Origin of the sequence: Microlunatus phosphovorus NM-1, from assembly GCF_000270245.1 — a bacterium.
Taxonomy (GTDB): domain Bacteria; phylum Actinomycetota; class Actinomycetes; order Propionibacteriales; family Propionibacteriaceae; genus Microlunatus; species Microlunatus phosphovorus.
Genome location: NC_015635.1, coordinates 3,168,454 through 3,629,826, shown reverse-complemented (window position 1 = coordinate 3,629,826; position 461,373 = coordinate 3,168,454). Strand labels below are relative to the sequence as shown.

420 protein-coding genes, 5 tRNA genes, 1 other RNA gene, 3 pseudogenes and 1 riboswitch (2 of these 430 cut by a window edge) are annotated in these 461,373 nt (G+C 67.5%); of the genes and pseudogenes, 248 read left to right on the top strand and 181 right to left on the bottom strand.

From position 1 onward, the window contains the following. The 4 genes from MLP_RS16280 to MLP_RS28065 all read left to right on the top strand — a co-directional run. Nucleotides 1-458: the 3' end of a glycine--tRNA ligase gene (locus MLP_RS16280; RefSeq protein ID WP_013864246.1), read on the top strand. It extends 934 nt beyond the left edge of the window; the window shows 458 of its 1,392 coding nt (coding positions 935-1,392); its start codon lies off the left edge, out of view; the stop codon is at nucleotides 456-458. 326 nt (nucleotides 459-784) lie between these two features. Then, the gene (gene dusB / locus MLP_RS16275) at nucleotides 785-1,969 is read left to right on the top strand and encodes a tRNA dihydrouridine synthase DusB (RefSeq protein ID WP_013864245.1); all 1,185 of its coding nucleotides are present in this window, start codon (nucleotides 785-787) and stop codon (nucleotides 1,967-1,969) included. A 55-nt stretch (nucleotides 1,970-2,024) separates the two neighbouring features. Continuing rightward, complete coding sequence (locus tag MLP_RS16270) at nucleotides 2,025-3,092, top strand: HD domain-containing protein (protein ID WP_049804769.1); 1,068 nt, start codon at nucleotides 2,025-2,027, stop codon at nucleotides 3,090-3,092. A 152-nt stretch (nucleotides 3,093-3,244) separates the two neighbouring features. Further along, nucleotides 3,245-3,400, top strand: a complete 156-nt coding sequence (locus MLP_RS28065; RefSeq protein ID WP_013864243.1) for a hypothetical protein — start codon at nucleotides 3,245-3,247, stop codon at nucleotides 3,398-3,400. Nucleotides 3,401-3,415: 15 nt separating this feature from the next. On the opposite strand, the gene MLP_RS16265 is transcribed toward MLP_RS28065, so the two are convergent. After that, nucleotides 3,416-3,814: a hypothetical protein gene (locus MLP_RS16265; RefSeq protein WP_013864242.1), complete on the bottom strand. Its 399-nt coding sequence runs from the start codon at nucleotides 3,812-3,814 to the stop codon at nucleotides 3,416-3,418. Then, the gene (locus MLP_RS16260; protein ID WP_013864241.1) at nucleotides 3,811-4,404 is read right to left on the bottom strand and encodes a nucleotidyltransferase family protein; all 594 of its coding nucleotides are present in this window, start codon (nucleotides 4,402-4,404) and stop codon (nucleotides 3,811-3,813) included. Before MLP_RS16260 ends, MLP_RS16265 begins: the two co-directional genes overlap by 4 nt. Nucleotides 4,405-4,513: 109 nt before the next feature. After that, nucleotides 4,514-4,740: riboswitch (cobalamin riboswitch) on the top strand. Between the two features lie 140 nt (nucleotides 4,741-4,880). Here MLP_RS16260 and MLP_RS16255 point away from each other — a divergent pair. The 13 genes from MLP_RS16255 (at nucleotide 4,881) to MLP_RS16195 (ending at nucleotide 21,145) form a co-directional block, all read left to right on the top strand. Beyond that, entirely contained in the window at nucleotides 4,881-7,511 is a 2,631-nt protein-coding gene (locus MLP_RS16255; RefSeq protein ID WP_013864239.1) for a ribonucleoside-diphosphate reductase subunit alpha, read from the top strand. 103 nt (nucleotides 7,512-7,614) lie between these two features. Next, on the top strand, nucleotides 7,615-8,616 hold the full coding sequence (locus tag MLP_RS16250; RefSeq protein WP_013864238.1) for a ribonucleotide-diphosphate reductase subunit beta: 1,002 nt from the start codon (nucleotides 7,615-7,617) through the stop codon (nucleotides 8,614-8,616). A gap of 60 nt (nucleotides 8,617-8,676) precedes the next feature. Beyond that, nucleotides 8,677-9,777, top strand: a complete 1,101-nt coding sequence (locus MLP_RS16245) for a LacI family DNA-binding transcriptional regulator (RefSeq protein WP_041790156.1) — start codon at nucleotides 8,677-8,679, stop codon at nucleotides 9,775-9,777. Between the two features lie 181 nt (nucleotides 9,778-9,958). Continuing rightward, a complete protein-coding gene (locus MLP_RS16240; RefSeq protein WP_013864236.1) occupies nucleotides 9,959-11,311 on the top strand; it encodes an ABC transporter substrate-binding protein in 1,353 nt (450 codons plus the stop codon). A 26-nt stretch (nucleotides 11,312-11,337) separates the two neighbouring features. Beyond that, nucleotides 11,338-12,261: a carbohydrate ABC transporter permease gene (locus MLP_RS16235; protein WP_013864235.1), complete on the top strand. Its 924-nt coding sequence runs from the start codon at nucleotides 11,338-11,340 to the stop codon at nucleotides 12,259-12,261. After that, nucleotides 12,258-13,166 carry a carbohydrate ABC transporter permease gene (locus MLP_RS16230; protein WP_013864234.1) on the top strand — a complete coding sequence of 303 codons (909 nt, stop codon included), beginning with the start codon at nucleotides 12,258-12,260 and terminating at the stop codon, nucleotides 13,164-13,166. The genes MLP_RS16235 and MLP_RS16230 overlap by 4 nt, the downstream gene beginning before the upstream one ends. Nucleotides 13,167-13,305: 139 nt before the next feature. Further along, nucleotides 13,306-15,573, top strand: a complete 2,268-nt coding sequence (locus MLP_RS16225) for an alpha-galactosidase (protein WP_013864233.1) — start codon at nucleotides 13,306-13,308, stop codon at nucleotides 15,571-15,573. A gap of 41 nt (nucleotides 15,574-15,614) precedes the next feature. Next, entirely contained in the window at nucleotides 15,615-17,558 is a 1,944-nt protein-coding gene (gene dnaG / locus MLP_RS16220) for a DNA primase (RefSeq protein WP_013864232.1), read from the top strand. Between the two features lie 111 nt (nucleotides 17,559-17,669). Next, on the top strand, nucleotides 17,670-18,524 hold the full coding sequence (locus MLP_RS26560; protein WP_013864231.1) for a sigma-70 family RNA polymerase sigma factor: 855 nt from the start codon (nucleotides 17,670-17,672) through the stop codon (nucleotides 18,522-18,524). 188 nt (nucleotides 18,525-18,712) lie between these two features. Then, nucleotides 18,713-20,161, top strand: a complete 1,449-nt coding sequence (locus tag MLP_RS16210) for a hypothetical protein (RefSeq protein ID WP_013864230.1) — start codon at nucleotides 18,713-18,715, stop codon at nucleotides 20,159-20,161. A gap of 63 nt (nucleotides 20,162-20,224) precedes the next feature. Continuing rightward, on the top strand, nucleotides 20,225-20,464 hold the full coding sequence (locus MLP_RS16205) for a hypothetical protein (RefSeq protein WP_013864229.1): 240 nt from the start codon (nucleotides 20,225-20,227) through the stop codon (nucleotides 20,462-20,464). A 23-nt stretch (nucleotides 20,465-20,487) separates the two neighbouring features. Then, on the top strand, nucleotides 20,488-21,036 hold the full coding sequence (locus MLP_RS16200; protein WP_013864228.1) for a hypothetical protein: 549 nt from the start codon (nucleotides 20,488-20,490) through the stop codon (nucleotides 21,034-21,036). Between the two features lie 36 nt (nucleotides 21,037-21,072). Further along, nucleotides 21,073-21,145 (top strand) — tRNA-Asn (locus MLP_RS16195). On the opposite strand, the gene MLP_RS27050 is transcribed toward MLP_RS16195, so the two are convergent. Further along, a complete protein-coding gene (locus tag MLP_RS27050; protein ID WP_013864227.1) occupies nucleotides 21,107-22,555 on the bottom strand; it encodes an alpha,alpha-trehalose-phosphate synthase (UDP-forming) in 1,449 nt (482 codons plus the stop codon). The two genes, MLP_RS16195 and MLP_RS27050, sit on opposite strands and share 39 nt — an antisense overlap. Nucleotides 22,556-22,723: 168 nt before the next feature. Between MLP_RS27050 and otsB the strand changes: the two genes are divergently transcribed. Further along, complete coding sequence (otsB, locus tag MLP_RS16185; RefSeq protein ID WP_231851328.1) at nucleotides 22,724-23,563, top strand: trehalose-phosphatase; 840 nt, start codon at nucleotides 22,724-22,726, stop codon at nucleotides 23,561-23,563. A gap of 103 nt (nucleotides 23,564-23,666) precedes the next feature. After that, nucleotides 23,667-25,592, top strand: coding sequence for a CDP-glycerol glycerophosphotransferase family protein (locus MLP_RS16180; RefSeq protein WP_156821184.1), 1,926 nt, complete (start codon nucleotides 23,667-23,669; stop codon nucleotides 25,590-25,592). Between the two features lie 24 nt (nucleotides 25,593-25,616). Here MLP_RS16180 and MLP_RS16175 read toward each other — a convergent pair whose 3' ends face one another. Both MLP_RS16175 and MLP_RS26555 read right to left on the bottom strand, forming a co-directional pair. After that, nucleotides 25,617-26,318 carry a response regulator gene (locus tag MLP_RS16175; protein WP_049804767.1) on the bottom strand — a complete coding sequence of 234 codons (702 nt, stop codon included), beginning with the start codon at nucleotides 26,316-26,318 and terminating at the stop codon, nucleotides 25,617-25,619. After that, on the bottom strand, nucleotides 26,315-27,484 hold the full coding sequence (locus MLP_RS26555; RefSeq protein ID WP_172641585.1) for a sensor histidine kinase: 1,170 nt from the start codon (nucleotides 27,482-27,484) through the stop codon (nucleotides 26,315-26,317). Before MLP_RS26555 ends, MLP_RS16175 begins: the two co-directional genes overlap by 4 nt. A 161-nt stretch (nucleotides 27,485-27,645) precedes the next feature. Here MLP_RS26555 and MLP_RS16165 point away from each other — a divergent pair, with 161 nt between their 5' ends. Further along, nucleotides 27,646-28,752: a hypothetical protein gene (locus MLP_RS16165; RefSeq protein WP_013864222.1), complete on the top strand. Its 1,107-nt coding sequence runs from the start codon at nucleotides 27,646-27,648 to the stop codon at nucleotides 28,750-28,752. A gap of 6 nt (nucleotides 28,753-28,758) precedes the next feature. Here MLP_RS16165 and MLP_RS16160 read toward each other — a convergent pair whose 3' ends face one another. Then, a complete protein-coding gene (locus MLP_RS16160) occupies nucleotides 28,759-29,157 on the bottom strand; it encodes a RidA family protein (protein ID WP_013864221.1) in 399 nt (132 codons plus the stop codon). 20 nt (nucleotides 29,158-29,177) lie between these two features. Here MLP_RS16160 and MLP_RS16155 point away from each other — a divergent pair, with 20 nt between their 5' ends. The 4 genes from MLP_RS16155 (at nucleotide 29,178) to MLP_RS16140 (ending at nucleotide 34,240) form a co-directional block, all read left to right on the top strand. Next, nucleotides 29,178-30,515: a type III PLP-dependent enzyme domain-containing protein gene (locus MLP_RS16155; RefSeq protein ID WP_013864220.1), complete on the top strand. Its 1,338-nt coding sequence runs from the start codon at nucleotides 29,178-29,180 to the stop codon at nucleotides 30,513-30,515. Between the two features lie 7 nt (nucleotides 30,516-30,522). Next, on the top strand, nucleotides 30,523-32,139 hold the full coding sequence (locus MLP_RS16150; protein WP_013864219.1) for an N-acyl-D-amino-acid deacylase family protein: 1,617 nt from the start codon (nucleotides 30,523-30,525) through the stop codon (nucleotides 32,137-32,139). Nucleotides 32,140-32,546: 407 nt separating this feature from the next. Continuing rightward, the gene (locus tag MLP_RS16145; protein ID WP_013864218.1) at nucleotides 32,547-33,263 is read left to right on the top strand and encodes a helix-turn-helix domain-containing protein; all 717 of its coding nucleotides are present in this window, start codon (nucleotides 32,547-32,549) and stop codon (nucleotides 33,261-33,263) included. A 20-nt stretch (nucleotides 33,264-33,283) separates the two neighbouring features. Continuing rightward, complete coding sequence (locus MLP_RS16140; protein WP_197536422.1) at nucleotides 33,284-34,240, top strand: prenyltransferase/squalene oxidase repeat-containing protein; 957 nt, start codon at nucleotides 33,284-33,286, stop codon at nucleotides 34,238-34,240. A 167-nt stretch (nucleotides 34,241-34,407) separates the two neighbouring features. Here MLP_RS16140 and MLP_RS16135 read toward each other — a convergent pair. From MLP_RS16135 to MLP_RS16120, 4 genes are all read right to left on the bottom strand, one after another. Continuing rightward, nucleotides 34,408-34,481 (bottom strand) — tRNA-Ile (locus MLP_RS16135). Between the two features lie 49 nt (nucleotides 34,482-34,530). Then, a complete protein-coding gene (gene pflA / locus MLP_RS16130) occupies nucleotides 34,531-35,373 on the bottom strand; it encodes a pyruvate formate-lyase-activating protein (protein WP_013864216.1) in 843 nt (280 codons plus the stop codon). Between the two features lie 9 nt (nucleotides 35,374-35,382). Beyond that, on the bottom strand, nucleotides 35,383-37,665 hold the full coding sequence (gene pflB / locus MLP_RS16125) for a formate C-acetyltransferase (RefSeq protein WP_013864215.1): 2,283 nt from the start codon (nucleotides 37,663-37,665) through the stop codon (nucleotides 35,383-35,385). A 177-nt stretch (nucleotides 37,666-37,842) separates the two neighbouring features. Further along, nucleotides 37,843-39,264 (bottom strand): alpha/beta fold hydrolase, encoded by a 1,422-nt coding sequence (locus tag MLP_RS16120; protein ID WP_013864214.1) that lies wholly within the window; start codon nucleotides 39,262-39,264, stop codon nucleotides 37,843-37,845. A gap of 61 nt (nucleotides 39,265-39,325) precedes the next feature. Between MLP_RS16120 and MLP_RS16115 the strand changes: the two genes are divergently transcribed. After that, the gene (locus tag MLP_RS16115; RefSeq protein ID WP_013862764.1) at nucleotides 39,326-40,540 is read left to right on the top strand and encodes an IS4 family transposase; all 1,215 of its coding nucleotides are present in this window, start codon (nucleotides 39,326-39,328) and stop codon (nucleotides 40,538-40,540) included. Nucleotides 40,541-40,733: 193 nt separating this feature from the next. On the opposite strand, the gene MLP_RS16110 is transcribed toward MLP_RS16115, so the two are convergent. After that, nucleotides 40,734-41,135, bottom strand: coding sequence for a hypothetical protein (locus MLP_RS16110; RefSeq protein WP_156821183.1), 402 nt, complete (start codon nucleotides 41,133-41,135; stop codon nucleotides 40,734-40,736). A 160-nt stretch (nucleotides 41,136-41,295) separates the two neighbouring features. Between MLP_RS16110 and MLP_RS16105 the strand changes: the two genes are divergently transcribed. After that, a complete protein-coding gene (locus MLP_RS16105) occupies nucleotides 41,296-42,210 on the top strand; it encodes an SMP-30/gluconolactonase/LRE family protein (RefSeq protein ID WP_013864212.1) in 915 nt (304 codons plus the stop codon). Nucleotides 42,211-42,271: 61 nt separating this feature from the next. Here the strand turns inward: MLP_RS16105 and MLP_RS16100 are convergent, their stop codons facing one another. The 3 genes from MLP_RS16100 to MLP_RS16090 form a co-directional block, all read right to left on the bottom strand. Next, nucleotides 42,272-43,552, bottom strand: coding sequence for a glycosyltransferase 87 family protein (locus tag MLP_RS16100; RefSeq protein WP_172641584.1), 1,281 nt, complete (start codon nucleotides 43,550-43,552; stop codon nucleotides 42,272-42,274). Nucleotides 43,553-43,556: 4 nt separating this feature from the next. Beyond that, nucleotides 43,557-44,363, bottom strand: coding sequence for an HAD family hydrolase (locus MLP_RS16095; RefSeq protein WP_013864210.1), 807 nt, complete (start codon nucleotides 44,361-44,363; stop codon nucleotides 43,557-43,559). A gap of 121 nt (nucleotides 44,364-44,484) precedes the next feature. Continuing rightward, nucleotides 44,485-45,444 (bottom strand): hypothetical protein, encoded by a 960-nt coding sequence (locus MLP_RS16090; protein WP_013864209.1) that lies wholly within the window; start codon nucleotides 45,442-45,444, stop codon nucleotides 44,485-44,487. A 328-nt stretch (nucleotides 45,445-45,772) separates the two neighbouring features. On the opposite strand from MLP_RS16090, the gene MLP_RS16085 reads away from it, so the two are divergent. From MLP_RS16085 to MLP_RS16065, 5 genes are all read left to right on the top strand, one after another. Then, nucleotides 45,773-46,852, top strand: coding sequence for an AAA family ATPase (locus tag MLP_RS16085; RefSeq protein WP_013864208.1), 1,080 nt, complete (start codon nucleotides 45,773-45,775; stop codon nucleotides 46,850-46,852). Between the two features lie 97 nt (nucleotides 46,853-46,949). Next, complete coding sequence (locus MLP_RS16080; protein ID WP_013864207.1) at nucleotides 46,950-47,987, top strand: DUF58 domain-containing protein; 1,038 nt, start codon at nucleotides 46,950-46,952, stop codon at nucleotides 47,985-47,987. Beyond that, nucleotides 47,984-48,982, top strand: coding sequence for a VWA domain-containing protein (locus tag MLP_RS16075; protein WP_013864206.1), 999 nt, complete (start codon nucleotides 47,984-47,986; stop codon nucleotides 48,980-48,982). Before MLP_RS16080 ends, MLP_RS16075 begins: the two co-directional genes overlap by 4 nt. Continuing rightward, complete coding sequence (locus MLP_RS16070) at nucleotides 48,973-49,941, top strand: VWA domain-containing protein (protein WP_013864205.1); 969 nt, start codon at nucleotides 48,973-48,975, stop codon at nucleotides 49,939-49,941. Before MLP_RS16075 ends, MLP_RS16070 begins: the two co-directional genes overlap by 10 nt. A gap of 10 nt (nucleotides 49,942-49,951) precedes the next feature. Next, entirely contained in the window at nucleotides 49,952-50,677 is a 726-nt protein-coding gene (locus MLP_RS16065; RefSeq protein ID WP_197536421.1) for a YggS family pyridoxal phosphate-dependent enzyme, read from the top strand. Between the two features lie 11 nt (nucleotides 50,678-50,688). On the opposite strand, the gene MLP_RS16060 is transcribed toward MLP_RS16065, so the two are convergent. Continuing rightward, on the bottom strand, nucleotides 50,689-52,614 hold the full coding sequence (locus MLP_RS16060) for a S9 family peptidase (protein ID WP_013864203.1): 1,926 nt from the start codon (nucleotides 52,612-52,614) through the stop codon (nucleotides 50,689-50,691). 141 nt (nucleotides 52,615-52,755) lie between these two features. Here MLP_RS16060 and MLP_RS16055 point away from each other — a divergent pair, with 141 nt between their 5' ends. Together MLP_RS16055 and MLP_RS16050 are read left to right on the top strand one after the other, a co-directional pair. Further along, nucleotides 52,756-53,757: an intradiol ring-cleavage dioxygenase gene (locus tag MLP_RS16055; protein WP_013864202.1), complete on the top strand. Its 1,002-nt coding sequence runs from the start codon at nucleotides 52,756-52,758 to the stop codon at nucleotides 53,755-53,757. A gap of 303 nt (nucleotides 53,758-54,060) precedes the next feature. Then, nucleotides 54,061-54,558 (top strand): DUF3145 domain-containing protein, encoded by a 498-nt coding sequence (locus tag MLP_RS16050; protein WP_041790148.1) that lies wholly within the window; start codon nucleotides 54,061-54,063, stop codon nucleotides 54,556-54,558. A 92-nt stretch (nucleotides 54,559-54,650) separates the two neighbouring features. Here MLP_RS16050 and MLP_RS16045 read toward each other — a convergent pair whose 3' ends face one another. The 6 genes from MLP_RS16045 to MLP_RS16020 form a co-directional block, all read right to left on the bottom strand. Beyond that, nucleotides 54,651-55,907, bottom strand: a complete 1,257-nt coding sequence (locus MLP_RS16045) for a beta-ketoacyl-[acyl-carrier-protein] synthase family protein (RefSeq protein WP_013864200.1) — start codon at nucleotides 55,905-55,907, stop codon at nucleotides 54,651-54,653. Nucleotides 55,908-56,040: 133 nt separating this feature from the next. Next, on the bottom strand, nucleotides 56,041-56,286 hold the full coding sequence (locus MLP_RS16040; protein WP_013864199.1) for an acyl carrier protein: 246 nt from the start codon (nucleotides 56,284-56,286) through the stop codon (nucleotides 56,041-56,043). A gap of 124 nt (nucleotides 56,287-56,410) precedes the next feature. After that, nucleotides 56,411-57,343 (bottom strand): ACP S-malonyltransferase, encoded by a 933-nt coding sequence (locus tag MLP_RS16035; RefSeq protein ID WP_013864198.1) that lies wholly within the window; start codon nucleotides 57,341-57,343, stop codon nucleotides 56,411-56,413. Between the two features lie 134 nt (nucleotides 57,344-57,477). Continuing rightward, the gene (locus MLP_RS16030; RefSeq protein WP_456237782.1) at nucleotides 57,478-58,632 is read right to left on the bottom strand and encodes a PucR family transcriptional regulator; all 1,155 of its coding nucleotides are present in this window, start codon (nucleotides 58,630-58,632) and stop codon (nucleotides 57,478-57,480) included. Nucleotides 58,633-58,745: 113 nt separating this feature from the next. After that, nucleotides 58,746-60,245, bottom strand: coding sequence for a serine hydrolase domain-containing protein (locus MLP_RS16025; protein ID WP_013864196.1), 1,500 nt, complete (start codon nucleotides 60,243-60,245; stop codon nucleotides 58,746-58,748). After that, nucleotides 60,242-60,748, bottom strand: a complete 507-nt coding sequence (locus MLP_RS16020) for an ArsR/SmtB family transcription factor (RefSeq protein ID WP_013864195.1) — start codon at nucleotides 60,746-60,748, stop codon at nucleotides 60,242-60,244. The genes MLP_RS16025 and MLP_RS16020 overlap by 4 nt, the downstream gene beginning before the upstream one ends. A gap of 128 nt (nucleotides 60,749-60,876) precedes the next feature. On the opposite strand from MLP_RS16020, the gene MLP_RS16015 reads away from it, so the two are divergent. From MLP_RS16015 to MLP_RS15990, 6 genes are all read left to right on the top strand, one after another. Continuing rightward, nucleotides 60,877-61,866 (top strand): pirin family protein, encoded by a 990-nt coding sequence (locus MLP_RS16015; RefSeq protein WP_013864194.1) that lies wholly within the window; start codon nucleotides 60,877-60,879, stop codon nucleotides 61,864-61,866. Nucleotides 61,867-61,873: 7 nt separating this feature from the next. Then, nucleotides 61,874-62,890, top strand: coding sequence for a PHP domain-containing protein (locus MLP_RS16010; protein ID WP_013864193.1), 1,017 nt, complete (start codon nucleotides 61,874-61,876; stop codon nucleotides 62,888-62,890). 32 nt (nucleotides 62,891-62,922) lie between these two features. Then, nucleotides 62,923-63,687 (top strand): inositol monophosphatase family protein, encoded by a 765-nt coding sequence (locus MLP_RS16005; protein WP_231851327.1) that lies wholly within the window; start codon nucleotides 62,923-62,925, stop codon nucleotides 63,685-63,687. Between the two features lie 124 nt (nucleotides 63,688-63,811). Continuing rightward, nucleotides 63,812-64,240: a DUF3052 domain-containing protein gene (locus MLP_RS16000; protein WP_013864191.1), complete on the top strand. Its 429-nt coding sequence runs from the start codon at nucleotides 63,812-63,814 to the stop codon at nucleotides 64,238-64,240. Further along, the gene (locus MLP_RS15995; protein WP_013864190.1) at nucleotides 64,237-64,710 is read left to right on the top strand and encodes a peroxiredoxin; all 474 of its coding nucleotides are present in this window, start codon (nucleotides 64,237-64,239) and stop codon (nucleotides 64,708-64,710) included. The genes MLP_RS16000 and MLP_RS15995 overlap by 4 nt, the downstream gene beginning before the upstream one ends. A 103-nt stretch (nucleotides 64,711-64,813) precedes the next feature. Further along, nucleotides 64,814-69,010 (top strand): hypothetical protein, encoded by a 4,197-nt coding sequence (locus MLP_RS15990; RefSeq protein ID WP_013864189.1) that lies wholly within the window; start codon nucleotides 64,814-64,816, stop codon nucleotides 69,008-69,010. Nucleotides 69,011-69,040: 30 nt separating this feature from the next. On the opposite strand, the gene MLP_RS15985 is transcribed toward MLP_RS15990, so the two are convergent. Continuing rightward, the gene (locus MLP_RS15985) at nucleotides 69,041-69,598 is read right to left on the bottom strand and encodes a YdeI/OmpD-associated family protein (protein WP_049804764.1); all 558 of its coding nucleotides are present in this window, start codon (nucleotides 69,596-69,598) and stop codon (nucleotides 69,041-69,043) included. A 254-nt stretch (nucleotides 69,599-69,852) separates the two neighbouring features. Between MLP_RS15985 and istA the strand changes: the two genes are divergently transcribed. The 4 genes from istA (at nucleotide 69,853) to MLP_RS15965 (ending at nucleotide 74,031) form a co-directional block, all read left to right on the top strand. After that, nucleotides 69,853-71,403, top strand: coding sequence for an IS21 family transposase (gene istA / locus MLP_RS15980; RefSeq protein WP_041789603.1), 1,551 nt, complete (start codon nucleotides 69,853-69,855; stop codon nucleotides 71,401-71,403). Beyond that, nucleotides 71,400-72,173 (top strand): ATP-binding protein, encoded by a 774-nt coding sequence (locus MLP_RS15975; RefSeq protein WP_013861242.1) that lies wholly within the window; start codon nucleotides 71,400-71,402, stop codon nucleotides 72,171-72,173. The genes istA and MLP_RS15975 overlap by 4 nt, the downstream gene beginning before the upstream one ends. Nucleotides 72,174-72,476: 303 nt before the next feature. Beyond that, the gene (locus MLP_RS15970; protein WP_231851326.1) at nucleotides 72,477-72,845 is read left to right on the top strand and encodes a helix-turn-helix domain-containing protein; all 369 of its coding nucleotides are present in this window, start codon (nucleotides 72,477-72,479) and stop codon (nucleotides 72,843-72,845) included. Continuing rightward, the gene (locus tag MLP_RS15965) at nucleotides 72,829-74,031 is read left to right on the top strand and encodes a type II toxin-antitoxin system HipA family toxin (protein WP_013864186.1); all 1,203 of its coding nucleotides are present in this window, start codon (nucleotides 72,829-72,831) and stop codon (nucleotides 74,029-74,031) included. The genes MLP_RS15970 and MLP_RS15965 overlap by 17 nt, the downstream gene beginning before the upstream one ends. Before the next feature lie 88 nt (nucleotides 74,032-74,119). Here MLP_RS15965 and MLP_RS26550 read toward each other — a convergent pair whose 3' ends face one another. Further along, complete coding sequence (locus MLP_RS26550) at nucleotides 74,120-74,965, bottom strand: RibD family protein (RefSeq protein WP_172641583.1); 846 nt, start codon at nucleotides 74,963-74,965, stop codon at nucleotides 74,120-74,122. A gap of 1,061 nt (nucleotides 74,966-76,026) precedes the next feature. Between MLP_RS26550 and MLP_RS15955 the strand changes: the two genes are divergently transcribed. After that, a complete protein-coding gene (locus MLP_RS15955; protein ID WP_156821182.1) occupies nucleotides 76,027-76,839 on the top strand; it encodes a hypothetical protein in 813 nt (270 codons plus the stop codon). Between the two features lie 205 nt (nucleotides 76,840-77,044). Here the strand turns inward: MLP_RS15955 and MLP_RS15950 are convergent, their stop codons facing one another. Both MLP_RS15950 and MLP_RS15945 read right to left on the bottom strand, forming a co-directional pair. After that, the gene (locus MLP_RS15950; RefSeq protein WP_013864183.1) at nucleotides 77,045-79,246 is read right to left on the bottom strand and encodes a DEAD/DEAH box helicase; all 2,202 of its coding nucleotides are present in this window, start codon (nucleotides 79,244-79,246) and stop codon (nucleotides 77,045-77,047) included. Further along, complete coding sequence (locus MLP_RS15945; protein WP_041790140.1) at nucleotides 79,243-80,082, bottom strand: hypothetical protein; 840 nt, start codon at nucleotides 80,080-80,082, stop codon at nucleotides 79,243-79,245. The genes MLP_RS15950 and MLP_RS15945 overlap by 4 nt, the downstream gene beginning before the upstream one ends. 323 nt (nucleotides 80,083-80,405) lie before the next feature. Here MLP_RS15945 and MLP_RS15940 point away from each other — a divergent pair. Next, nucleotides 80,406-81,806: pseudogene (locus tag MLP_RS15940) on the top strand (IS1380 family transposase). A 394-nt stretch (nucleotides 81,807-82,200) separates the two neighbouring features. Here MLP_RS15940 and MLP_RS15935 read toward each other — a convergent pair. Next, nucleotides 82,201-82,274: transfer RNA gene (locus MLP_RS15935), tRNA-Val, on the bottom strand. Nucleotides 82,275-82,380: 106 nt separating this feature from the next. Between MLP_RS15935 and MLP_RS15930 the strand changes: the two genes are divergently transcribed. From MLP_RS15930 to prfB, 4 genes are all read left to right on the top strand, one after another. Further along, on the top strand, nucleotides 82,381-82,881 hold the full coding sequence (locus MLP_RS15930; protein ID WP_049804569.1) for a GNAT family N-acetyltransferase: 501 nt from the start codon (nucleotides 82,381-82,383) through the stop codon (nucleotides 82,879-82,881). Between the two features lie 216 nt (nucleotides 82,882-83,097). Continuing rightward, a complete protein-coding gene (locus tag MLP_RS15925; protein WP_041790138.1) occupies nucleotides 83,098-83,487 on the top strand; it encodes a hypothetical protein in 390 nt (129 codons plus the stop codon). Next, nucleotides 83,406-84,191 carry an ATP-binding cassette domain-containing protein gene (locus MLP_RS15920; protein WP_083843846.1) on the top strand — a complete coding sequence of 262 codons (786 nt, stop codon included), beginning with the start codon at nucleotides 83,406-83,408 and terminating at the stop codon, nucleotides 84,189-84,191. The genes MLP_RS15925 and MLP_RS15920 overlap by 82 nt, the downstream gene beginning before the upstream one ends. 122 nt (nucleotides 84,192-84,313) lie before the next feature. Continuing rightward, nucleotides 84,314-85,420, top strand: a complete 1,107-nt coding sequence (gene prfB / locus MLP_RS15915; protein ID WP_013864176.1) for a peptide chain release factor 2 — start codon at nucleotides 84,314-84,316, stop codon at nucleotides 85,418-85,420. A 229-nt stretch (nucleotides 85,421-85,649) separates the two neighbouring features. Here prfB and MLP_RS15910 read toward each other — a convergent pair whose 3' ends face one another. Further along, nucleotides 85,650-86,828 (bottom strand): NAD(P)/FAD-dependent oxidoreductase, encoded by a 1,179-nt coding sequence (locus MLP_RS15910; RefSeq protein ID WP_041792677.1) that lies wholly within the window; start codon nucleotides 86,826-86,828, stop codon nucleotides 85,650-85,652. Further along, nucleotides 86,815-87,702, bottom strand: a complete 888-nt coding sequence (locus MLP_RS15905; protein ID WP_013864173.1) for an alpha/beta fold hydrolase — start codon at nucleotides 87,700-87,702, stop codon at nucleotides 86,815-86,817. The genes MLP_RS15910 and MLP_RS15905 overlap by 14 nt, the downstream gene beginning before the upstream one ends. A 146-nt stretch (nucleotides 87,703-87,848) precedes the next feature. Between MLP_RS15905 and MLP_RS15900 the strand changes: the two genes are divergently transcribed. Continuing rightward, nucleotides 87,849-89,507 carry a helix-turn-helix transcriptional regulator gene (locus MLP_RS15900; protein WP_013864171.1) on the top strand — a complete coding sequence of 553 codons (1,659 nt, stop codon included), beginning with the start codon at nucleotides 87,849-87,851 and terminating at the stop codon, nucleotides 89,505-89,507. 1 nt (nucleotide 89,508) lies between these two features. Here MLP_RS15900 and MLP_RS15895 read toward each other — a convergent pair whose 3' ends face one another. The 3 genes from MLP_RS15895 to MLP_RS15885 all read right to left on the bottom strand — a co-directional run bounded on the left by MLP_RS15895 (nucleotide 89,509) and on the right by MLP_RS15885 (nucleotide 92,193). Beyond that, nucleotides 89,509-90,273, bottom strand: coding sequence for an SDR family NAD(P)-dependent oxidoreductase (locus tag MLP_RS15895; protein ID WP_013864170.1), 765 nt, complete (start codon nucleotides 90,271-90,273; stop codon nucleotides 89,509-89,511). Continuing rightward, nucleotides 90,270-91,334 (bottom strand): methyltransferase domain-containing protein, encoded by a 1,065-nt coding sequence (locus tag MLP_RS15890; protein ID WP_013864169.1) that lies wholly within the window; start codon nucleotides 91,332-91,334, stop codon nucleotides 90,270-90,272. The genes MLP_RS15895 and MLP_RS15890 overlap by 4 nt, the downstream gene beginning before the upstream one ends. A 118-nt stretch (nucleotides 91,335-91,452) precedes the next feature. Continuing rightward, the gene (locus MLP_RS15885) at nucleotides 91,453-92,193 is read right to left on the bottom strand and encodes an AfsR/SARP family transcriptional regulator (protein WP_041790136.1); all 741 of its coding nucleotides are present in this window, start codon (nucleotides 92,191-92,193) and stop codon (nucleotides 91,453-91,455) included. A gap of 123 nt (nucleotides 92,194-92,316) precedes the next feature. Between MLP_RS15885 and MLP_RS27505 the strand changes: the two genes are divergently transcribed. From MLP_RS27505 to MLP_RS15860, 6 genes are all read left to right on the top strand, one after another. Further along, entirely contained in the window at nucleotides 92,317-92,481 is a 165-nt protein-coding gene (locus tag MLP_RS27505) for a DUF1059 domain-containing protein (RefSeq protein ID WP_013864167.1), read from the top strand. A gap of 108 nt (nucleotides 92,482-92,589) precedes the next feature. Then, on the top strand, nucleotides 92,590-93,276 hold the full coding sequence (gene ftsE, locus MLP_RS15880) for a cell division ATP-binding protein FtsE (protein WP_013864166.1): 687 nt from the start codon (nucleotides 92,590-92,592) through the stop codon (nucleotides 93,274-93,276). Nucleotides 93,277-93,332: 56 nt separating this feature from the next. Continuing rightward, a complete protein-coding gene (ftsX, locus tag MLP_RS15875) occupies nucleotides 93,333-94,247 on the top strand; it encodes a permease-like cell division protein FtsX (RefSeq protein ID WP_013864165.1) in 915 nt (304 codons plus the stop codon). Nucleotides 94,248-94,335: 88 nt separating this feature from the next. Further along, a complete protein-coding gene (locus MLP_RS15870) occupies nucleotides 94,336-95,961 on the top strand; it encodes a M23 family metallopeptidase (RefSeq protein ID WP_013864164.1) in 1,626 nt (541 codons plus the stop codon). A 91-nt stretch (nucleotides 95,962-96,052) separates the two neighbouring features. Beyond that, complete coding sequence (gene smpB / locus MLP_RS15865; protein WP_041792672.1) at nucleotides 96,053-96,532, top strand: SsrA-binding protein SmpB; 480 nt, start codon at nucleotides 96,053-96,055, stop codon at nucleotides 96,530-96,532. Beyond that, complete coding sequence (locus tag MLP_RS15860; RefSeq protein WP_013864162.1) at nucleotides 96,529-98,385, top strand: DUF2207 domain-containing protein; 1,857 nt, start codon at nucleotides 96,529-96,531, stop codon at nucleotides 98,383-98,385. Before smpB ends, MLP_RS15860 begins: the two co-directional genes overlap by 4 nt. A 48-nt stretch (nucleotides 98,386-98,433) precedes the next feature. On the opposite strand, the gene MLP_RS15855 is transcribed toward MLP_RS15860, so the two are convergent. Beyond that, nucleotides 98,434-98,808 carry an FKBP-type peptidyl-prolyl cis-trans isomerase gene (locus MLP_RS15855; RefSeq protein ID WP_013864161.1) on the bottom strand — a complete coding sequence of 125 codons (375 nt, stop codon included), beginning with the start codon at nucleotides 98,806-98,808 and terminating at the stop codon, nucleotides 98,434-98,436. Nucleotides 98,809-98,902: 94 nt separating this feature from the next. Here MLP_RS15855 and MLP_RS15850 point away from each other — a divergent pair, with 94 nt between their 5' ends. The 4 genes from MLP_RS15850 to MLP_RS15840 all read left to right on the top strand — a co-directional run bounded on the left by MLP_RS15850 (nucleotide 98,903) and on the right by MLP_RS15840 (nucleotide 101,983). Further along, nucleotides 98,903-99,508, top strand: coding sequence for a DUF1707 and DUF4870 domain-containing protein (locus tag MLP_RS15850; protein ID WP_172641581.1), 606 nt, complete (start codon nucleotides 98,903-98,905; stop codon nucleotides 99,506-99,508). A 115-nt stretch (nucleotides 99,509-99,623) separates the two neighbouring features. Next, nucleotides 99,624-99,996: a transfer-messenger RNA gene (gene ssrA / locus MLP_RS26950) on the top strand. Between the two features lie 29 nt (nucleotides 99,997-100,025). Beyond that, nucleotides 100,026-101,189 carry a Dyp-type peroxidase gene (locus MLP_RS15845; protein WP_231851325.1) on the top strand — a complete coding sequence of 388 codons (1,164 nt, stop codon included), beginning with the start codon at nucleotides 100,026-100,028 and terminating at the stop codon, nucleotides 101,187-101,189. Beyond that, nucleotides 101,186-101,983: a family 1 encapsulin nanocompartment shell protein gene (locus MLP_RS15840; protein WP_013864158.1), complete on the top strand. Its 798-nt coding sequence runs from the start codon at nucleotides 101,186-101,188 to the stop codon at nucleotides 101,981-101,983. Before MLP_RS15845 ends, MLP_RS15840 begins: the two co-directional genes overlap by 4 nt. 29 nt (nucleotides 101,984-102,012) lie before the next feature. Here MLP_RS15840 and MLP_RS15835 read toward each other — a convergent pair whose 3' ends face one another. From MLP_RS15835 to gdhA, 6 genes are all read right to left on the bottom strand, one after another. Then, nucleotides 102,013-103,059: a hypothetical protein gene (locus tag MLP_RS15835; protein ID WP_013864157.1), complete on the bottom strand. Its 1,047-nt coding sequence runs from the start codon at nucleotides 103,057-103,059 to the stop codon at nucleotides 102,013-102,015. A 149-nt stretch (nucleotides 103,060-103,208) separates the two neighbouring features. Then, the gene (locus MLP_RS15830; RefSeq protein WP_013864156.1) at nucleotides 103,209-103,868 is read right to left on the bottom strand and encodes a DUF3592 domain-containing protein; all 660 of its coding nucleotides are present in this window, start codon (nucleotides 103,866-103,868) and stop codon (nucleotides 103,209-103,211) included. 57 nt (nucleotides 103,869-103,925) lie between these two features. After that, nucleotides 103,926-104,291 carry a DUF488 domain-containing protein gene (locus MLP_RS15825; RefSeq protein ID WP_013864155.1) on the bottom strand — a complete coding sequence of 122 codons (366 nt, stop codon included), beginning with the start codon at nucleotides 104,289-104,291 and terminating at the stop codon, nucleotides 103,926-103,928. Next, a complete protein-coding gene (locus MLP_RS15820) occupies nucleotides 104,291-105,112 on the bottom strand; it encodes a class I SAM-dependent methyltransferase (RefSeq protein WP_013864154.1) in 822 nt (273 codons plus the stop codon). The genes MLP_RS15825 and MLP_RS15820 overlap by 1 nt, the downstream gene beginning before the upstream one ends. Then, a complete protein-coding gene (locus MLP_RS15815; protein ID WP_013864153.1) occupies nucleotides 105,109-105,753 on the bottom strand; it encodes a DUF2249 domain-containing protein in 645 nt (214 codons plus the stop codon). The genes MLP_RS15820 and MLP_RS15815 overlap by 4 nt, the downstream gene beginning before the upstream one ends. A gap of 125 nt (nucleotides 105,754-105,878) precedes the next feature. Continuing rightward, nucleotides 105,879-107,219 carry an NADP-specific glutamate dehydrogenase gene (gene gdhA, locus MLP_RS15810; RefSeq protein ID WP_197536629.1) on the bottom strand — a complete coding sequence of 447 codons (1,341 nt, stop codon included), beginning with the start codon at nucleotides 107,217-107,219 and terminating at the stop codon, nucleotides 105,879-105,881. A gap of 147 nt (nucleotides 107,220-107,366) precedes the next feature. Here gdhA and MLP_RS15805 point away from each other — a divergent pair, with 147 nt between their 5' ends. Genes MLP_RS15805 through folP form a run of 4 tightly spaced genes read left to right on the top strand, consistent with a single transcriptional unit; the run spans nucleotide 107,367 to nucleotide 109,502 of the window. Beyond that, entirely contained in the window at nucleotides 107,367-108,002 is a 636-nt protein-coding gene (locus MLP_RS15805; protein ID WP_013864151.1) for a helix-turn-helix transcriptional regulator, read from the top strand. 45 nt (nucleotides 108,003-108,047) lie between these two features. Then, complete coding sequence (locus MLP_RS15800; RefSeq protein WP_041790134.1) at nucleotides 108,048-108,380, top strand: cupin domain-containing protein; 333 nt, start codon at nucleotides 108,048-108,050, stop codon at nucleotides 108,378-108,380. Further along, nucleotides 108,377-108,610 (top strand): hypothetical protein, encoded by a 234-nt coding sequence (locus MLP_RS15795; RefSeq protein WP_013864149.1) that lies wholly within the window; start codon nucleotides 108,377-108,379, stop codon nucleotides 108,608-108,610. Before MLP_RS15800 ends, MLP_RS15795 begins: the two co-directional genes overlap by 4 nt. A gap of 4 nt (nucleotides 108,611-108,614) precedes the next feature. Beyond that, complete coding sequence (gene folP / locus MLP_RS15790; protein ID WP_013864148.1) at nucleotides 108,615-109,502, top strand: dihydropteroate synthase; 888 nt, start codon at nucleotides 108,615-108,617, stop codon at nucleotides 109,500-109,502. Between the two features lie 6 nt (nucleotides 109,503-109,508). On the opposite strand, the gene MLP_RS15785 is transcribed toward folP, so the two are convergent. Together MLP_RS15785 and MLP_RS15780 are read right to left on the bottom strand one after the other, a co-directional pair. Continuing rightward, nucleotides 109,509-110,402, bottom strand: a complete 894-nt coding sequence (locus MLP_RS15785) for a 2-hydroxy-3-oxopropionate reductase (RefSeq protein ID WP_013864147.1) — start codon at nucleotides 110,400-110,402, stop codon at nucleotides 109,509-109,511. A 1-nt stretch (nucleotide 110,403) separates the two neighbouring features. After that, nucleotides 110,404-111,192, bottom strand: coding sequence for a hydroxypyruvate isomerase family protein (locus MLP_RS15780; protein WP_041790132.1), 789 nt, complete (start codon nucleotides 111,190-111,192; stop codon nucleotides 110,404-110,406). 121 nt (nucleotides 111,193-111,313) lie between these two features. On the opposite strand from MLP_RS15780, the gene MLP_RS15775 reads away from it, so the two are divergent. After that, nucleotides 111,314-112,705: an NAD-dependent malic enzyme gene (locus tag MLP_RS15775; protein ID WP_013864145.1), complete on the top strand. Its 1,392-nt coding sequence runs from the start codon at nucleotides 111,314-111,316 to the stop codon at nucleotides 112,703-112,705. A 1-nt stretch (nucleotide 112,706) separates the two neighbouring features. On the opposite strand, the gene MLP_RS15770 is transcribed toward MLP_RS15775, so the two are convergent. Then, complete coding sequence (locus MLP_RS15770) at nucleotides 112,707-113,642, bottom strand: phosphotransferase family protein (RefSeq protein WP_013864144.1); 936 nt, start codon at nucleotides 113,640-113,642, stop codon at nucleotides 112,707-112,709. A gap of 162 nt (nucleotides 113,643-113,804) precedes the next feature. Here MLP_RS15770 and aceE point away from each other — a divergent pair, with 162 nt between their 5' ends. The 8 genes from aceE (at nucleotide 113,805) to MLP_RS15730 (ending at nucleotide 124,574) form a co-directional block, all read left to right on the top strand. Further along, nucleotides 113,805-116,513 carry a pyruvate dehydrogenase (acetyl-transferring), homodimeric type gene (gene aceE / locus MLP_RS15765; protein ID WP_041790130.1) on the top strand — a complete coding sequence of 903 codons (2,709 nt, stop codon included), beginning with the start codon at nucleotides 113,805-113,807 and terminating at the stop codon, nucleotides 116,511-116,513. A 216-nt stretch (nucleotides 116,514-116,729) separates the two neighbouring features. Continuing rightward, entirely contained in the window at nucleotides 116,730-118,079 is a 1,350-nt protein-coding gene (locus MLP_RS15760; protein WP_013864142.1) for a hypothetical protein, read from the top strand. Beyond that, the gene (locus MLP_RS15755) at nucleotides 118,076-118,990 is read left to right on the top strand and encodes a DUF5691 domain-containing protein (protein ID WP_013864141.1); all 915 of its coding nucleotides are present in this window, start codon (nucleotides 118,076-118,078) and stop codon (nucleotides 118,988-118,990) included. The genes MLP_RS15760 and MLP_RS15755 overlap by 4 nt, the downstream gene beginning before the upstream one ends. Beyond that, nucleotides 118,983-120,083 (top strand): ATP-binding protein, encoded by a 1,101-nt coding sequence (locus MLP_RS15750; RefSeq protein ID WP_013864140.1) that lies wholly within the window; start codon nucleotides 118,983-118,985, stop codon nucleotides 120,081-120,083. Before MLP_RS15755 ends, MLP_RS15750 begins: the two co-directional genes overlap by 8 nt. Nucleotides 120,084-120,085: 2 nt before the next feature. Further along, a complete protein-coding gene (locus MLP_RS15745; RefSeq protein ID WP_013864139.1) occupies nucleotides 120,086-122,461 on the top strand; it encodes a DUF5682 family protein in 2,376 nt (791 codons plus the stop codon). Beyond that, nucleotides 122,458-123,636 (top strand): VWA domain-containing protein, encoded by a 1,179-nt coding sequence (locus MLP_RS15740; protein ID WP_013864138.1) that lies wholly within the window; start codon nucleotides 122,458-122,460, stop codon nucleotides 123,634-123,636. Before MLP_RS15745 ends, MLP_RS15740 begins: the two co-directional genes overlap by 4 nt. A gap of 100 nt (nucleotides 123,637-123,736) precedes the next feature. Beyond that, nucleotides 123,737-124,084: a helix-turn-helix transcriptional regulator gene (locus MLP_RS15735; protein ID WP_013864137.1), complete on the top strand. Its 348-nt coding sequence runs from the start codon at nucleotides 123,737-123,739 to the stop codon at nucleotides 124,082-124,084. Nucleotides 124,085-124,151: 67 nt separating this feature from the next. Beyond that, nucleotides 124,152-124,574 carry a VOC family protein gene (locus MLP_RS15730; protein ID WP_041792649.1) on the top strand — a complete coding sequence of 141 codons (423 nt, stop codon included), beginning with the start codon at nucleotides 124,152-124,154 and terminating at the stop codon, nucleotides 124,572-124,574. A 27-nt stretch (nucleotides 124,575-124,601) separates the two neighbouring features. On the opposite strand, the gene MLP_RS15725 is transcribed toward MLP_RS15730, so the two are convergent. Continuing rightward, nucleotides 124,602-125,399 (bottom strand): carboxymuconolactone decarboxylase family protein, encoded by a 798-nt coding sequence (locus MLP_RS15725; protein ID WP_013864135.1) that lies wholly within the window; start codon nucleotides 125,397-125,399, stop codon nucleotides 124,602-124,604. 54 nt (nucleotides 125,400-125,453) lie between these two features. On the opposite strand from MLP_RS15725, the gene MLP_RS15720 reads away from it, so the two are divergent. The 7 genes from MLP_RS15720 to hpf all read left to right on the top strand — a co-directional run bounded on the left by MLP_RS15720 (nucleotide 125,454) and on the right by hpf (nucleotide 133,425). Beyond that, entirely contained in the window at nucleotides 125,454-126,875 is a 1,422-nt protein-coding gene (locus tag MLP_RS15720; protein ID WP_013864134.1) for an NAD-dependent malic enzyme, read from the top strand. A gap of 18 nt (nucleotides 126,876-126,893) precedes the next feature. After that, complete coding sequence (locus MLP_RS15715) at nucleotides 126,894-127,457, top strand: YqgE/AlgH family protein (protein ID WP_013864133.1); 564 nt, start codon at nucleotides 126,894-126,896, stop codon at nucleotides 127,455-127,457. A 191-nt stretch (nucleotides 127,458-127,648) separates the two neighbouring features. Continuing rightward, entirely contained in the window at nucleotides 127,649-128,350 is a 702-nt protein-coding gene (gene mtrA, locus MLP_RS15710; RefSeq protein ID WP_041792642.1) for an MtrAB system response regulator MtrA, read from the top strand. Between the two features lie 16 nt (nucleotides 128,351-128,366). Next, nucleotides 128,367-130,169, top strand: coding sequence for an MtrAB system histidine kinase MtrB (gene mtrB, locus MLP_RS15705; protein ID WP_013864131.1), 1,803 nt, complete (start codon nucleotides 128,367-128,369; stop codon nucleotides 130,167-130,169). Then, nucleotides 130,166-131,905 (top strand): LpqB family beta-propeller domain-containing protein, encoded by a 1,740-nt coding sequence (locus MLP_RS15700; protein ID WP_013864130.1) that lies wholly within the window; start codon nucleotides 130,166-130,168, stop codon nucleotides 131,903-131,905. Before mtrB ends, MLP_RS15700 begins: the two co-directional genes overlap by 4 nt. Nucleotides 131,906-131,942: 37 nt before the next feature. Further along, nucleotides 131,943-132,680 carry a ComF family protein gene (locus MLP_RS26545; RefSeq protein ID WP_013864129.1) on the top strand — a complete coding sequence of 246 codons (738 nt, stop codon included), beginning with the start codon at nucleotides 131,943-131,945 and terminating at the stop codon, nucleotides 132,678-132,680. A 112-nt stretch (nucleotides 132,681-132,792) separates the two neighbouring features. Then, nucleotides 132,793-133,425, top strand: a complete 633-nt coding sequence (gene hpf, locus MLP_RS15690; protein ID WP_013864128.1) for a ribosome hibernation-promoting factor, HPF/YfiA family — start codon at nucleotides 132,793-132,795, stop codon at nucleotides 133,423-133,425. On the opposite strand, the gene MLP_RS15685 is transcribed toward hpf, so the two are convergent. The 6 genes from MLP_RS15685 to MLP_RS15660 are packed head-to-tail and all read right to left on the bottom strand — an operon-like array spanning nucleotide 133,426 to nucleotide 141,125. Further along, entirely contained in the window at nucleotides 133,426-134,025 is a 600-nt protein-coding gene (locus MLP_RS15685) for a TetR/AcrR family transcriptional regulator (protein WP_013864127.1), read from the bottom strand. Continuing rightward, nucleotides 134,022-136,025: a CocE/NonD family hydrolase gene (locus tag MLP_RS15680; RefSeq protein ID WP_013864126.1), complete on the bottom strand. Its 2,004-nt coding sequence runs from the start codon at nucleotides 136,023-136,025 to the stop codon at nucleotides 134,022-134,024. The genes MLP_RS15685 and MLP_RS15680 overlap by 4 nt, the downstream gene beginning before the upstream one ends. Beyond that, a complete protein-coding gene (locus MLP_RS15675; RefSeq protein WP_013864125.1) occupies nucleotides 136,022-137,755 on the bottom strand; it encodes a dipeptide ABC transporter ATP-binding protein in 1,734 nt (577 codons plus the stop codon). The genes MLP_RS15680 and MLP_RS15675 overlap by 4 nt, the downstream gene beginning before the upstream one ends. Then, nucleotides 137,755-138,588, bottom strand: a complete 834-nt coding sequence (locus MLP_RS15670; RefSeq protein WP_013864124.1) for an ABC transporter permease — start codon at nucleotides 138,586-138,588, stop codon at nucleotides 137,755-137,757. The genes MLP_RS15675 and MLP_RS15670 overlap by 1 nt, the downstream gene beginning before the upstream one ends. Then, nucleotides 138,585-139,571 (bottom strand): ABC transporter permease, encoded by a 987-nt coding sequence (locus MLP_RS15665; RefSeq protein WP_013864123.1) that lies wholly within the window; start codon nucleotides 139,569-139,571, stop codon nucleotides 138,585-138,587. The genes MLP_RS15670 and MLP_RS15665 overlap by 4 nt, the downstream gene beginning before the upstream one ends. A gap of 3 nt (nucleotides 139,572-139,574) precedes the next feature. Next, nucleotides 139,575-141,125, bottom strand: a complete 1,551-nt coding sequence (locus MLP_RS15660; RefSeq protein ID WP_013864122.1) for an ABC transporter substrate-binding protein — start codon at nucleotides 141,123-141,125, stop codon at nucleotides 139,575-139,577. Nucleotides 141,126-141,577: 452 nt separating this feature from the next. Between MLP_RS15660 and MLP_RS15650 the strand changes: the two genes are divergently transcribed. Then, nucleotides 141,578-142,852 (top strand): winged helix-turn-helix domain-containing protein, encoded by a 1,275-nt coding sequence (locus MLP_RS15650; protein WP_041790123.1) that lies wholly within the window; start codon nucleotides 141,578-141,580, stop codon nucleotides 142,850-142,852. A gap of 84 nt (nucleotides 142,853-142,936) precedes the next feature. Beyond that, nucleotides 142,937-145,840, top strand: coding sequence for a preprotein translocase subunit SecA (secA, locus tag MLP_RS15645; protein WP_013864120.1), 2,904 nt, complete (start codon nucleotides 142,937-142,939; stop codon nucleotides 145,838-145,840). Between the two features lie 20 nt (nucleotides 145,841-145,860). Here the strand turns inward: secA and MLP_RS15640 are convergent, their stop codons facing one another. Beyond that, complete coding sequence (locus MLP_RS15640; protein WP_013864119.1) at nucleotides 145,861-146,496, bottom strand: Rv3235 family protein; 636 nt, start codon at nucleotides 146,494-146,496, stop codon at nucleotides 145,861-145,863. A 141-nt stretch (nucleotides 146,497-146,637) separates the two neighbouring features. Between MLP_RS15640 and MLP_RS15635 the strand changes: the two genes are divergently transcribed. Together MLP_RS15635 and MLP_RS29535 are read left to right on the top strand one after the other, a co-directional pair. Continuing rightward, nucleotides 146,638-146,940 carry an HAD family hydrolase gene (locus tag MLP_RS15635; RefSeq protein WP_156821179.1) on the top strand — a complete coding sequence of 101 codons (303 nt, stop codon included), beginning with the start codon at nucleotides 146,638-146,640 and terminating at the stop codon, nucleotides 146,938-146,940. Further along, entirely contained in the window at nucleotides 146,885-147,121 is a 237-nt protein-coding gene (locus tag MLP_RS29535) for an HAD hydrolase-like protein (protein ID WP_083843844.1), read from the top strand. Before MLP_RS15635 ends, MLP_RS29535 begins: the two co-directional genes overlap by 56 nt. A gap of 25 nt (nucleotides 147,122-147,146) precedes the next feature. Here MLP_RS29535 and MLP_RS15630 read toward each other — a convergent pair whose 3' ends face one another. Beyond that, entirely contained in the window at nucleotides 147,147-147,902 is a 756-nt protein-coding gene (locus tag MLP_RS15630; protein ID WP_013864117.1) for a GntR family transcriptional regulator, read from the bottom strand. A 179-nt stretch (nucleotides 147,903-148,081) separates the two neighbouring features. Here MLP_RS15630 and MLP_RS15625 point away from each other — a divergent pair, with 179 nt between their 5' ends. The 5 genes from MLP_RS15625 (at nucleotide 148,082) to ku (ending at nucleotide 153,987) form a co-directional block, all read left to right on the top strand. Then, nucleotides 148,082-149,920, top strand: coding sequence for a wax ester/triacylglycerol synthase family O-acyltransferase (locus MLP_RS15625; protein WP_013864116.1), 1,839 nt, complete (start codon nucleotides 148,082-148,084; stop codon nucleotides 149,918-149,920). After that, nucleotides 149,917-150,393, top strand: a complete 477-nt coding sequence (locus MLP_RS26540; RefSeq protein WP_013864115.1) for a DUF6912 family protein — start codon at nucleotides 149,917-149,919, stop codon at nucleotides 150,391-150,393. The genes MLP_RS15625 and MLP_RS26540 overlap by 4 nt, the downstream gene beginning before the upstream one ends. Next, nucleotides 150,393-151,166, top strand: a complete 774-nt coding sequence (locus MLP_RS15615; protein ID WP_013864114.1) for a class I SAM-dependent methyltransferase — start codon at nucleotides 150,393-150,395, stop codon at nucleotides 151,164-151,166. The genes MLP_RS26540 and MLP_RS15615 overlap by 1 nt, the downstream gene beginning before the upstream one ends. A 199-nt stretch (nucleotides 151,167-151,365) precedes the next feature. Further along, nucleotides 151,366-153,126, top strand: coding sequence for a hypothetical protein (locus MLP_RS15610; protein ID WP_013864113.1), 1,761 nt, complete (start codon nucleotides 151,366-151,368; stop codon nucleotides 153,124-153,126). A gap of 54 nt (nucleotides 153,127-153,180) precedes the next feature. Then, entirely contained in the window at nucleotides 153,181-153,987 is an 807-nt protein-coding gene (ku, locus tag MLP_RS15605; RefSeq protein WP_013864112.1) for a non-homologous end joining protein Ku, read from the top strand. Between the two features lie 18 nt (nucleotides 153,988-154,005). Here ku and MLP_RS15600 read toward each other — a convergent pair whose 3' ends face one another. The 6 genes from MLP_RS15600 to MLP_RS15580 form a co-directional block, all read right to left on the bottom strand. Then, nucleotides 154,006-155,412, bottom strand: coding sequence for a D-alanyl-D-alanine carboxypeptidase (locus tag MLP_RS15600; protein WP_013864111.1), 1,407 nt, complete (start codon nucleotides 155,410-155,412; stop codon nucleotides 154,006-154,008). A 33-nt stretch (nucleotides 155,413-155,445) separates the two neighbouring features. Beyond that, on the bottom strand, nucleotides 155,446-155,601 hold the full coding sequence (locus MLP_RS28615; protein WP_013864110.1) for a hypothetical protein: 156 nt from the start codon (nucleotides 155,599-155,601) through the stop codon (nucleotides 155,446-155,448). Nucleotides 155,602-155,624: 23 nt separating this feature from the next. Then, on the bottom strand, nucleotides 155,625-158,987 hold the full coding sequence (locus MLP_RS15595; protein ID WP_013864109.1) for an FG-GAP repeat domain-containing protein: 3,363 nt from the start codon (nucleotides 158,985-158,987) through the stop codon (nucleotides 155,625-155,627). A 132-nt stretch (nucleotides 158,988-159,119) separates the two neighbouring features. Next, entirely contained in the window at nucleotides 159,120-159,770 is a 651-nt protein-coding gene (locus MLP_RS15590) for a response regulator transcription factor (RefSeq protein WP_013864108.1), read from the bottom strand. Further along, nucleotides 159,758-161,533, bottom strand: a complete 1,776-nt coding sequence (locus MLP_RS15585; protein WP_156821178.1) for a sensor histidine kinase — start codon at nucleotides 161,531-161,533, stop codon at nucleotides 159,758-159,760. The genes MLP_RS15590 and MLP_RS15585 overlap by 13 nt, the downstream gene beginning before the upstream one ends. A 37-nt stretch (nucleotides 161,534-161,570) precedes the next feature. Further along, nucleotides 161,571-162,041, bottom strand: a complete 471-nt coding sequence (locus MLP_RS15580; RefSeq protein WP_013864106.1) for a DUF2505 domain-containing protein — start codon at nucleotides 162,039-162,041, stop codon at nucleotides 161,571-161,573. Nucleotides 162,042-162,136: 95 nt separating this feature from the next. Here MLP_RS15580 and MLP_RS15575 point away from each other — a divergent pair, with 95 nt between their 5' ends. From MLP_RS15575 to MLP_RS15560, 4 genes are all read left to right on the top strand, one after another. After that, the gene (locus tag MLP_RS15575) at nucleotides 162,137-167,050 is read left to right on the top strand and encodes an NAD-glutamate dehydrogenase (RefSeq protein ID WP_013864105.1); all 4,914 of its coding nucleotides are present in this window, start codon (nucleotides 162,137-162,139) and stop codon (nucleotides 167,048-167,050) included. Further along, complete coding sequence (locus MLP_RS15570; protein WP_013864104.1) at nucleotides 167,047-167,895, top strand: PHP domain-containing protein; 849 nt, start codon at nucleotides 167,047-167,049, stop codon at nucleotides 167,893-167,895. The genes MLP_RS15575 and MLP_RS15570 overlap by 4 nt, the downstream gene beginning before the upstream one ends. After that, a complete protein-coding gene (locus MLP_RS15565) occupies nucleotides 167,892-168,665 on the top strand; it encodes a ParA family protein (protein ID WP_013864103.1) in 774 nt (257 codons plus the stop codon). Before MLP_RS15570 ends, MLP_RS15565 begins: the two co-directional genes overlap by 4 nt. A 124-nt stretch (nucleotides 168,666-168,789) precedes the next feature. Beyond that, the gene (locus MLP_RS15560) at nucleotides 168,790-169,815 is read left to right on the top strand and encodes a hypothetical protein (protein WP_013864102.1); all 1,026 of its coding nucleotides are present in this window, start codon (nucleotides 168,790-168,792) and stop codon (nucleotides 169,813-169,815) included. 85 nt (nucleotides 169,816-169,900) lie between these two features. On the opposite strand, the gene MLP_RS15555 is transcribed toward MLP_RS15560, so the two are convergent. After that, nucleotides 169,901-171,418, bottom strand: a complete 1,518-nt coding sequence (locus MLP_RS15555) for a DEAD/DEAH box helicase (RefSeq protein WP_013864101.1) — start codon at nucleotides 171,416-171,418, stop codon at nucleotides 169,901-169,903. Nucleotides 171,419-171,658: 240 nt separating this feature from the next. On the opposite strand from MLP_RS15555, the gene MLP_RS15550 reads away from it, so the two are divergent. Next, nucleotides 171,659-172,339: a ferritin-like fold-containing protein gene (locus tag MLP_RS15550; protein ID WP_013864100.1), complete on the top strand. Its 681-nt coding sequence runs from the start codon at nucleotides 171,659-171,661 to the stop codon at nucleotides 172,337-172,339. Nucleotides 172,340-172,361: 22 nt separating this feature from the next. Here MLP_RS15550 and MLP_RS15545 read toward each other — a convergent pair whose 3' ends face one another. The 3 genes from MLP_RS15545 to MLP_RS15535 all read right to left on the bottom strand — a co-directional run bounded on the left by MLP_RS15545 (nucleotide 172,362) and on the right by MLP_RS15535 (nucleotide 174,784). Then, the gene (locus tag MLP_RS15545; RefSeq protein ID WP_013864099.1) at nucleotides 172,362-172,586 is read right to left on the bottom strand and encodes a DUF3107 domain-containing protein; all 225 of its coding nucleotides are present in this window, start codon (nucleotides 172,584-172,586) and stop codon (nucleotides 172,362-172,364) included. A gap of 105 nt (nucleotides 172,587-172,691) precedes the next feature. Then, nucleotides 172,692-173,474: a zinc-ribbon domain-containing protein gene (locus MLP_RS15540; RefSeq protein WP_013864098.1), complete on the bottom strand. Its 783-nt coding sequence runs from the start codon at nucleotides 173,472-173,474 to the stop codon at nucleotides 172,692-172,694. A 29-nt stretch (nucleotides 173,475-173,503) separates the two neighbouring features. Beyond that, nucleotides 173,504-174,784, bottom strand: coding sequence for a vWA domain-containing protein (locus MLP_RS15535; RefSeq protein ID WP_013864097.1), 1,281 nt, complete (start codon nucleotides 174,782-174,784; stop codon nucleotides 173,504-173,506). 152 nt (nucleotides 174,785-174,936) lie between these two features. Between MLP_RS15535 and MLP_RS15530 the strand changes: the two genes are divergently transcribed. Beyond that, nucleotides 174,937-175,632 (top strand): ATP-binding cassette domain-containing protein, encoded by a 696-nt coding sequence (locus MLP_RS15530; protein ID WP_049804566.1) that lies wholly within the window; start codon nucleotides 174,937-174,939, stop codon nucleotides 175,630-175,632. A 10-nt stretch (nucleotides 175,633-175,642) separates the two neighbouring features. Beyond that, nucleotides 175,643-177,793 (top strand): YhgE/Pip family protein, encoded by a 2,151-nt coding sequence (locus tag MLP_RS15525; RefSeq protein WP_013864095.1) that lies wholly within the window; start codon nucleotides 175,643-175,645, stop codon nucleotides 177,791-177,793. Between the two features lie 18 nt (nucleotides 177,794-177,811). On the opposite strand, the gene MLP_RS26535 is transcribed toward MLP_RS15525, so the two are convergent. Further along, nucleotides 177,812-178,228, bottom strand: coding sequence for an META domain-containing protein (locus tag MLP_RS26535; protein ID WP_013864094.1), 417 nt, complete (start codon nucleotides 178,226-178,228; stop codon nucleotides 177,812-177,814). 85 nt (nucleotides 178,229-178,313) lie between these two features. Here MLP_RS26535 and MLP_RS15515 point away from each other — a divergent pair, with 85 nt between their 5' ends. Further along, on the top strand, nucleotides 178,314-178,847 hold the full coding sequence (locus MLP_RS15515) for a hypothetical protein (protein WP_013864093.1): 534 nt from the start codon (nucleotides 178,314-178,316) through the stop codon (nucleotides 178,845-178,847). 3 nt (nucleotides 178,848-178,850) lie between these two features. Continuing rightward, nucleotides 178,851-179,321 carry an OsmC family protein gene (locus tag MLP_RS15510; RefSeq protein WP_013864092.1) on the top strand — a complete coding sequence of 157 codons (471 nt, stop codon included), beginning with the start codon at nucleotides 178,851-178,853 and terminating at the stop codon, nucleotides 179,319-179,321. A gap of 11 nt (nucleotides 179,322-179,332) precedes the next feature. On the opposite strand, the gene MLP_RS15505 is transcribed toward MLP_RS15510, so the two are convergent. Both MLP_RS15505 and MLP_RS15500 read right to left on the bottom strand, forming a co-directional pair. After that, the gene (locus tag MLP_RS15505; RefSeq protein WP_013864091.1) at nucleotides 179,333-180,115 is read right to left on the bottom strand and encodes a TIM barrel protein; all 783 of its coding nucleotides are present in this window, start codon (nucleotides 180,113-180,115) and stop codon (nucleotides 179,333-179,335) included. Next, complete coding sequence (locus tag MLP_RS15500) at nucleotides 180,115-180,453, bottom strand: Gfo/Idh/MocA family oxidoreductase (protein WP_013864090.1); 339 nt, start codon at nucleotides 180,451-180,453, stop codon at nucleotides 180,115-180,117. The genes MLP_RS15505 and MLP_RS15500 overlap by 1 nt, the downstream gene beginning before the upstream one ends. 285 nt (nucleotides 180,454-180,738) lie before the next feature. On the opposite strand from MLP_RS15500, the gene MLP_RS15495 reads away from it, so the two are divergent. From MLP_RS15495 to MLP_RS15480, 4 genes are read left to right on the top strand one after another with little or no spacing between them, the layout of a single operon-like run. Then, nucleotides 180,739-181,689: a transketolase gene (locus MLP_RS15495; RefSeq protein WP_231851324.1), complete on the top strand. Its 951-nt coding sequence runs from the start codon at nucleotides 180,739-180,741 to the stop codon at nucleotides 181,687-181,689. After that, complete coding sequence (locus MLP_RS15490) at nucleotides 181,686-182,663, top strand: transketolase family protein (protein ID WP_013864087.1); 978 nt, start codon at nucleotides 181,686-181,688, stop codon at nucleotides 182,661-182,663. Before MLP_RS15495 ends, MLP_RS15490 begins: the two co-directional genes overlap by 4 nt. Next, a complete protein-coding gene (locus MLP_RS15485) occupies nucleotides 182,660-183,739 on the top strand; it encodes a tartrate dehydrogenase (protein WP_013864086.1) in 1,080 nt (359 codons plus the stop codon). The genes MLP_RS15490 and MLP_RS15485 overlap by 4 nt, the downstream gene beginning before the upstream one ends. Then, nucleotides 183,732-184,226: an aldehyde dehydrogenase family protein gene (locus MLP_RS15480; protein ID WP_013864085.1), complete on the top strand. Its 495-nt coding sequence runs from the start codon at nucleotides 183,732-183,734 to the stop codon at nucleotides 184,224-184,226. Before MLP_RS15485 ends, MLP_RS15480 begins: the two co-directional genes overlap by 8 nt. Nucleotides 184,227-184,238: 12 nt before the next feature. On the opposite strand, the gene MLP_RS15475 is transcribed toward MLP_RS15480, so the two are convergent. The 8 genes from MLP_RS15475 to MLP_RS15440 are packed head-to-tail and all read right to left on the bottom strand — an operon-like array spanning nucleotide 184,239 to nucleotide 194,187. Next, nucleotides 184,239-185,372 (bottom strand): protein phosphatase 2C domain-containing protein, encoded by a 1,134-nt coding sequence (locus tag MLP_RS15475; protein ID WP_156821177.1) that lies wholly within the window; start codon nucleotides 185,370-185,372, stop codon nucleotides 184,239-184,241. 55 nt (nucleotides 185,373-185,427) lie between these two features. Then, nucleotides 185,428-187,809: a serine/threonine-protein kinase gene (locus MLP_RS15470; protein ID WP_013864083.1), complete on the bottom strand. Its 2,382-nt coding sequence runs from the start codon at nucleotides 187,807-187,809 to the stop codon at nucleotides 185,428-185,430. A gap of 10 nt (nucleotides 187,810-187,819) precedes the next feature. After that, a complete protein-coding gene (locus tag MLP_RS15465; RefSeq protein ID WP_013864082.1) occupies nucleotides 187,820-188,941 on the bottom strand; it encodes a hypothetical protein in 1,122 nt (373 codons plus the stop codon). A gap of 19 nt (nucleotides 188,942-188,960) precedes the next feature. After that, a complete protein-coding gene (locus MLP_RS15460; RefSeq protein WP_013864081.1) occupies nucleotides 188,961-189,911 on the bottom strand; it encodes a glutamate ABC transporter substrate-binding protein in 951 nt (316 codons plus the stop codon). Further along, complete coding sequence (locus tag MLP_RS15455) at nucleotides 189,908-191,197, bottom strand: hypothetical protein (RefSeq protein WP_013864080.1); 1,290 nt, start codon at nucleotides 191,195-191,197, stop codon at nucleotides 189,908-189,910. Before MLP_RS15455 ends, MLP_RS15460 begins: the two co-directional genes overlap by 4 nt. Then, complete coding sequence (locus MLP_RS15450; RefSeq protein WP_013864079.1) at nucleotides 191,194-192,348, bottom strand: AAA family ATPase; 1,155 nt, start codon at nucleotides 192,346-192,348, stop codon at nucleotides 191,194-191,196. Before MLP_RS15450 ends, MLP_RS15455 begins: the two co-directional genes overlap by 4 nt. Continuing rightward, entirely contained in the window at nucleotides 192,345-192,908 is a 564-nt protein-coding gene (locus MLP_RS15445; protein ID WP_041792614.1) for a hypothetical protein, read from the bottom strand. Before MLP_RS15445 ends, MLP_RS15450 begins: the two co-directional genes overlap by 4 nt. Before the next feature lie 46 nt (nucleotides 192,909-192,954). Further along, nucleotides 192,955-194,187: a toxic anion resistance protein gene (locus MLP_RS15440; RefSeq protein ID WP_013864077.1), complete on the bottom strand. Its 1,233-nt coding sequence runs from the start codon at nucleotides 194,185-194,187 to the stop codon at nucleotides 192,955-192,957. Nucleotides 194,188-194,492: 305 nt separating this feature from the next. On the opposite strand from MLP_RS15440, the gene MLP_RS15435 reads away from it, so the two are divergent. Both MLP_RS15435 and MLP_RS15430 read left to right on the top strand, forming a co-directional pair. Beyond that, entirely contained in the window at nucleotides 194,493-195,953 is a 1,461-nt protein-coding gene (locus MLP_RS15435; protein WP_013864076.1) for an amino acid permease, read from the top strand. 37 nt (nucleotides 195,954-195,990) lie between these two features. Beyond that, nucleotides 195,991-196,890, top strand: coding sequence for a universal stress protein (locus MLP_RS15430; protein ID WP_013864075.1), 900 nt, complete (start codon nucleotides 195,991-195,993; stop codon nucleotides 196,888-196,890). A gap of 47 nt (nucleotides 196,891-196,937) precedes the next feature. Here the strand turns inward: MLP_RS15430 and ddaH are convergent, their stop codons facing one another. The 5 genes from ddaH to lysX form a co-directional block, all read right to left on the bottom strand. Continuing rightward, nucleotides 196,938-197,717, bottom strand: coding sequence for a dimethylargininase (gene ddaH, locus MLP_RS15425; RefSeq protein WP_013864074.1), 780 nt, complete (start codon nucleotides 197,715-197,717; stop codon nucleotides 196,938-196,940). Then, nucleotides 197,717-198,394: a TetR/AcrR family transcriptional regulator gene (locus tag MLP_RS15420; protein ID WP_013864073.1), complete on the bottom strand. Its 678-nt coding sequence runs from the start codon at nucleotides 198,392-198,394 to the stop codon at nucleotides 197,717-197,719. The genes ddaH and MLP_RS15420 overlap by 1 nt, the downstream gene beginning before the upstream one ends. A gap of 88 nt (nucleotides 198,395-198,482) precedes the next feature. Continuing rightward, nucleotides 198,483-198,902 carry a universal stress protein gene (locus tag MLP_RS15415; RefSeq protein WP_013864072.1) on the bottom strand — a complete coding sequence of 140 codons (420 nt, stop codon included), beginning with the start codon at nucleotides 198,900-198,902 and terminating at the stop codon, nucleotides 198,483-198,485. A gap of 145 nt (nucleotides 198,903-199,047) precedes the next feature. Then, nucleotides 199,048-200,007, bottom strand: a complete 960-nt coding sequence (ligD, locus tag MLP_RS15410; protein ID WP_013864071.1) for a non-homologous end-joining DNA ligase — start codon at nucleotides 200,005-200,007, stop codon at nucleotides 199,048-199,050. Nucleotide 200,008: 1 nt separating this feature from the next. After that, nucleotides 200,009-203,389, bottom strand: coding sequence for a bifunctional lysylphosphatidylglycerol synthetase/lysine--tRNA ligase LysX (lysX, locus tag MLP_RS15405; RefSeq protein WP_013864070.1), 3,381 nt, complete (start codon nucleotides 203,387-203,389; stop codon nucleotides 200,009-200,011). A 136-nt stretch (nucleotides 203,390-203,525) separates the two neighbouring features. Here lysX and moeZ point away from each other — a divergent pair, with 136 nt between their 5' ends. Then, nucleotides 203,526-204,719, top strand: coding sequence for an adenylyltransferase/sulfurtransferase MoeZ (moeZ, locus tag MLP_RS15400; protein ID WP_013864069.1), 1,194 nt, complete (start codon nucleotides 203,526-203,528; stop codon nucleotides 204,717-204,719). A 71-nt stretch (nucleotides 204,720-204,790) separates the two neighbouring features. Here the strand turns inward: moeZ and MLP_RS15395 are convergent, their stop codons facing one another. Beyond that, the gene (locus MLP_RS15395) at nucleotides 204,791-204,994 is read right to left on the bottom strand and encodes a cold-shock protein (protein ID WP_013864068.1); all 204 of its coding nucleotides are present in this window, start codon (nucleotides 204,992-204,994) and stop codon (nucleotides 204,791-204,793) included. Between the two features lie 306 nt (nucleotides 204,995-205,300). On the opposite strand from MLP_RS15395, the gene MLP_RS15390 reads away from it, so the two are divergent. Genes MLP_RS15390 through serB form a run of 3 tightly spaced genes read left to right on the top strand, consistent with a single transcriptional unit; the run spans nucleotide 205,301 to nucleotide 207,545 of the window. Beyond that, a complete protein-coding gene (locus MLP_RS15390) occupies nucleotides 205,301-205,597 on the top strand; it encodes an MGMT family protein (RefSeq protein WP_041792606.1) in 297 nt (98 codons plus the stop codon). Nucleotides 205,598-205,630: 33 nt separating this feature from the next. Continuing rightward, on the top strand, nucleotides 205,631-206,368 hold the full coding sequence (locus MLP_RS15385; RefSeq protein ID WP_013864066.1) for a pirin family protein: 738 nt from the start codon (nucleotides 205,631-205,633) through the stop codon (nucleotides 206,366-206,368). Nucleotide 206,369: 1 nt separating this feature from the next. Next, complete coding sequence (gene serB, locus MLP_RS15380) at nucleotides 206,370-207,545, top strand: phosphoserine phosphatase SerB (protein WP_013864065.1); 1,176 nt, start codon at nucleotides 206,370-206,372, stop codon at nucleotides 207,543-207,545. Between the two features lie 86 nt (nucleotides 207,546-207,631). Here the strand turns inward: serB and MLP_RS28055 are convergent, their stop codons facing one another. Both MLP_RS28055 and MLP_RS15370 read right to left on the bottom strand, forming a co-directional pair. After that, nucleotides 207,632-209,815: a CAP domain-containing protein gene (locus MLP_RS28055; protein ID WP_049804564.1), complete on the bottom strand. Its 2,184-nt coding sequence runs from the start codon at nucleotides 209,813-209,815 to the stop codon at nucleotides 207,632-207,634. Nucleotides 209,816-210,184: 369 nt separating this feature from the next. Then, a complete protein-coding gene (locus tag MLP_RS15370) occupies nucleotides 210,185-210,988 on the bottom strand; it encodes a sugar phosphate isomerase/epimerase family protein (protein WP_013864063.1) in 804 nt (267 codons plus the stop codon). Nucleotides 210,989-211,139: 151 nt separating this feature from the next. Here MLP_RS15370 and MLP_RS15365 point away from each other — a divergent pair, with 151 nt between their 5' ends. From MLP_RS15365 to MLP_RS15340, 6 genes are all read left to right on the top strand, one after another. Then, the gene (locus MLP_RS15365; RefSeq protein WP_172641580.1) at nucleotides 211,140-213,113 is read left to right on the top strand and encodes an outer membrane protein assembly factor BamB family protein; all 1,974 of its coding nucleotides are present in this window, start codon (nucleotides 211,140-211,142) and stop codon (nucleotides 213,111-213,113) included. Continuing rightward, nucleotides 213,110-214,837, top strand: coding sequence for a hypothetical protein (locus MLP_RS15360; RefSeq protein WP_013864061.1), 1,728 nt, complete (start codon nucleotides 213,110-213,112; stop codon nucleotides 214,835-214,837). Before MLP_RS15365 ends, MLP_RS15360 begins: the two co-directional genes overlap by 4 nt. Before the next feature lie 274 nt (nucleotides 214,838-215,111). Further along, on the top strand, nucleotides 215,112-218,429 hold the full coding sequence (locus tag MLP_RS15355) for an ATP-dependent helicase (RefSeq protein WP_013864060.1): 3,318 nt from the start codon (nucleotides 215,112-215,114) through the stop codon (nucleotides 218,427-218,429). Next, a complete protein-coding gene (locus MLP_RS15350; RefSeq protein WP_013864059.1) occupies nucleotides 218,426-221,785 on the top strand; it encodes an ATP-dependent DNA helicase in 3,360 nt (1,119 codons plus the stop codon). The genes MLP_RS15355 and MLP_RS15350 overlap by 4 nt, the downstream gene beginning before the upstream one ends. A 9-nt stretch (nucleotides 221,786-221,794) precedes the next feature. Next, complete coding sequence (gene nudC, locus MLP_RS15345) at nucleotides 221,795-222,661, top strand: NAD(+) diphosphatase (protein WP_156821175.1); 867 nt, start codon at nucleotides 221,795-221,797, stop codon at nucleotides 222,659-222,661. 9 nt (nucleotides 222,662-222,670) lie between these two features. Then, nucleotides 222,671-223,684 carry a LacI family DNA-binding transcriptional regulator gene (locus MLP_RS15340; RefSeq protein WP_013864057.1) on the top strand — a complete coding sequence of 338 codons (1,014 nt, stop codon included), beginning with the start codon at nucleotides 222,671-222,673 and terminating at the stop codon, nucleotides 223,682-223,684. Nucleotides 223,685-223,707: 23 nt separating this feature from the next. Here MLP_RS15340 and MLP_RS15335 read toward each other — a convergent pair whose 3' ends face one another. Next, on the bottom strand, nucleotides 223,708-224,673 hold the full coding sequence (locus MLP_RS15335; protein WP_013864056.1) for an SMP-30/gluconolactonase/LRE family protein: 966 nt from the start codon (nucleotides 224,671-224,673) through the stop codon (nucleotides 223,708-223,710). A 199-nt stretch (nucleotides 224,674-224,872) separates the two neighbouring features. Here MLP_RS15335 and MLP_RS26525 point away from each other — a divergent pair, with 199 nt between their 5' ends. Then, nucleotides 224,873-226,645, top strand: coding sequence for a CapA family protein (locus MLP_RS26525; RefSeq protein WP_013864055.1), 1,773 nt, complete (start codon nucleotides 224,873-224,875; stop codon nucleotides 226,643-226,645). 559 nt (nucleotides 226,646-227,204) lie between these two features. On the opposite strand, the gene MLP_RS15325 is transcribed toward MLP_RS26525, so the two are convergent. The 11 genes from MLP_RS15325 to MLP_RS26520 all read right to left on the bottom strand — a co-directional run bounded on the left by MLP_RS15325 (nucleotide 227,205) and on the right by MLP_RS26520 (nucleotide 245,488). Beyond that, a complete protein-coding gene (locus MLP_RS15325) occupies nucleotides 227,205-227,510 on the bottom strand; it encodes a hypothetical protein (protein ID WP_013864053.1) in 306 nt (101 codons plus the stop codon). A gap of 93 nt (nucleotides 227,511-227,603) precedes the next feature. After that, nucleotides 227,604-228,806, bottom strand: coding sequence for an ISAs1 family transposase (locus tag MLP_RS15320; RefSeq protein WP_013863144.1), 1,203 nt, complete (start codon nucleotides 228,804-228,806; stop codon nucleotides 227,604-227,606). 190 nt (nucleotides 228,807-228,996) lie between these two features. Then, entirely contained in the window at nucleotides 228,997-229,269 is a 273-nt protein-coding gene (locus MLP_RS28050; RefSeq protein ID WP_156821174.1) for a hypothetical protein, read from the bottom strand. A 451-nt stretch (nucleotides 229,270-229,720) separates the two neighbouring features. Then, a complete protein-coding gene (locus MLP_RS28045; RefSeq protein ID WP_156821173.1) occupies nucleotides 229,721-229,870 on the bottom strand; it encodes a hypothetical protein in 150 nt (49 codons plus the stop codon). Between the two features lie 2 nt (nucleotides 229,871-229,872). Further along, nucleotides 229,873-230,136, bottom strand: a complete 264-nt coding sequence (locus MLP_RS15315; RefSeq protein ID WP_041790113.1) for a hypothetical protein — start codon at nucleotides 230,134-230,136, stop codon at nucleotides 229,873-229,875. Between the two features lie 328 nt (nucleotides 230,137-230,464). Further along, entirely contained in the window at nucleotides 230,465-232,318 is a 1,854-nt protein-coding gene (gene recD / locus MLP_RS15310; RefSeq protein WP_013864052.1) for an exodeoxyribonuclease V subunit alpha, read from the bottom strand. Beyond that, complete coding sequence (locus MLP_RS15305) at nucleotides 232,315-235,839, bottom strand: UvrD-helicase domain-containing protein (protein WP_231851323.1); 3,525 nt, start codon at nucleotides 235,837-235,839, stop codon at nucleotides 232,315-232,317. Before MLP_RS15305 ends, recD begins: the two co-directional genes overlap by 4 nt. Further along, entirely contained in the window at nucleotides 235,836-239,213 is a 3,378-nt protein-coding gene (recC, locus tag MLP_RS15300) for an exodeoxyribonuclease V subunit gamma (RefSeq protein ID WP_013864050.1), read from the bottom strand. The genes MLP_RS15305 and recC overlap by 4 nt, the downstream gene beginning before the upstream one ends. Nucleotides 239,214-239,315: 102 nt before the next feature. Next, entirely contained in the window at nucleotides 239,316-241,163 is a 1,848-nt protein-coding gene (gene glmS / locus MLP_RS15295) for a glutamine--fructose-6-phosphate transaminase (isomerizing) (protein WP_013864049.1), read from the bottom strand. A 222-nt stretch (nucleotides 241,164-241,385) separates the two neighbouring features. Continuing rightward, nucleotides 241,386-243,542: an acyltransferase family protein gene (locus MLP_RS15290; protein WP_013864048.1), complete on the bottom strand. Its 2,157-nt coding sequence runs from the start codon at nucleotides 243,540-243,542 to the stop codon at nucleotides 241,386-241,388. Next, nucleotides 243,539-245,488, bottom strand: coding sequence for a polysaccharide deacetylase family protein (locus tag MLP_RS26520; RefSeq protein ID WP_013864047.1), 1,950 nt, complete (start codon nucleotides 245,486-245,488; stop codon nucleotides 243,539-243,541). Before MLP_RS26520 ends, MLP_RS15290 begins: the two co-directional genes overlap by 4 nt. A 363-nt stretch (nucleotides 245,489-245,851) precedes the next feature. On the opposite strand from MLP_RS26520, the gene MLP_RS15280 reads away from it, so the two are divergent. Then, nucleotides 245,852-246,184: a helix-turn-helix domain-containing protein gene (locus tag MLP_RS15280; protein ID WP_041792581.1), complete on the top strand. Its 333-nt coding sequence runs from the start codon at nucleotides 245,852-245,854 to the stop codon at nucleotides 246,182-246,184. A 7-nt stretch (nucleotides 246,185-246,191) separates the two neighbouring features. Continuing rightward, on the top strand, nucleotides 246,192-247,598 hold the full coding sequence (locus MLP_RS15275) for an FUSC family protein (protein ID WP_156821172.1): 1,407 nt from the start codon (nucleotides 246,192-246,194) through the stop codon (nucleotides 247,596-247,598). A gap of 27 nt (nucleotides 247,599-247,625) precedes the next feature. On the opposite strand, the gene MLP_RS15270 is transcribed toward MLP_RS15275, so the two are convergent. Both MLP_RS15270 and MLP_RS15265 read right to left on the bottom strand, forming a co-directional pair. Continuing rightward, entirely contained in the window at nucleotides 247,626-248,225 is a 600-nt protein-coding gene (locus MLP_RS15270; RefSeq protein WP_013864044.1) for a ClpP family protease, read from the bottom strand. Further along, entirely contained in the window at nucleotides 248,222-248,827 is a 606-nt protein-coding gene (locus MLP_RS15265) for a ClpP family protease (RefSeq protein ID WP_041792578.1), read from the bottom strand. The genes MLP_RS15270 and MLP_RS15265 overlap by 4 nt, the downstream gene beginning before the upstream one ends. Before the next feature lie 130 nt (nucleotides 248,828-248,957). Here MLP_RS15265 and MLP_RS28040 point away from each other — a divergent pair, with 130 nt between their 5' ends. Beyond that, entirely contained in the window at nucleotides 248,958-249,164 is a 207-nt protein-coding gene (locus MLP_RS28040) for a hypothetical protein (RefSeq protein ID WP_013864042.1), read from the top strand. Nucleotides 249,165-249,167: 3 nt separating this feature from the next. On the opposite strand, the gene MLP_RS15255 is transcribed toward MLP_RS28040, so the two are convergent. Together MLP_RS15255 and MLP_RS15250 are read right to left on the bottom strand one after the other, a co-directional pair. Beyond that, entirely contained in the window at nucleotides 249,168-249,848 is a 681-nt protein-coding gene (locus MLP_RS15255) for an HAD hydrolase-like protein (RefSeq protein WP_156821171.1), read from the bottom strand. A gap of 13 nt (nucleotides 249,849-249,861) precedes the next feature. Further along, entirely contained in the window at nucleotides 249,862-250,110 is a 249-nt protein-coding gene (locus MLP_RS15250; protein WP_013864040.1) for a mycoredoxin, read from the bottom strand. Between the two features lie 117 nt (nucleotides 250,111-250,227). On the opposite strand from MLP_RS15250, the gene MLP_RS15245 reads away from it, so the two are divergent. From MLP_RS15245 to MLP_RS15230, 4 genes are all read left to right on the top strand, one after another. Then, nucleotides 250,228-250,719, top strand: coding sequence for a GNAT family N-acetyltransferase (locus MLP_RS15245; protein WP_013864039.1), 492 nt, complete (start codon nucleotides 250,228-250,230; stop codon nucleotides 250,717-250,719). Between the two features lie 196 nt (nucleotides 250,720-250,915). Next, nucleotides 250,916-253,057, top strand: a complete 2,142-nt coding sequence (locus tag MLP_RS15240; protein ID WP_013864038.1) for an ATP-dependent DNA helicase UvrD2 — start codon at nucleotides 250,916-250,918, stop codon at nucleotides 253,055-253,057. A 193-nt stretch (nucleotides 253,058-253,250) separates the two neighbouring features. Continuing rightward, nucleotides 253,251-253,532, top strand: a complete 282-nt coding sequence (locus MLP_RS15235; protein ID WP_156821170.1) for a hypothetical protein — start codon at nucleotides 253,251-253,253, stop codon at nucleotides 253,530-253,532. A 95-nt stretch (nucleotides 253,533-253,627) separates the two neighbouring features. Continuing rightward, on the top strand, nucleotides 253,628-253,948 hold the full coding sequence (locus MLP_RS15230; protein WP_013864036.1) for a WhiB family transcriptional regulator: 321 nt from the start codon (nucleotides 253,628-253,630) through the stop codon (nucleotides 253,946-253,948). A 143-nt stretch (nucleotides 253,949-254,091) separates the two neighbouring features. On the opposite strand, the gene MLP_RS15225 is transcribed toward MLP_RS15230, so the two are convergent. The 3 genes from MLP_RS15225 to MLP_RS28350 form a co-directional block, all read right to left on the bottom strand. Continuing rightward, on the bottom strand, nucleotides 254,092-255,402 hold the full coding sequence (locus MLP_RS15225; RefSeq protein WP_013864035.1) for an ABC1 kinase family protein: 1,311 nt from the start codon (nucleotides 255,400-255,402) through the stop codon (nucleotides 254,092-254,094). A 155-nt stretch (nucleotides 255,403-255,557) separates the two neighbouring features. Further along, a complete protein-coding gene (locus tag MLP_RS15220) occupies nucleotides 255,558-256,499 on the bottom strand; it encodes a hypothetical protein (protein ID WP_041790108.1) in 942 nt (313 codons plus the stop codon). Nucleotides 256,500-256,654: 155 nt separating this feature from the next. Next, complete coding sequence (locus MLP_RS28350) at nucleotides 256,655-256,813, bottom strand: DUF5679 domain-containing protein (protein WP_013864033.1); 159 nt, start codon at nucleotides 256,811-256,813, stop codon at nucleotides 256,655-256,657. A gap of 366 nt (nucleotides 256,814-257,179) precedes the next feature. On the opposite strand from MLP_RS28350, the gene MLP_RS15215 reads away from it, so the two are divergent. After that, the gene (locus MLP_RS15215; RefSeq protein WP_013864032.1) at nucleotides 257,180-257,764 is read left to right on the top strand and encodes a M48 metallopeptidase family protein; all 585 of its coding nucleotides are present in this window, start codon (nucleotides 257,180-257,182) and stop codon (nucleotides 257,762-257,764) included. 13 nt (nucleotides 257,765-257,777) lie between these two features. Here MLP_RS15215 and soxR read toward each other — a convergent pair whose 3' ends face one another. Next, nucleotides 257,778-258,248 carry a redox-sensitive transcriptional activator SoxR gene (soxR, locus tag MLP_RS15210; RefSeq protein ID WP_013864031.1) on the bottom strand — a complete coding sequence of 157 codons (471 nt, stop codon included), beginning with the start codon at nucleotides 258,246-258,248 and terminating at the stop codon, nucleotides 257,778-257,780. Nucleotides 258,249-258,423: 175 nt separating this feature from the next. Here soxR and MLP_RS15205 point away from each other — a divergent pair, with 175 nt between their 5' ends. The 3 genes from MLP_RS15205 (at nucleotide 258,424) to MLP_RS15195 (ending at nucleotide 261,353) form a co-directional block, all read left to right on the top strand. After that, the gene (locus MLP_RS15205; RefSeq protein WP_041792572.1) at nucleotides 258,424-259,110 is read left to right on the top strand and encodes an SDR family NAD(P)-dependent oxidoreductase; all 687 of its coding nucleotides are present in this window, start codon (nucleotides 258,424-258,426) and stop codon (nucleotides 259,108-259,110) included. Between the two features lies 1 nt (nucleotide 259,111). Continuing rightward, the gene (locus tag MLP_RS15200; protein ID WP_013864029.1) at nucleotides 259,112-260,167 is read left to right on the top strand and encodes an S-adenosylmethionine:tRNA ribosyltransferase-isomerase; all 1,056 of its coding nucleotides are present in this window, start codon (nucleotides 259,112-259,114) and stop codon (nucleotides 260,165-260,167) included. Between the two features lie 61 nt (nucleotides 260,168-260,228). Further along, nucleotides 260,229-261,353 carry a DUF2332 domain-containing protein gene (locus MLP_RS15195; RefSeq protein ID WP_156821169.1) on the top strand — a complete coding sequence of 375 codons (1,125 nt, stop codon included), beginning with the start codon at nucleotides 260,229-260,231 and terminating at the stop codon, nucleotides 261,351-261,353. 110 nt (nucleotides 261,354-261,463) lie between these two features. Here MLP_RS15195 and MLP_RS15190 read toward each other — a convergent pair whose 3' ends face one another. Next, a complete protein-coding gene (locus MLP_RS15190) occupies nucleotides 261,464-262,972 on the bottom strand; it encodes a zinc-dependent metalloprotease (protein ID WP_013864027.1) in 1,509 nt (502 codons plus the stop codon). An 898-nt stretch (nucleotides 262,973-263,870) separates the two neighbouring features. Here MLP_RS15190 and MLP_RS15185 point away from each other — a divergent pair. The 3 genes from MLP_RS15185 (at nucleotide 263,871) to MLP_RS15175 (ending at nucleotide 268,474) form a co-directional block, all read left to right on the top strand. Next, complete coding sequence (locus MLP_RS15185; RefSeq protein ID WP_013864026.1) at nucleotides 263,871-264,296, top strand: molybdenum cofactor biosynthesis protein MoaE; 426 nt, start codon at nucleotides 263,871-263,873, stop codon at nucleotides 264,294-264,296. A gap of 88 nt (nucleotides 264,297-264,384) precedes the next feature. Next, entirely contained in the window at nucleotides 264,385-265,437 is a 1,053-nt protein-coding gene (locus tag MLP_RS15180) for a YlbL family protein (RefSeq protein ID WP_013864025.1), read from the top strand. Between the two features lie 154 nt (nucleotides 265,438-265,591). Then, nucleotides 265,592-268,474 (top strand): UPF0182 family membrane protein, encoded by a 2,883-nt coding sequence (locus tag MLP_RS15175; RefSeq protein ID WP_041790106.1) that lies wholly within the window; start codon nucleotides 265,592-265,594, stop codon nucleotides 268,472-268,474. 1 nt (nucleotide 268,475) lies between these two features. Here the strand turns inward: MLP_RS15175 and MLP_RS15170 are convergent, their stop codons facing one another. Together MLP_RS15170 and MLP_RS15165 are read right to left on the bottom strand one after the other, a co-directional pair. After that, a complete protein-coding gene (locus MLP_RS15170) occupies nucleotides 268,476-269,858 on the bottom strand; it encodes a M16 family metallopeptidase (protein WP_013864023.1) in 1,383 nt (460 codons plus the stop codon). Then, nucleotides 269,855-271,147, bottom strand: coding sequence for a M16 family metallopeptidase (locus MLP_RS15165; protein WP_013864022.1), 1,293 nt, complete (start codon nucleotides 271,145-271,147; stop codon nucleotides 269,855-269,857). Before MLP_RS15165 ends, MLP_RS15170 begins: the two co-directional genes overlap by 4 nt. A 23-nt stretch (nucleotides 271,148-271,170) precedes the next feature. On the opposite strand from MLP_RS15165, the gene MLP_RS15160 reads away from it, so the two are divergent. Then, a complete protein-coding gene (locus tag MLP_RS15160) occupies nucleotides 271,171-271,803 on the top strand; it encodes a GOLPH3/VPS74 family protein (protein WP_083843837.1) in 633 nt (210 codons plus the stop codon). Between the two features lie 37 nt (nucleotides 271,804-271,840). Here MLP_RS15160 and MLP_RS15155 read toward each other — a convergent pair whose 3' ends face one another. Together MLP_RS15155 and MLP_RS15150 are read right to left on the bottom strand one after the other, a co-directional pair. Next, the gene (locus MLP_RS15155; protein WP_013864019.1) at nucleotides 271,841-272,422 is read right to left on the bottom strand and encodes a mismatch-specific DNA-glycosylase; all 582 of its coding nucleotides are present in this window, start codon (nucleotides 272,420-272,422) and stop codon (nucleotides 271,841-271,843) included. 68 nt (nucleotides 272,423-272,490) lie between these two features. After that, entirely contained in the window at nucleotides 272,491-273,651 is a 1,161-nt protein-coding gene (locus MLP_RS15150) for an ROK family transcriptional regulator (protein WP_013864018.1), read from the bottom strand. A 134-nt stretch (nucleotides 273,652-273,785) separates the two neighbouring features. Between MLP_RS15150 and MLP_RS15145 the strand changes: the two genes are divergently transcribed. Beyond that, complete coding sequence (locus MLP_RS15145) at nucleotides 273,786-275,102, top strand: YbiU family protein (RefSeq protein WP_013864017.1); 1,317 nt, start codon at nucleotides 273,786-273,788, stop codon at nucleotides 275,100-275,102. Nucleotides 275,103-275,199: 97 nt separating this feature from the next. Here the strand turns inward: MLP_RS15145 and MLP_RS15140 are convergent, their stop codons facing one another. After that, the gene (locus tag MLP_RS15140; protein WP_013864016.1) at nucleotides 275,200-275,454 is read right to left on the bottom strand and encodes a metal-sensitive transcriptional regulator; all 255 of its coding nucleotides are present in this window, start codon (nucleotides 275,452-275,454) and stop codon (nucleotides 275,200-275,202) included. 313 nt (nucleotides 275,455-275,767) lie between these two features. Between MLP_RS15140 and MLP_RS15135 the strand changes: the two genes are divergently transcribed. After that, on the top strand, nucleotides 275,768-277,507 hold the full coding sequence (locus tag MLP_RS15135) for an FAD-dependent oxidoreductase (protein ID WP_231851322.1): 1,740 nt from the start codon (nucleotides 275,768-275,770) through the stop codon (nucleotides 277,505-277,507). Between the two features lie 10 nt (nucleotides 277,508-277,517). Here the strand turns inward: MLP_RS15135 and MLP_RS26515 are convergent, their stop codons facing one another. From MLP_RS26515 to MLP_RS15115, 4 genes are all read right to left on the bottom strand, one after another. Beyond that, nucleotides 277,518-279,335: a S8 family serine peptidase gene (locus tag MLP_RS26515; RefSeq protein WP_013864014.1), complete on the bottom strand. Its 1,818-nt coding sequence runs from the start codon at nucleotides 279,333-279,335 to the stop codon at nucleotides 277,518-277,520. A gap of 70 nt (nucleotides 279,336-279,405) precedes the next feature. After that, complete coding sequence (locus tag MLP_RS15125; RefSeq protein WP_013864013.1) at nucleotides 279,406-280,917, bottom strand: tripartite tricarboxylate transporter permease; 1,512 nt, start codon at nucleotides 280,915-280,917, stop codon at nucleotides 279,406-279,408. Between the two features lie 12 nt (nucleotides 280,918-280,929). Beyond that, nucleotides 280,930-281,433, bottom strand: coding sequence for a tripartite tricarboxylate transporter TctB family protein (locus MLP_RS15120; protein WP_013864012.1), 504 nt, complete (start codon nucleotides 281,431-281,433; stop codon nucleotides 280,930-280,932). Further along, the gene (locus MLP_RS15115; RefSeq protein WP_013864011.1) at nucleotides 281,430-282,431 is read right to left on the bottom strand and encodes a Bug family tripartite tricarboxylate transporter substrate binding protein; all 1,002 of its coding nucleotides are present in this window, start codon (nucleotides 282,429-282,431) and stop codon (nucleotides 281,430-281,432) included. Before MLP_RS15115 ends, MLP_RS15120 begins: the two co-directional genes overlap by 4 nt. 109 nt (nucleotides 282,432-282,540) lie before the next feature. On the opposite strand from MLP_RS15115, the gene MLP_RS15110 reads away from it, so the two are divergent. The 4 genes from MLP_RS15110 to MLP_RS15095 all read left to right on the top strand — a co-directional run bounded on the left by MLP_RS15110 (nucleotide 282,541) and on the right by MLP_RS15095 (nucleotide 285,933). After that, the gene (locus MLP_RS15110; protein WP_013864010.1) at nucleotides 282,541-282,936 is read left to right on the top strand and encodes a universal stress protein; all 396 of its coding nucleotides are present in this window, start codon (nucleotides 282,541-282,543) and stop codon (nucleotides 282,934-282,936) included. Nucleotides 282,937-282,954: 18 nt separating this feature from the next. Continuing rightward, a complete protein-coding gene (locus tag MLP_RS15105) occupies nucleotides 282,955-283,434 on the top strand; it encodes a CYTH domain-containing protein (RefSeq protein ID WP_013864009.1) in 480 nt (159 codons plus the stop codon). Between the two features lie 67 nt (nucleotides 283,435-283,501). Further along, nucleotides 283,502-284,380: an NAD(P)H-dependent flavin oxidoreductase gene (locus MLP_RS15100; RefSeq protein WP_197536419.1), complete on the top strand. Its 879-nt coding sequence runs from the start codon at nucleotides 283,502-283,504 to the stop codon at nucleotides 284,378-284,380. A gap of 110 nt (nucleotides 284,381-284,490) precedes the next feature. Beyond that, nucleotides 284,491-285,933: a hypothetical protein gene (locus MLP_RS15095; protein ID WP_013864007.1), complete on the top strand. Its 1,443-nt coding sequence runs from the start codon at nucleotides 284,491-284,493 to the stop codon at nucleotides 285,931-285,933. Nucleotides 285,934-285,995: 62 nt separating this feature from the next. Here MLP_RS15095 and MLP_RS15090 read toward each other — a convergent pair whose 3' ends face one another. Continuing rightward, a complete protein-coding gene (locus MLP_RS15090) occupies nucleotides 285,996-286,715 on the bottom strand; it encodes a GntR family transcriptional regulator (protein ID WP_013864006.1) in 720 nt (239 codons plus the stop codon). Nucleotides 286,716-286,843: 128 nt separating this feature from the next. Here MLP_RS15090 and lhpI point away from each other — a divergent pair, with 128 nt between their 5' ends. Both lhpI and MLP_RS15080 read left to right on the top strand, forming a co-directional pair. Beyond that, nucleotides 286,844-288,694, top strand: a complete 1,851-nt coding sequence (lhpI, locus tag MLP_RS15085; RefSeq protein ID WP_013864005.1) for a cis-3-hydroxy-L-proline dehydratase — start codon at nucleotides 286,844-286,846, stop codon at nucleotides 288,692-288,694. Then, nucleotides 288,636-290,807: a molybdopterin-dependent oxidoreductase gene (locus MLP_RS15080; protein ID WP_013864004.1), complete on the top strand. Its 2,172-nt coding sequence runs from the start codon at nucleotides 288,636-288,638 to the stop codon at nucleotides 290,805-290,807. The genes lhpI and MLP_RS15080 overlap by 59 nt, the downstream gene beginning before the upstream one ends. A gap of 11 nt (nucleotides 290,808-290,818) precedes the next feature. Here the strand turns inward: MLP_RS15080 and MLP_RS15075 are convergent, their stop codons facing one another. Further along, nucleotides 290,819-291,619, bottom strand: a complete 801-nt coding sequence (locus MLP_RS15075; protein WP_013864003.1) for an SDR family NAD(P)-dependent oxidoreductase — start codon at nucleotides 291,617-291,619, stop codon at nucleotides 290,819-290,821. 287 nt (nucleotides 291,620-291,906) lie between these two features. On the opposite strand from MLP_RS15075, the gene MLP_RS29260 reads away from it, so the two are divergent. From MLP_RS29260 to MLP_RS15030, 10 genes are all read left to right on the top strand, one after another. Then, nucleotides 291,907-292,029 carry a hypothetical protein gene (locus MLP_RS29260; RefSeq protein ID WP_269453361.1) on the top strand — a complete coding sequence of 41 codons (123 nt, stop codon included), beginning with the start codon at nucleotides 291,907-291,909 and terminating at the stop codon, nucleotides 292,027-292,029. Between the two features lie 42 nt (nucleotides 292,030-292,071). Continuing rightward, nucleotides 292,072-293,466, top strand: a complete 1,395-nt coding sequence (locus MLP_RS15070; RefSeq protein WP_013864002.1) for an alpha/beta hydrolase-fold protein — start codon at nucleotides 292,072-292,074, stop codon at nucleotides 293,464-293,466. 68 nt (nucleotides 293,467-293,534) lie between these two features. Continuing rightward, nucleotides 293,535-294,530: a DUF2278 family protein gene (locus tag MLP_RS15065; RefSeq protein WP_013864001.1), complete on the top strand. Its 996-nt coding sequence runs from the start codon at nucleotides 293,535-293,537 to the stop codon at nucleotides 294,528-294,530. An 89-nt stretch (nucleotides 294,531-294,619) separates the two neighbouring features. After that, complete coding sequence (locus MLP_RS15060; protein ID WP_013864000.1) at nucleotides 294,620-295,411, top strand: nucleotidyltransferase domain-containing protein; 792 nt, start codon at nucleotides 294,620-294,622, stop codon at nucleotides 295,409-295,411. A gap of 186 nt (nucleotides 295,412-295,597) precedes the next feature. Further along, nucleotides 295,598-296,416, top strand: coding sequence for a class I SAM-dependent methyltransferase (locus MLP_RS15055; RefSeq protein WP_013863999.1), 819 nt, complete (start codon nucleotides 295,598-295,600; stop codon nucleotides 296,414-296,416). 112 nt (nucleotides 296,417-296,528) lie between these two features. Then, nucleotides 296,529-297,161 (top strand): urease subunit gamma, encoded by a 633-nt coding sequence (locus MLP_RS15050; protein ID WP_013863998.1) that lies wholly within the window; start codon nucleotides 296,529-296,531, stop codon nucleotides 297,159-297,161. Beyond that, nucleotides 297,161-298,879, top strand: coding sequence for an urease subunit alpha (locus MLP_RS15045; protein WP_013863997.1), 1,719 nt, complete (start codon nucleotides 297,161-297,163; stop codon nucleotides 298,877-298,879). Before MLP_RS15050 ends, MLP_RS15045 begins: the two co-directional genes overlap by 1 nt. A 19-nt stretch (nucleotides 298,880-298,898) precedes the next feature. After that, nucleotides 298,899-299,597, top strand: coding sequence for an urease accessory protein UreF (locus tag MLP_RS15040; RefSeq protein WP_231851321.1), 699 nt, complete (start codon nucleotides 298,899-298,901; stop codon nucleotides 299,595-299,597). After that, nucleotides 299,590-300,360, top strand: a complete 771-nt coding sequence (gene ureG / locus MLP_RS15035; protein ID WP_013863995.1) for an urease accessory protein UreG — start codon at nucleotides 299,590-299,592, stop codon at nucleotides 300,358-300,360. Before MLP_RS15040 ends, ureG begins: the two co-directional genes overlap by 8 nt. A 70-nt stretch (nucleotides 300,361-300,430) precedes the next feature. After that, on the top strand, nucleotides 300,431-301,087 hold the full coding sequence (locus MLP_RS15030) for an urease accessory protein UreD (RefSeq protein WP_172641578.1): 657 nt from the start codon (nucleotides 300,431-300,433) through the stop codon (nucleotides 301,085-301,087). Nucleotides 301,088-301,290: 203 nt separating this feature from the next. Here the strand turns inward: MLP_RS15030 and MLP_RS29255 are convergent, their stop codons facing one another. Continuing rightward, nucleotides 301,291-301,917 (bottom strand): DapH/DapD/GlmU-related protein, encoded by a 627-nt coding sequence (locus MLP_RS29255; RefSeq protein WP_013863993.1) that lies wholly within the window; start codon nucleotides 301,915-301,917, stop codon nucleotides 301,291-301,293. 487 nt (nucleotides 301,918-302,404) lie between these two features. Here MLP_RS29255 and MLP_RS26510 point away from each other — a divergent pair, with 487 nt between their 5' ends. After that, nucleotides 302,405-305,224, top strand: a complete 2,820-nt coding sequence (locus MLP_RS26510; protein WP_013863992.1) for a phage tail protein — start codon at nucleotides 302,405-302,407, stop codon at nucleotides 305,222-305,224. Between the two features lie 146 nt (nucleotides 305,225-305,370). Here the strand turns inward: MLP_RS26510 and MLP_RS15015 are convergent, their stop codons facing one another. The 3 genes from MLP_RS15015 to MLP_RS15000 all read right to left on the bottom strand — a co-directional run bounded on the left by MLP_RS15015 (nucleotide 305,371) and on the right by MLP_RS15000 (nucleotide 306,948). After that, complete coding sequence (locus MLP_RS15015) at nucleotides 305,371-305,784, bottom strand: PIN domain-containing protein (RefSeq protein ID WP_013863991.1); 414 nt, start codon at nucleotides 305,782-305,784, stop codon at nucleotides 305,371-305,373. Continuing rightward, on the bottom strand, nucleotides 305,781-306,194 hold the full coding sequence (locus MLP_RS15010; RefSeq protein WP_013863990.1) for a helix-turn-helix domain-containing protein: 414 nt from the start codon (nucleotides 306,192-306,194) through the stop codon (nucleotides 305,781-305,783). The genes MLP_RS15015 and MLP_RS15010 overlap by 4 nt, the downstream gene beginning before the upstream one ends. A gap of 680 nt (nucleotides 306,195-306,874) precedes the next feature. Beyond that, nucleotides 306,875-306,948: transfer RNA gene (locus MLP_RS15000), tRNA-Met, on the bottom strand. A 113-nt stretch (nucleotides 306,949-307,061) separates the two neighbouring features. On the opposite strand from MLP_RS15000, the gene MLP_RS14995 reads away from it, so the two are divergent. Next, entirely contained in the window at nucleotides 307,062-307,715 is a 654-nt protein-coding gene (locus tag MLP_RS14995; protein ID WP_013863988.1) for a rhomboid-like protein, read from the top strand. Between the two features lie 9 nt (nucleotides 307,716-307,724). Beyond that, nucleotides 307,725-309,728, top strand: a complete 2,004-nt coding sequence (locus MLP_RS29250; RefSeq protein ID WP_013863987.1) for an ABC transporter ATP-binding protein — start codon at nucleotides 307,725-307,727, stop codon at nucleotides 309,726-309,728. A 25-nt stretch (nucleotides 309,729-309,753) separates the two neighbouring features. On the opposite strand, the gene MLP_RS14985 is transcribed toward MLP_RS29250, so the two are convergent. Next, nucleotides 309,754-310,746, bottom strand: coding sequence for an FUSC family protein (locus tag MLP_RS14985; RefSeq protein ID WP_013863986.1), 993 nt, complete (start codon nucleotides 310,744-310,746; stop codon nucleotides 309,754-309,756). Nucleotides 310,747-310,951: 205 nt separating this feature from the next. Here MLP_RS14985 and MLP_RS14980 point away from each other — a divergent pair, with 205 nt between their 5' ends. From MLP_RS14980 to serA, 5 genes are all read left to right on the top strand, one after another. Then, nucleotides 310,952-311,770: a ThuA domain-containing protein gene (locus MLP_RS14980; RefSeq protein ID WP_041792521.1), complete on the top strand. Its 819-nt coding sequence runs from the start codon at nucleotides 310,952-310,954 to the stop codon at nucleotides 311,768-311,770. Next, nucleotides 311,767-312,867 carry a Gfo/Idh/MocA family protein gene (locus tag MLP_RS14975; RefSeq protein WP_013863984.1) on the top strand — a complete coding sequence of 367 codons (1,101 nt, stop codon included), beginning with the start codon at nucleotides 311,767-311,769 and terminating at the stop codon, nucleotides 312,865-312,867. Before MLP_RS14980 ends, MLP_RS14975 begins: the two co-directional genes overlap by 4 nt. A gap of 223 nt (nucleotides 312,868-313,090) precedes the next feature. Continuing rightward, a complete protein-coding gene (locus tag MLP_RS26505; protein ID WP_049804558.1) occupies nucleotides 313,091-315,067 on the top strand; it encodes a SpoIID/LytB domain-containing protein in 1,977 nt (658 codons plus the stop codon). A gap of 151 nt (nucleotides 315,068-315,218) precedes the next feature. Then, entirely contained in the window at nucleotides 315,219-316,238 is a 1,020-nt protein-coding gene (locus tag MLP_RS14965; protein WP_013863982.1) for a P1 family peptidase, read from the top strand. Nucleotides 316,239-316,362: 124 nt separating this feature from the next. After that, nucleotides 316,363-317,559 (top strand): phosphoglycerate dehydrogenase, encoded by a 1,197-nt coding sequence (gene serA, locus MLP_RS14960; RefSeq protein WP_013863981.1) that lies wholly within the window; start codon nucleotides 316,363-316,365, stop codon nucleotides 317,557-317,559. Here the strand turns inward: serA and MLP_RS14955 are convergent. From MLP_RS14955 to MLP_RS26500, 6 genes are all read right to left on the bottom strand, one after another. After that, the gene (locus tag MLP_RS14955) at nucleotides 317,546-317,992 is read right to left on the bottom strand and encodes an NUDIX domain-containing protein (RefSeq protein ID WP_013863980.1); all 447 of its coding nucleotides are present in this window, start codon (nucleotides 317,990-317,992) and stop codon (nucleotides 317,546-317,548) included. The two genes, serA and MLP_RS14955, sit on opposite strands and share 14 nt — an antisense overlap. A gap of 2 nt (nucleotides 317,993-317,994) precedes the next feature. Then, entirely contained in the window at nucleotides 317,995-318,711 is a 717-nt protein-coding gene (locus tag MLP_RS14950; RefSeq protein WP_013863979.1) for an SRPBCC family protein, read from the bottom strand. A 60-nt stretch (nucleotides 318,712-318,771) separates the two neighbouring features. After that, complete coding sequence (locus MLP_RS14945) at nucleotides 318,772-319,656, bottom strand: inositol monophosphatase family protein (RefSeq protein ID WP_013863978.1); 885 nt, start codon at nucleotides 319,654-319,656, stop codon at nucleotides 318,772-318,774. A 10-nt stretch (nucleotides 319,657-319,666) separates the two neighbouring features. Continuing rightward, nucleotides 319,667-320,665 (bottom strand): ribosome small subunit-dependent GTPase A, encoded by a 999-nt coding sequence (gene rsgA, locus MLP_RS14940; protein ID WP_013863977.1) that lies wholly within the window; start codon nucleotides 320,663-320,665, stop codon nucleotides 319,667-319,669. Between the two features lie 24 nt (nucleotides 320,666-320,689). Continuing rightward, entirely contained in the window at nucleotides 320,690-322,036 is a 1,347-nt protein-coding gene (gene aroA / locus MLP_RS14935; RefSeq protein WP_013863976.1) for a 3-phosphoshikimate 1-carboxyvinyltransferase, read from the bottom strand. Between the two features lie 71 nt (nucleotides 322,037-322,107). Further along, complete coding sequence (locus MLP_RS26500) at nucleotides 322,108-322,932, bottom strand: DoxX family membrane protein (protein ID WP_013863975.1); 825 nt, start codon at nucleotides 322,930-322,932, stop codon at nucleotides 322,108-322,110. Nucleotides 322,933-323,049: 117 nt separating this feature from the next. Here MLP_RS26500 and MLP_RS14925 point away from each other — a divergent pair, with 117 nt between their 5' ends. The 6 genes from MLP_RS14925 to rsrA all read left to right on the top strand — a co-directional run bounded on the left by MLP_RS14925 (nucleotide 323,050) and on the right by rsrA (nucleotide 326,863). Then, nucleotides 323,050-323,472, top strand: a complete 423-nt coding sequence (locus MLP_RS14925) for a MarR family winged helix-turn-helix transcriptional regulator (RefSeq protein ID WP_013863974.1) — start codon at nucleotides 323,050-323,052, stop codon at nucleotides 323,470-323,472. Continuing rightward, nucleotides 323,469-324,134, top strand: a complete 666-nt coding sequence (locus MLP_RS14920; RefSeq protein ID WP_013863973.1) for a LamG domain-containing protein — start codon at nucleotides 323,469-323,471, stop codon at nucleotides 324,132-324,134. Before MLP_RS14925 ends, MLP_RS14920 begins: the two co-directional genes overlap by 4 nt. 10 nt (nucleotides 324,135-324,144) lie before the next feature. Then, on the top strand, nucleotides 324,145-324,966 hold the full coding sequence (locus tag MLP_RS14915) for an SOS response-associated peptidase (RefSeq protein ID WP_013863972.1): 822 nt from the start codon (nucleotides 324,145-324,147) through the stop codon (nucleotides 324,964-324,966). Then, the gene (locus MLP_RS14910) at nucleotides 324,963-325,682 is read left to right on the top strand and encodes an alpha/beta hydrolase family protein (protein WP_013863971.1); all 720 of its coding nucleotides are present in this window, start codon (nucleotides 324,963-324,965) and stop codon (nucleotides 325,680-325,682) included. The genes MLP_RS14915 and MLP_RS14910 overlap by 4 nt, the downstream gene beginning before the upstream one ends. Nucleotides 325,683-325,844: 162 nt before the next feature. Further along, on the top strand, nucleotides 325,845-326,603 hold the full coding sequence (locus tag MLP_RS14905) for a sigma-70 family RNA polymerase sigma factor (RefSeq protein ID WP_013863970.1): 759 nt from the start codon (nucleotides 325,845-325,847) through the stop codon (nucleotides 326,601-326,603). After that, on the top strand, nucleotides 326,600-326,863 hold the full coding sequence (gene rsrA / locus MLP_RS14900; protein ID WP_013863969.1) for a mycothiol system anti-sigma-R factor: 264 nt from the start codon (nucleotides 326,600-326,602) through the stop codon (nucleotides 326,861-326,863). Before MLP_RS14905 ends, rsrA begins: the two co-directional genes overlap by 4 nt. A gap of 182 nt (nucleotides 326,864-327,045) precedes the next feature. Here the strand turns inward: rsrA and MLP_RS29530 are convergent, their stop codons facing one another. Continuing rightward, nucleotides 327,046-327,120 carry a 50S ribosomal protein bL37 gene (locus tag MLP_RS29530; protein ID WP_369797015.1) on the bottom strand — a complete coding sequence of 25 codons (75 nt, stop codon included), beginning with the start codon at nucleotides 327,118-327,120 and terminating at the stop codon, nucleotides 327,046-327,048. A gap of 211 nt (nucleotides 327,121-327,331) precedes the next feature. Between MLP_RS29530 and MLP_RS14895 the strand changes: the two genes are divergently transcribed. Next, complete coding sequence (locus MLP_RS14895; RefSeq protein ID WP_013863968.1) at nucleotides 327,332-328,819, top strand: sensor histidine kinase; 1,488 nt, start codon at nucleotides 327,332-327,334, stop codon at nucleotides 328,817-328,819. A gap of 46 nt (nucleotides 328,820-328,865) precedes the next feature. On the opposite strand, the gene MLP_RS14890 is transcribed toward MLP_RS14895, so the two are convergent. Continuing rightward, nucleotides 328,866-329,117 carry a WhiB family transcriptional regulator gene (locus MLP_RS14890; protein ID WP_013863967.1) on the bottom strand — a complete coding sequence of 84 codons (252 nt, stop codon included), beginning with the start codon at nucleotides 329,115-329,117 and terminating at the stop codon, nucleotides 328,866-328,868. 269 nt (nucleotides 329,118-329,386) lie between these two features. On the opposite strand from MLP_RS14890, the gene MLP_RS14885 reads away from it, so the two are divergent. Then, complete coding sequence (locus MLP_RS14885) at nucleotides 329,387-329,719, top strand: hypothetical protein (protein WP_156821167.1); 333 nt, start codon at nucleotides 329,387-329,389, stop codon at nucleotides 329,717-329,719. A 34-nt stretch (nucleotides 329,720-329,753) separates the two neighbouring features. Here MLP_RS14885 and MLP_RS14880 read toward each other — a convergent pair whose 3' ends face one another. The 4 genes from MLP_RS14880 to galK all read right to left on the bottom strand — a co-directional run bounded on the left by MLP_RS14880 (nucleotide 329,754) and on the right by galK (nucleotide 333,839). Further along, complete coding sequence (locus MLP_RS14880; RefSeq protein WP_156821427.1) at nucleotides 329,754-330,575, bottom strand: amino acid ABC transporter ATP-binding protein; 822 nt, start codon at nucleotides 330,573-330,575, stop codon at nucleotides 329,754-329,756. A gap of 44 nt (nucleotides 330,576-330,619) precedes the next feature. Beyond that, nucleotides 330,620-331,597, bottom strand: coding sequence for an amino acid ABC transporter permease (locus tag MLP_RS14875; RefSeq protein WP_013863964.1), 978 nt, complete (start codon nucleotides 331,595-331,597; stop codon nucleotides 330,620-330,622). Next, nucleotides 331,594-332,472 carry an ABC transporter substrate-binding protein gene (locus tag MLP_RS14870; protein ID WP_013863963.1) on the bottom strand — a complete coding sequence of 293 codons (879 nt, stop codon included), beginning with the start codon at nucleotides 332,470-332,472 and terminating at the stop codon, nucleotides 331,594-331,596. The genes MLP_RS14875 and MLP_RS14870 overlap by 4 nt, the downstream gene beginning before the upstream one ends. 203 nt (nucleotides 332,473-332,675) lie before the next feature. After that, nucleotides 332,676-333,839 carry a galactokinase gene (galK, locus tag MLP_RS14865; protein WP_041790099.1) on the bottom strand — a complete coding sequence of 388 codons (1,164 nt, stop codon included), beginning with the start codon at nucleotides 333,837-333,839 and terminating at the stop codon, nucleotides 332,676-332,678. Between the two features lie 37 nt (nucleotides 333,840-333,876). Here galK and MLP_RS14860 point away from each other — a divergent pair, with 37 nt between their 5' ends. Both MLP_RS14860 and MLP_RS14855 read left to right on the top strand, forming a co-directional pair. Further along, entirely contained in the window at nucleotides 333,877-334,848 is a 972-nt protein-coding gene (locus MLP_RS14860) for a zinc-binding dehydrogenase (protein WP_013863961.1), read from the top strand. After that, nucleotides 334,845-335,300 (top strand): hypothetical protein, encoded by a 456-nt coding sequence (locus MLP_RS14855; RefSeq protein ID WP_013863960.1) that lies wholly within the window; start codon nucleotides 334,845-334,847, stop codon nucleotides 335,298-335,300. The genes MLP_RS14860 and MLP_RS14855 overlap by 4 nt, the downstream gene beginning before the upstream one ends. A gap of 164 nt (nucleotides 335,301-335,464) precedes the next feature. Here MLP_RS14855 and MLP_RS14850 read toward each other — a convergent pair whose 3' ends face one another. The 4 genes from MLP_RS14850 to MLP_RS14840 all read right to left on the bottom strand — a co-directional run bounded on the left by MLP_RS14850 (nucleotide 335,465) and on the right by MLP_RS14840 (nucleotide 341,881). Further along, entirely contained in the window at nucleotides 335,465-335,935 is a 471-nt protein-coding gene (locus MLP_RS14850; protein ID WP_013863959.1) for a hemerythrin domain-containing protein, read from the bottom strand. Between the two features lie 817 nt (nucleotides 335,936-336,752). After that, nucleotides 336,753-336,929, bottom strand: coding sequence for a DUF6104 family protein (locus MLP_RS28345; RefSeq protein ID WP_013863958.1), 177 nt, complete (start codon nucleotides 336,927-336,929; stop codon nucleotides 336,753-336,755). A 47-nt stretch (nucleotides 336,930-336,976) separates the two neighbouring features. Then, nucleotides 336,977-340,840 carry a multifunctional oxoglutarate decarboxylase/oxoglutarate dehydrogenase thiamine pyrophosphate-binding subunit/dihydrolipoyllysine-residue succinyltransferase subunit gene (locus tag MLP_RS14845; RefSeq protein WP_041790095.1) on the bottom strand — a complete coding sequence of 1,288 codons (3,864 nt, stop codon included), beginning with the start codon at nucleotides 340,838-340,840 and terminating at the stop codon, nucleotides 336,977-336,979. Nucleotides 340,841-340,924: 84 nt separating this feature from the next. Further along, nucleotides 340,925-341,881 carry an N-acetylglucosamine kinase gene (locus tag MLP_RS14840; RefSeq protein WP_013863956.1) on the bottom strand — a complete coding sequence of 319 codons (957 nt, stop codon included), beginning with the start codon at nucleotides 341,879-341,881 and terminating at the stop codon, nucleotides 340,925-340,927. A 53-nt stretch (nucleotides 341,882-341,934) separates the two neighbouring features. Here MLP_RS14840 and MLP_RS29640 point away from each other — a divergent pair. The 3 genes and pseudogenes from MLP_RS29640 to MLP_RS29000 form a co-directional block, all read left to right on the top strand. Beyond that, nucleotides 341,935-342,230 (top strand): annotated as a pseudogene (locus MLP_RS29640) (IS1380 family transposase); the annotation flags it as partial. 136 nt (nucleotides 342,231-342,366) lie between these two features. After that, complete coding sequence (locus tag MLP_RS14830) at nucleotides 342,367-342,906, top strand: class I SAM-dependent DNA methyltransferase (RefSeq protein WP_231851320.1); 540 nt, start codon at nucleotides 342,367-342,369, stop codon at nucleotides 342,904-342,906. Between the two features lie 24 nt (nucleotides 342,907-342,930). Next, complete coding sequence (locus MLP_RS29000; RefSeq protein WP_231851319.1) at nucleotides 342,931-343,143, top strand: hypothetical protein; 213 nt, start codon at nucleotides 342,931-342,933, stop codon at nucleotides 343,141-343,143. Between the two features lie 58 nt (nucleotides 343,144-343,201). Here the strand turns inward: MLP_RS29000 and MLP_RS14825 are convergent, their stop codons facing one another. Together MLP_RS14825 and MLP_RS14820 are read right to left on the bottom strand one after the other, a co-directional pair. Continuing rightward, entirely contained in the window at nucleotides 343,202-344,146 is a 945-nt protein-coding gene (locus MLP_RS14825; RefSeq protein ID WP_013863952.1) for a DUF4389 domain-containing protein, read from the bottom strand. 73 nt (nucleotides 344,147-344,219) lie between these two features. Further along, nucleotides 344,220-344,564, bottom strand: a complete 345-nt coding sequence (locus tag MLP_RS14820) for a hypothetical protein (protein WP_013863951.1) — start codon at nucleotides 344,562-344,564, stop codon at nucleotides 344,220-344,222. Nucleotides 344,565-344,806: 242 nt separating this feature from the next. On the opposite strand from MLP_RS14820, the gene MLP_RS14815 reads away from it, so the two are divergent. Both MLP_RS14815 and MLP_RS14810 read left to right on the top strand, forming a co-directional pair. Beyond that, nucleotides 344,807-345,025, top strand: a complete 219-nt coding sequence (locus MLP_RS14815; protein WP_013863950.1) for a hypothetical protein — start codon at nucleotides 344,807-344,809, stop codon at nucleotides 345,023-345,025. Nucleotides 345,026-345,165: 140 nt separating this feature from the next. Next, complete coding sequence (locus MLP_RS14810; RefSeq protein ID WP_013863949.1) at nucleotides 345,166-345,588, top strand: hypothetical protein; 423 nt, start codon at nucleotides 345,166-345,168, stop codon at nucleotides 345,586-345,588. A gap of 35 nt (nucleotides 345,589-345,623) precedes the next feature. On the opposite strand, the gene MLP_RS14805 is transcribed toward MLP_RS14810, so the two are convergent. From MLP_RS14805 to MLP_RS14785, 5 genes are all read right to left on the bottom strand, one after another. Further along, complete coding sequence (locus MLP_RS14805) at nucleotides 345,624-346,385, bottom strand: hypothetical protein (protein WP_013863948.1); 762 nt, start codon at nucleotides 346,383-346,385, stop codon at nucleotides 345,624-345,626. 4 nt (nucleotides 346,386-346,389) lie between these two features. Further along, on the bottom strand, nucleotides 346,390-347,022 hold the full coding sequence (locus MLP_RS14800; protein ID WP_156821166.1) for a hypothetical protein: 633 nt from the start codon (nucleotides 347,020-347,022) through the stop codon (nucleotides 346,390-346,392). 625 nt (nucleotides 347,023-347,647) lie between these two features. After that, a complete protein-coding gene (locus MLP_RS14795; protein ID WP_070100585.1) occupies nucleotides 347,648-348,643 on the bottom strand; it encodes a ferritin-like domain-containing protein in 996 nt (331 codons plus the stop codon). Nucleotides 348,644-348,788: 145 nt separating this feature from the next. Continuing rightward, nucleotides 348,789-349,232, bottom strand: a complete 444-nt coding sequence (locus tag MLP_RS14790) for a hypothetical protein (RefSeq protein ID WP_013863944.1) — start codon at nucleotides 349,230-349,232, stop codon at nucleotides 348,789-348,791. Nucleotides 349,233-349,289: 57 nt separating this feature from the next. Further along, a complete protein-coding gene (locus MLP_RS14785) occupies nucleotides 349,290-350,543 on the bottom strand; it encodes an ATP-binding protein (RefSeq protein WP_013863943.1) in 1,254 nt (417 codons plus the stop codon). Nucleotides 350,544-350,613: 70 nt separating this feature from the next. On the opposite strand from MLP_RS14785, the gene MLP_RS14780 reads away from it, so the two are divergent. The 5 genes from MLP_RS14780 to MLP_RS14760 all read left to right on the top strand — a co-directional run bounded on the left by MLP_RS14780 (nucleotide 350,614) and on the right by MLP_RS14760 (nucleotide 355,114). Next, nucleotides 350,614-350,808 carry a hypothetical protein gene (locus MLP_RS14780; protein WP_013863942.1) on the top strand — a complete coding sequence of 65 codons (195 nt, stop codon included), beginning with the start codon at nucleotides 350,614-350,616 and terminating at the stop codon, nucleotides 350,806-350,808. A gap of 146 nt (nucleotides 350,809-350,954) precedes the next feature. Further along, nucleotides 350,955-351,179, top strand: a complete 225-nt coding sequence (locus tag MLP_RS29520; RefSeq protein WP_172641660.1) for a TIR domain-containing protein — start codon at nucleotides 350,955-350,957, stop codon at nucleotides 351,177-351,179. Nucleotides 351,180-351,810: 631 nt separating this feature from the next. Next, a complete protein-coding gene (gene ngcE, locus MLP_RS14770; RefSeq protein ID WP_013863940.1) occupies nucleotides 351,811-353,226 on the top strand; it encodes an N-acetylglucosamine/diacetylchitobiose ABC transporter substrate-binding protein in 1,416 nt (471 codons plus the stop codon). Next, on the top strand, nucleotides 353,223-354,218 hold the full coding sequence (locus MLP_RS14765) for a carbohydrate ABC transporter permease (RefSeq protein ID WP_013863939.1): 996 nt from the start codon (nucleotides 353,223-353,225) through the stop codon (nucleotides 354,216-354,218). Before ngcE ends, MLP_RS14765 begins: the two co-directional genes overlap by 4 nt. Beyond that, on the top strand, nucleotides 354,215-355,114 hold the full coding sequence (locus MLP_RS14760; RefSeq protein WP_013863938.1) for a carbohydrate ABC transporter permease: 900 nt from the start codon (nucleotides 354,215-354,217) through the stop codon (nucleotides 355,112-355,114). Before MLP_RS14765 ends, MLP_RS14760 begins: the two co-directional genes overlap by 4 nt. Here MLP_RS14760 and MLP_RS14755 read toward each other — a convergent pair. Then, nucleotides 355,062-356,405 carry a glycosyltransferase family 87 protein gene (locus MLP_RS14755; protein ID WP_013863937.1) on the bottom strand — a complete coding sequence of 448 codons (1,344 nt, stop codon included), beginning with the start codon at nucleotides 356,403-356,405 and terminating at the stop codon, nucleotides 355,062-355,064. The genes MLP_RS14760 and MLP_RS14755 overlap by 53 nt on opposite strands. Before the next feature lie 56 nt (nucleotides 356,406-356,461). Next, entirely contained in the window at nucleotides 356,462-356,998 is a 537-nt protein-coding gene (locus tag MLP_RS14750) for a Uma2 family endonuclease (RefSeq protein ID WP_172641577.1), read from the bottom strand. A 75-nt stretch (nucleotides 356,999-357,073) separates the two neighbouring features. On the opposite strand from MLP_RS14750, the gene MLP_RS27475 reads away from it, so the two are divergent. The 13 genes from MLP_RS27475 (at nucleotide 357,074) to MLP_RS14685 (ending at nucleotide 364,475) form a co-directional block, all read left to right on the top strand. Then, nucleotides 357,074-357,508, top strand: coding sequence for a helix-turn-helix domain-containing protein (locus MLP_RS27475; RefSeq protein WP_013863935.1), 435 nt, complete (start codon nucleotides 357,074-357,076; stop codon nucleotides 357,506-357,508). An 819-nt stretch (nucleotides 357,509-358,327) separates the two neighbouring features. Next, nucleotides 358,328-359,296: a tyrosine-type recombinase/integrase gene (locus tag MLP_RS14740; RefSeq protein ID WP_197536417.1), complete on the top strand. Its 969-nt coding sequence runs from the start codon at nucleotides 358,328-358,330 to the stop codon at nucleotides 359,294-359,296. Nucleotides 359,297-359,445: 149 nt separating this feature from the next. After that, entirely contained in the window at nucleotides 359,446-359,805 is a 360-nt protein-coding gene (locus MLP_RS14735) for a hypothetical protein (RefSeq protein ID WP_013863932.1), read from the top strand. 110 nt (nucleotides 359,806-359,915) lie between these two features. Next, nucleotides 359,916-360,110 carry a helix-turn-helix domain-containing protein gene (locus MLP_RS14730; RefSeq protein ID WP_013863931.1) on the top strand — a complete coding sequence of 65 codons (195 nt, stop codon included), beginning with the start codon at nucleotides 359,916-359,918 and terminating at the stop codon, nucleotides 360,108-360,110. An 80-nt stretch (nucleotides 360,111-360,190) separates the two neighbouring features. Continuing rightward, the gene (locus tag MLP_RS14725; RefSeq protein ID WP_156821165.1) at nucleotides 360,191-360,427 is read left to right on the top strand and encodes a hypothetical protein; all 237 of its coding nucleotides are present in this window, start codon (nucleotides 360,191-360,193) and stop codon (nucleotides 360,425-360,427) included. Beyond that, nucleotides 360,424-360,696, top strand: coding sequence for a hypothetical protein (locus tag MLP_RS14720; protein WP_013863929.1), 273 nt, complete (start codon nucleotides 360,424-360,426; stop codon nucleotides 360,694-360,696). The genes MLP_RS14725 and MLP_RS14720 overlap by 4 nt, the downstream gene beginning before the upstream one ends. Next, the gene (locus MLP_RS14715) at nucleotides 360,696-362,000 is read left to right on the top strand and encodes a DUF3631 domain-containing protein (RefSeq protein WP_013863928.1); all 1,305 of its coding nucleotides are present in this window, start codon (nucleotides 360,696-360,698) and stop codon (nucleotides 361,998-362,000) included. The genes MLP_RS14720 and MLP_RS14715 overlap by 1 nt, the downstream gene beginning before the upstream one ends. Continuing rightward, nucleotides 361,984-362,271, top strand: coding sequence for a WhiB family transcriptional regulator (locus tag MLP_RS14710; RefSeq protein WP_013863927.1), 288 nt, complete (start codon nucleotides 361,984-361,986; stop codon nucleotides 362,269-362,271). Before MLP_RS14715 ends, MLP_RS14710 begins: the two co-directional genes overlap by 17 nt. 3 nt (nucleotides 362,272-362,274) lie before the next feature. Then, the gene (locus tag MLP_RS14705) at nucleotides 362,275-362,526 is read left to right on the top strand and encodes a hypothetical protein (protein ID WP_013863926.1); all 252 of its coding nucleotides are present in this window, start codon (nucleotides 362,275-362,277) and stop codon (nucleotides 362,524-362,526) included. Next, complete coding sequence (locus MLP_RS14700; RefSeq protein WP_013863925.1) at nucleotides 362,523-362,765, top strand: hypothetical protein; 243 nt, start codon at nucleotides 362,523-362,525, stop codon at nucleotides 362,763-362,765. The genes MLP_RS14705 and MLP_RS14700 overlap by 4 nt, the downstream gene beginning before the upstream one ends. Then, the gene (locus tag MLP_RS26490) at nucleotides 362,758-363,240 is read left to right on the top strand and encodes a hypothetical protein (RefSeq protein WP_013863924.1); all 483 of its coding nucleotides are present in this window, start codon (nucleotides 362,758-362,760) and stop codon (nucleotides 363,238-363,240) included. The genes MLP_RS14700 and MLP_RS26490 overlap by 8 nt, the downstream gene beginning before the upstream one ends. 174 nt (nucleotides 363,241-363,414) lie before the next feature. After that, nucleotides 363,415-364,260: a phage major capsid protein gene (locus MLP_RS14690; protein WP_013863923.1), complete on the top strand. Its 846-nt coding sequence runs from the start codon at nucleotides 363,415-363,417 to the stop codon at nucleotides 364,258-364,260. Continuing rightward, complete coding sequence (locus MLP_RS14685) at nucleotides 364,260-364,475, top strand: hypothetical protein (protein ID WP_013863922.1); 216 nt, start codon at nucleotides 364,260-364,262, stop codon at nucleotides 364,473-364,475. Before MLP_RS14690 ends, MLP_RS14685 begins: the two co-directional genes overlap by 1 nt. Before the next feature lie 342 nt (nucleotides 364,476-364,817). On the opposite strand, the gene MLP_RS14680 is transcribed toward MLP_RS14685, so the two are convergent. The 5 genes from MLP_RS14680 to MLP_RS14670 all read right to left on the bottom strand — a co-directional run bounded on the left by MLP_RS14680 (nucleotide 364,818) and on the right by MLP_RS14670 (nucleotide 366,037). After that, entirely contained in the window at nucleotides 364,818-365,111 is a 294-nt protein-coding gene (locus MLP_RS14680) for a helix-turn-helix domain-containing protein (protein WP_013863921.1), read from the bottom strand. Next, the gene (locus MLP_RS14675) at nucleotides 365,108-365,416 is read right to left on the bottom strand and encodes a hypothetical protein (protein ID WP_156821164.1); all 309 of its coding nucleotides are present in this window, start codon (nucleotides 365,414-365,416) and stop codon (nucleotides 365,108-365,110) included. The genes MLP_RS14680 and MLP_RS14675 overlap by 4 nt, the downstream gene beginning before the upstream one ends. Nucleotides 365,417-365,526: 110 nt before the next feature. Beyond that, on the bottom strand, nucleotides 365,527-365,697 hold the full coding sequence (locus tag MLP_RS28030) for a hypothetical protein (protein WP_013863919.1): 171 nt from the start codon (nucleotides 365,695-365,697) through the stop codon (nucleotides 365,527-365,529). After that, nucleotides 365,694-365,861 (bottom strand): hypothetical protein, encoded by a 168-nt coding sequence (locus tag MLP_RS28025; protein ID WP_013863918.1) that lies wholly within the window; start codon nucleotides 365,859-365,861, stop codon nucleotides 365,694-365,696. Before MLP_RS28025 ends, MLP_RS28030 begins: the two co-directional genes overlap by 4 nt. 104 nt (nucleotides 365,862-365,965) lie before the next feature. After that, nucleotides 365,966-366,037, bottom strand: a tRNA-Arg gene (locus MLP_RS14670). A gap of 146 nt (nucleotides 366,038-366,183) precedes the next feature. Here MLP_RS14670 and lysA point away from each other — a divergent pair. From lysA to MLP_RS14535, 27 genes are all read left to right on the top strand, one after another. Further along, on the top strand, nucleotides 366,184-367,590 hold the full coding sequence (lysA, locus tag MLP_RS14665) for a diaminopimelate decarboxylase (protein ID WP_013863917.1): 1,407 nt from the start codon (nucleotides 366,184-366,186) through the stop codon (nucleotides 367,588-367,590). A gap of 184 nt (nucleotides 367,591-367,774) precedes the next feature. Next, the gene (locus MLP_RS14660) at nucleotides 367,775-369,127 is read left to right on the top strand and encodes a homoserine dehydrogenase (protein ID WP_407938947.1); all 1,353 of its coding nucleotides are present in this window, start codon (nucleotides 367,775-367,777) and stop codon (nucleotides 369,125-369,127) included. 8 nt (nucleotides 369,128-369,135) lie between these two features. Further along, a complete protein-coding gene (gene thrC / locus MLP_RS14655; protein ID WP_013863915.1) occupies nucleotides 369,136-370,212 on the top strand; it encodes a threonine synthase in 1,077 nt (358 codons plus the stop codon). Continuing rightward, nucleotides 370,209-371,120: a homoserine kinase gene (thrB, locus tag MLP_RS14650; RefSeq protein WP_013863914.1), complete on the top strand. Its 912-nt coding sequence runs from the start codon at nucleotides 370,209-370,211 to the stop codon at nucleotides 371,118-371,120. Before thrC ends, thrB begins: the two co-directional genes overlap by 4 nt. Before the next feature lie 251 nt (nucleotides 371,121-371,371). Further along, entirely contained in the window at nucleotides 371,372-373,444 is a 2,073-nt protein-coding gene (gene rho / locus MLP_RS14645) for a transcription termination factor Rho (RefSeq protein ID WP_013863913.1), read from the top strand. Between the two features lie 124 nt (nucleotides 373,445-373,568). Further along, entirely contained in the window at nucleotides 373,569-373,796 is a 228-nt protein-coding gene (gene rpmE / locus MLP_RS14640; RefSeq protein ID WP_013863912.1) for a 50S ribosomal protein L31, read from the top strand. 76 nt (nucleotides 373,797-373,872) lie between these two features. Beyond that, on the top strand, nucleotides 373,873-374,955 hold the full coding sequence (gene prfA / locus MLP_RS14635) for a peptide chain release factor 1 (RefSeq protein WP_013863911.1): 1,083 nt from the start codon (nucleotides 373,873-373,875) through the stop codon (nucleotides 374,953-374,955). Nucleotides 374,956-374,957: 2 nt separating this feature from the next. Then, the gene (gene prmC / locus MLP_RS14630) at nucleotides 374,958-375,869 is read left to right on the top strand and encodes a peptide chain release factor N(5)-glutamine methyltransferase (RefSeq protein ID WP_231851318.1); all 912 of its coding nucleotides are present in this window, start codon (nucleotides 374,958-374,960) and stop codon (nucleotides 375,867-375,869) included. Beyond that, nucleotides 375,866-376,402: a tRNA (adenosine(37)-N6)-threonylcarbamoyltransferase complex ATPase subunit type 1 TsaE gene (tsaE, locus tag MLP_RS14625; protein WP_013863909.1), complete on the top strand. Its 537-nt coding sequence runs from the start codon at nucleotides 375,866-375,868 to the stop codon at nucleotides 376,400-376,402. The genes prmC and tsaE overlap by 4 nt, the downstream gene beginning before the upstream one ends. Then, nucleotides 376,399-377,025, top strand: coding sequence for a hypothetical protein (locus MLP_RS14620; protein ID WP_013863908.1), 627 nt, complete (start codon nucleotides 376,399-376,401; stop codon nucleotides 377,023-377,025). Before tsaE ends, MLP_RS14620 begins: the two co-directional genes overlap by 4 nt. A gap of 83 nt (nucleotides 377,026-377,108) precedes the next feature. After that, a complete protein-coding gene (locus MLP_RS14615) occupies nucleotides 377,109-377,753 on the top strand; it encodes an L-threonylcarbamoyladenylate synthase (RefSeq protein WP_013863907.1) in 645 nt (214 codons plus the stop codon). Nucleotides 377,754-377,755: 2 nt separating this feature from the next. After that, nucleotides 377,756-378,373, top strand: a complete 618-nt coding sequence (locus MLP_RS14610; RefSeq protein WP_013863906.1) for a hypothetical protein — start codon at nucleotides 377,756-377,758, stop codon at nucleotides 378,371-378,373. Between the two features lie 16 nt (nucleotides 378,374-378,389). After that, complete coding sequence (locus tag MLP_RS14605; RefSeq protein ID WP_049804555.1) at nucleotides 378,390-378,998, top strand: L-threonylcarbamoyladenylate synthase; 609 nt, start codon at nucleotides 378,390-378,392, stop codon at nucleotides 378,996-378,998. Then, nucleotides 378,991-379,983: a tRNA (adenosine(37)-N6)-threonylcarbamoyltransferase complex transferase subunit TsaD gene (tsaD, locus tag MLP_RS14600; RefSeq protein ID WP_041792462.1), complete on the top strand. Its 993-nt coding sequence runs from the start codon at nucleotides 378,991-378,993 to the stop codon at nucleotides 379,981-379,983. The genes MLP_RS14605 and tsaD overlap by 8 nt, the downstream gene beginning before the upstream one ends. Next, nucleotides 379,977-380,861 (top strand): L-threonylcarbamoyladenylate synthase, encoded by an 885-nt coding sequence (locus MLP_RS14595; RefSeq protein WP_013863903.1) that lies wholly within the window; start codon nucleotides 379,977-379,979, stop codon nucleotides 380,859-380,861. Before tsaD ends, MLP_RS14595 begins: the two co-directional genes overlap by 7 nt. A gap of 3 nt (nucleotides 380,862-380,864) precedes the next feature. Continuing rightward, a complete protein-coding gene (locus MLP_RS14590) occupies nucleotides 380,865-381,995 on the top strand; it encodes a glycosyltransferase family 4 protein (protein WP_013863902.1) in 1,131 nt (376 codons plus the stop codon). 184 nt (nucleotides 381,996-382,179) lie between these two features. After that, nucleotides 382,180-382,728 carry a hypothetical protein gene (locus MLP_RS14585; RefSeq protein ID WP_041790084.1) on the top strand — a complete coding sequence of 183 codons (549 nt, stop codon included), beginning with the start codon at nucleotides 382,180-382,182 and terminating at the stop codon, nucleotides 382,726-382,728. Between the two features lie 80 nt (nucleotides 382,729-382,808). After that, nucleotides 382,809-383,102 (top strand): AtpZ/AtpI family protein, encoded by a 294-nt coding sequence (locus MLP_RS14580; protein ID WP_231851317.1) that lies wholly within the window; start codon nucleotides 382,809-382,811, stop codon nucleotides 383,100-383,102. Further along, entirely contained in the window at nucleotides 383,099-383,914 is an 816-nt protein-coding gene (gene atpB, locus MLP_RS14575) for a F0F1 ATP synthase subunit A (protein ID WP_013863899.1), read from the top strand. Before MLP_RS14580 ends, atpB begins: the two co-directional genes overlap by 4 nt. Nucleotides 383,915-383,994: 80 nt before the next feature. Further along, nucleotides 383,995-384,222: an ATP synthase F0 subunit C gene (gene atpE, locus MLP_RS14570; protein ID WP_041792454.1), complete on the top strand. Its 228-nt coding sequence runs from the start codon at nucleotides 383,995-383,997 to the stop codon at nucleotides 384,220-384,222. 13 nt (nucleotides 384,223-384,235) lie between these two features. Continuing rightward, the gene (locus MLP_RS14565) at nucleotides 384,236-384,781 is read left to right on the top strand and encodes a F0F1 ATP synthase subunit B (protein WP_013863897.1); all 546 of its coding nucleotides are present in this window, start codon (nucleotides 384,236-384,238) and stop codon (nucleotides 384,779-384,781) included. Continuing rightward, nucleotides 384,781-385,575, top strand: coding sequence for a F0F1 ATP synthase subunit delta (locus tag MLP_RS14560; RefSeq protein ID WP_013863896.1), 795 nt, complete (start codon nucleotides 384,781-384,783; stop codon nucleotides 385,573-385,575). The genes MLP_RS14565 and MLP_RS14560 overlap by 1 nt, the downstream gene beginning before the upstream one ends. Nucleotides 385,576-385,624: 49 nt before the next feature. Further along, nucleotides 385,625-387,259 carry a F0F1 ATP synthase subunit alpha gene (gene atpA / locus MLP_RS14555; protein WP_013863895.1) on the top strand — a complete coding sequence of 545 codons (1,635 nt, stop codon included), beginning with the start codon at nucleotides 385,625-385,627 and terminating at the stop codon, nucleotides 387,257-387,259. Nucleotides 387,260-387,283: 24 nt separating this feature from the next. Further along, complete coding sequence (locus tag MLP_RS14550; RefSeq protein ID WP_013863894.1) at nucleotides 387,284-388,198, top strand: F0F1 ATP synthase subunit gamma; 915 nt, start codon at nucleotides 387,284-387,286, stop codon at nucleotides 388,196-388,198. A 59-nt stretch (nucleotides 388,199-388,257) separates the two neighbouring features. Then, on the top strand, nucleotides 388,258-389,712 hold the full coding sequence (atpD, locus tag MLP_RS14545) for a F0F1 ATP synthase subunit beta (RefSeq protein WP_013863893.1): 1,455 nt from the start codon (nucleotides 388,258-388,260) through the stop codon (nucleotides 389,710-389,712). A 5-nt stretch (nucleotides 389,713-389,717) separates the two neighbouring features. Continuing rightward, complete coding sequence (locus tag MLP_RS14540; protein WP_013863892.1) at nucleotides 389,718-390,122, top strand: F0F1 ATP synthase subunit epsilon; 405 nt, start codon at nucleotides 389,718-389,720, stop codon at nucleotides 390,120-390,122. 53 nt (nucleotides 390,123-390,175) lie between these two features. Then, on the top strand, nucleotides 390,176-390,631 hold the full coding sequence (locus MLP_RS14535) for a DUF2550 domain-containing protein (RefSeq protein WP_013863891.1): 456 nt from the start codon (nucleotides 390,176-390,178) through the stop codon (nucleotides 390,629-390,631). A 35-nt stretch (nucleotides 390,632-390,666) separates the two neighbouring features. Here MLP_RS14535 and MLP_RS14530 read toward each other — a convergent pair whose 3' ends face one another. After that, complete coding sequence (locus tag MLP_RS14530; protein WP_156821163.1) at nucleotides 390,667-391,434, bottom strand: hypothetical protein; 768 nt, start codon at nucleotides 391,432-391,434, stop codon at nucleotides 390,667-390,669. A gap of 95 nt (nucleotides 391,435-391,529) precedes the next feature. On the opposite strand from MLP_RS14530, the gene MLP_RS14525 reads away from it, so the two are divergent. After that, nucleotides 391,530-392,531: a glycoside hydrolase family 5 protein gene (locus MLP_RS14525; protein WP_013863889.1), complete on the top strand. Its 1,002-nt coding sequence runs from the start codon at nucleotides 391,530-391,532 to the stop codon at nucleotides 392,529-392,531. A 2,244-nt stretch (nucleotides 392,532-394,775) separates the two neighbouring features. On the opposite strand, the gene MLP_RS27470 is transcribed toward MLP_RS14525, so the two are convergent. The 3 genes from MLP_RS27470 to MLP_RS14505 all read right to left on the bottom strand — a co-directional run bounded on the left by MLP_RS27470 (nucleotide 394,776) and on the right by MLP_RS14505 (nucleotide 396,827). Continuing rightward, nucleotides 394,776-395,645 carry an IS3 family transposase gene (locus MLP_RS27470; RefSeq protein WP_041790759.1) on the bottom strand — a complete coding sequence of 290 codons (870 nt, stop codon included), beginning with the start codon at nucleotides 395,643-395,645 and terminating at the stop codon, nucleotides 394,776-394,778. 20 nt (nucleotides 395,646-395,665) lie between these two features. Next, a complete protein-coding gene (locus MLP_RS14510; RefSeq protein WP_013861031.1) occupies nucleotides 395,666-395,959 on the bottom strand; it encodes a transposase in 294 nt (97 codons plus the stop codon). A 250-nt stretch (nucleotides 395,960-396,209) separates the two neighbouring features. Continuing rightward, nucleotides 396,210-396,827 carry a cob(I)yrinic acid a,c-diamide adenosyltransferase gene (locus tag MLP_RS14505; protein ID WP_013863886.1) on the bottom strand — a complete coding sequence of 206 codons (618 nt, stop codon included), beginning with the start codon at nucleotides 396,825-396,827 and terminating at the stop codon, nucleotides 396,210-396,212. A 114-nt stretch (nucleotides 396,828-396,941) separates the two neighbouring features. On the opposite strand from MLP_RS14505, the gene MLP_RS14500 reads away from it, so the two are divergent. Continuing rightward, the gene (locus MLP_RS14500; RefSeq protein WP_013863885.1) at nucleotides 396,942-397,685 is read left to right on the top strand and encodes a peptidylprolyl isomerase; all 744 of its coding nucleotides are present in this window, start codon (nucleotides 396,942-396,944) and stop codon (nucleotides 397,683-397,685) included. Between the two features lie 28 nt (nucleotides 397,686-397,713). On the opposite strand, the gene MLP_RS14495 is transcribed toward MLP_RS14500, so the two are convergent. Together MLP_RS14495 and MLP_RS14490 are read right to left on the bottom strand one after the other, a co-directional pair. Then, the gene (locus MLP_RS14495; RefSeq protein ID WP_013863884.1) at nucleotides 397,714-397,914 is read right to left on the bottom strand and encodes a hypothetical protein; all 201 of its coding nucleotides are present in this window, start codon (nucleotides 397,912-397,914) and stop codon (nucleotides 397,714-397,716) included. Nucleotides 397,915-397,943: 29 nt separating this feature from the next. After that, nucleotides 397,944-398,894, bottom strand: coding sequence for an alpha/beta fold hydrolase (locus MLP_RS14490; protein WP_331440686.1), 951 nt, complete (start codon nucleotides 398,892-398,894; stop codon nucleotides 397,944-397,946). Between the two features lie 202 nt (nucleotides 398,895-399,096). Here MLP_RS14490 and nucS point away from each other — a divergent pair, with 202 nt between their 5' ends. Continuing rightward, a complete protein-coding gene (gene nucS / locus MLP_RS14485) occupies nucleotides 399,097-399,804 on the top strand; it encodes an endonuclease NucS (RefSeq protein WP_013863881.1) in 708 nt (235 codons plus the stop codon). A gap of 5 nt (nucleotides 399,805-399,809) precedes the next feature. On the opposite strand, the gene MLP_RS26485 is transcribed toward nucS, so the two are convergent. Next, nucleotides 399,810-400,943 (bottom strand): DivIVA domain-containing protein, encoded by a 1,134-nt coding sequence (locus MLP_RS26485; RefSeq protein WP_013863880.1) that lies wholly within the window; start codon nucleotides 400,941-400,943, stop codon nucleotides 399,810-399,812. Between the two features lie 96 nt (nucleotides 400,944-401,039). Beyond that, on the bottom strand, nucleotides 401,040-402,254 hold the full coding sequence (locus MLP_RS14475) for a DivIVA domain-containing protein (protein ID WP_013863879.1): 1,215 nt from the start codon (nucleotides 402,252-402,254) through the stop codon (nucleotides 401,040-401,042). Nucleotides 402,255-402,492: 238 nt separating this feature from the next. On the opposite strand from MLP_RS14475, the gene MLP_RS14470 reads away from it, so the two are divergent. The 6 genes from MLP_RS14470 (at nucleotide 402,493) to MLP_RS14450 (ending at nucleotide 407,160) form a co-directional block, all read left to right on the top strand. Next, complete coding sequence (locus tag MLP_RS14470) at nucleotides 402,493-403,686, top strand: acetyl-CoA C-acetyltransferase (protein WP_013863878.1); 1,194 nt, start codon at nucleotides 402,493-402,495, stop codon at nucleotides 403,684-403,686. After that, complete coding sequence (gene meaB, locus MLP_RS14465; RefSeq protein ID WP_013863877.1) at nucleotides 403,683-404,663, top strand: methylmalonyl Co-A mutase-associated GTPase MeaB; 981 nt, start codon at nucleotides 403,683-403,685, stop codon at nucleotides 404,661-404,663. The genes MLP_RS14470 and meaB overlap by 4 nt, the downstream gene beginning before the upstream one ends. A gap of 123 nt (nucleotides 404,664-404,786) precedes the next feature. Continuing rightward, nucleotides 404,787-404,951, top strand: a complete 165-nt coding sequence (locus tag MLP_RS28335) for a hypothetical protein (RefSeq protein ID WP_172641576.1) — start codon at nucleotides 404,787-404,789, stop codon at nucleotides 404,949-404,951. 14 nt (nucleotides 404,952-404,965) lie between these two features. Then, the gene (locus MLP_RS14460; RefSeq protein WP_041792444.1) at nucleotides 404,966-405,502 is read left to right on the top strand and encodes a PH domain-containing protein; all 537 of its coding nucleotides are present in this window, start codon (nucleotides 404,966-404,968) and stop codon (nucleotides 405,500-405,502) included. Further along, nucleotides 405,499-406,008, top strand: coding sequence for a MarR family winged helix-turn-helix transcriptional regulator (locus tag MLP_RS14455; RefSeq protein ID WP_013863874.1), 510 nt, complete (start codon nucleotides 405,499-405,501; stop codon nucleotides 406,006-406,008). Before MLP_RS14460 ends, MLP_RS14455 begins: the two co-directional genes overlap by 4 nt. Before the next feature lie 3 nt (nucleotides 406,009-406,011). Then, nucleotides 406,012-407,160, top strand: coding sequence for a DUF6716 putative glycosyltransferase (locus tag MLP_RS14450; protein ID WP_013863873.1), 1,149 nt, complete (start codon nucleotides 406,012-406,014; stop codon nucleotides 407,158-407,160). Here the strand turns inward: MLP_RS14450 and MLP_RS14445 are convergent. Then, complete coding sequence (locus MLP_RS14445) at nucleotides 407,145-408,308, bottom strand: acylneuraminate cytidylyltransferase (RefSeq protein ID WP_013863872.1); 1,164 nt, start codon at nucleotides 408,306-408,308, stop codon at nucleotides 407,145-407,147. The two genes, MLP_RS14450 and MLP_RS14445, sit on opposite strands and share 16 nt — an antisense overlap. 93 nt (nucleotides 408,309-408,401) lie before the next feature. Here MLP_RS14445 and MLP_RS14440 point away from each other — a divergent pair, with 93 nt between their 5' ends. Beyond that, nucleotides 408,402-410,120, top strand: coding sequence for an acyl-CoA mutase large subunit family protein (locus MLP_RS14440; protein WP_231851316.1), 1,719 nt, complete (start codon nucleotides 408,402-408,404; stop codon nucleotides 410,118-410,120). A gap of 11 nt (nucleotides 410,121-410,131) precedes the next feature. Here MLP_RS14440 and MLP_RS14435 read toward each other — a convergent pair whose 3' ends face one another. The 6 genes from MLP_RS14435 to pgm all read right to left on the bottom strand — a co-directional run bounded on the left by MLP_RS14435 (nucleotide 410,132) and on the right by pgm (nucleotide 416,487). Next, a complete protein-coding gene (locus MLP_RS14435) occupies nucleotides 410,132-410,602 on the bottom strand; it encodes a fibronectin type III domain-containing protein (protein ID WP_013863870.1) in 471 nt (156 codons plus the stop codon). Nucleotides 410,603-410,715: 113 nt separating this feature from the next. Beyond that, the gene (locus tag MLP_RS28020) at nucleotides 410,716-412,740 is read right to left on the bottom strand and encodes a hypothetical protein (RefSeq protein WP_013863869.1); all 2,025 of its coding nucleotides are present in this window, start codon (nucleotides 412,738-412,740) and stop codon (nucleotides 410,716-410,718) included. A gap of 163 nt (nucleotides 412,741-412,903) precedes the next feature. Then, nucleotides 412,904-413,209, bottom strand: a complete 306-nt coding sequence (locus tag MLP_RS14425; RefSeq protein ID WP_013863868.1) for a DUF3349 domain-containing protein — start codon at nucleotides 413,207-413,209, stop codon at nucleotides 412,904-412,906. Between the two features lie 23 nt (nucleotides 413,210-413,232). Continuing rightward, nucleotides 413,233-413,508 carry a hypothetical protein gene (locus tag MLP_RS14420; protein WP_013863867.1) on the bottom strand — a complete coding sequence of 92 codons (276 nt, stop codon included), beginning with the start codon at nucleotides 413,506-413,508 and terminating at the stop codon, nucleotides 413,233-413,235. Nucleotides 413,509-413,511: 3 nt separating this feature from the next. Further along, on the bottom strand, nucleotides 413,512-414,735 hold the full coding sequence (locus MLP_RS14415) for an inorganic phosphate transporter (protein ID WP_013863866.1): 1,224 nt from the start codon (nucleotides 414,733-414,735) through the stop codon (nucleotides 413,512-413,514). A 117-nt stretch (nucleotides 414,736-414,852) separates the two neighbouring features. Further along, complete coding sequence (gene pgm, locus MLP_RS14410; protein WP_013863865.1) at nucleotides 414,853-416,487, bottom strand: phosphoglucomutase (alpha-D-glucose-1,6-bisphosphate-dependent); 1,635 nt, start codon at nucleotides 416,485-416,487, stop codon at nucleotides 414,853-414,855. A 69-nt stretch (nucleotides 416,488-416,556) separates the two neighbouring features. Between pgm and MLP_RS14405 the strand changes: the two genes are divergently transcribed. Beyond that, nucleotides 416,557-417,531, top strand: a complete 975-nt coding sequence (locus MLP_RS14405) for a tetratricopeptide repeat protein (RefSeq protein WP_013863864.1) — start codon at nucleotides 416,557-416,559, stop codon at nucleotides 417,529-417,531. 156 nt (nucleotides 417,532-417,687) lie between these two features. Here MLP_RS14405 and MLP_RS14400 read toward each other — a convergent pair whose 3' ends face one another. The 6 genes from MLP_RS14400 to MLP_RS14375 all read right to left on the bottom strand — a co-directional run bounded on the left by MLP_RS14400 (nucleotide 417,688) and on the right by MLP_RS14375 (nucleotide 423,773). After that, a complete protein-coding gene (locus MLP_RS14400; RefSeq protein ID WP_041790079.1) occupies nucleotides 417,688-418,683 on the bottom strand; it encodes a hypothetical protein in 996 nt (331 codons plus the stop codon). A gap of 155 nt (nucleotides 418,684-418,838) precedes the next feature. Then, the gene (locus tag MLP_RS14395; protein WP_013863862.1) at nucleotides 418,839-419,177 is read right to left on the bottom strand and encodes a YnfA family protein; all 339 of its coding nucleotides are present in this window, start codon (nucleotides 419,175-419,177) and stop codon (nucleotides 418,839-418,841) included. Nucleotides 419,178-419,327: 150 nt separating this feature from the next. Continuing rightward, nucleotides 419,328-420,377 carry an NAD(P)-dependent oxidoreductase gene (locus MLP_RS14390; protein WP_013863861.1) on the bottom strand — a complete coding sequence of 350 codons (1,050 nt, stop codon included), beginning with the start codon at nucleotides 420,375-420,377 and terminating at the stop codon, nucleotides 419,328-419,330. 5 nt (nucleotides 420,378-420,382) lie between these two features. After that, nucleotides 420,383-421,000 (bottom strand): sugar O-acetyltransferase, encoded by a 618-nt coding sequence (locus MLP_RS14385; RefSeq protein ID WP_041790077.1) that lies wholly within the window; start codon nucleotides 420,998-421,000, stop codon nucleotides 420,383-420,385. 71 nt (nucleotides 421,001-421,071) lie between these two features. After that, the gene (locus MLP_RS14380; protein ID WP_013863859.1) at nucleotides 421,072-421,734 is read right to left on the bottom strand and encodes a response regulator transcription factor; all 663 of its coding nucleotides are present in this window, start codon (nucleotides 421,732-421,734) and stop codon (nucleotides 421,072-421,074) included. Continuing rightward, complete coding sequence (locus MLP_RS14375; RefSeq protein ID WP_013863858.1) at nucleotides 421,731-423,773, bottom strand: sensor histidine kinase; 2,043 nt, start codon at nucleotides 423,771-423,773, stop codon at nucleotides 421,731-421,733. The genes MLP_RS14380 and MLP_RS14375 overlap by 4 nt, the downstream gene beginning before the upstream one ends. A 178-nt stretch (nucleotides 423,774-423,951) precedes the next feature. On the opposite strand from MLP_RS14375, the gene MLP_RS14370 reads away from it, so the two are divergent. After that, nucleotides 423,952-424,575 carry a hypothetical protein gene (locus MLP_RS14370; protein ID WP_013863857.1) on the top strand — a complete coding sequence of 208 codons (624 nt, stop codon included), beginning with the start codon at nucleotides 423,952-423,954 and terminating at the stop codon, nucleotides 424,573-424,575. Between the two features lie 327 nt (nucleotides 424,576-424,902). Here MLP_RS14370 and MLP_RS14365 read toward each other — a convergent pair whose 3' ends face one another. From MLP_RS14365 to glgX, 5 genes are all read right to left on the bottom strand, one after another. Continuing rightward, the gene (locus MLP_RS14365; RefSeq protein ID WP_083844026.1) at nucleotides 424,903-425,691 is read right to left on the bottom strand and encodes an NUDIX hydrolase; all 789 of its coding nucleotides are present in this window, start codon (nucleotides 425,689-425,691) and stop codon (nucleotides 424,903-424,905) included. A gap of 316 nt (nucleotides 425,692-426,007) precedes the next feature. Continuing rightward, nucleotides 426,008-428,263: a 1,4-alpha-glucan branching protein GlgB gene (glgB, locus tag MLP_RS14360; protein ID WP_013863855.1), complete on the bottom strand. Its 2,256-nt coding sequence runs from the start codon at nucleotides 428,261-428,263 to the stop codon at nucleotides 426,008-426,010. Next, nucleotides 428,241-429,674: a maltokinase N-terminal cap-like domain-containing protein gene (locus tag MLP_RS14355; RefSeq protein WP_013863854.1), complete on the bottom strand. Its 1,434-nt coding sequence runs from the start codon at nucleotides 429,672-429,674 to the stop codon at nucleotides 428,241-428,243. The genes glgB and MLP_RS14355 overlap by 23 nt, the downstream gene beginning before the upstream one ends. After that, nucleotides 429,674-431,776, bottom strand: a complete 2,103-nt coding sequence (locus MLP_RS14350; protein ID WP_013863853.1) for an alpha-1,4-glucan--maltose-1-phosphate maltosyltransferase — start codon at nucleotides 431,774-431,776, stop codon at nucleotides 429,674-429,676. The genes MLP_RS14355 and MLP_RS14350 overlap by 1 nt, the downstream gene beginning before the upstream one ends. Before the next feature lie 40 nt (nucleotides 431,777-431,816). After that, nucleotides 431,817-433,928 (bottom strand): glycogen debranching protein GlgX, encoded by a 2,112-nt coding sequence (gene glgX / locus MLP_RS14345; protein WP_013863852.1) that lies wholly within the window; start codon nucleotides 433,926-433,928, stop codon nucleotides 431,817-431,819. Nucleotides 433,929-434,210: 282 nt separating this feature from the next. On the opposite strand from glgX, the gene MLP_RS14340 reads away from it, so the two are divergent. Together MLP_RS14340 and MLP_RS14335 are read left to right on the top strand one after the other, a co-directional pair. Next, the gene (locus MLP_RS14340; RefSeq protein ID WP_041790075.1) at nucleotides 434,211-434,423 is read left to right on the top strand and encodes an FAD-binding protein; all 213 of its coding nucleotides are present in this window, start codon (nucleotides 434,211-434,213) and stop codon (nucleotides 434,421-434,423) included. Beyond that, complete coding sequence (locus tag MLP_RS14335) at nucleotides 434,420-435,595, top strand: cysteine desulfurase family protein (protein ID WP_013863850.1); 1,176 nt, start codon at nucleotides 434,420-434,422, stop codon at nucleotides 435,593-435,595. The genes MLP_RS14340 and MLP_RS14335 overlap by 4 nt, the downstream gene beginning before the upstream one ends. Nucleotides 435,596-435,735: 140 nt before the next feature. Here MLP_RS14335 and MLP_RS28015 read toward each other — a convergent pair whose 3' ends face one another. Next, nucleotides 435,736-435,903 carry a hypothetical protein gene (locus MLP_RS28015; RefSeq protein ID WP_156821160.1) on the bottom strand — a complete coding sequence of 56 codons (168 nt, stop codon included), beginning with the start codon at nucleotides 435,901-435,903 and terminating at the stop codon, nucleotides 435,736-435,738. A gap of 222 nt (nucleotides 435,904-436,125) precedes the next feature. Here MLP_RS28015 and mnmA point away from each other — a divergent pair, with 222 nt between their 5' ends. Both mnmA and MLP_RS14325 read left to right on the top strand, forming a co-directional pair. After that, nucleotides 436,126-437,199: a tRNA 2-thiouridine(34) synthase MnmA gene (gene mnmA / locus MLP_RS14330; RefSeq protein WP_013863849.1), complete on the top strand. Its 1,074-nt coding sequence runs from the start codon at nucleotides 436,126-436,128 to the stop codon at nucleotides 437,197-437,199. Between the two features lie 22 nt (nucleotides 437,200-437,221). Then, complete coding sequence (locus MLP_RS14325) at nucleotides 437,222-438,226, top strand: uroporphyrinogen decarboxylase/cobalamine-independent methonine synthase family protein (protein WP_013863848.1); 1,005 nt, start codon at nucleotides 437,222-437,224, stop codon at nucleotides 438,224-438,226. A gap of 312 nt (nucleotides 438,227-438,538) precedes the next feature. On the opposite strand, the gene galE is transcribed toward MLP_RS14325, so the two are convergent. Further along, the gene (gene galE, locus MLP_RS14320; protein WP_013863847.1) at nucleotides 438,539-439,552 is read right to left on the bottom strand and encodes a UDP-glucose 4-epimerase GalE; all 1,014 of its coding nucleotides are present in this window, start codon (nucleotides 439,550-439,552) and stop codon (nucleotides 438,539-438,541) included. A 67-nt stretch (nucleotides 439,553-439,619) separates the two neighbouring features. Here galE and MLP_RS28985 point away from each other — a divergent pair, with 67 nt between their 5' ends. Then, on the top strand, nucleotides 439,620-439,931 hold the full coding sequence (locus MLP_RS28985) for an MTH1187 family thiamine-binding protein (RefSeq protein ID WP_083843830.1): 312 nt from the start codon (nucleotides 439,620-439,622) through the stop codon (nucleotides 439,929-439,931). 52 nt (nucleotides 439,932-439,983) lie between these two features. Here MLP_RS28985 and MLP_RS14315 read toward each other — a convergent pair. Then, nucleotides 439,984-441,153 (bottom strand): annotated as a pseudogene (locus MLP_RS14315) (MFS transporter); the annotation flags it as partial. 104 nt (nucleotides 441,154-441,257) lie between these two features. Between MLP_RS14315 and MLP_RS14310 the strand changes: the two are divergent. Genes MLP_RS14310 through MLP_RS14290 form a run of 5 tightly spaced genes read left to right on the top strand, consistent with a single transcriptional unit; the run spans nucleotide 441,258 to nucleotide 445,115 of the window. Next, on the top strand, nucleotides 441,258-441,905 hold the full coding sequence (locus MLP_RS14310; RefSeq protein ID WP_013863844.1) for a CGNR zinc finger domain-containing protein: 648 nt from the start codon (nucleotides 441,258-441,260) through the stop codon (nucleotides 441,903-441,905). Beyond that, nucleotides 441,902-442,369, top strand: coding sequence for a nucleoside deaminase (locus MLP_RS14305; protein ID WP_013863843.1), 468 nt, complete (start codon nucleotides 441,902-441,904; stop codon nucleotides 442,367-442,369). The genes MLP_RS14310 and MLP_RS14305 overlap by 4 nt, the downstream gene beginning before the upstream one ends. A gap of 32 nt (nucleotides 442,370-442,401) precedes the next feature. Further along, nucleotides 442,402-444,540, top strand: a complete 2,139-nt coding sequence (gene ligA / locus MLP_RS14300) for an NAD-dependent DNA ligase LigA (protein ID WP_049804553.1) — start codon at nucleotides 442,402-442,404, stop codon at nucleotides 444,538-444,540. A 40-nt stretch (nucleotides 444,541-444,580) separates the two neighbouring features. Beyond that, nucleotides 444,581-444,823 (top strand): hypothetical protein, encoded by a 243-nt coding sequence (locus tag MLP_RS14295; protein ID WP_013863841.1) that lies wholly within the window; start codon nucleotides 444,581-444,583, stop codon nucleotides 444,821-444,823. A 58-nt stretch (nucleotides 444,824-444,881) separates the two neighbouring features. Beyond that, entirely contained in the window at nucleotides 444,882-445,115 is a 234-nt protein-coding gene (locus tag MLP_RS14290) for a hypothetical protein (protein ID WP_013863840.1), read from the top strand. Between the two features lie 91 nt (nucleotides 445,116-445,206). On the opposite strand, the gene MLP_RS14285 is transcribed toward MLP_RS14290, so the two are convergent. From MLP_RS14285 to MLP_RS14260, 6 genes are all read right to left on the bottom strand, one after another. Then, nucleotides 445,207-446,004 carry an ABC transporter permease gene (locus tag MLP_RS14285; RefSeq protein ID WP_083843829.1) on the bottom strand — a complete coding sequence of 266 codons (798 nt, stop codon included), beginning with the start codon at nucleotides 446,002-446,004 and terminating at the stop codon, nucleotides 445,207-445,209. Next, the gene (locus MLP_RS14280; RefSeq protein WP_013863838.1) at nucleotides 446,001-446,798 is read right to left on the bottom strand and encodes an ABC transporter permease; all 798 of its coding nucleotides are present in this window, start codon (nucleotides 446,796-446,798) and stop codon (nucleotides 446,001-446,003) included. The genes MLP_RS14285 and MLP_RS14280 overlap by 4 nt, the downstream gene beginning before the upstream one ends. After that, the gene (locus tag MLP_RS14275) at nucleotides 446,795-447,844 is read right to left on the bottom strand and encodes an ABC transporter ATP-binding protein (RefSeq protein WP_049804758.1); all 1,050 of its coding nucleotides are present in this window, start codon (nucleotides 447,842-447,844) and stop codon (nucleotides 446,795-446,797) included. The genes MLP_RS14280 and MLP_RS14275 overlap by 4 nt, the downstream gene beginning before the upstream one ends. 236 nt (nucleotides 447,845-448,080) lie before the next feature. Beyond that, on the bottom strand, nucleotides 448,081-448,584 hold the full coding sequence (locus MLP_RS14270) for a YqaA family protein (RefSeq protein WP_013863835.1): 504 nt from the start codon (nucleotides 448,582-448,584) through the stop codon (nucleotides 448,081-448,083). A gap of 37 nt (nucleotides 448,585-448,621) precedes the next feature. Next, nucleotides 448,622-449,221, bottom strand: coding sequence for a flavodoxin domain-containing protein (locus tag MLP_RS14265; protein WP_083844025.1), 600 nt, complete (start codon nucleotides 449,219-449,221; stop codon nucleotides 448,622-448,624). 131 nt (nucleotides 449,222-449,352) lie between these two features. Further along, nucleotides 449,353-449,973, bottom strand: a complete 621-nt coding sequence (locus MLP_RS14260; protein WP_049804757.1) for an ACT domain-containing protein — start codon at nucleotides 449,971-449,973, stop codon at nucleotides 449,353-449,355. Nucleotides 449,974-450,053: 80 nt separating this feature from the next. Between MLP_RS14260 and MLP_RS14255 the strand changes: the two genes are divergently transcribed. From MLP_RS14255 to MLP_RS14210, 10 genes are all read left to right on the top strand, one after another. Beyond that, complete coding sequence (locus tag MLP_RS14255; RefSeq protein WP_041790071.1) at nucleotides 450,054-451,208, top strand: DUF1015 family protein; 1,155 nt, start codon at nucleotides 450,054-450,056, stop codon at nucleotides 451,206-451,208. Between the two features lie 97 nt (nucleotides 451,209-451,305). Next, nucleotides 451,306-453,006 (top strand): ABC transporter transmembrane domain-containing protein, encoded by a 1,701-nt coding sequence (locus MLP_RS28610; RefSeq protein ID WP_013863831.1) that lies wholly within the window; start codon nucleotides 451,306-451,308, stop codon nucleotides 453,004-453,006. Next, on the top strand, nucleotides 452,999-455,086 hold the full coding sequence (locus MLP_RS14245; RefSeq protein ID WP_013863830.1) for an ABC transporter ATP-binding protein: 2,088 nt from the start codon (nucleotides 452,999-453,001) through the stop codon (nucleotides 455,084-455,086). The genes MLP_RS28610 and MLP_RS14245 overlap by 8 nt, the downstream gene beginning before the upstream one ends. Next, nucleotides 455,070-455,366, top strand: coding sequence for an Asp-tRNA(Asn)/Glu-tRNA(Gln) amidotransferase subunit GatC (gene gatC / locus MLP_RS14240; RefSeq protein WP_013863829.1), 297 nt, complete (start codon nucleotides 455,070-455,072; stop codon nucleotides 455,364-455,366). Before MLP_RS14245 ends, gatC begins: the two co-directional genes overlap by 17 nt. Before the next feature lie 3 nt (nucleotides 455,367-455,369). Beyond that, entirely contained in the window at nucleotides 455,370-456,887 is a 1,518-nt protein-coding gene (gene gatA / locus MLP_RS14235; protein WP_013863828.1) for an Asp-tRNA(Asn)/Glu-tRNA(Gln) amidotransferase subunit GatA, read from the top strand. Beyond that, nucleotides 456,884-458,407: an Asp-tRNA(Asn)/Glu-tRNA(Gln) amidotransferase subunit GatB gene (gene gatB, locus MLP_RS14230; protein ID WP_013863827.1), complete on the top strand. Its 1,524-nt coding sequence runs from the start codon at nucleotides 456,884-456,886 to the stop codon at nucleotides 458,405-458,407. The genes gatA and gatB overlap by 4 nt, the downstream gene beginning before the upstream one ends. 64 nt (nucleotides 458,408-458,471) lie before the next feature. Further along, on the top strand, nucleotides 458,472-459,524 hold the full coding sequence (locus MLP_RS14225) for an ABC transporter substrate-binding protein (RefSeq protein WP_013863826.1): 1,053 nt from the start codon (nucleotides 458,472-458,474) through the stop codon (nucleotides 459,522-459,524). Nucleotides 459,525-459,571: 47 nt separating this feature from the next. Then, nucleotides 459,572-460,168: a biotin transporter BioY gene (locus MLP_RS14220; RefSeq protein ID WP_013863825.1), complete on the top strand. Its 597-nt coding sequence runs from the start codon at nucleotides 459,572-459,574 to the stop codon at nucleotides 460,166-460,168. After that, nucleotides 460,165-460,764, top strand: coding sequence for a TetR/AcrR family transcriptional regulator (locus MLP_RS14215; RefSeq protein ID WP_013863824.1), 600 nt, complete (start codon nucleotides 460,165-460,167; stop codon nucleotides 460,762-460,764). The genes MLP_RS14220 and MLP_RS14215 overlap by 4 nt, the downstream gene beginning before the upstream one ends. Before the next feature lie 542 nt (nucleotides 460,765-461,306). After that, nucleotides 461,307-461,373, top strand: partial view of a beta-glucosidase gene (locus MLP_RS14210; RefSeq protein ID WP_013863822.1) — the 5' end (the start) only. 2,165 nt of this gene lie beyond the right edge of the window; 67 of the gene's 2,232 nt are visible here — the first part of the coding sequence; its start codon is at nucleotides 461,307-461,309; its stop codon lies beyond the right edge, outside the window.

Here is a 461,373-nt window from a genome sequence, read left to right as displayed (position 1 = left end):
AGGCCAACAACAACCGCTTCGTGCCGTACGTGATCGAGCCCGCCGCAGGTCTGACGCGTTCGCTGATGGCGTTCCTGATCGAGGCGTACACCGAGGACGAGGCGCCCAACACCAAGGGCGGGGTGGACAAGCGGACCGTGCTCAAGCTCGATCCGCGGCTGGCGCCGGTCAAGGTCGCCGTGCTGCCGCTGTCCCGGAACGAGGCGTTGTCGCCCAAGGCGAAGGACCTGGCCAAGGAGCTGCGCAAGCACTGGAACGTCGACTTCGACGATGCCCAGGCGATCGGACGCCGCTATCGCCGGCAGGACGAGATCGGTACGCCGTTCTGCGTCACGGTCGACTTCGACACGTTGGACGACAATGCGGTGACGATCCGCGAGCGCGACACGATGTCGCAGGAGCGGGTCAGCCTGGACAAAGTCACGGAGTATCTGGCGACTCGGCTGCTGGGCTGCTGATCTTGGTCCCGGTGTCGTCGATTGGTGGTGGTCGGGTTCGCGAGGACCCACCGGGAGAGGAGCGCTGGCTACCATCCGCCCTCGCAAGCTCGGGCTCCCGCCAGACCCGCCACGCCAGCGCTCCTCTCCCGGAAAGTCCTCGCTTGGCGGTCAACGTTGGGTTGAGTGACCAAGATCAGCAGCCGGGTGTGGATGTCGCCAGATCCTCGGTGACCTTGTCGGCCGCACCCGATCCTGCGGCGTCGCGCTCGGCGGTCTTGGGGGGCCTGAATGGTGGTGCGGCTCGTTCGGATGTGACGGTGGTGGGCGGGTGGACTGATGGTGGTGTGGCGCTTTCGGAGCGTGCGGCAGGCGGATTCGGGTTGCGGCTGGGTTCGTTGGCGGTCGATACGCCGGTGATTCTGGCGCCGATGGCGGGGGTGACGAATGCGGCGTACCGGCAGTTGTGCCGGGAGCAGGCGGAGGCCGGGGCGGTGCCTGCGGGTGGTCAGGCCGGGCTGTTCGTCTGCGAGATGATCACCAGCCGGGGGATTGTCGAGGGGGACCGCAAGTCGCTGGGCATGCTGCAGTTCGATCCCGGGGAGAAGGTCCGTTCGGTCCAGCTGTACGGCGTCGACCCGGCGATCATGGGCCGGGCGACCGAGATCTTGATCACCGAGCATGAGGTCGACCATGTCGACCTCAACTTCGGTTGCCCGGTGCCGAAGGTGACCCGCAAGGGCGGGGGAGGGGCCCTGCCCTACAAGCGGCGTTGGCTGGAGTCGATCCTGACCTCGGTGGTTGCGGCGGCCAGCCCGCATGGCGTCCCGGTGACGATGAAGACCCGGATCGGCATCGACGATGATCACCAGACCTATCTCGACGCCGGCCGGATCGCCGAGCAGGCGGGTTGCGCGGCGATCGCGCTGCATGGTCGGACGGTGCAGCAGGCCTATGCGGGTGAGGCCGATTGGGCGGCGATCGCCGCGCTGAAGCAGAGCGTGTCGATCCCGGTGCTGGGCAATGGCGACATCTGGGAGGCTGCGGACGCGCTGGAGATGGTGCGGCAGACCGGAGCCGACGGAGTGGTGATCGGGCGCGGCTGCCTGGGGCGGCCATGGCTGTTCCGTGACCTCGTCGATGCCTTTGCCGGCTTCGCCTCCAAGACGTTGCCGACCTTGGGCGAGGTGGCCTCCATGATCAGACGGCACGCTGAGCTGCTGGTGGGCTACAGCGACGAACACCATGGGCTGCGCGAGATGCGCAAGCACATGGCCTGGTATCTCAAGGGTTTCCCGGTCGGTGGTGAAGTCCGTCGCGCGCTGGGGCTGGTGGCGGGCTTCGACGAGCTCGATGACACCTTGGCTCTGCTGGACCCGGCGGCGGCATTTCCGGTCGGCGAGCTGGGACTGCCGCGCGGTCGGCAAGGCTCTCCACGGGCCAAGGTCGCGCTGCCCGAGCACTGGCTGGACGATCCGCTGGCGGTCGATCTGGAGCTGGCTGATGCCGAGATCGGGGTGTCCGGTGGCTGAGCAGCGCCCCGGCGAACGAGATATCTCCGAGCGTGCCCAGCAGTGGGCGGCCACGATGCAGGGACACGCGGGTACGCACCTGGTCCGTGCCCATGCCACCTCCCATGCGCTGACCGGTCCCGGTCCGGTGCTCCCCCGCGAGCGGCGAGAGGAGTGGGAGGACCTGCTCCTTCGTCCGGAGGCGACGCGTGGCCGCGGCGCCGGCACCCGGGCACGCCCGGAGTCTCCCGATCCGGAACGCACCTGTTTCGAGCGAGACCGGGACCGGATCGTCCACTCGACTGCTTTCCGGCGGCTTGCCGGCAAGACTCAGGTGGTCGTCTACCCACGCGACCACCAGCGGACTCGGCTCACCCACGCCATCGAAGTAGCCCAGGTCGCGACCTCGATCGCCCGGGGGATCGGCGCTAACGTCGCTCTCGTCGACGCGATCGCGCTCGGTCACGATTGTGGTCACGGTCCCGGTGGACATGCGAGCGAGGAGGCGTTCGACGCGTTCATCCCGGAGGGGTATGACCATGGGCCGTGGGGAGCCGATGTCGTGCTCGCCCCGTTGAACCTGTGCCTGGAGACGCTCGACGGGATCCGCAACCACTCCTGGTCCCGGCCCGCGCCGAGCACCATCGAAGGGGAGATCGTCAGCTGGGCCGACCGGATCGCCTACTGCGCGCACGATCTCGAGGACGCCGTCCATGCCGGGATCGTGGCCGAGGCCGACATCCCGGCCGAGGTCGCGGAGATCTGTGGTCGCACCCGTCGGGACCAGTTGCGGACCTTCATCAGGGCCGCCATCCACGCGGTCGACCGCTATGGCGAGGTCGGCATGGAACCTGCCGAGGCCTCGGCGCTCGCCGTCTTGCGGGCGTTCAACTACGAGCGGATCTATGTCCGTCCAGCCTCCCTGGCGCAGTCGCGGGCGGTGGTCGAGGTGCTCCGGGCCTTGGTGGAGTTCTATGTCGAGCAGCCCGACCGGATGCCGTCGCCGGCCGCGTTCGACGTTCCGGCCGACGACCGGGTGCGGGCCGCGGTCGCCTACGTGGCCGGGATGACCGATCGCTACGCCTTCGACCGGGCCATCGCCGAGCTTGGCTGGGACCCCGATCGGCTGCCACCAGCGAGTTGAGTTGCCCGGATGGGCGGACGTAAGAGTTATGGATGATGCCATCCCCGACATCGGGGATGACATCATCCATAGGTCGCGAATGGCCCGGGAATTGGAGGCGGCCGGCGACTTGGCCGTGGAGTCGAGGGCGTCGAGCGGAGGGTGGTGAACCGATGAGCCACGTGGCAGTTGGCGCCACGACCTTGTCGATCTACACGCTCAACGATCTCGGGCTCTATGACCGACAGGGCGACTACACCGGGGCAGTCCACGTGGCCGCCTGCGGCACACCCATCACCCTCGACCTCGAAGCCATCAGCCGGATCTGAAGAGGGCTCCAGGTCTCAGTGGCCCAGAAGCGTGATCTGCCTCGCGAGTTCAACGAGGGTTCGCGCTCGGCGGACCAAAGCCTCCGCTTTCACGAGGGTGATCAGCGTCGTTCCGTACTCGACTTCTGCCTTGGATGACAGCAACTCGCGTAAGGCACGTTCGGCGGCACTCGCGTCGTTGCGACGTCCGAGCGCCTGCCTGAGTTCCTTTGCGGCGGTGGCGTGGTTCTGCCCCTTGCTTGTCATCCCAGTCAGTGCCGTGACGGTCGCGTCCTTGGCGCTGATTCCAGCGTGGATGGCGTCTCCGGCGGCTGGAGTCGGGCGTTCCATGGTGAGGTTGTCCTCGGCGGAGGCGAGGTAGTCCTCGGCTTTGGTCAGGAAATTCCTCGCATACGCCCGGTGCTCTCCCGTCATGAGGCACTCCGCAGGTCGGCACGTGGGACTTCGCCGAGGAGGGCAATCCCATCACGGAGGATCTCGGCTACCACCGGCTCACGACGGGTGGGCTGCGCGAGGAACTGCTCCATGCTCAGGTGGATGATGTCGCACTCGTTGCCGAGTCGCGACCTCACGGCATCCTCTAGTCGGATTCTCCCGTCCCAGGTTGGTGGAGCGATGACGGCCAGGTCGACGTCGCTTGCGGGCTGCGCCTCGCCACGAGCTACAGAGCCGAAGAGGATCACCGCCTGGATATCGTCCTCGCAGGCATCGCGCACGACATCGGCGAGGTTGTCGATCGGGCTCAGCAACCTGCGCAGCGCGACTATCGCGACATGGTCTTCGTTGATCGAATGCACGCCCGCTCGACCAACCACGGCGGTGCTGGTCAAACCCAGTTGGGCGCTCTCCTTGAGGGCCTGCTGAACGGTCCACAAGCTATATCGGTCCGCGAGCAGGCCATGGATCTGCCGTCCGGTCATCGGGGTGCCGGTGCGCATCAAAGCGGCAAGGACGGCCCCTCGGGCTCCTGGCACGACTCCGCCGAAAGGTTCGCTGAAGTACATATGACTAGTGTGCCAGTCATGTGACTGGCTGGCCAATCAATATCAGAAGAGTGTCGTGCGGATCTCAAGAAACTACATCTGGGTAGTTACAAACGGGCAATCACCAGATATGGTGGTCGACGTAGCTGGTTCGGCCGCTCAGCCAGAGTGGTCGTCGTAAGAGGGAATCCGGTGTGAGACCGGAACTGCCCCGCAGCGGTGAGCGAGAACGACCGCCGTCATCAGCACTGGGAGTGATCCCGGGAAGCGACGGTCAGTAGGCCCCGCGTGCTCGTCCGATCGGGCGCGTACGCGCAGCTCGCAAGTCCGAAGACCTGCCCGCTATCGCTCGTGGACCGACTCCACGGGCGTGCGTCCGTGGCCTCGTGGGAGGGCCAGCGACGACCTCGGCCGCCGACCCCTCAGGGTCAGGCCCGGTTCGCCGTACCTCTCGCTTGATCGCGGGCAACTCACTGCGTCTGGAACGAGGGGATCTCATGACCACATCCACTGCCGCCACCATCCGGGTCCGCAAGCGTGACGGCTCCCTGGAGCCGTACGACGGCTATGAGATCGCGGAGTCGATCTCAGCGGCCGCCCGCGGGTTGGAGGAGGCGATCGAGCGGACCACCCAGATCTGCTCGGAGCTGGAGATCGTGCTGTTCGACCAGATCACCACCGAGCAGCTGGACGAGGCGGTCATCCAGGTCGCGCTGCAGAACGTGAAGGACGACCCGGCGTACGACACGATCGCCGCCCGGCTGCTGGTGAAAACCCTCTACAAGCAGGTGTTCGGCCAGACCCACGACCTGTTCGGCGAGGCGGTCGAGGAGACGATCGCGCTGCTGCATCGGGACTACTTCGGCGGCTACATCGAGCAGGCCGTGAACCGCGGCATGCTCGACTCCCGACTGGCCGAGCTGTTCGATCTGGACCGACTTGCCGCGGCCCTGGATCCCACCCGCGACGACCTGTTGCGCTACATCGGCGTGCAGACCATGCGGACCCGCTACATGCTGACCGACCAGGCGACCAGCACCGGCAAGAAGCGCTCGCTCGAGGTGCCGCAGTTCTTCTGGATGCGGGTCTCCATGGGTCTGGCGCTCAACGAGGACGATCCCACCGAAGCTGCGCTCGGCTTCTACGACAAGATGTCGCGGCTGGACTACCTCGCGGCGGGCTCGACCCTGGTCAACGCCGGCACCTCGTACGCCCAGCTCTCCAACTGCTTCGTGATGCAGATGGAGGACGAGATCGAGCACATCGCGAAGTCGGTTCGCGATGTCATGTGGCTCACCAAAGGCACCGGTGGCATCGGGCTGTCGGTCACCAAGCTGCGCAGCGAGGGCTCGCCGATCCGGTCCAACAACACGACCTCGACCGGACCGATCCCGTTCATGCACACCATCGACTCGACGCTGCGGGCGGTCTCCCGGGGCGGCAAGAAGTTCGGCGCACTGTGCTTCTACCTGGAGAACTGGCACCTCGACTTCGCCCAGTTCCTCGACCTGCGGCAGAACTCCGGTGACCCCTACCGGCGTACCCGGACCGCCAACACCGCGGTGTGGATCTCCGACGAGTTCATGAAGCGGGTCCGTGACGATGCCGACTGGTATCTCTTCGATCCGCTGGAGACCCCCGACCTGGTCGAGCTCTACGGCTCCGCGTTCTCCACTCGCTACGCCGAGTACGTCGCGATGGCCGAGGCCGGCACCATCCACCGTTTCAAGAAGATGAGGGCGCGCGAGCAGTTCCAGTCGATCCTGATCTCGCTGCAGACCACCTCGCACCCGTGGCTGATCTGGAAGGACACGATCAACACCCGGGCCCTGAACAACAACACCGGGACGATTCACCTGTCCAACCTGTGCACCGAGGTCTGCCTGCCACAGGATCGGGAGAACGTCGCCGTCTGCAACCTGGCCTCCATCAACCTCTCCCGGCATCTGGTCGAGGTCGACGGCTTGCTTCAGCTCGACTGGGACCGGCTCCGTGCCTCGGCCCGCTCCGCGGTACGTCAGCTCGACAACCTGATCGACATCACCATCTCCTCGGTGCCGGAGTCGGAGCACTCCAATGACCAGAACCGTGCAGTCGGCCTGGGCGTGATGGGCTTCACCGACATCGTCGAGCGGCTCGGTCTCAGCTACGAGAGCGAGGCCGCCTACGACCTGATCGACGAGCTGATGGAGTTCGTCAGCTTCCACGCCATCGACGCCAGCGCCGACCTGGCCAGGGAGCGCGGCAGCTATCCGAACTTTGCCGGTTCCCGCTGGTCGAAGGGCATGGTGCCGATCGACACTCTCGAGGTGCTGGCCGCCGATCGTGGCACACCGTTGACCGTGGACAAGACCGCCCGGATGAACTGGGAGGCGCTGCGTAGCAAGGTGGCAGGTGGCATGCGCAACGCCACCCTGCTGGCGATCGCTCCGACCGCCTCGATTGGTCTCGTTGCCGGCACCACGCCCGGCATCGACCCCCAGTTCAGCCAGATCTTCAGCCGCTCCACCTCGGCCGGCAAGTTCCTCGAGGTGAACCGCAATCTGGTCGCCGATCTGAAGGCACGCGGGCTGTGGGAGCAGGTCCGCGAGGATCTGCTGCGTCACCAGGGCGATCTGTCTGAGATAGACGGGATCCCAGAGGAACTGGCGGCGATCTACCGGACCTCCTTCCAACTGTCCCCGTACGCGTTCCTGCACGTCGCGGCGCGGGCGCAGAAGTGGATCGACCAGGCGATCAGCCGCAACATCTACCTGGCCGACCGGGACATCTCGACCATGGTCGACCTCTACCAGGCGGCTTGGGACCTCGGGGTGAAGACCACCTATTACCTGCACATGAAGCCGCGGCACCAGGCTGAGCAGGCCACGGTCAAGGTGAACAAGGCAGCGGAGCTGCGGCCGACCTCCGGCAGCGGTGGACCGGGTCGTCGCGGCTTCGGCGCCGCCCGCCGGCCGGCGCCTGCGCCGGCCATCACACCTGCGCCGGCCATCACGCCCGCGCCCGCAGTCACGCCTGCGCCCGCAGTCCCGACGGTGACCGCCGCGCCGGTCATTCCGGCGCTCGATCTCGTCGACACCTGCCCTACCGACCCCCAAGAGCGCCTGCAATGTGACTCGTGCCAGTGAGTCGTGACGAACCTGCGGCTCAGCGGGCGGATGTCGGCGTGTCGCAGCGTTTTGGCCTTTTGACCCCCACGAATGTCACCGAACTTCGAAGAGGAATCTGATCATGACCAGCACCACCAACCCCAACCCTCGCATCCTCGGCACCGGCATCCAGGAAGGCCTGCTGCTCAAGCCGGTCACCTATCCCTGGGCCTACGACCTCTACAACCAGGCCGTGGCCAACACCTGGTTCCCGCACGAGGTCCAGCTGGGCGAGGATCTGTCCGACTTCGCCCGGATGAGCCCGGACGAGCGGCACGCCCTCACCCACCTGATGAGCTATTTCAACCCGAATGAGTTGTTGGTCAACAAGGCTCTCGCCTTCGGGGTCTACCCGTACGTCAATGCTGCGGAATGCCACCTCTATCTCGCCAAGCAGATGTGGGAGGAGGCCAACCACTGCATGGCATTCGAGTATGTGTTGGAGACCTTCCCGATTGACCGGGCGGCGGCCTACGAATCGCATGTCACGGTGCCCTCGATGGCGGCGAAGGAGGAGTTCGAGGTCCGCTACATCAAGCGGATGACCGAGCAGACCCTCGACATCTCCACCGTGGCAGGCAAGCAGGACTTCGTCCGGAATCTCGTTGCCTACAACGTGATTCTGGAGGGGATCTGGTTCTACTCCGGCTTCATGGTGGCGCTGTCGTTCCGGCAGCGGAATCTGCTGCGCAACTTCGGCTCGCTGATCGACTGGATCGTGCGGGACGAGAGTCTGCACCTCAAGTTCGGCATCAACCTCATCTTGACCGTGCTGGAGGAGAATCCCGACATCGCGACGGAGGAGTTCGCAGCGGAGATCCAGGACATGATCATCGACGCGGTCGCGATGGAGGAGGCGTACAACCGGGATCTGTTGCCGAACGGGATTCTCGGGCTGAACGCGGACTACATCAACACCTACGTCAAATACCTGGCCGACCGGCGATTCGAGGAGCTCGGCTTCGAGCCGGTGTACGGCGTCGCCAACCCGGCCAAGTGGATGGCGGCGGCCAACGACACCCTCGAGCTGGTCAACTTCTTCGAGTCCATCAACACCTCCTACGAGGTGAACGCCCGCGCCTGAGGGAAGGTACTGGCGGTATCTCGGATGCCTGGCGAGGAGGCGCACTTCTATACTCCTCGCGTGTCCATCGGCGCGACGACGTGGTACGTGGCGACGAGCCCCCCGAAGAAGCGGCGCGTCACGATCAACGATGTCGCGCGCAAAGCCGGGGTGAACAAGGGCACCGTGTCCAGGGCGTTGCGAGGCATGGACGGTGTGGGGGCCGAGACCCGTGCCAGGATCCTGGCCGCCGCCGAGGAACTGGAGTATTCGGCATCGGAGCTGGGCATGGCCCTGGCGACCGGTTCGACCCGCACGGTCGGGATCGTCCTGCCGAGCTTGCGATCCTGGTACTTCAGCGAGGTCGCCTCGGGCGCGAGCGATGTGCTCAGCAATGCCGGCTTCCGGATCGAGCTGATCAATCTCGACATCGACTCCGATTTTCTGCAGATCGACTCCGAGCAGTTCGCGCGACTCTTCCGTCAGCTGGGGGCTGGGCGCTCCCGCGATGCCTTGTTGTTCGCCGGCACCACGAGCATCCCTGAGGACGGTGGCAGGGCCCTGGTTCCCGTGGCCGCGCACGGAGGGCCGCTGGCGACGGCCCCCGGGGTGTTCGTCGATCACTGGGAGGGCGGGCGACTGGTTGCCGCGCACTTGACCGGACTCGGGCACAGTGCCCTGGCCATGGTGGACGGGCGGATGCTGGGCAAGGTCGACGCCAGCATCTGGGAACAGCGGTCGGCGGGGTTCCTGGCTGGCGTCGCGGACTCGGGTCTCGATCCGGACACGGTCCGTCAGTTGCGGCCCGGCGACTGCCGCTCTGCCGACGGCGAGCAGATCGGGAAGGATCTGCTGGCGTCACCGGACTCGCTGCCGAGCGCAGTGTTCTGCCACTCCGACGAACTGGCCTTCGGATTGATCGCGTCCCTGCGCCGCGGTGGCGTGCACTGTCCCCAGGACATCTCCGTAGCCGGTTTCGATGATCATCCGATGGCACACCTGTGGGACCTGACCACCGTCGATCAGCACGCTTACGCCCAGGGGGTCCGGGCGGCGCAGGCGCTGCTCGGGATGCTGGGGCTCAGCAGCCCGGATACCGAGGCTCAGCTGCCGGCAACCGAGCGGCTGAGCGTGGAGCTGATCATCCGTGATTCAACGAGCCCCGTACCTCGATCCTTATAACGTTTCGGCAGAACCCTTGCCGGACTCGGGTCCCGCGTGGTCTGCTGCCCAATGATCACAATAGGCCGACTGTCGCGAGTGGTTCGTTGACAACCGGTTGCGAGGTGGGCAGGATCATCCGCATACAGGGGTCCTCTGGCTGTCGGGTAGCCGCAAAGAGGCCACATACAAGGAGGAATGCATGACAGAGGTCAAGGACGCGCTCGGCCGGGCAGTATCGCGGCGGAGCTTCCTCGGTACGACCGCGCTGGCGGGCCTTGGTGTCGCCGGTGCTGGCACACTGCTGGCTGGCTGTGGCTCCGGCTCCGGCTCGGGTTCGGGCGGTGGCGGCGAGGGCGGCAAGGAGGGTGGCGGCCCGATCACCTGGGCCAACTGGGCCAACCCCGGCGAGGCCGTCCGCTTCAAGGAGTTCTCCGCCGACTACACCAAGCAGTACGGGGTGCAGGTCACCTGGCAGCAGGTGGTCGGTGACTATCAGCCGAAGCTGATGACTCAGTTGGCCGGTGGCGCCGCGCCGGACGCCTTCTATGTGCAGGACACGATGATGTCGACGCTGATCGGCAGCGGCAAGGCGGTCGCGCTGGACGAGTTCCTCGGCAGCGCGGACTCACCGGTCAAGGTGGATTCCTTCCATCCAGGTCTGCTGCCGTGGTGCAAGGGCGAGGACGGCAAGCTCTACGGGTTGCCGGTGGACTGCAACCCGATCGTCGTTTGGTACAACAAGAAGATGCTGCAGGAGGCGGGGGTCACCACCGATCCGGGCGCCGCCATCGCGGCGGGCACCTGGAACCAGGCGGCGTTCGACGACATGCTGACCAAGATCAAGGCCACCGGCAAGCGCGGCATCGTGGTCGAGGCCGGCTGGGGTGACTTCGCCAGCATGATCACCACCTTCGGCGGCACCGCGTTCGATCCCGACACCGGCAAGTGCGTCTGGGACACCGATCCCAAGGCGCAGGAGGTCCTGGCCTGGCTGTTCGATCACTTCAAGGAGAACACCATCACCTACGGCGGCTCGCTGCCGAAGGGCCAGGGTGCCGAGCAGCTCTTCTACGCCGGTCAGATGGCCATGGTGACCAAGGGCCGTTGGATCCTGCCGAACTTGAAGAAGCTGAAGAACCTCGACTACGACATGGCCCCATATCCGTCGGAGGACGGCAAGACGGTCATGCCGGTCCAGGTGGCGGTCGCGGCCATGTCAGTGCAGACCGGCGCCAAGGACGTGGACGCCTCGTTGAAGTTCCTCGGTCGTTTCGTCAATGCCGATGGCCAGAAGTTCCGACTTGCCGGTGGCGGCAACGCGGTGCCGTCGGTCACCGGTCTGGAGGACATCGTCTTGGAGGACAACATCCCGCCGAACGGCAAGTATTTCAACGAGGTGGCCGCCGTGGGCTACACGATTCCCTTGGCGATCGCCACCAACGCCAAAGTGGCGACCAACTTGCAGCCCACGATCGACGCCATCATCAAGGGCGGTGCGGATTCGAAGGAGTTTGCCAAGAAGACCGCCGCCTTCATCAACGCGGGTAGCTGAGTATGAGTTCGGCAACTGATACGCGTGTGGCCACCACTGGTTCTGGTGGTGGCTCGCACGCGGAGGCGGCGAAGAAACGCCGGCTGCGTGAAGGTGCGTTGGCGTACGGGTTCTTGGCGCCGCAGTTGATCGGTCTGCTGGTGTTCATGATCGGTCCGCTGATCTTCGCCGTGGTGTTGGCGTTCCTCAACTGGGATGGTTTCGGCAACAAGTCGTTTGCTGGGTTGTCGAACTTCGCCTGGGTGTTCACCGATCCGCAGATGCAGACGTCGATGAAGAATACGTTGTGGTTCACGATCCTGCAGGTGCCGGGTCTGTTGGTGTCGGGGTTCTTCGCCGCGGTGTTGTTGCAGACCACGATGCGGATGAAGAACGTCTATCGGACATTCTTCTTCGCCCCGCAGGTCACCTCCACGGTCGCCGTCTCGGCCATCTGGCTGCTACTGCTCAACCCGGAGCTCTCGCCGATCAACTCCTTCCTGGCCAACTTCGGCATCACCCCGCCGGACTGGCTGCAGGATCCGCGGACGATGATCCCGACGATCGCGTTCGTCTCCATCTGGCAGGCCTTGGGCTACCAGTTGGTGATGTTCATGGCCGGGCTGGAGAACGTGCCGCGGGCGTTGTATGAGGCGGCCGACATCGATGGGGCGTCGCCGTGGCAGAAGCTGCGGAAGATCACCATCCCGTTGTTGTCGCCGACGATCTTGTTCTTGTCGATCACCAGCATCATCGGATCGTTCCAGGTGTTCGACTACATCTACTTCTTCTACGACACGACCGCCCCGGCGGCGGCCCGCACCATCGTGTACGAGATCGTGCAGATCGCGTTCCGTGAGCTCAACTTCGGGCGTAGCGCGGCGCTGGCGATGGTGCTGTTCCTTATCCTGCTCGCGGTCACCGGTCTGCAGATGATCGCCCAGAAGAGGTGGGTGTACTACACAGAATGAGCATTCAACAACAGACCGACCTCAAGATGAAGGCTGCGGAGAAGCTCGCCAATGAGCGTGAGGCGCTGAAGAAGAACCGCAAGCCGGTTCGAGTGAGTCGCATCATCCTGCACCTGATCCTGATCATCGGCTCGCTCGGGATGGGTATCCCCTTCCTGTGGATGATCTTCTCCTCGTTCAAGCCGCTGGATGAGATCTTCATGCAGCCGCCGAAGCTGTTGCCGATGTCGCCGACGATGACGAACTACGACACCGCGTTCGCTGCGGGTGGGTTCTTCTCCTCGTTCTTCAACAGCTTCTACATCGCCACCTTGGTGACGGTGATCTCGCTGGTCACCTGCGCCATGGCCGCCTACGCGTTCGCCCGGATGAAGTTCCCCGGCAACAATGCGTTGTTCGCGGTGTTCCTGGCGATGTTGATGGTGCCGTTCCAGCTGACCGTGATCCCGCTGTACATCATCTTGGGACAGCTGGGCTGGATCGACACCCACCTCGCGCTGATCGTGCCACCGGCATTGTTCAACGCGTTCGGGGTGTTCATGCTCCGCCAGTACGTGCGGGGCATCCCGTTGGAGTTGGAAGAGGCCGCCGCGATCGACGGGGCCGGCCGGGTCAAGATCTTCGTGACGATGATCCTGCCGTTGCTGCGGACCCCGATGGTTGCCCTGGGCATCTTCATCTTCCTGGGCCGCTGGAACGACTTCTTTGCACCGTTGATCTTCATCAACAGCGACAACCTGTTCACTCTGCCGCTGTGGGTGAACACGTTCAAGGGTGCCTACTCCGCCGACTGGGGCGGCCTGATGGCTGCCACCTCACTCGCGGCGGTGCCGTTCCTGATCATCTTCGTCATCGCCCAGAAGCAGATCGTGGAGGGCATCGCGCTGTCGGGGTCGAAGACCTAGCGGTCAAACCTCCACGACAGAGCATCATTCTCACGACTGAGCGCTCGGCGGCCAGCTGGTCACCGAGCGCTCAGTCGCTTCTTCAGCCCATTCGCCTATTCAGAAGGTCGGCTTCGACAGAAAGGGTGGTCAGCGACCCATGCCCGTGAATGCCTATGTCCTGCAGCGTTGCGAGGGAATGTCGGTCTTGGTGGATCTCCGCCATGGACGGCTCCCGTCGATCCTGCATTGGGGAGCCGATCTCGGCGACCTGACCAGTGCCGATGCCGCCGCGGTGGCGCGGGCAAGCGCGTACCCGGGAGCACCCAACATCATCGACGACTCGGTGCGGCTGGCCGTGCTCCCGGAGCATTGGACGGGCTGGCTCGGTCGGCCGGGACTGGTCGGTTCCCGGAGTGGTCGGGACTGGTCGCCGAAGTTCACCACGACGTCGCTGCGGATCGACGGTGCACCGATCGACACCGTGATCGTCGACACCGCGACCGATACCGACGGCTCGCTGATCAGCCTGCATGGTCCGAGTGAATTCGAGGTCGAGGCCCTCGACGAGGCAGCCGGTCTGACCCTCGCGATCACTCTTGGCGTCACCGCGGGTGGTCTGCTGCGGGTGCGGGCCAGGGTCACCAACGGCGGCAGCGCGCCGTACGAGGTGCAGAGTCTGACCCCAGCCCTGCCGGTGCCGCCGGTCGCCCGCGAGCTGTTGGACATGTGCGGACGGTGGGGCAAGGAGCGGGTCGCCCAGCGCAGCCCGCTGCAGGTCGGCATTCATCTGCGGGAGAATCGCAAGGGCCGCACCGGCGCCGATGCGGCGACCGTGCTCCATGCCGGCACCCCTGGCTTCTCCTTCCAGCGTGGCGAGATCTGGGCGGTGCACACCGGCTGGAGCGGGAACCACGTGCACTACGCCGAGCGGCTGTCGACCGGTGAGCAGGTGTTGGGTGGTGGTGAGTTGCTGCTCCCCGGTGAGGTGGTGCTGCAGCCTGGGGAGTCGTACGGCTCACCGTGGTTGTACGGGTCCTACGGAGCGGGACTGGACGAGGTGGCGCGCCGGTTCCATCGGTTCCTGCGGGCCCGGCCCGGCCATCCTGGTGCCGGCCGACCGGTGACGATCAATGTCTGGGAGGCCGTCTACTTCGACCACGACCTGGAACGGCTGAGCGACCTCGCCGAGCGGGCGGCTGCGCTGGGTGTCGAACGCTACGTACTGGACGACGGCTGGTTCGGCTCGCGCCGCGATGACCATTCCGGACTTGGGGACTGGACCGTCTCGCCCGACGTCTGGCCGGAAGGTCTGCATCCGATCGTGGACAAGGTCAAGGCGCTGGGCATGGAGTTCGGGCTCTGGTTCGAGCCCGAGATGATCAACATCGACTCCGACGCAGCACGTGCCCATCCGGAGTGGGTGATGGCGACCGGAGATCGGCTGCCGGTCGAGTCGCGCTTCCAGCAGGTCATCAATCTGGGAATCCCGGAGTGCTACGCCTACATCCGGGACGCGATCTTCGCGATCTTGAACGAGTACGACATCGACTACATCAAGTGGGATCACAACCGCGACCTGGTCGACGCAGGCACGCAGCCGTCCGGTCAGCCGGGCGTGCATGAGCAGACGCTGGCGTTCTACCGGCTGCTCGACGAGATCAAGACCGCTTTCCCCGGGCTGGAGATCGAGTCGTGCTCCTCCGGCGGTGCGCGGGTCGACCTGGGTGTGCTGGAGCGTACCGAACGCGTCTGGGTGTCGGACTGCATCGACCCGCTCGAGCGGCAGGAGATGCATCGCTGGACCACCCAGCTGATTCCGCCGGAGCTGATGGGCGCCCACATCGCCTCCGGTGAGTCGCACACCACCGGGCGGGTGCATGACCTGGACTTCCGGGCCGCGACCGCGGTGTTCGGCCACCTCGGCATCGAGTGGGATCTGTCCGAGGCATCTGCGATGGAGTTGGCCGAGCTGCAGGCATGGATCGCGTTCTACAAGGAGCACCGCGGGCTGCTGCTGGCCGGCGACCTGGTGCGGGTCGACTTCCCCGACGCGAGTGTGAACATCCACGGGGTGATTGCGCCCGATCGGGGCAGTGCGATCTTCTCGGTGGTATCGGTGGCCCGCTCCGAGGTCGTCTCGGTGGGTCGGATCAGGCTGCCAGGGTTGGACCCGGATCGCCGCTATCGGGTGACGCCGGTCGTCGAGCTGCTGCCGCACCGGGGTCGCCCGCCGGCCTGGTGGGGTCTGCGGGTGCCGGCGGGCGATGCGTACGCGGCGCTCGATGCCGGCGAGCGGCCCCGGCTGGTGCCGGACGGTGAGCTGGGCGTCGAGCTCAGCGGGGCTGCGCTCGCGCATGCCGGGCTGATGCCGGTCAACATCGACCCTGATCATGCCGTGCTGTATCTGGTGACCGCCGTCGACTGAGCGCGTCAAGACGCGCGTCAGGACACGCCTAGACTGCACCCGTGCCGGGACGGATCAACGACGAGGACATCGCGACCGTCCGTGAGCGTGCCCGGATCGATGAGGTCGTGGGCTCCTATGTCGCCTTGCGCAACGCCGGCAGTGGGACATTGAAGGGCCTGTGCCCGTTCCACGACGAGAAGACCCCCAGCTTTCAGGTCACCCCGTCGCGCGGCTTCTACTACTGCTTCGGCTGTGGTGAGGGCGGCGATGTCATCAGCTTCGTGCAGAAGATCGACAACCTGTCGTTCACCGAGACCGTCGAGCGGCTGGCCGATCGGGTCGGCGTCCAGCTGCGCTACACCGACGGCGGACCTGCCGCGCCGGAGCGTGGCCGACGACTGCGTCTGATGGAGGCACACCAGGCGGCCGCGGAGTTCTATGCTGAGCAGCTGTCCTCGGCCGAGGCGTCGATCGGACGGGATTTCCTGCTGGAGCGGGGCTTCGATCGGTCCGCCGCGGAGCACTTCGGGGTTGGCTATGCGCCGCAGGACGGCAAGGCGCTGCGCCGGCACCTGAACGGCCGTGGCTTCTCCGACGCCGAGCTGGTGGCCGGTGGCTTGATCCGCGAGGCCGGCTGGGACTGCTTCCAGGGCCGATTGCTGTGGCCGATCCGCGACTCCGGCAAGCAGGTGCTGGGCTTCGGTGCCCGGCGGCTGAAGGATGACGACCGGATGCCGGCGAAGTATCTGAACACCCCCGAGACGGCGCTCTACAAGAAGTCTCATGTGCTCTACGGGCTGGATCTGGCTCGGCAACCGATCGGGAAGAAGTCCCAGGCGGTGGTGGTCGAGGGCTACACCGACGTGATGGCGGCACACCTGGCCGGCGTCGACACGGCAGTCGCCTCGTGTGGCACCGCCTTCGGAGATGATCATGCGCGGCTGTTGCGGCGGTTGATGGGCGACCATGATGCCTTCCACGGCGAGGTGATCTTCACCTTCGACGGCGATGCGGCCGGCCAGGCAGCCGCGTTGAAGGTGTTCGGCGGGGATCAGAACTTCGTCGCTCAGACCTATGTGGCGGTCGAGCCGACCGGCCTCGATCCGTGTGACCTGCGATTGCAGCACGGCGACGCGGCGGTACGCGAGCTGGTGGCGCGGCGGGTGCCGCTCTATCGGTTCGTGATGGCGAACATCTTGACTCGGCACGACCTCGATCGGGCCGACGGCCGGTTGTCAGCGCTGCGGGAGGCGGCACCCCTGGTCAGCAGCATCCGCGACAGTGGTCTGGTCGGTGGCTACGTCCGTGAGCTGGCCGGCATGCTCGGGATGGACGTCGACGAGGTTCGCCAGGAGGTGATGCGCGCCGCCTCGCGGCGAACGCGTACCGGCGGTCCGGGGGGAGCGGACTCGCGGGCCAACGCCGGGGAACGGGGGAGCGGACCGGCGAGTCAGCCCGGTCCGACTGAGTCCGACGCCCAGCGGCAGGCGGCCCCCGAGCGTCGGTGGCTGCCCGATCCCCAGGACCGGCAGCTTGCAACGGAGCGGGAGACCACCAAGCTGCTGCTGCAGGCGCCGCTGCTGTTCGGACCGGACTGGCTGGGTCTGGCTGACACCGACTTCACCCATCGGGCGTACGCGGCCGTGTTCCGCTCGCTGCCGGGGGCACGGGACGCCGCGGGTGGACAGCAGCTGGACGGGGCGGCCTGGGTGCACCAGATGGCGACCGCCGTGCCGCACGAACTGCTCACCTCCCTGGTGGCCTCGCTGGCGGTGGAGCCGCTGTCGCTGCACGGACAGGTGAGCGAGCACTACGTCCAGGCGAACGTCGCGAAGCTGCGGCTGCTGACGGTGATGCGTCAGGTCGCCGAGTTGAAGTCGAAGCTGCAGCGGACCAACCCCGTGGAGAACGGGACGGCATACAACCAGATGTTCGCCGAACTCGTCGTGCTGGAGGCTCGCCGTAGCGAGTTGCATGCGCGGAGCCTGCGCGCGGCCGACTGATCCAGGAGCCGACTGATCCAGGGGCTGACTGACGAGAAGTTTTCCACAGACTGGGGATAAGTCCGACGCTGTGCTTCCTGTTCGGATGTCCGGCAACCCAGGCTGGTGGGCATGGACGACTCGGCACTCCTGGCCAGCCCGGCACTTGATGCGCCCTTGCTGACCCCCGAGGAGGAGGTGCAACTGGCCCGGCAGATCGAAGCCGGGGTGCTCGCCGCCGATGCACTGTTCCGTGGCTTGAAGCCTCACGGCGCTACCGCCGAGGAACTGCGCTGGTTGGTCGCAGCGGGGGAGGAGGCCCGATTCCGTTACGTGCAGTCCAATCTGCGTTTGGTAGCGATGGTTGTGCTGCCGGCCAGCGCTCGGGCCGGGCTGCCCGAGGCCGACCTCTTCCAGGAGGGCTGCCTCGGCCTGCTGATCGCCGTCGACAGATTCGATGTGAGTCGCGGCTGCCGGTTTGCGACCTATGCATTGCAGTGGATCCGAGCCTTCGTGAACGCGGCCAGTGCTCGGCTGCTCGGCACGATGAACCTTCCGGCGAGTCGTGCCGTGCAACTGCGTCAAGCGCGTGGCATCGAGGCATTGCTCACCCAGGAGCTGGGCCGGGTGCCGTCTGCGCAGGAGCTTGCCTCAGCACTCGGCCGCCCGCAGGACTGGACGGAACGGCTGCTGGCTCACGAGCATCCGCAAGCGCTGCACGAGGTCGGCGACCTTCCCGACGAGGACAAGGACCTGGAACGCGTGCTGGCTGGTGAGGGTGCTGCTGAACTGCTTCGGGTGCTGCACGGACTGGACCGTCGGGTGATGGAGCTGCTGGTCGGTTTCGCCGGTGAGCCGTTGACCTACGCCCAGGTGGCTCGAGAGCTCCAGATGACCTCCAACCGGGTACGCCGGGCCGAGCAACGAGCGCTGCAGCGACTGCGTGAGGTCTGCCCCCAAGCGGCTCGGGACCTGCTGGCCGGGTAGGTCGTCATACAATGCACTTTCGCGTCGATGACCGATGACTCAGGGGAAGTGTTGTTGGCCAATGCTGATTGCAGCTAGGGACAAGGGGGCTGCTGGAGTTGCCCGCCGAAGGCGTATCTCGAGCCTGATACTGGGAATGGCACTTCTTGCCGTCGGGCTGTTGATCAACCTCGTCATCATGCCGTTGGGTGTCATGCCAAGACCCTATTGTCACCCGGGCGCGGATCGCTGAGAACGTACGTCTGCGCAGTGACCGGGTCGTTCGATCGAGTACCGTCGAGTTTCTGCCAGAGCCGGCTGAAGATGACCACACGATCGAGGCGGTCGGCGGCGACCAGCTTTATGCTACCCGCTTGGTCCCGGTGGTTCGTTTCAACAAGGGTCAGCTCATCAGCAATCTCGAGATTCGCGATGCCTCCGGCCAATTGCTGCCAACTCTTCCGCATGGAGAATATCTGGTGCTGACCGGTCTTTGCATCTTTGCGCTGCTGGGCTCCGCGGTTCGGCAGCCGCAAACCGGAGAGCAGCGGAGGATCTATGCTGAGATCCAGACTTTGCTGATATCTCGCGCGATCAGCTCGGAGGTGCTCGATCAGAACGAAGCGGCGGCGGAGACTGCGAGATTGACGACATTCATCACCAGGAAGCTGCACGTTGAGTCCAGGGATCATCTGACGCTCCTGTGCTCGTTTGTCACCCGTGCTCAGGTGGCATACGCGATCGTTGTCGAGGCGGCGATCCCCCGGGATCGGCACGTGATATTCCAGATCAGCTACGAGGAACGACTGTCCTCGACGCCGGCTCAGGGGGTCGAAACGGCCGGCCTCCGCGAGAAGGTGAGCGCAGCCGTCCGTGAATGGTCGGGGTTGGACCCGAACTCACTGTTCATCGATGTCTCTCGCACCAAGAAGTGTGCGAGCTACCACTTGGAGATCGAGGCCCCAGATGGCTATTACATCGGGGAGACGTGGTTCCACGACCACACGTCGATGAAGCCGATCCCGGTGCTCGAGCCTCAAAAGATCTACCAATCCTCACGGCCGTACTTTCGGTGCCCAAAGCCAAGTGGTCAGTCGTACGCTCACCTGTACACGCGGAGTTTTCAGCACAGCGCCGCACGATCTCCATTCTTGTATGTCCGGTTCTTCGAGAAGCTTCCGGGAAGCCTGGGGAAGGCGTGGATCCTGGCGAGCGCGGTGCTGGCCATTGTGTGGATCTTCGGTGCGACCTGGGATGGTTCGACCCCGCCGACGGGGGAGGAATCGCCGCTTGGCGGGATTGATCCTGGATCGCTGATCTTTGCGTTGCCCCTGGCGCTGTGGGCCATCATGGGATTTGGTGAACGGGCCCGTGGCTATTTCTCGACCTTGGCCTCGCTGGTGAGCATACTGTCCAGCCTGTTGATCTCTTTCGTGGCGCTTGTGCTGACGTTGTTCATCAGGTCGGGAAGGATTCCAGGAGATCTTCACGGGCCATCGGCGGCACTGGTTTCCCATCCCTTCTGGATTGTCTTGCTGGGAATTGCAGTCATCAACTTTCTTTGGATCGGAGAGAAGTTCATGATACGGTTTTGGAGGTGGCGGCGAGTCCTGGCTCCGCCGAATGTCACCTTCAATGCGACGCCGGGAAGTCATTGACGGCGCGCCTTCGCGGCCGGCTTGGGGTTGATAGCTGGACTGCGTGTTCGGTGAGGAGGCGGAGTGTCTGACGGAAAGCGAGAGGGCGAGAGCTACCTGCTGGATGCAGGCGACATGGATGCGCCAGACGTGCCGGTCGAACTCTGGAAGGGTGCACGCGCACGCTTTTGTCGATCCTGGCAGTCGATGCCCAGCCTGGCGCAGGAGCGTGCGGACATGTCAGGGGTGACGCAGTCGAGTCTGGGGAAGGCCGGTCTGACTCTCGAGCAGCTTTTGACCGGCTCCCTGGACGAGCTGGACTGAATCCCCATTGGTTGAATGGCATCGTGCGACAGTGGTGGAGCAAGACCCGTGGCCTGGACCCGGCGGTGTACGCGAGTTGGCGTGAGACCCTGTCTGAGGTGCCAGGGCGGCCGGCACGGATCCTCGCTTGGACCCACGCCGTCGGCGTGGGTCCCGAGCCCGGCGTGGTCGTGCTGAGTCCGGCCGCGGTGTCCGTACGAACAGAGGACGCGTGGCGGCACGTGGGCTGGCACGAGATCGAACGCGGCGGTTGGAATGTCGAGACCGCGCAACTGCGCTGGCAGACCTATTCCGGCAAGCGTGGAGCCGTCGCGCTGCCCGATCCAGCCCGGGTGCCGGCGGTGTTCCAGGAGCGCGTCCAGGCGAGCATCGTGTTCGAGCGCTTCGTTCCCGCGACGCCCGGGAGCGACCGAGGCGTGATCATCAACGGCCGCCGCGATCTCGCGGATACGCCATCATCAATCACGTGGCACACCACCCTGACCCGCGGCGTCACCTGGCGAACTCCGGGTATCCGGGAGCTGGCCGACGCGACACTGGCCGAGGTTCGTCACGAGTACGACGAACGCTGATCTCCTGCTAAGGTACGTAGCCGCGTCACCACGCGATCCCCTGTAGCTCAATTGGCAGAGCAGCCGGCTGTTAACCGGCAGGTTGTTGGTTCGAGTCCAACCGGGGGAGCAAAGTGCCGAGATCGTTCAGGAACTGGCTGGCCCAGTGATCGATGTCGTGCTCGAACACCTGGCGCCGCATGATCCGCATCCGGCGTGACTTGTTGCGAATCGTGTCCGTGGCCGCCATCGCCATGGTCGACTTCAGGCCGTCGATGTCATGCGGGTTCACCAGGTAGGCCTGCCGGAGCTCTCGCGCAGCACCGGTGAACTCGCTCAACACCAGGGCGCCGGTGTCGCCGCTGCGACAGGCCACGTACTCCTTGGCGACCAGGTTCATGCCGTCCCGGAGCGGAGTGACCACCATGACGTCGGCCGCACGATACATCGCGGCCATCTCCTCGCGCGGATAGGAGTTGTGCAGGTAGATGATCGGTGGCCGCCCGATGCGGCCGATGTCGCCGTTGATCCGGCCGACCAACCGGTCGATGTCGTCGCGCAGCAGGCGATACTGATCGACCCGCTCCCGGGACGGGGTGGCGACCTGCAGGAAGACGGCGTCCTCGGGATCGACGACCCCTTCGGCCACCAACTCGCTGAAGGCGCGGATCCGTTCGGGCATGCCCTTGGTGTAGTCCAGCCGGTCCACGCCGAGGAAGATCGTCGACGGATTGCCGAGATCGGCGCGGATCGCCCGGGCCCGCTCGGCGGTTGCCTCCGACATGGCGAGCTCGTGCATGCCGGCGGAGTCGATGGAGATCGGGTACGCCCGAGCGAGCACGGTTCGGCCGTCGGGTGTCTGGATCCGGTCCCGGTGGGTCTCGTAGCCGAACCGCTGCCGGACGAGCCGGACGAAGTTCTGCGCCCCGCCGGGGATCTGGAATCCGACCAGATCCGCCCCGAGCAGGCCCTGGAGGATCTGCCGACGCCAGGGCAACTGCTGGAACAACTCGGTGGGTGGGAAGGGGATGTGCATGAAGAAGCCGATCCGCAGATCCGGACGAAGCTCGCGGAGCATCTGCGGCACCAGTTGCAGCTGGTAGTCCTGCACCCAGACCACCCCGCCCTGCTCTGCGATATCGGCTGCTGCCTCCGCGAACCGCCGGTTGACCACTCGATAGCTGTCCCACCACTCCCGGTGATAGGTCGCGGGGACGATCACGTCGTGATACAGCGGCCACAGTGTCGCGTTCGAGAACCCCTCGTAGTAGCGCTCGACGTCCTGGGTCGACAGATGCACCGGCTCGAGCTGCAGACCGTTGTTCACGAACGGCTCGATCTCGTCGTCCGGTGAGCCGGGCCAGCCGACCCAGGCTCCCTGATGGCGCCGCATCACCGGCTCGAAAGCAGTCACCAGCCCGCCCGGAGAGGTGCGCCAGTCGACACTGCCATCGGGATTCTCGATGCGGTCGACCGGTAGCCGGTTGGCGACCACGACAAAGGATGCCTTGGTCCGAGGTGGCGGCTGCGGGGACTCCATGGTCTCCGCTGCCGCGCCATCGGGACTCGCCTCGCTGGTATGTGCCTGCGCTATGACCATGACTCGACCGTACGCCAGTCCGCATTCGACCTGTGGACCAATTCGTCCGGAATCTCGACTTTGGGCCTCGATGGCATCCATCCATGGCGATCTGTCAGGCTCGTGTTCGTGAGTGACACCCAACCGATCTCCGAAGCGGGGCGCGCAGCTTTGCAGGTTGTGCTGGCTCATCCAGATCAGACCATGTTGGCTCTCGACTTCGACGGCACACTCGCCCCGATCGTCGACGACCCTGCGCTGGCACACGTCGATCCGGATGCGCTGTCCGCCTTGTCGAGACTCGGCTCGTTGCTCGGCTCGATCGTGGTGATCACCGGGCGGCCGGTCCGGACGGCGGTCCGCCTCGGTGGCTTCGGCGAGGCCGAGGGCCTGCGGTCGATGACGGTCCTGGGCCAGTACGGCGTGGAACGGTGGGACGCCGACGGCGATCACTACGATCTGCCGCCGGCGCCGCCCGGCATCGCGCAGGTCAACGAGGAACTGCCAGGACTGCTGGCCGGGCTCGGCCTGGCCGGCTCCCGGATCGAGGACAAGGGTCGGGCGGTCGCCGTCCACACCCGTGGGCTGGCCGATCCGGCCAGCGCCTTCGACCGCCTCGCTGAGCCGATCCGCGAGCTCGCGCTCCGCTGTGGACTCACCGTGGAGCCCGGTAAGAACGTCTGGGAGATCCGCGCGACAGGGATCGACAAGGGCGACGCGATGCGCGCCATCGTCGCCGAGAAGGACGCACAGACGGTGATCTTCGCCGGCGACGACCTCGGAGATCTGCCGGCCTTCGAGGCCGTGGAGCAGCTTCGTACCGAAGGGATCAGGGGATTGCTGATCTGTTCGGCCTCCCACGAGGAGGACGCTCTCACCGAGCACGCCGATCTCGTGCTGGACGGGCCGACCGGCGTCGCCGCCTGGCTGCATCAGCTGGCAGACAGGCTCACCGGCAACTATGGATAGGAAAATCCCCGATGTCGGGGATTTTCCTATCCATAACTCGAAGAGTGGCCTTCCCGGCGCGTACGGCAGGGCTCCGGGGGTCGACGCGGTTACCTTTCTCGGCATGGAGCCGACACGAGGTAGTGCGTCTTCGACCACCTCGCGACGCGGCGTGCTCAACATCAAGGGTTGGTCAGCCGCCGTGGGTGCGAACCAGTCCAAGATCATCGACCTGCTGGTCGGCAACGCCGTCGCCCTCGGGGCCGTGGTCGGGGCCGTGCTGTTGCTGGTCGCGGACCCGATCGTGCTGCGGATGCTCGGTGGCCTGCTTGCCGTGGCCGGGGTCATCGGCACCGGCTGGCTGCTGCGGCGAGAAGTGGCTCGACACGGCGAACTGCTGACCATGCACACCGGACCGCGGTTGGTGCTGCTGGTCGCGATCGCCGGCGGCTACCTGGCCCGTCGACCCGACCAGGCAGTTTGGGTGTGGACAGCCACCGGGATCGCGATGGCCGCGGTGCTGGCGGAGCCGACGATCAAGGCGTTGCTCGCCAAGACTCAACAGATCGCGGTCAACCTGCCAGGTGTCCAACCGGTGCCGGCGCCGCCGTACGCGCCGAACAGGCTGGTGGCCGGCTCGCTCGCCACGATCACCGCCGGCAGCGCGTTGGCGATCGTCGGACTGCCTGGCTGGTGCTATCTCGGCGTCGCGACCCTGGAGCTGGCGGCGGCGCTGATCCTCATCGGGTACGCCGGCCGGGCCACCAAGATGACCCGCCAGGCACTGACTGCGCTGCCAAAAGCGCTCAAGAGGCACCAGCCCGCATTCGTGGTCTACTACGGCGGCCTGCACGGGGCCCGCTATCAGCTGGGGATGTGGCTGCCGTATCTCGAACGACTGGGCAGGCCGTTCGTGGTGATCACCCGCGAGGCCGCGACTGTGCCGACGATCACCGCGTTGACCACCGCGCCAGTGATCGTGCCGCGGACCACCAGCGAACTGGGCGATCTCAGCACCCTCGTGGTGCCGTCGATGAAGGCGGCGTTCTATGTCCAGGGCAGTCGGGCCAATCTGCATTTCCAGAAGTTCCGCAAGCTCACCCACATCTGGCTCAACCACGGCGACTCCGACAAGCAGGCCAACTTCAGTCCTCGGCACGCCACGTATGACAAAGTGTTGGTCTGTGGACAGCAGGGCGTGGAGCGGTATGCCGCCCACGGCGTGGAGATTCCGCCCGACCGGCTGCTGAAGGTTGGCCGGCCGCAGGTGGAGCGGATCGAGGTCCGCGACGAGCCACTGCCCGCCGACGCGCCGCGCACGGTGCTCTATGCGCCGACGTGGCGGGGTGGCCGGCCGACGACCGACTACTCCTCACTGGGGCTGGGGGAGCGGATCGTTGCCGCGCTGCTGGACCGCGGGGTGACGGTGATCTTCCGGCCGCACCCGTTGAGCTACGCCGATCCGGCCGATGCCGGGCTGATCCGGCGCATCCAGCAGCTGTTGGCCGGCGACCAGCGCAGCACCGGTCGCCACCACGTCTGGGGCGAGCAGGCCGAGCGCGACTGGGAGATCGCCGACTGCCTCAACAATGCCGACGGGCTGATCACCGATGTCTCCTCGGTCGCCTCCGACAATCTCGCGTCCGGCAAGCCGTTCGCCATGGTCGCGATGCGGGCCTCTGGTGAGGACTTCCGAGCCGAGTTCCCGATGGCCCGGGTGGCGTACCTGATCGAGAAGGACCTCTCCACGCTCGACAGTGCGTTGAGCGATCTGCTGGGGACCGACCCGCTGGCCGAGCAGCGCCACGCCTATCGCCGGCACTGCCTCGGCGATCAGCTCGGACCACACGCGGCTGACGAGTTCCTGCGGGTCGCCGGTGAGCTGGTGACCGGTGTGAGCCGGCCGGCCGCGAAGGGCAAACCCAAGCAGGACGAGAAGATCAGTGAGATCCCGCTGGAACGGGTGCTGTTCCCGACCGAGCCGGATGTCGCCGAACTGGTCAGCCAGGAGACCGACCGGCTGGCCGAACAGCAGCGCCGGACCGGCTGAAGTGCCGAGCCAACCACCGGCAGCTCACTCGCCCAGACCATCCAGCTCGAGCCGATCCTCGCGGACCCGATCGGCCAGGTCGAGCTTGGTGTAGGTCGGTCGACCAGCGTCGGCGTACTTGCGCTTGACCCGCTCCAGATACTCCCGAGCAGTGCCGTACGCGACCCCGGCCCGACGCGCAGCTGCCGCGAGGGTGGCGCCCGAGGCGTACGCGGTCAGCACAGTGCGCTCCTGTGGCGACAGCTGCGGCCGCTGCGGGCGGCTGTCCCGGCTGATCATGAACGCCAACTCCGGACTCAGCGCCGAACCGCCGGCGGCGACCTCGCGGATCGCGGCCAGCAGCGCCTCCAGATCCTGGTCCTTGGTGAGATAGCCCGCGGCGCCGGCCTCCAGCGTGGCCAACACCCCGTCGGCATCGGGAATGGTCGAGACCATGATCACCAGCGCGCCTGAGGCCAGCACCCGCTGGACATTGTCGACCGGGTCCGTGAGGTCGCGCAGGTTCAGATCCAGCAGCACCACATCAGGCACCGCGATGTCGGCCGCCAGCGCCTGCTCGTAGTCGGCGACGGTGCCACAGGTGAGCACCAGCTCGAGGTCGTCGACCGGCCCGAGCCAGGCCGTCAGTCCGCCGAGCAGCATCCGGTCGTCGTCGATCGCGGCCACCGTGATCACCGTCCCGGTCCCGGGCTGCCGACCGGCCGAGTTATCGATGGCGCGACTCATCGCGGCCACCTCAGCTCGACCGTGGTGCCCTGGCCAGGTTCACTGTCCACGTCGGCGCTTCCGCCGACCTCAGCCAGCCGGGCGGTGATCGACTGGCTCAGGCCGATGCCGGGTCGGACGCCGGCCGGGTCGAACCCTTGACCCTGGTCGGTGATCAACACGCTCACCGAACCCGGCTGCTCGGCCGGGCCGCCGGTGATCGTCACCCACGCCTCGCTCGTGCCGCTGTGTCGGGCGACGTTGTTGAGCGCCTCGCGGATGGCGGCCGAGATCGCCACGCAGACCTCCTCGGGCAACAGGTCGGGCACATCGGCGAGATGTTGATGGATCCGCAGCCCAGCGGCGGTGTGATCGCGGCGCAAAGCAGCAAGGTCGCCGACCAGGCGCATGCCGGCGGCGCTGCCACTGGTGGCGATCAGCCCGCGCAGATAGTCGGCGTCGGTGACCAGCCGCTGGCGTACCTCGGGCTGCTCCGGCTGCAAGGTGCCGCGGGAGAGGGCACTCAGCGTGGACAGCACCGTGTCGTGGAGCAGCCGATACTGCCGCGATCGCTCGTTCTCCCGCCGGTCGGCCGCCACCAACGCGGCCCGGGCTTCGGCCAGTTCCGTCTCGGCAGCCGCCGTGCGCCGGTCGGCGGCCCTGAGCGTCCTGGCCAGCACCACCAGCGCGATCGGCACCCCGACCAGAGCAGCCGCATTGGCGGCCACCGCGGTGATGACAACCGGTCCGAGCATGAGGGTGCTCGTGATGCCCACCAGGTAGGCAACCAGCAAGGCGGCTGCCGCCGTCAGACTCTGCCGGGCCGGCAACGCCAGGGCCAGGGTCGCGGCTGTGCCGATCGCCAGCGCCACCGTCGGGTGGTTGTAGTCCGCGCCATGCCCCGGTGCGGTAGCCAGCCCACCAAGGATCAAAGCGACGGTCGCCGGCACCGCGTCCGTCCACCACAGGGCAACACTCCAACGCATCGGCGGTTGACGGCGGATCAGCCACAGCCGGCTGAGGGTGACGATGGTGCCGACCGCCGCAATCCCGTACGCGAGCCCGGCCAGCCAGGGACGCGTCAGCCAGCTGGTGCCGGCGGTGGCCATAGCGACCGGCCAGGAGACCAACTGCAGCAACCGTACGGCGGTGAGCACCGCAAGCACGCCTCGCCCCAGCACAGTCATGCCCGACAGCATGCCGAAGACCGGGTGCGAACCGCGAGTCGGCTAACTTGCCGACAGCACTTTGTCTGACAGCGGAACTTCCGACGTGTGCGACCTCCCACGACTCGACAGGCTGGACAGCGACCCGGATACCGGGCCCGCCCAACCGAAGGACGACTTTGATGCCTACCTCGACCACCTTGACACCGCGCCGATCTCGACGGTGGACCGTCGCGATCGGCGGCTCCGCCGCCGTGGCTCTGGCGATGTTGACGGCCTGCGGCAATGCGACCGTCCCCGTCGATCCGCAAAGCGCGCCGCCCGTCTCGTCGACCTCGTCGACCACCAGCGCCGCCGACACAGAACTGGTCGAGGTCGACGGCCGCCAGATCGAGGTGCCGGCCGGGTTCACCTTTCCCGAGGGCGCCGCGGTCTCCACCTCCTTCCCCGGCACGGTCATCCTCAGCGCCCCGACCCCAACCGAGGTGGTCGCCTTCTATCGCACCGCGCTGCCGGAGGCGGGCTACGCGATCGAGACCGATGTCAGCGACACCTTGACCTGGTCCGGAAGCGGCTTCGGCGGCACGGTCGTCGCCGAGACCTCTGACACCGTCGTCACCTTCGGCGCCGTGGCGACCGGGAGTCCGAGTCCCTCGGACGGGCAGAGTGAGGAGGCGAGCATGCTGACCCCAGCTGATCTCGGCATCCGCCACGTGCCGTTCTTCCTCCGGTTCCCGCCCGGCTCGACGATCGAGAACCTGCAGGATCCGCCGACTGGTGCTTCGTTCACTTTGAGGACCCCAGACCCGACCACGACGCTGCCGTTCTATCGGGCAGCGCTGCCGGCCGGTCATTTCACCGTGACCGATGAGGTCACCGACGGCGCCACGACCACCCTCACCTTCACCGACAGTGACGGCTGGCAGGGCACGCTGGCGATCGGCGCCGAGAGCACGCGCGCTACCTTCGTCGCGCCGAAGGAGGAGCAGGTGCTCACCGGCAACGACCTCGGGGTCAGTCATCTGCCGTTCTTCTTCCGGTTCCCGGAAGATACGAAGTTGACCGGTCTGAAGGATCCGGCGTCGGGCGCTTCGTTCACGTTCGCCAGCCCTGGCGCCACCGAGGTGGTCACGTTCTATCGGTCGCACCTGTCACCGCATTTTGAGATCACCAAGGAGAGCGGCAGCGGCGACAACACCGTGCTCGACTTCACCGATGCCGACGACGGCTGGACCGGGACGATCACGGTTCGTGACGGCAAGGCGACGGTACGCTTCACCGCACCGTGACCATGATCAGCCGCCGACCACCGCGAGGGCATCGATCTCGACCAGCATCTCCTCCCGTGGCAAGCCGGTGAAGACGGTGGTCCGCGCCGGCAGCACCTGGCAACGATCCGCGAGGAACGCGCCGTACGCCTCGTTCATCGTCGCGAAGTCATCCCGGCTGGTGAGGTAGACGCGCAGCATGATCACGTCCTCGAACGTCGCACCGCCGGCGGTCAGGATGGCCTCGACGTTCGTCAGGGTCAGCGTGGTCTGGGCGGCGACGTCGCCGGGATGGAGATAGGTGTTGGTGGCGGCGTCGACCGGCCCTTGACCGGAGACCTGGAGGATCGGGCCGCGCCGGACACCCTGGGAGAAGGTGTGCGCCGGAGCCGGCGCTTCGGTGGTGGTGATGGCTGTCTTCGTCATGGTGTGCGTAGTCTGCCCCAATGGAGATCTCGACGGCAGCCGCCACGTTCGACCAGGTGGCTTTGGATGCGCTCACCGAACAGCCGTTGGCCCAACTGGACAAGGGAATCCCGCCACGGCTGTGGGGCCGGTCAGGTGCGGAAGCTGGAGCGATGAGACTGCCGCTGAGCCAGTTTCCGACGCCGTTGCTGACCTTGTCCGAACCTGGGTTGCGGCACAACCTGGCGATTTTCGCCGACTGGTGCGCCGAGCGCGGGCTCGCGCTGGCGCCGCACGGGAAGACGACCATGGCGCCGCAGTTGTGGGCGGCGCAACTCGACGCGGGGTCGTGGGCGATCACCCTCGCCAATGTCGCCCAGCTCGCGGTCGCTCGGGCGTACGGGGTGTCTCGGGTGCTGGTGGCCAACGAGATCATCGTGCCGTCGGCCCTGCGCTGGATCGTCGCCGAGCTCAGCCGGGATCCGGCGGCCCAGGTGATCTGTTGGGCCGACCATTCGCGGACTGTCGCTTTGATGGAGGAAGCGCTGGCGGCGTACGCGCCGGTCGCGGGTCCGGACTATCGGCCGATCGACGTCCTCGTCGAGGTCGGCGGGGCGGGCGGTCGCACCGGGGCCCGCGACCCGGAGATCGCCCTCGATATTGCTCGGCAACTGTCCGCCTCGCCCTATCTGCGGCTCGCCGGTGTCGGCGGCTACGAGGGTGTGCTCGCGGCCGACAGCGATGCCGACAGCCTGGCGGCGGTGCGCGGGTTCTTGTCTACGCTGCGTGAGGCCCACGAACGGATCAGCGCCGAGGGTCTGTATCCCGACGGCGTGCCCCCGATCGTCAGCGCCGGTGGCAGCGCCTACTTCGACGACGTGGCCGACGTGCTCGGCCCGCTGGTCGCTGACGGCGTTCAGGTCGTGTTGCGCTCGGGGGCCTATCTGACTCACGACGACGGGCACTACCGCCATCTCAGCCCCCTGGGCGAACATCCCCGGACCGCGGGGCCGGGACTGGTCAGCGCCCTGCACGGCTGGGTGCGGGTGAGCAGCCAACCGGAGCCGGGTCTGGCGCTCGTCGATGCTGGCAAACGGGATCTGCCGTACGACCTCGACCTGCCGCAGGTGCAGCTGCGGCTGACCGCCGATCGCGATCCGGTGCCGCTGAGTGGCGTCCAGGTCACCGCGCTGAACGACCAGCACGGCTATCTGCGCTGGGATCGCGATCGGCCGGCTCCGGTAGAGATCGGCGACGTGGTGCGACTCGGACTGAGCCATCCGTGCACGGCTTTCGACAAGTGGCGGGTCATTCCGGTCATCGACGATCCCGACGCCGCTGATCCGGTGGTGGTCGACTTCGTCCGGACCTTCTTCTGAGGCAGGGATGTCCGCCGACCTGGTGATCACCGACGCCCTCATCCTCGACGGCACTGGAGCGCCGGGACGACCGGGCGATGTGCTGGTCGAGGGAGATCGGATCGTCGAGATCGCGCCACCCGGTTCGGGACGAGCCGCTCAGCGCCGACTGAGTGCCACGGGTCGGGTCGTTGCGCCGGGGTTCATCGATCTGCACGCCCATTCGGATCTGGCGATCCTGGCCGACCATGATCATCTGGCCAAGGTCAGCCAAGGGGTGACCTGTGAGGTGCTCGGTCAGGACGGGTTGTCGTACGCGCCCGTCGACGAGGCGTCGCTCGCCGTCTTGCGGCAGCAGTTGGCCGGTTGGAACGGCGAGCCTGAGCTGCCGTTCGGCTGGGCAAGCGTGGCCGACTACCTCGATGCCCTGGATCGTGGGATCCCTTGTCACGCCGCCTATCTGGTGCCGCAGGGCACGGTTCGACTGCTCGTGATGGGACCGGAGGACAGACCGGCCACGCCTGCCGAACTGACGCAGATGATGGCGGTCGTCCGGGAAGGACTGGCCGACGGTGCGGTGGGGATGAGCAGCGGACTGACCTACCCACCGAGCATGTACGCCGGCGACGACGAACTGATCGCGTTGTGCCGCGTGGTCGCCGAGGCCGGTGGGTACTACGCGCCGCACCACCGCTCGTACGGACACGGCGCACTGGCCGCGTACGGGGAGATGATCGAGGTCGCCCGGGCCTCCCGCTGTCCACTCCATCTGACCCATGCCACGCTCAACTTCGCCGAGAACCGTGGCCGAGCCGCCGAGTTGCTGACCATGATCGACTCGGCGCTGGACGATGGCCTGGACATCACGCTGGACAGCTATCCGTATCTGCCGGGCTCCACCTCACTGGTCGCGCTGCTGCCGCGCTGGGCCACCGCCGCCGGACCGCCGATGATCATGCACCGGTTGGCCGATCCGGGTGAGCGGGCCCGGATCGCCCATGCTCTGGAGGTCACCGGCAGCGAGGGTTGCCACGGCTGCCCGGTGGACTGGTCGACGATCGAGATCAGCGGTGTCGGTGAGCCCGCGCTCGCCGATGCGATGGGTCAGACGATCGCCGTCCTCGCTGAGCGGCAAGGCCGGGCAGCCAGTGATGTCTATGCCGAACTGCTGTTACGCGACAGGCTGGCCACCACGATCCTGCAGCATGTCGGTCACGAGGAGAACGTGCGGGCGATCATGCAGCACCGGGTGCACTGCGGTGGCTCGGACGCCATCCTGGTCGCCGAGAAGCCGCACCCCCGCGCGTGGGGGACCTTTCCGCGGTATCTCGGGCACTACGTCCGCGAGCTGGGCCTGCTCGGACTGGCCGACTGCGTGCACCATCTCACCGGCCGGCCGGCAGCGCGACTGAAGCTGGTCGATCGTGGCCTGGTGCGGGTCGGCTATCACGCCGATCTGGTGGTCTTCGATCCCGATCGGGTCCGAGACGCCGCTACCTTCGAGCAGCCACGCCAGCAGGCCGAAGGGATCGACTGGGTGCTGGTGAACGGTACGCCGGTGATCGCCGACGGCGCTCGTACCGATGCCTTGCCCGGCCGCGCCCTCCGCCGTACCGCCTCAGGAACCTGCGCGAGGAGCGCCTGACTGGGGGTGCGCCCTACGGTCGTCCTTGGCCCGGCGGCGCGAAACGTGCACGTTTCCCGCGTGGTCTGTCGTCGTTCTTGGCCCGGTGGCGTGAGACGTACGCTCAGCGGCATCGGGCGCCGCGGCCGGGCTTGTGGGTCGCGCGCTGGCTGAGGCTGCTATTCGACAGCAGTTCAGTCCTCTCCGGCGGCCGACGCGATGTGCGCCTGTGCTTCCTGCACGGTGCCCTTCAGCAGAGATGAAGACGGCTCTTTCCTGACTTCGTATCTGGCGTCGGTCCTACGTCGATGCCCGGCCAGCTCCTGTCAGCGGGCCGCCCCCACAAGGACGTGTGACAGTTCAGACGAGGCGATAGCCGACAGGGTGGAAACTTCGGGGGCCGCAAGCAGCGTGGGGCCTGACTTACGATGGCATCAGGGCGGAGGTGTAGCGACCTGACCGGTTATGCGACACGGCGAGGTGCTCGGACGAGCGCGGTGTTGTGGCGCGCGTTGTCGCCTGGCCGGGAGCACCATATTGCCCCCGACGGGGTGATGGACTTGATGTGGTTCCAAGGTCGTCTGGTCGTCGCGGGTGCTGACACGCGAAGTATGGTCGTCGAGACCCGGCCCGGCGAGGTGACATGGGGGCTTCGGCTTGCCCCTGGTGTCGCCTGCTCGCTGCTCGGTGCGCCCGCCCACGAGCTGACCAATCAGCGGGTGGAGTTGTCGGAGTTCGTCATCGTGCCCAGCGCGGTTGCCCGTCCGTTTGAGGATGACGTGCCCGCTGCACTCGAGCAGGTCTTTGTTGCCTTGTGGGCCAGGGCGGACCCGGATCATGCCACTCTGCGCCTCGCGGCATCGCTGGACCGGGCAGCACGCGATGGGTTGACTGTGCGCGAGACGGCGGTCCGCCACGATCTGTCGGAACGGTCGTTGCGTCGGCTCAGCAACGCGCTGTTCGGCTACGGGCCGAAGACGCTGATGCAGATCCACCGCTTCCAGCGTGCTGCTCACTTGGTGCGAACAGGTACATCGTTGAGCGATGCCGCCGCGACCGCGGGTTACGTCGATCAGGCCCATTTCGCCCGTGAGAGCCGGCGACTCACCGGAAGGACGCCCTCCGGGCTCGCCCGCGCAGCCTGACTTGCTGACGCTCACGTCCTGTGGCGTCGGCGCGCTGGCCGATTCGTCCAAGACAACTGCGGCCTCGACTTGGGAGGCTGACGGTCATGAGCATCAACCTGGACCGTGCGACCGCTTTCATGACTTCTCACGCGCGCATCCTCGACCGGCGACGCTTCGAGGCAATCATCGGAAACAGCGATGCCGCGCGGCATGCGATCATCCGCGGACTCGATTCCTATCGGAACGCTGATGGAGGTTACGGGTGGGGGCTTGAGCCCGACCTCCGCGCGCCGGAAAGCCAGCCCGGCGGCGCGTTGCACGCATTCGAGGCGCTTGCCGCCGCCGATCCGCTGACCTCGCCGCACGCGGTCGCACTTCTTGACTGGCTCAACTCGGTGACGCTCCCTGATGGCGGGCTGCCGTTCGCACGGCCGATCAGCAACCCCGTCGCCTGCGCGCCGTTCTGGGCGAGCGCGAACCCTGCCGAGTCATCGCTTCAGATCACCGCTGCGGTAGCGGCCGAGGCACATCGTGTCGCGTGCTTCGATGACGAGGTGCGGGACCACCCGTGGCTGACGACGGCAACTCGGTACTGCTTCGAGTCGATCCGCCGGACAGACGAGGCACCGTTCGCCTACGTCCTGTCCTTCGCGCTGCAACTTCTCGACATCGCCTCCGATACCTACCCGGAAGCACACGAACTGCTCGGCCACCTGAGCCGATTCGTGCCGAGAGACGGAGCACTCCCGGTCATCGGCGGAGCAGAGGGCGAGAGACTGCACCTCCTCCACTACGCGCCCGAACCCGGACGCCCGCTCCGCAGCCTGCTCGATCCCCACGCAGTCTCAGACGATCTGGATCGACTCGAACGAGCACAACTTCCTGACGGCGGGTGGCCGGCGGGCTTCGCCAGCTATTCCGACGCTGCCGTCCTGGAATGGCGAGGCCACGCCACGGTCAGCGCGGTCGCGGCACTACGCATGAACAATCGCTGACCGGAGAAGCCGCTCACTGGGTATGCGACTGCTTGCCTCTCCCACTGGCCACAGCAATCGCGTTTCGTGGTGGCGGGCAGCGCGGCCAATCCCTCGACTCGGTGGTCCTGGACGATCCCGAGTCCGAATCACCAGTCCGCGACGTGTTTCTCCTGGTCGGAGTGGGGTAGGGCGGGCGGGGCTCGAACCCGCGACCCAGGGATTATGAGTCCCCTGCTCTGACCTGCTGAGCTACCGCCCCCTGCGCACTGACCCCGAGATGGTAGCCGCTCGCCGCACCGGCGCCGAACTCACCGGACGGTCAACCCGCGCGACCGGAACTGTTCACGAACCCTTTCCAGCAACTCTGCACTCGGCGGTTGCGTGTCCTCCAACGGATACGACTCACCCAGCTCGTGCCATTTGTCCCGCCCGAGCTGGTGGAATCCGAGCACCTCCACCCGCGCCACTGCGCCACCAGACCCCAAGCGCTGCAACGACGCCGCATACTCGGCCGCCGCCTCGACGTTCTCCCAGCCGTCGGTCAGACCGGGCACGAGCACGAACCGGATCCACATCGGTAGGTCGAGCCGAGCCAGCCGTCGGCCGAACTCGAGCGTGGGCTCGAGCTCACGCCGGGTGACCGTGCGATAGACGTCCGGCAGGCCGGACTTCACATCCAGCAGCACCAGCGACGTGTCGCTCAGCAGGTCATCGCAGGCCCAGGAACCCAAGAAGCCAGACGTGTCCAGTGCGGTGTGGATGCCTTGTTCGGCACAGCGCCGGAAGATGCGCCGGACGAAAGCGTGCTGCAGCAGCGGCTCGCCGCCGGACAGGGTGACGCCGCCACCGGTGACGCGCATGATCTTCTGGTACCGATCGATCAGCGCGAGCACCTCCTCGAGCGGGGTGTCTCGACCGTGCCGGATGCTCCAGGTGTCCGGGTTGTGGCAATACCGGCAACGCAGCGCGCAACCCGCCAGGAAGATCGTCAGCCGAGTGCCGGGGCCGTCCACGGCCGTGACGAGTTCCCAGGAGTGCACGCTGCCGAGCATCCCGTCACGGACCGCGGCCAGCCGCCGCGACCGAGCGTTCGGTGTCTGCTCCGCTGATGCAGGCACCGAGACACTCGGAAGACCCAGATAGATCGTCATCGCCCAGCCTCAGACCCCGTCGTGGAAGGTCCGCGAGAGCACATCCAGCTGCTGCTCGCGAGTCAGTCGGACGAAGTTGACGGCATAGCCCGACACCCGGATGGTCAGCTGCGGATAGCGGTCCGGGTGCTGCATTGCATCCACCAACGTCTCCCGGTTGAGCACGTTGATGTTGATGTGGAAACCGTCGGAGACCATGTACGCATCCAGCAGCCCGGCCAGGTTGCCGACCTGCTCGTCGGCGGTCCGGCCCAGACCGGAGGGCACGACCGTGGCAGTCAGCGAGATGCCGTCCTGCGCCTGGTCGTACGGGAGCTTGGCCACGCTCAGCGCACTCGCGAGCATTCCGTGCCGGTCCCGTCCGTTCATCGGGTTCGCTCCCGGCGCGAACGGCTCGCCGAGGCGTCGACCGTCCGGGGTGTTGCCGGTCGCCTTGCCGTAGACCACGTTGGAGGTGATCGTCAGCACCGACTGGGTGTGCGTGGCGCCACGGTACGTCTGCTGCCGGCGTACCTTCTGCATGAACCTGCGGACGATATCGGCCGCGATCGAGTCCACCCGGTCGTCGTCGTTGCCGAAGGTCGGGAACTCGCCCTCGGTCAGATAGTCGACGACCAGTCCGTGCTCGCCGCGCACCAGGGTGACCCGCGCGTACTTGATCGCCGACAGCGAGTCGACGACCACGCTCAGCCCGGCGATGCCGCAGGCCATGGTGCGCAGGATCGTGCTGTCGTGCAATGCCATCTCGAGTCGCTCGTAGGCGTACTTGTCGTGCATGTAGTGCACGCAGTTCAGCGCGTCGACATAGGTCTCGGCCAGCCAGTCCATCAGCGCGTCGAATCTGGTGTCGACCTCGGCGTAGTCCAAGACCCCGTCTGCGACTGCCGTCGACGGGGGAGCAACCTGGACGCCGGTGATCTCGTCCCGGCCGCCGTTGATCGCATAGAGCAGCGTCTTGGCCAGGTTCACCCGGGCGCCGAAGAACTGCATCTGCTTGCCGACGGTCATCGCCGACACACAGCAGGCGATCGCCGCGTCGTCGCCGCACTGCTCACTGATCAACGCGTCGGACTCGTACTGGATCGCGGACGTGTCGATCGACACCTTGGCGCAGAACCGCTTGAACCCGGCGGGCAGCCGGTCGCTCCACAGCACTGTCAGGTTCGGCTCAGGTGCCGGACCCAGGTTGTAGAGGGTCTGCAGCATCCGCATCGACGTCTTGGTCACCAGGGTGCGGCCGTCGGCGCCCATCCCGCCGATCGACTCGGTCACCCAGGTCGGGTCGCCGGAGAACAACGCGTCGTAGTCGGGCGTCCGCAGGAAGCGCACGATCCGCAGCTTGATCACCAGGTCGTCGATCAGCTCCTGCGCCTCAGTCTCGGTGATCAGGTCCAGGGCGAGATCGCGCTGCAGATAGACGTCGATGAAGGTCGACGTCCGGCCCAGCGACATGGCCGCGCCGTTCTGCTCCTTGACCGCCGCCAGATAGGCGAAATAGAGCCATTGCACTGCCTCGCGGGCGGTGAAGGCCGGTCCCGAGATGTCGAAGCCGTACGCAGCCGCCATCTCCTTCAGCTCAGCGAGCGCACGAACCTGCTCGGCGAGTTCCTCACGATCCCGGATCACATCCTCGACGCTGCGCTCGGCATCGAGCGCGGCCCGGTCGGCCTGCTTGGCGGCGATCAGTGCATCGACGCCGTAGAGCGCGACGCGCCGGTAGTCGCCGATGATCCGGCCGCGGCCGTACGCATCCGGCAGTCCGGTGATGATCTTGGACCGGCGTGCGGCCCGAACGGCCGGCGGATAGACGTCGAAGACGCCGGCGTTGTGCGTCTTGCGATAGGTGGTGAAGGTCTTCTTGAGCGTCGGATCCACCGGGTAGCCGTACGTGTGCAGGGCATCCTCGACCATCCGCCAGCCGCCGTACGGCATGATCGCCCGCTTCAGCGGGGCATCGGTCTGCAGCCCGACGATGATCTCGTGCTCCCGATCGATGTAGCCCGGTGCATGCGAGGTGATCGACGCCGGAGTGCGGGCGTCGATGTCGTAGACGCCCTTCGCCCGCTCCTCCGGGAACAGCTCGGTCAAACGCGCCCATAGGTCGGTGGTCCGCTGGGTCGGCCCGGTGAGGAAATCGGCCGCACCCTCGTACGGCGTGTAGTTGCGCTGGATGAAGTCCCGGAGGTTGATCTCGTGCTGCCACGGGCCGGGGGCGAAGCCATCCCAGGCGGCGATCGGGGTGTCGAGGGAAGGGTCGAATTCTGCTGGCGCGGGTCGCGTCAGGGTGCTCATCGGGCACGTCTCCTACGTGATCTTGGTCAAACTGGACCTGATTTCACGCTAGATCGCCGGATGCCACCACACACGAGGCAAAGGTCCTCCGGCCGGGAGACGAACGAGGGTCCCGAGACCAGTGATCTCGGGACCCTCGTCAGACTTCGGTCAGCTCGCGCCTCGGTCAGTCAGTGCTCAGCGCAGGTGAGGCGTCACCGGCGGGACAGCGATCGAGGGCTTGCTCAGCACCTTGGTCTGTGCCGCGGTGGATCCGTCCGAGAGCACCTCGCTGAAGGGCTGGTAGTCACTGACACAGACCGTGCCCTTGGCCGGCAGCTTCTTGCTCAGCAGGTAGCTGTACACGGCCTTGTTGACACAGCCGGAGCTGAGCAGCGCGGTGTGACCCCATGAGTTGGACGAGAGCAGCCGACTGTTCGGCAGCCGATTCGAGGTGGAGACGGCGCCGGCGTAGTTGGTCGCCGGATCCCAGTAGTTGCCCACGACCAGCACCGGTGAGCTGGTGTGCTTGTTGAACGGACCGCGATAGGCATCCTCGTCCTTCGCAGTCCAGTTCTTGCTGGCACAGCTGCCCTGGTTCCACAGCCAGAGCCGCCCGAAGTACGGCGCCTTCTTGTCCGCCTCGTTGCCGAGCTTTCCGAAGGCTGCCAGGTTCTTGCTGTTCCGGGAATCGGTGCAGACGATGGTGGCGAAGGCGTCCAAGCTGTTGTCGTACGGAGCCGCGTAGGGGGCCTTCGACCTGCTTGCTTGCTGGCGGTTCTCGAGGGTCTTGTGCAGCTTCACGATGGCCCGGGCCGCGGTCCGGCGCTTCGTGGCCGTCGTGCCGTCCGCAGGCGGATAGAGGATGTCCCACAGGTAAGCCGCGAAGTCGGTGATGGCCTCCGGGCCGTACTCCTGGGAATAGAGCATGCTCAGGTTGAATCCGACGAAGTCGGCGTACGTCAGCGTGACGCTCTCGTCCTCGTCGAGGGTGATCTTCAGCGGAGCCTCGCGCAGCCGCTGAGCGATCGTTTCGAAGTTCGCGACCGGGTCGCCCGCGGAGAACCGACATTTGGTCGGCCCGGCCGCTCCGCACAGCACCAGCGCCTGGTGCAGCGCTTTGCTCGAGCCCTCAGCCGACTTGAGCCGGATCCCGATCGGGGTGCTTTCGGTGTTCTTTGTCCCGGCCCATGCCACCGAGTCGAGGATGCCGTCGATGGCGATCGCACGGACTCGATCCGGGTAGAGGTTGGCGTACACCTGGCCCAGGTAGCTGCCGTACGAGACGCCGAAGTAGGTGAGCTTCTTGTCGCCCACGGCACGCCGCAGCAGGTCCATGTCGCGGGCCACCTGGGCCGTGGAGATGGCGCCGGTCATCGGTTTCCCGGTGGTCGAGCAGGCCTTGGCGTGCTTGTCGTAGGCCGCACGCAGCGACTTCTCCTCCGCGGCCCCGTACGGGAAAGAGACGGAGTAGATCTTGTTGAGCACCGAGGCGTTCTTCTTCTGAGACGGGAAGCATCGCACGTTCTGGCTTTCGGCGACGCCTCGGGGGTCGATGCCGACGACATCGAATCGTTTCAGCACCTCTGGGCTCAGATATTCCTTCGCGTAATAGGCCATCGCCGTGCCGGAGCCGCCCCAATGTCGCTTCTTTAGAGTTACATGGGTGTAGTCTCTGTTTGTGGCTGGTGTGACGCGTGAGGTGAGGTCGGCGGAGGAGCGGTTGCCTGATCGGGTCTCGATCGGGGTGCTGGCACGGTCGTTCCCGGCGGCGGTGCTGGATGAGGTGATCGAGGCGGCAGGGGTGCGGGAGGTCCGGTATCGGCGGCTGCCGGCTCGGTTGATGATGGTATTCACGCTGGCGTGCTGGCTGTTCATGCGGTCGGGGTACGGGTTGGTGCTGTCGAGGCTGGCCGATGCGCAGGCGTTGACGGGTGGCGGCTGGGGAGACTGGCAGGCTCCGGGAACGGGATCGATCACGAAGGCGAAGGCGAAGCTGGGCGCGGAGCCGTTCAAGCTGTTGTTTGCGCGGACGACGGTGCCGGCGGGGACGCCTGTGACGCCCGGGGTCTTTCATGCCGGGCTGCGGGTGGTGACGGTCGACGGGTTCACCCTGGATGTGCCGGACACGGCGGCGAACGAGGGGTTCTTCGGCCGTGGTGGCAACGGCAGCAGGTCGCAGAATCCGTATCCGCAGCTGCGGGCGCTGGTGCTGGCCGAGTCCGGAACCCGGGTGCTGCTGGCCGCCGCCCATGGGCCGTCCAGCACCGGCGAGCAGACCCTGGCCGTCGATCTGCTGCCCGCGCTCGACAGCGGGATGCTGGTGCTGGCCGACCGGAACTTCGCCTCCTGGAAGCTGTGGCAGGCGGCCGCCGGGACCGGCGCGCAGCTGTGCTGGCGGATGTCGGCATCGTTCACTCTGCCAGTGCGGCAGGTGCTGGACGACGGCACCTACCTGTCCCAGCTGAACCCGCCCTCCAAGAAGGACGGCGACCCGATCCCGGTCCGGGTGGTCGAGTACTCGGTGACCACCACCGACACCCACGGGGTCGAGACCTCCGAACTGTTCGCGCTGGCCACCACCCTGCTCGACGCGCAGGCGTACCCGGCGATCGAGCTGGCCCAGCTCTACCACGCCCGCTGGCAGGCCGAGACCGGTATCGCCGACCTGAAGACCACCATCCGCGGCGGCCCCGAAGTGCTGCTCCGCTCCAAGACCCCCATCATGGTCGAGCAAGAATTCTGGGCCATGCTGTGCGTCTACCAGGCGATCCGCGACCTGATCGGCTACGCCACACCCGCCGGGCTCGACCCCGGCCGGATCAGCTTCAAACGCGCCTTCCAAGCCGCCCAGGACTCCACGACCCGGGCGGCTCTCTCCCCCCAGCCGACCTGACCCGCGCCCTGGCCCACCTCGCCACGCAACTGACCAAACCCGCCAACCTGATCCCCACCCGCGACGGCCGCACCGCACCCCGCGCCCGTAAACGCGGCGGCTCCCACCGCTACGAACGCCGCAAGAGCAACGCCGCACCAGTCCGCACCGTCACCCACACCATCGTCCTCCACCCCCTCAAACCACCCCAACCCTAAAAGAAGCGACATTGGGAGCCGCCCGGGCCGCCAGGGTTCACGAACAGGGTGCCGATCTTCGTCTTCTGGTTCTTTGCCGGTCGTTTCAGCACCGCGAGCTTGATCTTCTGGCCGTGCGGCTTGTCGTAGTCGAGCGGCACCTTCACCGTCGCGCACTTGGCTCCGCCGCACTTGCGCCACTTGAGCTTGGGTGTCTTCACCGCCTTGCTGCGCCGCTTCTCGATCTTGGAGGTCTTGGCTGTCTTGGGTGCCTTGGCGGGACCCGCAGCCTCAGCGGTGCTGACTGGCTGTGTGGGGTTGGCGGCCTCGGCGGGCGGTCCGGTGGCGACGCTGAGCAGGCCGGCGGACAGGGCCATGGCCGAAACCACAGCCACGAGCCGACGGGGAACGGGGCGCATCAGTGGGCTCCTACGGGGATAGCGGCGTCAACTCGACTTGTCGGACGCACTGGCAGGACAACCTAGGGGACCCGGGTGTCAGCCGTGCCGGATATTCGGATCTCACGCACATCTTTTTGGTAACTCACACTTTCACCGTTGCTCGGGCGAAGGCGTTAACGTGTCGCTCGTGCGACGCAGCTACCAGCCCGAGACGCTCCCAGCCCAGTTCGTAACCCTGGATGACCGGTTCGCCGGCACGGGTGGCGACCGGTGGATGACCAGGGTCTTCGCCCAGGGTCGCTGGCTGGAGGGACCGGCGTACCACGCAGCCGGACGGTTCGTGCTGTTCAGCGACATCCCCAACGACCGGGTGCTGCGCTACGACGAGGTCACCGGGGAGACGGCTGAGTTCGAGCCCAGGGTCGGTTTCACCAACGGGCGCACCACGGATGCCGAGTCTCGGTTCATCGCCTGTGAGCACGGTGGCCGTCGGGTTTCCAGGACCGAGCACGACGGCTCGAAGGTCGTGCTGGCCGACAGCTACGAGGGCAAGCGGCTGAACAGCCCCAACGATGTGGTGGTGGCCGCCGATGGTGCGGTCTGGTTCACCGACCCGAGCTACGGGATCATGACCGACTACGAAGGCCATGCCGCGGCGGAGGAGATGGGTGGGCGCTATGTCTATCGGCTCGGTCCCGATGGGGTGCTCTCGGTGGTCGTCGACGACTTCACCCAGCCCAACGGCCTCGCCTTCAGCGCTGACTTCACCAAGCTGTACGTGACCGACACCGATGAACACCACATCCGGGTCTTCGACGTCGACGGGGCTCGCGTCAGTGGTGGCGCCGTGTTTGCGGCCGAGCCGACCGGCTATGACGGGATCAGGCTCGACACCCGCGGCCGGCTCTGGGGGGCGGCTCATGACGGACTGCACTGCTACGAACCGGACGGCACGCTCAGCGGCAAGCTGCTGTTCCCCGAGATCGTGTCCAACCTCTGCTTCGGTGGCCGGCAGTACAACCAGCTGTACGTGACCGCGACCACGTCCCTCTACACCCTGCGGGTCAACTTCACCGGGGTCCGCTACTTCTGAATACGAACCGCTCACGACAAGTAGCTTCTGGTTCCGATCCGTCAATTTCTGGCACCGCAGGCTACTTGTCGAAGGCGGCCGGGGCCTGATCCGGCCTGATCTGACGCCCCACCACGATCGCGGCGATCAGCAGCGCGATGCCCAGGATGGCCGTCACCGCGGCCAGCAGGTGCTGACCGGCGGTCCACTGCAGCTCCAGGTCGCCGCCGTTGGGCAGTCGTCGGTAGGGCGAGACGACCACCCAGCCGACGAACAGCCAGCCGAGGACGATCAGCCAGGTCGGCAGCACCGGCTTGGCCCTGCTCATGGATGATGCCTCTCTTATGGATGATGTAGGCCCCGACATCGGGGATTTCGTCATCCGTTGTCGGGTCAGCTCGACCAGGCTGAAGGCCAACGGCACGATCCAGACGAAGTGGTGCAGCCAGGACACCGGCGAAGCGAGCAGGCTGGCCACGCCGCAGAGCGCGACCGCGAATCTGACCTCGCCGGCACGATGCCAGACCGCGGCCGCCCAGACCCCCAGGACTACCACCACGGCGCAGGCGGCCAGTCCCAGGGCCGTGCCCAGCGGCGCCAGCCGGAAGACCCGGGCGAAGTCGGCGTACACGGACTGGTTGGTGTAGTAGATCAGGCTGCCGCCGAGGCCCGTGTCGCCATGGGCCAGGCGCCCCCAGAAGTCCAGTGAGGCACCAGGCAGGATGACCGCTGCCAGGACGGTGCACGCACCGGCGGAGATCGTGGCGGTCAGCGCCGCTCGCCAGCGTCGGACGGCCAGCAGATAGAGGACGAAGATCATCGGGGTGAGCTTCAACGCGGCGGCCACCCCGGTCAGCACCCCCTCAGGCAGCAGCCGCTTTCCCGGAAGCACGCGAGGGCCTGGTGCGAGATCCAGCGCGACCAAGGCGACCAGCAGGATGCCGAGTTGGCCGAATGCGAAGGTCTGGCTGACCGGCAGCACCGCGTACGCGACCGCAGCCGACCACAGGCTCAGCCGCCAGCCGGTCTGACCCCACCGGTGCAGCACCGCGACGATCATCAAGGCCCCGGCGACCGTCCACGCGACCTGGACCAGCGCGAGCGGCAGCACCGCGAGCGGCACGGCCAGCAGTGCGGCGAACGGTGGATAGAGAAACTGCAGTGGGCCGGGCAGTTGATAGAAGTTGCCGCCGTCCAGCAGCACCTGTCCGGCCAGCCGATAGACGTCGAGGTCCACCATCACCGGATGCCAGGGAATCGTGGTGCCACCCGGGAAGGTCGACGCGCCGACGTCGAGCGCGATCAGGACGGGCGGCAGGCAGATCAGCGCGCCGTACCCGAGTCGGCGGACCCCAGCAGTCACCACGTCAGCCCAACAGCCGGCGGATCGTCTGTCCGACACCGGATTCGGAATTCGGCGGCACCCTGGTGAAGCCGCGAGCCAACAGCGTGGGATGAGCATTCGCGACCACGTACGGCTGTCCGACCCAGTTGAGCATGGAGATGTCGTTGGGCATGTCGCCGAACGCGGCGACGTCCGACGGGTCGATGTCCATCCGAGCGCAGACGCGGGCCAGCATGGCGCCCTTGTCGACGCCTCGGGCGCTGACCTCCACCAGGCCGTAGCCGCGGGCAGAGGAGTGTGTCGCCGAGAGCCGGCCGGCGATCACCGAGTCGACGCGGGCCAGGAGCTCATCGGAGTGCAGGCTCTGGGACTGGACGAGCACCTTCACCAGATCCTCGTGGATGATCACCTCCAGCGGGCCGGCGAAGATGTCGGGATCGCCGCTGTCGCTGGGTTGCCAGGTCAGGTAGTGCGGCTCGTGGCCGAACTTGGTCCCGGACTCGAAGGCGAAGCTGACGTCGTGCACGACGGTACGGATGCGTTCGACGGCATCCAGAGCATCCTGGGCACGGATGCAGACCCGGTCGAGAATCGTGTCGGCGTGCGCATCGTAGAGGGCTGCACCATTGCTGGCGATCACGGTGGGGTGCGCTCCGGGCAGACCACGGATCACCTCCAGCCAGCGCACCGGGCGGCCGGTGGCGAAGAGCACCGTGATCCCAGCCTCCTGAGCGGCCAGGACAGCCTCGGAGTTGAGCTGGCTGACGGACTCGTCCGGGGACAGGAACGTCCCGTCCAGGTCGGTCGCGATCAGCTTGGGGATCCGCATCAAAGAATCCTGTCACGTCCTGCTGACAACGCCTTGAATGGTCGTGCTTGCTGGATGGGCGAATGGTCGTGCTTGCTGGATCGGCCCTTTGAGCCGGCTGCCGATCCCGGCCGCTCGCACTCTAGAGGCGGGAGGTCGGCGTGTTGGCCCCGGGCGACCCGGAGGGGGCAGGGGTGCCGCCGCCACCACCGGACTGACTACCGGATGGGGAAGGGGAAGCGGAACCGGATCCCGACTGCGACGGGGAGTTCGATCCGGACTCGCTGCCTGATGGCGATCCGGACTGGCCGCCGGACGGCGATCCCGACTGCGGCGGCGGTGAACCGGATTGAGACATCGGCGGCGGACTGCCGGAGCCGCCGGTGGGCGTCGGTGGAGTCTGCGGCGGCTGGTTGCGAAAGATCAGGATCGCGATCAGCACCGCGAGCGCGGCCAGCAGCAGCATCAGCAGCCAGGAGACCAGGATCGTGACCCAGCCCGCTCGATCGTGGCGCCCCGGCCAGGGGAGCGGCCACAGCCGTACCAGTCCGGGCCTGATCCGGTCCTGCCAGTAGTGCTGGTAGTCCGGGCCGCTCGGCATCCCTTGCGGGGGGAGGGTCGCTAGTTGCACCTCGTCCAGGATCCGGGCCGCTTCGGAGGCTGCCGCGGGAGAACCGTCGTACGCGAGTGCCACCCATGGGGCGAGCAACCCTTCGGCCGGGGCGTTGGGATCGTCGTCGTCGCCGACGTACTTGCGGCCCAGCCGACCGAAGTCCTGACCATGTCCGCCGCGCGCCAGCACCGTGTCGATGTGCATGTCGTTGACGACCCCGGCCAGCCGATCGCGGGCTGCGGCATCGGCCGCGGCACCCTGCGACAACACGATGACCATTGCGCTGCGGTCGTCGGTGTCCGACCGGAGGTCGGCGTTCGCACCGTCCGACCGGAGGTCGGCGCTCGCATCGGAGTGCGCGGTGTAGGCGACTCCGGACTGCGCCGCACCGATCCGGGCGTCGAGCCAGAACTCACCTACGCGTGGCGGATCGTCGGGGAGCAGCGGGCTGACCGGCACCCAGTCAGGGTCGGCTGGTGGGGTGGACATCGCTCCTCTGTCGGTCTTGGCGAACTTCTGTCGAGCAAACCTGAACTCATGAGGATGGCTCGACAGAAATCATGCTCGCCGAGTCTATGCGGGACCGGTGGCGACTCTGGCGAGCCGATCCGGGTATGCAGCCCGGCCGATCCTGGTACCCCGCCAAGCCGATCCTGGTACGCCCTCGCACCGATTCCGAGAGGCGCTTGGTGTGGTCTGCGAGAATGGGGCACTGATCCGCAGTCGGCACGTGTTGGATTCCCCACCCACCGTCCGCCCCCGTGAGAAACCAGGAGTTCGATCAGTGAGCAGTCCGTCGCACGGTCCAGGGACCCCGGTGGGTTCCTCCGCAGCGCCGACCCAACCTTCCCCGCAGAACCCGAACCAGCAGGCCGCCCGCTTGCTGGGTGAAGCGATCGCCCAGGTGCAGCGGGTGATCGTCGGTCAGGAGCACATGGTCGAGCAGCTCATGGTTGGGCTGCTGGCCAAGGGGCACATCCTTCTGGAGGGCGTCCCCGGCGTGGCCAAGACGCTCGCGGTGCGTTCGTTTGCGACCGTGGTCGGCGGCGATTTCGCCCGGATCCAGTTCACTCCTGACCTGGTGCCGTCCGACATCGTCGGCACTCGGATCTACAAGGCCAGCCAGGAGGGGTTCGACGTCGAGCTGGGCCCGGTTTTCGTGAACTTCGTGCTGGCCGACGAGGTCAACCGTGCTCCGGCGAAGGTGCAGGCCGCCATGCTCGAACTGATGGCGGAGAAGCAGGTCTCGATCGGCGGGGTGACCTATCCGATGGCTGAGCCGTTCATCGTGATCGCCACCCAGAACCCGATCGAGTCCGAAGGCGTCTATCCGCTGCCGGAGGCTCAGCGCGACCGGTTCCTGCTGATGGTCGACGTGCCGTATCCGCGCGGCAACGAGGAGTTCGAGATCCTCCGCCGAATGAGCGTGCGGCCGCCGACCTCACGGCCGGTGCTGGACCCGCAGCGGATCATCGAGCTGCAGAAGCAGGCCTCGGAGGTGTTCGTCCACAACCTCGTGGCGGAGTACATCGTCCGGCTCGTCCTGGCCACGCGGACGCCGGCCGAGTTCAACCTGCCGGACCTGACCTCGGTCATCCAGCTCGGCTGCAGCCCACGGGCGACGCTCGGCCTGGTCGCTGCTGCCCGCGCGCTGGCGCTGATCCATGGTCGCGACTATGTGCTGCCGACGGACGTGCAGGCGGTCGCCAAGGATGTGATGGCGCACCGCATCGTGCTCGGTTTCGACGCCATCGCCGACAACATCCAGCCGGCCCAGGTGATCGAGCGGATCATCGCCATGGTGCCGCCGCCCACCCCCGTCTGGAACGGGCAGTCCGCCCAGCCGGGCGGCCATCGCCCCCCGCAGCGGCAGGTGGCGCAGCCGGACTTCAGCTGAGGTCGCGATGTCGAGTTTCCCCCCACCCACCGGGCCGCCGAGTTTTCCGCCACCTACTGGTCCGCCGAGTTTCCCCCCACCCGCAGGCGCGCCGGTCGTGTTCGCCGCGCCGCCGGAGGAGGCGTACGGAGCTGCCTCGTCGGTCCTGGGCACGCCGACGCAGCCCACGATCCCGCTGAACAAGCTCGCCCCCGAGGCGGCACTGCGGCGGCTCGAGCTAGCGATCGTCCGGCGCCTGGAGGGCTTTCTGCACGGTGATCATCTGGGTCTGTTGCCCGGCCCGGGATCGGAGACCAACGAGGCGCGGCTCTATCAGCCCGGCCAGGACGACGTACGCCGGATCGACTGGGCGGTGACCGCGCGGACCAGTGCACCCCATGTCCGCGACACCATCTCCGATCGCGAGCTGGAAGTGTGGGCGCTGCTGGACGTCACCCCGTCGATGAACTGGGGCACCGAGGGGGTCACCAAGCGGGACCTCGGCATCGCGGCGGTCGCGACCATCGGCTTCCTCAGCCAACGAGTAGGCGATCGGTTCGGCGGCTACATCATGCGGCCCGACCAGATCCGGCGGCTGCCGGCGGTGGCAGGGCGGTCGGCGCTCTACGGGATCCTGCGCAAGATGCTGACCGAGCCGTTCGTGCCCGATCACGCCAGCGGTCCGATGAGTCTGGCCGCCGCGGTCGAGCAGCTGTCCCGGACGCAGCGTCGGCGTGGACTGCGCGTGGTCGTCTCGGACTTCCTCACCCCCGGTGACCACGAGCTCGACCCGAATGTCGAGCCCGAGTGGGAGCGCCCGATGCGCCGGCTCGGCGTCCGCAACCAGGTGCTCGCCGTCGAGGTGGTCGACACGCGGGAGATCGAGTTCCCCGACGTCGGGGACATGTTGATCCGCGATCCGGAGACCAGTTTCGAGCGGTACGTCAACACCGCCGATCCGGCGGCCAGGGCCCGGATGGACGCCGCCTCGGCCGCCCAGCGGGAACGAATCAGGATCGCGCTTCGTCGTGCTGGTGTGGGGCACATCCAGCTCCGTACCGACCGTGACTGGGTGGCCGACATCGCCCGCTTCGTGCTGGCCTACCGTCGCGTCGCCAGCATGTTGCATGCGCCGCCGCAAGGAGTGACGAAGTGATCCCGCAGCTGCTTCCTCAGCAGCTCGCCATGATGCCACTGCTGACCTTCCTCTCGCCTGACCGGCTGCTGATCCTGCTGGTCATCCCCCTGTTGGTCGGCGCGTACATCTGGGCGACCCGGCGCAAGAACCGGCGGGGGATGCGTTTCACCAATACCTCGATGCTCGATGTGGTGGTGCCCAAGCAGTCGCAATGGCGGCGGCATCTCGCGGTGGCGCTGTCGCTGCTCAGTCTGATCACGCTGACCGCGGCTTTCGCCCGACCGAGCACCGTGATCGACGTGCCGCGAGAGCGGGCCACCGTGGTCATCGTCATCGACGCGTCGCAGTCGATGCAGGCCACCGATGTCGCACCGAACCGACTGGCGGCGGCCAAGACCGCCGCGATCGAGTTCGTCGAGAAGCTGCCGGAGAAGTACAACGTGTCGATCGTCTCGATGGCCGGCAACGCCTCGATCCTGGTGCCGCCGACCCTGGCGCACAACACGGTCGAGAATGCGATCAACAGCATCCAGCTGCAGGACGGCACGGCGATCGGCGAGGGCATCTACACCGCGCTCCGGGCACTGCAGCAGGCGCCGAAGGACCCCAAGAAGCCGGACTCCGTCGCTCCGGGGGCGATCGTGCTGCTCAGCGACGGATCGAACACCGCCGGGCGGGCACCGATGCAGGGTGCGGCGGAGGCACGCAAGGCGAAGGTGCCGATCTACACGATCGCGTACGGGACGGAGAACGGCTACGTCGATCTCGACGACGAGCGACAGGCGGTTCCGGTCGACCACGAGCTGATGAAACAGATCGCCGCGCTGACCAACGGGCAGTATTTCGCCGCCGCGACCGTCGACCAGCTCAAGACGGTGTACGCCAACATCGGCTCCGAGGTGGGCTATGAGAAGGCGGAGCGCGAAGTGACCTCGCGGTTCGCGGGCTACGGTCTGGCCTTCGCCGTGCTCGCCGCCCTCGGAGCGATCTCCCTGGGGGCGAAATGGCCCTGATTCCCATGTTGCAGTTTCTGGCGCCCAACAGGCTGTGGCTGCTGCTGATCATCCCGGCGCTGATTGGCGGCTATCTGCTGCTGTCGCGGCGCCGGGCCAGCAGGCGGCGGACGATGGGCCGGACGATGTTCGATCTGGTCATCCCGAAAGACCGGGTCTGGGTGCGTCATGTCGCGGTCGGCTTGTCGATCCTCAGTCTGCTGACGCTCACTCTGGCCTTCGCCAAGCCGAAGGATCAGGTGTCGGTGCCGCGCGAACGGGCCACGGTCGTGGTCACGATCGACGTCTCGCTGTCGATGGAGGCGACGGACGTGCAGCCCACCAGACTGGAGGCTGCCAAGGCCGCCGCCTCACAGTTCGTCACGTCGCTGCCGCCGAAGTTCAACGTCTCCCTGGTCTCCTTCGCCGGCACCGCGACCACCCTGGTCCCGCCGACGCTCGACCGGGGTGCGGTCACCGCCGCCATCGACGCGCTCCAGCCGCAGCCGTCGACTGCCATCGGCGAGGGCATCTATACCTCGCTGGCGGCGTTGTCGCAGGTGCCGCCCGATCCGACCGATCCGAATGCCGACGTACCGGCACGGATCGTGCTGCTCAGTGACGGCAAGACCCAGGTCGGTAGGCCGTCCGACCAGGCGGCGCGTGCTGCCCGGGATCAGAATGTGCCGATCTACACGATCGCTTATGGCACCGAGGACGGCTACATCGAGGTCAACAACCGGCGGGAACCGGTGCCCGTGGACCGCGTCGAACTGCAACGGGTCGCCAAGATCTCCGGCGGCCAGGCGTACACCGCCGAGAGCGCCGGTCAGCTGAAAGAGGTCTACTCCGACATCGGCAGCTCGGTCGGCAAGGAGAAGGTGGACAAGGAGGTCACCTCGCGGTATGCCGGGTTCGGGCTGGCCTTCGCCATCCTGGCCGCCCTCGGGATGATCTCGCTGGGTGCCCGCTGGCCCTAGGGTGGGGCAGGTGGGGATCGCCGAGAACCTGGCCGAGGTACGCCGACGTGTCGATGAGGCCTGCGTCGCCGCGGGACGGGACCCGTCACAGGTACGGCTGCTGCCGGTGAGCAAGACCAAACCGCCGTCGGCGATCCGGGAGGCGTACGACGCCGGAGTCCGGCTCTTCGGCGAGAACAAGGTCCAGGAGGCGGTCGCCAAGGCCGAGGTGTTCGCCGATGTGCCCGACCTGCGCTGGGCTGTCATCGGCCACCTGCAGACCAACAAGGCCAGGCAGGTCGCCGCGGTGGCGGACGAGTTCCATGCGCTCGACTCGCTGCGGGTGGCCGAGGCCCTGAACCGGCGCCTGCACATGCTGGACCGGACTCTGGACGTGTTCGTCCAGGTGAACTCCTCGGGCGAGGAGTCGAAGTTCGGTCTGGCGCCTGAGGACGTGCCGGGCTTTGCCCGCGAGCTCGAGCAGTTCCAGACGCTACGAGTCCGCGGGCTGATGACGCTGGCGGTGTTCTCCGACGACGCCGCCCTGGTCGGCGCCTGCTTCGCCCGGATGCGGGAGCTGCAGGCTCGCCTGCAGGACAGCCATGACCATCCGGAGTGGTGGCGGGAACTGTCGATGGGCATGTCGGGCGACTACGAGCTGGCCATCAGCTACGGGGCGACGACCGTACGCGTCGGCCAGGCGATCTTCGGCAACCGGCTGGATCCGAACGACTATTGGCCGGTCTCGGCCCGCTGATCGCGTGCTGATCAGAGGTTGTCGATCTCGATCACGGGCAGATCGTCGGCCGGCGTGAAGCCGAACACCTTGCCCAGGAAGAACAGCTGGGCTTCGAGCGCGGCCTTGATCGAATCGGCCCGACGGAAGCCGTGGCCCTCGCCTTCGAAGATGATCATGGCGACTGGGAGATCCTTGGCCCGGACGGCGGCGGCCATGGTCTCGGCCTGATTGGGCGGCACGACCGCGTCCTCGGACCCCTGGAGCAGCAGCAGCGGCACCGACAGCCGGTCGACGTGCAGGATGGGGGAGCGCTCGCGGTAGATCTCGATGGCCTCCGGGTATGGTCCGATCAGTCCGTCGAGATACCGAGACTCGAACTTGTGCGTGTCGCGGGCCAGTGCCTCCGGATCGGCCACCCCGTAGAAGCTGATGCCGGCCGTGAAGACGTCCGTCGTGGTGAGCGCCTGCAGCGTCGTGTAGCCGCCGGCGCTGCCACCACGCACGATGAGTCGCTGCGGATCCGCCAATCCCTGGGCAGCCAGCGCCGCCGCACCGTCGGCGCAGTCGGCGACGTCGACCACGCCCCACCGGCCCCGCAGCGCATCACGATAGGACCGGCCGTAGCCGGTCGAACCGCGGTAGTTCACATCCAGCACCGCGAACCCGCGCGACGTCCAGTACTGCAGACCGATGTTGAAACCGTTGTCGGAGAAACCCGTCGGCCCGCCGTGCGAGAGGGTGATCAGCGGCGGCCGATCACCGTCCGGCGCCCGCCACTCCGGATTGGTCGGCGGGTAGTACCAGCCGTGCACCTCACCAGGGACATCGTCGAGGGTGCTCGGCCAGCTGACTGCCCGGGGGATCGATACCCACGGCGTCGGGAGCGCCTGGTCACTGGCCCGCCGGACATCGGTCCACGTGGCGGTAGTCAGGTCGGCCACCGCCAGCCGGGCCGGCCGGTCGGCGTCCTCGATGATCGCGGCAGCCAGGCCGCCACCGGCGGCCACCGATCCGTAAAGCCCGTCTTCCAGGATCGGTCGCAGTGTGTTCGAGTCTCGGTCCAGCAATTGGATCGAGGTGACGCCGTTGCTCACGTGCGTGGCGAGCAGCCGGCGGGAGTCGAGAACCGCGTACGGCTGGTCACCGAAGACCCACTGCGGGGTGGCGAACTCCGCGTCCTCCGGCCACAGTGGGGTCGTTTCCTGGTCGCGAACGGCGTACAGGTTCCACCAGCCGGTCCGGTCGGAGATGAAGATCAGTTCGCCGTCTGGTGCCCAGCGTGGGTGTACGGCCGACTCGTGGTCGCCGCCGGCGACCTCGCTGATCTCGGTCAGCGCGAGCGCGGGCCGGTCGATGAGTCGGCCTCTGCGGATGCGGGTGGCATCCCACGGCATCGCCGGGTGGTTCCACTCCGTCCAGGCCAGCTCGCCGTCGGCGGACAGCTCGGGATCGGCATAGAAGTCGGCGCCGGAGCAGAGCACCGCTCCGTCGCCACTCCCGTCGAGATCGAGGGCGACGATGGTGTTGACCGGCTCGCCGCCTCCGGTGTGGTCCTCACGGACGGCGAGCACCAGGTGCCGATCGGGATGGACCCGTACGTCGGCGTACCGGTGGTCCGAGCTCTGCGTCAGTGCGACCGGCCGGCCATCGACAAGACGGTAGAGCCGGTTGTCGGTCAGGTCGGAGAAGACGACGACCCCGTCCCGAACCGCGTACGCGCCGCCGCCGTACTCGTGGACGCCGGTGCGCACGTTGTACGGCGCAGGCACGACCAACTCGGCCGGGTGGTCTCTGTGGCAGCGCCACAGGCCGACTCGACCGCCTTCGCTGGGCCGGGACTCCAGCCAGTAGAGCGTGTCACCGTCGAGCAGGGGTGCGCTCAGCCCGACCGTGCCCGAGGTGACGAGGTCGGTGGTCACGATCGAGGGCCAGGATCCGTAGGGCGCAATGGTCATCTCGCCACTATATGGAGGATCCCGAGATCGGCACCGGTTCCAGCCGGCATGGGAAAAGCACAGTCGGCACACAGGAGCGGGCGGACTCCAACACAGTCCCATTGGGCAGGATCACGTGCACAGACCAATCGAGAGGCCCCGATGAACCAGCCACTGCCTGATCACACCCCCGCCGGACCCGCGTACCAGGGCCGTCTTCTGCCGCGACCCGACGACGAGGTGGTCGACCAGGGTCTGAGCTTCGATGTTGGCACGCTCTTCTCCCGACGCCGCATGCTGAAGGTGTTCGGTCTCGGTGCCGGTGTCGCCGTGCTGGCCGCCTGCGGGGTCGATACGACCTCATCCAGTGACGCAAGCGGCGCAAGCGCTGCCAGTGGCGCAGTGACCGAGATCCCGGACGAGACCGCCGGACCCTATCCGGGTGACGGGTCCAACGGTCCGGACGTGCTGGAGCAGTCCGGCATCGTCCGGCAGGACATCCGCTCCAGCTTCGGCACCGGGTCGGCAACCGCGGAGGGCGTGCCGTTCGAGTTCGAGCTGACCATCCTGGACATGGCAAAGGACAACGCCCCGTACGCCGGCGTCGCCGTCTATGCCTGGCACTGCGACCGGGAAGGTCGCTACTCGATGTACTCCTCGGGCTTGGAGAACGAGAACTATCTGCGCGGTGTGCAGATCGCCGACGCCGACGGCAAGGTCCGGTTCACCAGCATCTTTCCCGCCTGCTATTCGGGCCGGTGGCCGCATGTGCATTTCGAGGTGTATCCCGATCAGGACTCGATCACCGACTCGACGAAGGCGATCTCCACCTCCCAGCTCGCGCTGCCGAAGGATGTGCTGGACGTCGTGTATGCCACCGAGGGCTATGAACAATCGGTGACCAATCTCGCCGATGTGAGCCTCGAGAACGACAACGTCTTCGGTGACGATGCGGGGGTGCATCAACTCGCGACCGTCACCGGCTCGGTGGCCGACGGCTATGTCGCCACCTTGTCCGTCCCGATCGACACCGCGACCGAGCCGACCGGCGGCAGCGCTCCCCAAGGCGGCGGTGGCCCCGGCGGCGGGGCGGGTGGCCTACCTGGTGGCGGTGGATCTAGTGGCGGTGGACCTAGTGGCGGGCCTGGCAAGCCGTCTGCTTGACCGCCAGCCTCGACTTCGCACCATTTGCTGTCACTGCGCACCAGGCAGGCTTGGTGCGCGGTAGCAGCAGTTGGTGCGAAGTCGCAACGGAAATGGTGCGGAGTCGGCGGAAATGGTGCGGAGTCGGCGGAAATGGTGCGAAGTCGGAACAGGAAGTGGTGCGGCGCCGGGTTCGGCGATCTTCGGGCCGATTGCCCCTTGGTTCTGGTGTGACTCCTGAGGCAGAATGGTGCTCGATCCGCTGGACGGCGTGTCGTGAGGATGTTGGGGAAGACAGCCCTCGCCCGCGTCACTGGAGGATCGATGAGCACAACCCGTGGAGTGCTGTACATCCACGCCGCACCGTCGGCACTGTGCCCACATATCGAGTGGGGTGTCGGTGGTGTTTTCGGCACGCCCGTACGCCTGGACTGGATCCCGCAGCCGGCCGAGCGTGCCGCGTACCGGACGGAGTATGCCTGGACGGGCCCTTCGGGCACGGCCGCACGTCTGACCTCGACACTCAAGGGCTGGCAGCGCATCCGCTTCGAGGCGACCGAGGAGGCCAGCCCCGGTGTCGAGGCTCACCGGTACGCCTACACCCCCAGCCTTGGGGTGATGCACACCCAGATCGGACTGCACGGCGACGTCGTCGTGCCGGAGGAGCGGATCAAGCACGCGATGCTGATGGCCGGCCTGGGTCAACAGGACCTGGTCGACGCGCTGAACGAACTCCTGGGCCGCCCCTGGGATGCCGAGTTGGAGCCGTTCCGGTACGCCGGCGAGGGTGCACCGGTGCGCTGGCTGCACAAGGTGGTTTGACGGAAACCTGCCTCTCAAACCCTACGGAGCGGTCCTTATCGGCGTGTCGCGGCGTTGAGAGTCAAATTCCCGTCATGAACTAATTTTGCGGATCAGCTGGTGATGTAGCGGTTGGTGAAGGTCACCGCCACGTTGTGGCCGCCGAAGCCGAAGGAGTTGTTGATCCCTGCCAGGTCACCGGCCGGCAACTCACGTATGGTGCTGGCGATGTCGATGCCCAGGTCAGGCTCCGGGTCGTCCAGATTGATGGTCGGCGGGACGGTCCGGTAATGCAGCGCCAGCAGCGTCGCCAGCGACTCCAACGCACCGGCACCCCCCAGCAGGTGACCAGTCATCGACTTGGTGCCGGTCACGATCGCCTTCGTGTCATCGCCGAGTGCCATCCGGATGGACAGCGCCTCGGTGACATCGCCTTGCGGGGTGGAGGTGGCGTGGGCATTGACGTGCTTGATGTCGGCGGCAGTGAGGCCGGACTCGCGTAGCGCGTTGGTCATGGCCCGGGCCTGCGACTTGCCACTGGGGTCGGGCTGCACCATGTCGTGGGCATCGGAGGTGATGCCGGCGCCGGCCAACTCGCCATAGATCCGGGCGCCGCGCGCCTGGGCATGATCGAGGGTCTCGATCACCATCACGGCGGCGCCTTCGCCGAGGACGAAGCCATCGCGGCCCTTGTCCCACGGTCGGGACGCCCGCTCGGGGTCGTCATTGCGTCGGCTCATCGCCTGCATCTGCGCGAAGCAAGCGATCGGCATCGGGTGGATCACACCTTCGGTGCCGCCGACTACGACGACATCAGCCCGACCCAGCCGGATCATGTCGATACCGTGCGCGATCGCCTCGTTGCTGGAGGCACAGGCCGAGACCGGCGCGTGTGCGCCGGCCTGGGCGCCGATCCGCAGGCTCACGTTGCCGGCAGTCGCATTGGCCATCAGCATCGGGATGGCCAGCGGCGACACCCGGCGCGCGCCCTTCGCCTTCTGGACGTCCCAGTTGCCGAGCAGCGTCTGCAGGCCACCGATGCCGGTGGCGATCGCGACTCCGAGGCGTTCCCGGTCGACCGGGTTCTCCTCCTTCAGTCCGAAGCCGGCATCGCGCCAGGCCTCCATGGCTGCCACCACGCCCAATTGGGCAGAGCGGTCCAGCCGACGCGCCTCGACACGCTCCAGCACGGTGGTGGGATCGACGGCAGCCTGGGCAGCGATCTGCACCGACAGGTCGGCGGCCCAGTCCTGTTCGATCCGGCTGATGCCGGAGCGACCGGCGAGCAGCCCCTCCCAGGTGCTGGCGACGTCCCCGCCGAGCGGGGTGGTCGCGCCCAGTCCGGTGACGACGATGGGGGTCGGGCTCATGAGTTGGACCTTCCGGTGGGGCAGCGTGGCCGTGCTTCAGCGTGGTCTGTAGTCAGGCTGGTCTTGTTGTCAGCGTGATCTGGTGGCAGGGAAGCGGTGAGGGCCGCGCTCAAGAAGGCGCGGCCCGCCACGTTCAGGAGGCAGCGCGCTCGATGTAGGCGACCGCGTCCCCGACCGTCTTGAGGTTCTTGGCCTCCTCGTCGGGAATGCTCACGCTGAACTTCTCCTCAGCGGCGTAGATGATCTCGACCATGGACAGCGAATCGACATCGAGATCGTCGGTGAAGGACTTGTCGAGCTGGACGTCGTCGGTCGGGACACCCGCGACCTCGTTGACGATCTCGGCCAGGTCTGCGCGGACCTCTTCGGTGGTGGGCATGGGCTCAAAGCTCCTCGGGGTGTTGAACGGTGGACGGACCGGGAATGGTCAGCCCAGATCTTGGGGGCGTCCCCAGGTGGTGGGGCTCAGGGATGATCATGGCAGTACGACGTCCGATCCTGCATCAGGCGGCGCCATGCCGGGCGACGAACTCCTGGGCTGCCGGCAGCTGATCGGGGGTGTTCAGGGCGAACAGCTCGACTCCCCTGAGGTTGCGCTTGGCGATGCCGGTCAGCGTGCCGGCCGGTGGCAGTTCGAGCAGTCCGGTGACGCCGAGCTCGGCCATGGTGGCCAAGCACAGGTCCCAGCGGACGGGCGAGGCGACCTGGCTCACCAGCCGGCGCAGGACCTCGGTGCCGTCGGCGACCGCCTGTCCGTCGGCATTGGACAGCAGCGTGGTGCTCGGACCATGGGTGGTCATCGTGGCGGCGAGCTCGCGCAGCCGGTCGACGGCGGGTGCCATGTGCACGGTGTGGAAGGCGCCGGCAACACTCAGCGGGATGAGCCGGGCTCGGGTCGGGGGGTGCTCGGCCAACGCGGCGAGCTGTTCGACGGTGCCGGCGGCCACGATCTGGCCGCTGCCATTGTTGTTGGCGGGCGTCAGCCCCTGAGCCTCGATCGCGGCCAGCACCTCGTCGACCTTGCCGCCGATCACCGCAGTCATCGAGGTCGGGGTGCCGGCGGCCGCCTCGGCCATGCCGCGCCCGCGCTCGCGGACGAACACCATGGCGTCCTCACTGCTCAGCACGCCGACCCCGGCGGCCGCAGTGATCTCGCCGACGGAGTGCCCGGCGGCGATCCCGGCCGGGCCGAATCCACGGTCCGCGCCGACGAAGAGCTGCTCGGCAGCGAGGATCCCGGCTACCACCAGCAGCGGTTGAGCCACCGCCGTGTCGCGAATGGTGTCGGCGTCGGCCTCCGTCCCGTAGTGGCGCAGATCGAGCTCGGCGACGGCCGCGAGGGCGTCCAGCCGGTCAGCGAAGGACTGCTCGGTCAACCAGGGGCTGAGGAATCCTGGGGTCTGCGCGCCCTGACCTGGCGCCACTATGGCCAACACACCTTTGACTATTCCCTGACTTGGCGGCGTGCGTCGTGCATGGACACGACGAAACTGGGACGAGGTGTTTGTAGGAATCTGACAAAAGACGTCACCGCGACGCGCCTTGTTCGGTCCTGTCACAGGCCGGGTGACTATTCCGTGCTCGTCTCCTCGGCACGCACCCGACGACTCAGCAGTCTCCCCAAGGTCAAGGACAGACGCAGTGCGTACGCCTCACGCGGATGTGTGGGGCTGTAGCCGGTGACCTCATGTACCCGGCGTAAGCGGTAGCGGACCGTGTTGGCGTGAACGAACAAGGTCCGGGCCGCTGCCTCCACCGACGAGCCCTGGTCGAGGAACACCACCAAGGTCTCCAACAGCCCGCCGCCGGCGTCTCGGAGTGGGTCGTAGAGTTCGCGAGCCAGTGCGCGGCGCGCGTGTCCATCGCCGTTCAGCGCCCGCTCCGGCAGCAGGTCGTGGACGCTCACCGGACGCGGCGCCTCCGGCCAGCCGGCCACTGCGCGATAGCCCGACAGTGCCTCACGGGCGCTCACCCCGGTCTCGATCAGGTGGTCGACCGGGGGACCGACCACCACCGGGCCGTCGGCGAACGAGTCCGCGAACCGGCCGACGACACCCAATGTCCACTCTGTCTGCTGCAAGGCGGACCCGCCGAGGACGACGATCATCCGGTCACTCTGCACTGCCCCGAGCATGTCGAGGCCGGCGATTGCCGCCTGGTCCCGGATGGCCTCGAGTTCGGCGGCGACGGTGTTGGGGGCCGCTGGGTCGGGCGCGCCACCGACGACCACGACGACACCCTGGGTCGAGGTCCAGCCGAGCGTGGAGGCACGGGACAAGACCGCGTCATCGGTCTCACCGCGTAGCACCGCGTCCACCACCGAGGCCTCCAACCGGGCGTCCCAGGTGCCGCGGAGTTCGGCTGCTCGGGCATAGATCTCCGCCGCGGCGAACGCCACCTCGCGGCTGTACGCGACGATGGCGGTGTGCAGGATGGCCCGATCGGCCCGCGGCATCACCTCGTCGATCTGGGTCTCGACCACGTCGATGGTGGTGCGTACCAGTTCGACGGTCTGATGCAGGCTGATCCGCCGAGCGAGTTCCCGAGGTGCCGAGCCGAACACCTCGGACGGTGCGGGGCTGTCCGGCTCGGCATCGGCGAACCAGGAAACGAAGCCGTTGATGCCGGCTCCGGCGACCAGGGTGATCCAAGACCGGTGCTCGGCGTCGAGGTCGCGGAACCAGTCGTGTTTGGCGTCCATCTCGGCGATGGTTGCCGTCGTCATCCCCGATGCCTGGGCCGCGAGCCGCTTGGCGATCGCCGCCCGGGTTTTCGCCGCGGCTGGCCGGGACCCGTTGAGTCCCTTCGCCGCGGCCATAGGGCTGAGCCTACGGTGGGTCACCAGAGCGCAATTCCCAGTCCGACCAGTGCGGCACCGATCACCAGCTCGAGCCAGGCCAGCCAGACCCGCCGCTCGGGCAGGAATGACAGTGTGCGGGCCCGCGCCGCGAGGATCGCGGCGGCTGCCAGCACCGGTGCGAGCGCAATGCCCCACAGCCAGCCGCCGACCGCCGCCCAAGGCCCGGAGCTCCACAACAGCAACAGCCCGAACACGCCGGTCAGCAGGGCACCGATCGCCGGGAGCAACGCTATGCCCTGGAGAGCCCGGCGCAGGGCAGTGATGCCGAAGAGCAGCGCGAGGACGACTGGCAGGGCGGCCAACACCTGGGCGATCACCGGCCGCTCGGCTGTGGGCGGTGGCGTGTTGTGCATCAAGGACGCGGCGATCGGGTCGAGATCGACGTCGGAGTTGCCCATCATCACGACCGCTCGATCATTCGCCCGATCGAGGATCAGCATCGAGCGGAACCCCGCGGTGCCGCCGTTGTGCCAGGTGTCGGTGGTGCCCTCTGGACCCGGCGTGACGAACCAGGTCCAGCCGATCCGGGTGCGGTCGTCGAAGTCCGCGGTCGGTTGCAGCGCGTCGACTCCGGGCGCTCGGTCGGTGAGCTGCGCCTGAGCCCAGATAGCGAGGTCGTCGAGCGTGGTGAAGGTCGACGATCCCATCGGCAGATAGCCCGTTCCAACCCAGCGCGGCGTACACAGGCCATTCGCGGTGAAGCCGGGGACGGCTCCCTCGGGTAGCTCCGGATAGTCTCCGGCCAGCGTGGTGCCGGTCATCCCCAGCGGACCGGTGATCCGGTCTGCGACCAGGGTCGGATAGTCCGGCAGACCAGCCGCACGGACCAGCGCCGTGCCGAGCAGCGAGACCCCGAGATTGGAATAGGTCGGCGGCTGCTCCGGGGTCACCGGTGCGGTCGCGGCGTCGGCGATCACCCGTTCGGTGGTGCTGGTGGCGTACGCGTTCTCGTTCAGCATGGCGCTGAACACGGCCGCTTCGGCGGTAGCTCCCAGTCTCGGCAGGCCCGACCGATGCTGGGCGAGTGAGGCCAAGGTGACCTTGCCGGCCGCCGTGCTGCGAAGCTCGGGCAGGTGCTTCTCCAAAGTGTCCTCGGGACGCACCTCGCGCCGCTTGATGGCGTCGGCGAACAGGGCACCGGTGAAGGTCTTGGTGACCGACCCCAGCTCGTAGATGGTCTGATCCGTCGGCGCGACACCGGGCCGTCGCCCTGCGTCGGCGTTGCCGAGGCCGGCCCACCGGACCGAGGTCGACGTCACCTCCGCCACCACCACCGAGCGCAGTCCGGCCCCGTCACCGGCCCCGTCACCGGCCGCGGTGCGCACGCGCTGGGCGAGCTCGGCGTCGCCAGAGCTCACTTCGCTCAACTGCTGTCGCTCCGGCCCCGCCAGCAGCCCGATACCCACACTGATGATCAGGCTGATCAGCAGGATCAGTGCTGTTGTTCTGGTGGGGAGGCGTTCCGCGGCGGCGCTCATCGGTTCGCCGCCAGAATCACGACCAGCAGCGGGACCACCCGGTGCGCCGGCACCAGATAGCGCCCCCGTTTCACCAGCGTCAGCCAGCCTGCTGCGACCAGTTGGCGTAGGTGATGATGCAGTTGTCCGGTGGTGCCCAACGACTCCTGCTCCAGCAAGGCCGACGTGGTGCACACACCACTCAGCACAAGTCGCAGGATGGTGAGCCGGGCTGGATGCGACAACGCGTCGATGGTCGGCGCCAGCTCAGACCAATCGAGGTCGAGCAGGGCATCTGCGGTCAGGCCGGTCTGCCAGGCGACGGGCCCGGCCTCCGGCACGGGCACGCTGCCCACCATCATCACGCCCTCGAAACCGCGTTCCTCCAGCCCGTGCAGCGCCCAGAAGCCATCGCCCAACTCGGGGTCGGTGGACGGCGGCGAAGGCCGCGCCATCAGCCGATCGACCGCCTCTTCCAAGGACGCGACTCGCCGCTCCAGCTCTGCGAGGCTTTCAGTAGACATACCACGAGAGTACGTAAGTACGTAGAAGCGTTCAAATGTCCTCAATCTCCACTTCGGGCTGGTCCCAGCCTGCGCAGAGTGGAAGATGTTGGGTGAGTGCCGTGGCAGTGACCAAGGGAGGAGCGGATGTGAGCGTTCTCGAGGCGAAGCCTGAGGAATACGTCTGCCGTTCCGCGCTACCGAGCGGGCCGGAGGAGCTGGTGATCACCGCTCGCAAGGTCTGGCTCGGCAAGACCACGCTGGTGGCCCGGGCGCTGCCCGACCGCGACATCCGGATGATCGGCGCCTGGTGCTTTCTGGATCACTACGGTCCCGAAGACGTCCGCGACTCTCCCGGCATGCAGGTCTATGCCCATCCGCACACCGGACTTCAGACGGTGAGCTGGCTGATCGAGGGCGAGATCGAGCATCGCGACAGTCTGGGCACTCAGGCGCTGGTCTCGCCCGGCACGCTCAACATCATGACCGCCGGCCACGGCATCGTGCACAGCGAGATCTCCCAATCCGACAAACCGCCGACGCTGCACGGCCTGCAGCTCTGGGTGGCGCTGCCCGATGCGGTCCGCGATCAACCGCCGCGCTTCGACCGGTACGTCGACCTGCCCAGGCTGGATCGCCCCGGGGTTAGGGGTCGGGTGCTGGTCGGCGAGGTGGACGGCGTAGGGTCCTCGGCGATCAGCTTCAGCCCACTCGTCGGCGCCGATCTGACCCTCGATCCGGGGGCCGAGGTGGAGTTGGCGGTCGACCCCGATCATGAGCACGGCGTCTTCGTCATTGCGGGGGAGCTGATCGGTGGTGCAGGCGCGATCGCCCGGACCGACCAGCTGGTCTACCTCGGCTCGGGTCGGGACAGGCTCGGGCTGACGGCGGGAGCCGAAGGCGTACGCATGCTGCTGCTCGGTGGCGAGCCGTTCGTCGAGGAGATCGTCATGTGGTGGAACTTCATCGGCCGTAGCCACGACGAGATCGCGAGTTTCCGGCAGCTGTGGGAGCACCGTGACACCGATGCGGGAACCGGTAGGTTCCCACCTGTGATCGATCGGGGCGAGCGGGTCATGGAGGCTCCGGCCATGCCGACGGTGCCACTCAAAGCGCGACCGAGGAGACAACGCCGGTGAGCGCCCGATGAATCCCGTCGATGCCCTCCGCGAGATCGGCTTCCTGCTGGAACGTACCCGTTCCGACACACATCGGGTGAAGGCCTATCGCCGAGCCGCCGACATCGTGGCCGAGCTGGATCCTGCGGAGCGAGCGCGGCATGCCGAAGCCGACGACTGGAAGAAGCTGCCTGGCATCGGGCCGAAGACCGCCTTGGTGATCAGCCAGGCGTGCGCCGGCCGGGTGCCGGACTATCTGCAACAGCTGCGGGATGAGAAGCAGCCGCTGGTGGTCGGCGGCGAGCGGTTGCGAGCCATGATCAAGGGCGACCTGCACGTCCATTCCACCTGGTCCGACGGGGGCAGTCCGCTCGAGGAGATGATGATCACTGCACGCTCCCTGGGCTATGACTACTGCGCCATCACCGATCACTCACCGCGGCTCACCGTGGCCCGCGGACTGACTGCCGAGCGGCTCCGTCAGCAGCAGGCGGTGACTCGTGACCTGGCTGCTGCGATGGCCCCTTTCCGTGTCCTGCAAGGGATCGAGGTCGACATCCTGGAAGATGGCGGACTTGATCAAGACGATGCATTGCTTGCCGAGCTGGACGTCGTGGTGGCCAGTGTGCACTCCAAACTGCGCTCCGACTCAGAGACCATGACGCACCGGATGGTGGCGGGGATCGCGAACCCTCGGACCAACATCCTGGGTCACTGCACCGGCCGGCTGATCACCGGTGAACGCGGCATCCGGCCCGAGTCCAGCTTCGACGCCGAGGTCGTGTTCGAGGCCTGCCGCGCGTTCGGGGTAGCGGTCGAGATCAATTCCCGACCCGAACGCCGCGACCCGCCGACCCGGTTGCTGCAGCTCGCGATCGACATGGGCTGTCTGTTCTCCATCGACACCGATGCGCACGCGCCGGGCCAGCTGGAGTTCATGGCGTACGGATGTGAGCGGGCTGAGGCACTGGGACTGGAGCCGGAGCGGGTCATCAACACCTGGCCGGTCGACCAGCTGCTGTCCTGGTGCGCTGCGCGGGGATGAGGACGACTACTCTCGCGCCTGTGGATACCTCCGTGCCTGTGGCCGATTCCGATGTCGCGGCGAGCCTGGTGAAGGAAGCCGGCACGCTGGCGGCGACGATGTTGGCCGAGGGGCTCGACACGCACTACAAGACCTCGATCTCCGATGTGGTGTCCGCGGCCGACCATGCGGCAGAAGAGCTGGTGGTGCGCCGGTTGGCCGAATGGCGACCCGACGACGGTTTGGTGGGCGAGGAGGGCGCATCTCGCTCGGGGAAGCGCACCTGGTACATCGACCCGGTCGACGGCACCTACAACTTCTTGTCCGGGCTGCCCTACTGGTGTTCGGCGGTCGGGCTGACCGACGAGTCGGGTTCGCTCGCGGGTGCGGTCTACTATCCGGCTCGCGACGAGCTATGGGTCGGTGGCCGGGACCGGCCGACCACGCTGAACGGCGTGCCGCTGGCTCGGTTGACCGATCGGCCGCTGGCCGAGGTGTCGGTGTCGAGCTATTTCCATCCGCCCCGGATGTCGGATGAGCAGCAACTGGCCGACTGGCGGTCGGTCGTCGGCAAGGCTGCCACCGTACGGGTCCTCGGGTCCGCGTCCGTCGATCTCGGGGGGGTCGCCACCGGCCGGATCGGGCTGTTCTTCCAGTCGGGTTTGGGTCCATGGGACTGGTGGCCAGGTGTTGCCCTGGTGCTGGCCGTCGGCGGTGCCGCCGAAATCGTGGAACTCCACGGCAGCACCTACTACATCGCCGGCAATACACAGTCGGTGAGCGAGGCCGTGACCGCCCTGCGCCAACCACGACCGTGACCCAGCTGCGACAGTTGTGGGGTTCCGCCCGCGACCGGGCCATGGCAGGCTTTCGTACCACAAGGAACGGGTCCGCCGACCGGCGATACGACGGACCCGTACGCACGAAGCTGGAGGCTGGACAGTGAGCGCGACCGCAGGACCTGCCGACTCGAGGAGCGCGGTGGGGGAGAGGCTTGGTCTGACGACGGGTCAGGTGATCCAGGAACTGGGCTGGGACGAGGACGTCGATGACGATCTGCGCATCGAGGTCGAGGACACCATCGACGGCGAACTCATCGAAGAGGCGATGGACGCCGTCGACGGGGTGCTGCTGTGGTGGCGCGACGATGACGGTGATCTGGTGGACGGCCTCGTCGACGCGGTCGTCGACCTGAGCGCCTCCGGGGTGCTGTGGCTGCTCACCCCCAAGGTCGGGCGCTCCGGCTACGTCGACAACTCCGACATCTCCGAGGCCGCGGTGACCGCCGGACTCGCGCTGACCACCTCGGCCAACGTGTCGCCGGATTGGGCCGCGCACAAGCTGGTACGGCCGCGCGGGTCCCGGCGGTGAGCGGGTTGGCTGGCTTGGCTGGGCCGGCGGTCGGTGAGGCCGCCCCCGGGTTCGAGAGCCGCAATCAGCATGGCCAGGCGGTCGGTCTCGACGATCTCGTCGGGGCGCCGGCGCTGCTGGTGTTCTTCCCCTTCGCCTTCAGCTCCATCTGCACCGGAGAGTTCCGCGAGCTCCGCGAGCAGGAGCAGCGTTTCGCTGATCTCGGCATTCGCGTGCTGGGCATCTCCTGCGACGCGATGTTCACCCAGCGCGCGTACGCCGACGCCGAGGGCCTGAGCTTCGAGCTGCTCACCGACCACTGGCCGCATGGGGCGATCGCCCGCGCGTACGGGGTGTTCGACGCCGAGAACGGCCACGCTCTGCGAGGCTCGTTCCTGCTGGACGCCGACAGCACCGTGCGCTGGAAGGTGGTCAACGAGCGGGCACAGGCCCGCGACCTCTCGCCGCTGCTCGCCCTCATCGACGCCTGACGTACCGCCTGGTCTGTTCGGGCAGTCATGACTGCCCGAACGGTCAGGATCGGTGACCCGAACCACTCTGTCGAGAGATGCACCGGCCCGACATAGTTGCGCCATGGAACCGGGTCCGGCTCCGGGGCGCTTCATGATCGGCATGGCGCTGCAGCGTGCCGCTCGCCGGGCAGAGCCGGAGAGCTCCCCGGCTCCCACCGCAGGCGCGCCGACCACCGCTGGTGACGCGCGCCTGCTCGCGCTGCAGCGTCTGGCCGGCAACCGTGCGGTCGTCTCGCTGCTGACCGAGCGGGGCGGCGCGCCGGCGCGGAGGCCATCGGAGCAGGTCGAGGAGAGCCCGAAGGGTGCGGGCCTGCGCAGCGAGAGTCCGGACCCCACGAGCCGGCGCGACGCCGAGACCTCGCGAGAGCCACTTCCGATGGTGCAACGCTGGCTGACGAACTTTGCGAAATGGGATCCGGTGCACTCAACCGGCCAGGGCACCAAGGCGGACGCCGTCGTCGGGCCGAAGTACCAGTACGGGTCTGGTCCCTCAGCGAAGGCGGGCTTCCGCCCCTACGACTACACGGCGATGTTCAACGCGGCGACCGTGGGCGCGGCGTACTGCCAGGGCCACCTGCTCAATGACAACCTCGGTGGCCCCGGGGCGCCGACCGCGGCGCACGCGGACGAGAACCTGACCGCCTTCCCGCAAAAGCCCACCAACTCCGATCACAACAAGGGCATCGAGCAGTGGGTCAAGGCCGCGGCCACTGGGTCGTGGTACCAGTACGTGGTCACGATCGGCTACAGCACCGACTCCGCGGCGCGGCTGCGCTACCGGCTCGGAGCCAACGTCGGCTTGGCGGCGGCCGCGGGGATCCCGGCCACAGCAACGACGTTCAGCTACGCGTCGCACCTGGATGCGTCCTGGGAGGAGCTGATCGACGGCAAGGGCGAGGTCAGCACCGCCCCGAAAGCCAAGCCGGGCGGCATCACCGGCAGTCTCTCCATCTCCATCCCGAGCCCGATGACCTTCGCGAAACCGACCACGCGGGCTCTCGAATACCCGCAGGGCAAGACGGCGTCCTGGACCCATCTCCCGGTCTTCAAGGGGTCAGGCGAGTCGGTGCGGGGTGGGACGCTCCCACCGGGCGGTGCGAAGAATCCACCGCCGAGCCCGGCCCGTTCGCATGTGATGCCGATGCGCTGGCGGGGGATCGAAGAAGCGCGTACCGGAACCGCTGCGAGCAGTCCCAACATCGTCTACGTCGCCGGGCACCAGCACTACAACGAGGGGGTCACTGCCTCGCGGGCCGGCCCACCCAGCGCCAACAGATTCGGTCGCGGCTATCGGATGGGTTATGCCGACTTCACCGCCGGCATCGAGTTCGGCCGGAAGAATGCGCTCACGGCACCACCTACGGATCCTCCGGCCACGGTCAACGCGCACCAGGAGTTCTGGACTGGCGCCGGCAAGGGCAAGCTGCAGCCGCTGGCCACCCCGCCGGTCGGCAACCGGGCCGAGATCGAGGGGCACAAGGACTTCTGGGCGGGGGTGGAGCACGCCAAGAAGAACGCCAAGGCGGTCGCGCCGACCACCAGTCTGGCCCAGGTCGACGGACACAACGACTATTGGGTGGGCGTCGAACACGGCCGGAAGAACCCGGAGGCAACCGTCCCGGCCGGTGGCCTGGCTCAGGTAGCCGGACACCAGGCGTACTGGCGCGGGGTGAAGGCAGTCTGGGCGAACCTGAAGGTGACAATGCCGCTCGAGCTCGGCGACGCCCGCGGCCACACCGACGTGCTCGAGGCGGCGGCGTTCGGTCAGGCGAACGCTCGCGCGGCCGTGCTGCCCGAGGCGACGCCGGTGCGCACGGCCGCGCTCGCCGGCTACTGGAAGGGGGTGGACTTCGGCCGGACGAGTCCGGCGGCGACGGCGTACGCCGGCGGCGAGGCGGTCGTTGCCGGTGGTGCTCACGACTATCGCAGTGGAGTGGAGTTGGCCGCCAAGGACTTCGGCTCCCTGACGGGCGCGCCACCGGCGGGCGGAGGGGCGCGGGAGGGGTTCGAGGACTATCGCGCCGGGGTCGAGGCCGCCAAGGCCGGTGAGCCGGCCGACCCCGCGCGGGCCGGCCATGCACGCGGGCTGGACGACTGCACCGCCGGGATGGCGGAAGGTCGCGCCTCGCTGGTCAGCAAGACGGCCCCGACCAGGACTGACGGCGGATTCGCGAGCGGCTACCTGCATGGCCGCGGCGAGGCCGGCGCGGCCGCCGGAGAGCTGCGGCAGGTGCCCACCACGACCGAACAGGCACAGACCGTAGCCGGTTATGACGAGTACCAGGTCGGGCTTGCCGCAGCCCGCAGCGACCTGGCGGCCGAGAAGTCGAAACGGCCGGCGACCGCGCGCGGCTTCGAGGAGTTCTCTGCAGGCGTCGCGCTGGCCAGGACGGGGCAGCGGGAGAATCCGCCCGGACCCGGCCGCCAGGCCGCGACGACCGCTTGGACCGAGTATTGGGAGGGCGTCGACTTCGCTCGGGGGAACCCGCCGACGACCCCGTACGCCGGGACCAGCTCCGCGGGCACGGCAGGAGTGACGGACTATCGGGCTGGTGAGTCCCAGGCGGGCCAGGACCTGCCGGCGCTCGTCGGGACGCCACCACCAGGCGGTGGCGCGGCCCTGGCCTTCACCGACTACAAGGCCGGCACCGAGGCCCGGGTGAACGGGTCCGGAGACGAGCCCGCCCGGGGTGCGTTCGCGCGCGGCTGGCAGGCCTGCGGCGAGGGGCTGGCAGCGGGCGACCCGGCCGTGCTCACCGCGCCAACTCGAATCGACGGCGGATTCCAGGTCGGCTACCTGCATGCGCAGGGCATCGGTGCGGCGCGCCGAGGCGACGCAGCGCCCGTCGGTGCCGGCACCGAGGACGTCCTGACGGCCAGCGGCCACCAGGGCTACCTGGGTGGTGTCGCGCTGGCCAGTCAGGACCTCGAGTCGGGCCAGCCACCGGCACCGGCTGCGGCGCGCGGCCACGCAGACGTGCTGGCCGGGGTCACCAAGGCGCGGACCGCCGGGTCGGGCGACGCCCCGGACGGCACCGCGATCGGTGCCGTCAAGGCCTGGACGGCGTACTGGGGCGGTGTCGCCTATGCCCGGACTCATCCCGCACCGGCGACCGACCCGACCGCTGATGCTCCTCTGCGGGCCGGGCTGGCCGACTACCGCGATGGCTACGACCGCGCGCGGACTGATCTCGGTACATTGGAGGGAGGCGCTCCCGCCGGAGGCGGATTGCGTGAGGGATTCGCCGACTACCGTGAGGGCGTCGAGGCACGGAAGTCGGGAGGGCCTGCCGATGCCGCCCGGGCCGGTCACCAGCTCGGATGGCAGGACTGCGTCGACGGGATGACGGCGGGGGCGGCAGCGCTCGATGCGCCACCGGTGCGAAGCGAGGGCGGCTTCGTCAGCGGCTATTTCCACGCCCAGGGCGCCGCGCAGGCCCGGGCCGCTCGAGGCGAGCCCGACGCCGGCGGCCTCGCCGAGACCGCGAGGATCGCCGGCCACCGGGGATTCGGGACCGGGCTGGCCGCGGGCCGTGCCGATCTCGGCGCGACGCCGGTGCCGCCGGTCGAGGCGGCTGCGCACGCGGAGTACCGCGACGGTGTCTCCCACTCACGGATCTCCGCTCGTGGGGTCGGCCCCACGAACGGCAGTGCCGCGACGACGGCGGCGTTCGGCGACTACTGGCAGGGTGTCGACTTCGCCCGGACGAATCCGCTGGCCGCCGCCTGGGTCGGCCACAGTGCCGGCGCCGAGGGCTGTGCGGACTATCGCGCGGGTGTCCAGCACGCCATCGCCAACGCGCAGGGCACCCCGGCGCCGGCGACCACGGCCGGTGCCGAGGGCGCTACGGACTACTGGCAGGGGGAGACCTACGCCCCGGGCAACGTCGCGGCACCGGGTGGTCCGGAGGCCGCCGACGCCGCGTATCGGGACTACTGGAGCGGCGCCCAGCACGCGCGAGCGAACCTGGCGAACCTGCAGGGGGCGATACCTGTCGGCCGGGTTGCGGCGCTCGGCTTCGCCGCGTACGTCGGTGGTGCGAGACAGGCCGACAGTGGCGCAGCGAACACTCAACCCGCGGTCATCGCCCATACCACGGGCTGGCAGGACTGGCGGGACGGCGAGCGGGACAAGCGCGCCGGTCTGCTCGCGGCTCGAACCGACGGCGGATACGCCCTCGGCTACCAGAACACGCAGCCGCCGGTGCTGAAACGCCAGGGCGACCCCGCGGGCGGGGACCAGAAGAGGCGGCACTGAACTGCCGGCCCGCCCCGGGCCACGAGCACGTCAGCCGATGTCGACGAGCTTGCCGCTCTTCGAAAGGTCCGGGTCGGTGCAGGAGGCGAGGTCGAAGCAGCACGGTCGGCGCTTTCCGGACCGCAGCTTCGAGATGCCGACGTCGACGCGTCGCTGCCGGGTCTGCGGGTTCTTGGTGGCGTTGATCCAGCGGACCCATTCCCAGCGCGCCATCGTGGTGATGCTCTGCCAGGTTTCCGAGAGGTCCGGTGCATCGGCGAGTGCGGTCTGGAAGTCCGTCGGCAGATCGGGCTCGGGCCAGTCCTTGGTCGGCTCCAGCTCCAGCGCCAACCGCTGACCGTCGCTGAGTGCCAACGCCTCCCACAGGCCGTCGTCGATGGCGAGCCAATGGCCACGTCGCCCATCGGGCTCGATCACCGTCTCGAAGTCATGTCCATTCAGTCGTGCTCGGACGGCCGCCTGACCCCGCGATGGCAGTGCGGCGCTTGCCTCGATGGGCAGCCTCAGAATCGCTCGGTCGCCGATCCGCTCCACCGGTCCCTCGCAGTGGATCAGTTTGCGGTCTGGTGCCGATGTCGCGCTCGTCATGACCACGAGGCTATGCGAGGCCGTGGGCGACGTACTTCTCGAATCCTGCCCGAATCCCGTCTGTCGGCGGTCATGAAAAAGTGCCCATAGGCGGCCACGAAACTGCCCGCTGATGGCCAGGAGAACTGCCCATCGGTGGCCGTGAGATCTGCCCACGTCTTCTATTCGCTTCGGCCTGGTTGAGCCGGGTCGTGGCTCCTCCTCGGTTCGATGTTCGGTGTCGAGTCGAACGTCGAGGTCCGAGGAGGGGCCAGTTGAAGTCTGACGGAGAGATCATGGAAATTCTTGCTGCTTTCGATCTGACAGGGTCGTTGCGGGCGGCCGCGGAGTTGGTCGGCTGCTCGCATCACACCGTTGCGGCGCATGTCGCGGCCCGGGACGCGGGCCGGCCTGTCGGGGCACCGGCCCGCCGGGCCCAGGTCACCGATGAGTATCTGGACAAGATCGAGGAGTGGGTGGAGGCTTCGCAGGGCAAGGTCCGTGCCGACAAGGTGCACGAGAAGCTGGTGGCGGCGGGGTTTGCTGGGTCGGACCGCTCCACTCGGCGGGCGGTCGCAGAGGTGAAGAAGGCCTACCGGTTGGGCCACGCCCGGGTGCATCGGCCCTGGGTCACCGAGCCGGGGCTGTGGCTCCAGTACGACTTCGGCGACGGTCCCGTTGTCTCCGGTCGCAGTGGTGCGGTCAAGACAGTGTTGTTCGTGGCCTGGTTGGCGTGGTCACGGTTCCGGGTGGTGATCGCGTTGCGGGACAAGACGCAGCCGTCGGTGATTGCCGCGCTGGATCGGACGTTCCGGCTGCTGGGCGGGGTCCCGACGTATGTGTTGACCGACAACGAGAAGACGGTGACCGTCGAGCACATTGCCGGGGTGCCGGTGCGTAACCGGAAAGCGGTGTCGTTCGGCCGGCACTACGGGGCCACCGTGTTGACCTGTGAGCCGGCCGATCCGGCGTCGAAAGGCGGGGTCGAGGCGGCAGTCAAGGTCAGCAAGGCCGACCTGGTTCCGACCGAGGTCAACCTGCGCGACGACTACGGGTCCTTCGCCGAGCTCGAGCAGGCCTGCGAAGAGTTCATGACGGTGGTGAACGGCCGCCCGCATCGGGTGACCCGGCGGGCACCGGCCGAGATGCTGACCGAGGAACAGACCCGGCTGCACCGGGTGCCGATCGAGCCACACACGGTGGTGTTCGGGCTGGCACGCCGGGTGCCGACCAACACCCCGATGGTGGCCTTCGACCACGGCCAGTACTCGGTGCCGCAGCAGCTGCTCGGTGAACAGGTGTGGGTCCGCGTCACCGGCGTCGGCGCCGCCGAGCGGATCGTGATCGTGCATCACGGCCGGTCCGGGCCGGTCGAGGTGGCCCGCCACATCCGCGCCACCCCCGGGTCCCCGCAGATCGATGATGATCATTTCGGTGGGCCGGCGACCAAGCAGCCCGGCCGGTACACCGTGCGGCCACGCACTGAGGCGGAGCAGGCGTTCCTGGCCATCGGCGACGGTGCGCACGTGTGGCTGGCCGAGGCAGCCGCGTCCGGGGTGCAACGGATCCGGGCCAAGATGGACGCCGCGGTCACCATGGCCAAGGTCGCCGGCAATGCCCGGGTCGACTGGGCCTTGGGGCATGCGGCGGTGAACGGCCGGTTCGGCTGGAAAGACCTGTCCTCCATCCTGAACGCCCAACAGTCCGCTCACCTGCAGACTCGCCGGGCCACCGAGACCCGGTCGCTGTCCCAGGGCACCGCCGGCTGGGCCAAGATCACCAACCAGCAGCCCCCAGCCGGCGTCGACGGCGAGGAGTCCCGATGACCGCGGCATCCGCACCGGCGCTGCCGGTCGAGGTGGAGCAGCTGATGCGGCAGCTGAAGATGCCGTATGCCCGCGGGCTGGCGCCGGAGCTGTTCGCCACCGCCAAAGCGCAACGCTGGGAACCGGTCGAGATCGTCAAAGCCCTCCTGGTCGAAGAGGTCGCCGGCCGGAGCCGGTCGATGCTGGCGCATCGCCGGAAAGCCGCCGGGTTCCCCACCGGGAAGACCTTCGCCGCCTGGAACCCGGCGATCTCCTCCATCCCGGCACCGACCCAGCAGGCACTGCAAACCCTGGAATGGGTGCACCGGCGGGAGAACCTGGTGGTCTGCGGACCGTCCGGCACCGGCAAGACGTTCTTCCTCGAAGCCCTCGGCCAAGCCGTCATCGAAACCGGCCGAGCCGTGGCCTGGTTCACCCTGGAACACCTCGGCGGTCTCGTCGCCGCCCACCGCGCCGACGACACCGTCACCAAAGCCGTCGCCCGGATCCTGCGGGCCGAACTCGTGATCATCGATGACATCGGGCTACTCCCGGTGTCCCACGACGCCGCCGAAGGGCTCTACCGGATCGTCGACGCCGCCTACGAGAAACGCTCGATCGCGTTGTCGTCGAACCTCCACCCGGCCGGCTTCGACGAGCTGATGCCCAAAACCCTGGCCACCGCCACCGTCGACCGACTCCTCCATCACGCCCACATCTGCCAAACCAGCGGCGACTCGATCCGCCTCACCCAAGCCCTCAACGGCAAAGGAGTGATGCCCCTGCACTAACCGCGTCGATGGCCAGACCCGCCACAGGTGGGCAGATCATCTGGCCATCACCGGGCACTTCTGCTGGCCACCGGCGGGCAGATCTCATGGCCGCCAATGGGCAGGATCTCCTGGCCGTTGACACCCGTCCGGGACCCCATCAGGCCAGCTTGCGTCCCGTCAGCTCTGATACGTCGTCGGGGGCCTGCCCGTCCCTACTGTACAAATCCCGCATGTTCTGCGATACAGATCTGAGGGCGCTTGTGATACACATCTGCCGGGTGCGCTGACCCTGTCACGGCCGAATCGCTTCCAGAGACCTCCGTGTTGCGTCAGACGCGAACGGCTGCCGGCGCCGATCTCTGTGAATCAGACCCGGCGCTCGACTATCGGAATTTTCCGATCGTGGTGCTGTATCGTGAAATCACGATACGAGTAGGGGTTGTCATGACGAGACATACGGCGCGGCTGCGATCGCCCGCCGACTTCGGGCTTGCCGTGCAACAGGCCCGCCTCGCCCGCGGCCTGACCCAAAGGCAACTGGCAGCGGAGCTGGACGTACCGCAGAGCACAATCAGTGAGATCGAATCAGGCAAGGCAACCATCTACATCCGCCGGCTGCTGAGCATCGCCCGCGTCACCGGTCTGGAGTTCGCCGCGACTTGGGAGGGCGACGATGCGCCTCGCAGTTGAGCTGTACGGCACGATCGTTGGACGGCTTGAGAGGGATGCGCGTACGTTCGACTTCTGCCCGACGGAGGAGGGGATCGAACGGTTCGGCGCGAACAGCCAGGTGCTGTCAGTAGCGATCCCTCTGACACCGGCGCAGCGACGTGATCGGGTCGCCCGGCGGCGCAACTGGTTCGCCGAGTTGCTGCCCGAGGGCGATCAGTACGACTACCTACTCGCCCAAGGCGGCCTGCGGCGCGATGACACACCGGCCTTTCTGGCTCGCTACGGTCGTGATGTGGCCGGTGCCCTCCAGATCTGGGACCTCGACGATCCGACCGAGCCCAAGACACCCGCCACGCGTACGGTGACCGGGGCTGAGATCCGCGCCCTGTTGGAGGATCCGATCGGGTCTCCGCTGGCCAACGACCCGCAGCTGGGCAAGTCGTCGCTCGGCGGTGTGCAGCCGAAGATCGTCCTTGTCCGCACACCGACCGGCTGGGCACAGGCTCTCGGTGGCTACCCGACGACTCACATCCTCAAGCCGCGGCTTGGTGGCGACAAGGCGACCGTGATCTACGACGAGGAGTACGGCTCGCGACTTGCTCGCCGTCTCGGCCTGGCCGACTTCGCGACGTCGATCGAGCAGTTCGTCGGTCTGCCAACGCTTGTCATCGAGCGCTACGACCGGATCGGTGGTGAGCGGGTCCACCAAGAGGACCTCAGCCAAGTGCTTGGCGCCGGCGGCAACCAGAAATATCAGGAGATCGGCGGTGTGGTCAGTCTCCGGCGCGTTGCCGACGCCCTGAAGACCCATGCTTCGGAAGCCGACCTGCGGCGTCTTGCCCGGATGGTCGTGTTCGCGGCCGGGATCGGCAATCTGGACCTGCACACCAAGAATCTCGGTCTGCTCCACCTTGCTGACGGTGAGGTGACGATCGCACCCGCGTACGACGTCGTGCCGCAGGCTCATCTGCCGAACGACGGTCGGATGGCGCTGGCTGTCAACGGAAAGTATCGGCATGGCGAGATCACCGGCGAGGATCTCGCCGCCGAGTTCGCATCGTGGGGCCTTCGCCGTGCGCCAGCGACGGTAGACGCCACACTCGAGGAACTCCGCGCAGCGGTCCTGTCAGAGCCCCCACTCGATGGAGCATTTCCGGCTCTTCAGGAACAGATCCTGGGTTTCATCGACCAGCTTGCCGCCTGATCTGGGGATATGCGTCGAAACTGACGCACGGCAGGAGCGGCGTACCGTGCGTCCCGCGCCTATCGGCTCGCCACCACATCTCGCTGATTCAGACGCGCTGTTCGGCCTTGGGTCCGGACTCGTTGATCACGCGATAGCGGGTGCGGACCATTCCTGTGGGGGTGATCTGAGCGTCGATGAGTTCAGTGCGGATCGGCAGTCCCGTGCTGCCCAGCGGGTTGCCGTCCATGATCGAGGGTGTCCCGGTGCCGCCGATGAGACCCGGCAGGATGACGACATCGATCTCGTCGACGAGGCCCGCCCTGAGCAGGGCGGCGTTGAACGTGCCGCCGGAGTCGGCAACCACCGTGTGGGCACCCAGAGTCGCGGCGATCTTGGCCAGTCCTTCTTCGAGGTCAACCTGCTCGCGCCCGGCGTTCAGGTAGCTAATGCCCTTGTCGCGTAGGAGTTGTAGATATCCCAGCGGAGTCGCGTCGCACACGAGGATCAGCAGGGACGTGGTGTCGTCGCCGGTGAACGACCAGTCCACCCGGCCTCGGCTGTCGGCCACGACAAACCACAGCGGCGTGCGCCGAGGAATGACGTCGCGCCGTAGCTCCGATTCCGGGAGCTCGGGGTTCGGCAGCACGATGGGTGGGCCGTCGTCATCGACAAAGCTGCCACTGCCCTCGATGGTCACCGTGGCGCCGTGCTCGGCCCGGCGCGACCCGAGGAGTTCGTCCGCGCCGTCCGGTTTCATCGTCGCCCAGCGTCGGGCGGCCTCCGGCTGGATGAGCCGAGCATCGCGGCTGAGCGTGATGCGGCCGTCGATCGAGGCCGTCGTCGTGATGATCACCTTTGGCAGGTTGTGGCCCATGACCTCAGGGTATGTATGCTCACCCGGAGCCGCGCAGTCAGTTGGTGACCGGAGGGAGGGCGTCATCAGTTTGGACAACGACCCATCGGTGGGAGCAGAGGGACTCGAACCCCCGACCACCTGCTTGTAAGGAAGTCCCGACCGCCCCCTCGGTGTCGGCCACGAGGCTTCGGCACAGCCCAGGATCGGCGACCGCCACACTTCACCGAGCGTGCTGCTGCACTGCACTGCTGCAAACTGAGAAGTCAGGACGCCGTTCGGCGCCGTATTACAAGTCGCACTGCGATCGTAGCGGACACCCGACACCAGAGGCGCGCGAGGACATGCTGGCCGCATGGGCGGGCGCTGGGCGCGACTATCGCAGCATCGCCTCTGCTGGGGTTGGGTCACAAGCTAGAGGTACCCCGAAGTGGAACGGTTGCCTGGCAACCTGCCGCCAGATCGGAACCCAGAAGCACAGCCAACCTAGCCTCGCCTGAGCCACGCGCCGTGCCGGCATGGCTAGAACGCTAGACTTGTCAATACTCGGGTGAAGCCGTGCTATCGCTTGCGCATGGTCGTCAGGCCTGCGTGTCAGGCGCCCACAAGCACAACGAGTGAAGCCGAGACGATGACATGCAGTCCGTCCGAAGGATAGTCTCCAAGTCCCTTTGATTGAGTACCGCCCACCGGCGTGGTTAGACGGTCAATGCCGCCGATGGTCCGTGAGAGTTTGGGGGCGTAACGAAGTGTGGACGTCTGCGACGGTAGGCATCATTCTTGCAGTTGTAGCCGCTATTGCCGGAGTGGTAGCCGTGTTTGTGGCACTACCAGCCTTTCGACGAGAGCGCGCTCTAAAGTCAGAGGATCGTTTCCAAACCGAACGTCTAGCACTTGTCCGCAATCGGGCAGAACTAGTTGGACTGGCTGAGCTCGATTACGAGAGCAGGTTGCACATCGGTGGAACGCCTTGTCTGACTGCGCCGGAATGGACGCTTCCCGCGCCCGTCTTGCTTGACGATGTGATCATTCATTACAGCCCCTCACGTCGGGAAACGCGAACAAGTGGTGATTCGATTGGTTCCGCCAGTCTGATACCACCTTCGCTGGTTCGTAAGGGAATCCGTACGTATTCGGGTGCGATCGGACACTTCCCATCATTGAGGCCGACGCTCTTTTGGGACGGACTGAGCTACGATCTGCGAGACTTTGAAGTTGCTCAAGAAGGAACAGTGCACCTTGAATTGGGTCTCGCAAGCTTCTTCGAAATGCTTGACGTTTGCGAATCGCTCGCGCACGAGTTCTCGATACACCGGGCAGGCATTCCGACATCGCTTAGGGAATCAATAGGTGATCCGTTTGACTTATCGCGCAGAGTCAGTGTGCCAGCGCTCACTTGGTTGCTGCTCATTAATGAACCCGACGGTCGCACAAGCTTCGCCCTGCATGCGCGCGATGAAAAGGCGGTCGCCTCAGACGGTGCCTTCAAGCACGTCTTTGGCGGACAGTTGCAGCCTTCGAGTGAGCATGTAATGGACGCGGCAGGAGAAGCCAGCCTGTGGAAGTGCTTCGCGCGAGAGTTCTGCGAGGAACTGCTCGGAATGGGGGAAGCGGACGGCCACTCCGGCGCGCCGGTCGACTACGGAGCTGCTCCACTTTCGACCCTCCGTCGCCTTGCAGACGACGGAGATCTTCGCGTCAGTCTTCTTGGGCTCGGCATTGACCCGCTCTCCCTATGGCCGAGCCTGCTCGCTGTCGCAGTGGGGGAAAGGGAGCGGCTTGCATCCGAGCTTCCTAGTTTTGTCGAGAAGAACTCGGAGGGTGTCGTCGTGACCGAGGGTCGGCAACGCGGTTTCGAATTTAACCAACACAACGTCGATCAGTTCTGTGATGACAGCCGGGTTGGAGTCGCCGCCAAGGGCTGCCTGCGCCTCGCTTGGGCGCATAGAGCCGCATTGGGAGTTACACGATGATCCGAGACAGTTGGCCATGTCCATAGCGACCGCTTCCATGCCATCCGGGGCCGGGTGGCGTCGCGAGGCCGGCCTACGCCGAGAGCCATCCATGGGCATGCACGGTCGTACGGTGCATGCCGATGGAACTGTCACTCGACCTGTCACTCACAAGCGCACAGCCCGCGTGGGCCCGAGACCGGGTGCGTGGCGCACGCCGGAGAGGTTACGACTGCCTCACGACCCCGGCTCTGACCGCTCCTTCGATGACGTCGGGCGCCTTACCGCTTGCTACCAGGGCAGAAATGGCGACCGTGCGTGTTGCACGAGTTATTGCAACGTAAAGACTCGAAATCTGACGTCGGAGACGGTGACTACTCCTGCCGCTTGAGATTGCGGCACCAGCTTCGCCGATGACCACGATCACGTTGTCAAACTGAAGGCCGGCGACATACTCGGCCGCGGTGAGGACAACGGCTCGCTTCGCATACCTCAGATTCTCCACGGCGTCGCGGTTATCGATAACGACCATCCTGACATTCGGCGGTAGATTGAGATATCCGAGATAGTCGTACAGGTCGTCTGGATCTGTGACAATTATCGCCGTGCGCTGACCACTATTGTTTAGCAGTAGTCTGTCGATATCGCGACGTTGTGTTGACACATCTTCTGCCATCAACAGACTAGGGACGGGGCCAGAGGGCGAAGTGGTGCTGACGTGTGAGAGATCTAGTTCCCATTCTTCGCCAAGATCCATAACCGGGTAACTGTTATTGATGTGCTGTACCAGGGCTAAGATTTGCGGGCTGAACCGGTGAACTGTCGTGAGTTCGACCGAATTTACCCTACCCAACTCGAGGTCAAGGCGCGCAGTACTTCCTCGGCTGATCTGTGAGGAGTCAACGTTCGTGTACAACTCAGTTGGCGACTGTCGTGGATCCAAAGCCATGAATAGTGTTGGATAGGCGTCGGGATCCCGGGTCAGGTATTGTAGAGCAAGTCGCTCCTGTTCGGTGAACAGGTGCAATTCGTCAACGAACACTTGGTCATAGCCCTCGTCGCGGCGGCGAATATTCCACGCAAAGGTTTCCAGGTAGTTTAGTAGATCAGTTATGACCTGATCCGAAGTGAGTTTGCCTTGCGATCTCAGCGTCGCTACGAGACGAGTATAGACTAATAGGACGAAATCCCGATCCGCGTCGCTGTGAATCGGCATCATCCAGGGTCCACGAGGTATAGCTCGATAGCGTTCGCGGGCGGCTATCCCGGGAAGGATGCCAGTAGCGGAGAGAACGGTCCCGAACTCGATCATGAGATCCCAGTTCAGCCTATTTCGCTCAGGCGAGCCCTGCGCGGCCTGCATCGCAGATTTAATCCAACCGGATACTCGGGACTCGAAAGCCAGCCAATCTCCGGTAAGGATGTCTTCAACGATCTCATCGATGAGTTCCAATTGCTGCACTTTACCAGACTGGCTGTCCTCACCCAGAATGTCGAATTCCGCGAACGTTGCTCCGGCAACAACCTCCGCGATAGTCAAGAGAGGGAAAACGTCGACTTCGGACAGAGAACCGCTCGTGTCCAGGCGCTGCAGCGCCTCTGAGACCTGCTCGGCCACTGACCAACTATGGGTTGCAAATAGGTAGCGACGATCGGAAGCTTGATTCAACCTACCCCTATACAGTTCCGTAAGCAGCTTCAATTCAAGAGTAAGCGTCTTGCCACTGCCGGCGGGGCCACGGAGTTTGACTGAAGGCGACGACGGCGAGTCGACAAATTCTTTTTGCTTTTTCGTAAGCCTTGTCAACCAGTCGTCGTACGAGGCGCCGCCAGTTACCGCACCAAACGTTGCGGCATCGAGTTCAATCGAACTGGTTAGCCCAATTTTCGACTGAGCCTCCGGCGCAAGCTCATCTTGACTTAGTTGCCGGTGGCGCATCCATTCTCGTCGCAGGTCGCGCCAAACCCCACTCGGAGGTGCGAATCCGTCAAGCAGCGTGGTTTTGTCAATCTCCAGCGACCATAATACGAGATCGTTAGTGCCCTCAGGATGTATCTCGGCGTTCCAGCGGTATGCGCCGAAGTTGTGAGGCACAGCAGCGAACGCGACCTTGTTCTTATTGCGGTACTGGCCCCATGCGCGGGGGATTTGCAGCTTCCTCTCGCGAGCGAGGAGCGCCATTGAACTCACTCGCTGCCACATAGCCGAGTATGCCTCCTTGGGCACCGCAGTAAGATCGAGATTCGGGGCGACAATGAGTTGGTCCGAGTTGTCGTCAAAGGTGGAGTATAGGAACAGTGACGACTCGTCTGTCCAAACGCCAACTGAGTCGGTCAAGGTGTCCGGAAGAACCCGAAGGTCGGTATCAATTGGCCAGTCTTCAACGAGGAGCCTTTGTAACGTCCCTTGCGTAAGAACAATATTCATTTCGCAGACTCCTTCAACTTGTAAGACTGAAGCAACAGTTCATCTCGACGGCGCTCGTATTCTTCGGGAAGACCAATCGCCGCGAATACGTCGCCCAGTTGCTGAGTCAGTCGATATCGATATGGAGAACTCAGGCGTGCGATCCGCTTTGAGGGCCTTGCTTGCTGAGTTGCCTTAATTGCGATTTCGTCCTCGGCGATCTCGCGTAAGTTGCGAATCATGACGACGAACCCAGCCTCATCCCTTCCGCCTACGGCTGTTAGGTAGAGCCGGTCCCCTGGCAATCTTTGGACGTGATCATGGATTCTCTTGTTGATCGCGCTTTCGGTTGTGCTTGTGGAGCGGATGAGCAGGTCGACCTGCTGCTCGAAAGCGGTCTCCTTTGAGGGCGCGCTTTGCAGTTCTCGCCAATTCTCAATTGTGTCCCGAAGCTTCGCCATCGCTCGTGATTCCGGAGCGTTCAGCGCCTGTATTATATCGTCAGTCGCGGAGTCTAGGAGCCACCGCTCGAGCGTTCCTGCCTCAATTTGTCTCGAGAATTCCGGACGAGACCGCTCTCGGATTTCCTCGATCTGGAGCGCGATCTGACGCAACAACTTCGTAGCCGCCGATCTGCATTGCCCTGATAGGTAGTCTGTTCTCAAATAGTCGTGAAGAGGAAGTATGGGAACATAGGTAAGGAACGCGCCAAATTTGTTCCACGCAATGTCACAGTCAGCCGTGACTATGATTCCAAGCGAGTGACCGAATCTGGGGGTTTTCCATTCGAATACGTCACCCTGTGCTATCGGATTTGCGTCAGTGGCGGGCTCGCATTCGATCAACGTCGACTCCATGGAACGAGATTCAAGCGGGTGCGTGGTAAGGGAACGCTATCAAGCACTTGTTACCCAGTGCTGATGAGGTCCCTGAGGTTGCCGGTCCGATGAATGTGAGGCGTCGCCAGACGTCACTCTCGGTTCGAATAGCGGCCGGGCTGGCGGGCGAGGCCCGCAGCGCAGCGAGGAGACGCAGGCCGCCGGCTCAGCCCTGATCCACCGATGATCATGAAATTTGGTGGCTTTGGGGGCGTGTCCTGTGGCCGAGAATGTCCCCCTGACCAGGGAGAATGGTGGTTACGACGCCGTCATTCGAGCAAGTCAGAGGGGACATCTCGTAGGTGAAAGCATGCCATACCGTTCGGCCGGTTTTCGATGATCCGAATCTGGTGGGTTGCGCCGGTTTGGTGCCGGCGCTGCTGTTGGGTGAGTCAGCGGGTCTGCATGAGCTGCTCGGTGAGCATGTGAGTGTGGACTGCCCGAACCCGGTGGTGAAGTCGGCTGGGGTGATCGCGGGGATGTTGACCGGGGCGGACAGCATCGACGACTTGAACGTGGTGCGCCATGGTGGGATGCCAAGGTTGCTCGGCGGGACCCGGGCCCCGTCCACGTACGGCACCTATCTGCGTTCGTTCACCCACGGACACGTCTAGCAGCTCGATGCGGTCAACTCCCGGTTGCTGGCCGGGCTCACGGCCCGGGTGCCGGACCTGATCCGCGGTGGAAGCGACCGGGACGGGATCGCGTTCCTCGACGTGGACGACACGATCCGTGAGGTCCACGGCTACGCCAAGCAGGCCGCCGCCTACGGCTACTCCAAGGTGTTCGGGTTGAACGCGATGCTCGCAGTCTGCTCGACCCCGTTGACGGCACCGGTGATCGTCGCGTCGTCACTGCGGAAGGGCAACACCGCGTCAGGGAAGGGGTCGGCGCGGATGCTGACCCGCGCCGCGGCGACGGCCCGGCAGGCCGGGGTGAGTGGTCGGCTGATGGGCCGCGCCGATGCCGCGTTCTACCGTCACGATCTGGTCGCCGCGATGATCACAGCGCGGATGTGGTTCTCGGTCACGGCCCGGAAGAACACGGCCGTGCAGGCCGCGATCACCCGGATCCCTGAGAGCGCATGGATTCCGATCAAGTATCCGAAAGCGGTCTGGGAAACCGATGACACCGCCCCCGGCGGCGGCTACTGGGTCTCAGATGCCGAGGTCGCCGAGATCGACTTCGTCGCGTTCTCCAGCAAGAAGAAGGCCCAGCAGGTGCCCTGCCGACTGGTCGTGCGCCGAGTGAAGCGACTCCAGCCGACCGGCTCGGACGGCACCGTGCAGGGTGAGCTGTTCGCCGCGCACCGCCACCACGCGTTCATCACCAACTCCACCCTGACCACCATCGCGGCCGACGAGCGGCATCGTGACCACGCGATCATCGAGCAGGTCATCGCCGAGCTCAAAGACGGGCCCCTGGCGCACCTACCCAGCGGGAAGTACGGCGCGAACGCGGCCTGGCTTGCGCATGCGGTGATCGCGTTCAACCTGGCCCGGACGATCGGTGTCCTCGCCGGCAAGAAGCATGCCCGAGCCCGCTGGGCCACTCTTCGTGCCCGGCTGATCAATCTGCCCGCCCGGATCGCCACCACCGCCCGCACGATGATCCTGCACCTACCCCGCGACTGGGCCTGGGCCGACGCCTGGCACACCATGTTCAACGGGGCGACCGGACCACCCCTCGCCCGGGTCGCCTGACCATCCGCCCGTTCCGGGCCCGACCAAGGACACCGACAGTGGAAATGCCGAGCAGACCGGCGACACCGTCACGCCCATTCCCGGACAGACCAAGAATCAGCCGACAAAATCAGCCAGAATCCACGATCCGATAAGGCTCGGTGGATCAGGGCTCAGCCGCGCGGCCCCGCGATGCTGCGCGCTCGGTCGGTGCTGCAAGCAGTGCCCGAGCGACTGGACCAGTCACCAGGCACTCAGAGTGCTGCGGACCGCCTCGCTCAACGCGCTTCGCTCGCCCGATTGGGCTCCTGGCTCGACTTCGAGCACCCCGAATAGGCAATCGCTGCTGCACTCTGCTGCTGCACGTCGGCTCTCGCGCACCATGCACGAGGGCCGATCTGCCGTCTGACAAGGGTGGGAGCAGAGGGACTCGAACCCCCGACCACCTGCTTGTAAGGCAGGTGCTCTAACCAGCTGAGCTATGCTCCCGAGGCCCTCGGCCGATACCGAGAACAGCGGACCAATGTAGTGGTCTGTGGCTCAGCAGGCCAACTTCGGCCGCCCGTGCGCCGTCCCAGCCCTTACCATACCTTCTGTGACGGAACCCGGGATCACGTTCGTACGCCTCCCGGAGGTCAGTACCGATGCTGTGGTCGAGCTGCTCAACGAGCCACGCAACGCTCGTCACATGCCGCTGACCGGGGAGCCGTTCACCACCAAGAGCGCGGCAGCCTGGGTAGCGGCCAAGGACGCGCAGTGGGACAGCCACGGTTACGGACCCTGGGCGATCCTGATCGACGGGAGCTTCGCGGGCTGGGGCGGCTTCCAGGCCGAGGAGAATGGCGCCGACTTCGCGCTGGTCCTCGCGCCCGAGTTCTGGGGGTACGGGGAGACCGTGGCGCGACGCGCGCTGGCTGTTGGCTTCGACGAGCTCGGTCTGACTGACGTGCTGATCGCGTTGCCCTACAGTCGCAACCCGGCTCAAGTCGTCGCCCGCTTCGGCTTCGAGCCGGACGGGGACGTCGTGTACGGCGAGGTCCACTTTCGCCAGTACCGTCTGTCGGCGAATCGGTGGAATCGAGACGAATCCGTGTGATATATGAGCCCCGACCCAGCCGATATGCGCCTCCGATTGGCGTGTCGCACGTGGTCGGGGCGCGAATCAATCACAGGTGACCCGAGAGCCTGAGAGGCGGCACAGATTCCGCGACGACGCGGCACTGCTCCCCGGTCGACGGGGTTTTCTCGGCTACGTTTGGATCACGATCTTCGACGGTGGCCGATTGCCCCGCGGGGGAAGGGATGCAGGGTGATGGACAAGAACCTTCTGACCGGTCTGGGCGCGTTGACGGGCCTGGTGAGCATGGCCGGCATGATCCGGCTGATCGAGGGCGCCGGGCTCACTTCGGCCTTCTCCTGGGTGTTCTTGTTGCTTGCGATGGTCCCGTGGATCGTGTACGCGGCCTGGCGGGCACGTCACGGCACGCTGAGTCGTCCTGCGGCCTTGGCCGTTCTTGGCATCGACGTCCTCGGCTTCATCGGTGTCTGGCTCTTCACCCTTGGCCCGGTGATCGCGTTGGCGGCCTCGCTGGTGGCGTTCGCCATCATCTGGGTGCATGACTGGCCGCAGCGCCGGGCGCGGGGAGAAGACGTCTTCGTCCGCATCGAAGAACTGGCCGATACCCCGGAGCACGTCTCCTGATTGGGCGACGCCGACTGCCGCGGCCTGGTGGTGCGCTCGAGGCCAGTGGGATATCGAAGGCGTACGAGGATCGCCCGGTCCTCCGCGAGGTCAACTTGACGGTCGGCCCTGGTCAGGTGCTCGGCGTCTCGGGACCGTCGGCCTCCGGCAAGACCACGCTGGTGGGGATCCTCGCCGGGACGATCGACCCGGATGCCGGCTCGGTTCAGCTCAGCGATGTCACCCTCACCGACGACGACGTACTGGTCGAGACCGACCACCGCAATCTGATGGTGGTTCAGCAGGACGCGGTCCTGGACCGGAACCACAACGTGGCGGCCAATATCGCGTACGGCCTGCCCAAGGACAAGCGTCGGCGGCATGTCGGCGCCCGTCGAGTGGCGATGATGATGGATCTGTTCGAGTTGGCGACGCCCCTCGCGGACAGCCGTCCTCAAGAACTGTCGGCAGGGGAGCGCCAGCGGGTGTCGATGGCGAGGGCCATCGTCGGGTTCGGCCTCGGCGGGCCCGAGGCCGCGGTGCTGCTGGACGAGCCACTCTCAGCCGTCGAGGTAGGCACCCGGGTCCGGCTTTTGCAGGCCGCCTTCGCCGACATCGGCGCCTATCCGATCCCGGTCCTGCTGGTCAGCCACGACGCCGATGAGATCGCGGCACTGGCAGGCCGGCGCGCCGCGTTGGTCGAGGGCCGGCTGGTCTACGCCTGATCTGCAACAAAGCCGCTCGGATCTGCTCGATCTTGTCGGATCTGCTCGATCTGCAGCCCGAGCAGATCCGACAAACCCGAGCAGATCGGCCCAGCAGCCCGCGCCAAGTAGAGTGGTCGATTGTGGCTGGACCGGATTACCCTGCAGAACTCTCCGCCCTCGACAAGGCACTGACCTCGATCGAGGCCGTCGTCGACCCCGCGGCCAAGAAGGTGGAGATCGCCGAACTGTCGGAGCAGGTCGCCGCCCCGGACCTGTGGGACGACGTCGACAACGCCCAGCGGATCACCTCCCGGCTCTCGGCCCTGCAGTCCGAGATCGATCGGGTGGCCGACCTGCGGTCCCGGCTGGATGACCTCAGCGTGCTGATCGAGCTGGCCACCGAGGAATCCGACGCCGCCTCGCTGGCCGAGGCGGAGGCCGAGCTGTCGTCGCTGCAGCACGCGGTCGAGTCGCTGGAGGTACGGACGCTGCTCTCCGGCGAGTACGATCCGCGCGAGGCGCTGGTCACCATCCGCTCCGAGGCGGGTGGCGTCGACGCCGCCGACTTCGCGGCCATGCTGTTGCGGATGTATCTGCGTTGGGCGGAGCGGCACGGTTACCCGGCCGAGGTCTACGACACCTCGTACGCGGAGGAGGCGGGCATCAAGTCCGCGACCTTCCAGGTGAAGGCGCCGTACGCGTACGGCACGCTCTCGGTCGAGCAGGGCACCCACCGGCTGGTGCGGATCTCCCCGTTCGACAACCAGGGTCGGCGGCAGACTTCCTTCGCCGGGGTCGAAGTGCTGCCGGTGACCGAGGAAGCCGACCACATCGACATTCCCGAGGCCGACATCCGGATCGACGTGTTCCGCTCCTCGGGCCCGGGCGGGCAGAGCGTGAACACCACCGACTCGGCGGTCCGGATCACCCATCTGCCGACCGGCATCGTGGTGTCCTGCCAGAACGAGAAGTCACAGCTGCAGAACAAGGCGGCCGCCCTGCGGGTCCTGCAGGCCAGGCTGTTGGAGAAGGCGCGCCGCGACCGCGAGGCCGAGATGAACGCCCTGAAGGGCGACGGTGGCAACAGCTGGGGTTCGCAGATGCGCTCCTACGTGCTGCACCCGTATCAGATGGTCAAGGATCTGCGGACCGACTTCGAGGTCTCCTCGCCCGACGCAGTCTTCGACGGCGAGCTGGACGGCTTCATCGAGTCCGGCATCCGCTGGCGGATGACCGAGAAGGTCTAGCTCAAGGCTGCGTTTCGCAGCGGGAGATAGGTCTGTCGGTAGCGGCGCGGGCCCACCACCGGTGCGACGAGGTTCAGCAGCCACGGCGGCAGTCGGGCGGTCCGTGACATCTGATCGGTCGTCGGCACGCTCGAGCCGCCGCTCGTAGACGGTGACGGCGATCCTGCGGCGGTGCAGCGCGATGGCGGCGGCAAAGCCGGCAATGCCGCCGCAGACGAGGACCCGCTCACTATCCAGCAAGGCTGAAGAGCTCGTGTGGCGGGGTGGCTCCAGCATTCACCCGGGCGAACAGATCCATGCCGGCCCTGCTCTCATGCAAGGAAAGCAGCAACTTCTGCATCTGCGGCGATGGGGGCTCCAAGGTCGCGAGCTCGGTCGTGAGCTCATAGATGCCGGCCACCGCCAGATCTCGTGCGGTGTGATAGCCGGCCATGGCAGCTGGCATGGACTGTCGGCCGCCGAGCCCGTCGACGATAGCCGTGGCGCACAGTTCGGCGTCGCGGAAGGCGTCCTGCATACCCTGGGCCGTGATGAAGTCCTTGTTGTAGCCGGCGTCCCCGACCAGCGCCCAGCCTGGGCCGTACGGTGTGCGGAAGTAGTTGGGTACGGCGGTGCCGACTACCCGACTCACCCGACGGGCAGATCGCAGGCGTTCGGCGAAGTCGGGCGCCAGGTCGAACATCGCCAGGTAGTGGCGTTCGGCGTCGGTACGGTTGGTCTCGAACTCGGCGAACGGCCAGCCGCCGATGACCACGGTCAGCTCGTCGTTGGTCGGCCAAGCGGCGAACGCACGCTCGGGCCGGACGTATGTCTCGAACCGCCCGCTCATCCCCAACCCGTGCCAGTAGCTGTAGTAGCCGGCCAGCAGCCGAGGCTTCTCCTGGTAGGCGTGCGGCCGGACCACCGACGCCAACGTCGACCGCAGCCCGTCGGCACCGACGACGATTGCTGCTCGTTCGGTGACCAGGCGTCCGTCGCGCTGGCTGCGGACCCCGACCACGCGCCCGTCCTCGACCGCGATCTCGGTCACGTTGAAGCCCAGCCGTACGTCGACCCCGGCCTGACCAGCAGCACTGAGGAGGATCTGGTCGAGCACGGTGCGGCGTGGAGCGAAGGCGACCGGGCTGCCGGTTGTGCCCGGCGATCCGGACAGCGTGAAGTCTCCGAAGTCGAACCGGTAGGTGTCGATGGCCGGGCAGCCGGTGGCGATCACCTCGTCGAGCAGTCCCCAGCGACGCAGGGCGCTCACCCCGGGCGGGTGCAGCAGATGGGTCGACAACGTATCGCTCGGAAAACTGGCCCGGTCTACGAGCAGCACCCGGCAACCCTGTCTGGCCAGCAGCATCGCGGTCGGCGAACCCGCGCAGCGGGCACCGATGACGATGACGTCGAAGTCAGTGTCCGTCATGACCGTCACCCCGGCCGATGGCCTCGAGCAGCGTGCCGATGAACTCTGCCGGTCGATCGAGGGCCGGATCGTCTCCGGCTCCGTCGATCACGTGCAGCGGCCATCCATACCTGGCGGACGCCCGCTCGGCGACCGCCAGTGTGGTGGCTGCGTCCTCGCGTCCCCAGATCATGCTCGTCGGCACGGTGATCGTGGCCAACAGGTCGGGCGCCATCGGTGGTGCGTACAGCCCGATCATGCCTCCGATGGCGGACTGGACGCCCGGGTCCTCGGCACGGTCCACGGCGTACTTGGCGTACGAGCTCCAGCGATGGCCGAGCCGGCTCTTGGCGGTATCGAGGTCGAAGGCACAGAAGTCCATGAATCGCTCGTAGGTGGCCATCGACGGATTGGCCAGGAAGCGGTGCATCGCCAGGCCGAATCGCGGCTCGGGGTCGAAGGTCTCGAGGCCGATCGTGTCGACGAGGACGAGCTGGCTCAGCCGGTCGGGATGAGCGGCTGCGTAGGCGGCCCCGATCGCTCCACCGACCACGCGACCGACCAGCACGGGCGGCTCGGCGCAGGTGGCTGAGATGAGCTCATCGAGCCAGCGGTTGACCCAGCCGCGGGTCATGCCGGCGGTGGGGGCAGCAGAGGCGCCGTGACCGGGTAGGTCAGGTGCGATTACCAGATAGCTGTGCACCAGCTCGTTCAGCACCGGCGACCAGATGCCGGCAAACTCGCCTGGACCGTGCAGCAGCACCATGGGCGGGCCGTCTCCGCCGCTCAGCACGGCCGTGTCGATGCCGGCCGCGCCGACGGCCCGCTCCTGCACGGGCAGGCCGGCGAGCAGGCTGGTCCGCACCGGCTCGGCACCGGATGTGGTGACACTCATCGCGATCTCCTCTCGGGTTGCGATGAGGCTAGGCGCGGCTCGCTTGCGCGGACTTCCGCAGAAAGTCGCAGCCTGCGAAGTTGGATGATTCTGCCCACGTCCGGGGCGGCCTTGACAGCGTCGGGCCGTGGGACAGTGAGAGGGAGATGGCTGATGCGACAGTCGGCAGCACGGAGCTGCGCGAGCAAGGGCGGGCCGCCTACCGCCGCCGGGTCTGGTCCGACGCCTTCGCCTGCCTGAGTCGCGCGGATGAGATCTCGCCGCTGGAGGCCGCCGATCTCGACCTGCTTGCGGTCGTTGCCCGGCTGACCGGTCGCGACGCCGCTGCCGACGACTACGCCGCTCGTTGCTACGAGGCGTGGTTGCGGATCGGACAGCCACGACCGGCAGCTCGCCGCGCGGCCTGGCTGAGCCTGCAACTCCTGCTTCGGGGACAGGATGTTCCCTGTCGCGCGTGGTCGGCGCGGGCCGACAGGCTGCTGCGGGAGGTCGGCTCCGAACCGCTTCCCGAGCGTGGCTTCCTGATGATCATCAGCGCGCTCAGCGAGCTCGCCGGCGGCCAGCCGCGGTCTGCGCTCCAGACGCATACCGAGATCACCGAGCTCGGTCGACGATTCGCCGAACCGGACCTGATCGCGATCGGCCAACTCGGCCAGGGCGAGGCATTGGCCTCGCTCGGCCGGGTCCGTGAGGCGATGACGAAGCTCGACGAGGCGATGCTGGCGGTCACCACCAAGGTGGTGACACCCGAGGCAGGTGGCATCGTCTACTGCGCGGTGATCGAGGCGTGTGAAGCTGCCTTCGACCTGCACCGGGCGCGGCAGTGGACCGTCGCGCTCGACCGGTGGTGCGATGATCAGCCCGGCCTGGTCGCGTTCCGCGGCTCCTGCTTGGTGCACCGGGCGCACCTGATGCAGCTTGGCGGTGACTGGGCCGATGCCGTCGGTGAGGCCGAGACTGCCTGTTCGCTGTTGAGCGGACATCCGGCGGCGGGCGAGGCCAGCTATCGGCTGGGCGAGCTGCACCGGCTGCGTGGCGAGTACGAGCAGGCAGAGTGCTGCTTTCTCGAGGCCAGCCGCTGGATCGCCGATCCACAACCCGGCTTGGCCCTGCTCTGGCTGAGGCAGGGCCGCGCTGACGATGCCGCCACAGCCGTCCGCACGGCGCTCGACCAGGCCGCCAACGACCTCGATCGCTGCCGCCTCCTGCCGGGTTATGTCGAGATCATGCTCGAGGTCGGCCGACTCGACGCTGCCAGAGAGGCCGCGACCGAGCTGGTGAGTGCCGCTCGGGCGTCTTCGGCTCCCTGGCTCGTGGCCATGGGGGCACAGGCCGCGGGCGCCTGCTCCCTGGCCGAGCGCGACGGCTCCGCCGGACTCCGCACACTGCGCGGAGCCTGGGCAGCATGGCGGGAGTTGGATGCGCCGTACGAGTCCGCCCGAGTGCGGGTTCTGATGGCTGAAGCCCACCGAATCCTCGGGGATCGTGCCTCGGCCGAGATGGAGCTCGAGGCGGCGGGGTGGGTGTTCGATCGCCTGGGAGCGATGCCGGACCTCGAGCGAGTCCGCCGGCTATCGGCGCGAGCCGCCCCGGCGGGACCGCTGACCGGTCGCGAGGTGGAGGTGCTTCGGCTCGTCGCGACCGGAATGACCAATCGGGCGATCGCGTCCGAGCTGTTCCTCAGCGAGAAGACCGTCGCCCGTCACCTGAGCAACATCTTCGTCAAGCTGCACGTCAGCTCCCGGGCCGCGGCGACGGCGTACGCCTATCAGCATGATCTCGTCCCGTCCCACCCGACCCGGTGATTCAGCATGCCGTCCAACCACCGTCGACGGTGAGTATGTGCCCGGTGACATAGCTCGCGGCGTCGGAAGCCAGGAACAGCACGGGTCCCTCCAGTTCGTCGAGGGTGGGTGTGCGCTTCAGCAGCGTCCGAGCCACGATCCGCCGACGCTGATCGGGGTCGGCCAACTCGCCGGTCAGCGGCGTGGGAAAGAACCCCGGGGCAATCGCGTTCACCCGCACCCCGCGCTCGCCCCACTGCTCGGCGAGATGCCGGGTGAAGGTGATCAGCCCGCCCTTGGCCGCGTGGTAGCCCGCCATCCCGCCACCAGAGCTGATCTGGCCGAAGATCGAGGCGATGTTGATCACCGAGGCGCCTGGCCGGCCGACCAGCAGTGGTGCTGCCAGTCGGCACAGGTCGATCGCGACCACGAGATCGAGGTCGATGATGTCGGTGACGTCGGACAGTGCCTGTGACTCCAGTGGGCCGTTGTCGCAGGTGCCAGCGCAGTTGACCAGGATGTGGAGGTCTTCGTGCCGGGCTCGGATCTGATCGATCAATGACACTCGAAAACCGGGGTGGTGTAGATCGCCGGGCACGATGGTGGCGGGACCGGACAGCCCGGCGGCCACCTCCTGCAGCCGCTGTTGTATGCGACCGGTGAGGACGAGCTCGGCGCCCGCCGCGCTCAATGTCGCCGCGATCCGGGCGCCCAGGCCGGACGATGCGCCGGTGACCAGCGCCCGGCGGTTCGTCAGTGTGAACTTGCCGATCGGATCGGCGATCATGGCCGGGCCTCGTAGACGATATTGAACGGCGTCTCGGTTACCCGGCGGAAGCCGGCGAAGCCGGCCTGCTCGATCAGGTCCGCGATCGGCCGTTCGCCGGCCTGGTTGCCCAGCGCGTCGGCGGCGCCCTCGGCGATCGCGTGCGGCACGCAGAGGAAGGTCGAAAACGAGTAGTACAGCCGGCCGACCGGGTTCAGGTTGTCGGAGACCGTGTCACCGGCGTACGGCTCGACGATCAGCCACACTCCGTCGTCGCTGAGTGCGTGGCGGATGTGCCGGGCCGCGGCGAGCGGATCGCCCATGTCGTGCAGGCAATCGAAGGTCGTCACCAGCCCGAGGCCGCGGCCCGGGAAGTCGGCGGCGGAGGCGATCGAGAACTCGACCCGGTCGCTGAGCCCGGCCTCTGCGGTCAGCTTGTCGGCCAGGACGATGGAGGCGGGATCGTTGTCGTACCCGATCACGGTGGAGACCGGGTAGGTCTCGGCCAGGATCCGGGTGGATGAGCCCAGCCCACAGCCCACATCGGCAACGGCGATGCCTTGCTGCAGTCGTTCGGTCACTCCATCGACTGCAGGCAGCCAGGTGCTGACCAGGTTCGCGACATACCCGGGACGGAAGAAGCGTTCGCAGCCGACGGAGACGTCGGCACCGTGGTCGCCCCAGGCGAATCCCTCGCCGGAGCGGAAGCGCTCGATGATCGCCGACCGGTCGTCGAAACAGCCGAGCGCCAGCTGGAACGCGCCGGGCAGCACGAGTCCGTTGGGATCGGCGAAGGCGAGTGCCTGAGCTGGTGTCATCGAGTATTGGTCGGTGTCGGGTCGATAGCTCACGAGTTGCCCTGCGGCCTGGCCACGCAACCACTCGCGGACGTAGCGCTCGACGGTGCCGGTGTAGTCGGCGAGCTCGGCGGCGGTCAGCGGGCCGGCCTCAGCCGGCGCGCGATACAGACCGAGGCGGTCGCCGATCACGATATTGCCGGCGGCCGCGGTGGCGCCCAGGTCGGTGACGAAGCGGCCGAGGATCTGGTTCAGCTCAGCATCGTCGACGGTGTCGGTGCTCATTGGGTTACTCCTCAGGACGTGGGCGAGCCCGCTGCTCGACCCAGGGAACGCAATCAGCCTGATCAGCGGACCCTGGTCAGAGGTTGGCTGGACCTTGGCGAGCCCGATGCCCGGCGCGTCAGGCCAGCAACTCGCGGTGATACGCCTGGATCGTCGGTGTGGGTAGCGTGCCGAGCTCGTCGCGGAGCAGCACCCGGAGCCGCTCGTACGCGGCCAGTGCCTCGGCGGAATTCCCGCCGGCAGCAAGCGCCCGCATCAGCAGCAGGTGGCCAGTCTCGCGCAGCGGCGCCAGCTCGACCAGCTCCTGAGCCGAACGCGCGGCCGCCGGCAGCTCGGCGCCGCCGATCCCCAGGCAGGCGTTGGCGTAGCACTCCAGTGCCCGCAGCCGCACATCGGCGAGCCGCCGACGCCAGCCGTCGAGCCACTCAGAACTCGCCTCGGGCAGCATCGTCCGACGGGCGACGAAGAGGGCGGCCAGCGCGGGATACCAGGCGCGGTTCCACTGCTGGGCGGCCACTGCTGACTCTGCTGTGTGCAAGGCCGCCAGCGCGTGTTCGACGTCGACGTAAGCCGGTTCGGGCAGCACGACCGCGAGTTCGGTTCGGCCGCGGATCAGCTCGGCGCCGACCGCCGTACGCAGCTTGGAGATCAGCACCGTCAGGGCGCCGGCTGCCGCCGGCGGCGGGGAATCGCCCCAGAGAGCGTCGATCAGCACGTCCCGGGGCACCGGGTGATCCCGATGCAAGACGAGATAGGCGAACAGCATGCGGGCCTGCCGACTCGGAAAGTCCTGACCGACGCTGTGTCCGTCGAGCTCGACCACGAACGTCCCGCACAGCTGCACCTGGACGCCGACCATGTCATGCACTCTGCCACCTCGATCTCGGGTGACGACCTCCGGTCGGACAGCTGTCGTGACCGGCTGGAAAGTGCTAGACCGGAACACATGGAGACGGAGAGAACATCCCGAGAGGCTCCGCCCATGATCCGACAAGTGCGGTGTGAGTGCGGGTTCACGGCCCGGGGTGCGACCGATCACGAGGTGATCGCGCTCATCCTGGCGCACGTTGCCGAGGACCATCCCGACCTGGCGGCGGTCGAGACCGCCGACGACGTACGCGGGTGGATCGAACTCGTCCCCGACTGAGTCGGATTCGCAAATCCCGGGGATCACGGCTGCCTGACCTACACTCGACGATGGCCTATTGCCGGGTTCAGTGCCCGGCTCCTGTCGTCTACCCGGCCGAGGCATGACGTGATTCGTTTCGACAATGTGAGCAAGACCTACGACCGACAGCGTCGTGCTGCCCTTTCGCAGGTGTCGGTCGACATCGAGAAGGGGGAGTTCGTCTTCCTCGTCGGTCCATCCGGATCGGGCAAGTCGACCTTCCTGCGGCTGATCCTGCGCGAGCAGCGGCCGAGCAAGGGCAAGGTGATCGTCGCCGGCCGGGAACTCAACAAGCTGCACAGCTGGAAGATCCCTGCCTTGCGCCGGCAGATCGGCACCGTCTTCCAGGACTTTCGGCTGCTGCCGAACAAGACGGTCGCCGAGAACGTGGCCTTCGCGCTGCAGGTGATCGGCAAGCCGTCGTCCACCATCAAGCGGGTGGTGCCCGAGGTGTTGGAGTTGGTGGGCCTGGAGGGCAAGGGCGGCCGGCTTCCGGACGAGCTGAGCGGCGGCGAACAGCAGCGGGTCGCGATCGCCCGGGCGTTCGTCAACCGGCCCAAGATCCTGATCGCCGACGAGCCCACCGGGAACCTCGATCCTGCGACCAGCGTTGGGATCATGAAGCTGCTCGACCGGATCAACCGAGCCGAGACGACGGTGTTGATGGCGACCCACGACTCGACGATCGTCGATCAGATGCGCAAGCGGGTGATCGAGCTCGAGGACGGGCTCGTCGTCCGTGACCAGAGCCGCGGCGTGTACGGCTACCAGTGACCTTCGTCGGATCCTTCCCCGGCTATCTTTCCGACCTCTGAGACCCAGGACCCAGCATGCGTTTCCGCCACATCTTCTCCGAGACCTTCGCCGGACTGCGGCAGAACCTCACCATGACCTTGGCGGTGGTGATGACCATGTGGGTGTCGTTGTCGCTGTTCGGTGCCGGTCTGCTCGCCAACCAGCAGGTGGGCCTGATGAAGGGCCGCTGGTACGACAAGATCGAGATCTCGATCTTCTTCTGCACCCCGCAGGTCGGCGGTGAGAACTGCACACCGGGCCAGGGCGCCACCGAGGTGGAGAAGGACGCTGTCCGCCAGACGCTCGAGGCCAACCCGGAGGTAGCGCCGGGCGGGGTCTATTTCGAGAGCAAGCAGGAGGCCTGGGCGGAGTTCCAGAAGGCGTACGAGGGCAACCCCATCCAGGACTCGCTCACCGTCGAGGAGATGCAGGAGTCGTTCCGGGTCAAGCTCAAGAACCCGGAGGAGTACCAGGGGGTGGTGAGCGCGGTCTCCGGCCTCAAGGGTGTGCAGAAGGTCCAGGACCTACGGCAGTACCTCGACCCGTTCTTCTCCTGGCTGAACCTGTTGCAATGGGGGACGATCGTCGCCTCGGCGCTGCTGCTGCTCGCGGCGGCGTTGCAGATCGGCAACACGATCCGGTTGGCCGCCTTCGCGCGGCGTCGAGAGATCGGCATCATGCGCCTGGTCGGAGCGAGCAACCTCTATATCACGTTGCCCTTCCTTTTTGAAGCCATCATCTCCGCGCTCATCGGCGTGATGCTCGCATCCGCCACTCTCGTCACAGGCGTTTACTTGGTCATCATGCGTAAAGCTGAAGTCTCTATTCAGTCTTTACCGTGGATTGGGTGGAAGGAGACCCTTTTGGCCGTCTTGGGGGTTGCGGTCGTCGGCCTCGCGCTGTCTATCATCCCGACGCTGATAACGACTCGTAAGTACCTCAGGGTGTAATAAGGAAAATCTCAACCTCAATTGCACCTTGAGGGTCTCGAACCAGAGGGTTCGGGGTCGACCAAGACACGCGATTGGGGATTGAGCTGTGACACCGGATCTTCCCTACGTCCACCTGGACGTTCCGGAGGGCAGCGAAGCACCAGAGCATGACGACTGCTTCGCCATCGACCGAACACCGACGCCTGCCCGGCGTGCGCTGGTGCGCTGGTCGGACCTGACAACGCGGCTGCGCCGGGCCACTCGGCACAGTCTGCGGTTGGTGGCGGTCGTCGGTATCGCCTCGACGCTGGCGCTCACCTTGCTGGTGCCGTCGGCCAAGGCGGACGACCTCACCGATCGGCGCGATCAGGTGCGGGCTCAGCAGGCGGCCAAGAAGCACGATCTGAACGAGTCCTCCCAAGCCCTCAATGCTGCCGCCAACGCGGTCAGCGCGGCCGAATCCCAGCTGGCCGCGGCGCAGGCTGCACTGGCTCAGACCCGGGTCGAGTTGGGCGCAGCCGAGCGTCTCGACATCGCCATGGCGGCCAAGCTGAAGCTCGCCAAGAAGCGGTTGGCGAAGGCCAAGGCGGCGGTCGCCGCGAACCAGAAGAAGCTGGATGCGGAGAAGAAGCTGGCCGGACAGATCGTCCGCGATCAGTACCAGCGGCAGACCAACCTGTTGCCGATCGCCGTCCTGGTGGAGAGCAGCAGCACCGCCGATCTGCAGACGCGTCTGCAGTGGTCGACCACCATGTTCGACACCAGCGCGGCGACGATCAAGCGGACCGAGATCCTGCAAGCCAAGCTGGATGCGGAGAAGGCCAAGCAGGCGGCAATCGAGAAGGAGATCGCGGCGGACCGGAAGCGGGCGGCCGACAATCTGGTGGTCAAGCGGCGGCTGGAGGCGCAGGCCACCCAGCAGCAGGCCTCGGTTGCCTCGCTGCTGTCCCAGCGCCAGGCTGCGGAGTCGCAGGCGGCGGCCCAGGTGGCCCGGGACAAGAGCGACTACGCCCAGCTGACGCGGGAGCGGGCAAACGTGGAGCAGCGGATCTCCGCCCGGATCGCCCGAGCCAAGGCTGCGGCGGCGCGCAAGGCCGCCGCTGAACGGGCTGCCAGAGTCGCGGCGGCCAAGGCCGCAGCGGCGGAGCGGGCGCGGCGCACGGCCGAGGCCAGGCGGGAGCGTGCCAAGCAACGGGCGGCACAGAAGGTCGCGGCGGCTGCGTCGGCAGCGGAGGAGAGCTCCGGCAGCTCCAACCGGGACAACCGGTCCTCGAGGTCGTCACGAGACGATTCGTCCTCCAGCTCCCACAGCTCGGGCGGTTCGACCTCGAGCGCCAGCCACGGGTTCTCCTACCCGGTCAATGCGCCGATCACTTCGCCGTACGGAATGCGTTTCCACCCGGTCCTGCACTACTGGAAGCTGCACGACGGCACCGACTTCGGCGCCGGCTGCGGCACCCCGATCCGCGCCCCGTACAGCGGCAAGGTCGTCGAGAAGTACTACAACGCGGGCTACGGCAACCGGCTGATCATCGACCACGGCAGGGTGGACGGCCGCTACGTCACCACCGCCTACAACCACGCCATCCGCTACACCGTCGGCGTAGGCAACCATGTCAGCAAGGGCGAGGTGATCGGCTACGTGGGCACCACCGGCTATTCGACCGGCTGCCACCTGCACCTGATGGTCTGGCTGGACGGCAGCCTCCGCAACCCGATGACCTGGTTCTGACCCGATTCTGGTTACTGGTCCCCGTCAGCGGTGGACCAGTAACCAGAAATCCGATCGGGAACGATCCCCGGGATGGGGGAGGATGGAGGGCATGGTCAAGGAGAAGGGGCGCAAGGTCGTCGCGCAGAACCGCAAGGCTCGGCATGACTTCCACATCGGCGACACGTACGAGGCGGGGCTGGCACTGAGCGGCACCGAGGTGAAGTCGCTGCGGGAGGGCCGGGCGACCCTCGCTGACGCGTTCGCCACCGTGGACGACGGCGAAGTGTGGCTGCGCGCCGCACACATCCCCGAGTACAGCCACGGCACCTGGACCAACCACACGGCTCGCCGCACCCGCAAACTGCTGCTGCACCGCCGCGAGATCGACAAGATCGCCCGTGAGCTGGAGACCAAGGGTTCCACGCTGGTGCCGCTGAGCATCTACTTCAACGACGGGTACGCCAAGGTCGAGCTCGCCGTCGCCACCGGCAAGCGGGAGTACGACAAGCGCCAGACGATCGCCAAGCGGGAGGCCGACCGCGAGGCCCAGCGGGCACTCGCGACCCGGACCAGAAGGGGGCGAGGATGAGCGCGCAACTCAAAGCGATCCGGGCGGCGCTGCTGGCGGTTGCCGGTCTGCTGCTCGCCCTCGGCTTCACCCTGGCCGCCCCGCCGTCGGCACATGCTGCCGAAGACGACCAGATCGACAAGTTCAGCATCGAGTACACGATGGGCGCCGACGGCGTGCTGCACGCCAAGGAGACCCTCGTCTATCGATTCGGTTCGAACTCCGGCCGGCACGGGATCGACCGCTACTTCGTCACTCGGGAGAAGTACAGCGACGAGGACGACGCCGTCTACACGGTCGATATCGAGTCAGTGACCAGTCCGGACCCCGGTGTGGCCACCCAGTACAGCGAGAACACCTACAAGACCGACGACGGCCGCGGGGAGCAGTTGCGGATCCGGATCGGTGACCCCGACGAGACCATCACGTCTCCTACTGCGACGTACGTGATCACCTACACGGTGAAGGGTGCGATGCGTACGTCGGGCAGCTACGACGAGCTCTACTGGGATGCCACCGGATCGGACTGGCCGGCCCCGATGAAGGACGTGGCGATCAGTGCGAAGGTGCCTGGTGGGGCACAAGATGTCAGCTGCTTCGCCGGCCCGGTGGGCAGCAAGGAGGGCTGCAGCTCGGCCAAGGCCGCCGCCGATGGGGTCGCGGAGTTCACCCAGGCCAACCTCCCCGCGCGACAGGGAGTGACCATCGGCGTCAAGATCAAATCCGGCCTGGTCAGCGACAACGCGCCCCATCTGGAGCCGGACGGCAGCAAGCTGACCGCGGGGGAGAAGGCCGGACTGGCGGCCGTTGGCGGTCTGAGTCTGGTGACCCTGGTGGGCTCGCCGATCTTCGGCGTGCGCTGGTGGCGCAAGCACGGTCGAGACGAGCGGTACGCCGGCCTGCCGCCCGGCACCGTGCCGCTGCCGGGTCACGAGGTCCCGGTCGTGCCGAGCGATCCCGATCTGCCCATCCCGGTGGCTTTCACGCCGCCGCCGATCCCGGTCGCCGAGGGCGGCCTGCTGGTCGATGGCAAGCTCAACACCCGTGAGACTGCGGCAACGATCATCGACCTCGCGGTCCGCGGAGCGCTGACGGTGCAGAGCAGCGGCAAGAAGGACTTCCAGGTGACGCTGCGCGATCCGGGCAGGGCGTCGGCGCCGCACGAGGTCATCCTGCTGGACGGGGTGTTCGGTGGCGGTGGGCCCGGAACGCAGGTGGACCTGTCGAAGCAGGGCAGCCTGGCCAAGGCGCACGACGCGATGGACAAGGCGGTACGCAGTCAGGTGGCGAGTCGGGGCTGGTATCGCAAGCAGCCCTCGGCGGCGGCTGCCGGCGGGCTCGGCTGCCTCGTGGTCGCGGTCCCGGTCTTCTCGGCGTTCGCACTGGGCGCGGTCATGATGCTCTTGCTCGTGCCGCTGCTGCCGATCCTGGTGACCTTCGCAGTGATCCGCATCAAGCTCGGTCGTGGCCGCCGGACCGCCGATGGCCGGGCGGTCTGCGATCAGGTCGAGGGCTTCAAGACCTATCTGGCGACGGCCGAGGCCAACCAGATCCGGTTCGAGGAGGGCGAGGACATCTTCTCGAAGTACCTACCGTGGGCGATCGCGTTCGACCTGGCAGATCGCTGGGCGAAGATCTGTGCCGACCTGGTGGCGATGGGCCGGATTCCCGACGAGGCGCCGTACTGGTACGTCGGCAACTACTACGGTCTGTCGGCGTTCAATGCCGGCTTCCTCACCAGCAGCCTGACCACTGCCGCCGCACCCGCGCCATCGTCGGGCGCCGACGGCACCGGGTTCGGCGGCGGTAGCTCGTTCTCCGGTGGCGGGTTCTCCGGCGGTGGCGGTGGTGGCGGTGGCGGCGGCAGCTGGTGAGGTGACCGACTGACTCTGGTCAACCGGGATCGATCAGGTGGGGATTGATCAGGCGACGGCGACCAGATCGACGACGAAGATCAGCGTCTCGCCCGGCTTGATCACGCCCCCGGCGCCGCGGTTGCCGTATCCGAGGTGCGGCGGGATCACCAGCTGGCGGCGGCCACCGACCTTCATCCCGGCGACGCCGTCGTCCCAGCCCTTGATGACCCGGCCGGCGCCGAGCGGGAAGTCCAGCGGAGCGCCACGGTTGTAGGAGGCGTCGAACTCCTCGCCCGTGCTGTGCGCGACACCGACGTAGTGCACCAGCACCCGGTCACCGGCGCGGGCCTCGGCTCCGTCGCCGACGACGAGGTCGGTGATCTCCAGGTCGGTGGGCGGCTCGCCCTCATAGAAGTCAACTTCTGGCTTATCAGCGGTCATGGGCACCCAACCTAGAGGATGGATCCGCGAACCGGGGTCAGGTGAGGGGAGTGCCCGATGGAACGCGATGGCGCGGACGAGCAGCATGGCTGTCATGAGCGCGATCTACGAGCATCCGAGTCTTAGCCTTCCGGTCACCGACGAACAACGCGATCGAGCCGAGCACTGGCTCCAGGAGGCGTACGCGGACGGCCGCATCACCTCCGAGGAGTTCGATCACCGCATCGGTCAGGTCCTCGGGGCCAGCACCCGCAAGGAGCTGAACGGGGCCTTCTATGGCCTGGTGCAGGTTCCCGCCTCGTCCCAGGCGCTGGGGATGCATCCGGCGTACCGGCCGCTGGTGCCGCCGCAGGCCAAGCAGCAGGCCGGCCGCGGGATCGCCGGGTTCGCGCACTTCTCGGCCTTGCTGACCTCGATCTTCGGTCCGTTGCTGATCTTCGCGTTGAGCCCGCAGGAGAGCTACCCGCGGAAGGAGGCGGCCAAGGCCTTCAACTTCCAACTGGTGGCGCTGGCGAGCTGGATCGTGCTGTTGATCCTGCAGGGGGTGACCGATTTCGGGATCTTCAACTTCCTCATCGGTATCGCCTTCATCGGCTGGGTGGTGCTCACCGTGGTCGGCGGTGCGAAGGCGCTGCAAGGCGACGACTGGACCAACCCGGTCAAGAAGGTCGTCAAGATCGAGGCCCTCTCGGAACGCTAGCTGCTGGTAGAGGCGCCCGCCAAAGAGAGAGGATCCGGCGTACGCGGTCGGCTGCCCGGGTAATCGGATGCAGCGCTGCGGCGTACCGGGTAGAGTAGAGCGGTACAACTCAACAGGGGGTGATCGGTTTCGACTTGGGTCGGTAGACCCAGGAGAAGCGGGCCGAGAAACCAAGGTCAACTCGTTAATGTCCCTTGGAAACCAATAAGTGCCAAGTCTGAACAGCGCACTGACTTCGCTCTCGCTGCCTGATCAGTGATCGAAGGGTCAGCCCGGGCGTGCCTCCGTCCCGGATCCTGGCCTCATCAAGGAGGCTTACCAGCTAGGAGTGGTCCCAGGACCTAGCCGGAACATGAACTGAGACTGGGCCTGTCTGCAACGTGCTGATGCGAGTGCAGGGGCCGAGAAGAACGAAACCATCAGCTGCGCCCGGAGAAGCCCTGGCTCATCGCTCGAGGACGCGGGTTCGATTCCCGCCACCTCCACCCCGCAGATTTCCCTGTCAGAACCTCGTGCAGTGATCACTGCACGAGGTTCTGTGCTGTGTTACGCCGTCTTCATCCGGATCGCCGCCCTCTCGGAGACCCGGATGCCGCAGCTGTCGGTGACGGCTGGCAAGATCGAAGTCGTGTCCGAGGTGACGATCCCGACGTACGGTCAGTCGCAGTTGGTGCTGGCCCCACCGGCGAAGGCCGCGATCTTCCTGGTGCTCACGGTCCATCCCGGCGCCGAGGACGACGTTCGGGAACTGCTGGCCGACCTGGGCGGACTGACTCGCTCGGTCGGCTTCCGTCACCCGGAGAAGGGATTGAGTTGTGTCGCCGGCATCGGTGCGGGGCTGTGGGATCGGCTCTACGACCTGCCCCGGCCGGTCGGGCTGCACCCTTTCCGCGAGCTGGTCGGCCCGGTGCACACCGCGGTGTCGACGCCGGGTGACCTGCTGTTCCATTTGCGGGCCGTACGGATGGATCTGTGTTTCGAGCTCGCCCGGCAGGTGATGATCCGGCTTGCTGATCGGGCCGACGTGGTCGACGAGGTGCACGGCTTTCGTTACTTCGACGAGCGTGACCTGCTCGGGTTCGTGGACGGGACCGAGAACCCGGCCGGCGACGACGCCGTAGCCGCCGTCCGGATCGGGGACGAGGATCCGGCATACGCCGGCGGCAGCTATGTGATCGTGCAGAAGTACGTGCACAATCTGACCACCTGGGATGCGCTGCCGGTCGAGGAGCAGGAACGGGTGATCGGTCGGCGCAAGCTGAGCGATATCGAGATCCCCGACGCGGAGAAGGCCACCAACTCCCACGTGGCGCTGAACACCATCGTCGATGCCGACGGCACCGAGCACGACATCGTGCGCGACAACATGCCCTTCGGCGCCGTTGGCACGGCCGAGTTCGGCACCTATTTCATCGGGTACGCGGCGACTCCTCACGTGATCGAGCAGATGTTGCGCCACATGTTCCTCGGCAATCCGCCAGGCAACCATGATCGGATCCTGGACTTCTCCACTGCACTGACCGGCAACCTGTTCTTCGTGCCTACGGCAGACTTCTTGGAGGACCCCCCAACGGGATCACCGGTCGATCCGCCGTCGGAACCCGTACCCACGTCACCGTCCGACCCCGCAGCAGTCGATGGCTCACTGGGCATCGGCAGCCTGAAAAGGAGCACCTCGTGAACAACCTGCATCGCGAACTCGCGCCGATCACCGATGCCGCCTGGGCGGAGATCGAGGAGGAAGCTCGACGGACCTTCACCCGACACTTGGCCGGGCGGCGTGTGGTCGACGTCGTTGGCCCCGCCGGGACGACCTTGTCCGCCGTCGGCACCGGTCATCTGCGGCCGCTCACCAGCCCGGCCGAGGGCGTGCTGGCCCGCCAGCGCGAGGTCCAGTCGATCATCGAGCTGCGGGTGCCGTTCGCCGTTACCCGGGCCGCGGTGGATGACGTGGAGCGGGGGTCCAAGGACTCGGACTGGCAGCCGGTCAAGGATGCGGCGAAACAGATCGCCTTCGTCGAGGACCGCGCCGTCTTCCACGGACTCGAAGAGGCCGGTATCGGCGGTATCGAGCCAGGCAGTTCGAACCCGCCGGTGACCTTGCCGACAGTTCCCGAAGAGGCGCCGGACGCGGTGGCTCGGGCGCTCAGCGCGCTACGGCTGGCCGGCGTCGACGGGCCGTACAGTCTGCTGTTGTCGGCCGATCTCTACACCACCGTGGCCGAGAGCACCGAGCACGGCTATCCGATCCGCGATCACCTCGCGCGGCTGCTGCCGGGCGGCGAGATCATCTGGGCGCCTGCCCTGGACGGGGCGCTGCTGGTCTCGACCCGCGGCGGGGACTACGAATTGCACCTCGGGCAGGATCTCTCGATCGGCTACCTGTCCCATGACAGCGAGAAGATCGAGCTCTACCTGCAGGAGTCGCTGACCTTCTTCGCGCTGACGGCTGAGTCGAGCGTGGCGATCCGCTGAGCAGACCCCGCTGGCTCGGGGCTGGTCTGCTAGGCGCGGTAGGACTTCGTCGCGCTCGCCGACCAGCCGGCGCCACCGGTGATGGTGACACGGTAGGCATTGAGCCGGCCGTCGCCGACGGCGGTCGCGAGCAGCTTGGCCTGCCGGCGAGCGACCTGATAGCTCGGATAGGTCAACGTGAAGGTGATGTCGACCTTCGGACCCGCAAGCCTGTCTGCCATGGTCACGGCAGCGACCTGCGCCACCGCTCTGGTCACCGCCTGAGGCTGCGAGACGACCGTCGCCAGCGCCTGCTGCGGCTGGGCATTCGCTGCTTGAGCAGCCGGTGCTCGCAGAGTGACCGCGAACGTTGCCGCTCGCTGGTTCTCCCGCGCCGCGAGCGAGTTGGTCATCGTCTGACTGCCGCCGAGGTCGGTGGCCAGCTTCACTGGGTTGGCCAAGGTGATCGACTCTCTGGCGCTCCCGCCGACGACGACGAAGGTGCCGCCGCCCTGCCTGCTGACCTCGCTCTGGTCGATCGGGACCTCCTGGGCGCCACCGCGCTCGAGCCGCTTTCCGAGGGCGACCCAAAAGTCGTGATGGGTGCTCGTGTTGTGGAGGTTGGCCCGTGTCGATTGCACGTACTCGCGTTTGAAGGTCTGGAAGTAGTCCTTGTCCAGCTTGGCCGGGTCTGGATTGATGACGACGTCGACCGTGACGTCGTACGACTGCGCCTGGCCACCGACGTACGGGTTGCCCGATCCGGCGAACCAGGAGACCTGCCCGAAATTGCCCCGCTGCGGCTTGAACGGTGGGTCGCCTTTGAGGTGGTTGTAGAGAACCTTCTGGGCGTGCGCCGTCTTGAGTCCGGTCCTGGTGGCGAGCCGCTGCAGCGAGGTGTCGGGCTCCGTGGTCGCCGCTGATTCCTCAGCTGCCGGTTCCGCGGTTCGTCGGGCGATCATGGCCGAGACGGCGCGGTTGCCGGCGAGCCGCTGCAGCGCGAGCAGTCCAGGCAGCGGCGCCGCGACCTCGGGAGTCGGGGACGACGGCCGGGTCTGAACGGAGTGATCGATGTTGTCGAGTAGTTCTCGTTCCATGGGTCCGTCCCCTCGTCACCGGTCTGGACCCCGAGGGGCGTACGTCGCCGCCAACGCCCGCCAGCCTATGCCTGCTCAGCGGCCCGGAGCCTGCCCGATGGGGCATCAACCAGGGCACTTCGGTGCAGGGTCAGTCGGACCTGGCGGGCTCAGCCACGGGCGGCTTGTGAACGGAGGACGCCGACGCCAACCCCGCCGAAGATCAGCAGGAATCCGACTCCCACGCCGCCGAGCATCCAGCCGACCCAGCCCGGCACGTCGGTCGGACTGTAGCGACACAGACTCGGCTCCGCGCGGTTGTAGCGCACCGGTAGCGCGAGCCCCTTGGGAAAGGTGCTGCGGAGCGCGGACTGGAGCTCGCACTGCTGCGCCCCCGATCGGGTCTGATACTCCAGGACCGCGGTATAGAGCTGGTCCTCTCCAGAACCCTCGACCCGCACCGCGATGACGGTCGCCTCGGCTGCGCTCCAGCCCGTCCGCAGCGGTTTGGTCGCGAGCGCAAGTGCCGGGATACCCATGGCCAGCAGGCAGACCACCCCGACCGCGACGAAGATCCAGCCGACCGCTCTGGTCGAGCGACTCGTCGATGACTGGCCATAGGTGATCGTGTGATGGGTGTAGCTGACCTCGGAGACAGCCGGGCGGAACTCGGGGTGAACCGCATCCGCCCGACGATCGTCGTCGGCCGGCCCTGGATCCCGGGGCTCGGGATCTGCAGGCTCGGGATCTGCCGGTTCTGGGTCCGCAGCATCAGGCTTCGACGGACGGCCGGGCAGCCGGGGCCACTGATCATCAGACGGCGTACTCATTTCCCTGCAGGGTACGAGGGCCGAGGGTCGCGGTCTCGGAACCGCCACGCGTGGCGGTCAGCTGAGCAGGTCAGCCAGCACCGTTGCCTCACTGATGTCGCTGCGCTTGGCGGCGGTGATCAGGGTCAGGGGTCCTTGACGAGCACGTTCGCGGAGGTGATCCAGCGCCTCGGCACGCTCCGGGTCGGCCAGCTCGGCGCGATAGCGCTTGGCGAACTCGGCGTACTTCTCCGGGTCGTGGCCGTACCACTTGCGCAGTTCTGTCGAGGGCGCCACCTGCTTGCACCACTCATCGAGGTGCGCCCGCTCCTTGCTCAGTCCCCGTGGCCAGAGCCGATCGACCAGCACGCGGTAGCCATCCGTCGGCATCGGTGGGTCATACGCCCGTCGTACGTGAATCCCGGGTTCGGAAGTCGGTGGCATCAGGCGTCCTCGGTGGGGTCGGGCTTGCGGGCCACGATGGCGATGGCCGTCAGATGCTGACGGTACTTCCGGAAGGTCCGACGCATGGTCAGGACCCGGTGACGGGCATCCGGGCGAGCGAGCAGCCTGCCGACGAACCGTGCGGCACCGAGCACACCCTCGTCGGAGATCAGCCGGCGTGGTTCGAGGAGAGCCATCGGGGCGGTGTCGACCTGGTCGACGACCAGGCCGTGTGCGGCAAGCAGCAGCCGCCACTCGACGAGAGTCAGCGGCCGAGCGTTGACCTTGATCGACCGGGCGAGCTGTCGTCGCACGGTGGTCTTGACGTCGTCCGGCAAGTCGTCGGGAGTGAGGGCCAGCTCGTGGATCGCATAACGGCCGCCGGGCCGGAGCAGTCGTGCCGCCTCGGCGATGATCGCCGCCTTCGCTCGATCTGTCTGCATGGTCAGCATCGCCTCGCCCACGACGACATCGACGCTTCGGGAGGGCAGCCCGCTGTCGGCGGCATCGGCGATCCGGATCTCACCATGACCTTCGACGACCGGGTCGGCAGTCCTGGCCGCGACCGGGTCCTTCTCCACGCCGGTGTAGCTGCGTGGCCGACGATCGATGATCTCGCCGGCCGTGCGTCCCAGGCCCGGAGCGAACTCGACGACATCGGCATCGGTCACCTCGGCCGCAGTGAGCAGCGCTCTGGTGAGCTCGATCCCGCCGGGCCGCAACACCCGCTTGCCCAACCGGGCCAGGAGCCAGTGACCGGACACATCCTGGTCGTCGCGCCCAGCTTGCGGCAGGGACGCGCTGTCGGACGGGGGGCTCATCGGCTCGAGGCTGACCTTGTCGGCTGCAGCAGCAAGGCTTGACGACGCTGGTGAACGGTGAGGTAGCGGAGTCCATCGGGCCCCGCCGTGAACGAACGCCGGGATCGCCGCGGCAGCAGCAACAGCGCCCCGGCAGCGAGGGCGATCTCTCCGGTCTCGGTGCCGAGTCGACCGGATCCGGCCAGCACGTGGACGAGTACGTCGAGATCTGGACCATCGTGGGCCTCGATCCGGCCGTCCGGTGGCAACGCGATCACGTTCGAGTCGAGATCGCGGCGCCGGACCTGGAGCTTCCAGACCGCACCGCTGGCATCCGGGTCAACCTGGTCGGTGCACAGCCCGGTGGTGTCCACCAGCACTCGGGGCAGTGGTGCCGCAGTCAGCTTCGTGATCTTGATCCGCCAGTCGCGTGGCTCCTGGCGCAGGTACTCCCAGCCATGACTGCCGGGATGATCGAGCTCGAACTCGTCGCGCAGGTGCTTGGGGTCATGGTCGTTGACCAGCACGAACGAGCCGCCAGCCGGCAGCGCGTCGTACTCCGCGAAGATCGCGGGATGCTTGTCGGGCTTGCGCAGCGGTCGCACGTCCAGCATCCGTTCCTCGGCCGCTGACGGCCCGGGTACGGCGGTGGTTGACGACATGATGCTGCTCCTGCCCTGAGTTTCTCCAATGCGTGATTGTGCAAACTCTAGGTCATCCGGCCAACGACCCAGCGACAGCCCAGACTCAGCGTCAGATCAAACTCAGCGTCAGATCAGACCCCGTGTCAGATCAGACCCAGGGCGAGCATGGCATCGGCGACCTGCGTGAACGCGGCGATGTTGGCACCGGCCACGTAGTTGCCCGGGGTGCCGTACTTGTCGGCGGTCTCCAGGCAGCGGGTGTGGATGCCGCGCATGATGTCGGCAAGCCGGCGCTCGGTGTGATCGAACGACCACGAATCACGCGACGCGTTCTGCTGCATCTCCAAGGCGCTGGTCGCCACGCCGCCGGCGTTCGCTGCCTTGCCCGGGGCGAAGGCCACGCCGGCGTCAGTCAGCAGCCGAACGGCCTTCGGGGTGCACGGCATGTTGGCACCCTCGGCGACGACCAGACAGCCGTTGGCGACGAGCTGCTTGGCGTCCTTCTGGTGGAGCTCGTTCTGGGTGGCGCACGGCAGAGCGATGTCGCAGGGCAGTTGCCAGATCGACTCGCCCCTGACGTGGCGAGCGGAACAACCGCGCAGGTCGGCGTACTCGGAGATGCGGCCCCGCTGCGCGAGCTTGATCTGTTTGAGCAGATCGAGGTCGATGCCCTTTTCGTCAACGACGAATCCGCTGGAGTCCGAGCAGGCGATCACGGTGCCGCCGAGTTGGTGCACCTTCTCGATGGCGTAGATGGCGACGTTGCCCGACCCGGAGACGATGACTTGCCGGCCCTCGAGATCTTGGCCTCGAGCGGCCAGCATCTCCGCGGTGAAGAAGACGGTGCCATAGCCGGTGGCCTCCTGCCGGACCTGGGATCCGCCCCAGGTCAGGCCTTTGCCGGTGAGCGCTCCGGACTCGTAGCGGTTGGTGATCCGCTTGTACTGGCCGAAGAGATAGCCGATCTCGCGGCCACCGACGCCGATGTCGCCCGCGGGGACGTCGGTGTACTCGCCGATGTGCCGATAGAGCTCAGTCATGAAGGCCTGACAGAAGCGCATCACCTCGCCATCGGAGCGGCCCTTGGGATCGAAATCCGAGCCACCCTTGCCGCCGCCGATCGGCATCCCGGTGAGGGCGTTCTTGTACGTCTGCTCGAAGCCGAGGAATTTGATGATGCCCAGGTAGACCGAGGGGTGGAAACGCAGACCGCCCTTGTACGGGCCGAGGGCGGAGTTGAACTCCACCCGGAATCCCCGGTTGATCTGCACGGTGCCGGCGTCGTCGACCCACGGCACCCGGAAGATGATCTGGCGCTCCGGCTCGCACATCCGGCGGATGATCGCTGCATCCGTGTATTCCGGATGCTTGGCGATGACCGGGCTCAGGCTGTCCAGCACCTCGTGCGCGGCCTGGTGGAACTCCAGCTCCCCAGGGTTGCGCTGCAGCACTTCCTCGTAGACGTCCTGCACCTTCTCATCCAGTCCTGACATGCTGCTCCTCGGTGGTCGGGGTGGGCAGTAATTTCTCACACCGAACGGCAAACCGTCTTCCCGGCATCTCAGTGCAACACCGCAGGGGCCGGTGATGTGGGAATTATCACAAGTCGACGCTGTGTAAAGTCCTGAGGTATGGAAGGTCCTGCTGCCGGTGGGCAGCATCCTGCGAACGAGGTGCTCGCCGAGCTCCGGACCGCGGGTCGTCCGCTACGGATCGCCGAGATCGCCGAAGGACTCGGCGTCCACCCGAACACGGTCCGCTTCCATCTGGGCGGGTTGATCCAACGCGGCCAGGTGGCACGCGTCGAGGCGCCGCCCAGCGGACCGGGCCGGCCCGCGCAGCTGTTTCGCGCCGTGCCCGGCATGGATCCCGGCGGACCTCGCCACTACCGGCTGCTCGCCGAGGTGCTGCTCGCCGACCTGGCCGCGCATCCGGGTGCTGCCGCTTGGGCCGCGGACGCCGGGCGAGCCTGGGGGACCCAGCTCGGCGCGGAGCGTACGCAGCCTGAGGAACCGGTCCAGCGACTCGTCGAGCTGATGGCCGACCTCGGCTTCGCTCCGGAGCAGCCGGCTGACAGCGAGCAGATCGCATTGCGACACTGCCCGTTCCTCGAGCTCGCGCAGCAGCACCCAGCGGTCGTCTGCCAGGTCCACCTCGGCATGGCGCAGGGCGTCCTCGCGGCGTGGCAGGCACCGATCACCGCCGAGCGGCTGGTGCCCTTCGCCGAACCCGATCGATGTGTGGTCCAGTTGGCGCCCGCTGGATGAGGAAGACCCCCTGGATCAGCAGGACACTGAATTGAGGAGAACATGATGGATGCAGTCTCGGTGCTGGAGATCGCTGAGCAGTTGCTTGCCCAGGCGTACGACGGCCACAGCGGCCGGGCCGCGCGCACGGTCTACGGCGGCCACGAGCATGAACTGCGGCAGACGGTGATCGCGCTGATTGCCGAGCAGGAGCTTGCCGAGCACGAGAGTCCCGGCGAGGCGACCTTGCAGGTGCTGTTCGGGCGGGTGCGGCTCACTGCGGGCAGCGAATCCTGGGAGCTCGCGGCCGGCGACCTGATCGCCATCCCGCCGCGACGGCACGGCCTGGCCGCGTTGCAGGATGCCGCGGTGCTGCTGACCGTGCGGGTCGGCGGGTGAGCGATCTCGATCAGCTGCTGCGCTGGGAGTCGTCCGGTGGCACCTGGCGAGTGGCCGGTCGCACCCCGCCGGTGAGCTCGACCCTGGTGATCTCACTGTGTCGTTGCGACGGTGGCGAGGAGATGGATCGGCTCACGACCAGCGAGCCGGCGGTGTTGGCGTACGTCGGGCGGCGCGAGTCCAGCGAGGATCCCGCTCCAGAGACGGCAGCGCGCAGGTTGGCAGACTGAGCCGGTGACCTATCTGCCGCCGATCCGGCTGCCGGTCCGCTGCATCGGCGGACGCGAGTTCGACTTCGCTCATCAGATCGTGATCATGGGGATCGTCAATCGGACCCCTGACTCCTTCTACGACCGAGGCGCGACCTACGCACTCGACCGCGCGGTCGAGGCCGGTCGCCGCGCCGTGGCCGAGGGCGCCGGCTGGATCGACGTCGGCGGAGTGCCGTTCTCCCCGGACGTGCCGAAGGTGTCGGCCGCTGTCGAACTGGACCGGGTCGTGCCGGTGGTGGCGGCGCTCGCCGCGGATGGCGTGGTCGTCTCGGTGGACACCGTCCGGCCGAGCGTGGCGCAGGCTTCCATCGAGGCCGGGGCGGGCGTGATCAATGACACCAGTGGCCTCCATGACCCCGAGCTCGCCGAGGTGGTGGCCGGATCCACGGCCAGCCTGGTCATCACCCATAGTGCGGCCCCGCCTGGTCAGCACTTGCACCGGCCGACGTACGACGATGTGGTCACGGAGATCCGTGACTTCCTCGCATCCCGGATCGAGTTGGCGCTGGCGCACGGCGTACCCGAGGAGCGGATCGTGATCGATCCCGGGCACGATCTGAACAAGAACACCCGGCACTCGCTGGAGATCACCCGGCGGCTGACCGAGATCGCCGATCTCGGTCTCCCGCTGCTGGCGGCCGTCTCGAACAAGGACTTCGTCGGCGAGGCGGTCGGGCTCGAACGGGGCGAGCGGCTGGAGGCATCCTTGGCTGCCGCGACTGTGTGCGCGCTGCACGGCGCTCGGATCCTGCGTATGCACCAGGTCCGCGAGTCGGCGCGTGCGGCCCGGATGGTCGAGACGATCCTGGGGCTGCAGGATCCCGCCTACCTACGGCACAACGTGAGCTGACCTGGCTCAGTCCTTGGCGGCTCGGCCGGACAGCTGTTCGACCAGCAACAGCAGCGCGGAGTGGTCCAGACCGCCGTGTCCCAGCTGACGCAGCGCCTGCATCAGCTGTGCGGTCTGGGCGCCAAGCGGGATGGCGACGCCTGCTTCGCGGGCGGCGGCGAGGATGATGCCGAGGTCCTTGTGGTGCAGATCGACCCGGAATCCCGGCTCGAAGCTACGCGCCACCATCGAGGCCGCCTTGCGGTCGAGGATGCGATTGCCGGCCAGACCGCCGGCCAGGACCTCGATTGCCGCGGTGGTGTCGACCTGGTGTGCCTCCAGGAACACCAGCGCCTCGGCCACCAACTCGATCGTGCCGGCGACGATCAGCTGGTTGGCGGCCTTCACGGTCTGACCGGATCCGGCCGGGCCGACGTGCACGATGGTCCGACCGACCGCTTCCAGCACCGGGCGTACCGACTCCACGACCGTGCCGTCGCCACCGACCATGATCGACAAGGTGCCCTCGACAGCGCCTGCCTCGCCTCCCGAGACAGGCGCGTCGATGGCCTGGATCTGGTGAGCGGCAGCCTGTTCGGCCAGCGCGGCGGCCACGTCGGGCCTGATCGTGGAGCAGTCGATCCAGATTGCGTCAGGCTGGGCATGAGCGAAGATCCCGTCAGGGCCGCCCACGACGGCCTCGACATCGGGAGAGTCGGGCACCATGGTGATGATCACCTCCGCACCCGTCACGGCATCGGCGATCGAGTCGGCGGCGTGGCCGCCGCGAGCGACCAGGGCATCGATCTTGCCCGGGCTGCGGTTGTAGCCGGTGACGACGTACCCGGCCTTGACCAGATTCGCGGCCATCGGGGCACCCATGATGCCCAGGCCGATGAAGGCAATGGTGGGTTTGGTCATGTCAGGCGCGCTCCGTTCGCGGCAGCCAGCCGAAGGGGTTGTCGGAGGTGTCGGAATACTCCAGGCCGACATAGCCGTCGTAGCCACCGGCAGTCGCTGCCGCCAGCCAGTCGGCCAGCGGCAACCGACCGGTGCCGGGCTGGCCGCGACCCGGGGCGTCGGCGATCTGGACGTGGCCGAACTCGGCGGCGTGGTCCGCGATCACGGCTGCGACGTCGTCGCCGTTGGTGGCCAGATGGTAGAAGTCGGCCAGCAGCTTCAGATTGTCCGCGCCGACGTCCTCGATCACCCCGAGGGCGTCAGCCGCGGTCTTCACCGGGTACGCGGGTGCCCCTGACACCGGCTCCAGGAAGACCGTGCCGCCGAGCCGCGCGATCCGATCCGCGGCCCGTCTTAGGTTCTCCACCGCCAAGTCGTCGGCGGCTTCGGGCGCGACCCCATCGGTGCGCAGTCCGTACAGGGCGTTGAAGCCGCGACAGCCCAGCCGCTCGCCGATGCCGGCGACCACCTCGACATTGTCGCGGAACTCGGACTCGCGGCCGACCCAGCTGACCAGGCCACGATCGCCGGCGGGCATGTTCCCGGCGAAGAAGTTGAGTCCGGAGAGCTGGACCCCGGCGTCGGAGATCGCGGCGACGAAGGCGTCGATCTCCGGGTCGGTGGGCACGGCGACGGCGAACGGCCACCAGAACTCCACGGCGGTGAAGCCGGCCGCGGCGACCGCAGCCGGTCGCTGGAGCAGGGGCAGGTCGGTCAGCAGGATGGAGGCGTTCACGGTGTAGCTGGTCATCACCGCTGAGTATGGCTCACGAATCGGCGAGATGCTGATCACACCAGTTGAGGCGCTGGTAATACCCGCGGCCCGGCGGAAGTACGATCCGTCCACACACCGTTAGGAGACCCCCACCGCCATGGCCAGCAGCACTCCGAGTCCCGGCTATTCGATCACCCTCCGCGTCGCAGTCAACTCCGCGGCAGGCTCCACCACCGATCTCGCCTCCGCGGTCGCGGCGACCGGCGCTGCCGTCACGGCCCTGGACATCGTCGAGTCCAGCCACGACGCGATCGTCGTCGACGTCACCTGCAACACGGTGAACGAGGCGCACGCCGACCAGATCACCGAGGTGATCAACGCGCGCCCCGGCATGACCGTCCGCAAGGTCAGCGACCGGACCTTTCTGCTGCACCTCGGCGGCAAGCTGTCCGTCGAGCCCAAGGTCCCGCTCAAGAACCGCGACGACCTCTCGAGGGCCTACACCCCCGGTGTCGCCCGGGTCTGCCTGGCCATCCACAAGAATCCCGAGGACGCCCGCCGGCTGACGATCAAGCGCAACACGGTGGCGGTGGTCACCGACGGCACCGCGGTGCTCGGCCTCGGTGACATCGGCCCGGCCGCGGCGCTGCCGGTGATGGAGGGGAAGGCGGCCCTGTTCAAGCAGTTTGCCGGCGTCGACGCCTGGCCGGTCTGCCTGGACACCACCGACACCGAGGAGATCATCTCCATCGTCAAGGCGTTGGCCCCGGTCTATGGCGGCGTGAACCTGGAGGACATCTCCGCGCCGCGGTGCTTCGAGATCGAGCGGCGGCTTCGCGACGAACTGGACATCCCGGTCTTCCACGACGATCAACACGGCACCGCGATCGTGGTGCTCGCCGCGTTGATCAACGCGCTCCGGGTCGTGGACAAGAGCATCTCCGACGTCAAGATCGTCGTCTCCGGCGTCGGTGCGGCCGGTCACGCGATCATCCAGCTGCTCCAGGCCCAGGGCGCGGCGCACATCGTCGCGGTGGCTCGGGCCGGCGCCATCCATCGGGGCGAGACCTACACCGACGAGCACCGGACCTGGATCGCCGAGCACACCAATGAGGAGGGCTTCTCGGGCACGCTGGAGGAGGCGCTGGTCGGCGCCGACGTGTTCATCGGCGTCTCGGGGCCGAACCTGTTCGGTGCCGACGAGGTGGCCACCATGGCCCCCGGTGCGATCGTGCTGGCGCTGGCCAATCCGGACCCGGAGGTCCATCCGACCGAGGCGGCCAAGCACGCCGCGGTAGTCGCCACCGGCCGTAGCGACTTCCCGAACCAGATCAACAACGTGCTGGCGTTCCCGGGCCTGTTCCGCGGACTGCTCGATGCCGCCGCGGCGGATATCACCACTGCGATGCTGGTGGCGGCCGCGGAAGCCATCGCCAACTGCGTGTCCGCCGAGGAACTCAATCCGAGCTACATCGTGCCGAGCGTGTTCGACGCTCGGGTCGCGCCGGCGGTCGCCGAGGCTGTGGCCGGGCAGGCCGGTCGGTCCTAGCTCAAAGACGGGCGGCCGCGGCGGCGACGAAGGCGTCCAGCCGCGGCTCGACCTGGCTGTGGTCGAAGGAGACGACGTTGGTCAGGTCCCAATACGGGTGGTAGTCACGCTTCCCGGTGAGTTCCTGCCAGATCGCCAGAAACCCGTCGGCGCAGTCCTGACCGTGATGCATGGCCAGATTGACCCGGCAGTGGCCGATGTCCTCCTCGGGCGGTCCGGCGCAGGTCGACACCCAGTCGATGACGCCGGTGATCACCCCGTCGGTCCACAACACGTTGCCCGGGTGGAAGTCCCGGTGCACCAGCACCCGCTCGCTGGGTGGCGGCGGGCCGTCCCAGAGCTCGTACGCGGTCAGCCAGGCGTCCGGATGCTTGCTCCAGGAAGGCGGTGTCCGGGCGTACGGCTCGTACGGTGCCCAGTCGGCGAGGTCGCTCGGAGCCGGCAGCGCATGAATCCGCACCGCCAGTTCGGCCAGCGCTCGGAGCCAGGGAGTGCGCTCGGGCGGATCCCAGACCAACGAGCCGGGCAGCGCGGTCATCAAGGTCGCCGGCACACCGAGTTGCGATCCGTCGGGGTCGCTGGCGATCAGTCGCGGCGCCGGGATGCCTGCGCCCTTGGCACTGGTGGGACTTGTGTCGCCGACCAGTCGCAGGGCGAGCGCCTCGTTGCCCGGGATGTGGGGCTCCTCGATCACCACCCAGTCGAGCACGTACCGACGTAAGACCACTTGCTCGAGCCCCGGGCCCGCACCGGTGGTGAGCAGGTGCACCGCCGAGGACATCCCGCCCTCCAGTGCCCGCTGGGCGACGACCGGCGCGCCGACCGCCTGCTCGACCCAGGCGAGTGCCTCCGGCGGCACCTCGCCCCGAAGCTCCTGGTGAAGATCCGGGTCGAGCTCATGGCCGTACGGGGTCGTCCGGTCGCCGTCGATCGTCATCGACCGATCATCTCAAAGTGCCCGTCGCAGACGGTGGCGTGTTCGCCCCTGGAGGGGCGACGCTAGGCTCGGGCTAGGTCCGTACCGGACAGGACGCCCACCACCGTGTGCCGAGCCGGCCCGAAACGACTGCCCGTGACCCGGGTGACTAACCAGGAAAGGATGAGCGCGACCGTGGACAAGCGCAACGACGTTGATCCGGAGGAGACCGCCGAATGGGTGGAGTCCTATGACGATCTGGTCAAGGCTCGCGGACGGGAGCGTGCGCGGCAGATCCTGGACGAGCTGAACGCTCGAGCCGGACGGGCCGCCACTGCCGGCGACAGCCTGGTGACGGACTACGTGAACACCATCTCGGTCGAGGACGAGCCTGAGTTCGCCGGCAACGAGGAGATCGAGCGGCGCTACCGCAGCCTGATCCGCTGGAACGCGGCGGTGTTGGTGCACCGCGCGCAGCGACCCGACATCGCCGTCGGCGGGCACATCTCCACCTACGCCGGTGCCGCCACCCTCTACGAGGTCGGCCTGAACCACTTCTTCCGCGGTCCCGACCACCCCGGCGGCGGGGACCAGGTGTTCTTCCAGGGCCACGCCTCGCCGGGCATGTATGCGCGGGCGTACCTGGAAGGCAGGCTGTCGGAGGAAGACCTCAACGGGTTCCGGCAGGAGAAGTCCAAGGCACCGCACGGGCTGTCGTCGTACCCGCACCCGCGGCTGATGCCGGGGTTCTGGCAGTTCCCGACGGTGTCGATGGGCATCGGCCCGATGAACGCCATCTACCAGGCGCAGTTCAACCGCTATCTGCGGGCCCGGGGCATCAAGGACACCTCGAGCCAGCACGTCTGGGCGTTCCTCGGCGATGGCGAGATGGACGAGCCCGAGTCGCGCGGACTGCTGCAGTTGGCTGCCAACGACGGCCTGGACAACCTCACCTTCGTGATCAACTGCAACCTGCAGCGACTGGATGGTCCGGTGCGGGGCAACGGCAAGATCGTCCAGGAGCTGGAGGCCTTCTTCCGCGGTGCCGGTTGGGACGTCATCAAGGTGATGTGGGGCCGGGAATGGGATCCGCTGCTCGCCGCCGACACCACCGGTGATCTGGTCAAGATCATGAACGAGACACCCGACGGTGACTACCAGACCTACAAGGGTGAGTCCGGTGGCTACATCCGGGAGCACTTCTTCGGCCGGAGCCGAGCCACCAAGCTGATGGTCAAGGACATGACCGACGCGCAGATCTGGAACATGAAGCGCGGTGGCCACGACTACCGGAAGGTGTATGCGGCCTACCACGCCGCGACGGTGCACAACGGCAGGCCGACCGTTGTGCTGGCGAAGACGGTGAAGGGCTACGGCCTCGGCCACAACTTCGAGGCCCGCAACGCCACCCACCAGATGAAGAAGCTGAAGGTCGACGACCTGAAGGCGTTCCGGGATCAGATGCACATCCCGATCAGCGACGCGCAGATCGAGGCCGATCCGTACAACGTGCCCTACTACACCCCCGGCCCGGATTCGGAGGAGATCCAGTACATGCTGGAGCGGCGGCGGGCCCTGGGTGGCTGGGTGCCGGAGCGGCGCAACAGTCCCAAGTCGGTCTCGCTGCCGGACACCAAGCTGTACGCCGTCGCCAAGAAGGGCTCAGGCAAGCAGCAGGCAGCCACCACCATGGCCTTCGTCAGGTTGCTCCGTGACCTGATGCGGGACAAGGGCTTCGGCCAGCGGGTGGTGCCCATCATTCCCGATGAGGCTCGCACCTTCGGCATGGACTCGTTCTTCCCGACGGCGATGATCTACAACCCGAAGGGCCAGAACTACACCGCGGTCGACCGCGAGCTGTTCCTGGCTTACAAGGAGTCGATGCACGGGCAGCTGCTGCACACCGGCATCAACGAGGCGGGTTCGTTCGCGGCGTTCACCGCGGCGGGCACCAGCTATGCCACCCACGGCGAGCCGATGATCCCGGTCTACATCTTCTATTCGATGTTCGGGTTCCAGCGCACCGGTGATGCGATGTGGGCGGCGATGGACCAGATGGCCCGCGGCTTCATCGTGGGTGCCACCGCCGGTCGGACCACGCTCACCGGTGAAGGTCTGCAGCACGCCGACGGGCACTCGCCGATCCTGGCGTCGACCAACCCGGCGATGAAGATCTACGATCCGGCGTTCGGATACGAGATCGCCCACATCGTCGAGGCGGGCCTGGAGCAGATGTACGGCTCGGACTCCGAGGACCGCAACTGGATGTATTACCTGACCGTCTACAACGAGCCGATCTCGCAGCCGGCCGAGCCGGCGGACGTCGACGTCGAGGGCATCTTGAAGGGCATCCACAAGATCAGCAGCGGCGGCGAGAACGGTCCCAAGGTCCAGTTGCTGGGCTCCGGCGTCTCGGTGCGCTGGGCCCAGGAGGCGGCGATGGTCCTCGGCTCGGAGTGGGGAGTGAGCGCCGATGTCTGGTCGGTCACCTCCTGGAACGAGCTGCGGCGCGACGGGCTGGCGGTGGAGAAGCACAACTTCCTGTATCCCGACGAGCAGGCCCAGGTGCCGTACGTGACCCGCAAGCTCGCGGATGCGCAGGGGCCGATCGTGGCCTCGACGGACTATGTCTCTGCCGTTCCCGACGGCATCCGGCAGTATCTGCCGAACCGGTTCGCCACGCTGGGCGCCGACTCCTACGGGTTCTCCGACACCCGGGCGGCGGCACGCCGGTTCTTCCACATCGACGTCCACTCGATGGTGGTCCGGGCTCTGCAAGAGCTGGCCGCCGCCGGCGAGGTGCCGGCCAGCGCACCCAAGGAGGCTGCGGAGCGCTATCGCCTGCTCGACGTGAACGCCGGCACCACCGGCAACGCGGGCGGCGACGCCTAGTTCGCGGTCCTGGAGCCGCCGGACCGACATAAGGTGCGGGATTATCCCCGTAGTCGGGGATAATCCTGCACCTTGTTGCTTCGGGACGACCCGAGCGGCGTATCCGGAGTACGTTTCGCGCCCGCGAGCCACGGATGACCGCACACATCTCCGGGCGCACACCTCCGGGCACCCGGCCGCCGCGTGACTACGGCACTGTCGGCTCAGGTGTCTAGGGTGGCCGATGTGGCGGCGGGGATGACGGGCGAGGCGGCGCGGTTGGTCCGCGGGCTGCGCTGGGTGAGCCTCGGGCGGTCGGCGCGGGTGGCCTGGGGACGGTGCCAGGGAAGTGCCGCCCAGCCGTACGCGGTGGTGGTCTCCGCCGAGCGTCCCACGACGACGACAGCCTGCAGCTGCCCGAGTCGGCAGCGACCGTGTAAGCATGCCCGCGGACTGGCCGATCTCGCCTCCAACGGGCAGCTCAGCGTGATCGAGGAGCCGGACTGGGTGACGCGGATCGCAGACCGCCGGCCGTTCGCCGAGCCGCCCACGATGGAGAGTGGGGCGACTCCGGCCAGGGAGGGTCCGGTCGACCCGGCGGCCGCCGCCAAACGGGCCGAGGCCCGGCGGGAGAAGGTCGACGCCGGCATGGTCGAGTTGCAGATCTGGCTCGCTGACCAGGTCCGGACCGGACTGGCGAACCTGCCGCGGGCCGGGTACGGACATTTCGATGCGATCGCGGCTCGGATGGTCGATGCCCAGGCCCCTGGGGTGGCCGGCATCTTGCGCAGCCTGCCCGCCGATCTCGTCAGTGCCGAATGGCCGACCCGCGCGCTGCATGTGCTGGGTGGCCTGTATCTGCTCGCCGAGGCTCATCGCCGACTCGACGAACTGCCCGAGGACTTGGCCGCGACCGTCCGGTCCCGGATCGGTTACCCGGTCAGCAAGGAGGGTGTGCGCGCTCGCTCGCCCATCGTCGACCGTTGGTGGGCCATCGCGGCAGTGGACACCGTCGAGTTCCAGCTGACCACTCGGCGGGTGTGGCTACGCGGGCTCGGCACGGGCCGGTGGGCGATGTGGCTGACCTTCGCGCCGCCGGGGCGCGACCTGGACACCTCGGTCCGACCCGGCCACGTCTACGCGTGCGAGGCCCGTTTCTATCCCGGAGCGGGCCAGCACCGGGTGCTGCTCGAGCCACCGCTGCCGGATCCCGACCTGTCTCCCGTTGACGACGATTCGGGGCCGCTGGCCGTGCTGAACCGGGTCTGGGGTGGTGACGACCTGGCGGCGGTGCGGGTCCAACTGGCCGAGTTGTTGGCTGCCGATCCATGGGCAAGTCGACTGCCGGTGGTGGTGGCTGGGGTGCCGGTGCCACCGCGCCACCCCGGTGATCAATGGCTGCTGCGGGACGCTTCCGGGGCAACAGTGCCGCTGGTCGACCTCGGCGGGGACGCCTGGCCGTTGGTCGCCCAAGCCGGTGGTGAACCGCTGCAGGTGATGGGGGAGTACGACGGCCGCGGCCTGGTGCCGCTGGCGGTGCTGCCCGATCGGTTGGGCCGGCGCTATGAGACGGCGCTGGCCGGATGAGCACAACGATCCCGGCCGACCCCGCGCACTGGGCCGAACTGGTCACGACTGCGCTGCTCGGCACCGACCGGCGGGTGTCCGACGGCCTCGCCGACACCGATCCGACGACCGCCGTGCTGCGGCAAGCGGCTCGGCACAGGGTGGTGGCGCTCCTCGGTATGCCGACGATCATCGCGGCGGGGGTTGCCACTCCGGGATCAAAGACAGCGATGCCCGGCGACAGCGCGCCGGCCCAGGACCGCCCCGAGGCCCCCGTCGCTGCTGATCGATTGCTCGCTGACCTGCTCCGCAGTCCGGATCCGGCGCTGGTCTCCTGCTGGCTGACCGCCTGCGCCGCACACGGGCGTACGGTCCACCCGATCCACTGGACCCGACTGGCGCGGCTCGCAGCCCGCACCACTGCGTACGACCGGGCAGCCCTCGGTGCCGCGCTCGGACCCCGCGGGCGGTGGTTCCTGCGGGAGAACACGGAGTGGCGCCGGCTCGCCGACGACGCGGAACGTCCGCCTCAGCCGCCGGCGATCAGCACAACGACGGTCGTGACTGCGCAGGACGTGTTGCTCGATCCGGAAGCGATCTTCACCGCACCGCGACCGTGGGGACCCGAGCTGGTCTCGGCGGCGTATGCCGTGCTCGGCGGCGAGGGCGAGGTGCCGCCGAAGCGGACGTACGCCGGCCGACTAGGTGTTGCACTGCCGACTGCGCTCTATCCGAGCATCGCCAAGGCGGGGGAGTATTACCTGCTGGTGCCGGACTCTTCCCCGGCTCGTCGGCGGACGATCCGCGACCGGTTCGTCGCACTCGAGCTAGCCGCGTACGCTCGCGCTGCCATCGACCACGCCTTCACCGGCGAGACTCACGATCACCCGGGCCACACCGGCTTCACCAGGGCGGAGATCCCTCATGTCTGATCCCATGCTCCTCGCCGAGGAACGGCTGAGGCCGCACGCCGAGGAGGCGTACGCCGCCGAGCTGGTCGCACTGGAGGCCGTGGACGACAAGCCCCGGCCGCCCCGCTGGCGCCTGTCGCCATGGGCGGTGGTCACCTATCTGATGGGTGGCACGTTGCCGGACGGCACGGAGATCTCCGCGAAGTACATCGGCGCCCGCCGGCTGATGGAGGTGGCCGTCGCGACCCTGGCGACCGATCGGGCGCTGTTGCTGCTCGGCGTTCCCGGCACCGCGAAGTCGTGGGTGTCGGAGCACCTGGCCGCAGCGATCTCCGGCAGCTCGACACTGCTGGTGCAGGGCACCTCGGGCACGCCGGAGGAGGCGATCCGCTACGGCTGGAACTATGCCAAGTTGCTCGCCGAAGGCCCGACGCCGGGTGCTCTGGTGCCTTCGCCGGTGATGACGGCGATGGAGTCCGGTCGACTCGCCCGGATCGAGGAGCTGACCCGGATCCCGAGTGACGTGCAGGATGCGCTGATCACCGTGCTGTCGGAGAAGACGCTGCCGATTCCCGAACTGGGCCGGGAGGTCCAGGCGGTCAAGGGCTTCAACGTGATCGCCACCGCCAACGATCGGGACCGGGGGGTGAACGATCTGTCCTCGGCGCTGCGGCGGCGCTTCAACACCGTGGTGCTGCCGCTGCCGGCCGACGTGGAGGACGAGGTACGGATCGTCACCACCCGGGTCGCCGATCTGGCCGACACCCTCGAGTTGCCCGACGTGCCGGCCGCCGAGGACGAGATCCGCCGGGTGGTCACCGTGTTCCGCGAGTTGCGCTCCGGGGTAACGGCCGACGGGCGGACCGCGGTGAAGTCGCCGTCGAGCACCCTGTCGGCGGCGGAAGCGATCTCGGTGATCACCAGCGGTCTGGCGCTGGCTGCCCACTTCGGCACCGGTGTCCTGCAGCCCTCCGACGTGGCCGCCGCACTGGTCGGCGCCGTGGTCAAAGATCCGGTCTCCGACAAGGTCGCCTGGACGGAGTATCTGGAGGTGGTCGCCCGGAACCGGACGGGCTGGGCGGAGTTCTACAGCGCCTGCCGCGAGGTGAGCTGAACGTGGTGGCGTCGGTGGGGGTCGAGCTGGGTGTGCTCGGCATCCGCCATCACGGCCCGGGTTCGGCGCGCTCGCTGCTGGCCGCTCTGGACGACTTCGGACCCGACCAGGTGCTGATCGAGGGACCCGCGGATGCCGACCCGCTGGTCGGCTGGGCCGCGTCGCCGGCCATGCGGCCACCGATCGCGATCCTGGCGTACGCGCCGACTGAGCCGAAGCGTGCCGCGTTCTGGCCGTTCGCCGTCTTCTCCCCGGAGTGGCAGGCGCTGACCTGGTCGCTACGGCACGAGATCCCGGTCGGTTTCTGCGATCTGCCCGCCGCGAACATGCTGGCCTCCGGCGGTGACGAGCCACCGAGTCCCGACCTGCTCACCACCGACGATCCCGACGATCTCTACTCCGACGGCACTGACTCCGACGGCCCTGGCTCCGACGGCCCCGACGAGCGAACGCAACCCCGCCGGGTCGTCCGCCGCGACCCGCTCGCCGCCCTCGCCGCCGCGGCCGGCTACGACGATGCCGAGCGTTGGTGGGACGACGTGGTCGAGTCGCGGCTGGACGGGTCCTCGCCGTTCCCGGCGCTGCTGGAGGCGATGGCCGAACTGCGTACGGCACTACCGGAGACCGACCCCCGCGAGGCAGTGGTCGAGGCCCGGCGGGAGGCGTACATGCGCAAGACCATTCGGTCGGCCGTCAGAGCCGGTCGACAAAGGATCGCCGTGGTCTGCGGCGCCTGGCATGCGCCCGTCCTCACCTGGCCGCTGCCGCCGGCCACCGCCGACAACGCCACCCTCCGCGGCATGCCCAAGACCAAGATCACCACGACCTGGGTGCCGTGGACCCACCAGCGACTCTCGTACGCCAGCGGCTACGGCGCCGGGATCTCCTCGCCCGGTTGGTACCACCACCTGTGGAGTGCGCCCGACCAGCCCGTTGCCCGCTGGCTGACCAGGGTGGCCGGCGCCTTGCGTACGCGGGATCTGCCGGTCTCCAGTGCAGCCGTGATCGAGGCGGTCCGGTTGGCCGAGACCCTGGCCAGCCTGCGCCGCCGACCGCTCGCCGGGCTGGCCGAGGTGAGCGACGCCACGCTGGCCGTGCTCTGCGACGGCGACGAGACCGCCCTCCGCTTTGTCACCGACGAGCTCGTGGTGGGTCAGACGATCGGGCACGTCGATCCGGGAGTGCCGACCGTCCCGCTGGAGGCCGACCTGGCCGCGTCCTGTCGTCGGCTCCGGCTGAAACGGGAGCCGGTGCCCAAACTGCACGATCTGGATCTGCGCAAGACGCTCGACCAGCAGCGCTCCGTGTTGTTCCACCGACTGCGGGTGCTCGATCTCGGCTGGGCCCGTCCGGCCGAGAGCGAGATCGCGGGCCGGGGGACGTTCCGAGAGACCTGGCAGACCTCGTGGCGACCCGAACTGACGCTGTCGGTGATCGAGGCCGCAGTCTGGGGGACGACCGTGCTGACCGCGGCCACCGCGAAGCTGGCCGACGTCACCGACTCAGGCAGCCTGGTCGCGCTCACCGCGGCCGTGGAGCGCGCGTTGCTGGCCGAGCTGCCCGACGGCCTGGATCGGTTGCTCGAGGCGCTCGCCCAGCGGTCGGCGCTGGACGCCGACGTCGTGCACTTGATGGAGGCGCTGCCCGCGCTGGCCCGTGCCCACCGGTACGGCGACGTGCGCGGCACCGACACCACGGCCCTGGGTGCAGTCGCGGTGACCATGGTGGTGCGGATCTGTGCCGGGCTGCTGCCGGCGGTCACCGGACTCGATCCCGATGCGGCCCGGGAGATGCGGCAGCGGATGGACCGGGTGAACCACGGCATCGGGCTGCTCTGTGTCGATCGGGTTCGGGGGGTTGATCGGGTCCGGGGGGCGGATCAGCAGGATGCCGGCCCGGATGAGCGCGATCTCCGGGCCGACTGGCTGGACACCCTTGCCGGACTGCTCGATCGCTCCGACGTACCGACCGAGGTCGCCGGCCGGGTAGTACGGGTGCTGTTCGACGCCGGCCGGATCGCCGACGGACCACAGCGGGTGCACCGGGCGCTCTCGTACGGGAGCAGCGCAAGCGACAAGGCGGCCTGGGTGGACGGCTTCTTCGCCGACGGGGCGCTGCTGCTGATCCACGACGTCGAGCTGCGCAGTCTGGTGGACGGCTGGGTGGCCGACCTCACCGACGACGAGTTCACCGACGTGCTGCCGCTGGTCCGGCGTACCTTCAGCACCTTTACCGCGCCCGAGCGGCGGCTGATCGCCGAGCGCATCGCGGCCGCTCGGTCCAGCCGACCCCGAACGGCGCCCGCGGAGTCCTATGACCTCACGCTGGCTGCACCCGCTCTGGCCACGGTCGACCGCTTGCTGGGCGTCGCCTCGTGAGCTCCGTCGACGAGTCCGAGGAGCGGCTGACCCGCTGGCGGCTGCTGCTCGGCGAGCCTGCCGACCAGGGGCTCGGCGTGGAGCTGGGCGAGGAGGAGGCGGAGATGGATGCCACCCTCGCTGCCCTGTACGAGCAGCCACCCCGGCGTCCGGACGGTCCCGGAGCCGGCGACCGGACTGCCGGTCTGGGTGCCTCCGCACCCCAGGTGGCCCGTTGGCTGGGCGATATCCGCACCTACTTTCCGACCAGTGTCGTGCAGGTGATGCAGCGCGACGCCATCGACCGGCTCAACCTGACCTCGCTGCTGCTGGAGCCCGAGCTGCTCAGCACCGTGCAGCCCGACGTCCATCTGGTGGCGACCCTGGTCGGACTCAACTCGGTGATGCCGGAGACCACCCGGGAGACGGCGCGCGCCGTGGTCGCCGAGGTGGTGGCCGAGATCGAGCGGAGGATCACCGAGCGCACCCGATCGGCGGTCGGTGGAGCGGTGAACCGGGCCGCGCGCACTCGCCGACCACGCACCGCCGACATCGACTGGCTGGCCACCATCGGCCGCAATCTCGATCACTACTTGCCGGAGCAGCGCACCATCGTGCCCGAGCGGCTGGTCGGTCATGCCCGCAGCACCAAGTCGCTGGCCTGCGACGTGGTGGTGGCGATCGACCAGTCGTCGTCGATGGCGGAGTCGGTGGTCTATGCGTCGGTGTTCGCGGCCGTGCTGGGGTCACTGCGGACGCTCAAGACCTCCCTGGTCGCCTTCGACACCGAAGTGGTCGATCTGACCGAGCTGGTGGACGACCCGGTGGACGTGCTGTTCGGCTGCCAGTTGGGCGGTGGCACCGACATCAATCGGGCGGTCGCCTACTGCGCCGAGCTGATCACCCGACCCACCGAGACGGTCTTCCTGCTGATCACCGACCTGTACGAGGGCGGTGACGGCGAGGATCTGATGCGTCGGCTGGCCGCCTTGCATCGGGCCGGGGTCCGCGTCGTGGTGCTGCTGGCCCTGTCCGACGCCGGCGCCCCGGCGTACGACCATGATCGGGCCGCGCTGCTGGCCGAGATCGGCATCCCCGCCTTCGCCTGCACCCCGGACGTGTTCCCCGACCTGCTCGGTGTGGTGATCGATCGCGGCGATCCGGTCCGCTGGCTGGCTGAGCGGGCCGGCGGATAGGTAGCGTGGCCAGGTGGCATCGGCTCCGCGATCCTCCCAAGCTTCTCAACCCGCCCAGTCTCCGCGGACGCTTGCGCATCTGCGCCGGGCCCGTGACCTGATGGATCGCGCCTACGCCGAGCCGCTCGACGTGCCCACGATGGCGGCGAAGGCCTTCATGTCGCCCGCGCACTTCTCTCGGGAGTTCCGCGAGGCCTACGGCGAGACTCCGTACGCCTATCTGATGACGCGGCGGGTCGAGCGGGCGATGGCGCTGTTGCGGGGCGGAATGAGTGTGACGGACGCCTGCATGGCCGTCGGTGCGACCTCGCTCGGCTCGTTCAGCTCGACGTTCACCCGGCTGGTCGGGGAGACCCCGAGCGCCTACCGAGCGCGCCCGCACGAGGCCGCCGAGGCGATGCCGGCGTGTATGGCGAAGATCTTGACCCGGCCGACCAGGTTCGTCTGAGAGTCCGTGGCCGAAGCGAGCAGGATCGGAGAAGCGCCCAGCGGGCCCGCTCCGTAGCGTGGCAGTCATGACAGACATCGCACTCATGTACTGCCCGATCACCGTCGACGACGTGGACGCCGCGATCGGGTTCTATCGCGACGCGCTCGGGCTCGAGCTCTTGAACGACGTTGCCTCGGACGGCCACCGCTGGGTCACGGTCGGCAAGCCTGGCCAGCCGGGAGTCGCGCTGGTGCTCTCCGACCCGGGCGCCGGACGCTCGCCCGACGACGGAGACGCGCTGCATCGCCTCGTCGCGAAGGGCTCGGGCCCCGGGCCCTACGTGTTCTTCGCTGCCGACCTCGACGCTGCCTTCGAGCGCGGGCAGGCCAGCGGCGCGGAAGTGCTGCAGGAACCCATGGACCAGCCCTGGGGCACCCGCGACTGCGCCTTCCGTGATCCAGCGGGCAATCACATCCGCATCAACCAGACATGGAAGGCCGCCGAATAGGACTGGCCCTGGGCTGCGTGCGGACTACTAGGTGAGGTCGTTGACCGCACGGACGGCGGCCACCGCTCGGGGAAAGCCGATATAGGGGAAGCAGTGGACGAGCGCGGCGACGACGACGGCTTTGGAGTTGCCGACCTGGAGGCAGGCTCGTCCGTGCGGGCCCAATTGGGCTGAAGTGTCGCCGATCGTCGCGAGAGCGCAGAGCACCAGCAACTCCCGTTGAGCGAGGGAGAGCCCGCCGCGGGTGTAGAAGTCTCCGAAGCAGAACTCGGTCAGGAATCGCGGCAGTGCTTCGTCGAACGGGTGTGGCAGATCGGCGAGGTTGTCCTTGATCTCGTTTCCGTACAGCGGCGCCTGCTCGGCGAGACCTCGCGAGTAGCGATCGGCATCGGACACGGTGCCCTCGTCCGCCAGTGGCAGCGTGATGCCACGGTCGAGGAATGCCTCATTCACGGTGTTGATCGCGTTGAGCGTGCGGGGGAAGCCGATGAACGGAGCCAGCTGATAGATAGCCTCCCTGATCTGCACGGGAGGAACGCCCACCTTCAGCGCTGCTGCCGTGTGGGACCGCAGCTGCGGCAGCGTCTGCAGGCAGCCGAGGACGGTCACGGTGATCAACTCGCGGGTTTGATCGTCGAGCTCGCCGGTGTCGAAGACGTCGCCGAAGATGAAGCCCCGAAGGATCTCCATCAGCTCGGGGTCGTTCTCCTGCGCTGCCCGGTCGCGAGGCCCGAACAGGCGCTCGTACGTCGCCTCGGCGCGGGCTCGGCGTGTCAAAGCCTCGGTCGCTTCGGTGCGGCTATCTGCTGAATCCGGGAGGTCCATGTGACACATGATGCCTGGCTCGCAGGTGTCCTGGTTGCGTGAAAGACTCCCGGCATGAGTGCAGCACCGTCGGTCTCCTACTCGATCACCGTCCGATTGGAGGTCCCGGCCGGCGGAGCCGCGGTGGGTCAGCTCACCACTGCCGTCGAGCACGCCGGTGGTGCGGTCAGCGCCCTCGACGTGACCGCCTCGGGTCACGAGCGGTTGCAGATCGACGTCACCTGCGCCGCCCGCGACACCGACCACGCGGACGAACTGGTCGAGGCGATGCGCGCCGTGCCGGGCGTGGTGATCGGCAAGGTGTCCGACCGGACGTTCTTGATGCACCTCGGCGGCAAGATCGAGATGAAGCCCAAGCTGCCGATCCGCAACCGGGACGACCTGTCGATGATCTACACCCCTGGTGTGGCCCGGGTCTGCCTGGCGATCGCCAAGAACCCCGAGGACGCGCGGCGGCTGACCATCAAACGCAACACGGTCGCCGTCGTGACCGACGGCTCGGCGGTGCTGGGGCTGGGCAACATCGGCCCGGAGGCGGCGATGCCGGTGATGGAGGGCAAGGCGGCGCTGTTCAAGCGGTTCGGCGGCATCGACGCGTGGCCGTTGTGCCTGGACACCCAGGACAGTGACGAGATCGTCACGGTGGTGAAGGCGATCGCCCCCGGCTTCGCCGGCATCAACCTGGAGGACATCTCCGCTCCGCGCTGCTTCGAGATCGAGGCCCGACTGCGTGAGCAACTGGACATTCCCGTCTTCCACGACGACCAGCACGGCACCGCCATCGTCGTCCTCGCCGCCCTCTACAACGCGCTGCGGGTGGTGGAGAAGGACATCGCCGCGATCCGGGTGGTGCTCTCGGGCGCCGGCGCGGCCGGTACGGCGATCTTGATGCTGCTGCTGGCCGCGGGGGTGGGCCACGTCGTGGTCGCCGACATCGACGGAGTCGTCAGCAGAACCCGGCCCGGCATCACCGGGCAGCTGCAGTGGGTCGCCGAGCACACCAACCCGGAGAATCTCCAGTGTTCGCTGAAGGAGAGCCTGGCCGGGGCTGACGTGTTCATCGGTGTGTCCGCGCCGCGGGTGATCGACGCCGAGGACGTGGCGACGATGGCCGACCGGGCGATCGTGTTCGCGCTGGCCAACCCCGAGCCGGAGATCGATCCGGCCGAGGCGCAGCGGTACGCCGAAGTGGTGGCGACCGGTCGCTCCGACTTCCCCAACCAGATCAACAACGTGCTCGCGTTCCCGGGGGTGTTCCGCGGACTGCTCGACGCTCGGTCGACCAATATCACCGACGTGATGCTGATCGCCGCGGCCCGTGCGCTCGCCTCCGTGGTGAGTCCCGCTGAGCTGAACGCCACCTACATCACCCCGAGCGTGTTCCATGCCGACGTGCATCGACGGGTCGCCGAGGCGGTGCGGATAGCTGCGGGCGGACCGGCGGAACTGCCCGTCGACACCGAGGTCGTGGCCTGAGGATCGTGGGATGGCTCCGTGAGTGACCGCGATCCGCAACCGGGTGACCTGCTCATTGCCAGCGCCGGCCTGAGCGACGGTGTCTTCGACCAGACCGTGGTGCTGGTCTTGGACAGCGACGCCGACGGCTCGCTCGGGGTGATCTTGAACGCGATCTCGCAGACCACCTTGGAGTCGGTGCTGCCGTCGTGGGTGGACATCGTCTCCGAGCCAAGGGTGCTCTTCCACGGCGGACCGGTCTCACCCAACGGAGCGATCTGCCTGGCGAGCGTGGTCGCGCAAGCCGAGGAGCCGCCGGGGTGGCGACCGTTGTTCGACCGGGTCGGTCTGCTGCATCTCGACACCCCGATCGAGATCGTCTCCGGGGCGTACGCGGACCTGCGGATCTTCGCCGGCTATGCCGGCTGGTCGCCAGGTCAGCTCGTGGGGGAGATCGCCCGCCGGATGTGGCACGTGGTGCCCGCGACGTACGACGATGTGTTCGGTCGGCATCCCCTGGGCCTGTGGCGCCGGGTGCTGCGCCGCCAACCGAACGAGCTTGCCTTCTTCGCCACCTGGGCCGATGATCCCGAGCTGAACTGAGCTACGAGCCACCTGGCGTACCGGCAGCGACGTGTCGCGCCGATATCAGGCTGTGACCTGGTGACCTCGCATAGGATGGCGGCGCCGGCTGTGTCGGGCGAGGTGGCCCGCGGTCGGTTTGAGCGAAGGGATTGCGCGTGTCGGACGCTTCGATATCGACTGACCAGCACGGTGCCCGTGACTCCGACCGGATCCAGGAGTCCCGGGCCGACCGAGGCCGGGTGCTGGTGGTCGACGACGACGCCGCGTTGGCGGAGATGCTCTCGCTGGTGCTCCGCAACGAGGGATTCGAGCCGATCTGGTGCGCTCACGGGGACAAGGCTGTCGAGGCCTATCACGACGCGCGGCCGGATCTGGTGCTGCTGGATCTGATGCTGCCCGGTAAGGACGGCGTCGCGATCTGCCGCGAGCTGCGGGCCGAGTCGCTGGTGCCCATCGTCATGCTGACCGCGAAGTCCGACACGATCGATGTCGTCGCCGGTCTGGAGGCCGGAGCCGACGACTACGTCGCCAAGCCGTTCAAGGCCAAGGAACTGATCGCGCGGATCAAGACCCGACTGCGCCGCTCGCCGGAAGAGGTCGATCAAGAGACGCTGCGAATCGGCGACCTAGTGATCAACGTCGATGGCCATACCGTCAAGCGCAACGGCGCTGCCATCCAGTTGACGCCGCTCGAGTTCGACCTGCTGCTCGCCCTCGCTCGCAAGCCGTGGCAGGTGTTCAGCCGGGAGGTGCTGCTCGAGCAGGTCTGGGGCTACCGACACGCCGCCGACACCCGGCTGGTCAACGTCCACGTGCAGCGGTTGCGCTCGAAGATCGAGCGTGATCCCGAGCACCCGGAGATCGTGGTGACGGTCCGTGGCATCGGCTACAAGGCGGGCGAGCAGACATGATCGAGGCCGATCGTCGATGCGCCGGGCGCTGACCGGCGCCGACTCCGGAGCTGGGACCGGAGCCTCCCGGGCCTGGTGGCGACTGCCGGTGGAGTGGTGGTGGCAGTCGCTGCCGCTGCGGGTGATCTCTTCGGTCTTCGGCGCCTCGGTCATCGTCTTGGTGCTCGGCGGGTTCCTGCTGATGCGGCAGGCGAGCCTCGGCGTGATGGAGGCCAAACGAGAATCGGTGGGCATCGAGGCTCGTCAGGCCCTGGACGCTGCCCAGCAGCAACTGAACTCCGCGGATCTCACCGGGGATCCCAATCCGGACAAGAAGCTCACCGAGCTCGCGCTGCGGTTCGCGAACCGATCCGGTGGCAGTGACCAGTACGACGTGATCATCATCTCCGGCGGGCAGACCACCACCGCCGGCGACGTCGCGGCGACCAGCGTGCCGGACAACCTCCGCGCCCAGGTCGCGACCAGCGACGACCTGCTGATGGCACCGACCGAGGTCATCTACCGCGACGACACCGAGCCCGTGCCCGGGATCGCCGCCGGATCGGGCCTGACCCTGCCCGGCACCGGACGGTACGAGATCTATTTCATCTTCCCGCTCACCCAGCAGGTCAACATCCTCGGCGTGCTGCAGACGGCGGTGATCACCACCGGCGCGATCCTGGTCGTGTTGCTGACCTTCATCGCGGCCCTGGTCGCCCGGCAGGTCGTGGTGCCGATCCGGGCGGCCCGGCGGGCCGCGGAGAGTCTCGCCTCCGGCAATCTCGATGACCGGATGAAGGTGCGTGGCCGCGACGACCTGGCGCGGCTGGCGACCTCGATGAACTACATGGCCTCGGAGCTGCAGAAACAGATCAGCCAGCTGGAGGAGCTGTCCCGGGTTCAACAGCGGTTCGTCTCCGACGTCTCCCACGAGCTCCGCACGCCTTTGACCACCGTACGGATGGCGGCCGAGGTGCTGTACGAGGCACGCGACGACTTCGATCCGATCGCAGCTCGCTCCGCGGAGCTGTTGCAGACCGAGCTGGACAGGTTCGAGGCACTGCTGACCGACCTGCTGGAGATCTCCAGGTTCGATGCCGGGGCTGCGGTGCTCTCGGTGAGCGAGGTGGATCTGCGGGACATCGTGACCCGGGTGCTCGACGGCACTGCCCAGCTGGCAGAGACCAGCGGTTCGCAGATCCGCGTGCACGCACCCGAGCCGGCGGTGGCTGAGGTGGATGCCCGCCGAATCGAGCGGGTGCTGCGCAATCTGGTGGTGAACGCGATCGAGCACGGCGAAGGCCGGCCGATCGACATCCTCGTCGTCGCCGACGACCATGCCATCGCCGTGGCCGTGCGCGATCACGGCTTCGGCTTCGAGGCCGCTCAGGCCAAGCTGGTCTTCCACCGCTTCTGGCGCGGCGACCCGGCCCGGGCGCGGACGGTCGGCGGCACCGGTCTGGGGTTGGCGATCTCGATGGAGGACGCGAACCTGCACCGCGGCTGGCTGACTGCCTGGGGCCGGCCAGGGATGGGGGCACAGTTCCGGCTCACGGTGCCGCGACGGGCGGGAGGCGTGATCGAGTCGTCGCCGCTGCCGTTGGTGCCGCGCGATCTGGTGCTGTCCACGCTCGCCGACGGCATCGGAAAGCCTGTCCCGGCGCTCGACCCGGCACCGGCGGTCGACTCCGAGGCCCAGCGGTCCGATCCAACGAAGCTCGGCAGCGGTCCGGTCGCGGCTGGGTCATCGCCTGCATCCCCGCCGCCTGCAGCGCCGTCGCCGGTGCCGCCGTCCCCAGTGTCTCCGTCGCCGTCCGATGCCGCCGGAGCGCAGCGATGAGTTGTCGCCGGCTCGTGATCGCGCTGTTCGCGGCGTTGGCACTGCTCGCCGGCTGTGTCAGTGTGCCGACCACCGGTCCGGTGGAGAAGGTCGAGGGCCAGCCTCCGGAGTGCCAGAACTGTCTCAACGTCGACGTGGCGCCGCCGACCGCCGGCGATGACCCCAAGCAGATCGTGCAGGGATTCCTGCGGGCCACCTCGAACTTCCAGCCGAACTATGCGGTGGCGCGGCAGTTCCTCACCAAGGCGGCAGCGGAGAAGTGGGCGCCGGAGTCGGGGGTCTGGATCTATTCGGGTTCACTGCAGACGGCCGGGAACACCGTGATCCTGGATGGCCGGCTGGTCGGCTCGCTGGGTCACGACCGCACCTACACGGCCCAGGACAAGCAGTGGCGAGTCAACTTCGGCATGGTCAAGGAAGGCGGCGAGTGGCGGGTCAGCACCCCACCCGCCGGGCTGATGGTCGCCGAGTTCGCGTTCGCGTCCTTCTATCAGCCGTACAACCGCTACTTCATCGGCAACGGCAGCTCCCTGGTGCCGAATCCCATCTATCTGCCCAACCTGCGCAACCAGGCCGGCATCGCGTCGGTGCTGATGCGAGCGCTGCTGAACGGTCCCTCGGACTGGCTCGGCCCGGCGGTCAGCAGCTCCATTCCGGCAGGCACGGCGCTCAGCGTCGATGCGGTGACCATCACCAACGGGGTGGCCGAGGTCGCGCTGAGTGACAACGTCCTCGCGCTCAACGACGGACAGCGCACGCTGATGGCCGCCCAGGTGCTTTACACGCTGATGCCGATCGGCATCCAGGGCGTCACGTTCACCGTCGGCCAGCGTCCGTACGCCATCCCTGGTGCTGATCCGAACACCTCCTACGAGGTGACCCTCGATGCGAACTTCCAGGCGTTCGCCCCGGTCCCGCCGGGCACGGTCGACGCGCTCTACGTGGCCCGCAACGACCAGGTGCAGGCCATCTCGCCGATCGCGGACCGGGCGGACGGCGCCCGGGTGCCTGGCCCGCTGGGGAGGGGTCGGTGGCCCGTCACCGGGTTGGCGGTTTCGCCGACAGCCTCCGACGTCGCAGCGGTCACCAACGGTGGCGAGGCACTGCGCCGTGCCGAGACGGCAGGGGGATCCGTGCGCACGGTGCTGTCAGGTGTGTCTGGGCTGTTGGATCCGGAGTTCACCCGATTCGCCGAGCTCTGGGCGGTCGGGCGATCTGATGGTCGGCAACGGCTCTGGGTCGATCGGGATGGCAAGGTGGTCGAGATCGACTCCTTGATCCTGCGTCGTGGCGTGATCCGGTCCTTCGCGATCAGTCCCGACGGGGTTCGGATGGCGCTGATCCGGGAGGTCAACGGTCGTACCGAGCTCGGCCTGGCACGGATCATCCGAGGCGAGCGGATCCGGCTCGACGGGTGGCTGCCTCTCGACGTCTCCCGCTCCACCACCCCGAACCTCAGTCTGCTGCGCGACGTGGCGTGGTCGGATGCGACGACTCTCGTCGTGCTCGCCGGCGCGACCTCGGATGCGCCGATGACCGTCTACCGGGTGAGTCAAGATGCCTCGGTCATCACTGCCGTCGGTGAGCCGAGCTCATGGGATGCGGTGAGCGTCACGGTCGCGCTGCCGAGCCAGACAACGGTGGTGCTCGATCGCAGCGGCCAGAGCTGGCGGGACGGCAGCACTCAGTGGGTGACGTTGCTCGACCGGGTGAGCGCGGTGGCCACCCCCGGCTGACGTGGGGCCGGCATTCATGCGGTGTCAGACTTGCGCGGTGGGCGAGCGCGCGCTGGGCGATCGAGCAGACAGGTGGTGGTCAGCCACCGCTGACCTGCTGCTCGGTGCCAGTTGCCCGGGCTGCCGGCAGCCGTGGTGGGGCGCCTGCCCGAGCTGCCGCGGGCACGTACTGGCGCAGCCGACCCGGCTGACCGCGCCGACGCCGGCACCGCCGGGCTTCCCGATGACGGCCACCGCCAGTACGTACGACGCCGTGCACCGTGGCCTGCTGCATGCGCACAAGGAGGACCAGGCGTTGATGCTGACTCCGTTGCTCGGCGATCGGCTGGCTGCGTCGGTGGCCGACCTGCTGGCGGCCCGGGAGGTGCCGCCCCACGAGCCGATCGTGCTGGTGCCGATGCCCTCGGCTGCCGCCGCGGTCCGCGAACGGGGCTTCGACGCGACTGCCGCATTGGCCGGGCGGGCGGCGCGGACGTTGGCCGGACAGCGCCTGGTTCGGTCGGCGGGGCTCTTGGCGCAGCGCCGGGGACTGGCCGATCAGGCGGAGCTGGACGCAGCCCAGCGGGCGGCGAACCTGCGCGGCGGTCTGCGGCTTCGGAGCGGCGTCGACAGCCTGCGCTGGCGACCGGACGGCCCGGCGGTGGTGGTCGTGGACGACCTGGTGACCACCGGCGCGAGTCTCACCGAGGCAGTCCGCTGCTTGACAGCGGCCGGCTACGAGGTGCTGGGTGCCGCCACCGTCTCGGCCACTGTCCGGATGTTGTCCGGGTACTGAGAACCTGCCCAACATCCCCGATCCACCGTGGCGAATGGGGCGGTCGGGGACTAGCGTCACTGGTACGGGTCGTCGATTGGCGGCCCAGTCGCTACTCATGCTGGAGGCTGACATGGATGTTGTCGTCAAGAGCCGGCACTGCTCGGTGTCGGACGCGTTCCGCGACTATGTCGAGGACAAGATCACCAGGACCGAAAAGCTCGATGATCGAGTGATCCGGGTCGAGGTGGAGGTCTCGGCGGAACGCAACCGACGGCAGCACGACCAAGCCAGCAGGGTCGAGATCACGCTCCGGACCAAGGGTCCGGTGGTTCGTGCCGAGGCTGCAGCGGAAGACAAGAACGCGGCCTTCGACCTGGCGCTGGACAAGATGATGGCTCAGCTGCGCAAGGCGGCCGATCGCAAGCGGGTGCACCGAGGCTCGCGGCGGCCCCGCGCGTTGCACGAAGCCGCTGCCGAGCTGCCGGAGGTGCCGGTGGAGGAAGCGCACATCAACGGTGCCGAGGTGCGCAATGTGGCAGGCATGGAAGTGCATGGCGACGGTCCGCTGGTGGTCCGGGAGAAGGTGCACGCCGCGATCCCGATCACGCTGGACCAGGCGCTGCACGAGATGGAGCTGGTCGGCCACGATTTCTACCTGTACATGGATCTCGAGCACGGTGAGGCTCCGGCCGTGGTCTATCGGCGCAAGGCGTACGACTACGGCGTGATCCGGCTGGAGTCGGCCGTCGTCGCAGTCGGCTGATCACCGGGGCGAGAGCAGCAGCTCAATGTACTCGGACAGGTAGGTGTGGGCAGCGGGCGCGGTGAGATCGCGTGCCTCTTGGAGGAGCTGAGTGCCGAGCCCGTTGGCAAAGGCGGCGAGCTTGAGCGCGGTGCCACGGGCGTCTGCAGGCCGAAAAGCGCCCGTGGCCACGCCGCGTTCGATCAGGCGGGCGCAGCACTTCTCCCAGTGCCGGATCCGTTCGGCGTACGCCTGGGTCATCTCCGGTCGGCGCACGATGGCCGCCCAGTAGTCCGACCAGATCCGCCAGTGCGCGTGCACATCGTCGGTGTCTCCGAACAGCGGATTGACGAGCAGTTCCAGTGCGCGCCAGGGGTCCGGTTCGGAGTCCGCGGCTTCGACCACATCGGCGTAGAAGCGCTCCGACTCGGTGACCACCACCGCACCGAGAATCTCGTCGATGCTGTCGAAGTGGTAGGTGACCGTGCCCATCGACACCTTCGCTTCCGCGGCGATGTCACGCAGCGAGGTGGTTGCCAGACCCTGGCGAACGATCACTGAGCGGGCGGCCTCGACGATCTGGCGACGCCGTTCGTCCGGCGGCAGCCGCCGCCGCCTCACGCCGAGGTCCTGGGCCTCGTGTCATAGAACGTGTGATCGAAGACTGTCTCGCGGATCCCATCGCATTCGGCCACGGCGCGCACGGTGTTCACGAGAGAGAACGTATCTGCGTCGCTGCTGATCACCGATCGGGTCTCGATCTCGGCGACCCACTCGGCTCGGGCCATTCGCACCTGCCAATGGGACTCGGTCCGCGGCGACGTAGGGCAGTGCTCTTGGATCGAGTACACCTCACGGGCTGACTCCAGGAACGTCAGTCCGTCGGGATATTGGCGGGTGCCGCCATAGTCGGGATCGACGTCGAGGGTGGTCGTCAAGGTGGCGAGATCGTGGCTCACCGTCCGTGCCGGGCGAGTCGGCGGGGCGCCCTCGGGCGCGACGATGGTGATCGGCCTTGCGTGGAACGGGGTGCCGAACGCCACGGTCTGCGCGCCGCCGGCGACCAGCGGCAACGCGATCCGACTGTGGCCGAGGTCGACGTCCAGGGTGTCATCGACGGCGTGCGGCCAGACCCACGGCCAGTAATGGTTGCTCAGGGCGATCCTGATCCGGTGTCCGGGCAGGAACCGGTATCCGGCACCGACCAGCGGCACCTCGACCTCGACGTCCTCACCCGGCACCAGGGGTGTGACGACGTCCATTCCCTCCCGCTTGAGCAGATTCAGCACGCCTCGGCTGACCAGGGTCGACGAGCCATCGGGTGCCACGTCGCAGAGTCGAACGATGACGTGCCCCCGGTCGTGCGTCGAGCGCAGCCGCAGCTGTGCGACTGCTCGGCCGAGCAGGTCGATCGGCGTGTCGCATACCGGCCGATCGATGCAGACTGATCGACCGTCCTCCGCCCGCTGGTCCGGGGGCAGGTCGGCCAGGTTGCCGAACGCGAAGAACCGTCCCCCGTCCTGTCCGGTCGCCCACGGTGAGTGGATGAGGACGCGGCCATTGCCAAGATCCAACTGGTGCTGGTCCGGCTCGTCGAGCCGGCTGACGCCGACCCACCGACCTGCCTGGGTCGCGACGTACGGCTCGGGCGGTGCTGATTCGGTGATCCACACGCGCAGATCGGGGTCATCCTCCACGCCGGTGTCGAGGCCCTTGAGCCAACGGTCCCACCAGCGCAGCGTCTCGCCGAGGAAGTCGATGCCTGGTCCCGGGGCGCGGCCGCGATCGGGGTAGTGGTGGGACCAGGGCCCGATGATGCCTTTGACGGGTGCGTCCAGGTTGGCGACCAATCGGAGCACTGCGTCTCGGTAGGGATCTGCCCAGCCGCCGACCGCCAGCACTGCCGCGCGGATCCCTGCGTAGTTCTCGCAGGCGCTGCCTCGGCGCCAGTAGTCATCGCGCTCTTGGTGGCCTATCCAGATGGGCGCCAGCGGCCGCTGGTGTTCGAGTCGATCGCGCCACTGCTCCACCCAGCCGTCGCCGACCACCTCCGGTCGTGGCGGGCGCGACGCGAAAGCGAGCATCGTGCCGGCCCAGCCGGCCATGTCGATCGCGAGCACGGCGCCGCCGACGTAGTGCACATCGTTGTCGTACCGATCATCGGTGGAGCAGACGGTGACGATCGCCTTGAGCGCAGTCGGCGCGCGCTCGGCAAGCTGCAGGGCGTTGAACCCACCCCAGGAGATGCCGAACATGCCGACCCCACCGGTGCACCAGGGTTGCGCCGCCAGCCAGGCGATCACCGCCTCCCCGTCGTCGAGCTCGGCGGGGGAGTACTCATCCTCGAACAGCCCCTGCGAGCTGCCGGTGCCGCGGATGTCTACCCGGACCGACGCGTACCCGTTGGCTGCGTAGTACGGGTGGCGCTCGCTGTCCCGGACCGAGGTCCAGTCGTCCAGTCGGTACGGCAGATATTCGAGCAACGCCGGCACCGGACGGGTCTCGGCGTCCGTCGGCAGCCAGACTCGCGCATGCAGACGTACGCCGTCCTGCATCGGAATCCACAGGTCGCGGACGTGGATCGCCGTCTGGTCGATGTCCACGACAGTCAGCCCCGTCATGGGTGGAGGAGAGCTCCTTCATCGTTGCGGACCCGGTGACCGCCCCCCACATCGACCAGGACGGCGGACGGATCGATGGTGATCACCCGAGTGTCGGCGTCGCTGCTCGGGAGATCTGCGTGCCCCGGCTCGACGACAGCGTCCAGCAGCGTCCGGGTGTACGGATGCCGGGGGTTGTCGAAGAGAGCGGCGGTCGGCGCCGTCTCCACCATCAGACCGTCCTTCATCACCACGATCCGATCGGCGATGCTGCGCACCACCGCGAGGTCGTGGCTGATGAACAGGCACGCCAGCGCATGCTGGTCGCGCAGTTCCTCCAGTAGCTCGAGCACCGCAGCCTGTACCGACACATCCAACGCGGTGGTGATCTCGTCCGCGATCAGCAGGCTGGGCTCGGCCGCCAGCGCGCGGGCGATGCCGACCCGCTGACGTTGGCCACCGGAAAGCTGGGCCGGCACGCGATCGGCGAAGTCGGGACCGAGCCCGACCTCGGTGAGCAGCGTGGCCACCCTGTCTCGGCTTGCTGAGCGACTGCTGACCCGGCCGAAGACCTGCAACGGACGGGCGATCGAGTCGCCGACACTGCGTCGTGGGTTGAGGGCGAGATCGGCGTTCTGGAAGATCATCTGCACCGAGCGGCGGACATCGACCGGACGCTTGGCGGCCGAGCCGAGGAGATCGTTTCGGGCGCCATCGGAGGACCAGAGGGCCGCCTCCCCGTTCTCCACCAACGCCAGCCCGGCCAGCGCCGTGGCCACCGTCGACTTGCCGCTGCCCGACTCACCGACCACGGCGACCGTCTCACCGCGACGGACCTCCAGATTGAAGCCGCTCACCGCCAGCCGAGGCGCATGCGGGTAGCGGATGTCCACATCGCGGCAGAGCAGGACGGTGTCGCCCTCGGTCACCCGGGGTGTGGGGACATCGACACCCTCGATCCTGGGGGCCGCCTCGATCAGCTCCCGCGTATAGGCCTGCGTCGGCGCGCCCAGCACTTGCCCGGTCGGGCCGTGCTCTACCTCGCGCCCGTTGCGCATCACCAAGACGTCGTCGGCCACCGCAGACACGACCCCGAGGTCGTGGCTGACGATCAGGACCGCCATGCCCAGCTGCGCGCGCAGGTCGTTCACCAGGGCGAGCACCGCGGCCTGGGTGATCACGTCGAGCGCGGTGGTGGGCTCATCCAGCACCAGGATCTTCGGGTTGGTGGCGACCGCCATGGCGATCGCCACCCGCTGCTGCTGACCGCCGGACAGTTGGTGCGGATAGCGACCGCCGATGGTGTCCGGGAAGGGCAGCCGGACCAGTCGAAAGAGCTCGATGATCCGATCCGGACCCGCTGGGAGGTCATGCACCTGCAAGGCTTCCCGGATCTGCTCACCGATCCGCATCGAGGGGGTGAGCGCATGGCCGGCGTTCTGGGCGACCAGCGCCACGGTGCCGCCGCGGAGCTGTCGCAGCTGGGCGGCCGGCAAGGTGAACACGTCGGTGTCGAAGATGTGCACCTGTCCGGTGTCGATCCGGGAGCCGTCTCGTAGGTGTCCGAGCAGAGTCCTGGCGACGGTGGACTTGCCACTGCCGGACTCGCCGACGAGTCCGAGAGTCCGACCGCGTTCCAGGGTGAAGCTGATGCCGTCGGCGACGGTCACTCGTCGGTCGCCCGCCGCGTACGAGATCGTCAGGTCCACCACATCGGCTACCACGTCGCTCGTGATCAAGCTGGTCGTCATCAGAGCACTCCTCGCCGGGCGCGGTCGACACCGAGGTATTTGCCGAGACCGTCGGCCGCGAGGTTGAGACCGACCACCAGCAGCGACAAGGCCACGATCGGGGCCAGCGTCCCGGCCGGGGCGACGGTCAGGGCCGATCTGTTCTCTTGGATCATCAGACCCCAGTCAGGTGTCGGCGGGTTCACGCCGAAGCCGAGGAAGGACAGCGTCGAGACGAGCAGCACGACCCAGGAGGCGCGCATCGCGAACTCGACCAGCACGGTGTCGAGGATGTTGGGCAGCACCTCCCGGGTGACCACTGCCAGCGAGCGCTCACCGCGAGCCCGAGCAGCGGTGACGTAGCCGGCGGTGAGCACCGGGAAGGTGGCGCCACGGACGACGCGGGCAACGGCGGGGATGTAGACGACCGAGATCGCCAGCACCAACACCCACAGGCTGTTGCCGAAGACGGAGACGATGAGCAGCAGTGCCAGCACAGCCGGCACGGCCAGCACGGCATCCAGCACTCGGGTGATGGCCCCGTCCACCCACCGGCCGTAGTAGGCCGCGATCGCGCCGATCAGGGTGCCGATGGCGACAGCAACGGTGGTGGCGAGCACGGACACGAGCAGCGCGAAGCGGCCGCCCTCGATGGTGCGGGAGAGCACGTCGCGGCCGTACTGATCGGTGCCCAGCCAGTGCTGCCAACTGGCACCGGCCAGCGAGTTCTGGGCGTCGGTCGCGATCGGATCGTACGGGGTGATCAGCGGAGCCAGGATCGAGACCACCACGGTCACGGCGATGATGAGCAGACCGACGCGAGTGCCGGTCGTGAGCTCGCGGAACCGGATCATGCCGCAACCTCCTTGGTCTCGCGGCGCAGCCGGGGCTGGTGGAGGGTGCGCTGCCGCGGATCGACAGCCAGGGCCAGCAGATCCGCGATGAGGTTGACCATGACGTAGACCAGTGCGCTGAGCACCGCGATGGCCTGTAACACCGGCAGATCTCGAGTCGAGACCGAGTCGATCATCAGCTTGCCCAACCCGGGATAGTTGAACACCGACTCGACGACGACGACACCGCCGAGCAGCCAGGCCACATTGATCGAGATCACCGGCAGTACGGGCAACAGCGCGGTGGGCGTGACGTGTCGCCACAGCACCTGCTTGTGCGGCACGCCTTTGAGTGTCGCCGTGGTGGCGTACTCGGTGGTGAGCCCGTCGATCGTCGACGAGCGCATGGCCCGGATGATGTAGGCCGCCATCGCGATGATCAAGGTGACGGCCGGCAGTGGCACGGCCGGCAGCAGGTCGCCCAACGTCGCGTCCGGGCCTTCGAGGACGACTGCGGGAAAGATCGGCACGATGATCGCCAACAGCAAGATCAGCAACGTGGCGACCACGAACTCCGGGATGCTCATCATGATCAGCGAGAGCACCGAGATCGAGGAGTCGATCGCGGTGCCACGTCGAGCGCCGGCCAAGATGCCGTGCAGCACTGACAGCGTGATCCCGACGACGATGGCGGGCACCGCGATCAGCAGGGTGTGTGAGAAAGCGGCCCAGATCTCTGCCGAGACGGGCTCTCCAGAGACCAGTGAGGTGCCGAAGTCGCCGGTGATCGCGTGGCCGAGCCACTGGAAGAAGCGCACCCAGACGTTCGTGTCGAGACCGAGCTGGGCGCGCAGGGTGGCGACGGCCTCGGGTGTCGCGTTCTGGCCGAGCAGTTGCTGCGCCACGTCGCCGGGGAGCGCTTGAACGGCGAAGAAGACGAAGAAGGCCGCCAGGAACAAGGTGACGACGCCGGTGGCCAACCGGATGCCGATCAGTCGGAGCACGACTCAGCCCTCCTTGAGGCCGATGGCCAGGTAGTCGAATTCGAAGCCGTACTCGTCGTAGTTGACGACAGTCTCGGAGAGTCCGACGAGTCGATCGCCGAACACCGGCGTCTGGTCGGCACCATCGGCCTGGATCAGCCGTTGCGCGTCCTGGTATTTCAGTCGACGGCTGGCGTCGTTGGTGTCCGCCCGGGCCGCGTCCAGCAGCTGGTCGAACTGCTTGTTCGACCACGCGGACTCGTTGTAGGACGATCCGCTGCGGAAGATCTGGTTCAGCAGTTGGTCGACCGGTCGTCCGGTGAACCAATAGCTGACCATCAGCGGCTTGGACATCCAGATCTGGGAGTAGTAGGAGTCGGCCGCTGCGTTGGTAATCTTCAGCGTGATGCCGGCCTGCTTGACCTGGTCGGCGTACGCGGTCGCGATCGGGGTGAGATTCGGCTCGTAGGCAGAGGTGTAGATCCGAGTGCTGAAGTCCTCCCGGCCGAGCTTCTTCAAGATGGCCTTGGCTTTGTCCGGATCGTACTCGCGCTCATGGTCGGTCCAGTCCTTCAGCTGCGGCGGCACTGGGTTGTCCCAGCCAGGGGCGCCGGTGCCTTGCAATGCTGTCGACAAGACAGCATTCGGGTCGTACGCGAGCTTCATCGCCTGCCGCATCTGCGGATCGGCGAACTCTTTGCTGGTGAACAGCATCGGGATCGTGTACCACTGCGCGTTCTGGACCCGGGCGATGGTGGTGCCGGCGGAGTTGGCGACGACCCTGGCGGTCGGATTGTCGAGGTTGGTCTGGGCCAGCAGATCGACCTGCCGGGACAACAAGGCGTTGACCCGCGCCGAGGTGTCCTGGATGGAATAGAACTCGATCCGGTCAAGGGTCGCGCGACCGTCGAAGTAGTCCTCGTTGGCTCGGACCTGGCCGGGGCCCGCCGGAGTGAAGCTCTCCAGGACGAATGGCCCGGTGCCGATGCCGGTGCGCCCGATCTCCTTGGCCGAGCCGTCCGGGATCACATAGCACTGGTAGGCGGTCAGCAGCGAGGGGAACTCGGCGTTGGGGGAGCGGAGCCGGAACCGGACGCTCGTCGCGTCGACGGCGTCGATCGAGCGGATCAGCTCGAGCGGGCCGGCCTGCGGCGAGGCGGTGTCCGGGTCGAGGATGTGCGCAAAGGTGTAGCGGACGTCCTGGGCGGTCAGCCGGCGCCCGTCGTGGAAGTGGACGCCGGAGCGAAGCTTGAAGTCCCACACGGTTGCGTCGGCGTTCGTGGACCAGTCGGTGGCCAGGTCGGGGACGGTCTGGCCGTTGCGATCGAGCTTCACGACTCGGTTGTAGATCGCGCCCAGGTACTCGTAGGCCGACAGCGAGCTGGCCGGATCGAGGGTCTCCGCGGCGGTCGCCGCCGGACGCGCGATGCGCATCGTGCCACCGCGTCGCGCGGGGCCGGTGGCTGCCTGTTCCGGCACGGTCAAAGGTGGTGCCCCGCAGGCCGAGAGCCCGAGCAGCGTGGCACCGCCGAGCATGCCCCCGAGGAGCTGGCGGCGGTTGATCGCATGGTTCACATGGGCCTCCGGAGGGCGGATCTCAGCCTTGCGCACTAATCGTTCAGGCGAACGATACGCGTCTCCGGGGACTCTGTGAAGAGGGCCGCCGAGTCGCCTGCGGGCACGCGCTCGTGGTCTACGAGCCCAGCCGCTCATCGAGAAGTAGCGTGTGGTGCCACGAGCCGCCGAAACGGACACCAGGAACTACTTTTCGCGAAGGAGCGACACCTCTCATGGATCGCCGAGCAAGATTCACAAGACGTCCCGAACGGCCGCGATCATCGCCTCCCTGCTTGTGCTCTTCTGGGGCACGCTGATCGGGCTCGGCTACGCGACGGGGAGCGCGCTCATCCCGCCCGTGGCCCTCATGATCGTGGCACTCGCGGTCTACCGGCTCACCGCTCCAAAGGCGTCCGATCGCAAACCATAAGCGGCGAAGGACTGTCAGTGCCTCCCGATACGTTCCTGAGGTGAGTGTCACTACTGCCGTACGCAGGCCTCGTGAGCGCTTGACCCTGGCCCAGGCTCGCCGGGTCGCCCTGGCCGCCCAGGGCTTCGGTCGGCCGCAGCCGACCCGGCCCACCATGCGCGACGTCCAGGCCACCGTCGACCGGCTGGCCCAGTTTCAGATCGACTCGATCAACATCGTCGCCCGTGCCCACTATCTGCCGCTGTTCTCGCGGCTGGGTCCGTATGACACCGAGTTGCTGCACCGGGCAGCCCAGCGACCACCACGCCGTCTCTTCGAATACTGGGGTCACGAGGCGAGCCTGATCGACGTCCGGCTGCAGCCGGCGCTGCGTTGGCGGATGGCTGCAGCGGCCGAGGACGCCTGGGGCCGAATGAAGCGGATCCGGGCCGAGCAGCCGGGCCTGGTCGACGCCGTGCGTGCGGAGATCGCCGATCAGGGACCGTTGACGGCGCGGCAGATCGAGTACGAGGAGGAGCGGCGGACGGACCACTGGGGCTGGAACTGGTCCTCGGTGAAGACCTGCCTGGAGTGGCTGTTCTGGTCCGGCGAGATCACCGCGGCCGGTCGCAATCGTCAGTTCGAGCGGCTCTACGACCTGCCTGAGCGGGTGCTCCCGGCGCAGATTCTGGCGCAACCGACCCCGAGCCAGGAGGAGGCCGATGTCATCCTGATCCGCCGCGCCGCTCAGGCGCTGGGCATCGGCACCACGCGGTGTCTCGGCGACTACTTCCGGATCCCGGCGGGTCGGGCCCGGGTCGCGATCGCCGCACTGGCTGAGTCAGGGGAGTTGCTTCCGGTTGCGGTCCCCGGCTGGACGGACAAGGGCGGCGTCCATCTGTGGCACAACGCGCGGATCCCACGTCGGATCGAGGCCCGGGCATTGCTCAGCCCGTTCGACTCGATGGTCTTCGAACGGCAGCGGCTGGAGCGGTTGTTCCACTTCCGCTATCGGATCGAGATCTACGTGCCGGCGGAACGCAGGGTGCACGGCTACTACGTCTATCCGTTCCTGTTGGACGAGGCGATGGTGGCCCGGGTGGACCTGAAGGCCGACCGTGCCAGCGGCGTGCTGCGGGTCAACTCGGCCTGGCTGGAGGAGGGTGCGGATCCGGCCGAGGTCAGTGAGGCGTTGGCGGGGGAACTCACCGTGATGGCCGGCTGGCTCGGACTGAACGACGTCGTCGTCTCTCCCTGCGGTGATCTGGGCCCGCGACTCGCGGCGGCGCAACAGGAACGGCCTACGATAGGGGGCGCGTCCGATGCGGGGGCCTGACAGCCAGCAGCGCATCGGCCCGCCCAGACCGGGCGCACCCAGACGGGGTGCACTCGGTGCCGATCAAGCAAGGGACCAGATCACGTGGCTTTGATGGACAGACTGCTGCGCTTCGGGGAAGGCCGCATCCTCAAGCAGCTGAAGCAGACCGCCAACCAGGTGAACTCGATCGAGGACGACTTCGTCGCGATGGACGACGACGAGCTCATCGGTCAGACAGCCGATTTCAAGCAGCGCCACGAGAACGGCGAGAGTCTGGACTCACTGCTGCCGGAGGCCTTCGCCACCGTCCGGGAGGCGACCAGGCGGGTGCTCGGCAAGCGACACTACGACGTCCAGCTGATGGGCGGTGCGGCTCTGCACCTGGGCAACATCGCCGAGATGAAGACCGGTGAGGGCAAGACCCAGGTCGCGCTGTTGCCGTCGTATCTGAACGCGCTCGGCGGCGGTGGCGTCCACGTGGTCACGGTCAACGACTATCTGGCCAAGTTCCAGTCCGAGTGGATGGGCCGCGTCCATCACTTCCTGGGACTCGAGGTCGGGGCGATCCTCTCGCAGATGGATCCGGCGGCACGCCGTCGGGCCTACCACGCCGACATCACGTACGGGACCAACAACGAGTTCGGCTTCGACTATCTGCGCGACAACATGGCACTGACCCTCGACGACTGTGTGCAACGCGGTCACCACTTCGCCATCGTCGACGAGGTCGACTCCATCCTGATCGACGAAGCCCGGACACCGCTGATCATCTCCGGCCCGGCCGAGGACTCCCACGAGTGGTATCCGACCTTCGCCAAGATCGTTGATCGGTTGAAGCGCGACCAGCACTACGAGGTCGACGAGAAAAAGAAGACCGTCTCCATCCTGGAGGCAGGCATCGACGTGGTCGAGGACCGGCTCGGCATCGACAACCTGTACGAGTCGGCGAACACCCCGCTCATCTCGTACCTGAACAATGCGATCAAGGCCAAGGAACTGTTCAAGCTCGATCGCGACTACGTCAACATGGATGGCGAGATCCTGATCGTCGACGAGCACACCGGACGCACGCTGGTCGGCCGGCGCTACAACGAGGGCCTGCATCAGGCGATCGAGGCCAAGGAGAAGGTGCAGATCCGCGAGGAATACCAGACCCTGGCCACGATCACCCTGCAGAACTACTTCCGGATGTACGACAAGCTCTCCGGCATGACGGGCACGGCGATGACCGAGGCCGCTGAGTTCCAGAAGATCTACGGCCTCGGTGTGGTGCCGATCCCGACCAACATGCCGATGATCCGCACCGACGAGAAGGACCTCATCTATCGCACCGAGGAGGCCAAGTTCGCCGCGATCGTGGAGGACGTGGCCGAGCGGCACGAGAACGGGCAGCCGGTGCTGATCGGCACCGCGTCGGTGGCGAAATCCGAGATCTTGTCCAAGATGCTCAAGCAGTCCGGGGTCAAGCACGAGGTGCTGAACGCCAAGCAGCACGAGCGGGAAGCGGCGATCGTCGCGCTGGCGGGACGCAAGGGCGCGGTCACGGTCGCCACCAACATGGCGGGTCGTGGCACCGACATCATCCTCGGCGGCAACGCTGAGTTCATGGCAGATGCGAGGCTGCGCAACTCCGGCATCGATCCGGTGGAGCACTCCGAGCAGTACGAACGGGACTACCCGGAGATCCTGACTGCGCTCGAGGAGGAGACCGCCAGCGAGCATGACGAGGTCGTGGCGGCCGGTGGGCTCTATGTGGTCGGCTCCGAGCGGCACGAGTCGCGGCGGATCGACAACCAGCTGCGCGGTCGGTCCGGCCGTCAGGGCGACCCGGGGGAAAGCCGGTTCTATCTGTCGCTGGGCGACGACCTGATGCGACTGTTCAAGTCCGACATCGTCGAGTGGGTGCTGCAGGCACTCAAGGTGCCCGACGATCAGCCGATCGAGAACAAGCGCGTCTCGGCTTCGATCGCCAGCGCACAGGCGCAGGTCGAGTCCCAGAACTTCGAGATCCGCAAGAACATCCTCAAGTACGACGACGTGATGAACCGGCAGCGCCATGCCATCTACGGCGACCGGCGCAAGGTGCTGGAGGGTGCCGATGTCGAGCAGCAGCTCCGCTCGACGGTGGACACCGTGGTCCGGCAGTACGTCCGCACCGCGACCGAAGGCTTCGCCGAGGACTGGGACCTCGAGCAGCTGTGGACCCAGATGAAGACGCTGTATCCGGTCGGTCTGTCGTTGTCGGATTATGCCGAGCGGGAGGACCTGGAGCGCGACGAGCTGGAGGAGGCGTTCATCGCCGACGCCGAGGCCGCGTACGACCGGCGCGAGGAACAGCTCGGCGCCGACGTGATGCGCGAACTGGAGCGTCGGGTGCTGCTCACCGTGCTGGATCGCAAGTGGCGCGAGCATCTGTACGAGATGGACTATCTCCGCGAGGGCATCGGCCTGCGGGCCATGGCGCAGCGCGACCCGCTGGTGGAATACCAGCGTGAGGGCGGCGACATGTTCAACCAGATGATGGAAGCCTTCATGGAGGAAGTCGTCGGCTTCGTCTTCCATCTCGAGGTGCAGGTCACCGAGCAGCCGGCTGCGAGGGTCGGTGTGGTCACCGACGGTGCTGGTCGGCCGACCCGGGTCGGGGCTCCCCTGGTCGAGAGCGGACCGGATCCGGATGGGCCAGGCGTCGAGGTGCACACCGTCGGTCAGCCGGATCTCGATGAGCTCGAACTCGAGCTGACGCCGGAGCCGGCTCCGGAACCGGAGCAGGAGACGGCGTTCACCCGACCGAAGATCTCGGCCAAGGGGCTCAGCGGCTCCAGCAACGGGGGATCCGGCAACGCCCGGCGGATGACGTATTCGGCGCCGGGCGAGGACGGCTCGGTGGCGACCACCACCCAGGCCAAGGTCAAGAGTGAGTACGACGGCGTTGGTCGCAATGCGCCGTGCCCCTGCGGCTCTGGCAAGAAGTTCAAGATGTGCCACGGGCGGCCCGGCGTCAACTGATTCTGCAGCCGGCCCGGCGTTCAGGTGACCGCCGGGCCGAGGGACACCGCGGTGCAGCGCCAGCGCTCTCCGACACAGATGAGTTGGAAGGCCCAGGCCAGTGACCGTCGGCCGCGACGTACGTGCACCGCGACCTCCAGCACCCGGCGGTGGGTGAACTGGGCCCGCAACGAGCTGACGGTCGCCAAGGGCAACGGTGACGTGGTCTGGCGACGGGTGCGTTCGCGCCGCTGCAGGCGGGCATGCCGGCTCACCTCGGCGAGTGCCCACTCGTCCAGCCAGCGGCCGAGCGACTCCATGGGGCGCCGACCGTCGATGGCCTCGGCGAGCAGCTGGGCAAACCACGGCGCCCAGGTCTGCGCCTGTTTGGTGAGCTCAGCGGCTCGATCGGGCTCGACACCCGCCGGTGTCGGATCGACGGTGATCGGCACCGAGGCACGCGCTGGGGCGGGAAGATAGGAATCGGAGTCGGCCTCCTCGACTGCCTCGACCAGTCGCAACGGCGGCTGGTCAGGTGGCGTGATCGGCCGTGCGGCGCCGACTCCGGACCACTGCTCCGCGGGTGGCCGGCCGTCGACGGCCCGCCTCAGCAGGGCAGCGGCGAGAGGTGCAGCGGCGAGAGATGCAGCGGGAACGCCAGCGGCAGAGATGGACACAGCGAACTCCTCGGTCTCGGGTCCGATCAGCTTGCGAGCCGAGGGTCAAGAAGAGGAAATCTCACGTGTGGATAACTCGGCGATCTGGGGACAACTTCAGGTCGGGGGTGACCGCGCCGCCCCGGAGTGCTAGCAATGGTCATGCTCACCGAGATCCACCATGCGGCAGCCGCGTGGTTGTTCGACTTCGACGGCACCTTGACGGACTACGACTCTGCGGACCGAACCGCCGTGGAGGTGCTGCGCAGCGCCTGTTTCGACGACGTGCCGGCTGAGGAGTTCCATGCCGCTTCGGTGGCGGCTCGGACGGCCTTCTATCGGGTCTGGGCGGCTGGCGACACGAGTGTGGGACTAGACCAGTCCCGAGTCGCGGCGCTGTGCGAGCGATATGGGCGATCTGGAGCAGTCGCCGAGGCGGTCGCCACGTACCGCGGCAGCCGATAGCTTCGGCGTCGCCTCCACGCACTGTGTCTACGTCGGCGACTCCCATGAGTTCGACGTCGCTGCGGCAGCCGCCGCCGGCATGCACCCGATCTATGTGGGCCCTAAAGCACCAGCGGTCGAGGTGCCCAGCTTCCCTGAGCTACGGCGCCTCCACGAGCACCTGATATCCGGTCGATCCTGAGCCAGGCTTCCGCGTTTCCGGCGGATCAGACCATCAGATTGGACTGGATGCTGTATTGCGCGGCGCGGTAGACGTGGCGCCCGAACTCAACGAACCGGCCGGTGTCGTCATAGGTGATCCGGTCGACAGTGAGGCAAGCACAGGGCGCATCCTCGTCCAGCAGCTCCGCCTCCTCGTCGGTCATCAGCCGGGCCGAGATCCGCTGGTGCGCGATCTTGAGGTTCACGCCGAGTGACTGCAGCGTGGCGTACAGGCTGCGCTGCTCCAAGATCTCCCGGGTCAATTCGAAGCTGGCCGGCAGATAATTGGTCAGGATCGCCAGCGGGACATCGTCGGCCAGCCGCAGCCGGCGGACCTTGATGAACTCCTGCTCGGTGATGTCGGAGGCATCCAAGGCGCTGGCCACGTCGGGGTCCAACGGGCCGACGGAGTAGCTGAGCAACTGGGTGCTCGGCACCTTGCCGGCCTGGACGAGGTCGGAGTTGAGGCTGGTCAACCGCTCATCCCGGCTGAACTGCGACCGTACGACCTGGGTCCCGACACCCCGCTTCCGGACCAGCAGGCCCTTGTTGACCAGCTCCTGGATCGCCTGTCGGGCAGTGGGTCGCGACAACCCCAGCCGGGTGGTCAGCGAAAGCTCGTTCTCCAGCCGGTCGCCAGGGGCGAGCTCGCCAGAGGTGATCGCCTGCTCGATCGACCGGGCAAGCTGATAGTAGAGCGGTACCGGGGAATTTCGCTCCAACCTGATGTCCAGCTCGCGCGCGACGCTTGGCTGACTCATGCGGCCATGCTAGGGCTTTGTTGCAGCTAATCCCTAATGTATGAACAAGATCTTGTGCCAATGTACGCACATCGTCGCTCGAGTCCGGCCCTGCTGGGCGGCACGACCCAACTGGTGGGCCTCGGTAGGGTTGGCGTGCGGTTTCACTTTCCCTGAGTGACCGCGATGGAGGTAACGCGATGCCACAGCGACTGACGCCGCTGGAAGTGTCGCTGCTCGTGCTGGACACCGCGCACGCGCCGGCGCACGTCGCGACCGTGGACATCTTCGAAGCCGAGCCCGACGGACTCGATTACGAGCGACTGATCGCCCTGATCGGAGACCGGATCGCGTACGTGCCTCGCTATCGACAGCGGGTCCGCGACGTGCCGGCCCGGCTGGCGGCCCCGGTCTGGGTGGATGACGAGAGCTTCGACCTCACTTTCCACGTACGCCGATCGGCGCTGCCGCGGCCTGGAACCATGGAGCAGCTCCGCGAGTTCGTCGGCCGGGTCGTAGCCCGACGGATGGATCGCTCCCGGCCGCTGTGGGAGATGTACGTCGTCGAGGGCCTCGAAGGCAACCGGTTCGCGGTCGTCGCGAAGACCCACCTGACCCTGGTGGACGGCGTGGACAACGTCGACATCGGGCAGGTCCTGCTGGACGCACGCGTCGATCCCGGTTTCGAGTTCGAGACCACCGAATGGCGGCCCCTGCCCGAGCCCGGCGCGGCCGAGCTGGTTGCCGGAGCGTTGTGGGAGAGCGCTCAAGACCCTTTGCTGGCCTGGCAGAACCTGCAAGGCGTGGCGACCGGCGCGTTGGGTGTGGCGGTCGCCGTCGGCGAGGCGATGGGCGGTGTCGGATCGACGGTGGTCGGGCTGATCGAGAACGCGCTGCTGGGTAGTCGACCCCGATCCAGTTCGCCGCTGTCGGGGTTCGTCTCCGAACAACGCCGAGTAGCGCTGGTGTCGGTTCCCCTCGCTGACCTCAAGGCCGTTCGGGACGAGCACAACCACACCATCAACGACGTCATCCTGGCGGTTGTCACCGGCGCGCTGCGGTCCTGGCTGTTGACGCGGGGCGAATCGGTGCCCACCGGCCGCGAGCTCACGGCTCTCGTGCCGATGAGTGTCACAGAAGACGACGGCGAGCCGACATCGCTCGGCAGCCGGGTGGCTCCGCACGTACAGCCGTTGCCGATCGGCGAGCCGAACGCCCTGATGCGGCTGCATCAAGTCGCCTTCGCCACCCAGGCGCACAAGGAGACCGGGCGGGCGGTGGATGCCCGGACGCTGTCCGACATCGCCGGTTTCGCGCCGGCGACGTTGCATGCGCTCGGGGTACGGGTGTCCAACGACGTGCTGCGCCGACAGCACGACGTGCTGGTCACGAATGTGCCGGGGCCGCAGCTGACCCTGTACTCGGCAGGGGAGCGGCTGGTCGCCAGCTATCCCGTGCTGCCCCTGGAGGGAGGTCACCTGCTCGCGATCGGCGTCACCTCCTATGACGGTCAGGTGTTCCTGGGTCTGACTGCCGACCGCGATGCCGTGTCCGATCTCGATGTACTCGCGCAGTGCCTCGATGACGCGGTGGATGAGCTGCTGGACACGACGGTCCGCGCACGCAGCCAGCGACAGCCCACCCGCAAGGCGTCGGCGGCCGCTCGGAAGGCAGCTGCCTCGAAGGCCGCCGCACGTCAGGAGGCCCGACGGACCAGCGGCCAGCGGCGGGCGGCCATGCGCAACCTGGCCTCCCGCGCGGTGGAACTGGGCACCAGTGCCACCAAGGTGCCGGCGGCCAAGCGGACTGTCCGGGCGCCCACCACCTCCACCGCGAGAAAGCTGCCGACGAAGGAGCCGGTGGTCGAGTCCGATTCGACGGCCGAGACGAAGGCGCCGGCGGCCAAGAAGACACCTGCCAAGAAGACACCTGCCAAGAAGGCGACGACCGCGAAGAAGACGACGACGGCAAAGAAGACGACTGCCAAGAAGGCGCCCGCGAAGACGACGTCCGCGAAGACGACGGGTGAGGAAGCATGAGTGTCTTCGTCCCGCTCACTCTGGCTGCCGCCCGGGAGCTGCGGTCGAGCGGGTCAGCCTCGGAGCTGGTGGGGTACGCCGACGGACCAGCGCTGCGCCGTTGGCTGGGCGAGACTCGACTGGACGACGAGGAAGCCGGCTACGTCGCGCTCAACCACGCGGGAGCGGCGGCACTGCTGCTCGACGGCGACTCGTCCACTCGCTTGGTGCTGGCGGTCGACCTGGAGCTGGTCGGCACCGACGACCTCGGTGCAGTATCCGTGCCCCAGGTGCGGTGGGCCGACGTCCGGTCGTTGTTCGCCGACGAGGCGTCGGCAGCTGACGCTGTCCGGGCCGCCCGGCAGGAGGTTGGCGGCCTAGATCTCGGTGCCGCGTTGGCGGTCGCTGCGGTTGCCGATCTACAGGACAGCTACGACCTGCTCTGGTATGCGCCGGAGGAACTGGATTCCCTCGCGACGGACGTGGAGGGGTGATGGTCGTGGTCGACCCTGAGTTGAGCCGACGCGCTGCCTCCTTCGACGCCGTTGCCGACGTCTACGCGGCCGTTCGGCCCGGATATCCGCAGCAGCTCTCCGACTGGCTCGTCCCGGCCGATGCCCGCCAGGTCGTCGATGTCGGGGCTGGCACCGGCAAGTTCACCGCCACGCTGGTCCGCCCCGGTCGCACGGTGGTGGCGGTCGACCCGTCGCCTCAGATGCTGGCCCAGCTCCGTCGTAGTCTGCCCGGCGTCGATGCCAGGATCGGTACCGCCGAGGCGATCGGCGTACCGGACGGATGGGCGGATGCGGTCACCGTCGCCCAGGCCTGGCATTGGGTCGACGTTCCGGCCGCGTGTGCCGAGGTCGCGCGAGCGCTTCGGCCCGGCGGCCAGCTTGGCCTGATCTGGAACTACCGCGATGAGCGGGTCGGCTGGGTCCGCGAGCTCGGGATCGCGATGCATGCCGACGGTGATCACTACACCGGCAGTATCGAGGCTGCGACCCCCGAGGTTGTCGCTCCGTTCGGCCGCCCCGAGATCCGCGGGCACTCCTGGCGGCAGCCTCATACGAGGGAGTCGCTGCTGGATCTCGTCCGCTCGCGCAGCTATTTCGCAGTGCTGGATCCCTGGGAACGGGAGACCGCGCTTGCTGACGTGATTTCGCTCCTCGACACCCACCCGGAGCTGGCCGGCCGCCAGTCCTTCGAGCTGCCGTACGTCACCATCGCCTTCCGCTACACCCTGGGCGCTACGTCGGTCCACGGCTGAACTCGGGGAACGCTGGCTTCGTCGAGAAGGCGCAGATGCATCTTTGCTCATCGAGAAGGCGTAGCTACAGGTGAAATCGCACGTTTGACCTGTAACTGCTCCTTGTCGAGGTGGGTTGCTCCTTCTCGGCGAACGCATCGGGCGCGATTTCGCCGCGAGGCGCTGGGGAGTGTCAGTGGTGGTCTCTAGACTCGCTTGTATGTTCGATCGCGGTCAGGGTGATGGTGCGGGGTCTGGCGTTGGCCGGACCCCGGGCCGGGTCCTGGCTGATCGGATCCGGGCTCGGGAGCAGCGGATGCGATCTGATGAGGTCGGCACCGTCCGGGATGTGATGGAGTGGCTGGAGCTTCACTGCGTGGACCCGACCGATCCGATGGCGACCGGACCGGCCGGTGGGGTCGGGCGGCGCGCGGGCTCGGACGGGACGCCGTTGGTGGATGAGTTCGCCGCGTTGGAGTATGCGTCCTTGCGGGAGTTGGCACCGCCGACCGCGCGAGCGTTCCTGCTCGATGTCGCCGATCTGGTGCACCGCTTCCCGAAGCTGTTCCGCGCGGTGATGGCGTTGTGGATCCCGGTCTGGCAGGCCCGCAAGATCGCCGTCGCCTGCCGCCAGCTGTCCTTGGCTGCGGCGTTGCGGGTGGATGCCGAGATCGCGGCGAAAGCGGCGGGTCTGCCGTGGTCGCGGCTGCTGACCCAGTTGGATGCCGCGATCAAACGGGCCGATCCCGAGCTGGCCGAGCGGCAGCGGGTGAAGGCGAAGCAGGCTCGGTATGTGGCTTTGTGCCGATCCGAAGACGGGATCAACACGCTGATCGCGCGGGCTGACCAAGGCGATCTGGTCATGGTCTACGCGTTGGTCGAGCGACTGGCCGAGATCTTGGCGATGGAGGGCAACACCGAATTGGCCGATGCGCGGCGCGCGACCGCGTTCGGGCTGCTGGCGCAACCTGCGCTGGTGTTGCAGATGTTGCTACGCCACGCCCATGACAGTGCCCACGCTGAGACAAGCAACAACACGCCAACAGACAGCACGCCCGCAGACAGCGCGCCGGCCGGTGGAGGGAGTCAGGCTCAGGCTGCCAGCGAGGGAACGAGGGGGTCGGAACCGACCGCTGAGCCGGTCCAGGACAGTCTGCTCGGTGAGGATGAGCCGCCGGCCTGGACGGCTGAGGAGTACGCCGAGCCGCCGGATCCAATGCCGGATGCCGATTCCGGGTCGCGGTGGCGACGGCGACCGGCCCCACCTCCGGAATCGAGCCTGTTCCCGCCCGGGTGGTCATCCGAATCAGACTGGTCATCTGAACCAGGCAGGTCAGCCGAACCAGAGGGTGACAGTCCCAACAAGGCCTCGCCATGCCCCCATTGCGGAGCTGAGGATCGATCCGGGCTCCGGCTCAACCTGCCCGGACTCTCCGAGCTGCTGACCGAGCAGGGGCTCCGCGCGGCTCGGCCCAGAGTCGCCTTGAACGTGTATCTGACCGACCAGACCCTCGCTACCGGCGACGGCGTGGTCCGCGTCGATCACGCCGACTACGGGCCGATGCTCGCGAGCCAACTCCGCGAATTCTTGGCTACCCATGCCTGTTCGATCAGCGTGCGGCCCGTGCTCGATCCCGATCACCTGCCAGCCGTGGACGCGTACGAGATCCCCAAGGGTGTCCGAGATGCGGTCCGGCTCCGGCATGTCGCCTCGGTGTTCCCTTGGTCGAGCTCAACGAACTCTCACCTGGATCTGGATCATACGAACCCGTACCGGTGGGATGGCACTCCTGGCCAAACGGGTCCACGGAACCTCGGACCCCTGCTCCGCGGCGAGCACAACGCCAGGACCCATGGCTTGTGGACGGTCCAGGCACCCCATCCCGGCGTGTTCCTGTGGCGCTCGCCTCACGGGTACTACTTCCTGTGCACCAACCAAGGCACTCAGAGTCTCGGTCCACTCCCCGACGCCTGGAAGTAGCGCTGGTTGCGCCGGAAGTAGCGATGATCTCGAAAGTGTTGGCAGACTCGTGCCATGCCACGGTCCATCTGGAAAGGCGCGATCTCGTTCGGGCTGGTCACCATCCCGATCAAGCTCTACTCGGCGACGGAGGAGAAGGACATCAGCTTCCGCCAGGTTCATCCCACCGATGGCGGCCGGATCAAGTACAAGCGGGTCTGCGAGAAGTGCGGCAAGGAGATCCCGTATGCGGAGATCGCCAAGGGCTACGAGCTGCCCGATGGCCGGCTGGTCATCCTCACCTCCGAGGACTTCGACGACCTGCCGCTGAGCACCACCAAGGCGGTCGAGGTGGTGCAGTTCGTCGCCGAGGAGGAGGTGGATCCCACCTACTTCGCCAAGACGTACTTCCTGCAGGCCGATGGTCCGGGCATCAAGCCGTACGTGTTGCTGCGGGACGCGTTGACGAAGACCGGCAAGTCCGCCGTGGTGAAGGTCGCGCTGCGCTCCAGGGAGTCGTTGGCGTTGATCCGGTCCAAGGACGACGTGCTGCTGATGCACACCATGCTCTGGCCCGACGAACTGCGCGACGGGTCCTTCGCCGCCCCGCCGTCGGAGGTCACAGTGTCCGACGCCGAGGTCACCATGGCGCAGTCGTTCATCGATGCTCTGTCGGGCGATTTCGAGCCGGAGGAGTACCACGACTCCTACCGGGAGGCGCTGGAGGCGCTGGTGCAGTCCAAGGCGGAGGGCGTACCGCTGGAGGCCGAGCCGGAGGTGCAGGAGCAGGCCGAGGTCGTCGACCTGGTCGCCGCGCTGCGGGCCTCGGTCGAGGCGGCCAAGAAGCGGCGTGAGGCGGCGGCCGAGTCCAAGGCGGTCTGATCCCCGAAGCCGGTCAGATCAGGGGATTGCCTGCTGGAAGGCCGCGGCTACGGCATTCACGTCGTCCCCGGCGCCCGTCAGCGCGGTCGGCACGTCGGGATAGGTCCCGCCGCTCATCGACAGCGCGAGCACGAGCGTCCGACCGGAGTTGGTCGTCAGATAGCCGGCGAGGCTCTGCACCTTGGCGTACGCGCGGCCGGTGGCCGGGTCGACGGCCAGGCTGGTGCCGGTCTTGGCCGCGATCTTGCCGCGGGCCGGGCTGTCGTGCCCTGACAGCGCCATCGTCCCCGACTCGCCCAGCACGGGCTGGCCGGCGACCAGGGCGTCGCCCCAGGGCTGGGTCCGGACCCAGGTCATCCAGGCTGCCATCTGGGTCGGGGTGGTGGAGGCGGGATCGGCGCCCTGTCCGTCGAACAGCAGCACGTTGTCCGAGTCGAGCTCGGCGGCGTCGACCTGTTCGCGGATGCTCTTGAGCCCATCGGTGCAGTCGGTCGAGCCGCGCCCGGCCGCGAGCAGGCACAGCACCGCGTTCGCCCCGGTGTCATAGCTGGTCAGCAGGATCATCGTGCCGAACCGTTCCAGCGGCGGCGAGGTCAGCGTCGCCACCTTCCGGTCGTCCGGGTAGCGGGTGGGCTGGCCGGGACGACCCGGCAGTCCGGAGGTGCTGTTGCGCGCGACTGTCGGGGCGGAGACGGTCACGCCGGCGCGCCGGAGCGCCTCGATGAACAGGCTCCTGGCCCAGGTCGCGGCATCCGGAATGCGGTGGATCGTCACCTGGGAGGCACCCACCCCGATGGTGCCCGAGACGGTCAGCCGTTCCGGATGCCGCGGGTCGGGGGTGACCACCAACTCACCGGCCGCGTCCGCGGGCGCGGTCTTCACCGCGGACCGCACGGTGAAGGCTGCGGTCTGCGGTCGCATCCGCACCGTCGCCGGCCGACCCGGCGACGAGCCGCCGGTCACGGTGAGGTCGAGGATGTTGTCGTTGACGAAGATCGGCGGCACCGGCCCTTCCTGGCCGTCGAACGTCTGCCATAGCCGCGTGTCGATCACCACGTCGCCGTCGATCCGTTTGATGCCGGAGCTGGCGACCTGCTGGGCGAGGCTGTCCAGCCCGGCCAGCGGGTCGTCTTTCACCAGGGCCGCCGTCGGTGCGATGTCACCGTAGACGTGATCGATCGTGGTGGCGGTGAACGCCTGATCCACTCGGCCCTGCATCGCACCCCGGCCACCCAGGGCAAGATCGCCGGAGGCGACCAGGACCAGCGTCCCGGCGAGTCGGTCCCGCGTCCGTTTGCCCAGGGCATAGACCGGGGTGGTGATCACCCTGTCCGGCCCCAGAGTCGCGTACGCGGAGCCGATGGTGAACTCCTTGGCCGTCGACCCGGTGAAGACCAGCTCGTCGGGCCGGTTGGCCAGCAGCACCTCACCGGTCTCCGGGTCGCTGACTCGATAGAGTCAGCGGGCGCCGCTGTATTCCGGCTTGGCCATGATCGTCCGGGCTGCCTCCGGCAGGGTGCCGACCGGGTCCGGCCCGATGGGGCCGGCTCCGCCGGTGCAGCCGGCCAGCAAGGCCAGGATGATCACCAATGCGGGTGCGACTCTGCCCGTCATCACTGCTCCTTCGTGCTCCGACGTCACCGCGTGCGCTTGGTCGACGCGGTCGTCCCGTATTCGAGCCGGACGAGCCGATCCTTCTTGTCCTTGACACAGGTCCATGGCGCGGAGCCATAGATCTGGACATAGCGACCCCGCTTGTCGGTGACCAGGATGTGGGTGTTCAGATGCGTCGATGACTGAGTAGCACAGCGCTGCGCTTCGTCGAACTTCGAGCCGGTGATCTTGAGTTGCACCGCGAGTTGGTCACCGCGGACCTTCAGGGTGCCCTTGATCGATGGTTTCCCGCGGATCGTGAACTCTGCCTTCTTCTTGCTTGCCTTCTTCAGCCGTACGGTCTGTGGGAATACGTCCTCGCCCTTCGACGTGTTGACGAGCCCGCCGGAACCGCCTTCCTCGTGCAGCACCTTGAACAACTCGACCTTGGCGCGGCGGAGGTCGAATCCCTTGGGGATCGTGTCTGTGAAGCTGGCACTGACTTGACCCGAATTGGAGCCCCGCAGTATGGCCGAGGCGACCGTTACACCCGACGCGGGCTGGGCATTGAAGCACTCCTCCCCGTCGTGGGACCCGTTCTGGTAGGTGTTGCGCCAGTAGTCGCAGGTTCGGGTGGCAAAACCCCAGCTGTTGAGCTCGTCGAGGCCGATGCCGAGTGTGCAGTCGCCGTACTCCCAGCGTCCGGTGCCGACACCGTCATAGCTGCACTCCTTGCTGACCGGCGTACGGAGGATGTAGGTCGTCATAAAGTAGGGGCCGGTGAGGTAGTTGTTGCGGAAATCGCAGCTATAGCCGTACGCTCCCCACGAATCCGGTTTGAGAGAGAAGAGGGCATTGTCGGGACCGGTGCACGGTCGGCCACGGCTGTGATAGCCATCCCAGGAGGTGAAGTCGATCTCGAGTTCGTTCGGTGGCTCACCCGGCAACGTCGGATACCAAGACTCGACTAGCGTCTCATTGACCCACTTGTTCTGGATCTCGCCGACGTAAATGGGCGGTCGTTCGCCAGGTTGCGCTGACGCGCACCCCCAGTTGAACCAGTCCACCCGATCTCGATCGCGCACGGCAACGGTCGTGAGGTCCATGCACTTGCTGACCTGCCAGCGATCCCAGAGCGCGGGCAGGAACTTGTTGTAGACCCAGCGGGTGAAGGCGTACCGTGACACGCTCAACAGCCCATCCTGATCGAGGATCCACACCTGAGCACTGACTTGGTGTCCGACGGTGGACAGCAGGCCATAGTCCGCGAGCACGTGGTGCTTGTGGTTGTTGATGGCATCCTGCATGTGCTGCTGGTTGGTGGCGATGGTTTTCTGAACTTCGTTGTAGGTAGGCGTGAACTCGTCGTTCACGGAATGGTCGTCCGGATCCGACTCGGGCGTCGTCGAAGCGGTGATCGCCAGCGCGGCAGCGGTCAACTCCAGCAAGATGCTCCCCCCTTCCCCGCCCGGTATGAGGGCCATGACCGGCGCTGCCAGGTCGGCGACGCCCTCGAACAGGCCGAGCAGATCAGGGCCCGGCTTCGATGGTGCCGGAGCTCGGATGCTCTGCGCCTGACCCAGCTTGAGGTCGTCCACGATCGAGGGGAACTCGGAATTCTCGTCGACGAACAGGGCGTTCTTCAGATCGGAGAGGTGGTCGAAGTGAGTGACTGCCTGGCTCGCCCAATACAACTCACTGATCAGCTGATTGCTCGTCGTCGTCCAACTGTCAACGGAGACTCCGCTCCCGTTCGGCGGCGTACAGGTCTCATAGCGATTGGGATTCTCGCTGATCGGCTGCCCGTTGCACCTGGCTACCAGGTCGTCCATGTATTGCTTCAGCTGAAGTGCGGTGTTGTCGATGTTGGCCGACATATAGGTGTTGCGCACCGGTATCGCGAGTTCAAGCAGTTGTTGGGCAGCGACGAGAGCGGGCTGATCCAAGGTGGGGAAGTTCCCGTACGGGCGGTAGCGGGCGAATGTCTTGCTCGCCGGGTCGAGCCTCCAGGTGCGGACGCCGTGCGTACCGCGGGCGACGAGCGCGTGCGCGGTGGAGGCAGGGTCGAGCCGAGGCGTGTCGATCGTCGAGAAGCGGGACGGGTTGCTCCACAGGTCGTCGGTGAGCGCCGGCACCCCGGACGACCAGGTCGACCAGGCATTGGTGTCGGGGTCGAAGCTCCAGACCTGGAGACCGGTGCTGCTGCGGGCCAGCACGTCCTCCCGGCCGTCCCCGTCGACGTCGGCGACCCGGAAAGTGCCCCAATGCTGGGCCTGGCTCCACATGCTGTCTGCGCCGATGTTGAGCGTCGGCGATGTCTGCCAGGTGTTGTCGGGCTGCAAGGTCTGGATCACCAGGCCTCCGGGGACCCTGCCGGCCACAGAGGCTGCGGCGGACAGGCCACGGATCGGCTTGACCGTGGAGTAGAACTCGGAATTGTCGTACGGGTTGCCGTTGAAGGGCCCGGCCTGCCCAGGTTCGGTACCGAAGTACCAGGCCCCCCAACCATCGGCTCTCGACTCGGTGCCATCGAAGGTGTAGGTCACCACTCCGTGGGGTGACCGGGCGATCAAGGTCTTGGTGTCGTACTCGTGGATCGTGCTGTAGTAGGCCGCGTTGGTGTAGCCCGCCTCGTCATTGAACGATGCGTTGAGCGACGACTGCTCCCAGACGCCCTCGACCCACCGGAACAAGACCACACCGGTCTTCAGCCGGTACAGCACGTTCTTCTTGGTGGAGCCTTCCGGGGAACCCAGCGGCACCAGCTTCATCGTCAGGTAGTTGTCCGGGTCGTTGTCCTTGGTCGGGTCGCTCAATGGCGGGTTACCGGCCAGCTGCTCCCAGCTCGCGACATCTCTGGTGGCCCCGGGGACGTAGCGGTAGGCGATGATGCCCTTCGGTCCGCGGATCACCACCTCCGCCTTCCCGTCGCCAGTGACGTCGCCGACCTGCAGGGTCGACCAGTACGCCTGCTTGTTCCAGCCGTCGGCGTCGGAGAGGATCGGGTCGATCTTGATCTGGCTCCACTGACCGAGAGCGGCATCGAAGCGGTAGACCTGGATGCCGGTGGCGCCCCGAGCAACCATCTCGTCAGCCCCGTCGCCGTTAAGGTCGCCGTAGCGGATGTTGGCGAAGTGCTCGGGATGGTCGTCGTTCCAGCCGTTCAGGTCGGTCAGTGCCGGGATGTTGTAGGTCGGGCCCTTCGCGCACAGGTAGTCCAGGTCCGGGTTCGGATTCGGGCAGGTGAGCGCCGGCGCGGGTGCCGGGGCGCTGACCGTGGGACTCGGTTTCGGCCTGGGCTTCCGGTCCGGCTTCGCCTCCGCGGCCGGCACCAGTGTGATCACCAGCATCAGTCCGAGGAGTGCGGCTATCCAGGCACTGATGGAGCGTCGGCGCGTACGAGTCATGGTGGAACCCCCCTGTCCGACTCCACCGTGGCCTTACCTGCGTTCCGGCGCCATTGACCTACGTACGACGTCCTCGTGCACCGGGGTACGTCCGGCGCATTCCTCTGGAGGTAGTGGTCAGAGAGATTGTCGTCAGTCCTGGGACAGGAAGCGCAGCGCGGCCAGCACCCGACGATGCCCGTCGTCGCTCTCGGACAGGTCGAGGGCGTCATAGATGTGAGAGGTGTGCTGGACCACCGCTCGCAGCGAGATGCCCAGCTGTCGGGCGATCGCGGTGTTCGACCTGCCCTGCGCCAGCAACGCCAGCACATCACGCTGCCGCGGCGTGAGCCGGTCGAGCTCCGGGCTCTCGACCCGAGCCCGGGCCACCATCAAGGCGACGACCTCGGGATCGAGCACGATGCCCCCGGAGCCGACCCGCCTCAGGTCCTCGACGAATGTCTTGACGTCGGCGATCCGCTGTTTCAGCAGGTATCCGGTGCCGGCTGTCTGGTCCGCCAGCAGCTCCAGCGCGTACTGCCGCTGCAAGTGCTGAGACAGCACGACGATGCCGACCTGAGGGAGCCGGCGCCTGATCTCCAGCGCGGCGCGCAGGCCCTCGTCGGTGTGCGTCGGCGGCATCCTGATGTCGGTCACCACCAGGTCCGGCGCCAGCTCGAGGCAGATCCGGACCAGATCCTCAGCGTCTGATGCGGTGCCCACCACCGAGAGGCCGGCGGCCTCCAGGATGTGCTGCAGCCCAGCGCGCAGCAGGGCCTCGTCCTCCCCGATCACGATCCGCATGGCAGCTCCACTCTCAGCCGGGTGCCAGCACCCGGCGGGCTCTCGACGGTCAGCCGACCGCCCAGCACGTCGACTCGATTGGCGATGCCGGACAGCCCGGCGCCCGTGCCGGCGACGGCGCCGCCGACCCCGTCGTCGATGACGACGATGATCAGCCGGTTGCCCTCGCGATCCACCCGGACGTCGAGCCGGGTGGCCTGTGCATGCTTCACCGCGTTGGAGAGCGCCTCGGCGATCACGAAGTACGCGGTGCTCTCGACGGTCGGTGGCAGGGTCATCGTGCGATCCGAGACGGCCACGCTGGTGGGCAGCGGCATCCGGTCCGCCAGATCCACCACGGCCGGGATCAGGCCGCGCTCCATCAGCGGGGCCGGCATCACGTCGTGGACCAGCTCGCGCAGCTCCCGCGCGGCGCCGTCGATTCGCTCCCGGAGACGCTCGGCGGCCTCCGGCAGATCGGCCGGGCGCTGCTCCAGCTCGGCCAACTCCTGTGCCTGGAGCGCCAGAAGGACCAGCTCCACCTGCAGCCCGTCGTGCAGATTCTGGGCAAGCCGGCGACGTGCGCGGTCGCCGGCCTCGACCAGACGTTCCCGAGACAGCTGCAACGCCGACTGGTTGGCGCGCAGCTCGGCGGTGAGCCGGGCGTTCTCGAGCGCGACGGCCGCGATGGCACCTGCCGCGCGCACCGGCTCAGGGTCGGGGTTCAGGTCGGCGTCGTAGGTGATCACGCCCACTCGACGCGAACCAAGGCCGATCTCGACACTTGCCCGGTCCGCGTCGGGCCTCGGTGGGCGGATCGGGTTGCCCGCGGCGTCCAGATAGGCCGAGCCCGACCAACGACCCAGTTCGACCGACGGATCGCCCAGGGCGCGGCGCAGAGCCGCGAGCACCGGTGCCACTGCCGTGTCGTCGGCCGGGTCGTCGGCGGTGTCCCCGATCCATTCGCCGAGCTCGGTCACCTCGCCCGTTCGGGCGAAGACGCCCTGCAGCATCGCCCACAAGAAGACGATCGGCAGGCCGGCCAGCAAAGAGAGCTGAAAGGCCACCAGACCCTCGGCCGAGAGCGCGAGCAACGGAGCCAGCACATTGGCCCCCAGCGGAACCGACAGGACGGCGACGATCCCGTAGGCGTACAGGGTGGCCAGCACCACGCGCTGCTGTGCGGGTGCCCGGCGGATCCGTGCCAGCAACACCCAGGCGGTGCTGAGCATGACCAGCATCCCGGCCAGCGACTGCACCGTGCCGCCCAACGCCACCAGGTCGGGACGGTCGGCCACCGCCAGCGACACGGGGTAGGGGCCGTCGACCTCGAACAGGTACAGCGGCGCCTGGAGGACCAGCGCGACGATGAAGCCGCCGATCACCGTGACCTGCGACAGCCGCGAGCGGATCCGTCCGGAGGGGAAGACGTGCAGCAGCCACACGATGAACACCAGCGGGCTGGTGGCCGCCGCCGTGCCGATCGCGGCCACCGGGGTCGAGGTGAGGTTGCCGGCGGCGGACAGGAACCAGCTAAGCCCGGTAAGCACCATGATCAGGCCGCAGCGGTTCCCCGGGCGGCGGGCCCACGCCACCAACCCCGTGCCGAGGTAGACAAGTGCGGTCGCGGTGATGCACACGTAGAGCATGACCGGACCGGCCTGCTCGACCAGGAAATAGCTGATCTGGCCGTAGGCGATGACCGTGCTGGCCAGCGCAATCACACCCAACGCCCCGCACAGGGATTGCCGAAGGGCCGAGCGGTGACGCTGGCGACTCGTCACGGGATATGTATATCCAAGCGGTTCGCCGCGTCGACGCCTACCTCACCAGCCAGGCGTCGCCGACCTTCTGCTGAGTCCGGAACCCGGCCAGCACGGCTGGGGCGGCGGCCTGCTCGAGCTTCTTGCCCAGGATCGGGATGGCCACCTTGAGCACGCCGGTCAGCTCGGCAACGGTGCCGGGCCCGTCGGCCGACAGCACGACGATGCCCTGCATGGTGACCGGCTGACCGGGCACGCTCATCGACACCCGGCCGGTCCGGTGGCCGGCCGCGTCCGCGGGCCCCCAGTCGATCTTCTCCGAGACGGTGAGCTCCGGACCGGTGAACTTGGCCGCAGCAGCCGGGGCGGGCAGCCTGCGGATGGTGTGCGTCGTGGTGCCAGTCACGGTCGCCTCATGCGAGCGGGCGTGGGTGGCCTTGCACACCTCCTCCAGGTAGGCGCGGTCGGTCATCATCGCGAAGACCTCCTCGACTCCAGCGGTGAACTCGACACGTGACCTGATGTCCATGTGCGCCATCATGGCACGCGCCGGCTCGGGCAGGCTTATGGTCGAATGTGACAGGCACACAGACGTGCCACAGATCCGAAGGACGGGCAGCAGCGGTGACGACATTCGAGCTCGAACTCGAACGCGACAAAGCCGAAAAGATCAACGAGGTGGCCGAACGTGGCGCCGCCCTGGCGCGAGAGCTCGGCTACGACGCCGAGTCGGTGCAGACCTTCCTGCGCCACTACTTCCGACACGTCGACGCGCTCGACGTCGCCGAGCGCAGCGTGGACGACCTGCTGGGCATGGTTCGCAGCCACTACCGGCTGGCCGAGAACCGTCCCGCAGCCCGGGCGACGATCGCCATCCGAACGCCCAGCCAGTCCGACGACGGCTGGACCTGCGGTGGCGCCACCGTGGTTCAGATCGTCACCGACGACCGGCCGTTCCTGGTCGACTCGGTGACCATGGAGGTGCTCCGGCAGGGCTGGAGCATCCGCGAGGTCTTCCACCCCCAGTTCTTGGTCGATCGTGACCTCAGCGGCGCGCTGCACGGCATCCTGACCGCGGAGCAGGCGGCGTCGGGCGAGCCTCGGCGCGGCACCACGGACCAGCCGACAGACGTGGTCGCCGAGTCCTGGATGCACCTGGAGATCACCCCGCCCAGCGGTCAAGGCCACCCCGAGCGGTTGACCGAGGCGCTGGAGCAAGGCCTGCGGGAGGTGCTGCAGCTCGTCGAGGATGCCGTGGAGGACTGGGCCAAGATGCAGCAACGGGCAGGGGAGACGGTGGCCCTGCTGACGTACGGTGAACTGCCCGCCGGCCGGCGCACGGAGGGTGAGGTCGCCGCGGAACTGCTCAGCTGGCTCACCAACAGTCACTTCACCTTCCTCGGCTACCGGGAATACCGCTATCAGCCGGCCGACCCCGAGACCGGGACCCCGGCCAGCTACGTCGCGGTGCCCGCCACCGGTCTCGGCATCCTGCGGGGCGACGCCGACGAGGCCTCGACCTTCCATGCGCTGCCCCGCGACGACCATCCGCTGCTGCTGGTGATCACCAAGGACAGCTACAAGTCCCGGGTGCATCGGCCCTCCTATCTGGACTACCTCGGCATCCGGCTGTTCGACGCGGCCGGCAACGTCGTCGGCGAGCGCCGATTCCTCGGCCTGTTCGCCTCGACCGCCTATTCGGAGTCGGTGACCCGGATCCCGCTGCTGCGACAGAAGGCGCGGGAGGTGCTGCGCCGCTCGCAGTACGACGAGTCCAGCCACGGCGGCAAGGCAGTCATGGACGTGCTGGAGACCTTCCCGCGCGACGAGCTGTTCCAGAGCCCGATCGCGGAGCTGGCGCCCACGATCGAGAAGGTCGCGCATCTCAAGGAACGCCGGCAGGTCAGGCTGTTCGTCCGGCGCGATCCGTACGGCCGCTATCTGTCCTGCATCGTCTATCTGCCCCGGGACCGCTACACCACCGCGGTGCGGAACAAGATGCAGGACATCTTGGTGAACGGGCTCGGCGGCTCCTCGATCGAGTTCACCGCCCGGGTCACCGAGTCGGTGCTGGCCCGCCTGCATTTCGTGGTGGGCATGCCCCGGGGCACCGCCTCGGGTGAGGTCGACGTCCGGGCGCTGGAGCGGGAGCTGACCCTGGCCACTCGGTCCTGGGACGACGAGTTCGCCGAGCTGCTGCCCGGCGCGCGCAATCCCGATCTGCTGGCGGAGCGGGTGAAAGGGCTGCCGGAGGGCTACAAGGAGGACTACCGGCCCCAGCAGGGGATCATGGACCTCACCGCGATCATCGACCTGTCCGGACCCGAGGACATGGCGATGGCGATGTATCGGCCGGATCGCGCGGATGACGACGCCGACCTGCGGTTCAAGATCTTCCGCTGGTCCCAGACGCTGTCGCTGTCCAAGATCATGCCGCATCTGTCGCTGCTCGGCGTCGACGTGGTGGACGAGCGGCCGTACGAATTGGTGTTCGGGGAGCACAAGCGAGGCTTCGTCTACGACTTCGGGGTCGTCGTCCCCGGTGGTCGGGCAGCGGTGGAGAAGCGCTGGGACACCGCGGCCCGGGAGCAGTTCATGGATGCGTTCGCTGCCTCGTACAGCGGCCGCAGCGAGCCCGACCGGTTCAACTCGCTGGTGATGGGCGCCGATCTGGGCTGGCGGCAGGTCGCGCTCCTTCGGGCCATCGGCCGCTACTTGCGCCAGACCGGGTCCACCTATTCGCAGACCTACGTCGCCCAGTCACTGACCGCCAACGTCGAGATCGCCCGGCTGCTGGTGGAACTGTTCGAGACCAAGTTCAACCCCGAACTCGAGTTGAGCAGGGCCGACCGGGCCGAGGAGGTCGAAGACATCCGGGACAAGATCAAGCTCGCCCTGGACTCGGTGGCCAGCCTCGACCACGACAAGATCATCCGCTCGTATCTGGGCATCATCGACGCAGTGATCCGGACCAGCTTCTATCAGCCCGGCCGAGACACGGTGGCGTTCAAGCTGTTGCCGCGCAAGATCGCGGACCTGCCGCAGCCACGGCCGGCGTACGAGATCTTCGTCTATTCGCCGCGGGTGGAAGGCGTGCATCTGCGCTTCGGTGCGGTGGCGCGCGGCGGCCTGCGCTGGTCCGATCGTGCCGAGGACTTCCGGACCGAGGTGCTCGGCCTGGTCAAGGCGCAGATGGTGAAGAACACCGTGATCGTCCCGGTGGGCGCCAAGGGTGGCTTCTATTGCAAGCATCTGCCGGATCCGAGCCTCGATCGGGAAGCCTGGCTGGCCGAGGGCAAGGCCTGCTATCAGTTGTTCATCTCCAGCCTGCTGGACATCACCGACAACATCGTCGGCGGCGAGGTGGTGCCGCCGCAGCACGTGATCCGCTACGACAGCGACGATCCCTATCTGGTGGTGGCGGCGGACAAGGGCACCGCGAGCTTCTCCGACATCGCCAATGCGATCTCCTTGGAGTACGGGTTCTGGCTCGGCGACGCCTTCGCCTCCGGCGGCTCGGCCGGCTATGACCACAAGGGCATGGGCATCACCGCGCGTGGCGCCTGGGTCTCGGTCCAGCGGCACTTCCGCGAGCTGGGCATCGACCCGCAGACCCAGGACTTCACCTGCGTGGGCATCGGCGACATGTCCGGCGACGTGTTCGGCAACGGCATGCTGCGCAGCGAGCACACCAAGCTGGTCGCCGCCTTCGATCATCGACACGTGCTGATCGATCCCAATCCCGATCCCGTCGCGAGCTTCGCCGAGCGCAAGCGGTTGTCCGAGTTGGGCCGATCGAGCTGGGGCGACTATGACACCTCGTTGATCTCCGTGGGTGGTGGGGTGTTTCCCCGGACGCTGAAGTCGATCGGGATCACGCCGCAGATGCGTAAGGCGCTTGGCATCGCCGAGTCGGTCGTGGAGTTGTCGCCGGCCGAGCTGATCAGCGCGTGCCTGCGGGCACCGGTGGATCTGCTGTGGAACGGCGGCATCGGCACCTACGTCAAGGCCACCGCCGAGAGCCATGCCCAAGTGGGCGACAAGGCCAACGACGGCCTGCGGGTCAACGGCTCCGAGATACGCGCCCGGGCGGTCGGGGAGGGCGGCAACCTCGGGCTCACTCAGCTGGGCCGGATCGAGTACGCCTTGCGGGGCGGCCGATCCGGTAAGGGTGGTCGGATCAACACCGACTTCATCGACAACTCCGCCGGCGTCGACACCTCCGACCACGAGGTCAACATCAAGATCTTGTTGACCGGTGAGGTGAACGCCGGGCGGCTGACCATGCCGGACCGAGACGAGCTACTGGCCTCGATGACCGATGAGGTGGCCGAGCTGGTGCTGGAGCACAACTACGACCAGAACCTGGCGCTGGCCAATGCGGTCTACCAGTCGGCGTCGATGGCCGGTGTGCACGAGGACTGGATGGAGCGACTGGTCGAGCGCGGCGTCCTCGACCGGGCGATCGAGTTTCTGCCCACCAGCGAGGAGATGGCGGAGCGCCGGCGCGAGCATCGGGGGCTCACCTCACCCGAGCTGTGCACCCTGATGTCGTACACCAAGATCATGCTGGCCCGGGATGTGCTCAGCTCCGACCTGCCCGATGATCCCGATCTGGCCGACCGGCTGGTGGACTATTTCCCGACGCCGCTGCGTGAGCGCTACGACGACCAGATCCGTGGCCACCGGCTGAGCCGGGAGATCATCACCACGATGTTGGTCAACGACTTCGTCAACAAGGCCGGCAACACCACCCTCTATCGGCTGTCGTCGGAGACCGGGGCGGGTGTGGCGGATCTGATCCGGGCCAACGTCGCGGCCCGGACCATCTTCTCCGCCCCGGAACTGGAGCTCGAGCTGGAAGGGCTGGACTTCCAGATCAGCGCCGAGGTGCAGACGGAGCTTCGCCTGGAGATCCGGACGCTGGTCGAACGCGCAACTCGCTGGCTGGTGAACAACCGCCGGCGGCCGATCGACATCAGCGCCTGCGTCGACTTCTACGCCGAGCCGGTCGCCGATCTCGCCGAGGTGCTGCCGGAGCTGCTGTCGGGCCGGGACGCGGATGCGTACAGCAAGGCGTTGAAGGGCTACCTGGCCAAGGGCGTGCCGGAGAAGCTGGCTCGTCGAGTGGCAACGCAGCCGTACCTGTTCGCGGCGTTGACGATCGTGCCGACTGCTGCTCAGATGCATGTCGACGCCGACACGGTGGCCAGCGTGCACTTCAGTCTCGGTCAGCGACTGGGTCTGGACCGACTGCTGGCTCGGATCATCGAGCTGCCACGGACGGATCGCTGGGAGATCATGGCCCGGGCTGCGCTCCGCGACGACCTGCACGCGGTCCAGTCCGACCTGACCGCCGAGGCGATGTCGATCGCGACCTCGGGCTCGACCAAACAGCGGATCAACTTGTGGGAGAAGGAGACCCCTGGAGTGCCGGAGTCGATCAAGACACTGCGTTCGATCTGTGACGGCAAACCGGAGCTGGCCAAGACATCCGTGGGACTAAGGGTGGCTCGCGGATTGCTGTCCCGCGCATGAGGATCGATCTGCACACCCATTCCGCCGTCTCCGACGGCACGGACTCGCCGGCCGAGCTGGTGGCCGCAGCCGCAGCCACCGGACTGGCAGCGGTCGCCCTGACCGACCACGACACCTTCGACGGCCTGCCCGAGGCGCTGGCAGCGGGTCAACGGCTGGGTATCGAGGTGGTGCCCGGGATGGAACTGTCCTGTTCACGGGGCGGGCAGAGCGTCCATCTACTGGCGTACGGGGCCGACCCCGCCGATGCGAGCTTGGGCGCGGAGATGGCACTGGTGCGGGATGGGCGCAGCAGCCGGTTGCGGCCGGTGCTGGCCAAGCTGGCCGAGCTCGGGGTGCCGGTCACCGAGGAGTCAGTGCTCTCCTTCGTCGGCAGCAGCCCTTCGGTGGGGCGGCCGCACATTGCCGACGCGCTGATCGCCGCCGGGCATGTCAAGGATCGCAAGGAGGCGTTCGATCGCTTCCTCGCCGACGGCGGTCCGGCGCATGTGGAGCGCTACACCATCGATGTGGCCAAGGGCATCGACCTGGTGCACAACGCCGGCGGCGTAGCGGTCATCGCCCATCCCTGGGGCCGGGGCAGGGAGCAGGTGCTGCCGGTGGAGGTGTTGGAGCAGCTGGTCGCCGAGCACGGCCTGGAGGGCATCGAGGTCGATCACCAAGACCACGACGAGGCGACCCGCGCCGGATTGCGAGCGTTGGTGCAGCGACTCGGAGTGCTCGGCACCGGATCCAGCGACTATCACGGCACCGGCAAGGTCGATCACGACTTGGGCGTGAACACCACCGACCCCGAGACGTACGCGGCCCTGCGCAACTTGATGGCCGTGCGTGATCTGAGATGAGCCCGCAGAAGGCCTGGGTCGTGGCGGTGGCCAACCAGAAGGGCGGCGTGGCCAAGACGACCACGGTCGGCTCCTTGGGCGCGGCCTTCGCTGCCCAAGGGCTGAAGGTGCTGCTGGTCGACCTCGACCCGCAGGCCTGCTTGACGTTCTCGTTGGGTATCGACCCGGAGAGCCTGGAGCGCTCGGTGCACCAGGTGCTGCTGGGGGAACTGAAGGCCGCCGCGGTGCTGCTGTCCACCGAGGATGGGGTGGATCTGCTGCCCGCCACCATCGAGTTGGCCACGGCCGAACAGGCGCTGCTCATGCGTACCGGCCGGGAGCGGCTGCTGAAGACCGCGTTGGCGCCGCTGCTGAAGTCCTACGACGTGATCCTGCTGGACTGCCCACCATCGCTCGGGGTGCTCACCACCGTCGCGCTGACCGCGGCCGACGGGGTGCTGATCCCGCTGCAGTGCGAGACGCTGAGCCATCGTGGGGTCGGTCAACTGCTGGACACGATCCACGACGTCAAGCGAATGACCAACCGGCGGCTGAAGGTGATCGGCGTGCTGCCGACCTTGTACGACAGCCGGACCAGTCACGGGCGACTTGTGTTGGAGCGGATCGGAGCGGACTACGGCGTACCGGTCATCGAGCCGCCGATCCCGAAGTCCGTCCGCTTCGCCGAAGCCCCCGCCGCCGGGCGCTCGATTCTGACGACCGCGCGCACCAGCAAGGGCGCCCTCGCCTATCGCGAGGTCGCGGAGTCGTTGTTGGCCGCCCGAGGCTGATTACTTGGACGCGTGAGAAGGAGATTTGGCACGTGATTTGGTCGAAATCAGATGCCAATACTCCTTCTCGATTCCCCTGTGGATAACCATCCACGGGCCTTGACTGGGTGCGACGCTGCCCGGCATGAGCAGATTTGCCGAGGAGTGGGCACAGACCCGGGTGAGCCGATCCAGGGCCGATTGGGCCCGCCGCGAGATCGGCCGGGGCACGCTGAGAGGCCAGCGGTACGACCGGGCAACGCCCGGCTACTACCGTGCCACCAGTGGGCAGCGAGATGGCGAGGGCGCTGTGGTCAACTCGGCCCAGCGCATCCGCGATGCCCAGTCTGTGATGCCATCGGGTGCGCTGATCGCTGGCTGGGCGGCCGCGTACGCGCATGGCATCGACGCCCTCGACGGGCTCGACCACCTCACAATGAAACCCCTACCCGTGCCAGTGCTCTTGCCACCGGGATCTCGCCGCCGAAGCACTCCTGAAATCCGCTATCGGCAGAGCATCCGACAAATCCGCGGCGACGTCATCGAGGGCATACCGGTCACGATGCTGCTGCGGACCGCGTACGACCTGGCCCGCGAAGCGCCCGACCTGACCGAAGCCGTCGCCGCCCTGGACGCCATCCTCCGCACTCGCCGACTCAAGCCTGAACACCTCCAGCGCAACCTCGGACGTATTGCCGGCCATCGTGGCTCCAGCCAAGCCCGCCAGGCCGTCGACCTGGCCCGTATCGGGGTCCGTAGCACCTGGGAATCCCGGCTCCGGATGCTCGCCGTTCTCGAACTCGGCTTGCTCGATCTGCAACCCAACCGAGCAGTCTTCGACCACCAGGGCTATCTCCTCGGTATCCCTGATCTGCTCGACGTCGATGCCGGCCTGGCACTCGAGTATGACGGCGGCACCTGGCGATCAGACCGCGCCGAAGGACACCGCGACCGTGATCAGCACCGTGAGGACAACGCCCGCGAGGAACGGCTGGAACGTGCCGGGCTCATCGTCGTACGTGCCGAGAAGCGCGATCTCACCACCTACCGACGCCAACTCATCGGACGGATCGCCACCGCCCGCGCCGACGGACTCCGCCGAGACCGTACTCGGGACCGCTGGACCCTCGACGAGCCCTCCGATTGGTATGGCTACGACTACTACTGCTGATGGATCGTCACGAGAAGGAGTATCGGCACCTGATTTCGGCCAAATCAGGTGCCAAATCTCCTTCTCGTCGGCTTCCTGGCCGCGATTACTCCGTGGCGGCGGACTTGTTACGGCGACGGCGCCTGCGGCGCTTGGTGGGTGCGTCGCCATCGGCCGGCGCGCCATCGACCGGCGCGCCATCGACCGGCGCGTCAGCGACGGCCTCGGGTGTCGTGTCGGTGGACTCGCTCACGCCGGTTTCGCTTGCGCCGGCCTCCTCGGTGCCCTCCACCGGTACGCCGTTGCGCAGCCGGCGGCGGGTCCGCTGCCGCTTGGGCCGCTCGCAGCGCCGCTTCTCGCGCTCGGCATCGGCGGCCGCGTCATCGACCTCGACATCCTGATCACGGTCGCGGGCGGGGCGCTCACGCGCCGGCAACGGCACCAGACGGCCGGTGACCGTGCGATCGATCCCGAGGTCGTGATAGAGGTGGTCCGAGGTCGAGTAGGTCTCTTCGGGTTCGGCGAACGGCAGGTCGAGGGTGTTGTTGATCACCTTCCACCGGGTCACATCGGCCCAGTCCACGAAGGTGATCGCGACGCCGGAGGCGCCGGCCCGACCGGTACGCCCGATGCGGTGCACGTAGGTCTTGTCGTCGTCCGGGCACTCGTAGTTGATCACATGGGTGACCCCCTCGACATCGATGCCACGGGCCGCGACATCGGTGGCGACCAGGACATTGACCGCGCCGGAACGGAACTTCTTCAGCGCCTTCTCGCGGAGCACCTGGCTCAAGTCGCCGTGAATCGCCGTGACCGAGAAGCCGCGCTCGGCCAAGTCGTCGGCGAGGCGCTGGGCCGCTCGCTTGGTGCGGCAGAACACCATCACCCGGTTGCGGTTCTCCGCCTGCAGGACGCGGGACACGATCTCCGGCTTGTCGAGGTCGTGGACCTGGTAGACGAACTGCGCCGTGGTCGGGACCGTCGTCGTATCGTCGGAGGACTCGGCTCGGATGTTCACCGGATGGCGCAGGTGATGCCGGGCCAGTGCCACGATGGCCGACGGCATGGTGGCGGAGAACAGCATCGTCTGGCGCAGCTCAGGGGTCTTGGCCAGGATCCGCTCGACGTCGGGCAGGAAGCCCAGATCCAGCATCTCGTCGGCCTCGTCCAACACGAGCACCTTGATGTGGGACAGGTCCAGCGAGCCGCGGTCGGCCAGGTCGAGCAGGCGGCCGGGTGTGCCGACGACGACCTCGACGCCAGCCGCCAGTGCATCCAGCTGCGGCTCGTAACCGACTCCGCCGTACACCGTGAGCACTCGAGCCTTGCGGATCGACGACGCCGTGGTCAGGTCCTTGCTGACCTGCAGGGCGAGCTCGCGGGTCGGGGTGACGATCAGCGCCTGCGGGGCGCCGGGCTTGGCCTGCAGCTCGAAGTCACGCTCGCTGGGCACGACGATCCGCTGCAGCGCGGTGATGCCGAACGCGAGTGTCTTGCCGGTGCCCGTCCGGGCCTGGCCGATCATGTCGGTGCCAGTCAGCGCGATGGGGATCGACATCTGCTGGATCGGGAAGGGGTGGACGATGCCCACCTGGGCCAGGGCGGCCACGATGTCAGGTAGCACACCGATGCTGCCAAACGTCGCCTGTTCGGCTGCTGGGGATTCGACCGGTGCCGGGTCGGCGAGGGCTGTGGTCGTAGTCTCGGTAGTCAGGATCTCGTACTTTCGTGTGACAGAGTTCGTGTGACGCGGTCGGTGCGCGCTGGCGGATGTCTCAGTCCGCGCGTCGCATAGACAAGTGCGCCAACGATCATCCTATCGCGCCCCGGTCACGACGCCGCGCAGCACCGATACCCTGACAGCATGAGCTCCGTGCCAACCAGTGATGACGGCTACCGCGAAGGTGCGATAGATCTGCTGGGCATCCTCGCGTACGGGGCACTGACCGCGTTCGAGCGAATGGCCGAGGACGCCCAGGCCGCGCCGACGCTGGCTGACAAGGTCGAGCTCGCCACCGTCGCCGCCCGCCAGATCGACCACTTCAAGTCGGTGTCAGCACAACTGGCGACGATGGGTGTCGACGTGATGGCGGCCATGGCGCCTTTCCACGCGCCGTTCGACGCCTTTCACGCCTATACCAAGCCCAAGGACTGGTACGAGGGCCTGGTCAAGGCGTTCGTCGGCGACGGCATCGCGGCGGATTTTTATCGCGAGATCGCGGCCTTCGTCGATGCCGACACCCGCAATCTGGTCAATGAGGTGCTGGCCGACGAGGGCCTGCAGGCCTACATCGTCGCCCAGGTCCGGCTGGGCATGGAGCACGACCCGAAGCTTGCCGGCCGACTGTCGCTGTGGGGACGCCGCCTGGTTGGCGAGGCGCTGAGCCAGGCGCAGCGGGTCGCTGCCGACCGGGATGCGTTGACCAGCCTGCTGACCGGCACGGTGGACCGACCCGGCCTGGACCTGGCCGCGATCAGCCGGATGTTCTCCCGGCTGGTCGCCAATCACACCAAGCGGATGGCCGAACTCGGCCTCAAGGCCTAGCACGACCACTCAGTACGCAGGCCTAGCCCGAGCCGAAGCCCACCCGACGGGCGCTCTCCTCGCCGATGTCGACGTAGCCGATGCTGCCACCGGCGATCAGCACCCTGCGGCCATGCGTGTCGGTCAGCGTCAGGACCTCGTTGCGGTCGATCGCCTTGGCTACGGCCTTCTCGACCTCGGCGGTGGTCTGGTTGGACTCCACCACGATCTCGCGGCTGACCTGCTTGATGCCGACCTTGATCTCCACGGAACTCCTTGTCGAACTCGTTTGTCTTGCCAACTCGTCTGTCTTGCCAACTCGTCTGTCTTGCCAACACCGTGCCGTTGGAATCCAACACTGTGCGGTTGGAATCTAGCCCAGACCGGCGATCTCGTCCTCGGTCGCCTCGCGGATCACCAGGCGGGTCCAGGCCCCCAGATAGATCCGATCATCGGGGTCGAGCTCGCGCTTCACACCGGCCGGGATCGGGTCGTCGGGCAGGGCGCCGCTGGCCGAGCCGATGAACGTCCCGTTGGCCGATTCCAGGTCTTCGACGAACCAGCGCCGGCCATCCGTGGTCAGCTGTGCCTGGCGGCGACTGACGCCGGAGTCCGAACCGCAGTCCACATCGGGGTGGATGTTGCGGGTCCGCGAGACGCGGCCGACCAGAATCGAGTTGCCGCGCAGCGGAATGGTGTCCGGCAACCCGGGGGAGGGCAGCGGATCCGGACTGTCCTGCGCCTCGTACCACGCCGGATCGATCCACAGCTCGGCCACCCAGGTGAACGCGGCTGAGACTGGGGACGAGCTGCTGGCTGCTGGTGCCGGCGCGGTGCTCGACTCGGCCGGTACGTCAGGGGCTGCGATCGGCCGCGGCATGCTCCCGGTGGTGAAGTCGTAGCCGCAGCTCTCACAGAACAGCGCTTCGGCGACGTTCTCGGTCCCGCAGTGCGGGCAGCGCTGGCCACCACCGGTGGATGAGGCGCCGGGAGCCGGCTTCAGGTGAGGTGTCGCACCGGTTCGGGACGACAACAGATCGGACGACAACGGGTTGGACGACGGGGGATTGACGGCGGCGGCGTCGATCGGTGCGCCGCAGACGTCGCAGTAGTCGTCGGCGGTGGAGTCGTGTCCGGCCGGGCAGACCGACGTCATGGGGTCCTCCTCTGGTCGGGCTCGCGGGGTCAGTGGCGAACTCGGGTGGTCTTGGTCGATGCGGTGTCCAGGGCCATCTCGTCGGCCTTGTCGACACTGCGCTTGAGCCGCACCGTACCGGTCTCGATGTCGGTGATGTCGACCACCTTGCGCAGTCTGGTCGTGGCCTCCTCGTTGCCCGTCTGTGCAGCCAACTGTACGGCGCGGCCAAGCTTGGTGGTGGCGCCCTCCTCATCGCCGGCCGCTTTGGCGGCGAGGCCGTCCTGGATCGCCTGGGCCAGCTCGGTCTGACCGGTGTAGTGCGCGACCTCCGGGTTGATCCTGGTGGTCAGGCCCTCGTCGTCGGACCACTTCGCCTTGACCAGGCCCTGGGCCAGCACTTCGCCGCCGACGGCGAGCTGGACGCGGGCGGCCAACTGCTCCTGGCCGATCGCCTTGGGCGAGAGCCGGATGCTGATGTGGTAGTCCCGCGACTCATCCGACCAGGCGCCGGTCGGATAGCCACCCGTCAGGGGATTGACCTCCACCCGTCGGTTGGTGAGGTCTTCCACGGTCGGTGAGACCTGACGGACGAACTGCACCTGCGCGCCTTGGGGTGCCCACACCCGCAGTTGGGCATCGGCGACACCGCGGCTCATCGCACTGCGCATCAACTCGGCGAACACCGTGGCCAGCTGCTCCGGCCGCGGAATGATGTCGACGGTGCCGAGCAGCGCCTGGGCGATCCGGCGTACCTCGGCGACCTGCCAATCGACGCCTACTCCGCGGCAGTCGCACTGGAACCTCCCGGTGACGGCGGCGATCGAGCTGGTCAGCTGGTCGGGGGACTCGTTGTGGTTCTCACCGTCGGTGAGCAGGATGGCGTGCTTCTGGGCGAGCATCGGGATCGAGTCGAACAGCCGACCGGCGAGCAGCAGCCAGGTGCCCATCGCGGTGCCGCCATCGGAGCGGAAACCACGGACGGCCTGCTGCGCCTCGTGCCTGGTCTGCGGGTTCATCTGCACCATGCCGGCGCCGCTGCGGGCCGGCGGATAGGCCAGATAGGCGGCATGGGTGCCGGCCACGACGGCGAACCAGGTCCCGTCGAGGATCTGGTCGAGCGCGGCAGCGGCGGCCACCTTGGCCGCCTCGAGCTTGGTCCGGCCCATCGAGCCGGAGGTGTCGACGATGATGATCTCGCCCGCCTGGCCACCACCACCGCGGCCGGCCTCACCGGCCCCGGTGCAGGTGATCGTGACGATCCCGTTGACGTCGGTGCCGCCATCGGGCAGGAACTCGTTCTGGTAGACGGCGGCGGTGAACTGCGCCATGTCCGATCTCCTCCTCGCTCAGGCATCTACTGCCTCGCTGACGACGATGCTGTGTCACTGATAGCGACGCTGTGTCACTGCTAGCGACGAAATGCCACAGTATCTTGATCACGGGATCGCGACAGCCGGACGAGGATGCGTACGCTGCGCGAATGGCGAGAGCTTCGTACGATGACACTACCTATATCGAAACCCGCGACCTGTCGCTGGCGACGCACGAAGGGCCGGTCTATCAGCACGTGGACCTTGCTTTTCCTCGGGGGCGACTGGCGGCGATCGTCGGTCGCTCGGGCTCGGGTCGGTCGGCACTCCTGCTCACTCTTGCCGGCCGAATGCGCGGCTGGTCCGGATGGGTGCGCGTGGCGGGCTACGATCCCGTGACCCAGAATCGGCTGTTGCGCGACCGTACCTCGCTGGCCCTGGTCGACGACCTGGTCACGCTGGAACCCCGACTCACCGTCGCGGAATCGATCACCGAGCGGTCGCTGATCGATGCGGTGCCCCTGGCCAAGGCTGGCACTCGGTTCGAGGCGGCCTGTGCGGCGTTGCAGGTCGAGTTCCCCCGTTCGGCCGAGGTACGTCAGCTCACCGCTCTCGACTACACCAGGCTGGCGGTGGCGCTGGCCACTATGCGTCCCGCCGAAGTCGTCTTCTTGGACAGTGCCCATCGAGGGCTGGACGAGGAGGAATGCGCTGTGTTGATGGCCGGCCTGGAGGCGCTCGTCGCAGCCGGCACCTTCGTCGTCGTCACTGTCCTCGAGTCGAGCAAGCTGCCGTCCGGAACCTCCATCCACCGGCTACCGAAGCCCGAGCCTTCTGCCGCAGCGGCCACCGCCGTGGCGAACTGAGGAGCAAACCATGCCGCTGCCGGTGCCCGCCTCGCGTCTGGCCCGATTCGAACTGCGTCGCTTCCGCGGCCCGTTGCCACGGGCCGCGTTGATCTTCGTGATGCTGGTGCCGACGCTCTACGGCGCCATCTATCTGAGTGCCAACTGGGATCCGTACGGTCGGCTGTCCCAGCTGCCCGTCGCGGTCGTCAATGCCGACGTACCGACCACTTTCCAGAACGAGACCATTGCGGCTGGTGCGGACTTCGTCTCCGAGCTCAAGAAGGGTGCTGCGTTCCAGTATCACGACGTGGACGAGCCAACCGCCCAGCAGGGGCTGCGTGACGGCGACTACTACCTGGTGATCAGCGTCCCGGCGGACTTCTCGACCAGCCTGGTCAGCGGCGCCGGTGACGACCCGCAGCGCGCCAAGGTGATGCTCTACCGCAACGACGCGAACGGTTTCGTGGTCGGCAGCATCACCGGCAGCGCGCAGAACTCGATCGCCCGAGCCGTCAACGAGGCCGCCGAGGTGGCCTACTTCAACGCGGTCTTCGCCAACCTGACCAAGATCCGCGACGGTATGGTCGACGCCCAGCGCGGGGCTGCCGAGCTGGCCAAGGGCCTGACCAGCGCTCAGCAGGGTGCCAGCGCGCTGCATGCCGGGACAACCAAGGCTGCCGCCGGTGCCCGGCAGTTGGCGACGGGCGCATCCACACTGGCCACCGGGCTGGAGAACGCCGAGACCGGCGCCTCTTCGCTCTCGTCCGGCCTGAGCGAGCTGAAGACCGGTACGAAGAAGCTGCGCTCCGGTGCCGACCAGGTCGCCGACGGCACCCAGCAGCTGAACGATCGAGTCACCCCGGTGCTCGATGACGTCCTCGATGTGTTGCCGAAGGTGAAGAGCGATGCGGCCGAGCTGAACAAGACCCTGAACTCGATCGGTGATGCGGTCGGATCAGGCAACCAGACCATCAGCAGTGATCTGGCCACGGTATCGAAGGCACTGGATGACGCGGTCAGGGCGAATCCGGACCTGGCGGACGACCCGGCCGTCAAACGGGCGAAGTCGGCCCTGGCGACGGCCGAGAAGAGAGCCGACTCGGTGGCCTCACACGTCGACACGGCGGTGGACCGGGCCAACGCCATCAATGACAGGCTGCAGAGCAATGCGTTGACCGACAAGGTGAAGGGCGCCCGGGACAACGTGGTCAAGCTCAACACCGGGGCGCACGAGGTCGCGACCGGAGCGGCCAGTGTCGCGGCGGGGGTGGCGAAGGCGTCCACCGGCGCGAACTCGCTGGCGCAAGGCATCGAGTCTGCGAGCGACGGGGCCACGAAACTCAGCGCGGGCGCGTCCAGCCTGGCCGATGGGGCCAAGGATCTCGACCGCGGAGCTGCGCAGCTGGACACCGGACTGACCAAGCTCCAGGACGGCGCCACCAAGCTGGAGACCGGGCTGGCAGCGGGGGTCAAACGACTTCCGGCACTGAGCGGAGACCAGCAGCGGGACGCGGTTCAGGTGCTGGCCGCACCGGCAGACGTGAGCATGCAGGTGCTCAACCCGGCCATCTACTACGGGCGAGGCCTTGCCCCGATGTTCTTTGCCATTGCACTGTGGGTCTTCGGTATCTCGGTCTTCCTGGTGGTCCGACCGATCACCGGCCGGGCGCTCGCCGGGCGGGCTTCTCCGGTCCGGCTGGCGCTGACCGGCTGGTTGCCGGTCGGCGGGATCGCGGTTGTCGGTGGTCTGCTGATGGCTGGTGTCGTCTGGGTGCTGCTCGGCTTGAACCCGGTCCATCCATTCTTGTTCCTGGCATTGTTGGTGCTGGCAGCCTGCTGTTTCTCCGCGATCGCGCACCTGCTGCGAACCGCGCTGGGCGAGGCCGGTTCACCGCTGCTGCTGGTGCTGCTGATTCTCCAGCTTGCCTCCACCGGCGGCACCTATCCGACACCGCTGTTGCCGGGCTTCTTCGCGGCGCTGTCGCCGTTCATGCCGATGACCTACCTGATCGACGGATTCCGGGTGGTGATCTCCGGCGGCGAGCTGACGCACCTAGCCCGAGATGCCGCCGTCTTGCTGGCGATCGTCGTCGTCACACACGCGTTGTCGGTGCTGGTGGTCCGGCGCCGGCAGGGATTCACCGTCAAGGATCTGCATCCGCCGTTGGCGGCCGCGTGATCTCTGGGAACGGAGGGATCAGGCGCGGGTGAAGGTCAACGAGGGCTGGCCGTCGGCGTCGGTGAGCACCAGGGTGTCGCCGTCGATGGCGTACGAGGTCGCTTCCTCGAGCCGGCGCAGATAGCTGGCCTCGGCCTTCATCGCGTCCTCGGGACCGGCCATCATGGTCGAGACCGGCCGGTCGATGGCGAACGAGCCGTCCGCGCTGGACTCGACAGCGCCGTTGTAGCGGTTGACACCCGAGGTGCCCGCGACCCGTCCGTCGGCGAACTCTGCAGTGATGGCCACGCCGGCAGGGATCGGCTCCGGCTCGGCCCAGGCGGTCAGGTTCCAATTGGTGCCGTCCAGGGCAGGCTGCTTGGCGGGAGCTCCACAGGCCGCGGTCACTCCGAGGAGGAGCAGCAGGATCACGCCAAGCCGAATACGGTTCGCCACCCACCGATGATGTCACCTCGCCCTGCGGTTGGTGGCCCACGGCTCTTGCGTGCTGGCGACCGCGGGGCGACAGTGGTTGTAGTGGGTGGCTCGGGTACGCAAGGAGGCGGTGAGTCGGATGGAGATGATCGGTGAGGCGGTCGTGCTCGGGACACTGCTCACGCTGGCGCTCCTGCTCCGGTTCGCGCGCAGCCGGGCCTGGCTGATCCGGCTGGGTCGCGGATTGTCGATCCGATTCGGCCGGCCGGAGCACACACCCGAATGGGAGCGGGCGCACGCCGAGCTGTGGCTGATGGCCCGCCGCCGGCAGCTGATGGTGGACCTGCGCCGGATCGAATCGCTGATGTTGCACGATGATTGGATGTCGGCAACCCGGCAGCTGGGCAACCGGCTGGCCCGGGATCAGCTGATCGTCTCGCTGGCGCGGATCCCGGAACTGCTGCCTGCTCGCGATCGCTGGTTCGGCTATGACGCGCCGACGCCGGTGGCCTATGACGTCGCGGCCCCTGCTCCGCTGACTGTGCCAACGGCTCTGGCTGCTCCGACGAGCCTGGCTGCTCCGACGAACCTGTCCGATCGTCGGACGTCGGTCGAGGTGCTCGACGTCGTCGGTTGGTGACGGATGGCGCCGAGCCACACGTACGCGATCACCACGACCTGGACCGGCAACCGCGGTGAGGGCACGTCTCACTACCGGGCGTACGGTCGCGATCACGACTTGGCGGCCGAGGGCCGGCCGATGCTGCCGGCGTCGGCTGATCCGGTGTTCCGAGGTGATCCGACACGCTGGAACCCGGAACTGCTGCTGGTCGCGGCGCTTTCGGACTGCCACCTGCTGAGCTATCTGCATCTGTGCGCGATCCACGGCGTTGTGGTGACCGCCTATCGTGACGAGGCCGTGGGCGTGATGGAGCAGATCGGTGACGGCGGCCGGTTCACCGAGGTCGTTCTCCGCCCGACGGTGGCTGTCGCCGAGGAATCGATGATCGCAGCGGCGAACTCGTTGCACCACGAGGCACACGAGAACTGCTTCATCGCCAGTTCGGTGAACTTCCCGGTCCGGACGGAGCCGACCGCTCACCTGGCGAGCTGACGCGCGGGAAGTCAGAGGGTGAAGGCGGTACGGAAGCGCTCCAAGGCCAGCTCGGAGTCAGCCGATGCGAACGCCTCCAACCCGACGGTGCCGGTGTAGCCCAGATCCGCCAGCGCGCGGGCGATCGCCGGATAGTTGATCTCACCGGTGCCGGGCTCACAGCGACCGGGCACATCGGCGACCTGGATCTCCCCGATCGCGTCGCCACAGCGACGGATCAGCTCGATCAGGTTCCCCTCGCCGATCTGGGCGTGATAAAGGTCCAGCATCAGCCGCAGATGCGGGCTGTCGACGGCCTCGACCAAGGCCAACGTGTCGGCCGCCTTGGCGAACGGCGTACCGGGATGGTCGACGGCGGTGTTGAGATTCTCCAAGCAGAACACGATTCCCTCGCGCTCTCCGAGGGCGGCGATGCGGCTCAGTGTGGCCTCGGCCGCAAACCACATCGGCGGCGTCACCACCTCGGCCGGCAGCACCGGAAGTCCGCGTCCGTCGAGTCCTGTGCCGTGCAGGTTCAGCCGCGGTGCGCCCAACGTCGCGGCCGCCTTGATCGACTCCTCGGCGGTGCGCAGCAGCTCGTCAGTGCCGTCGGGAGTGATCAGGTCACCACGGATGTAGCCGGTCATCGAGGTGAACATGGCCCCGGTCGCGGCCAGTGCCGTCAGGTCCTTGGTGGTCCAGTCCCAGATCTCAGCGGCGAAGCCGAGATCGTCGATGCGCCGGACCCGCTCGATCAGCGGCCGATCGGTGAACACCATCTCGGAGCAGACCGCGAGAGTGAACGGAGTGGTCATCAGCGCGCCACCTCCTGCACTCCGCCCACCGGGTCAAGGGCGACTGCGGCATGCTGCTGGACAGACTCGATGCAGGCCAGCGCGATCTGCAGGGCCACTCGCGCCTCGTCCGCGGCGGCGATCGCGATCAGCTCGGCCGGATCAGCGAACGGGCGGGCTCCGAACGGTGCCGCCAGTTCGGCAGCCGCAGCCGGACGCGGGTCGGCCACAGCGACCAGCTGGGCGCCTGGCGCTCGCTCGGCATTCAGCTGCGCGTGGGAGCTGCCGATCCGGCCAGCTCCGATCAAGCCCACCCGAACCACGTCCGATCCGAGCGGCTTGGTGATCTCGATGCCCATTCAGGTCCCTTCTCGACCCCGAAACTAGCGCGCGCCAGCCTCCACTTCGGGCCGAGTATGCATATATGTCTGGACCTGCGCAAGAGTCCCCGCGTACGGCACGGCGGCCCACGATGGAGGACGCTGCCGCCCACGCGGGGGTCTCTCGCGCACTCGTGTCGATCCCCTTTCGGGACAAGCCGGGAGTGAGCAAGGACGCCCGTCAGCGGGTCTAGCTCCGGTACGGAATTTGATATAACATAAGGACATAAATGGCGTAGCTGTATGGAGTAGGTGAGGAAACTCGTGACCACAGTGAGCGATCCCGCGGGCGTGGAAGTCCGTGACCTGCCAGGTCTGGCCAGGCGAGCCCGCTGGGAGGTCGTCAAGACCGTGACGACCAACAAGGCGGGTCATATCGGCGGACCGCTGTCGATGATGGACATCTTGGTGAGTCTGTACTTCCGGGAGCTGCGGATCCGGGTCGAGGAACCGGACTGGGTCGATCGGGACTGGTTCGTGCTCTCCAAGGGCCACGCGGCGATCGGGCTGTACGCGGTGCTGGCCCTGCGTGGCTTCCTGCCCATCGAGGAGTTGGCGACCTTCGACAAGGGCGATTCCCGACTGCAGGGTCACCCGGACGTCACCCGGCTGCCCGGCCTCGATGCCTCAACCGGGTCGCTCGGTCAGGGCCTCAGCCTCGGTGTCGGCATGGCGCTGGGTGCTCGGCTGGCCGGTCGCGACAGCCACACCTTCGTGCTGATGGGCGACGGTGAGATCCAGGAGGGCATGGTCTGGGAGGCTGTGCAGGCGGCAGCCCGCTACAAGCTCGCCAATCTGACGGCGATCGTCGACCGCAACGGGCTGCAGCAGTTCGGACTGCCCTCCACAGCGGAGACGACGCTCACCGACCGCGGAGATCGCCGCGATCCGTGGTACGGCGTGGACCTGTCCGCAGTCTTCCAGGCGTTCGGCTGGCGGGTCATCGAGATCGACGGTCACGACTACGACCAGATCGCCGCCGCGTTCGCGCTCGCCCGCTCCGGCGATCCTGCCGGCCGCCCGACCGTGCTGCTGGCGCACACCGTGAAGGGCAAGGGGCTCTCGCTCGCCGAGGGCGTACACACCTGGCACAGCATCGTGCCGTCCGCCGAGGACTTCGAGCGGGCGCGTCAGGAGCTGGAGCCGGAGGAGATCGAGCTGCTGGATTCGTACGCGGTGACCTCGGTGAATTCAGGGAACGGAGCGCAGGCATGAGCGGCACGGCGATGAGAGACGTCTGGGGCACCAAGCTGGTCGAGCTCGGCGATGCCGATCCGCGGACGGTCGTGCTGGACGGCGACCTCGGCAACTCGACGAAGGCCGACAAATTCGCCAAGGCGCACCCGGATCGGTTCTTCCAGATGGGCATCGCGGAGCAGAACCTGGTCGGCGCCGCGGCTGGGCTGGCAGCGACCGGTTTCGTGCCCTGGACGTCGTCGTTCACGGTGTTCTTCACCCACCGCGCGCTCGACCCGATCCGGATGCTGGTGGCGCAGAGCCACGCCAACGTCAAGATCGTGGGCTCCTATTCCGGACTGCTGATCGGCGCCGTGGGCAAGACCCACCTCGATGTCCAGGATCTCGCGATCATGCGGGCCATGCCCGACATGACGGTGCTTGCCCCGGCGGACGAGGCCGAGCTGCGGTCGATGATGGATTGGGCGCAGGCCTTCGACGGCCCGGTCTACTTCCGGCTGGTACGCGACGCGGTGCCCGATCTGTTCGGTGCGGACTATGTCTTCGTCCCGGGCGCTATCCAGGTGGTCAACGATGGTGGTCCGGATCCCGCGGTGGTCTTCGTGTCCACCGGCGGCCAGACCGCCCGGGTCGTCGAGGCGGCGAACCAGTTGGCCGAGTCCGGCATCGCCGCGACCGTGATCCACGCACCCTCACTGAAGCCATTCGACGCCGAGGGACTGGTTGCTGCCGTCGGCGGTACGCCGCTGGTGGTCACGGTCGAGGAGCACACCGTCGCAGGTGGCCTCGGCGGCCTGGTCGCCGAGACGCTGGCAAGTGCCGGTGCCGGTGCCGGCGCCCGGGTGGTCCGATTCGGCCTCGACGATGTCTGGGGCGAATCGGCCAGCAACGAGTTCCTGCTGGAGAAGCACGGTCTCTCTGCGGACCGGGTCGCCGAGCGTACGGCTGCGCTGCTCGACCGCGAGCCGGCCACGCAGGGGACCTCTCGATGAGCGCCGGCCGGCATTACCAGGTCGATGTCATCGCAGGTGACGGCATCGGTCAGGAGGTGATGTCGGCCGCGACCGTCTGCGTCGACGCCGTGGCTGAGGCGTGTGGCTTCAGCATTGCGTGGCGGGACCGGGACTGGGGCTCGGACTACTACCGGTCCCATGGCCGGATGATGCCGGTGGACGGGCTCGAGCAGCTGGCGGACGGCGACGCGATCCTGCTCGGTGCGGTCGGCGCGCCGGACATCCCGGACGACGTGACACTGTGGGGACTGCTGATCCCGATCCGCCGTGAGTTCTTGCAGTATGTCAATCTCCGGCCGGTACGGATTCTGCCCGGCGTCTCCTCGCCGCTGCGTGACGCGGACGGGCTGGACATGGTGATCGTGCGGGAAAACGTCGAGGGTGAGTACTCCGAGGTCGGTGGCCGGCTCTATCGCGGCCGGCCGGAGGAGATGGCCGTCCAGGAGGCCGTCTTCACCAGGCGAGGCGTGGTCCGGATCGCCGAATATGCGGTGGCCCAGGCCAAGGCGCGTCGAGGTCTGCTCACCTCGGCCACCAAGTCCAACGGCATCATCCACACGATGCTGTTCTGGGACGAGGTGGTGGCCGAGGTCGCGACTGCCGCCGGTCTCGAGGTCGACAAGATGCTGATCGACGCGTTGGCGGCCCGGGTGGTCTTGAAGCCTCGCAGCCTGGACGTGATCGTCGCCTCCAACCTGTTCGGCGACATCATCTCCGACCTGGCTGCTGCGGCGGCCGGTTCGATCGGTGTCGCACCGAGCGCCAACATCAACCCGCCGAAAGATCATCCCTCGATGTTCGAGCCCGTCCATGGCTCCGCGCCCGACATCGCCGGGCAGGGCATCGCCAATCCCGTGGGTCAACTGTGGGCGGCGGCGATGATGCTGCAACATCTCGGCGAGACCGAGGGCGCCGATCGGCTGACGGCCGCCTTCGAGTCGGCACTCGCGGCCGGCGTACGGACTCGAGATCTCGGCGGCCAGGCGACCACGGCCGAGTTCACCCAGGCCGTGCTGGCGCGGTGCACCGACACCTCAGGAGCACGGGATGCGTAGGCAGCAGCTCTTCGTCGCCGGCGGGTGGATCGACGGGATCGACGAGTTCGAGGTGCACGATCCGTACGACGGTGAGCTGGTCGCCACCGTGGCGGTCGCCAGTCCCGAGCAGGCCGTGCAGGCCGATCGCAGCGGCCAGGGGAGAGGTAGCCCGGGCTGCGACCACCCTGCGGATCGCCGCCGAGGAAGCGCGCCGATTGCCGTCGGAGACGGTCCAGTTCGAGGAACTCAGCCCAGGGGTCACGCCGATCGGGTCAACTCGGCCCGCTTCGGTCTCAACACGGCCCTGTTCACCCGTGACCTCGGCGCCGCGCTCAGCTTCGCGAAGTCGGCCGAGGCAGGCAGCGTGCTGATCAACATCACGCGGTCCTTCCGGGCCGACCACATGCCCTACGGAGGCGTGAAGGACAGCGGCCAGGGCCGCGAGGGCGTCAAATACGCCATCGCCGAACTGCTCGATCAGCGCTTGGTGGTTCTGACTCCCTGAGGCCGCTCACACCTAACTCGTGGCTTCGACGGGCGCGTGTCGGGCCAGGGCCACCGAGATGTTGTCGCGACCACCCTGGTCGCAGGCCCAGCGGACCATGGCCTCGGCCAACGGGAGCGGGTCGGAGCCGGCGGTGGCGCTGAGCTGGGTGATCAGGGCCTGCAGCTCGGTGGCCTTGGAGGCGTAGTTCCACAGACCGTCGGAGCAGACCAGGACCCAGCCGGGGCCGGTCAGCTGCGTCGAGCTGGTGGTCGGGCGGAAGTCAGGCGTGTCTCGGCCGAGCCACTTGAGGATGGCGTGAGCTTGCGGACCTTCCTCAGCCACTTCTCGAGGCACGCCGGCCGCGATCCGCAGTTGCGCCACCGAGTCGTCGACGGTGAGCTGGATGGGGTCGCCGGCGCCGGGATCGGGGATCCAGTACGCACGGCTGTCACCGATGTTTCCGACCACGCACAGGTCGCCCTCGACCACCGCAGCCACATACGTGCACGACGCAGGGTTGGATGCATCCTCGGCGGTGGTCGCCAGAACCGCCGCGTTGGCCTTCTCGGCGGCCTTGACGAGCGCCGCCTCGAGGGCGGCCACCTGGCTCTCACGCACCCCGAGCCCCGCTGGGCGGGAGCCGACCAGCACGTCACGAGCTGCCCGCGCCGCCGCCAGGCTGGCCACATCGGAGTCGTCGGCGGTGGACACGCCGTCGCAGACCACCAGCACCGCTCGCTGGCCCGGCTCGGCGCTGGCGGCCACGGCGACCGCATCCTCGTTACGCGAGTGCCGGATGCCACGATCGCAGCACGCGGCCACCCACGTGGCCGGCTGCTCGACGTAGTGGTCCCGCTCACTGGGTGCCTTCGTGCCGCACGTCTCGCAGTAGCCGTCGGCATCCACGATCCCGCCGCAGTTCAGACAGGGCCGGGGAGCTGTCGCTATCGGCCCTCCGAGGTTCGCTGGCCCGGCGTGTCGCTGCCAGGACGGAACCGAGGCAGTCAGCTCGATCGGCAGTTCGGCGGCCGCCTCCTCCGTCGCGTCCTCCGTCGGAGCCAGCGGCGCGCCACACGCCTCACAGAAGCGCGCCGTCGGCGCCACCGCCGCGCCGCAGCTGGGGCAGTGGCCGGACTCGGCGTTGGCCGTCGCGTCAGTCGTCACTCGCACTCGCTCTCCGGGTCAGCTCAGTCAGGTCGGCTCTGTCAGATCGGCTCTGTCAGGTCAGGGTCCAGCGACGGACGTCGTTGGCCTGGTCCACCAGGGCATAGCGTTCCCGATCGTCGGTGGCGGCCGCTGCCAGGGTCCGATAGGTGGCCTCCAGCCCATCGCGCAGCTCGGGCTCATCGGCCGGGATACTGCCGATCAGCAGTCGCCGGTTCGCACCCTGGGCGGTCACGGCCGCCAGGGCTCGGGTCAAGATCTTGGCGCCCAGCTCGGCTCGCTCGACCGGGTCCATCCGGACTCGCTCGATGCTGTCCATCGCCTGCGCCAGCATCGGCAACCCGTCCGCCGCCTCATAGAGCAGCTCGGCTCGCTGCCGCCTGGACTCGGGATAGTTGCGCGACGTCGACGGCACCAGATCCAGCGCCTGCACCGCACCGACCACGTCGTCGCGGGCCGCGCGCACCCGGGCCAGCCCGAACGCCGCCGGGGCCACGTAGTTGGCGTCGGTCGAGGCGCAGATCTTGTACAGCCGCTCGGCCAGGTCCGGCTCGCCGCCCAGCTCACAGGACAGGGCCAGCGCCAGCTTCGGCGCGAGCTCACCGGGCACCTGGCCGTACACGGCGTTGAACGCCGACTGGGCGCCCTTGAAGTCCTGCTGCTGCAGCGCCAGCAGGCCGCTCATCCAGACCGCGCGCCACTCCCAGGGGTCGAGGGTCAGCATCTGGTTGACGACCTCGTTCACGGACTTCGCCCAGCCGGCCTGCAGAGCCGCCCGGGCGCGGGCCAGCTGGACCTCCGGGGTGACGGCCGGCGGATGCTTGAGCTCGGCCAGCCGCTCCTTCGGGTCGTCGGCGCTGACGTTGGACAGCCATGCGTACTGGCTGTCGGTGGTGTCCACGCGCAACGCCGGCAGCTGGTCCCAGGCCAGGGCGTCGCTGACCACCACCGGTGCCTCGAACAGCACCGATGCCGCCGAGGTCAGCGCGGTGCCGCTCTGCTTCTCGGCGACCACCTCACGCAGCACGCCGAGCAGCTGCACCCGCAGCTCGTCGACCGAGGCGAACCGATCGGCCGGATCGGGGGCGCACATCTTGGCGACCAGCCGATAGAGCGAGTCGTGCGCGGCGAAGGCGGGGATGTCCTCAGCCGGCGGCAGCTTGGCGACGTACGTGCTCTGATAGCCGCGGAACTCCGCCATCAGCACCAGCAGCGTCCGGCCGATGGTGTAGATGTCGGAGGCGACACTGGTGCCGACCTGTGGCACCTCGGGCGCCTGGTAGCCGATCGTGCCGTAGATCGCGGACTCGTCGTCGTCGAGCCGACGAACCCCGCCGAGATCGATCAGCTTGACCGCGTCACCGACCTGGATCAGGTTGTCGGGCTTGAAGTCGCAATAGACCAGCCCGAGGTCGTGCAGATACTGGAAGGCCGGCAGCACCTCGAGGATGTACGCCAGCGCCTGGTCCACCGGCAACGGGTTGTAGCTGCCGCCGGCCGCGCGCATCCGATCCTTGAGGATGTCCTTCAGCGAGATGCCGCCGACGTACTCCATCACGATGTAGCCGGCGCCGTCGTGGCTGACGAAGTTGTAGATCTCCACGATCAGCGGGTGCTCGACCTGGGCCAGGAACTGCTTCTCGATCAGTGCCACGGCCAGGGCGTCGGCGTCGCCGGTGTTCAGCAGGCCCTTGAGCACCACCCAGCGGTCGGACACGTTCTTGTCCTTGGCCAGGTAGATCCAGCCCAGCCCGCCGTGCGCCAGGCAGCCGGCGACCTGGTACTGGTTCGCGACCAGGTCACCCGCCTTCAGCTTGGGGGTGAAGGAGAACTGCGCGCCGCACTTCGGGCAGAAGCCCTCGGTCCGCCCGGGTTGGCCATCACGACCGCGGCCGACCGGGGAGCCGCAGGACGGGCAGACGCGCTTGTTCTCCGGGACCACCGGGTTGGCCATGATGGCCTTGGCCGCGTCGATCTGCGGGGTGGGCGGCACCTGGGTGAGCCCGGCGCCGAGCCGGGCCGAACGAAGTCGCCGGGATCCGCCCCCCACGCGCTTGGTGATCGTCGAGCCGCTGCCGGTGGCCCGCTGCGAGCCGATCGCGGCGGAGCCGAGCCGGCTGGAGCCGCGGGTGATGGTGGAGACGGGTGCGCCCTGCTCCTCGCCGGGCAGCCCACCGGCGGCGTCGCCCGGGCTGCCCCCGCCGGAGACGGCCCCAGGGGAGCCGCAGACGTCGCAGTAGCCGTCGATGATCGAGCCGGTGCAGCCCGGTTGGCGGCAGGCGCCCGAGAGCTGACCGGTCGGCACCGACACCGCGGACACTGCCGCGCCGCCCGTGCCGGACACCGTCGAGCCGCCCGGCGCCGCCCCAGGGGAACCGCAGATGTCGCAGTAGCCGTCGACGATCGAGCCGGTGCAGCCCGGTTGTGTGCACCTCATCGCTGTCTCCTCACGAGGCTGTCATCGTCTGCAGATAGGTCTGATAGAGGCTCACCAGCTGGGCGGCCAACGCCATCTTCGTCGGGCGCTCGGCGAGTGCCGCGGTGGCCAGGCCGTACGCGTTCGCGACCGACGGCTGGTCGGCAACCCCGGTGGCGGTGGCCTTCAGGTGATAGGCGTCCATTCTGGCCAGCAGGTCGCTGTGCTGTCGCAGTGCATTCGAGTACGCCTCGTCGGCCAGCGTCAGTGCTCGGTCGACCAGTTCCAGCCGACGTCGATAGTCGGCCAGCCGGTCCATCGTGTTGGGCACCGGCCCCAGCGCCTCGACATCGGGCACCGCATAGCGGGGTGCCGGGTCGACGGTGGCGACCGCCTCGCTCGCGAGCGCTCGCAGCCGTTCCTCCCGAGCTTCCAACCCAGCACGCAACCGACGGACCTGCTCGACCTCGGCCCGAGCCTCCCGCCGCTTGGCCGCACCGACGATCAGGTCCCGCTCGAACCGGGCCGCGTCGATCTCCAACGCCGGCAGCAGCCCGCCGACGTCGCCACCGCGGCCGGCCTTCTCGGTGATCTCCTTCAGTCGCCGAGCCAGCTTTGACTGGGTCGTGGCAGCCTCCTGCTGCCGGACCCCTGCGGGCTCCAGGGAGATCTGGTCGCGGATTCGCTCCAGCTGCGCCCGCAACTCGGCGATCCGCTGGGTGGTCTCCAGCGCGGAGATGTCCAGGCCGAGTCGGACCCGTAGTTGGCTGACCAACGCATCGGACAGTCGGCAGGCCTCGGGCAGTGAGACCGACAGGCCGCTGTTGGCGTACGCAGCATCGAGGCGGCCCCAGATCATCGCCGACAGCTTCTCCCGCTCACTGACCCCGACCCGGCCCGAGTCCCAGACCACCAGCAGCTGTTCGTAGCGGTCGGCGACCGCCTTCCACAAGGCCAGCGACAAGGCGATGTCGGCCGTTGCCGCCGTGCCCGTCGCCGACGACAGCGCCGCTCGGTCCAGCTCGTTCAGCTCGGCGCGTCGCGCGTCGCGCCACCGACCTAGCAGTTCGAGATAGCTCAACAGGGCCGCCGGCTCCGCGGCGACCCCCATCCGGCCCGGGGCCTCGGGTGCCTGGGCCGATCCGACGGTCACGAGACCCTGCCGGAGGCGATCATCGGGACCTGCCGTACACGGCCTTGGGCGGTGCCGGGGCCGGTCCGAGCGCCTCGGCCAGCCACCGGTCGTAGATCCTGGTCCACTCGCCGTCGCTGCGGACCTCGGCCAGCACCCCGTTGACGAAGCGGACCAGATCCACATCGGATTTGTTGAATCCCAAGCCGTACGGCTCGGCGGTGAAGGCCTTCTGATCGGGTACCACCGCGTACGGGTCCTGGGCGGCCAGACCGGCGAGCACCGTGTCGTCGCCGGTGATGGCGTCGACCTGGCCGCTTTGGAACAGCACCAGGCAGCCGGTGTGGTTGTCCGAGCCGACCGCGGTCGCCTTCGGCTGCAGCTTGACCAGATTCGTCATGCTCGAGGTGCCGTTCGGCGCACAGACCCGTTGACCAGCCAGATCAGCCAGGGTGGTGGCCTTGGCGCCCCGCCGCACCAGGACCTTTTGACCCGATCGGTAGTACTCAGTGGAGAAGGCGATCTGGGTCCAGCGGTCGCAGGTGATCGTCATGTTGCGGGCCACCATGTCGACACTGCGGTCCTGCAGGGCCGGGATCCGCTGTGCGGCGGTGATCACCTTCAGCTCGTAGGCGTTCTGGTCGCCGAGGATGCCCTTCGCCACCGCCTTGGCGATGTCGATGTCGAAGCCCTCGATCTTGCCGTTGAACGGATTGCGTGAACCCAGCAGATAGGTGTCGGCCGAGACGCCGACGATGATCCGACCACGTTTCTGGATCCTTTTCACCGCCGCGCCGGCGGTGTCGCTGGCGTCGTAGGAGGCGAGCGCGTTGTCGCACTGCGGCGCGGCGCTGCTCTGGGTGGTGGGCGCCGCGGAGGGACTCGGCGCCGACGGCAGCGGGGTCGGGTCGTAGCTCAGCCCGCAGCCTGCCAGCATGGCGAGCAAACCGGTGAGTGCGGCGAGCAGCGCGGGGACAGTACGGCGTCTCATCGGTACTCCTTCAGCCGCTGCTGCACCCCTCGGCGGCCCAGAGCCGCCATCGTGACCCCGGCCGCCGCGGCGAGCAGCGCGCCGACGATCATCCACGGCATCAACCGGGCCAGCCCAGCGGTGGTGGCGGCGCCGGAGCCATCGACCTGTCGGGCGACCGCTTGGTCGAAGGCGTCGAAGGTGGTGTTGGACTTCGACGTCGCAAGCTGCACCGCCTTGTCCCACTGCCCGCCGTCATCCAGCGCCCGGATCTCGGTGTGGACGTCGACGTAGGGCTGCCACAGCGAGCCCAGGTCCCGGAAGCGGGTGATATCCGCCGCCACCGAGTCCGCAGAGGCCTGCCACGCTTCCTGGAACGCCCCACCGCTGCCGCGGGCAATCAGGGTCAGGCTCTCGTTGGACTTCGCGTCGTTGGCAGCGACCCGGGCGTTGGAGGCGGCACGGACGTCGGCGAAGTTGCCGTCGCGGACACCCGCCAGGCTGGCCGCCGACCAGGAGATGAGCACCGTGGTCACGATGATGCTCACCACGCCGATGCCGGTGCTGATCGCCAACGGGACGTTGAAGCGTCGTCTGAAACGCTTGGCGAGCCAGACCTGGCCCCAGACCAGGCCACCGAGCAGCACCAGCTCGATGATGGCGATCGGGATCGCGATGGTCACCTTCATCTGACTGCTGGCGCGCAGGGCGTTGGCATCGACCAGGTTCTGCAGGATCGGCAACGCGTCAGCCCGCAGTCCGCTGCTGGCGAGCCGCAGATACTGCGCGCCGATCGGAAAGCCCTGCCGGTTGTTGGCGCGGGCGAGCTCGATGTTCTCGGTGTAGTCGACCAGTTCCACGTTCAGTGCCGCCAACGCGGCCTGGTCCGCCGGCTCCGCGTCGGCGGCCTCGGCGATCAGCCGGGAAGCAGTGGTGATGGCTTCCTCGTACGCGGCTCGTTGGTCCGCCGGCTCCAAACCACCGACCAGGAAGGCATTGGTCGCATTGGCGTCCGCCCGTTGCAGATTGGTCTGGATCTGCTGGATCCGGATCGTCTGCGCGGTGGCTCCCGACGCCCGCTGCATCGACCAGGTGAGCAAGGTGAACAGACTCAGGCCCAGCAGCCCGAACACCAGGCTGAGCGTGATCACCGCGGTGGTCAGGCGGCGCAGCTCGCGCGGCGTGTCACGCGGCTTGGATCTGGGCACAGAAGGCGCGGGCAGCGCTGAAGCCACCGGGACCGCGAGGCTCGGCACCCCGGGGGCGGCGACTGGCGCGGTGGCGGCGGCCGCGGACGGCTGCGTCATGTGGTCTCCTCGCTGTCGTCGACCTCGGTGGGTTGTCCGGACACCATGTCAGCTGGGTCTGACAGTGGTTCTGGCGGCGGGCCCAGCAGTGGCGCCAATTCGCCGACATCCAGTGGGTTCGGCTCCGGACCCACGTCCTCGGGCAACAGCTCGCGGAGCTGTGTCACCGTCGGCTCGGGGATGTCGCGCAACCGCCAGGCGTGCCGGCCGACGGCACCCTCCAGCAGGTTCCGCGCGAACCGTCCGTTGCCGAAGGACGGACCGCGCGGCGTCGCAGCCAGGATCGCGGTGAACCGCTCCTGGGTCGCCTCGGGCAGGTCGTAGTCGGCCTTCGCCGCCGTCGACTTGAAGATGGCGAGCAGCTCGTCGGAGGTGTAGTCGGCGAACTCGATGGTGGTCCGGAACCGACTGGCCAAACCGGGGTTCTGGGCGATGAAGACGACCATCGGATCGGGGTAGCCGGCCACGATCAACACCAGATCGTCGCGTCGGTCCTCCATCTCCTTGACCAGCGTGTCGACCGCCTCGGTGCCGTACTGGTCGCCGGCCAAGGAGTACGCCTCGTCGATGAACAGCACCCCGCCGGCCGCGCTGGCCACCACCTCAGCGGTCTTGATCGCGGTCTGGCCCAGGTAGCCGGCCACCAGCTCGGAGCGGTCGACTTCGACCAGCTGACCCTTGGTGAGCAGGCCGAGGGCCCGATAGATGCCGCCGACCAGGCGTGCGACCGTGGTCTTGCCGGTGCCCGGGTTGCCGACGAAGACCAGATGCCGGGTGATGGTGGCCGATTTCAGCCCGGCCTTGGTCCGCAGTCCTTCGACCCGCAGCACCGCGACCTGGCGATGGATCTCCGCCTTCACCTCGTGGAGCCCGATCAGTGCGTCGAGCTCGGCCAGCAACTCGTCCAGGGTCTTCTCCGGCTCGGGCTCCGCTTCGGGGACCGCGCTCTCTGGTGTGGCGGCGGCAGTCGTGGGTGTCGCTGGTTCGGCCCCCGGCGGCGCTGGTGGCCCAGACGTCGTGCTCGGTGTCCGGGTGACCGGGGGTTCCGTAGTGGGTCGCTCCGTATTCGGCGGCTCCGTGGGGACGGAACCGACGCCCGGGAACCGTCCCGGCGCGTTCGGGTCCAGACGACTCAGGTCCAGCCAACTCATGGCAGATCCAGACTGCTGCGTGGGGTGTTCGAGGGCGGGTTCATCATCGGCGGTCTCGTCGGGGTGTTGTCGGGATGACCGAACTTCTCCTGCAGGAACCGGCCATGGGCGATCAGTGCGGCCGCGTCCACCCGGACGACGGCGTCGAAGATCTTGTCCATCGTGGAGCCGAGCAGGTCGAGCTGATCGATCAGCACCAGCAGGGAACTCTTGCCATTCTCGACCGGGCGGGAATCTGCCCATTCGCGGGGCAGCCGGAGGTAGCCGTTGATCGCCTCCGGCAGATAGTCGGTGGCGGTCGCCATCACCGAGTACGCCTCCGGGCTGCCCAGGCCGAGATTGCGCAGTCGTGGCATCGTCTGGCGTACGGTCGCGGTCACCCGCTTGACCCGCGACTGCACCGGAGCCGGCACCACACCTCCGGAGACCATGGCATCGGCCCGGTCCAGCGCATTCATGATGTCGTGCTCGGTCGGCACGGCCGGTGCGACGCTCATCGCGGCCACCGGCTCCGGATCAAGCCGTCCGGTGACCTTGGCCACCCAGTCCTTGAATCCCATATCGGTCGAAGCCCAGGGGTCTGCTGCTCGGGTCAGGTCAGTCAGATCAGCGGAGCCCACCCGGGGCGCCGCCCTCGATATCGAGGGCGCCGGAAGCCAGCCGCCGATCGGCATTGTTGACGCGGTCGAGGTACTCCCGCGACTTGCTCACCTCCGACTCCAAGGTGGAGATCGTCGTCTGCATGCTGTCGAGCGCCTGCAGCTTGAAGTTGTCGATCGAGTCCATCGTGGCATAGATGTTCGCGAACGCAGCCTGCAGCTGGGGGAGGCCGATGGTCGCCGAGGCGGCCTGCTGCTGGATGGCGGCGGAGTTGTCCCGCATCATCTCCGAGGTCCGCTGGATCAGGTCCGAGGTGGTGGTGTTCAACGCGGTGATCTGATCGAGTACCAGCTTCTGGTTGCCCAGCGCCTGGGCCACGATCACCGCGGTCCGCAGCGCCGAGACGGTGGTGGTCGACGCTCGGTCGACGCCCTTGATCAACTCGATGTTGTTCTTGATGATGATGTCGATCGCCAGGTAGCTCTGGATCGAGACGGCGAGTTGGGTGAGCAGGTCCTGGTGCTTCTGCCGGACATAGAACAGCACATCCTGCTGTAGTGCCCGGGCCCGATCCGGGTCGGACAGCTCGAGCGCCGTGATCTGTTCGGTCAGCCGCGCGTCCAACCGCTCGGCCACGTAGACGTACTGGTTGAGCCGCCCCATGGTCGCCCACAGATTCTGCTTCTCCATGTTGAGCGCGGCGTTGTCCTTGGCGAGTTCGTCCTGGCCGTTGCGCAGGCTGTGCAGGATGCCGTTCAGGTGCGTCTGGGAGTCCTGATACTTGCGGAAGTAGTCGACGACCTTGTCACCGAACGGCAGGAAGCCGAGCAGCTTGCGCGTGCCGGTGGCCTGGCTCGGGTCAAGGTCCTCGACCGTACGCCGTAGCTGCAGCAGCGTGGTGCCGACCTTGGAGCCCTCGGCGATGCCGCCTTCCTTCAGCGCCTTGACCGGGGTGTTCAGCAGCCGGTTGGACGTCTCGGCCGCCCGCCGGATCTCCTGGTCGCCCATGGTCCGGACGTTCTCCGCCTGGGCACTGAACTCCGGCGACCGGGTTTGGGCGTTGGTCAGCGCATCCAGGAACCCGTCCACCCGAGCGTCCAGCGCGGGGACCTGCGTCGGGTCGACCTGCGGGGCGATCGCCGGGGCCTGGGTGGCGACGACCGGCTTGGGTGCCTCGGGCGCGGTCAGCGTCAGGGTGGCGACCTGATCCGGGGGCGTCAGGGGTGATGGTGAACTCATGGCGGGGCCTCTCAGGAGGTCAGCGGTGGCTTGGCTAATCTACTCGTCCGCTGGGGTCGCGGGAGGCTCTGGTGACATCTGCGCGGCTCAATGGTCGGCAGGGCAGCGACACGCCGGGCCACGGCGATTGAGCCACCGGTTTGTCACGCTGAGTCCGGGACACCGGCCACCTGGACTGCGCTTCGTGTTCCGACCATCGAAATGTTGTGTGAAAAGCAATGAACAGCTACTGCACATTCAGCATTCGTTAAGCCAGACTGCCCTTAGGCGCGGATCGTCCGGACGCCACCAGTGATCGGAGACGTATGAGCGTTTCACCAGCATCCGCCGAGGCGAACTCGCTGTTTCGACGAAAGCCGGTCGGGGACCGGCACGGTCCACAGCTGAACCGAACTATCGGCACCTTCCAGTTGACCATGTTCGGTGTCGGCGCCACCGTCGGCACCGGCATCTTCTTCGTGCTGGGACAGGCGGTGCCGGAGGCCGGGCCGGCGGTGATCCTCTCCTTCATCCTCGCCGGGATAGCCGCGGGTCTGGCAGCCATCTGCTACGCCGAGATGGCCTCCGCCGTGCCCGTCTCGGGATCGACCTACTCCTACGCGTACGCCACTTTGGGCGAGATCGTGGCGATGGGGGTGGCCGCCTGCCTGCTGCTCGAGTACGGCGTCTCGACGGCGGCGGTCGCGGTGGGTTGGAGTGGCTACCTGAACGAGGCGCTGCACAACATCACCGGTGTGTCGTTGCCGCAGGCCATCCTGTATGCCCCCTTCGCCGAGGATCCGACGGCGCCGACCGGTCTGATCAACCTGCCGGCCGTGGTCCTGGTCTTCCTGTGCATGGTCCTGCTGATCCGGGGAGCCAGCGAATCGGCCAAGGTGAACGCGGTCATGGTGGTGATCAAGCTCTCGGTGCTGGTGATGTTCTCGATCATTGCGTTCACCGCGTTCGACTCCAACCACTTCGCCGACTTCGCTCCCTTCGGAGCTGCGGGCGTCGCGGCCGCGGCCGGCACCATCTTCTTCTCCTTCATCGGACTGGACGCGGTGTCGACGGCCGGCGATGAGGTGAAGGATCCGCAGAAGACCATGCCGCGCGCGCTGATCGGCGCGCTGTTCACCGTGATCGCGATCTATCTGCTGGTGGCGATCTCGGCGATCGGTGCGCAGCCCTGGACCGACTTCAAGGGCCAGTCGGAGGCGGGCCTGTCGAAGATCTTGGAGATCATCACCGGCAACAACATCTGGGGGACGATCCTGGCCTTGGGAGCGGTGATCTCGATCTTCTCCGTCACCTTGGTCACGATGTACGGCCAGACCCGGATCCTGTTCGCGATGGGCCGCGACGGGATGCTGCCGAAGGTCTTCTCCAAGGTCAGCCCGCAGACCCAGACCCCGGTGAACAACACCATCATCGTGGCGGCCGTGGTGTCCGTCCTGGCCGCGTTCGTGCCGCTCGACTACCTGATCGACCTGGTCTCGATCGGCACCTTGACCGCCTTCATTGTGGTGTCGCTCGGCGTGATGATCCTGCGCTACCGGCAGCCTGATCTGCCACGTGGCTTCAAGGTGCCTGGCTTCCCGGTCACCCCGATCCTGTCGATCGTGGTCTGCGGCTACATCCTGATCAGCCTGAAGCCGATCACCTGGCTCGTCTTCGCACTATGGGTCGGGGTGTTCTTGACCTTCTACATGATGTACGGCCGCAAGCACTCGGTGCTGGGCCGGCTGCTCGCCGGTGAGAAGGTCGACGACGAGGTAGACGAATGACCAGGAACCGCTCCTGCACTCCCGAGAGGCTCCACGCATGACCGTGCTAGTCGGGTACGTCCCGCACAAGGGAGGACGTGGCTCGCTCGATCTCGGGGTGCAGTTCGCGTACGCGCTCGGGCAGCCGATGAGGGTGGTGACGGTGGTGCCGCGGCAGTGGTCCACCCCGTCGCTGGCGAAAGTCGATGCCGAGTTCGGCGAGTACGCCCGGCTGCTGGGCGAGCACGCCGAGGCGAAGGCCCGGGAGTATCTGACCGACACGAGCGTCGAGGTCGACATCTCCTACTGCGCGCTGCCGGGCCGGTCCATCACGGCCGCACTGCTGGAGGCGGCCGAGGACTGCGCTGCCTCGGTGCTGGTGCTCGGGTCGTCAACCGACGGGGCGGTCGGCCGGATCGTCGTCGGCTCCACTACCGACAAGTTGCTGCATGCGTCCCCGGTCCCGTTGGCATTGAGCCCTCGAGGCTATCGATCGGTGGCCGCCGACGGGTTCAGCCGGGTCACCTGTGCCTTCTCCGATGCCGAGGAATCGGTGAAGGTGGTCGGGGCGGCAGTGGCGCTCGGCCGGCGGGTCGGCGCGCGTACCCGCGTGGCGAGCTTCGGGGTGCGCGGCGCGACCATGTATCCGCCGGAGGTCGGGATCTCCGCCGAGGACTCGGTGCTCGACTCCTGGCTGCAGCAGGCCACCCATGCCCAGCGCGAGCTGCGAGCCGACGGGGTCATCGGCGATGACACCGAGGCCGTGATCGCCGCCAGCTCCAGTTGGGCCGACTCGTTGTCCAGCATCGAGTGGGAGCGCAACGAGTTGCTGGTGCTCGGCTCGTCGACTGTCGGCCCGATCGCCCGAGTGTTCCTCGGGTCCCGCGCCACCAAGCTGATCCGGCACTCACCGGTTCCCGTGCTGGTCCTGCCTCGCGGGCACGAGTCGGTGGGCTAGTCGTCGGGTTGTGGTCAGGACGGGCTGTGGTGGTCGGATCGGCGTGATCAGGACCGGCGGATTCGGACCGACAGGCAGGTCACACAGCCCTCGAGCTTCTCGAACTCGGTGATCGGCACGGTGACCACGTCCAGTCCCCGTGCGGCGTACAGTTCGGCGCTGCGCGGGGCGTCGGACGACATCACGATCGCGCCGTCGCCGAGGTCGACCACGGCGGTGCCGTGCTCCTCGGGTGCGGGGAGGAACTCAGGAAAGATCGTGGTGTCGTCGATCAGCGGGGGATAGCCGATCACCGTGCCGTCCGGCAGTGCGGTGACGCCCGACTTCAGGTGCAGCACCTTCGTCACCGGCACCGCGACGACCTGCCAGCCACGGGGCTCCAACAAGCCGGCGAGCTGGGCGATCCCGGCGGCATCGGTCCGGGTGGTCGCGCCGACATAGGCCGTACGGCCGATCTTCAGCACGTCGCCGCCGTCGAGGTGGCCGGGCTCGAGGATCCGGCTCACCTGGATGCCCAGCTCGGCGGGCAGCGCGCCGAGCGCCTGCTCCGTCGTCGCGGTCTCGCCGCGGCGCGAAGCGGTCCCGGGTGAGGTGATCACCGCGAGGTCGTCGAACATCACCACGGTGTCCTCGACGAACACGCCATCGGGGTGCTCATCGGCCGGGTCGATCTCGTGGACCGTCCAGCCGCGGCTGGCGAACGCATCGACGTACCCCTGCCACTGCTGCAGTGCCAGCGCCGGATCCGCCGGAACACGCTCGATATGCGTGAGCTCGCCGGCGGCCAGCGCCGGCGACGGACGGCGGACGAGTAGATGACCGGTCATCAGTGTTTCTTCTCCTCTGGCTTTCGCTCGGCTGGCTCGTTGTGGTGTGGGCTGTCCCGGTGCGGGAAGCCGCTGATGCCGCGCCACGCGAGGTTGCTGACCAGCTGGGTGGCTTCCTCCAACGCGATCCGGCTGGTTCCACCAGACACCCAGTAGCGCGCACTCACCTGGGCGATCCCGACCAATGAGATGGCAAGCACCTTGGACTGCTCGTGCGGCAGCCCGGTGTCATCGGCGATCACCACGGCGATGGCGTCGGCGATGTCGTTGTTGACCTTCCACAGCCGCTGTTGGACCTGGCCGTCGCCGGTCAGATCGGACTCGAAGACGAACCGGAACTCGCCGCTGGCGGCGGACACGAACTGGTAGAAGGCGCCCATGGTCGCGACCACCCGGTCAGCGTTGTCCTCGGTGGACGCCAGGGCCTCCTCGACCACCTCGAGCAGTCGGTCGCAGCTGGCATCCAGCAGGGCCAGATAGAGATCCAGCTTGGAACCGAAGTGCTGATAGAGCACCGGCTTGGACACGCCGGCCGCGTCGGCGATGTCGTCCATCGCAGCCGCGTGGTAGCCCTTCGAGGTGAACACCTCGTTGGCAGCGTCGAGCAACTGGGCGCGCCGCTGGTCGCGGGGCATCCGGGTGGGACTCTTCTTTCCGCTGCCGGCTTCGGTGCTCACTGGCGCATGCTAGTGCCCCGAACCGCCGGAGATCGGTCCGAAACCAGAAAGTCGGGCAGCAGGACCTCGGAGCTCGCGGTCGGGCCGTTCAGCCCTGGGTGCTGCGCAGCTTCGGTGGGATGTGATCCAGCGCGCTCGAGGGCAGCTCGTCCTCGGGGAGCTTGACGGCGAGCACCGGGATCGGCGCGTGCAGCAGAAGATGCTGGCTGAAGCTGCCGAGAAGCGCCTTGCCGACCGGCGTACGCCGCTTGACGCCGATGATCAGGCGGGTGGCCTGCTGCTTCTCGATCTCGTCGAGGATGACATCAGAAGGCGTGTCCTTGTCCCGGGCCGGGTGATCCACGACGGTGACCTGTACGCCCTCGGTGTCGAAGTTCTCCAGGTGCACGGGAGTGATGCCGAGGTTGATCGCGACCAGGGCGTCGCCGAACTGCCTGGCCTCCTTGAGACCCTCGACGAGGGCAAGCCGACCCTCGCGATCCTGAGTCACGGCGGCAATGATGGTCATGTGTCTCTCCTGCTAGGTGGACGTGGCGGCAGGCTCTCGGGCGAACCAAGGTGCCGGATCACCAGCCACGCAGTACGGTAGGCAATCCTCGCCTTATATGTCAATACATTCTGTCAATCCTGGGGATCCGACTCGGCGTGCCTCTTCAAAGTCGCTCGGGTTCTTCGGCGGCGGAGGGCAGTTCGGGCCGGTCGGGATGGAGCAGGTCGGCCGCCAGGTCGCCATGCTCGGCGACCCGGTGGAGTACGTCCTCGGGGCTGAACCGTAGCCCATCGGCGGTGGTCACGCCGGCGACTTCGTCCCAGGTCAGCGGGGTGGCGACGCTGGGTTGTTGCCGGCCACGCAATGAGTACGGCGCGATGGTGTTGCGTGCTGCCAGATTCTGGTTGTAGTCCAGATAGATCCGACCCGCGCGCTCGGCGATCGACATGGTGGAGACGAAGAAGTCCGGTTGTCGTCGGTGCAGTTCGACGTTCAGTCGCTTCGTGTACGCCCACGCCTGCCGACTCGGCGTCGGTGCGATCGCCGCATAGATCTGGATGCCCTTGCTGCCTGAGGTCTGGGGAACCGGCACCATGCCGTCGGCGGCGAGCCGTTCAGCGGCGATCAACGCGGCTCGGGCCGTCTCCACGATGCTCATCCCCTCGCCTGGATCGAGATCGATGACGATCCGGTCGGCGAGCGGCTCGCCCCGCTCCAGCGCGCCCTGCCGCCGGCTGGAGGGATCGAGGGTGGCGATCCGCCACTGCGGGGCGTGCAGCTCCAGCGCAGCCAGGTTGGCGAGCCAGACGATGGTGGCCGGCTCGTCGGCGACCACGTAGTCGACGGGTCCATCGCTGGTCAGAATGCGCTCGGTGCGCACCCAGTCTGGGGTACCGGCCGGAGCGTTCTTCTCATAGAAGCTCGGACCGGCTACCCCGTCGGGAAACCGGACCCGGGTGAGCGCCCGGTCGGCGAGGTAGGGCAGCAGCACCTCGGCCAGCTGGGAGTAGTAGCTGATCACCTCGGCCTTGGTGTAGCCCACGGCGGGATACAAGACCTTGTCCAGGTTCACCACCGACAGCTCCCGCCCGGCGACCCGGACCCGGATGCTCTCCGAGCTCATGTCAGCGGTTCGGGCGGACCAGCGGGAACAGGATCGTGTCGCGGATGCTGAGCCCGGTCAGGTTCATCACCAGCCGGTCGACGCCCATGCCCATGCCGCCGGTGGGCGGCATGCCATATTCCAGCGCCTCCAGGAAGTCCTCGTCGACCTGCATGGCCTCCGGATCCCCGGCCGCGGCCAGCAGCGACTGGGCGACGAGCCGCTCCCGCTGGTCCATCGGGTCGACCAGCTCCGAGTACGCGGTGCCCTGCTCGGCGGCGAAGATCACCAGGTCCCACTTCTCGGCCAGCCGCGGATCGACCCGATGGGTCCGGGTGAGCGGCGCGTTCTCCTTGGGGAAGTCGGTGTAGAAGACCGGCGTCGTGGTGGTCGCCTCGCAGAGCTCGCCGTAGATCTCCTCCAGCAGTGGCCCCCAGCCGATGTCGGCATCCAACTCGAGGCCGATCCGCTCGGCGTGCCGCAGCAGCGTCGCGTGCGGGGTGTCGGCGCTGACCTCCTCACCCAGCTTCTCCGAGACGGCCTGGCAGATCGTCTTCACCGGCCAATCGCCGGACAGGTCGTACTCGACGATGGTGCCGTCCGGTCCGTCCGGCCGGCGCGCGATCGGCGAGCCGTAGACCGCGGTCGCGGCCTCCTGGATGATCTCCTGGGTCAGGATGCGCATCGAGTTGTAGTCGCCATAGGTCTGATAGACCTCCATCGAGGTGAACTCGGGGTTGTGCTTGAAGTCGGCACCTTCGTTGCGGAACTGGCGGCCCAGCTCGAACACCCTCTCCATCCCGCCGACGATCAGCCGCTTCAGATGCAGCTCGGTGGCGATCCGCAGATAGAGGTCGAGGTCGTAGGCGTTGATGTGGGTCTCGAACGGCCTGGCGTTCGCGCCGCCGTGGATCAGCTGCAGGATCGGGGTCTCCACCTCGGTGAAGCCACGCCTGGCCAGCGAGTCGCGGATGCTGCGCACCACGGTCGCGCGGGCGTACGCGGTCTCGCGGGCCTCGGGTCGGATGATCAAGTCGACATAGCGCATCCGTACCCGAGCCTCGGGATCGGTGAGGCCCTTGTGCTTGTCCGGCAGCGGGCGCAGCGACTTGCTGGACAGCAGCAGCGAGGTCGCCGCGATGGACAGCTCGCCGGTCTTGCTGGTGATCACCTCACCGGTCACCGAGACGTGGTCGCCGAGGTCGATGTCATGTAGCCACAGGTCGAACAGGTCAGGGCCCACATCGCGACGGGAGACCAACACCTGCAGGTCGCCCGATCCGTCGCGCAGGGTCGCAAAACCGATGCCGCCGTGCTTGCGCTTGAGCAGCACCCGGCCGGTCACCGAGACGATCTGCCCGGTCCAGGTGTCCGGGGCAAGCTCGCCGGCGCGTGCACGGGCATCGACAAGGGCCCGGACCTCGGCGAGGGTGTGGGTCCGCGGGGCAGCGACCGGGTACGGCTCGATGCCGCGACCTTTCAGCCGCAGCGCCTTGTCGCGGCGGATCCGCATCTGCTCCGGCAGCCTCGCCGTGGACAGTGCCTCGGCGAGCAGATCGCGTTGCGGCGGCATCAGAGCCAGGACCTCGTCGGCATAGCCTTCGCTGCCGGTGTCCAAGGCCTCGGGGGTGTCTTGCCGGCGCCGCAGCAGCGAGCCCAGACTCGGACGGGTGAGGAAGCCCTCGGCACTGCCGGTCGCGGTGCCGACCCGAGGCAGATCGGAGGTGTACTCGAAGCAGATGAAGCGCGGCTGCCACTGCGGCAGGTATTTGGCGTTGGACCGATAGAGCGACTCCAACTGCCAGTTCTTGCTGGCCACCTGCAGCGCCTGTCGCCAGAGTTTGGCGATCGGCCCTGCCCCGATCTCGGAGCCGCGTTCGAAGGCTTCCCGGAACATGGCGAAGTTGAGCGAGACGCGGGATACGCCGAACTGGGCGGAGCGGTCGGCCAGCGCGGACACCATCAACTCGACCAGGCCGTTGTCGGCGCTGGGGTCGCGGCGCATCAGATCCAGCGACAGCCCGTTGTGTCCCCAGGGCACGAAGCTCAAGAAGCCCCGCAGCCGGCCGTCGGCGTCGTGTGCCTGGACCATGACGCACTCGTCGTCCAGTGGGTCGGCGAGCCTGCCGAGTGCCATCGAGAAGCCGCGCTCGTCGCCGCCGTCGCCCCGCCAGGAGGCGGCGTCGGTGCTCAGGGTATCGAAGTCCGCGGCACTGAGCTCACTGTGCCGCAGCACGCGCGTGGTGTAGCCCCGACGCTGCAAGCGGGAGACCGACTGGCGTACCGGCTTCATCCCAGGACCGTTCAGCGAGAAGGAGCGTACGTCGAGGATCGCCTCGTCGCCGATCTCCCAGGCGGTCAGCCCGGACTCCTCGTACGCCGCAGCGCCCTCCTCGCCCGCCCCCATCACCGCCAGCGACAGACCGACCGAGCGGGCATGGATGCGCCAGGCCTCGATCGCCTCGGTCCACCGTTCCGGGTCGCCGACCGGGTTGCCGCTGGCCAGGCTGACCGAGCCGATGGCGCGGTAGGAGATCCCGGCTCGCGCGGTCGCCGCATCGCTGGTGTCCCAGACCACGGACTTGTCCCGCCGGGTGGCGAAGTAGCCGAGGGAGTCGTTGTCGCCGTAGTCGCGGAGCAGCGTGCGTACCCGGGCCTCGTCGGCGGCGCTGAGGAAGTGCAGATTCCGAGGTGGCCGGAAGAGCAGATAGGCCGCGCCCAGCACGACGGCCGCCCCGATCAGGCCGACGATGAACCGCACCCACAGCGGGGAGTGGATGTGGTCGGCGGTCGGCAGCCGGCCGACATCGCCGAGCATCGAGCCGAACACGTGGACCGCGGCGGCGAAGGGATCCTTGGTGTTGCCGAAGCGCAGCGTCAGCCCGGTGCCGATCGCCAGCATGACCACGCCACCGAGCAGGAAGACGACCAGCGCGGCGACCGCGTTGCCAGGGACCCGGCGCGCGGTGAACTGCTGTCTGGCCCGGAAGGCGAGCACGGTCACCGCGCCCATCAGCAGCAGACCGATGATCTGGACCACGTACTGCCACGATGTGATGCTCGGCTCGCCGGTGATCACCGAGACCAGCCGGCCGAGCTCGGGCAGCAGCAGCCACCAGATCACCATCAGCCACCAGGCGACCCGCAGTCGACGACGCAGCGCGACCGCCATCACCAGCAACAGCGCGGTGTACCCCAGACCGGGGACGATCGGGATGGTGAGCATCGAGACCACGTCGTACTGGCGGCTGAAGAAGCGATGCCAACGAGGGATCAAGGTGACTGCCAGGTTGACCACGGTGGCGATCAGGAATCCGGACGCGAAGATGTCCGGCCAACGATCATCGCGCAGGGATTGACCGCCGCCTGGCCGCGGTGACTCGCGACCAACGGGCAAGGTCATGATCGGAGCCTCTCGCCGAATGCAGGAGCAGTTCGCCAGCGTAACCGGGCGGAGTTCCGCCCGGTCAGACCGGCGGTCCGGATGCCGGAATAGTGACCGAACCGTTGGCGTTCGTGATGTGAGGATCAAGCGTCCGATGACGAACTTGGAGGAAGTTGTGGCATTACCGCCGCTGGTGGAACCCGCGGAGTCGTTGACTCCGGAGGAAGTACGCCGATACAGCAGGCATCTGATCATTCCCGAGGTCGGCATGATCGGGCAGAAGCGGCTGAAGAACGCTCGGGTGCTGGTGATCGGGGCAGGTGGCCTCGGCAGCCCGGCATTGCTCTATCTGGCCGCGGCCGGGGTCGGCACGCTCGGCATCGTCGAGTTCGACACCGTCGACGAGTCGAATCTGCAGCGCCAGGTCATTCACGGTCAGTCCGACATCGGCAAGTCCAAGGCGCTGTCGGCCAAGGAGTCGATCGCCGAGGTCAATCCGCTGGTGAACGTGGTCCTGCACGATGTCCGGTTGGACAACGACAACGTGATGGAGATCTTCGCCCAGTACGACCTGATCCTGGACGGGACCGACAACTTCGCCACCCGCTATCTGGTCAACGACGCGGCGGTGCTGTCCCACAAGCCGTACGTCTGGGGATCGATCTTCCGCTTCGAGGGTCAGGTCAGCGTGTTCTGGGCCGATCATGGTCCGCAGTACCGCGATCTCTATCCCGAGCCGCCGCCACCGGGCATGGTTCCCTCCTGCGCCGAGGGCGGTGTGCTCGGTGTGCTGTGCGCTTCGATCGGCTCGATCATGGTGACCGAGGCGATCAAGCTGCTGACCGGGATCGGTGAGCCGCTGATCGGCCGGCTGATGGTCTACGACGCGCTGGAGATGAGCTACAAGACCCTCAATCTGCGCCGGGACCCGGCGGGGGAGCCGATCACCGAGTTGATCGACTACGACGCCTTCTGCGGCGCGCTGACCGACGAGGCCGCCGAGGCGGTCGCCGGTCACACCATCGCGGTGGCGCAGTTGGAGCAGTGGTTGAAGGAACGAGAGGCCGGCGAGCGCGACTTCGTGCTGATCGACGTACGCGAGCAGGTCGAGCGGGAGATCAACGCCATCCCCGGCTCGGTGCTCGTCCCCAAGGGTGAGTTCCAGAACGGGTCGGCGCTCAGCGCGCTGCCGCAGGACAAGCAGGTCGTGCTCTACTGCAAGGCTGGCACCCGGTCAGCCGAGTGCCTGGCGATCGTGCACGGGGCCGGCCTGGCCGACGCGGTGCATGTCGGTGGCGGAGTCAGCGCTTGGGTCAGCCAGATCGACCCCTCCCAGCCGGCGTACTGAGCGGGAGACGGTAGCAACACAAAGCCCCCGTACGGATCGCGTACGGGGGCTTTGGTGTGGTGTGGCAAAGATCAGATGGTGTGCACCTGGTCGGCCTGCGGGCCCTTCGGCCCCTGGGTGGTCTGGAACTCCACTCGCTGGCCCTCATCGAGCGTCCGGAAGCCGGTCGACTCGATCGCGCTGTAGTGGACGAACACATCCGGACCGCCGCCGTCCACGGCGATGAATCCGTAGCCCTTTTCGGCATTGAACCACTTGACGGTTCCCTGCGCCATGAAAACACTCCTAGCATCAAGCGCCGGAGCCGCACCTCACGGCCCCGAGTGCTGCTCGGACGCCAGCGGTGCCGAACGCCCACGCAAGAATCTGGGGGCGTAGCACTTACCACGGCACAGACTTGCAACAGCACACCTAGCCAACCACACATCCGCGGTCGGAGAAACCCAACCGAGTTCCTACGTTGCCGGGAGCAATGCCCGTGGCGATCCTCTTCGACGCTATTCCTAGGCTGGTCAGCGTGGATGCCTGGGTACGTGTGTTCAGCAGGGTCCCGCGAGAGCTCCCGTCCGGGCGTGTCGCTGATGGATGAGGCCTACGTCGAGGCCGTGCTGAGCGCCGTCGAACGGATCCCCGCGGGTCAGGTCGCCAGCTATGGAGACCTGGCGGAGTACGTCGGTGTCGGCGGGCCGCGGCTGGTCGGCCGGGTGATGTCCACCCAAGGGGCTGGGGTGCCCTGGTGGCGGGTCGTCCGGGCCGATGGCCGTCCGGCACGTGGGCTGGAGGCGACCGCGCTGGCACGGCTGCGGGCGGAGGGAGCGGTGCTGGTGGGCGATCGGGTGGACATGAGGCGCTGCCGTTGGCGGCCTTCACTATCGTGAGGCTGTGGTGCGCACTCCCGAGAGACTCCGCCCATGACCAGATCCAGCCCGGTGTCGCGTATCCAACGAGCCGGCGAACGGTTTCTGACCGAGGTCGAAGGCATCACCACCCGGCACGCCTTCTCTTTCGGGCAGCACTACGATCCATCCAACATTGGGTTCGGACGACTGCTGGCGCACAACGAGGAGTCGTTGCTGAGTGGACGCGGCTTCGATGATCACCCCCACCGAGACACCGAGATCGTCACCTGGGTGCTGTCCGGCTCGCTGCTGCACGAGGACTCAACGGGGGAGTCGGGGATCGTCTACCCAGGTCTGGTGCAGCGGCTGAGCGCCGGCTCGGGCGTCGTCCATGCCGAGCGCAACGACGCCTATCGGGTGGATCGGGCCAGCCCGCGAGTGCCGGTTCGGTTCGTGCAGAGCTGGATCCGGCCTGATGCGCCGGGGGGTGCGCCGTCCTATGCGCAGCGCGACATCGAGCCCGCTGCTCTGGCGACCGACTGGGTGCCGGCGGCCTCTGGATCGGAGCGCGACGCCGCGGTGTCGATCGGGGCGGCGACGAGCACACTGTGGATCACCCGCCTGGCCGCTGGGGCGACCCGGGTCTTGCCTGAGGCGGCCTATGTGCACCTGTTCGTGGCGAGCGGTGAGATCTTGGTGGAGGGCGTCGGGGTGCTCGGGGAGGGTGACACCCTGCGGGTCGTCGGATCAGCCGCCTTGCGGGTGACCGGGCGGCAGCCGAGCGAACTGCTGGCCTGGGCGATGGGCTGAGATGAGTGAGATACAACTGCCGCTGCTGATCAGGGCATCGGGCCGGGATCGGCCGCGGCTCACCAGCGAGCTGCTCGGTCTGCTCGCCCGAGCGGGGGCGGAGCTGGAGGACATGGAGCAACTGGTCGTCCGGGAGCGGCTCACCCTCGATGTGCTGGTTCGGCTGGAGAGTGCCTCCGACGCGTTGCTGCGCGACATCTTGTACTGGGGTTTCCGCAACGAGATGAAGGTCGACTTCGAGCGAGTCGAGGCGACCTCCCAGCGTGCGTCCCGGCGCCGGCACGCGGTGACCGTGCTGGGCCAGCCGTTGACGCCGATTGCGCTGTCGGCCGTGGCCGACGCGATCTCCGACACCGGCGGCAACATCGACCGGATCGTTCGGCTGGCGACCCAGCCGGTGACCGCGTACGACCTGGTGGTGATCGTCGATGATCCCGACGCGATGCGTACCGCGCTCGTGTCGGTCGCACGTGAGCACCACATCGATGTCGCCGTGCAGGTCAACGGCCTGGAGCGGCGGGCCAAGCGGCTGGTGGTGATGGATGTCGACTCGACGTTGATCGCCGACGAGGTGATCGAGCTGCTGGCGGACGAGGCGGGCTGCCGAGCCGAGGTCGAGGCCGTGACGACGGCGGCGATGGCCGGCGAACTGGACTTCGAGACGTCGCTCCGCGAGCGGGTACGCCGGCTGGCTGGGCTGGAGGTCGCAGCCCTGGACCGAGCTGCTGCTCGGATCAGGCTGACGCCCGGTGCCCGGACCTTCGTGTCCACGCTGCAGCGGATGGGCTTCTCGGTGGCCGTCGTCTCGGGTGGGTTCACCGCCTTCACCGACCGGCTCAAGGCCGATCTCGGGCTTGACCACGCCTATGCCAACACATTGGAGATCGTCGACGGTCGCCTCACGGGCGAGGTCGTCGGACCTGTGGTGGACCGTGCCCGCAAGGCCGAGTTGCTCCGGGAGATCGCCGCCGTAGAAGGGATCCTGCCCTCCCAGGCGGTAGCCGTCGGCGATGGCGCCAACGACCTCGACATGCTGGCCGCCTCCGGTCTGGGCATCGCGTTCAACGCCAAGCCGGCCGTCCGGGCGCGGGCGCACACCACCGTCTCGGTGCCCCGGCTCGACGTCATCTTGTTCATGCTCGGCGTCCGCGGTGCCGAAGTCGACCACGTGGACTGACCAGCGTCGTCAGGAACTCCTGACCGACACCGTCGGCGCCAGACTGGACGTGGCGCCGACGGGGCCGCAGGCGATCGCAGGTCCCGTTAGGCACTCACCTTGCCGGTCTTGGACGACGTCTTGGCCTTGGTTGTGTAACCGGTCGCCTTCCCGGTCACCTTCACCGAGATCTTCTTGCCCTTGTCGGTGGAGCCGAGTAGATAGTTCACCTTGGTCGCCTTCTTGATCTTCGATCCGTTCCGGTACCACTGATAGGCGAACCTCGTCGTCGTGGGCTTCCATTTGCCGGGCACCGCAGTGAGGGTATGGCCGATCCGGACAGTGCCGGAGATCTTGGGTTTCACTGCGGTGATCGTGCCAACCTTCACCTTCTTGGTCGTCTTCGAGGGCTTCGAGGTGGTCGTGGCATAGCCCGTCCGTGCGGCGGTGACCCGGACCGTGACGGTGCCGCCCTTGATGGCCGGGGCGAGCGTGTAGGTCCGTCCAGTGGCACCCGTGATCGCCTTCCCGTTGCGATACCACTGGTACTGGAAGCTGCTCGGCGCTGGTGACCAGCTGCCTGGCTTGGCAGTGAGGATCTTGCCCACTTGTGCCGTGCCGGAGATGGTGGGCGTCGGGACGTTGGTGAACTTCTTCGGCGGTGAGGGCGGCGTCGTCGGTGTTGTCGGTGTTGTCGGGGTCGGGGCGGGCGTCGTGGGGGTGGGCGTCGTCGGGGTAGGGGACGGGGACGTTGGTGTCGGCGTCGGGGGCGTCGGCGTCGGAGTGGGTGTCACGGGAGCCGTGACCGGTCCGACGGATCCAGTGGTCACGGTCGCCGATGTGTAGCCCGGCACCATGCCGGTGACCCGGAGCGCGATGTTCGTACCGAGGTCGGCTGCGGTGATGAGGTACGGGGAACTGACGGCTCCCGGGATCGCCTCGTCATTGCGGAGCCACTGCAGGCTGAAGGTGGGGGAGAGTCCGGTTCCCCAGTTTCCCTTGACGAAGCTGAGGGACTGTCCCACCACGGGCGTTCCATCGATGCCAACGCCTTGGGGCTTGAGGACACCTGGCTTGACGGTGAGCGCGCTCGAACTCGTGGTGCCGTTTGCCCAGCCTGCCAGCGCTGCCGTCGCCTTGACCACCAGCTGCTTTCCGACGTCGCTGGCTGCGACCGAGTAAGTTCGTGCGCTGCCGACCTGGTCGCCATCGGCATACCAGGCATAGCTCACGTACGCATCCGAAGGTTGCGGGTCGTTTGCCGTGGCGGTGAGGGTGTTGCCGACGCTGGGATCACCAGCCACTGTGACGGTGCCGACTCGAGCTACCGCAGCCCGGAACGTCTTGACCTGGTAGTTGATCGGGCCACCGGGTATCCCAGCGACGGTGATGTCATAGGTGTCGACCGTATCGCCAGCCGGTTCCGTGATCGGACCCCCGGTCCACACCACGGCGGGATCGCCGTACAGCTCATTTGACCGAGTCACCTGCACTGGCCACGGGCTGCCGTTCTTCGTCATGGTGATGGTGGCATTGGAGAAGTTCGTCCCCCGGGGTGCGCCGTAGGACCAGCGCCCACTGGTGGGCATCGTCTCCCAGGGGACGTAGCCGGCTGACGGCCATGGCGTGCCACCACTGGGGCGCGGGTTGTTGTTCTGGCTTCCGCTGTCGAAGACGACAAGGCTGGTGGACTTGTCGGTTGACCCGATGCCCACCCCCGACAGTGGTGGATACAGCACCCAGCGCCGATGGCCGACCAGGACGTTGTTGGCTCCCGGATCGTCCACGAACCCGTCTGCGGCGCGTGCTCCAACCCGCCCGAGATAGAGGTTGGAGGTGCCTGCGCCGATCTCGCCGTCCTTGCTGTAGCAGGCCAGGCTCGATGTGGGGGTGTGTGTGAGCAGGTTGTTGGCGTGCATGATCAACGCGGCCTGCTGAGCCAGGTGAGAGCCGGGAGCGTACTCCGTCACCGGCTGCAAGCCGGCCATCTCCCGGTAGTAGTTGATCGCCTCGAGCGTCGCGGCTCGGCCCCCTGGAGAGAAGGCCCCAGCTGCCTCCGCCGGTTGATTCTGGGGCGAGGGTGAGCCCGATACGCACTTGCTCGGGTCGCCGTCCCAGGTCCACGGCGCACTCAACGCCGGCCGTAGCCAGGTCAGATAGGCGTCCCGCACCGACTCCAGAGACGAGTTGTCGATGTCGCGCGGAGCTGCGGACACTGTCGATGGCGGTGGCGCCGCGAGCAGCCCGATCGCGAGCAGGAGCGTGGTCAGGACTGCGGCCGGGCGCTTCATGATCCCCCAAGAACGGCCGACTGCCACCATGTCCCCCGACTGGGCGCGAGCCGTTGGCGTCACCCTAGTGGGGCGGAGACACCGCCGTCACGAGTTCGCAGAACTCCATGCCGCGAATGAATTTCCCTTGTCTGGCAGCGAAACAAGACACCGACGGCGCACCCGGCCGCCCGCAATCGCGGGCAGCTGAGCGCGCCGGCTGCGCTGCACTAGCTCTTTCTATTGCGCCGGCTGCGCTGCGCGAGCTCTATTGCGCTGCTCGCCGGCGCTCAGGACCGCTCGTTCGTCGCGGATCAAGCCGAGACGAAAGGCATGTCTCGACTCGATCCGCTCCTGCACTCCCGGTCGCGCCGGCTGCGCTGCGCGAGGTCAGGCCAGAGTCTTCTGGAGCCAGGCGTAACCCTGGGCCAGGCCGTCGAAGACATCGCCCTCGTAGTGGTCGAACTCCAGCACCGCGTACGGGATCGTCAGGTCGTCGGCGGTGAGCACCGCGGCCAGCGGCACGTCGCCCTGGCCGGCCGGCTGCTGATCCTTCGGCAGCTCGCGGGCGCTGATCCCGGGACGCATCGGGCCGTCCTTGACGTGCACCGCGACGACCCGATCGCCGAGGCGGCGCAGCAGCTCGACGATGTCGGCGCCGCCGGCGTTGGCCCAGTAGAGGTCGACCTCGAGCTGGACGGCCGGATCGAGCAGTTCGGCGAATACCTCGAGGACGGGGCGGTCGTCGATCTTGGTGGTCAGCTCGTGGTCGTGGTTGTGGTAGCCGACCTTGAGGCCGTAGGCCTTCGCCTGCTCGGCGCGGGCATTCAGCCGATCGGCGTTGCGCTGCACATCCGCCAGGGTCGTCCAGCGCTCCGGTGCGACGAAGGGGTCGATGACGGTTTGCACGCCGAGCACATTGGCGGCGGCGAAGGTCTCCTCCGCCGGCGGCACGGTGAGCAGACCGTCGGGGGTGGCGACGCCCTCGTCCTCGATCAAGATGGCGTGGGCGGTGGGCGAGCTCAGCCCGTACCGCTCGAAGGATTCCTTCAAGGCATCCGCCCGGCGCACGAAGTCGAAGGCCTCGACCGTCTGCAGGCCGATGTCGGCGAGCTTGGCGAGGGAGCCGTCGAGGTCGGCATCGAGGGCGGCGTGGATCGAGTAGAGCTGGACTGAGATCTCGGGAGTGGCCATTGCCCTACGCTAGCAGAAACCGACAGTTGTGTCTGTTTATCCCTGAGGTGAATTTGCCGTGTTAGGTCCACGCCGGTCTGAGCCACGGTTGTGCCGCTCGCCCACGCGTGGGGTCCGTGGCAGGACCCTGGCGTCGGCTTGAATGGCGACCATGTCGACGTGGGGTGGTCCGCCGGGAGCCGGCGGCGACGGGGAGCGATGGTCGCCGTACCCCGTGCAGGACTGGTCCACGATGCCGGCGCCGGAGCAGCCGAGCGAGGGCGGCCCGTACGGGGGCGTCGACCCGGGCTGGGATCCGCCAGCGGGGCCGAACGTGCAGAGCGGCACCAGAACTCACCCGCCTGACCTGCCGAGCAGACATCGACCGCGTTGGCTGCCGTTGCTCGTGGTGAGCCTGGTCACCGTGTTGGTGGCGGGTGCTCTCTTCGTTGCCGACCAGGGCGGCGCAGGAGGTGGCCGGACCACGGCATCGGGTTATCTGCCAGATGATGGAGCGGTCAGCTATCGGGTGCAGACGACCACGACGGGCGACCGCACAGTGACCGGCAAGCTCGTCGAGGAGTCGTCTCGGCGGACCGGGGATCTGGTGCACAACGGCTTGGACTTCACGCTGGGCGCCAAGGTGGGCGGGGTCGTCGGGTTCGATCGACTCGATCGGATCCGGCTCTGGCGGACTACCGGCACCAAGATCGGCAGCATGGGCGAGCCGCAGCGGGTTCGGGTCTATCAGGTCGACCAGGCAGTGACGCTGATCGCCGACTCCGATGCCGCGGCCGCCGACGTCTACACACCGGGACTGGTCGAACTGCCGGCAGATGTCTCTGCCGGAGCCAGTTGGTCGAGCGAGGGCAAGGTCGGCCCCCGCGCCTATCGCAGCGACCTCCGGGCGGAGGCCGCCGAGCCGGGCTGTCTGCGGGTCTCCGGGACGATCGTGGAGTCAGTGACATCGGGGCCGCGCGGGACCCCGCGGCAGGTGACCAAGCGGGAAGTGGCCAAGCTGTGGTGTCAGGGCCGAGGGATCGTCTCGGAGGAGACCGTCGACGGTGCGACCCGGACCACCTCCGTCGCGGCGTCGTCCGGTGCCCCGACCGTTGGTGTGCAGACCGTCGACGAGACCTGGGAATGGACCGATCCCACGACCTGGCGACGACGCGACTTCGAGCTTCGTTCGGCCGATCCCACCTTGGGACCGGGCCAGATGACCGGTTCACCTGGGCTGCTGCCCTCGGTGGTGACTGCCTCGGGGCTGCTCATTCGCCCCACCAGCAGCGACGACCTGGTCGCGACGACGCCACGGACCATCGACTCCTGGACGACGCTGTGGCGGATGCACCCCGGCGGCACCGTGCTGAGTCTCGCTGGTTTCGGCAAGGTCGTGGTCGTGACCACGAGCCGGCGGGAGGCGGTGGGCTATACCGACACCGGCGTACGGCTGTGGACCGTCGCGCTGGACGACGTGGCCTTTCGTCCGGCGATCCGGGTCGACGACCGACGGGTCGCGATCGGGGACGTGGCGGGCGGCGTACGGGTGGTCGACGTCCTCACCGGAGCCGAGATCTGGCATGCCCAGATCGCCGAACAGCTGAGCGCACCATTGGTCGCCGACTCGCGCGTCGTCGTTGCTTTGGACCAAGGTGGGACCACCACCGCCTTCGCCGCGGACAGCGGTGAGCGACTGTGGACCAGTGAGGTCTCGGGCACTCTCGGCGCGGTCTTCGGTGACCTCGTCGTAGTACGTCACGAGGGGACCCTGGACGCCCTGGACATCACCTCGGGCCGGCATCGCTGGTTGCTCCCGCAGACCGGCACGCTGGATGCGCTGCAGCCTTTCGGTGATCTGTTGCTGGCTGCCACCAGGCTGGACACCCTGGCGATCGACAAGCATGGGGTCGTTCAGCAACGGCTGCCGGCGTATGCGGCGGTGACCGTGGTGGGCGACACGATGGTCGGCTGGGGCACCTCCAGCGCCGAGTTCCGCGACCGCGAGCTGTCCCTGCGAAGGCGGGTCGACACCCCGAAACGGACGCTGGCAAGTGTGGCGTACATGGCGGCGCCCTATCGCCACGGCGTGATCGTCTTCGACGTCGCGGGCTGGGCGTTCACGACCTGGAGCTCCGAGCCGTGAGCCGGGTGCGCGACGCGGTCCGAACCGTCCTCGACCAAGGGCTGGTGGCCCGGGTCCGGGAGGGTCGGCTCCGAGACGACGGGCAGTGGCCGTACGGGCTGCGAGCGGTGGTGGCCGTGGGCTGCGTGCTGTTCGTGCTCGCCGGGGTGGTGGCTCTGGTATCGGCGCCGATCCGATCCTGGTCGTCGCTGAGTGTGCCCAACTCGGTCACCAGTAGCGTGCCCGACGGGGTCGTCTGGCTGCTGACCTTCCTGTTGGGCTTCTGCCTCGCCCTGTTCACGGTGGCGGCCATCCATGGTCCCTGGTGGATGAAGATGATCGGGCTGGTGGCGCTCGCCCTGCTGCTCGGGATCTGGTCGTCTGCGACCGTCGTGGGGTCGGCTGTCCACACGTCGACGATTGCCCGATCGCCGGTCATAGCGGCTGGACTCACGGTGCTGGTCGTCGTGGTGTTGACGGTCATCGGGCGACGTCGGGAGCCGGCCTGGTGGGAGTTCCCGCTCGTCCTGGGGCTGATCGGTCTGGTGCTCGCGCTCTGCACGCTCGCCCTCGCCGAGACGAGCCGTCGGCTGGGCTATCGGATGGCACCGGTCTTCTTGGACCAGACCATGAGCCTGCTGACCTTCATCGTGCTACCGGCCGTGATCGCCGCTGGCGCGGCGGTAGCCGAGATCGCAGTCGGTGTGACCATGGCCGCGACCAGAACGACCCAGCGACTGGCCGCGGGCAGCTGGCCGTACGTGGTGCTCGGGGCGGTGGTGGTGCTGCGGCTGGCGCAGGAAGTGAGGCGGCTGAGCGACTTCGACGTGGCCAACAGTGGCTGGCGCGCCCTGGTGCCGGCCGTCGTGCTGGTTGCGGGGTTTGTCGGCTTGGGGTGGCTGGTCTCGCGGCTGACGCCACTTCGCGACGTCTCCGTCGCTGAACTGCCCGAGGACCTCAGTCGTATCTCGATCGGAGTGGGCGCCGCCACGATCGCGTTGATGATCCCGGTCTACGTCCTCATCTTCGGCTTCCAGATCGTGGTGAGCCTGAACCCCTCGTACGCGCCGGAGAGCGTCGACACGACGCCGTGGATAGACCGGCTGTTGGACGGGTTCCGGGTGCTGCTGGGTGTGATCCTGGTGGTCGTCGGCCTGTGGCAGGCTCGACGCCGACGACCGGGCCTCGCGCTCGTACTGGGGAGCACGGGCGTGATGTTCTTCGCCCTTTCCTTCCGGCTCCTCACCGGCTATCGCTGGGCCTTCTGGGTGGATCCCGACGCGTTGGTCAGCGTGGTGACGGCGGGGATCGTGGTCGTGACCGGCTGGTTGCTGGTGACCCGACGCCTGTCGCGCGATCGGGCGCTGGGGCTGGCCGCCGTGCTCACCCTGGCAATCGTGCTCTCGATGCGCTCGGTGATCGCCGACCCGGTGGCGGCGCTGGTGGGCAGCAGCGGCGTGGCCTTCGTGCTGTTCGGTGTCACCTGGGACTTCCTGACTGCGTCGGACTGGGCCAACACCACCGGCCGCCGGATCGGCCGGTCGACCCGGGTGCTGCTGGCGCTGGGCTATCCGCTGCTCACCGTCACCGTGGTCGCTGCCGACGTCTTGATCCGGCGCCCCCAGACGTTCTCGGCCGTGAACGGGTTCGCCGAGCTGGGTGAACTGGTGCTGGGCACCGCCTTGCTGGCCGCCGCCGCGATCGTCGTGCTGTCGGCCGTCCGCGGCGACCGCGAGGTGCTGTGAGCCGAGGTTTGGCTGCCGGCTGGGCGTTGACCCCAGATTCGACTCCGCACCATTTAGGTCGGCCCCAGATTCGACTCCGCACCATCTAGGTCGACTGCGCATCAGGCGGGCGTGGTGCGCAGTCGCATCAGCTGGTGCGAAGTGGGGGTCGGGTCCGGAGTGGGGAGCTGGGGCAGGGCGCGGCTGAACAGCGAGTCGTCGACAACACTGTCAGTGGCGAGTGGTGGAATCTGAGCATCGATCCGTACGACCTCGAAGGCGCCTGACCCAAATCATGTACACGCTCGTCCGACCTCGGCGGGAGCCGCTGGCTGCCCCCGTGCTGGATCCGTTCCAGCGGGCGGTGGTGGACCATCCCGGTGGTCCGCTGCTGGTGCTCGCCGGGCCGGGGACGGGGAAGACCACCACGCTGGTCGAGTCGGTGGTCGATCGGATCGCGAACCGGGGCATGACCCCCGACCGGGTGCTGGTGTTGACCTTCTCTCGCAAGGCCGCTGCCGACCTGCGCACCCGGATCGCGGCTCGGCAGGGCCGCACGGTGGTGACACCGATGGTGCTCACCTTCCACGCCTTCTGCTATGCGCTGGTCCGCCGCTTCTCCGACACGGGCGTCTGGTCCGAGAATGGCGGCACAGACCCGGGCCCCGGTGCTGATCCGCTGGCGCACCCGCTGCGACTGCTCACCGCGCCGGAGCAGGAGTTCCGGATTCGCGAGACCCTGGCCGGCACCCGGGAGACCCGGCGCGTCGCGTGGCCGGACAGCCTGGACCGGGCGTTCGGCACCCGGGCCTTCGCCTCCGAGGTGCGCTCGGTGGTGGCCAAGGCCCGCCAGCTGGGGATGGATCCCGAGGACGTGGTCGACGCCGGTGCGGCGGCGGATCGGGTCGAGTGGATCGCGGTGGGCGAGTTCTTCGAGGAATACCTGGACGTGCTCGACGCCGAGCAGGTGATCGACTACGCCGAACTGGTGCACCGCAGTCGTATCCTGCTGTCCGACCCGGAGGTGGCCGCCAAGCTGCGCAGCGAGATCGACGAGGTGTTCGTCGACGAGTTCCAAGACACCGACCCGGCTCAGGTGCGGCTGCTGCAGGTGATCGCCGGCGACGGTCGCAATCTGGTCGTCGCCGGCGATCCGGATCAGTCGGTGTATGCGTTCCGGGGCGCTCAGTCGCGGGGCATCACCGAGTTCCCGCATCGATTCCGCACCAAGGAGGGCGCGCCGGCACCTGTGCTGGCGCTGGGGGAGACCCGCCGGTTCGGACCCGCGCTGCTGGCCGCCAGCCGGGGCGTCGCCGACCGGCTGGCACTCCCCGGCGCGCTCCCCGCTGACCTCCGCAAGTCCTTTCGGTCGCCGCGCTCGGCGACGGGACTGCCGTACGGGCGAGTAGAGGCCTACACCTACGACTCGCCCGGCGCCGAGGCCGATCAGATCGCCGAGCTGCTGCGGGCCGCGCATCTGCGCGAGGGGGTGCCGTGGGAGTCGATGGCGGTGCTGGTGCGCGCGGGCCGGGCGATGATCCCCGGGCTCAGCCGGGCGCTGACCGCGGCCGGGGTGCCGGTCGAGGTGGCCGGAGACGAGATCCCACTAGCCATCGACCCAGCGGTCAGTCCGCTGCTGCTGGCGCTGAAGATCGCGGCGAACGGCCGGCAGATCGACCCCGACGAGGGACAGTTGCTGCTCACCACCCCATTGGGCGGACTGGATGCGATGGCGGTACGTCGACTCGGCCGGGCTCTGCGCCAGGCCGAGCGGTCCGAACTGGCGGGAAGCGCACTGCCCCGGCCGTCGAATCAGCTGATCGCCGCTGCGCTGCAGGAGCCCGAGCTGATCGCCGACCTGCGAGCCGAGGGAGCGGACCGCCCCGAGCTCCGCGGCGCGGCCGCTCTGGCTGAGCTGTTGCAGCGGTGCGAACGCTGTATCACCGCAGGTGGCACCGCGGAGGAGGCCCTCTGGGTGCTGTGGACCGGTACGCGATGGCCGGACCGGCTCCGCGAGCAGGCGTCGCTGGGTGGTGAGTCGGGTCGGCGGGCCAATCGGGACCTCGACTCGATCTGCGCGCTGTTCGACATCGCCCATCGCTCCGAGGAGGTAGCCGGACTGCGCGGAGTGACCGGCTTTCTGGCCGAGGTCGAGGGACAGCAGATCCCCGCCGACACACTCCGCGAGGCTGATCTGCGAGGTGGCGCCGTGCGGCTGCTGACCGCGCACCGGGCCAAGGGCCTGGAATGGGATCTGGTGGTCATCGCCGGGGTTCAGGAAGGCAGCTGGCCCGACATCCGGCGTCGTGGCTCGCTGCTGGAGCCGGACCGGCTCAGCCCTCATGGGCTCGACGAGATCGAGCCGACGGCTTCACGGATCGCCGAGGAGCGCCGGTTGTTCTACGTCGCGGCGACGCGGGCCCGGCGTCGGCTGATCGTCACTGCGGTCGCGGGGACCGAAGGCGAAGGGGACCAGCCGTCGCGGTTCCTGGCCGAGTTGGGGGTTCGGGTGGAGTCGGTCCATGGCCGGCCCCGACGACCCCTGACCTTGGCCGCGCTGGTGGCTGAGCTGCGGCGTACCTGTGCCGATCCCGAGTCGCCACCGGCGCTGCGGGAGGAGGCCGCCGCGCGGCTGGCCCGGGTCGCGGATGTGGTCGACGAGCGTGGACGGCAGCTGGTGCCGGCGGCCGACCCGGTCCGGTGGTGGGGGATGCGCGAGCTCTCCGACCTCGCGACGCTGGAGCCGGTGACCGCGCCGGACGCGCCGATCGCCCTGTCCGGCAGCCAGCTCGCCGGACTGCTGGGCTGCCCCCGCCAGTGGTTCCTGTCGCGTAAGGGCCAGGCGGACCCGGCCCGCAATACCGCGGCGACCTTCGGCTCGGTGATCCATGTGCTGGCCGATCACGGGGCCCGCGCCGACGTACCGAGCAGTGAGCTGGTGGGGCACCTGGAACAGGTGTGGGATCAGTTGAGCTTCGACGCCAAGTGGCTGTCCACGGTGGAGCGCGCCGAGGCCGAGGCGGCCCTCGATCGGTTCGTCAGCTGGCAGTCCGCGCGTCCGCAGCTCACCTTGCTCGGCACCGAGGTCAGGTTCCGCGTCCTGATCGACCTGGGCTCGGATCAGGTCCTGCTCACCGGCAGCGCGGACCGGGTCGAGCGAGACTCAGACGGCCGGATCCGGATCGTCGACTTCAAGACCTCCCGGTCCGCTCCGCAGGCCGCCGACGTGGCCGTGCAGGACCAGATGGGGATCTACCAGCTGGCAGTCGCGGCCGGTGCCTTCGACGATCTGGCCGGACCGGGTGCTCGGCCGGGCGGTGCCGAGCTGGTGTATCTCCGGCTGGGCGACAGCGGTGGTCTGCCGCGTTCGTTTCATCAGGCGGCGCTGGACGACGTCGGTTGGCCGACCGAGCGTCCCGACGACGGGCCTGATCCGGGCGACCTGCCGGCCGGGATCGACCAGCAGCCGACCTGGGTGCATCGCCGGCTGGCGGTGGCCGCCCACCTGGTACGCCAGGAGCGGTTCGTCGCCCGGGTGGGTCCCGGCTGCCGCTGGTGCTCGTTCGCCGCGAGCTGTCCGGCCGTGCCGACGGGACGGCAGGTGGTCTCGTGAGCGTGGTCAACCTGCCGCTGCCCGACCGCGGCACGGCGGTCTTCAACGATCCGGGCGAGCTGAGTGAGGCCCTGCAGATCGCCTTCTCGGATCAGCAGTTGGCGGCGATCACCGCCCCGCTGGAACCTGGCGTGATCATTGCCGGGGCCGGCTCGGGCAAGACGACCGTGATGGCGGCCCGGGTCGTCTGGCTGGTCGGCACCGGACAGGTCCGACCTGAGGAGGTGCTCGGTCTCACCTTCACCCGAAAGGCGGCCGCGGAGCTGTCGCTGCGGGTCCGCTCGGCGCTGGAGCGCGCCGGAGTGGTGCCGGCCGAGGGCGTGGACGCCGGTGGCGAGCAGGTGATCATGACCTACGACGCGTTCGCCGCCCGGCTGGTCTCCGAGCACGGCCTGCGGCTGGGCTACGAGACGGACCCGACCATGATCACCGGGGCGACGCGCTATCGGCTGGCGTCCCGGGTCGTACGCGAGGCCGCCGGTCCGTTCGAGCACATCTCCCGGCTGCGGCCGGCCTCGGTCACCGAGCGGGTGCTGCGGCTGGATGCCGACCTGCAGCAGCATCTGGTCTCGACCGGCGAGCTCGATCCGCACGCGCACGCTCACCTGCTGGAGCTGGCCTCGGCACCGCTGAACCGCTACGGCAATGTCTATGCCGACGTGAAGAAGGCTGCCGCCGCTGCGCAGGAGCGGCTGGAGCTGGCCAGTCTGGTGGTCGCCTATCAGCAGCTCAAGCAGCGGCTGGGCGTGGTCGAGTTCGCCGATCAGATGGCGATCGCCGCTCGGCTCGCCCAGGAGGTGCCCGCGGTCTCGGAGCTGGCCCGTTCGACCTACCGGGTCGTGCTGCTGGATGAATACCAGGACACGTCCGCCGCTCAGGCGAAGATGTTGCGCGGTCTCTTCTCGGGATACACGCCACACGAAGGCATGGGACATCCGGTGACTGCGGTCGGCGACCCGTTCCAGGCGATCTATGGCTGGCGGGGCGCGGCGGCCAGCAACATCACCTCCTTCGCCGACCAGTTCAAGACCTCGACCGGGCGCCCGGCCGCCCGGTTCGCCCTGACGGTCAATCGGCGCAGCGGGCAGACCATCCTCGACGTGGCGAACGTCCTCAGCCGCCCGCTGCGCGAGACGACGCTGCGCGAGGGGACCGTGGATCCGGCGGGTTCGAGCGGGGGAACGCACGGGATGGGGTTCCTGGTCGCGCCGGACGGCACCTCGCCGGGTCAGGTCCGGGCGGCGACCTTCGAGACCTGGCCGGAGGAGGTCAGCTGGGTCGCCGACCAGGTGATCGCGGCCCGCACCGACGGCACGGCGGCGCACTGGGCCGACATCGCCCTGCTCGCCCGGCGCAACGCCGACATCGCCCCGTTCTATGCCGAGCTGACCGCTCGGGACGTGCCGGTGGAGATCGTCGGGCTCGGCGGGCTGCTCACCCTGCCCGAGGTGATGGACGTGACCTCCACACTGCGCGTGCTGCACGACGTCACCGCCAACCCGGACCTGGTCCGGCTGCTCACCGGCCCGCGGTGGCGGATCGGACCGCGGGATCTGGCCCTGCTCGGTCGCCGGGCTCGCGAGCTGGCCCAGGTCGGTCAGGTCACCGACGATGACGCGGTCGCCGACGACGTGCTGCGCGACCTGGAGGGTGCGGTCGCCGATGTCGATCCAACCGAGCTGATCAGCCTGCTGGACGCGGTGGAGAGCCCGGGGGAGCTGCCGTACTCGCCCGAGGCGCTCGAACGGTGTGGCCAGTTTGCCGCCGAGCTTGCTGCGTTGCGCCGGCACACCGGGGAGCCGGTGCTGGACCTGTGCCGCCGGGTGATCAGCACGCTCGGCTTGGAGGTCGAGCTGATGGCCACCCCGGTGCTGGACCGCACCAACCGTCGCGATCAGCTGGGCGCGTTCTATGACGCGGTCGGCGCGTACGTGGATGTCGACGGCGATGCGTCACTGGCCGGGCTGCTCGCCTATCTCCAGGCCGAGATCGACACCGGTGCTGGGCTGGAGCAGGCGGTGCCGTCGGACCGGGAGGCCGTGAAGCTGCTGACCGTGCACAAGGCGAAGGGCCTGGAGTGGGACGTGGTGTTCCTGCCCGCCTTGATGAAGGGCATCTTCCCCAGCGACCGGGTCACCGACAACTGGCTGACCAATCCTGGGGTGCTGCCCGCCGATCTGCGCGGTGACGCCCAGTCCATCCCGCAGCTGGGGGAGACCAGCAACACCGCCGTTCAGTCGTACAAGGAGGCGCTCAAACGGGAGCAGCTGCTGGCCGAGGACCGACTCGCGTACGTGGCGGCGACTCGGGCCCGCCGGCTGTTGGTCGGCACCGGACACACCTGGCGGGTCGACGGGGTTCGGCCGCGGATCACCTCCAGCTATCTCAGCGCGATCCTGGCCGAGGCGGAGCGGCAGGGCCAGGTGCTGGCCGAGGCGCCGCCGACCGCTGACGCCAACCCGCTGGTCACCGCGGCTGCCCCGGTGGCATGGCCGGCGCCCTACGACCCGGAGGCGTGGCGGCATCGCTCCGACGCCGCTGAGGCGGTGCAGGCCGCGCGCCGGCGCCGCGCGGAGACCGGCAGCTATGACCGCCCGACCGGATCGGGTGCGGAGCTTCTGCTGGACGGACTGGAGATCACCGCGCGGTGGGACGACGATCTCGAGCGGCTGCTGACTGAGCTCGCGGCCGCCCGGTCGGAGAGCACCGTGGTCGCGTTGCCCGAGACCCTTGCCGCCACCACGCTGCTGAGGCTGGAGCACGACTCACCTGGTCTGGCGGCCGAACTGGCCCGACCGATGCCCCGGCCGCCGTCTCGAGCAGCCCGCGCTGGCACCCGGTTCCACCAGTGGGTCGAGCAGTACTTCGGCGCCGCGATCGGCACCGGGCATCTGGGGCAGCAGCCGCTCCTCGATCCGGACGAGCTGGCAGACCGGGCCGACACCACGACCGTGGACGAGGCAGGGCTGCGCGAGCTCTGCGACGCCTTCGTGGCCGGCGCATACGGCACCCGGGTGCCCTATGCGGTGGAGGCGCCGGTCACCCTGGCGGTCGGCGGCACGCTGGTGCGGGGGCGGATCGACGCCGTCTACGACCTGCGGGGGGAGGGCGACGTGACCAGGGAGGGCGAGCGCCCGTACGACTTTCAGATCGTGGACTGGAAGACCGGGTACGCCGAGGCGGCCGATCCGCTGCAGCTGGCGATCTATCGGCAGGCGTGGGCGGAGGTTTGGGGGCTGCCGCCGGCGCGGATCGACGCGGTCTTCTATCTGGTGGCGACCGACACGATCGTGCGACCGGAGCGTCTGGCGGGTCGAACCGAGATCGAGCAGCTGATTTCCGACCCTGGGTCGTAGGCTGTGCTGGTGCTCAACTGGGCCATGGCCAGCGACCTCGACCGCGTCGATCACCACCGCACCTCGCCGGAGTGGGTGGCGAACCTGTGGCGGGACAGCGAGGCCAGGCTGCTGAAGATCGACAACAAGTCGCGTTTCACCACCAATGTGGGCGGCAGCAAGCTGCGGATGACCAAGCCGTTCGTCGAATACGACGATCAGCGGCACCGGTTGCTGGGGATGCTCAACGGATGCCCGGTGTTCGTGGTCGAGGCTCTCACCGAGGGCGAGGTGCACGACTTCCGCGAAGTCGGGTTCCAGCTCAGCGACAGCGAGCGCGACATCGCCGCCACGGCGGCGGCGGTGTGCAACTGGCACCGTACGGCGCAGTTCTGCGGTCGGTGCGGCAGCGAGACGCTGGCGATCAACGGCGGCTTCGCCCGGCACTGCGACATCTGCGGTATCGACGACTTCCCGCGGACCGATCCGGCGGTGATCGTCGGCGTGCTCGATGACCGCGACCGGCTGCTGCTGGGCGGCCAACCGTCCTGGGGCAACCGGATCTCGGTGCTTGCTGGATTCGTCGAGACCGGTGAGTCGGCGGAGCAGACGATCCATCGAGAGATCGCCGAAGAGGCCGACATCGAGGTCGGGGAGACTCGCTATTTCGGCAGCCAGCCCTGGCCGTTCCCGCGTTCCCTGATGCTCGGCTTCTTCGCTCGGGCTCTCTCGACCGAGATCTGCGTCGACGCCGACGAGCTCGAGCACGCGGCCTGGATGACCCGCGCCGAGGTCCGCGACGCCGTGGCAGCCGGAGAGGTCCGACTGCCGGGCGCCAGTTCGATCGCCTCCCGGATGATCGATGCCTGGCTCGAGGGCCAGCCCGACCTGATCTGAGGAGGACCCGTGTCGACGGCGGAGCGGGCCGACCCGCGCCCGACGATGCGCGATGTCGCCCGTGAGGCGGGTGTGTCGAAAGCGCTGGTGTCGATTGTCTTCCGAGGTTCGCCGGGGGCCAGTGAGGAGAGCCGGCGGCGCGTGTTCGCGGCCGCGGATCGCCTCGGCTATCGGCCCAACCGGACGGCCAGCATGCTTGCGTTGCGGCGTACGCGCCAGTTGGGTGTGGTCGCGGATCTGCACAACTGGATCCATGCCGAGATCGTCGATGCGATCATCGCGGACGCTGAGCAGGATCATTACCAGATCGTGTTGACTCCCTGGACTGCCAGGCACTCGGAAGAACGGGCGATCGAGGCCGCCGTGGAATTCCGGTGCGAGGCGCTGGTGCTGGTCGGCTCGGAACTCGACGGAGAGGCGGTCCGCGCACTGCTGGACGGCACACCGGTCATCTCGGTCGGCAGGACGCTCGGCATCCCCGAGGCCGACGTTGTGCGTTGCTCCGATCGCGCCGGGACCGGGCTTGTCGTCGATCACCTGGTGGAGTCGGGACACCGCCGGATCGCTCATATCGACGGTGGCAGCGGGGTCATCTCCGGCGAGCGCAGGGCAGGATTCGAGGAGAGCATGCGGCGGCACGGCCTGCTCGACCGGGCGACGATCGTCGGTGGTGGTCTCGTTGAGGAAGGTGGCCGACGAGGGGCGCAGGAATTGCTGCGTACGGGACCTTTGCCGACCGCGGTCGTGGCCTTCAACGACAGCTGCGCGGTGGGCGCCATCGAGGAGTTCGATGCCGCGGGCGTACGGGTGCCCGACGACCTATCCATCACCGGCTACGACGACTCCGCCTTGGCCAGGCTCCGCCGGATCGACCTGACCAGCGTCCGGCAGGACGTGGATCAACTCGGCCGCTGGGCCGTCTCGGCCGCCGTCGAGCGGCTCGATCACGGCCGAACTGAAGCCCGCGAGGCCGTGCTGGTCCCGCAGTTGATCGTCCGCGGCAGCAGCATGCCCCTACGCTGACGGCTCCCCACAGACCACCCGATTCAGGGGCGCTTGATCCGCACCGCCGTGTACGGGGTCTCCGGCGTCGGCGGCGTCGTGAAGCGGGCGTTGGGGAGATACAGGTGCTTGCCGTACGAGGCGATCGTCGTCGGAATGTCGAACCGCGGATCCGTCACGGTGGTCACCAACCGACCCGACCGGCCCGCGCGGTCGAGGCGCACGACCGCGACCTGGTTGAACTGGTTCTGCACCGCATAGAGGGTGCGGCCTTCCACCAGCAGACCGTCGCCGTTGGTCAGCAGTGCGCCGCCGAGCTCGACCCGCTTCGCGTGGCCGGTGCGCGGATCGACCCGGAACAGGAATCCGGTGCCGGACTGCACGACCAGCAGCGAGCGGCCGTCTGGGCTGATCTCGATGCCGTTGGCGTTGAACCCGGCCATTTGCTGCCAGTCGCCGGTGAGCGGCACCGTACGGACGGCCGAGGCCGGCGCCGGTCGCCCCTTCCTGGCGAGCGGCACCGCGTAGAGCTGGGCCTGCTGCGAGTCGGTGAACCAGGCGTCATGCTTGGTCAACACCACGTCGTTGACGAACGTGGCGGTTGCGTCGGTCAGCTGATACTCGGCCAGGATCCGCCCGCTGCGGATGTCGACCACCCGCGCTGTGCCGGAGGCACCGCCCGAGACGTAGAGCAATCCGTGGTGATCCGTCTTCAGCCCGACTGATGGTGTGCCGGGGCCCTGGCTGATGACGCGTCCCTTGCCGGTCCGCAGATTCGCGGCGTAGATGTCGCCGTCCGCACGAGAGCCGAAGTAGGCGGTGCCGCGGTCACGGCCGCGCTGGTCGATGGTGATGCCCTCGGGCAGGAACCCGTTCGGCAGCGCGATCACGGCTGGAGAGCGGTGACCACGGGGCTTGGCGTCGGCCGGTGCAGCGGTCGGTACGAGCAGGGCGAGGCCGGACACGATCAGAACTGCCCAGCGGATCAGCTTCCTTCGGTGCGTCGTCATCGACGTCTCCTGCCGAGATGGGGTAGCGGTGTTTCCACGCTAGGTCGAGTCGTGGCGACACGCCAGACCTTGGGCTATTGCTCCGACGTGCGCGTCATCGCTCGGCATCGGGCGGCCGGAGGACTCGGAACCATGTGAACTGGTGATTCGTTGAAATCTGTAGGGTCATTCGCGCTCGGAGTGAACGGAGCGGCGGCCTATGACGTTCCACACGGCCAAGTACCGGACGCGCTCGGCGGTCGTCGCCGCGAATCTGGTGGGCCTGCTTCTGCTGATGGGCTGCGTTGATCGCGCTCGTGGCCCTGCGATTGCTCGTTCCTCGCCAAGCCCACCTGGCGACACCGTGGAGGCTGCGATGAGTCCAGCTCAAGAGTCGGCTCGGGGCGATCGATCCCAACCGTCTTCAGAACCTCCTGCGTCGAGGACGGTGAGGCTGGCGTTCGGGGGTGACGTGATGTTCGAGGATGACCTTCGCGAGTTCCTCGACGAACCAGAGACGGGTCTCGACCCGATCAAGGCAGCGACCGCGGCCGCGGACTTCACCATGGTGAACCTGGAGGCCGCCCTCACGAACAGAGGCACGCGCGATCCCAAGGAGTTGGAGGACGCCGACAATCGCTACCACTTCCGAACCGGGCCGTCGGCGCTCGAGGCACTACACGCGGCTGGCGTCGACGCCGTCTCGGTCGCGAACAACCACGGAGTCGACTTCGGTGCCCAAGGACTGGCCGACACGCTCCGGGTCAAGGCAACCGCCCCGATTCCCGTTCTCGGCGTAGGCCGCGATCGTGCCGAGGCACTCACGCCGTATCGCGTCACCCTGCGGGGACAGCAGTTCGCCTTCTTCGCCGCCGACGACTCCTTCCTGGAGAGCACGGCGCCGCACTGGCAGGCAGGTGCGAGCACGCCGGGGTTGGCGGCTGCTCGCGGGCCAGGCAGGTCGGCCTTGGTGCGTGCCGTTGACCGGGCGGCGGCCGAGGGAGCTGCGGTGGTGGTCTATCTCCACTGGGGCGAGGAGAACTCGACCAAGGCCACCACCAGGCAGCAGGCGTTGGCCAAAGCGCTCGCGGGCGCCGGAGCCGCTGCCGTGGTGGGCACCCACAGCCACCGGTTGCAGGGTGCGGGCTGGCTCGGCTCCACATATGTGTCGTACGGGCTGGGCAACTTCATCTGGTACCACGGACGCAACGGAGCGACCGGGCTGCTCGACCTCACCGTCCGCGACGGCCGGGTCGTCGCCGACAGCTGGCGACCGGCCGTGATCCCGGCAGCCGGGGGGCTGCCGCGCTTCCAGAACGGACGTGCCGCGGCCGAGGCGACGGCGGCGTGGCGGAAGCTGCGTCGCGGGACCGGGCTGGCGGACGAACCGCCCCGGGCGTCGCCCGCGTCACCAGCCTTCAAGTCCTCGGTCAGCCCCATCACCGACGAGATCCGCGCCCGGATGGCCACCAGCCACCGTCCCGGGTGCCCGGTGCCGCTGGCGGACCTTCGCTATCTGCGCCTCAGTTACTGGGACTTCGACGGCCGAGTGCGATCCGGCGAGCTGGTGATCGCCGCCGAGCACGCGGACGACGTCGTCGCCGTCTTCCGAAAGCTCTACGCGGCGCGGTTCCCGATCCAGCGAATGGTGCTGGTCAGCGAGTACGGGGGAGACGACGAGAAGTCCATGGCCGCCAACAACTCGTCCGGCTTCAACTGCAGAACCGTGGCCGGCACCGATCGCTGGTCACAGCACTCCTTCGGTGCGGCCATCGACCTCAACCCGGTCCAGAACCCGTACGTCACGCAGGCGGGGGTGTCACCGAAGGCGGGGCAGCCGTACGCCAGACCCGGAGCCCGTCGAGCGACGGTGAAAGGTCTCATCACCGCCGACTCCGTTGTCGTGCGCGCCTTCCGCGATGTCGGCTGGGAGTGGGGCGGCGACTGGACGAGTCCGAAGGACTACCAGCACTTCTCCGCCACTGGCTCCTGACAGCCAAACGCATCGACCAAGGAGAAGGTAGTGATCTTGTTGTCTCTGCACGCCTCGCTCATCGTATTCGACGTAGCTGTCAGAGCCCCATTTGGTTGGCTGTCCTTCAAGCTTTCGCCAGATATCACAGATACCTCGCTGATCATCGACGCTTAAACGATGAAGTCGGCTGGTTTAAGCTCCACACGCTGATGGTGTCGCAGGACCATCGACCATCCGACCCGACCGGAGTGCAGATCTGAATCTTGTTGAACCGCCCCAGCTTTCTATCGATGGTCTGAAGCGTATCCTCATCCTCTATACCATAGCTCCGAGGTATCAATTGGAGAAAGCGTCGGCGGTTTGGCTGCCTAGGGAAAAGCTGCGTTGACCTCACTCCCAATACTCCAGCATCTCCGCCTTGAGCGTCTCTACCTCATGATGAGCGCACCGAGAAGTTCCTCCTGGTTGGTGATCCCGGGCGACTTCCATATCCACGAAGTAGTCCTGCCGTCGAAGCGCACCTTGGCGAATACGAACATGGTTTCAGTAACGCAACCGCCTGGCAGTCGCGCGACGGTCACACCGGGAAAACGACCCCCAGCATCGCCGACACTGTCTTGCCGGCGCCGGTGCCAGCGTCGGACCAGTTGCCGTATCTGCTGCGGTCTCGCGCATGCACCGCGACCTGCTCCTGCATCAGGTTCCGCACAACGGCAAGCCCGGCGGGCACCATGGTGAACGACCAGCCACCCGGCGTCTCCAGCGAATGCACCCCGTCCCGCTCGGCGGTGAACCGCTCCTTCACCTGGTTGGAGAACTCGCCGTCGGACCAGTCCACGTCCAGCTCGGCGAGAAGAGCGTCGGCCTCAGCCAGGCCGGCCAAGTCGAGATGGGCGTCAGTCAGCGTGTGTCCGTTCGTCCGGCCGGTACGCCTTCGACCACAACGAGGCGACGGCGAGGCGGTCCTCTCCCAGGGTCAATTCAAAGTTGATTCTGTTGTGACTGGTGTGACCTGGGCGTGATCGATCAGGTCGAGCAGTTGGCCGGTTTGGCGACCGAGGCTGCGGGTCGCGGCGGCGATGTTGGTGTGTTTCCCGCGGAGTCGGAGGAGTCCGATCGCAGTGTTGCGCAGGGTTGCCATCAGCTGGGGCAGGGTGCCGGTGCGCACGGTGGAGTGGTCCTCGTCGAAGGTGAGATCACGCACCCAATGCACCTTGTTCTCGATGCTCCAATGACCACGGACCAAGGTCGCGAGGTCGGCCGGGGCGATGTCTGACCAGCCGAGACTGGTGACCACATAGACGATCTCCTGCGTGGTCTCGCCGGTGGCGGTCTCGGTCCGGTTCCGCACGATCCGGCCGACGAGCCGGGCGTGCGGGAACCCGATCCCGGCCCGGACACCGGTCAGCTGCAGGGTACGGGACTCCCGTCGCCCATGCCCTTTCTCCACCACACGATGAGCGACCGGCACCTTGCTCCACGGGAGCCCGGCGAGCTGGTCGTACAAGGTGGGCTGGTTCCGTTTCACCACGAAGACGTACCGGCCGCCGTGCCGGTGCAGATAGTGGGCATGGCCACGTTGCGTGTGGAGAGCATCGGCGGTGACGATGACGCCGTTGAGGTTGATCCGGTCCAACACCGCCGCGAACGCGGCGATCTCATGATCTTTCCCGCCGGCGTTGACCTGCCCCAACGGCACCCCGGTGGCATGGTCGACGATCGAGAACAGATGCACCCTCGACCCATCCACACCGCGGGCGCCGCGGCAGGTCTTGCCATCCACCGCGACCGCCCGCCACCGCGACGAGACCGGTGTCAGCGTGGCCAGCCAGGCGTGCAGGACCGCGTCCACCACCTCCGGGTCGACCCGCAACAGCACCCGGCGGATCGTCGACAGGCTCGGCGGCCGCCGGGTGATCCCCAACCGTGGCCAATGCCAGGTGGGCAGATCCGCTGCCCATCCGGCGATCGAAGCCAGACTCCGTGATCCGCCGACCACCGCGGCCAACGCGACCACCAGCACGGTGGCCAGCTCATACCGGCGGCCCCGCCGGCCCCGCGGATCGGTGATGATCGACAACACCTCCCACACCTCGACCGGAACACCGTGACCGGGTTCGACCTGATGGGCGCGCAGCGCATCAGCGGCCGGGATGAGAGAAGATACGGGTGCGGGCACGGCAGGACTCCGATCGATCGGCAGTGGACGTCAAGCACCCACCACGATCCCGGTATCCACCGTGCCCGCCCGGCTTATACCTCACCCATGGCGTGTCAACCCGACACCACGCCGCAACCACGACTTTGAACAAGCCCTGGGTCCTCTCCGGTCCTCTCCCCGTCGCGGCACGCGGTGATCTGAAACTGCTTCAGTCGTGGCCTATTGGCGGTATCGGTGGCTCGCCCCACCAACCAACGCCCTCTCGGTCGTATTTCAGCGACCGGGCTCTTGATCCGAGCGGCTCGGCTATCACGTAGTCCGCGACGGCGCTACCGAAGTCCTCTGCATCGTTTACATCTACGCTGCCATCCGCGTTGAGAAAGAGCGGGTAGTCAGCGGAGCTGGTTCGAAGCACGCGCACCCCCACCATCTTCCCGAACGGACGCGCGTAGACTACGCAGAACCCGTCTGCTACCGGCACGGTCCAAGCGTCATAAATCTCAACCAACTGCCCATCTGTTGGTCCCCCACTGGCCAGTCTTTCCAAGCAGGCCAGGAGAGCTTGGTGCGACCGTGTCCGCTGTGGTGCTGCCCGAAGTCGACGAATGAGCGCGAGATGTGCATCTGAAGGACTCATTTTGGACGCGGAGTGTTTCTGAACATACTTGCCTCTCGGGGAAATGTGAACTCGGTTTATCGCTTTCGTCCGTTGAGCCTAGACTCTCGAGAGAACGCAGTCGCAGGATGACCATCAATACGTCCCCTTTCTAGTTCGGCAGCATATTCAGGCCGAATAGTGCAACCTCATTGAGGTTGCAAGGCGGCGGGGTTGACCTTCATTCCCAGTCGTCGAGCAAATCCGCCTTGAGCGTCTCCACCTGCATGATGAGCGCTCCGAGAAGTTCCTCATGGTTGGTGATCCCGGGCGATCTTCACTGCCACGCAGTGGTGCCGTCATTGAAACGCAACTTCGAGAACACGAACAGGGTCTCGAGCACGCAGTCGTCGGGCAGCGGTGCCAAGGCCACGCCTGGAAAAACGTCACCAATGGGATGTGGTCCCAGCCTCTCGTCGTCTGCCACAGTCATCGATCCTCGCTTTCGTATTGTATTTTCTCGAGCAACATTTCTGCTGAAATACTGACGATGCCGAGCAGTTCTTCACTAGAGAGACCTTCGGTGCGTCTCATGGACCATCCGCCACCCTCCGCGCCATGTGTCTTGATAAACATGAGCGCTCCCAGCCAGCTTTGACCCTCGGGCAGATCCACGATCCGCATGCCGGGAAGTGCCTCCTCGATCGAGACGAGAACTTCCGTCGGTTCATCCGACAAACTGTAATCTCCCATACTGCTACGCCACCCCTCCTCGCGATCATTTCGGCAGTAAGCGTGCCTTTGTGGCCCGCGGTCCGCACGTTTCGGATCGTAGCATCTGGTTGCGCTAGGCTGGCGCGCCACGCGCGCCTGATGTCAATGTGTTAGGTCTCTGAGTCTAAATGGTCCATCAGGGCCATATCAGTTGGTTCTGGGAGTGCAATGATATTTATTCTACCGTCTTCTGAAATCCACATTCCTATTTCCATCGGTAGTGTGGTGCGACTGCACGGCCTACTGCGATCTCGTCATCGTATGAGCGATTCGGCGTGTCACTCTCCTCGGGCAAGCCGCTTCTCGCTCAACTCAACCGACCGCGGAGTCCGCTGGCTCGGTTTGCCGGGCGGCGGACGGCGCGGCGTACGGCCTCTTCGGTGCCGAAGACCTGCACGCGGTGGCTGGCTCGGGTGACGGCGGTGTAGAGCAACTCCCGCGTCAGCAAGGGGGAGTCCGGCGGTGGCAGCACGAACGAGACGATGTCGAACTGGCTGCCTTGGGCGCGGTGCACGGTCATCGCATGGGTGGTCTGGACGGCATCCAGCCGGACCGGTGAGATCAGCATCGGCTCTGAGCCACGCCCGAACGCGGCACGCACACCACCGACGGTCGCCACCACGACGCCGGTGTCGCCGTTGAACAGGTTGAGGTCGTAGTCGTTCACGGTGATCAGCAGCGGCCGCCCCAGATACCACTCGCCGTCCTCGCCGTAGCCGGGCACGGCCTCGGCCAGCCAGCGTTCTGCCTCCTGGCTCCAGCGGGACACCCCGTACGGGCCGTGCCGATGGGCGCACAGCAGGCGATGCCGGTCGAGTGCGATCAGGGCGCCGGTGACATCGCCGGCCATGGCGGCATCCCGCAGTTCCTTGCCCGCCGCGCCGACGGCCGCTGCCAATGGCTCGATGCCGGCCGGGCGGGGATGGGCGAGGTCGGTCTCGGTGAACACCACATCGTCGGCGCCGCGGCGCAGCACCTCGATGGCCGCGTCCTCGTCGCTCTCCCGGACCGCGCGGGCCAGATCCTCGATCGCGCCGCCATACCGCCAGGTGCGCTGGAGCCGGACCACACTGCGCCGTCCGCCGTCGGTCCGGCCAGCATCAACCCCACCCCCGTCAACCCCAAGCGCGTCGACGCCGAGCGCACCGGTGATGTCGGCCAGCACGGCACCGGCCTCCACCGAGGAGAGCTGGTCGGGATCGCCGACCAACACCAGCCGAGCGTCAGGACGAACGGCCTCCAGCAGCCGGGCCATCATGGTCAGCGACACCATCGACATCTCGTCGACCACAACCACGTCGTACGGCAGCCGGTTGCCGGCGTGGTGACGGAACCGACCGCGGGTGCTGGGCAGCCAGCCGAGCAGCCGGTGCAGGGTGAGCGCGCTCAGCTCGGCGACTCGGGCTGCGTCCTCCGGCGCCAGCTGACGCCGGGCCTGCGAAAGCGCCTCGGTCAAACGGGCCGCCGCCTTGCCGGTCGGTGCCGCCAAGGCGATCCGTGGCTGCCGACCAGGCTGGTCGGCCAGCATCGCCAACACCTTCGCAACCGTGGTGGTCTTTCCGGTGCCGGGCCCGCCGGCCAGCACGGTCACCCACTGATGCGCGCAGACCTCGGCGGCCCGCCGTTGCAGGTCTTCCTCCTCCGGACCCAGACCACCTCGGTCGAACAACCGATCCAACGCGACAGCCAGCCGGTCGACGTCGACCTCCGGTGGTGGCGCGGCGCGGCGGTCGACCAACTGGCGACGTACCGACTCTTCCTGTCGCCAATAGCGCTCCAGATAGAGCTTTCCCGAGACCAGTCGCAGTGGACGCCCGTCGGCTGCCTCGGCCCCGTCGGCGACGGCCGGACTCCGGCTGACCTGCGCCGACCAGTCGTCCGGGTCCGGCCACGGCAGCTCGGCGACGTCCAAACCCTCTTCGGCCGCCTCGAAGACCTCGTGCGCGACCGTGGTCAGGTCGATGCAGACCGAGCCGAGCCGCAGTGCGCGCACCGCGAGAGCCAGAGCCAGAGCCACCCGTTCGTCGGGCTCGCCGCTGATCCGTGTGACGGCGGTGGCCACGTGTACGTCGGCCAGGTCGAGCACCCCTGCGGTATTGAACGTGGCGAGCAGTCCCGCAGCCCGGCTGGCCACCGCGATCTCGGTGCTGAACGCTGTCATTCCACACCTCGATCCAGCAGCTCGGACAACTCGGTGATCAGGGCCGCAGGAGGCTGCCAGCTGAACACCCCGTACGGCACGTCGTCGATCCGTGGCGTGGCAGGGCCCGCCATACCCCGCAGGAACAGATAGAGCACTCCGCCGAGATGAGTCTCGGGGTCATAGCCCGGCTGGCGCCAGCGCAGCAGCCGGTGCAGTGCCACCTGGTAGAGCAGCGCCTGCAGGGGATAGTGCGCCGCCGTCATGGCGGCCGCCATCGAGGCCGGCGAGTAGTCGGCGACGGTCAACTCGCCCGGCCCACCGCGCCCGAGCCAGTTCGTCTTGTAGTCGACTACCAGATAGCGACGGCTTTCGGCGGGACCGACCCGCAGCACCGCGTCGATGCTGCCGGTGAGATAGCCCCGCAACGACTCCTCCGCCAGCGGCGGATGGGTCAGCAGCTCGGGGTAGCCGGTCAGCGGATCATCGGCCGGCAGGTGTCTGGCCAGCAGCGGTGCCAGGTCGGCCAGCCGTACGTCTGCGCGCGGCCGGTCACCGCCGGCCAGCGGCAGTTCGAAGACCAGTTCGCTGAGCCGGTCGTGCGGACTCAGCTCGGCAAGCGTGAGGTCGTCGGCGAGCGGTCCGAGCGGCGTCTGGAGACAGGGCAGCAGCGCCTCGGCCAGTTGCTCCGGACTCAGCGCGCCATGCGGCAGCCCGGCCAGCGCCTCGGTGGTGGCGGCCAGGGTGGCAGCCGCCAGGTCGTCACCGGTCGGATCGAGCACCTCCAGCACCCCGTGCACGGCTGTGCCGAAGTCGGCACCGGCCGGCAGCTGACCCATCGGAGAAGGCAGGGTGTCCGCAGGGTCCGGGGCTGGCGCAAGCTCGGCGTGTCCGGTGGTCTGGTCAGGGCCGAGCAGATTTTCGTCGTCCTCTTTGAGCAGCTCTGGTTCGCTGGTGACGCCCGGCGATGACGGCAGACCGTGGGCGGCAGCAGTCAGCGCCGAGTAGGAGGTACGGCGCCAGTGGGTGTCGAGTTCGCGCGTGAAGTGGCGTATGTCCAGGGCCGCGGGGCTCTTGCTCGCCCTCAACTGGGGCGTGGCGCCGAGGGCTGCCACCTGCTCGACACTCAACAACTTGGCGGAGGCATCCCCTGGAGTCGTGCTGCGCGGCAGCGGCCAGTCAGCCGGGCCCAGGTCGACCGGATAGTCAGGCTCGACATCACCACTGCGACGGCTGCGGGCCCAATAGCGGTGCAGCGCCGAGGTCGGGGTGTTGCGCGAGTCGGCCCACCAGGTCACCACCTGACACTGGGCGCGGGTGAGACCGACGTAGTAGAGCCGCAGGTGCTCGCCTGCTTCCTCCGCGAGCGCTTGCCGGAGTCGCTCGGACCGGCCGGCGGCATACCGACCACCGACGTCCAGCACCTCCTCGCCCCGCTCATGCTCATCCTGCTCGTGCAGGCGCAGCACCGACCCCCGATCGTCCGAGGGCACGAAGCAGTCCCACGCCTCCGGCAGGTAGACGATCGGGAACTGCAGGCCCTTGCTGCGATGCAGGGTGAGGATCTGCACGGCTGCAGCATCGGTCGCGAGCCGGCGCAGTCCTTCGGTGACGTCGTCGGTGGCCGCGGCGTCGATGGCCTCGGCCAGCCATTCCCGAAGCCCCGCCGCGCCGAGCTGCTGACCGGACATCACCGCGTGCAGGCGCTGGGCGATGTGCCGCAGATCGGTGAGCAGCCGTTCGCCGTCCGGCTGGCTCAGCACCCGCCCGCTCAGGTCGGTGTCGGCGCCGAGCGCCTCCAGCAGGGCGGCGACCCCGCGGTGCGCCAGGGTGCGGCTCCAACGGCGGAAGTCGTACGACAGATCTGCCAGCGCCGTCTCGTCGGCTCGAGCCAATCGGGGAAACGTCCAACCGACCAGGCTGGTCAGGCTGGCCTCGCGGACCAGCTGCTGGCGCGGCTGTTCCAGGGCCTGCAACAGGCGCAGCCAGTCCCTGGCAGCCGCCGAGGAGAACACCGAATCAGAGCCGTGCAGCACCGCCGGGATGCCGGCGGCGGCCAAGGCATCGCGGATCTGCTCGCCGGCGACATTGCGTCGCACCAGGACCGCCAGGTCGCTGGCGCCGATCGGCCGGGACGCGGCACCAGCCAGCTGCAGTTGGGCTCCTGAGCCGAGCAACTGGGAGATCTCGGCAACCAGATCTTTGGCCACCCGGTCCCGGAGTCGCTGCACATACTCCTGACCCTCGAGTTTGCGCGGCAACACCCGGACGCGGACCGGAGCGCCGGCGCCGGTCAGCCGTCGTACCGGATGGGCGCTGCCCACCGGCCGGACGACGATCTTGGGGTCGCCGAGACTCGCGCCGCCCATGATCAGGTCGAGACCGTCCAGCAGTGCCCGGTCGCTGCGATAGCAGGTGCCCAGGGTGGCGACCTGCGATGCCTCGCGGGCGACTTGCAGATAGCTGTTCACATCCGCACCCCGGAAGGCATAGATCGCCTGCTTCGGATCGCCGATCACCACCAGCGTGCGATGACCGTGGAAGGCTCGCCGCAGGATGTCCCACTGGATGGGGTCGGTGTCTTGGAACTCGTCGACCAGCACGACATGGAAACGTTCTCGCAGCCGCTCGGCGGCCAGTGCGCCGTGCTGCTCGTCGGCCAGCGCCGCCTGCAGCCGGGTCAGCATGTCGTCATAGGTCCGATAGCGAGCTCGTGCCTTCCGGCGCCGGACCTCGGCGATGACCTCGTGGGCGAACTCCACCCGTTCGTCGGCACGGGCTCCCGCGCCCAGCCCAGGGACAAGCCGGATCGGTCCGGCCCGGACCACGTCGTCGGCCAGCCGGACGGCATCGGCGTAGGTCAGCGTGCTCGTCGGCGCGGCTGCATAGCGACGCAGGTAGACGTCCCGCGCCACCTCCTCGGTCAGCTCGGCGAGGTGCTCGACGAACACCGCGTCCGGCTCCGGGTCGCCCAGCACCCCGAGATCGTCGAGCATCCGCTGGCAGAACTCGTGGGTGGTGGCGATGGTGGCGGTGTCGAAGTCGGCCAGCGCCCGGCTGACGCGGTCGTGGCGGGCGGTCTGCTCGGCGGGATCGACCTGGATCAGCAGACTGGCGACGTCGTCCGGCTCCGGCACCGTCAGCCCGGGCGGGGTGAGCTCCAGCGCCGCGGCCAGCTGGGTCTCCAGCCCGACCAGCCGTTCGCGGACCCGGACCCGGAGCTCGTCGGTGGCCATCCGGCCGAAGGTGACCACCATCAGCTGCGGAAGCTCGGCCAGCCCTTCGGCGACATAGCGCGCCACCAGGGCAGCGATGGTGTAGGTCTTGCCGGTGCCCGCGCTGGCCTCCAGCACGGTCGTCCCGGTGGGCAACGGGCCGCAGATCTCAAAGGTGTCCGGTGCCGACTCAGCTGGGATGGTGGACACGGCGGGGGCGATCTCGGCCATGCTCCGGGTGGTCTCGAGGGAGATCGGCGCAATCTCGGGGGGCGTCGAGGGAGGTGTGGTTGGGCGATCCTGCTGCCCGGTCCAGTCGCGGGTCATCGCAGCTCCTCCGCGCTGAGCATGGGGTGGAAGACCCGGCGGGCCAGGGTGCCGAACCGGCTCGGCTCGGCCAGCGTGCCGCGCTCCTCCCGGGTCACCGACGCAATGTCGAGCAGTTGGGCGAGTGTGACACCGGGCCCGAAGAACCGCTCGTACGCGGAGTCGCGATCTTGATCCCACTGCTTCGCGGCAGGCGAGTCGGCGGGGCTGACCTGGAAGTCGCGCGAACGTAGTCGGGCGTACTCGGCGGACGCTCGCGGGGCAAAGGGGAGGGGCTCGCGCAGACCGGTCTCATACAGGTCGAGCTGGTCGTCCAGCACCAGTGCCGCCCACCCTGGATCCACCGGTCCCAGCACTGACGTGCCGCCACGGCCGATGGTGACGGCCTGCCAGGGCGTGCCGGGGTGAGCGGCGGTCAGCGCCAATAGCTGACTGAAGGCGGCCAGCCGCTGCCGGGCACTGAGCCAGGAGAAACCGACCGACAGCAGCGTTGGCCCATGCACCGGCGCGACCGTACCGGTCAGCAGCCGCTCGCCCAGCTCGATGGCGATGTCGTGGCTGGTGGATTCTCCGGACGACCAAGGACGAGCCCGATCGGCGATCTCGAGCGCCAATCTCATCAGCCGGTCCAGCACCCGGTCACCGAGAGCCCGTGGCGGCAGCGTGCCGCGCCGCCATTCCGCGCCGCGGAGCTGGTCGGGATCGGCGCCGCGTAACAGCTGGGTCAGCAGGCGGTTGCCGATCTGCCACGAAGCCAGGCCATCGAGTTCCACCGGCAGCTGATCGGTGACCGGATCGGACTCCTCCCAGGTCGGCAGCCCGCCGCGCTCGCGCAGCAGGGCCTTCACTGGATGACTCAGGAATCGCACCAGGTCAGCCAGCTCCACCCGGGTGGTCGGCTCGCGATCCGGCAGCGGCTCGGTGGGATAGACCGCGGGCCCGCTGCTGCGTTCGGCGGCCGCGGCACGTGCCCCGCGGAGTGCGGCCAAATCGAAGCTGAAGGGACGATCCGCGGAGTCGCCAGACTGTGCTGAGGTGGCGAAGTTCGCGGCGTCGAACGGTTGCAGAGGATGCCGGTGCACGACCAGGTCCTGTGGCACGGATCCGTCCTCGGTCCGTACGGTCAGATCGACCGCGTCCAGCAGCTCACCGATCGGCACCGCGGGTGGCCGCGACACCCCGGTGCGGGGATCAGCACCGGTGTAGAGCACGATCAGGTGCTCGGTGGCGCTCATGATTGCGTCCAGCAGCAGTTGCCGATCCTCGCTGCGCCGGTCCCGATCGCCGACCCATGGATCGCCGTTGAGAAGGTCGTCGCCGTCGTCACGAGACCGGCGCGGAAAGCTGAGGTCATCCATGCCGAGCAGGCAGACGACTCGATGGGGAACCGAGCGCATCGGATACATGGTGCAGACCGTCAAGGTGCCGGTCCGGAAATTCGCCCGTCCGGCCCGGCCGCCCAGCCGGTCGGCCAGCAATGCCTGGAACTCGGCTCGGCTGAGCACGGTGTCGGCGGCCAGCTCGGCGCTGCCGAGCGAGGAGAGGATCCGGTAGGCGTGACCGGTCTGCCAGCTGTCGCGTGCCGTGGTGTCGGTGAGCGCGTCGATGGTCTGCCGGGTGAGCTCCAGCCACTCGTGCAACGGGTGATCCGCATCGAACGCGTCGAGCGCGGTGCCGAGCCGGTTCATCAGCTCCGCGAGCCGGCCGATCAACTCGACGTCGGAGGAGTCGACCTCGTCCAGCGGCAGGGCGGTGCCGATGAAGTGGTTGTCCTCACCGTCCATCGCGATCCCGAGCAACAGTCGATCCAGGCCCGCCGCCCAGGTGTTCTGCCCGAGGTGTCCCAGTCCGTACGGCTTGCGGTGGGCAGCGTCGAGCCCCCAGCGCACGCCGCTGGCCGAGACGAGCTGAGTGAGGCGGTCGAGATCCTCACCGGTGAAGGAGAAACGTCGTGCGACGGCCGGCTGGGTGGACAGGTCGAGCACGGTCGAGGCCGCGACCCGGCCGCCGGCCAGGGCAAGGACGGTGCTGAGCACCTCCAGCAGCGGATTGACCCGACGCAGGGCCCGGTCGGCCAGCCGAACCCGGATCCGATGCCCGGGATGCACCGTGTCTCCGTCCTCGTCGGCGAGGCCGAAGGCCGCCGAGACCAGCGGAGCGAACCGCTCGATGTCGGGACAGAGCACCACGATGTCGCGGGGCTCCAGCGTCGGATCGTCGTCGAGCAGCCCGACCAACAGCTCCCGAAGCACCTCGACCTGCCGGTCCGGCCCGTGCGCCGCATGCACCTGGACGCTGCGGTCGGCTGTGGTCAGCAGCGGTCGATCGGCGCTGAGTCGGGGAGCGGAGTTGGCGGAGATGTCCCGCTGCAGTTGGCGGAGGAGGGTGACCGGCTTGGCTTGCGGTGAGTCGAACGGCGGCGAGTCGGGGGGATCCGAGTCGTCGTGCTCAGGGTCGGCCGGTCCGGGCAGCGGCCGATCCACGGGCTGGGCAGCGGCCAGCACCAGTTGCAGCTCCCGGGAGTCTCGGCCCAGATAGCCGAGCAGGCGATGCCGGACCGCGCTCAGGCTCGTGTCGTCGGCGCGCCTCCCCAGCGGGGCGGGTGGCCGGGCAGCGAGCACGTTCCAGAGCGCGGGCGACGGGTGGTTCAGCCACAGATGCACGTCGCGCCGGGCGGCCAGCGCGAGGAGGACCTGGTGCTGGGTGCGGTCCAGACCGGTGAGGCCGAACACCGAGAGCCGGTCGGGCAGGTCGACCGCGGCGGGATCGGCCGCGATCCGGGCGAGCGCGCCGGGCAACCGCTCCGCAGGGGACGGAATCTCCAGCTCGCTGCGTAGCCGACGCCACAGCTCGGCTTGCCAGGCCCGATCCGCGGCCAGCGGCCGGCCGGCCGAGTCGACATCCTCGCCCTGCCGCCAGCGTGCCAGGAGCTCGGGCCGTTCGGAGGCGTAGCGGGCGAACAGGGTCGCGGCGCGGCGGGCCGTGAGCCAACGGCGTCCGCCGCGCGTCTCCTCGGACGAGCCCCCGCGGAGATGGCTCCACAGCAGCTCGGCCCAGGCCTCGTCGTGGGCCGCATCGAGGATCGTCAGGATGGGCCAGACCGCCAGAGCCGGCTGCCACGGGTCCTCGTCGGGCTCGATCCCGGTGACCGAGCCCAAGGCGTCGGCCACCAGTCGGCGTACCGAGGGGAACTCCACCCCCGCACACACTCCCAGCCGGTTCGACACCTGCTGGGCGAGCCAGCGTTCCACCCCGCGAGTCGGCACCGCGACCAACTCGCTGGCGAACGGATCAGGCAGCGGGTCGGTGAGCAGGTCGGCCAATCCGGCGACCAGCCGATCCGACCGCTCCGCACGATGCAACTGAAGACTCATGGTGGCCCGAGCCTAGGAGGCAGCACTGACAACGTCGGCGCGGTCCACCATCACGCCCTTCATCCCGCCAACAGCAGCGGTCGAGCGGCCGCCGCCGACGGGCTACTCCACCGTCACAGACTTGGCGAGATTTCGGGGCTGATCGACGTCGTGACCTTTGCGGGTTGCCAGCTCGCACGCGAAGATCTGCAGCGGCACGATGGCCAGTATTGGCTGCAGCAGGGTCGACACCTTCGGCAGACTGATCATCACATCGGCGTACGGCGCGACGCTCGTATCGCCCTGTTCGGCCAGCACGATGGTGCGCGCCCCGCGTGCTCGGATCTCCATGATGTTGGAGACCACCTTCTCGTGCAGCAGGTCCCTTCCCTGGGGCGGAACGACGACGAACACCGGGAGCTGGTCTTCGACCAGAGCGATCGGCCCGTGCTTGAGCTCACCCGCAGCAAAGCCTTCGGCATGGATGTAGGCCAGCTCCTTGAGCTTCAACGCTCCTTCCAGCGCGACGGGATAGCCGACGTGCCGACCGAGGAACAGCACCGACGGTGCGTCGACGAACTCGGCGGCCAGCGCCTGCACCTGGTCGGCGTCGGCCAGCACGGCGCTGATGGCTGCCGGCATCTTGTCCAGCTCTGCCGCCAAGGAACCGATCTCGTCGCCGAATCTGGTGCCGCGCACCTGCGCCAGATAGAGCCCCAGCAGATAGCAGGCCACCAGCTGGGTCAAGAAGCCCTTGGTCGAGGCGACACCGATCTCGGGCCCGGCGTGGGTGTAGATCACCGCATCGGATTCCCGCGGGATGGTGGAGCCGTTGGTGTTGCAGATGGCCAGCACCTTGGCCTTCTGCTCCCGGGCATGCCGGATCGCCATCAATGTGTCGGCGGTCTCACCGGACTGCGAGATCGCGACAACGAGCGTGGTGGGTCCGACGATCGGGTCGCGGTAGCGGAACTCGCTGGCCAACTCGACCTCGCACGGCACCCTGGTCCAGTGCTCGATCGCGTACTTGGCGACCAGGCCCGCATAGCTCGCTGTGCCGCAGGCGATGATCACGATCTTGTCGATCGCGCGCAGCTCGGACTCGGAGATCCTGATCTCATCCAGCTTCAGCTGCCCGTCGGCACCATGTCTGCCGAGCAGCGTGTCGGCGACCGCCTTCGGCTGCTCGTAGATCTCTTTCCGCATGAACCAGTCGTAGCCACCCTTCTCGGCAGCCTGTAGATCCCAGTCGACGTGGAAGGGCCGGACCGACGCCTCCCCGCCCTGGAAATCGGTGACCCGTACGCGATCCGCGGTGATCTCAACGATCTGATCTTGCCCGAGCTCGATCGCCTCCCGGGTGTGTTCGATGAAGGCCGCGACATCGGAGGCCAGGAAGTTCTCACCCTCACCGACACCGACCACGAGCGGTGAGTTGCGCCGTGCCGCCACCACCCGGTCGGGAGACTGGGCATCCACCGCGACCAGGGTGAAGGCACCATCCAGACGGGCACAGACGGCGCGCATGGCTTGGGCCAGGGTGACGCCCTCGGCCGCCAGCTCGCGCCCAAGCAACTGGGCGACGATCTCGGTGTCGGTCTGCGAGCGTAGGCAGACGCCGGCTTCCTCGAGCTCGCGGCGCAGGACCGCGAAGTTCTCGATGATGCCGTTGTGCACCAGTGCCACTCGCCCGTCGTCGGACGTATGCGGATGGGCGTTTCGGTCGGTCGGGCCGCCGTGGGTGGCCCAACGCGTGTGTCCGATACCCAGACCGCAGTCGGGCAGTGGCTCCTCGGCGAGGAGCTTCTCCAGATTGAGGATCTTGCCGGCCTTCTTCGCCAGCGAGATCCGACCGTCGTCGACAACGGCGACGCCTGCCGAGTCATAGCCGCGGTACTCCAGTCGGCGCAGGCCGTTGACCACGACCTCCGCGGCGACCTGGGGGCCGACATACCCCACGATTCCACACATATTCGGCTTCCTTGTCCTGCTTGGTTTCGCGCTGTCGTAGCTGATCAGACGGTCAGCTCGGCCGCTGCGGATGGACGGTCTCAGGGACGCTGTTTGGGCATCGGACGGAACAGGTCGACCAGGCCGAAGGTGACGAAGATGGCGCCGATTCCGGTCAGCACCCAGGTGCCGATCTCGAGTAGCTGGTTCATGATGAGATTCCTTGTTGTCGGTGAGTGATGTTCAGTGAATGGCCTCGGCCAGCAGTGGTGCCAACGCGGCGGCTTCGGTGGTGGTCAGATGGACGTCGTCCACGCGAACAGGAGTCGTCCCGATGAAACCGGGGCATCGTCCGTCTTCGGTGCAGAACCACAGATGGGTGTCGACGTACTGGGCGTTGCCCTGGGCCGCGGCAGAGTGCAGTGCCTCGGAAAAGTGGGTCCAGCCGGCGCTGATCGTGCTCGTGCAGTCGGCCGGATGAGAGATCCGGGTGACGCACCCCTGCAGGGTCTTGCCGGCCGGCGGCGGGGCCAGGACAACGGTCTTGCCGACATTAGGGGTGATGGCGGCCAGGGTGTCCGTCAGACCGCGGGTGATCTCGGCATCGGCGGCAGCACCGGTCGCGTGGTCGGCCAGCCGCTCCGGTGTGTCTTCCGCGTCGGCGAGGATCACCAGATCAGGTTTGGTCTGTCTGATCATCTCCAAGGTCCACTCGCGGTGCCGGTCGCATTCGGGATAGGCGTCGCCACCGACCAAGGTGACCGACACCGAGGCGGTGGGGCATTGCTGCTTGGTCACCACCTGCACGTACCAGTTCTGGGCGATGTAGGCCTTCTTCACCGCCGGCATCCAGGCCGCGGCGTAGGAGTCGCCGAGCAGAACCACCCGCTTCTCGGCGGCAGGATTCCCGGCGTCACACGACTTCAAGGTGTCCGGTCCGGTCTCGCTGGGCTCGGTGTCCCAGCTCAGACAGCCTTGGTCTGCCACCGAGTTGAGCCAGGCCTGGGTATCGAGGCTGTCCACCGACGGGTTGAGCTGTGGGAACTGCTTCGCCGTCACGGCGGCGGACACGGCTTGGCCGGTCGCAGCCGCTGCCTGCTGGCCGCCGACGGACGCGGTTGGCTGAGTCACTTCGGCGCCCGCTCCCAGCGGCAGCAAGACCGCCGTGGCGGTGAGCCCGAGACTCAGCGCCAGCGCGGCGACACCGGCCTTCAGGCCACGGTTCTGACGGGAAGTCACCTCGAGGAGATGGGCCGGCACCCATTCACCGGAGTTGGAGCGCACAAACCGTGGGCCGTGCTTCTCCCACGGTGTAGCTGTCTTGGGCTCCAGCCAGGAGGATTGGCGGATCGGGTTCTCCACCAGATGGTACGAGGCGATCGACAAGCCGACGATCAGCGTCAGTGCAGTCAGCTGATACAGCAGCCCGCTCGGCATCACCAGCGCCAACAAGATGATCACCGGGAAGTGCCACAGATAGAGCGAGTACGAGATGTCGCCGACGTAGCCCGACACCCGGTTCGTCAGTGGAGCCAGCAGCCGCTGGTCGCTCCCGGTGCCGGCGATGATCACCAGCGCCGTCCCGGCGACCGGCAGCAGCCCCCACGGTGCGGGGAAGTGGTTCTCGGTGACGACGACCAGACTGACGATGATCATGGCAAGGCCGGTCCACGCCAGCCACGGCCGCAGGCGGTCGGGCAGCGAGGCGAGGCGGCGAGCCGCGATGGCCAGCAACGCGCCGATGCCGAGCTCCCACGCACGGGAGAAGGTGTCGAAGTAGGCCCACGTCGGGTGCTGCGCTGTCTCCCACAGCGACCACAGCAACGAGCCGCCGGTGACGACGGCCATCGTGATGAACAGCGCCCGGCTACGGAGCCGGAGGCCGGGGACGATGACCAGCAGCCAGGGCCAGACCAGGTAGAACTGCTCCTCGACCGCGAGGGACCAGTAGTGCTGGAGCGGGGAGACGACGCTGCCCATGTTCCAGTAGTCCGTGCCCTCCAGGGCGAGGTGCCAGTTCGCGGCAAACGCCAGGGCCCAGCCGGCATCGACCAGGACGCTGCGAGCCTGGGCGCTCAGGTACAGCAGGTAGCCGGCGGCGACCGTGACGATCAGCACCAGCGTCGACATCGGCACGATCCGGCGAATCCGCCGACGATAGAACGATGCGAAGGATATCCGCCCGTTCCTGAGATGCTCGCGATGCAGCATTCCGGTGATCAAGAAGCCGGAGACGACGAAGAACACGTCGACGCCGATAAAGCCGCCCTGAGGAAAGCCAAGCAGGTGATTTGCGATGACCGCAGCGACGGCGATGGCTCGCAGACCTTGGATATCGCGTCGAGGAATATGTCCGGTCTTGGGTTGGTCAATATGTGATTCGATATGTGATCCGGTCACCAGGGCACCACCTTGACGGAATGGGACTTGTCCAGCAGTGGGATGTGGTGGCTTGCACTGTCAGGAACGATGCGTCCCGTGCACAGGTCGAGGCGCCGCAAGGTGCTGGCGATCAAGGCAACGGTCTTGATGTCGGTGTCCTCGTCGTCGTGCATCAAGATGATGTCCCCGTCCTTGGCCTTGCCGATCTCGTCGTCGACCTGGGACGGGGTCTTGCCGATCCAGTCGTTGGTGTCGAGCGTCCACAGCGTCTCGGGCATGCCATTTCGAAGGGCGAAGGCGCTCAGCTTGTCGTTGGTGTCGCCGTACGGTGGGCGGAACAGGGTGGGTCGCTGACCGGTGACTGCCTCGATGAGGTCGGCGTTGTCGAGGATCTCCTGCTTTGCCTGGGAGATCGGCAGATCTGTCAGATGCGGATGGGTGACGGTGTGGTTGCCGATCATCTGACCGTCGGCAGCCAGGGCACGCACGGCGTCCGGGTTCAGCTCGGTGTGCTCGCCGGTCAGGAAGAAGGCGGCGTGCAGCCCGTAGCGTCGCAGCAGGTCGGAGGTCGCCGCCGTGTACTGAGTCGGGCCGTCGTCGTAGGTCAACGCGACATACCCGCGGCAGGTTGCCGGTCCGGAGTGGTTGATGGCGCCGGTGCCTGTTCGGGCGATGGCCTCGACCGTCGGCAGTCCAGAGGCCGGCACCAGGTTGCCGATCGACAACAGAGCCACAGTGGCAATGCCAGAGGCGGCGACAACTCGGATCCCGGCCAGCCGGAGCTTGCCGACCAGTCCGCGCCGGAATGCTTCGGCGCGGTACTGCAGCCCCCAACGGTCCTTGTGTCGCCCCCGGATCAGGTCGACGGGGGCCTGGATCCAGGCGGCCGTGAACCAGCCGGCTCGCAACCACGCGAAGGCTTCGGACGGGATGATCAAGAAGGCGTAGAGCACGTCAACGCGGTCCCGGTGCGGGATCCGGTGGGCGTGTTTCACCTGCAGCACAACGAAGAACAGCGGAACGGCGACCCACCACAGCCACTGGAACCTCAAGTGGCCGACCAGGCACAGCGTCAAGATCACCGCGACCCAGAGGTAGCGAGCGAACGCCGAGAACATCCCGGAGAGCTGTTGGAACCAGTCCATCACGGTGAGCCGATTGACGCCGATCTTGAGCAGATCCTCGATCGTGCCGACCTGCCACTTCATCCGCTGACCCCACAGAGCCTTGACCGTCTTCATGGCGTCGGTGTAGGCGCGGACCGTGGGCGAGACCTGGCATCGGTAGCCCAGCTGGCGGATGCGGTAGGTGAGCTCGAAGTCCTCGACCTGACTGCTGTAGATCCAGGGACCTTCTCGATCGTCCATCGCCGCGACCTGGCGGAGGGCTTCCCCGGAGATCGCAGCGCCGGTTCCGGCGAGCACCGACGTCCAGCCACGGCGCAGCGCGGTATCGGTCCAACGGGAGAACTCGGCTCGCTGCAGGCGGGTCAGGAAGTCTTTGCCCAACATGGTGAACTTGCTCGACGATCCACCCAGTGGCAGCTCGCGGATGTCGCGGCTGCGCAACGGCGCGGGAGACGATCCGGTCCCGGCGAACGCAGTCACTGCTTGTGATCCATGACGAGCCCAGTCGTAGACGAACTCCTGCTCCCAGTCGCCGATGGCGTTGGGCGGCAAGACGGTGTCAGCGTCCAGACAGATGACCACATCCGCGTCCTGCGCGTACTGCAGCCAGGCCCGGTTGAGGGCCTCGGACTTCTTGTGCTCCAGCCGCGGCAACTCCATCACGGTGACCGGAAAGGTACGTGCGATGTCCGCTGTCCGATCGCTGCATCCGTTTGGGATGATCACGATCTTGTCCGGCACTCGCTCCTGATTGAGGACTGCCTCAATGGTGGCGGCGATGCTTTCTTCTTCATTGTAAGCGGGAACAAGCGCGACAATATGGCGCTCAGAACTCATGAAAATCTCCCCCGAGATACGAAAACGCCGCCGCGCTCATTCCCCCAGAGCGCTTGCGGCGTCACTTGCCGGTGAAGAACATAGCCCAGCTTTATTGACCACGCGTGAAGGATCTCGTGATCTTGAGGCGATCCAGAGGTCTCGACGCGGGCTTGGGCTCGATCTTGAGGTGATCTGAAACTTGGTTGTGAGGATTACCTCATTTCGCACTGCCGCAGGCGGGTCACAGCTGGATCAGGTATCGATCTCTGCTGTCCGCGGTCCTCGTCGATGTTCGGTGCGGCCCGAAGCTGGGTGGTCGCTTCGCTGCAGGCGAAACGACACCCGGACACCGCTGGGGTCTTGATCGGGTACGGTCGCTCCATGGGTGACGTGGTGGCGTTTCGCGGGCGTACGCCGAAGACTCCGACCCCTGCGGTCGAGCGTGATCCGCTGTGGCGCGAGTTGGTGGGGCAGGTGCTCCGTGAGACTCGGGCCGAGCGCGGCGAAACCCAGCGTGACGTAGCGGATCGAGCGGGCATCTCGGTGCAGTATCTGTCCGAGCTTGAGCGCGGCCGCAAAGAGCCGTCCTCGGAGATGCTGGCCGCGGTCGGCGGTGCGCTGGGCCTGCCGTTGGTCGAGATTGTTCGGTCGGTGGGGCGCCGGCTCAGCCGGTCGGCCTCTCGGCCATCCGGTCCGGTCGCGCTCGCCGCCTGATCACCCGGTGAGTCAGACGAAGGCGCCGGCCACCCTCCGAGACAGGGTGCGGGGCCGGATCCGGCGAGGGCTGCGTCGACTGACCAGATTCGCGTGGCCGACCCATCCCGACCGGTGGCGTGATGTGCCGTACCGGTTGGTGCCCACCATCGTCACGACGGTCCGGTTGACCTCCGGCGCGGTGCTCGGCTATCTGATGACCTGGCTGATCACCGGCAGCAACACCGATATCACCGGTGCACTGACAGCACTGCTGGTGATGCAGGCGTCGGCGTACTCGACACTGCGGATGGGCATCGTCCGGGTCGGCGCGGTGCTGGGCGGAGTTCTGGTGGCGACCCTGTTGTCGAACTGGATCGGGCTGACCTGGTGGAGCCTGGGCGCCGCCGTGGCCGTTTCGCTGGTGCTGAGCAAGGTCCTCCGACTCGGCGAGCAGGCGATCGAGATGCCGATCAGCGCGATGCTCATCCTTGCCGTCAGCAATCCCGAGATCGCCGCCGAGACCCGGGTGCTCAACACCCTGATCGGGGCCGGCGTCGGCATCACCCTCAATCTGCTCTATCCGCCACCGATGCCGATCCGCCCGGCGGGCGACTCGATCCGGGCCGTAGCGGCAGCGATCAGCGCGCCGCTGCGGCAGTCCGCCGAGGCGCTGCGCGCCGGGCCGATCACCCGAGGCCAGGTAGCCGGGTGGACCCATGCACTCGACGTCGCCGGCCGCCGGGTCGATCAGGCGACGGCGGCCGTGACGAGACTCAAGGACAGCCGCCGGCTCAACCCGCGGGCGATCGGGTTCGCCGACCTGGAGCCGGTCCTGGCCAGTGGGCTCGCCTCGCTGGACGGGTGCCTGCTGGCGGTCCGGGCGCTGTTCACGGTGATGCGCACCGAAGTGCCCAGCGGGGAGACACCGGAGGATCCGTACGGGGCGGAGCTGCGCGAGGCCTTTGCCGTCGTGCTCGACGACCTCGCCGACAGCGTGACCGGTTTCGGCAGTCTGGTGGTGGCCGAGGCGAGCAGCCGGGAGGAGGAGGTCGAACGTCGGCTCGATCACACCTTGGACGTGCTCCGGGAGACGAAAGCGATCCTGGCCGAGCTGATCACGGTGCAGCCGGGCGGGGCGGAATCCTCCTGGTTGCTGCGCGGCTCGATCCTGGCCGCCATCGACCAGGTGCTGGCTCAGCTCGACGTCGAGGAGCGGGCCCGAGCCCGGCGGGAATGGCACGCGAGCCAGGCCCGCCGGGCAACGTTGCGACTGCCGTCGCTGGTGCAGGCCGCCTTGCCCCATCCCGAGCTGCCCTACATCCGCGGCATCGCCGATGTCGTGGTCTCGCGCCGGGATGCGGACGAGGCCGAGGAGGATGACCCCGACGAGGAGACGGACGCGATGTCCTCGGGTGCGACGAAGCCTGCTTGACCCGACGACTTGGCTGAACACGGCAACTCAGGCCAGCAGCTTCCGGCTCCCGATCACCGCATCCACGATCCCGTACGCGACTGCCTCCTCGGCGGTGAAGATCTTGTCCCGGTCGGTGTCGGCTCTGAGCCGCTGGACGGACTGACCGGTGTGAAGGGACAGCACCTCTTCCATCTGAGCCCGGATCCGCATCACCTCACGGGCGTGCAGCACCAGGTCCGGCAAGGTCCCGCGCCCCTCGGCCGAGGGCTGATGGAGCAGCACCCGGCCATGCGGCAGGATCGAGCGCCGACCGGGCGAGCCGGCCGCCAGCAGCACCGCCGCAGCAGAGGCGGCCTGACCGACACAGGTGGTCGCCACCGGTGCGTGGATGAACTGCAGGGTGTCGTAGATGGCCAGCATCGCGGTCATCGAGCCACCAGGGGAGTTGATGTACAGGTTGATCTCCCGCTCGGCGTCCTCCGACTCCAGGTGGAGCAGCTGGGCGACGATCACGTTCGCCACACCGTCGTCCAACTCGGTGCCGAGATAGACGATCCGGTCCGACAGCAGCCGGCTGTAGATGTCCAGCGCACGCTCTCCGGTCGGCCGCTTCTCGACCACATTGGGGATGGTGTAGCTGCTCATCGGGCCAGCCCCACTGCGCGCCGGCCCTCCGGCCGGATGTCGTCCAGCGTGCTCACCACGTGATCGACCAGGCCGTACGCTCTGGCCTCCTCGGCGGTGAACCAACGGTCGCGCAGCGAGTCCTGCTCGATCCGCTCGATCGGTTGCCCGCTGTGCTCGGCGATCAGCCCGAGCACCGTGTCGCGGGTGTGCTCCAGGTTCTGTGCCTGGATCTCGATGTCGACCGCGGTGCCGCCGATCCCGGCGGAACCTTGGTGGAGCAGCACCCGCGCGTGCGGGAGCGCGTACCGCTTGCCCGGCGTGCCGGCGGTCAGCAGGAACTGTCCCATGCTCGCGGCCAAGCCCATGGCCAGCGTGCTGACCTCGTTGGGGATCAGCCGCATGGTGTCCATGATCGCCAAGCCCGCGGAGACCGAGCCGCCGGGGGAGTTGATGTAGAGACTGATGTCGGCGCGCGGATCCTCGGCCGACAACAGCAGCAGCTGGGCGCAGATGCGGTTGGCGATCGGGTCGTCGACCTCGGCGCCGAGGACGATGATGCGCTGGTGCAGCAGTCGACTGAGCAGTTGCTCGTCGAAGGGTGTGGTGGCTGTTTCGCTCATGGTCACCACCGTGCCCGGATCGGACCTGGCGGCGAAGACCGTGCTGCTGTGGGCGGATCTGCCTCTGGCAGATTCTCTCGTGTGCTCCGGAGGGTCAGGGCAGCGGTGCGGCGGGTCAGGAGGCGGAACGGTGGATCAGGCGGCGGATTTCCGGGACTACTTCACGACCAACTACGGGCCGACCACCGCGGCAAACCGAGCGCTGGCCGATCAACCGGACCGGGTCGCGGCGCTGGATCGCGATCTCGATGCGCTCGGTCGGCGATTCGATCTCGGCGACGGTGCACCGCTGGTCATGGACTGGGAGTATCTGGTGATCACCGCTCGGGTGCGCTGAGCCTCACGCCCCGAGCAGTCGAACCAGGTCAGCGACGTCGTCGGCGAGCCAGTCAGCCCTGGCGCGCACCAGCTCGTCGCCCACGCCGTAGCCCCAGCGCACGCCGATCGCCCGGATCCCGTGGGCGTGCGCTCCCTCGATGTCGTGGTGCCGGTCGCCGATCATGATCGTCTCGCCCGGCTCGGCATTGAGCTCGGCCAGCACATACCCGAGGGTGTCAGCCTTGGTGAGCCTGGTCTGGCTGGTGCCGCCGATCACCGCGAAGTAGGGCGCCAGACCGTGTGCGGTGACAATGGCCTCGGCAGTCGCCGATCGCTTCGCCGATGCGGTGGCCAGCCGATAGCCGGAGGCGACCAGTCGGTCGAGCAGCGGAGTGATCCCCGCGTACGGGCTTGCCTGCCAGATCCCATCAGTGAGATAGAAGTCGTGGTACGCCTGTGCAGCCTCTGCAAGACGGTCCTGAGCCACGCCTGCGGTCACCAGGAAGTCCAGTAGCGGCGGACCGAGATGGATCCGGAGGTCGGCTTCCGCGGGTGTTGCGACACCGCCCGCGACCAGGGCCCGTCGGAAGCCGGCCAGGATGCCGGCCGCCGAGTCGAGCAGGGTGCCGTCGATGTCGAAGACGACGGTCGTGATCCCGGCGATCCCGGTCATTCCACTGGACGTTGCGGTCGAGTCGGCCATCACAAGGGGAGACTCACGAGCTGAGGACGGCCAGCCGGTCCTGCACCTGGGCGACACTCGGGTTGGTCAGTGCGGAGCCGTCGGCGAAGACCAGGGTGGGCACGGTCTGATTGCCGTCGTTGATCGAGGCCACCAGGTCAGCCGCCTCGGGGTGGCGCGCGATGTCCACTTCGTCATAGGCGATGTCGGCGTGCCTGAGCTGCGCCTTCAGCCGATAGCAGTAGCCACACCACTGTGTGGTGTACATCGTCACCTGTGCCATGGTGACTCAAACCTGTCAGGGAGGCCTGGCATTCCGCTTGTGACTGCGGTCCTGATCACATACTCCGGGAAGTAATCCCCTGGCCGAGCGGGTCCCACGGGGGACACACTAAGCAGCGTGGATGCGGTAGTGGTGCGTCGCAGCGTCGAAGCCGACTGGGAACGCTCGCGTGCGATTCGGTTGCGGGCGCTGCGTGATGCGCCACTTGCCTTTGCCTCGACCTATGAGCGCGAGATCGCCTTCCTGCCCGAGCAATGGAAGGCACGGATCGGCGATTCCGCTCAGTTCCTGGCGGGGAACGCGGATGGCGAGGTGATCGGGACGGCGACCGGGTTCACCGATCCGGGGGAGCCCGGGACGGTGAACCTGGTGGCGATGTTCGTCGTCGCGGAAGCCCGGCGCTGCGGTGTCGGCGAGCAGCTTGTCGAGGCCGTCGTGGCACAGGCCAGGGCAGACGGGGCAAGCCGGGTTCGGTTGCATGTGGTGGAGACCAACGACGGCGCCGCTCGGCTGTATGCACGGTGCGGATTCGTCCGTACCGGCGTGACGGAACCGCTGCCGCACCAGCCCAGCCTGCTGGAGCACGAGATGGTGCTGGCGCTCCGCTGATCCGCCGCGAGCGTGCCCCGGGGTACGGTTCGCGCCCGCGGGCCAAGGACGATCGCGGATCGAGCGGAACTTCGGCATGCCTTGCGCCCGCGGGCCAAACATGTCACACACCCCAAGAGGAAGACGGAGTCTTGGGAGCGCAGCCTCGCAGTGAGCGACGAAGACCCCGTCGGTGGCCGAGCCTAGAGTTGCTCCCATGTCTACCGCCTCGATCGCGCCGCCGCGGATCGGCGGCGATCCGGAACTGCTCTTGGCTGCGCTCGATCCGGAGCAGCGGGCGGTCGCGACCGCCCTGCATGGTCCGGTGGCGGTGATCGCCGGCGCGGGCACTGGCAAGACCAGGGCCATCACGCACCGGATCGCGTACGGGGTGGCCGTGGGGGCCTACTCGCCGACGGCCGTGCTCGCGGTGACGTTCACCACCCGGGCGGCGGGGGAGATGCGCGGCCGCTTGCAGCAGCTGGGCGCCCGCGGGGTGCAGGCGCGTACGTTCCATTCGGCGGCCTTGCGACAGGCGCAGTACTTCTGGCCGAAGGCGTACGGTGGTGAGCTGCCGTCGGTGCTGGACAACCGGATGTCCCTGGTCGCCGAGGCGGCCGGCCGGCTGCGAGTCCGGGTCGACACGGCCCGGCTGCGCGACCTGCTCGGTGAGATCTCCTGGGCCAAGGTCAGCAACACCACACCGGAGGACTACGCCCGGGTGGCCGCGCCGCTGGACCGGACGGTGTCCGGCATCGACCCGGAGACGGTGGCGCGGATCTTCACCGGCTATGAGGAGTTGAAGCGGCAGCGAGGCCGGATCGACTTCGAGGACATCCTGCTGTGCACCGCCGCGCTGCTGGCCGAGCACGACGACATCCGCGATCAGGTGCAGCGGACCTATCGGCACCTGGTGGTCGACGAATACCAGGACGTCTCACCGCTGCAGCATCGCCTGTTGGAGCTCTGGCGTGGCAACCGGTCGGAGCTGTGCGTGGTCGGCGATCCTGCCCAGACCATCCACTCCTTCGCTGGTGCCCGCGCCGATTTCCTCACCGGCTTCGCTCGTCGGCATCCGAACGCGACGGTGGTCCGGCTGGTTCGTGACTATCGCTCCACGCCTCAGGTGGTCGGTGCCGCGAACGCGGTGATGCGCGCGGGTCGTGGTCCGACGGCCGGCGGCGGGATCGATGCGGTGGAGCTTCAGGCACAGCGACCACCCGGTCCGGAGCCATTGCTGCAGGAGTCCCAGAACGAGGCAGACGAGGCCGCCGAGATCGCCGACTGGCTGGCCGGGCTCGCGGCGCGCGGGGTGGACTACCGCGAGATGGCCGTGCTGTTCCGCATCAACGCACAGTCACCCGTCATGGAGCAGGCTCTGGCCGAGCGGAACATCCCGTACCTGGTGCGCGGGGGTGAGCGCTTCTACGAGCGCGCCGAGGTGCGACAGGCGCTGCACGCCCTGCGGACCCAGGCACGAGCGATCACCGAGCTGGACGGGGACCGTCCGGCGGACGCGGTGGCCGAGGTGCAGGCCACCCTGGGCGCGCTCGGCTGGACCGAGCAGCCGCCGAGCGGCGCCGGCGCGGTACGCGAGCGCTGGGAATCGTTGGCCGCGCTGGTCGCGGTCGCCGAGGACCTCGCGGCGGCCAGCGCGGAGCCGATCGGTCTCCCGGTGGTGGTCGAGGAGTTGGAGCGGCGCGCCCAGGCGCAGCACGTGCCCTCGGCGCAAGGAGTGACGGTCTCCACCTTGCACTCGGCCAAGGGCCTGGAGTGGGATGCGGTGGCGCTGTTCGGCATCCAGGAGGGATCGCTGCCGTTCGTGCTCGCCACCCGGCCGGACGAGGTCGCCGAGGAACGCCGGCTGCTCTATGTCGGGCTCACCCGGGCGCGAGAGCACCTGCACGTGTCGTGGTCGCGGACCCGCGGCGGGGGGCAGGCGACGCGCAAACCGTCGCGGTTCCTGGATCCGCTGTTGCCCGCGCACTATCGCGGCGGTGCGGCGCCGAGCGCCGCGGGCGACCAGCGCCAGCGTCGGAAGGGCACCGTGCTCGCGGCCCACTGCCGGACCTGCGGTCATGCGCTGCACGACGCCGCCGAGCGCAAGCTCGGCCGCCACGCCGACTGCCCGGCCACCTACGACGAGCGGACCTTGACCCTGCTGAAGGAGTGGCGCAAGCAGACCTCGGCGGAGGAGAAGGTGCCGGCGTTCTGCGTCTTCACCGATGCCACCTTGATAGCGATCGCCGAGGCCCGCCCGACCTCAGACGCAGCACTGCTCAAGATCCCGGGACTCGGCCAGGCGAAGCTGGGCAAGTACGGCGATCAGGTGCTCGCCATCCTGGCTGCGGAGACCTGATCCGCCGGGGTCGATCGGCTGCCGGAGTCGGCTCCTCGGGCGTGCCCGCGAACGCATCCACCAGGTAAGAAAAAACTTCTGGCGAACATGTACGTAAAACCGATTGCGGATGCTCTTGTCAGTGACCTAATCTGAACGTCGTGCCGCTGGTCTTCAGCGTGCACGCTGCAGATTCCAGTCCGAGAAGGTGGTGATGACAATGAAGACGCTCGAATGCACCGTCAGTGCGGTCGAAGGCGCCCTCATGCGCGTCACCCCTGCCGCCGCGGTGCGTCCTGCCGTGCAGTCCGCCGTCACCCACCCGCTGCTGCCCACGGTCCGCTCGCACTCCACGGGTGGAGTGCGCCTCTATGAGGTCAAGGACCTGGGTCGGGGCGTTTCGTGGGCCCACAGCTTGGCCGCCAAGACAGGCATCGATTTCACCACCTTTCCGACCCGTTTGGGACCGCCACCTGACAGTCCGCCGGTGAACTGACACCGACGACGACCTCAGGGCCGTGACTCCCAGACAAACCGGGATTCACGGCCTTCGTGTTTCCCGGCCAAGAACGAGCAGACAGTTGGCCGAACATGAACAAGACAGCACGAGACCTGAAGAGCGCCACCACGCTCCTGGGGACGGGTCCCTCGGCGCTGGAGACGCAGACCCTGCCCTGCCGACTGGGCGACCCCGACCTGTGGTTCGCCGAGTCACCCGGCGACGTCGAGGCAGCGAAGGCACAGTGCCAGGACTGCCCGCTGCGGCCGGAGTGCCTGGCCGGAGCCTTGGAACGGCGCGAGCCGTGGGGCGTCTGGGGCGGCGAGCTGTTCATCGGCGGCGTCGTCGTGGCCCGCAAGCGGCCGCGGGGGCGGCCGCGGAAGCACCCGCTGCCTGAGCCGGTCGCCGCGTGAGTGTCCCGGCGGAGCAGGCATCATGAGAGAGGATGCCGGTCCCGGCGAGCCTGGATCCCCAGGCCTGCCGGGCCGGCTCTTCCATGCCGTGCGGTTGTGGCTCGGCCGGGCCCTCTGGTAGCCAGACCCTCAGTGGGCGCTCCTCAGCGGGCGTAGGCGGGCAGGAACTCCTCGAGAACCTTGCCGAAGGCAGCCTTGACGCCGAGTTGCGACAGCACCGCGAGGCCACCGAGCCAGACGCGGTGGATCAGCAGATAGCTGGGTGGCAGGTTGATCCGAAGTCCCACACCGCCGGCACCCTGGACATCTCGCACCCGGCGGAACTGATCACGCATCCACTCCCGGGAGAACTGGAACTCCTCCACCGCGGCCGGCTCGACGAACGGCGCCAGGTATTCCATCAGGTCGTGGGCGCTGACATCGTCGCCGACGAACCCTTCCGCCTTGAGCCCTTGGTGGACCTGCTCGGCATCGCCCAGTTCGGCGATCCGCAGGATTCGGCCGACCGCCTCCGGCAAACCCGCCGGCATCCGGGCGACCAGACCGAAGTCGACGACGCCCAGCCGGCCGTCGGGCAGCACCTTGAAATTGCCGGGGTGCGGGTCGGCATGCAGCAGCCCGACGGTCGCCGGCCCCGCGAACAGGAAGCGTACGTAGGTGAGCCCGATCGCGTTGCGCTGCTCCGCCGGGTCGTCGCGTACCGTCGACAGCGGACGCCCCTCGATCCACTCACTGACCAGCACTCGCGGCGTCGCGGCGAGCACGGCAGGAACCACGAACTCGGGATGCCCGACGAATCCTGCGGCGGCCTGCTGCTGGTGCTCGGCCTCCAGCAGATAGTCGAGTTCCTCGCTGATCCGCTCGGTCATCTCCTCGACCAGCGGCTTGACATCCATGCCGCCGGCCAGCGGCGCGATCACCTTCGACAGCCGGCCGAGCTGGCGCAGATCGGAACGCAGCGCCTGGTCGGCGCCGGGATACTGGACCTTCACCGCCACCTGGCGGCCGTCCCGCCATACCCCGCGATGGACCTGACCGATCGAGGCAGCCGCGGCCGGCCGCGGGTCCAGCTCGATCAGCTCGGACCGCCAGCGCGCCCCGAACTCGCGAGCTAGCACCGCGTGCACCCGGGACGTCGGCATCGGGGGAGCTGAGTCCTGGAGCCGGGTCAAATGCTCGCGGTACGGCCCGGCCACATCCTCGGGCAACACCGCCTCGAACAGGCTGAGGGTCTGGCCGAACTTCATCGCGCCGCCCTTCAACTCACCGAGCACCTTGAACAACTGCTCTGCGGCGCGTTCCTGGAGTTCGGCGTTGACCGCCTCCGGTGAGGATCCACCCAGTCGCTTGCCGAGTCCGAGCGTCGCCCGGCCGGCGAATCCCAACGGCAGGGAGGCGAGTCGTGCCCCGCGCCGAAACGTGGATCGCGCGAGCGAGTCGTCGGTGTCGCTCATGGTCGGCGGGCACGCTCCTGAATCGGATCTGGACAGTTGGCTGGTCGGTGACTTGAGTGATGGTCGGGGACCGGCTGGTGATCGTTGACCGAGTGGCGATCAGTCACCATTCTGCCCCTCATCGGCGGAGTCCCCACGGCAATCGGCCTCAGCCGTCACCCGGCTGACCAGCAACAACCGCAGGCGGGATCGGCGGGCCAGACCCGGCGGTGCCACTGCCAATCCACCGGACCGAGCTCCAGGGTCGCCGCTGCACTCGCCACCTGATGTCCGGCCAGGTGTCCGAGCACCTGAGTGGCAGCCAGCGCAGCTGCCCAGTCGGCGGCCAGCGGGTCCCAAGCGCCGCCGATCCGGCAGAGCTGCGCGAGCATCCGCGGCCAGGCCGGATCGGTACGGGTCCGGGCCAGGTCCCCACAATGCAGGCAACTCGTCCGCCCAGGGATGACCAAGGGGCCGACCACGGCTCCTCGGGCACGCGGACGAACGACCAGGTGCGGGTGGTCGGTTCGGGTGAGCGTGCTGCTGATGGCGCGGTCGATTTCCAGGCTCGAAGCCACGATGACGCTCAGGTCGGCTTCGTCGATGCGCGGCTCTGACCAGTGCTCGGTTCGCTGCACTCGGTCGCGATCGCCGGGCCAGCGAGCCCAGCGCAGTTCGCGGTCGGGGTCGACCAGCAGCAGCCGACCGAGTCCGGCGCGCAGGAGATGCTCGCCGAGCCGCGTACCCACCGGTCCGAGCCCGATGAGTCGCACCGTGCACTCCGACTGGTCCGGCAGATCCGGCAACTCCATGAGACCAGCGGCGGTCAGCGCCGCCAGCAATGACTCGAACTCGGCTACGGCGATTCCGAGCTGGGGCGCGAGGCTCGCCAGATCGGCACGTCGATATCGCCCGTCCATCACCGCCAGCAACGCGGACAACGATCCTTCGGGATCTACCAGGACGGCTGCTTCGGCGCTGTCGAAACCGAGTTGGATCTCGTGCTCATCACGACGGAGCACGGTGAACTGCGGCAGCAATCGGACGCGGTCGGTGTCGGTGAGCCATCTGGTCGATGACGCAGCAGTGGGTGGCGTTGTGGCGAATGAGGTCTGCATGCGGCCAGTGTGAAGAACGGCGACCACTCATCGGGCGTTATCCACAGGACCAATCTGTGGGCCACGCTTCTCCGCCGGCGGGCTGCCGGGTGTGACCCGGCCGCCCACCGAGATCGGCCTCCTGGACCCGGCGGAGATGGGTTCAGGAGCGGCGATCAGGCCCGGCCGAGGATGCGGTTGAGGTTGGTGCCGCAGACCGGGCAGACGGCCTTGGCCATCCGGGTGCCCTTGTCGTTGACCCGGACCTCGCCGGACGCCTCACGCTTCTCCTTGCACTTCACGCAGTAGAACTCACCGCTGTAGGTCTCCGCCATGGATGTCTCCTTGCTTGTGGGGCAGGGCGTTCGGTGGTCGGGGACAACCAGGATGGTTGTCGTCCTCAGCCCCTCGGTCGCGGTTACTTTACGACACGGATGGTCCCGAGAGTCGGAGGCAGGGGGCCGGTAAAGGCGAAACCTCCAGGAACATCGGCTTCCGCTTGCCTTCCCCTGCGAGCGGTCCGACCATCTGGAGGTTTCGTGGACCGACCGTAACGGCCAATCGGGTCGTCGTCAATCGGGGCGTCTCAGATGGACGGGCCCGATCGTCCACCGATTGTGGACAACACTGTGGACAGGGCTGGCGAACGGTGGACAACGTGTGGACTGTGTTCGGGCATGCCCGACAGACGGAGGTGGAGCGTGGGGGAGCAGGCTGAGCCGTCGCCCGAAGCGGAGGTCCGGCCCAAAGTCGAGGTACGGCGCAGCAGCCGGCGGAAACGGACGGTGACCGCCTACCGCGAGTTGGACACGATCGTCGTGCTGATCCCCGGCCGGATGTCGGCGGGGGAGGAGCGGAAGTGGGTCGACCAGATGGTCCGGCGAGTGCTGGCCAAAGAGGCGCGTTCGCGCGGTCCGCGAGGGGATGCCGAGCTGGCCGCACGAGCGACGGAGCTGGCGGCGGCGTATCTGGCGCCTGTCCTCGGCGATCGGCCGGAGCCGTCCTCGGTCACCTGGGTCGCCAATCAGCAGCACCGCTGGGGATCCTGTACGCCGAGCAGCCGGACCATCAGGCTCTCCGAGCGGCTCCGACCGATGCCGTCCTGGGTCGTGGACTATGTGCTCCTGCACGAACTCGTTCACCTCGTGGAGCCGACGCACTCCGCCCGTTTCTGGTCCCTGGTCTCGGCGTATCCACAGGCCGATCGGGCTCGTGGCTATCTCGAGGGCTATCAGGCGGCCGGGGGTGCAGCTCCAGCCGATGTGGCTGGGGACGAGATCGACTGAGTCGGGCAGCAGGTCACAGCCGATGCGGGCGGCGCAACGCAGCAGGCAGATAGACCGCACCCGGGGCATCGCTGGACCGAGCCGCCACGTCGCGCGGGTTCGAGATCGCGCATCGCCTGAGAGACAGGCAGCCGCAGCCGATGCAGGAGTCCAAGCCGTCGCGTAGCCGCTCGAGCGCGGTGATCTGCTCGTTCAGCCGAACCCGCCAGTGCCGAGTGATCCGCTGCCAGTCCTCCTTGGTCGGCGTCCGTCCGTGTGGCAGCTGGTCGAGTTCGGCCCTGATCTCCTCCAGGGTGAGCCCGACGTTGCTGGCCGCGCGGATGAACGCCAGCCTGCGTAGCACGCTGCGCTCGAAGCGTCGCTGGCCGCCGCCGCTGCGGGTCGCCTCGATCAGGCCCTGTGACTCGTAGTAGCGCAGCGCCGACGCGGCGAATCCGCTGCGTTCGACCACCTGACTGATGGTCAACACGTCATGCGTGTCCATCCGACCTCCCTCTCATCACGACCTCCCTGTCAGCACGACCTCCCTGGAACCACGTCAGAAAGTTTCTGCCGCCAAGGCCTTGAACTCAAGTTCACTTGAACTTGAAGAATGGCAGGAGAAGGTCCGGCAGGCAAGTGCCGGCAAGGAGAGTTCCCGAACTCGAATGGAGCAGGACATGTCTGTTGCACTGATCACGGGCGGCTCGGCTGGGCTCGGCCGGGCACTGGTGACCGCGTTCGCGGCGCGGGATTGGACGGTGATCACCGACGCACGGCGAGCCGACCGGCTGGTCGCGCTGCGCGCCGTGGTCGGCCCACGTGTCATCACCATCCCCGGCGACATCGCCGATGCCGAGCACCGACGTACGCTGATCGGCGAGGTCGAGGCGCTCAGTGCCCTCGATCTGCTGATCCACAACGCCAGCACACTCGGCCCAGTCCCGTTGCGGCCGTTGCGTGAGGTGAGCGAGCGCGACCTGGCGCATGCCTGGACGGTGAACGCCGGTGCACCTGCGGCCCTCAGCCGTGCATTGCTGCCGTGGCTGAAGAAGAGCGACGGGGTGGTGATCTCGTTGTCCTCCGATGCGGCGGTCGAGCACTACCCGACTTGGGGTGCGTACGCCGCCGGCAAGGCCGCCCTCGACCACCTGACCCTGACGCTCGGTGCGGAGGAGGGCCTGGACACGTACGCGGTCGATCCCGGCGACCTGCGGACCGAGATGCACCAGGCTGCGTTCCCGGGCGAGGATATTTCTGATCGACCGCTGCCAGAGACGGCGGTGCCGGCCTTCTTGGAGATCGTGCGACGTCGACCGCCGTCCGGCCGCTACCGAGCGGCCGAGCTCTCGCCGCTGGAGGTGTGAGATGCCAACGACGCTGACCGAGACCCCGAGCACGATCTTCACCCCACCCGCAGACGCCTTCGCTCCAGCGCCGCCCGAGGCCCGGGGCGGTCGCCGGGACACGATCCGGATGCTCGTCGCCGGGCCGACCTCGATCGAGCACGCCCGGTTCGCCGAACTGCCGCACTATCTGCGCCCCGGTGATGTGGTCGTGATCAACAACTCCGCCACCATCGCCGGTGAGATCGATGCCGTGGGTATCGGCGGACCCGTGGTGTTGCACCTGGCCACCGTGCTCGATGACGGCAGCTGGGTGCTGGAGGTGCGGACCGCGCCGGACGCGCGGCTGTCGGTGCTGGATGCAGTGGCCGGTCAGCGATTCGTCAGCGGAGGGATTGCCCTCAGGTTGATCGAGCCCTATCCGCATCCGGGCTCCTCGCCGACCGGCATCGGCAACCGGCTCTGGCGAGCGGCCTCCAGCGGCGATGTCCGCGCTCACCTGGCGGCTACGGGTCGGCCGATCGCGTACGGCTATCTCGACCAGCGCTATCCGCTGGCGGACTACCAGTCGGTGTTCGCGACCGTCCCGGGCAGCGCGGAGATGCCGTCCGCCGGGCGGCCGTTCACGACCGGGCTGGTCACCGACCTGGTGTCGCGCGGTATCACCGTGGCGCCGATCACGCTGCACACCGGTCTCTCCTCGCAAGAGGCCGGGGAAGCGCCGCAGCCCGAGCGGTTCGAGGTGCCATCAGCGACCGCGCGCCTGGTCAACGCGGCCAGAGCCGGTGGCGGTCGGGTGGTCGCGGTCGGGACCACGGTCACTCGGGCGCTGGAATCGGCCGTCGACGAGGGTCGGTTGGTGCCGCGCCGCGGCTGGACCGAACGGGTGGTCACCCCGAGCGATCCGCCACAGATCGTCACCGGGCTGGTGACCGGGTGGCATGACCCACAGGCGTCGCATCTGCTGCTGGTCGAGGCGGTCGCCGGCGCTGAGCTCACCCAGCGGGCCTACGACGCCGCCGTGTCCCTGGGTTATCGCTGGCACGAGTTCGGCGACAGTGCTCTGCTGCTTCCTTGACCGTTGCCTCTGTCGGTCGAGTCAGGCCTGACTCCTCTGCCCGACGCGCGCCGCTTGTGGTGTGAGCGACACTTCCATCAAGGGCGTGCAGCGAGGGTTCACAACGGCAGGGGGTCGGATGGCGGGGTTGGCGGACCACACACTGGCCGCTCGGTTTCGTGCGCATGCAGGCGAGCAGACTCATCTGTACGGGTACGCGATGCGCGGGCTGGCCGACGACCTGGAGTCGGGTGGTCCGACGCGGGAAGTGGTCCGGGGCTACGTGGACGCGCCCGCCGGGGCGGTGATCCAGCTCCGGTTGCTCGCCGGCATCTTCCGACTGGTGCTGACCCATCGGGCACCGGAACTGGAGCCGTACTATCCCTGCCTCGGCGGCACGGCGCCAGCGGCGGAAGCGTGGCCCGTGCTGCGCGAGGTGATCGCCGCTCACATCCCCGAGTTGCGCGACGCGCTGGCGATTGCGCCGCAGACCAACGAGGTGGGCCGCTCCGTCGCCCTGTTGGCCGGGCTGGCCGACCTGGCAGAGGCCACCGGCTGTCGTCGGTTCCGGCTCCTGGAGTTGGGCGCGAGCGCCGGCCTCAACCAGCTCATTGCCCAGTTCCGGATCAGCGGCGTCGGTTGGGTCTGGGGACCGGAGGATTCCCCAGTCCAGCTGCCGGACGCCGTGGAAGGAATGATGCCCACCCCGGACGGCATCGAGATCGTCGCGGCCCGCGGCTGTGATCTCGATCCGGTGGATCCGACGAGCGCCGAGGGCCGACTGCGGCTCACCTCGTTCGTCTGGCCGTTCGACCTGCACCGGCACGCTCGGCTGGCAGGTGCCCTGGAGCTCGCCACCACCCGGCCGCCAACCGTGGATCGTGCCTCTGCCGCGGATTGGCTGGCGCGGCAGCTCAGTGGAGAGCCGGAGATGGATCCGATGATGCTGACGGTCGTCTGGCACTCCGTCACCCAGCTCTACTGGCCGGCGAAGGAGCTGGCGGCGGTCGAAGAGATCCTGGCCGGATACGGTCGGGAGCACTCGCTGAGCGAGGTCGGGATGGAATACCCATCGCAGGGCGGCACACACGCCGAGCAGCCGCGAGTGTCGACCCGATACTGGGCGGGCGATGGTTCGTTACCGCGGCGGCAAACAGTGGGTATCGCGCACGATCACGGCATCCCCGTACGACTCACCAGGTCCTAGTGCCGCGTAGCCCAGATCTAACCACCAGGAATTACTCGTCCAGCGCCGGCAATTTTCCACCCACGGGCGCTGATTCCGTCCGAGGAGGCGGCACCCGGTCTCAAATGCCGCTAACCCTGCTTGGGATCCTCCGGGGATGCGTCGTCGTCGCCATTCTGCTCGGCCGAATCCAGCAGCCGGGCCAACGCGGCGTCGAAGTCCTCGTCCTCGCTGGTGGCCTCAGATCCGCGTTGCACGAACCCGATCGGGTCGTCCAGGTCAGCGGAGGTCGGCAGCAGGTCGGGATGGCTCCAGACCGCGTCGCGGCCCTCGATCCCGCGGGCGGCACGCAGTGCGGCCCAGAGGTTGGCGGCGTCCCGCATCCGGCGTGGTCGCAACTCCAGCCCGACCAGGGTCGCAAAGGTCGCTTCCGCTGGGCCGCCGGTCGCGCGCTGCCGGCGTACGGTCTCCGCCAGCGCGCCGGCGCTCGGCATCCACGGCGCGGTCGCAACGGTGACCACATCGTCGACCCAGCCCTCGACCAGCGCGAGCATGGTCTCCAGCCGCTCCAGCGTGGCCAACTGTTCAGGCGTCTTGTGTGGCTCGAACAGCCCGCCCTCGAGCTTGGCAGACAGCTCTGCCAGGTTGTCCGGATCGATCTGTCCCACTGCCTCCTCCAGCGCGGAGGTGTCGATCGTGATGCCGCGGGCATACCTCTCGACCTGCGCCAGCATCTGCTCGCGGAGCCAACCGGCTGAGGCGAACAGCCGCTGCCGGGCGCATTCGCGGAGCGCCAAATAGAGGGTGACGTCGGTCGAGGTCTGCTCCAGGCCCTCGCCGAACTTGGCGATGTTGGTCGGCAGCAGCGCGACATGACCGGGCTCGCTGAGCGGCAGCCCGATATCGGTCGCGCCGACCACCTCGCTGGCCAACTGACCCAGACCCTGACCGAGCTGTAGGCCGAACATGCTCGCGCCGGAGGTGCGCAGCATCGGGCGGAGCATCTGTTCCATCCCAGCCAACCCGGGAATGGCGGCGCTGGCCTCGGCATCGTCGCCGAAGCGGAGTGCACCTTCCATCGCGTCGGCGATGTGGCTGGCGACCGGCTCGACCAGTCGCCTCCACACCGGCATGGTGTTCTCGATCCATTCCGCCCGGCTCCAAGCCGCCACCACGGTGCTGACCCGAGGAAAGTCCGTCGCGGCGTCCAGCCAGGTCTCGGCGATCGAGGCGGCCTGGCCGATCTCGTGCTGCTGGCCGAATCCCGGACTCGGGTCGGCACCGAGCGAGGCGACCGTCTTGCGGGCGGTGTCCTTGGTCACCTCCCAGTTGACGCCGGAGTCGCCGGCCGTCGCGGGCTGGTTGAACAGTGATCCGCCACCACCGAGCATCGAGAACGCGTTCTGCAGTTGCGCCATCAGCTGGTTCATGTCGCCGCTGCTGAACGAGTTCATGAACGCCTCGAACGGGTTCGCGGGCTGACCACCGCCGAACCCGGCCGATCCACCCGAGCCCGAGCCGCCGGCAGGGCCCTGCCCACTGCCGCCCTGTCCGCCGCCGCCGAGTCGATATTCGTCGGGGTCCGATCCGGACGTGCGGTCGTCGGGATCAGACTCGTCTGGAGTCCGTTCGTCGGCCATGCTGCTCCTGTCGCCTCACGGTGAGATCGTGCACTACTGCCTCGGTTCCAACCGTACGCGCGTTTGCCGTCGTACCGGGTGCGATCAGCCGAGAGCGAATTGGGCTCGTCTCTCGTGTCTGGCTGATCCCGACTTCGCACCAGCTACCTCAAGTCCGCACCATTCTCGATTCGGCCCGATCCGACTTCGGGCTGTCCGACTTCGGGCCACGGTTGTGTCGTGTCAAGGCCTGATGCGACTTCGCACCATTTCGGGCGACTGCGCATGGGGTGCACCTGGTGCGCAGTCGAGGGAGCTGGTGCGAAGTCGGACGCGAAATGGTGCGAAGTCGAATCAAATGGTGCGGAGTCGGGATCGGGGTGGTGTGACCTGCGGTCGTCGGTCCGGCTGGCGCCGCCGGGTCAGAGATGTACGCGGCTCCAACGGGATGCTGGGTCGGTTTGCGCCGTCGGGCCACCAATGATCGCGGGCCGAGCGCAGGGTCCGTACGTTTGGGGCCGCGGGGTCAAGGACGATCGCGGGCCGAGCGTGAAGGCTGTGCGTATGGCGCCGGCGGGCCACCAATGATCGCGGGCCGAGCGCGGGGTCCGTACGTTTGGCGCCGCGGGGCCACGAACGACCACGGGGCGAGCGCAGGGTTCGTACGTTTGGCGCCGCGGGGCCAAGGACGACCGCGGGGCGAGCGCAGGGTTCGTACGTTTGGGGCCACGGGGCCAAGGACGATCGCGGGCCGTCGCGAAGGCTGTGCGTATGGCGCCGCCGGGCCACGAACGACCATCGGTGTCCGTACCTGTGGCGTGTCCGGACCTGGCGCCACAAGCGATCACCGTCCAACGGGCGCGCGCCCGGGCACTCGAGGTTCACGGGGCTGTCAGTGTCGCGGGCTAAGGTTCTCCGCATGTCGTCGCGAGTCCGATTGGCCGAGATCAGCGAGCGTCCACTGAGCGTGGACCGGTTGCTCGCGCTGGTCAGCGACCGCGCGACCGGTGGCATTGCGGTGTTCATCGGTGTGGTGCGGGAGCAGGACTCCGGCGATGAGGTGGCCTCGCTCGACTACACCCAGCATCCGACTGCCACGGCCGCCCTGCACGCCTCGGCCGAGCGGGTCGCGGCCGCCTACGACGTGCGGGCAGTCGCGGTCGAGCACCGGATCGGTCACCTCGAGGTGGGCGATCTTGCTGTCGTCGTGGCAACCGGCGCCGTGCACCGAGGACCGGCCATCGACGCGTGCCGGGCGCTGATCGACGACCTGAAGTCAACAGTGCCGATCTGGAAAGAGCAGCACCTGACATCCGGCGCTGTGTCGTGGGTGGGCCTGCCATGACCGTGCTCGCCACGACCGAGACTCTCGCCACGACCGAGACTACTGTGCCCCCGCCCCCGATGACCCCGCTCCGGATGACTGGGTCATCATGACCCGTCAGACGTGGACGGCATTGGTGTCGGCCTTGCTGTTCGTGGCCTTGGCCATCCCGATGGCGATCCTGCCGGTGCCCTTCGTCGCTTGGAGTCCAGGCGGCACGGCCAATGTGCTGGGCGAGGTCGACGGCCACCCGATGATCTCGATCGAGGGTGTGCAGACGTTTCCCACCTCGGGCGAGCTGGATCTGACGATCGTCTCCGGCACCAGCGCCGACTCCCGACTCACCCTGCCGGAGGCCATGGCCGCCTTCTGGTTGCCCGGCCGAGCCACCTTGCCCCGCGATTCGGTCTTCCCCCCGAACCAGAGCGCCGAGGAAGTCAAGCAGGCCGAGACCCAGCTCATGGACGACTCCCAGGACGCGGCCGTCGTCGCGGCGCTGCGGGCCGCGGGGCAGCCGGTGCAGCAGCTGCCGGTGGTGGCCTCGGTCACCATCGGCGGGCCGGCGTACGACAAGCTCCGCCCAGGTGACCTGATCACGGCGGTGGACGGCATCGCGACGGCTGACCCGGATGCAGTCAGTGCACAGATCCGCACTCATCGACCGAAGGAGACGATCGATTTCGCGGTGACGCGGGATCGGATCCCGATCACCGTGCAGGTCGTTGCCGGCGATTCGGCGACCGAGCCAGGCGTGGCAGTGGTCGGGATCAGCTTGGGCACCGGCTACTCGTACGCTCCGCGGATCACCTTCGATCTCGGGCAGCAGATCGGTGGCCCGAGTGCGGGCATGATCTTCGCTCTCGGCATCTACGACAAGGTGACCGCCGGTGACCTGCTCGATGACCGGAATGTGGCCGGCACCGGGACCATCACCCCGGCCGGTGAGGTGGGCGCGATCGGCGGGGCTCGACAGAAGCTCGCCTCGGCACAGAAGGACGGCGCCACCGTCTTTCTGGTGCCCAGTGCCAACTGTGCTGACCTGGCCGGCGTGCGCACGGACCTGACGGTGATCAAGGTCTCCACCCTCAGCCAGGCAATCGGCGAGCTCCGGGTGCTGGACGTCCCCGGTGGCGAGGAGCGAGTCAGCCGATGCGAGAACTGATCGACCGCAACCCGCTGGACCTGTCAGGAACCTGTCAGACTGCTCGGGAGTTACTGCCGAGTAGGCACTTTCGACACTCGCATACGCTGATTGCACCCCCGACACGACATGCCCACGCGCAGCCCATGTGCATGGACTACAGGAGAGAACTCACGTGAGCACGCCACGGATCGCCCAACGACGTAGCGCGATCCTGCCCACTTTGATCGTCGCCGCCATCTTGGTGGTGGCCTTCGCGATCTTCACCAGCTTCTGGACCGACTGGCTGTGGTATCAGTCTCTCGAGTTCGGCACCGTCTTCACCACCATGCTGATGACCCGGACCGGGCTGTTCGTGGTGTTCGGTCTGCTGATGGCCGTGCTGGTCGGTGGGAACGCGATCCTCGCGTACCGGCTGCGCAGCAAGACCCGGGTCGGTCCGGCGACCAGCCCGCTGCTGGAACGCTATCGGGAGTTGTTGGACGCCCGGTCGATCTGGGTGGTGGTCGCGATCGCCATCGTCGTCGGACTGTTCGCCGGTGGCGCTGCGGCGGGTCAGGTGGACGCCTATCTGGCCTGGCGGAATCAGACTCCGTTCGGCATCACGGATCCGAAGTTCGGACTGGACATCGGGTTCTTCGTCTTTGCCTATCCCTGGTGGCGCTTCATCGCCTCCTTCCTGTTCGCCGGCTTGGCCTTCAGCGCCGTGATCGCCGCCGTGGTGCACTACATCACCGGCGGACTGCGGTTCACCGGTCCTGCGCGAGGCGGCAGTGCCGCGGCCCAGGCCCACCTGTCGATCCTGGTCGGCCTGGCTGTGCTGGTGAAGGGCGTCGGCTACTGGTTCGACCGCTACGGCCTGATCATCGCCAACACCACCCTGGGCGGTGACTCGTTCACCGGTATCAACTACACCGCCGACAACGCGACCGCGAACGCCAAGCTGATCCTCTCGGTGATCGCCGCGGTCTGTGCGCTGCTGTTCTTCGCGAACGCGGTGCTGCGCCGGTGGGTCATCCCGGTGATCGGTCTGACGCTGTTGGTCCTGTCCTCGATCGTGCTGGGCATCGTCTATCCCGGCGCGGTGCAGTACTTCAGCGTCCGGCCCGACGAGCCGGACAAGGAGCGGGAGTACATCGCGCACAACATCGCCGCGACCAGGGCGGCGTACGCGGTCGACAACGCCGAGGTGACCGACTACTCGGCCAAGACGACCGCGACCGCAGGACAGCTGCGGCACGATGCCGAGGCGCTGCCGGGCATCCGGCTGATCGACCCGGCGGTGATCAGCCCGGCGTACGAGCAGTTACAGCAGGTGCGTGGCTACTACAAGTTCGCGCCCACCCTGGATGTGGACCGCTACACCATCGAAGGCGCCGAGACCGATGCGGTGGTCGCAGTGCGGGAGATGGATGTCGACGGCATCGAGGGCAAGAACTGGAACAACCTGAAGACCGTCTACACCCACGGCTATGGCGTGGTGGCGGCGTACGGCAACAAGCGGCAGGCCGGCGGTGAGCCGGAGTGGATCGTGCGAGACATCCCGCCGCAGGGCAAGATCAAGCAGGTCGAGCCGCGGGTCTACTTCGGTGAGATCCAGACGGATTACTCGATCGTGGGCGCGCCGGAGGGCAGCACGCCGATCGAGCTCGACACACCGGGTGGTGGCGATCTGGGCGGCCCGACCACCAACACCTACGAGGGCAGGGGCGGGGTGCCGGTCGGCAGTTGGTGGCACCGAGCGCTGTACGCGGCGAAGTTCGCCGACGTGAACATCCTGCTGTCGGATCGGGTGAACTCCGACTCCAAGATCATCTACGACCGGACGCCCCGGGACCGGGTGCAGAAGGCAGCGCCCTGGCTGAAGGCGGACGGCGACCCGTATCCAGCGGTGGTCGACGGCCGGATCGTCTGGATCGTCGACGGCTACACGACCTCCAACTCCTACCCCTACAGCCAGCGGGTCGCGCTCAACCAGGTGACCTCCGACTCGCAGACTGCTGCGCAGGGCACCAATGTGGTCGCCCAGCCGGACACCAACATCAACTACATCCGCAACTCGGTGAAGGCCGTGGTGGATGCCTACGACGGAACGGTCAAGCTCTATGCCTGGGATGAGGACGACCCGGTGCTGAAGACCTGGGAAAAGGCCTTTCCCGGGACCGTACTGCCCAAGAGCGACATCAGCGCGGACCTGGAGGCGCACCTGCGCTACCCGCAGGACATGTTCAAGGTGCAGCGGAGCATCTTCGCGCGCTACCACATGACCGACCCGTACAACTGGTACCTGCAGTCGGGTCTGTGGGAGGTGCCGAACGACCCGGTGGCCGGGCCGAACAGCAACGTCAAGGAGACCCCGTACTACCTGTCCATCAAGTGGCCCGGCGACGCGGACCCGATCTTCTCACTGACCAGCGTGTACGTGCCGCGTGGTCGTTCGAACCTGGCGGCGTACATGGCGGTCAACGCGGATGCCTCCAGTCCTGACTACGGCCAGTTGCGGGTGCTGCAGATGTCGGACACCACCCAGATCGACGGGCCTGGTCAGACGGCGAACGCGATGGTGACCAACGAGAGGGTTGCCGAACGGCTGCGGCCGTACCAGCAGGGCACCGCGCAGGCGGCGTACGGCAACCTGCTCACCTTGCCGGTCGGTGGCGGCCTGCTCTATGTGCAGCCGGTCTACACCCAGCGGCAGGGGAGCACGGGCGCCTATCCGGTGCTGCGGTTCGTGATGGCTCGCTTCGGGCAGCAGGTCGGCATCGGCGACACGCTGCAGGAGGCACTCGACCAGGTCTTCGCCGGCGACTCCGGTGCCAACACCGGCGAGGAGACCGACCCGAGCGCTTCGCCGACGCCCAAGCCGTCCGGTTCGCAGTCACCGTCGACACCGACCGAACCGGACAATCCGGCGGCCATCGAGGCGCTGGACGAAGCGGAGACCGCCTTCGAGGCGGCGCAGAAGGCGCTGACCTCCGGTGACCTCGGCAAGTATCAGACCGAGATCGAGAAGGCGAAGGCCGCCACCGAGCGAGCCCTGAAGGCGATGGGTCGCTGAGTCAGCTCTCGATGACCACCAGGTCGTCGTAGCCGAGGGCCCGCAGTGGCTCGGCCAGCTGGTCGGCGGCGCCGACCACGACCAGACTGGCCGTCGCTGGGTCCACCACGTCGGCGTACGCGCTGGTGGCCGAGTCGGGTGTGACGGCGCGCAGCGCCGCCAGACTCTGGTCGAGGTAGTCGGGTCCGAGCCCGGCCAGCACTTGCGTGGCGGCCTGCGCGGCCACTCCGTCGGCGGTGGCGAACCGCAGCGGTGAGACGCCGGCGTAGTAGGCGACGGCCTCGGCCACCTCGGTCGCGTCGAAGGGCCGGCTGCTGACGTCCAGCAGTTCGCGGGCCTCGCGGACCGCGTCGACCAGCACCTCCGTGCGGAACGAGCCCTGCACCGCGTACGAGCCGCCGGCGCGTAGCGGGTTGAAGCCCAGCCGCACCCCGTAGGTGTAGCCGCGCTCCTCCCGCAGCACCTTGTTGAGCCGGGAGAGGAAGGCGCCGCCCATCGCATAGCCCGCGACGGTCAGGTCGGCCCAGCGAGGATCGGCGCGGTCGGTCGCATAGGAGCCGAGCCGCAGATCGGCCTGCACGGCGCCCGGCCGATCGATCAGCACAGCAGTCCGCGGCGCCGGACCCACCGGCTCATGGGTGGCGACCCGCTGGTCGTCGTTGCGCCAGTTGCCGAAGGCGCGTTCGGCGACGTCGGCGATGTCGATGCCGGTCAGATCGGCGGCGATGATCAGCGACGTGCCGACGGGGCCGAACCAGGAGGCGTGGAAGCCGGCCGCATCCTCAGCCATCACCCGCGCCACGGTGTCCGGTTCGCCGCCGGTCATCCGGGCAGCTCGGGAGTCGGCAGCGAACACCGCGCGCCGGAACTCGTGTGTGGCCCGGGCAGCGGAGTTCACCCTGGCCTGCTCGATCTCGGCCAGCCGCAACTGGACATGCCGGGTGACGTCCTCGGCAGCCAATGCCGGCTCGGTGACGGCCTCGGCGAACAACGAGAAGGCACGCTCCAGCCGCCGGACCGGCACATCGAGGACGGCCTGCAGCCCGGACAAGCCGACCTCGATGCCGAAGCCAGCCCCCTCGGTCTCCAGCAGTTCGGCGAACTCCTCACCGGCGTGGCGCCGCGTGCCCTCATCGAGGCATCGGGTGGTGATGGTGGCCACGCCCTCGCGGTCGGCCGGCTCGGCACTGAGCGGAGTGGGCAGCACCAGATGCGCGGCCACGATCTGCTGCCCCGGCAGGTGATAGGCGTGCACCTCGATCCCGTTGCCGAGCGTGTGCCGCGCAACCTGCGGGAAGCTCCACGGTCCCGGCGGCGTGACCGCTGGTGGGGTCGAGCGCCCACTGTGACCATTCGACGGAGTGTGATCGTCCAACACAGTCATGCTTGCTCCTTGCGGTAGATCAGGATCGAGCGGTGCTCGGGGTCGAGGGCAGAGCGCAGCGCGGTGCGGACATCCTCGGTGGTGATCGCATCGACCTGGTTCAGACGCTGGTTGACCAGATGCGGATCCCCGTGCAGCGTGGCGAACTCACCGAAGGCGTCGGCACGCGAGTCGATCCTGGCCAGTTCGTGCAGCCAGTGCCGTTCGAACTGTGCCTTGGCCCGGCGCAACTCGGTGGCAGTGATCCCGTCGGCCAGCACCCGCTGGATCTCCTCCAACAGCACGTCGCGGACCTTCTCGATCTCGACTCCCTCCCGGGCCCGGGCGTACGCATAACCCAACGAGGTGCCGCCGATCAGCCCCATGCCGCTGGCCGAGGCGGATTCGGCCAGCTCGTCCCGGCGTACCAGCCGACGATGCAGACGCGAGGTCTGACCGAGCCCGAGCACGGTCATCCCGAGGTCGATCGCGTCGAAGACCGGCGTTCCGGCAGCGGGCAGTCGCCAAGTGAGATAGACCGCGTCGGCCGGTACGTCGGCGGACAGCTCCGTTCGAGGCAGTCCGGTCAAGGCCGGCAGCGGATCCTCGTTGGGCGTCGGCGGCTTCGGACCCGCCGGGATCCCCCCGAAGTAGGTTTCTGCTTTGGCGAAGGCAGTCTCCACCTCGCAATCGCCGACGATCGACAGCACCGCGTTGTTGGGCAGGTAATGCGTCGCGAAGAACGCTCGGACATCCTCCACGGTCGCCGCGTTGAGGTCATCCATCGAGCCGATCACGGTGTGCCCGTACGGATGATCGGCCGGGAAGGTCAGCTCGATCAGATGCTGCATGGCATCGCCGTACGGCACGTTGTCGTAGCGCTGCCGCTTCTCCTCCTTCACCACCTCGCGCTGATTGTCCAGGTTCTCTTGGGTGAGAGCGTCGAGCAGTGTGCCGAGCCGGTCGGCCTCCAGCCACAGTGCAAGATCGAGACCACCGGTCGGCAGGGTCTCGAAGTAGTTGGTGCGATCGAACCAGGTGGTGGCGTTGACGGAGGCACCCGCAGCCTGCAGCAGCCCGATGTGCTGACCGGAAGGCACGTGCCGCGATCCTTGGAACATCACGTGTTCGAAGAGATGAGCGAAGCCAGTCCGGCCCGGGAGCTCGTGCCTGGACCCCACGTCGTACCAGAGGTTGACCGCGACAGACGGCGCCACCTGGTCTGGGCTGGAGATCACTCGCAATCCATTGTCCAGGCGGTGCTGGTGGATCGGATAGGGCCGGCTGAGCGGCTCGGCAGAGTCGGGCATGGCGCCACGGTAGCGTCGAAGCCGTGGCTCTTGCGGACGAACTCCTACTCGTGGCCCTCGACGACACCTCGGGCAGGACCGTTGGCGCCAAGATGAACCTCGATACGGCGCTCGCTGCTGCCTTGCTGGTCGAGCTCGCGCTGGCGGAGCGCATCTCGGTCGCGCCGGCCGAGGCGGGTTGGCTGGAGCGGGGCAAGGTCACCGTCATCAACGGCCGTCCTACCGACGATCCGGATCTGGACGCCGTGCTGGCGAAGCTGCTGGCGAAGGAGGGCCAGAAGGTGAAGAACCTGGTCAGCACCGTGTCCTGGCGGCCGATCTCGAGGGGATTGCGAGATCGGCGGTTGGCCAGGCTGGTCCAGCAAGGTGTCCTGGTCGAGAACCGTACGGAGGTGCTGGGGCTCCGGCGATATCTGACCCGGGACTCAGGTCCCCAGCAGGAGGTCCGTGCCCGGCTGAAGTCGGCGCTCATCGACGGATTGACCCCGACCGAGCGCACGGTCGCGCTGATCGCGCTGCTGGAGGCCAGCGGGATCTTGCACAAGTTGTTTCCGGCCGAGCAAAGGAAGCTCGTCAAGACACGCGCCAGGCAGCTCAGCGAAGGCGATTGGGCCGCCAAGGCGGTCAAGGACGCCATCGCCGAGGCGTCGGGGTGAGGGTCGCGGGCTGATCGAACCAGACTGCCGGCAGGGATCAGCCGACGGACGGGGTCAGGTCCAGTCCGGCCACGCGGGCCGGTTCGGCGTACGCGCTGGCCAGGCTGGCGATCGTCGCATGCGCGTTCAGACCGCTCGGGTTGGGCACCACCCACAGTCGGGCATCCCCGATGGCCTCCGGCTGTTCGCCGAGCTTCGCCTTCGGCCGGCCGAACGCGGTCCGGTACGCGGTGATGCCGGCGATGGCGACCACGGCCGGCCGGTGCTTGGCGACGAAGGCCTCGAGCCGGAGCCGTCCTGCCCGGAGCTCCGCGGCGCTCAGCTCGTCGGCGCGAACCGTGGCCCGGGTCACCAGGTTGGTGTTGCCGATGCCGCGGGAGATCAGATAGGCACGATCGTCATCGGTCATCCCGTCGGCTCGACTGATCTCTCGGTCCACGATCCCGGCCAGTCGCAGCGCCGGATAGAACCGATTCCCGGGGTGCGCGAAGTGGGTCTGGGTCGCCGCGGTCCACAGCCCTGGGTTGATCCCGACGAACAACAGCTTCAGGCCCGGACCCACGAGGTCGGGCACGCTGGCACCTTCGTACGACTTCAACTCGGCCTTGGTGAATCCCACGAGAAGCTACTCAACCAAAGATCAGCCCCGGAACCACGTGCGATCTCGCGATCGGCTGCCGGCCGGGATCAGGCGCCGGTGGAGATCAGCCGGCTGGTGAGCGCTTCCTGAGCTGCCGCCACTGCCGCCTGTCGGGCGCCGAGATGCGGGGCGTCGGCACCCAGATCGGCGAACCGGACCTCGGTGGACACGGCCGCCAACTCATCGACAGCATCAGGCAGCCGCTCGGCCAGAGCCGGGTGGTCCGCCCAGGGGCCGCCGACCACCACCGCCTGCGGATTGAGGACCGCGCCGATCGAGGCGATCACCCCGGCCAGTGCCGTGATGATCACCTGACGGCTGGCTCGATCCTCCCCAGTCGTCCCGTCCAGCACCAGCTGGAGTCGCTCGACGTCGAGCGCGGCGCTGCCCGGCCGCCGCAATCCGAGATCGGCGAACACTTCGACCAGCCGCCGAGCCTGTCCGCCCGCGCCAATCGTGCGTACGTGGGCGATCTCGCCGGCCAGACCGCGGCCACCGAGCAGCACCGCGCCGCCGCTGACCACCGCGCCGCCGAGGCCGGGCCCGAGGAACACGTACGCGAAGTCGTCCAGTCCCTGCATGCTGCCCACGGACCGTTCGGCCAGGGCTGCCCAATCGACGTCGTTGTTCACCACGGGGGAGAGCCCGAGCAGGGGAGTGAGCAGTGGCACCGGATCCAGGGCATCGACCAGGAACGGTGAATCGGGCAGCCGGACCAGCCGGCCGGTGGCGCGATCCACCGGCCCGGCCACGCTGAGGGTTGCGGCAAGCACCGGCCCGGGCGCACCCACCAGGGCCTCGGCGGTCGCCTCGGCCAGCAAGGGCTCCAGCGTGGACCGGGTCGCCGGGACCACCACGGAGTGGTGGGACCGACCCAGGTGATCGCCGTGCAGGTCCAGCAGTTCGATCAGCACCCCGTCGGGCCCGGCCGAGCCGACCACGGCCACGCCCACGTCGGACCGCAGCCGATAGAAGGTGCCGGCCGGCCCGCGGCGGCCGAGCTGTTGGCCGGCCTCGGCGAGCACTCCGGCCTCGGTGAGCCGGCGAACGGACTCCGAGATCGTCGGCTTGGAGATCGCGGTCCGGGCTGCCAGCTCGGCTCGGGTGAGCTCGGGCGTGGTCAGCAGCTGATCGACGACGTGCCGGTCGGTGAGCTCCCGGACCACGCTCAGCGAGGGCCGTCGCGGGCCGCTCTCGGACTGCACCACGTGCGTCTCCGATCATCGTCAAGAAAGTTGTTAGGAGCCCTTGCACTTTAGCGTCCCTAGTCCGTACAGTTGACCCATCCAGTAGTTAGGGACACTTACAAAAGCTACATGACCAAATCTTCAGGAGGACGAAGATGACCCCCACCGCCATTGCCTCGGGCGCGATCTCACCGATCACCGGACTGCCGCACTGGGAGACGATTCCCGATGACATCCCGGCCGCGATCGCCGAGATCAAGTCCGCCATTCGCGCACGGATCGAGGAGTCCGGCCGTACGGTGGCCGAGGTCATCGCCGAGATCGAGACTTTCCTGGCCGCCGAGGTCGCCGATATCAAGGCCGCTCGGGAGCGTGGCGAGGAGGTCTGGCCGGTCATCGACTACGCCGATATCGCTGCCGGCACCGTGTCGGAGGCACAGCTGGCGCTGCTGAAGCGCCGCGGCTGCGCGGTGATCCGGGGCCACTTCGAGCGGGCCGAGGCCGAGCGTTGGGACGGCGACATCGTCGAGTACGTCGACTCCAACAAGTTCTTCGAGAACTACTCCGGGCCTGCGGACGACTTCTTCGGCAGCCTCGGTGCCGAGATGAGCAAGCCGGAGATCTATCCCATCTACTGGTCGAGCGCTCAGATGGAAGCTCGGACCCATCCCCGGATGGCTACCGTGCAACTGTTCCTCAACTCCCAGTGGATTGCCGAGAGCGAAGGGCGTCAGTGGTTCGAGCCCGAGGTGGACACGCTCTACCCGGACCGGATCCGTCGCCGCCCGCCGGGCGCCAACTCCGGCGGCCTGGGCACCCACCTGGATCCCGGCACCTTGGATCTGTGGATGACCGAGGGCTATCAGCAGCACTTCCGGCACCTGTTCAGCGGTGACGTCGCTGCGTACGACCCATGGAATGCCGCTTACCGTACCGATGCCCACCAGTACCCGGGCTCGACCATGTGCTCGGCGTTCCGCACCTTCCAGGGCTGGACCGCGCTGTCGGAGATGGACAACGACCAGGGCGTGCTGCACACCGTGCCGATCCCGAAGGCAATGGCGTACCTGATGCTGCGGCCGCTGTTGGACGATGTGGCGGATGACGAGATGTGCGGGGTGGCGATCAACCGGACCTTCCCGGTCAACCAGCGCTATCACGAGGTGTTGCTCGAGGCCGTGTCCTCGATCCCTGACGTGGTGCCCGGCGACTCGGTGTGGTGGCACTGCGACATGATCCACTCGGTGGCGCCGGTGACCGACCAGCAGGGCTGGGGCAATGTCATGTACATCCCGGCTGCGCCGCTGTGCACCAAGAACGTCAACTACCAGACCAAGGTGCGCGAGGCGTTCCTGGCCGGCAACAGCCCGTACGACTTCCCGGAGGAGAACTACGAGGCCTCCTGGTCGAACCGCTACTCGGTGGACCAGTTGAACGAGATCGGACGCCGGGGCTTGGGCCTCGACGCCTGAACCGCTTCCTCGTCCCGGGTGCTCAGTTGAGCGCCCGGGACGTTGTCGTTTCGGGATCCGACTCCCGGATGGCCAGTGCGGCGCCAGGTCAGGGACGCTAGGCCAGGGAAAGGAAGACCTTCTCCAGCTTGGCGCTGTCCACCTCGTCGCCGGCGGCCACGCACTGCTTCAAGCCGGTGGCGACGAGGGTGAACCCGGCCCGGTCGAGCGCCTTGCTCACGGCCGCGAGCTGGGTCACCACGTTCTCGCACTCCTGACCCTCCTCGAGCATCCGGATCACCGCGGCCAGCTGGCCTTGGGCGCGGCGTAGCCGGTTGACGGTCGGCTGCACCGATTCCGCTGGCAGTTTCATCGCCTGTCCTCCTGATGTGCGCCGGGTTCGGAGATCGAGAGGTGCGCAGATGTAGCTTCGGCGAGCTGAAAGAGCATCCACGCACCTTTCGATCTGCCGCAACCTCACTGGCGCGCTCTCGCTTTTGCGACAGGATACCCCAGGGGGTATAGTCCCGAGGCAAGATACCCCGGGGGGTATATGACCATGAGGCGAGTCGGAGGAGTGGGCGACAGATGTGTCGAGCGGTGCGGTGCAGGAGCTGCGGCAAGACGACCTGGGCAGGGTGCGGTCAGCACGTTGACCAGGTGAAGCGGCAGGTGCCGTCCGGGCAGTGGTGCACGTGCGACCGGACGGCCGCGGCTTCCGGTGGCAGTTGGCTGTCGTCGCTGTTGGGCCGGGGTCGGTGACGATGACTCCGACCTATCTGATCGTCGGGGGAGTGGCGGCCGGCATGTCGGCCGCCACCCGGCTGCGTCGCAACGACGAGTCTGCTCGGATCGTGGTGGTCGAGCGCGGCGGTTATGTGTCCTTCGCCAACTGCGGTCTGCCCTACCACCTGAGTGGCGTGATCGCCGACCGGGAGCAGCTCGTGCTGCAGACCCCCGAGTCGCTCGGTCACCGGTTCGGGATCGAGGTGCTGGTCCGGCACGAGGTGACCGCGATCGATCGGTCGGCGCGCATCGCGACGGTCCATGACCTGATCACCGGGAGCACGACCACGATCGCGTACGACGCCGCAGTGCTGGCCACCGGTGCCGCCCCGATCCGGCTGCAGGCGCCCGGTAGCGAGCGGGCCCGGTCGCTGCGCGATCTCGACGATCTCGACCAGCTGATGGCCGACCTGCAGAGTGAGCCGACATCGGCTGTGGTGATCGGGGCCGGGTTCGTCGGCCTCGAGGTCGCCGAGAACCTGGCCCGGCGAGGACTGTCGGTCACCGTCGTCGAACTGGCCGAGCAGGTGCTGACCCCGCTCGATCCCGAATTGGCTGCGCTCGTCCAGACCCAGCTGGAGCGGCACGGCGTTACGGCACGCACCGGCGTCTGCGTGACCGAGATCGGCGGCAACGACGTGCTGCTGTCGGACGGCACCAGGGTGCCGGGCGACTTGGTGGTGGCCGCGTTGGGCGTACGACCGGAGTCCGCTCTCGCGCGAGCAGCGGGTCTGCGGGTCGGCGAGCGCGGCGGCATCGTGGTCGACGCGCAGCAGCGCACCAGTGACCCGGTGATCTTCGCCGTCGGCGACGTGGCGGAGAAGGTCTGCGCGGTCAGTGGTGAGACCACCCTGGTGCCCCTCGCGGGACCGGCCAACCGGGAGGGCCGGCTGGTCGCCGACGTCATCACCGGTCGCGCGGTCTCCGCTGCTCCGGTCTGGGGCACCGCGGTGGTGGGTGTGTTCGGTCTGACCGCGGCGGTCACGGGCTGGAGCGAGAAGCGCCTGCGGGCCAGCGGCCGGGACGTTCGGATCATCCACACCCATCCGATGTCGCACGCCGGCTACTACCCAGGGGCCGACCAGCTCAGCCTGAAGCTGCTGGTCGATCCGGAGAGCGACGCGATTCTGGGTGCCCAGGGAGTCGGCGGTGAAGAAGTTGCACGGCGCATCGACGTCATCGCCACTGCCGCCCGCGGCCAGCTGCGGGCCAGCGAACTGGCCGACCTCGATCTGGCCTACGCACCACAGTACGGATCGGCGAAGGATCCGGTCACCATGCTCGGCTTCATCGCCGACAACCTGCGCAGCGGCGTGATCAAGACCCGGCAGTGGCATGAGGTCGAGGCCGAGGTGGCCGCCGGGGCGGCGCTGATCGACGTCCGCTCCGCCGCTGAGTATGCCGCCGGTCATCTGCCCGGCGCCCTCCATGTGCCGGTCGACGACCTACGGTCCCGACTCGCGGAGCTTCCTGACCGGGCGCTGCTGGTCTACTGTGGCGTCGGTCAGCGAGGGAATGTCGCCGTCCGGATGCTCACCCAGCTCGGGTTCGAGGCGGTCAACCTCGACGGCGGCTACAGCACCTGGTGTGCCGGAACCGGTCGTTGTGTCCGGGAGCGCGAACTCGTCGCTGTCCGCTGACCGGAGCGGATCACTTCGCCTTGACGGTGTTCGACTTCTTCGACCAAGCGCCGGTGCCCTCGGCGTTCACCGCCCGCACGGTGATCTGGTATTTCTTGTTCTTGGCCAGTCCGGTGATCTTGACCTGGTAGACACCGGTCTTGACCTGCACGGTCTTGTCCTTGCTGCTGCCGACCCGGTCCGCCTTGACCTGATAGCTGGCCACGGGGCCGCCGCTGGTCGGCCTCTTCCAGCGCGCGGTCACCGAGATGCCCTTGCTCTTCTTGGTCCCGGAGGATGCCTTCTTGATGCCTGGCTTGCCGGGCTTGGCGTACATCCTGACGGTGGCCGCCGCGCCTGCCCCAGGACCGTCTTCGGTGAGGGCCAGCACCCGTACCACGTACGATCCACCTGCACTCATGCTGGTGATGGTGTGGCTGCGGGCGGTGGCGGGCAACTCGGTGACGGCGACCCGCCTGCCGAGGCGGTCGGCGCTGCCGGTGCGGATCACCCGATAGCCGGTGATCGCCGATCCGCCGTTGCTGCTGGGCGGTGCCCAACGGGTCGTGATGGATTTGACGGCCAGGCTCTTGCTCACAGTCAGCTTGGTCGGCGCGCTGGCCAGCAGTGAGGGCGGTGTCAGGTACAGCAGCCTGTTCGGCGTGCCGGCGGCCTCGGCACCGCCGATGACGTCAGGGGTCGAGCGACCGATGATCTCGTCGGTGAGCCAGTCAGGGGCAGCGAGCGGGTTGTCCTGCAGCATCCGGGCGATCGCTCCACTCACGTGCGGCGCGGCCATCGAGGTCCCGCTGAGAGTCTCGGTCGCCGTGTTCGAGTCGTTCGACGCGGATCGGATGCTCGCACCGGGGGCATACAGGTCGACGCAACTGCCCAGGTTGCTGAACTCCGCCCGGACATCGGAGCTCTTGCTGGCCGCGACGGTGATGGCCCGCTCCGCCCGCGCCGGGCTGAAGTCGCACGAGGACAGCCCCTCCTCGCCGTAGTTGCCGGCGGCGACCACGACGGAGAGTCCTTTGTCGACCGCCCTGTTCACCGCCGCGTCGACCAGGTCGGCTGCGTCCTGGTCCTGAGTGTCCGCGATCTTGAAACCGAGGCTCATGTTGACCAGTGCCGGTCCGGTGCTGGGCTTGTGCGCCACCGCCCAGTCGAGGCCGGCGATCAGGTCGTCGGGCCAGCCGCCACCGCCGCAGTCGAGGACCCGGACCGATACCAGCCGAGCGCCCTTGGCGACCCCGTACGTACTCCCGGCGAGAGTGCCGGCCACGTGAGTGCCGTGGCCGAAGCAGTCGCTGGCGTTGGCGTCGTTGTCGACGAAGTCCCAGCCGCTCACCGCGCGGCCCTGGAACTGGGTATGAGTCAGCCGGACGCCCGAGTCGAGCACGAACACGGTGCTCCCGGACCCGGTGCTGGTGTAGGAGTACTCGGTGTTCAACGGAAGCTTGCGCTGATCGATCCGGTCCAGCCCCCACGGCGCGGCCGACTGCGTCGCTGCCGCGTTGCCCTGCGCAGCCATCTGATACCGCTTCACCGGGATCACCTCGTCCACCGAGGGATCGGCTTCCAACTTCGTCGCCTGGGATGGCGTCAGTTCAGCGCTGAACCCGTCGGTGACATGCTCGAAGGTGTGCAGCACGTCTCCGCCGAGTTGCTCGGCCTTGGCCACCGGCTGTTCCACCGAGTCCGACGAGCTGAGGACCAGATAGCGACCTGGGGAACTGGGCTGAGCCGCAGCCGGATCAGCCGTGGCAGCCAACGCGCCGACGATCATCGCCAGACCGAGCAAGGCCGCAAGCAGTCGGCGTGCCCAGGCGGGCAGGGAAGTGATCACGGGCCGCGGCCCCCGTCCAGTCCATCCCGGATAGCGATCTTCCAGCCGGAGGGACTGACATCCGGCTGGGCTACTTGACCAAGTCCTCGCCGCTGCGAGCCCGGAGTTTGGTGACCGCACTCCAGACGATGGCGAAGACCAACAGGATGTACAGAGTAATCGTGATCGGGGTGCTGATCAGCGTGAGCGGATTGTTCTCAGAGTTGTTCATCGCCTCCCGCAGCGAGCTCTCGGCCAACGGTCCGAGGATGACCGCGATCAGCACGGGCGCGAGCGGGAAGTCGAACCGCCGCATCGCGAAGGCCAACAGACCCAGACCCAGCAGCAGCATCTGGTCGACCAGCGATCCGGTGGAGGCGTACACACCGAAGCAGGCCAGCACCGAGATGCCTGCATAGAGGTAGGGCTTCGGGATGTTCAGCAGCCGCGCCCAGAGCGGGGCGAACGGCAGGTTCAAGATCAACAGCACGATCATGCCGATGAACAGGCTCGCCAACAGCGCCCAGACGAGCGGGCCGCTGCGCTCGAACAACAGCGGTCCGGGCTGCATGCCGTACTGCTGGAACGCGGCCAGCAGCACGGCTGCGGTGGCCGAGGTCGGCAGACCGAGTGCGAGCAGCGCGCCCATCGCGGTCCCGGCGGTGGCGTTCCCCGCAGCCTCCGGTCCGGCGACCCCGCGGATCGCGCCCTTGCCGAACATCGGATTGGGTCGGCGGCGGTCCAGCTTGCGCTCGGTGCCGTACGCCAGGAAGGTGGGGACCTCTGCGCCACCGGCGGGGATCACGCCGAACGGTACGCCGAATGCGGTGCCGCGCAGCCAGGCCGGAAGCGCCTCTTTGAACTCGGCGCGGCTCAGGAATGGCCTGCCCTTGGAGGCGATCAGGCTGCGGTCCTCCGGTCGTCCGACGCGAGAGGCGACGTAGATCACCTCGCCGAGGGCGAGCAGCGCGACGGTCAGCACCACGATGCTGACGCCGTCGAAGAGCTCCATCACCCCGAAGGTGAACCGCTGGGCTCCGCTGACCTGATCGATGCCGATGGTGGCCACGGCGAGACCGATGGCCAGCGTGGCCAGGCCTTTGATGGCGGAGTCCGAGACCACGGCCGAGGTGGCGACGAAGGCGAAGACGGCCAGCGCGAAGTACTCGCCGGGTCCGAACTTGGTGGCCATCTCGGCCAGGGTGGGGGCGAAGAACACGACCAGGATCGTGGCCAGGATGCCGCCGGTGAAGGCGCCGATCGCCGACGTCGCCAGAGCCTGCGGGGCGCGGCCCGCCTTGGCCATCCGATGCCCCTCGAAGGCTCCGGCGATCGCTGTCGAGTTGCCCGGGGTGTTCATCAAGATGCCGGCGATCGAGTCTCCGAACAGGCCGCCGAAGTACACACCGGCGAACATGATCAGTGCCGCCAGCGGATCCAGCGTGAACGTCAGCGGCAGCAGCAGGGCGACCGCCATCGCGGAGCCGAGGCCCGGCAGCACGCCGACCGCGGTGCCCATCACGGCACCGAGCACCACATAGAGCAGGTTGATCGGGGTCAGCACATCGCCGAAGCCGCCGAGCAGGTTCATCAACTGATCCATGTTCCGGTCCTCTCAGAACAGCCCGAAGACGCCGGGTGGAAGTGACAGCCCAAGCAGTCCGACGAAGACCAGTTGGACGAGTGAGGAGATGATGAAGCCGACGCAGATCAACAGCCCGTACCGACGGCTGCCCAGGCCCACGGCCACGCCCGCGAACAACAGCGCGGCGGCGATGATCCACCCGGCGGTCTCCAGCAGGGCGATGAAGAGCACCAAGGTGCCGACGACGATGCCCACGGAGCGCCAGTTGCTGGAGGGGTTCTCGCCGTCGGGCCTCGGCTCCTCGGGGTTGCGGATGATGCTGATCGTCAGCAGCACGGCGACCACCAGCAGCAGTGCGATGGTGATCAGGGGGAACGCCTTGGGGCCGAACAGCTCCTCACTGCCGGCGACTTCCATCTGGGCGACGCCGATGCCGAGGAAGACGGCGATGCCGACCAGGACCGCCGGCATCAGCAGTGCTGCGCGACCGGCCCAGAAGCCGCGGTGAGCAGTGGTCTCGGTGGTGTCGCTCATGCCAGCCCCAGATCTGTCAGGATCTTGTCTATTCGTTTCTGTTCGGTGGTGAGGAATTCGCCGAACTCGTCTCCGGTCAGCAGCCATTCCTGCCAGCGGTTGCGTTCGACCGCGGCCTGCCAGCTCTCGGTCTTGACCATCTCCTCGACGATGGCGATCAACTCAGCCTGCTGCTCCTTGGTGAGTCCACCGGGTGCCACCAGCCCACGCCAGTTGACGACGTCGACACCGTCGTGGCCGAGTTCGATCATGGTGGGCGCATCGAGTCCTTCGATCCGCTCGGGCGCGACCACGGCCAGCGCCCGCAGGCTGCCGTTGATCAGCAGGTCCCGGAAATCGTTGTAGCCGCTGATGCCGACCTCGACCGTGCCGGGCGCGGTGGAGAGCAGGTTGATGGTCAGCTCGCCGCCGCCGGCGTAGGCGGCGTACTTCAGATCTGCCGGGTCGACCTTCGCCGCCCTGGCGAGCTGCGCAGCGACCATGTGGTCGATGCCGCCTGCGGATCCGCCGCCGATCGAGAGGCCACGGGGATTCTCACGCCAGGCCGCGAAGAAGTCGTCCAGTGTCTGGAAGGGGGAGTTCTTCGGGACGGCGATGACTTCGAAGTCCTGCGCCAGTCTGGCGATCGGGGTGAGCTCGTCGAGCTTGGTCGGGGAGTCGTTGCGGGTGATGCCACCCATCATCACCGTGCCGGTGACCATCATGATGGAGGCCTCGCCCTCCATCTGCGCGACGGTGGTCAAGCCGATCGTGCCGCCGGCACCCGGGATGTTGTTCACCGTGACGCTGTTGACGATGCCGTCCGCGCGCAGGGCCTGCTGCGCTTCGCGTGCCACCAGGTCCCAGCCACCGCCAGGTGCGGCGGGCGCGATCACGGTCAGCTTCGTCCGTACGTCGGTGCCGGAACCCGAGCGGTTGGCGTTGATCCCAGCGGCGATGACCAAGCCCACGACGATCGTGACGCCGACGACTGTACGGATGACTCTGGGGACCGCCATGTGAAAAAGCTCCTTTGCTTCGGCATCAGCACAATACCGAGCCTGTCTGGATCGATACACCTGGGTCCCCGTGCTAGCGTCGGGCCACGCCGGTGACCAGGAGGACGAGATGACCGTTGCCGTCGCACACAGCGACACCGACCAGGGCAAGGAGGCGCTGCGCAGGGCTGCGGCCGAGGCGGCGTTGCACGGTGAGCCGCTGGCCGTGCTGCACATCGTCCCGGGTCTGGAGGACCGGTCCACAGAGATACCGGGGATCGAGGCCAGGGTGCGCGAGGCCCTTGCCGATCATCCGGATCTCGCGCTCGAGGTGCACACCGCCGCCGAGGGGCACAGCGTCGCCGGGGCACTGGTGGATCTGGCCAGCGAGATCGATGCGTCGCTGCTGGTGATCGGCTCCAGGCGGCGGAGCGCGGTCGGCAAGCTGCTGCTCGGTTCGACCGTCCAGCGGGTGCTGTTGGACGCGCCGATGCCGGTGCTGGTGGTCAAGGCGGCGAGCGACTGACGCGTACGCTGCTGCGTCATGGGCACTGAGTTCGAGCACAAGCTGGTGGTCCGAAGCGAGGAATGGCGGGCTGCGGTGACGGCCAGCAGCTCACTCAGCCAGGCCTATCTCTGCACCAAGCCGGGCATGGCGATCCGGGTGCGGCTGGTGGACGACACCACCGGCTATCTGACGATCAAGGGCAAGCAGGTCGGCATCGGACGGCCGGAGTACGAGTACGAGATCCCCGCCGATGATGCGCGGGCGCTGCTGGCGATGCCTGCGGACGGAGTCGCCATCGCCAAGACCCGCCACGAGCTCGGTGGCGAGTGGTCGGGTTGGATCGTCGACGAGTTCGCCGGCGCCAATGCCGGGCTGGTCATGGCCGAGCTCGAGGTGCCCGCGGAGGACACGCCGTGGGAGGTTCCGGTCTGGGCGGGTGAGAACGTGACGTCAGATCACCGCTACACCAATGCGGAGCTGTTCACGCATCCGTACGCGCACTGGTCGAAGGACTGAACCGACGAACTGAATCGAGTGGGGTCGAAGAGTGCAGGACGACTGGAAAGCGCAGCTGGGCCTTCGCGTGCCCGTGGTCAACGCCCCGATGGGCGGAGCTGCCGGCGGGCGGCTCGCGGCAGCGGTCTCGGCCGCCGGCGGCCTGGGGATGATCGGCATGGGATCCTCGGGAACCGCTGAGGCACTCCAGCGAGAACTGGCTCTGGTGCCGGCCGGTGCCCGGGTCGGCATCGGCATGGTCGACTGGGTCGCCCGCGGCAACCCCGAGATGTTCGACGTCGCGATCGACGCGCGGCCGGCGCTGCTGTCGGTGTCCTTCGGCTCCGACTTCGACTGGGTTGCCAGGGCTCGGGCGGCAGGGATTCCGACGGTCACCCAGGTCGCCGACGTGGCTGAGGCCCGCGTGGCACACGATGCGGGCGTCGACGTGCTCGTGGCGCGTGGGCTGGAGGGGGGCGGTCATGGTCGGCCACTGTCCTCGCGTGATGAGCTCTTGGTCAGTGTGCTTTCGGTGACCGATCGCCCGGTGCTGGCCGCGGGCGCGATCTCGGACGCCGAGGACGTACGTCGGGTGCGGGCCTTGGGTGCGGCTGCGGTCTGGGTCGGCACCGCCTTCCTGCTGACGACCGAGGCGCTCACCACCCCCGGTGCGCGGCAGGCGTTGTTGGCCGCCACGGGATCCGACACGGTCCTGACCAGGGTGTTCGACCGTGCGCTCGGCTATTCGTGGCCACCGGACATTCCTGAGCGAGTGCTCGCCAATCGGTTCACGGCCCGCTGGCACGACCAGCCTCCGCCGTTCGATGAAGAACTGGCCGGAGCCGAGTTGCGGGCTGCGATCACTCGTGACGATCCCGCCGAGCAGTCGGTCAATGCCGGCGTCGGCGTCGGACACCTACGGGACGGGCTGTCGGCGGCCGACGTGGTGGCCATGCTGACTCCCTGAGGCCGATCCCTGACATTTGTCCTGCCTCAGGCCGGCTATGCGGACCTACGGTCCAGGTAATCCGAGCCACGAGGGGGAAATGTCATGGCACGAACTCGTCCAGTCCGTTCATGGTCACTTGGGGTGTGGCCCTCAGTCTGCCGCTCGCCGTGGCGGCGGCCGGTCCAGCGGCCCTGCTGCCGTCGGCCGCGGCGAAGCCGAGGTGTGAGGCCTCGTCGCAACTCGATGGTGTCATCGGGGTGCCGGGCGAGGCGATCGGCAAGAAGCGTGGCGCCGGGGTGGTCGAGGTGCGCTACAGCTGTCTGCTCACCCACCAACCACAAGCGTTGAAACTGCCGAAGGCGCACGCCCACGACGGCTTCGGGACCAGCGTCGTCCGCGGCTATTTCAACGCCGACGAGTACGAGGACGTCGCCGTCGGTGTGCCAGGTCTCGACGTCAACGGTCACAAGGACGCCGGCGGGGTGGCGCTGTTCTACGGCTCCAGGAAGGGGCTGAGGTTCGGGAAGCTGCTCACCCAAGTCTCGAAGGGCGTGCCGGGTGCGGCCTCGACCGGGGCTCGTTTCGGGGCCGCGCTGGGAACCGAGGGCTATCTGGGCGACCACGCCTACGTGCTGCGCATCGGTGCGCCGGGCAAGGAGGTGTCCGGGCACAAGAACGCCGGCGCGTTCGTCGATCTGCCGTACGTGCGCGGCAAACTGACCCACCCGCGGCAGGTGACCCTGGCGACGAAGGGCATCCCCGGCTCACCGGGCACCGGTGATCAGCTCGGGGCGTCGGTCGTCGGCAGTTATGCCGTGGGCGCGCCGGGCCGGACGGTTGCGGGGAAGGCCGGCGCCGGTGCCGTACTCGAGTCCTACTTCCCCGGCGGCGGCAAGCCGCAGAAGGCCACCCTGCTGACCCAGGCGAGCCCGGGAATCGCCGGTGAGCCGACGGCCGGCAACCACTTCGGTGCCGCGCTGACCAGGCGCTGGGTCGGGGTGCCCGGGCAGGCGGTGAACGGTGCGGCCGGCGCCGGAGCCGTGGTCCGCTACTACTACGGCAGCTGGGCGGACAATCCCGGCTTCCAGCCGGTCGAGATCGTGGCGGGTCGCGACGGAGTGCCGGGCGCGCCCCGAGCCGGCGCGCAGTTCGGCGCGACGCTGTCGGAACTGGGGTTCTACGTCGACGACACCGCGTGGGTGCCTCAGGATGTGTTGGTCGGCGCACCGGGCGACACGATCGGCGGTCATGGGCGGGCCGGCAGCGTGACGGCCATCGGCGTGAACGAACCGACACCAGACGACGATTTCCCGTTCTCGTTCACCGGGCAGTATCAGTTGCTCACCGCACCGACGCCCGCGACCGGGGCGGCCTTCGGCACCAGCATCGCTTCGCCGCAGTCCGGTCTCGCCATCGGCGCGCCCGGGGTGCACGGCGGCCGGGTCTATCTGTACCGGTCCTCCGGTCCGGACCAGCTGCCGGTGGTCTGGCAGGCGACCTGGAAGCAGCAGGCGGGCAGACCGGAAACCGGTGACGGGTTCGGTTCCTCTTCGGCCGGCGTGTCCAACTGAGCATTCCAAGGTAGAGCGGCTTCACCGGGATTTCCGGGAGTACGCAGGCCGCAGGGCGGCCGTCATGAGTCCAAGGAGCTGACGGCGACGAAGCGAAAACGGTCGCCGCGGAAGACCGATCGGGTCCACTCGATTGGTCTTCCGGCTGCGTCGTAGGCGGTGCGATGGATGAGCAGCATCGGCAGCCCGACGTCGACCGACAGCAGCTGCGCCTCCAGCGGCCCGGCCAATGCGGTCTCGACGGTGTCTTCGGCGCGGCTGAGCTCGATTCCGTACACCTCACGCATGGTCTGGTAGAGCGAGCCGCGTCGCTCGAGCTCTTGCCGTAGCCGGGGGAGCGAACCGGGCAGCCACGCCACCTCGTGGGCCAACGGCTCGCCGCCGACGCCGCGCAGTCGCTCGATACGGTGGACCGCGTCGCCGGGCTGCAGAGCCAGATTCGCCGCGACGGTCTCCGAAGCCCGCTCCCTGGTCACCGACAGCACGGTGCTGGACGGGTTGCGGCCCTGCTGACGCAGATCCTCGGTATAGGAGTTGAGTTGGCGGACCTGCACGATCTTCGGCTCGGCCACGAAGGTGCCGCTGCCCTGCGTACGTTCCAGCCGACCGTCGACCACCAGCTCTGCCAGCGCCTGGCGCACCGTGGTGCGGGAGGTGTCGAACCGCACCGCCAGTTCGCGTTCGGTGGGCAGCGCGGTCCCCGGCGCCGCGCCGTCGATGAGCTCGGCGATCTGGGTCTTCACCGTGTAGTACCGAGGCACTTTGACCGGCGCGCTGCTCATGGTCGCAACTCTACCGATTGGTCTACACCTTTCGATGGCGCGGTCGGCTGACGACTAGGTCTCCTCGGCCGGAGCCGAGGGTCGGCGTTGGCCTGGTGTGCTGATGGCCGGAGGTAATCTGGGCTCCCGTGACCCGAGCGGAGATCCAGCACCATCCGGACGGGACGTTGGGCAGTCTGCTCGGCGAGTGTCTGGTCTCGGGATCGGCCACCGGCGAGGTCTTGTCCAGTGAGGTCCCGCTGAGCTTCTGGGGCGGTGTCGATCCGGTCTCCGGCGTCGTCATCGACACGCATCACCCGCTCCACGGCCAGTGCGTCAGCGGGAAGATCCTGGCCCTACCGAGCGGCCGTGGCTCGTGCAGCGGGAGCGGCGCGATCTTCGAGATGTTGCTCGGCGGGACCGCGCCGGCGGCTCTGGTGTTCAGCCAGCGGGAGTCGATCCTGACCCTCGGTGTGGTCATCGCCAGCGAGCTGTTCGATCGGACCATCCCGGTCGTCCGCCTCGACCCGGTGGACTTTTCGGTCTTGCGCTCGTTGGGGGCGGCGAGCGTCGTCGATGGTGCGATCCACCTTGACACCTGGGTTGACCCCGGCCAGTCGGGTTCCGAGACGGTCGCGGCGGAGCAGATCGACTCAGCGGTGCGACTCTCCGAACTGGATCAACAGTTGCTCGACGGGGACTTCGGCGAAGCGGCCCAGGTAGCGATGCGGATCGTGCTGCGGGCCGCCGAACTGGAGGGCGCGACCGAACTGATCGACGTCGAGTCGGCGCACGTTGACGGGGTGTTCTACCAAGGGCCGGGCAGCCTGGCGTACGCGGTCGCGCTCCGCGATCTTGGCGCGCAGGTGCGAGTGCCGACGACGATGAACGCCATCTGCGTGGATCGTCACCACTGGCGAGACCTTGGCGTGCCGGCGACGATGGGCGATCCGTCGGAGCAACTGGCCGATGCGTACGTGCAGATGGGGGTGCGGCCGACATACACCTGCGCGCCCTATCTGTCGGCCGGCTTCGCGCAGTTCGGCCAGCAGATCGCGACCGCCGAGTCGAATGTGGTGCAGTTCGCGAACTCGGTCATCGGGGCGCGCACCATGAAATACCCGGACTATCTGGACATCCTGATCGCGATCACCGGTCGGGCTCCGTTGGCCGGAGCGCATCTCGACGCCGAACGGCGCGCCACCGTGGTCATCGAGCTCGAGCCGCTCGAGCAGATCGACGATGCCCTCTTCCCGACCCTGGGCTATCACGTCGGCAAGCTCGCGCCCAACGACATCCCGGTGGTCTGCGGCCTCGAGACGTATCCGGTCTCCCGTGATGATCTGAAGGCCTTCGGCGCGGCCTTCGCGACGACCTCGGCGGCGGCGATGTTCCACCTGGTCGGTGTGACACCGGAGGCGAGGACCCTGGAGCAGGCCACCGGTGGGGTGCCCCCGGCGCAGCGGTTCGTCGTGAACGCAACCGCCTTGCGGGAGACCTGGCTCGAGCTCAACAGCTCGACCGAGCCCGAGATCGACCTGGTGTCGCTCGGCAATCCGCACTTCTCGCTGACCGAGCTGGCCACCCTCGCCGGGCTGGTTGCCGGCCGGGGCAAGGATCCGCAGGTGCCGATGATCGTCACCTGCGGACGCGAGGTCTACGCGCAGGCTCGGGCTGCCGGTCACGTACAGGCCATCGAGCAGTTCGGTGGCTCGGTCATCAACGACACCTGTTGGTGCTTCATCAAGGAGCCGCTCATCCCACCGGCCGCACGCACCATCGCCACCAACTCGGGCAAGTATGCGCACTATGGGGCTGCCGGACTGGGTCGCGGCATGCACCTGCGCAGCCTGCGGGATTGTGTTGAGGCCGCCTGCACCGGACGCGTACCGGATGAACTGCCGGGATGGCTACGATCCGAGAGGGAGGAGGGCACGAGCGATGAGTCCTCGACGGCCGATCCACAGCGCGCACTGGGGTGCGTACCGGCCCCGGGTTGAGGCGGGCCGGTTGATCGGTGCCGAGCCGTTCGAGGCAGACCCGGACCCGTCACCCCTGCTGACCTCGATCCCGGGCGTGGTCCATGCCACCAATCGGGTCACCAGGCCGGCGGTGCGAAAGACCTGGCTGGAGGGTCGTCCGGGGCGGCGCGGTGCGGATCCGTTCGTCGAGATCGACTGGGACGAAGCCCTCGATCTGGTGGCGGACACGTTGCGGCGGGTCTACCGGGAGAGCGGCCCGGCGGCCATCTTCGGCGGCTCGTACGGCTGGTCGAGTGCGGGACGGCTGCATCACGCCAAGACCCAGCTCAAGCACTTCCTGGCTTGCACCGGCGGCTACACAGGACAGGTCTCCAACTACAGCTACGGCGCGGCCGACGGGATCCTGCCGCACGTCCTCGGGGATGCCAGGATGGTGGAGAAGCATGCCTCGACTTGGACCGAGCTCGCCGAGCACACCGACACCCTGCTGATGTTCGGCGGCTTCCCAGCCAAGAACGTCCAGTTGGAATCGGGTGGGGTCGGCGCGCACAGCGCCCGTCTCGGGCTGGAGTCCGTGCTGGCCTCCGGCACCCAGCTGATCAACGTCAACCCGGTCCGCAGCGACGCCCCGGAGCACTCTGCCGTGAGTTGGCTGCCGATCCGGCCCAACACCGACACTGCGCTCATCCTGGCCGTGATCGGTCGCCTCGTCGAGACCATCGAGTCCCTGGTCCAGCGGATCAGCCACGGCCGTACCTTGATCACCGGGACCTGGGCGCTGCAGCGGGCCGATCACGGCGAGCAGCCGTACTGGGCGATCATCGCGCTTGCCGCTGCCCTTGGTCAGATCGGACTGCCGGGCGGCGGATTCGGCTTCGGGTACGGGTCCACCGGCGGCGTCGGCAGCGTGGCGCGGTCCTTCGGCACCCCGGCCTTCCAGGCACGGCCGAATCCGATCGACAGCGACGTGCCGGCGGCTCGGCTGACCGACATGCTGCTACATCCGGGCGAGGGCTATGAGTTCAACGGTGCGAGCTATACGTATCCGAAGATCGATCTCATCTACTGGGCCGGGGGCAATCCGTTCCACCATCACCAAGATCTCAATCGGTTGGCCGAGGCTTGGCAGCGGCCGGGGACCGTCGTCGTGCACGACTCGTGGTGGACTCCGACGGCGCGGATGGCCGACATCGTGCTGCCGGCGACCACCACGCTCGAACGCGACGACATCGCCGCCGGCTCCAAGGAGCGGTTCGTGGTCGCGATGAAACGCAGCATCGATCCGCAGGGACAGGCCCGCAACGACCGGGTGATCCTGGCCGATCTGGCCAAGCGGCTCGGGGTATGGCAGGAGTACACCGATGGGCGCGACGATGCGGAGGCGCTGCGGTGGATGTATGACAAAGCTCGATCCTCGGCGGCGGAGCATGGCTGCGCGATGCCCGACTTCGACACGTTCTGGGCGGCTGGGTTCTTCGAGTTTCCTGTGGGGGAGTCGATCCCGCCGTTCGCGGAGTTCCGGCACGATCCTGTAAGCCATCCGTTGTCGACGCCGTCCGGCCGAATCGAGATCTTCTCCGAGACCATCGCTTCCTTCGGGTATGACGACTGCCCCGGCCATCCCAGCTGGCTCGAACCGTACGAGTGGCTGGGCTCGACCGCGCCGGCAACCGTGCTGCTGCACCTGCTGTCACCTCAGCCGGCTACCCGACTGCACAGCCAGCTCGACATGGGTGCGGTCAGTATCGACTCCAAGATCGCCGGCCGAGAGCCCTGCACCATGAACCTTCGGGATGCGGAGATCCGTGGCATCCAGGACGGCGACCTGATCCGGGTCTGGAACGAGCGCGGAGAGCTGTACGCCGGTGCTCGGCTCAGCGCCGATGTGATGCCCGGCGTGGCCCTGCTGGCCACCGGCGCTTGGTATACGCCTGCTGATCCGAGCGTTCCTGGGAGTCCCGAATTGCACGGCAACCCGAACGTGCTGGCCCGCGATGTCGGCACCTCGCGACTTGCCCAGGGCGCCACCGCGCAGAGTCTGTTGGTCCGGATCGAGAAGGCCGGTCCGGATGTTCCTTGGGTGGATCCGCATGGTGTGCCGGCCGGTGTCACTGCGGGCGTGGGCGAGTGACCTCGGAGTGACTACACCTTGGGCGCGAAGCGGCCGTCGACCGCGATCCAGCCGCCCTCGACCAGTTGCAGGGTGCCGGTGACGAAGGTGGAGGCATCGGAGGCGAGGAACACGATGGCGCCGACGATCTCGTCCGGGGTCGCCCAGCGCTTGAGGGCTGTCTTGTCGGCATAGGCGCCGTGCCAGGCCGGATCGGACTTGATCTGCTCGGTCAGTGGCGTCTCGAACGGGCCCGGGGCGAGCGCGTTCACCCGGACGCCGGAGGGTCCGAGCTCAGCCGCCAGCACCTTGGTCAGTTGCAGCACACCGGCCTTGGCTGCCGCGTACAGACCCTGGCCGGGCTCGACGACCACAGCCCGGAAGCTGGAGAAGTTGATGATGCTGCCCTTGCCTCGCGCGGCCATCAAAGGGCCGAAGGCTTTGGCCAGTCGGTAGGTGCCCTTGAGACTGACGTCGATGACCCGGTCGAACTCGTCATCGGTGGTGTTCAGCACCTGCTTGCGGACATTGATGCCGGGCGTGGCCACCAGCACCTCGGTGTCCGGATGGGCGGTGGCGAGATCGTTGACCGCCTGGCTGTTGGTCACGTCGACCACCGCGGACTCGGCGGTCAGGCCCACTGACTCGATCTGGGCGACGGTGTCGGCGACGCCTTGGGCGTTCACGTCGGCGACCACCAGTTTCGCCCCGTACTGAGCCAGCGCGATGCTCGCGGCCCGACCGAGCCCACTCCCGCCACCCACCACGACCACCTTGCGACCGTCGAGCCGGAACAGTCTCGTGTAGTCGGGAATATTCGGGGATTCGGTCATGGGAGGACCCTTTCGTGAGTTTCCTACCGTCATCCAAGCCGATGCCCGCGTTGGCCCGATCGAGAGGTGCGCAGATGTAGCTTCAGCGAACTGAAGCTGCATCTGCGCACCTTTCAATCTCGGTCGACATTTGTTCGTGATGGGAATTTGACTCTCACGGGCACACACTCGGCGTGTCGCGCGCCTCAGCGGCACCGAGAGGACGATTTCCGTCGCTCCTTCGCTCGCAAACCAGTTGCCGGCACACGCTCGGACACGTCCACGAAACGTGGCGCCAGTGCGGCCGGATGATCAGGGTCGACGCCTGGGCCGGTCGGCCGGCGGGCGAAGCCGAGATCGTCGAGCTGATCGAGGCGGGTCCACGTGACCTCGACCTGCTCCCGTGGCCTCAGCGGGTGTTGCAGGGCTGATAGCGTGCCCGGACCCGAACCCAATGATCCGGAGGACGGACGATGGAGCCCAGCCGACGAGCGTTTCTGGTCACCGGAGCAGCCGGTCTGGCGGCAGCGACGATGATCGGAGGTGGGCAACAGGTGGCGGAAGCCACGCCCGTTCACAAGCACCGGCCGTCGCCGGCGAAAGGGTCGAGGTTGCTCGCCCGCATCACCCCGGTCGGCAGCCGCATCACGACCGTCTGTCTCGACACAGGCGTCACCTTGCTCGGGTGCCGGGACTTGGCCAGATCCTTCTCGCTGACCGTCCAAGTCGGGGATACGAACCCGACGCCACTGGCGATTACTCGCGCCTACACCCGGGACAGCGCTTCCGTCGGCGAGACCACGGGCGGCCGCTATGTCGTCTTCGAGCTGGCGGGTCTGGACGAGAAGCTGCCACAGCCGTACCGATTCACCGCCGGCAACACCGAGCCGATGCTGTTCCGCGAGTACGCGGCGGACGGCACGATCGTGCAGCGCCCACGGGTGCAGGCCACGCAGACGCCCGAGCCGCTCGGTGCATCCCTGGTCGTGACGGTCGAGCGGACGGCGGCCGTGGTGCGTGCGGACGGTGGCCTTCTCGACGAGTCCCGCTGGGATGTCAGCGCAGCCGCGGAGTCCCTCGTGGAGCTGGATCTCCACGGTTTCGCCACGGGGGTGACTTCCGCAGGAGGCTCCGGCAAGAACGTCCTGCACTATCGACTGCGCCGGCCGGCACGGCGGCATCGCCGGGCGCCCCTCGTGCTGTTCCTGCACGGCTCGGGCCAAGTGGGAACCGACAATCTCGCCCAGGTGCTCTCCAGCCGCGGCGCCACCGGCGTACTCGAGCATGAGGACGCCTACGTCGTGGCGCCACAAGCACCGGCCGTGTTCGACGCGTACGACAGCTATGACGAGGCGACCGGCAAAGGTGGCGGCATTCACTGGCAGACCCGCAACCGGCGACGCCTGCTGGCTGCCCTGGTGCGCGACGTGATCCGTCGCAATCCCGGGGTGGATCCGGACCGCGTGTATGTGGTCGGACTCTCCCGCGGCGCCGAGGGCGGGCTGGCGCTCCTGCTCGACGAGCCGGATCTCTTCGCGGGCACGGTGCTGCCGAGCGGTCGGGAAGCAGGCACGGTCGAGTGGATGTCCGGTCGGGCGACCAGAGCCAAGCTGCGACCCGCGCTGAAGACGCCACTGTGGTTCTTCCACGCCGCCCAGGACACGGTGTCTCCGGTCGACGGCTCGCGGATCAACGTCAGGCTTCTTCGGGAACTCGGTCATCGCGACCTGCGCTATACCGAGGTCAGCTACGAGTCCCCGGGGGACAGCGGGTATCTCAACACCTCAGCCCACAACAGCTGGGACCTCGCCTTCAACAGCCCCGATGTCTGGCAGTGGTTGCTCGGCAAACACCGACGCATGCGCTGATCGGGGTGTATCGCAGCGCTGCGGAGCGCCCTCCTGATGACATCTGCTCGACATAACCGGAGGTCGCGATGCCCCTGAAGAGCTATGGAGTCCTGGTCGGGCAGGCGGTCGACCGGAGTGTGGAGACTGATCTGGACACGCCGCACTATCAGGTTCGGGTTGCGGCGGCCGGCACCAGTTACCGGGTGGCGGTCAACGTACGTTCGTCGCAGACGCCGCCTGATCTGCTGTATCTGGTGGTCGAGGACCTTGCCCATCCGATGCTGTCGGCGCTGGCCGAGTTCGCCGACGGCTTCCATCTCGTGCCCAGCACACCGGGCGGGGTGGCGTTGGACTACATCCGCCAGAACGTGGTCGACCGGGCGGCGATGCGGACCTTGCCGTCGAGCGTCCCTGGGCCGGACAACGATCTCTCGGACCGGATCGACCATTTCGTCGGACGAGCGATCGCCGACCCCAGCGCGCGGATCTATGCCTTCGGCGAGCGATGGGGTCCGGAGCAGGGCGTCCCCGACAAGGTGTTCGGCTTCCGGCCGGGCAACGGGGTGCACGACGTCCACATGAACCAGGGCAACGACGGCCAGTACGTTCGCGACGACGGCGTCTGGCAGGACGGCGGCCTGCTGATCCACTTCCCCGGCGAGAATCAATGGGTCGGCCTCTTCCTGGCCTTCCAGTCCCAGGCCTGGCACACCGATGACGTGACCGGGCATCGGATCGCCGAGCTGCCCGGCGGAGCTGGCGACGGCCGGGTACGCATCGTCGGAGCCCTCGTCAACCCGGTAGGCCCGGCACCGGAGCGCGAGGTGGTGACCCTGCTCAATAGCAGCGACACCGACATCTCCTTGGCCGGCTGGACGCTGGCCGATCGGCTCAAGAACAAGTCCCCGCTGCCCGCGGTCAGCCTCGTGGCCGGAGCGGTCCTGCAGGTCGAGATGCGGCCGCCGGCAGCGCTCGGCAACAAGGGTGGCTTGATCACGCTGCTCGATCCCGACGGATTGAAGGTCCACGGTGTCGCCTACACCCAGGCCGAGGCACGGGAGGGGTGGACCGTCGTCTTCTGATCGGCGGATGCGCGTCTCAATGTCGCTGCGCCGGCAGTTGGTCGCATATCGGCTCGCCGGACTCTCCTGATGGATGGGAGGGTGACGCCATGAGCGACGCACCCAACGTGGAGTACGGCGATCCGGCGGTCGCGCTCGGCGGCGAGATCCTGCGGTCGGTCGTCGGCAGCGGCGTACACGGCATCGCCATCGAAGGCACCGACGACCATGACGAGATGGGCGTCTACATCGAACCCCCGTCGTACGTCCTGGGTGTCGAGGAGCACCGTGACGACTACGTCTGGCGTACTCAGCCCGAAGGCGCGCGCAGCGGGCACGGTGATACGGATCTGATCCTCTACTCCCTGCGGAAGTATTTGCTGCTGGCGATCAAGGGCAACCCGACGGTGATGCTGCCGCTGTTCGCGCCCGAGGAGTCGCTGATCGTGGTGACTCCGCTCGGCGAGGAGTTGCGGGCGATGCGTTCGGCGTTCTTGTCCCAGCAAGCTGTCGAGAGGTTTCTCGGCTATATGCAGTCTCAGCACGAGCGGATGCTCGGCCAATCGAAGCGCAACGTGCCCAACCGGCCTGAACTGATCGAGAGGTATGGCTGGGACGTCAAGTACGGCAGCCATGCGCTGCGGCTGGCCTACCAGGGACTGGAGATCGCCGCGACCGGCACACTCACCCTGCCGTTGCCGTCCGAGCAGCGAGCACGCGTCCTGGCCGTCAAACGCGGTGAGGTGCCTCGCGCGGAGGTGTCGTCCGAGATCGCCGCTGTGGAGGTCCGGGTACGCAGGCTGCTTGACGAGGGCGGCACGCCGCTGCCCGAGACCGCTGCCCTGGACAGGATCAACATCTGGGCCATCGACGCCCAGCGGCGCCACTGGGGCTGGACATAGTGGCGTCAGCCGATGAAAGGGCGACGAGTGACATCCTCGTGGCTCAATGCCGGCTGAGTGGCGTGTCGCGCCACGAACGGCCGTTGAGCCACGCGTTTGTCACGGGCACTGGCTGAGCATGGTTAGTCGGTGGCTAGTCGGCCGGCACAGCGATAGAGTTAGGTATACCTAACCTCAGGAGCGGAGATGGCTGGTGTGGACCTGAGCGGTGTGCCGGAGACCACCCTGTGGACACTGCGGAACCGAGCCGAGGAGGCGATGCGACCCGGCTCGTATCTGGTCGATCCGGAGGCGGTCCGCCTGTATCGGACTCTCCAGGACTCCGGCGAGGACTTCCAGCGCTTCGGGAAGCTGAGTCAGTCCCATCCGCTCCGCGCGCTGGCTTTCGACACGGTGATCGCCGACTTCCTCGCCGGGCACCCTCGCGGGCCAGTGGTCGCACTCGGTGAGGGGCTGCAGACGACGTACTGGCGGTTGGGCCGGCCAGACGTGGCGTGGTATTCCGTCGATCTGCCCGAGGTCGTCGACGCGCAGCGACGGCTGCTTCCCGAGGAGCAGGCGATCACTCGGATCGGACGGTCGGCCCTGGACGACACGTGGCTGGAGGAGGTCGCCGCCGGCCCGGCGCTGATCACCGCCGAGGGACTGTTCATGTATCTGCCCAAGGACGAGGTGCACGCGCTCATCGCCGACCTGGCCGCGCGCTTCCCCGGTGGGCGCTTGGTCTATGACGCCATCCCGGCCTGGTTCAGCACGATGACGGTCAAGGGCAAGGTCAAGCTCTCCGATCGGTATGTCGCCCCGCCCATGCCGCATGCCCAGACGGTCTCCGAGGCCGCCCGCCTGACCGACGTCATTCCCGGCGTCGCTTCGGTCCGTGACGTGCTGCTGCCACCGGGGCGAGGTGTCTGGGCCAATCCAGCGATGCGGAGGCTCGCCGGCGCGCCGTGGGTGCGTGACCATCGCCCGAGCATCACGCTGCTGACGTTCGCTGAGATGGGGTAACCCTGACCAGGTGCGACCGTCGCAAGCGTCACATCGGCGTAATCGAAGCTGCCTATCATCGCGTCACAGCGAGGCCGCCCGGCGGTCCAGGTCGTCGGACAGGAGCATCAACGTGCATCTCACCCCCGCGGAGACCGAGAAGCTGCTGCTGTCGGTCGCCGGCATGGTGGCCCGTGATCGGCTCGCGCGCGGTGTCCGTCTCAACTACCCGGAGGCCGTCGCCCTGCTCTCGACCTGGGTGATCGAGCGGGCTCGCGAGGGTGCCCTGGTCGCCGACCTGATGGAGGAAGGCCGCGAGGTGCTCGGCCCTGGCGATGTGATGGACGGTGTCGCGGGCATGCTGGCCGAGGTCCAGGTCGAGGCGACGTTCCCCGACGGCCGCAAGCTGGTCACGATCCATGACCCGGTCGGTGCCGGTATCGAACCGGCCGACATCCCCGGTGGCGTGCGGACCGGTGAGGGAGAGGTGGTCCTCAATCAGGGCCGGGACATGATCGTCCTGGTGATCGAGAACATCGGGGACCGACCCATCCAGGTCGGCTCGCACCTGCATCTGCCGGATGCGAATGCAGCCCTGGCCTTCGACCGGGAGGCGGCTCGGGGCTTCCGGCTCGACATACCCGCCGGTACGTCGCGACGGTTCGAGCCCGGCGCCTCCCGTGAGGTCGTCGCCGTGGCCCTCGCGGGCGCGCGTCGCGTGCCAGGGATCCAGCCCGGCAAGACTCCCGCGGAGGTCCAGCTCTGATGGTCCAGATCACTCGCGCTGCGTACGCCGCCCTGTACGGCGCGACCGCCGGCGACCAGATCCGCCTGGGTGACACCGATCTGTGGATCGAGATCGAACGCGACCTGACCGTCGGCGGCGAGGAGGTCGTCTTCGGCGGCGGGAAGTCGATCCGGGAGTCGATGGCCCAGGGCATGACGACCCGCGCCGACGGAGCCCTGGACACGGTCGTCACCAATGCGCTGGTGCTGGACTGGTGGGGCATCGTGAAGGCCGATGTCGGCATCCGGGACGGCCGGATCGTGGCGCTCGGCCGGGCCGGCAATCCCGACATCGCCGACGGCGTCCATCCGGAGCTGCCCATCGGGCCGGCCACCGATGTCATCGCCGGCGAGGGCAAGATCTTGACCGCGGGCGCGATCGACTCGCACGTCCATCTGCTCTCGCCCTCACAGGTCCACGAAGCGCTGGCCACCGGGATCACCACCGTGATCGGCGGCGGCACCGGACCGTCGGAGGGTTCCAAGGCGACCACCGTCACCCCCGGTGCCTGGCATCTCGCCAACATCCACCGGGCGCTCGATCCGCTGCCGGTCAATGTCCTGCTGCTCGCCAAGGGAAACACCGTCTCCACCGAGGCACTGGCCGAGCAGGCGCTCGCCGGCGCCGGTGGCTACAAGGTGCACGAGGACTGGGGGTCGACTCCAGCGGCGGTCGACGCGGCCCTCACCGCGGCAGGGGAGTGGGGGCTCCAAGTAGCGCTGCACTCGGACTCGCTGAACGAGGCCGGGTACGTCGAGTCGACGCGGCGCGCGATCGCGGGCCGGTCGATCAGCGCGTTCCACATCGAAGGCGCCGGTGGCGGCCATGCGCCGGACATCCTCACCCTCGCCGCGGATCCCAACGTGCTGCCCGGCTCGACCAACCCGACGCTGCCGCACACGGTCAACACCGTCGCCGAGCACCTCGACATGCTGATGGTCTGCCACCATCTGTCGCCCGACGTGCCCGAGGATCTGGCGTTTGCCGAGTCTCGCATCCGCGCGACCACGATCGCGGCCGAGGACGTTCTGCACGACTTGGGCGCCATCTCGATCACCTCCTCCGATGCGCAGGCGATGGGCCGGATCGGCGAGGTCATCACCCGCACCTGGCAGGTCGCCCATGTGATGAAGGCACGTCGCGGCCGATTGGGCGGAGTCGTGACGGGGGAGTCGCTGCCGGCCGACAACGAGCGGGCCCGCCGGTATGTCGCGAAGTACACCATCAACCCGGCCATCGCCCACGGCATCGACCACACCGTCGGCTCGGTCGAGGCGGGCAAGCTCGCCGATCTGACCCTGTGGGAGCCGAAGTTCTTCGGGGTACGCCCGTCGGCGGTGATCAAGGGCGGCGCGATCGCCTGGGCGGCGCTGGGCGACCCGAATGCCTCCATCCCGACTCCGCAGCCGGTGTTGATGCGGCCCTCGTTCGCCGACACCACCGGCGCCGACCGGTCGGTGTCCTGGGTCGCGCCCGCGGCGCTCGACGACGGCATCACCGAGCGTCTCGGACTGCGTCGTACGTTGCTGCCGGTCCAGCCCACCCGAGCTGTCGGGAAGGCCGACATGCGCAACAACAGCGCGTTGCCGGAGATCGTGATCGACGCGGAGACGTTCGCGATCACCGTCGACGGGGAGCTGATCGAGCCGGCTCCCGCCGACCGGCTGCCCCTGGCCCAGCTGTACTCGATGTTCTGAAGCCTTGGCGCCGGGGATCGTGACACACGCAGGGAGCTCGCCGGAGTTGGTGGCGCTGATGCTCGCCGATGCCAGGCTGCCCACCGGCGGCCACACTCAGTCGGCGGGGCTGGAGGCTGCGGTCCGTGCTGGATTGGGGTGCGCGAGACCGGGCGACGGTCGGGCACTGGGCGAGGTGGCGGCGTACGCGCGTAGTCGGCTGCAGACCGTCGTACGGGTCGAGGCCGGTGCTGCCGTCGTCGCCCGCCAGCTGGCGCTGACCGGCGGCGATCCGCTCACCGTCGTACCGCACTGGGCCGCCCGGACTCCAAGCCGCGCGCTGCGGGCCGCCTCGGAACGGATCGGCCGCGGTTATCTGCGCTTGGCCGAGCGGATCTGGCCCGCGGTGCTCGACCACCTGCCGCGCGATGCCGAACTGGCCCGGCCGGTCGTTCTCGGGGTGATCGGTGCGGTGACCGGCCTCAGCGCGGCGCAGGTGGTGAGACTGGTCGCGTACGACGATGCACAGACGGTCGTGGCCGCCTCGCTCAAACTCTTGCCGGTCGGTCCGGCGGACGCGGCGGGCTGGCTGATGGATCTGCATCCCGCTATGGAGGAGGTCGTCGCGGCCGTGGTGAACCTGACCGATGGCGAGGAGATCCCGGCGTGCGGCGCACCCATGGTCGACTGCTACGCCGAAGCCCATGCCACCCAGAGAATGAGGTTGTTCCATGCCTGACCAGACTCCGTCCGACAACACTCCTTCCACGCCAGGATCGACCCGCTCGCTGCGGCTGGGGGTGGCCGGTCCGGTCGGCACCGGCAAGAGCTCGCTGATCGCGACCCTGTGCCGAGCCCTGTCGGCCGAGTTCGAGCTCGGGGTGATCACCAATGACATCTACACCGACGAGGACGCCCGTTTCCTGCGGTCGGAGGGCATCCTGGCCGAGGACCGGATCCGTGCCGTCGAGACCGGCGCCTGCCCGCACACCGCGATCCGGGACGATGTGACCCCGAACCTGATCGCGGTGGAGACCCTCGAGGTGGACTACGCCGGCGTGGGGACGCCGCTGGATGTCGTGCTCGTCGAGTCCGGCGGCGACAACCTCACGGCCACGTTCTCGCCGGCCCTGGTCGACGCGCAGCTCTTCGTCCTCGACGTAGCCGGCGGCGGCGACGTGGCCCGCAAGGGTGGACCGGGCATCGCCCGAGCGGATCTGCTCGTCGTCAACAAGACGGACCTGGCTCCGTATGTCGGCGTCGATGTCGAGCAGATGGTGGCCGACGCCTCGGCGGCCCGGGATGGTCGACCGGTTCTCGCGCTCTCCCGGACCGATCCAGGTTCTGTTGCCGCCCTCGCCGACTGGGTACGTTCGATGCTCGTTCTGCATCGCGCTGGTGCGCACATTCCGACCGACCCTGGGCCGATGGCACCCCACACCCACGCCGACGGCACGAGTCACATTCACGCGGCGAGCGATGGTCACGTCCACGCGCACTGAGTCCACGCGCACTGAGTCCACTGAGCCCGGGCTCACTGGGGCCAGCCGCACGCAGGTCACTCGCATCGCGGTGACGCCGGCCGGGTGCCGGCTGAGCCACGGACCGCTGGCGGCCCGGAGACTGCGTACCAATGATCCGCGCACGATCCGGGTCGCGCTGGTGGCGACCCAGGCGCTGCTGCTTTCCGGTGATCACGTACGCATCGAGATCGACGTGCGCGGCGACCTCGCATTGGAGGTCCTCGAGGTCGCTGGCACCGTGGCTTACGACATGCGTGGCGGGTCGGCGCGCTGGGACGCCCACGTACAGCTGGCCGATGGTGCGCAGCTGACCTGGCTCGGCGAGCCCTTCGTCGTCGCCACGGGCGCGGAGGTGCTGCGCTCGACCACTCTTGTGCTCGAGCGCAACACCTCGGCCACCCTGCGGGAGTCGCTCGTCTTCGGTCGCTCCGGTGAGGCAGGCGGCAGCCTGTTCGTCTCGACGCGGGCGACCTACGCCGGCCAGCCCTTGCTGGTCGAGGATCTCGACCTCTCACCGGCCGCCCGGGTCGGCCCTGCGGTCCTGGGTAGCAATCGCTGCCTCGACAGCCTCACTCGGCTCGGCGACCGGTTGCCGGAGCAGCCGGGCACTCTGCAGCTCGCCGGCCCCGGCTCGATCGTTCGGTGGATCGGCTCGGCGATGCACGAGTCGACGATTCATCCTGCGGCGGCGGCGTCACAGGGCTGAACGCGCGCGACGTGCGCGGCACTGCGGTCGTCTGTGTCCCCGCGGCCCGAGACATTCCCAGCTTCCGTGCGGCCCGCGGTCGTCTCTGGCCCGTGGGCGCAAGACCTACCCGGACCACGCGGGCTCAGTGATCGTTCGTGGCCCGCGGGCGACAGACGTTACGGAAATGCATGCGTCGACCGCGTTTGTGGCAACGGACCGGGCTACGAGCCGTCGACCATCCGGCGTACGCGGGCCGGAGAGCCGACGACCACGGTCCCGGCTGGCACGTCCTTGGTGACCACTGATGCTGCGGCGACGACAGCGCCGTCGCCAATGGTCACCCCGGGCAGGATCGTGGCGTTCGAGCCGATCCACGCGCCCTTGCCGATGACGACCGGCGCAGGTATGACATCTGCGCGATGAGCGGGATCGAGCGGGTGATTCAACGTCGCAATGACCACGTTGTGTCCGATCAGCGCCCCGTCGTGGATGGTCAGTCCACCTTGATCCTGGAACTTGCAGCCCATGTTGATGAAGACGTTCCGCCCGATGGTCGTGTTGCGCCCGAAGTCGGTGTGGAAGGGCGGGAACAAGGTGACAGAGTCGTCGAGGGGCCTGCCGGTCAGCTGAGCCAGTAGTGCACGCACACTCGCTCCATCGTGGTAGCTGCCGTTGAGCTCGGCAGTGATCCGCAGCGCGTCCTGCGCGGCCCGGTGCATGACGCGATGCAGCGCGGAACCACCTACGACCGTGCGACCTGCGTTGAGCTCAGCGAGCAAATCCTCGACCGTGGCGCTGCTCGATTCGTCGTCCGAGCCATCGGGGATCACCAAGTCCTCGTCGGTCATCTGTTTCTCGCTCTCATGTCTCTGGCTGTACGGCAGTTGCTGGTTGACTGATGAACGTCTCGTCAATCAGATGCGGGTTGAGCATGCATGCCCTTGAGTCTGGCCCATATTGATCCGGGCGGTCCCGCACCGATCAGCTTTGGGCGCCTCGGCCAAGATCGAGCGGCCCGGCCCGCGGTCATCTGTGGCTGAGGCACCAGATGCATAGGCCGTACGCGCGACTCGCGGTCATTCGCCGATGCGATCACTGGGGCCGGAGCAGGGCGTACCCGAGTGCCTCGACGCCGAGCGCTCCCAGCGGTCGGCGGTCCAGCCGCGGTCGGCCTTTGCCGGCCGCCTCTTCGTGAACCTGACCATCCGCGCTGCCCTAAGGCGCAGGCAGCGTTGCCCGAAGGGATGCTCACGGACCGCTTGCCTCCACGATGCCCATTCGTCAAAATGTACCGGTGATCGCAATAATTAGCGTCGCCTAACCCGCCTGACCGCCATGTCGGAGCACATCGCAGCAGAACCCACCAGGGTCGTCGCGCAGGTGCAGCCGATCAGGTCGGGCGGCAGTTCCAGCGATCACTGGAGCCTGCGGTTGCAGCGGTTGGCTGGGAACCAGGCGGTCGCGGGTCTGGTGGGAGCGGCCCGGCCGACTGTGCGGGCGGTGGCGCCGGCCTCGACGCGACCGCAGAGTCTGGCGGCGGTGTCACGCGCTTTGCGAGGAGCCGCGGCCGTACCGACGGTGGCGAATCGGCAGCTGCCGGGAGTCGGCTCCGGATCAGCCGGGTTCAACGGATCTGCACCGGAGACCGCGTCGATGTCGGTGGCCGAGCAGGGACAAACAGTCGCCGACGCAGAACCGACCGCGTCCGGCTCGACACCAGTCGCCGCCTTGTGGCGAAGGTTGCCCTTCGTGCAACGAGGGCTGCTGGATGACGCGGTCGGCGGTATCGCCAGCGTCGCTGGCGGGGTCCGCGACTCAGCGCTGCAGACGGTCGCTGGGTGGGCGCGACGGATGCCTGGCTATGAGCTGTTGTGCACAGTGCTGGGCCGTGACGTCGTCGCGGGCACTCCGGTGCCGCGGTCGGCCGTCGCCATCGTCAATGGCTTCCTTGGCCTGATGCCGCGCGGTGACGCCCTGCGCCAGCAGTTGCAGGAGTCCGGAGCGATCGATCGGGCCGGCGCCTGGTTCGAGCAAGAAGTCCCGAGACTAGGGCTGACCTGGGAGCTCATCCGGGGCCTGTTCACCCGGGCCTGGGACGCGCTGTCCGCAGCCGACCTGCTGGATCCCGAGGGCGCTTGGAACAAGATCTCGGGCCTCTTCGGCCCACCGCTGGCCCGGCTGCGCGACTTCGCCGTCGGTGCGGTGACCAAGGTCGCCGAGTTCGTGTTCGAGGGTGTGATGACGATGACCGGTGGCCTCGGTAGCCAGGTGATGGGGGTCATCCGGCGCGCCGGGGACGTGTTCAACCAGATCCTCCGGGACCCGGTCGGCTTCGCCGGCAACCTGGTCGCCGCCGTCCGCGGTGGACTGGGCGCGTTCCTGTCCAACATCGGCACCCATCTACGCAATGGCCTGATCGGCTGGCTGACCGGTTCCCTCGGCGGGATCATCCGGCTGCCCGCTCAGTTCGACCTCCGCGGCATCCTCGGCATGGCCATGGAGTTCCTCGGCCTCACCTGGGCCAACATCCGCGGCCGGATCGCCCGGCTGATCGGTGAGCGGGCGATGGGTCTGCTGGAACGAGGCGCCGGCGTTGTCCGCGACGTCGCCGAGCACGGCATCGGCGCGCTCACCGGCCGGATCGCCCAGTTCACCTCCGGGTTGGTCGACACCGTCCTCGGAGGCATCCGTGAATGGGTCACCAACAGCGTTGTCGGTGCCGCGATCACCCGGCTCATCTCGATGTTCAACCCGGCCGGCGCGGTCATCCAGGCCATCATCGCCGTGTACAACACCATCCAGTTCTTCCTCGAACGCGCCCAACAGCTCGGCGCTTTGGCCAACTCGATCTTCGACTCGATCGCCGCCATCGCCTCAGGCAGCATCGGCAACGCCGTCAACGCCGTCGAGAATGCCCTCGGCCGGGCCGTACCCGTCGTCCTCGGCTTCCTCGCCCGTCTGATCGGACTCGGTGAGATCGCCACCCCTGTACGCAATGTGATGACCCGCGTGCAGACCGTCATCGACTCCGCCATCGACCGCGTCGTCGGCTGGATCGCCGGTCTGGCACGGCGGATCGGCGGGGCGATCCGCGGGGAGCCCCGTGAGCAGTCTTCGGGCGGCCCGATGCCCGCGGGAGGTCCCGCAGATGGCAGCGTGGTCGCAACCGCGACGACCTCGGCTGGTGGTCACAACTACGAGGGTCGCGCCCTCGTAGCCGGCACCGGTCTGCGCGTTGTCGTCCAGCGCATCGTTCTGCCTGCTGCTCCCGCGGCCGCCGCCAGTGCAGCAACGGCACCTCTGCCGGTCCGTGAACAACTCAACCGGCTCGTCGCCAAAGTCGAACGGATGCAACGCATCGGGAAACCGGTGACGCCTGAAGACGTCTCCAGGATCAACACGATGTTGCGCCAAGTGATCAACGAAGACCTCGCCGCGGCCGCGTCCCTCGGGGCCACTTCAGGGTCGGGGCTGGCCGCCCACGTCACGGAGTTCAACGGCCTGCCGGCGGGCGAGGCACGGCGGAACGCCTACTACATGGAGATGGTGAGCTGGCCGACTGTCACCAGGACGATCGTTGCCCGTGACCTGTCCCGGATCGAGGGGATCGTGCGACGGCTGGCTGTTGGCTGGGTCTCGGGTGAAGACGCGATCGAGGACTACCTCGACTCGCTGTACGAGATTCGGATCGGGAGTGAGGACGCCAGCGACGAGCGGATCGCGGGCATGCCGAAGTACGTGCCGCGGCCGGCGTTCGACGCGTTCATGACGGCGGCAGCAGGCATTCGTCGTGCCTCGCGCACGGGATCGACGATCAGCACCAACTCGGCCGCCCGGCAGGCAGCAGTCGACGTCCTCTGCGCCGCCATCCGCGCAGGAGGCTTCGACGTGGATCACCGGACCCCCTTGTCGCGTCACTGGCTGACGATCGGTCACCGGTCGACGGCTGAGGTTCGCGCGCGGATCGCCAGCGACCCGGACAACCTGGTAGCAGTCTCGGCGAGCTGGAACAGGTCCAAGGGCGGGGAGAGCTACAACACGCCACCCGCCGCCGGATTCACTCGGCGGCCCGGCGAGACCGCACCTCCTCCCGCGCCGGCCGGTGCTTCCGGCGGCGTTGCCTCCAGTGGCATCTTGGCCCCTTCGACCGGCTAGACCGCGGGCGACAGCGGGCAAGGGCAAGTCGTAGGCGGTCAGCTGCACGGGGGCTTGCACGGTCCGGAAACGCGTCCCGTCACCATCATCCCCTGCAGTGGCCCTGGACCCCGGCTTGCAGCACGCTAACGACGTCTGCAGGCCACTCATTGAGCAGTTGGAGCAGGAACATGTCGGGGTGGAGGATCTCGATCCCGTGCGGGGGTCGTGGCATCGGCGGGGAAGTCCTTCAGATTGAACGTGACCAGCGCGTCCGCGTGGTCGTGCACGGCGGCGGCGAGCACGTGACGGTCCTTGGGGTCGCAGGTCATCTGGTCGATCAGGTCCTCGAACCCGTCGACGAGGGCCTCGGCGCCGAAGGCGGTCCGCATGTTGCCGACCCGACGTGCGGCCCGGGTTGGGTCGACGCCGAGCTTGAGAAGGTTGCGCTCGACCTCGTCGAGGATCTGATCCGACCACAGCGGTTGGAACAGACCGGCCTCGGCGAACCACAGCAGCGTCGTCGCGAGCCGGATCGGGACCAGCACACACGCGTCGAGGACGGCGGCCGGGCCACTCACCGCGTGCTGATCACTCGGTCGGCCGGCGTGTCCTCCGTGACGTCTTGAGCCAGCTCGTGCATCGCAGCTCGTCGTCGGGCTGTGCTCTCGGTGCGGTAGCCCTCCAGAGCGGCCGCCGCGATCCGGCGGTGGACCCCGCCGCCCTCGGCGAGGAGTTCACCACGGTCGATCAGCCGCACCACCGTCATCCGGCTGACGCCGAGCAGGTCGGCTGCCTGCTGAGTGCTCACGAACGCGTCCGCGGGAAGGACGACGGCACCACTGCTCGACTCCAGCACCTCCAGAACACGGAACAGTGCCGTCCTCGCCGGGTCCGGGGCTGTCTTGTTGTCGCCGGAGGGAGTGCCGAGCGCGTGGTCTATAGCCCAACGCAGGCGTTGGGCCTCATCGTGCGCGATCACCCCTGCCATCGTCTCAGGATACTCGCAAACGCTCAAAACGCACAGGAGGGAAGCCTGGGTGCTGGCTAGCTTCGCGCCGGGCGAAGGGACGTCGGCGACGGTTAGGGCCGTTAGGTGAGACGTGCTGGCGACGTATCCACACTTATGGTCGTCGCCCCTGCGGGCCCCTCCAAGCCGGTGCTCTGCGCGCGGGCGAGAAACCGGCCCGGCGGTCGGTCGGCGAGTGAACTCCAACTCGCCCGGGCGGGGACGTGGGGTACGCGCCGCAACGGTTTGCAGGAGCCTGACCTACCGGTTCTTCGTCCCAGCACCATAGCTGGCGTGCCGTCAGATCAGATGAGAGGCGGTCGGTCACCGAGTTCGCTGATCTTGGTCGCGAGTCGTTCGATCTCGTCGGGGACCCTGGTGAGGTCTCTGGTAGCCCTCAGGATGTCTTCGTCGCGGAAGGACACGTTGTAGGTAGCGGTGAGCCACTTCTTGAAGTCGGGAGGGTTTCTGCTCGCGGACGTTGCTCCTTCATACTCGTGTCGAAGTGACGACCAGTCTGACTTCGCTCGTGGTACGAGGCTGTTCACCGGGAGGTACTCGATGATGTCCTGGGCCTTGAGCTAGCCGTGGCGACAAAGGGCGGTCCGAGAAAGACGAAAGCCCTCTGACCAGTATTTCACCTAGTCAGAGGGCCTTTCTCGTAGCGGGGACAGGATTTGAACCTGTGACCTCTGGGTTATGAGCCCAGCGAGCTACCGAGCTGCTCCACCCCGCGTCGCGAGATAGAAGACTACGTCACGGTCGGGGAAGACCCAAATCCTGCGCTGAGACCTGCGTCACGTACTGTCCGCTGCTGCCACGCAGCCACACTCGGACGACAATGCGAGGGTGCAGCAGGAGCGTCATGGCGTACGAAGGATCGTGTCGGACTTCTGGCGTGGCAGGGACGTCGGGATCATCTACGGCCTGATCGTCATCATCGCGAGCACCTGGATCGCCGCGCACCCGCGCTCCGAGGTACGCGAGCTCATCCAGAATGTCAGCACGAACCTGAACAACATGCGCTCCCATCCCTTGGAGGTGCTGTTCGCGAGCGCGTTCGTGGTCTCGCCGCTCACTCAGCTGCTGTTGGTGCCGGTGGTGATCTTCGTGTTCGGCATCGTGCAGCGTTGGCTCGGTCGCACGGCACTGATCGCCATCTGGGTGTTCGGTCATGTCGGGGCGACCTTGTTCGTGATGTCGATGGAGATCACGGCGCTCTACCGTCACATTGCGCGGTTCTCCATCACCGTCAAACCAGACGTCGGCGTCTCATACGGCTTGGCGGCAGCCATCGGGCTGCTTGCGGCCTGGGTGCCACATCGCTGGCGGGTTTGGTACGCGCTCGGCTGTCTCGTCGCAACCTGCGGCATGCTGGCGATCTGGCCTGACTTCACCTCCCTCGGACACCTGACCGCGATCGTCATCGGATTGGGCATGGCGGCTGCCGTACACGGCGGTGAGCTGTCGGCGACGAGCGCAGCGAGTGACGAAGACACGTAGCCTCGGCTCATGACCGTCACGACAGCTACGGCCCCACCCCAAACGGGAGCCGATGACGTGCTTCGCCGCATCGCGCGGCAGTTGGCGCCGTACAAGCGGTCGATGGCCTTGGTTGCAGTGGTCGTGCTGGTCTCGGCCGGACTGACCTCACTGGCCCCGTTCCTGACCCGGGCAGTCTTCGACGATGCCCTGTTCCCGGTCGATGGTGGTCCGGTGAACCTCGGCCTGATGTGGTGGCTGTTCGCCGGCTTGGTCGCCATCCCCGTTGTCACCGCGCTGCTCGGCATCGGCCAGAACTACCTGACCAGCAAGATCGGCAACTCCGCCATGGCGGATCTGCGCAGCGACCTGTTCGAGCATCTGCAGAAGATGGAGCTCGCCTTCTTCACCGGCACCAAGACCGGGGCGATCCAGTCGCGGCTGGCCAACGACGTCAGCGGCGTACGAACCGTGCTGACCGACACCGCCACCACGATCCTGCAGAACTCGGTGACGGTGATCGCCGCGTTCGTGGCGATGGTGTTGCTGTCCTGGCAGCTGACGCTGCTGACCTTGATCGTGATGCCGCTGTTCCTGATCGTGCAAGTCCGGGTCGGTCGCCGACGACAACGGATCGCCCGGCGTACCCAGGAATCGCTGTCGGAGATGACTGCGATCACCGAGGAGTCGCTCTCGGTGTCCGGGATTCTGCTGGCCAAGGTGTTCGGTCGAGGACAGGCGGAGACCGAGCGCTATCGTCGGGAGAACCACAACCAGACCCGGCTGCAGATCGAAGCGGCGATGACCGGGCGGACCTTCTTCGCTTTGGTGCAGACCTTTTTTGCCGTCACTCCGGCACTGATCTATCTGGTTGCTGCCTATCTGATGACCGGCCGGATCGCTGGGGGAGAGGTGCTCACCGCCGGCACCCTGGTCGCCTTCACCACGCTGCAGGCCCGACTGCAGATGCCGTTGATCCAGTTGATGCGGGTCACCCTTGATGTCCAGACCTCACTGGCGTTGTTCCGCCGCATCTTCGAGTACTTCGACTTGGAGCCCGCCATCACCGAGCGCCCGGATGCCCGCCCGCTGGCGCGCACCCGGCACGGGGGACGGGTGGAGTTCGACGATGTCTGGTTCCGCTATCCGGAGCCGCGGAGCCTGAGCGGTGATCGGGTCGGCCCGCGGTTCGGAATAGCGGCGTTGGACGAGATCGATGAGCCAGGGGAGCCGGGGGCGGAAGAAGCCCCGGCGCGCACCTGGACTCTGGCCGGCATCTCGCTGCAGATCGAGCCCGGTCAGCTGGCGGCGATCGTCGGCCCGTCCGGCTCGGGCAAGACCACCACGACCTATCTGGTGCCGCGGTTCTACGACGTCGATCTCGGCGCGATCCGCATCGACGGTCTCGACGTACGCGACGCGACCTTCGAGTCGCTCGCCCAGTCGGTGGGCATGGTCACCCAGGAGCCCTACCTGTTCCACGGCACGTTGTACGACAACATCGCGTACGCGAAGGAGGGCGCAACGCGGGCCGAGGTCGAGCAGGCCGCTCGGGACGCCAACATCCACGACCGGATCATGAGCTTCGATGCCGGCTACGACACGGTGGCCGGCGAGCGCGGCTATCGGCTCTCGGGTGGTGAGAAGCAGCGGCTAGCCATCGCCCGGGTGCTGCTGATGAACCCGCGGGTGCTGATCCTCGACGAGGCGACCTCGGCGCTGGACACCGAGACCGAGCGGCTCGTTCAGCAGGCGTTGGAGCGGGCCACCCAGGGCCGCACCACCATCGCCATCGCGCACCGCCTGTCGACCATCCGCAACGCCGACGTGATCTTCGGACTGGAGGACGGAGTGCTGGTCGAGGAGGGCACCCATGACGAGTTGCTGGCACGCGGCGGCCTGTATGCGCGGCTCTATCACGAGCAGTTCGACGGAGGTCGAGTCGAGGGCCGGTTCGCCGACGGTGTGGTCTATGCCGACGGTGAGGTCTGGTGCGACAAACGGGCGGGCCGAAGGGCCGATATCGGCGTCTAGCTCTCCACTGAGATCGGTATCGCTCTCAGCGGATGTCACGCGCCAGTTCACGCGCGTCGGCGTACTCCAAACCGGTCAGCTCGAGCAGATCGACCAGCATCGAGCGTGCCTGTGCCAAGATCACAATGGCATTGATGCCACCGGTTACCTCGAGTTGCGCCGACTCCTGCGCCGCGGCGATCAGGCCCTTGCGCGCGGCGACCGGCAGCTTGCCCTCATGCAGATCGAGTGCCACCCGCTCCGCCTGGCTCGCGGTCGTCTCGAGGAGATCCAGATAGGCGGTGGGCACCTGATCTCCATGCCAGACGGCAACGAGACTGCGCCGGGCGAGCACCCGCAGATTGCGGCTGGCGCGATCCAACGGCTCGGTCAGTTCGGCGTACGCCAGGGCCGCGCCGAGCTGGCTACGCCGGAACGGGCTGTGCCGGACCACCGCGAGGCCCTCCGAGGCCGCCTCTTGGATCAGATCGAGCTGGTCGGCCTCCGCCCGTGCCCGTTCCAGCACCTCGTCGGCGGCCTTTGAATCGGACTCCCGCAACGCGGTGGCGGCCGCACGCAGGGTGGCCGCCATCTCCTGCAACAGTACGGCGGCCAGCAGGCCTGGTCGTCGCACCGGGGCGCTTGGTGCCACGGTCGCGACCGCCAGTGCCAGCGCACAGCCCACGACAGCGTCCAGCCACCGACCGAGTGCCTGGCCGGGCTCGGGCATCAGGGTGGTCACGATGATCGACTGGACTGCTGCCTGGATCATCATCAGCGGACCCGCGCCGACCAATGTCGCCAACGACATCGCCACCGCCGACACCACCACGATCTGCCAGACGCCGGCTCCGAAGGCTGTCACGAAGATGTCGCCGACCAGCACACCCACGGCGACGCCGATGGCGACCTCGACGCCCCGGCGCATGCGGTTCCCGTAGGTGACGTTCAAGACGATGATCGCCGCAACCGGTGCGAAGAACGGTGTGGGATGGCCGAGGATCAGCTCCGCCATCCACCAGGCCAACCCGGCGGTCACGGCGCACTGACCGATCAGAAAGCTCCGTCCACGCCAACGCAACAGCCGACGTCTTGCGGAGCGATAACTCCTCCTGGTGGTGCGCTCGGTGAGGTCGAAGGCGCGGAGCCGTACCCTATCGAGCGTTGAGCGGTGCAAATCCACTCATCCGTGATCTCAGCTAAGACTCGCGGAGCCGCCGGTGAACTTGGCAGAATGTCCGATCGTGACATCTTCTAACTCTCACGCGGCACCGATCCGCGTCACCGTCTGGGGCGAGAACTACCACGAGAACAGCGAGCGAGACCGCGACGCTATGGCGCGGCTGTATCCCGACGGGATGCACGGGGCCATCGCCGCCGGCCTGACCGAATTGCTGGGCGATCGGGTCCAGGTGCGGACCGCCACCCAGGACCAGCCCGAGCACGGGCTCACGGAGGAGGTGTTGAACAACACCGACGTGCTGACCTGGTGGGGTCATGCCACCCACGGTGGTGTCGACGATGCAGTGGTCGAGCGGGTCTATCAGCGGGTGCTCGGCGGCATGGGTCTGCTGCCGCTGCACTCGGCGCACTTCTCCAAGATCTTCATCAAGCTGATGGGCACCTCGTGCTCGCTGGCCTGGCGCGACTCGGGCGACACCGAACTGGTCTGGACCGTAGCCCCTGGGCACCCGATCACCGAGGGTGTGCCGCAGCCGATCGTGATCGACGGGCAGGAGATGTACGGGGAGTACTTCGACATCCCGCAGCCGGACGAGCAGATCTTCCTCTCCACCTTCACCGGCGGCGAGGTGTTCCGCTCCGGCTGTACCTGGCGGCGCGGCAAGGGTCGGGTCTTCTACTTCTCGCCCGGTGACCAGGACTATCCGGTCTACCACCATCCCGATATCAAGCGGGTGCTCGCCAACGGAGTTCTCTGGGCAGCTCCGGCGCGGACCGCCGACTTCGTCGCCCCGGCTCCTGCGGACATGCGGCCGCCCTTCTTCCAGGGTGCGCAGCTGGCCAATCAGGGCGCACAGCTGGCTGCGGAGGTGTCGGCATGAGAAGCGAGACCTCATTGCGGGCCGGTGTCGTCGGTCTCGGCTGGGCCGGCCGCCAGCACATGGATGCCTACTCCTCCCAGGCCGATGTGGAGCTGGTCGCCCTGGCCGGCATGGAGGCGGACCAGCTGGCGCTGCTCGGTGACAAATACGGCATCGCGCCCGAATATCGGTTTGCCGACTGGGCGGACCTGGTCGCTGCCAACTGCGTCGACGTGCTGAGCATCGCCACGCCGACCGCGTTGCATGCACCGATCGCGGTGGCCGCTCTTGATGCCGGCATCCATGTGCTCAGCGAGAAGCCGATGGCCGAGAACGCCGACAAGGCGCAGACCATGGTGGATGCGGCACGACGGAACTCCCGGGTGTTGGAGGTGTCGTTCAACCACCGCCGCCGGGGTGACGTACAGGTGCTCAAGCAGATCGTGGACGCGGGTCTGCTCGGCGACATCTACTACGCCAAGGCGGGCTGGTTGCGGCGTGAGGGCATCCCGGGCATGGGCAGCTGGTTCACCCGGCAGGCCAAGTCCGGCGGTGGCCCGATGATGGACATCGGTGTGCACATGCTGGACATGGCGCTGCACCTCCTCGGCGAGCCGGACGTCACCACCGCGACGGCGGCGACGTACGCAGAGTTCGGTCCGCGTGGCAAGGGTGCGTCGGCGTACGGGCTGGGTCGCAAGACCGAGGTGACCGCCGACGACTTCGACGTCGAGGATCTGGCCACGGCCTTCCTGCGGCTGGACGGTGGCGGCACGCTGCTGCTGGAGTCCAGCTGGGCGCAGTGGATCCCCTACGACCAGTGCTACGTCACGCTGTACGGGTCCGAGGGCGGCGCGGCCATCGAGTGGGGCGGCGAGCCCGGTGATCCGTACCGCAAGCTCGGCATCTGGACCGAGAAGGACGGCGTGCCGGCCGTGCTGACCCCGGTCGTTCCGCCGGACGGCGGTCACCTCGAGACGGTGCTGCAGTTCCTGGCGATTGTCCGCGGGGACGCTCCCACCGAGCACGACGGCGCCGAGGCCCTGGTCCGGGCCAAGGTCGTCGACGCCTGCTACGCCTCGGCGGCCAAGCACGCGGAGGTCAGTCTCGGCGGCTGACCGGCGGGGAAGCAATTGGGGTGAAGGAGTGCGTGAGACTTCACCCCAATTTTCACATGAGTCACAGCTTTTTCTTTGGTAACACTGGCGTGTTGTCCTTGACCTATCGCAGGCTGTGGGCCACTTGTTTCCGACGAAGTGGATGGCCATGCCTGCTGGGAGATCCGACGACCGCACGCACACGCTCACTGGTCTCCGGGGCAGGGCCCGTCACCTGGTTGTGATGGGCCTGGCCCTCGCCGTGGCGGCGACCGCGTTTCTGGCCGCGCCGACCACAGCCGCCGCCGATCCGGCGACCGGGCCTCGGTCCGGCAGCTTCCGGATCGACGGCGCCGGATTCGGTCATGGCTGGGGGATGAGCCAGTACGGCGCCTACGGTGCCGCCAGCAAGGGGCTGAGCTGGCAGCAGATCCTGGCGTTCTACTACCCGAAGACCAAACGGACAAAGCTGCCCAGTGACGGCACCATCCGGGTCTGGGTCACCGGCGACAACGACGGCCGCCTGGGCTTCAAGCCGGCCGCCGGGGCCAAGGTCAGCGACGGTTCGAAGAGCTACACCCTGCCGACCGGGTCGGCGTACCACGACTGGCGGATCAGCCGGTCCGGCTCGGGCTACAAGCTGCAGCACAAGTCGTCCGGCGGCAGCTGGAAGACCAAGAGCACCGGCCTGGGCACGGGCACCTGGAAGGTGACCAGCAGCAGCGGCAGCCTGCGACTGATCATGCCCAACGGGTCGACTCGCGGCTACCGCGGCAGCCTGTCGCTGATCAAGCGCGGCAGCAGCGGCCGGACCGTGAACACCGTGGCGATGGAGAACTACGTACGCGCCGTGGTGCCCTCGGAGATGCCCACCTCGTGGCATCGCGACGCGGTGCGGGCACAGGCGGTGGCGGCTCGGACCTACGGCGCGTTCCTGCGGGAACGCTCCTCGGCCTCCGGCTATGACATCTGCGACACGACCAGCTGCCAGGTCTATCGCGGCATGGACAACGAGACCGGCAACGGAGATGCGGCGGTCACGGCCACCGCGCACGTGATCATGAGCTTCGCCGGCAAGCCTGCGTACACCCAGTTCACCTCCTCCAACGGGGGCCAGATCACCACGGGTGACTACAGCTACCAGATCGCCCAGAAGGACCCGTACGACGGCGTGATCAAGAACCAGACCTGGAGCAAGACGATCTCCGCCGCCAAGCTCGGCCAGGCATTCGGAGTCGGCACGGCGAAGAAGGTGCAGATCACCAAGCGCGACGGCTATGGGAAGTGGGGTGGCCGGGTCACCACGATCAAGATCACCGGCAGCAAGCGGTCGGTGACCGTCGGCGGCACCACATTCAAGGGCAAGTTCGGGATGCGGTCGAACTACTTCACCGTGAACGGCACTTCCTCGACCGCGAAGCCGCAGCCCACGACGCCGACGCCGACGCCCGTGACCATCAAGCCGGGCGCCAAGTACGCGGTGTTCCCGCACAGCTACCGGTCGACCAGCAAGGCGGACCTGCTGCTGATCGTCGGCAGCAGCCTGCGCCGCCACCCGATCAGCGCCGGCTCGCTCGGTGCCGGGGAGGTCATCGACTCCGGGTACGGGACATTCAGTCACGTCGTCAACGCCGGCGACTGGAACGGCGACGGGTACGCCGACGTGGTCGCCCGGAACTCGCGCGGTCGGCTGCTGCTCTACCGCGGCACCACGTACGGCAGCTTCGACACCGGCACGGATCTTGGTGTTGCCTCCAGTCACGTCAGTCTCACTGGTGTGGGGGATGTGAACGGCGACCGGTTCCCCGACCTGATGGGGATCGACAGCAAAGGCAAGGCCACGCTGCTCCATGGCAACGGCAAGACAGGCATCAGGTCCACCTCGTCGGTCGCCGGGTCGTGGGCGGGCCGAGACTGGCTGCGTGGGGCCGGGGACTTCAACGGCGACGGGCGGATGGACGTGATCACCCGGTCCGGCAGCAAGCTCAGCGTGCATCTGGGGACCAAGAGCGGCGGCTTCGCGGCCTCGAAGGTGATCGGCACCGGCTTCGACAAGGTGTCGTCGATCACCGCGGTCGGGGACGTCAACGGCGACAAGCACAGCGATCTGGTCGTCCGGCTGTCGAACGGGAAATTGCGGCTCTATCGCAGCAACGGCACCAAGCTGGTCGGCTCCACGACGTACGCCGGGTCGTACAGCGGCACCCGGTTCGCGACCTAGTTCATGAGTCCACTCGCGACGACGACGCGCGTTCACCGGCTACGTCGTCACTCTTCGCGAAGGCAAAAAGACGCGCCTTCACTCATCGCTCCTTCGCACGCCGGGCGCATCGTCTTCCCGCTCGTGTCCTAGCCGGTGCCATGATCGAGCCATGATCGATGGACTCGCGGTCGGGCATCACACGGCTGACGGAGAGGGCTGGCTGACCGGCACCACGGTCGTCCTCAGTGCTGACGGAGCCACCGGTGGAGTCGACGTCCGCGGCGGCGCGCCGGGCACTAGGGAGACCGATCTGCTGGATCCGCGGGCGCTGGTCGAGCAGGTCGATGCGGTGGTGCTCTGTGGCGGCAGCGCGTACGGGCTGGCCGCTGCCGACGGAGTGATGGCCGCCCTGGCCGCTGACGGGCGTGGCTTTCCGGTCGGGCCGAACGCCGGCGAGGTCGTGCCGATCGTGCCTGCGGCCGTGATCTTCGACCTGGGTCGTGGTGGGGTCTTCGCCCATCGTCCGACCGCGGAGTTCGGTGCGCGCGCGTACGAGTCGGCGAAGAAGGCACTGGCCGGCACCGGACGGAACCGCCGAGTCTCCGATCCCGCGATCGGCTGTGTCGGTGCGGGCACGGGCGCACTGGCCGGAGGCCTCAAAGGTGGCTTTGGCTACGCCGAGGCGGCCGTGACGCTTGGCGATGACACGCCGGTCGCTCGGGTCGGCGTCGCGCTCGTGCTGAACGCCGCTGGCTCCGGGGTGGACCCGGCCTCCGGTCGGCTGTGGTCGGATCGGGCGGGGGCGCTGGACAGCCCGGACACCGTGGGTCGGGTGGCGCTGTCAGCCGCCAGGGGCCGAGCCGGACGACCGTTCAACACCACCATCGGAACGGTGCTCACCGATCTGAGTCTGACCAAGGCACAAGCCGGCAAGCTCGCCGCGATCGCCCACGACGGCCTGGCACGAGCGGTACGCCCGGCGCACGGCATGACGGACGGTGACACCTTCTTCGCCTTGTCCTCTGGCCGCCGTCCGCAGCCGAGCGACCCGCCGGCCGCTGTGGGACTGCTCAACCGACTGCTCGAGATCACCGCCGATCTGGTGGTGGACGCCTGCTTCGCCGCGCTCACCGCCGCGCAGACCCGTGGCGGGCTGCACTGCTACCGCGAGCTCGCCGGGCTGGAGTGACGGCTTCACCCGCCTGATCGGTTGAGACAGGCTGTGGCGGCTCGGATCGGTGTTCCTACACTGGACCGCTGGAGACTGCGCGACAACGACGCCCGCGGACGATGACCTACCCGAACGAGGGACCATGAGAGCGCTGCTGCTGGAGAACATCCACCCCGAGGCCGTACGGCTGCTCGGCGAGCGTGGGATCGAGGTGCGTACCACCAAGGGCGCGCTCGATTCCGACGAGCTGATCTCCGCCTTGGATGGGGTCCAGCTGCTCGGCATCCGCTCCAAGACCACGGTCACGGACGAGATTCTCGCCGCCGCACCGGATCTGCTTGCCGTGGGTGCCTTCTGCATCGGCACCAACCAGATCGACCTCGGCGCCGCCTCGGAGCGGGGGATCGCGGTCTTCAACGCGCCCTTCTCCAATACCCGCAGCGTCGTCGAGCTGGCCGTCGCCGAGATCATCTCCATGGCTCGGCACCTGACCGACAAGAACGCGATGATGCACGACGGGGTGTGGGACAAGTCCGCCAAGGGCGCCCATGAGGTCCGTGGCCGGACACTCGGCATCGTCGGCTACGGCAACATCGGCAGTCAGCTGTCGGTGGTGGCCGAGGCCCTCGGCATGCGGGTGCTGTTCTACGACATCGCCGACAAGCTGGCGCTCGGCAACGCCCGTCGCTGCCACAGCTTGGAGGAGCTGTTGGCCGAGGCAGAGACCGTCTCGCTGCACGTCGACGGGCGGCCGGGCAACGCCGGCATGTTCGGCCGAGCGCAGTTTGCCATGATGCGACCGCGCAGTCTGTTCCTCAACCTGTGCCGCGGCATGATCGTCGACCACGAGGCGCTGCGGGACCACCTGCTCAGCGGGCACATCGCCGGTGCCGCGGTGGATGTGTTCCCGGAGGAGCCGAAGGTCGTCGGCGACCCGTTCGAGTCCTGCCTGCAGAACATCCCGAACGTGATCCTCACCCCGCACATCGGTGGCTCCACCCAGGAGGCGCAGGAGGACATCGGCCGGTTCGTGGCCGGCAAGCTCCGGGAGTATGTCGGCGCCGGCAACACGACGATGTCGGTCAACCTGCCGCCGGTGGCCACCGAGGTGGGCGATCGGACCCGCATCTTGCACGTACACCACAATGTGCCGGGGGTGCTGGCCACGGTCAACGGGGTGCTGGCCGACAGCAATGTCAACATCGAGGGCCAGACCTTGTCCACCAAGGGACTGCTCGGTTATGTGATCACCGAGGTCGGGGGCGCGTTGCCCGAGGAGACCGAGGCGAAGCTGCGCGACCTGCCCGAGACCGTACGGCTGCGCGTCATCGCCGCCTGAGCAGACGCTCGGCGTCGGCGATCAGCGGGGGCACCCATGGCGCGCAGTTCTCCACCGTGCTGAGCTCGGCCAGTGACCACCAGCCGACTGCGCTCAATTCGTCCGGCGCGGCGACCCGAGGCTCGATGCCGTCGGCGAGCTCACCCATGTACGTCACGGTGAGCACTGGCTGCCCGGCGTCACCGAGATAGAGCTCGCTGGACAGGTAGTGCAGGTCGACTCCGGCCAGGTCCAGTCCGGTCTCCTCGGCGACCTCCCGGCGAGCGGTGGTTTCGAACACATCCGGGCCGACCACCGGCTCGACGTGGCCACCGATCAGCCCGACCTGACCCGGCGCGTACGCGACGCCCGGTGAGCGAACCGCCAGCAGCCAGCGCCCCGCGCGGTGCAGCAACACGCATACGTTCGCCTCGTACCGCGTTCGCTCCGACATGCTCAGCGATGCCGGAGCCGGCGCACCACGAACACCAGCAGCGCCACTCCACCGACCGCGCCGGCCAGCCAGGGCAGCCAGGTGCGGACCACGTCGGGCAGCACCTGCAGGTGTGGGGCAGACTCCGGTGGCGGTGAATATGCGTACGTCGGCCGCTCCGAACCGGCCCGCGTCGAGGACACAGCAGGATCCACGTCCGCCGTGGATCCCACGATCTCGCTCCCGTCCGCTGTCACCGCGTCAGCTGCCGCCCCAGACTGCTCATTGGTCAGTCCGGCGGCCAGTTTGGCGCCGATACAGCTGACGAACTGGTCCTTCAGCCGGTCGCTGACCGAGGTGATGACCCCGCTGCCGAGCTGCGCCGGTCGGCCGGTCAGGTCGAGCTCGGTGAGCACCTGCACGGCGGTCGCGTCTGTTCCCACGGGCCGGAAGGTGGCCGTGACCCGCGCCGCGCCGGCGGCGACGCCACGCCGATCGCGGGCATTGGCCTTGACCACCATCCGACGATCCGCGACATCGATCCGGACCACCCGCGCCGTGCCCTCGAAGACCAGCGGGAACGGACCGAACTTGATCTTGACGGCACCGTGGTAGACCTCGATGTCGCGCCCCCACACCGTGGCTCCTGGGAAGCACGGAGCCAGCAAGTCCAGCTGGCCGAAGACGTCGAAGACCTGATCTATCGGCGCCGGCAGATCAAAGGTGTGGGTGAGCTGCATGGCGTCATTCTGCACTGGCCGGTCCCCGCGTCTGCGGCGCCCAGTCGCAGCCGTCACATCTCAGTCGTCGGCATCCGGTGCGTCGTGATCCTCGACCGGCGACGCGAGTTGCTCCAGCACCGCCTGATGCAGTCGGCCGTTGGTCGCCACCGCATTCCCGCCACGAGGACCGGGCACCCCCGTCAGGTCGGTGAACTGACCGCCGGCCTCGGTGACCACGATCGAGCAGGCCGCCATGTCATGCAGCGCCAGTTCGGGTTCGCACGCGATGTCGACCGCTCCCTCGGCCAGCAGCATGTAGGACCAGAAGTCGCCGAACGCACGGGTCCGCCAGCAGCGCCGCATCAGGTCGACGAACGGCTGCCCCCGCCCGGACTCCACCCAGCCGGAGACCGACGAGTAGCTGAGCGAGGAGTCCTCGATCGTCGCCACGTCCGAGACCCGGCAAGGTGTCGCCGACATCAGCGATTTGCCGGCGTACGCGCCGCCGCCCAGGCTGGCCCACCAGCGCCGGCCCAGGGCCGGCGCGGAGACCACGCCCACCGCCACCTCGTCGTTGATCATCAGCGCGATCAGCGTGGCCCACACCGGCACGCCCCGCACGAAGTTCTTGGTGCCGTCGATCGGGTCGATCACCCAGCGCCGCGGACCCCATCCGGTGTCCGGCAATTCCTCCCCGTGCACCGCGTCGCGGGGCCGCGCACGGGACAACGTACGCCGCAGCGCCTCCTCCACCGCGGTGTCGGCGTCGGTCACCGGGGTCAGATCCGGCTTCGACACCACGTGCAGGTCGAGGGCTTTGAACCGGTTGGTGGTGATCGAGTCGGCATCGTCGGCGAGCAGGTGGGCCAGCCGCAGATCGTCGGTGAGATTGCGGAATGCAGGGTCGGTCGGCGCGCTCGCGGTCGAAGCTGAGGAGGTCGAAGGGGAAGTGGGGCCGGACATGGGTCGTACGCTACTGGTCCGACTCGATCATTCGGCGGAACGACTCCAGCCGCACCTCAGACAGCTCTCCTCGGCCGACGGCTTCGTCGAGGGCGCATTCCGGCTCGCTGCCGGTGTGGGTGCAGCCACGAGGGCAGTCGGCGACCAAGGCGGCGAGGTCGTCGAAGGCGGCCACGATCCGCTGCGGGGTCACGTGACTCAGCCCGAAGGACCGTACGCCCGGAGTGTCGATCACCCAGCCCGGGTCCCCGCTGATCGCTGGATCGGGCGGCAGCCGGAGCGCAATGGCGGAGGTGGAGGTGTGTCGACCACGTCCGGTGACCTCGTTGACCGAGCCGATGGCCCGCAGCGCGCCAGGAATCAAGGCATTGACCAGGGTGGATTTGCCGACCCCCGAGTGGCCGACGAAGACGCTGCGATGCCCGGCCAACGCCACGCGCAGACTGCTGAGGTCTGCGCCGGGTCGGGTCACCTGAATGGCGACATCCAGCGGGCCGTACTGCGCCAGCAGCTCGTCGGGCGGCGCCAGGTCGGCCTTGGTCAGGCACAGCAGCGGTTTCAGCCCGGCGTCGAAGCCGGCCACCAGGATCCGGTCGATCATGCCGGTCCGCGGCGGCGGGTCGGCCAGCGCCGTCACGATCACCAGCTGATCGGCATTGGCCACGATCGGCCGCTCGTAGGGATCGTCGTCATCCGCAGTGCGGCGCAGCACGGTACGCCGCGGCTCGACCTCGACGATCCGGGCCAGGGTGCCCTCGGCACCGCTGGTGTCGCCGACCACCCGCACCTCGTCGCCGACGATGACGCCCTTGCGGCCCAGTTGACGGGCCTTGGTGGCCACCACCTCGCGCCCGTTGACCAGCAGTCGATAGCGGCCCCGGTCGACAGTGATCACCAGCCCGATCTCGGCATCGGAGTAGTCGGGTCGGTCCTTGGTCCGCGGCCTGGTCCGCCGCTGAGGCCGCTCGAAGGCGGCGTGCTCGTCTGTGTAAAGGCCGGGCTGCGTCACGTGGCGGTCAGCGAATCCGGGCCATCAGGCCAACTCGGCAGACTCAGCGGAGATCTCCGCGGTGGATGCGGCGACCGAGTCGGCCAGCATCTGCTCCCACAGGGCGACGAACTCGGGCATCGTCTTGTCGGTGCAGGCGACGTCATCGAGCACGATGTCGGCGACCACCAGCCCGAGCAAGGCCCCGGCGTGCGCCATTCGATGATCCGCGTAGGTGTGCCAGGTGCCGCCACCCAACAGCCGGGGATGGATCACCAGCCCGTCGTGATGCACCCGCACTCGGGCACCCAGCGACTCCAGCTCGGTGGCGATCGCCGTGAGCCGATCGGTCTCGTGCCCACGGATGTGCCCGACCCCGTTGAGATGGCTGGTGTCAGCGGCCAGCGCCGCAAGCGCGGCCACTACCGGGGTCAGCTCGCTCACGTCGCGCAGATCGATCTCGATGTTGTCGATCTCGTCGGTGCCCTCGACGATGATCGACCCGTCTTCGTCGTAGGTCACATCGGCGCCGAACTGCTGCAGGATGTGCGGCAGCCGCATGCCCGGCTGATTGCTCTCCGAGGGCCAGTGCGGCACCGTCACCGCACCACCGGTGATGGCGGCGGCCGCGAGGAACGGGGCCGCATTCGACAGATCCGGCTCGATGATGACATCCGCGGCCGCGATCGGTCCCGGGCTCACCACCCAGCGATCGGTCTCGCTGTCGTCGATCTGCACGCCGCGGGCACGCAGCATCTCCACGGTCATGGCGATGTGCGGCCGCGATGGCAACGACTCGCCGGCATGCCGCAGGTCGAGCCCGTCGGCGAGCCGGGCGCCGATCAGCAGCAGCCCGGAGACGTACTGGCTGGAGGTCGAGGCGTCGATGGTCACCACACCGCCCGCCAGCGCACTGGTCCCGGTCACCGTGAAGGGGAGCGACTCGCCGGACACGGTCACCCCGAGCGCGGCCAGACCGTCGAGCAGCGGCCCCATCGGTCGCGCGTACGCCTGCTCGTCGCCGTCGAAGGCGACAGGGGAGTCGGCCAGGGCAGCCAGCGGGGGCAGGAATCGCATCACGGTGCCGGCCAGGCCGCAGTCGACCGTGCCGCCGGTGAAGGCCCCCGGCGGGGTGATTCGCCAGCTGTCGCCGGACTCCTCGATCTGGACTCCCAGCGCGCGAAGGCCGTCGCGCATCAGCCGGGTGTCGCGGGCGTCCAGGCCGTTGACGATGGTGGACGGGCCGTCGGACAGCGCCGCCAGCACCAGGGCTCGGTTGGTCTGCGACTTCGATCCCGGCACCCGTACGGTGGCGCGGATGGGCACCGGCGCCATCGGGGCGGGCCACGGGCCGGGAGGGGCGACGGTCACGGTCTCAGCGGTGGTCGACACAGCCGGGGAGTCTACGCGGGGACTGGCTGGTCACCGGAGTGAATTCGCCGAGTGAATCGCCGACACCGGGCTCAGTTCTCGCCCAGCTGGATGTTCTCGGCGAACTCGGCCGCGGCCTTCTTGGCTGCTGCCGACTGCTTGCTGACCTCTTTCCCGGCCGCCTTGGCGAGCCGGCTCGCCTCGTGCTGAGCCTGCCGGGCCCGCTTGGCGGCATCCTGCTGCGCCTGTCGCGCCGCCTTGGCAGCCGCGTCCTTGGCCACGACGGCCTGCTTGGTCGCGCTCTTGCCGGTGGCGGTGAGCTGTTTGCGAGCCTTCTGGGAACCGCCGACGACCGCGCCCACCAGCAGCGCGCCCTCAGCCAGCGCTGCGTCAGTGAGCTGCTTGGTCTCCTTGCCCACCTTCCGCTGCGCCTTCTTGGTATCGGCTGTCAACTGTTGTCTGGTCTGGTTGGCGCGCCAGCCGAGGCTCGGTTTGCCCTCGGTGTCGCGGGAGGCGATCAGCACACCACCCAGCAGGCTGACGTTCTTCAGGAAATGCTCCTTGGCGGCGGCTCGCTCGGCGGGGTCGCTGTGTCGCCAGAACGGGTACTTGCCGATCGTCGTGGGCACCAGAGAGAGCGCCAGCAGGCTGGCACCCAGGCGACGGCCCTTGCCGGTGGCGAGAGCGAGGCCGCCGGCGAGCTCGAGGACTCCATTGATGCGGATCCAGGTCTTGGCGTCCGTCGGCACCAGCTCGCCGACCTGTTCCGGCGCGAACCGCTGCACCTGGGGGACGACCGTGTCGACCAACGGCTCGGCCGCCGGGACCAGCGCCTCTGGATTGCGGACAGCCTTCACCCCGCTGACGATGAAGTAGGAGGCCAGCATCGTGCGAGCAGCGGAACGAAGCAACGTCATGACCCATTCCTACCGTGCCCAGGGTGGCAGGCCAACATCGACCTTCGTCAAATCGCTGTATATTCTTAGGAATATAGTTCCTCGTGATGATGTCGGTGGTGGGTTAGGGAGCTGGGAATGGACTTCTTCGACGCCTTGGTGCGCTACGAGGTGAGCCTGTGGAATGCGGTGGACCAGGAGCTGGCTCGGCAGGGTCAGATCCAGCTCGGTCAGCTGTTCGCGCTCCGGGTGCTGGGCCGTCACGACGGCCAGGCCCGCGTGCAGGACCTCAGTGACGACATCGGCATCACCGTCGGGGCGGCGAGCAAGCTGGTCGACCGACTCGAACGAGACGGATTGGCCGCCAGGCGATCGAACCCCGCCAATCGTCGCTCGTCGCTGATCGCCTTGACCGAGTCCGGTCAGCAGGCGCTGGCTTCGGCGTCCGCGGTGTGCGATGAGGCTGTGGCTCGGGCGGTCGGCGGGGAAGACATCCACACGATGACTGCCGCGCTGCGAAGACTCCAGACGCGGCTGGAACCGGAAAGGACGCGTACATGACTCGCGAGCCCACGATCAGCTACCACCTCACCGAGGTGCCCGCCGGGGCCATACCCCACGGTGTCACCGCCCGGCCCGCCGAGATCGACGGCCGTGCTGCGGTCCGGGTCGAACTGCTGGATGAGATCAGCCTGCACGGCCGGCCCGGTGTCGACTACATCGACCAGCCGACCTTCCTGATCATTCCCGCCGACTTCACCACTGGCACCATCCAGGTCGAGATCTGGAGCCGGCTCAACGGCATCTGGATGTCCGATGCCCGCGCGTTCGCCGGTCTCGCGTACCGGGTCAGTCCTGGGCGCGACAGCTTCGAGAGCGTCTACCTGCGCCCGCTCAACGGCGCCAAGGTCAGTCCGCCGGCACCCCGCGATCAGCGCGCCGTCCAGTATTTCGCCTACCCCGAGTGGCCGTTCGACCGGCTGCGCGAGGTCTATCCCGACGGTCGCTACGAGACCGGGCTCGACATCGGCCCCGGAGAATGGATCACGCTCCGTCTCTCGGTCACGACGGACGCCGTGATCGCCACCGTCAACGGCGTGACCGCACTCACCGTCAGCGAACCGAAGGCTGCGGTGCGCACCGGCGACATCGGTCTGTTCGTCGACATCGGCACCGAAGCCTTCTTCTCCAACCTCGTGATCTGCCCCAACCCGCGCCGGTAGGTTCTAAAGCATGTGCGGTCGCTATGCCTCGACCAGTCGGCCGGAGACGCTGGTCGACGAGTTCGACATCGAAGAGATCCTCGGCGATCTGCCTGGGCCGGACTACAACGTCGCGCCGACCGTGGCGGTGCCGGCGGTGCTGGAGCGGCGATCGAAGGTCGATGACCACATCACACGTCGGTTGAGCCCGTTGGTGTGGGGACTGGTGCCGTCGTGGGCGAAGGACGCCAAGGGTGGCGCACGGCTGATCAATGCTCGGGTCGAGACGGTGGCCGAGAAGCCCTCGTTCAGGCGAGCCTTCGCGAGTCGCCGGTGCCTGCTTCCGGCGGACGGCTTCTATGAGTGGTACAGCCCGGAAGCGACCGATCAGCTCCTCGGGAGTCCAGCCGGGCGCACCGGTAGGGCAGGCCGGGGCAAGAAGCAGCCGTTCTTCATCCATCGCGCCGACGGCAGCCTGCTGGTGATGGCCGGCATCTACGAGATCTGGCGAGACCCGAGCAAGGACCGCGCCGACGATTCGGCCTGGCTGCGGACCTGCTCGGTGATCACGACCGTAGCCACCGACGCCGTCGGCCACATTCACGATCGAATGCCGATGGTGGTGCCGCGCGCCTCCTGGGACGCCTGGCTCGATCCGAGACTGACCGCGCCGGAGGCCGCGCTGGAACTGTTGCAGGTGACCGAACCTGCGGCACTGGAGGCGTACGCGGTGTCGACCTCGGTCAACTCGGTGAGCAACAACGACCCGAGCCTGCTCCTGCCGCTGGCAGCCGAGGACGCAGCAGGCGACGACTCCTCGGCTGCGGACCCGATCCAGGGAACTCTGCTGTGAGCCCGGCCGCTGTGAGCCCGGCGGCCGGAACGACCGCGTACGAGGTCGAGACGCCCGAGGGGCCCGGGCGCTGGCACCTTGATCTCGCCGCGAGCCCGCGGGCGGCGGTGGCGCTTGGGCACGGTGCCGGCGGTGGGGTCACGGCGATGGATCTCGCCCTGCTGGCGGGGGCGCTGCCTGCCCACGGGATCAGTGTGGCCCGGTTCGAGCAACCGTGGCGCCTGGCCGGGCGGAAGGTGGCGACTCCGCCGCAGCGTCTCGACATCGCATGGTTGGCCGCTGTCGAAGAGCTGGTGCAGCGGCCCGGGCTGGCCGGCCTGGCTCTGATAGTCGGGGGTCGTAGCGCCGGGGCACGGGTTGCTTGCCGCACGGCGGAGGCGTTGGGTGCTGTCGGCGTGCTCTGTCTGGCGTTCCCGCTGCACCTGCCCGGCCGCCCGGAGAAGTCCAGGCTGGCCGAACTGCTGGCCCCGACCGTGCCCCGCCTGGTGCTGCAGGGCACTCGCGACACCTTCGGCAGCGCCGAGGAGCTGACGTCGGTCCTGGCAACGGCGGGTGCGGCCAGCGGATCGGGAATTGAGGTGGTGCCGGTGCCGGGCGCGGATCACTCGTTCAAGACGCTCGCCCGAGCGGAGTTCCGACCCGCCGACGTACGCTCGCTGGTCGTGGCGAGCGCCCTCCGACTGGTCGAGACGGTGAGTTCGGCCCGCTCCGGCTGAGCCAGCCCGCGCTCAAGCTGGGAACCCAAACTTCTGTCGAGCAAGCCTCACGAGTTCCGGTTAGCTCACGGTTAGCTCGACAGAAATCGTGCTCACAGCACCCGGTGTGGCTGAGGAACGCACAGGCGGGAATAAGTGCGTTCCTATCGCGTTGGATTCGGTGTGAACGCAGTCACCTGTGAGCGTCCGGAGACGCCGACGCTCGCCATGAGCGACGCGCCGGTACGCTCGTACGTGATGATCCTTCCGACTAGTTCGAGCCCCACGAGCGCCGGCGAGCACCCAGAGAGCACTACGAGCGCCAGCGAGCCGCACGACCAACCCGTCGATCTGGCCACCGAGACAGCTGAGGAACGGCACGCTCGGTTCGAGGCCGAGGCGCTGCCGTTCATCGATCAGCTCTATGCCGCCGCACTGCGGATGACCCGAAACCCCTCGGACGCCGAGGATGTGGTGCAGGAGACGTTCGCGAAGGCGTACGCGTCCTTCCACCAGTTCACGCCGGGCACCAACCTCAAGGCGTGGCTCTACCGGATCCTGACCAACACCTACATCAACTCGTATCGCAAGAAGCAGCGGCAGCCGCAGATCGCCGACGGCGAGAACGTCGACGACTGGCAGCTGGCGCGAGCCGAGTCGCACACCTCGTCGGGCCTGAAGTCGGCCGAGACGGTCGCCCTGGAGCACCTGCCCGACTCCGATGTGAAAGAGGCACTGCAGCAGCTGGCGCCGGACTTCCGGCTGGCCGTGTTCCTGGCCGACGTCGAAGGCTTCTCCTACAAGGAGATCGCCGAGATCATGGGCACCCCGATCGGGACCGTGATGTCTCGGCTCAACCGCGGCCGCAACCAGCTGCGGAACCTGCTGGCTGAGTACGCGCGAGACCGCGGCCTGACAGTGCACGAGGGGAGCCGACGGTGAGCGAGCGAGAGCTGAGCAACGACGAGTGCTGGCAGACGCTGCAACGGGTCTACGAGTTCTTGGATCACGAGTTGGACGACGCCAGCGGCGATGAGATCCGCGAGCACCTCGCGGCCTGCGAACCGTGCCTGGAGAAGTTCGACGTCGAATTGGCCGTGAAGACCCTGGTATCCCGCTGCTGCGGCGGTGACCAGGCCCCCGCGCATCTCAAAGCCAAAGTGATGATGCAGATCAGCGTCGCGAGACACGAACTGGGCTGAACTGTATCAATTGCGCTGCTCGCCGGCGCTGTATCAATTGCGCTGCTCGCCGGCGCTGTATCAATTGCGCTGCTCGCCGGCGCTTTAGGCCGCTCGTTCGTCGCGATCTGGACCGACGGAGAAGCGTGTCGCCCCAGATCACTCCTGCACTCCCGGCCGCGCCGGCTGCGCTGCGCTAGCTATTACGCGTTGGGGCGCTTGCCGTGGTTGGCGCCCTTCTTGCGGCGTGCACGACGCTTCCGACCGGTCTTTCCCATGGTTCACTCCTGTCGATGATGATGGATCAGGTTTGCCTCGGCAGAGGCACACAGCCGTCCATCTTGCCACGGCTCACCAGCGCCGGCTGAAACGTGCCGGTAACTCTGCTCATGGACGATTGGCCCGATCTGGCACGTAGCCTGATTCTTCACATTCGGATCGTTGCCAGGCGCTCACCGCCGTCTACCTTTGCGAGAGGCTCCCATACCCATGCCTTCGATGTCGGAGATCATCGCCGAGCACACGGCGCTCTCCGAGCACGACCACCGTCGCTTGAAGCAGGTGCTGTCGGAGTGGCAGCTGCTGGCTGACCTTGCCTTCTCCGATCTGGTGCTGTGGGTGCCCGACCACGACGAGAACGTCTTCTGGGCCGTCGCGCAGATCAGGCCGACGACCGGACCGACCGCGTTGCTGGAGGACGTGGTCGGGGACCTGATCGCGTACTCCCCGGAGCACCTGGTCTCCGAGGCATTCCTGAGCGGTGAGATCACCCAGACCAGCGCTAACAAGCTGAGCGCGGGCATCCCGGTCGACGTGCACGCGATCCCAGTTCGATTCGAGGACCGGGTGATCGGGGTCGTCGAGCAGCACACCAACCAGCTCGGCGTCCGCAGCCCGAGCATGCTCGAGAACTCCTACCTCGACAGCGCGTTCGATCTGGCCCAGATGGTCGCGATCGGCGACTTTCCGATCGCGACGGATCTGTCCGACCAGACCATCAACCCGCGGGTCGGAGACGGGTTCATCCGCCTCGACCTCAGCGGAAACGTGGAGTACGCCAGTCCCAACGGGCTCAGCGCCTATCGTCGGCTCGGACTGATCGGTGACCTGATCGACGAGAATCTCGCCGAGCTGACGGCCGCGCTGATGCCGGACCCTGATCGGCCGATCGACCATTCGCTGGAGTCGTTGCTGGCGGGTCGGGTGGCGCGGCGCGCTGAGGCGGTCGCCGGTGACGCGCACCTGCTGCTGCGGTCGGTCCCGTTGACCCGCGACGGCGCGCGGCATGGGGCGATCGTGCTTTGCCGGGACGTCTCCGACCTGCGCAGCAAGGAGCGCGAGCTCATCACCAAGGACGCGACCATCCGCGAGATCCATCACCGCGTGAAGAACAACCTGCAGACCGTGGCGGCCCTGCTCCGGATGCAGGCGCGCCGGATGTCAGCGCCCGAGGCCAAGCTTGCGCTCAACGACGCGATGTCTCGGGTCGCCGCGATCGCCATCGTGCACGAGACTCTCTCTCAGGCCTTCGATGAGGTCGTCGACTTCGACAAGGTGGCCGACCGGTTGCTCCGGATGGCGGTCGATGTGGCTGCGACCCGGGAAGGCGTACGCGCGGTGCGGGTGGGCAGCTTCGGGGAGGTGTCGGCCGACCTCGCGACCAACCTGTCGATGGTGATCACCGAGCTGTGCCAAAACGCCGTCGAGCACGGTCTGGTCGCCGCCGACGGGACCACCAGCAAGGGCGAGGTACGGATGACGCCGGGTGTCCGCGATGGCCGACTCCGGGTGGAGATCGCCGACGACGGGGTCGGACTGCCCGAGAACTTCAACTGGCGGCTGTCACCGAGCCTCGGACTGTCGATTGTGAACACGCTGGTCAAAGACATGGACGGGGAGTTCCGTCTGGGACCCAATCCCCATGGTGCGGGGACTCGGGCCGTAGTCGAGGTGCCGTTGCGAACGAAGAAGCGGTAGAGCTGCGACCGGACGTCGAGGTGTCCAGCCGTGTCCGTGAGGTCCGTCAGGCCGTACGGATGCGGGCGCGGGCGGCGCGACGCTTGAGAGCGCGACGCTCATCCTCGCTCATGCCGCCCCAGACCCCATGGTCCTGGCCGGCCTCGATGGCCCACTGCAAGCAGGCATCCTTGACGTCGCAGCGACGACAGACCTGCTTGGCCTCCTCGATCTGGAGCAGAGCAGGTCCGGTGTTCCCGATCGGGAAGAACAGCTCCGGATCCTCGTCCAGGCAGGCCGCGTGGTGGCGCCAATCCATGTTCCCACTCACTCCTTCTTTTGCGAGGTCCTGGGGGGAGGACCCGCGTTACAACAGCAATCTCGAGTCGTCTACACTGGCCGCCTCGGTAACGGAGACCAGACTTTCAGGCAATCGGCGTCGGCACAAGGTGTCTTCGGCGTTGGTTGGCTCACATTTCGTCTGCTCTCAGGTGCTGCAGGCTGTGAGCCGACTGGTCGTACGCTGACCTCGTGTCTCCGGCCATGAAATCGTCTTATCTCCCGGCGTTAACCCTAGCCGCAGCCCTGTTGGTTGTGATAGGGGCGGCGTCTGCGGTCTACGGCGTAATGGAACTCGTTGCCACCCGGGCCTCCCGAGCAGTGGTCGGCAGTGGTGCCGCGATCATATTGCTGGCCTATGCAGGGCTGCTGGTGATGGTTGCCAGGGGGGTGTGGCGGGGCCGCCGCTGGAGCCGGGCACCCGCGATCGCCACCCAACTGATCCAGCTGCCGATCGCTTGGAGCTTCCGCGGTGGGCAGACGACCTGGTTCGCCCTCTTGCTCGGTGCGGTGTCGCTGACCGTCATCGTCTGCCTGCTGCTTCCCACCTCGACCCGGGCGTTCGTGGGCCAGGAGCAGTAGTCCCCGCGTTTTGCACCGCTCAAAAGCCGCCCGCCTACTGGAGCTCCCCCTCCTGAAGCGCGCGTACGGTCTCCACCTCGTGGGCGACCTCGGCCTGGTGCTCGTCCTTGACCCGCCTCAGGAACGTCTTGGTGCGCTCGTGCCGTGGATTGAGGAGCACTTCGTTCGGGTTGCCCTCTTCCACCACGACGCCGGCGTCCATGAACACCACTCGGTCGGCCGCCTCCCGGGCGAAGCCCATCTCGTGGGTCACCACGATCATCGTCGTACCGCCGGCGGCGAGTTCCCGCATCACGGTCAACACCTCGCCGACCAGTTCGGGATCGAGCGCGGAGGTCGGCTCGTCGAACAGCATCAGATCCGGTTTCATGGCCAGCGCCCGGGCGATCGCCACCCGCTGTTGCTGGCCGCCGGACAGCTGACTCGGGTAGTACCGTGCTCGGTCGGCCAGTCCGACCATCTCCAGTAGAGCCATGGCCTCGGCGGTTGCCGCCGCTTTGCTGATCTTCTTGACCTTGGTCGGGGCCTCGACCACATTTCCCAGTGCGGTCATGTGCGGGAACAGGTTGAACCGCTGGAAGACCATCCCGATCCGGGACCGCTGCCGGGCGATGTCGGAGTCCTTGCGGACGTGCAGCTTGCCCTTGCGCTCCTCGATGCCGATCAGCTCACCATCGACCCAGATCCGGCCCCCGGTCAGGGTCTCCATCTGGTTGATCAGTCGCAGGAACGTGGTCTTCCCAGAACCACTCGGCCCCAGCAGGCAGACCACCTCGCCGCGGTCGACGGTGAGGTCGACCCCCTTCAAGACCTCGTTGTGCCCGAAGTGCTTGATCACGTTGACGGCTTTGACCAGATGCCGGTCCTGGTGCCGCTGTTCGCCGTGCTCCTGCGCCGCGCTCACTTCGCCGCTCCGATCTGCAATCCGGCCGCCGCCTTGGGCTGCACCGTGGTGCCGAACCCACGCCCGAAGTGCCGTTCCAGATAGGTCTGACCGATCATCAAGATGCTCGTCGCGATCAGGTAGTAGAGGGTCGCGGCCACGAACACCGGGAAGAGCTGGAAGGTCCGGGCGCCGATCTGGGAGAGCTGGAAGAACATCTCAGTCGACAGCGGAAGAGCGATCAGCAGCGAGGTGTCCTTCAACATGGCGATGGTCTCGTTGCCCGTCGGCGGCACGATCACCCGCATCGCCTGGGGCAGGACGATCCGGCGCATGGCCAGGCTGCGGCTCATGCCGACCGCCTGCGCGGCCTCCATCTGCCCCTTGTCGACGCTGTTGATCCCGGCTCGGGCGATCTCGGCCATGTACGCCGCCTCCGAGGCAGCCAGACCGACGATCGCCCCGATGAAGCCGGAGAACAGCGTGTTCGCGTCCACGCTGTAGAACCGCCAGTCACCCGACAACCCGAGCCAGTCGATGATCACCCAGTCGAAGGGCACACCGAAGGACAGACCGCCGCTGGCGAGCGGAAACAAGATCCCGAGCACCCCCATGATGGTCAGCAGCACGAGCCGGGGAATGGCTCGGAAGAACCAGGTGTACGCCCACGAGACCGCACGCAGCACCGGGTTGGTCGACAGCCGCATCACGGCCAGGATCACGCCGCCGATCACCCCGAACAACATGGCCAGCACGGTGCACATCAAGGTGCCCTTGATGAAGCCCTCGATCACCACGGACTGGTTCATCGCCTCGAAGACGAACGGCCAGTTGAACGCCGGATTGGTCAAGACCATGTGCAGGAACATCAGCGCCAGCACGGCGATGACCGCGATCGCCACATACCGCCCGGGGTGGCGGACGGGCACCGCGTGGATGATGCCCGGCCGCTCCTGGTCGGCTGAGTCTGTCGACTCGACCGGCGACTCGCTCATTTGACTTCGAAGGTGTCGATCGCGCCGCCCTCGGTGCCCCAGGCCTTGAGGATCTCCAGGTAGCTGCCGTCGCTCTTCATCTCGGTCAGCGCCTCGGCGACGACGTCGGCCAGCTGCTTGTTGTCCTTGGCCACGACCACTCCGTACGGGGCGGCGTCGTAGACCTCGCCGAGCAGCTCCAGCTTGCCGCCGGACTGCGACACCGCGTACGCCGTCACGGGCGAGTCGGCCAGCATGGCGTCGGCTTTGCCGGTCACCACGGCAGCGGTGACGGTGTCCTGGCCGGCGTACTTCTGGATCTTCATCGGGTTACTGCCGCACTTCTTCTGCCGCGCCGGCAGGTCGTTCTGGTCCTGCACGGTGTCGGCCTGGACGGCGATGTTCTTCCCACACGGGTTGTTCGGATCGATGCCCTTCGGATTGCCCGCCTGGGTGGCCCACTGGGTCCCGGCGTTGAAGTAGCTGACCATCAAGACCTGTTTGCGGCGCTCGTCGTTGATGGTGAACGAGGACACTCCGAGGTCGTACTTGCCGCTGGTGATACCGGGGATGATGGTGCCGAATTTGGCGTTCTCCCATTCGGCGGTGACGCCCAGCTTCTTCGCCACGGCGTTGAACAGGTCGACTTCACTGCCCACGATCTTCTTGCCCTCGGTGAACTGGTTGGGGGCATAGCTGGCATCGGTGCCGATGTTGAGCTTCCCGGAACTGCGGATGTTCTCCGGCAGCTTGGCGTTCAGATCTGTGTTGGCGCTGACTTCGGCGGTGGGCGATCCCGGGGTGCCGCCGCCGCTCAACGAGTCCGAGCCGCAGGCCGACAACAGCGTGGCCGCGATGCTCGCCGAGACGAGTGCCAACTTGGTGATGGTGCGCATGACGAGATGTCCTCCAGAAGTTGGTGGCACGAAGAAACTTCGGTGTATGCAGATGTTCACCGGATTCTTATGCATCCTGCCACGAAATGCGCATGAAACTGTCGAAACGGGGATGACTGGAACCGGATCGAAATATCGATCGGCGAAGCAAATTGATCGCCTCGTGAGGTGCCTGCCGGGGTGCGAGCGCTCCCTCGGCGGGGTCAGGACAGTTGGCGCGCTCCTGCGGAGGGGATGCCGACGAAGTGGGCCGGTGTGCGATAGCCGGCGGCCGCGAAGGCGGCGCCGATCGCTCGGGCAACGTCATCGGCGCGACCGATGTCGAGCAGTGCGATGATGCAGCCGCCGAAGCCGCCGCCGGTCATCCGGGCCCCGTAGGCGCCGGCCTGCTTCGCCGTCTCGACGGCAAGATCCACCGTCGGCACGGTGATCTCGAAGTCGTCGCGCATCGAGGCGTGGGAGGCGTCCAGCAACGGCGCCAGTCCGAGATAGTCCCGCGCTTTCAGTCGTTCGGCAGCGGTCAGCACACGCTGGTTCTCGGTGACGACGTGGCGAACCCGGCTGCGCATCACCGGATCCTCCAGCCTGGCTAGAGCGGCATCGAGGTCGGTGACGTCCCGCAGCGCGGTCACCCCGAGGAGCTTTGCCGCCTCCTCGCAGCTGGCGCGGCGGGCGGCGTACTCGCTGTCGACCAGGGCGTGCGGCGTGCGGGTGTCCAGCACGAGCAGCTCGAGGCCAGCTGCGGCGAGATCAAGTGGTACCTGGTCGACGTCGAAGGTGCGGCAGTCGAAGAAGAGCGCATGACCGGCCTCGCACAAGGTGGAGGCGGCCTGGTCCATCTGGCCGGTCGGGGCGCCGACGAAGGCGTTCTCGGCACGGCGGGCGAGCTTGGCCCGCTCCATCGGCTCGATGGCTAGATCGTCGAGGCCGGCGAGAGCGGCCAGGGTCGCGCACTCCAGCGCGGCGGAGGAAGACAGCCCGGCACCCATCGGCACGTTCGAGGTCAACACCAGATCGGCACCGCCGATCGAATGGCCGGCCTCTTCCAAAGCCCACACAACTCCGGCAAGGTATGCCTGCCAACCGGTCATGCCGGGAACTAGCTCGGCGCGGCTGAACGTCTCGGTCAGATCGCCGTTGAGAGTGCGGACCCGCCAGGTGCCATCCGTACGCGGCCCGGCCGCGATGGTGACCCGGTGGGGCAGCGCGAACGGCATCACGTACCCGTCGTTGTAGTCCGTGTGCTCACCGATCAGGTTCACCCGTCCGGGGGCCGCCCAGATGCCTGTGGCGGGCTGGCCGGTGAGATCGGCGTACGCCGTGGCAACGGCTTCGACGTCGGGTTGAGAGGACTGCTCAGCGGTCATGAGGGGCAGCGTAGCGACTGTCACTACCCTGGCACCCATGCTCGCTGCCTATGCGGTCACCGCAGATCTCGAAAAGCCACTGAATGCCCTCGAGGTAGGTGAGATCGACCCGCCCGCGGTGCCGACGGACTGGGTCACGGTGCGGGTCAAGGCCGCGGCACTCAACCACCACGATGTCTGGTCGTTGCGAGGTGTCGGCCTGCCGGCCGAACGGCTGCCGATGATCCTGGGCTGCGATGCGGCTGGGGTGACCGAGGACGGCCGTGAGGTGGTCGTCTATGCCGTGATCAATGACCCTGGGTACGCCGGGGAGGACGAGACACTGGATCCTCGCCGTTCGCTGTTGTCGGAGCGCTATCCCGGAACGCTCGCCGAGCTGGTACGGGCGCCGGCTCGCAATCTGGTCGACAAGCCGACCGGACTGTCGTTCGCCGAAGCGGCGTGTCTGCCCACGGCCTGGCTGACCGCGTACCGGGCATTGTTCACCTCCGGTGCACTGCGGCCCGGGGACTCGGTCCTGGTGCAAGGTGCCGGGGGAGGCGTGTCGACGGCGGCGATCATGATCGGCCGGGCAACCGGTCTGCGCGTCTGGGTGACCTCGCGCAGCCCCGAGCGAGTGGAGCGGGCCGTGGCGTTGGGCGCTCATCGTGGGTTTGCGGCGGGGGAGCGGCTGCCGGAGAAGGTCGATGCCGTCGTCGACAGCGTGGGCGCCGCCACCTGGTCGCACTCGATCAACTCGCTGCGACCGGGCGGTCGGCTGGTGACCGTCGGCACCACCTCTGGGGCGGATCTTCGTTCGGCCGAGCTGACGAAGATCTTCTTCAAGCCGCTCCAGGTGATCGGCAGCACCATGGGCACCCGCTCGGAGCTCGAGGCGGTGCTGCACCTGGTGGCCAACACCGGGATCCGTCCGATCATCGACCGCGTACTCCCGCTCGCCGAGGCCGCCGACGGTCTGGCGGCGATGGCATCCGGCGACCTCTTTGGCAAGATCGTCCTGGAGCCATGAGACGCCGGCGCCGACTGGACGATCCACCGGAGAGTCTGGGTGTTGTGGTCCATGGCCCAGTTGTCATCGGGCGGGCGCCAGGAATCGCGGTAGGCCTGCGGTGCATCTTCGGCTATCCGTCGGGGCTGCTTTTCCAACTGGTGCTGCGGGCTTGGGGCGTCCAGGCTGAAGCAGCTGCGCGGCGCTCGGACTATGGCGTCGGCTACCACGACAGCAGCGCGGCTGGTCGGCGGTCAAGATGCCTGCTGTCCGTCGAGGCCGACGGTCGTCCCCAGCCACTGCAGCCCATGCGAGAAGAGACCTCCAGCGGTGAGGACGCGTTCGATCATGAGGCGACCTACTGGTTGAGTCCGCTGCCGCAGGACCGTGAGTTGGCACTGACTGTTGGCTGGCCGGAAGCCGGACTCCCGAGCAGACCTGCCACGTCACGCTGGGTGAACTGGGTGATCTGAGCGCCCGCATACTGCCTTTGACGTGACGTAAGCCCATCGCGGCCCGACGCACCTTGCGGTGCGATCTGCTTACCTATCGCCGGTGAGGGGTTGAAAGGTGCGCAGATGTAGTTTCGTTCGTCGGAAGCTACACCTAGGCACCTCTCGGTAGTCGGCTTCAGGCATCAGAGCGGTCCCAGCACTTCAGCCACGGCGGCATCGAGTTGGAGGGTCTCAAGCACGGTGAGCAACTGCCGTTCCTCGTAGCGGAAGTGGCTCTCCATGATCGCGGCTATCCCGTCGAGGTGCTGTTCCAGCTCCTCCGCGTCTGAAGTGCTGGCCGAAGCAGTACGCAGGCCGTCGAGAAGGTTGGCGATCATCGTGTGGTCCTGCTCGAGCCTGCGTAGCACCGGTGCGAGGTCCGGGTAGGCCGCCTCGATCGCGGGAAACAGTCTGCGGTCCTCGCCTTGGTGGTGTCGGTCCAACGCGGTGCAGAAACCATGGCAGTACAGCAGCAACTCACGGCCCAGCAGGGGATCCTGCTGACCGCCGTGCAGCCCATCCCGCACGACAGCCAGCGCCTGGCGAAGGCGTACGTGCGCTCGGCGCAGTTCGGTAGCCCAGGCGATCAGCCTGGTCGTCTCTCGCTCAGTCACGCGAGAACGAAGGGTACGACGAGTGCATCGTCAACTCCCTCGGTTTCGGCGCCTCCATGCCTGACACGGACTGCCACCAGCACGCGACGCTGCTGTGAGCCTATCGCCTACTCGGATCTGGGCAGATCCGCCGAATGTCGGGCAGGCGGAGCGCAATGAACCCTGCAGGTGAGCCACTGTCCTCCACCGACAGCAAGACCCAAGACTTGCCGACGCCTACGACGTAGCCGTCGATCTGGTCGGCCTTATTGATCCGTCGGACGATATGGAGGCAGTCATGCCGTCGTCGAGCCCGACGAAGATACTTCCGGAGTCTCTTGAGTCGCGACATGCGGCGAGTATGCGGCACTCGAGCCTCGTCCGAACAATGAACTCCAGACGCCATACGCCGCTGCACGAGGGGAGGTGCACCGCGGTACGCATCCGACGTACGTCTCGCGCCTGCGGGCCAAAGACGACCGCGGACCAGGCGGAAGGCCCGGACGTGTGGCGCCGCCGGGCCACAAATGACGGACGGCCGAGCGCGAACCGCGAACCTTGAGCACCTTCGGGCCACAGCCGATCGGCCGCTGGGCTTGCACAGAGCACATCTCGCGCCCCTGCCACAGGTAGCAGCCGCAGTAGCGGGGGATGCACACGTTTCGCGCCCGCGGGCCAGAGATGGCCGCGGAGCAGGAGGGAGGCCCGTACGGATCGCGCCCGCGGGCCAACAACGATCACGAACGGCGCAGGGCACCCGTACGGATCGCGCCCGCGGGCCACAAAAGCCCGCCCAGGACCTGCCCGACGCGCGACGCCCGACTACGTGCAGGCGGGCTCAGTCCTCGTCGTCGTCCAGGCGAGCGAGCCAGGTAGCCAGTTGATCGACGGCCGCCTCGTACTCGGGGTGGACGTCGACGAAGATCCGCAGTTGCTCGCTGAGCCAGGCCAGGGTGACATCCTCCTCACCCCGGCGCGACTCCAACTCCTCGATCCCACGATCGGTGAAATACATCCGGCCCTCGATTTAGCCCAGCAGATCCGACTCAGCGCAGCGCAGAATCAGGCGAAAGCGGACTCCAGCAACTCACGCTGCTGGGCCTCGTGCACCTTCGCCGAGCCCACCGACGGCGCCGAGGAGGCGGGCCGGGTGTGCGGCGTCACGGTCCACTGCCGATCGGGATCCACGGTTCCCAACGCCGAGACCAGGTTCAGGGCCATGAACGGCCAGGCCCCCTGGTTGACCGGCTCGTCCTGCACCCAGAGCAGATCGGATCCGGCGTTCGGCATAGCCCGCAACTCGGCGACGATCTCCGCGGCCGGGAGTGGATAGAGCCGCTCGAGCGGCAGGATGGCGGTGTCCCACCGATCCAACTGGGCTCGCTTGTTGACCAGGTCCCAGCGCACCTTGCCCGAGCACAGGATCACTCGGCGGACGGCCTCGGCATCGATGATGTACGGATCGGACAGCACCGGGCACCAGTTGCCATCGGTGAAGTCCTCCGGCTGGGAGACTGCCAGCTTGTTCCGCAGCATCGACTTCGGGGTCATGATCACCAGCGGGCGGTGCCGCTCACCGATGGCGTGCTGGCGCAACAGGTGGAAGTGGCTGGCCGGCGTGGAGGGCTGGGCCACGGCCATCGAGTCTTCGGCGGCCAGCTGCAGATAGCGCTCGATCCGGGCTGAGCTGTGGTCCGGGCCCTGGCCTTCGTAACCGTGCGGCAGCAGCAGTGTGACACCCGACTTCTGAGTCCACTTGGCCTGACCGGACGAGATGAACTCGTCGATGATGGTTTGCGCCCCGTTGGCGAAGTCGCCGAACTGGGCCTCCCACAGCACCAGCGCATCGGGCCGGGCGACCGAATAGCCGTACTCGAATCCCATCGCCGCGTACTCGCTGAGCAAGGAGTCGAAGACGTGGAACTTACCCTGGTCATCGTCGAGATGCTTGAGCGGGACGTACGCCTCGCCGGTCTTGCGATCGACCACACTGGCGAACCGGGAAACGAAGGTTCCGCGACGGCTGTCCTGGCCGGTGAGCCGGACGGTACGCCCTTCGAGCAGCAGCGAGCCGAACGCCAGGATCTCGGCGGTGCCCCAGTCGATGTTGCCCTGAGTGATGGCAGTCGCCCGGCGTTGCAGCTGCGGCATCACCTTCGGATGGACGGTGAAGCCTTCCGGGAAGGTGAGGTGGGCGTCGGCGATCCTCTTCAAGACCTCCGGGGTCACTGCCGTGCCATGGCCGGCCGCCTCCTTGCTCGGGTACGCCGGCACGAGTTGGTGCTCCTCGACCGGCGGTGTGCGCGTGGCGTCACGAACCTCGCGGAAGACGCTCTCCAGTCGCTGTTGGAACCGGGACATGACATCCTCGGCATCCTCGATCGTGATGTCGCCACGACCGATCAGCGCCTCGGTGTAGAGCTTGCGGGTCGACCGCTTCTTCTCGATCAGGTCATACATCAGCGGCTGGGTGAAGCTCGGGTCGTCGCCCTCGTTGTGACCGCGGCGGCGATAGCACACGATGTCGAGCACGACGTCCTTGTTGAACTCCTGCCGGAAGGCGAACGCGAGCCGAGCCACCCGCGTGCAGGCCTCCGGGTCGTCGCCGTTGACGTGGAAGATCGGCGCCTGCACCATCCGGGCCACGTCGGTGCAGTACATCGACGAGCGGGACTCGGTGGGCGAGGTCGTGAAGCCGACCTGGTTGTTCACGATCACGTGGATCGTGCCGCCGGTGCGATAGCCACGCAGCTGAGACAGATTGAGCGTCTCGGCCACCACGCCCTGGCCGGCGAAGGCCGCGTCACCGTGCAGCAGCACCGGCAACACCGGGAACTCGCCACCCCGGTCGAGGATGTCCTGCTTGGCCCGGGCGATGCCCTCCAGCACCGGGTTCACCGCTTCGAGGTGGCTCGGGTTGGCGGCCACCGACGTCTTGATCGTCGCGCCACTGAGAGCCGTGAACTCACCCTCCGCACCCAGGTGGTACTTGACGTCACCCGAGCCCTGGACGGTACGCGGATCGATGTTGCCCTCGAACTCGCGGAAGATCTGCGCGTAGCTCTTGCCGACGACGTTGGCCAGCACATTCAGCCGGCCGCGGTGCGGCATGCCGATGCAGACCTCCTCCAGCCCGTGGTTCGCAGCCTGCTCGCAGACCTCGTCGATCACCACGATGGTCGACTCGCCGCCCTCCAAGGAGAAGCGCTTCTGACCGACGAACTTGGTCTGCAGGAAGGTCTCGAAGATCTCGGCCTCGTTCAGCTTGTCGAGGATCCGCAGGTGCTCCTCGCGAGGCAGTGACTCATGCCGGCGCTCCACCCGGTCCTGGATCCACTTGCGCTGGGCCGGCTCCTGGATATGCATGTACTCGATGCCGATGGTGCGGCAGTAGGAGTCGCGCAGGATGCCGAGGATCTGGCGCATCTTCATCAACCCGCGGCCGCCGGCGAACGAGCCGGTCGCGAACTCGCGGTCCAGGTCCCACAGGGTCAAGGCGTGGGACTGCACATCGAGGTCGTGATGGGCCCGCTGCCGATACTCCAGTGGATCGGTGTCGGCCATCAGGTGTCCACGGACCCGGTAGGCGTTGATCATCTCCATGATCCGGGCCTCTTTGGGGACCTGATCCTCATGGTCGGCGCTGATGTCCTGTGCCCAGCGGATCGGCTCGTACGGGATCCGCAACGCGCCGAAGATGTCGTCGTAGAAGCCGTCCTCGCCGAGCAGCAACGCGTGCAACCGGGCCAGATACTGCCCCGACTGGGCTCCTTGGATGACGCGGTGGTCATAGGTCGAGGTGAGCGTCATGACCTTGGAGACACTCATCTGGGACAGCTTGTCGGGATCGGAGCCTTGGAACTCCGGCGGGTAGTCCATCGAGCCGACCCCGATGATCGCGCCCTGGCCGGACATCAGCCGGGGGACCGAGTGATTGGTGCCGATGGTGCCCGGGTTGGTCAGCGTGATGGTGGTGCCGGCGAAGTCCTCGACCGCCAGTTTGCCGGCGCGCGCCTTGCGGACGACATCCTCGTACGCGGCCCAGAACTGGGCGAAGTCGAGACTTTCGCAACTCTTGATGCTGGGCACGAGCAGTTGCCGGGTGCCATCGGACTTCGGCAGATCGATGGCCAGCCCGAGGTTGATGTGTCGCGGCACGATCATGTTCGGCTTGCCGTCGACGACCTCGTAGCCGTTGTTCATCTCCGGATGGGTCTTCAGCGCCTGCACCATCGCGAAGCCGATCAAGTGCGTGAAGCTCACCTTGCCGCCGCGGGCTCGCCGGAGGTGGTTGTTGATCACGACCCGCTGATCGATCAACAGCTTGACCGGCAGCGAACGGACGCTGGTGGCCGTCGGCACCGACAGCGAGACTTCCATGTTCTTCGCGGTCCGCGCCGGGGTGCCGCGGAGCACGGTCTTGACCGGCTCCTCCAGGTCCACCGTCGGCCGGTTCGACGGGTTCGGCGGGTCGGCCGGTACGCCGCCGCGCTTACCTGGTGCGCTTGGGCGGGCGTTCTTGTTGGTGGTGGGCTGCTCGACGGTCGCTGGCCGACGGGCCGGAGCCGGTTGCCTGGTCGCTGTCGAGCTCGAGGCGGGTCTAGACGCTGGGGTGGGTGAGCTCGACGCCGTGGCCGGGGCTTGCTGGCTCGGTGCCGCGGCTGGGGTGGACCTCACCGTCGGCGCACTTCGGGTAGCGGCAGGAGTCGCCGCGGACCGGGTGGTCTGGCCAGCACCGGCTCCGCCGGCGCCGTTTGGTCCAGCGCCAAGCCGATGAGTCTCGAAGTACTTCGCCCAGCTCGGGTCCACCGAGGTGGGGTCCGAGACATACTGCTCGTACATCTCCTCCAGCAGCCAGTCATTCGCGCCGAACTCCTCAGCTATGGCGTCGGTGGCTGCCTTGGAGTGGCTGGATGGGTCGGGCACGGGGGCCACAATCGCCTTCTTCCGTCGCGGTCTGCTGGGCGAGGGTCGATCCCGCCCGCGTCGTTGCCTAGGTTACCGACATTGTCATACCAGCGACGCGCTGGTCAGGCGCGTCGTCCTGGCAAGTCGGGTATGGATTTCTGGTTCGACGCAGCCCAGCTGCCGGGCAGCCAGCCACAGCGCCCCGACCACGCCGGTCTCGGCGGTCAGTGGCGGTCGGCTCAGCGACTCGGCGAGCCGGTCGGTGAGCGCCGACCGGACCGGGCCCGGCCGGGTCGCCACCGATCCCGCGAGCACGACCGGGAGGGTCGGGTCGAGGTCGAGGTCCAGCAGCGTCTCGACCAGGTGCTCGGCAGCGCGCCCGGCGATCGCAGTAGCGACCGGGTCGTCGGCATGGCGGCTCACCAGCTCCGCGAAGCCCGCCAACCAGATCGGCGGCTGGGTGTAGCAGAGCTGGACGAGCGCGACCGGGTCGAGGCCGGTCCCCGCTGCCTCGACCACCGCGTGCGTAAGTGGACCGAGCCCGGTGACGTCGGCCTGCAGCTGCCGGACGGTGGCCCGGACGGCCTCCCGGCCGAGCCAGAAGCCAGAGCCCTCGTCACCGAGCAGCCAGCCCCAGCCATCCCGGCGCTCCCGCAGGTCACCGTCGAGGATCCGGCCGGCGACCGCGCCAGTGCCGGCGACCAGCACGTACCCCTCTCGCTCTGCGGTGGCCGAGGAGAAGGCCACGCTCAGGTCGGACACCAGGCGGACGCCGATGCTCATGCCCTCCGGCAGCAGCGAGGCGACGAAGGCCTGGTCGCCGCGGGCGCCGCCAGCCAGTCCGACCACCGCTGCGCCGATCGTGGTCCGGTCGACCTCGGTCTGGCTCAGGCACTGCTCCACGACCGTGCGGATTCGGCCAGCCGAGGTCTGCAGACCCACGCTGTTCGGGTTGCCAGCAGGGCCGGCTGCCAGGCCGAGCACCTCCCCGCTGAGGCTCGCAATAGCGACGCGGGTGGACGTACCGCCGACATCGGCGCCCAAGATGAGCGATCCCACGACTCCATCATCCCGCAGGACGTGCCTGCTGCGGCGATATTGCTTCAGACTTCATGCATGACGAAGCGTCCAGTTCGAACCGGACCGAGCGGCCGTCGGACGGCTGTGCCGGCTTGACGCCGGCCTTGCTGCTGCGCGAGACCGCGGGTCTGTATGACCTGCTCGGTGAGCATCTGAGCGTGGACTTTGCGAACGCGGCGGTGAGGTCGGCCGGGGTGGTCGCGGGATGGTGGCCGGCGCGGACAGCATCGACGACCCGAGCGTGCTGCGGCACGGCGGCATGCCGAGGCTGTTCGGCGGGATCCGGGCGCCGCCGACGATCGGCACGCTCCTGCGCTCGTTCACCCACGACCCTCCGGTTTGGGAATCTTGCGTTCCCGCGGTCTTGACCAGGGCTTCGGTGGGCATGGTCTCGGTGACCACCGCACCTGGCACGCGGCCATCTGGTCTCCGCCTGGCTGCTGCCATCCATGAACAATGAGACGATGAGCCCGGTGGAGCCCTGCGTGCCCGACGATCCCGCCGACGGCTGGTTCGGGGAGAGCGTCGCCGCGACCTACGACGCGCCTGGCGGCGCCAACGCGCCGGAGCCGGCAGCCGCCGCCGTCGACGTGCTCGAGGATCTGGCCGGCGGCGGGCGGGTGCTGGAGTTCGCGGTCGGGACCGGGCGGATCGCCGCCCCGCTGGCCGCGCGTGGGGTGCCGGTGTGCGGGATCGAGCTGAGCAAGGCGATGGCGGCGCGGATCGAAGGCAAGACCGGCGGCGCTTCGGTCGACGTCACGATCGGCGACATGACCTCGACCCGGGTGCCGGGTGAGTTCTCGCTGGTCTACCTGGTGTTCAACACGATCAGCAACGTGACCACCCAGGACGGGCAGGTCGACGTGTTCGTCAACGCGGCCGCCCACCTGCGGCCGGGTGGGCTGTTCTTGATCGAGGTCGGGCTGCCCGATCTGCGTCGGCTGCCACCAGGGCAGGACATCGTTCCGTTCGCCGTGTCGCCTGCTGGCGAGGGCGCCGGGTAGGTCGGCTTCGACCAGGACGACGTGGTGACCCAGGAGTTCAGCTCGAACCATATGACGGTCTCCGCCGACGGCACCGGCCGGTTCCGCTTGATCCCCTTCCGGTACGCCTGGCCGGCGGAGCTGGACCTGATGGCACGGCTGGCGGGCATGAGGCTCAAACACCGTTGGGCGGGCTGGGATCGCGCGGACCTGACCGCCGACAGCGCCGCGCACGTGTCCGTGTGGGTGAAGGCGTAGACACGACGATCTCGAGTTGGAGACCTTGGCGGAGACCGTCGGCGCTCTGCTGCCGAACTCACCCGTCCGCGGTGCCGGCGTCTGGGGTCGCGACCGCGGCAATGCGGGCCGGCTGGGGCTCGTCGGGTCCCTGGTCGAGCCGGAACGGCGGATACTCGTCTCGCATTAGCGCCACATAGGTGATCACCCGGTAGATCCACCGGTTGGCGCCCATCAGCAGGTCGAAGATCGTCGCCGGATAGCGTCGGGTGAACAGCAGAACCACCCCGGCGACCAGGATGAGGATGCCGAGTAGGGAGATCCCGCCGATGCGGCGCACATCGGTAGCACCGAATTCGCCAGCGGTCACCCAGTACCAGCTGTTGCCGGTGATGAGGGCGACGACCAGCAGCTGCGGGATCGCCAGCAGCCAGGACTTGATCAAGACCAGGCCGCGGGAGTGCCGCTCGGGATACTCGACGTCGAAGTCGGCCGGGTAGTCAGTGCGGTCAAGGGTGAACGGTGGATACTGATCGGTCCCCAAGGCGGAGTGTGAGTAGAACCCAACTCGCCAAGCCCAGCCGAGCACGCCGACGTTGAACGAGAACAGGCTGCGCGGATAGCGGGCGGTGATCAAGATCGCGAACCAGGCCACGAGCGTCGTCACCGCGAACGCGACGAACAAGAAGGCCAGCACGATCACATGCGGGATGATCAGCACCCACTTGACCAGCCAGAGCCAGCGCGACAGGCTGCCGTCGAGGTGCCCGGTCAACCGGGCGGGATAGCCTGGGGCGCCCGCTTGCACCGCCCCCGCGACAGGGGTCTGGGCCATTGGCGCCGCGTTGGACCGACGCCCCAGGCCGGCGGCGCCGATCACGAGCATGGTAAGCCCGCCGGCCAGCGCCACCAGCGCGCCGGCTCCAACGCCGGCGGTGATCGGCAGGGACAGCTCTGAGCGGGCGCCGGCTTGCACATCGGCCGCGACCGGGCTGCTGCCGTCGGCGTTCATCACGACCGCCATCCAGTTCCCGGACCCTCCTCTGAAGGCTGAAGTGGGCTCTGATCCCTACTCTTGTTCGCCGTGGTCGATCTGGTCAGGTCCCGAGGTCCCGAGCGGCGTGGTCGTTCGGTCCGTTTGAGACCACCGCCGGAGTCGTGGCCACGGCCACCGCGCGCCGCTCCGCACGGAGCAGCAGCACCAACGGGGGAACGATGACGAGGACGTAGACGGTCACGAACCAGCCGAACAGCCTGGCGTAGTCCCCGCCGGTCGCGAGGTTGACGGCGTTGAAGAGCGCACCACCGAGGAGCATCAGCAGCCCGACGGCAGCCCGCCCCGCATACCGGGCCAGTCTGCTGCGACTGGCCAATACCGGGGCCGCGACGGCCACGACGACGCAGACCGACCAGAAGACCTGCAGCCAGAGGAACTCGTTCATCGCGCCCTCCCAGCACCCAGCCCAGGTCGTTGGCGATTCGATCGCATCGCAACCGGCCGGTCAGGCCAGGGGCCAACGTCCCAGGTCAAGGTGACCTTCGTCGGACTCGACTGGCCGGGTGATGTGAACGGCCTCGAGGGTGCGACCTTGGTCGGCTCCAGCCGGGCAGTGTGGCCCTATTTGGGGTGTGGTCGGTGACCCAGGATGGCCGTACCGAGAGATGGCATTGAGGAAGGGGCGTCATGTCCACCAACCACACGGATACGTCCCGGCGTCAGCAGGTTCAGCCGTCGGTCAACGGCGGTGCCGGTGGCGCCATCTACCTGCTCGGCGTGATCGGCGCGATCGTGTTCTTCTGGGCGCAGGCACACTCGTTCGTCCAGTACCTGGCCGCCGTCTTGAAGGCGCTGGTCTGGCCGGCATTCATCGTCTTCGGTGCGCTGCGCGCGCTGTTCGGATGATCGACATGAACCGGCCGAAGCGCAGCGAGGGTGAGATCACGATCGGCAGTCCCGCGGCGGTGGTGTTCGACTAAACGGCTGCTCGAAAGCCCGCCGCCCGGCAGAGGCTGATTCAGAAGGCGATTGGTGAGGAGGGGTCGATGCCTGGCGGTGACGGTGATCACTCGCGGCTGCGCGGAGATCGCGTACGGGTCGCGGGGACCGATTCCGCGCCCGAGGAGTGGTTGGTGGTCGAGTGTCATCATCTGGCCCGGCTGGAGTATCCCGACGGACCGGGCCACCGTCCGCTGATCGTGGAATACCAGGCCGATGGCGGTGAAATCACTCTCCTCATTCCGCCCAGCGAGGTGAGCCTGGCCGGACTCGATGGTCGCGTGGTCGCGTTGGAGATCCTGAACGAGTACCTGGCGCCGACCGCGGAGCAGGTCCGGTTGATCGGTCGGGCAGAGGTCAAGGCCGGCAGTTCCGAGGCCGTCTGCGCAGGTCACAACGGATGGTCGGGCCGAGAACTCGGGCCGACGGTGATCGCGATCCCGATCCGCGTCGCCCACGGCGCGTACTGATCTCGGCCCTAGCCTCGGGTCGAGCACGGTCGGCGTCACCGGCCGGTTGGCCGAGCTGCTGGGACGCCGGCCTGCGGAGCGCCGACGCCGCGATGCGCGAAGGCCCAGGCCAGCATGGCTGGGGCGATGATCAAGACAAGCCAGGAGATCGCGATCGCGGCCACCTCGAATCGGTAGTCGAGCTGGCTGCCGTAGCGGATCGGGTAGTAGACCAGGGCGGCCGCGGTCATGGCTGCCCCGCCGAGGAAGACCCATCCCGCCATGCGCGCCGCCCGCGATACGAGGCCGCTGGCCCAGGCGGCACCGAGGAACCCGAAGCCGACGTTCAGGGTCGCGTAGCCGGCGTTCTCCAACGCGATGAACAGCCCGTACGGGTGGTAGGACGACCAGGCGGACAGGCCCTCGGTCTGGCCAGCTAGCAACGCGGGCTGCAGGACGGTCAGCTGAACGGCATAGTCGATCACCAGGATCCCCGCCGCGATCATGACGAACATGGCGCCCACCCGGCTCAGCGTGCGGCGCCGCGGCGGGACCCAGTCGTGCAGGCAGCCGGCCAGCACCACTGCGAGCGCGGTCACCAGCAACCCCGGGTACAGCCACAGGTAGTCGCGGGGGACGAACGCCCCGGCGTCGGTGTATGGGTAGGTCACGACGCATCCGGTCTGGCAGTACGGCCCAGAGCGCGGCAGCGTCGTCACCGCCACGGCCAGCGCGATCGCCGCCGACACGGCCGTCAGCAGGGCCACCCAGAAGCTCAGGCGTGCCGACGGCTGGCTCGCGGAGCTGTCGGTTTCCATCGCTTCACCTGGCTGTCGGGTGCAGCCGGTCGTGGGTGAGGGCGGCCAGCATCGTCAAAGCCAAGCCGCCGAATGCCAGCATCGTCAGCACCGCGACCAGGCCGCCGCTTTCGACCTCGGCAAGCCAGTACAGCACGACCATGCCGGGGAACAGACCCAGAAGCGCCAGCACGGTGATCACCAGCAGCGGTCGCCACGCTCGGCTGAGCCGGCGGCGGACGCGGCCCGGTGGGCGAGCGCGGGCAGCCGCGCGCGCAGTCGTCAGCGCGAGGATGAGTCCCAGCAGCGGCGGCCCGAAGCCTCCGCCGACAAGGAGCAGCAGCACCGAGACTCCCGCCAGGATCAGCCCGGCGTGCCGACGATGCGAGAAGCCGACCGCGAATACGCCGAGGATGCACCCGACGATGATGGTGAGGACGCCCGACGCGGCGAGGTTGGGCACCAGCGACATCGCCGGCTCGCCGCCGAGCGAGGCGAACGCCGGCGAGTCCGGCCAGGACGTGAAGACCACCGAGCCCGATGCTCGAGAGCCCTGCGCGATCTCGCCGATCCCATGCTCGACAGCGGCGACGGCTGCCAGCAGGCCGACGGCGCCGATGCAGATCCGGGTCGCGCCAGCGACTCTCGGTTTGATCACCGGCACACGGTCGAGGGGCTCTCCCGCCGCCGGTAGCGGGTTTCCCAGATGTGGCGCTGAGTGGCGTCGAGTCTCCATCTCCCCACCTCTCGCGGGGTCTCCGCGCCGACGCAGCGGCCCCAAGTCCACCTTCCACGCTAGGCAGGGAGAACCCGCCCTCCTAGGGGCGAAAGTCCGCCCGGAGAGGGAGGACGGGCCGAAGTCTTCCGTACGTCCTGAGTGGGTCCGCAGCCTCCGGACTACTCACTCGTCACAACCCCAGGGTGACAGGTCCCAAACGCGAGATCAGCGCGGCCATCGCGAGGAAAGGGTGCAGGTGCGGCGAGAGGGTGCAGCTGACGACACCCCGTACGGGTCAGGGCTGGGCTGGGTGTCGTCGAGATGGGCGAGCACCGCCTCGGCCAGCGCGAGCGGTTGGCCGTCGGGTATCCAGTGGGAGACCCGCCAGACCAAAGCTAAGCCGGCTCCAGCACGGCCACCGGGATTACCCGCCCGGCCTGGCGCGCTCGGTCGCGTCCTCGAAACCCGCTCGCCGACTCGTACGGTCGTGGTCGTGATCGCAAGCCTGACTCCACCGCGTCCCGAAGTCACGGGACGCGATCCCGACGCGACCGGGATTCTGGGATCAGGCAGGCTGTTGTGGACCGAGCTGGCTCCTGGCGTCGGATGTCTTGGTGAACTGCGGTGTGACGCCACTCTGCCAGCAGGCCAGGATGTCTTGCCCGACGATCTCCATCAGGGGGAGCTCCTGAGCCCGGCCGGCCAGCAGATCGGTGATCTGGCCGGTGAAGCCGGCGAAGTCGTCGATCAGTTTCTGGCGGCACACCAGATCGTCGGGCGTGTAGGCCGAAGGGTCCTTGACCGAGTAGGTCTCCGGCAGCCCGGAGTTGCGGATCGAGACGAACTTCTGGTAGTGACTGGCGGCCGGCTCGGGATCGTCGTAGGTGTTGCGGAACGGGGCGGCGATCTCGTCGAACGCCTTGGCGGCCTCCCCTTGGTCTCGGATCACCTCCATCAGCACCTCCACCTCCTCGAAGCCGGTGGTGCCGTCGTCGTCGACCTGCATCGGCGGCATCTTGGGGTAGAACTGCCCGAACCAGTAGACCTGGTTGACACCGCCCTTGATCTGCGACTTGAGCTGCTTGGCCCCGTGCATGAGGGCGTCGTAGAACTCGCCGATGCTGCCGTACTCGCTGACGTCGTCGCGCAGGTCGGGCTCACCCCCGGTGTCCCATTCCGGGTACTCGATCAGGCACATCGCGTTGATCCGCTGCTCGTCGAGCGGGCCGATCTCGGCGCTGTACGGGGTGAAGTCCTTGGCTGGGTTGCTCGGGTCGAGAGAGAAGTCCAGGTGCGGGACGGTGGTGCCCTGATAGGCGAAGGCCTCCGGCCTAATCTCCGGGCTGTAGCCGAAGGCGTTGGCGATGTTGCCCACCAGCTGCAGATGCAGCATCTCCTGGTTGGCCACCGACTGGATCAGCTTGTACGCGTCATCGTCCTGGTTGCAGATCGAGAACATCGCCGAGAGGTAGAACGGGATCGTCCATGCCTCTAGGTCGGCGGCGGCCTGCAGATGGGTCTGCATGTGGCTCATGTCCCAGTCGTCGACGTCGATTCTCACGGTGGCCTGCCTTCCCGTCATCGGGCCGCCATCGGAAGGGGGTCGGCGAGCCCGGGATCAGGACGCTAGCAAGAGTTGAGGGAAAGTTAAATGCTCCGACAGACAAATTTCGGGTGAATGCGGCGGCTCATCGCCGCCGGGACTCTCACTGCGAGCGCGCGTCGGCTCGATCCTCGGCAGCGGATCGGTAGGCGACCGCCCATCTCGAGCGAGTGCCGAGCGCGATCACGGCGAGCGAGACGCTGCACACGCCGGAGTCGGAGCGGATCGGGCTGCCCCGATACGCGGCCCTCGGTTCGGCCAGGGATGCCGGTGAGTGGAGCGACGTCAGTCTGAGTGCGGCCCTCGGAGGGTGGTGTCGTTTGACACCGCTCTCCTCGTCCCGTTCCTCAACCACGACGAGCAGGCCCGGGCAACGCTGGCCGTGAAGAACCTCAAGCAGGCGGTCCCGCTGCTGACTCCGGAACCGCCGATCCTGGGCACCGGCCTCGAACGCCGGCTCGGCGAGCTCGGGGCCGCGCGGTCGCCGATCAGCGGCACCGTGAGCGCGCTCGGCACCGATCACGTCACCATCGCCGCCGCCCGACATCGAGATCTAGCCAGCTCCAAGCGTGACGGGCACCTTCGACCCGATCGACGGGCTCGATCACGACCAGATCGCGGCTATCGGCATCGCCCAGATCCGGTCGCCGACAGGGTAGGTGGTCGCACCCGTGTGCATGACGACGCCACGATGGAATGCCGGTCCGAGGCGGTCGCGCAGCCAGACCAGGTGTCTGGCGTCGCGGGCAGTCACGGCGTCAGCAGCCTTGATCTCGATCGCGACGATCTGTCCGGAGGCCGATTCGAGGACGAGATCGACTTCGTGAGTCTGGTTCGCGTCCCGCAGGTGGAAGGTGCCGACCGCCGGCGAGGCCAGCCTCAGCAATGGCCTGAGCTGGGCGACGACGAAGGTCTCCACCAGCCGTCCGAGCCGATCGCCGTTCCGCAACACGCCGGTGCGGTCATCGCCCGTGAGGTGAGCCGCCATCCCCGGATCGACGATGAAGTGCTTCGGCAGCTTCACCAGCCGGCTGAGACGGTTGCTGGCCCAGGCCGGAGTGCGCTCGATGATGCGCAGGTCTTCGAGCAGGTCAAGGTAGGTCCTGGCGGTGCGGTGGTCCAGGCCGGCAGCCCCGGCCAGTGTGGACATGTCCGGCGGTCCGGCGGTGTTCAGCGCCACCGCCCGCAGCAGGCGCGCCAATCCCGACGTGTTGCGGACGTCGGCCAGCTCGGGCACATCATGGCGAGTCAGCTGGTCGATGTAGCCCTCGTACCAGTGGGACCGGGCGAAGTCGCCGAGCCCGACAGTGTCGGGGAAACCACCTCGGACAGCGTGGTCGACGTAGTCGACCAGCGTCGGGGCGGGGTCGAGTCTGGTGGTCGAGAGCTCCCCTTCGCCGAACAGCCGCCCGACGACGTCGTCGTCCTGGTCGCGCCGTTCCAGCTCCGCGACGGTGAGGCCGTACATCGACAGCGGTACGACGCGTCCCGTTCCCGGCCACCCCGCCGAACCCAGCCGGGCACGAACACTGCCGGTGAGCAGGAAGCGTCCGGCGCCCCGCCCGCCGTCGACCGCACGCTTCACCGCCCCCATCGATGCCGGCTCGGACTGCCACTCATCGATCAGCACAGGTGTCGGGAAGGTCGCCAGGACGGCATCCGGAGAGCCTCGGAATGCCGCCGCCTGCCCGGGCAGGTCGAGCCGCAGCACCGAACGCGCTCGCCGCAGGGCTGTCGTGGTCTTGCCACAGCCTCGCGGGCCGGTCAGCATCACCGCCGGCAGCTCTTCCAGCAGACGATCGAGTGCTCGGTCGACGTGGCGTGGGACGTACCCGGACTCGTCGACCAACCGATCCACCTGCCGATCTGATGTCGATTCAGCATGATTACTAATGTCAATCTAGCAGATTAGTTAATGTTGGAATAGCATGGTGATGTACGCCGACGCGCCGATCATCGGGGAGCCCGACCTGCTCGATCTGGACCGGACCGAACAGCTGGTCTGGCGCGGCAGGTACGGCCCCGACGACAAGAGCGTCGATGACCTGGTCGTCGACGCGCCGCCGATCTACCTTCAGGAGCAGATCGACCTGCGAGTGCTGATCGAGAGCCTGCAGACGTGATCGGTCCGGCAAGATTCAGTCTTGTGGTCTCGACGCACCAGGGGAGAGGGTCTGAGGTCCGCGTGTGAATGAGTTCTGCGGGAGCGTGGCTTGACTGATACAGAGGGTCCGGCCGGCGTCATCGGTGTAGACGAGCGCGATGTCGTATTCGTGTCCTACGCGCGAGACAACGGGGAAAGATTGCTCCGCTCGTTGAGGCGCTGCAGGCGACAGGCATCCGCTTGTGGATGGATGTCGAGGACATCCGTCCTGCTACGGAGTGGATTCACGAGATCGAGGCGGGCATCACGAAGGCACGGGCGTCCTGGCCCTACTCTCGCCGGGTACCTCGCCTCCGGTGCATGCCTACACGAACTGGAGTTCGCCCGTGAAGGCGCTAAGGCCATCGCTTCTGTGGCGTTGGGAGACCTTGAGGGCCAAGAGGTTCCGTCATGGCTGAGTGCACTGCACTGGACTACTTGGAATCCGAAGGGCGCGGCCACAGATGCCGCGGCGGCAGTCACGATGGCGGTATCGACCGATGTCAGCTGGTCCGACCTCCACAGCCGGCTCCAAGCACGCGCGGGGGCCTGGTCACGTAAGGGCCCCCGCCTCGGACCTGTTGCGCGGTGCTGAGCTGGACGAGGCAGAGCAGAAGCTTGCTCTTCTTCGGCCGGAGGGGCAGCCACTCCCCACTCCGTTCCAGCGGCCGGGCACTGCAGAAAGGGTGGTCCCGGTGTTCGAGCACCACGCCGTCAACGGATGCCGGCCGACCTGGGCGTGAAAGGTCGTCCGTTCGAACCAGCCGACCAAGCCACGGACCTCGACCGTCCAAGACGAGTGGCGTTGGATCACCACCAGGTTGCATTTTTGTGCAACTTTTGGCTCAGATACTGCAAAATCGCAAAACATGTGCTTAGGTGATTGTCACCCGCGAGCCCGGCTCGCAACCCGTCATCATCTCCCTCCGGAGTCCACAATCCATGGGCGCGCGATGCACCCGGTGACGAAAGGCACATCTCGATGACAGTCGACAAGACCCCGCTGCAAAGGCGACAGTTCCTGAAGTTCGCACTGGCCGCCGCTGCGGTGGCTCCGCTGGCCGGCACGCTTGCCTCTTGCGCAGCGAGCGGTGGCAGCGAGACACCTAGCAGCACCGAGACCGGAGCGGTCTCGGCGGAGAACCCGTTCGGTGTGGCGGCCAACAGCACGGTCGATGCGGTCATCTTCAACGGTGGCTACGGCATCGACTACGTCGAGTTCGCCGCCAACCAGATGGAGCAGCTGCACCCAGGCGTCACCGTCAAGGTCTCACCGTCGACCAAGATCGCCCAGGAGCTGCAGCCGCGGTTCGTGGCTGGAGACCCGCCGGACCTGATCGACAACTCCGGCGCCGGGGCGATCGGTATCAGCACGATCATCGACCAGCTCGAGGACCTCACCTCGGTGGTCGACGCCCCGAACGTAGAAGGCACCAAGATCCGCGACACCCTGTTCGGCGGTGTGCTGGAGCCAGGCACCTTCGACGGCAAGCTGGCCGCGATCAACTACGCGCTCACGGTGTACGCGCTGTGGTACTCGGCATCCCTGTTCGAGGAGAACGGCTGGACCCCGCCCAAGACCTGGGACGAGGCGTACGAGCTCGGCACCAAGGCCAAGGAGAAGAAGAAGTACCTGTTCGTCTGGGGTAAGGAGGCGGCTACCTACTACCAGACACTGGCCATCAGCTCGGCCATCAAGCAGGGCGGCGACGAGGTGCGTCTGTCGCTGGAGAACCTCAAGCCGGACTGCTGGTCCCAGCAGGCCGTCCAGGAGGTGTTCACCGCGATGAAGAAGATCATCGATGCGGGCATGTTCAAGCCGGGTGGGTCGGGTACCCAGTTCACCGCGGCGCAGGCGCAGTGGAGCAACGACGAGGACGCGCTGCTCTACCCGTCCGGCTCCTGGATCGAGAACGAGATGAAGGACCAGACGAAGGAGGGCTTCGAGATGACCGGCTCGCCCGAGCCGACGGTCAGCTCCTCCAGCGCGATGCCGTTCACGGCGCTGCACAGCACCGCCGGCGAGCCGTACGTGGTCCCGACGCAGGGCAAGAACGTGGCCGGTGGCAAGGAGCTGCTGCGGGTGATGCTGTCGAAGGACGCGGCGACGAACTTCGCCAAGACCAAGCTCGCTCCGACCGTGGTCAAGGGCACCGTGCCGCCGGACGGCTTCGGTTCCACCGCACTGGTGTCGCAGACCGACATGCTGAGCGCCGCGGGGAACGACATCTTCAGCTGGCAGTTCGTCGAGTACTACGGCATGAACTCGGACCAGCTCGTGCTGTGGAACACCTTCCTCGACGGCAAGTCGTCGGTGGCGGACCTCACCAAGGGTCTGCAGCAGATCACCGACAAGGTCGCCAGTGACGACTCGGTCAAGAAGATCGAGATCAAGTGACCACAACGGCCACCCAGCCGGTGCCGGGCGGGGACCTCGTCTCCGCCCGGCGCCGGCGTGCCGGCCGGTGGACGTTCGACAAGGCCAGCTTCATGGCCGTCTTCCTCGGCCTGCCGCTGGTGATCTACCTGGTCTTCGTCGTCTCGCCCTTCGCCCAGGCTGTCTACTACTCGCTGACCGACTGGTCGGGGTTCAGCCCGACCCAGAACTTCATCGGACTGCGCAACTTCGAGCGGGTGTTCACTGACGACATCTTCTTGAAGTCGCTGCGCAACAACATCGTGCTGGCGATCGTGCTGCCCGTCGTCACGCTCACCCTCAGCTTCGCGCTCGCCTCTCTCATCACCGTCGGCGGCAGCATGCGCGGCCAGACCAGAGGTCTGAAGGCATCCGGGTTCTACCGGACCGTCTCGTTCTTCCCGTACGTGATCCCGGCCATCGTGATCGGCATCATGTGGAGCCAGATCTACGATCCCAGCAACGGGCTGCTGAACGGCATCCTGACCGCGCTGGGGTTCGAGATGTTCGAGTCCTTCCCCTGGCTCGGCGACGAGCGGACGGCGATGGCAGCCACCATCTTCGTGATCGTGTGGAGCATGGTCGGCTTCTACATGGTGTTGTTCGTGGCCGCCATCAAGGACGTGCCGGCCGAGACCTTCGAGGCGGCCCGGATCGACGGCGCCGGACGGTTCCGGATCGCCATCTCCATCACGCTGCCACTGATCCGCGACAACGTCCAGACGGCGTGGATCTATCTCGGCATCCTCGCCTTGGACGCCTTCGTCTACATGGCCGCGCTGAACCCCGGTGGCGGGCCCAACAACTCGACCCTGGTGATGGCGCAGCAGCTGTTCACCACTGCCTTCACCAAGGGCCAGTTCGGACTAGCCTGCGCGATGGGCGTGGTACTTGCCGGTGTGACCTTGCTGTTCGCGGCACTGGTCTTCGCTGTGAGCCGGCTGCTTGGCGGGAAGGATGACGGCCGCCGATGAACACTGTGACCTCGCCGGTCGGATCGGCGTCCGAGGAGTCGACCGAGCTGCGGCAGCAGACCACCTCGTCAGGGGAGAAGGCGTTCCTCGGGATCACCCACGCGGTCCTGGTCCTCTGGTCGGTCATTGTCATCGGCCCCATGCTCTGGACGCTGGTCACCTCGTTCAAGACCACCCGGGAGATCTTCTCCTCACCGTTCTCGCTGCCACAGGGTCTGCATCTGCAGAACTACGTCAACGCCTGGACCACGGCCGGCATCGGGAACTACTTCTTCAACACGGTCCTGGTCGTCGGCTCGGCGCTGGTGATCGTGATGGTGCTCGGGTCGATGTGTGCGTACGGGCTGGCCCGGTTCCAGTTTCCCGGCAGCAAGGTCATCTACTACCTGATGCTGGCCGGTCTGACCTTCCCGATCTTCCTGGCCATCGTGCCGCTGTTCTTCACCCTGAAGAACCTGGGCCTGCTGAACACGCTGCCCGGGCTGACGCTGACGTACGTCGCGTTCGCGCTGCCGTTCACGGTGTTCTTCCTGTTCGCCTTCTTCAAGGCGCTACCGTACGAGATCTCCGAGGCCGCGTACCTGGACGGGGCGGGGGAGTGGGCCACCTTCTTCCTGGTGATGCTGCCGATGGCCCGGAACGGCTTCGCCTCGGTGGCGATCTTCAACTTCCTCGGGCTGTGGAACCAGTTCCTCATCCCGGTAGCGATCAACACCAACGTCGACAACTACGTGCTGAGCCAGGGGATGGCGGCGTTCGCCTCGCAGGCCGGCTACGCGGTCGACTTCGGCGCGCTGTTCGCGGCCGTGGTGATCACGGTGACGCCGGTGCTGGTCGTCTACATCATCTTCCAGCGTCAGCTGCAGGGCTCGGTGTCGCAGGGGACGATGAAGTAGTCCGCCAGGCCAGGAACACCGTGGCGACGGTGTAGCCGAGCAGACCGAGGTTGCGGACGGTGGTCACCAGGGTGGCGACCACCAGCCCGACCGGCCCGGTGAGGTTCAGATAGCTGTCGTACAGCAGCGGGTAGACCAGCTGGGTGAGCCCGGCGAGCACGAGCGCGGCCACTGCGAGCCGGACGATCCAGCGGCGCAGCCCAGGGGTGGCTGCCTGGGTCCGGAGCAGCAGCAGCGCGGCGACCGGGCCGCCCAGCCAGAGCAGGTACTGGGGGCTGAGGGTCTTGTTGGTGATGATCATCATCGCGACCGTCGCGAGCACCACCAGGGCAACGGCGACCGGTGAGACACCGCCGCGCACCCGGAAGGCGCGGACCCACAGCAGCACGATGGTCACCAGGCCGGCCACGGTGGCAATGTTGCTCGCCGTCTGCCACACACCGACGCCGGGACCGAAGATCTCGAACGCCTGGTACTTCGAGATCTCCACCAGCCAGCCCTGCGGGTCGACCATCCGGACCAGCATCAACGGGCTGGCCCAGACCGACTCGATCTGCAGGCCTCGGTCGGACTGCCAGGTCAGGGGCGAGAACAGCCGGGTCATCCCGCCGGCGATCAGGCTGACCAACGCCAGGCCGAAGCCGACCACGACGAAGCCGATCGCGGTCGGTTTGCGCCGCTGCTTGTCCGCCATCAGTGCCGGGATGAGCAGCGCCGGCCAGAGCTTGATCGCCGCCCCGAGCCCGATCAGCGCGCCGGCTATCCAGGGCCGGGTGCGCGCGGCCAGCAAAGCCCCGCCGGCCAGTACGGCCGGGATGATGTCGAACCGCCCGTAGCTGAGCGGTCCGACCAGGAAGACGAACGCGATCCAGAAGTCGACGGCCAGGTCGTGCCGCCGGCCGGCGCTGCGCCAGAGCGCGTACGTGAAGGCGGCGTCGAGGGCCAGCATCAAGATGACGAACGCGACCACGTAGCCGACCTGGCTGCCGAACCCGGCACCGTACGGGAGCGTGAGGATCCACACCACCGGCGTCGGGTACTCCATCATCGTGCCCGGCAGGCCGACCTCGAACAGCCCGACGATCTTGCGCTGGTAGTAGAGGACGTCACCGGTGACCGGGCGGGTCTTGTTCGTGGTGTCGAGGATGGTCATCACGACGAGCATCAGCAGCCGCGTCACCAGCCAGGCGATGACGACTGTTCGGCCGCTGCGGCGGGCCTGCCACCAGCCGACCAGTCCCGATCTCTCCCGGGAGCTGTCCGCGGCGGGCGTGGGTTCGGCGCTTGACACCGGAGCAGACTAGCCCGAAGTGGCGGGGACGGCGGTTGCGGACACAGCCGCTGGCCTCACCGCAGAATGATGGCCAGGTCGATGTGAACCTCGGCGATCCCGAACGACACGTCCTGCGGCTTGTCGACGAGCACCTCGGTCTCCAGCCGGTAGTGACCGGTCTCGTCCAGGGTCAGCACATCAAGCGTGCCGGCCGGGTCGAGGATCCAGTAGTGCACGAGCCCGGCCATGGCGTACTTGGCCACCTTGGTCACATAGTCATTGCCACGGTTGCCTGAGACCACCTCGATGCACAGCACCGGGGTGCCGGTGAAGCGGACGTCGGAAGTGGCCTCGGCGAGCGGGAAGACCATCACATCCGGACCGAATTCGTCCTTGCCCGGTTTCCAGCCGCAGGCCTCGACAACATCGAAACCCTCCGGTAGCACTGACTCCAGGAGGTTCGCCAGGCGACGGGAGGCGCGCTGATGGCCAATCGTCGGAAACGGTGTCATGACGATCTCTCCGTCGATGTACTCGGCCCGGACGTCCTCGCCCAGCGCCTGGTACTCATCCCAGGTCGCTGGTCTGCGCACCAACGCTTCGACGGCCATGTCGCCCATCATCCCACCTTGGCGAGTCTGGCGGCATCGACTATGTTATTCATGCACGAATGAAAGGAGGCTGTGGTGACTGTCACACGACGGCTCTCTGCTTCCGAACTCGGGATCTCGCCTGCCAAGGCGCTAGCTTTCTCGATCCTTGCCGATGTCGCGCGTGATCGACGCGTGATCGACCTGCTGGACCAGCACGGCACTCAGTCGGCGGTGGCCGCGGAGGTTGGTGTCAGCCAGGCGACGGTGAGTCGCATCGCGAAGCGACGTGAGGCGGTGCTCGATCCGTCCCCACGCGAGGTGATTGCGCTGCATGTGCTGGGCGAGATCACGCACGAGCAGATGATGGGCGACCTCCTGGCGCGCAGCTACACGCTCGGCCGGGTGCCTGAGGGCGCGTATGACGCGTACCTCCCCGGCACCTGGGACCAGGTCGTTTCCGCAGCTGGCCACGGGATGCTCAACGCTGACGATCTTGCTGTCCTGCAGGCCCAGGCACCACGTGGGTGATGTCGCCGGTGGAGCCAGGTGCTCCGAGATGCCCTGGACGCCTACTTGAAGGCGAGCTGACGTCGAAGCAACCAGAAGTCGCCACTCGATAATGCGCCCTTCACCGAGAGGCGAGAAATCGTTGCTTCACGAGCGGCGAAGCAACCAGACCTCGCCTCTCGATGCCGAGTCGGCCGTACTCCGAAATCGAGTGGCGACTTTCGGTTGCTTCAGCTGCGGCGGCAGCCTGGAGTCGCCGCCGGTACTGGCTCTGCATCGGATCGCGCGAGCGATGAGGCGCCAGTTTGATTGTGTGAACCCACCATCAGAATGGACTCTGATCGGTCTTGGCCACTGAAGCCCGAAGATCCGTCGAATGACGACGGCACTTGATGAGACAGAGGACTCTCGTTGAGGCTCTTGTCCTCCGAGGCCACCGAGCAAACGAAAAACCCCTGGTCAGAAAGTAACTCTGACTAGGGGTTTTACACTGCGCCCCCGGCAGGATTCGAACCTGTCTGCAACGGTGCTGGTGCCTCCCGCGATTGACCAGGGATTACTGCTGTCCGACTAGGTGATTCACTCTTCTGGCCGTGTGGCCTTCGGTGGTCACCCATGGTCAAGACTGTACACTCATATTGCACATTGTTGCACGCGAATCCACGACAGGAGTCCGACAGGATGGCCACAAAGACCAAGCCGAGAAAGCAGCGAGAGGGCTGGGGAAGAGTCCGAAAGCTCCCGTCTGGCCGGTTCCAGGCCTCCTACCAGGGTCCGGACATCGCCGTCCACAACGCCTCAACAACGTTCCAGACGATGACAGACGCCAGGGGATGGCTCGTGACGGAACGGCAGCTGATCGACGCCGGCAAGTGGTCACCACCAAAGTCGAGAGCGACCTTGCAGCGCGCCGAGACGCTCGCCGCGTACGCCGAGCCGTGGCTGGCCAACCGCACCCTGAAGCCACGGACCCGCGACCTCTACCAGCGGCTGCTCGACCAGAAGATCCTGCCCGACCTCGGGCCGCTGCCGCTCAAAGGCATCACACCGCTGACTGTACGGACCTGGCACGCGACACTCGACCTCGACCACCCGACCCGTCGAGCACACGCCTACGCGCTGCTGCGGACCATCCTCGGGACAGCGGTCACCGATGGGCTGATCTCGTCCAACCCGTGCGTGATCCGCGGTGCAGGGCAGACCAAGCGTGAGCACAAGATCCAACCAGCCTCGGCCGCCGATCTCGACGCGATCGTGGCCGCGCTCCCAGAACGGTACGGCTGCATGGTCCTGCTCGCCTCCTGGTGCGCGATGCGCTGGGGTGAGCTGGTCGAGCTGCGCCGCTCTGACCTTGACCTGAAGAACGGCAAGGTGAAGGTTCGCCGCTCCGCGCAGGTCGTCAACGGCCAGGTTGTCGTCGGCCCGCCGAAGTCAGACGCAGGCGTCCGGGACATCGCGATCCCGCCGCACCTGATCCCGGTCATCCGAGCCCACGTTGACCGGTTCGCCGGCTGGGGTCGTGAGGGGCTCGTGTTCCCGGCCGCGCAGTCCGGGCAGCAGCTGGCGCACGGCACGTTCTTCAAGACCTGGGACGCAGCCAGGAAAGCATCTGGCAGGCCCGATCTCCGATTCCACGACCTTCGACACACGGGTGCGGTGATGGCCGCCCAGACCGGAGCCACGCTGGCCGAGCTGATGGGCCGGCTCGGGCACTCCACCCCGGCGATGGCGATCCGCTACCAGCATGTGGCGCAGGACCGCGACCAGGAGATCGCCCGCCGGCTCTCAGCGATGGTGGTGACCAAGTGAGGAGCGACACCGCACATGTTCGCGAGTGGGTGCTCGGGAGGAGGCGACTTACAGCCGAGCTCGCCGCACATCAGGCATCGTTGCAAGCCAACCCTCCGGCTCGACAGGCCATATGGCGATGCACCAAACCGCACAAGAACGGCAGCCCGATGCTGGCTCAGGCGGTGTCCGTTGACGGCGGCGTGCTGTTCGCTGCGCGGATCAAATGGCTCCCAAGCGACCAGCTCAATCTACGAGGTTGGATGCGGGAACATCTCCTGTCCACGCTCACAGATCAAGGACTCGAGGATAATCTGCTGTCCACTTTTCTCGACCATCTCGAGGAGTGGGGCACGGGCCAGACCCCTCACGGAGAACGGTGGCTGAGGGGAATGCCCGACCACTTCGTACGCGACTTCTACCTGCCCGAACCGCAGATCGGTGAGCTGCAACCCTGGATGAGGTGCGTCAACCATCCTGATGGCGCCGAAGTCGCTGCAAGGAACGACATGTTCTCGGCTACCCGATAGGTGCTGCACGACCTGCTATGTTCATTGCTGACCACATGAAGGGCCAAGCGGCGGGCCGCTAGACCACTCGCACTGGATGGGCATCCGAGTGCAACTCCGAAAGAGTTGCCATGCCCAGATCCCTCACCCGACGGCTCGCGTCCATCGCAGAAGCCGCCGACTACGTGCCCTGTAGCCCGAAAACGATCCGGCGCCGCATCGCTACCGGCGCCCTTCCCGCGTACCGCTCGGGTCGACTCATCCGGGTCGACCTCAACGACGTGGATGCGATGCTCAAGCCGATCCCGAACGGCTCGGCCGCGTGAGCCCCGGAAACGACAGAATCCGCCCGGCACAGGCGGATTCACTGTCGATCAGCACGACGACAAGTGCATTCTACGATGCGGTGCGGGCTGCGTGCGAGGCGTACGCGGTCGTCGTGGTCACCGAGCAGCCGGATGGTGAGCTGCGTTACGCCCGCCGGATCTACTTGTCGCTGCACAGTTCGCAGAAGGCGCTGAAGCGGGCTGTGCAACGCGGCCAGCGGGCCGAGTTGGTGCTGTGCCGGTTGACACCGCTGCCCGAGCCAGGGGAGTCGGCGCCGACGTACTTCCGCCTGCCGCTCGGTGGTGATGCGTCATGAGCATCGACACCGATCATCTGGCCGTGCGGATCCTGCAGGGCGCGATGACGGACGCTACCCGTCTGTGGTGGCTGAAGCGCGCTGAGCAGCTGGAGGCGGCCCGGCACCGCCCGGGCGTCGACTGGCCTGGACGGGCATCCGAGAACGATCTCCAGCGGCGCTGGTGGGACCTCACCGAGGCCGCTCAAGCCTGCCGGGCCCGAGCCGAGGTCGGTGTCGCTGAGGACGTGCCTGAGCTGATCGCCACTGTGCTTGCGGAGGTGGCGTAATGGTGTCCTTCGATCCGTGGGGCAAGGAGAAGGTGATTCTCGACGAGGTGCGCGAGCACCTCGGTCGGTATATCTGCACTGTCTCCGACGACGACCTTGATCTGCTCGCGTTGTGGGCCGCGCACACGCACGCACTGAACTCCTTCTTCACCACCCCCAGGTTGCAGATCGACAGCCCGGTCCCCGGGTCGGGCAAGACCACCTGCCTGGAGCACCTCCAGCGGCTGTGTCACAAGCCCGTACAGGCCGCGGTGCTGTCGTCGGCTGCCCTGCTCGCCCGGATGCTCGACCGAGGCATTCGGACCGTCCTGATTGATGAGGCCGACCGGTCGCTCAACCCCGACCGGGAAGGCACGAACGACTTGTTAGCGGTGCTCAACTCCGGCTATAAGCGGGGGGCGACCCGCCCGGTTCTGGTGCCCGGGAAGGGTGGGGAATGGGTGGAGAAGGAGATGCCGACCTTCGCCCCTGTGGCCCTAGCCGGCAACAGTCCGCGGCTGCCAGAGGACACCCAGTCCCGCATCCTCCGCGTGTTGTTGCTTCCCGACGTGCATGGGCGGGCAGAGGAGTCCGACTGGGAGATGATCGAGGCCGACGCCGAGCAACTCGGGGTACGGCTGGCCGAGTGGATGACCTCTGCCGCGGACGACATCCGCACTGTCCGGCCGCCACTGCCCGAGGGGGTCACCGGGCGGTTCCGGGAGAAGTGGACGCCGCTGCGCCGGGTGGCGGAGATCGCTGGCGGCAGGTGGCCGACCACGGTGGACAAGATGGCTGTGGCCGACGTCGCGCAGTTCCTCGCCGACAAGGAGGACGGCATGGTGCGGGAGGCGCCGCACGTCCTTCTGCTGCGGCACGTGATGGAGGTCTGGCCGTCGGGGGAATCGTTCGTGCCCACCCCGGTGCTCATCGACGCGCTAGCGAGGGCGCACCCGGATGTCTGGGGCGACTTCTCACCGTTCGACAAGCCGTTGACGATGCAGCGACTCGGTCGGATGTTGACCAAGTACAAGATCAACAGCAGTCGCGAGCCGGGCGGTGAACGACGTCGCGGGTACACCCGGATCTCGGTCTGGTCGGTTGCCGGTCGGATGCGACTGCACCCCTTAGACAAACCGGACGGACCGGTCGAAGTGGCCGAACCGGCCGTCTTGAGGGGCAACGCGTCCGGTTCGGCCGGCTCGACCGGTCCGTCCGGTCACATCCAGACCCCTTGTCCCCACTGCCAGACGCAACTCACCACCGCGGGGTCTGCAATCGCTGCTGGGTCGCGGGTCGGAGGTCAGCATGACAACCGCCCGTGAACAGCTGACGCTCGCGCTCGTCCAGCTCGCAGCCGACGGACGCCGACCACCCTGCGGCGACTACGGAGCACACGACGTCTGGCTGTCCGACGACCCCGACATCCGTGCCCTCGCCGCCGACTGGTGCACCGGCTGCCCAGTGCGCGAGCAATGCCACAACGCAGCCGAGGCGGGCGACGAGAAGTTCGGCGTCTGGGCCGGCATCGACCGCACCCCACCGAAACGCCGGCCAGGCCGACCAGCCCAAACCACCACTATCAAGGAGACCTGACCTATGCATCCGTTCAACACTGGTGACGCGCTCGACGCGGTCGCCTACCTGAAGGCCTATGTGCTCGGTGACCGGGACGGGCTGGCCGTGTTGACCGTCAACGGCAACCCGGCGGCGATGCTGTCGGCCCTGACCTCGATCACGGCGGGCATGTTGACCCGCACCGACGCCGACATCCCCGTGTTGGCGGCCTACATCGACGCCATCGCTACCGGGCTCATCGAGCGGGTCACCCCGACCGAGGACCAGTCGTGACCGCCCGGCTCGAGGTCAAGGTGATCGGCACGGGACTGTACGGGCCGCCCGTGATCACCATCGGCGACCGGGAGATCGTCGCCCGGATCAACCCGGCCAGTGAGCTGCGCCGGTTCCGGTGCAGCGTCCACGGTGTCGGCGAGTCCGTCAACCACTGTCCACACCTCCAGTTCGCCGCCCTGGCGCGGGAGCTGAGCCTCACCACCCCAATCGTCAAGGAGAACCAGACCAATGAGTGAGCAGACCACTGAAACCACCGCGGCCGATCCGGTAGGCCGACCGGACCCCACCACTGAACCGGCTCCCGCGGCGGATGCGGCCCAGCTCGATGAGAGCCTCGCCGACGACCGGGACGACACCAGCAAGGCCGGCCGGGAGGCAGCCCGGTACCGGGTGCGGCTCCGTGAGACCGAGGCCGAACGGGACCAGCTCCGCAGCCTGGTCGAGACGCTGCAACGAGCCGAAGCGGAACGGGCCGTCAGCGACGTCCTGCGCGTCCCTGCAGGCCTGTGGACAGCCGGCACCGCTTTGGCCGACCTGCTCGACGATCAGGGTCGCGTCGACCCCGAGAAAGCGATCGCAGCCGCCCGGACCGCACGCGAGACCGTCGGGCTCGCAGCAGCCCGCCGGACCCCGCGCCCCGACCTGTCACAAGGCCGCGGATCGGGCGACGACAGCCGGGATGCCTGGACGAAAGCCTTCCGCCACAACTGAGCAAGCAGCCCGCCCGGGCCGGTAGACTGACCCTGTCAGCACCGGCCCGGGCCAGGCGCCCACCCAGTCCTGACAGGCAGCCCCAGGAGGGCAACCACGGGACGAAGCCAGAGGCTCCCCACCATCCCACTCACCGCGTCCAGCGGTGCCTGCACACCCTCCTGAGGAGCACTCATGGCCACCGAAACCACCACCACATCCGCCCGCGCATGGGCGCCCGACATCCGCTACGTGCCAGCCGCCGAAGCCGTTCCCGACGCGCTCGTCCTGCTCACCTCCACCGTCGCCGGCGAAGTCGAAGGTGACGCCCCGTCGGTCCGTGTCCCCTACGTCGACGACGCCGCGGCCACCATCGTCGCCGAAGGCGACAGCATCCCCGAAGCCAACCCCGACCTCGCCGAAGCCGTCGTCTACACCGGCAAGGTCGCCCAGCTGATCCGACTGTCCCGCGAGCAGTTCAACCAAGACGACGCCGAGACCATGCTCGCCGCCTCCGTCGCCCGGGCCGTGACCAAGAAAGGCAACCAGGCCTACGTCGCCCAAGCCGCACCGACCGCCCCCGCCGTCAACCCACCCGCCGGGCTGCTCAACATCGCCGGCATCGTCAACGGCGGCGCCATCGCCGGCGACCTCGACATCCTGGTCGACGCGTTCGCCACCATCGAAACCAACGGCGGCACGCCCAGCCACATCATCGCCGCCCCCGACGCCTGGGCCCGACTGTCGAAGTTCAAGACCGGCACCGACCGCAACGACAACCTGCTCGGCGCCGGCACCGCAGCCGCGCCGAAGTTCCTGCTCAACGTCCCGGTTCTCACCACAGCCGCGTTGCCATCAGGCAACCTGATGGTGCTCGACCAGGCCGCCATCGTCACCGCCGTCGGCGACGTCCAAGTCGCGGTCAGCGAACACTTCTACTTCGGATCCGACAGCATCGCACTGCGCTGCACCTGGCGGTTCGGGCAGAACGTGGTCAAGCCGAACCGGATCGCGAAGCTGACAGTGACGAACCCCGCCTGATGAACTTCAGCCAACGCGGAACCACGCTCACCGTGCACTACAACAACGACGACGACACGATCAGCGTGACCCGCACGAGCGACGCCGCAACGCTGGTGGCACTCAGCAGAGCTGAGGCACACGAACTCGCGCCGCTGCTGTCCCGCACGCTCAGACTCGCAGTCAGCAACCCAACAACGAATGACCATCAACGACATCCATTCGGCGTGGCCTAACGGTCGCGCCACCACAGACAGCTGGCGTCAACGTCACTCGGGCTGATACGAGCCGATGGACGGAACAGCACAACATAGATGCTGCGTGCACAGAACTCCGCCCAGCGCCAGCCACGAGCGAGCCCCACGACACCACAAGTCGTGGGGCTCGCTTCTGCCCATCAGGGGGTAGGGGGGGCACCCCGACCCGGCCCCACCGCCTAACCGCCGGTGAGGTGACTCGCAGTCCGCCAACCTGAAATTTGTTCCTGGACACAGGCCGGATTGTTTGAACCCTCCGCATGGTTCAGACCCCTCACCGGCGGTTAGGGCTGGACCCTCGCTCGGTGGTACCCCCTGGGGTCAGACAGCAGCTGCCGCCGGACTCTGACATCCGACGGCTGCTGCTGGTTGCTGCTCGGCACGCTCGGCGATGTCGACGATGGTGAAGCCGAGGATGTCACCTATCGCCGCGATCTCGGGGACGGAGAACGTTCTGCCTATGTGCCTGAGCCGACGGCTGAGTGTACGGAGCGCAATTCCGGTTCTGTCGGCGATGTCGCGTTGAGACATGCCGGATGCCTTTATCGCGACCCTGACCTCTGTCGTGAGCTGCTGCGCGAGTGCTTCCGCGCATCCTCGATCGTCGCGGGTCATAGTGACTCACCCTGCTCGACCAGCTCGATCACGTGGGCCAGCTCGGACAGGAGCCCTCTGGCCTCTGCCAGCGAGAGCCGGCATTCGGACATGCTGCCGATCTCGACTCCACCTGCTGACGGGCTCCCGTCGAGCGGCTGGTAGGTGAACGGGCACAGGATCACATCACCGTCGAGGAACTCGAGAGTCTTGTTCCGGTAGTGCTGGTACGCCACGGTCGATGACTCGGCAAAGTGCTCGGACGGTTCGACCTCACACCACGTTGGACAGTCAGGTGCGGTGTGAGCGGTGATCGGTTCGTTCATGATGGACATGGGATCGGTTCCCTTCCTTGTAGGGGTTTGGTCCAAGGGCTCCGGCCGGTGGTTCCAGCACCGACGGGGCCCGATCTGGTTGTACTGCCCGGGTCTGACAGTCAGTCGTCGGCGGCCTGGTCGAGCAGGCTCTGGATGTAGTCGGCCGCGGCATCCTCCAAGCCGGGGAACGCCTCGAACGAAGCACCGCTGGCGATGCCCCAGCCCGCAGCCTCAGCCTGCTTGAACAGGTCGGCAAGTAGCAGCAAGTAGCTGGGTGGCGGCGTGGTCATCGCTTGTTCCCGGTGACGATGCGGTGCAGCTCGGCGTAGTAGGCGTCTCCGGCGACCCGGGACAGGTAGCGCATGGTGGCTCGGCGTACGGCACGTGATGCGCCGCAGCATGGGCAGGTGAGCAGTTCATCTGTCGACCTGTGGGTGATGGTGGTGGTTGGCATCTGGTGCCTGACCTCTCCGCTAAGGCGGAAGGCTGTTGCACGTATGTTGCATGACCGGCAGGCGATCTTGCTCGAAATGCGCTCTGACTAGGTCAGATGATCTGCGCCCCCGGCAGGATTCGAACCTGCGCTCCCGCCTCCGGAGGGCGGTGCTCTATCCCCTGAGCTACGGGGGCCCCGGCGTTTTTGGGCCGAAGGAGACTGTACCAGCGGTCGGCGCGGGCCGCCCAATCGTTCCGGGCCGTTTCGAGGACAGCCGGGCGCTCGGTCCAGGTGCTGGCATTGAAGGGCTCGCGACAGACCGCTCTGGCAGAGTGAGCGGGTGACCCACATGCATGTGGCGGGTTCCATCCACGCCGACGTCTTGACCCATGCTCCGGGCTGGCTGGACGTTCCCGCCGACGTCAACGCACTGCTGGCCCCGTTGTGGAGCCGGAACGTGGCCAAGAACGCCGACGGTGTGTTGACGGTGGCCGGGCTCACCGTGACCGAGATTGCCGAGCAGGTCGGCACCCCGGTGTATGTGGTCGACGAGGACGATCTGCGGCACCGCGCCCGTGAGTTCGCGGCTGCGTTCGCCGGTTGGGATGTCTATTACGCAGGCAAGTCGTTCCTGTGCACCGCGGTTGCCCGCTGGGTCGCCGACGAGGGGCTCGGTGTCGACACCTGCAGCGGCGGGGAACTCGCGGTGGCTCTGCGGGCCGGCGTCGACCCAGCGAGGATCGGCCTGCACGGCAACAACAAGAGCGACACCGAGATCGAACTGGCCCTGGACGCCGGAGTCGGCCGGATCATCGCCGACTCCTTCGACGAGATCGCCCGCCTCATCCGGTTGGTCCGCACTCGCGACCGGGGCGAGCGCCCGCGACTGATGGTCCGGGTCACCACCGGCGTCGAGGCGCACACCCACGCCTACATCGCCACCGCCCACGAGGATCAGAAGTTCGGCTTCTCGATCGCCTCCGGCAACGCTCTCGACGCGTTGCTGCAGGTGCACGCGGCATCCGAGCTGGAGCTCATCGGCATCCACTCCCACATCGGCTCGCAGATCTTCGACGCCGAGGGCTTCGCCGTCGCCGCGCGGCGGACTCTGGGTCTGCATGCCGAGTTCGCGGCCCGCACCGGCGTGGAACCACCCGAGATGGACCTGGGCGGCGGCTTCGGCATCGCCTACACCAGTGCCGACACCCCGGCGACTCCGGCGGAGCTGGCTGAGGCCATGCGACGGATCGTCGAGGTCGAGTGCGCGGCGCACGGTGTCGCCGTTCCGCACTTGTCGATCGAGCCCGGACGGGCGATCAGCGGCCCCAGCGCCTTCGCATTGTATGAGGTCGGCACCGTGAAACGGGTCGAACTCGACGGTGGCGCGGTCCGAACCTATGTCGCGGTGGATGGTGGGATGAGCGACAACATCCGCACGGCGTTGTATGCGGCGGAGTACTCGGCCACCCTGGCTTCCCGCCGTTCCGCCGCCGGACCGGCCATCTCCCGGGTGGTGGGCAAGCATTGCGAGGGCGGGGACATCCTGGTGCGCGACGAGTTTCTCCCGGCTGACGTCACCCCGGGCGACCTCGTCGCCGTGCCGGCCAGCGGCGCCTACAGCCGCTCGATGGCCAGCAACTACAACCACGTGCCCCGACCGCCGGTGATCGCGGTGGCCGACGGCCGGATCCAGACCCTGCTGCGTCGCGAGACGCTGGACGACATCCTGCGGCTGGACGTGGGTTGAGCGCGAGAGTTAGCACCGCAGTGCTGCGATGGGGAAGAATGAACTGCCGTTGGCCGTCGGCCAGCGGCTCCGGGACCACCCCCGGGGCGACACAGAGCCCTTCACGAACAACGCAGGGCACTTCAGGAACAACACAGAGCACTTCAGGAACGATGCAGGGGCAGACGAACGACGTGAGGCAGAAGTGACGACGACCACCGAGCCGGCCGCGCGCCCACAGTCGGACGGGCAGCCGATGCCACCGCTGCGGGTCGCGCTGCTGGGGTGCGGCACCGTGGGCTCGGAGGTGGCCCGGCTGCTCACCGACTCCGCCGACGACCTGCATGCCCGGATCGGCAGGCGGCTGGAGCTGGTCGGCATCGCCGTGCGCCGGCTGAACCGGACGCGCGAGGGGATCGACCCGGCTCTGTTCACCACCGATGCGGCGGCGCTGGTAGCGCGTTCTGACGTGGACCTGGTGATCGAGGTGATCGGCGGAATCGAGCCGGCCCGATCGCTGATCTTGAGCGCGCTGCAGCACGGTGCCTCGGTCGTGACCGCCAACAAGGCGTTGCTGGCCGAGGACGGCGGCACACTGTTCGCTGCCGCCGAGCAGGCCGGCGTCGACCTCTATTTCGAGGCCGCGGTGGCGGGCGCGATCCCGATCGTGCGCCCACTACGCGAGTCGTTGGTCGGAGACGAGATCACCTCGGTGATCGGGATAGTGAACGGCACCACCAACTACATCCTGGACAAGATGGACACCGAGGGCGCCGGCTTCTCCGAGACCCTCGCCGACGCGCAGACGCTGGGCTATGCCGAGGCCGATCCGACCGCTGATGTCGAGGGTTTCGATGCCGCCGCGAAAGCTGCGATCCTGGCCAGCCTCGCGTTCCACAGCCGGGTCACCGCCGCCGATGTCTATCGGGAGGGGATCTCCGAGGTCACCACGTCCGACATCGCCTCGGCCCGGGCAATCGGCTCGGTAGTCAAGCTGTTGGCCATCTGCGAACTGTCCGACGCCGAGGGCGATAACGGTCAGCGCCGGGTCTCGGTGCGCGTGCACCCGGCGATGATCCCGCGCAGTCATCCGCTGGCCTCGGTCGGCGGTGCCTACAACGCGGTGTTCGTGGAGTCTCGTTCAGCTGGTCGGCTGATGTTCTACGGGCCAGGAGCCGGTGGCTCGCCCACCGCCAGCGCGGTGCTCGGAGACCTGGTGACGGTGGCCCGCAACCGGGTCCGGGGTGCAGCGGGCCCGGGGGAGTCCAGCTATGCGGCGCGTCCGGTGAGCCCGATCGACGATGTGGTGACTCGCTACCACATCTCCCTCGAGGTGGCCGATGTCACCGGTGTGCTGGCCAGCATCGCGACCTGTTTCGCCGAGCACGGCGTCTCGATCCAGACTGTACGGCAGCAGGGGCGCGGCTCCGACGCCCAACTGGTGATCGTCACCCACCGGGCTCGGGACGCGGCGCTCTCGGCGACGGTCCGGGCGCTGCGCTCGCTCGAGGCGGTACGCGAGGTGGCCAGTGTGATGCGGGTAGAAGGGGAGGGATGACGATGTCAATGGTGGCCCACCGGGCTGCACCGCGACAGGGTGTGATCGACCGGTATCGGTCGTGGCTGCCGGTGACCGACTCGACCCCGGTGGTCACCCTCGGTGAGGGCACCACCCCGCTCGTCCGGGCGAACGTGCTGTCCGCCGAGCTCAGCTGTGAGGTCTGGCTCAAGGTCGAGGGCGCCAATCCGACCGGCTCGTTCAAGGACCGCGGCATGACTGTGGCCGTGAGTGTGGCGGCCGGTGAGGGTGCCCGAGCCGTGGTCTGTGCCTCCACCGGCAACACGTCGGCGTCGGCGGCGGCGTACGCCTCCCGCGGCGGACTGAAACCGATCGTGTTGTTGCCGGCGGGTCGGATCGCGGCCGGGAAACTGGCTCAGGCGATCATGCACGGCGCGCAGGTGGTGCAGGTCGAGGGCAATTTCGACGATTGCCTCCGGCTGGCCCGCGCACTCGCCGACAGCTATCCGGTGGCGCTGGTCAACTCCGTCAATCCGGTGCGGATCGAGGGGCAGAAGACGGCAGCTTTCGAGGTCGTCGACGATCTCGGTAATGCACCGGACCTCCATGTGTTGCCGGTCGGCAACGGCGGCAACATCTCGGCCTACTGGCGCGGCTACGTGGAGTACGCCACGGCCGGACAGGCGACCAGACGACCCCGGATGTGGGCCTTCCAGGCTGCCGGCGCGGCGCCGCTGGTGCTGGGCCATCCGGTGCCGAACCCGGAGACCGTGGCGACCGCGATCCGGATCGGAGATCCGGCCTCGACCACGCTGGCGATCGCCGCCAAAGAGGAGTCCGGTGGCCGTTTCGGTGCCGTCACCGATCAGGAGATCCTCGCGGCACAGGGTTTCCTGGCCTCTCGGGAAGGGGTCTTCGTGGAGCCAGCCTCGGCCGCCGGTGTAGCCGGACTGCGACAGCTGAGCCAACGTGGCGAGGTCGATCCCGGGCAGCAGATCGTGATCACCGTGACCGGCCATGGGCTCAAGGACATCGACACCGCTCTTTCGGGGCGCTCGATCCAGGCCGAGGTGGTGGCTGCAGAGCTGACCAAGGTCGCGGCCGCCTGCGGTCTGGCTGGATGAGCCTCCCGGCTGGGCGCGAGGTCGTCGTCGAGGTGCCGGCGACCAGCGCGAACCTCGGTCCAGGGTTCGACTGCTTCGGACTGTCCCTCGACTGGTACGAGCGCGTCACCGTGCGTACGGAGCTGAGTGGCTATCATCTCGAGGTCACCGGTGAAGGCGCGGACCAGGTGCCGCGTGATGAGTCGCATCTGATCATCCGCTCGGCGCTGCTCGGTCTTGCCGACCTCGGCGCCGCGGTGTCCGGTCTGGGCCTGACCTGCCACAACACGATCCCGCACGGGCGTGGCCTGGGGTCCTCCTCCGCTGCCATCGTGGCCGGACTGGTCGCGGCGCGCGGGCTGGCCGGTCTGGAGCCGGATCGGGAATGGACGTTGCGACACGCCACCGCGATCGAAGGGCATCCGGACAACGTCGCGGCGGCCATCTACGGCGGGTTCGTGCTCGCCTACGAGGGACGCGACGGGGTGGCCGTGGTGAACGCCCCGGTGGCAGACGAGCTGGCCCTGGCGTCGTTCACACCGTCGGTGGCGGTCGCTACCAAGGCGGCCCGGGCTCTGCTGCCCGAGCGGGTGCCGCACGTGGACGCGGCGGCCAATGCCGCGCGGGCCGCCCTACTGGTGGAGGCCATCGGCGGGCGACCCGAGTTGTTGTGGGAGGCCACCCGAGACTGGCTGCATCAGGAGTACCGACGGCCGGCGATGCCGAAGTCGTTGGAGCTGCTGACCCAGTTGCGCAGCAACGGCCTGGCCGCGGTGATCAGTGGAGCCGGGCCAACGGTGCTCATACTCGGCACGAAGACGGAGCTGGACGCTGCCGAGACCGCCGGCTGGGTGCCCGGTGCGGACGGTTTCCGGGTTCGACGAGGGCGCGTAGGCAGCGGTGCTCGGGTAGCCGACGTGATTGGGTAACCAGTAGTGCTAATCTTGTCAGTAACCGAACGGTGAGCCGCATCGCGAACCCATGCGATGAGCCAGTACGGTTTCGGTTGTAGCGCCGACAGGTCCGGCGCGGCGAGTTCTTCGCCAACACTTCGAACTGCCAAACACAATGGTGGCGAGTGGACCTGACGAAGACCCCGAGCCGGAGTTCAGCGAACCCACCGCAGCCGGCTCGATCGTGACTGGACTGGGCGCGGATCGCCCACTCCGAAAGGACACCTGTGACAGATATCGCCGAAGCGCAGGCAGCCCCCGCCGCAGAGTCCGGGGAGCGCCGTCGGCGCAAGGGCACCGGGCTTGATGCGATGGTGCTGCCGGAATTGAAGCAAGTAGCCCAAGGCCTGGGGGTGAAGACCTCCGGCCTGCGGAAGGGCCAGCTGATCGACGCCATCCGCGCCGCCCAGACCGGTGATGGTGCGGGCGCGGCTGGCGGCTCCAAGGACGGGGCCGGCGCCAAGGACGCGACGGCGACCAACGGGGCTCGGCGCAAGCGGGCTCCGCGGGCCAGCCAGCCGGCCAACGACAATCAGCCGACGATCGACGCGGTCGGCGAGGCCATCCAGCGCACCGCCGAGAGCCGCGGGCAGCGGACGCAGCAGGCAACTGAGCAGCCGCGTACGGAGCAGGCAGGCGAGCCTCAGAACCGCGAGCCTCAGAACCGCGAGCCTCAGAACCGCGAAGCCGAGCGCGCGACCGGTGGCGGGACCTCTGGCCGGCAGCGGCAGGACAACCGCGAGGCGGTCTCGACGGACAACCGGCCTGCCGACACCAGCCCCGCGGAGAGCCGGGCCAATGAGACTCGGGGCAATGAGACCCAGGGTGGTGACGGCCGGGCCAACGACAATCGGGGCAACGAGAGCCGCACCGACAACCGGGGCGGCAACGATCGCAACGGTGCCGGCCGGGATCAGCAGAGCAGAGACCAGCAAGGTCGGGATCAGCAGAACCGCGACCAGCAGAACCGGCAGAGCCGCACCGGTGACAACCGTGGCAACGACAACCGGGCCAACGACAATCGCGGCAACGACAACAACCGCGATGACGACGACGGTGGCGGTCGGCGGAGCCGACGGCGTCGCAGTCGCGACCGCCAGAACCGCCGCAACAATCGCGGCGGCGGCATGGACCGCTACGAGTCCGAGCCGGTCGTCGCCGAGGACGACGTCCTCGCACCGATCAACGGCATCCTCGACGTCCTCGACAACTATGCCTTCGTGCGGACCTCGGGCTACCTGCCGGGCTCGGACGACGCGTACGTGTCGCTGTCGATGGTGAAGAAGCTCGGACTGCGCAAGGGTGACATCGTCTCCGGCGCCATCCGTACCCCGCGGGACGGCGAGCGCAAGGAGAAGTTCAACCCGCTGGTCCGGGTCGACTCGATCAACGGTCGGCCGCCGGAGGAGGCACGCAACCGGCCGGAGTTCGGGAAGCTGACCCCGCTCTATCCGCAGGAGCGGCTGAAGCTGGAGACCACCCCGAACCAGCTGATGGGCCGGATCATCGATCTGCTGTCGCCGATCGGCAAGGGTCAGCGCGGTCTGATCGTGTCGCCGCCCAAGGCCGGCAAGACGATGGCCATGCAGACCATCGCGAACGCGATCGCGACCAACAATCCGGAAGTCCACCTGATGGTCGTGCTGGTCGACGAGCGGCCCGAGGAGGTCACCGACTTCCAGCGGACCGTCAAGGGCGAGGTCATCTCCTCGACCTTCGACCGACCGGCCGACGACCACACCACCGTCGCCGAATTGGCGATCGAGCGGGCCAAGCGCCTGGTCGAGATGGGCCACGACGTCGTCGTGCTGCTGGATGGCATCACCCGCCTCAGCCGGGCGTACAACATCGCCGCTCCCGCCAGCGGGCGGATCCTGTCCGGCGGCGTGGACTCCGCGGCGCTCTACCCGCCGAAGAAGTTCTTCGGCGCGGCCCGCAACATCGAGCATGGCGGCTCGCTCACCATCTTGGCCACCGCCTTGATCGAGACCGGCTCGAAGATGGACGAGGTGATCTTCGAGGAGTTCAAGGGCACCGGCAACATGGAGCTCCGGCTGCGTCGCGAGTTCGCCGACAAGCGGATCTTCCCGGCCATCGACGTGGACGCCTCCAGCACTCGCCGCGAAGAGTTGCTGATGAGCCGCGAGGAGTTGAACATCATCTGGAAACTCCGCCGGGTGCTGTCGGGCGGGGAGAATCTGCAGGGTCTGGAGATGCTGCTGGACCGGCTCCGCAAGACCGGCAGCAACCACGAGTTCCTGCTGGCCATCACCAAGTCCATCCCCCAGCGGGGGGAGTAAACCCGAGCCGAGCAGTGTTGGACGGTTTGCTGCCGCGGGCCCGCCTGCGGCAGACTAGATCCTTGTGCCGGTTCACGCCCGTCGGCCGACGCGGCGACCCGGTGCGACGAATGAGGAGACACCCATGAAGCCAGACATTCATCCGCGGTATGTGGAGACCCAGGTGACCTGTACCTGCGGCAACACGTTCACCACCCGCAGCACCTCGCCCGACGGCATCATCCGTGCCGACGTGTGCTCGGCCTGCCACCCGTTCTACACCGGCAAGCAGAAGATCCTCGACACCGGTGGTCGGGTCGCTCGCTTCGAGAAGCGGTACGCGAAGAAGCAGCCCGCAGCCAAGAAGAAGTAGCACCTCACAACGCTCCCGGATCACTCGATCCGGGAGCGTTCGTTTGTTCCGGGACGGATGATGGAGAGGAGATCGCGTGTCCGAGTTCGAGTCGGCAAGGGGCTTGCAGGCAGAGTTCGCCGAGCTGGAGAAGGCGTTGGCCGATCCGGCCGTGCACGCTGATCTCGCTCGAGCCCGCAAGGTCGGCCGCCGCTATGCCGAGCTGACCCCGATCATCAAGGCCCTCACCGAGTACGAGTCGCTGACCGACGACCTCACCGCGGCTCGCGAACTGGCGTTGGAGGACGAGTCGTTTGCCGAGGAGGCAGCCGAGCTGGAGACCCGGCTCGGCCCGGTCACCGAGCGGCTCACCCGACTGCTCGCGCCGCGTGACCCCAACGACTCCTCCGACGCGCTGCTGGAGATCAAGTCCGGCGAGGGCGGCGAGGAGTCCGCACTGTTCGCCGGCGACCTGTTGAACATGTACACCCGATACGCCGCCATCCGTGGCTGGAAGATCGAGGTGCTCGACGCCCAGGAGACCGATCTGGGGGGCTTCAAGTCCGTCACGGTCGCCATCAAGGCGTCGTCGGTGGGCGAGCCGGATCAGATGCCGTACGGAGTGCTGAAGTTCGAAGGCGGCGTGCACCGGGTGCAGCGGGTGCCGGTGACCGAGTCGCAGGGCCGCGTCCACACCTCCGCCGCGGGCGTGTTGGTGATGCCGGAGATCGAGGAGTCCGAGGGCGTCGAGATCGACGAGAACGACCTGCGGATCGACGTCTACCGTTCCTCGGGTCCAGGCGGCCAGGGGGTGAACACCACCGATTCGGCAGTCCGGATCACCCATCTGCCAAGCGGCATCGTGGTCTCCTGCCAGAACGAGCGGTCACAATTGCAGAACCGCGAGCAAGCGATGCGGATGCTGCGGGCGCGGCTGACGGCTGCGGCTGAGGAGGCGGCAGCCCAGGAGGCATCCGCTGCGCGCAGGTCGCAGGTGCGTACGGTCGACCGCTCGGAACGGATCAGGACCTACAACTACCCGGAGAACCGGATCGCCGACCACCGGATCGGCTACAAGGCCTACAACCTCGACCAGGTGCTGAACGGTGACCTGCAAGCCGTGGTCGACGCCTTGCAGCAGGCCGACACTGCTGAACGACTGGCAGGCGGAGGTGTCTGATCGTGCTGTGGCACCGGCCGAGCGTGGGTGAGAAGCCGACCGCCCGGGAGCTGGTGAAGCACGCCGCCGAGCAGTTGCGCGCCGCCGGTGTACCCAGCCCGGAGAATGACGCGCGGCTGTTGTTGTCCCATGTCCTGGGTGAGGACCCGGGCCTGTGGTGGAGCCGCCGCGAGGTCGAGCCCGCCGACGTGCAGACGTACGACCTGCTGGTCGCCCGGCGGGCGGAACGGATTCCACTCCAGCACCTGACGGGTGTGTCGTACTTCGGCAACGTGGAACTCCGCGTCGGACCGGGCGTCTTCATTCCGCGGCCGGAGACCGAGACCATGATGGCGTGGGCGTGCGCCGAGCTCCGATCGCGCCAAGCCGACTCGGCTCGACCTCAGTTGGCCGTGGATCTGTGCACCGGCTCCGGAGCCATCGCGCTGTCCTTGGCCAAAGAGGTCCCCGCAGCTGAGATCTATGCCGTCGAGTTGTCCGCCGACGCCTTGTCATGGGCCGAGCAGAATCTGGCCGGCACTGAGGTACGGCTGGTGCAGGCCGATATGGCTGACGCGCTGTCGGAGCTCGACGGCACCGTCGATGTGGTGACCGCGAACCCGCCGTACGTCCCCTTGGAGGCATACGACTCCGTCGCGGTGGAGGCTCGCGACCACGATCCGAGTCTGGCGCTGTTCTCCGGAATGGACGGACTGGATGCCATCAGGATCGTGACCAAGGTCGCCGCCCGGCTCCTCCGGCCCGGAGGTGTGTTGACCTTCGAGCATGCCGAGGTGCAGGCGGAGAGTGCGCCGCAGGTCGTGCTCGACAGCGAGCACTTCGCGCAGATCCGCGACCGCACCGATTTGACCGGTCGACCTCGGTTTGTCACCGCCGTCCGGAACGGTCGCACTCTGGCAGGATGGGACGAGTGAGCGCCGAACCCGAGTTGGAAGACGATCTCGGCGATCGCCTGGGCACGCGGGGGATGAAACGCGTCCTCACGGCGCACACCCGGCAGGACACGACCCGTTACGCGCAGTTCCTGGCCGCCCAACTGGTGCCAGGTGATGTCGTGTTGCTCGAAGGTCCGCTGGGATCCGGTAAGACCGCCATCGTGCAGGATATCGCCGCGGCGATCGGGGAAAGCGCCATTCCCAACAGCCCGACCTTCATTCTCGCGAATCTTTACGATGGTGGCCGCCTGCGATTGATCCACTGTGATCTCTATCGATTGGCAGACCTGAAAGAATTCATGGACCTAGGCGTCGTCGATTACATGGAGGATTCGGTCACAATTGTAGAATGGGGAAGCATGCTTCGCGCCAGATTCCCTGATCATTTGCATATTGAGATCGTGCCGCTGGTCGAGGAAGAGGCTCGCGAACTGCGGCTCAGCTCAGCCTCCGATCGTTGGATCAAAGTCCTCGAGGCGATGGAATTCGGGACGCTCGCGGTGATGTCATGAAGGTGCTCGCGATCGAGACAACGGGGCAGCGCTACAGCTGTGCGCTCTGGGATGGTCAGCGTTGCGTGGTCGAGCAGGACGTCCATCAGACTGACGCAAGCTACGACGGTGTCGACGGACTCGTCGGCAGCACGTTGCGGGCCGCAGGCTGGGGCGCCGCCGAACTCCAGTTGATACTGGCGAACCGCGGGCCGGGCCGGGTCACGACCATTCGCTCGGGCCTCTCGTATTCCCAGGCACTCGGCTACGCCGTCGGCTCGCAGTTTCACACCGTCGACACCTATCAGCTCACCGCCGCGGCGGCGCGGGACAGCTTCGATCTCCCCGGTGAGAAGGAGATCCTTGTCGTCGGCGCGCATCGCACCGCGAGCGGCGGACATGGCGGCCTCATTTTCACTTCGGACAACCCCGTAGGAACGCTGATCCCAGAGCCGGAGCTTCTTGGCGCCAGTACGAGCCGGGTCGTCGTTCGCGCCATCGGGTCGCGGGTTCGGCTTTCTGACCAGCTCGAGAAGCTTGCAGCCGAGGTCTCCTCAGATGCGAGGCACCTGCTGGCAGCCTGGCAAGCCGGTGCCGGCAAGGAATGGAGCCACGACTCTCAGCTGTTTTGGGAGTCCGGATAATGGGCGGCTTGGAGCGGACGATAACCACTAGCGATCTCACGCGGTCAGGCGCACTGCGTAGCCGTGACTTGGAGCTCATCCGAGTGAAATTGGTCGACCAGGGTGGCTTCGTCTTGGCGCCCAGCGACACCTGTTACTCCGTGGCTATGGTGCCCTGGAGCAAGGAAACCCGTGACCAGATCAACGCCATGTTATCCCGCCCGACGAACTGGCCGGTCTCGGTCGCATTCCGATCGATCGCTCACGCGAAGCAGCATGTCCGCATGAGTATGGCGGTCGTGAGCTTGCTGGAGAAATATACCCCAGGTCCACTCACGGTTGTTTGTCCCTCGAACCCGACCGGCCCCGGTCGAGACTTCGCCTATTCCGCAGTCGGATCTTCGGATGCCACGATCGGAGTGAGGATTCCTGACTCGATTCTGGAGCGTGAGCTTGCCGGGTTGCACGCCTACGGGGTGACCAGTGTCGCCGTACGGGACCAGGCCGGTCACGAGGTTCGCGATTTTGTCGCTGCTATGCAGTTGATCCACCCGGACGCAACGCTGAGTCGCAAAAGCGGCTGGATCGCTATTCAAGGAGATGATTCTGGATTCTCCGCGCAACACTCGACAGTAATTCGCGTCGGGAAGTCTGGAGGATTGGATGTGCTTCGGCCGGGCGACATAGCCGAAGATGACATCCGCGCCACCCTCGATTCGCTTCCGTCCATGGCATTTCGATATGAGTGACAATGAGTGAGCTCGAAGAGTTGGTACGGCGGGCCCGCGAGAGCTTCTTCGTCGATGAGACTGCCCTGGACCTCGTACTGGCACGCCGCCGTGATGGTCGCCTGACCGAAGCTGAAGCTATGCGCGATATCCGTGCGCTGCTCGAAGGGTCGGCGTTGCCGGCGGAGAGCATCGGGATGGAGTGGAACGACCTGATGGAGGGAATGAAGGAGGAGTCCGCGAGTTGGCAGCGAATCGCCGAAAAGCAGTATCGCCATGGCTTCTGGTCGCTGCCCATCGCTGCACTGCTGTTCTTGGTGATCGTGCTGACGGCTTCTATTCATTTCGAAGCTCCAATTGCGATCGTCATTCCCGCATTCTCGGTTGCCATTGCCGCTGTTGGGGTTCATTCATTCTTGATCTTCCGACTCCATCAGCAGGCCCGGCTGGCGGCAGAGCGGCTGAGCGAGAAGCGTGCGGCGAGTCTCTTCTTGCGGTTGGCTCTCTCTCGCGCTCACGCTGAGGAGGCACCCGCCATCTTGTCGACAGCGGCCGCCATGTTCTTGGGTCATCAGGCACCGGCAACCCTGCCCCTTCAGGCTGGCGACTACGCAGGTGTGAAGAAGGGAACGGAGGTGTGAAGGAGTGATACGAGTATTGCCGACCAACCAGAGTTATGCGCAGGTTGCGGAAGTTCTCGAGTCCGGCGGCGTTGCGCTCGTCCCGACCGACACCGTGTACGGGTTGGCCGCGCTGCCTTCGATAGCGGCGGCCGGCGCACGCATCTTCGATCTCAAAGGACGCGCGTACGACAAGAACCTCCCGTTTCTGGTGGATTCGATCTCGGATATTCGGGGGCTCGGTGCCGCCTTGTCGCCCGCGGCGGTGCGACTGATCGATTCCGACTACATGCCGGGTCCGCTGACGCTCGCGCTGGGTTTTGATGTCAGCCTTCCTCGGCCGACGTGGCTGCAGGGACGAATCGAGGTTGCCGTCCGGATCCCGGCGGATCGAGAGCTTCGCTGGCTGATACGCAGAGTGGGGCCTCTTTTGTGCACCAGCGCCAATGCCAGCGGTAGTGCTGTGCTGCAGTCGGTGGATGAGATTTTGCCAACCCTGTCCGGCGAGCCGGACATCGTGGTTGATGGCGGATCTCGTTCGAGTGTTGCCTCAACTCTGGTGAATTGCCGACCTGATCCACCGGTGGTCGAGCGGGAAGGCGCCATCCCGGCGGAAACCATCTTGGAGGTACTACGTGGTGAGTGATCTCATTTTGGGGATCGAGTCCTCCTGTGATGACACCTCGGTCGGGGTCGTCGGCCGAGATGGCCAGGTATTGTCCAACATCATCAGTTCCCAGGCCGAACTTCATTCCGTGTACGGCGGGGTCTATCCCCAGTTGGCGAGCAGAGAGCATCTGCGCGCCGTGCTACCGACCGTCGAGTTGGCGATGAAGGCCGCAGATGTGAGTCACGCGGACCTCAAAGCCATAGCGGTGACCCGTGGTCCCGGTCTGATCGGCTCGCTGATTGTCGGGGTCGACACCGCTCGAGCCTTGGCCAGGGGTTGGGGGCTGCCGATCATCGGCGTCAATCATCTGCGCGGGCACGTGCGGAGTGCGGATCTCGAGGAGACCCGGGTCGAATACCCGGCCATGATCTTGTTGGTGTCGGGAGGTCACACCCTGCTCGCTCATATGACGTCGCCACGGTCGATCGAGTTGCTGGGGTCGACCCGCGATGATTCGGTCGGTGAGGCCTATGACAAAACGGCGAGACTGCTCGGCAAGGGATACCCCGGCGGGCCCATCGTGGACAAGATGGCGGCGTCCGGGTCGGCGCGCTTCGATCTGCCCAGGCCCATGGTCAACAACGGGCTCGATTTCTCGTTCTCCGGGCTGAAGACCGCGGTGCGAATGCTCGTCGAACGCTCCGAGCAGCTTGATCAGGACGACGTCGCGGCATCGTTCGTCGACGCGGTCCTCGATGTCTTGACGTCGAAAGTCTCTCGCGCCCTGGAGCTCCGGAAGAGTTCCAGCCTGATCGTCGTCGGAGGAGTCGCGGCGAGCCCACCACTGAGAGAGCGGATGGCGGCGGTGTGCGCCGAACACCAGGTGCGGTTGTGCCTGCCCCCGGTGAAGTGGGCAACGGACAACGGGGCGATGATCGCACTGGCAGCGTGGGACTACGTGGACAATCACGTCGGCGCTGACCTGTCGCCCAAGGCGAACCTCGGACTCGCGGCATGGTGACCTCCGACGAGGAACTGGTCCTCCAGGTATCCGGGGTCAGCGAGAGTGAGTATGAGCAGGCGCTGCTCTCGGCCGACGCGGCCGTGCAAGCCGGCGAGGCGGTGGCGTTCCCGACCGACACCGTCTACGGCGTTGGCGTCGACGCGTTCAACGACGACGCTGTCAGCCACTTGCGGGCGCTGAGAGTTCAGGATGCCGAGGTTCCGGTGACCGTGCTGATCTCGGATGGCAGCCTGCTGCGGGCGCTTGCTGTTGAGATTCCGGACGCGGCCAACGATCTGATCAGGAAGCATTGGCCGGGGCCGTTGACGATCATCTGCCGCCCGCAGCCCACGCTGCGGCTGGGGTCGGTGATCGTAGCCAACACGATCGCGTTGCGGGTTCCCGACAGTCCGATTGCCCAAGATCTGCTGCGTCGAACCGGTCCGATGGCGGTGAGCAGTGCCAATATCAGCGGACTGCCGCCCTCCCTGACCTGTGACGACGCGCTCGGCCAGCTCGGCGCGAACGTGAGCGTCTACCTCGATGGCGGCCGACTGGGAGACGACGGTCAGCCGGCGTCGACGATCGTCGACTTCACCCAGGCCGATCATGGACAGATCCTGCGGCGGGGTGCGCTGACCCGAGCGGTGCTGGCCGAGATACTGCCGGAGATCGAAGACCTGGTCGAGGACGACGAGGAGGAGGACCCGTTCTCACCCGAACCGGACCCGACCGAGGACGGCGTGGTCGAGGTCGCGGACATGGATCTTGGGGAAGTCGAGGACGAACCAGCTGAGGTTGCGCCGGTCGAGACCGACTCGGCCGAGGTCGAGACTGGCGATGCTGAGGACGACCCCGCCCGCAGCGCGGCCGATCCTGCGGATCCGAAGGACTAGGGCGTGCGGGAGTACCTGCTGGTGATGCTGGTCGCCGCCGCGGTGACTTTCCTGGCCAGTGGACTCTGTCGCCGAATCGCCTTGCGTACCGGCGCTTTGGCCGAGGTGCGTGACCGAGACGTGCACACCGTGGCCATGCCGTACTTCGGCGGCGTGGCGATGCTGCTCGGTGTCTTCTCCGCGATCGTGTTGGCCTGGCAGCTGCCCTTCCTGGGTCGGCTGACCCTGGTCCAGCAGGATTCACGCGCCGTGCTGATCGCGGCCGCGGTGATCTGCGCGGTCGGAGTGCTGGACGACCTCTACGACCTGCCGGCGTACACCAAATTCGCCGGTCAGATCCTGGCGGCCGGGATCGTGGTGGCGCTCGGCGTACGGATGTTCTGGATCCCGATCCCGGGGCAGCTGGTCTCGCTCGACTATGGCGCCTCGGTCGCCATCACCGTGTTCTTCATCGTGCTGTGCTCGAATGCGGTCAATTTCGTCGACGGACTGGACGGGCTGGCGACCGGGGTGGTCGGGATCGGCGCCTTGGCCTTCTTCGCCTATAGCTATGTGTTGACCGTCGACCAGGACCTCACCCGCGCCACGACCTCGAGCCTGATCACGGTGGCGATCGCCGGCGCGTGTCTGGGCTTTCTGCCACATAACTTTTTCCCGGCCAGGATGTTCATGGGTGACTCCGGCGCCATGTTGCTGGGGTTGCTGCTAGCGACGTCGACAGTCAGCCTGACCGGCCAACTGGATCCCTCCCAACTCGGCGACGGGCAGAGCGGATTGGTGCCGTTGGTGCTGCCCCTGGTGCTGCCGCTGGCGATTCTCGCCCTGCCGTTCCTGGATCTCAGCATGGCGTTCATCCGCCGCACGTACGCCGGCCGCTGGTGGTTCCTGCCGGACAAGCAGCACTTGCACCACCGACTGCTGGAGCGCGGTCACAGCCAGCGCCGAGCTGTGCTGTTGATGTATGTCTGGTCGGCGCTGGTGTCTTTCGGGGTGAGTGTGCTCGGCCTGGTGCGCACCGACCGGCAGTGGCAGGTGGTCGCGGTCGTGCTGCTGATCGCGGTGGTGCTGCTGCTGGCCACGCTCGGGCGTCCAATCCGCGGTCTACGCCGCACCCAACGACCGCCCGTTCACTAAATGTTCATTTAGCAGAGAGCTCAGAATTAATCTAGGGCCCAACAGTCGTGTTGTTCCAGGGGCCAACTGCCCTGGGCGCGATCACGCCGCTTCATGGTAGTTTTCACGGACACTTTCTCGCCCGCTTCTGCGGTACGCATCCCGTGCCGCGCGCTGCCTGATGACGAAGGACGACGACGCCCCCATGACGACCACGAACGGGCTCTCGGCCCGGCCTGCCGACGGCAGGGTGGGCGGGAGTGACGCTGCGCAGGATCCGGCCGACGAGGTGACCATGAACGGACCCAGCATCCATGTGATCCGCGCTCGCAAGCTGCTTCTCGGCGGCTTGGTCGGCGGGGTCGGCGCCGCGGTGCTGTCGCTGGTGCTGTTCACCGTGCTGGACGGCACCCGTGGTCTCGCGTCAGCAGCGCTGGCCGCGGCGATGGTGCTCTTCTTCTACGGGGTCGGTCAGCTGATCATGGTCGCGTTCGCCGATGCCGGGGCGCGTACTCTGCTCGCGGTCTCGATGGCGAGCTACACCGGACGAGTCGTCATCCTCGGCCTGGTGCTGTTGGTCTACAGCAGGCATCGGGAGGCTTTCCCCGCGCTGTGGCCGATGGCGATCTTCGTCACCACGATCGCGGTGGTGGCGGGCTGGATCGCGGTCGAGATCTGGGTGTTCAGCCGACTGCGGATCGGCGTCTACGACACCGAGTACGTGCCACCGTCGACCGAGGACGGTGCCCAGTGACCAGCGTCACCGACGGGCCGTCGAATATGTCGCCGACGCGACGTGTCCGACCACTCAGACCGTCACAACGGGCTGCTAGCGTGGCTCTCGCCATGGAGCGGGAGCGCAAGGCGCAGGAGGAGGGACACGTGCACAGCCATGCAGTTGGGATGGACCAGGGCATGCGCGTGCTGTCCTATCTCCTGGCTGGCGTCGCGCTGTATGGCGGGCTCGGCTGGCTGGCCGACCACCTGCTTGGCACCGGGTTCCTGCTGCCCGTCGGAATCGTGTTGGGCGCCGCCGCTGCGGCGTACACGATCATCCGGCGGTTCGGACGGACCACCGAGACCACTGACAAGACATCCAAGGCCACGATTGGAGAGGGAGCGCGTTGAGCCTGCTGACCTTGGGGCTGCTGCCGCTGGAGACCGGCGGCGAGGGCTACCATCCGCCGAGCGCGGACGACTTCAATGTGCCACCGCTTTTCCCGGACGTCCCGTGGCTGGCGTGGTTCGACAAATACATGTTGATGGCGATCGTCGCCACGCTGCTGGTGCTGATCTTCTGGGTCAGCATGGCCCGCAAGAACAAGCTGGTGCCGAGCAAAGGGCAGTATCTCGGGGAGACGGCGTACTTCTTCGTCCGCAACTCGATCGCTCGGGACAACATCGGGCACGACTACCGCCGATTCCTGCCGTGGTTGATCGCGCTTTTCTCGTTCATCCTGATCAACAATCTGTGGGGCATCTTCCCGCTGACCCTTTTGCCGACCACCTCGCATTCTGGCTGGGCCTACGGTTTGGCCGGGATGGTGTGGATTGTCTACAACGCGGTCGGCATCGGCAAGCACGGCTTCTTCGGTTACCTCCGCCGGGCCACGCTGCCCTCGGGTGTTCCGGTCTTCATGTGGTGGCTGATCATCCCGCTGGAGTTCTTCTCCAACATCATCGTTCGGCCGATCACGCTGGCGTTGCGACTTTTCGCCAACATGTTCGCCGGCCACTTGCTGGTGTTGGTCTTCGTGCTGGGCGGCGAGTATTTGCTGCTGCACGGTGGCAGCATCGTCAACAACGTCGCCGGCGGAGTCTCGCTGGTATTCAGCATGGCAATCTTCGGCCTGGAGTTGTTCGTCCAGTGCCTGCAGGCCTTCATCTTCACCGTGTTGACTGCGGTGTATCTGTCCTCCTCGCTGGCCGAGGAACACTGAGCCAGTTCATCCATCGACCAGAGTTCGTCCAACCAAGATTCGGCTGAAACCCCAGCGGAATACCGAAAGGAATGTTGTTCATGTCTCCACTGGAGCTCACCGGCTCGCTCGGCATTGTCGGCTACGGCCTCGCCGCCATCGGCCCGGGTATCGGCGTGGGTCTGATCTTCGCCTCCGTCATCCAGGGCACCGCCCGGCAGCCCGAGGCCCGCGGCGCCATGATGGGCACCGCCTGGATCGGCTTCGCCGTGACCGAGGCCCTCGCGATCATCGGTATCGCGCTGGCCTTCGTCTTCGGCGGGCTGTGATCTGCTGACTGCCATGACTTCGCTTCTCATCCCGTACGCGACCAACCCGCTGCTCCCCGACCCCGTGGAGATCGTGGCCGGGGTCGTGTTCGTGATCATCCTCACGGTGATCATCTGGAAGTTCGTGGTCCCTCGGTTCGAGGAGACCTACGCGGAGCGGACCGCTGCGATCCAGGGCGGTATGGAGAAGGCCGAGAAAGCGCAGGCAGAGGCTCAGGCGGCGCTGCAGCAGTATCAGGCGCAGCTGGCCGAGGCCCGCTCCGAAGCGGCCAAGATCCGCGAGGAGGCCAAGACCCAGGGCACCCAGATCATCGCCGAGTTGCGCGAACAGGCGCAGTCCGAGGCGGCTCGCATCCGTCAGGCTGCCGAGTCGCAGCTGGAGGCGGAGCGGGCCCAGGTGATGATCCAGCTGCGCAGCGAGATCGGTGGCCTGGCCACCACGCTGGCGGGCCGGATCGTCGGGGAGTCCTTGGCCGATGACGAGCGCGCCCGTCGTACGGTCGACCGATTTCTGGCCGACCTCGAGTCCGACAGCGCCAGCACTCCGGCCGGCACCTGATGGCTGTGACGTTGGAGGACCGGCTGGGCGTCCTGGACGCCCTGCTGGACGAGACCGAGCTCAGCGACCAACTCGCCCACGAGCTGTTCGCGGTCGTCGATGTCCTGGACACCTTGCCGACCCTGCGTCGCGTGGTGACCGATCCGAGCACGCCGGACACCGCCAAGGCCGCCTTTGTCCACGGTCTGTTTGACGGCAAGGTGTCCGATGCCTGCGTGAGCCTGGTCGCTGAGGCCACCCGGCGGCGCTGGAGCAGTGGCAGCACGTTCGCGGCGGCGCTGGAGCGTCAAGGTGTGCGAGCGCAACTGCTGTTGGCCGATCGGGCCGGCCACCTGGACGAGACCGAGGACGAGTTGTTCCGGTTCTCGCGGTTGGTGGACTCCGATGCCAGTCTGCGAAACGCCTTGAGCGAGCGGTCCATCGACCGCCCCATCAGGGAGCGGCTGGTCGGCGACCTGCTCGAGGGCAGGGCGACATTGGCGACCGTCGTGCTGGCCAAGCGTGCTGTGGTGGCTCGTGACCGGTCGTACAGTCACACGCTGGAGAGCTACATCAATCTCGCGGCCGCGCAGCGGGAACGCGTGATTGCGGTCGTGCGGGTGGCCAGGCCGCTGACCGAGGAACAGCTGCAGCGACTGCGGGCCGGACTGTCCCACCAGGTCGGGCGCAGCGTGTCATTGCAGATCATCGTCGAGCCGGACCTGCTGGGCGGGGTTCGAGTCGAGCTCGGCACCGAGGTCATCGAGGGCACCGTGGCCGGCCGGCTGGCCGAGGCGCGCAAGCTCTTCGCTTAGCCCAGACATCAACCAGAACTTGAATTGATCACGATCGGATGAGGAAACGATGGCGGAACTGACGATTCGACCGGAGGAGATCCGGGAGGCACTGGACAGATTCGTCCAGAACTACCAGCCGGAGACCGCGACCCGCGAGGAAGTCGGCACCGTCGTCACCTCCGGTGACGGCATCGCGCGGGTCGAGGGCCTGCCCTCGGCCAAGGCCAACGAGCTGCTCCAGTTCGAGAACGGCACCCTCGGCATCGCGTTGAACCTCGATGTGCGCGAGATCGGCGTCGTGGTGCTCGGCGAGTCCGAAGGCATCGAGGAGGGGCAGCCGGTGCGCGGCACCGGTGAGATCCTCTCGGTTCCGGTCGGCGACGGGTACTTGGGCCGTACGGTCAACGCGATGGGCGAGCCGATCGACGGTCTTGGCGAGATCACCGATATCGACGAGCGGCGGCCGCTGGAATTGCAGGCAGCCGGCGTGATGGAGCGGCAGGAGGTCCGTCAGCCGCTGCAGACTGGGATCAAGGCGATCGACGCCATGATCCCGATCGGTCGCGGTCAGCGGCAGTTGATCATCGGCGACCGCAAGACCGGCAAGACCGCCATCGCGATCGACACGATCATGAACCAGAAGGCGGCCTGGGAGTCCGGCGATCCGGAGCAGCAGGTGCGCTGCATCTACGTCGCGATCGGCCAGAAGGGCTCGACCATCGCCTCCATCCGGGGTGCGCTGGAAGAGGCCGGCGCGCTGGCGTACACGACCATCGTGCACTCGCCGGCGTCCGATCCGGCCGGCTACAAGTACATCGCTCCGTATGCCGGCTCGGCCATCGGGCAGCACTGGATGTACCAGGGCAAGCACGTGCTGATCGTCTTCGACGACCTGACCAAGCAGGCCGAGGCCTACCGCGCGATGTCGCTGCTGCTGCGCCGCCCGCCGGGTCGTGAGGCCTACCCCGGTGACGTGTTCTATCTGCACAGCCGCCTGCTGGAGCGCTGCGCCAAGCTGTCCAACGAGCTGGGTGCCGGCTCGATGACCGGGCTGCCGATCATCGAGACCAAGGCCAACGACGTCTCGGCCTACATCCCGACGAACGTCATCTCGATCACCGACGGCCAGATCTTCTTGCAATCGGACCTGTTCAACGCCAACCAGCGTCCGGCCATCGATGTCGGCATCTCGGTGTCCCGGGTCGGCGGTGCCGCGCAGATCAAGGCGATGAAGACGGTGGCCGGCTCGCTGAAGCTGGAGTTGGCGCAGTTCCGCGACATGCAGGCGTTCGCCATGTTCGCCTCGGACCTGGACGCCACCACCAGGCGTCAGCTGGATCGGGGCAGCCGGCTCACCGAGCTGCTGCGTCAGCCGCAGTACTCGCCGTATCCGGTGGAGGAGCAGGTCGTCTCGGTCTGGGCCGGTCTGCAGGGTCTGATGGACGAGGTGCCGGTCATCGATGTGCTCCGGTTCGAGCGCGAGATGCTGGACTACCTGCGTCATCACGGCAGCGCCTTGGCCAACATCCGGGAGACGAAGGTCTTCGACGACGACACTGCCACCGAGTTGCGTAGGCAGATCGGGGAGTTCAAGCAGGGCTTCCAGACATCGGAGGGCAAGCTGCTTCCCGGTCTGGAGAAGTACGAGCCGCTCGATGCTGAGGACGTCAGCCAGGAGAAGATCGTCGCGCAGAAGCGCTGACGGTCACCAGGGAGGAACACACCGATGCCAGCGAGCCTCAGGGAGCTGCGTCAGCGCCGCACCGCGGTCACCACCACGAAGAAGGTGACGCGGGCGATGGAGTTGATCGCGTCCTCCCGGATCGGCAAGGCCCAGCAGCGTGCGCGGGAAGCGGGACCGTACGCCCGGGAGCTCACTCGGGCGGTCTCGGCGGTCGCCACGGACGCGCCCGAGATCGACCATCCGCTGACCAATCAGGTCGCCGACCCACAGGCGGCGGCGATCCTGGTGATCACCTCAGACCGGGGCCTGGCGGGCGCGTACTCGTCGTCGGTGCTGAAGCGGGCCATGCAGTTGCGCGAACTGCTGGAGCGCAACGGCTTGCGGGTGCAGCGGTTCCTGGCCGGACGCAAGGCGATCGCGTTCGCCAGCTTCCGCCGGTTCGAAATCCACCGGCGCTGGGAGGGTTTCTCCGACTCGCCCACCTACGAGCACGCTCGGGACATCGCCGACGCGCTGATCGACTCGTTCCTGAAGCCGACCGAGGAAGGCGGCGTCGACGAGATCCATATCGTCTACACCCGTTTCATCTCCATGCTGCGCCAGGAGCCGACCGTGATCCGGCTGCTGCCGTTGGCGGTGGAGCGGAGCTCGGAGCAGACGGCACATCCGGACCTGCACCCGTTGTACGAGTTCGAGCCCGATGCCGAGACGGTGCTGGACGAGTTGTTGCCGCTGTATGTGGCGGCGCGGGTGTACTCCTGCCTGCTGCAGTCGGCGGCCTCCGAGCTCGCCAGCCGGCAGCGGGCGATGAAGGCGGCCACCGACAACGCCCAGCAGTTGATCGAGAAGCTGACCCGCGAGGCGAACCAGGCGCGGCAGGCCGAGATCACCCAGGAGATCAGCGAGATCGTCGGCGGCGCAGCCGCCTTGGCCGAAGCAACCGCGAACGCGGACTAGCACCAACGCGAACTAGCACCAGACAGACACGACAGAGCCACACGAGGTAACGAGGGATCATGACCGCAGTTGTAGAAGAGATCAGCACCGAGGCTCCGGCCGGCGGGATCGGTCGCGTCTCCCGGGTGATCGGCCCGGTCGTCGACGTGGAGTTCCCGGTCGATCAGATGCCGGACATCTACAACGCCCTGCTGGTGGACACCACCGTCGGCGGCGTGACCCGGACCATGACGATGGAGGTCGCCCTCCAGATCGGCGACAACCTGGTCCGTGCTATCGCCCTGAAGCCGACCGACGGCATGCAGCGAGGCGCCGAGGTGCGCGACACCGGCGCCCCGATCAGCGTCCCGGTGGGTGACGTCACCAAGGGCCACGTGTGGAACGTGACCGGTGAGGTGCTGGACGCTGATCCGGCGACGGTGGAGATCACCGAGCGCTGGCCGATCCATCGGGATCCGCCGCGGTTCGACCAGCTCGAGCCGAAGACCGAGATGCTGGAGACCGGCATCAAGGTGCTCGACCTGCTCACCCCGTACGTGACCGGCGGCAAGATCGGCCTGTTCGGCGGTGCCGGTGTCGGCAAGACCGTGTTGATCCAAGAGATGATCTACCGCATCGCGCACAACTTCGGTGGCACCTCGGTGTTCGCCGGTGTGGGGGAGCGCACCCGTGAGGGCAACGACCTGATCAACGAGATGATCGAGGCCGGCGTGTTCAAGGACACGGCGCTGGTCTTCGGCCAGATGGACGAGCCGCCGGGCACCCGGCTGCGGGTCGCGCTGTCGGCGCTGACCATGGCCGAGTACTTCCGCGACGTCCAGAACCAGGACGTGCTGTTGTTCATCGACAACATCTTCCGGTTCACCCAGGCCGGTTCGGAGGTCTCCACCCTGCTCGGTCGGATGCCCTCGGCCGTGGGCTACCAGCCGAACCTGGCCGATGAGATGGGTCAGCTGCAGGAGCGGATCACCTCGACCCGCGGCCACTCGATCACCTCGATGCAGGCTATCTATGTGCCGGCCGACGACTACACCGACCCGGCCCCGGCGACCACCTTCGCGCACTTGGACGCGACCACCGAGCTCTCCCGCGAGATCGCTTCCCGCGGTCTGTATCCCGCCGTGGACCCGCTGACCTCCACCTCGCGGATCCTGGACGCCCAGTTCATCGGGCAGAAGCATTACGACGTGGCCGTCGAGGTGAAGCAGATCCTGCAGCGGAACAAGGACCTGCAGGACATCATCGCCATCCTCGGTGTCGACGAGCTGTCCGAAGAGGACAAGATCATCGTGAACCGGGCCCGTCGGCTCCAGCAGTTCTTGTCCCAGAACACCTACATGGCGGAGAAGTTCACCAACATCCCCGGCTCGTCGGTGTCGGTCAGCGAGACGGTCGAGTCCTTCGACATGATCGTGTCGGGCAAGGTGGACCACATTGCCGAGCAGGCCTTCTTCAACGTCGGCACGCTGGATGACGTGGAGAAGCGCTGGTCTGAGTTGCAGAAGGGGGCCTGAGCCTCGTGGCAGATCCGTTGCATGTCGAGGTCGTCTCGGCGACGCGCGTGGTGTGGTCGGGTGAAGCGACCAACATCATCGCGAAGACCACCGACGGCGACATGGGGATCCTGCCTGGCCATGAGCCGGTGCTGGCGATCTTGGTCGCGGGTGCGATCCAGGTCTATTGTCCGGACGCCACCCGTGAGATCTTCGCGGTCGACGGTGGGTTCATCTCGGTGGCGCACGGACGCGTCTCGATCCTGAGCGAGTATGCGGCGACGGCGACCGAGGTGAGCCTACGCGAGGCCGAGAAGGAACTGGCCGAGGCGCGGGCACGGCTCGATGCCGGCGAGGACGACGAGGACACTCGGCAGCACTTCGCCTGGGCGAGCGCTCAGATTCGGGCAGCCGAGAAGCTGCGGCTGTAGCTGCTCGCTCTCGCAACCTTCTCGCAGCCCTTCAGAGCTAGTGTCGATTCGCGATGCATGAATGGTTGCTGGTCGGGTGTCTGCTGGTGCTGCTCGCTGCGCTGGCAGCGGCGGCCCTGGCTGCGCTGCCACTGCGCCGGCGCTGGCTGGCTCGCGAAGGTGGCCTGTTCGAGTGCAGCGTGCGGTTGAATCGTTCGACTCCGGGTGCGGGCTGGGCGTTGGGCATGGCCCGGTACAACGCCGAGATGCTGGAGTGGTTCCGGTTCTTCTCCTACTCCAGCAAGCCCAGAAAGTCCTTTCTGCGCAACGAGGTGCGGGTGCTCAACGACCGGGAGCCAGATCCGGTCGAGGCAGTCGCGCTCTACACCGGGCAACGGATCGTCGAACTGGAGGAACAGGGCCCCGGGAACGGAACCGGTCAGCCTTGGGAGATCGCGATGAGCGCTGAGTCGCTGACCGGCTTCTTGAGTTGGCTGGAGGCCGCACCACCACGACCACCGCGGATCTAGCGCTGGAGAGCACTGGTCGCCGGCTTGGCGGTCGCTCAGCGGGACGCGGTGGCAGCGACCGCATCGAGCTGGTTCTGAAGTGACTGGATCAGTCGATCGGCGGGGTCGCTGGCGTACGTGGTCACACCCGCGGCGTAGCGAAACTGCCAACTGACGGTGTTGCGGTAGGTCATCAGCTGGCCGATCATCAAGCCGTCAGGCATCGCCAAGGTGTAGCTGAGCCCCGTGCTGGTGGTCTGCTCGGACGTGTGCCCGACGACTGCTTGCCAGAGCGTGGCGCTGCCGTTCTCGCCGCCGCTGGTCGGATTGGCGGCCAGGCTGACTCGCTCGCCAGCACAGGTGTCCAAGGCGGTCGCGGCGCGAGTCAGTTCGGCCTGCGCCGCTGAGGAGTCGTCGAAACGCAGCGTGAACAGGGCGATCGACCAGGTGCCCTCCAGCCAGTAGGTGCCGACGCCGTCGAGAGCTGCGGCGGGCAGGCGATTGATCATGATGGTCTCCACCAAGGCCGTGCAGTCTGTTGGGCTGACCGTGACGGCGTCCTGGTTGCTACCTCGGCGAGTCAGCACGGAAGCGTCGTTGACGCCGTCTCCGCGGACCATGCCGGCGTACGCGTCCTGGAGCTGGGCGAGGCTGAGCGGCGGTCCCGGCTGCGGCCAGAACCGCCAGACCGCGAAGCCACAGATCAGCAGGACAGCCATGATCGAGGCCACCATCAGCAGCCACCGAGGGACTGGGCGGTTCGGACGGGGTCCGAGGATGAGTTCCTCGACGGCCGGCTGCTCACCTCGGACCGGCGTCGTCACGGCATCCACGCTAGTAGCTGTGTCCATGGCACTGCTCGCGCGGCGCTCGAGACCGCTCGTTCGTCGCCGCCGGTGAAGCGGGCCATACTTGCCGGGTGCAGCAGCGAAGGTCCGATCAGTTCAGGGGCGTCAACCTGGGTGGTTGGCTCGTCGTCGAACCCTGGATGACTCCGGGCCTGTTCGCCGACAGCAACGCGGTCGACGAACACACCCTGGTGCAGATCCCTGGCGGGCGCGAGATCATCCGGCGGCATCGGGAGACCTTCATCACCGAGGCTGACTTCGCCTGGATCGCCGAGCACGGGCTGGATCTGGTCCGGCTGCCGGTCGGGCATTGGGCGGTCCGGGAGGCACCGCCGTACCTCTCCTCGGTGGACCTGCTGGATGCGGCGATGGACTGGGCGCAGACATACGGACTGAAGGTGCTGCTCGATCTGCATGGCGCGACCGGGTCGCAGAACGGTCGCGATCACAGCGGTCTGGTCGGCCCTCGATCGTTCTACCGGCTGGCGGCGCACCGGGAAGACAGTCTCGAGGCGCTGATCGGGCTGGCCGAGCGCTATGCCGGACATGCCGCGCTGTGGGGGATCGAAATGCTGAACGAGCCGATGGATCTGCGGATCTGGCGGCTGTGGGAGTTCCACCACCGGGCATACCGACGGTTGACCGAAGTGCTGCGCCCCGGAACCCATGTGGTGTTCTCGGACGGATTCGTGCCCTTGCTCACCTCTGGCTCGCTGCGATCAAGTCCCGACTTCCCCGTCGTCCTGGACTGCCACTTCTACCAGGCGTTCTATCCGTGGGACACCCGCAAGACCTACGAGCAGCACCTCGTCAAGGCCCGGCGGCGGGCGAAGCTGATCGCGCGGCTGCAGCGACATCAGCCGGTCCTGGTCGGCGAGTGGAGCGCCGGGATGGATCCGAGGGCACTGACTGGCCGGGCGGAGTCACCCGCCGATCTCGCTCGCCGCTACGTCGATGCCCAGCTCGAGGGTTATGCCGGCGCCCTGGGCTGGTGCTACTGGTCGTACAAGACCGCCACCCGGGATGACTGGAACTTCCGCCACCAGGTCGAGACCGGCGTCATCTGCATCTGATGGGTCTCATCTGTTGGGCCCACTCGCGACGACGACCGGCGGGGCGCGGGTACGTTTCGCGACCCCGGGGCCACAGACGATCGCGACACATGCGGGCTGTGGGTACGTTTCGCGCCCGCGGGCCACAAACGATCGCGTGCCAGGCGGGCCGCCGGTACGTTTCGCACCCACGGGCCACAGACGACCGCGAGCGGATCCAGCATCCCACGGGAACCCGCCGACTTGCCCAGGCGGATGACAAGTGTTTCCCGTGTGTGGACAGGAAAAACATGGGCTCAAACACTAGTCATCGCACACCTGTTCGACTAGAATGGGTGACATGTTCGAGGATCGGTTGGAGGCGGCGCTGGGGGACCGGCGCGCCCTGGCCGACCTCGCCGCCCGGGCCGAGCAGCAGTCGAAACGGTGGGGTTGTCGCAAGCTTGTGGTGGCCGCCGCGTGGGCCGACGCGCATTCGGAGGTGGATCATCTCGAGGGTGGGGTGTTGGTCGAACGGCTCGTCAAGATCGGCCCGGTCGGGACACCGCCGGTCGCGGAGTTCGCCCCTGAGGGATTGATCGGCCCGTTCGGCACCTCGACCGGCTCCGCCCGGTCTTGGATGTCTGATGCCTTGACGGTCCGGCACCGACTCCCCAGGTTGTGGGAACGCGTCCAGGCGGGTGAGATCCATGCGTGGCAGGCCCGGAAGATCGCGAACCTGACCGCCCACCTGTCGATCGCGATCGTGGGGATGGTGGATGAGCAGACCGCCGGCTGGGTCACCCAGTTGCCGTGGCAGACGTTCCTGAAGAACTTGGATGCCACCATGCTCGAGGTGGATGAAACCTCCTATCGGGAGCGGGAGAAGATCATCGCCGCGAAACGTGAGGTTCGCGCCACCCAATCCGAAGACGGGCTCCGCACCCTGATCGCCCGGGGTGAGGCCGGGGATGTGGCGATGCTCCTCGCCCTGCATCAACGTGTCGCGGAATGTTTAGCCGACGAGGGTGATGAGGACCCGTTGCCGGTGCGGATGTCGAAGGCGATGGGTTGGATCGCGCATCCCGCCCGGGTCCTGGACCTGTTGGCTCGGCACGCGACCGATCCGGACCCGCACCGGGATCCGTGGGAACAGACTGCTGCGCACGCCGCCGACGACACTGATCCGTGGGCGGATGACCTACCCGCTGCAGGCTGGGAGACCGCCCAACACGGCAACTATCATCAACCCTCCTTTGATGAGGATGAGTGGTGGACCCAACCCCGCCCCGACCAGCCCGGACCCGGCCCCGACGGCGAGCCTGACTATTGGCCGGCGGATCCGCCGCCCGATCCCGACGACCTGGCCTGGTTTCAGCACCAGCACGACGGCACCAGTGACGGTGATGCCGGCCGCGACAGTGCCAGCCGTGACAGTGCCAGCCGTGACAGTGCCGGCCGTGACAGTGCCAGCGACGACACCCCCGCGGTCGACCAGCCGAGCAGTGGCGCCGATTCCGGCCAAGCAGACCCCAGTCGAAGTGACGGTGGTCCAGGCGACACCGGACCGAACAATGCCGGCCAAAGTGATCCCGGCAGCCTCGGCACCCCTCCAACCGGCGGGCATCGCCCCAGCACCAAGCAGACCAGTCGCGACTGGACAGGCGCCACAACGGCAGGCGACCAGAACACCACCGGTCACGACAACCCGCGACGCAGCGATCCCGATGATCCCGACACCAGCGACACCGAGACCACCTCGACTACCACAGGTGAGGCGCGGACCGGCCCGGCACGGACCGGCCCAGTGCGACCACCATTACCGGAGGCGTTCCGGCCACCCGGTTGGCGACCCTTGACCCCGGCCCAGTTGGCCGCGTGCGCACCCACGGTCGTGTTGCACGTCCACCTCAGTGAACAGACCCTGCGGGATGGTCACGGGGTGGTGCGGACCGACTGGGGACCGATCCTGATCGAGCAACTGCAACGGTTCCTGGTCCAGCACGAAGCCCACCTCACGGTGTATCCCGTCGTGGATCCGGCCGAGACCGCGTCCGCCGACGGATATGAGACGCCGCTCCGGCTGCGTCGTGCCATGCAGATTCGGCATCCCCGATCGGTGTTCCCGCACTCACCCACCACTGGCCGTACCGATCTCGATCACACCCCCGCCTACCTCCACAACGGGCCACCCGGACAAACCGGCATGCACACCCTCGGCCCCCTCGCCCGATGTGAACACCGGGCTGAGGTTCCCCCTGTTCCACGGACACTCGGGGTTGAGGGTCAGCCCGGACGGTCTGACCCTGTGGAACGGGTTTCAAACTCTATCGGCGACAGCATTCCAATACTCGAATGCCGACGTCTCCGATTATACCATGATTCTATCCATCGAAACATCGCGTTGGCAAGCTCGTCCCGGGTGAACCATACCTGCGAATCGAGCAGCTCGAGTTGCATTCTCTCCCAGAAGGACTCCATCATCGCATTGTCGTAGCAGTCGCCCACACTGCCCATCGACGGCACCAGCCCGGCATCATAGACTTTCTGACTGAATGCCCACGATGTGAATTGCGACCCGTGATCGGAATGCATGATCGTGTTATTGTCGACGTCCATCGGGTTGCGCCGCAGCACCGCCATCCCGAGCGCGTCGACCACGAGCTCCTTCCGCATGTTGTCGTCGATGGACCAGCCCAGGACCCGGCGGGACCAGGCGTCCATGACCGCGGCGCAGTACACCTTGCCCTCCACCGTCGGGTGCTCGGTGATGTCGGTCAGCCACAACCGGTTCGGACCGTCCACCGTGAACCGGCGGTTGACGAGGTCCTTGGCGGGGATGGCGTGCGGGTCCCGGATCGTGGTCCACGACCGACGCCGCCGGTACAGGCCCTGGATGCCGGCCTGGCGCATCAGCCGGGCGACCCGCTTCTGGTTCACCTGCAGGTCGTGCCCCAAGACCAGCTCGGCGTGCACCCGCGGCGCCCCGTACGTCTTCATGTCCTCATCGGCATGGATCTCCTCGATCAGCTTCAACAGCAGCGTGTTCTCCTGTTCCCGTGCCGATGCAGGCCGGCCGCGCCAGTCGTAGTATCCCGACCGCGACACATTCAGCACCCGGCAAGCCACCGCGACATCAATCCCGTCATCGGCCATTTCATGGACCAGCCCGTACACTATTTTGGGAGAACATTCTCCTGGGCAAAATAGGCGGCCGCCCTTTTCAAGATCTCGACTTCCATCTCCAGGCGCCGTTTATCCCGGCGCAGCTCGACCAGCTCCTTCTTCTCCCGACTGGTCAACGCCGTCTCGCTACCACCGGCAGCGTCGGTCTCGGACTGCTCCATCCAGCGACGCAGACACGATTCGGAAATTCCCAGATCTTTCGCCAACTCAGCAACTGGCTTGGACCGCTCACGAGCAAGCTCGACCGCACGACGGCGGAACTCAGGCGGGTGAGGAGCAGGCACAACGACATCCTCCCTGGTGACCAGTGGCCACCTCAGGTCAGGTGTCCGTCAAACGGGGGGAAGTCCAGGGCCAAAACGATCGGGAACTGGCGGTCCAAACAACCCGAACCGGGCACCTACCTGTGGCAATCACCCCAAGGCTGGATCATGATCACCACCAACCAAGGCACCCTCACCCTCGGCCACACCGACTGGGCCACCCAACTCTGGGAAACTACCGCCTGACCGCGACTGCGCACGCGTCGCCGCGTCAGTGAGCTGCGCCCTGCTCCGAACTCCGGTCGCCACCGGGGACCCAGAGCACTTCCCCGTCGGTGCCGTCCGCAGTATTGGCAGCTCGGGCCAGGATGAACAGCAGATCGGACAGCCGGTTCAGATAGGTGAGGGCCAGCAGGTTGAGCCCGCCTGGCACCTCGGTCCCGCATCGTTCGACCGCGGTCCACGCCGTCCGTTCGGCCCGGCGGACGATCGTCCGGGCCACATGCAGGTGTGCCGCGGCCGGTGAGCCGCCCGGCAGCACGAAGGAGCGGAGCGCCGGGAGCGGGTCGCCGAATTGATCGCAGGCCGCCTCGAGCCGGTCGACGTAGTCCTGTGTCACCCGCAACGGCTCATGACGATACGAGTCCTGCAGCGGATTGCCGAGATCGGCACCGACATCGAACAGCTCGTTCTGGACGCGACTCAGCAAGGTGCGCATCGGCTCCGGCAGCTGAGGGGTGGTCAACACCACCCCGAGCTGGGAGTTGGCCTCGTCGACATCCCCGTACGCCGCCACGCGTGGATCGGTCTTTTCGGTCAATGACATGTCGACCAGCCGGGTCTGGCCGCCGTCCCCGGTGCGGGTGTAGATGCGGGTGAGGTGAACCACCCCAGCGATGTTAGTCGCTGTGCTGGTCGCCACTGGCTGTTCGCGACCGGGCCGCTTGGGCCGAACTCGGCGTGGCCGCTGGGTCGGACGGCTTCGGTGCGGCAGGGTGAACCTGTGCGCGTACGGCGGCTGCTCTCGACGATGACCCTGCTCATGCTGACCCTGGCCGCCTGCGGCACCATCCCGGAGAACGACCCGCTGCGGCCGAGCGCGTCGCCGACCGGCGAGTCGGCGAGCACCGACAGCGGAGCGAGCCCGACGGCCGGCAGCGAGTCGGGAGCGGCGGCCACCGAGCAGTGTGAGTACGAGCCGTCCGGCGATGCGGCCAGATCGGTCCGACCGCCGAGTCCGACCGGGGTGACGACCAGTGGCACTGTCAGCTACGACCTGGAGATGACCGAGGGGACCGTCCGGATCACGCTGGATCCGGTTCGGGCACCCTGCACGGTCCATTCCTTCGAGTCGCTGGCCGACCAGGGGTTCTTCGATCGCACCAAGTGCCATCGACTGGTCGACTCGGGCATGTTCTTGTTCCAGTGCGGTGACCCGACCGGTATGGGCACGGGTGGCCCCGGCTACACATTTGCCGATGAGTTGGACGGCACGGAGTCCTACACCAAGGCGGTCATCGCGATGGCCAATGGTGGACCCAACACGAACGGCTCCCAGTTCTTCCTGGTCTACCGAGACTCCACAGCCTTGGACAAGACGCCCAACTACACGATCTTCGGCAAGGTCGATCCGTCCGGGATCGGCATCCTCGAGCGGATGGCCGCCGAGGGCCAGGACGGCTCCAACCCGGCGGGCGGGGGTCGTCCGAACAACCCGTCCGAGATCGTCAAGGTGACCAAGGTCTGACCGATCCACCGAATCAGCGGTGGGCGGGTCAGCGGTGGGGCGGACGACGCCGGTTGCGTGGCTTGCTGGTGGCGAACTTGGCGACGACGGCCAGCAACCCAAGAGCCCAGAAGGCCGCCAGCACTGAAAGCGGGAATCCGCCGTTGTGCGAGGACGAGGTCGGCTGCAGCGGGATCAGTGCGAACAGCTGGCCCACCACCGTGCTGACGACGAGGATCACATCCGACATGGTGCCAGTTCCTTCGTGACGGTCTCAATCTACGCCGTTGGACCGAGCCGGAGAAACCGCCTCAGGGCTGCGACGAAGATCTCCGGCTGTTCGCTGTGCACCCAGTGGCCGGCGTTCTTGATGGTGATCAGTTGGGTACGTGGGAACAGCGTGCGCATCGCCGGGGCGTACTCAGGACGGATGTAGTCCGACCGACCACCGGCGATCCACAGCACCGGGCCGTCGTACGGCGCAGCATGCAGGTCCGGCCAATCACCAAGGTCGGCCAGCTTGCCGCCGAGCAGCGAGAGGTTCATCTGCCAACGCCAGCCCGTCTCGCTGCTGGGGTCGCGGCGGAGATTCTGCAGCAGGAAGGCGCGGACCACGGCGTCGGGCACGTACGGCTGTAAGGCATGGTCGGCCTCACCTCGCGTATGCACCCGACTGAGGTCGATCGAGCGCATGCCCATCACGTAGTCGGCGAAACCGCTGATCCGCTCGTAGCGCACCGGCGCGATGTCGGCCACCACAAGCCGTTCCACCAGGTCCGGCCGCAGCAGTGCCATGGCCATCGCGACCTTGCCGCCCATCGAGTGACCGATCACGTTCAGCGGCTCATCGCTGTCCGCGGTGAGCACGTCGGTGATGGCGTTCGCCATCTCGGTATAGGTCAGCGACTCGGTCCAGCCCGATCGACCGTGGTTGGGCAGGTCGACCATGATCACTCGCGCGCGGTCGGCCAGGTTCTTCGCGATCGAGGTCCAGTTCTTGCCTTGGCCGAACAGCCCGTGCAGGAACAGGGTCCGGGGCCCGCTGCTGCCGATCTCGGTGTAGTGCAGCGCGTCTCGATCGACCACCGACCGCGAGTTCATCGCCGCCGGCTCCAGCAGCCGGAATGCCAGTGACGGCGCTCTTCGACGGGGGAGTCCGATGCCCACCCGGTCGGCTCGGAGGGCCAGACGACCACGTGCGGCGTACCCGTGGGAATGGTCTGGGAGCATCCTGGGCAGCGGTAGGTCTTGGTCGCCGAGGCGCCCGGCACATTCCGTACGATCCAGCGACCGTCGCCGCGCTGCTCCGCGCGAGCGTGGCCGGTGCTCAGGGGGCGCGGTGGTCGCAGGTGCTTGTTGGGTCGCCGGGCCATGCGTCCGAGTCTCCCAGAACGCGCAACGCCCAGCCGACAATGACCGGTAGGTTGACCGGGTGCGTTTGCTGATCGCTCGCTGCCAAGTCGACTATGCCGGGCGGCTGACGGCCCACCTGCCGATGGCCACCCGACTGATCCTGGTCAAGGCTGATGGCTCGGTGTCCATCCACGCCGACGACCGCGCCTACAAGCCGCTGAACTGGATGAGCCCGCCGTGCACACTGACCGTACGACCGGGCGAGACCGGACCGGCCGGAACGGGACCCGCCGGGGAGAGCCTGGTCGAGGTGTGGGAGGTGAAGGGCCGAGACGGGGACACGCTGCTCATCTCACTGGCCGAGGTGCTGCACGACTCCAGCCACGACCTCGGCGTGGACCCCGGGCTGCAGAAGGACGGCGTCGAGGCGCATCTGCAGGAGCTGCTTGCCGCGCAGCCGGAGACCCTCGGCAAGGGCTGGACCTTGGTCCGCCGCGAGTACCCGACCGCGATCGGCCCGGTCGATCTGCTCTGCCGGGATCAGCACGGCGGGTACGTCGCGGTGGAGGTCAAGCGCCGAGGTGAGATCGACGGTGTCGAGCAGCTGACCCGCTATCTCGAGCTGCTGAATCGCGATCCGCTGCTCGGCACGGTGACGGGCATGTTCGCCGCGCAGCAGATCAAGCCTCAGGCCAAGGTGCTGGCCGGTGACCGGGGCATCGCCTGTGTCACAGTCGACTACGACGTGCTGCGCGGCACGGACGACCCGACCGAGCGGCTGTTCTAGGAGCGCTACTTCTTGTTGGCCGACGCGAGGTCGGTGATCTCCACGGTCTCGTCGCCGGCGGCGAGGTCCGGCTCCAGGGTGACAGTCGGATTGACCCGGGTCTCCTCCAGATCGCTGAGCTCGAGGTCGGGCACCTCGGGCAGGCTCTGCGCGGTCTCGGCCGCGAGCGCGCTGAGCGAGGTGAGCTGGCTGAGCATGGCCTGCTTGCGGCGGTCGAGCAGATCCTGCTCGCGACGCATCTGCCGACGCCGCCAGGCGAACTCCTGCCGGGCCCGCTCGTCGATCGTGGCGGCCTGAGCTTGGGCTCGGCCCACGATGTCCTCCGCCTCGGCCAAGGCTCGCAATTTGACCTGCTCGGCCTCGGCAAGAGTCTCCGAGCGGAGCCGAGCAGCGGCCTCGGTCTGGTCGGTGAGGTGCGCGGCAGCCTCGGTCTGCAGTTGGCTGGACTCGGCGAGCAGCGCTTCGATTCGAGCCTGCGCCTCGTCCTGTACGGCCTTCAGCTCGGTGAGGGCGCGGTCGCGCTCCGCGGCAGTCTGCTGTCGGGTGGTGGCAGCATCGGCCGCGGCCGCCGCGCGCAACTGCTGCGCCTCGACTCGCGCCGTCTCCAGCCGGGCAGCGCTCAGCCGCTCGTTCTCAGCCAGCAGTGCCTGCGCCTCGACTCGGGCCGCGGAGACCAGCTGATCGGAATCGATCCGCGCGTGTTCGTAGATCGCGGCCGCATCAGCCTCTGCCTGGCGCCGCAGCGCGTCGAGGTCACTGAGAGTCTGGTCCCGTACCGCGGTCAGCTCGTTGTGCGCCCGCTCGCGCTGGGTCTGGATGTCGGCGTCAGTCTGCTCCAGCAGCCGGTCGGCCTCCCGCTGGGCCTGGGCGGTGAGATCCCCAGCCTGCTCCTCGGCGACCCTCAAGATCTCCTGCGCGCGACCGCCGAGGTTGTTGAAGTCGGGATGGGCTCGATGCTCGGCATCGGCCAGGTCATGGCGCAGCTGACCGTTCTCGTTGATCAGTCGCTGGGTCTGGGTCTCCAGCTCAGCGACCTGAGCCTGGATAGCGCGAACGAAACCGTCGACGGCCTCGCGGTCATAGCCGCGACGCAGGATGGGGAAGTCGCTGGAGGGAAGGGATGCGGCTGAGTACGCCACGGCGGAGATCCTGTCTGTCTTGCTGTTGCAGTGCTGCTGATGCGATGCGGAGTTGCTGCTGGGAAACGGGTGCTGAGGTGACGCTCTGGTACGGGTCTAGCGGGTGGAGCCATCGGTGGCCTCGGCCATCTCCTCGGCGGAGATGAGCACGGTGGCGTCAGGATCGACTTGGTCCTCGCTGGGTCCGGAGTTGCTCCCGAGCAGATCTGCGTCGGAGGGCTGCTCCTCGGGCTCGGACTCCGTCTCAGCCTCGGAGTCGAGGTCATCGAACCCGCTCGGCTCCGGAAACGCGGTCGCCGTCTCGTGCGCGAGCGCGGACAGACTGGCCAGCTGGGCCAGCACCGCTTGCTTGCGCTGGCTCAGCAGCTCGGTCTCCCGTCGCAGCTGTTCCTTGCGCCAGGCGAACTCGGCGTGGGTGCGTTCGCTGATCGCGGTGGCCTGGGACTGGGCCGACGCCAGACGGTCCTCGGCCTCCTTGATCGAGGTCAGCTTGAGCCGCTCGGCCTCCTTCAGGGCGTCCTCGCGGATCCGGGTCGCGTCGGCGATGTTCGCCTCCAGCCGCGCCGCCGACTCCTCGTGATAGAGGGTCGCCTCGGACAGCAGCGCCGAAGTCTGCGCCGATGCCTCCTCCTGCGCCCGGCGCAGCTCGGTCAGCGCGTCCTCGCGCTCGACGGCGATCTCCTGCCGGATATCGGCGATCTCACGCTCCACAGCCCGGCGCAGTTCCTCGGTGTCGAGGTAGGTCTGCTGCCGGATCGCCTGGGCGTCGTGCTCGGCCTCGCGGCGCAGCGACTCGGCCTGGCGCCGCCCGGCAGCGAGCAGTGCCTCCGCCTCGGCCTTGGCGCGGTCGAGCTGGTTCGCCCCGTCGGCCTCCAGCCTGGCCCGCACCCGGTCGATCTCGGCGAGACCGCCGGATTTGAGCTCGTCGCCCTCCCGGCTGGCCCGCGCCCGGGTTGCCTCGGCCTCCCGGCGGGCATCCTCGCGCAGCCGCTCGGAGTCTGTGGCCGCTCGATCCAGCACCTCCCGGGCCTGCTCCTCAGCCAGCCGCAGGATCTCGGACGCTCGGCCGCCCAGGTTGGAATAGTCGACCTCGTTGTTGTGCCGGCTTTCCTCCAGCTGGCGCTCGAGCTCTTCGACTCGCTCCTCCAACTCCTGGGCGCGTTGCCGCACTCCGACCATGGAGGCTTCGAGTGCACGTACGTAGTCGTCGACCGCGGTTCGGTCGTAGCCGCGCAGCGCCAGCGGGAAGTTCCCTGCGGCGCTGGCAGTGTCGTCGAAGAGTCCGAGCCCGGTGTTATCCGAGGACGTCATGAATGTGGTGCCTCCGTTTGATCGCCGGCTGACGCCGCCTGGACCGACTCGATGAGCTTGCGGAAACCCGCAGTGCTGATTCCGGGGCCCTCGGCGCCGGTCCTGGCTGCATCATATGGCAGCTTCCAAGCCTTTCTTCGGACGACGCTCATGGCGTGGTCGGGGTTGTCGACGCGCCCGCCGGGCCATCCGGACTCGGTGCCAGACTGTCCATGGGCGAACGGACGAGGAGTGCGAGATGGCAGCTGGATCAGTGATCGTGGGAGGTGCGCGGACGCCTTTCGGCAAGCTGTTGGGCGGTCTCGCGTCTTTGCCGGCCACCGAGCTCGGTGGAGTGGCGATCGAGGCTGCACTGCAGCGGGCCGGCGTGGCCGGTGAACAGGTCGACGCGGTGGTGCTCGGTCAGGTGCTGCAGGCCGGTGCCGGCCAACTGCCGGCTCGCCAGGCGGCGGTCCGCGGTGGCATCCCGATGTCGGTGCCGTCGATCACCGTCAACAAGGTCTGTCTGTCCGGGCTGGCTGCGGTGGCGCAGGCCGACCAGCTGATCCGGGCCGGGGAGGCCGAGATCGTGGTGGCCGGTGGGATGGAGTCGATGACCCGGGCGCCTCATCTGCTGCCTGGATCGAGGTCCGGCTTCACCTACGGCGATGTCACGCTGCGGGACCACATGGCCTACGACGGACTCTGGGATGCGTTCACCGATCAGTCGATGGGCCTGCTGACCGAGGCCTGCAACACCGGCGACCAACAGGTGAGCCGGGCCGATTCCGATGCTTTCGCGGCCCGCTCCCACCGTCGTGCCGAGGCCGCCGTCGGGCTGCTGGCCGAGGAGATCGTTCCGGTGCAGGTCCCGCAGCGGCGCGGTGAGCCGGTGGTGGTGGGCGCCGACGAGGGCATCCGGTCCGGTGTGACGGCTGAGAGTCTGGCCGGCCTGCGACCGGCCTTCAGCAAAGACGGCATCATCACCGCGGCCTCGTCGAGCCCGATCTCCGACGGGGCCGCGGCCATGGTGGTCGCCTCGGCCGACGCTGCCGAGCGGCTCGGGCTGCCCGTGCTGGCGCGGATCGGCGCGTACGCCCAGGTGGCGGGGCCCGACTCCTCGCTCCAGCTGCAGCCGGCACACGCCATCGAGACCGCCCTCGGCAAAGCCGGGCTCAGGGTCTCCGACCTGGATCTGATCGAGATCAACGAAGCATTCGCGGCGGTCGGGATCGCCAGTGCGCGCTCTCTCGGACTGAGCGAGAGCGAGATCGATGAGCGGGTGAACCCGCACGGTGGAGCCATCGCGCTCGGCCACCCGATCGGTGCCTCCGGGGCCCGACTGCTGCTGCATCTGGCGTACGAGTTGCAGCGCCGGGGCAGCGGTCGCGCGGTCGCCGCCCTGTGTGGTGGCGGCGGACAGGGCGACGCCCTGATCCTGACCGCTGCATGAGTAGGCCGAGCGAGACTGGTCGCCTCGACCAGCTGATCGGGGAGGCGCGGACAGGGCGGCCGCGGGCAATCGGCCGGCTGATCAGCCTGGTGGAGAACCAGGCGCCGGAGTTGCCGGCTCTGATGGCCACGCTGGCCCCCGACACGGGTCGCGCACGGGTGATCGGACTCACCGGAGCACCAGGAGTGGGCAAGTCGACCACGGTCGCGGCGCTGGTCACCGAGCTCCGTCAACGCGGACAGCGGGTAGCGGTGCTCGCCGTCGACCCCAGTTCGCCGTTTTCCGGCGGAGCGCTGCTGGGCGACCGGGTACGGATGCAGCAGCACGCCCTGGACGACGGGGTGTTCATCCGGTCGATGGCGACCCGTGGTCACCTCGGCGGTCTCGCCGTCGCCGCGCCGCAGGCGATCCGGGTGCTGGACGCGGCCGGCTTCGATCTCGTCCTGGTCGAGACCGTCGGTGTCGGCCAGTCGGAGGTCGAAGTGGCCGAGCAGGTCGACGTCACCCTGGTCCTGCTGGCACCTGGGATGGGGGACGGCGTCCAGGCGGCCAAGGCCGGGGTCTTGGAGATCGGTGACGTGTTCGTGGTGAACAAGGCCGATCGCGACGGAGCACACGCCGTGGTACGTGAGTTGCGGAACATGGTGGCCTTGACGCAGCGCACGCCGGCGGACTGGAAGCCGCCGGTGGTCAGCATCGTCGCGGTGGACGGCACCGGGATCATCGAGTTGCTGGCTGAGCTGGATCGGTTCTTCGCCCAGGCAGCGGCATCAGGTCTGACCGCCAGACGACGGCTGGCCAGAGCCCGGCGCGAGGTCGAGTCCTTGGTGCTGGCGCGGTTGCGAGCCGCCGTGCCGACCCAGGGCAGGGACGGGCTGGATGCGCTGGCAACGGCGGTGGCGAACGGCCGCCTCGATGCATACACGGCCGCTGACAGGCTGCTGGTCTCGACGCCCTCAGGCTCAACTACAGCATGAGGTCTGTCCCGGCGTGGCGCGAGAGGAGTGCATGAGAGGCGGCTGAGCGTACGGTAGACATATCCATAGCGCCCGGCACCCTCGTGCTGTGGCTATGCGCGAGCAACCGGGGAGGTGACGCACATGAAGTGGATCAAGCGACTGCTGACGGTCCTGGTGATCGGTTTCGTGCTCTTCTACCTGGTGAATCAGCCAGAGGGGGCGGCGGCCGCCGTTCGCGGTGCCGCATCGGCCGTGGGTAACGCCGTCAACTCCATCATCACCTTCTTCAACGCACTCGCCGGCTAGCCGTGGCCGGGCCGATGGAGTGGCTCGACCCCCGGGTCGAGCGATACGTACTGGTCGAAGACGGCGAGCTGATGCGCGACGAGGTGGTCCGGCACTGGGCTGCCGGCATCTGGCCGATCACTCGGCTCTGCATCGGTCTGTGGTTCTTGGCGAGTTCGTTCGTCTTCACCTCCTGGTTCTTCTGGGTGGCCATGCTGCTGCCGCTCGGGGTGGTGGCCCAGGCGTTGTGGCGGCTGGCCGACCAGTATCGCGACCGATTCGTGGTCACCAATCAGAAGGTCTATCGGGTCTACGGAACCATCAGCCAGGTGCGTGCGAGCATGCCGTTGACCCGGATCCTGGACATCACCGTGGATCGGCCATTCATCGGGCGGATCCTGGGCTACGGTCACTTCGTCTTTGAGTCCGCTGCGCAGGACCAGGGGCTCCGTGAAATCAAGTGGGTGCCCGAGATCGATGAGCGGGAGCGGCTGATCCAGCGGGTGATCCATGAGGCTGGGCTCGGCACCGGGCCGACCACGGTGAATTCCACGAAGGACGACGGCACGTGACGACTAGCACCGAACGCCATCGGCTGCCGTTCGACCCGATCCAGGAGGCGTCCCGGCTCTGGGGACTGCGCTGGGAGGAGACCCCCCGGATGCGGGCGGTGACCTCGTTGATGCGGGTGCACCAGTTGGTGCTGACCGAGTTGGATGAGCTGTTGCGTCCGCTCGGACTGACCTTCGCACGGTACGAGGTGCTGGTGCTGCTCTCCTTCTCCCGGCGTGGAGCGTTGCCGCTGGGCAAGATCGGCGAGCGACTCCAGGTGCACGCCACCTCGGTCACCCCGCTGGTCAAGCGGCTGGAGAGCGCCGGACTGATCCAGCGCACGCCGCATCCTGAGGACGGTCGCGCGGTGCTCGCCTCGATCACGCCTGAGGGTCGCCAGGTGCTGCAACAGGCGACCGATGCGATCGTCTCGGCCCAGTTCGCGTTGTCATCGTTGACCGACGAGCAGTGTGACGAGCTGACCCAGCTGCTCGCTCCGCCGCGGGCAGCCGCCGGCGACTTCTGACCGGTGCGCGTCTTGGCGGTCGCCGACGCCGACTCCTATCTGAAGTGGAGCGCCGCGACCCTCGATCGGCTGCCCGCTCAGTGGGACCGGCGACAGGCCGTGGTGAAGTCTCCGATCTCGCCGTCGAGAGCGCAGACGTTCGATGCCGCCGGGGTCGAGGTGCCCCCGGTGTCGCTGGCCGCCTTGCATGCCTCGCTGGTGCGGGATCCGCCCGATGTGCTGCTGCTGGCCTGCACCGGGCCGACCGTCCAGGTGCTGGCTGGGCTGCCGGCGTGTCGGCGACGTCGTCGGCCGGTGCTGGTGACCGGGCTGCCGGGCATCGCCGTGCCGGCGTCGGAGAAGGCGATCGAGTTCCGTCGGGGCTGTGACCTGATCGTGGCGCACAGCCGCCGGGAGCGGACGGAGTTCGCGGCGCTCGCGACGACTCGGGCTCCGGGAATGAGGGTCGCGCTGGGCCGGTTCCCGTTTCTCACCGGGCCTGCCGACCCCGTTTCGGGGCCGCGTCGCGACGTGGTGTTCGCAGCCCAGGCCAAGGTGCCGCGACGGCCGACCGATCGGGAGGCGATCCTGCTCGCCCTCAGCGAGCTGATCCCGGCCGGTTCGGCGGTGGTCAAGGTCCGGGCGCTTCCCGGTGAGCGGCAGACTCACCACGAAGTCCACGGGTACGCCGAGTTGTGGCGTGATCTGGCGGCTCGCGGTGCGGTGCGCGCGGACTCGGTACGGCTCGTCGCCGGGCCCATGCACCGCGCACTGAGCACCGCGCGGAGTCTGATCACCGTCTCCTCGACCGCGGCGTTGGAGGCGATCGACCGGGGACTGCCGGTCGTCGTGCTGACCGACTTCGGTGTCAACACAGCGATGATCAATTCGGTCTTCGAGGGTTCGGGCTGTCTGGGCACCCTGGCAGATCTTCGGGCCGGTCGCGCCTTCACCCCCGATCCGAGGTGGCTGGTCGACAACTATTTCCACCCGGCCGCGGAGGACGACCTGGTCGAGCGGCTCAAGGACCTGGTTGCGAGGCGGCGAACGGCTGGTTTGCCGCGCCCCTCAGGTCCGCCGCCGAACCTGGCCACCGCTCGCTCCGTCGCGCGTCTGGCGGTGCCGTCCTGGGTGCTGCGGCGGACCCGACCCGGGGCTCAGCGGGTTGGCTGAGACGCCAACACCAGATCGCAGACCTCGCGGACCGCTCCAGCTCCGCCGTTGCGTTCGAGCACCAGCCGTGCCGCTCGGCGTACCAGCGGATGGGCGTCGGCCACGGCGATCGGCCAGCCGACCGAGGCCATCACCGGAAGGTCATTGAGGTCGTTGCCGACGTAGGCGATCTCGCGGGCGTCCAGCCCTCGCTCGGTCAGCCAGACCCCGAGTGCGTGCGCCTTGTTGTCGATGCCCTGCAGCACGTCCACGCCGAGTTTGGCTGCCCGGGCCCCGACCACCGGGTTGCGCTCCTTGGACACGATCACGAAGCCGATGCCGGCCTGACGGAGCAGCGAGATGCCCAGCCCGTCGGAACGGGAGACCCGCACCGTCTCGACTCCGTCCTGGTCCACTAGCACCCGGTCGTCGGTGTGCACGCCGTCGAAGTCGGTGGCGATTGCCGCGACCGGGAGCGCGGGCGGCCGTGGATCGAGGAGGGGCGCGAGGGCACGGGCCTGTTCGAGGTCGGCCTCGGTGTCGATCTCCAGTGTGGTCAGCTCCGGGACCAGGACGACCTTCGTCCGGCCGAAGAAGCGATGGCGGACCTGGGTGAACAGGTCGGCCCGAAATGCGTAGAAGGCGCCGGTCTCCCGGAACTCGGGTGCCCGGTCCTGGCGGCGCAGCCGTCGAGCCACGTCGTGGTTGACCCCGACGACCGTGTCGCCGGTCGGTCGCCAGAGGAAGGCGTGGCTGTCGACCGCGGCGAAGACCGAGTCTGCCGCACCGGAAGCCACCATGCCGACGGCGGCGTCCAGGTCGGCCGATCGGATGAACGGACTGGTGCACTGGACGAAGACCAACACCCCGACCTCGATGCCCTGGCCGGCCAGTGTGTCGAGCGCGTGACACAGGGCCGACTCCGAGCTGGCCTGGTCGCCCGCCAGCTCGGCCGGTCGTTCGATCACTCCGGCACCGGCCGCCCGGGCCTCTGCGGCGATCTCTGCCGAATCGGTGGAGACGTGCACGGCGTCGATCCGGTCGGCCGCCAGACACGCCGCGAGGGCGCGCGCCACCAGGGACACACCGCCCACGCGGCGCAGATTCTTGCCCGGCACGCCCTTGGATCCGCCGCGGGCAGGGATCACGGCGACGACATGTGGCCTCACTCGCGAGACCGTACGGAGCTTGCATGACGAGGTGGTGAACGAGGTGGGCAACGCTATTTACTAGGATGTCCTAGTATTTGGGTGGAGGTTTCGATGATGCAGAGTTCCGAGCCACCCGCAGCTTCAGGCCGGGAACGTTGGCGGGCCGCATACGCCGCCGCCGAGCGCGCCGGGCGGATCCGGTCGGCCGACTTCACCACCCTGTCCGGCGCCGAGGTGGACCCGGTCTACGGGCCGGTCGACGAGGACGCAGATCCGCGAATGCCGCGGATCGGCTGGCCGGGGGAGTTCCCGTACACCCGGGGGCTGTATCCGACCGGCTATCGCGGCCGCGAGTGGACGATCCGGCAGTTCGCCGGCTTCGGCAACGCCCAGCAGACCAACGAGCGCTATCGGATGATCCTGGATGCGGGCGGCGGCGGACTGAGTGTCGCCTTCGACATGCCGACCTTGATGGGGCGTGATTCCGACGACCCGCGCAGCCTGGGCGAGGTCGGGCACTGCGGGGTGGCGATCGATTCGGCCGCCGACATGGACGTGCTGTTCGACGGCATCGACCTCGGCTCGGTGACCACGTCGATGACGATCTCCGGACCGGCGGTGCCGATCTTCTGCATGTATCTGGTCGCAGCGGAGCGCCAAGGGGTGCCGATCGGTCAGCTCAACGGCACCTTGCAGACCGACATCTACAAGGAGTACATCGCTCAGAAGGAGTGGCTGTTCGCGCCGGAGCCGCACCTGCGGCTGATCGGCGATCTGATGGAGTTCTGCCTGGCCGAGGTGCCGGCGTACAAGCCGTTGAGCGTGTCGGGCTATCACATTCGCGAAGCAGGCTCGACGGCCGCGCAGGAGCTTGCGTTCACGCTGGCCGACGGCTTCGGCTATGTCGAGTTGGGGCTGTCCCGAGGGCTGGATGTCGAGGCGTTCGCACCCGGGCTGAGCTTCTTCTTCGATGCCCACATCGATTTCTTCGAGGAGATCGCCAAGTTCCGGGCTGCGCGGCGGATCTGGGCGCGCTGGATGCGCGACCGGTTCGGCGCGACCACGGCCAAGGCTCAGTGGCTGCGGTTCCACACCCAGACCGCCGGCGTCTCGCTGACCGCCCAACAGCCCTACAACAACGTCGTACGGACCGCTGTGGAAGCACTGGCCGCCGTGCTCGGCGGCACCAACTCGCTGCACACCAACGCGCTGGACGAGACGCTCGCCCTGCCGACCGAGTCGTCGGCCGAGATCGCGCTGCGCACCCAGCAGGTGTTGGCCGCCGAGACCGGGGTGACCAATGTCGCCGATCCGTTGGGCGGGTCGTGGTATGTCGAGGCGCTCACCGATGAGATCGAGGCGGCCGCCGAGCGAATCTTCGCGCAGATCATCGAGTTGGGCGGGGGAGAGGAAGCCGCCCATCCGATCGGACCGGTGACCGCCGGGCTGCTGCGCGGGATCGAGGACGGCTGGTTCACCTCCGAGATCGCCGACGCCGCATTCACGTACCAGACGATGCTGGAGAAGGGTGACAAGCGGATCGTCGGGGTCAACGTCCATACCGCGACCGTGTCGGGCGAGGTCGAGATCCTGCGGGTCAGCCACGAGGTCGAGCTTGCCCAGCGCGCCGTGCTCGCCGACCGGCGGGCGGCCCGGGATGACACCCTGGTCGCTCAGACTCTGGCCGAGCTGCGCCGGGCGGCTCAGACATCCGATGAGAATCTGGTCCTGCCCATGCTGGCCGCGGCCCGGGCCGAAGCAACCTTGGGCGAGATCTGCGACGTGCTCCGCGAGGAATGGGGCACCTACACCGAGACGGCCCGTTTCTAGACGGTGACGTTCTAGATCTTGACCTCGGCGGCCGGATCGGAAGCCGTGCTCTCGACGTTGTTCTCGTGGACCGCGGTCACCACGTAGGCGAAGTCCCCCTTGCCGGGAGTCTTGTCGACGAACTCGAGGGTCTTGCTGGTGCCGATCTGGCGCATCTCGAGTTCGCCCGGCCCGCGGCGATGGATCCGGTATTCGACGATCTTCTCGCTGAAGCGCGGTGTGACGGTGGGCGCCGGCGGGGTTTGCCAAGTGATCCGCACCGACTTGTCGGCGGTGACTTCGGCCTTGACCGCGGTCGGTGCCGGCGGGTGCATCGCCTCGGCCTCCTCCAGGGTGAGCTCCTGGGTCGGATTGGGACTCGCGACTTGCGAGGGTGCCGGTGAGGCGGCCGGCGCCGAGTCGGTGCCGGACTGGCACGCCGCCAGGGCGGTGACCAGCAGCAGCAACGCGAGGGGACGAGCGGCAGAGCGGATGGTGATCATGATCCCTACCTTCCGAACAGGCCTGTCGAACAGGACCTTCAGAAACGGGGCGGTGGCCGCCCTCCACAAGGGAGAACGACCACCGCCGATGCTGCGTTCCCAGTCACCTGGGCTCAGCGATGCTGATGCTCCTCGTGCTCTTCGAGGGTCAGCTCCGGCATGATCTTCATCGAATTGCTCATCACCGCTGGGCCGCCACCGACGGCGCCGCCGCCGTAGACGATGTTGCCCCAGTTGTTGTAGGTGCCGAGCGTCGACAGATAGCCGTCACCATTGATGTCGGCCTTCACCTTCTTGGCCAGCTTGCCGTTGCACGTCCAGTCCAGGTTCTTGTCGGAGCGACCGCCGATCTTGAACGTGTAGTTGGGGCAGACCCACTGGGTGCGGTAGGGCTTGGCCAGCTTGCTGCGCAGCCCCTTCTTCTCGTTCAGGTTCGTCTCATTCAGGCTGGGCAGCTTGAACGATGAGTAGCCGAAGTACCTCGTGCCATTGGTGCGCATCACACCGCCGAGCTGGAACGAGTAGTTCATCACACTCAGGTAGTTGGGCTTGTAGTTGGAGTGATCGTTGCCGCCGTGCTTCTGGCCGAGTGCGTGACCGAACTCGTGCACGAAGGTGCCGACCCGCTGATCCGGGGTGCCGCCGCTGGGCCAGCGTCCCAGCGAGACCAGGAAGCTGTCACTCGGGATGGCAAAGGCATTGCCACTGCTGGTGCCGCCGTCGTAGCCGTTGCCCCAGATCATGTAGTAGAAGATCTTCGCCCGTGCCGTGGAGTCGAAGTTGGAGGCCTTGATGGCCTTGAACTGCGGCACGACCGGGTTCAGGTCGAAGTCGAAGGGCACCGGGTTGCCACCACCCAGGTTGTAGGCGGCACCGCGGGCAGCTCCGGCGTCCAGGTGCAGCCTGATGCCGGTCTGACCGTTCGGGTTCTTGGCCTGCGGCGCAGTGGCGAACACGTTCACGATCCGGTTGAGATCAGCGGCCGCAGGCAGCAGCGCGTCGCTCATGTAGTCCATCTCGACGAACAGGTCCTTGCGGAGCGGGTTGGCACCCATCGCAGGCAGATTCACATCGATGACGCCGTCACCGTTGTAGTCGTAGCCGTTGGCCTCCCAGCCGTCGAGCAGCTTGTCGCCGTCGGTGTCGGCCGTGCCCTTGACCCCGATCGAGAAGGCTTGGCCGACCCAGGCCAGGCAGTCGGGACCACCGGAGACGGTGATCTGAGCCGAGGTGTTACCGGGCTTGACCACGTTGACCAGGTTCACGGTGTCGGTGTCCCAGAGATTGCCCTGGGAGTAGCGGGGCGTCGGGCCGTCGGTGCCGTCCCAGTCGGCGGCGGCGATCGGGACCCCGTTGACGGTGCTCGCCGGCTCACCGGCCAACTGCCCGTCGCCGCCGATGAAGGTGGTCTTCACCGCGCCGACCGGGTTGGTGGCCGCGAAGCCGAACGGCACTGTCGTGGTGGCCGTGTCGTTGGTGACCATCGCGTAGCCGTTGGACAGGACCACCTTCGTGAGCGGGTAGGTGGACTTCTCGTACACCACAACGAGCGAGGCACCTTCGGCCAGCGGAGCCTTGCTGGTCACCCAGGGATCGGCCGCGTTCTTGATGCCGGAGGCGAAGCCCTTGAGCTTGAACGTCCCGTTGCCCTTGACCTTCTTGGTGACATTGGCGCGGTACGCGTACCCCTTGGGTCCGTCCGGCCAGCACGGCCCGTCGCCGGAGCCGACCTTGGTGCCGGTGATCTTCTTGCCGGCAAAGGTGCCCTTCTTGAACGCCGAACCCTCGCTCTTGCCGAGCACCGACCAGAGCAGGTAGGCGCCCTTGATCTTGGAGCCGCTCGGGATGCCGCTGATCTTGATCTTGCCGGAGCCGCGGTTACGGAGGCTGATGCCGCCCGCGACATAGCCGCCCTTCAACTGGTAGGTCTTGAATGCCTTGGGTGCGGTGCCACTGACCGCGGCCTTCACCGGACCGCCGGCTTCGCTGTCGACGGTGCCTGGACCGCCGGTTGTGGCAGGTGCTGGGTCGGCTGCTGCCGTCGGCGGCAGGCCACCCATGGTGCCGATCAGTGCGACGGCGGTCACTGCCGCCGCGACTGTGGCACCGAGTTTCGATCGAGTCCGTAGACGCCTCATGGCTCTCCTCATGGCTCATGGGAAACGGGCTTGGTTCCAGTGGAAGTAGAGCAGGATTCCGCGCGTCACGTACACGTTTCCAAGAATCAGTTCAGAAAGAATCGGCTGCCAAAAATATGCTCATCGAGCGCGAGGTGCGTGCAAATCTAACGAGACCGTTCGGTCAGCTCTCTCGAGGCTGTTCAGTCAGTGGCCAGCCGTGCGCGATGAGCTTGTCGCGGACACGGTCGACGTCCTCATCGCGGGGGAGTTCATCGGTGAATTTGATGATCACAGCGCCGATGTCGATGTGGTCGACCGGAAGCTCACCAGCCGCGATGAGCTCCCGGGCCACCTGCTGGACCTCGTCATTGCTGAGCCGCCGGGCAAGGACGGCCAGCAGTGGGATGTAGTCGCTTTCCGGGATCCCTTCGGGATAGCCGGCGCGCAGCCACGTCACGATCGAGCCGAGGAAGCCAGGTAACGCCATCTGGGTGAGTTTAGTCGGCTCGTTCAGTGGAAGAGCTGCTTGCCGAAGATGATCACCACGATGCCGAACAGCACGGCCAGGATGGTGACGGCGAAGCAGATCCCCGCGCCGATCTTGCCGCTGGTGCTGGCGACGGTGCCGTCAGCGCTGGCCGTGGTGACACCTGCCGGAGCCGGCACTCGGCCGCGTTCCAACGACCGCATGCCGAGGGAGAACAGGGCGGGCAGGCCGGCACCGAGCAGGAGCCCGACGGCGATGACCTGCCACAGAGCGTTGACGGTCTTCATGACGATGTCCATGGGTCAGTTCCTCTCCGCGCCGGCGGGAACCTTGGCGGTCTCCTGAGCGACATCCTGCTGCTCGGTGACAGCCAGGCCGCCCTCCCACTCGGCGTTGACGTTGTTTGGGTTGATCGCGGTCCGGCGCGAGCGGCTGAACATCCACGCCGCCGCGGCGACCAGGATGGCGAACACGACGCCGATGCCGACTGCGCCGCCGATGACGCTGGCGAGATACCAGCAGAGGGCGCCCACGATGGCTGCTGCGGGCAGGGTGGTCACCCAGGCGACCACCATCCGGCCGGCGACACCCCAGCGGACCTCGGCACCTCGCTTGCCGACCCCGGAGCCCAGGATCGAACCGGTCGCCACGTGGGTGGTCGAGAGCGCCATGCCCAGGTGGCTGGAGGACAGGATGATCGCGGCAGAGGCGGTCTCGGCGGCCATGCCCTGCGGGGAGTGGATCTCCACCAGGCCCTTGCCGAGGGTGCGGATCACTCGCCAGCCACCGATGTAGGTGCCGGCCGCGATCGCGAAGGCACACGCCGCCTTCACCCAGAACGGAATGGCGTGGGTGTCGGTCCAACTGCCGTACGCGATCAACGCCAGGGTGATGACGCCCATGGTCTTCTGTGCGTCATTGGTGCCGTGCGCCAGTGAGACCAGCGAAGCGGAGCCGATCTGGCCCCAGCGGAAACCAGCGTCGCGCCGGCTCTCCGGGATCTTGGCCACCAGCCGGTAGACGGTCCAGGTGCCGATGCCGGCGACGAGGCCGGCGACCAGCGGGGCGAAGAAGGCCGGGATGAGAATCGAGGTGATCACGCCATCCCACTTGACGCCGCTGAGGCCGAGGGAGGCGATGGCCGACCCGATCAGGCCGCCGAACAAGGCGTGCGAGGAGGAGGAGGGCAGGCCCAGCAGCCAGGTGGTGAGGTTCCACAAGATGCCGCCGACCAGGCCCGCGAAGACGATGGTGAGGATCGGTGTCCCCATCAGAGCCTCGATCGGGACGCCGCTGCTGTCTTGGATGGAGACGACCTTGTTACTGACGGTCAAGGCGACCTCGATCGAGAGGAAGGCCCCGACCAGGTTCAGGATGGCGGAGAGGGCAACGGCTGCCTTGGGCTTCAGCGCACCGGTGGCGATGGAGGTGGCCATCGCGTTTCCGGTGTCGTGGAAGCCGTTGGTGAAGTCGAATGCCAGGGCGGTCACGATGACCACCACCAGGATGAAAAGAGCTTCGGTCACGCGACCATCGTGGGGTTCCGAAACCGGTCAAATCCACCTGGAACGGCCCCCGGGCGGCGGATTCACGAACAGTTCATCTCGCTCGCCCGGAGGCGTTACTCACGCTCGGAGAACAGTTCACCCAAGGGCTGCCGAGACGACCTCGCGGGCTGCCTGCTGCACCTCGGCGAGGTGATCGGCGCCGCGGAACGACTCGGCATAGATCTTGTAGACATCCTCGGTGCCCGACGGCCGGGCAGCGAACCAGGCGGACTCCGTGGTGACCTTCAGTCCGCCGATCGGGGCACCGTTGCCGGGGGCGTTGGTGAGCTTGGCGGTGATCGGCTCGCCGGCCAACTCGGTGGCGGTGACCGCCGACGGATCGAGCTTGGCCAGCTTGGCCTTCTGCTCCCGGTTGGCCGGGGCGTCGACCCGGGCGTACGCGGGCGATCCGTGCCGGGCGGTCAGCTCCGCGTAGTGCTCGCTGGGTGACTCGCCGGTCACGGCCTTGATCTCGCTGGCCAGCAGGGCGAGCAGGATGCCGTCCTTGTCAGTGGTCCAGGTCGTGCCCTGCAGGGTGAGGAACGAGGCGCCCGCGGACTCCTCGCCACCGAAACCGATCTCGCCGGTGCGCAGACCGGGCACGAACCACTTGAAGCCGACCGGCACCTCGATCAGCTGTCGGCCGAGGTCGGTGGCCACCCGGTTGATCATCGAGGAGGAGACCAGGGTCTTGCCGATGCCGGCGGCCGGGTTCCAGCCGTCGCGGTGGGCGTACAAGTACTGGATCGCTACCGCCAGATAGTGGTTGGGGTTCATCAGCCCGGCATCGGGGGTGACGATGCCGTGCCGGTCGGCGTCGGCGTCGTTGCCGGTGGCGATGTCGTACGCGTCCTTGTTCTTGATCAGGCTGGCCATCGCGTTCGGTGAGGAGCAGTCCATCCGGATCTTGCCGTCGGTGTCCAGGGTCATGAACGACCACTGCGGGTCGACGCGCGGGTTGACCACGGTCAGATCCATCCCGAGGTGTTCGGCAATGTAGGCCCAGTACTGCACGCTGGCGCCGCCGAGGGGATCGGCCCCGATGTGCACGCCCGCCTCCCGGATGGCATCCAGGTTGAGGGCGTTGACCAGGTCGTTGCAGTAGTTGCCGAGATAGTCGAACCGGGTCACCTCCGGATAGGCGCGCTCGAACGGGATCCGCTGCACACCGGACATGTCGGCGAGCAGCTGGTTGGCCCGGGCTGCGATCCAGGAGGTGGCATCGGTGTCGGCCGGGCCGCCGTGCGGGGGGTTGTACTTGAAGCCGCCGTCCCGAGGCGGGTTGTGGGAGGGAGTCACCACGATGCCGTCGGCCTCGGGATCGCTGCTGGACCTGGTGGCGTTGTGCACCACGATCGCCCGCGACACCGCCGGGGTCGGGGTGTAGTCGGTCTGGGCCTCCGACAGCACGCTGACTCCGTTGGCGACCAGCACCTCGATGGCGGTCTTCCACGCCGGCAGGGACAGCGCGTGGGTGTCCTTGCCGATGTAGAGCGGCCCGGTAATGCCCTGACCAGCGCGATATTCCACGATTGCCTGGGTGGTGGCGGCGATGTGGTTCTCGTTGAACGCGGTGTCGAGGCTGGAGCCACGATGGCCGGAGGTGCCGAAGCTGACCTGCTGGTCAGGATTGTCGGGATCGGGTACCAGGTCGTAGTAGGCGCCCAGGACGGCGTCGACGTCGATCAGGTCTTCAGGGAGGGCCGGCTGGCCGGCGCGGGGATGAGCCATAGGGGTCATTCTGCCCATGACTGGTCGGCTGGTGTCACCGCCCTTGCGACCTTTGGAAAGATGGCCCCCATGAGCACGTCCAGCTTCAGTCGTCATGGTGCCGTCGATCTCTCCCAGCTTGCGCAGAAGGCCAAGCAGTCCGCTTCGTCCGGGCGTCCTGCGAGTGCGGGGCTCGGGTCTGGCGCAGGCGGGTCCAGGGACGGCGGTTCGTATGTGGTGGAGCTGACCGAGCAGACTTTCGAGACCCAGGCGATCCGCCCGTCGATGCAGCACCCGGTGATCGTGGAGATCTACTCCGCGGGCCGGGGCACGCCGGCGACCCAGGAGCTCTCCGATGCCCTGATCTCGCTTGCCAACTCATCGGGTGGCAAGTTCCTGCTGGCCCGGTTGAACGCCGATACGGCACCGCAGATCGTGCAGGCCCTCGGCCTGCGGGCGCTGCCGACGGTGATCGCTCTGATCGGGGGCCAACTGGCACCGTTGTTCGAAGGCGCGATCCCGGGTGATCAGGTGTCTCAGGTGATCGACTCGGTGCTCCAGGCCGCGGTCACCAACGGCATCGTCGGGCGTGCTGAACCAGTCGGTGGGGCTGGCGACGGGGTCGCTGCTGGAGGTGAGGAAGAGGTCGGGCCCGATCCGCGATTCGCCGAAGCGGATGCGGCACTCGAACGGGGTGATTTCGCCGGGGCTGTCGAGGAGTTCGACAAGCTGCTCCAGGCGAACCCGAGCGACACCGAGGCCAAGGTGGGCAAGGCGCAGGCCGGGCTGCTGGCTCGGGCGTCCGCGCTCGACGCACAGGTGGTCATGTTGGCCGCTTCGAGCCCCACGGCACCTGTTGCGGTTCACCTGGACGCCGCCGACCTGGAGCTCACCTCCGGCCGCGTCGAAGACGCCTTCGCCCGCTTGATCGGACAGGTCAAGACCCGTACGGGTGCCGAGCGCGACCAGGTACGTGTCCGGCTGCTCGAGCTCTTCGAGACCCTCGGCAACGCCGACCCCCGGGTGCTCAAGGCGCGCCGGGACCTGATGACCGCCCTGTTCTGAGGGGTGTTCGCCTGCTGGCCCCAGCTCACGTCCGCTTGGGTACGTGATGCCGAGCCCGCGTCCCTCGAAAAGGCGCAGTTACAGGTGATTTCGCACGATTTGGGTGTAACTGCTCCTTTTCGGCGCAGGCATCTCCTTTTCGAGGGCGAATCCGGGTCAGGCGGGTAGGCCGAGCCATCCTTCGGGTTTGTCGATGGTCCAGCGGTCTCGTGTGCGGTCCCGGCGTAGCCCGTCCTCCTGTGCCGCACTGATTCGCTCGGTGAGCTTGCGCTGATAGTGGGTCAGATCATCCTTCTCGACACGGACCACCACCAGCCCGGCGCGTTCGAGCCGCTCCTCGCGCTCGTTGTCCTCCCGATGCTGGGCCCGATCGCGATGGCCGGCGGTTCGCTCCGCTCGCCATGTTGCACCGTCGTACTCCATCGCCAGCCCAGCCTCGAGATCGAGCAGATCCGGGATGCCCAGCAATCGCCCCTCGGGATCGAAGACCGGCCGGTTCACCTCGAGATCGACCAGTCCGAGCTGCTGGCCGGCGAACATCCTCAGCCGGGACTCCCAGCTGCTTCGAGTCCCGGCCCGTGCCAGCCCGATGGCAGCTCTGGCTTGCCGCGCTCCGCGCCGGGGAGGCAGCTTCGCCCCTGCTCGCTGGAGCCGGTCATAGGTGAGCATCCGTGCCGCGAGGATCGCGTCGAGCGCGACGACTGCCTCGGTGAGGTCGGGCGCCAGCAAGGCCAGATCAAGGGCGGTGCGCAATGCCGTGGTCACCGGGATGCCCTCGAACACCTCGCCGCGCGGGATCAGGGTGCTCTGTCGATAGCTGATGCCGCTCGTCGTCCGGCGTCGTTGGCCAGGTGGCAGCAGCACTGGGATCGGCAGCTTGGCCATGGTGTGATCGTCCAAACCGTCGAGCCTGTCGACACCATGCACGTACGCCGCCGCCCAACCGGCGATCCAGGCACCCTCGGGCAGCCCGGCGACGACATCGGTGATGCGTTGCGCGGTTGTGGGCAGCGCGCCGCCGCGGCGGTAGCCGTAGGTGGTCGGTTCGAACCCCGGCCCCACCAGCGTCCCCCGGGGGACACCGCGACGGATCCACTCGGCGATGGATGCGGCCGGCCGGCAACTGCTGCGCTCGACTGAGAAGCTGCTCATGCACGGGAGCGTCGCACCCGTCAACCCCTCCTGGGGAGTTATCCACAGGCCCATCGAAAAGGCGCAGTTGCAGGTGAATCGGCGGGTTTGACCTGTAACTGCTCCTAGTCGGTGAACGGAAGGGCGGTATGTGTGGGGAGAAGCGCGGGCGAGAGTCAGTTCGCGGAGCGTGGGGCGTACATGATCAGTGCCACGCCGACCAGGCAGACCAAGGCGCCCGCAATGTCCCAGCGGTCGGGGCGGAAACCGTCGGCCACCATGCCCCAGACGAGGGAGCCGGCGACGAAGACCCCGCCGTACGCGGCCAGGATGCGGCCGAAGTGCGCGTCCGGTTGAAGGGTGGCGACGAAGCCGTAGAGACCCAGGGCGATCACTCCGGCGCCGATCCAGATCCAGCCGCGATGCTCGCGGACGCCCTGCCAGACCAGCCAGGCACCGCCGATCTCGGCGATGGCAGCGAGGACGAACAGGCCGATCGAGCGCAGGATCTCCATGCGCCCGGATTTTACGGAAGCGCGGAGAACTCGCCCCTCAACGTGGCGACACGCCGGTGAGCTGACCCCGATGTCCCAGCGAGAGGTGAGTTTCCCGCACTTCCCCCAGTGAGGCGGCTGTTTTCTCACCTCCCTTGGGTAGCGGGGAGTTCAGGTCACCGGCCGGTTGCGATAGCGGCCGACCAGCTCCGGCGCGGCGGCCTGCATCCGAACGGGTGGTAGTCCGCGGGCGAGTTGGCGCAGATCGTCGACCACCATGTCGCCGATCTGCTGGAACGCCTGGGGGATCCCGCCGGCGCGGTGGCCGGAGAAGACCAGGTTGTCGAGCCGTCGGTACGGATCGTCGGCGGGCACCGGCTCCAGAGGCCAGACATCAACCCCGGCCAAGATTCGGCCGGCGACCTGCTCGGCCCACAACGCGTCATAGTCCACGACTGCCGCGCGGCTGACCAGCACCAGCCGAGCGTTGTCGGACAGCATGGCCAGCTCGCCGGCACCGAGCAGGTGCTCACTGTCAGCGGTCACCGTGGCCAGCATGAACACCACCTGACTGCGGCGCAGCAGTTCCTCCAGCGACGCCGGCACCAGACCCCAATCGGCCAGCGCTCGGTCCGGCAGCCACGGGTCGTACACCCGCAGGTCGACGTCGAATGCGTCCAGCAGCGGCCGCAACGCGCGGCCGAGATTCCCGTACCCGATCAACCCGACCCGCGCACCACGCAACAAGATCGCGTCCGTGTTGCCGGCCGAGACATACCGCTCGGTGCCGGATCGGAACGCCCGGTCTTCGCGACTGATCCCGCGGCACAGGTCGAGCGCCAGGCCGAGGGCGAACTCGGCGACGGCCTGCGCGTACGCCGGTCCGCAGCCCAGCACGTGGATGCCCCGGGCGAAGGCCGCCGGGTAGTCGACATTGGGGAAGAAGTTCCCCTCGACATTGCAGATCGCTCGCAGTCTGGTGGCCCGGGCGAGCCGTGCGGCAGGCAGCTCGGGTTGGCCGATGATCGCGAACGCCTCGGGCAGGGCCGCCTCGAACGATGCCGGATCATCGTCGTCTTCCAGATCCACCACTCGGAACGACGACTCCAGCTCCATCCGAGCCGACGCGGTGAAGATCCGTTCGCTCCGCTGCGGGGCGGGCTGCAGGATCACCAGCGGCCGGTCGTCGGCGGTGGAGTCTTGGCTCGTCGAGGAGGACATAGGGATCAGCCAGCGGTGCCGTAGGCCGCCAGATACGCGTCTCGGTCCTGCTCGGTGATCTCCCGGACCACCTTGCACGGTACGCCGGCCGCCACCACGTCCGGGGGGATGTCGCGGGTCACAATGCTGCCGGCACCGATCACCGAACGGGCTCCGATGGTCACCCCGGGGCCAACCACCACATGGGCGCCGAGCCAGGCGCCCTCCTCGATCGTGATGGGCTCGGCGTACTCGTACATGTCTCCGGTTCGTTGCACGAAGTCGATCGGATGGCTCGCGGTCGCGATGGTGACCCGCGGCCCGAACAGCACCATGTCGCCAATCGTCACCGGGGCACAGTCGAGGATCGACAGGTCGTAGTTGGCGAAGATGCCGTTGCCGAAGGTGATCTGGTTGCCGTAGTCGCAGCGGAACGGCGGCTCGATCCAGATCATCTCGCCGGCAGACTTCAGCAGCCCGCGCAACAGCCTGTCCCGGGTGGCCTCGTCATCGGGATGCGTGGTGTTGTACTCGTGCAGGATGCGCTTGGTCGCCGCGCGTGCCTCGGTTAGCTCGGGGTCGGTGGATCGGTATGACCGCCCCGCGACCATTCGCTGCCATTGGGTGGGCTCGTCGGTGCTCATCGGCACTCCAATCGTGTCGTCATCCAGGTTGTCGGTCGCAAGGACCCCGGCCGCGCCAGGTTATCGATCGGTCAGGAAGATGCCCGACCGAGTCCGGCCTCACGGGCTCGGATGATCGCCGCCGAGCGATCCCGGGCCTGGAGCTTGGCCAAGATCGCCGAGACGTTGTTGCGTACGGTCTTCGGAGACAGATAGAGGCGCGCGGCGATATCGGGGTTGGACAGCCCGGCCGCTACCAGGTCCAAGATCTCGCGCTCCCGATCGCTCAGCTGGGGAAAGGCCTCCGGTGCCCTCGCGCTCGGTCCGGTGGCGAAGACCCGGGCGATCCGTTGCGCCAGCGAGGCGCCGAAGACCACCCCGCCGTTGTGCACGGTGCGGATAGCCTGGATCACCTCCTCGGCATCGGCACCCTTGAGCAGATAGCCGCGAGCCCCGGCGGTGACGGCGGTGAACACCGTGGACTCGTCCTCGCCCATGGTGATCACCAGTACGCCGGTGTGGGGCAGCTCGGCCAGCACCTGGCGAGTCGCCTCGATGCCGTTCAGCCGAGGCATCTGCAGGTCCATGATCACCACATCGGGTTGGGTGACGCGGGCTTGCTCGACGGCTTCGATGCCGTCCGCGGCCCGGGCGACGACCTCAATGCCTGGCAGCGGCTCCAGCAAGGAGGCGAGACCGTCGCGATAGACCGGATGATCGTCGGCGATGAGCACGGTGATCGTCTCGCCAGTCACGGCATCCCTCCGATGGGCAACTCGACGCAGATCTTGGTTCCGCCCTCAGGTGGGCAGGTGACGGCGGTGCTGCCACCGAGCTCCCCAGCCCGCTCCCGCAGTGAGAGCAAACCCACGCCGGCGGTTCGCGCCGACGATATCCCGATCCCGTCGTCGCTGACCTCGACGATCAGCCGGTCCGGCCCGGCGACGAGACGGACCCGGGCCGACGATGCCTGGGCGTGCCGGGTGATGTTGGTGAGACTCTCGGCGATGATCCTGTACGCCGCCACCTCCACGGCGGCCGGCAGGTCCTCCAACCCCGTCGCCTCGACCTCGACCCGCAGTCCCTCGGAACGGAGCAGGTCAGCCTGCTGCTCGACGGCCGCGAGCAGACCGAGATCGTCCAGCGCGGGCGGCCGAAGCCCGTGGACCAACCGACGTACCTCGGTCACCGCCGCGGACAGATCCGTCCGGGAGGTTGCGATCAACTCCTTGGCCCGCACCGGATCGGGATCAACCGCCTGCGAGGCGGCCGCCAGCCGCAGCCCGACCCCGCCGAGCAGCGGGCCGAGACCGTCGTGCAGGTCGCGCCGGATCCGCCGGCGATCCTCTTCCCGAGCCAGCACCAGCCGTTCCCGGCTCGCCTGCAGCTCGGTTGCCAGGGTCGCCAGCCGGACAGCGATCGCGGCTTGGCGGACGACATCGAGCAGCAGCGCCTGGTCGGCGCGGGTGAGCAGCCCGCGCAGCCCGCCGCGGTCGGCCAGCAGCAGCCGGCCCACGCTCTGCTCGGAATAGGCGATCGGCAGCTCGGTGACCCGCTCCGGGCGTTCGCCGTGCTCGGCCATCAGCCGGCCGCCATCGGGCTGCAGCACCTCCACGGCGACGTACGGGAGCTTGAACGAGTCGGCCACGGCGGCGATCAGGGCGGGCAGCTGATCTGCCACCGAGCCCGAGGTCTCCAGTCGAGCGGCGAGGTCGGAGACCACCTGATAGCGATCACTCCGCCGGCCCAGGATCAGGCGTCGCACTCGTGCCCAGATCAGGTTACGCAGCGGGATATAGAGCAGCATCGCCAGCGGCAGGACCGTGATCGTGACGTCGCGCTGGTTCAGTTGATCGCCGAACAGCCGACTGACGGCTGTGACGACCACCAGGTCGACCCCGATGACGATGCCCGCGACCGCGCCCCAGGCAACGGTGTCGGCGACGAGACCGTCGACGTCGTAGCGATCAGGCTCGCAGATGCCGATCACGACCGAGATCGACGTCACCGCCACGGCGACGAACAGGGCACCGCTCGCCAGCACGCTGGCCGGTGCCAGAACGCCGATGATGGTCAGGAAGAGGCAGACGATCCCCGCCCACAGCAGCCAACGGAGTTGGCGGCGCTCCACACCGACTGCGCGGCGGTGCCGTACGACGGCGAGCAGCAGCGCCGGAGACACTGCCGCGATGGTGATCAGCCGGGTGATCACCAGCAGCGGAAACCCGACGGAGGCCGGGATCGGCACGCTCAGCAGATCCGGGTCCGGGATCGGCGGTGCGGGCATACCCAGCTCCAACACGCTGGCGGGGGTGAGCATCAGTGTCACCGGCAGCAGCGCCGACGCGACCACCGTCCCGACGGCGAGGATGCGCCAACGACCGGTGATCAATCGGCCCGTCGGATAGAGGACGAGCAGCAGCGGCAATCCCATCAGCAGGAAGGCGCCGGCCCTGGCCACGAACCAGTACGCGAATCCGGTGCCTGGCAGCACGTCGTCCGGGGGAGTGCCGTACGGCGCGGTGATCCCGACGGCGTACCACGCCTCCAGCAGACCGTCGACCGCCCACAGCAGGCCGAAACCGACCAGGACGTAGCCGACCCGGTGACCCGGGCGGCGCGACAGCACCACGGCACCGCAGCCGGTCATGATCGCGCCGAGTGGTGCGGTCGGGCTGATCAGCTCCAGACCGCCGCCGGCGCGTAGCACCAGGATTGTGGCGACCACGGTGGCGAGCGCACAGCCGACCGCCAGCGTCAGCCAGACGGCGGGCCAGGGTCCAAGCGTGCGCATCTGGCGATTATTGCCGCCGCCGCGTCCCGCGGTCAGGGGACGCGCGTCCCGATCGGACGGGACATTTCCGCCCGGCACGAAGGTGACTCCGCACCCTGGGCGCCGGGTCGAGCGGCCCAGCAGTCTTCACCTCATCGGGCCGGCAGCAGAGTCGGCCCCGACATTCGGAGGCATCATCATGACCCTGTCCCAGACACCCGCTCCGGCTCGCTCCGACCTGGTGGTCGACGTGCCGGCCCCAGGCGCTGTCGCTGCTCGGCCCTTCCTCAAGCACGGCGCGCTGCTCAGCGTCGGCGCGGTGGCCTGGGCGGCGGCGATCGCGGTGATCGGGCTCGACCCGCAGACCGCGGCCGGCGAGGCGGCGTACTCGCTCGGCTCCGGTCTCTTCCAGCTCGGCGTGCTCGCCCTGCTGCGGGTGTTGTGGCGGACCAACGCCTTGGGCAGTGGCAAGGTGGCCAAGGCGGCGATCCTGATCGAGACCGGATTGTTGACGCTGGCCATCGGCTCGACGATTGCCGACGGGGTCGGAGTCAGCGACCTGACCCAGCCCGGCTGGGCCTTGTTGGATGCCTTCTGGCCCTTCTCGATGCTCGGCATGTTCTTCATCGGCATCCGGATCGCCGTTGCCGGCCGCTGGACCGGCGCTGCTCGCTTCTGGCCGATGATCGCCGAGAGCTGGGCCGTGGTCACCATCCCGACGCTGATGATCTTCGGTCCGTCTGTGGCTGCCGCGGTCGCTCCGCTGCACCTGCTGATCGGGTACGCGACCCTGGGCATCCTGGTGGCCCGCAAGAGCGCCTGATCTGGAGGAGGTGGCGTATGTCTTTGGCCCGGCGGGTCACGAACACACGCGAGCACGATCCGGCGATGGCCAGTATCGGCACCATCCTGACTATGGAGCTGGACGGCCATCACGAGAAGTAGGTAACGGTCCTAGTCACCGCACGATTTGGCACCAGAAACTACTTCTCGAATGCTCCCCCGGCGGGCCGATGGGCAATTGGCGTCCACGGATGGAAGTTGCCGGCGGCGCGGGCCCTCCGATCAAGGGAAAGTCGCCCATGGATGGAAATTGCCGTCCCGAGGTGGCGAGATCTGGCGCCTCTCGCACCCGAAGTAGCTCGACCGCCTATGTAGGGCGCCCATCCTCGAGGTACGCGGTCTCGAAACCGGCGGGCCTGCTGGTCAGCTCCATCGCCACACTCAGCCGGCGGTGGGAGAGGGGCGTCACCAGGCCGGCGGCTTGGTCCAGGGTGACGAGTTCGACTCGCTTGATCTCGTTGGGTTGCAGGGAGAAGGTGGCCAGTTGGGTCTCGGTCACGATGCCGCCGTCGAAGATGAGCTCGACGGCGTCTTCCCAGCCGAGGTAGGGCGGCATCCAGTCGGCGACCAACAGCCGGCCCACCGCGCGATCGACTCCGAGTTCCTCACGGACCTCGCGGATGGCGCCGGTGCGGGGCGGCTCGCCCGGCTCCACGATGCCGCCGGGTAGCTCCCAGTCGGTCTTGAACGCGGTGTCGCACAACAGGATCCGCCCGAACTCGTCGCGGATCAGTACGTGGGCGATCAGCCGTTTCCTGGGCAGCACCGTGTTCATCACGCTGGAGAAGCCGTGTGGGCCACCGACCAGGTCCTCGGCCAGCCGGGCATAGAGCATCAGATCGTCATAGCTCCCGTCCGATCGCGAGATGACGGCACGCCGCACCCCTTCGAGCCGGAAACCTGAGCGGACGAACGCCCGGCGAGCCCATTGGTCGGCAGCTGGCACCGCCACCTCGATCCGGCGGACTCCGCTGGCCAGCGCCTGCTCGGTGATCGCCGTCGCCGCAGACTGCAGGGTCGCCAGATCCAGTCCAGCATCCCAGTTGAGGACGGCGATACCGGCGCCGCCGTCGCTCAGCCGTACCGGATCGCTCACCACCGCCACCTCGCGGACTCCGACTCCAGGACCCCCAGCGAACTTGGGGTTCCCGGGAACAAGCTGAGCGATTCTGCCGGGACATCCCGGCAGAATCGCTCAGCTTCTGCGGTCCACAGTTCAACGTGCCGGCGGCACTGAGGCCCGAGCGTTCTGAGGCACGACCCTGGTCTGATATCCGGCCGGGAGACGGGCTCCAGGCCGGCCGGCGACATGACGAACTCGAACGATGACGCGCCGGGGCCGGAGTTGTTGCTCACGACCGGGCCAACATAGCGAACTGCGACCTCACGGACTGCGACGGCTGAACCGGACTTCACGCCTCCGGCGGTGGGGTGGTCTTCTTCGCCGCAGACTTCCGAGTGGTCGTCTTCTTCGTAGCGGTCGACTTGGCAGGAGTCTTCTTGGTGGTCGCCTTCTTCGCCGCCGCGGCCGAGCTGGTCTTCCGCGCCGCCGCCTTGGCAGGAGTCTTCTTGGCAGGAGACTTCCTGGCCGGCGTCTTCTTCGCGGGTGTCGCCGACCCTTCGTCTCCGGTGTCGGCCAGTTCCTCCCCGGCCAGTTCCTCCTCGGCCGGCTCCACGGCCGCGGGCTCGCGCCTTCTCGGCGAAGCCTGCTTGGCCGCTGCCCGCGTACCGGCCTCGACCTTCTCCGGCTCGTCGGACTCCTCGGTCGGGGTCGGCTGGAACAGCAGCCACACCGCACCGAGCGGCGGGATGGTCACATTGGCCGACGCCGGGAACCCGTTGGAGGGCACCGGATGGGCGATCACCTGGCCGAGGTTGCCGATCTTGCCGGTGCCGTCATAGACCGCGGCATCGGTGTTCATGATCTCCACCCAGGCCCCTTCGGCCGGCAGCCCGACGCGATAGTCCGGCCGGGGGTCGGCGGAGAAGTTGGTGATGCAGGCGATCATCTGGCCGTCGCCGTCGAAGCGCACCCAGGAGAACACGTTCCCGCCGGCGTCGTCGGCGTTGATCCACCGGAAGCCGGCCGGATCCGTGTCCAGGGCATACAGCGCCGGATGCGCCTTGTAGACGGTGTTCAGGTCCTTGACCAGGCGCTGCACACCGCGGTGACCCCAGTGGGCGCTCTCGTCCCAGTCGAGACTGCGGGTCTCGGCGAACTCCCGCCGCTGGCCGAACTCGGTGCCCATGAAGAGCAGCTTCTTGCCCGGATGCGCCCACATGAAGGCATAGAACGCCCGCATCGTGCCGAACTTGCGCCACTCGTCCTGCGGCGCCCGTTCGAACATCGAGCCCTTGCCGTGCACGACCTCGTCGTGGCTGATCGGCAGCACGAAGTTCTCCGAGTACGCGTACGCCATCGCGAACGTCATCTCGTGGTGGTGATACTGCCGGTAGAGCGGGTCTCGCCCGTAGTAGCGGAGCGAGTCGTTCATCCAGCCCATGTTCCATTTGAAGCCGAATCCCAGGCCGCCGTCGTCGACCGCTCGGGTGACTCCGGGCCATGAGGTCGACTCTTCGGCGACCATCATGATCCCGGGCTTGCGCCGGTAGTTGTGCGCGTTCACCGTCTGCAACAGCTCGACGGCCTCGAGGTTCTCGTTGCCGCCGAACTTGTTCGGCACCCACTGGCCGGCTTCGCGGGAGTAGTCCAGATAGAGCATCGAGGCGACCGCGTCGATCCGCAACCCGTCGATGTGGAACTCGTCCAGCCAGTAGTAGGCGTTGGAGACCAGGAAGCTCTTCACCTCGTTGCGGCCGAAGTTGAAGATGTAGGAGCCCCAGTCGGGATGCCAGCCCAGCCGCGGATCCTCGTGCTCGAACAGGGCAGTGCCGTCGAAGCGCTGCAGCGCCCACGGATCGGTGGCGAAGTGACCCGGGACCCAGTCGACCAGCACCCCGATGCCGGCCTTGTGCAGCTCGTCGACCAGGTAGCGGAACTCGTCGGGGGAGCCGAACCGGGAGATCGGCGCGTAGTAGCCGGTGACGTGATAGCCCCAGGACCCGTCGAACGGGTGCTCGGCGACCGGCATCAGCTCGACGTGGGTGTAGCCCTGCCAGGACACGTACTCCACCAGCTGCCGAGCGAGCTCGACATAGGTGAGGCCCTTGCGCCACGAGCCCAGATGCACCTCGTAGATGCTGACCGGCTCCTCGTACTGCTTCTTCTGGCCCCGGAACCACAGCCACTGGTCGTCGCCCCACTCGTACTGGGACTCGTACACGATCGAGGCGTTGTGCGGCGGCGCCTCGCAGAACCGGGCGAACGGATCCGCCTTCAGCCGCCAGACACCATCGGCCCCGAGCACCTCGAACTTGTAGAGCGTGCCGGTCCCGACGCCCTCGACGAACAGCGACCAGACCCCGGAACCCGGCACCAGCTGCATCGGCGAGGACTCGTCGTTCCAGTAGTTGAAGTCGCCCGCCAGCCGCACCGCCTGGGCATTCGGCGCCCAGACCGAGAACCGGGTGCCCGAGATCTCGCCCCGCTCGGAATCGGTCACCGTGATCTCGTGCGCACCGAGCCGGCGCCAGGCCTCGGTGTCATGCCCCTGATGGAACCCGGTCAGGTCCCAACCGGTCAGCTCACCGCCGGGGTCGAATGCCATCGTGGTCTCCTTCATTAGCGATGGTGCGGATCGCACCTAGGGGGATCGCTGTCCAGTCGGGACGGTTGCGCACCTCGTAGACGAGCTCGTAGACCGCTTTGTCCGCTTCGTACGCCCGCAGGATCGCCTGTTCGTCCAGGCCGGGCAGTCCGCCAGCGTACGCGGTCAGGAACGCCTCCCGTGCGGAGGCGAGCCAGCGTGCCGCGCCGGGACCGGGCACGGTCGCGGCGGCGTAGTCGAACGATCGCAGCATGCCGGCCACGTCTCGCCAGGGGGAATCCAGCGCGACCCGCTCCGCCATCGACTTGGCCGGCTCGCCCTCGAAGTCGATGATCCGCCACCCGTGCGGGGTCTTCAGCGTCTGGCCGAGATGGAAGTCGCCGTGTACGCGCTGCGTCGCGAGGGTGGTTGCCCCGAGCTGGGCGAAGGCGGACTCCAGCCCGGGCGTGAGCTCGGTGAGCACCGGCGCCACGTCGGCGGCGACAGTGAGCCGGGTGCGCATCAGCGACTCGGTCGTCCGGCCGTCGATCTCGGCGGTCGGGAACGCTCCGCGCAGGGCGTGGTGGATCTGCGCCAGCGCGGTGCCCAGGGCTGCGGCGTCCTCGCTGAAGTCACCGGCGGTCCGCAGGGAGTCCAGGGCCAGCCCCCAGCCGTCCTCGGCGGACGCGAGCTTCTCCACCGCCATTGCCAGGTCGGCCTCCACCGGCGTCCCGTCCTGCAGCCAGTGAGCATGAATCCAGCCGTAGAGCCGGGCGACATCGCGTACGCCGGCCCGGCCGAGGGCATCGTGCACCTCGATATCGAGATTGGCTCCCAGCTCGATCCGGCGGAAGAACTTGATCATCGCCTGATCGCCGAACATCACCGAGGTATTGGATTGCTGGCCGGTGAACGGCTGGGCGACCGCGTCCGGCGCCAGTTCCGAGATGTCCGTGCGGTGAAAGGAGATCTCACTGTCTCGATACCGGGTCTGATGTCCGTCGAGGAGCATCTGCCACAGCAGCGCACAGGCCGCCGGGTCCTGGGTGGCGTCGTAGCCGATCACCGGTCCCAGCTCGGCTACCGTGCGTCGGCCGAGTTCGGCGTGCAGCAGACCTGGCACCGGAGCTCGGTGATAGGCGACCATCAGCTGATAGAGCTCGTAGGGCCACGGCTGGGTCCCAGCCGCGGCCGGCTGCGAGTCCTGGGTCGGCGGCGAATCCTCGGACGGCTGCAAGTCGTGGGTGGGGGGATCCTCGGCAGGCGGGTAGTCGACCCGGACGATCTCCACCCGGACCGCCGGCCAGGTGGAGCTGTCGGTGAGCCAGGGCAGCGGTGTCACCGAGCCGATCTCGGCCCGGCGTCCTTTGCCGGCGAACCAGCGTGCCTGCGCCAGGTGGCGGAGCAGCTGGTCGGCGCTCTCGGGATCCATCAGCCCCGCCGGTACGGCGATCCGCCCTGCTTCACGACCGTGAGCACGTGCGCCGGGTCGTCGAAGGTGAGTCGGACGAAGGCGCGCTGCCCCCAGCGCCAGGACTGGCCGGTGATCTCATCGTGGACCAGGAACACATCGCCCGGGCTCATCCCGAGCGCCTCCATGTCGAGGATGATCTCGGACTCCACGATCGCCGTCGGGTCGAGACTGCAGATGGTGAGCACCACGTCGTCGCCGGACTTCTTGGAGAAGGCCAGCACGTGACTGTGCGGCGCGTGATGGAAGGTGAGATCTCGCAGCTGCTGCAGCGCCGGGTGCTCGCGACGGATCTGGTTGAGCCTGCCGAGCAGCAGATTGAGGTTCTCCCCACTGGCCTCCGCGCCGGCCCAGTCACGTGGCCGGTATTCGAACTTCTCCGAGTTCAGATACTCCTCGCGGCCACGGGCCAGCACCTCGTTCTCGAACAGCTCGTAGCCGGCGTAGACGCCCCACGTCGGTGACAGGGTCGCTGCCAGCACGGCGCGGATGGTGAAAGCCGGCTTGCCGCCCCATTGCAGGAAGGTCGGCAAGATGTCGGGGGTGTTGACGAAGAAGTTCGGCCGGAAGAACGCGTCGGTCTCGGTGGTGAGCTCGCGCAGGTACTCCTCGATCTCCCACTTCTCGTTGCGCCAGGTGAAGTAGGTGTAGCTCTGGTGGAAGCCGATCTTGCCGAGCATGTGCATCATCGATGGCTTGGTGAACGCCTCGGCCAGGAACAGCACGTCCGGATCGGTCTTGCGCACCTCGGCGAACAGCCAGGCCCAGAACTCGACCGGCTTGGTGTGTGGATTGTCCACTCGGAAGATTCGCACGCCGTGTGACATCCACAGTCGCACGACCTCCAGCCAGGCGGCGCGGATGCCGTCCCGGTCGTTGTCGAAATTGAAGTTGTAGATGTCTTGATACTTCTTCGGCGGATTCTCCGCGTACGCGATCGAGCCGTCGGCCCGCTTGCTGAACCATTCCGGATGTTCCTTCACCCAGGGATGGTCGGGTGAGGCGTTCAGCGCCAGATCGAGCGCGATCTCCACGCCCAGCTCGTTGGCTCGGGCGACGAACCGGTCGAAGGCGTCGAAGTCGCCGAGGTCCGGGTGGATCGCGTCGTGGCCGCCCTCGACGTTGCCGATCGCCCACGGCGACCCGGGGTCATGGGGGCCCGGCTGCAAAGTGTTGTTGGCACCCTTGCGGAATGCGGTGCCGATCGGGTGGATGGGCGGCAGGTAGACCACATCGAAGCCCATGGCAGCTGCCGCCTCGAGCCGGCTGTGCGAGGTGTCGAAGGTGCCGGACACCCACTCGCCGTTCTCCTTGCGGTAAGCACCCTCCGAGCGCGGGAAGAACTCGTACCACGAGGAGAAGAGCGCCTTCCGACGGTCGACGAAGATCGGATAGTCCGGGGTGGGGGAGACCAGCTCGCGCGGTCCGTAGGTCACCATGGCGGCGCGAACCTCGGGCGCCAACGCGACGTGCAGACGGTCCTCGACCTGATGCGGCGCCGCGAGTCCGTCGGCCGCGCCGGACAGGATGGCGGCGGTCTCGTGGTCGTCGGCCTCGCGGGCCCGCAGGGCGGCACCATGGAACAGTGCGGTGCCCTCGGTGATCATCAAGGAGACGTCGATGCCGGCCGGGATCTTGATCTCGGCGTTGTGCACCCAGGTCTCCCAGGGGTCGCTCCAGCCCTCGACTCGGAAGGTCCACGCACCCTCGGTCTCGAGGGTCACGTACGTATGCCACCAGTCGAAGCCGAGGGGGGTGGTCGGCTCCATCCGGACCTCGGTCTCGACTCCGGACGGGTTGGTCACGATCACGGAGGCGTTGACGGCGTCGTGGCCCTCGCGGAAGACCGTGGCGCGGATCTCGAACTCCTCGCCGACCACGGCCTTGGCCGGATAGGCGCCGCCCTCGATCACCGGCGACACCTTCGTCACCGGAATGCGGCGGATCTCGGCGCCGAGGCCGGACGGCGCACCGGGGGAGGTGGGGTGGGCCGAATCACCGGGGGAGGTGGGGTGGGCTGAATCAGAGGGGGCGGGGGTTTGGGTCGCCGCTGCGTCTGTCACGAGCCCAGCCTATCGTCAGTCGACCCGGAGGACTATCTCCTCAGTCGACCTGGAGAACGACGACGCTGCGGCCGGGGATCCACAGGCGGCTGCCCGCCGGGATCTTGTCGTCCAGTAGCTCGTCATATCGGCCGGTGTGAGCCACCACGGTGTAGGTGGTGGCCCAGTCTCCTTCGGGCAGGGTGACCTGCACCGGCTCGGAGCCGCGGTGCAGCCAGATCAAGAAGGCGTCGTCGGCCTCGCGGTCGGTCTCGTCGTCGGCCAGATACATGCCGAGCGTCGCGCGGTGCGGGTCATGCCAGTCCTCATGGGTCATCTCGTGCTCCCCGCCGCCGAACCAGGCCAGGTTCTTGCGGCCGGTGGGGTTGCCGGCGCTGTCCAGCACGGGCTCGCCATGCCGGTAGCGAGACCGCCGGAAGACCCGGTGCTCGGCTCGGAGTCTCAGCAACCGGCGGGTGAGGTCGAACAGGTCTGCCCACTCGTCGCCTGTGTCCCAGTGCAGCCACGCCAGCGGCGAATCCTGGCAGTAGGCGTTGTTGTTGCCCAACTGGGTGCGGCCCTGCTCGTCGCCGGCGGTGATCATCGGCACGCCGGTGGACAAGATCATGGTCGCGAGCATGTTGCCGGCCTGGCGGTGCCGCAGTGCGTTGATCACCGGATCGTCGGTGTCACCTTCGACCCCGCAGTTCCAGGACCGGTTGTCGTCGGTGCCGTCCCGGTTCGACTCGCCGTTCGCCCCGTTGTGCTTGACGTTGTAGGTGACCAGGTCACGCAGCGTGAAGCCGTCGTGGGCGGTGATGAAGTTGATGCTGGCGGTGGTGCAACGCCCGTGGTGGTTGAAGATGTCGGGGGAGCCGGAGAGTCGTTTGCCCATCTCGGCGATGCCGTGGGTGTTCTCGCGCCAGAAGTCGCGGACGTAGTTGCGGAATTTGTCGTTCCACTCGCTCCAGGGCCGCCCGAACGCGCCCACCTGATAACCGTACGGACCCAGGTCCCACGGCTCGGCGATGATCTTGGCCTGGCTGAGCACCGGGTCGGTGCGCAGCAGTTGCTGGAACTGGTGGCGCAGGTCGACCTGGTGGTGCTCGTCGCGGATCAGCGTCGTCACCAGGTCGAAGCGAAAGCCGTCCACCCCCATCTCGGAGACCCAGTAGCGCAGCGAGTCGGCCACCAGTTGGAGCACTCCGGGCTGGGAGGTATCGACCGAGTTGCCGCAGCCGGTGACGTCGTAATCGGTGCGCAGATCGCCGGCCAGCCGGTAGTAGCCGGAGTGGTCGATGCCGCGGAAGGACAGGGTCGGGCCCTCGTGGCCGCCTTCGCCGGTGTGGTTGTAGACCACGTCCAGGATGACTTCGAGGCCGGCCTCATGGAAGGCCGAGACCATCTCCTTGAACTCAGTGACCTGCTGGCCGAGGGTGCCGACCGATCCGTACGCAGAGTGCGGTGCGAAGAAGCCGAGGGTGTTGTAGCCCCAGTAGTTCGACAGGCCGCGCTTGATCAGGAACGGTTCGGAGACGAACTGGTGCACCGGCAGCAGCTCCACCGAGGTGACTCCGAGCTCCTTGAGGTGCTCGATGACGGCGGGATAGGCCAGTCCGGCATAGGTGCCGCGCAGGTGCTCGGGGACCGCCGGGTGCAGCCGGGTGAAGCCCTTGACGTGCAACTCGTAGAGGACGGTGTCCGCCATCGGGATCGGGGCGGCCAGCGCGGTCGGCGGCGGGGTGTCGGCGACGACCACACCGAGCGGCACGGCGTTGAAGGAGTCGCGTTGATCAGGCTCATAGTCGGACTCGTCGGTGTGGTCCAGGATCGGCCCGCGGTAGTCGACCCCGCCCGTGATGGCCCGGGCGTACGGATCGAGGAGCAGCTTGGCCGGGTTGAACCGCGCGCCGGAGTGCGGGGCCCAGTCGCCGTGCACGCGGTAGCCGTACCGCTGGCCGGCCGTCACCCCGCTGAGGTGCCGGGTCCACACACCGTCATGCCCGCGGTGCAGGTCGTGGTTGGTCTGCTTCTTGTCGTCCCCGATCAGGACCAGTTCGACCCGGCTTGCCCGGGGTGCCCAAAGGCCGAAGCGCGCGCCGTCTCCGAGCAAGCGGGCACCCAGCCGGGACGAGTCCGCGGGGGGTGGCAGGATTGCCGGGGTGGGGCTCATATCGCTCGCTGCACCTCTGAGTTCTGGCGGTGAGTTCTGGGTTCTGGACGGTGAGATCCGCACGGCAGGGTCGTGCCGTCGGGTCGCAGGGCGACGCTGCCCTCCTGGGTCTGGCGCCTACATTGTGCACTGCCCCCAACGGTCTGGACGGGAGCGCAGTAAGTTACTCGTGAGTAATATGTTCTCGACGGCCCAGGTCCGTCGCGAAGGAGTGCGGGCATGAAGGGCCGTCGAGCAGTCTCTCCAACTCGCCGGCAGCGGAGACGACGTCGAGGTCGTGGCGTGTCCCCGCAGCTGAATGTCGCGCCCGGCATCTCCGGTGCCATTCAGCATCGCGCCGGAATGCAGACCTCCAAGTCCATCGTGGTGGTCAACAAGGATCCCGAGACGCCGATCTTCACGCTGGCCGATCTCGGTGTGGTGGGTGATCTGCAGGTCGTCCTGCCCGCGGTGACCGAACAGTTCCGAGCACGCAAAGGACAGCAGACACAGTGACCACACGTACCTATCTCGATCACGCCGCCACCACGCCCGTGTTGCCAGCGGCAATCGAGGCTGTTGCCGCCCAGCTGGCACTGGTGGGGAACCCGTCATCGCTGCACGCCTCCGGGCGAGCCACCCGCCGGGTCGTCGAGGAGTCCCGCGAGCTGATCGCCGAGTTGCTCGGCGCCCGACCGAGCGAGGTGATCTTCACCTCCGGCGGCACCGAGGCAGACAACCTCGCAGTCAAGGGCGCGTACGCGCTGGGACGGCTGCAGGGCAGGAACCGGGTTGTGGTGAGCGCGATCGAGCATCATGCGGTGCTGGATTCGGCCCGCTGGCTGGCCTCGGCTTCGACTGAGGGCGCGGAACTGGTTGAGGTCGGAGTCACGCCATCGGGCGTGGTGGATCTGTCCGAACTGGCCGCAGCGATCGACTCTCGAACGGCGATCGCCTCGGTGATGTGGGCCAACAATGAGATCGGCGCGGCCCAGCCGGTGGCGAGGGTCGCTGAACTGGCTCACCGGGTGGGGGCGCTGGCGCACAGCGATGCCGTGCAGGCGGTGGGCCATCTTCCGGTCGATTTCGCCGAGAGCGGTCTGGACCTGATGACGGTCACCGGGCACAAGCTGGGCGGCCCGGTCGGAGTGGGTGCTTTGCTTGCTCGTCGTGAGGTCGGACTGGCGCCGCAGTTGCACGGTGGCGGTCAGGAGCGCGATGTCCGTTCCGGGACGCTGGACGCCGCCGGTGTCGCCGGGTTTGCGGCCGCTCTGCAGGTGGCTGTGGCGCATCGTGACGCTGAGCGGGCGCGATTGGAGAGTCTGCGGGCCGGCTTGATCGACGCTGTGCTGGCGGCCGCGCCGGATGCCGTTGTGCACGGGCCGGCTGAGTCGGAGAAGCGGCTGCCCGGGCTGCTGAACGTCGAACTGCCGGGCTGCACCTCCGACGCCTTGCTCCTGCTGCTGGATGCGGCCGGCATCGACTGCTCGGCCGGCTCAGCCTGTAGTGCCGGAGTGTCGCAAGCGTCCTATGTCCTGCTGGCAATCGGGCGTACCGAAGCCCAAGCCCGTTCGGCCCTGCGCTTCTCTCTCGGTCACACCTCGACGGTGGCCGACATTGGTGCCGTGGCCCGTGCCCTCCCCGAAGTTCTCGCCCGCGCTCGCGCCTTCTCCGCCGCCACCCGCTGACCTCGGTCGTATCTTGTGGCGGGTCGCCAACCCTCGCGAGAAGTAGGTAACGGTCCTAGTCAGACCGGATTTGTAACCAGAAACTACTTCTCGACGAGGGATTGAGCCAGTTGCCGGCATACCGTGCGGTGAGGATCCGATCAGTCACTGGTCGTGGCCGAAAGCGCATCGAAGTGGGGCGCGACCAACTGGACCACTCTCTCCTGAGTCTCCTGGTCGGCACCCACGCCATAGGCGGCCCGCACCGCAGCAGCACCTGCCGCAGCCGCCGCCAGGGCAACGTCGATATCGCTCCCCAGCTCAGTCACGCACTCCATCGTCGTCGATGCATCCCGAAGAGCGCGTGTCTGGCACGCCGAACCGCGGCGGTTCTGGGGAATCGAACACCGTCGCGGGCCACTTATGGATGATGAAATCCCCGACGTCGGGGATTTCATCATCCATGAGTGAGGGTGTCGACCTGGGTGGCCGTGGAAGACTGGGCGGCTGGCAGGACGGGCCTAGGCCAGAGCAGAAGGGAGGTGGAGTCCATGCGGGTGTTGGCGGCGATGTCCGGCGGGGTCGACTCCGCCGTGGCCGCGGCGCGGGCGGTCGATGCGGGACACGAGGTCACCGGAGTCCACCTGGCGCTGAGTAAGAACCCGCAGTCGTATCGGACCGGCGCTCGAGGCTGCTGCTCCAAGGAGGACGCGCACGATGCGCGGCGGGCAGCTGACGTGCTGGGCATCCCGTTCTATGTCTGGGACCTGAGTGACGAGTTCGCGGCTGATGTGGTCGATGACTTCGTAGCCGAGTACGCCGCCGGGCGTACGCCGAACCCCTGCCTGCGCTGCAACGAGAAGATCAAGTTCGCCGCCGTGCTGCAACGGGGCATGGCGCTCGGCTTCGACAAGGTCTGCACCGGTCACTACGCCCGTCTCGTCGAGGGGCCTGAGGGGATCGAGATGCACCGCGCGGTGGACACCGGGAAGGACCAGTCGTACGTGCTCGGCGTGCTCACCCAGGATCAGCTGCAGCACTCGCTGTTTCCGCTGGGCGATTCGCTGAAGTCGGCGGTCCGAGCCGAGGCTGACCGGCGCGGGCTCGCAGTCGCCGACAAGCCGGACAGCCACGACATCTGCTTCATCGCCGACGGCGACACTGCCGGGTTCCTGGATCGCAGGCTCGGCACCCGGCCAGGCGTCATCGCCGACGAGACCGGCGTGACCATCGGCCGGCACGACGGGACCCACCACTACACGGTCGGGCAGCGGAAGGGTCTCAAGATCGGCCGACCGGCAGCCGACGGCAAGCCGCGCTATGTCCTCGATATCTCGCCGGTCACCAACACGATCACCGTCGGGCCCAGGGATTCTCTGCTGGTACGAGAGATCGCGGGCATCCGGCCGACCTGGACGGACCGGCCGATCAGCGCATCGTGGCGGGGTCAGGTGCAGGTACGCGCCCATGGTGAGGCGGTCCCAGCCGTGATCAGCTACGAGGACGAGCGGGTTGTCGCTCGGCTGGATGAGCCGGTCGCCGGTGTCGCCGCGGGCCAGGCGCTGGTGGCGTATCGCGGGTCTCGGGTGATCGGCAGCGCGACCATCGCCGGGACGGCGTCATGATCAGCACAGTCGCGACCAGCCGATGATCGCCATCGAAGGGGTGGTCTCGAGCGGCATCGGCTCCTGGCCCGGCACGGACCTGGCGGACGCACTCAAGATCACGTTCGCCGAATGTCCGGATCTTCCGTATCTGCCGGAGCTTCCGGCCCGCGGGCCGCATGCCGCGCTGATCGGGCGGGGCACGGCCGTGTTGACCGGGCTCGGTGTGGAGCTCACCTCGGTCGGATGGCGACTTACCGACACCTCCGCGCGTGATCATCGTCGCGCGATCGCTACCCTGCGGTCCGATCTGGATCAGCTGGAGGAGATCGCCCAGGGATACGAGGGGCCGCTCAAGATCGCGGTCGCCGGACCGTGGACACTGGCGGCGAGCTTGGAGCATCCGCGGGGCGACAAGGTGTTGGCGGACTCCGGCGCACGGCGCGATATCGCACAGTCGCTCGAGCAGGGCCTGGCCGATCTGGCAGGCGAGCTGGCCCGGCGGCTGCCGGCGGTCGCGCTGATCGTCCAGCTCGACGAGCCGTTGCTTCCAGCTGTGCTGGCCGGTGGGATTGCCACCGCCAGCGGGCTGAGCAGGCATCGGGCGATCGATGTCCCCGAGGTCAGCACCGCGTACACGAGGTTGGTCGAGCGTCTCGGCAAGACCCCGGTGATCGTGCACTCGTGTGCACCCGAGCTACCGATCGGACTGCTCGCCAAGGCAGGAGCGGCGGGAGTTGCCGTCGATCTCGGTCTGCTCGGCACCCGCGACTGGGATGCGCTCGGTGCTGCGATGGAACAGGGCCTCTGGCTGTTCGCCGGGGCGCTGCCCACGGCCGATCCGGCGGCGGTTCAGCCCAACCCGGACCAGGTCGCCGCCGCCACTCTCGGGCCGATTCGCCGCCTGGGCCTGGCCCCCGAGATCTCTGCGCACACGGTGATCACGCCAGCCTGCGGACTCGCTGGGTTCAGCCGAGCCGGCGGCCTGCGCGCCCTGCGTACCGTGCGCTCGGCAGCTTCGATCGTCGCCGAAGGCATCTACGACTGACTGCCGAGCCGCGTGAGCCCTATCCGAAGTGGGTACGGATCGACCGATGAGTGCGCAAGAGTGGGTGCCGCAGGACGCCGACCTCAAGACGCTACGCAAAGTCGCTGCTCGGCAATGGCTTTCGGCTCACCAGGGATCGCGGGCGGCTGGTCGAGGCTGAGATCGACGGCCAACCGCGCACGCTGTTGGCGACCGCGCACCCTTCTGCCGTCCTGCGGACGACCGACGGTGCTGAGCGTGAAGAGGCGTACGCAGCGCTGGTCGCTGACCTGCGGACGGCCGCCGCGGCGCTGGATCAGGAGGAGGGATGGGTCAGGACGGGTAGCCGTTGGGGTTCTGCGACTGCCAGCGCCAAGTGTCGGCGCACATCTCCTCGATGGTTTTGGTGGTCGACCAGTCAAGCTCCGCGTTCGCCTTCGACGGGTCGGCGTACGAGGTCGCCACATCACCCGCGCGGCGCTCCACCACCTCGTACGGCAGCTGATGGCCCACGGCCTTCTCGAACGCGTGCAGCAACTCGAGCACACTGGTCGGGCGCCCGGAGCCGAGGTTCCAGATGTTGACCGGCTCGGACGTACGCCTTAGTGCCTCCAACGCGGCGACGTGGCCGGCAGCGAGATCCTCGACGTGGATGTAGTCACGTTGACCGGTGCCGTCGGGGGTGTCGTAGTCGTCGCCGAAGACGCTCAGCCTCTCGCGCTTGCCGACCGCGACCTGGGCGATGAACGGCATCAGGTTGTTGGGGATACCCTGCGGGTCCTCGCCGATCGTGCCCGACGGGTGCGCACCCACGGGGTTGAAATAGCGCAGCAGCGCGAACCGCAGCGACGGATCGGCGCGGGCGATGTCGCTCAGGATCTGTTCCTGCATCACCTTGGTCCACCCGTACGGGTTGGTCGCGAAGGTGGGTCGGTCTTCTGTGGCGCCGGCCTGGTCGGTGCCGTACACGGTCGCCGAGGACGAGAACACCAGCAGCCGTACCTGGTGCCGCTGCATCGCGCGGACCAGGGAGAACGTCGAGCCGAGGTTGTTGCTGTAGTAGTCGAGCGGCCGCTCGACGCTCTCGCCGACAGCCTTGAGTCCGGCGAAGTGGATGACCGCGTCGATCTCCTCGGTCGAGAAGAGATGCTCGGTTTTGTCGACATCGGTCAGGTCGAACGCGTGCACCGGGATATGCCGGCCCGACAGCGCCTCGAGCCGCGCGATGACGGTTGGTTTGCTGTTGGAGAAGTTGTCGACCACGATCACGTCGTGGCCCGCCTTGATGAGGGTCAGGACGGTGTGGGAGCCGATATAGCCGGCTCCGCCAGAGACGAGTACGCGCACGGTGCTCGAGCCTACCGACTATGGCCCATCAGCGCGCGCCCGGTCAGCTGGCCGTAGGTTGGTGTCCATGTTGGTCGCCTTCTCCGTCGCTCCCACCGGCGGCGACGCCAGTGTGGGCGATGCCGTCGCCAAAGCCGTCCGCGTGGTCCGTGAATCGGGACTCCCCAACGAGACGACGTCCATGTTCACCACCATCGAAGGCGAATGGGACGAGGTGATGGATGTCGTCAAACGCGCAACCGAGGCGATCGCCGCGGATGCCGCACGCGTATCACTCGTGCTGAAGGCCGATATCCGCCCCGGGCACACCGACATGCTGCACGCGAAGGTCCGGCGGGTCGAGGACGCTCTCGCGAGCGACCCTGACCGGACCGAATAGCGGCCTGCGAGCGGTCGGCGAGCGACCGGTCTCGGCTGTCATCCCGCGATCGTGATCGTCGCAGTGCGGCAATGGCAGCGGCGATCGCGGTCAGAGCGAGGACCGCGGAGAGGCCGAAGACAGCTGAGTAGCTCACCGCCGCGAGTGCGCCGCCGGCCAAGCCGGCCACTCCGATCGACAGATCGAAGAACGAGCTGACCGCACCGAGGGTCGCGCCACGTTCGGATTCGGGCGCGGTGGCAACGGCGATGATGGCCAGGGATGGGTAGAGGAGGGTGAACCCACCCCCGGCGATGACGGCCCCTGCCGCGGCCAGACCCCAGTTCGGCGCCAGCGCGATCAGCGTCAGACCGGTCGCTTCGAGTGTGGCTGCGGCCAGGATGAGCGGAACCGGACCGAACCGGTCGGAAAGCCCACCGGCGAGCAAGCGAACCAACACGTACGCGGCGCTGAACAGACTCAGCAGGATGGAGCCACCGTCGATCCCTCGGCTGGCCATCGCCAACGCGCCGAAGCTGGTGACGGCCGCGTACCCGAAGCCGCCGGCGGCCAGTGCGAGTCCAGGCAAGATCGCGGCGGGCGGCAGCAACCGGGCCGATACGGGGCTGTCGCTGCGCTCGCCTTTCGGGAGTGCCGCCAACACGATGGACGCCGAGATTGACAAAGCGGCGGCTGTTGCCCAGACCAGCGAATACGAGCCCAGCCGATAGGCGAGTTCGCCCAGGATCGGACCGGCCGCGAGCCCGCCCCACATGGACAGGCCGTAGATGCCGATGATCCGTCCGCGACGTGAAACTGGAGCGAGCGAGACCGTCCAGACTGCGCCGGCGGTCATCACGAGTGCCTCAGCGGTTCCGATGGCGATCCGTACCGACAAGAGTCCAGCTTCGCCGAACGGCAAGGCGTACGCCGCGGCGGCCAGCGCGGCCAGCAGCGAACCCAGCATCATCACGCGGCGAGGGCCGTGCCGCTGGGCGAGTCGACCTGCGACCGGTCGGAAGACCAGGGCCAGGACTGCCGCCGTCGCGAAGGCGGCACCGACAAGCGTGGCAGAGCCGCCGATCGTCTGGGTGACGAGCGTGGGGATCACCGGCACGGCCACGCCGAATGCGGTGAAGTTCGCCCAAACGGTGACAAAGATGCCGGCAAACGTCCGCTTTGGGCTCGGGGCTGCCGGTGGTATCGCGGTGACTTGGCCACTGCCTCTGTTGCTCGGGGTCATAGCTACTCTCGGTGACTAGGTGACATACCGGCATAAACTAGTTTGATGGTATTGAACGGTGATAGTATCAGGGCTCGACGGGAGAAGGCGATGGTGCGAGAGCGATGGGTGCTGTGCGGACGTCGGGGTGGCCGGCTTTAGTCGGCGGCAGTGCCTGCTTGGATTTCGCCAACACGGTTGGCCCACGGCGGCCGCCGCCTGGAGAGCAAGGGCGCGACTATGTCGCCGACTACCGGCAACTGGTCCGGTGGGCCGTTTGGGCGGGTGTGTTGACGACCGGGCAAGCGACGGCGTTGGAGACAGCGGCAGCTGACGATCCCGTCGCTGCCGACATGGTGCTGGCCGACGCCCGAGGACTGCGCGAGGCGGTCTACCGGGCGTTCTCGACGGCCGCCGACGGCGATCGCGTCCCGGCTCCGGCGCTCGATGTCATCCGGGAGGCGTACCTTCAGACGCTCCGTCAGGCATCCCTGGGCGCCGTTTCGGGTGGACTCGATTGGTGCTGGCCGGACCGTGGACCCCTCGATCAGGTGGTCTGGCCGATCGCCCGATCCGCTGTTGACCTTGCGGTTTCCGAACGACTTGCCCGGGTTCGACGTTGCCCGGGCGACGACGGTCACTGTGGCTGGTTGTTCTTGGACCTCAGCAAGAGCGGCACCCGGCGCTGGTGCAGCATGCGAAGCTGCGGCAGCAGAGTGAAAAGCCGTCGGCAAGTGGCGCGAGTGCGGGCGGCAAGAGAGGGGATCAAGTGAGCAGCCATCCAAGACTCGATCTAGCGATCGAGCAGGCACGTCTGGCGAGGCAGGCCGGCAACCACCCGTTCGGCGCCGTGCTCTCCGACCCGAGTGGCACGGTGGTGCTGAGTGCGCAGAACACCGTCATGACGGATTCCGACGCCACCGGGCATGCGGAGACGAATCTGGTCCGGTTGGCCAGCCGGACCATCGGGCCGAACCTGGCCGGCTATGCCATCTACAGCAGTACGGAGCCCTGCGCGATGTGTGCCGGGGCGATCTATTGGTCGGGCATCACCAAGGTGGTGTTCGCCCTGGCGGAGTCCGAGCTGAATGCGATGGCGGCGAACGGCCCGGAGCACCCGCCTCTGGCAATGCCATCCCGTGAGGTGTTCGCCGCGGGCCAGCGACCGATCCAGGTGCTGGGTCCGTTCGACATTCCTGGGGCGCGCGAGGTCCATGGAGACTCCTGGCGAGACTGAGCCTGTCGGTGGGCGGCAATAGAGTTCCAGTCGTGACGGACGCCCCACACCCCACCGATACCGCACAGCAGGCCGAGCCGGACAGCGCGGCTCAGCAGCGTCATGCCGAGTTGACCGAGCTGCTGGACGAGGCGCGCTGGCGTTATCACGTGCTGGATGCCCCGACGATCTCCGACGGCGAGTTCGACGCGCTGATGCGCGAGCTGAACGAGATCGAGGACGCCTATCCCTCGCTGCGGACCCCAGACTCACCGACGCAGCAGGTGGGTGGCCCGCCGGCCACGACCTTTGCGGCCGTCGAGCATCCGATGCGGCTGCTCAGCCTGGACAACGTGTTCAACCGGGAGGAACTGGACCGGTGGGCACAGCGGGCGGTCCGGGAGCTGGGCGAGGAGCAGATCTTGCGGTCGGGCTATCTGTGCGAGCTCAAGGTGGACGGCCTGGCGATCGACCTGTTGTATGAGAACGGCCGTCTGACCAGGGCGGCAACCCGCGGCGACGGACGGTTCGGCGAGGACGTCACGCCCAACGTCGCCACCATCGACTCGATCCCGCGCCGGCTGAGCGAGACCGACGAACACCCGATACCCGGCACTGTGGAGGTCCGTGGCGAGGTGTTCTTCGCGGTGGAGGACTTCGCCAGACTCAACGAGTCGCTGGTCGCCGACGGCAAGGCGCCGTTCGCCAACCCGCGCAACGCCGCGGCCGGCTCACTTCGCCAGAAGGACGCGAAGATCACTGCGTCTCGCCATCTCGGCTTCATCTGCCACGGTCTCGGCATCGTCGAGGGAGTTCGGCTGGACCGTTTGTCGACGGCGTACGAGGCATTGGAAGCCTGGGGTCTGCCGGTCAGCCCGCAGCGCAAGCTGTGCCCCGACCTGGATGCGGTGTGGGAGTTCATCGGCTACTACGGCGAGCATCGCCACTCCGTGGTGCACGAGATCGACGGCGTGGTGATCAAGCTCGACGAGCGCTCGGTCCAAGACCAGCTCGGCTCGACCTCGCGGGCACCGCGCTGGGCGATCGCGTACAAGTACCCGCCGGAGGAGGTCACCACCAAACTGCTCGACATCCGGGTCAATGTCGGCCGCACCGGGCGAGTGACTCCGTACGGGGTGATGGAGCCGGTGTTCGTGTCCGGTTCGACGGTGGGGATGGCGACCCTGCACAACGCGAGCGAGGTGAAGCGCAAGGGCGTGCTGATCGGTGACACGGTGGTGCTGCGCAAGGCAGGCGACGTGATCCCAGAGATCGTCGGTCCGGTGATGGAGCTGCGCGACGAGGACGTCGTACGCGAGTTCGTGATGCCGACGCACTGCCCGGAGTGCGGCTCCGAGCTACGACCCGAGAAGGAGGGCGACGCTGACCTGCGCTGTCCGAACACCCGATCCTGCCCCGCGCAGTTGCGCGAGCGACTGTTCCACCTGGCCAGCCGGCAGGCGCTGGATATCGAGGTGCTGGGATACCAGGCGGCGATGGCTTTGCTGGAAGCCGGGCTGATGGCGGACGAGGGTGATCTCTTCGACCTGACCGAGGAGAAGCTGCTCACCACGGACCTGTTCCGCACCAAAGCCGGTGCGCTGAGTGCGAATGGCGCGAAACTGCTGGCCAATCTGGAGGAGGCGAAGCATCGACCGTTGGACAAGTTCCTGGTCGCGCTGTCCATTCGTCACATCGGCAAGGGCGTCGCCCCCGATGTGGCCCGGGCGTTCGGTTCGATCGAGGCATTGGCAGGCGCGACCGAGGAGCAGTTGGCCGAGGTCGAGGGCATCGGCCCGACTCTGGTCACCGCGATCAAGGATTGGTTTGCCGTCGACTGGCACCGCGAGATCGTACGGAAGTGGCAGGCGGCGGGAGCCGTGATGCGAGATGAGCAGCCCGAGCAGACCGATCAGTCGCTGGCGGGCTTGTCGATCGTGGTCACTGGGTCCCTGGAGGGTTTCACTCGCGACTCGGCCGGCGAGGCGATCACCTCGCGTGGTGGCAAGGTCGCTGGGTCTGTGTCCAAAAAGACCTCGTTCGTGGTGGTAGGGGAGTCACCCGGCTCGAAGTACGACAAGGCGGTAGCCCTCAAGGTCCCGATTCTGCGGGGTGCCGAGGCATTCGGCGTCTTGCTGACCGACGGGCCGGACGCGGCGGCTGACATCGCTGTAACGGGCGAATCGTCATGAACCTATTCCCAATTGCCCACCACATTGGTATGCACTTGGTATGAGTGTCCAGATCACCGTCCGTCTTCCCGAGGATGCCGTCAGCTTCCTCGATCAGGAAGTCGAGCGATCCGGGCAGGGCCGTGAGGCCGTCCTCAGCAAGCTCCTGCGCCGCGCGGCTCGGCGGCAGCGCGCCGAGCGGGACGCCGCCATCTACGCGACTCAGGGGGAGGATCCTGACCTGGCATCGTTTGCTGCATGGGCCAGGCAGAACGCTGCGAGAGTGTGGGCGGACCTGGACTGATGCGGCCAATCACACACGGCCGAGTCTCCCGTGCCTGACTGCCGACTACCCTGGTCGGGTGCCGAAGGTCTTCTCCAACTTGAACCTGAACGCGGGTACGCCACCGCGGGTGCAGCCCAACCTGGGCGAGTGGGGTCCGGAGATGGTGCCGACCACCAAGTCCAAGCGGCGGATGCGGATCTGGGTCAGCCTGGCACTGTTCGGCGCTCTATTGGCCTGCTTTCTGCTCGGCTGGTACGTCTACTACCTGATGACCGGCAACATCGGCTTCGGGCTCGGCGATCAGAGCTAGCTTCGGCATTCTCGCTCGGCGAGAAGGAGTTTTGGTACCCGATTCCGGCCGAAACGGGTGCCAAAGCTCCTTCTCGTCACCCGATCTGCGTTCAGGTGCTTGCTCCCGAGTAGCGCCGCAGGGCGATCGACCAGTGCAGCGCAGTCAATCCGCCCGCGCCGAGCAGCCCAAGGGCCGCGACCGCGAGCAGGCCCACCGAGCCGTCTCCCAGCAAGGCCTCGACAGGCACGGCTCCCAGCAGCCCGGCAGGGATCGCGGTGGCCAGCACGACCCGCGCCGGCTGGGGGAAGTACGACCGCGGGTACCGGCCCGCGGTTCGCAGCGACAGCACGACGAAGGGGACCGGTTCAGAGCCATCCATCCAGAACGCCGAGTACGACAGGTTCAGCCACAGAAGAGCGAACGCGACCACCCCGACAAGGGCCCAACCGACGGCCAGGGCGACGGACGCGGTGTCCGGCTGGACGTCGGCGAGCCGCAGGCCAATCACCAGGAGCCCGGCACTGGGCACCATAGCGGCGAGTTCGGATGGCGCAACCCAGCGCACCGCGGCGAGGAAACCGGTCCTGACCGGCCGCATCAGCAGCAGGTCCAGCTCGCCCTCGCGAATGTAGCGGTCCATGCGGGCGCAGTTGGGGCCGACGAAGCAGTCCAAGACAGCGGCCGAGATCCCGTACGCACCGCTGACAGCCAGGGCCAAGGGCGCGGACCAACCGCTCGCCGTCCCGGCGACCGAGGCGAGGATCAACACCGGCACCAGCGCCAGGCCCAGCTCGACGATGCTGGTGAGAAGGGTCGTGGCCGCCTGCGACCGGAACTGCAGATCTCGGCGGATCGCCTGGACCGTCACCTGCCACCACACGAGCAGATGTCGTCGTAGGGTCCTCATGCTCCTGCCGCCTGATAGCCGCGGAGCCCGATCCGCCAGACCACGGCGGCCGTCGCGCTGAGCGCCGCGGCCCAGCCGGTCGCGAGCGCAAAGCCCGATCCGGGAATCGTCGGCAGGAGGAGGACCTCCAGCGGGAACGACACGACGTACCGGAACGGCTGGACCGCGAGCGCCGGCTGAAGCACGGCAGGCATGAGGGCGAGCGGCAGGACCGCCCCGGACAGCACGCCGGCGACCAGACTCTTCGCTCGGAGCACCCCCGACACCTCGTCGACCCAGAAGGCCAAGCTGCCGATCAGGACGTCGAGGGCGAACATGATCACCGAGCCCAGCACGATCGCCACCCCGAAGCCGAGCCAACGCAGTGGGTCGGTGGGCAGGCTGATCTGGCGATGCATGAGCAGCGCGAGGACGGCGACCATCGGCACCATCAAGACGAGCTTGGCGATCTTCTCCGCCACGTTGTTGGCGATCCCGTTCAGGTGGGTGGAGCACGGACGGACCAGCCACGAGGCAAGATCGCCGAGCCGGATGCTATCGGCCAGGAATCCGGCCGACCAGCTGCTGGTCAGCATGCTGACCAGTGCGACCAGGACGAAGTAGGTCACCAGGTAGTCCTGTTCGACCGACAGCTCCGCGCCGAGTGCCGCAGCGCCCTGCCAGACCAGCAACGAGATCACCGGCACCGGGAGATTGCCCAACAGCAGCCAGAACAACCACGCACGGTAGGTCAAGGTGATCTGGATGTCGCGCGACACCAGAGCCCCGAAGGTGCGCGCCGTCCGGGCGATCATGCCGAGCGGCTTTCGCCGGGCGACCGCTGCTCGGGGAAACCGTCGAACACGCTGACCATCACCTCGTCGAGGTCGGCGTCGGTCACTTCCAGGTCGACCACCGGACCCCACCCGGACACCGCGGTGAGAACCTCAGCCAGCCACTCCCGGTCGATGTCGAGCTGCAGCACATCCGGGGCAGGCCGGCCAACCACCGTTACGCCAGGTGGCAGCGGATCGGGTAGTTGCGGCTCCGCCGTGAACGTCACCATCATCTGCTTGGCGGGCCGCACCGAGCGGGCCAGCCCGGTCAGATCACCGTCGTAGCGCTTGGTTCCGTGGTCGATCAGCACCACTCTCGGGCACAGGGCCGCGACATCGTCCATGTCATGGCTGGTCAGCACGATGCTGGTGCCGAGTTCGACATTGACCCGGGCCAGGAAGTCGCGGATGACGCGCTTGCCCAAGACATCCAGCCCGATGGTCGGCTCGTCGGCGAAGAGCAGCCGAGGTGAATGCAACAGCGCCAGGGCCAGCTCGCAGCGCATCCGCTGCCCGAGTGAGAGCCGGCGGACAGGAATGCTCAGCAGGTCGCCGAGCTCGAGCAGTTCGCTGAGCTGCCCGACCGCGAGGTCGAACTCACTGCGGCTCAGGTCGTACATCCGCCGGTGCAGCAGCAGCGAGTCGTAGGCCGGGAGGTCCCACCACAGCATGCTCTTCTGGCCGAAGATCACCGAGATCTGGCGCAGGAAGGTGAACGAGCGGCGCGACGGGCGCTCACCGAGCACGCTGAGTTCCCCGGCGGTCGGCTGGATCAAACCGCAGAGCATCTTGATCGTGGTCGTCTTGCCGGCGCCGTTGCGACCGAGCAGACCGCAGACCTCACCCGGCGCCAGGTCCAGATCCAGCCCTTCGACCGCGACCCGCGTGCGGTGACGGCGGCGGAGAAGGGCCCGCACCGTTCCGGCGAGGCCGGGTTGCTGCTCGTGGTACCGGAAATGCTTGGTCAGATCACGGCAACGTACGACGACGTCGCCTGGGTGGGAACGGGTGGAGAGAGCAGACATCATGATCACCTCGAGGGGCTCGTTGGAGTCGGGCGGGACGTGATCGCCGGCCCAGCGTGGACCCACACCACGTACGCCGCCGCTCCCGAACACTTCGGGGCGGGCGGAACCGGACCGGACGGTCCGGGTATCGAGGAGGGAGGCGGGACCTAGCGGTTCCCGCTACCTCGCTTGATCACCTGGCTCATGATGCCGCCGACACTACCGCAGCCCGTTTCGACGGGCTCATCTGAAGCTCACGGCCAGAACGGGAGCAGGTTCACCCCGTACGCCACCAGCAGGAACCGGGTGATCCGGCCCACCAGCACCACTGGCGCGAAATAGAGCAGCTTCATGCGGGTCGCGCCGGCCAACAGCGCGACGGCGTACAACGGTGGGATGCCGGCCACGGCGGCGACGAAGGTGATCGGCAGACCCCAGCGTTTCGTGCCGACCAGGCGGAGCAGGAACTGGATGGCCTCGTGCAACGCCTGGCGCACTCGACCACGTGGCTGGGCTCGGACCTTCTCTCGATGCTCCTGGACGAAGCGGAACTGGCGGCCTCGCCGGACGCCGTAGAAGAGCAGGCACTTGCCGATGGTCTGGCCGATGCCGACGCCCACGGCGATCGGCACCACGCCGACCTCCAGCGTGACCTGGGAGGCGAGCACGTAGAGCTCGGCGTTCACCACCGGCACAATCGCCGAGACGACGCCGAACGCGACCGAGGTCAGCCACGCCAGCAGCACACCCCAGGTCATCGGGGCAGGCTACCGACCGATCGGGGCTACCGATCAATCAGTGGCGGGTCTCCTTGGCGGTGACCTTGACCAGGGCGATCAGGTCGCGGCCCCAATCGGTCGCCCGCTCGAGTTCACCGGGGACCAGCGGTCCGTCCGTGTCGGCGACGAAGAAGCTCTCGGCCGGCGCAGCCTCGTCGTAGCCATGCCGACGCGCGGCGCGGGCAGCTGCCCGCGCGGCCGACCCAGGCATCCGACGCCTGCCCAAGGAGCGGGTGTCGAAGGTAGCCAGGCTGGGACCGCCATGGCGGGCAGGGAGCCGGTCGATCCACTCCCGAAGCCCGAACTCTCGGGCGCCGTGTTCCGCGCCGAGCTCGATGGCATCGGCCCGAGTCTCTTCGCGAGTCATCCCGAAGGCGTGTGTCGGACCGCCCGCGACGACCAGGGTCACGTCCGGACCCGGCTCTACCGGGGCCTCGCTCACCTCGACGACCTCGACCTCCAGCGACGCGGAAAGGCCTTCGCCAATGGCATGCGCGACCTTCTCGGTATTGCCGAACATCGACTCGTACACCACCAGCGCCTTCTTGCCCGACGCCTTCTTGGTGGCAGCCGACTTCTTACCGGCCGACGCCTTCTTGCTGACTGACTTGGCCATCACACTCGCCTCCTTGGCCATCGCACTCGATCTCATGGCCAGGATCGCCGAAAACCAAGACTCACTCCAAGGGTCAATGGGGAACCTCGGTGGGTCGAAGGTCCCCTGGGAAGTGACGACTTGGTGAACGGCTACTTGATCAGTTCGGCCAGGTGGTGCAGCCGGGCGATCTCGGAGTCGAGGAACGGCGGCCCGCCGTGCCGGCCGATGACGATCACCCGGTCGCGCGTCAGGGGCACCACGACCGCCGTCGACTCGGCCCAGCCGGGCAGCCAACCGGCCGCCAGATCGCAGCGGTGCGTCGTCTCGAACGGGGTGAGCGGTCCGGCATTGGCGGTGTGGAACTCAGGTGCCAGCGTGGTCGCCCGAAGCGTGGACACCCGATCGCCGGCCACGTCGAGCAACACCGACCAGTGTGAGCGGAAGACCACGGGGCTCAGCGACACCAGCGTCTCGGCCGCGTTGGCCGGATCGGCGGTCATCCGCTCGAGCGCCTCCAGGTCGGACTGCAGCCCGCCGCCCTCGGGATAGCGCGAGATCCACTCCACGCGTACGTCGTCCAGGTGCTGGCAGGCGGCGATCATCGTCTCGGGCAGCCGGTCGGGCGGCAGATCGACGATGAAGTCGTCCACCACCACGCCGTCGCCCTTCTCGACGATCTCGACCGCGTTGATGTCACCGCCGACGCTGCCCACGGCACTGGCGACCAGGCCCAGCGAGCCGGGCCGGTCGGGGAGGGACACCCGCATCAGGTACACGCTGCCTATCCTCTCCCATCCCTGGTTACCAGGATGTTTCGGACCCTGCAGTGTCGCATGACAGGCTTAGGCCCGTGCCTCGCTTCCGCCCCTTTGCCGCCCTCCGCTACGCCGACACCGACCAGCTTGCGTCCCTGATCGCACCGCCGTACGACGTGTTGTCCGACGCCGATCTCGATCACTACCTGGCGCTCGACGAGCACAACGTCACCCACGTCGATGTGCCGCGCGGGGGAGACGACCGGTACGAGGTGGCGGCGGCGACTCTCGCAGACTGGTGCGCCGGGGGAGTCCTGGTCGGCGACGACGAGCCGAGCTTCACGCTCTACCGGCTGAGCTTCACCGACGAGACCGGCAGCCCCCGCGAGATCGTCGGTGTGCTCGGCGGCCTGGAGGTCGTCGACGCGGGCGCGGGTGGGGTGTTGCCGCACGAGCGCACCACGCCCAAGGCTTCCACCGACCGACTGGATCTGACCCGGGCCACCCGGGCCAACCTGTCACCGGTCTGGGGACTCTCGCTCAGCGCCGGACTCGCTGAACTGCTCGCCGAGCCGGGCGAGCTGATCGGCGAGGTGATCGAGGACGGCGTACGGCATCGGGTCGAGCGGGTCACCGATCCCGATCGGATCGCCGCGATCGCCGCTGCGGTCGGTGCCGACGACGTGCTGATCGCCGACGGGCATCATCGCTACGGCATCAGCCGGATCTATCGTGACGAGGTGCGCGCCGCCACGGGACGGACCGACACGCCGGCCGAGGAGACCCTGACGTTCGTCAGCGAGTTGGTGGCCGATCAGCTCAGTGTTGCCGCGATCCACCGGCTGTACGACCGGCTCTACAGCGAGTTCAGCGACACCTTCACCCTGACCGAGATGGACCGGCCGACCCCGCAGACGCTCGCCGCGATGCAGACCGAGGGCTTCCTGGTGCTCTACACCCCGGACCGGACCTATCGACTGGACCCGATTCCCGGCGCATTCCACGAGGTCCGCTCACTGGACGGCGCCTGGCTGGAACACACGCTGGGCGAGGTGCCCGTGACCTACCAGCATGGTCTCGCCGAGACCCTGGCCGCGGTGGACGAGGGCCGCGCCGCCTGCGCCGTGCTGATCCGTCCGGTCAGCGTCGCCGAGATCGAGCGCACCGCCCGTGAGGGGCTGCTGATGCCGCCCAAATCGACCTTTTTCACCCCCAAACTCAAGACGGGGTTCGTGATTCGCCCCCTCTGAACTCCTGTTGTCGCCGACGAGGTGAAGGCTTGTCCCCGACATCGGGGATGAGTTATCACCTTGTTGCGCCTGGCCCTGGTGTTATAGACATCCAACCGTGATCGACTACCCACCCCAGGACGGCGATGCCCTGTGGGCTGCCCTGGGCCGGAAGCCGAAGCTGTCGCCCTGGGGTTTGATCCGGGAGTTGCTGCGACGCCAACTGCCGGTCATCCTCGTCGCCGGACTGCTGGCGGTCCTGTGGTTCATCCCAGGCTCGGTCGGGCCGCGTTTGGTGGGCCTGGCCATCGACCGCTCGGCTGCGGGCTGGACGGACCCTGGATTGTTGGCGGCAGCCGGGCTGCTGTTCCTGGCCGTGCTGGTGGGAGGCTTCTTCGGCACGGTGATGGGTGTCTACACCCAGCGCAATCGCTTGATCATGCGGTTCCATGTGGACGAGATCCTGGTCCGTGCCGCGACGAAACACGACCCGGACGAGGTCGACCAGAAGGTGCGTGGCGACATCGTCACGGGTGCGACGAGTGACGCGGGGACGCTAGCAGGCTTGGCGGGCGGCACCGCGCACGCGCTCGGTGCCGCGGTGGCGTACGTCACTGTCACCATCGTCGTCCTTCGGGCCTCGGTGCCCTTGGGACTGCTGGTGGTCATCGCGGCACCCTTCATGTACTTCGCGGTCCGCCCCCTGCTGCGACCGACGACACGCAGGCAAGCCGCGGAACGTGCGGCGACCGGGCGTCTCACCGCCATCGCCAGTGACATCGCCGCCGGTGTCCGGGTGCTGCGTGGCGTCGGCGGTGAGTCCTCGTTCGAGGATGCCTATCGTGATCAGTCCACATTGACCCGCGAAGCCGGTGAGGCCGCCGGCCGTTGGCAGGCACTCATCCGGATGAGCAGTGTCCTGGCCGCAGGTGTGCTGTTGAGCGCCCTGGCCTGGCTCGGGGTGGAGATGGTGCTGGCCGGATCGCTGTCGGTGGGCGCCTTGATCGCGCTCTTCGGCTATGCGACGTTCCTGACCTGGCCGATCGACACGCTGTTCGGGTTCGGACAGGTGCTCGTGCGAGCTCAGGTCGCCGCTGCTCGGGTAGCACGCGTTGTCCGAGCGGCCCACGCATCGGGTGCGAGCAGTTCTTCTGCCGCTCCGGATTCGGAGACACCGCGAAAGTTGGAGGCGCGGGAGCTGGAGGTTCACGAGTCGGGTGCACAGGCAGAGCTGGCGCTCGGCGGCCTGACGTTCCGCCGCGGAGAGCTGACGGGACTCGTGTTCGCGAGCGTGCACGGTGCGGACCCCTTCGTCCTCGGGCTGTCCGATGACCTCGTCGTGATGCCGGCGGCGGTGTCGATGTTCAGCGGGACGCTGCGCTCGACACTCGACCCCACCGGAACCAGTACCCGAGTGGCCGCTGAACGGGCCTTGTGGGCGGCCGCTGCCGAAGACATCTTCGAGGCCGCACCGGACGGTTGGGCGACTCGGGTCACCGAACGAGCACGCGAATACTCCGGGGGGCAGCGACAGCGCCTCGCGCTGGCTCGCACACTGCTCTCGGGCGCTCCGACCGTCGTGCTGGAGGAGCCGACGTCGGCTGTGGACAGTGTTACCGAGGATCGAATCGCCGAGCGAGTCGCCCGACTCCGGGAGGGTCTCACGACAATCGTGATCACTTCGTCGCCGCTGTGGCTGGCGCGCTGCCAGTCTGTGGTGTTCGTCTACGACGACGGCTGGCGTGCTGGCAAGCACGAGGAGCTGCGGGCCATCCCTGGCTACGGTGCTCTCGTTCGTGGAGCCGTGGGCCATGGCTGATCCGATAGCCCTGGACAGGTCCGCCGAGACCTGGGAGGTGGCTGAGGCCCTCGATCAGTTGGCGACCGATCGAGGAACGCACCGGCAGCGTGCCGCTCAAGCCCAAGCCTATTTCGCCGAGCTCGAGGGCAACGATCGCGACCTGCCGGTCGCCCCACTTGGTGAGGTCGGCAGGCTGTGGCGAACGCAGCTCCGCGGCTCGGTGGGTTTGGTGGTGCTGCTGATCGTCTTCACGGTGGTGGCTGCCGTCGCGACGCAGACGCTGCCGAGGCTGCTCGGGTCGCTGGTCTCCTCTGCTGAGTCGATGCCGACCGACGGAGTCCGGGGACTGCTCCTGCTGATCGTCGGAGTGGTCGGGCTGCAGGCGATCTTCACCTACCTGGCTGCGCGTTGGGAGGTGATCGTCGGACAGCGAATGACAGCCAAGCTCCGTGAGAAGGCCGTCCGCGATGCCCTGTCGTTGCCCTTGGGTCGCATTGAGCGAGCGAGTTCCGGTGACCTGACGACGCGCCTGACCCAGGATTCGAACGTTGTCGGGGACACGTTGCGCAACGATGTGCCGCAAGTGCTGCTGGCGGCCATCACCTCGATCACGATCCTGCTGGGCATGGTGCTCAACTCACCGTTGTTGACGGTGCCGACCTTGCTGGGGCTGCCGCTGATCGTCTGGGCGTCTCGGCGATTTCTCCGGCGAGCGCCGGCCGCGTACCTCTACGCCGGTTCGGTGGACAGCCGGCTGAACGCGTCGGTGCTGGAGACGGTGGACTGCGTACGGCTGGTACGCACGCTGCGGCTCGAGAACGCTCGTCTTGACGATCTGGCAGACCGATTCCAGCTGGTGTCGGAGGCTCAGCGATACACACTCGGCCTTCGGCTGCGGCTGTTCTTCGCTTTGGAGGTGGCCTACAACTGGCCGCTGGTGCCCACCCTGCTGCTCGGTGTGTTCGCCCGCTCGCAGGGCTGGATCGACATCGGGACGCTCACCACCGCGGTGCTCTACAGCCTGTCCTGGCCGGCACCGGTCAACCGGCTCGTCCAGACCCTCGGCGGGGTGCTCACCGGCGTCGTGTCCGCCGCCCGCGTGACCGGACTCGACCTGCGCGACCGGGATGCTGAGGCACAGCACTCGATGCCGCCGCGGGGGACAGATCGGGGGACAGACCTGCGGTGTGACGAGGTCGCCTTCTCCTATGACGGTGGGCACGACGTGCTCGATCAGCTGGATCTGACGATCCCGGCCGGGGAGTCCGTTGCCGTCGTCGGTGCCTCGGGATCGGGGAAGTCCACCTTGGCGAGGCTTCTCAGCGGCATCGCCGCCCCCGGTCGGGGTTCGGTGACGTTGGGTGGGGTCGAGGTCTCCACCATTCCGCTGCCCGAGCTCCGGGCGAAAGTCGCCTTGGTGACCCAGGAGCACCACGTCTTCACCGGCAGCCTGCGCGACAACATCGGGCTGTCTCGGCAGCAGCTGACCGACTCGGACATCGTCGCGGCGCTCCAAGCCGTGGGCGCCGGGCCGTGGCTCGCATGTCTCCAGGAGGGCCTCGACACCCAGCTCGGTGTCGATGGCTTGTCGCTGTCACCGGCGCGTGCTCAGCAGATTGCCATTGCTCGTATTCTCGCCGCTGACCCACCGGTGATGATCCTGGACGAGGCGACCTCGCTGCTCGACCCGACGACGGCACTGGCTGTCGAACGATCCGTTGCCGGTGACCGACGGACGGTGCTCGCCATCGTGCACCGGCTCGATATCGCCGAGACCGCGGATCGGGTGGTGGTGATGGACGGCGGCCGCATCGTCGAGTCGGGTCCGCCGAACCGCCTGCGAGATTCCGCTGGGGTCTACGCGCAACTGTGGAGCACGTGGGCGGGCCAGACACCGGGCTCCGGTGAGAACCGACCGACACAGGGAAGGACGGCGTCCACTACCTGCCGCTCTGACGGTGCCGAAGGCGAGAGCAGCGACCGCCTAGGATGGCTGACCGGCTTCACCTCTAGATGCCTGGACGGGGATGTCCTGATTCCCTCCCGGCGGGATCCAACGCAAACGAGAAGAGAACTGACCCGTGGCACTGAGTCCTGACGACGTGGCCGCCCTGGCAAGGCTGGCCCGGATCGAGCTGACCGACGATGAGCTGGCCCATCTGGCGCCGCAGCTGGACGTGATCTTGGAGTCGGTGGCGAGTGTGTCCGATGTGGCGACCGCCGACATCCCGCCGACCTCACATGCGCTGCCGCTCACCAATGTGTTCCGCGAGGACGTCGTGCGCCCGTCGTTGCCGGTCGACGAGGTGCTGGCCGGGGCCCCGGCGGCCGAGCAGGACCGCTTCCGGGTCCCGCGGATCCTCGGAGAGGAGGCCTGACCAATGGCTGAAGAGACCAACGGCACCGGGGTGATCCACAGCACCGCCGCGGAACTGGCTGCCGCGATCGCCAACGGCGAGACCACCTCGGTCGCCGTGACCCAGGCACACCTCGACCAGATCGAAGCCGTCGACGGCACCATCAACGCGTTCCTGTACGTGGATGCCGAGCGCGCCCTCGAGCAGGCGGCGATCATCGACCACCGGATCGCCGGCGGGGAACAGCTTGGCCCGCTGGCCGGCGTACCGCTCGCGCTCAAGGACATCCTGGCTTACCGAGGCGCGCCGACGACCTGCGGCTCGAAGATCCTCGAGGGCTGGATCCCTCCGTACGACGCGACCGTCACCAAGCGGCTGCTGGATGCCGACATCGTCATCCTTGGCAAGACGAACCTGGACGAGTTCGCGATGGGTTCCTCCACCGAGAACTCCGCGTACGGTCCGACCCGCAACCCCTGGGACACCAGCCGGATCCCGGGTGGCTCCGGCGGCGGCTCGGCCGCGGCACTGGCCGCCTTCGAGGCGCCGCTGGCGATCGGCACCGACACCGGGGGATCGATCCGGCAGCCAGCCTCGGTCACCGGCACTGTCGGCGTGAAGCCGACGTATGGCGGCACCTCCCGCTATGGCGTGGTCGCGATGGCGTCCTCGCTGGACCAGCCGGGACCGTGCGCCCGGAACGTGCTGGACGCGGCTCTGCTGCACCAGGTGATCGCCGGGCACGACCCCTACGACTCCACCTCGATCGACGCACCCGTCCCACCGGTGGTTGAGGCCGCCCGCTCCGGCGACGTCTCCGGGATGAAGATCGGCGTGGTGAAGGAGCTGGGCGGCGAGGGCTATGCGCCCGGGGTCGAGCAGCGCTTCCGTGAGGGCCTGGAGATCCTGGCCGCGCAGGGTGCGGAGATCGTCGAGGTCTCCTGCCCACACTTCACGTACGCGCTCGGCGCCTACTACCTGATCATGCCGAGCGAGGTGTCCTCCAACCTGGCCAAGTTCGACGCGATGCGGTTCGGGCTGCGGGTCGGCGACGACGGCAGCCGCAGCGCCGAGCAGGTGATGGCGCTGACCCGCGAGGCCGGCTTCGGCGCGGAGGTGAAGCGCCGGATCATGATCGGCACCTACGCGCTGTCCAGCGGCTACTACGACGCCTACTACGGCTCGGCGCAGAAGGTCCGGACCCTGATCAGCCGGGACTTCGCCGGTGCCTTCGAGCAGGCCGACGTGCTGGTCTCACCGTCCACGCCGGTGACGGCGTTCCCGCTGGGGGAGAAGGTGGACGACCCGCTGGCCATGTACATGAACGATCTGTGCACGATCCCGTCCAACCTGGCCGGCAACGCCTCGGCTTCCTTCCCGGTCGGACTGGCGCCGGAAGATGGTCTTCCGGTCGGGTTCCAGGTGATGGCGCCACCGCTGGCCGACGACCGGCTCTACCGGGTTGGCGCTGCGCTGGAGCGCACCCTCGTCGACCGTTGGGGCGGACCGCTCCTGAGCCAGATCAAGGAGATCGCACGATGAGCGCCCATGTCTCGCAGGCTCGGGTCGTCGACTTCGACGAAGCCCTGGAGCGCTACGACCCGGTTCTCGGGCTCGAGGTGCACGTCGAGCTCAACACCGCGTCGAAGATGTTCTGCGGCTGCTCGACGGCGTTCGGTGCTGAGCCGAACACCCAGACCTGCCCGGTCTGCCTGGGGCTGCCGGGCTCACTGCCGGTGGTGAACGCCAAGGCGATCGAGTCGGCGATCCGGATCGGGCTGGCACTGAACTGCTCGATCGCCGAGTGGTGCCGGTTCGCCCGGAAGAACTACTTCTACCCGGACATGCCGAAGAACTACCAGATCTCCCAGTACGACGAGCCGATCGCCTACAACGGCTGGTGCGAGGTCGAGGTCCCCGGTTCGGACGGCACAGTCGAGACCTATCGGGTCGATATCGAGCGTGCCCACATGGAGGAGGACACCGGCAAGTCGCTGCACGTGGGCGGTGCTACCGGACGGATCCATGGCGCCGACCACTCACTGCTGGACTACAACCGCTCCGGCGTGCCGCTGATCGAGATCGTCACCAAGCCGATCGAAGGGGCAGGGGAGAAGGCCCCGCAGGTCGCGCGGGCGTACGTGAGCATGCTGCGGGATCTGCTGCGCGCGCTCGGCGTCTCCGACGTCCGGATGGAGCAAGGGTCACTGCGCTGCGACGCCAACGTGTCGCTGCGCCCGGGCACCGATGCGCCGTACGGGACCCGGACCGAGACCAAGAACGTCAACTCGCTGCGCAGCGTCGAACGGGCGATCCGGTACGAGATCACCCGGCAGGCCGCGGTGCTGGACGATGGCGGCACGGTCACCCAGGAGACCCGGCACTGGCACGAGGACACGGGCGCGACCACGGCCGGCCGGAGCAAGGAGACGGCAGAGGACTACCGCTATTTCCCGGAGCCCGATCTCGTGCCGGTGGCGCCGAGTCGGGAGTGGGTGGAGGAGCTGCGGGCCACGCTGCCGGAGCCGCCGGCCGAGCGGTTGAAGCGGCTCAGCGCCGAGTGGGGTTTCTCCGAGCTGGAGCTGCGTGACGTGGTCAGCGCCGGCGCGGTCGACCTGATCGAGCAGACGGTCGCCGCCGGTGCCTCACCGCAGAGCGCGCGCAAGTGGTGGTTGACCGAGATCTCCCGGCATGCCAACGACGCCGGCGTGGAGCTGGCCGACGCCGGGATCACGCCGCAGCAGGTGGCCGAGGTGCAGCAACTGGTCGATGCCAAGACGGTCAACGACAAGCTCGCCCGGCAGGTGATCGAGGGCGTGCTGGCCGGTGAGGGCTCACCGGCGGAGGTGGTCGAGAAGCGTGGCCTGGCGGTGGTCTCCGACGACTCGGCGCTGGGCGCGGCGGTGGATGCGGCGATCGCGGCCAATCCGGATGTCGCCGACAAGATCCGGGCCGGCAAGGTGCAGGCCGCCGGCGCCCTGATCGGCGCGGTGATGAAGCAGATGCGAGGTCAAGCCGACGCTGGGAAAGTTCGCGAGCTGATCTTGACCAAGCTCGGCTGAGGAGCCTTGACGGGCGGGCGGTCTGGACCCTTAAGTTAGCCTCACCTGACTTGGGAGGTATCAGATGAATCAGCGTGACCCACGAATCAGTCGTCGCGACGTGGTACGTGGGCTGTCGATCCTGGCCGCCGGGCCATGGCTGCTGTCCTGTGCGGCAACAACCCCATCCGATGGGGCCCCCGGCAGCAACGCAGCCCCCGACCAGGAAGCCGCTTTCCCGGTCACCTTGACGCACAAGTACGGGACGACCACCGTCACCGCCGCACCCAAGCGGATCGTGGTCGTGGGCCTGGTGGAGCAGGACGCGCTGCTGGCGCTGGGGATCGTGCCGGTTGCGACCTCGCAGTGGTACGAGGCTCCGGGTGGGGTGTTCCCCTGGGCTACCGAGGCGCTGGGCGGTGCGCCGCTGCCGACGGTCCTGGACAACTCCAGCGACGGTGTCCCGGTGGAGAAGGTGGCCGCGCTCGAACCCGACCTGATCATCGCCGTCTACTCCGGCATCACCAAGAAGGAATACGACCTGCTGTCCAAGCTGGCTCCGGTGGCGGCGCAGCCGGGCGACTATGTCGACTACGGCGTGCCGTGGGACGAGGCGACTCTCACCGTGGCCGCGGCGGTCGGCAAGCCTGCGGCGGGTCAGGCGCTCGTCGACCGGGTCCGGGACAAGATCGCCAAGGCCGGCGAGGAGTTCTCCGGTGGCACCGGGGCGATCGTGTCCCCGTATGAGGGCGTGTACGTCTTCGGGCCCGAGGATCCGCGTGGCCGACTGCTTCAGCAACTCGGGTTCGACTTCCCGTCGGCTCTGCTGGAGGGCCGGCCGAAGAACGCGTACGGCTGGTCGCTCAGTGCCGAGCGGGCGGTGGATCTGGACGATCTCGATGTCGTCATCTGGCTGGACACCGAGCAACAGGTCGATTCCTCCCTTGGCAAGGTCTGGACCTCGACCAAGGCCAACGTCGAGGGACGCGACATCTACATCACGCCGCAGGGCGATGAGATCTATGACGCCGCCTTCAACATGGTGACACCGCTCAGCCTGCCGTACGTTCTCGATCGCTACGTGCCTCAGCTGCGGGCCGCCGCAGACGGTGATCCGGCCACGAAGGTCCCGGCGTAACCTGCTGCTTGCGAGCATCAGCGCTCGCTTACCGTACGATTCCACAGGTGACGCCGAACCGACCGTTCTCCGCCACCGGCCTGGCCTTGATCGCCGTCTTCGTCGGGATCATCGCTGCGCTGGGCCTGGTGCCCGCTATCGCGGTTCCGGGTGTGCTGGTGCCGATCACCTTGCAGACGCTCGGCGTGATGCTGGCTGGCGCCGTGCTCGGCAAGTGGCGGGGCACCGCCGCAGTCGTGGTGTTCCTGGTGCTGGTGGCGCTGGGGCTGCCGCTGCTGGCCGGTGGCCGTGGCGGGCTGGGTGTCTTCGTCAGCCCCAGCGCCGGGTTCTTGATCGGTTTCCCGTTCGCGGCCTTCGTGATCGGCTGGCTGACCGAGCGCTTCGACGCGGCCAGGTCGCTGCCCCGCGGGATCGCGGTGAACGTGCTCGGCGGCATCGTTGTGCTGTATGCGTTCGGCATCGTCGGCATGTCGATCATCGGGCACTTGCCGCTGGCCAAGGCGGCGACCGTGTCGGTCGTCTTCCTGCCTGGCGACCTGATCAAGGCCGTCGCCGCGGCCCTGGTCGCGCGGGGCGTACACCAGGCACTGCCGGGCATCCTGCCGGACCAGCAGCCACGCGATCGACAGTCGGTCCAAGTGTGACGGGTCGGGACCGAGGGCCGTACGCCAAGGGCGTGGCCCGACGCGAGGAGATCCTCGCCGTGGCCCTCGAGGTCATCGCCCAGAATGGCTGCCGCAAGGCGTCCAGCCGCGAGATCGCCCGCCGGGTCGGGCTGAGCCAGGCCGGGCTGATGCACTACTTCGGGTCCCGCGAGGAGCTGTACGAGGCGGTGCTGCGAGCCAGGGACGAACGCGACAACGAGACGTACTATCTGCCGAACCCGAGCTTCGAGGGCTTCCTGGCCCTCATCGCCCACAACGCCGAGGTCCCCGGGCTGGTGCAGCTGTACGTGGAGTATTCGGCCGAGGCGACCATTCACGGACATCCGTCCCGAGAGTTCTTCCTGCGGCGCTACGACTGGGTACGCGGGATGCTCGTCACCTCGATCGTGAACGCCCAGGAGCACGGCGAGATGGGCCCGGCCGTCGATGTCGGGGCTGCCGTCGACCTGTTGATCGCCGCCGCGGACGGTTTGCAGGTGCAATGGGCACTGGACCACTCGGTGGACATCACCGGTCAGCTCACCGGCCTGTGGCAGTTGATCTGCCGCTCGTCCTGGCGATCCTTGCCGGGATAGACGACCCGGGCGAGACGAAACATTGACGCGGTTCGGTTTTCGCTAGATACTCCGGACGCGGACAACCGTCCGCGTCCATCCGACCCCGCCCACCCATCCGACCCACGCGCACATCAACCCACCCACCGACCCCAACGGAGTGTCACACATGGTAGAAACCGCACATCCCGACGACACCACCTCGGCTTCGCCCTCGTGGGCGACCCCCGAGGTCGAGGAGCGCGTCGAAGGCCTGCTGGCCGACATGACCCTGGAGGAGAAGGTCGCCTTCGCCACCGGTGACCTGAACTGGAACTACGGGTTCTATTCCGGTCCGCTCGAGCGCCTCGGTCTGCCGGGGCTGCAGATGGCCGACGGCCCCGCCGGCGTACGGATCAACAAGGGTGACGTGCACGAGGGCAAGGCAACGGCGCTGCCGGCCCCGATCGCACTTGCTGCGACCTGGATCCCTCGGTCGCCCACGAGTACGGCGCGGTCGTCGGCATCGAGTGCCGGGCGACCGACCACAACGTGTCGCTCGGCCCGGCCGTGGACTCGCCCGGGTGCCGGTCGGCGGACGTACCTTCGAGTCCTACGGCGAGGATCCGCTGCTGGCCGGCGCGATCGGTG

Coding starts and splice junctions, on each gene's coding strand:
- MLP_RS16250 (WP_013864238.1), top strand. CDS start 7,615: ATGACCAGCACCACCAACCCCAACCCTCGCATCCTCGGCACCGGCATC.
- MLP_RS26560 (WP_013864231.1), top strand. CDS start 17,670: ATGGACGACTCGGCACTCCTGGCCAGCCCGGCACTTGATGCGCCCTTG.
- MLP_RS15750 (WP_013864140.1), top strand. CDS start 118,983: ATGTCTGATCCCATGCTCCTCGCCGAGGAACGGCTGAGGCCGCACGCC.
- MLP_RS15835 (WP_013864157.1), bottom strand. CDS start 103,059: ATGGAACGAGAACTACTCGACAACATCGATCACTCCGTTCAGACCCGG.
- MLP_RS15630 (WP_013864117.1), bottom strand. CDS start 147,902: ATGAGTCAGCCAAGCGTCGCGCGCGAGCTGGACATCAGGTTGGAGCGA.
- MLP_RS16225 (WP_013864233.1), top strand. CDS start 13,306: ATGCCCGTGAATGCCTATGTCCTGCAGCGTTGCGAGGGAATGTCGGTC.
- MLP_RS15895 (WP_013864170.1), bottom strand. CDS start 90,273: ATGATCGCCGATCCGATCGGCAAGTTCACACTGACGAACCGCCGGGCG.
- MLP_RS15580 (WP_013864106.1), bottom strand. CDS start 162,041: ATGGACATCAGGTCACGTGTCGAGTTCACCGCTGGAGTCGAGGAGGTC.
- MLP_RS15725 (WP_013864135.1), bottom strand. CDS start 125,399: ATGGACCTCCCGGATTCAGCAGATAGCCGCACCGAAGCGACCGAGGCT.
- MLP_RS14490 (WP_331440686.1), bottom strand. CDS start 398,894: ATGCTCCCAGACCATTCCCACGGGTACGCCGCACGTGGTCGTCTGGCC.
- MLP_RS15225 (WP_013864035.1), bottom strand. CDS start 255,402: ATGAGCGACACCGACGACTCGCTCGCGCGATCCACGTTTCGGCGCGGG.
- MLP_RS27505 (WP_013864167.1), top strand. CDS start 92,317: ATGATCCGACAAGTGCGGTGTGAGTGCGGGTTCACGGCCCGGGGTGCG.
- MLP_RS16240 (WP_013864236.1), top strand. CDS start 9,959: ATGACAGAGGTCAAGGACGCGCTCGGCCGGGCAGTATCGCGGCGGAGC.
- MLP_RS15395 (WP_013864068.1), bottom strand. CDS start 204,994: ATGGCGCAGGGAACCGTCAAGTGGTTCAATGCCGAAAAGGGCTACGGA.
- MLP_RS15635 (WP_156821179.1), top strand. CDS start 146,638: ATGCTCACCGAGATCCACCATGCGGCAGCCGCGTGGTTGTTCGACTTC.
- MLP_RS15075 (WP_013864003.1), bottom strand. CDS start 291,619: ATGACCGAATCCCCGAATATTCCCGACTACACGAGACTGTTCCGGCTC.
- MLP_RS28350 (WP_013864033.1), bottom strand. CDS start 256,813: ATGGCGGAGACCTACAGCGGTGAGTTCTACTGCGTGAAGTGCAAGGAG.
- MLP_RS16265 (WP_013864242.1), bottom strand. CDS start 3,814: ATGACGGGAGAGCACCGGGCGTATGCGAGGAATTTCCTGACCAAAGCC.
- MLP_RS15975 (WP_013861242.1), top strand. CDS start 71,400: ATGACCGCGGCATCCGCACCGGCGCTGCCGGTCGAGGTGGAGCAGCTG.
- recD (WP_013864052.1), bottom strand. CDS start 232,318: ATGACAGCGTTCAGCACCGAGATCGCGGTGGCCAGCCGGGCTGCGGGA.
- MLP_RS14225 (WP_013863826.1), top strand. CDS start 458,472: ATGAATCAGCGTGACCCACGAATCAGTCGTCGCGACGTGGTACGTGGG.
- MLP_RS16260 (WP_013864241.1), bottom strand. CDS start 4,404: ATGTACTTCAGCGAACCTTTCGGCGGAGTCGTGCCAGGAGCCCGAGGG.
- MLP_RS28020 (WP_013863869.1), bottom strand. CDS start 412,740: ATGAGGCGTCTACGGACTCGATCGAAACTCGGTGCCACAGTCGCGGCG.
- MLP_RS15280 (WP_041792581.1), top strand. CDS start 245,852: ATGGGTGACGTGGTGGCGTTTCGCGGGCGTACGCCGAAGACTCCGACC.
- MLP_RS15830 (WP_013864156.1), bottom strand. CDS start 103,868: ATGAGTACGCCGTCTGATGATCAGTGGCCCCGGCTGCCCGGCCGTCCG.
- MLP_RS15950 (WP_013864183.1), bottom strand. CDS start 79,246: ATGAATATTGTTCTTACGCAAGGGACGTTACAAAGGCTCCTCGTTGAA.
- MLP_RS15590 (WP_013864108.1), bottom strand. CDS start 159,770: ATGCGGATCGTGATCGGGGAGGACGAGGCCCTGCTGCGCGCTGGGCTG.
- MLP_RS14610 (WP_013863906.1), top strand. CDS start 377,756: ATGAGTGAGCTCGAAGAGTTGGTACGGCGGGCCCGCGAGAGCTTCTTC.
- MLP_RS14435 (WP_013863870.1), bottom strand. CDS start 410,602: ATGATCACCATCCGCTCTGCCGCTCGTCCCCTCGCGTTGCTGCTGCTG.
- MLP_RS14285 (WP_083843829.1), bottom strand. CDS start 446,004: ATGAGGACCCTACGACGACATCTGCTCGTGTGGTGGCAGGTGACGGTC.
- MLP_RS28030 (WP_013863919.1), bottom strand. CDS start 365,697: ATGACCACGCCGCCACCCAGCTACTTGCTGCTACTTGCCGACCTGTTC.
- glmS (WP_013864049.1), bottom strand. CDS start 241,163: ATGTGTGGAATCGTGGGGTATGTCGGCCCCCAGGTCGCCGCGGAGGTC.
- MLP_RS14370 (WP_013863857.1), top strand. CDS start 423,952: ATGACCCTGTCCCAGACACCCGCTCCGGCTCGCTCCGACCTGGTGGTC.
- MLP_RS14385 (WP_041790077.1), bottom strand. CDS start 421,000: ATGAGCACCGACGAGCCCACCCAATGGCAGCGAATGGTCGCGGGGCGG.
- MLP_RS28345 (WP_013863958.1), bottom strand. CDS start 336,929: ATGTATTTCACCGATCGTGGGATCGAGGAGTTGGAGTCGCGCCGGGGT.
- MLP_RS14585 (WP_041790084.1), top strand. CDS start 382,180: ATGACGACCACGAACGGGCTCTCGGCCCGGCCTGCCGACGGCAGGGTG.
- MLP_RS14805 (WP_013863948.1), bottom strand. CDS start 346,385: ATGGAAACCGACAGCTCCGCGAGCCAGCCGTCGGCACGCCTGAGCTTC.
- aceE (WP_041790130.1), top strand. CDS start 113,805: ATGAGCGCGACCGTGGACAAGCGCAACGACGTTGATCCGGAGGAGACC.
- MLP_RS14825 (WP_013863952.1), bottom strand. CDS start 344,146: ATGGCGGTCGTGATGAACGCCGACGGCAGCAGCCCGGTCGCGGCCGAT.
- MLP_RS15240 (WP_013864038.1), top strand. CDS start 250,916: ATGTCTACCGCCTCGATCGCGCCGCCGCGGATCGGCGGCGATCCGGAA.
- MLP_RS14750 (WP_172641577.1), bottom strand. CDS start 356,998: ATGGCCGTCGAAGCGTTGGTGCGCAGACCAGCGACCTGGGATGAGTAC.
- MLP_RS16150 (WP_013864219.1), top strand. CDS start 30,523: ATGTCCGCCGACCTGGTGATCACCGACGCCCTCATCCTCGACGGCACT.
- MLP_RS15530 (WP_049804566.1), top strand. CDS start 174,937: ATGGCGAGAGCTTCGTACGATGACACTACCTATATCGAAACCCGCGAC.
- MLP_RS14955 (WP_013863980.1), bottom strand. CDS start 317,992: ATGTCGGAGCGAACGCGGTACGAGGCGAACGTATGCGTGTTGCTGCAC.
- thrC (WP_013863915.1), top strand. CDS start 369,136: ATGGTGGCCCACCGGGCTGCACCGCGACAGGGTGTGATCGACCGGTAT.
- soxR (WP_013864031.1), bottom strand. CDS start 258,248: ATGGACACGCATGACGTGTTGACCATCAGTCAGGTGGTCGAACGCAGC.
- MLP_RS15185 (WP_013864026.1), top strand. CDS start 263,871: ATGTCGTCGCGAGTCCGATTGGCCGAGATCAGCGAGCGTCCACTGAGC.
- MLP_RS15855 (WP_013864161.1), bottom strand. CDS start 98,808: ATGACCGCTGATAAGCCAGAAGTTGACTTCTATGAGGGCGAGCCGCCC.
- MLP_RS15885 (WP_041790136.1), bottom strand. CDS start 92,193: ATGGTCGGCGTCCAGGTGCAGCTGTGCGGGACGTTCGTGGTCGAGCTC.
- moeZ (WP_013864069.1), top strand. CDS start 203,526: ATGACGAACTTGGAGGAAGTTGTGGCATTACCGCCGCTGGTGGAACCC.
- MLP_RS14620 (WP_013863908.1), top strand. CDS start 376,399: ATGAAGGTGCTCGCGATCGAGACAACGGGGCAGCGCTACAGCTGTGCG.
- MLP_RS14965 (WP_013863982.1), top strand. CDS start 315,219: ATGATCGATGGACTCGCGGTCGGGCATCACACGGCTGACGGAGAGGGC.
- MLP_RS14395 (WP_013863862.1), bottom strand. CDS start 419,177: ATGGAGATCCTGCGCTCGATCGGCCTGTTCGTCCTCGCTGCCATCGCC.
- MLP_RS14790 (WP_013863944.1), bottom strand. CDS start 349,232: ATGTCGGGCGGCGGCGATGGTGACGTGATCGGTGCCGAGCGCGCTCAC.
- ku (WP_013864112.1), top strand. CDS start 153,181: ATGCCACGGTCCATCTGGAAAGGCGCGATCTCGTTCGGGCTGGTCACC.
- MLP_RS15800 (WP_041790134.1), top strand. CDS start 108,048: ATGGATGCAGTCTCGGTGCTGGAGATCGCTGAGCAGTTGCTTGCCCAG.
- MLP_RS14895 (WP_013863968.1), top strand. CDS start 327,332: ATGCCTTCGATGTCGGAGATCATCGCCGAGCACACGGCGCTCTCCGAG.
- MLP_RS15450 (WP_013864079.1), bottom strand. CDS start 192,348: ATGAGTTGGCTGGACCTGAGTCGTCTGGACCCGAACGCGCCGGGACGG.
- MLP_RS14690 (WP_013863923.1), top strand. CDS start 363,415: ATGGCCACCGAAACCACCACCACATCCGCCCGCGCATGGGCGCCCGAC.
- MLP_RS29260 (WP_269453361.1), top strand. CDS start 291,907: ATGATCAGGGTCGACGCCTGGGCCGGTCGGCCGGCGGGCGAAGCCGAG.
- MLP_RS14925 (WP_013863974.1), top strand. CDS start 323,050: ATGGACTTCTTCGACGCCTTGGTGCGCTACGAGGTGAGCCTGTGGAAT.
- pflA (WP_013864216.1), bottom strand. CDS start 35,373: ATGACGATCTATCTGGGTCTTCCGAGTGTCTCGGTGCCTGCATCAGCG.
- MLP_RS15805 (WP_013864151.1), top strand. CDS start 107,367: ATGGAAGGTCCTGCTGCCGGTGGGCAGCATCCTGCGAACGAGGTGCTC.
- MLP_RS14565 (WP_013863897.1), top strand. CDS start 384,236: ATGACTTCGCTTCTCATCCCGTACGCGACCAACCCGCTGCTCCCCGAC.
- MLP_RS15230 (WP_013864036.1), top strand. CDS start 253,628: ATGAACAAGACAGCACGAGACCTGAAGAGCGCCACCACGCTCCTGGGG.
- MLP_RS14870 (WP_013863963.1), bottom strand. CDS start 332,472: ATGCGCACCATCACCAAGTTGGCACTCGTCTCGGCGAGCATCGCGGCC.
- MLP_RS15125 (WP_013864013.1), bottom strand. CDS start 280,917: ATGGATCAGTTGATGAACCTGCTCGGCGGCTTCGGCGATGTGCTGACC.
- MLP_RS15165 (WP_013864022.1), bottom strand. CDS start 271,147: ATGCCCGACTCTGCCGAGCCGCTCAGCCGGCCCTATCCGATCCACCAG.
- MLP_RS16055 (WP_013864202.1), top strand. CDS start 52,756: ATGAACCAGCCACTGCCTGATCACACCCCCGCCGGACCCGCGTACCAG.
- MLP_RS14875 (WP_013863964.1), bottom strand. CDS start 331,597: ATGAGCGAGTCGCCGGTCGAGTCGACAGACTCAGCCGACCAGGAGCGG.
- MLP_RS29250 (WP_013863987.1), top strand. CDS start 307,725: ATGACCGTCACGACAGCTACGGCCCCACCCCAAACGGGAGCCGATGAC.
- ngcE (WP_013863940.1), top strand. CDS start 351,811: ATGACAGTCGACAAGACCCCGCTGCAAAGGCGACAGTTCCTGAAGTTC.
- MLP_RS14920 (WP_013863973.1), top strand. CDS start 323,469: ATGACTCGCGAGCCCACGATCAGCTACCACCTCACCGAGGTGCCCGCC.
- MLP_RS26500 (WP_013863975.1), bottom strand. CDS start 322,932: ATGACGTTGCTTCGTTCCGCTGCTCGCACGATGCTGGCCTCCTACTTC.
- MLP_RS14420 (WP_013863867.1), bottom strand. CDS start 413,508: ATGGACATCGTCATGAAGACCGTCAACGCTCTGTGGCAGGTCATCGCC.
- MLP_RS15180 (WP_013864025.1), top strand. CDS start 264,385: ATGACCCGTCAGACGTGGACGGCATTGGTGTCGGCCTTGCTGTTCGTG.
- MLP_RS14265 (WP_083844025.1), bottom strand. CDS start 449,221: ATGGCCAAGTCAGTCAGCAAGAAGGCGTCGGCCGGTAAGAAGTCGGCT.
- MLP_RS15305 (WP_231851323.1), bottom strand. CDS start 235,839: ATGACCCGCGACTGGACCGGGCAGCAGGATCGCCCAACCACACCTCCC.
- MLP_RS15235 (WP_156821170.1), top strand. CDS start 253,251: ATGACAATGAAGACGCTCGAATGCACCGTCAGTGCGGTCGAAGGCGCC.
- MLP_RS15820 (WP_013864154.1), bottom strand. CDS start 105,112: ATGAGCCCCCCGTCCGACAGCGCGTCCCTGCCGCAAGCTGGGCGCGAC.
- MLP_RS15220 (WP_041790108.1), bottom strand. CDS start 256,499: ATGCAGACCTCATTCGCCACAACGCCACCCACTGCTGCGTCATCGACC.
- MLP_RS15055 (WP_013863999.1), top strand. CDS start 295,598: ATGGCTGGTGTGGACCTGAGCGGTGTGCCGGAGACCACCCTGTGGACA.
- MLP_RS14535 (WP_013863891.1), top strand. CDS start 390,176: ATGCATGAATGGTTGCTGGTCGGGTGTCTGCTGGTGCTGCTCGCTGCG.
- MLP_RS15540 (WP_013864098.1), bottom strand. CDS start 173,474: ATGACGTCGGTCTGCCCGGCCGGACACGACTCCACCGCCGACGACTAC.
- MLP_RS16050 (WP_041790148.1), top strand. CDS start 54,061: ATGAGCACAACCCGTGGAGTGCTGTACATCCACGCCGCACCGTCGGCA.
- MLP_RS14915 (WP_013863972.1), top strand. CDS start 324,145: ATGTGCGGTCGCTATGCCTCGACCAGTCGGCCGGAGACGCTGGTCGAC.
- MLP_RS16165 (WP_013864222.1), top strand. CDS start 27,646: ATGCCTACCTCGACCACCTTGACACCGCGCCGATCTCGACGGTGGACC.
- mtrB (WP_013864131.1), top strand. CDS start 128,367: ATGCGCCGGGCGCTGACCGGCGCCGACTCCGGAGCTGGGACCGGAGCC.
- MLP_RS15120 (WP_013864012.1), bottom strand. CDS start 281,433: ATGAGCGACACCACCGAGACCACTGCTCACCGCGGCTTCTGGGCCGGT.
- MLP_RS15315 (WP_041790113.1), bottom strand. CDS start 230,136: ATGGGAGATTACAGTTTGTCGGATGAACCGACGGAAGTTCTCGTCTCG.
- MLP_RS15390 (WP_041792606.1), top strand. CDS start 205,301: ATGGATGAGGCCTACGTCGAGGCCGTGCTGAGCGCCGTCGAACGGATC.
- MLP_RS28615 (WP_013864110.1), bottom strand. CDS start 155,601: ATGACGGGCAGAGTCGCACCCGCATTGGTGATCATCCTGGCCTTGCTG.
- MLP_RS16270 (WP_049804769.1), top strand. CDS start 2,025: ATGCAGGGACACGCGGGTACGCACCTGGTCCGTGCCCATGCCACCTCC.
- MLP_RS15675 (WP_013864125.1), bottom strand. CDS start 137,755: ATGACGACCAGCTTGATCACGAGCGACGTGGTAGCCGATGTGGTGGAC.
- MLP_RS16160 (WP_013864221.1), bottom strand. CDS start 29,157: ATGACGAAGACAGCCATCACCACCACCGAAGCGCCGGCTCCGGCGCAC.
- MLP_RS14820 (WP_013863951.1), bottom strand. CDS start 344,564: ATGAACGAGTTCCTCTGGCTGCAGGTCTTCTGGTCGGTCTGCGTCGTC.
- MLP_RS15770 (WP_013864144.1), bottom strand. CDS start 113,642: ATGACGATCGACGGCGACCGGACGACCCCGTACGGCCATGAGCTCGAC.
- MLP_RS28055 (WP_049804564.1), bottom strand. CDS start 209,815: ATGAAGCGCCCGGCCGCAGTCCTGACCACGCTCCTGCTCGCGATCGGG.
- MLP_RS28985 (WP_083843830.1), top strand. CDS start 439,620: ATGTTGGTCGCCTTCTCCGTCGCTCCCACCGGCGGCGACGCCAGTGTG.
- MLP_RS14550 (WP_013863894.1), top strand. CDS start 387,284: ATGCCAGCGAGCCTCAGGGAGCTGCGTCAGCGCCGCACCGCGGTCACC.
- hpf (WP_013864128.1), top strand. CDS start 132,793: ATGGATGTTGTCGTCAAGAGCCGGCACTGCTCGGTGTCGGACGCGTTC.
- serB (WP_013864065.1), top strand. CDS start 206,370: ATGAGTGAGATACAACTGCCGCTGCTGATCAGGGCATCGGGCCGGGAT.
- MLP_RS14400 (WP_041790079.1), bottom strand. CDS start 418,683: ATGAGCAGCTTCTCAGTCGAGCGCAGCAGTTGCCGGCCGGCCGCATCC.
- MLP_RS26555 (WP_172641585.1), bottom strand. CDS start 27,484: ATGACTGTGCTGGGGCGAGGCGTGCTTGCGGTGCTCACCGCCGTACGG.
- MLP_RS15080 (WP_013864004.1), top strand. CDS start 288,636: ATGAGTCCTCGACGGCCGATCCACAGCGCGCACTGGGGTGCGTACCGG.
- MLP_RS16010 (WP_013864193.1), top strand. CDS start 61,874: ATGAATCCCGTCGATGCCCTCCGCGAGATCGGCTTCCTGCTGGAACGT.
- MLP_RS14295 (WP_013863841.1), top strand. CDS start 444,581: ATGAGTGTCCAGATCACCGTCCGTCTTCCCGAGGATGCCGTCAGCTTC.
- MLP_RS14595 (WP_013863903.1), top strand. CDS start 379,977: ATGGTGACCTCCGACGAGGAACTGGTCCTCCAGGTATCCGGGGTCAGC.
- MLP_RS15335 (WP_013864056.1), bottom strand. CDS start 224,673: ATGACGACGCACCGAAGGAAGCTGATCCGCTGGGCAGTTCTGATCGTG.
- MLP_RS28065 (WP_013864243.1), top strand. CDS start 3,245: ATGAGCCACGTGGCAGTTGGCGCCACGACCTTGTCGATCTACACGCTC.
- MLP_RS14855 (WP_013863960.1), top strand. CDS start 334,845: ATGAGACGCCGGCGCCGACTGGACGATCCACCGGAGAGTCTGGGTGTT.
- MLP_RS15480 (WP_013864085.1), top strand. CDS start 183,732: ATGCGTAGGCAGCAGCTCTTCGTCGCCGGCGGGTGGATCGACGGGATC.
- ureG (WP_013863995.1), top strand. CDS start 299,590: ATGCCTGACCAGACTCCGTCCGACAACACTCCTTCCACGCCAGGATCG.
- MLP_RS14390 (WP_013863861.1), bottom strand. CDS start 420,377: ATGTCCTCCTCGACGAGCCAAGACTCCACCGCCGACGACCGGCCGCTG.
- MLP_RS14325 (WP_013863848.1), top strand. CDS start 437,222: ATGATCGCCATCGAAGGGGTGGTCTCGAGCGGCATCGGCTCCTGGCCC.
- MLP_RS27470 (WP_041790759.1), bottom strand. CDS start 395,645: ATGGCCGATGACGGGATTGATGTCGCGGTGGCTTGCCGGGTGCTGAAT.
- MLP_RS15250 (WP_013864040.1), bottom strand. CDS start 250,110: ATGGCACAGGTGACGATGTACACCACACAGTGGTGTGGCTACTGCTAT.
- MLP_RS15270 (WP_013864044.1), bottom strand. CDS start 248,225: ATGAGCAGCTACACCATCCCCAATGTGGTCGAGAAGCGGCCGACCGGA.
- glgB (WP_013863855.1), bottom strand. CDS start 428,263: ATGGCATTCGACCCCGGCGGTGAGCTGACCGGTTGGGACCTGACCGGG.
- MLP_RS15570 (WP_013864104.1), top strand. CDS start 167,047: ATGAGGATCGATCTGCACACCCATTCCGCCGTCTCCGACGGCACGGAC.
- MLP_RS14475 (WP_013863879.1), bottom strand. CDS start 402,254: ATGACGTCCTCGGATAACACCGGGCTCGGACTCTTCGACGACACTGCC.
- MLP_RS26490 (WP_013863924.1), top strand. CDS start 362,758: ATGAGTGAGCAGACCACTGAAACCACCGCGGCCGATCCGGTAGGCCGA.
- pflB (WP_013864215.1), bottom strand. CDS start 37,665: ATGAGCACCCTGACGCGACCCGCGCCAGCAGAATTCGACCCTTCCCTC.
- MLP_RS15445 (WP_041792614.1), bottom strand. CDS start 192,908: ATGGGATTCAAGGACTGGGTGGCCAAGGTCACCGGACGGCTTGATCCG.
- MLP_RS14780 (WP_013863942.1), top strand. CDS start 350,614: ATGGTGATGTACGCCGACGCGCCGATCATCGGGGAGCCCGACCTGCTC.
- MLP_RS14245 (WP_013863830.1), top strand. CDS start 452,999: ATGGCTGATCCGATAGCCCTGGACAGGTCCGCCGAGACCTGGGAGGTG.
- atpD (WP_013863893.1), top strand. CDS start 388,258: ATGACCGCAGTTGTAGAAGAGATCAGCACCGAGGCTCCGGCCGGCGGG.
- MLP_RS16120 (WP_013864214.1), bottom strand. CDS start 39,264: ATGGCCTATTACGCGAAGGAATATCTGAGCCCAGAGGTGCTGAAACGA.
- MLP_RS15610 (WP_013864113.1), top strand. CDS start 151,366: ATGTTCGATCGCGGTCAGGGTGATGGTGCGGGGTCTGGCGTTGGCCGG.
- MLP_RS15190 (WP_013864027.1), bottom strand. CDS start 262,972: ATGGCCGACGAACGGACTCCAGACGAGTCTGATCCCGACGACCGCACG.
- MLP_RS15850 (WP_172641581.1), top strand. CDS start 98,903: ATGAGCGCGATCTACGAGCATCCGAGTCTTAGCCTTCCGGTCACCGAC.
- MLP_RS26525 (WP_013864055.1), top strand. CDS start 224,873: ATGACGTTCCACACGGCCAAGTACCGGACGCGCTCGGCGGTCGTCGCC.
- MLP_RS15470 (WP_013864083.1), bottom strand. CDS start 187,809: ATGAGGTGCACACAACCGGGCTGCACCGGCTCGATCGTCGACGGCTAC.
- MLP_RS15525 (WP_013864095.1), top strand. CDS start 175,643: ATGCCGCTGCCGGTGCCCGCCTCGCGTCTGGCCCGATTCGAACTGCGT.
- MLP_RS15200 (WP_013864029.1), top strand. CDS start 259,112: ATGCCAACGACGCTGACCGAGACCCCGAGCACGATCTTCACCCCACCC.
- MLP_RS15900 (WP_013864171.1), top strand. CDS start 87,849: ATGGCTGATGCGACAGTCGGCAGCACGGAGCTGCGCGAGCAAGGGCGG.
- MLP_RS16175 (WP_049804767.1), bottom strand. CDS start 26,318: ATGAGTCGCGCCATCGATAACTCGGCCGGTCGGCAGCCCGGGACCGGG.
- glgX (WP_013863852.1), bottom strand. CDS start 433,928: ATGAGCCCCACCCCGGCAATCCTGCCACCCCCCGCGGACTCGTCCCGG.
- galK (WP_041790099.1), bottom strand. CDS start 333,839: ATGACCGCTGAGCAGTCCTCTCAACCCGACGTCGAAGCCGTTGCCACG.
- MLP_RS15145 (WP_013864017.1), top strand. CDS start 273,786: ATGACCCCCACCGCCATTGCCTCGGGCGCGATCTCACCGATCACCGGA.
- MLP_RS14710 (WP_013863927.1), top strand. CDS start 361,984: ATGACAACCGCCCGTGAACAGCTGACGCTCGCGCTCGTCCAGCTCGCA.
- MLP_RS14675 (WP_156821164.1), bottom strand. CDS start 365,416: ATGAACGAACCGATCACCGCTCACACCGCACCTGACTGTCCAACGTGG.
- MLP_RS16155 (WP_013864220.1), top strand. CDS start 29,178: ATGGAGATCTCGACGGCAGCCGCCACGTTCGACCAGGTGGCTTTGGAT.
- ligD (WP_013864071.1), bottom strand. CDS start 200,007: ATGAGCTCGGAGAGCATCCGGGTCCGGGTCGCCGGGCGGGAGCTGTCG.
- MLP_RS16045 (WP_013864200.1), bottom strand. CDS start 55,907: ATGAGCCCGACCCCCATCGTCGTCACCGGACTGGGCGCGACCACCCCG.
- MLP_RS15385 (WP_013864066.1), top strand. CDS start 205,631: ATGACCAGATCCAGCCCGGTGTCGCGTATCCAACGAGCCGGCGAACGG.
- MLP_RS15500 (WP_013864090.1), bottom strand. CDS start 180,453: ATGGGCATCGAGATCACCAAGCCGCTCGGATCGGACGTGGTTCGGGTG.
- gatB (WP_013863827.1), top strand. CDS start 456,884: ATGAGCGCCCATGTCTCGCAGGCTCGGGTCGTCGACTTCGACGAAGCC.
- MLP_RS14560 (WP_013863896.1), top strand. CDS start 384,781: ATGGCTGTGACGTTGGAGGACCGGCTGGGCGTCCTGGACGCCCTGCTG.
- MLP_RS14720 (WP_013863929.1), top strand. CDS start 360,424: ATGAGCATCGACACCGATCATCTGGCCGTGCGGATCCTGCAGGGCGCG.
- MLP_RS15535 (WP_013864097.1), bottom strand. CDS start 174,784: ATGGCGCAGTTCACCGCCGCCGTCTACCAGAACGAGTTCCTGCCCGAT.
- MLP_RS14810 (WP_013863949.1), top strand. CDS start 345,166: ATGCCTGGCGGTGACGGTGATCACTCGCGGCTGCGCGGAGATCGCGTA.
- MLP_RS15065 (WP_013864001.1), top strand. CDS start 293,535: ATGCCCCTGAAGAGCTATGGAGTCCTGGTCGGGCAGGCGGTCGACCGG.
- MLP_RS16255 (WP_013864239.1), top strand. CDS start 4,881: ATGACCACATCCACTGCCGCCACCATCCGGGTCCGCAAGCGTGACGGC.
- mnmA (WP_013863849.1), top strand. CDS start 436,126: ATGCGGGTGTTGGCGGCGATGTCCGGCGGGGTCGACTCCGCCGTGGCC.
- MLP_RS14495 (WP_013863884.1), bottom strand. CDS start 397,914: ATGTCGGATGTGATCCTCGTCGTCAGCACGGTGGTGGGCCAGCTGTTC.
- MLP_RS15615 (WP_013864114.1), top strand. CDS start 150,393: ATGGTCGTGGTCGACCCTGAGTTGAGCCGACGCGCTGCCTCCTTCGAC.
- MLP_RS28025 (WP_013863918.1), bottom strand. CDS start 365,861: ATGCCAACCACCACCATCACCCACAGGTCGACAGATGAACTGCTCACC.
- MLP_RS26510 (WP_013863992.1), top strand. CDS start 302,405: ATGTCGGAGCACATCGCAGCAGAACCCACCAGGGTCGTCGCGCAGGTG.
- MLP_RS16060 (WP_013864203.1), bottom strand. CDS start 52,614: ATGACCATTGCGCCCTACGGATCCTGGCCCTCGATCGTGACCACCGAC.
- MLP_RS29255 (WP_013863993.1), bottom strand. CDS start 301,917: ATGACCGACGAGGACTTGGTGATCCCCGATGGCTCGGACGACGAATCG.
- MLP_RS15625 (WP_013864116.1), top strand. CDS start 148,082: ATGCCACAGCGACTGACGCCGCTGGAAGTGTCGCTGCTCGTGCTGGAC.
- MLP_RS14950 (WP_013863979.1), bottom strand. CDS start 318,711: ATGCAGCTCACCCACACCTTTGATCTGCCGGCGCCGATAGATCAGGTC.
- MLP_RS15595 (WP_013864109.1), bottom strand. CDS start 158,987: ATGACTCGTACGCGCCGACGCTCCATCAGTGCCTGGATAGCCGCACTC.
- MLP_RS26540 (WP_013864115.1), top strand. CDS start 149,917: ATGAGTGTCTTCGTCCCGCTCACTCTGGCTGCCGCCCGGGAGCTGCGG.
- MLP_RS15785 (WP_013864147.1), bottom strand. CDS start 110,402: ATGACCAAACCCACCATTGCCTTCATCGGCCTGGGCATCATGGGTGCC.
- MLP_RS16230 (WP_013864234.1), top strand. CDS start 12,258: ATGAGCATTCAACAACAGACCGACCTCAAGATGAAGGCTGCGGAGAAG.
- MLP_RS15045 (WP_013863997.1), top strand. CDS start 297,161: ATGGTCCAGATCACTCGCGCTGCGTACGCCGCCCTGTACGGCGCGACC.
- MLP_RS14715 (WP_013863928.1), top strand. CDS start 360,696: ATGGTGTCCTTCGATCCGTGGGGCAAGGAGAAGGTGATTCTCGACGAG.
- MLP_RS15435 (WP_013864076.1), top strand. CDS start 194,493: ATGAGCGTTTCACCAGCATCCGCCGAGGCGAACTCGCTGTTTCGACGA.
- MLP_RS15565 (WP_013864103.1), top strand. CDS start 167,892: ATGAGCCCGCAGAAGGCCTGGGTCGTGGCGGTGGCCAACCAGAAGGGC.
- MLP_RS15560 (WP_013864102.1), top strand. CDS start 168,790: ATGAGCAGATTTGCCGAGGAGTGGGCACAGACCCGGGTGAGCCGATCC.
- MLP_RS15090 (WP_013864006.1), bottom strand. CDS start 286,715: ATGAGCAGCGCGCCGGTCAAAGTGCCTCGGTACTACACGGTGAAGACC.
- MLP_RS15990 (WP_013864189.1), top strand. CDS start 64,814: ATGGAACCGGGTCCGGCTCCGGGGCGCTTCATGATCGGCATGGCGCTG.
- MLP_RS16020 (WP_013864195.1), bottom strand. CDS start 60,748: ATGTCTACTGAAAGCCTCGCAGAGCTGGAGCGGCGAGTCGCGTCCTTG.
- MLP_RS15205 (WP_041792572.1), top strand. CDS start 258,424: ATGTCTGTTGCACTGATCACGGGCGGCTCGGCTGGGCTCGGCCGGGCA.
- MLP_RS14815 (WP_013863950.1), top strand. CDS start 344,807: ATGTCCACCAACCACACGGATACGTCCCGGCGTCAGCAGGTTCAGCCG.
- MLP_RS15680 (WP_013864126.1), bottom strand. CDS start 136,025: ATGACGGGGCTGACTGTCGTGGACATCGACCAGACGGCGATCCACGTC.
- MLP_RS15110 (WP_013864010.1), top strand. CDS start 282,541: ATGACCGTTGCCGTCGCACACAGCGACACCGACCAGGGCAAGGAGGCG.
- MLP_RS15140 (WP_013864016.1), bottom strand. CDS start 275,454: ATGAAACTGCCAGCGGAATCGGTGCAGCCGACCGTCAACCGGCTACGC.
- MLP_RS15965 (WP_013864186.1), top strand. CDS start 72,829: ATGCGCCTCGCAGTTGAGCTGTACGGCACGATCGTTGGACGGCTTGAG.
- MLP_RS14355 (WP_013863854.1), bottom strand. CDS start 429,674: ATGGATCCCGAGAGCGCCGACCAGCTGCTCCGCCACCTGGCGCAGGCA.
- smpB (WP_041792672.1), top strand. CDS start 96,053: ATGGTCAAGGAGAAGGGGCGCAAGGTCGTCGCGCAGAACCGCAAGGCT.
- MLP_RS16025 (WP_013864196.1), bottom strand. CDS start 60,245: ATGAGCGCCGCCGCGGAACGCCTCCCCACCAGAACAACAGCACTGATC.
- MLP_RS15490 (WP_013864087.1), top strand. CDS start 181,686: ATGAGCGGCACGGCGATGAGAGACGTCTGGGGCACCAAGCTGGTCGAG.
- atpA (WP_013863895.1), top strand. CDS start 385,625: ATGGCGGAACTGACGATTCGACCGGAGGAGATCCGGGAGGCACTGGAC.
- MLP_RS16040 (WP_013864199.1), bottom strand. CDS start 56,286: ATGCCCACCACCGAAGAGGTCCGCGCAGACCTGGCCGAGATCGTCAAC.
- MLP_RS14280 (WP_013863838.1), bottom strand. CDS start 446,798: ATGATCGCCCGGACGGCGCGCACCTTCGGGGCTCTGGTGTCGCGCGAC.
- MLP_RS15255 (WP_156821171.1), bottom strand. CDS start 249,848: ATGGCCGACTCGACCGCAACGTCCAGTGGAATGACCGGGATCGCCGGG.
- MLP_RS15825 (WP_013864155.1), bottom strand. CDS start 104,291: ATGCCACCGACTTCCGAACCCGGGATTCACGTACGACGGGCGTATGAC.
- MLP_RS16095 (WP_013864210.1), bottom strand. CDS start 44,363: ATGCGGATCCCCAAGCTGATCGCGACCGACCTGGACGGGACGTTCCTG.
- MLP_RS15730 (WP_041792649.1), top strand. CDS start 124,152: ATGACAGACATCGCACTCATGTACTGCCCGATCACCGTCGACGACGTG.
- MLP_RS16070 (WP_013864205.1), top strand. CDS start 48,973: ATGGCCCTGATTCCCATGTTGCAGTTTCTGGCGCCCAACAGGCTGTGG.
- MLP_RS14685 (WP_013863922.1), top strand. CDS start 364,260: ATGAACTTCAGCCAACGCGGAACCACGCTCACCGTGCACTACAACAAC.
- MLP_RS14375 (WP_013863858.1), bottom strand. CDS start 423,773: ATGCGCACGCTTGGACCCTGGCCCGCCGTCTGGCTGACGCTGGCGGTC.
- MLP_RS15905 (WP_013864173.1), bottom strand. CDS start 87,702: ATGAGTGTCACCACATCCGGTGCCGAGCCGGTGCGGACCAGCCTGCTC.
- MLP_RS16090 (WP_013864209.1), bottom strand. CDS start 45,444: ATGTCCACCCCACCAGCCGACCCTGACTGGGTGCCGGTCAGCCCGCTG.
- MLP_RS15700 (WP_013864130.1), top strand. CDS start 130,166: ATGAGTTGTCGCCGGCTCGTGATCGCGCTGTTCGCGGCGTTGGCACTG.
- MLP_RS15430 (WP_013864075.1), top strand. CDS start 195,991: ATGACCGTGCTAGTCGGGTACGTCCCGCACAAGGGAGGACGTGGCTCG.
- MLP_RS14760 (WP_013863938.1), top strand. CDS start 354,215: ATGAACACTGTGACCTCGCCGGTCGGATCGGCGTCCGAGGAGTCGACC.
- MLP_RS29535 (WP_083843844.1), top strand. CDS start 146,885: ATGGGCGATCTGGAGCAGTCGCCGAGGCGGTCGCCACGTACCGCGGCA.
- MLP_RS15415 (WP_013864072.1), bottom strand. CDS start 198,902: ATGACCATCATTGCCGCCGTGACTCAGGATCGCGAGGGTCGGCTTGCC.
- MLP_RS14310 (WP_013863844.1), top strand. CDS start 441,258: ATGGGTGCTGTGCGGACGTCGGGGTGGCCGGCTTTAGTCGGCGGCAGT.
- serA (WP_013863981.1), top strand. CDS start 316,363: ATGAGAGCGCTGCTGCTGGAGAACATCCACCCCGAGGCCGTACGGCTG.
- MLP_RS15115 (WP_013864011.1), bottom strand. CDS start 282,431: ATGGCGGTCCCCAGAGTCATCCGTACAGTCGTCGGCGTCACGATCGTC.
- atpE (WP_041792454.1), top strand. CDS start 383,995: ATGTCTCCACTGGAGCTCACCGGCTCGCTCGGCATTGTCGGCTACGGC.
- MLP_RS15105 (WP_013864009.1), top strand. CDS start 282,955: ATGGGCACTGAGTTCGAGCACAAGCTGGTGGTCCGAAGCGAGGAATGG.
- MLP_RS15485 (WP_013864086.1), top strand. CDS start 182,660: ATGAGCGCCGGCCGGCATTACCAGGTCGATGTCATCGCAGGTGACGGC.
- MLP_RS16145 (WP_013864218.1), top strand. CDS start 32,547: ATGGCATCAGGGCGGAGGTGTAGCGACCTGACCGGTTATGCGACACGG.
- MLP_RS14705 (WP_013863926.1), top strand. CDS start 362,275: ATGCATCCGTTCAACACTGGTGACGCGCTCGACGCGGTCGCCTACCTG.
- MLP_RS15510 (WP_013864092.1), top strand. CDS start 178,851: ATGGCGCCGAGCCACACGTACGCGATCACCACGACCTGGACCGGCAAC.
- MLP_RS15095 (WP_013864007.1), top strand. CDS start 284,491: ATGGTCACTTGGGGTGTGGCCCTCAGTCTGCCGCTCGCCGTGGCGGCG.
- thrB (WP_013863914.1), top strand. CDS start 370,209: ATGAGCCTCCCGGCTGGGCGCGAGGTCGTCGTCGAGGTGCCGGCGACC.
- MLP_RS15070 (WP_013864002.1), top strand. CDS start 292,072: ATGGAGCCCAGCCGACGAGCGTTTCTGGTCACCGGAGCAGCCGGTCTG.
- MLP_RS15815 (WP_013864153.1), bottom strand. CDS start 105,753: ATGTCGTCAACCACCGCCGTACCCGGGCCGTCAGCGGCCGAGGAACGG.
- MLP_RS14460 (WP_041792444.1), top strand. CDS start 404,966: ATGGAGTGGCTCGACCCCCGGGTCGAGCGATACGTACTGGTCGAAGAC.
- MLP_RS15910 (WP_041792677.1), bottom strand. CDS start 86,828: ATGACGGACACTGACTTCGACGTCATCGTCATCGGTGCCCGCTGCGCG.
- MLP_RS15925 (WP_041790138.1), top strand. CDS start 83,098: ATGGACAAGAACCTTCTGACCGGTCTGGGCGCGTTGACGGGCCTGGTG.
- MLP_RS16180 (WP_156821184.1), top strand. CDS start 23,667: ATGGAGCCGACACGAGGTAGTGCGTCTTCGACCACCTCGCGACGCGGC.
- MLP_RS15060 (WP_013864000.1), top strand. CDS start 294,620: ATGAGCGACGCACCCAACGTGGAGTACGGCGATCCGGCGGTCGCGCTC.
- MLP_RS14735 (WP_013863932.1), top strand. CDS start 359,446: ATGCTGGCTCAGGCGGTGTCCGTTGACGGCGGCGTGCTGTTCGCTGCG.
- MLP_RS26520 (WP_013864047.1), bottom strand. CDS start 245,488: ATGAGTTCTGAGCGCCATATTGTCGCGCTTGTTCCCGCTTACAATGAA.
- MLP_RS14890 (WP_013863967.1), bottom strand. CDS start 329,117: ATGGATTGGCGCCACCACGCGGCCTGCCTGGACGAGGATCCGGAGCTG.
- ddaH (WP_013864074.1), bottom strand. CDS start 197,717: ATGACCGGTCATCTACTCGTCCGCCGTCCGTCGCCGGCGCTGGCCGCC.
- MLP_RS15505 (WP_013864091.1), bottom strand. CDS start 180,115: ATGACCACTCCGTTCACTCTCGCGGTCTGCTCCGAGATGGTGTTCACC.
- MLP_RS15735 (WP_013864137.1), top strand. CDS start 123,737: ATGGATCGCGCCTACGCCGAGCCGCTCGACGTGCCCACGATGGCGGCG.
- recC (WP_013864050.1), bottom strand. CDS start 239,213: ATGAGTCTTCAGTTGCATCGTGCGGAGCGGTCGGATCGGCTGGTCGCC.
- MLP_RS14405 (WP_013863864.1), top strand. CDS start 416,557: ATGAGCACGTCCAGCTTCAGTCGTCATGGTGCCGTCGATCTCTCCCAG.
- MLP_RS15890 (WP_013864169.1), bottom strand. CDS start 91,334: ATGAGCACCGACACCGTCGACGATGCTGAGCTGAACCAGATCCTCGGC.
- MLP_RS14440 (WP_231851316.1), top strand. CDS start 408,402: ATGATGCAGAGTTCCGAGCCACCCGCAGCTTCAGGCCGGGAACGTTGG.
- MLP_RS15670 (WP_013864124.1), bottom strand. CDS start 138,588: ATGATCCGGTTCCGCGAGCTCACGACCGGCACTCGCGTCGGTCTGCTC.
- MLP_RS14425 (WP_013863868.1), bottom strand. CDS start 413,209: ATGGCGTTACCTGGCTTCCTCGGCTCGATCGTGACGTGGCTGCGCGCC.
- rpmE (WP_013863912.1), top strand. CDS start 373,569: ATGAAGCCAGACATTCATCCGCGGTATGTGGAGACCCAGGTGACCTGT.
- MLP_RS16110 (WP_156821183.1), bottom strand. CDS start 41,135: ATGCGCCCCGTTCCCCGTCGGCTCGTGGCTGTGGTTTCGGCCATGGCC.
- lysX (WP_013864070.1), bottom strand. CDS start 203,389: ATGACCTTGCCCGTTGGTCGCGAGTCACCGCGGCCAGGCGGCGGTCAA.
- MLP_RS14275 (WP_049804758.1), bottom strand. CDS start 447,844: ATGTCTGCTCTCTCCACCCGTTCCCACCCAGGCGACGTCGTCGTACGT.
- MLP_RS15365 (WP_172641580.1), top strand. CDS start 211,140: ATGTCGACGTGGGGTGGTCCGCCGGGAGCCGGCGGCGACGGGGAGCGA.
- MLP_RS26505 (WP_049804558.1), top strand. CDS start 313,091: ATGGGCCTGGCCCTCGCCGTGGCGGCGACCGCGTTTCTGGCCGCGCCG.
- MLP_RS27050 (WP_013864227.1), bottom strand. CDS start 22,555: ATGGAGTCCCCGCAGCCGCCACCTCGGACCAAGGCATCCTTTGTCGTG.
- MLP_RS14975 (WP_013863984.1), top strand. CDS start 311,767: ATGAGAAGCGAGACCTCATTGCGGGCCGGTGTCGTCGGTCTCGGCTGG.
- MLP_RS15720 (WP_013864134.1), top strand. CDS start 125,454: ATGAGTGCAGCACCGTCGGTCTCCTACTCGATCACCGTCCGATTGGAG.
- MLP_RS28335 (WP_172641576.1), top strand. CDS start 404,787: ATGAAGTGGATCAAGCGACTGCTGACGGTCCTGGTGATCGGTTTCGTG.
- meaB (WP_013863877.1), top strand. CDS start 403,683: ATGAGTAGGCCGAGCGAGACTGGTCGCCTCGACCAGCTGATCGGGGAG.
- gatA (WP_013863828.1), top strand. CDS start 455,370: ATGGCTGAAGAGACCAACGGCACCGGGGTGATCCACAGCACCGCCGCG.
- MLP_RS15455 (WP_013864080.1), bottom strand. CDS start 191,197: ATGACGCAGCCGTCCGCGGCCGCCGCCACCGCGCCAGTCGCCGCCCCC.
- MLP_RS14945 (WP_013863978.1), bottom strand. CDS start 319,656: ATGTCCGGCCCCACTTCCCCTTCGACCTCCTCAGCTTCGACCGCGAGC.
- MLP_RS15170 (WP_013864023.1), bottom strand. CDS start 269,858: ATGACTGTGTTGGACGATCACACTCCGTCGAATGGTCACAGTGGGCGC.
- pgm (WP_013863865.1), bottom strand. CDS start 416,487: ATGGCTCATCCCCGCGCCGGCCAGCCGGCCCTCCCTGAAGACCTGATC.
- MLP_RS14830 (WP_231851320.1), top strand. CDS start 342,367: ATGAGCCCGGTGGAGCCCTGCGTGCCCGACGATCCCGCCGACGGCTGG.
- MLP_RS15460 (WP_013864081.1), bottom strand. CDS start 189,911: ATGAGACGCCGTACTGTCCCCGCGCTGCTCGCCGCACTCACCGGTTTG.
- MLP_RS15370 (WP_013864063.1), bottom strand. CDS start 210,988: ATGGCCACTCCCGAGATCTCAGTCCAGCTCTACTCGATCCACGCCGCC.
- MLP_RS15755 (WP_013864141.1), top strand. CDS start 118,076: ATGAGCACAACGATCCCGGCCGACCCCGCGCACTGGGCCGAACTGGTC.
- MLP_RS15550 (WP_013864100.1), top strand. CDS start 171,659: ATGAGCTCCGTGCCAACCAGTGATGACGGCTACCGCGAAGGTGCGATA.
- MLP_RS15780 (WP_041790132.1), bottom strand. CDS start 111,192: ATGACCAGCTACACCGTGAACGCCTCCATCCTGCTGACCGACCTGCCC.
- MLP_RS15440 (WP_013864077.1), bottom strand. CDS start 194,187: ATGAGTTCACCATCACCCCTGACGCCCCCGGATCAGGTCGCCACCCTG.
- MLP_RS15945 (WP_041790140.1), bottom strand. CDS start 80,082: ATGGAGTCGACGTTGATCGAATGCGAGCCCGCCACTGACGCAAATCCG.
- MLP_RS14270 (WP_013863835.1), bottom strand. CDS start 448,584: ATGACCTGGGGTGTGCTGCTGGCGTGGCTGACCTCGGTCGCGTTCGGC.
- MLP_RS15775 (WP_013864145.1), top strand. CDS start 111,314: ATGGCCAGCAGCACTCCGAGTCCCGGCTATTCGATCACCCTCCGCGTC.
- MLP_RS16030 (WP_456237782.1), bottom strand. CDS start 58,632: ATGACGACGGCAACCATCGCCGAGATGGACGCCAAACACGACTGGTTC.
- MLP_RS15860 (WP_013864162.1), top strand. CDS start 96,529: ATGAGCGCGCAACTCAAAGCGATCCGGGCGGCGCTGCTGGCGGTTGCC.
- MLP_RS14730 (WP_013863931.1), top strand. CDS start 359,916: ATGCCCAGATCCCTCACCCGACGGCTCGCGTCCATCGCAGAAGCCGCC.
- MLP_RS14680 (WP_013863921.1), bottom strand. CDS start 365,111: ATGACCCGCGACGATCGAGGATGCGCGGAAGCACTCGCGCAGCAGCTC.
- ftsX (WP_013864165.1), top strand. CDS start 93,333: ATGCGTTTCCGCCACATCTTCTCCGAGACCTTCGCCGGACTGCGGCAG.
- MLP_RS14470 (WP_013863878.1), top strand. CDS start 402,493: ATGGCAGCTGGATCAGTGATCGTGGGAGGTGCGCGGACGCCTTTCGGC.
- MLP_RS14860 (WP_013863961.1), top strand. CDS start 333,877: ATGCTCGCTGCCTATGCGGTCACCGCAGATCTCGAAAAGCCACTGAAT.
- MLP_RS15355 (WP_013864060.1), top strand. CDS start 215,112: ATGTACACGCTCGTCCGACCTCGGCGGGAGCCGCTGGCTGCCCCCGTG.
- MLP_RS15985 (WP_049804764.1), bottom strand. CDS start 69,598: ATGACGAGCGCGACATCGGCACCAGACCGCAAACTGATCCACTGCGAG.
- MLP_RS15010 (WP_013863990.1), bottom strand. CDS start 306,194: ATGGCAGGGGTGATCGCGCACGATGAGGCCCAACGCCTGCGTTGGGCT.
- MLP_RS15265 (WP_041792578.1), bottom strand. CDS start 248,827: ATGAGCGAAACAGCCACCACACCCTTCGACGAGCAACTGCTCAGTCGA.